The organism is Reyranella humidisoli, from assembly GCF_019039055.1.
Taxonomy (GTDB): domain Bacteria; phylum Pseudomonadota; class Alphaproteobacteria; order Reyranellales; family Reyranellaceae; genus Reyranella; species Reyranella humidisoli.
Window position 1 is genome coordinate 3,167,464 of record NZ_JAHOPB010000001.1, and the last position, 454,299, is coordinate 3,621,762.

Genomic DNA, 454,299 nt, shown 5'->3' on the forward strand with positions numbered 1-454,299 from the left:
CACGACGGAGCCGGCACCGACCAGGCAATCCTTGCCGATCACCGAACGGTTGAGCACGACCGACTGGATGCCGATCAGCGAGCCGTCGCCGATCGTGCAGCCGTGCAGCATCACCTGATGGCCTACCGTTACGTTCCTTCCGATGGTGAGCGGTGCGCCGGGATCGGTGTGCAGGACGCTCAACTCCTGGATGTTGCTGTCGTCGCCGATCACGATCGGCTCGTTGTCGCCGCGCAGGACGGCGCCGGGCCAGATGCTCACGCGCTCGCCGAGGATCACCGAGCCGATAATGGTGGCCTCCTCGGCGATGTAGCAGGAAGCCGGAATCACCGGCACGCGGTCGTTGAGCTGGTAGATGGCCATCTTGGTATCCTTCTGGCTGCGCGGAGCGTTGTCTTCTTGCCATTCGGCATGCCACCTTGAACTGGTCAATTCAATAGCGCGGCGAACGGTCGGGCGGGGCGCGGAGCAAGCAATCATCATGAGTCCGACGGACGAAACCGGCACGGCGCCGCGGATCGAGGAGACCGAGAAGCCTGCTTTCGTAGTCACCGGCTCGCGCCAGTTCGCGAGCTGGCTGGCGGAGAGCACGAGCAGCCTCGCAATCTCGACCTACCAGAGCAGCAAGGTCATCCTGATCGGGACCAACAAGCAGACAGGCCGGCTGTCGGTGTTCGAGCGAACGATCGAGCGGCCGATGGGCATGGCCTTCCACGATTCGCGCCTGGCCGTCGCGTCGATGATCCAGATCACCAGCTTCGTCGATGCCGCGCGCGGCACGCCGGGCGCGGCCGGCTACGACGCGCTGTTCGTGCCGCAGTCCGCGACCTACACCGCCGATCTCGACATTCACGACGTCGCCTACGGCGCCGAGGGCGAGCTCGTCTTCGTGAACACCCTGTTCTCCTGTCTGGCGACGGCCAGCGAGACACACAGCTTCAAGCCGTTGTGGAAGCCGTCGTTCGTTTCGCGCCTCGCGCCGGAGGATCGCTGCCATCTGAACGGGCTGGCGATGCGCGACGGAAAGCCTGCCTATGTCACCTGTGTCGCCGAGACCGACGTGGCCGATGGCTGGCGCGAGCATCGCAGCGGCGGCGGTGTAGTGATCGACGTCGCATCGGGCGAGATCGTCTGCCGCGGCCTCTCGATGCCGCACTCGCCGCGCCTGCACGAGGGCAGGCTCTGGGTGCTGAACTCGGGCGCCGGTGAGTTGGGCACGATCGACCTCGCCACAGGCCGCTTCGAGCCGCTGGCCTTCTGCCCGGGCTATCTGCGCGGCCTCGACTTCGTGGGACCTTATGCGCTTGTGGGCCTCTCCGAGCCGCGCGAGAACCGCACCTTCGCCGGCCTGCCGCTGCAGGACCGGCTTGCCGCCGCCAAGGTGGGCCCGCGCTGCGGCGTGTTCGTGATCGACACTCGGACCGGCGACGTGGCGCACTGGCTGCGCTTCGAGGGCGTGGTCAACGAACTCTACGACGTCGTCTCCCTGCCGGGCCTCGCCCGGCCGATGATGATCGGCTTCAAGAACGAGGAAATCCGCCGGACGGTGTCTATCGAGTAGCCTGCCGGCGCAGGGCGCACTTTACGTAATTTCCACTCACGTAAAGTCTGTTTGACGTTTACGTAAACGTCAACTACATGGTCTCCATCATGACCGTCGCCGCCATTCCTTCGGGCCAGATGCCTTCGCCGCGCGACCCGCAGCGCATCTACAGCATCGCCGAATTGTCGCGCGAGTTCGCGATCACCCCGCGCACGATCCGCTTCTACGAGGACGAGGGGCTGATCAAGCCGCGCCGCCAGGGCACGATGCGTCTCTACACGGCGGGAGATCGCACGCGGCTGAGTTGGATTCTGCGGGGCAAGCGGCTGGGTTTCTCGCTCGCCGAGATCCGCGAACTGCTCGACCTCTATCAGGTCGACCGCACCGGCATTCAGCAACTGCGCGAGCTGCTGCGCCGCAGCCAGCTCCACATCGTCGATCTCGAGCGCAAGCGCGCCGACCTCGACCAGCACATCGGCGAGTTCAGGCAAGTCGAAGCACAAGTGAGCGCCGAGCTGAAGCAGCGCGGCGTCGATCCCGAAAGCGATTAGAAAAGTTCGACCGAGGAGGAAGGCATGGCCGTCTACAAGGCGCCGATCAAGGACATCCAGTTCGTTCTGAACGAAGTCATCGACGTCTCGAAGCTCGCCAAGTTGCCGGGCTACGAGGACGCGACGCCCGACACGATCCACGCCATCGTCGAGGAAGCGGCCAAGCTCTGCGAGAACGTGCTGTTCCCGCTGAACCGCACCGGCGACGAGGAAGGCTGCCACTACGAGAACGGTGTCGTGCGCACGCCCAAGGGCTTCAAGGAAGCCTACAAGCAGTTCGCCGAGGGCGGCTGGACGGGCATCACCTGCGATCCCGAGTTCGGCGGGCAGGGACTGCCGGCGACGGTCGGCTTCGCGCTGCAGGAGATGTTCACCGCGTCGAACCAGGCCTTCGCCATGTATCCGGGCCTCAGCCACGGCGCCTACGAGGCGCTGTCGCGGCACGGCTCGGACGAGCTCAAGAAGAAGTTCCTGCCCAAGCTCACCGACGGCACCTGGTCGGGCACGATGTGCCTTACCGAGCCTCATTGCGGTACCGATCTGGGCATGCTGCGCACCAAGGCCGAGCCGCAGGCCGACGGCAGCTACAGCATCACGGGCACCAAGATCTTCATTTCCGCGGGCGAGCACGACCTCACCGAGAACATCCTCCATCTCGTGCTGGCGCGCCTGCCGGATGCGCCGGGCGGCACCAAGGGCATCTCGCTCTTCCTCGTGCCGAAGTTCCTGCCGAAGGCGGACGGTTCGGTCGGTGAGCGCAACGGCATCCGCTGCGGCGCCCTCGAACACAAGATGGGCATCAAGGCCAACGCGACCTGCGTGATGAATCTCGACGGCGCCACCGGCTGGCTGGTCGGCGAGGCCAACAAGGGCATGACGGCGATGTTCGTCATGATGAACGCCGCGCGCCTCGGTGTCGGCATGCAGGGCCTCGGCATCGCCGAGACCTCCTACCAGAGCGCCGTCGCCTATGCGCGCGACCGCCTGCAGGGCCGCTCGCTCACCGGCCCGAAGAACGCCAACGGCCCGGCCGATCCGATCATCGTGCATCCCGACGTGCGCCGCATGCTGATGATCCAGAAGTCCTTCACCGAGGGCGCCCGCGCGCTCGCGCTGTGGGTCGGCATGCTGATCGACGAGGCGCATTCGCATCCCGACGCGGCGACCCGCGAGGCGGCCGACGATCTCATCCAGATGCTGACGCCGATCATCAAGGCCTACTTCACCGACATGGGCAGCGAGTGCGCCAACCTCGCGGTGCAGACCTGGGGTGGCCACGGCTTCATCCGCGAGAACGGCGTCGAGCAGCTCGTCCGCGATGCGCGCATCACCCAGCTCTACGAAGGCACCAACGGCATCCAGGCGCTCGACCTGGTCGGCCGCAAGCTGCCGATGAAGGGCGGCCGCGCCGCCCAGCGCCTGCTCGGCGAGATCGGCGGCTTCATCGCCCAGCACAAGGCCGACGAGAAGATGAAGGAATTCGTCGAGCCGCTCGAGAAGGCGATGGGCCGCGTGCAGGACTCGGCGCTCTTCCTGATGCAGAACGCGATGAAGAACCCCGACGAGGCCGGCGGCGCCGCCACCGACCTGCTGCGTCTGATGGCACTGACCGCGATGGCCTACATGTGGAACCGCATCGTCGTCGCCGCACACAAGGGGCTGGCGGCCGGCAACGACAATGCCTTCTACGAGGCCAAGATCGCGACCGCGCGCTTCTTCATGGCCCGCGTGCTGCCGCAGACCGTGTCGCTCAACCACCAGATCAAGGCCGGCGCCTCGACCCTGATGGCGCTGCCCGCAGACGCGTTCTGAAGTCGGTCCTCGCCTACGGAGCAGCGGCGTTCCTCGAGATCGCCGGCTGCTTCGCCTTCTGGGCGTGGTTGCGGCTCGGCGCCTCCATCTGGTGGCTGGCGCCGGGTATCGTGGCGCTGGGTCTGTTTGCCTGGCTGCTCACCTTCATCGAGTCGGACGCGGCGGGCCGCGCCTATGCGGCCTATGGCGGCATCTACATCGCCGCGACGCTCGTCTGGCTGTGGGCCGTCGAGGGCACGCGGCCCGATCGCTGGGACGTCACCGGCGCGCTGGTCTGCCTGATCGGCGCCGGCATCATTCTTTTCGCGCCGCATCGCGCGACGGGTTAACCTCGGGGCGTTGTTCAATAAACGCCTGAGGAAATTGCCCATGTCCGCACCGCACGTTCTCGCCGAAGTCAAAGACGGCATCGGCTGGATGACGCTCAACCGTCCCGAATCGCTGAACGCGCTCTCGATGGAAATGCGGGATCTGCTGATCGAACACAGCGCGAAGTTCGAGAAGGATCCGGCGGTGCGCTGCGTGGTGATCCGTGGCGCCGGCACGCATTTCATGGCGGGTGGCGACATTCGCGGCTTCCACAAGTCGCTGACCGAAGACAAGGAGGCCCATCTCGCGGGCTTCGAGATGCGGGTGGTTAAGGCGCACCAGGCGATCTACCAGATCCGCCGCATGAACAAGCCGGTCCTGGCCTCGGTGCAGGGCGCCGCGGCAGGCTTCGGCCTGTCGCTGATCCTGAATTGCGACCTCGCCATCGCGTCCGACGATTCGTTCTTCACGCTGGCCTATCGCCATATCGGCCTGAGTGCCGACGGCGGCGCGACCTACTTCCTGCCGAGGGTGGTGGGCGAGCGGAAAGCGCTGGAGATCGCGCTGCTCGGCGAACGCTTCACCGCCGAGGAGGCCAAGGCCAACAACATCCTGAACTGGGTCGTGCCGAAGGATCAGCTCGTCGCCGAGACCGAGAAGATGGCGCGCAAGCTGGCCGACGGTCCCACCTATGCGCTGGGCGTCGCCAAGAAACTGATCCGCAACTCGTTCGACAATAGCTGGGACGAGCACTCGCATCGCGAGGCCGAGGGCCTGGCAGCCTGCGCCGCGACCGAGGACCATTTCGAGGGGCTGAGCGCCTTCCTCGAAAAGCGGAAGGCGAAGTTCAAGGGACGCTGAGGAGGGAAGAGCTACTCCGTTGTCCCGAGGGGAGCCGCCCGAGGGGCGGCGCGGTCGAGGGACCTTTGTCGTCAACATGGATTGTTGACGGTGAAGCAAGGTCCTCGACGCCGCTTTGCTTTGGTCGGGACGACGGGGTGTCACGGCTGGACCACCGTCATCCTGAAGGGGCCCGTGTGGATCGCAGCGTAGGCCACGGCGTCGTTTACCTCGTCAAGACTGAAGGCCCTGACCTCGAAATCGTCGAGCTTCACCAGGCCGGCGCGGATGAGGGCGATCATGCGCGGCGTGGCGTCGGGCGGGTACATCCACTTGCCGATGATTGTGACGCAGTTGCGCATGAGCCAGGCATAGTCCAGCACCAGCCCGTCGCCGCTCGCCATGCCCACGCCCCCCATCAGCACGACGCGGCCGTAGGGCCGCACCGTCATCAGCGCGGCGCGCACCTGAAGCGCCGTGGCCATGGGCGGCAGCAGGTCGAGTACGCAGTCGATCGGGGCGGGAGCGGCTGTCAGTATGCGCTGGCGGTCGGCCCCCTCGTCACCCATCATCTTCACCGTCCGGACGCGCGGGCCGAGGCGCCGCGCCAGGTCGTTCAGCGCCGCCTCGTTGCGGCCCGTCGCGATCACGCAGCCGGCGCCCATCGCCACGGCCACGGCGACAGCGGCGCTGCCGAAGGTGCCGGTCGCGCCATTCACTAGCACCGTCTCGCCTGCCTTGAGGTTCGCGGCCAGGAAGCCCCCGTAGGGCACGAGCAGGGTGCCGAGGGCGCACCAGGACGGTGCGTCCTCGGGCTCGATCGCGCCGATCGGCGTCACGTTCTCTGTCGGCACGCGGACCTGCTGGGCGAACGAGCCGTCGTGGAAATACCTCTGCAGCCGCTGGGCATTGACGCTTCCGGCAGTCAGCCCCTGCAGGATGATGTCGGGCGATAGGACATGATCACGAGAGCGTACGGTGGGATCGCAGTTCACCCAGTCGCCGACGGCGAGATGCGTAGCGTCAGGGCCCGTCGCGCGGACGCGGCCGATGCCGCCGGAGCCGGGGATCATCGGCAACGCCATCAGGTAGCGGCGCTGGCCGCTGAAGACTTCGTGGGCGTAGCCAAGCACGCGCGCCGCCGAGACGTCGACGATGACCTCGCCCGTGCCCAGCACCGGGGCGGGCACCGTTTCGACGACGAGGGGCGATCCGAAGGTTTTCAGCACGGCGGCTTTCATGGGGGGCTCCTTTGGTGTCGGGTGCGCCAGTATCGATGCTCTCGCGGTGCCTATTCAGACCTGGTATTATCCTGGGATTAGAACACCCGGATTGACGATGGCATGAAGACCGCGACGGATCCCAATCGCAGCGCTCTCGGCGACTTTCTGCGCTCGCGCCGGGAGAGGCTCAGCCCCAAGGTCGTGGGTCTTTCGAGCGGGCGTCGTCGCCGGACACCCGGCCTCCGGCGCGAGGAAGTGGCCGCGCTCGCGGGGATCGGCGTCGACTGGTACATCCGGCTCGAGCAGGGGCGGAGCGTCAACCCGTCCGTCACTACTGTCGACGCACTGGCGCGGGCGCTCCGCCTCAGCAAGGTCGAGCACGCCCACCTGCGGGCGCTCACAAGCAGCGGCGATCGCCGCGCCTTCGTGCGCGAGACGGTGCCCGAGGCGATCCGCCGCCTGGTCGAGAGCCTGAAGCAGCCGGCCTATGTCACCGGCCGGCGCTGGGACATCCTCGCCTGGAACAAGGCCGCTGCGGAGGTCTTCGCCTTCGATCGCCTGGCCGAGGAGGACCGCAACACCCTCATCTGCGTCCTGACGAAGCCCGCCTCGCGACGGGTCTTTGGCGCCGCCTGGGCCGACGAGGCGAAACGCATGGTGGCGCAGTTCCGGGCCACACACGATCTGTGGGCCGAGGATCCGGCCTTCCTCGATCTTCTGCGCCGCCTGCGCGAGGGCTGCCCGGAGTTTGCGAGCTGGTGGAGCGCCCATGACGTCCGCGCCGCGGCCGCCGGACGAAAGCGGCTGTGGCATCCCAAGAAGGGGGGCCTCGCCTTCGAACACACGAGCTTCCAGGCCAATGACGACCCTGCATTGAAACTCGTCGTCTATACGGCGGTGTAACGGTTGATGCGGCGCGTTGCTGTGTCCAGAGTCCGGTGAAAGCAGGGGAGTAGGAAACATGCAGGATCGTCATATCGGCGACGTACGCGTCACCCGCATCGAAGAACAGATGGGGGCGGGCTTTCCGGCCAAGGATTTCTTCCCGGAGTTCGATGCCGAGGCCTTCAAGGCCGAGCAGCATTGGCTGGCGCCGAGCTATTTCCAGCCCGAGAGCGGGCGGTTGATGACCTCCATCCACTCCTGGCTGCTGCGCACGGGTAAGCACACCATCCTGGTCGACGCCTGCAGCGGCAACCACAAGCCGCGGCCGGGGATGCCGCGCTTCAACATGCTGAACACGCTGTATCTCGATCGCCTGCGCGAGGCGGGCGTGCAGCCGGAAGAGATCGACTTCGTGATGTGCACACACCTGCACGTCGATCACGTCGGCTGGAACACGCGGCTGGAGAACGGCAGGTGGGTGCCGACCTTCCCCAATGCCAAGTACGTGATGTCGCGCACCGACCACGACCACTGGTCGGCGCTCGCGAAGAAGGCCGATACCGAGGTCTACCAGGTCAACACCTACAACGACTCGGTGCTGCCCATCGTCGAGGCGAGGAAGGCCGAGTTCGTGTCGGGCGTACATGCGATGTGCGGCTGCCTGACGCTGAAGCCCGCGCCGGGCCACACGCCGGGGCAGATCCGCGTCGACCTCGACTCGCGCGGCAAGCGCGCGATTTTCGCCGGCGACGCGCTGCACAATCCGGTGCAGGTGCCGCTGTGGAGATGGAACAGCGTCTTCTGCGAGGACCGAGAGCTCGCCCGCCAGTCGCGCCACACGCTGCTGGCCGATTGCGTGGAGCAGGGGGCACTGCTGATGCCGGCCCATTTCGGCTCGCCGCACGCGGCCTACATCAAGGCCAACGGCGACCGCTTCGAACTCGACTGGGACTACGACAACGCGCGCGGGCGCTGAGCCGGTCCCACGGGCCGGCACCCGCTTCTTCGGCAAGGCTCCTGGTGGCCGGACAGGGGACCGGGTCTCGCTGCGATAGCCAGGAAGCCTCCCTGACTAACGCCCCTTCCAGTTGGGCTTGCGCTTCTCGGCGAACGCCTTCGGGCCTTCGACCGTGTCCTCGCTGTGCGCCATGGCGACGAAGGCGGGGTAGTGCTGGTTGCGCATGCCGATCTCGAGCGACGGCACGTCGAGCGAGCGCATGACGACCTGCTTGGTGGCGCGGACCGACATCGGCGAGCATTCGAGGATCTGGGCGGCCCACTTCTTGGCCGAGGCCATCAGCTCGGCGTGCGGCACCACCTCGGTGACGAAGCCCAGCTCGTAGCCTTCCTTGGCGCCGACGTGGCGGCCGGTCAGCATCATGCCCATGGCCTTCTTGAGCGGGATCATGCGGCTGAGGCGCTGCATGCCGCCGGCGCCGGCGGCGAGGCCGACGCGCGGCTCGGGCAGGGCGAATTTGGCCTGTTCCGAGGCGATGATGATGTCGCAGGCCAGTGCGATTTCGAAGCCGCCGCCCATCGCGATGCCGTTCACGGCCGCGATCACCGGCTTGTCGAGGTCGAAGCGGTTGGCGAGGCCGCCGAAGCCCTTGGCCGGATGGACCGGGCGCTTGCCGGTCTTGGCCTGGGTCTCGGCGTGGTACTTGAGGTCGTTGCCGGCGCAGAAGGCCTTGTCGCCGGCGCCGGTGATGATGGCCACCCAGAGGTCCGGATTGGTCTGGAACTCGTCGAACGCCTCGACCATCTCCTGGTTCGCCATTGGATGACAGGCGTTGTAGACCTCGGGGCGGTTGATCGTGACGATCATCAGGCGGCCGTCGGTCTCGACTTTGCTGTACTGGCCCATGGCAAACTCCTCCTTCTTTTCTGAACGGCGATTTACCGTCCAAAATGCCACGGTGGAAAGCCGGACGATGCGACCCATCTGCATCGTGAAATGACATTTTCACCATTCCGACACACCGCCGTCGGCTTCGCCGGGGCGCTCGCGCTGCCGGCGAGCCTCACTTGCGCTGCGACGTTAAACCAGAATCTTCGGACGGGCTCGGAGAGGCCACAAATCCTTGTGTCTCCCGCTGATCGGACTTCCGCGCCTCCGGTGCAACCGCATCCCGTCCTGATCGCCGAGGCGAAGAAGCCCCTGCCGGGTGTCAAGACATCCGAGCGTCCGGCTACCGCCGCGGAGATCGTCGGCAAGCTGCTGGCGCCGGGCGCATCCAATCCCGACGTGCCTTTGCCGCATCCCGACCTGTCCGAGCAATTCTCCGCCAGATCCGAATCAGGCGGCCCGTTGAAGGGGCCGACCCCCTATGGTCGCCCGGAGACCGGGGGCGGCGTGCTGGGCTTCCGGATGCCCATTCCAGTGGAGCGGAGCGGCAACGGACCCACCACTACATCTAGTCCTGGTGCGATCGGGCCGACGTTGCCGCTCGAGGGGGCTGCGAGGCCCTGATAGGGCTCACTGTGGCGTCCGGGCCACACGTTCCCGGCGAGTCGGATCGGGCGGGGGGCGCTGGTTGCACTGCACCAGAGGTGGTGTGTATATTCCGCCCAGTTGGCGAACGAACACAGCCCCGCCAACCTCTATTCAGTTTCAGGTCGACAAGTTTCACGAACGAGGGGAAGAACTCATGAAGAAGGCTCTTCTGGCGGCCGCCGCCATCGTCGCGCTGCCGCTGGCCGCGCAGGCGCAGTCGCCGCAGCCGGGTCTGTACATTGGTGCCGAGGGCGGCATCAACTGGCTGACGAACTTCACGGCGAACACGAACATCCCGGCGTTCCCGACGGTGAGCGTGACCCCGCAGCTGGGCTGGATGGCCGGTGGCGTGATCGGTTACGACTTCGTTGGTCCGCGCGTCGAGCTGGAAGGCATCTATCGCTGGAACCCGACGAACGTCGGCGTCCCGGGCACGGCCGTGAACAACCAGGTCGGCCAGCTCGGCATCATGGCGAACCTGCTGTACGACTTCATGCCGGGTTCGGTGATCACCCCGTACATCGGCGCCGGCGCCGGTCTGGGTCTGGTCGACGGCAACTCGTCGCTGGGCAGCACGGTGTTCGCCTATCAGGGCATCATCGGTCTCGGCTGGAACGCCGACACGAACTTCCGCGTGAACCTGGACGGCCGTTACTACGGCACGTCGAACCCGACCGTGAACGGCGTGGGTTGGACGAACAACAACTTCAGCATCATGCTGGGCCTGCAGCTCAAGTTCGGTGCGGAGCCGGCCGCTCCGCCGCCGCCGCCGCCGATGGTCGCTCCGCCGTCGTTCATGGTGTTCTTCGACTGGGATCGCTCGAACCTGTCGGCCCAGGCCCTGAACACGATCAAGCAGGCTGCCGGCGCGTACAAGACCAAGGGTAACGCCCGCATCACGGCGACGGGTCACACCGACACGTCGGGTGCGCCGGCCTACAACATGGCGCTGTCGCTGCGCCGTGCGAACGCCGTCAAGGACGCCCTGGTTCGTGAAGGCGTGCCGGCGACCGCGATCGCGGTGGTTGGCCGTGGCGAGCAGGGTCTGCTGGTTCAGACCGGCCCGAACGTCCGCGAGCCGCAGAACCGTCGCGTCGAGATCGTCATCCAGTAAGACGATCCGAAGCACTGGCTTCAGGAACGGCCGGGGGAGACCCCGGCCGTTTCCATTTTAGGGCTATGCGCTTTTCGGGTTGGCGGGGCCGGGGCAGGCCTCTATATCCGGGCTCAGGAGAGTGAATTCATGTCGCAAGTGTTGATGCCCAAGGCGACCGCCGTCTGGCTGGTCGAAAACACGACCCTGACGTTCGACCAGATTTCGGCCTTCACCGGCCTGCACCCGCTCGAGATCCAGGCGATCGCGGATGGCGAGGTTGCCGGCGGCATGACCGGCTACGACCCCACCACCAACGGCCAGCTCACCAAGGAAGAGATCAAGCGCGTCGAGGCCGACGGCAACGCGCGGTTGAAGCTCAGCCCGCGCGACGTGCCGATGCCGCAGGCGCGCTCCAAGGGGCCGCGCTACACCCCGGTGGCCAAGCGTCAGGACCGTCCCGACGCCATCGCCTGGTTGCTGAAGACCCACCCGGAATTGCAGGACAGTCAGGTCGCCAAGCTCGTCGGCTCGACCAAGAGCACGGTGCAGTCCGTCAAGGACCGCTCGCACTGGAACATGCAGAACGTCCGCCAGCGCGATCCGGTGACGCTGGGTCTGTGCTCGCTCAAGGACCTGAACGATGCGGTCGACCGCGCGCGCCGCAAGGCCGCCCGGGAAGACGCCGCTCGCAAGAAGGACTCGGCGAAGTCCGGCGTGGTCGAGGAAGCCCCCGTGGCGGCCGTCGATCCGGCCGAAGCCGACCAGCCCGACGTCGCCGAGCAGTAGACCTAGACGGTCATCATCACCTTGCCGACATGGTCGGCGCGCTCCAGTTCGGCATGCGCGCCGGCAGCGTCCCGCAGCGGGAACGTCTTGAAGAGGATCGGCTTGATCTTGCCGGCCTCGAGCAGCGGCCAGACCTTTTCCTTCAAGCCCCGCGCCATGCGGCCCTTGCTCTCTACGCTCTGAGGGCGGAGCGTCGAGCCGGTGAGGGTCAGGCGGTTGACCATCAGCATGCCGGCGCTGACCGTCGCCGTCGCGCCGCCCTGGACGGCGATCACGACGCAGCGGCCGTCTAGCTTCAGCAGCGACAGGTTCTTCGGCAGATAGTCGCCGGCCACCATGTCGAGCACCACGTCGACGCCGCTCGACAGCTTCTTCACCTCGGCCGCCCAGTCATTGTCCTTGTAGATGATGGCGTGGTCGGCCCCCAGTTCCTTCACCGCCTTCGCCTTCTCCGGCGTGCGCACCGTCGTGAGGACGGTCGCGCCGAACGACTTGGCGAGCTGGATCGCCGTCGTGCCGATACCGCTCGCGCCACCATGGATGAGCACCGTTTCGCCGGCCTTGAGCTGGCCGCGCTCGAACAGGTTGTGCCACACGGTGAAGTAGTTCTCGGGCAGGGCCGCGGCATGCAGCATGTCGAAGCCCTTGGGCGGCGGCAGGCATTGCGGCGCCGGCACGATGCAATACTCGGCGTAGGAGCCGCCCGGCGTCAGCGCGCAGATCGCGTTGCCCAGCTTCCAGCCGGTCACCCCGTCGCCCAGTGCGGCAACGGTGCCAGAGGCCTCGAGGCCCGGCAGGTCCGAGGCGCCCGGGGGCGGCGCGTAGTTGCCCATGCGCTGGGCGATGTCGGGGCGGTTGACCGCGGTGGCGGCGACCTTGATCAGGATTTCGCCGGCTCTGGGCAGGGGGACCGGACGGGTCGCCGGCACCAGCACCTCCGGGCCGCCATACTTGGTGATCTCGATACACGTCATCGTGGCGGGCAGGGCACTCATGGTCGGCCTTTCGAAGCAGGTGGAGCGATGCTAGTCCTGCCTTAACTGCTTCCGTGGAGACGCGCCATGGCCTTCGAACTCGACGATCTGGACCCCAGGCAGAAGAAGTCACAACCCAGGAATCTCGACATCATGAACGTCGAGGATCTCGAGGAATACGTCACTGTGCTCAAGGGCGAGCTCGAGCGCGTCGAGGCGAAGATCAAGGCCAAGCGGAGCCACGCCGCGGCAGCAGCCTCGCTGTTCAAGAAATAGCGGCGGCGGACCGCCCAAGAAGGGGAAGTGAATTGGTCGAAGCCAAGTTCCTGAGGCCCGATACGCTGGCGCTGCACGCCGGTCAGCATCCCGATCCGGCGACCGGTGCGCGCGCGGTGCCGATCTACCAGACGACGTCGTTCGTCTTCCGCGACGTCGACCATGCGGCGAGCCTGTTCAACCTCGAAGTCGGCGGCCACATCTACAGCCGCATCTCCAATCCGACCGTCTCGGTGTTCGAGGAGAGGGTCGCCGCGCTTGAGGAGGGGTCGGGCGCGCTGGCGGTGTCGAGCGGCCAGGCGGCGCTGCATATCGCGATCGCCACGCTCATGGGCGCTGGGGACCACATCGTCGCCTCGACCTCGCTCTACGGCGGCACGCGCAACATGCTGGCGCTCACCCTGCCACGCTTCGGAATCGAGACGAGCTTCGTTCATCCGCGCGACCATGAGGGCTTTCGCAAGGCCATCCGGCCCAACACGCGGCTGGTGCTGGGCGAGACGATCGGCAATCCGGGCGGGGAGGTGCTCGACATTCCGGCCATCGCCGCGATCGCCCACGAGGCGAAGATCCCGCTGATGATCGACAACACCTTCGCCTCGCCGATACTTTGCAAGCCGCTGACCCTGGGCGCGGACATCGTCTTCCATTCGGCGACCAAGTTCATCGGCGGCCACGGCGTGGCGATTGGTGGCGTCATCGTCGAGTCGGGCCGTTTCGACTGGGAGGGCTCGGGCAAATTCCCGACGCTCACCGAACCCTATGCCGGCTATCACGGCATCGACTACGCGGAGGAGTTCGGCCCGCATGCGTTCGTGATGCGCGCCCGCACCGAGGGCGTGCGCGACTTCGGCTGCTGCCTGTCGCCGCAGAACGCCTTTTATCTGATCCAGGGCCTCGAGACGCTGCCGCTGCGCGTCGCGCGCCACGTCGAAAACGCCCGCAAGGTGATGGCCTTCCTCAAGGCCAATCCGGCGGTCGAGCGCATCGCCTCGCCCGACATGCCCGATCATCCCGATCACGCGTTGGCGCAGAGGCTCCTGCCCAAGGGCACGGGTTCGATCTTCAGCTTCGACATCAAGGGCGGGCGCGAGGCCGGCCGCCGCTTCATCGAGCGGCTGAAGCTGTTCTCGCACCTCGCCAACGTGGGCGACGCGAAGTCGCTGGTGATTCATCCCGCCTCGACCACGCATGCCCAGCTCGATGCGGCGGCGCTCGCGGCGGCGGGCATCGGAGAGGGCATGATCAGGCTCTCGATCGGGCTGGAAGATCCCGAAGATCTGATCGACGATCTTGGGCCGGCGCTGCGCGCCGCGCAGAAGGGCTGACCATGAAGCTCACCGTCGACGGCCGGACCGTCTTCGCGACGACCGGCGGCGCCGAATTCGATGCGGCCAAGCCCACGATCGTCTTCCTCCACGGCGCGGGCTTCGATCGCACGGCCTGGCGCCTGCAGACGCGCTGGTTCGCCCATCATGGCCGCTCCGTGCTGGCCGTGGATTTCCCCGCGCACGGCTGGTCCGACGGTCCCGCGCTCGACAGCATCGGCGCGCTCGCCGACTGGACGGCGCGCCTGATCGAGGCCGCCGGCCTGAAGCAGGCGGCGCTGGTCGGCCATTCGATGGGCGCGCTGGTCGCGCTCGACTGTGCCGCGCGGCATGGCGACAAGGTGCGGGCGCTCGGCCTGTGCGGCGTCGCGTCGGAGATGCCGGTTCATCCCGAGATGCTCGAATCGGCCAAGGCCAACACGGCGAAGGTCCAGGAGCTGATGACCTTCTGGGGCATGGGCAACGCGCTGCACAAGGGCGGCATGGTCTCGCCCGGCCTGTGGCTGCGGCGCGAATCACTCTCGGTGCTGGCGGGCAACAAGCCGGGCGTGATCCACACCGATCTGGCCGCCTGCAATGCCTACAAGGATGCGCCCGTGCGGGCCGCTGCCGTGACCTGCCCGACCGTGTTCGTCCTGGGCGACGGCGATCTCATGACGCCCGCTGCCAAGGCGAAGACTCTCGTCACCGCCATCGCCGGATCGAAGGCCGTGACCATTCCCGACTGCGGGCACTTCATGATGGTGGAGCGCCCCGACGAGACGCTGGAGGCGTTGAAGGCCTGTGTCTGAACGCGTCGCTCTCGTCACCGGCTCTACCTCCGGAATCGGCGCCGCCATCGCGCGCCGCCTCGCGCACGACGGCTATGTCGTGGCGCTCCATTCGCGTAGCTCGGCCGAGGTCGGTCGTGCGATGGTTCAGGAACTGAAGAAGGCCAGCTATCACCAGGCCGATCTCGGCGACGAGACGGCCGCGCGCGGCCTCGTCGCCTCCGTGCTCGAGGCGCATGGTCGTCTCGACGTGCTGGTCAACAACGCCGGCCTGTCGATCCGCATCCCGCATACCGATCTGAAGGCGGCGACACCGTCGCTGTGGCGACAGATGCTCGATGTGAACCTGATCGCGCCGTTCGTGCTGGTCGCGGAAGCCGAGGCAGCGTTGCGCGAGTCCAGTGAGCGCGGCCGGCCGGCGAGCATCGTCAATATCGGCACGCATGCCGGCTCTCGACCCAAGGGCTCCTCAATTCCCTATGCCGCGTCGAAGGCGGCGCTGCATCACGTCACCAAGCTGCTGGCGCTGTCGCTGGGGCCGGCGATCCGCGTCAACGCCGTGGCGCCCGGCCTGGTCGAGACGCCGATGACGGCCAACTGGCCCGACATGCTGGAGACCTGGAAGGTGAAGTCGCCGATGAAGCGTCCTGCGAAACCGGAGGACATCGCCGATCTGGTGGCCGCGCTCTGCGCCAACGACTACGTTACCGGAGAGATCGTCATCGCCGACGGTGGGCTCAACCTCACCTAGCCAGACACGGAGGAAACAACAATGAACGTCCAGACGCTGCCGCCGGGCTACAAGACCGCCCCATGGACGCCACCGGAAACCATCACTGGCGCCATGCTGGCCGAAGCCAGCAACAAGCTGATCGAACTGCTGCGCATCCGCACCCAGCCGATCGGCATGCGCCTTTTCGAGGACCCCGCCGAGATGGACAGGATCAAGGGCGTGCGCAAGCCGACCGAGGGCTTCAAGTTCACCATGTGCCAGATGGTGACGCAGTCGCGCTGGTACGGATTCACGCTGGGCATCACCGTCGACAATACGCGCGGCGGCAATTGCGGCGGTGTCGTCGGCCTCAACCATCCGGGAGAGGGCTTCCTGTCGGGCGACCACATGAACGGCGTCTGGTTCGGCAACAAGGAAGCGTCCGCGGCTCATCAAGCCCAGATGCCGCGCGTGCCGGATGGCAAGTACAACGGCCTCGTCGTGTCGCCGCTGCGCTCGGCGCGCCTCGATCCGCCGGACATCTGCCTGTTCTACGGCACGCCCGGCCAGATGATCTATTTCATCAACGGCCTGCAGTATCATCGCTACCGCCGCTATGATTTCACGGTGACCGGCGAGAGCGCCTGCGCCGATTCGTGGGGCCGGGCGCTGGCCACGCGCCAGACCTCGCTCTCGCTGCCGTGCTTCGCCGAGCGTCGCTACGGCGGTGTGGCCGACGACGAGCTTCTGATGGCCTGCCCGCCCGACGAGCTGCTGCGCGCGGTCGAGGGCATGGGCCATCTCGGCAAGAACGGCCTGCGCTACCCGTTCCCGCCCTATGGCGCGGTGATGGATCCGGCGCTGGGCATGGCCAAGAGCTACAGCTGAGATGCTCTACGTCGTGGCCTGGCCGGTGCTGGGCGAGGCCGACGACGCGGCGCTGCATCGCCTCAGGGCGCAATACCATGCCGGCGAAGCCGCGCTGATCGGCCCGCACTTCACGCTCGTGTTCGGCGCTGCAGCCGAACGCGAGGGCGAACTGCGGACGGCGATGCAAAGCATCACGCAGCGTCCATTCTGGTTCCTGATCGAGCGTATCGTGCGGTCCGACCTCTACTTCTATGCCGAGCCGTCGGACGGTGCCGCGGAACTCACTTCCCTCCATGAGGCGTTGAATCCGATGCCTGGTCGCGAACCGTTCGAGCCGCACATCACGCTCGGCCTGTTTCGCAGCGCCGCCGAGGCCGAGCAGGTCGCGCGCATCGTCGGTCGCCAGAACCTGCCGATGACCGGCCGCGTCGAGGAGCTGGCGCTGCTGCGACGGGCCGGCGATGCGCTGGAGACCCTGGCGACCATTCGCCTCCGCGCATAAGGATCCCGCGCCGAACCGTCTTGTGCTGCTGGCGGCGTGCCTGGCGCTACCCTTCTTTGGCGCCAGGGTAGGGTCGAGCAATGGAGGGCGCCACTGGAGCGGCGCGCTCCAATGATCTAGCGCCAGAGCGGCGGCAGTGGCGGGAGGCGGACGTTGCCCGGGCGAGCGGCAACGCCGAATTTGGCGAGCGCCTCGCGGACCTCGCGCGGCATGCCGAGGCTGGGCGCGGTCGAGACGCCGGCCAGCTTGAACAGGTGATCGAGCACGCGCTGCAGGCGGTCGCCATCGTTGGGATAACGGCGGATTTCGACCTTGCGGCCTTCGTCGACGCCGGCCTTCGCCTTGGCGATGTTGAGGGCGAGCTGCAGGCCGCCGAGTTCGTCCACCAGGCCCGCGCGCTTGGCGTCGACGCCGCTGAACACCCGGCCGCGAGCAGCGGCGTCGATGCGGTTGGAGTCGAGATTGCGGAATTCGGCGACCTGCGCGGTGAAGGCCGCATAGATGACGTCGAGTTCGCGGTTGACGGCGGCGCGCTGGGCCGGGGACGGCGGCTGGAAGGTCGAGTGCATGCCGGCATTGCGGCCAACCGAGACGCGCTCGACATTGATGCCGAGCGAGGTCAGCAGCTCCTGCGCCATCGGCCAGATGCTGAACACGCCGATCGACGCGGTGATGGTCGTCGGCTGGGCCACGATGACGTCGCCGCGCACGGCGGCGAGATAGCCGCCCGAGGCCGCCACGTCGCCCATCGAGACAATGACGGGCTTGCCGGCGGCGCGTGCCCGGCCGACCGCGTCGGCGATGGCATCGGCGGCGGGGTAGGTGCCGCCGGGAGAGTCGATGCGCAACACGATGGCGCGCACGTCCTTGGCCTGCGAGGCGTCTTCCAGCGCTTCGACGACGTCCTCGGCATTGGCCGCCGCCTCGTCCTCGAGCGGGCTGCTGCGGCCGCCGCCGGACATGATCGCGCCGCTGGCGCGCACCAAAGCGATGACTTCACCGCGGGTCTGTGGGCGCGCTTCGTCGCCGGCATATTCCGCCAGCGTCACCAGCTCGCGTTTGCCGTTGGCGCGCTGATAGACGTCCTCCAGGGCGTCGGCCCGGTAGCCGATCTTGTCGACCAGGCCGTCGCGCCGGGCCTCCTCGGATTCGAGCGGTGCATTATCGATCAGACGGCGAAGCTGGCCGGCCTCCATCTTCCGATCGCGCGCCACGTCGGCCACGAACTGGCCGAACAGGCTGTCGATCAGCTGCTGCAGATTCTCGCGGGCGGGGCGGGCATAGCCGGTTTCCGTGAACGAATCGGGGGCGCTCTTGTATTCGTAGCGCTTGCCGCCCTCGACCTTGACGCCGAGCTTGTCGAGCCCGCCCTTGAGGAACGGGGTTTCGACGGCGATGCCGGTGACGCCGAAGCCGCCGCTCGGCTGTAGCCAGATCTGCTCGAGCGCGGCGGCCAGATAGTAATCGGCGACATGGTTGCCGCCGCTGCCCAGGGATTCTGCGAAACCCACGGCGAACTTGCCCTTGCCGCGGAAGTGGGCGATCGCCTGGCGCAGCTCCTGGACGCGCGCGAGCCCGCCCGCCTCGTCGCCGATCTCGACGTACAGACCTACAACGCGCGGATCGTCGGCGGCCTGCCAGAGAAGCTGCACGGTCTCGATGATGTCGCGCGAGCTGCCGAACAGGCCGCCGCTCAGCAGGCCGGTCGAGGTCGTCTCCGGCGGCAGCGAGCGCAGGTCGAGTGAGAGGACCATCTGCTGCGGCAGTGGCTTCGGCGAAAAGGGACCCGAGGCGAAGAAGGCGGCGCCGGCGACGATCGCCAGCAGGACGAGGGTGCCGATGGTCGCAAGAAAGCCGACGATGAAACGTCGCATGCGAAGTTCCCCCTGAACGAACGGAATGCGCCGGCAATTACTGGATGAGATTCGGCCGGAACGCCTTCACGGCATCAAGCATGGCCACGGCTTTTGTGTCGAGGCCGTTGTCGCGGACCAGCATGGCGGTCGGCATGCCGCGGATCGGACGCAGGCTATCGTCGAGATTGAGCAGGGACAGGCGCAGGTTGGCTGCGAGAAAAGCCTGCGGCTCAATGCCGATCTGGAGTTGGGGACGAAACCCGAGGCGGCGCAGACGGACCCACTGGATGTCGTCCCAGGCAAGGCGGGCATTGCGGCCGAAGCCCAGGGCGATGCCGTCGTGGTCGATTACGATCTGCGGCGTCCGGTCGAGATAGCGGCTGATGCCGACATAGACGTAGTAGGCCATCGCCACGGCCAGCACCGAGAACAGCACGAAGCGCGGGTCGTTGAGCGAGAGCGTGGGGGCATTGGCCGAACCGCCCGAGGCGAAGTGCACGATCGCCGAGCCGATCATCAGCAGCGAGACGACTGCCATGCCTGCATTGTGCAGCGAGCCATAGCGTGCCTCGAGAGGTTGCCGGGTGGCCACCTGCGGCCCGCTACCCACACTGCGCGCGGTGGCGCAGCAGATGGTCGGCCAGCACGCAGGCCATCATGGCCTCGGCCACCGGCGTACCGCGGATGCCGACACAGGGATCGTGGCGGCCCTTGGTGCGCAACTCGATGTCGCGCCCGTTGCGGTCGACGCTGCGGACTGGCGTCAGGATCGAGCTGGTGGGTTTCACCGCGAGGCGGCAGACAATGTCCTGCCCGGTCGAGATGCCGCCCAGGATGCCGCCGGCATGGTTGCTGAGAAAGGCCGGGGCGCCGTCGCGCATGCGCATCTCGTCGGCGTTGTCCTCGCCGCTCATCGCCGCGGTGGCGAAACCGTCGCCGATCTCCACGCCCTTCACGGCATTTATGCTCATCAGCGCCTTGGCGAGATCGGCATCGAGCTTGTCGTAGACCGGATCGCCGAGACCGACGGGGACGCCCGAGGCCACGACCTCGATCACGGCGCCGCACGAGCTGCCGCGCTTGCGCACGTCGTCGAGATAGCCTTCCCAGCCTTGCGCGGCCTGGCGGTCTGGACACCAGAAGGGATTGTCGCCGGTGGCGTCCCAGTCCCAGTTGGCCCGGTCGATCTTCTGGGTGCCGATCTGGATCACGGCGCCGCGGATGGTGACGCCGTCGCCCAGGATCTTGCGGGCGATGGCGCCGGCCGCGACACGCACCGCGGTTTCGCGCGCCGATTGCCGGCCGCCGCCGCGATAGTCACGGACGCCGTACTTCCTGTCGTAGGTGTAGTCGGCGTGGCTCGGCCGGAACTGGTCCTTGATCTCACCGTAGTCGCGGCTGCGCTGGTCGACATTGTCGATGTGCAGCCCGATCGGGGTGCCGGTCGTCACGCCCTCGAAGACGCCCGACAGGATCTTCACCTGGTCGGGTTCCTGGCGCTGGGTGACGAAGCGCGACTGGCCGGGACGGCGCTTGTCCATCCAGACCTGGATCTCGGCCTCGGTCAGCGGGATGCGCGGCGGCGTCCCGTCGACCACGCAGCCGATCGCTAGCCCGTGGCTTTCGCCCCAGCTGGTGAACCGGAAAAGGGTGCCGAAACTGCTGCCGGCCATGGCCGGCTGCTCCGCTCTACTCGCCTTCGAAGTTGCCGAGCAATTCGGCGATCTGCTTCGCGGACGATGTGTTGATCATGCCGACCACATGGTAGCCGGCGTCGACGTGCATGACTTCGCCGGTGACGCCTGTGCCGAGGTCGGACAGGAGGTAGAGGCCGGCATTGCCGACTTCCTCCGTCGTGACGTTGCGCTTCAGGGGCGAGTTCAGCTCGTTCCACTTCAGTATATAGCGGCCATCGTTGATGCCGGCGAAGGCCAGCGTCTTGATCGGGCCGGCGGAGATCGCGTTGACGCGGATCTTCTGCTCGCCCAGGTCGGCCGCCAGGTAGCGCACGCTGGCCTCAAGGGCCGCCTTGGCGACGCCCATGACGTTGTAGTGGGGGATCACACGCTCTGCACCGTAGTAAGTGAGGGTGAGGAGGCTGCCGCCATCCTTCATCAGCGGCACGGCGCGTTGCGACACCGCTGTGAAGGAGTAGACACTCACGTTCATGGTGAGATTGAAATTGTCCGACGAGGTTTCGAGGTAGCGGCCGCGCAGCTCGTCCTTGTTGGAGAAGGCGATGGCGTGGACCACGAAGTCCAGCTTGCCCCATTCCTTTTCCAGCTTGGCGAAGACCGCGTCGATGCTGGCAGGGTTGGTGACGTCGCAAGGTTCGATGATCTTGGCGCCGATCGAGCCGGCCAGGGGGCGCACGCGCTTTTCCAGCGCCTCGCCCTGGAAGGTGAAGGCCACCTCGGCCCCCTGGTCGTGGCAGGCCTTGGCAATGCCCCAAGCGATCGAGCGCTCATTGGCGACGCCCATGACGAGGCCTTTTTTACCGGCCATCAGTTGTGCAGCAGCGATCATGTACCGGTTCTAGCGGGGGATGGCTGTTGGGACAAGATGCCGGTGGTGGAACGCTGCCGACCCCCTCATATTGTGGTCATGATCAGGGAAACGACCGATCCGCTGGAGCTTTTCGGCACATGGTACGCCGAAGCCGCTACTTCCGAGCCGAACGACCCCTCCGCCATGGCCCTCGCCACGGTCGGTCCCGACGGCACGCCGGCCGTCCGCATGGTCCTTTTGAAGGATTACGATGCCGCCGGCTTCGTATTTTACACCAATTATGAAAGCCGGAAGGGCAACCACCTGCTGGCCCATCCCAAGGCCGCCCTGCTGTTTCACTGGAAATCCCTGCGCCGGCAGGTTCGCCTGGAAGGGCCCGTGACCAAGACCACGGCGGCCGAGGCGGACGCTTATTTCGCCAGCCGCGCCCGCGGCAGCCAGGTCGGCGCCTGGGCCTCGGAACAGTCGCGTCCCCTGGAGAGCCGGTTCGCGCTCGAAAAGCGCGTGGCGGAGTTCGGCGCCAAGCACCTTGTGGGCGCCGTGCCGCGGCCGCCGCACTGGTCGGGCTTCCGGCTGCAGCCGACCCTGATCGAGTTCTGGCAGGATGGCGCCTTCCGGCTGCACGACCGGCTGGAGTACCGGCGCGGGTCCACGGCCGAATCGTGGACCACGCGAACCCTCTATCCCTGAGCGCGTGATGGCGATGGAGCCCCAACGGCTGATGCGGCTGGCGACCGTCGCGTCGATGTCGGTGGCGCTCATCCTCATCGTCGCCAAGCTGGCGGCGTGGCGCATCACCGATTCGGTCAGCATGCTCTCGTCGCTGGTCGACACCTCGCTCGACCTCGTGAGCTCGATGGTGACGTTCCTGGCCGTGCGCCACGCGCTGGTACCGGCGGACGACGATCATCGTTTCGGACATGGCAAGGCCGAGGGGCTGGCGGGCCTCGTGCAGGCGGGCTTCATCGCGGCCTCCGGCTGCGCTCTTCTCGTCGCGGTCGTGGAGCGGCTGGGTAATCCCAAGCAGGTCCGGGAAGAGATGGTGGGGCTCGTCATCAGCGGGCTGGCCATCGTCCTCACCGCGGTTCTCGTTTCCTTTCAAAGATATGTCGTGCGGCGGAGCGGTTCGCTGGCGATCGGCGCCGACATGGCGCACTACGCGACCGACCTGGTCGCCACTCTTCTGACCGGCGGCGGACTGTTCCTGTCGGGCCTGCTGGACCTGCCTCTGATCGACAGCGGCGTGGCGGGCGTGGTGGCGCTCTACCTGCTCCACGGGGGATGGAAGGTGGGGCGTGCGTCGCTCGATGTGCTGATGGATCGCGAGTTGCCGGCCGATGAATCGAAGCGGATCGAGGAGATCGCACGCAGCCATGCCGGCGTGATCGACGTGCACGAGTTGCGGACCCGCTCGGGTGGTCTCACCAAGTTCGTCCAGCTCCATATCGAAGTCGCGCGGGACCTGTCGCTGGTCGACGGGCATGAGATTGGCCAGGAGGTCGAGATGGAGATCGCCAGGGCCTTCCCGGCCGCGGAAATCATCGTTCACGTCGATCCAGCCCCTGCCGTGTGACAGAGATCAGATGACCGCTCGCCCGTCATTCATCGTCGAGGACCAGTCCGAGACCGTCGCCTTCCTCGAAGCCGAGCTGAAGCCGGAGCGGAGGATCGACACGCATGGCGCCGTCGTCTTCCTCTGCCGCGAGCGTGCCTACAAGCTGAAGCGCGCCGTGAAGTTTCCCTACATGGATTTCTCGACAGAGAGCCGGCGCGCGGCGATGTGCGCGGCCGAAATCGACGTCAACCGGCGGTCGGCACCGGAAATCTATCTCGGCATCGCCCCGGTCCTGCGCCGCGCGGGCCGGCTGGTCCTCGGCGAGGTCGGCGGACCGGCGGACAATGCCGTCGACTGGCTGGTCGTGATGCGCCGCTTCGACGAGGAGGGGCTGCTCGATCGCATGGCGGCGCGCGGGGCGCTGACGCTGGACCTGATGGCGGCGCTGGGCGCGCGCGTGGCTCAGTTCCATGACGGGCTTCCGGCCATCGCCTCGGGCTTCTGCGCGCCCGATGACTATCGCCACTCGGTTGCGGCCGACGTGCGCCAGATGCGCGAGGCGGGTGAACGGCTGGACCCGGCGACCAGCGAGGCGCTGGCCGACGCGATGCCGCGCTCGCTCGAGCCCTTCGTCGATCTCGTGGCGCGCCGCGTCGCGGCCGGCGCAATCCGCCGCTGTCACGGTGACCTGCACCTGCGGAACATCGTGACGCTGAACGGCCAGCCGGTGCCGTTCGACGCCATCGAATTCTCCGACAAGATCGCCAACATCGACGTGCTCTACGATCTCGCGTTCACGCTGATGGACCTGGCGCGACAGGGGCTGGGCGCATTGGCCAATCGCCTGCTGAACGAATGGCTGTGGCGGGTCCGCGAGACCGAAGGAGCCTCGCACGAGGAGGCGCTGGTGCTGCTGCCCATGTTCCTCGCGCGCCGCGCCGCGATCCGCGCCTATGTCGATTCCGCCGTCACCGCCGTGAGCGGCGCCGACAATGCCCCGGCGCGCGCCTATCAGGAAGCGGCCCTCGAGTTCCTGAAGCCCGTGCCGCCGCGTCTGGTCGCGATCGGCGGCCTGTCGGGCAGCGGCAAGACCACGCTCGCCTTGAAGATGGCGCCGGAGATCGGCCGCACCCCCGGGGCGGTCGTCGTGCGCACCGACGTCGAGCGCAAGCGGCAGGCGGGAATCGCGCTGGAGGAGCGCATGCCGGCCGGCAGTTATTCGCCGGAGGCGTCGGCCCGGATCTACGCCGCTTTCATGGCGCGCGCCGAGCGCGTGCTGAGGGCAGGGCACAGCGTCGTGCTCGACGCGGTCTTCGCGCGCCCCGCTGAACGGGTGGCGGCCGAGGCGCTGGCGCACAAGGTCGGTGTGCCGTTCCAGGGAATCTGGCTCGATGTCCCGAAGGACGTCGCGCAGCGGCGCGTGACGGACCGCAAGGGCGATGCTTCCGACGCCACGTCCGACGTGGTCGAACGTCAGTTCGACTACGATCTCGGTCGCATCGACTGGGAGCGACGCTAACCTCTCAGGCGCGCTTCTTGGTCGAAGCGCTGCGTGGAAGCAGGCGGGCGAGATATTGGCCGGTGTAGCTGTCGGGGACCTTCACGATCGCTTCGGGCGGGCCTTCGGCAACCAGTCGGCCGCCACCCGATCCGCCGTCGGGCCCCATGTCGAGGACCCAGTCGGCCGTCTTGATGACTTCGAGATTGTGCTCGATCACCAGCACCGTGTTGCCGGTCTCGACCAGGCGATGCAGCACTTCGAGCAGCTTGCGCACGTCCTCGAAATGAAGACCGGTGGTCGGCTCGTCGAGAATGTAGAGCGTGCGGCCGGTGGCGCGGCGCGACAGTTCCTTGGCGAGCTTGACCCGCTGCGCTTCGCCGCCCGAGAGCGTCGTCGCCTGCTGGCCGATATGGATGTAGCCGAGACCGACCTGCTGAAGCGTCAGCAGCTTGTCGCGGATGATCGGCACCGCCTTGAAGAACTCGCAGCCCTCGTCGACCGTCATGTCGAGAACGTCGGCGATCGACTTGCCGCGGAACACGATCTCCAGCGTCTCGCGATTGTAGCGCTTGCCCTTGCAGACGTCGCACTCGACGTAGACATCGGGCAGGAAATGCATCTCGATCTTGATGACGCCGTCGCCCTGGCAGGCCTCGCAGCGGCCGCCCTTCACGTTGAAGGAGAAGCGGCCGGGCTTGTAGCCGCGCTCGGTCGATTCGGGCAGTTGCGAGAACCAGTCGCGGATCGGCGAGAAGGCGCCCGTATAAGTCGCGGGATTGGAGCGCGGCGTGCGGCCGATCGGTGACTGGTCGATGTCGACGATCTTGTCGAGATGGTTCACGCCTTCGAGGGAGGCATGCGCGCCGGCATGCTCGCGCGCATTATTGAGCTTCTTCGCGAGCGCCTTGTAGAGCGTCTCGACGATCAGCGTGGACTTGCCGCTGCCCGACACGCCGGTGACGCAGGTGAAGGTGCCGAGCGGGATGCTGGCGGTGACGTCCTGGAGATTGTTCTCCTTGGCGCCCTTCAGGGTGAGCCAGCGGCCGTTCCGGGGTGGCGGCTCGCGGCGCACCTTGGGGATCGGAACCTGGCGGAAGCCGGAAAGATACTGGCCGGTGAGGCTCGCGCTGTTGCGCATGACCTCCTCGGGCGTGCCCTGCGCGATCACGTTGCCACCGTGCGCGCCGGCGCCGGGGCCCATGTCGACGAGATAGTCGGCGGCACGGATCGCGTCCTCGTCATGCTCGACCACCAGCACCGTGTTGCCGAGGTCGCGCAGGCGCGTGAGCGTCTTCAGCAGCCGGTCGTTGTCGCGCTGGTGCAGGCCGATCGACGGCTCGTCGAGCACGTAGAGCACGCCCGTCAGGCCCGAGCCGATCTGGGAGGCAAGGCGGATGCGCTGGCTTTCGCCGCCGGACAGCGTGCCGGAGGTGCGGTTCAATGTCAGGTAGGAGAGGCCGACATTGTCGAGGAAGCCCAGCCGCTCGTTGATCTCCTTGAGGATGCGGGCGGCAATCTCGCGCTGTTTCGACGTGAGCTTGGGGTCGAGCGCCAGGAACCACTGCACCGCCTCGCCGATCGAGAACTCGGTCGTCTGGCTGATGTTGAGGCCGGCGATCTTAACGGCCAGCGCTTCGGGCTTGAGGCGGGCGCCGTTGCAGGTCTCGCACTTGCTCTCATGCTGGAAGCGCTCAAGCTCCTCGCGCACCCAGGAGGAATCGGTCTCCTTCCAGCGGCGGTCGAGATTGGGGATCACGCCCTCGAACGGCTTGGTCGTCTGGTACTGGCGGATGCCGTCGTCGTAGCGCATGGCGACGGACTCGCTGCCGCTGCCGTAGAGGATCGTGTCGCGCACCTTCTTCGGCAGGTCGCGCCACGGCATCGAGGTCTTCACCTTGAAGTGCTTGGCGATGCTGTCGAGCGTCTGCATGTAATACTGGCCCGACGAATCGGCCCACGGCGCGACCGCGCCCTCCGAGAGCGAGAGCCGGTCGTCCGGAATCACCATCTCGGGATCGAAGAACATCTTTACGCCCAGCCCGTCGCAGGAAGGGCAGGCGCCCTGCGGCGCGTTGAACGAGAACAGGCGCGGTTCGATTTCCTCGATGGTGAAGCCCGAGACCGGACAGGCGAAGCGGGCCGAGAAGACCGTGCGTTCGCCGTTATCGGCGTTCTCGGCGATGGCCAGACCTTCGGCGAGCGTGAGTGCGGTCTCGATCGAATCGGCAAGACGGTTGCCGAGATCCGGCTTCACGACGATGCGGTCCACCACCACGTCGATGTCGTGCTTGTATTTCTTGTCGAGAGCCGGTGCGTCGGCGATCTCGTAGAGCTTGCCGTCGACCTTGACCCTCTGGAAGCCCTTGCGCTGCAGCTCCTGCAGCTCCTTGCGATACTCGCCCTTTCGGCCGCGCACGATCGGCGCCATGAGATAGAGGCGCGTGCCGTCCGGCATCGTCTTGATGCGGTCGACCATCTGGGAAACGGTCTGGCTTTCGATCGGCAGCCCGGTGGCGGGCGAGTAGGGCACGCCGACGCGCGCGAACAGCAGGCGCAGATAATCGTAGATCTCGGTGACGGTGCCGACCGTCGAGCGCGGGTTGCGCGAGGTCGTCTTCTGCTCGATCGAGATCGCGGGCGACAGGCCCTCGATCGAATCGACGTCGGGCTTCTGCATCAGCTCGAGGAACTGGCGCGCATAGGCCGAGAGACTCTCGACGTAGCGGCGCTGGCCCTCGGCGTAGATCGTGTCGAAGGCGAGCGAGGATTTTCCCGAGCCCGAGAGACCGGTGATCACGACCAGCCGGTCGCGCGGCAGGTCGACGTCGACATTCTTGAGATTGTGCTCGCGCGCTCCCCGGACGGAGATGAAGCGATGCGGTTCGGCAGTTTGTAAGCGTGACTTGGCCATCTGGACCGGGACAATAAGGGATGCGGGGGATCACCGCATATGGCGATTAACCCCCAGCCCCGCCAGTCCCGGTGTCACGCTGGCGATGCTTGCGCTGCCAGCACCCGTGCCGTCGGCCGGTCGTTCATCAGGAGCTGCGCGGTGCCCGCAATCAGGCCGATCAGGACGCCGATCTTCCAGGCGAGGTCATAGGAGCCCATCAGGTCGTAGAGATAGCCGCCGCCCCAGGCGCCGAGGAAGGAACCGGCCTGGTGGCTGAGGAAGGCGATGCCGGTCAGGGTCGACAGGAAGCGCAGGCCGAAGATCTGCACCACCAGCCCGTTGACCAGGGGAATTACCCCCAGCCACAGCGTGCCCATGGCGGCCCCGAACAGCACGACCGAGAGTGGCGTGGGTGGGAACAGGAAGAACAGCGCCACGGTCAGCGAGCGCAGCAGGTAGATCGCACCCAGCAGCAGGCGCTTGGGGTATTTGTCACCCAGCCAACCGAACAACCACGAACTCAGGATGTTGAATCCGCCGATCAGCATCAGCGCCACGGCGCTGTAGGAGGCGTCCATGCCGCATTGGGCGAGATAGGTCGGGAGGTGGGTGGTGATGAAAACGAGCTGCAGGCCGCAGACGAAGAAGGCCAGCGACAGCACGACGTAGCCGCTGTGGCGCCGCGCTTCGTCGAGGGCGCCCCCCAGGGTGAGATTGCGGTCCGTCGACAGGCTGTTGGGCAGCTTGTCGGCCCGACTGCCGATCCAGGCGGCCGGCAGCATCGCCAGGGCCAGGATCACGAAGGCCCAGACGGCGGCCCGCCAGCCGTCGGTATTCAGGAGATAGGCGGCAATCGGTGCGGTCACCATGGTGCCGACCGAGCCGGCCGCCGAGACCAGGCCGAAGGCCAGTGTGCGGCGGCCGGGCTCGACGACGCGCGCGGCGATGTTTGCCGTGATGCCGGACGTCGTGCAGGCCAGCGACACGCCGATCAGCACGCCGGCGCCCAGGATGATGGGGAAGAGGCTCTGCGCCGTCGCCGTCAGCCAGATGCCGAGGATGAAGAGCACGCTGCCGATTAGGGCGACCCAGCGCGTCCCGTATTTGTCGGCGAAGACGCCGGCAATCGGCTGGCTGACGCCCCAGGCCACCTGCTGGACGGATATCGCGAGGGCGAAGTCGGAGATCGCGATGCCGAGTTCCCGGGAGGCCGGCGCCTGGAACAGGCCGAGATTCTGCCGGATGCCCATTGCCAGGGTCATCATCAGGGCCGCGCCGCCCAGCATGGCGTAGGCCTGGCCGGTCGAGACCTGGGGGACGTGAAAGGGTTTGCTCATGGCGGGGGAAGATACGGGAGAGTTTGCTGTCCCAACCAATGAATTGTCGGAGGGCCGTCATGAGCAGACTTCACTTCACAACCGTTATTCGGTGGCTGCCCACAGGCTGCCGGAGCTAGTTTGCCCGCCGTGAGGTAGGTGCCGCGTCCCGCGGCGCCGGGAAAGCGAAGGAGGCCCCCATGGCGGGCAGCGTCAACAAAGTCATTCTCGTCGGAAATCTCGGCCGCGACCCCGAAGTGAAATCCATGCAGGATGGGCGTTCGCTGGTGAACATGTCGGTGGCGACCTCCGAGACCTGGCGCGACCGCAACAGCGGCGAGCGCAAGGAGCGCACCGAGTGGCACCGCGTCGTGATCTTCAACGACAAGCTGGCCGAGGTCGCCCAGAAGTTCCTGAAGAAGGGCGCCAAGATCTATCTCGAGGGCCAGCTCACCACCCGCAAGTGGACCGACCAGAGCGGCCAGGAACGCTATACGACCGAGGTCGTCATCCCGCGCTTTGGCGGTTCGCTCACCATGCTCGACGGTCGCAGCGGTGGCGGTGAAGGCGGCGGCGGTGGCGGCGGCATGGACGATGACTACGGCGGCGGCATGGGCGGCGGCGGTGGCGGTGCGTCCAGCGGTGGGGGTGGCGGCGGTGGCCGTGCGGCTCCCCGCGGCAAGGCCGAACTCGACGACGACATTCCGTTCTAGGTGGTGCCGACGCTCGTCCCGTGAGGGACGGTCGTTTTCGGCCGCCGGCTCTCTCGCGGGCCGATGAAGCGGACCGTCATGCAGGAAAGCCCAGCGCGCGCAGCTCGGCGATGGTTTGCTCGGGCGAGCGGTGATGGATGCCGCTCATGCCGGTGGCGCGCGCGCCGTCGACATTTGCCAGGACGTCGTCGATGAAGACGGCATCCTGCGGCTTGAAGCCGCCGAGGCGGCACGTCAGGTCGAAGATCGCCGCGTCGGGCTTCCAGCAGCCGACATGGCCGGACACCACATAGTCGCGGAAATGCCTCACGAACGGATGCGTCGTGCGCGCCGGGCCGCGCAGCCAGGCGTCGAGGAAGCCCGGGGCGTTGGAGAGCAGGTAAAGCGGGACCTTGGCGCTGCCCAGCCGCTCGACGAGGGCCGTCGTCGGCTCGAACGTGTGTGCGAGCATCTCGTCGAAACGGTCGTAGTAGGCTGAGATCAGCGCCTCTTTGCCCGGATGGAGCGCCTGCAGTTCGCGCGTCGCGGTGGCCGGATCGCCGTCATAGTCCTGCCGCGTGTGCCACTCCCGCGTGGTCACCCTGGCCAGAAAATCCTCCATCTCCGCTTCGTGCGGGATCAGCTTCCGGTAGAGGTGGCGCGGATTGTAGTCGATCAGGACGCCACCCATGTCGAAGACGACTACGGAGGGGCGGGCAAGGGCACTTTCTGGGGGCAAATCACAGCCTTTCCCTGAGGTAAATTCGACAGGAATTTAGTCAATAAAATCAAAGTGTTAAAGGGGGCTTTCTCGGGCGATTTTTGTTGGTCTTCCGGGGCTTGTTTGCTAGTTTGCGAAATACCCCCGACGGAGCCTCCGGACGGGCTGCAAGAACGAGAAAAATTCCCAGGTTTCCGTGAGCGACGATACGACCCTGCCGCCGGTGCCGCCGCCCTCGGACGCGCCTCCGCCCCCGTCTTCTCCGCACGATATCGCCCCGATCACCATCGAAGAGGAGATGCGCCGCTCCTACCTCGATTACGCCATGAGCGTGATCGTCTCGCGCGCGCTGCCCGACGCGCGCGACGGGCTGAAGCCCGTGCAGCGGCGCATCCTCTACGCGATGAAGGAAGGCGGCTACGACTCGACGCGGCCCTTCCGCAAGTCGGCCCGCATCGTCGGCGACGTGATGGGCAAGTATCACCCGCACGGCGACAGCGCGATCTACGACGCCATGGTGCGCATGGCGCAGGACTTCTCGATGCGCCTGCCGCTGATCTCGGGGCAGGGCAATTTCGGCTCGATGGATGGCGATCCGCCGGCGGCGATGCGTTACACCGAGGCGCGTCTCGCCACGGTCTCGGAGACGCTGCTCGAGGACATCAACAAGGACACTGTCGAGTTCCAGCCGAACTACGACGAGCGCGAGAGCGAGCCGACGGTGTTGCCGGCGGCCTATCCGAACCTGCTGGCCAACGGCGCCGGCGGCATCGCGGTGGGCATGGCGACCAACATCCCGCCGCACAATCTCGGCGAGCTGATCGAAGCCTGCCTCGCGCTGATCGCCAATCCCGAGCTGACCGTGCCGCAGCTCATGGAATACGTGCCGGGTCCTGATTTCCCGACCGGCGGCATCATCCTCGGCCGCAACGGCATCCGGGCCGCTTTCGAGCTCGGTCGCGGCTCGATGATGATGCGGGCCAAGACCAACATCGAGCAGAAATCCGGCGGCCGCGAGTCGATCGTCGTCACCGAGATTCCATACCAGGAGAACAAGGCCCGGCTGCACGAGCGCATCGCCGAGGTGGTGCGCGACAAGAAGGTCGAGGGCATCTCCGAGATCCGCGACGAAAGCGACAGGGACGGCGTGCGGCTGGTCATCGACCTGAAGCGCGACGCCATGTCCGACGTGGTGCTCAACCAGCTCTACCGCTTCACGCCGTTGCAGACGAGTTTCAGCGTCAACGCCCTGGCGCTCGACGGCGGCCGCCCGAAGCTGATGAGCCTCAAGGAGCTGCTCGAGGCCTTCATCCGCTTCCGCGCCGAAGTGCTCACACGGCGCACCCGCTTCGAGCTCAACCATGCGCGCGACCGTGCCCATGTGCTGGTCGGTCTCGCGATCGCCGTCGCCAATATCGACGAAGTGATCGAGATGATCCGCCGCTCGCCCGATCCGAACGTGGCGCGCGAGCGGTTGATGGCCAAGGACTGGCCGGCCACCGACGTGAAGCCGCTGATCGACCTGATCGCCGAGCCCGGCCGCGAAGTGTCGGCCGAGGGAACCTACCGGCTCTCCGAGGTGCAGGCCCGTGCGATCCTCGAGCTGCGACTGCAGCGCCTGACCGGGTTGGAGCGCGACAAGATCGCCGAAGAGCTGACCGAGGTCGCGAAGCTGATCGAGGGCTACCTCGAACTTCTCGGCGATCGCGACAAGCTGTTCGCGCTGATGGCCAGCGAACTGGTCGAGATCAAGGAGAAGTACGCCACGCCGCGTCGCACCCAGATCCTCGACAACGAATTCGAGCAGGACATCGAGGACCTGATCCAGCGCGAGGACATGGTCGTCACCGTGACCCATGGCGGCTACGTGAAGCGCGTTCCGGTCTCGGCCTATCGCGCCCAGCGCCGCGGCGGCAAGGGCCGCTCGGGCATGGCCACGCGTGAGGACGATTTCGTCTCGAGCCTGTTCGTGGCCAACACGCACACGCCGGTGCTGTTCTTCTCCAGCCGCGGCATCGTCTACAAGCTCAAGGTCTGGCGGCTGCCGCTCGGCGCCCCGCAGGCGCGCGGCAAGGCCTTCGTGAATCTGCTGCCGCTCAGCGAGGGCGAGACGATCAGCACGGTCATGCCGATGCCGGAGGACGAGGCGAGCTGGGCGACGCTCAACGTCATGTTCGCCACTGCGCGCGGCGGCGTGCGGCGCAACGAGCTCGGCGATTTCGTGAATGTGAACCAGAACGGCAAGATCGCCATGAAGTTCGAGGGCGAGGATGCCGGCGACCGCCTGATCGGCGTCGGCGTCTGCAGCGAGGACCAGGACGTGCTGCTGGCGACGCGGCAGGGCCGCGCCATGCGCTTCCCGACCGACAAGGTTCGCCTGTTCGCGAGCCGCAACTCGACCGGCGTGCGCGGCATCGCGCTGGCAGAAGGCGACGAGGTGATCTCGATGTCGCTGGTCGATGCCGGCAAGGGCGTCACCAGCGAGGAGCGCGACGCCTACCTGCGCCAGTCACGCGCCGAGCGCCAGGCCGAGAACGCCGTGGACGCCGGCGAGGCGGCCGTGGATGCGCCGGAGGAGGAGACTCCCGCGGGCGAGGAGGCGGCTGCGCCGCCCGCCACGCTCTCGCCGGAGCGTTTCGCCGAGCTGAAGACCAGGGAGGAGTTCGTGCTCACCGTGGCCTCGTCCGGGTTCGGCAAGCGCACCTCCGCCTACGAGTACCGGGTGACCGGCCGCGGCGGAAAGGGCGTGGAACTGATGAGCCTCGCCAAGGGCGGCGAGATCGTGGCGGCGGTACCGGTGCTCGACACCGACGAGATCATGCTGGTGACCGACGCCGGCACGCTGATCCGTTGCCCGGTGGATGGAATTCGCATTGCCGGGCGTGCGACGCGCGGTGTGCGCATCGTCAACGTGAGCGACGGCGAGCGCGTCGTCACGGCTGTGCGGATCGGCGAGGACGATGCCGGCAACGGCGCAAATGGCGATAGCCAGCCCGAGCCGGAGGCCGGAACGGAGCAGGACTCCAGTTCCGAAACAAACGGTGGATAAGGACGGATCGTGTCGCTAAGACTTCGCCGTCGCAGTCTGCGCACAAGGGGGAGACATGGCCGTAGAACGCACCGGGGTATATCCGGGCACGTTCGATCCCATCACGAGCGGGCACATGGAAGTGGTGCGCCGCTCGCTGCGGCTCGTCGACAGGCTGGTGATCGGTCCGCACATCAACGTGGGCAAGGGACCTCTGTTTTCGCTCGAGGAGCGGATGGAGATCATCAAGGAAGACATCGCGGATTTTCCACAGGCCGACCGCGACCGCATCACGGTGGTGCCGTTCGAGGGGCTGCTGATTCACTTCGCGCGCGACGTGAATGCGTCGGTCATCATCCGGGGACTCCGGGCGGTTTCGGACTTCGAGTACGAGATCCAGATGGCCAATATGAATGCCCGCATGGAGCCTGCGATCGAGACCATCTTCCTGATGGCCTCGGACCGGCACCAGTTCATCGCCTCGTCGCTGGTGAAGGATATTGCCCGGCTGGGGGGGGACACGTCCCAGTTCGTGTCCAAGAAGGTGTTCGAGCGTCTCAAGGCGAAATTCGTCAAGAAGTGAGGCCGGAACAGGCCTCGTTGACCATCGGCCCCTTGCACTTTATATGGGCGCCGCGCGGCGGAGAGGCCCGCGGCGCGGAACCGGAACGAGCCCGTAGCTCAGCGGTAGAGCATCTGACTTTTAATCAGAGGGTCGTGGGATCGTACCCCACCGGGCTCACCACTGGACCCAAGAAGGAGAAGAACGGCTCATGCCGTCGGTGAAAGTCGTCAACGGCAAGCAGATCGTGGTCGAGAATCTCGGTCCGATCGAGCGTGTCAGCAGCTTCTTCGCGCAGCCGTTCGTGCGGATGTGGCACCATCGCGACCTGATCGCCGCCATCCTGCGGCGCGAGGTTCGCGAGCGCTTCAAGGGGTCGATCGCCGGATGGATCTGGGCGATCATCGCGCCCCTGCTGATGATCGCCGTCTATACGTTCGCCTTCACGACGACGCTTTCCCTGCCGGTGGCCGACGGTACCGACGGCAAGCAGGTCAGCTATTCGCTCTTCATCTTCAGCGGCCTCATCGTCTTCAGCTTCTTCTCGGAAATGGCTTTCCGGGCGCCGATGCTGCTGCACGAGTACACGCACTTCATCAAGCAGACGATCTTCCCCAGCGACATGCTGCCGGTGATCTCGACCCTGCGCGCCACCGCTTACACGCTGATTTCCGGTGCGGTGATGCTGGTGTTCCAGCTGGCAATGACCGGCTCATTGCCGTGGACCGTGCTGCTGGTGCCGCTGATCTTCATCCCGTTCATGGCGTTCCTGATCGGCATGTCGTGGTTCCTGGCGGCATTGGGCGCGTTCACGCGCGATGCCGGGTACCTGATGATCACCATCGTGCCGCTGTTCATGTTCGCGACACCGATTTTCTACTCCCACGCCGGGCTGCCGCCGCCGTTCAACTTCTGGATCTACGCGAACGCTCTCACCGGCTTCGTCGAGGTGATGCGCGACGTGGTCCTGTTCGGCAAGCTGCCCAACATGATCGTGTACGGGTATACCCTCGCGATCTCGGTTTTCAGTTTCTATTTCGGCTACTGGTTCTTTGACAGGTATCGGAATGTCATCGTCGACGTCCTCTGAGATCGTCGTCGAGGCCAAGAACCTCGGCAAGGCGTTCCAACTCTACGCTCATCGCAACGACTGGTTGAAGCAGGTCCTGCTCGGCTGGTGGAAGGCGTACTTCAAGCCCTTCTGGGTGCTGCGCGACATCAGCCTCGAAGTGAAGAAGGGCGAGAGCATCGGCATCCTCGGTCGCAACGGCTGCGGCAAGTCGACCCTGCTGCAGGTGATCTGCGGCATGACGCTGCCGAGCCATGGCGAATTGCGGGTCACCGGCCGCATCGCACCGGTGCTGGCGCTGGGGTCGACCTTCGACATGGAACTGTCGGGCCGTGAGAACGTCCTGATCGGCGGTGCCGTGCTCGGCCTGAAGCGCAGCGAGGTCCTGCGCAAGTTCGACTCGATCGCCGAGTTCGCCGGCATCGGCGAATACATGGACCAGCCGGTGAAGCACTACTCGATGGGCATGCGCACGCGCCTGGCCTTCTCGATCTGCGCCCATGTCGAGGCCGAGATTCTCGTCGTCGACGAGGCTCTGTCGGTCGGCGACGCCGCCTTCCAGCGCAAGTGCCTCGACTGGATCGACAACTTCCGCAAGACCGGCACGCTGCTCTTCGTCTCCCATTCGATGGCGGAGGTGCGCCGTCTGTGCACGCGCGCCATCTGGATCGAGGAAGGGCGCATCCGGGAGCAGGGCGACCCCAACGACGTCATCCGCTCCTATCACCGCGCCCTGCTGGTCGAGAAGGACGACGTCCAGCGCTTCTCTTCCGGGAACGCCAAGCAGGCGCAGGCTGCTGCGGGCGAGTGATCCGGCATGGAGCCGGGGACCCTGGCGTGGCTCGGCTTCGGCTGGTGGGGACTTGGCACGGTAATCCAGTGGGTAAGCGCGGGACTGGCCCGGACGCCTAGGAAGACCGCCGCCGGCGGCCGCTACCGGGCGCAGGATTTCAGCATCGTGGCGCCGATGGCCGGCGCGGAAGACGCGACCGCCGCCTACGTTCAGGCGCTGCGGCGGCTGGCCGACGCCGGCGCGGAAATCCTGATCTGCGTGGCCCGGCCGGACGATGGCGCCGTGGCGCCGATCCGGGCGCTGTGGCCCGATGCACCCGTTCTCGTCGGCAACGACGACACCTTCAATCCCAAGATGAACAACGTGCGCAAGGGGCTGGAGGCCGCCGCCCGCCCGGTCGTGGCGCTCTGCGATGCGGGCATCGGGCTCGACCTGGACGATCTGCTGCGGGCCGCGGCCCCCCTGGCGACCGGGACGGGGCTCGTGCTGGCGCTCAAGGCGGCCGAAGCGCCGGGAAGCTTCGCGGCCGAGGTCGAACGCGCCTATATCGACGGGCACCAGGCGCGGTTCCTGTTCGCCGCCGATCGACTCGGCATCGCGGTCGCGTCCGGTGGCGTCACGCTCATGACCCGTGAAACGCTCGAGGGCATCGGCAACTGGCGCGGCTTCAACCGCTGGATCGCCGACGATTATTCGGTCACCCGCTCGGTGCGGGAACTGGGCCTCGAAACCTGCCTGGGCGCTGTCATGCCCCGGCTGCCGCTCGGCAGGCGGTCGTGGTCCGCGGTGTGGCGGCGCCAGGTGCGCTGGGCTCGCACCCGCCTGCGCCTGCCGGTCTGGCCGCTCGTGCTCTGGGAGCCGGCAATCGGCTGGGCGGCCACGGGCGGGGCGGGGACGATCGGCCTTCTCGGGTTCGGGGCGAACGCCGTGGTGATATCTGCCGGATGGGCAGTCCATACGGTCGGTTGGCTCCTCGCCGAAAAATGGTTCATGACGGGGCGCGGCTTGTCGTTCGGGATGCGGGCGGCGGCCGCCGCCCTCCTGCGCGAGGCACTGGCGCCGGTTCTCATCGTCAGTGCGCTTTGGGGCCGGACGATTTATTGGCGGGGGACCGATTTGGGCGGCCAGTGGCGGGAAACCTCCAGGGAGCCGACGAGGGATGCCGCTTCGGGGAAGTCCGTATGAGTAGTTTGAATCGCAAACAGCCGATCTCGACCGTAATGCTGCCGGCCAAGGTCGATTCCGTGACCGTGGCGTCGGTCGAGGTGATGCTGGTGGCCGCGCTCCGGCCCGGCGCGCGGGTCATCGTCGACGGCAGCCAGGTCACCTACATGAGCGCCGCGGGCGTTCGCACCTTCGCATCGGTCCTGCACAAGGCGGCTGAAGTCGAGGCTCGAATCGTTTTCTGCCGCTTCACCGGTGCGGCGTGGGACTGTCTGCTGGTCAGTGGTTTCTCCGAATTGCTCGAGATCGCGCCAACGGTGGAGGAGGCCTCGGCGCGATTGGAGAGGGAGCCACCACATGTTGGTGGGGAAAGCTTGCACCGGCGAGGCGCCACAGGTTAATTAGCGGTTGGACTGAGCGACTTATCAATAGGTTGGGGCATGGCGCGGTACTCAGTGCGGCGACTGTTCCGGACGGAGATCGGGATTTGACAATTTGGAGCTGGCTGCGCGCCGCCGCGCGACCTACCGCAATTGTCCTCAGCCTCGGTTTTGGCCTGGCGGCCTGCACCGCGTTGCCCGGCGACGGTCCTTGGATGGGCGGCGCGGCGACGACAACGACGGAAGCCCTTCCGTTCGACGTGATCGATCTCACGCCGACCACCATCGCCAACTATCGCCAGCCGCCGCCCGTCGACCGTCCGTCGACGGTGAGCAATCTGTCGGCCGGATCGCGCATCTCGGTGGCGCCCGGCGATGCCATCAAGGTGCGGATTTTCGAGCCCTACGAAGGCAGCATCTTTCCGACCATCCAGCGGCCCGGCGCGGACTTCGGCGTCCAGCGCGTGACCGATGACGGCACGATCAACGTTCCCTTCGTCGGTACCGTGAAGGTCGCCGGCCTCGACCTCAACCAGATCGAGAAGAAGATCGCCCAGCAGGTCGCGACCTCGGGCAAGGCGCAGGACCCGCAGGTCATCGTCGAATTCGTTGCCGACCGGACGCACACCGTGATGGTGTCCGGCGACGTGCGGCAGCCCGGGCGGGTTTCCCTGCTGGAAGGAGTCCGGACCGTCGTCGAGGCGATCAACAAGGCTGGCGGCCCGTCGGGCGTAGGCGGGCAGGGCGGCACTGGTGTCGGCGCCAACCAGCTCGAAGTCGTGATGCGGCGCAACGGTCAGATCATTCTTCAGTCGCAGTATTCCGACCTTCTGGCCGGAGCCGACGTCGGCCTCCAGAAGAACGACGAGATCGTCGTTCGCCCGAATGCCCGCATGTTCACGGTGCTGGGTGCCGTGGTAAAAGCCGGCAACGTCGATATGCCCAAGCACACGATCAGCCTGCTCGAGGCGATGGGCATGGTCGGCGGCCTCAACGATGCCCGGGCAAACAAAACGGGCGTTTATGTGTTCAGAATGGGGGATTTGCAGAATAATCCCACCGCCCGGGCCCGCGTTTTCCGACTGGACCTTTACCAGCCGGTATCTATCTTCATTGCTCAGCAGTTCCCGGTGCAGCCGAAGGACGTCGTCTACATCACGAATGCCCCGCTCTACGAGTACGACAAGATCCTGACATCAATCTATCGTACATTCTCGATCGTGGGCGTCCTGAGAGGCAATCTGATCACCTCGACGACCTTCTAGAGGCCACCTTCCAACTAGGGGCAGCGTCCCCGGGCGTTTTTTGGTACTATCTATTATGGCGCAGGCAAGAAAGTTCACTTGGGGCGCCGCAGGGTTGGCCGCGTTCATCGTCATCGCGGGCCTGATCCTGTGGATGATGCCCAGCCGGCAGACCAGCAGTGCCCAGGATGGCCCCAGGCCCCTGCCGCCGCTGATTTCGCGTGGCTACACCGATGCGCCCTCGGGTACCGCCCTGATCGCCGGCGATCCGGCTGGCGGCGGCGTGCTGATCGAGCTCAAGGTGACGGACGGCCAGAAGGTGAAACTCAACGACGTCATCGCCGTCCTCTCGAATTACCCTAAGGCCGACATCGCCGTGCGCACCTCGGAGGCGGAACTAGCCAAGACCGAGAAGGCCCGCGAGGCGATGGTCAGCGGCTACCGCAAGGCCGAGATCGCCATGCAGGAGGTCGTGGTCAAGTCGGCGGTCGAGGAGAACAAGCTCAAGGTCCTCGAAATGCAGCGTTCCGGCAAGCCGCCGGACCAGAAGCAGCTCGAACTGAACATTTCGCAGCAGAGCCTCGAGCGTGAGCAGGCCAAGTTGCGCATCCAGAAGGAAACGCTCGAGAGCGACCTCCAGCAGAGCAACAACGACATCGCCATCATAAAGGCGAAGCTCGACAACGCCCGCAGCACGCGTGAGCAGGCCCTTGTCCGCTCGCCGCTCGACGGTATCGTGATCCAGATCTACACGCGCCAGGGCGAGCGTATCTCGCCGAACGGCATCGCCAAGATCGTCGACCTCTCGCAGTTGCGCGTTCTGGCTGACGTCGACGAGCTGAATGTCGGCCGTATCGCCGCCGGTGGAAAGGTCGAAGTGACGTTCCGCGGCAGTCCGACCGTCTACGCGGGCACGATTTCCCGGGTGGCGCCGACCGTGAAGCGGATGCAGCGCATGGAGCCCGACGGCGGTTCCTCGACCGATGCTCGTGTCGTGCAGGTCGAGATCCAACTCGACGACCCGTCCAGCATGCCGCAGGTCCTGGGCCGCGAGACTCGCGTCACCTTCCTCTGATGGCTCTCACGCTGCCAGCCAATCCGTCGTCGCGGCCGCGGCGGTGGTTCCAGTGGCGGCCCAGCTTCTCGCTGAAGCGGCTGAGGGCGGCCGCCGTCACGGCGACGAGCATGCCGCTGGGTTCGCAGCAGTTGAAACGGCAGCGGACCAGCACGCTGCTGTCACTGGCGGGCGTGACGGCAAGCCTCCTCGTCATCTTCGCGCAGCTCGGCATCGAGCGCGCCGTCTACGATTCGGCAATTCGCCTCCACCGGTCCGTCGTGGGTGACCTCGTCCTGGTGCCCTACGGCTTCAAGTCGTTGCAGCTGCATGCCGAGGTACCGGCGTCGATGACCGACGTCGTGTCGGCCAACCCCGCCGTCACCAATACGCTTCCGTTCTGGTTCGGCGTCATGTCCATCAAGCATTCCGGGATGGATTCGGGCCGCCGCATCGCCTGGTATGCCGTCGATGTCGAGCGCCCGGCGATCGACGTGCCCGGGCTGCGGGATAACCTCTACCGGCTGCGCGAGGCGCGCCGGCTGCTCTACGATCGCGAATCGCGCCCCTATTTCGGCGACCTCGCCGATCAGGTCGGTCCCGGCAAGCCGGAGTTCCAGGTGCTGGGCCCCCCCGACAATCGCGGTCTTCTCCGCCAGCTCTTCGTCGTCGGCACGTTCGCGCTCGGCCCCAACGTGCTGAACGACGGCTCGATCATCATGTCGGAGGACACGATGGCAGAGGTGTTCGGCTCATGGTGGTCGGACCGGCCGGCCTTCATCGCCGTCCAACTCGCCAAGGGCTCCGACGTCGACGCGGTCCGCAAGGAACTGAACACGGCCCTCGCGGGACGTGGCGAGGTGCTGACCCTGCGCGACTTCGAGAAGCGCGAGCGCACCTATTGGTCGCGCGAAACGCCGGTCGGCTACATCACGGATCTGGGTTTCGTGATGGGCGTGATGATCGGCATGGTCTTCATCTACTACGCCCAGTACCAGATCATCCGCTTCTACCTGCCGGAATACGCCATCCTGAAGAGCCTGGGCTACGACTGGTGGTTCTTTCTGTTCATGATCGGACAGATTGGCGCGGCGATCATCACGCCCGCCTTCCTCGTCGCCTTCACGCTGGGCCGGTTCGTCTACGGCGCGACCGAGGCCGCCATGCATCTCGGCATGACGATGGGCCTCAGGGAAATGGTCGTCGCCCTTGTCGCCTGCATGATCATGACCGTCGTTTCCAGCCTGTTCGCCATCCGCCGCCTGTGGCGGGTCGACCCCATCATGCTGTTCGAGTGACCATGACGACCGACACACATGGCTTCGGACCGCCCGTCGTCGAAGCGGTCGACGTCCATCACCACTATGGCGAGGGGCCGCAACGGGTCGACGTGCTGTTCGACATCAACATGCAGGTTCGCGAGGGCGAGTTGGTGATCGTCACCGGCCCGTCGGGATCGGGCAAGACGACCCTGCTCACCATTCTCGGGACCATGCGCAAGCCCTCCGAGGGCAAGCTGCGTCTGCTCGGCACCGACATCGTCGGCCTGAACGGCGCCAGCCTCGACGAGCTGCGCAACCGCATCCGCTTCCTGTTCCAGAAGCGCAATCTCCTGTCTTCGCTTACGGCGCTGCAGAACGTCATTGCCGGCGTTTCCACGACACCGCTGGCCGATCCCGCCTGGGACGAGCGGCGCGCCCGCCATCTGCTCACCATGCTGGGCCTGGGCGATAAGGCGGCCTCCTGGCCCGACGAACTGTCGGGCGGCCAGCAGCAGCGCGTGGCCATCGCCCGCACCATGATCGGGTTGCCCGACCTCATCATCGCCGACGAGCCCACCTCGGCGCTCGACCGCGTGTCGGGCCGGCTGGTCGTCGACCAGCTGAAGGACCTCGCGCTGCGCGCCAAGTGCGCCGTGGTCCTGTCGACCCATGACGAGCGCATCTTCGACGTCGCCTCGCGCCGCCTTCATATCGAGGACGGCCGCTGCTTCGAAGTTCCCATTCACTATCACTGAGAGCAGCGGCCCATGCTGCTCTTCCTGATCGATCTGCTCGTCCTCCTGTGCCTTGCCGCGCAGGTCGCGATCGCGGCCTACTTCCTCTACCTGGTCTACTGGCTGTTCGAACTGCCACGGGCTGAGAAGCCCGCGCCCGCCCTGCCGGCGGAGCTGCCGCGCGTGCTGGTGCAGGTCCCGGTCTACAACGAGCCGCTGGTCGTGGAGCGGTCGATGGCCGCGATGGGCGCGCTCGACTGGCCGCGCGACCGGCTGACCATCCAGCTCCTCGACGACAGCAACGACATCACCTCCGACATCGCAGCCCATGCCATCGCGCGCCTGCGCAAGGCCGGCATCGACGCCCATCACGTTCGCCGCAGCGATCGCGGGGGCTTCAAGGCCGGCGCCCTCGCGGCCGGGCTCGCGCTTGACGACGCACCCTACGTGGCAGTTTTCGATGCCGATTTCGTGCCGCCGCCAGGCTGGCTGAAAGAGGCGATGGCCGCGATGCTGGCCAATCCGCGCGCCGCCTTCGTGCAGACCCGGATCGAATGGGGCAACGGCGAGCGCAACTGGCTGACGCGCGCCCAGCGCCTGATGCAGGACGCACACTTTGCCGTGGAGCAGGATGTCCGTGCCCGCCGCGGCGTGCCGTTCCAGTTCAACGGCACCGGCGGCATCTGGCGCCGCGCCGCGGTCGAGGAGGCGGGCGGCTGGTCCCACGACACGCTGTCGGAGGATCTCGATCTCGTCCTGCGCACCTATCTCAAGGGCTGGACCGGCGTGTTCCTGGTCGACACGCACGTGGTCGGAGAGCTGCCGCAGAAGGTCGAGGATTTCGGCGCCCAGCAGAGCCGCTGGTCGAAGGGTTTCGTGCAGGTTGCCCGCAAGCTGTTGGGGCCGATCTGGAGATCCGCCTGGCCGACCGAGGCCAAGCTCACGACGACCGTCGCGCTGGGCCAGCAGCTCATCTTTCCGCTGCTGGTGGTCGGCGCGCTGGCGTTGATCGTCTCGATCATCGGCCACGGCCGGCTGCTCGGCATCTTCCGTTTCGGCCTTTGGCTGTGGCTCGCGGGCATGCTGGCGGTATTGTTCGGCATGACCTGGGGGGCCTACCGCAAGCTGAAGCGGGGCGGCACGGCGCGCTACCTGGTCACGGCTGCCAGCGTGCCGGCGCTGATTGTATACCTCGCCGTCGCCAATGCCGCCGCGATCGTCGGCGCCGGCTTCGGCAAGAAGACCGAGTTCAATCGCACGCCCAAGACCGGCACCTGAAGACAACGATGGCAATTCTCGCGACCTTCGCTCTCCTCTTCGCTGCCCTGTTCGCGGTCTGCTGCCTGCTGCTGGCCGCCTTCATCGGCAGCCTGCTGTACATGGTGGTCCTCCATCATCGACTGAAGGAGGCTGGGTTGCGGCGCGAGGAAATGCTGCTGTCGACGCCGCTGCCGGCCGACGCCGACCTGCCGCATGTCGTGGTGCAGATCCCGTCCTTCAACGAGGGGGCGGTGGTCCGGCGCGGCGCGGAGTCGGCGGCCGCACTCGACTGGCCACGCGACAAGCTGCACATCCAGCTCCTCGACGACAGCACCGACGAGACGGCGGAGATGGTGCGCCAGGTCGCGGCCGAGCTGCGGGCCAGGGGCTTCGACGTAGTGGCGCTGCAGCGCACCGACCGCAGCGGCTACAAGGGCGGCGCCCTGCACGAGGCGATGCAGAAGACACCGCACGATTTCTTCGCCATCTTCGACGTCGACTACATTCCGCCGACCGACTTCCTGCGCGTCTGCATGCGGCCGTTCTTCGCCGAACCCAAGACGGCCTTCGTCCAGGCGCGCTTCGACTTCCTCAATCCGCACGAGAACGCGCTCACCGAGATGCAGATGGTGACGCTCGACGCCCATCTCGGCATCGAGCAGGCGACGCGCTGCTGGGCGGGTCATCCGCTTCCCTTCAACGGCACCTGCGGGATCTGGCAGCGCGCGGCCATCGACGCGGGCGGCGGCTGGAAGGGCGACACCGTCACCGAGGATCTCGACCTCACCTACCGTGGCTGGGTGAAGGGCTGGCGCGCGCTGTTCCTCACCAGCGTCGGCGTGCCGGGCGAACTGCCCGCCGACACCAAGACCTGGCTGCGCCAGCAGCAGCGCTGGCAGGACGGGTTCCGCCACGTCTCGATGCGCATGTTCCCGGAGATCCTGAAGAGCCGCGACATCACCCCCTCGGCCAAGCTGGCGGCGCTGCTGCATCTGTGCATGGCGCTGAACCAGCCCGTGCTGCTGGTCGGCGTGGCGTCCGGCATCCTGGCGGGACTGCTGGCGCCGTCGCTGGTGCCGCTTCTGCTGACGCTGTTCGTGATCACCGTGGCCTGGGTGCTGGTCTGCGCGACCACCTTCCTGCGGGCCGGCCACAATTTCATTCGCGGCGGCGAGATCCCGCCGCTCGAGTTCGGCGTGGTGCTGATGCGCTTCGTCGGCGGTCAGATCGCCACCGTCGTCCGCTCGTTCGGCGTCCATTTCAGGAAGATGTTCAGCAAGCCCAAGCCGGTCGTCTTCGACCGCACGCCCAAGCGCGGGAACTGACGCCAGAACGCTGTCTCATTGGAGCGCGCCACTCCAGTGGCGCTCATGATCATGATTGCGCCACTGGAGTGGCGCGCTCCGATGATGGTATTCGTTGCAGTTAAGCCAGCACGCTTTCGCGCAGGAGCGGGTGATGAGCACAGCGCAGGCCGCCGCCCAGCCGGATCGGGCCGTCGAAGGGCAGAGGAATAACGTCCATTCCCCGGGCTCGCAATTCACCGATTACGCGAACATTGTCGGCATCAGCCATCATGCGGCCCTCATCGAGGATAAGCCCATTGGTGGCAAGCCGCGTGGCCTCGTCGACCGATACCGGAATTTTGTCCCATTCACGCAGTGTCATGGGGAGGCCGTCGATTAGCTTTTCCGGGCAGTAAATCAGGAGGCCCGGCCTGACGAGGGCAAGGGCGCAATCGAGGTGCAAGACGTTCGACTTCATCGCCACAGGGATCACCCTGTACGGTGGTCCCAGCAGCGCCTGAAGCCAATCGGCTCCGGCCAGGTCGGAAGCGCACCCCGATATGCCGACATACACCTCATGGCCGTTGAGGAGGGTGTCGCCCCCCTCCAGATAGGGACCGTCGACGCAGTTGGGAGAGCCCAGGGGGGCAGTCGACCACCGCGCGCCGCACTGCTGCACCATTTGCTGGATGACGGCCCGCAAGCCGTAGCGTTCCCGCTGGCGGCAGATCAGCCGCAGCGAGGCGTCGATCACGTGATCGCCAACGACGATCATGGGATCGCGCGGAAAGAGTTGAAGCCCTTCACCATTGGGGGCGAGGAAAGTCCGCTCCAGCCCGGCCAGCCGCTGCGGCCGATGAACCGTCACACCCTCCCGTGCCAGCCTTTCGGCAAAGGCATCGACCTGCCGTTCGCAGCTCTTTGCCCAGTCGGGATCAATGTCGATAAGGCGGCGCCCGGCATGACGACGCGAGAACTCCGCGACCTCAGGTGTCATCCAGCGGGCCGACTCTTCATAGAAGACGACAAAATCCTCGGCCGGCGAGATGCCGACCACGGCCTCCCGAAGCCTGCCCCATTCGTGGTGAGCGCCGAAGATCATGGTCACACCCGGGCGTAGATGTCTTCGTAGCGGACGATGTCGTCTTCCTCGACATAGTCGCCGGTCTGCACCTCGACGACTTCGAGGAGCTCGCTGCCGGGATTGGCGAGGCGATGGACGCCGCCGATCGGAATGTAGGTCGACTCGTTCTCGTGCAGGGTCATGACCTTGCCGTCGAGCGTCACCTCCGCGATGCCTTTCACCACGACCCAGTGCTCGGCGCGGCGGTTGTGGCTCTGCAGGCTGAGCTTGGCGCCGGGCTTCACCGTCAGGCGCTTGGCGCGGAAACGCTCGCCGCGGTCGATGTCCTGGTAGCTGCCCCAGGGGCGGTGCATCACGGCATGCTCGGTGGCGGCACGATGCTTGCCGTCGGACATGCGCTGCACGACATCCTTGAGGCGCGGGAGATTGTCGCGATGACCGACCAGCACGGCATCGTTCATCGACACCACGACGACGTCCTCGACGCCGATGACGGCCGTGAGCGGGCCGTCGGAGCGGATATAGGAATTGCGCACATGGTCGATTTCGACCGGACCTTCGGTGACGTTGCCCTCGCTGTCGGCCTGGCCGACGTCGAGCAGCGCGTCCCAGGTGCCGAGGTCGGACCAGCGGAAGCGGGCGGGGACGACCCAGCACTTGTCGGTGCGCTCCATCACGGCGTAGTCGATCGACTTGGCTGGCGCCTTGGCGAAGGCTTCAGCGTCGAGGAACACGGTCGAGCCGATCTTCTTCGCCTTGGCGACGGCTTCCTCGGCTGCGGCGGCCATGGCGGGCTCGAAGCGCTTCATTTCCGACAGCAGCAATTCGGGCGCGAACAGGAAGTTGCCGCTGTTCCACAGGAGCCCCTCCGCGATGTACTGCATGGCCGTCTGGGCGTTGGGCTTCTCGACGAAGGCCGCGACCTTCATCACCGGGCCGATCCGCTCGGTGCCGGGACGGATATAGCCATAGTCGGTCTTGGGCTCCGTCGGCGGGATGCCGAAGGTGACGATGCCGCCTTTCTCGACGGCCGCGAGCCCCTCCCGGCAGCCGGCGAGGAACTCCTCGGCGCCGATCACCAGATGGTCGGAGGCCAGGGCGAGTACGGCCTTGGCGCCCAGCCCGCTCGTATAGGCGGCGGCGGCGGCCATGGCGGGTCCGGAATCCCGACGCGACGGCTCGACCAGGATGTCGATCTCGATGCCGATCTCGCGCGCCTGGCTCTCGCACATGAAGCGGTAGGCGTCGTTGGTCGCGATCACCGGCTTGCCGAACAGGCTGCGGTCGGCCACGCGCAGCAGGGTCTGCTGGAAGGTCGACTGCTTGCCCAGGAGGGGCACGAACTGCTTGGGCATGCTCTCGCGCGACAGCGGCCACAGGCGCTTGCCGGAGCCTCCGACGAGGATAACGGGCGTGATGAGCGACATTGCGACAGCTTTCGTTGCCTGAGGGGCCTTCAGCGGGCGGCTTCTGCGGCCGCGTGCCGGGCCGCGATATAGCCGAAGGTGAGGGCCGGGCCAATGGTGATACCGGCCCCCGGATAGGTGCCGCCCATGACGCTGGTCATGTCGTTTCCAGCGGCATAGAGGCCCCGAATGGGCGCACCCTGGCTGTCGAGGACCCGGGCATGGCCATCGACCCGCAGGCCGAGGAAGGTTCCGATGTCGCCCGGGATCAGCTTCATCGCATAGAAAGGGCCGCTTTCGAGCGGCGCAAGGCAGGGATTGGGCGTGTGCGTAGGGTCGCCGTTGAAGCGGTGATAGGCGTCGGTCCCTTTGCCGAAATCGGGGTCCTCGCCGCGGCCGGCATTGACATTGAAGTGCCGGATCGTCTCTTGCAGCACATGTGAATCGACGCCGATCTTCGCGGCCAACTCGGCCCAGCTTCCCGCGCTCAGCAGGTAACCGTTGCGGATATGGGCGCCGAGCGGCAGCGGCGCGGGGCCGATGGCGCCCATGCCGTAGCGCCGGATGGCGCGGTGGTCGCAGAGCAGCCAGCAGCTCGTCTCGCCGCGGTCGCGGCAGGCCTCGACCATCGCCGGGACGAAGTCGTGATAGGAGGCCGATTCGTTGGCGAAACGCCGGCCAGCCGGATCGACGGCGATGTAGCCGGGCTTGCCGCGCTCGTAGAAGTGCGGGAACGGCAGCGTCTTGCCGTCGGGTTGCGGCACCAGCGAGACCGGGACCCAGGCGGCGGGATAGGCCACGTCCTCGGCCAGCGCGCCGCCGGCCGACTGGCCGAGCCGGATGCCGTCCCCTCGATTGCCCGGCGGCGGCGCCGAGCGATGGGCGTGGCCGTCGCGGACATGGCCGTAGTAGCGGCTCTTCAGTTCGTCGTCGGCCGGGAAGCCGCCACAGGCCAGCACGACGCCCCGCCGCGCATGGATTTCCTGACGCTTGCCCTCGCGCTGCACGACCGCGCCGGTGACGGTGCCCTCGCGCTGGACCAGCTCGACGACCGGACTGTCCAGCCACAGTTCGATGCCGCGCTCCTCGGCGGAGAGGGCGAGGGCGGCGATCAGGCCGTTGCCATTGGTGAGGCGCGTGCCGCGATCGTGGTTCAGCCGGTCGACCGCATAGCGCACCGTCATGCCCGCGACGTGCAACGCAGATCGCGCCGAGCGCGTCATCTTGAACACATGGGGCAGGTCGTTGCGGCCGAGCATCATGCCCCCGAACGCCATCATCGTGCGGAGCGGCGCTCGCAGCTGGTCGAACCGCTTGCCCAGCCGCCGGCCATCGAACGGGAGCGGCAGCAGCGAGCGGCCGCCCTGCGCCGCACCGGGCTTGGTCGGATGATAGTCGGCCCAGATCGGCACGGCCTCGTAACGCACATGCGTGTTGTTCTCGATGAATTCGACGGCAGGGTTGCAGTTGTCGAGGAACGCGCTGGCCAGTTCGAGGTTCAGGCGATTGCCGGCCTCGTGCTGAAGATAGGTGAGCGCGTCTTCCTTGGAGTCGGCGATGCCCAGCGCGCGGCCATGCCGGTTGGCCGGAATCCAGATGACGCCGGCCGAATAGGCGGTCGTCCCGCCGAACTGCCTTTCCTTTTCGACCATCAGCACATCGAGGCCGGCATGCGAGGCCGTGAGAGCGGCGGAGAAACCGGCGGCGCCGGATCCGACGACCAGCAGGTCGGTTTCGATCATGAGTGGGATCCCCCAGCGCCGCCGGACTGGCGCTCCAGATTTTCATCGCGGCGTCGCCGCGCTTCGCTCTCCAGCGCCTCGGCGAGGGCCGGGATGTGCGAGGCAATCTCGTAGAAGTCGCTGGCGTAGAGGACCAGCAGGGTGGTTGGCTTGACCGTGGCGATGGAGGCGGTGCGCGGCTGGCGGTTCAGCAGGGACATCTCACCGAAGAAGGCGCCCTCACCGAGGCGCACGGTGCCGCCGGTCGGCAGGCGAACCTCGACTTCGCCGCTGGTGATGAAGAACATCGAGTCTCCCGGGTCGCCCCGCCGCAACACCGTCACGCGGGCGGGGTAGTAGCGGGTGCGCAGCTTGCCCACGATCTCGGACAGGGTGACCACGCCCAGCGAGGTAAAGATCGGCACGCGCGCCACCTGGTCCCAGACCCGGAGATATTCGCGTCGCCGTTCCTCCTGGGCGAAGCCGGTGGCCAGGACGCCGGTCATCAACGCCAGCACCGCGATGCCACTGATCATCAACAGCGAACCAATGATCCGGCCGATGGGCGTCAGTGGCACCACGTCCCCATAGCCGGTCGTTGTCAGGGTGACGACCGACCACCACATGGCGTTGGGCAGGGTACCGAACTGCTGGGGCTGGCCAGCCCGCTCAGCGATGTGGGCACCGGTTGCGGCCGACATGAGCAGGATCGCGAACACGATCAGCACGCTGGCGATCGGCGCGCGCTCGTTGGAGATCACACGCGCCAGCGTGCCGAAGGCTGGCGCGTGCAGGCCGAGCTTCAGGATCCAGAGAATGCAGAAGATCGAGGCGGCGTCGGCACCGATGATGCTGTAGCCGCCGGCCAGCATGACCGCCGGCATGACCGCCAGCAGGCCGATCAACCCGGGTAGGCTGGTCGCCCAGCGCAGTCGCGCCTTGAAGGGCGACGCGTCGGTCATGTGGAGCAGTTCCGGCGCCACCCAGAGCCGGGCCGCATATTCGAGCAGGAAGAAGACGGTCACACCCCAGATCGCGGCGCGCAGGATCGCGCGGGGAGGGGCGAGCAACTCGTCGATGGACAACAGGATCACGGCGAGCAGGCCGATGGCGAGCACGGCCAGATGGATCGTCCGCCAGCGCCGGGCGCCGGGAGTGGGGTCGGAAGGACGCAGGAGGTCGAAGACCTGCGCGCGGAGTGTCTTCTCTGCAGCGGTCACGGAAGGACCATAGTCGGGCTGGCCTGCGAATTGCAACGCGGGGACGCCCGGTCTACCGTGCCGGTCTCTCCCGGATGAAGAGGTTTGCAACAAGGTGGTCAGCGATTTGCGCATTGCCGTCGACATCGGCGGCACGTTCACGGATGTCGTGTTGGAAGAAGGAAACCGTCGGATAACGCGCAAGCTGCTGACGACACCCCAGCGCCCGGAGGAGGCGGTCCTGGACGGCATGCGTCTCATTCTTCGGGATGCGGGCAAGGGCTTCGCCGACGTCACGGTTTTCGTCCATGGCACCACGCTTGCCACCAATGCCATCATCGAACGCCGCGGCGCGCGTACCGCTCTGATCGCCACCGAGGGCTTCCGCGACGTCCTCGATATCGCCAACGAAAGTCGCTACGACCAGTACGATCTCTCAATCGAGAAGCCGAAGCCGCTGGTGCCGCGCGCCCTGCGCTACACGATCCCCGAGCGCATGGACGTTCATGGCAAGGTCCGGCTGGCACTCGACGAGGGCGCTGTGAAGGCGCTGGCCGCGACGCTCCGGATCCAGGGCATCGAGAGCGTGGCCGTGGCCTTCATGCACTCCTATGTGAACCCCGCACACGAGCGCCGCGTGCGCGAAATACTCAAGGCTGAGTTGCCGGACCTCCGGGTGACTCTGTCGAGCGAGGTCTGTCCCGAGGTCCGCGAGTACGAGCGCACCTCGACGGCCGTTGCCAACGCCTACATCCAGCCGCTGATGGATTCCTATCTCGCTCGCATGCAGGCGGCCCTGGCCGAGGGGAAGTTCACCGGCACGATCTACCTGGTGACGTCGGGCGGCGGGCTCACTGCCATCGAAACGGCGCGGCGCTTCCCGGTGCGGCTGGTCGAATCGGGCCCGGCCGGCGGCGCGATTTTTGCTGCGGGCGTGGCGGCGCGCGCCGGCGAGAAGCGTGCGCTCTCCTACGACATGGGTGGCACCACGGCCAAGATTTGCCTGATCGACGACTACCAGCCGCACACCGCGCGGCTGTTCGAGGTCGACCGTGCAGCCCGCTTCCTCAAGGGCTCCGGCCTGCCCGTGCGCATCCCCGTGATCGAGATGGTTGAGATCGGCGCGGGCGGCGGCTCGATCGCCAGGCTCGATGCGCTGAAGCGTGTCACCGTCGGACCCGAGAGCGCCGGCGCCGAGCCCGGCCCGGCCTGCTACGGACGCGGCGGCCGGCATCCCGCCGTGACAGACGCCAATGTCGTCCTTGGCACGATCGATCCCGCGCATTTCGCCGGTGGCTCGATCGCGCTCGATATCGACGCGGCTCGTGGCGCCGTCGAGCGTGACGTAGCCGAGGGCATCGGCCTTTCCACTGAAATGGGCGCCTACGCCGTCTACGAGATGGTGTCGGAGAACATGGCGAGTGCAGCACGTGTGCATGCGGTGGAGCGAGGCTCTGTCGTGAACCAGTACACGTTGATCGCCTTCGGCGGCGGCGCGCCGCTCCACGCCGCGAGAGTAGCCGAGAAGATTGGCGTCCAGCGCGTGATCGTTCCGCCCAATGCCGGCGTCGGTTCGGCGGTCGGCTTCCTCGCGGCGCCGGTGTCGTTCGAGCTCGTGCGCAGCCGCTACATGCGCCTCGACGCGTTCGATGCGGCGGGGGCCAGCGAGCTTCTTGAAGAGATGAGCCAGGAGGCGACGGCTCTGGTGGCGCCGGGCGCACGCGGCCTGCCGACCTTCGAGCGGCGCGTCGCCTTCATGCGCTATGTCGGCCAGGGCCACGAGATCATGGTGACGCTGCCGCAGCGGTCGCTGACCGTGGGCGATACGGATGCCCTGCGCGAAGCCTATGAGCGCGACTATGGCGTCCTGTTCGAGCGCCACATCCCCAACGCGGCCATCGAGATCCTGAGCTGGTCGGTTCAGGTCTCCACCGAGGCCAAGCAGCCTGAGCTGCAGGGCAAGGCGGGCAGCGCCCCGGTGCCCCAGCCGGTCGGCCGGCGGCCGGTGTTCGACGGCCGCAGCGGCAAGACCGCCGACGTGCCCGTCTATCGCCGGGAAAAGCTGCCGCCCGGCAGCGTCTTCGCCGGACCGGCGATCGTGGCCGAGGACGAGACCTCGACCTACATCTCGGCCAGTTTTGCCGCGCATATCGATGCGTCCGGCTGTATCGTCATGGAACGCAAGGACGCGTGAGGAGCAACCCATGAGCCAGTCCAACAGCGTCGGCCTGATCGACCTGCAGATCATGTGGAACCGCCTGATCGCGGTGGTGGAGGAGCAGGCGCAGACGCTGATGCGCACGGCCTTCAGCCCGATCGTGCGCGAATGCGGGGACCTCTCAGCTGGCGTCTTCGACCTGCAGGGCCGCATGCTGGCCCAGGCCGTGACCGGCACGCCCGGCCATGTGAACTCGATGGCCGAATCGGTGAAGCACTTCCTGCGTTATTTCCCGATCGAGACGATGAAGCCGGGCGACGCCTACATCACCAACGACCCCTGGATGGGCACCGGCCATCTCAACGACTTCGTCATCACCACGCCGTGCTTCCGCAACGGCAAGCTGGTGGCGCTGTTCTCCTGCACCAGCCATCTGATGGACATCGGCGGCATCGGCTTCGGTCCCGACGCGACCGACGTGTTCATGGAGGGGCTCTACATCCCCATGCTGAAGCTGTTCGACCAGGGCAAGACCAACGAGACGCTGATGGCGATGATCCGCGCCAATACGCGCCAGCCGGTCGACACCGAGGGCGACGTCTACTCCCTGGCCGCCTGCAACGACGTCGGCGCTCGCCGGCTCGTCGAGATGATGGACGAGTTCGAAATCGACTCGCTGGACCAGCTCGGCGACCATGTCATCGCCCGCTCGCGCGAGGCGGTGCTGGCGGAGATCGCCAAGCTGCCCAAGGGCACCTGGCACAACAGCATGACGGTCGACGGCTACGACGAGCCGGTGACCCTCGAGGCCACGCTGACCATTTCCGATACCGGGATCCATGTCGACTACAGCGGCACCACGGGCGTGTCGCGGCGCGGGATCAACGTGCCGCATGCCTATACGACGGCCTACACCGTGTTCGGCCTGGGCTGCGTGGTCTCCACGCACATTCCGAACAATGCCGGATCGCTCGAGCCGCTGACCGTGTCGGCGCCGGAGGGCTGCATTCTGAACGCGCCGAAGCCTACCGCCGTCGCCTCACGCCACGTCATCGGCCAGATGCTGCCCGACGTGACCTTCGGCTGCCTGCGCCAGGTCGTGCCGGACCGCGTGCCGGCCGAGGGCACGTCGTGCCTGTGGAACATCAACGTGCGCGGGCGCGTGAAGGGTGGCGAGGGCGGCAACTACGGATTTGGCATGGCCATCACCTCCAACGGCGGCACCGGTGCGCGTCCCGACAAGGATGGCCTGTCGGCCACCGCCTATCCCAGCGGCGTGCGCGGTACGCCGGTGGAGATCGCCGAGACGCAGACGCCACTGATCTTCTGGCGCAAGGAATTCCGTCCCGATTCGGGCGGCGCCGGCCGCACGCGCGGCGGGCTGGGGCAGATCATGGAGATCGAGAGCGGCATCGACGAGCCGTTCGACCTGCTCGCGGCCTTCGACCGCATCGACTATCCGGCGCGGGGGCGCGACGGTGGCGGCGACGGCGAGGCGGGCGTGGTGGCGCTCAAGTCCGGTCAGCCGCTGAAGGGCAAGGGCTTCCAGCTGATCCCGCCGGGCGAACGGTTGATGGTCCTGACGCCGGGCGGTGCCGGCATCGGCGTGCCGCGCGACCGCGATCGCACGCAGGTCGCCAACGACTTGGCCGACGGCCTGATCACGAGCGAGACGGCCGAGAAGATTTATGAATTCAAGCCGCCGCAGGCAGCAGAGTAAGGCAGCGGCTGGATACGGGGACGGGTTCAACCTGATCACAATGGGGGTTTCGATGAAGCTTGGACGCAGGAATGCCTTGAAGGCGGGCGTGGGTGTCGGTGCGATGGCAATGGTCGGCGCGCCGGCCGTGGTGATGGGGCAGGCGGCCCTCAAGCTGCCGCTGGCGACGGTTTGGCCGGACGGCAACTTCCACACGGTCAACGTCAAGCGCTTCGCCGAAGAGGTGAAGAAGGCGACGAACGGCGCCGTCGACATCGACGTGAAAGCGGGTGGGCAGCTCGGCTTCAAGGGCCCCGAGCAGATGCGGGCGGTGCGGGACGGCCTCGTGCCGATGGCCGACATCCTGAACATCCAGCAGATCGGTGACGAGCCGATCTTCGGCATCGAGGGCATCCCCTTCATCTCGAACAACATCGAGGAGCTGAAGGTACTTCACAAGTACATCCGGCCCGAGTTCGAGAAGGTGCTGCAGAAGAACAACCAGACGATGCTCTACACGGTGCCGTGGCCGACGCAGTACCTGCATCTCAAGGTCAAGGCTGAATCGCTCGATGCGCTCAAGGGCATCAAGATCCGCGTGCCCGACAAGAACGCCCAGGAAATGTGCAGCGCCATCGGCATGGCGCCGGCGCTGATCCCATGGGGCGAGACCATCGCGGCGCTGTCGTCAGGCGCCGTCTCCGGCGTGTCGACCTCGTCGGTGTCGGCCGTCGACGGCAAGTTCTGGGAGTTCCTCAAGTTCTTCCACCAGACCAATCATGCGTGGTCGTCGGAGATCGTCACGATCAACAACGACACCTGGAAGAAGATCTCGCCGGCCAACCAGAAGATCATCGTCGACCTCGCCAAGAAGCTGGAGCCGGAGTTCTGGGCCTCGTCGCTGCAGGCCGACAAGGATAGCAACGCCAAGCTGATCGCCGGCGGCATGCAGCTCGTGATCCCGTCGGCGGCGATGACGGCTGATCTGCAGAAGAAGACCGCGCCGATGATCGCCGAGTTCTACAAGCGCGTCCCGGCGGCGGAGAAGCCGATCAAGGCCTACCTCGCCGAGATGAAGCGCGGGTGAGCGGCCACGGTCCGAATCCCAACGCGGGCGCGCCGCAGCCGCTGCGCGCCTTCCTCGACGGGATCGACGTCCTGGGTCGTCTAGATGGCTGGATGGGCGCCGCCTGCCTGGTGGCGCTCACCTGCCTGATGCTCGGCGAGGTGCTGTTGCGCGCCCTGTCGGACATCTTTCCCTGGGTGCCTTCCGATATTCCGGTCGCCTGGGAGTACAGCTCCTACCTGATGGCGGCGGCCTTCACCTTCGGCGCTGCCATGACGCTGCGGGCCGGCGGTCATATCCGCGTCACGCTGGTCGTGGCGCGGGTGTCGCCGCAGGTGCGGCGCTGGATGGAGACCGTCCTGGCCGCGCTCGGGGTTGCCTTCTCCGGCTATCTCGCGGTGGCGATGGTGAATTTCACCTGGCGCAGCTTCACGTCGGACCAGGTGTCGATTTCGAGCGCCACGCCGCTGTGGATTCCCCAAGCCCTCGTGACGTTCGGCATCATTCTCCTGGTGATGCAGTTCGTCGCGCGTTTCTTTCAGGCCCTGTTCGGCCTGCCGCTCGAGGACGTGAACATGCGGGCCGGCTCGGTCGCCGAATGACCGTCGAATGACCTGCGCGTGAGTTAGCTGCGATGCTCGAAATCGTCATCACCATGTTCGTCGTGCTGTTCGCCTTCCTGGCGGGCGGCCTGTGGATCGGCTGGACGCTCGCCGTCACCGGCACCGTCCTCCTGGCGGTCTTCCGCGACATCCCGCTCGACAAGCTGCTCGCGCAGTACACCTGGAACATCCTGACGACCCAGGAACTGCTGGCCCTGCCGCTGTTCATCATCATGGGCGAGATCCTGTTCCGGACGCGGCTGTCGCAGACGCTGTTCCGAGGCCTGTCGCCGTGGGCCGCGCTGCTGCCGGGGCGCCTGCTCCACGTGAACGTCATCGGCTGCACGATCTTCGCGGCGATCTCCGGCTCCTCGGCGGCGACGACCCAGGTGGTGGGCCGCATCTCGTTGTCGGAGCTCCTGAAGCGCGGCTACTCGAAGGATGTGGCTGTCGGGTCGCTTGCCGGCGCCGGTACTTTGGGCTTCCTGATCCCGCCCTCCAACATCATGATCATCTACGGCGTGCTGGGCGACGTTTCCATCGCCAAGCTCTTCACCGCGGGCTTCATTCCGGGTGTCCTGCTCGCCGGCGGCTTCATGGGCTGGATCATGCTCCATACGGCGCTCAAGCCCGAGCTGATCCCTGCGAGCGAACGCAAGGTGCGTGTCGCCACGCCCGCCGAATTCCTGACCTCGATCCGCGAACTGGGACCGGCGGTCTTCCTGATCCTGTGCGTGCTCGGCTCCATGTATGGCGGCCTGGCAACGCCGTCCGAAGCCGCCGCGGTGGGCGTGCTGGGCGCGCTGGTCGTGGCCGGCATCCAGCGGGAACTGCCGCGAGCGGCCCTCAAGGCGATCGCCATCGGCTCGGTGCAGACCTGCGCCATGATCGCGCTGATCGTGCTGGGTGCCTCGATCCTGGGCAGCGCCGCGGCCTTCCTCGGTATTCCGGCGGCGGTCGCAGAGTTCGTGAAGAGCCTCGGCCTGTCACCGTTCATGCTGATCGTAGCGCTGATCGTCTTCTACCTGATCCTCGGCTGCTTCCTCGACGGGTTCAGCATGATCGTGATGACCCTGCCGATCGTCATGCCAATCGTGAAGGCCGCCGGGTTCGATCCGATCTGGTTCGGTGTGTTCCTCGTGCTGGTGGTGGAAATGGCGCAGATCACCCCGCCGGTCGGTTTCAACCTCTTCGTGATCCAGGGCCTGACAGAAGACGGCCTGGGCTACATCGCGCGCGTGACCTTGCCCTATCTCGCGATCATGGTCCTGTTCACGATGCTCATCGCCGTTTTCCCCGACATTGCCCTCTGGCTTCCGCGCTACCTCAGCAGCTAGTCTGCCCCTCGGGGCAACGAGGGGAACTGAATGGAACCGCGGCAGGTCAGGACGGCGGCCGATGCGCTGAAGATCGTCAAGCAGCGCGGGCTCACCCACGTAAAGGTGGGCGTCCACGACATCGACGGCATCCTTCGCGGCAAGTACATCCACGTCGACAAGTTCCGCTCCGCCCTCGAGGGAGGCTTCGGCTTCTGCGACGTGGTGCTGGGCTGGGACATGAACGACCAGCTCTACGACAACGTCACCTACACCGGCTGGCACACGGGCTATCCCGACGCCAGCGTGCGCATCCTGCCGGAAACCTGCCGCGAGATCGCGACCGAGCCCGGCAACCTGATGTTCCTCTGCGAGTTTGTGGACAAGGCCGAGGAAATCTGCCCGCGCGGCACGCTTCGCCGGGTGCTGGCGCGGGCGAAGAAACTCGGTTTCGAGGTGAAGGTCGGCTTCGAGTACGAGTTCTTCGTCTTCGCCGAGACCCCGGAATCGATCCGCGAGAAGGGCTATCGCAACCTGAAGCCGATCTCGCCCGGCTTCTTCGGTTACTCGGTGCTGCGCAACTCGGTCCTGTCCGAGTGGTACGAGGACCTGCTCGCGATGTGCGAGGCGATGGACATGGGCATCGAGGGGCTGCACACGGAGACCGGCGCGGGAGTGCTCGAGGCCGCGCTGCGCGTCGACGATGCACTGGCCGCGACCGACAAGGCCGCGCTGTTCAAGATCTTCACCAAGGTGCTGGCGCAGAAGCGCGGCTGGCTCGCCACCTTCATGGCCAAGTGGTCGAAGGACTGGCCGGGCTGCGGCGGGCACATGCACATGTCGCTGTGGAAGGCCGGCAAGCCGGTCTTCTTCGACGAGAAGGCGCCGCACCGCATGAGCAAGACGATGCGCCAGTTCGTCGGCGGCCAGGGGGCGTTGATGCCCGAACTGCTGGGCATGGTCGCGTCGAACGTGAATTCCTATCGTCGCCTCATTCCCGGCTTCTGGGCGCCGACCGCCTCGACCTGGGGTGTCGAGAATCGCACGACGTCGCTGAGGGTCATTCCGGGCTCGGCCAAGTCGACGCGGGTCGAGTATCGCGTGGCTGCGGCCGACGCCAATCCCTATCTGGCGATCGCCGCGGCCATCGGCTCGGGCCTCTGGGGTATCGAGAACGGCATCGATCCGGGTGAGCCGGTCACGGGCAATTCCTATGAGAAGAAGCATCCGGCGAAATCGCAGCTTCCGCGAACGCTGATGGAGGCGGCCGGTCGGCTCAAGGCCTCGAAGCCCGCGCGCGATCTCTTCGGCGACGCCTTCGTCGATCATTATTCCGCAACACGCGAATGGGAAGAGCGGGAGTTCCGCAAGGCCATCACGGACTGGGAACTCGACCGCTACATGGAAATCATCTGATGTCTCTTGTCGGCAACTGGAACTTTCCGACCGCTATCCGCTTCGGCGCAGGACGAATCCGCGAACTTCCAGATGCCTGCAAGGCCGTGGGACTGAAGCGGCCGCTGCTCGTCACCGACCCGGGGCTGGCCAAACTCCCCATGATCTCGGAGGCGACGCTGGCGTTGCGGAAGGCGGGGATCGAGGTCGCGGTGTTCAGCGACGTGAAGCCCAATCCGGTGGCCGCGAACGTCGAAGCCGGAGTCCGGGTTCTGCGCGCGGGCAAGCATGACGGCGTTATCGCCTGGGGCGGCGGCTCGGGCATCGACACCGGCAAGGCCATCGCTTTCATGGCGGGGCAGACGCGGCCGCTGTGGGATTTCGAGGATATCGGCGACTGGTACACGCGGGCCAATCCGGCCGGCATCTATCCCTCGATTGCCGTGCCGACCACCGCCGGCACCGGCTCCGAGACCGGCCGAGCCTCGGTGATCACCAATGCCGAGACGCACACCAAGAAGGTGATCTTCCATCCGAAGATGATGCCGCAACTGGTCATTGCCGATCCCGAGCTGACGGTCGGCCTGCCGGCGAAGCTCACGGCCGGCACCGGCATGGATGCGTTCATCCATTGCTTCGAGGCCTATTGCGCGCCGGGCTATCACCCTTACGCGGAAGGCATCGCCGTCGAAGGCATGCGCCTGGTGAAGGAGAATCTTGCGCGCGCCGTCAGGGACGGGCGGGACATCGAGGCCCGCGGTCACATGCTGGCGGCCTCGCAGATGGGCTCGACGGCCTTCCAGAAGGGACTGGGTGCCATCCACTCGCTGTCCCATCCGGTCGGCGCGGTGCTCGACACCCATCATGGTCTCACCAATGCGGTCGCGATGCCCTACGTGGTGCAGTTCAATCGGGCCGCCATTGAGGACAAGGTCGTTCGCCTCGCGCGCTGGCTCGACCTGCGCGCCCCGACGTTCGAGGGCTTCATGCAGTGGACGCTCGACCTGCGGCGCGAGGTCGGCATCCCCCACACGCTGGCCGAACTCGGCGTGAAGGTCGAGCATCTCGACCGGTTCTCGGAAATGGCCGCGGTCGATCCGACCGCCGGCGGCAATCCCGTCAAGGCGGGCGTGCCCGAGATGCGCAGGATGTACGAGGCCGCTGTTGCCGGGAGACTGTGATGGCTGATTTTCCCACCCAGGCCCGGGTCGTCATCGTCGGCGGCGGCATCATGGGCTGCTCGACGGCCTATCATCTGGCCAAGCACGGCTGGAAGGACGTCGTCCTGCTGGAGCAGGGACGCCTGAGCGGCGGCACGACCTGGCATGCGGCGGGCCTGGTCGGCCAGTTGCGCAGCTACCAGAACCTGACGCGGCTGATCCGCTACAGCACCGAGCTCTATTCGAAACTCGAAGCCGAGACCGGGCTCGCGACCGGCTGGAAGCAGTGTGGTTCGCTCACCGTGGCGCGCACCGAGGAGCGCATGACGCTCCTGCGCCGCTCCGTTGCCATGGCCAACGCGCAGGGCGTCGTGTGCGAGCCGCTGACGCCGAGCCAGGCCGGTGACAAGTATCCCATCATGCGGACCGACGATCTGGTGGGCGCGGTCTGGTTGCCGGGCGACGGCAAGGCGAACCCGACCGACATCACGCAGGCGCTGGCCAAAGGCGCGCGCAACGGCGGCGTTCGCATCTTCGAAAAGACCCGCGTCACGGCGATCGAGACGGAGGACGCTCCGTCGGGGCCGCGAGTCACCGGCGTGCAGACGACCGAAGGCCCGATCAAGGCCGAGATCGTCGTGAACTGCGGCGGCCAGTGGGCGCGCCAACTCGGCCGCATGGTCGGCGTGACCGTGCCGCTCTATTCCTGCGAGCACATGTACATCGTCACGGAGAAGATGGAGGGCGTGCCGCGCGACTTGCCGGTCATGCGCGATCCCGACGGCTACATCTACTTCAAGGAAGAGGTCGGCGGCCTGCTGATGGGCGGCTTCGAGCCCGACGCCAAGCCGTGGAACAAGGACGTCATTCCCGACGATTTCGAGTTCGGCATGCTGCCCGACGACTGGGACCAATTCCAGATCCTGATGGATAACGCGTTGATCCGCGTGCCGTCGCTGGAGAAGACCGGCATCAAGACCTTCATGAACGGGCCGGAGAGCTTCACGCCCGACCTGAACTACATCCTGGGCGAGGCGCCGCAGCTTCGCGGCTTTTATGTCGGTGCCGGGTTCAACTCGATGGGTATCGCCAGCTCCGGCGGCGCCGGCATGGCACTGGCCGAATGGATCGTGGCCGGCGAGCCGACGATGGACCTCTGGCCCGTCGACATCCGGCGCTTCGCGGGCTTTCACGGCAACGATGCCTGGCTGCGCAGCCGCGTCGCCGAGACGCTCGGCCTTCACTACAAGATGCCGTGGCCGCAGCGCGAGCAGGAGAGCGGCCGCCCGTTCCGCCGCTCGCCGCTCTACGACCGCCTCAAGGCGCGCGGCGCGTGTTTCGGCAACAAGATGGGCTGGGAACGGCCCAACTGGTTCGCGGGCGCCGGCAAGACGCCCGACATGCAATATGGCTGGGGTCGCGGCGCCCCCGGTGGCTGGTTCGATGCCGTCGCCGCCGAGCATCGCGCGACGCGCGAAGGCGTCACGATCACCGACGAGACCTCGTTCGGAAAGCTGCTGGTGCAGGGGCGCGATGCCGAAGCTGTGCTGCAACGACTTTGCGCCAACGACGTCGCCGTGCCGGTCGGCCGCACGGTCTATACCGGCGTGCTGAACGAGCGCGGTACCTTCGAGAGCGATCTCACCATCGCGCGCCTCGCCCGCGACAAGTTCCTGGTCATCACCGGCTCGGCCCAGCCGATGCGCGATATGGATTGGCTCAGCCGTCACATGTCGCCGGACGCCAATGCCGTGCTGACCGACGTGACGTCGGGCTGGACGGTGCTGTCGATCATGGGACCGAAGAGCCGCGAGCTGCTGCAGAAGGTCAGCAAGGCCGATCTTTCAAACGAGGGCTTTCCGTTCGCCACCATTCGCGAGATCGGGGTCGGCTACGCCACGGTCCTGGCCTCGCGCCGCACCTACATGGGCGAACTGGGCTGGGAACTGTACGTCCCGGTGGAATTCGCCGTCACGGTGTTCGAGACGCTGCACGAGGCCGGCGCCGAGTTCGGCCTGCGCGATGCCGGCTACTACGCCGTCGAGACGCTGCGACTGGAGAAGGGCTACCGTGCCTGGGGCCGCGAGTTGACGCCCGACGACACGCCGTTCCACGCGGGCCTCGGCTGGGCGGTGAAGCTCGACAAGCCGGGCGGCTTCATCGGCCAGAAGGCACTTCTGGAAGCCAGGGGCAAGCCACTCGCGAGACGGCTCGTTTCCGTGGTTCTGGAAGATGGCGAGCCGCTCCTATGGGGCGGCGAGGCGCTGCTGCGCGACGGCAAGTCGGTCGGCGATCTCACCTCGGCCGGCTACGGCCACACGCTCCGCGCTTCGGTGGGCCTCGGCTACGTAAAGCGCGCCGACGGCGCGGCGATCGACACGGCCTGGCTGGAGAGCGGACGCTTCGAGGTCGACCTGGCCGGCACGCGGTTCGCCGCAAAGGTCTCTCTGCGCGCGCCCTACGATCCCAGCGGGTTGCGAATCAGGGGCTGATCCGTCGTCTTGAGGCGCGTCTCGGCCAGTTCTCCCGCCGCCTCGAGGATCGGGTAGGCCACCGTTGCCAGGTGGCCGTTGATGCGCTTGAGGTCGCGGACCACGTCCATGTGGATGGAGCTGGTCTCGATCGATTCCGGCCGGCCCTCGCGCAGGCGGGCATAGTGGCTGTCGGCCGCGCGTGCCTCGGCCTCGCGCATCGCGGTTTTCTCGGCGACCAGTCGGCGGGCCAGGGTGATGTCGCGGGTTGTGAACACGTTCAGCGCCAGCCTGAGATTGTCGAGCACGCGGGCATGGAAGGCGCGCAGCTCCGCCGTGCCCTCGGCGGAGAAGGCGTAGCGATTCCTGATCTTCTTGGCGGCCAGTTCCATCAGGTTCTTGTCGATGATGTCGCCGGCATGTTCGAGATTGGTCACGAAGGTCAGGATCTCGACGTAGCGCCGGCCGTCCTCCTCGCCGAGTTCGGTGCGTGAGGTCTGGATGAGGTAGAGTTTGATCGCCTCGTAAAGACTGTCGACCGCATCGTCCGCGGCCTCGATCGACTTCATGGCGCGCGCGTCGTTGCGCTCGAAAACGTCCATCGTCTGGCGCAGCATGTCGGCGACCTTGTCGCCGAGATTGAGCGTCTCGCGCATGGCGCAGGCCAGCGCCTCGGCCGGCGTATCGAGCACGTTGGGATCGAGGTTGCGCGGCTTGCCCGGGTCGTCAGCCTGGGGGCGGTCGGGCACCAGGCGGCGACACAGCGCGGCCACGGGATCGATCAGCGGCAGGAAGACGATCGCGGCCACGACGCTGAAGGCCGTATGGAAGTTCACCAGCAGGCGGCCGGGCGCCGGATCGAGCATCATCAGCCAATGGTGGAGCTGGCCCAGGAACGGCAGAAGCGCGAGGCCGACCAGCACGCGCGTGATGAGGTTGCCGAGTGGCAGGCGCCGTGCCTCTTTGTCGGTCGCGGCCTGGTCGAAGTAGGGGGCGATCGCGCCGCCGATGTTGGCGCCGATCACCATCGCCATGCCGAGCTTGGGGTCGATGATGCCGCTCGTGGCGAACGACATGACCAGCAGCACGGTCGACAGGCTGGAGTGGATGAACCAAGTGGCGGCGGCCGCGACCAGGACCGCCATGACATATTCGTCCTGCAGTCCCGCCAGGACCGCAACGAAGGCCGGGGCGTTGCGCAGCGGCAGGGCGGCGGCTTCCAGCAGGTGAAGCGACAGCAGCATCAGGCCGAGGCCGATCGCGACGCGGCCGAGATGGCGCGCGCGGTCCGAACTGTTCGACAGGAAGGCGATGACGCCGGCCGCGATCATCAGCGGCGAGATCCAGCCCAGCGGGAAGGACAGGATCTGGGCCGTCAGTGTCGTGCCGACATTGGCCCCCAGCATCACCGCGAGGCCGATCGAGAGGGAGATCAGCCCGCGACCGGCGAAGGAGGCGAGCAGCAGGGCGGTCGCGGTGCTGGACTGCAGGATGCCCGTCAGCAGCATGCCGCCGGCGAAGGCCGAGAAGCGGTTGCGCGAACAGGCGCCGATGGCGCGACGCAGGGTGGCCCCGAAGGCGCGCGTCAGGCCCGTGCGCACCATGCGCACGCCCCACAGCAGCAGGCAGACGCTGCCCAGCACGTTCAGGATCGTATCGATGCCCTGCATGATCGCGGAATCCTACGCCTCGCCCTTGAACGATGAAAGTTTTTTGACGGATTTGTTACGGTGCATGCTTTTCAGGACGCAAGTCGCGTCGCTTCGTCCATGAAGGCTCGAACGAGCGCAACGCGCCGACGCTCCTGCAGGCACACGGCATATTCCGCGACGGCGAGATCCTGGTCGGTGATCACGATGCGCCGGAAGCGGCGATCCTCGCCCAGTTCGCTTGCGAACACTGCGCCGACGCCGAACCCTGCCGCCACTGCCTCGCGCACGCCTTCGCGGGTCTGCACCTCGACGATGGAGGCCGGCCTGATATCGGCCGCCGCCATCGCCTGCTCAAGCACTTCGCGCGTGATCGAGCCGCGCTCTCGCAATACCAGCTCCTGGTCGTTGAGCGCGGAGAGGGGCGTGCGGCCGCGTTTGGCGAGCGCGTGGCCCGCGGGTGCGAACAGGACCAAGCGGTCGGTACGCAGACGGACGGCGTGCAGGCGTGGATCTGAAAGGCTTTTGGCCATCACTGCGACATCGGCTTCGTGGCGCAGCAGGCGCTCCAGTACGACGGCGGAATTGTCGATCGACAGCGCGAAGGTGAGGCCGCCCGCCCGTTTGCGCAACGCAGCCATGATCGGCACGACATGGTGCGCGGAGTCGGCGGCGATGCGGAGATGTCCGCGCGTCAGCGCCCGCTCGCCCAGCAGCAGCGCCTGCGCCTCGTCTTGAAGGGCGAACAGGCGAGTCGTCACGCCATGCAGCTGGCGGCCGGTTTCGGTGGGCGTCACGCTGCGACCGCGCCGGTCGAACAGGCGCACGCCATAGGCCTTTTCCAACGCCGTCACCTGGCCCGAGAGATTGGGCTGGCTGAGGCCGGCGGCGCGGGCGGCGGCGGAGAAGGAGCCGGCCTCGGCCACGAGGTGGAAGGCGCGGAGTTGCGTTGGCGTCATATATAGAAAACCAATAGTTAACATACGGATTATATACTGGACGGATAGAAACCGCGAGACGATCATTCGCCCCATGACCACCAAGCCTGCTGCTTCCGAAACCGGCGATCCGCTGCTGCTGACGCCGGGCCCGCTCACCACCTCGGCCAGCGTGAAGCAGGCCATGGTCCACGATTGGGGCTCCCGCGATCAGGGCTTCATCGCCATCAACAAGATGGTGCTGGAGAAGATCGTCGAACTCGCGGGTGCTCAGGGAACGCACGTCACCGTGCCCGTCCAGGGCTCCGGCACATTCGCCGTCGAGGCGATGATCACCAGCTTCGTGCCGAAGACCGGCAAGCTGCTGGTCGTCATCAACGGCGCCTATGGCCAGCGCGCGAAGAAGATTGCCGAGATTGCCGGTCGGGCGGTGGCAACCTACGAGACGCCGGAGGACACGCCGCCCGACCTCGCGAAGCTGGAGGCGATGCTGGTTGCCGATCCGGCCATCACCCATGTCTTCGCCGTTCATTGCGAGACGACCTCGGGCATTCTCAATCCGATCGCCGACCTCGCCGCGCTGGTGAAGAAGCAAGGTCGCCGCCTGCTGGTCGATTCGATGTCGGCCTTCGGCGCGATCGAGATCGATGCGCGCAGCGTCCATTATGACGCGCTCGCGGCGTCCTCGAACAAGTGCCTGGAAGGCGTGCCGGGCCTCGGCTTCGTCGTCTGCCGCAGCAGCGCGCTCGCCGAGTGCAAGGGCAACGCCACGACCCTGGTGCTCGACCTGCATGACCAGGCCGAAGGCTTCGCCAAGACCGGCCAGTACCGCTTTACGCCGCCGATCCACGTCATCGTGGCGCTAGGCAAGGCGATCGAGGAGCATGCGGCCGAGGGCGGCGTAGCGGGACGCGGCAAGCGCTACCGCGAAAACGCCAAGGTGCTGATCGACGGCATGCGCGCCATGGGTTTTCAGACGCTTCTGCCGAATGACCTTCAGGCGCCGATCATCATCACCTTCCACATGCCGACCGATCCTAAGTTCGTCTTCCAGAATTTCTATGACGGGCTCAAGGACCGCGGCTATGTGATCTATCCGGGCAAGCTCACCGTGGCAGATTCGTTCCGCATGGGCTGCATCGGCCGGCTCTATCCCGACCATATGCGCGGCGCCCTGGCGGCGGTGCGCGAGGTCCTGGACGAGATGCGGGTCACCAACGGCGGTCCGGCGCTGGCGGCAGAGTAGGGAAAGAAATATGGCACCCGACAGCATCAACGTCAGCGGCGGCGACATCTCCGTCAACGGCCGCAGCTACCGCCTGCCCAAGCAACCGATCGTCGTCGTATGCGTCGACGGCTCGGAGCCGGGCTATATCGAGCGCGCCGTCGAGGCGGGCCAGGCGCCGTGGTTCGCCCGGGTGCTCAAAGAGGGCACCAACCTGATCGGCGACTGCGTGGTGCCGAGCTTCACCAACCCGAACAATCTCTCGATCGTCACCGGCCGCCCGCCGTCCGTCCACGGCATCTGCGGCAACTATTTCCTCGATCCCGATACGGGCAAGGAAGTGATGATGAACGATCCGAAGTTCCTGCGGATCGAGACGCTGTTTCCGGCCTTCCAGCGCGCCGGCTGCCGCATCGCCGTCGTCACCGCCAAGGACAAGCTGCGCGGCCTGCTGGGCAAGGGCCTGGAACTCGGCGCCGGCAAGGCCTGCTCCTTCTCGTCGGAGAAGTCCGACAAGGCGACCCTGGCCGAAAACGGCATCGACCATGTGAACGAGCTGGTCGGCATGGGTGTGCCCGACGTTTACAGCGCCGGCCTTTCGGAGTTCGTGTTCGCGGCTGGCGTCAAGCTGATGGAGCGCGACCGGCCGCAGATCATGTATCTGTCGACCACCGACTACATCCAGCACAAGCAGGCGCCGGGCACGCCGGTCGCCAATGCCTTCTACGCCATGATGGACGGCTATCTCGGCAAGCTCGACGCCATGGGCTGCACCATCGTCGTCACCGCCGACCACGGCATGAACGCCAAGTTCGGCAGCGACGGCCAGCCCGACGTCATCTACCTTCAGGACGTGTTCGACGGCTGGGTGGGCAAGGACAAGGCCCGCGTCATCCTGCCGATCACCGATCCCTATGTCGTGCATCACGGCGCGCTCGGCTCCTTCGCGGTCGTCTATTGCACCAATCCGACGGAGTGGGCCGCGAAGCTGAAGGCGATGCCGGGCATCGAGGCGGCGCTGACCAAGGAGGAGGCGGCCGCCAAGTTCGAGCTGCCGGCGGATCGCCTGGGCGATCTCATCGTCGTCTCGACCCAGCACAAGGTGCTGGGCACCTCGGCCTCGCGGCACGATCTCTCGGGCCTCACCGAGCCGCTGCGCAGCCATGGCGGCATCTCCGAGCAGCGCGTCCCGCTGTTGTGCAACCGCAAGCTCGCGGACGGCGCGGCAGCCGCTTCGCATCGCTGGCGCAACTTCGACGCCTTCGATCTCGCCCTCAACCTCGTCGCCTGAGAGACCTGACCATGGACACGATCACGACTAAGAGCGAGCGGGCAGGCTCCGACGTCCGGCACGAATATCTCCGCATCGCCGGGAAGAAGGTCGAGACCAAGGCGCGGCTCGAAGTGCGCTTCCCCTGGGACAACCGTCTGGTCGGTACCGTGCCGCGCGCCACGCCCGAGCTGGTGGCAGAGGCCTTCCAGATCGCTCACGACTACAAGCCCAAGCTGACGCGCTACCAGCGCCAGCAGATCCTGCTGAAGACGGCCGACCTGCTGGTCTCGCGCAAGGAAGAGCTGTCGCGCCTGATCACGCTGGAGTCGGGCCTTTGCCTCAAGGACTCGCTCTACGAGGTCGGGCGCGCCTACGACGTGTTCACCTTCGCGGGCCAGCTCTGCATGCTGGACGACGGGCAGACCTTTTCCTGCGATCTCACCCCGCACGGCAAGTCGCGCAAAATCTTCACCCTGCGCCAGCCGCTGAACGCCATCTCGGCGATCACGCCGTTCAACCATCCGCTCAACATGGTCGCGCACAAGCTGGCGCCGGCCTTCGCGACCAACAACTGCGTCGTGCTGAAGCCGACCGAGCTGACGCCGCTCACCGCGCTGTTCCTGGCCGACACGCTCTATGAGGCGGGCCTGCCGCCGGAGATGCTGTCGGTGATCACGGGCAATCCGTCGGACATCGGCGACGCGATGATCGTCGATCCGCGCGCCGATCTCGTGACCTTCACGGGCTCGGTCCGGGTCGGCAAGTACATCGCCGAGAAGGCGGGCTACAAGCGCATCGTCCTCGAGCTGGGCGGCAACGACCCGCTGATCGTCATGGAGGATGCCGACCTCGACAAGGCGGCCGAACTGGCCGTCGCCGGTGCCACCAAGAATTCCGGCCAGCGCTGCACCGCGGTGAAGCGCATCCTGGTCGTCGACAAGGTGGCCGATGCCTTCGTCGAGCGCGTTCTCGCCAAAGCGAAGAAGCTGAAGGCCGGCGACCCGCTCGATCCCGAGACCGATGTCGGCACCGTGATCCACGAGCGCGCCGCCACGCTCTTCCAGAACCGCGTCAGCGAGGCGGTGGCCAGGCATGGCGCGAAGCTGCTGCACGGTAACGACCGCCAGGGCGCGCTCTTCCCGCCGACCGTGGTCGACCATGTCGATCCGCAGGCCGAGCTGGTGCGCGAGGAGACGTTCGGGCCGGCAATCCCGATCATTCGCGTCAAGGATATCCACCACGCCATCCAGGTCTCCAACGGCACGGCCTACGGCCTGTCGTCGGGCGTCTGCACGGATCGTCTCGACTACATCACGAAGTTCGTCGACGAACTGCAGGTCGGGACGGTGAACGTCTGGGAAGTGCCCGGTTACCGCATCGAGATGTCGCCGTTCGGCGGCATCAAGGATTCAGGGCTGGGCTACAAGGAAGGCGTGCTGGAAGCGATGAAGAGCTTCACCAACGTGAAGACCTGGTCGCTGCCCTGGCCGGGCTAGGCCAGCCGCATTACGGGGGCGTTGTATCGGCTTTGTCCCAGCCGTTGCCTGGATTGTAGCAGGTGATGGCTGCGGCCCTGGTCGCGGTGTCCGGGCCGATAGATTTGCCCCAATTTGGCCCGGCTAGCTCTTTGGCACGCCAACGCCAGTGCACGCGGGATGCCGCAGAGAGTAATTGATGTTTGACTGCAGATTCTGTGATACCCAACGAGTGCGCGAACTCGGGGGAATGACGATGAAGGTCAGGGTGATCACGCGCGTGCTGGTCCTGGCGGGGCCGAGCAAGGGCAGCCTGATGTATCCGTTGCCCCTGCGATAAGCGGACGAGGTGAGACTATTACTTCACCCGAAGCCGCATAGAGTCGCGTCGTGACCGTTGCGTTGCTTGTCCTGCTGAAGGTGATCGTGACCGTGATCATCTTTGGCATCGGCCTCGACTCCACGCCGCGTGACGCGGTTCGCCTGTTTCGCCATCCCGCCCTGCTGTTGCGCTCCGTACTGGCGATGTACGTGCTGGTGCCGCTGGCAGCGCTCGCGCTGGTCAAACTGTTGCCGCTGTCGCCGGGCGTGGAGGCGGGCCTGCTCGTGCTCGCGGTTTCGGCCGGCGCGCCGCTGCTCCCGCGCAAGCTGCTCGGCATCGGCGACGGCGCCTACATCTTCAGCCTCGTCGTCGTCTCCTCGGTACTGGCGGTGATCCTCGTGCCGGTGTGGCTCGAAATCCTCGTGCCGCTGTTTCCGCGGTTGCCGCATTTGGCGCCGGAACGGGCCGCGCTGATCCTGGGCGAATCGTTCTTCCTGCCGTTGCTGGCCGGCATGGCGGTGCGGTGGCTGTTTCCGAGGTTCGCCGCGTGGACCGGCGGCCGGCTGGTCGGTGTCGCCGGGCTGTTCCTCGCGCTGACCGCACTCGTCCTGCTCGCGGTGAACTGGCACATCGTGCTCGAGGTCAATTGGCAGGGCGTTGCGGCCCTGGCCGTGCTGATCCTGATGGCGCTGGTCATCGGCCATCTGGTGGGCGGACCGAAAGAGGAGGACCGCACCGCGCTCGCCGTGGCGTGCGCGACCCGACATATCGGCGTCGCCGTCGTCGTGGCGACGTCGATGCCGGGGGCGCGCGTCGCCATCGTGATCTCGGTCTATATCGCGATTTCGGTGGTGATCACGCTGCCCTACACGCGATGGCGCCGCAAACGCACGCCTGAACCCAGACAGGCTCCGCCGAAATAATCTCGATTGCCCTGAAGCGCGCGTGCGGGACAAACTGCGGCGCATTTTCGAGTACGGGGAATTGTCCATGAGTGTCAGCCAGGCCGAGAAGGCCCGCAAATTTCGTGCGCTCCATGACGCACCGGGCGCCTTCGTCATTGCCAACCCCTGGGACGCGGGCTCGGCGCGCGTGCTGGCCGGTCTCGGGTTCGAGGCGCTGGCCAGTTCGAGCGGCGCCAAGGCCGGCGTACTGGGCAAGCGGGACGGCAAGGTGACGCGTGAGGAGGCGCTGGCCAATGCGCGGCTGATCGTGAACGCCACCGACCTGCCGGTGGCTGCCGATCTCGAGAAGGGTTTCGGGGATTCGCCCAACGACGCCGCCGAGACGATCCGCCAGGCCGTCGGCATCGGTCTGGTCGGTGGTTCGATCGAGGATGCCACCGGCAACCCGGATCAGCCGCTGTTCGACATCGACACGGCCACGATGCGCATCAAGGCGGCGGTGGAGGCGGCGCGTTCGCTGCCGGTCCCGTTCGTTCTGACGGCGCGTGCAGAAGGCTTTTTGCGCGGCAAGCCGGACCTGGGCGACGTCATCAAGCGCCTGCAGGCCTTCGAGGCGGCGGGTGCGGATGTGCTTTTCGCGCCGGGCCTGCCCGATCTCGCCTCGGTGAAGAAGGTCTGCGGCGCGCTGCGCAAGCCCTTCAACTTCATGGTCGGCATCAGGGGCAAGTCGTTCAGCAAGGCCGAGCTGGAGGCGGCCGGCGTGAAGCGGATCAGCCTCGCCACCTCGCTGTATCGCGCCGCGATGGCCGGCCTGATCGAGGCCGCCACCGAGGTGAAGGACAAGGGTACCTTCTCCTATCTCGACCGTGCTGTGCCGACGCCCGATCTCAACGCCTTCATGAAGGAGTAGGAGCGGGCGATGCTGACCGAAGAAGAGATGAAGCGCATCGCGGCCGAGGAGCGCTATCGCCATTCGATCCGCATGTCCCTCGAACAGGAAGCGGCCAAGCCCGCGGCGGAGCCTGCGCCGTCGCCGGCTCCGGGATTCGGCTCGAAGGTCTATGAATTCCTGAACAGCTCCGTCGGCATGTGGCTTTTGTCTTCCGTGGTTCTCACCGGCGGCGCGGCTTTCCTGCAGCAGGTCCAGCACGAGCACGAGATCGCGCAGAAGAACCAGGCCGACCTGATCAATCATCGCTTCGAGATCGAACACCGGCTGGACGGGATGAGTTTCCTGCTGCGCCGGGCCAAGACGGTCGGCGAGGCCAAGGCCGCGCTGGCCGGTGTCTTCAAGAGCGCGATCCCCCTCACGCCGGAGCTGCAGAACCGCAGCCTCGCCTCGCTCTACCTGACGGTCTATCCGATGCTGGCGGGGGGAGAGAAGGAAAAGACCAACAAAGCCTACAATCTGGTCAAGCAACTCGAGGACGTGGAACTGCTGCTCCAGCCGCTGCCGGACGACAAGCCGATCGACGAGGATCAGCGCAATCAGATCACCAAGCTGCTGACGGCGATACAGCAGCTCAAGTTCGCAGAGAAGTAGGCCTCAGGCCTTGTCGACCGATCCACCGCTATCGACCCAGTCCTTGAAGCCACCGAGGTTGAAGACATTTGCGAATCCGAAATCCTTCAGGACCTTGCCGCTGAGCGCGGCACGGCCTCCCGAGGCGCAGTAGACGATTACGGTCCTGGACTTGTCGAAGGCCTTGTCGTGGTAGGGCGAGTCGGGATCGGCGCGGAACTCCAGCATGCCGCGCGAGACGTTGACCGCGTTCGCGACCTTGCCGCTGTTGGCGACCTCGGCGGTGTCGCGCACGTCGACCACGAGCGTGTTGCCCTTGGCGATCATGTCCTTGGCCTCGGCCGGAGTGATCTTCGGCACGACGGCGTTGGCGGCCTCCATCATCTGCTTGACACTTGTGGGCATGAAATCCTCCTGGCGATTCCGCGGATACGGGACAGGGCGCGAACTCAACGCGCTCGCCCAGCCCGCTGGCACGAATGCTGCTCCCTCCTATAAGGTGCCGCAAACATGAAGTTGCAAGGAAGCGGCCCTGGTGAATTCGTCCCGCCGCATCGGGACAGGTCGAGTTGAGCGCCCTGTTCCATGGCTGGCGGGTCGTCGGAGCCTGCTTCGTCATTGCCGCCGTGGCCTGGTCGCTCGGACTTTTCGGCTCCAGCGTGTACCTCCAGGCCGTGACGTCGGCGCACGGCTGGCCGATCGCCGAGGTCGCTTCGGCGATCACCGTGTTCTTCCTCGTGAGTGCCAGCATCCAGCGCGTCGTGGGCCGCAGCATCGACCGGTTTGGGCCGCGCCCCGTGCTGTTGCTGGGCCTGGCCTGCATGGCGGCGGGCGTGGCGCTGATCGGACAGGTGAGCGCGTCTTGGCAGCTCTATCCCTGCTTCGTGCTGCTCGGCTTCGGTTGGTCGACGCTCTCGATGACGGGCATCACCACGACGGTCGCGCCGTGGTTCGAGCGCCATCAGGGCCGGTCGATGACGCTCGCCATCATGGGGGCGAGCGTGGGCGCCATTGCGGGCGTGCCGCTGCTGCTGCTCTCCATCGGCGAGCTCGGCCTCGGGCGAGGACTGATCGTCGCCAGCGTCGTCGCGGTATCGCTGCTCGGTCCGCTGATCGGCATCGTCCTGCGCTATCGCGGCCCGGCCGATCTCGGCCTGCCGCGCGATGGCGAGGCCCCGCGAAAGGACGCACCGCCGATACTCCACCTCGCGCCGATCGCCACGGCCGCCAATCGACGCCTGCTGCTGTGGAGCGCTACCGTGGCCTTTGCGCTGGGCCTCACCATCCAGATCGGCTTCATCACCCATCATGTGGCCCTGGCCGAGCCGCTGCTGGGACGGGCGGGGGCCGGAATGCTGGTCAGCGCGGCGGGCTTGTCCGCGTTCGTTGGCCGCCTGATCCTGGCGCGCATCGTCGATCGCGTGAACGCGCGGCGGCTGGGCTGCTTCGTCATGATCGCGCAGGCGGCCTCGCTGCTGGCCATCGCGTTCTGGCCCACCGTGCCGGTCCTCGTCGTGGCGAGCCTGGTCTATGGCTATGGCATCGGCCATGTGACGACGCTGGGTCCGGTCGTCGTACGCCGCGAGTTCGGCGCGGCGGCCTTCGGCACCACCTATGGCACGGCTGCCACCGTGATCCAGCTTACCTCGGCGCTCGGGCCCGCCCTGTTCGGCTTCCTGCGCGATGGGTTCGGCGGCTACGGGCCGGGCTTCGTCATCGCCGCCCTCGTCACCCTGATCGGCTGTGCATCCCTGTTCATCGGCGGTCGCGCCGGAGTCATAATGCCCGGTGACCCGCCAGGAGTGAAAACATGAGTACCAACGACATCACCCGCGTTCCCAACCCGCGGGTGCCGGCCAAATCGTCGGTCGCGATCTACCGCCTACCGGGCGGTGGTGGATTCCTGTGGGGTGTGGCGACGTCGCCGGACCGTACGCAGGACATCCGCGTGCAGACGCTGGGCGCGCTGGGTGTGATCGACGGCTATCTGAAGGACGCCGGCCTCGACCGCACGCGCATCGTGAAGGCTGAGATCGTCGTTACCGACCACGACAACAAGCCGGCCTTCGACGAGGCCTGGGCGACCTGGATGCCGGCCAACCAAGGCCCGGTCCGCTCCTTCGTGCAGTCGGTAATGCCCGAAGGCGACCTGATCGAGATCATCGTCACGGCCGCCCTGTAGCGGTGCCTGGAGGGGTGCGGAAAGGCGAGTTGCCAGTCGGAATGGTTTCCGCAATGAAGTCGGGATGGATACGATCATCGCCCCGGCTTCGCAGAGCCGCACAGCCTCTGAACATTTCGACGTACTGATCGTCGGCGCCGGGCTTTCGGGCATCGGCGCCGCCTGGCACCTGCAGAAGAATTGCCCGGGCAAGAGCTACGCCATCCTCGAGGGGCGTGCCGCGAGCGGCGGCACGTGGGACCTGTTTCGCTACCCCGGCGTCCGTTCCGATTCCGACATGTACACGCTCGGCTATCGGTTCCGCCCTTGGAAGGACCCCAAGGCCATCGCCGACGGTCCTGCGATCCTGAGCTACATTCGCGAGGTCGCGAGCGACCACGGCATCGACCGCCGCATCCGCTACGGCCATCGCGTCGTCGGCGCTTCCTGGTCGACCCCGGATGCGAAGTGGACGCTCGAGATCGAACGCGGCGACGAGCGCGTGTTCATCTCCTGCGGCTTCCTCTGGATGTGCAGCGGCTACTATCGCTACGAGGCAGGCTACCTGCCGGAGTTCCCGGGCATCGATGGTTTCAAGGGCCGGGTCGTGCATCCTCAGCACTGGCCGCAGGATCTCGACTATGCCGGCAAGAAGGTGGTGGTGATCGGCAGCGGCGCCACCGCCGTGACGGTCGTGCCGTCGATGGCCGAGACCGCGGCGCACGTCACCATGCTTCAGCGCTCGCCGACCTACGTCGTGGCACGGCCGGCGCAGGACCCGATCGCGAACAAGCTGCGGCGCCGGCTGCCGCTCAAGCTCGCCTACATGCTGACGCGCTGGAAGAACGTCCTGCTCGGCATGTATTTCTATCAGATGTGCAAGCGCAAGCCGGAGAAGGTGAAGAGCCTGATCCTGGGCGGCGTGCGCCAGATGCTCGGACCGGACTACGACGTCGCCACGCACTTCACGCCGAAATACAATCCCTGGGACCAGCGGCTCTGCCTGGTGCCCGATGCCGATCTCTTCCGCGCCATCCGCAAGAACAAGGCCTCGGTCGTGACCGACACGATCGAGACCTTCACGGAGAAGGGCATCAGGCTGAAGTCGGGTACGGAGCTGGAGGCCGATGTGGTCGTGACGGCGACCGGTCTCGTGGTGCAGCCGCTCGGCGGCGCAAAACTGGTCGTGGACGGCAAGCCGGTGAAGCCCTCCGACACCATGATCTACAAGGGCATGATGTATTCGGACGTGCCGAACCTCGCGGCGGTGTTCGGCTACACCAACGCCTCGTGGACGCTGAAGGCCGATCTCGTCTGCGAATATGTCTGCCGCCTGCTGAACTACATGGACCGCAAGGGCTTCAGGCAGGCGACGCCGCACAGCAGCGACCCGACGCTTACCGAGGAGCCGTGGGTCAACTTCTCCTCCGGCTACATCCAGCGCGCGCTGCCGCATCAGCCCAAGCAAGGCAGCAAGCGGCCGTGGAAACTCTACCAGAACTACGTGCTCGACCTGCTCACCCTTCGCCATGGCTCGGTGCGCGACAAGGCGATGGTGTTCACGAAGTAGGACACTCGTGTCATCCCGAGCGAAGCGAGGGATCCTTCCTGGGCCTGAAGGATCCCTCGGCTGCGTCTCGGGATGACACGTTTCTTAGAGTGTTTCCGCTTCCGATCGACCCGCACACCTCATCCTGAGGAGCGGCCGCAGGCCGCGTCTCGAAGGATCGGCAACAGACGTGGTGCTCGTGCCCATGCTTCGAGACGCGCTCCTGCGGAGCGCTCCTCAGCATGAGGTTGGTGTTGGTGATTCTATCGTACTCGGAAAGACGCTAGGTGATCGAGACGGTCACCGAGCCGAACGGGCCGAAGTCGGCCAGGAACGTCTCGCCGGGCTTGGGCGCCAGCATGCCGGTGAGCGTGCCGGTGCTGACCATCTGGCCTTCCTTCATGCCGACGCCGGTGCGCGACAGTTCGTTGGCGAGCCAGGTGAGCGGCACCATCGGATGGTCGAGTGCGGCGGCGGCCGTGCCCTTGCGGCGCAGGCGGCCATTGGACGAGAGCGTCGCCTCCTGTCCCGGAATGTCCCGGTTGCGCCAATCCTCGATGGCGGGACCATAGACGATCGTGCCGGAGCCGGCGCCGTCGGCCAGGACGGCGGGCAGGGGCGGGAACGACTCGTCGTGAATGAAGCGGCATTCCGCGAGTTCAAGCCCCGGATGAAGCGACGCGACCGCGTCGGTGACTTCCTCGACCGTGTAGGGCTTGTCGCGCGGCGGCAGATCGCGGCCCAGCTTCGCCTGGTACTCGACCTCGGGGATCGGGCTTGCAAGCGCTGCATGCACGGCGCTGTGCGGCGTTTCCTTCAGGAAATAGACTCGGCCGTAGATCGGCGAATCGGTCCGCAGAGCCTGCTGCATCTCCTCCTTCATCGCCGCGATCTTCCAGCCGAGCACAGGCCAGCCCAACTCCTCGGCGACCATGCCGGCGATCCGATAAGCCGTCGCCTTGTCCGGCGGCACGAGATGCGGGGCGAGGCCGCTCTGGCCGCGATGTTCGCGGCGGAGCATGGCGAGGAGGCGGGCGAGTTCCCGTTGCGCGGTCAGGTCCATCGGTGTTCCTTAGCAGAAAGCGGAGGAGACGAAATGCGGACGCAGGCGGAAAAGGGACAGGTGTTTCGTGAACTGCACGATCGGCCGGGTCTGCTGCTGCTGCCCAATCCCTGGGATGCCGGCACGGCCAAGCTGCTGCAGTCGCTGGGCTTCGAGGCGCTCGCGACCACGAGCCTCGGCATGTCGAACGCGCTGGGGCGCGTCGACGGCGACAATGCGGTGAGCCGTGACGAACTGATCGAGAACTGCCGCGTCATCGCGAGCGCGACCGACCTGCCTGTGAACGCCGATCTCGAGAACGGCTATGCCGATGATCCGAAGGAGGCGGCCACGATCCTGCGCGACGCGGCTGCGGCCGGCATCGTCGGCGGGTCGATCGAGGATTGGAGCGGCGAGAAGATCTACGACTTCAATCATGCCGTGGAGCGCGTGGCGGCGGGCGCCGAAATGGCCCGATCGCTGTCGGTGCCCTTCACCTTCACCGCGCGGGCCGAGAACCTGATCCGCGGTGTGAAGGATCTCGACGACACGATCCGCCGCCTGCAGGCCTTCGAGAAGGCCGGCGCCGACGTGTTGTACGCGCCGGGCCTGCTCGACCTTGCCACCATGCGTACGGTTGCCTCCGAGGTAACGAAGCCGCTGAATGCCGTGATGACCGGCGCCGACCCCAACCTCACGGCGGACCAGATCGCAGCGACGGGCGTGAAGCGCATCAGTATCGGCGGCTCGCTCTCGCGCCTGGCGCTGGCGGCTTTCATGAGGGGCGCCAAGGAAATGAAGGCCGGCAGCTTCCTGTGGATGCGCGACACGATGCCGACCAGCGACCTCAAGAAGGTGTTTCGGAGCTAATTCCCGTCGTCCCGATTGAAGCCGCCCTTCGGTCGGCTCCGCCCGGGACGACGGTTTGCTTTAAGCGGCCTGCCGGTAGGGCAGTTCGTCGAGAGCGGGAACCGACGGGCCGCCGATCTGGCGCAGGAGCGCGCCGAGATCGTAGTGGAAGCGCTCGCTCACCATCAGGCCGTCGCGGAAGCCCAGAACCACCACGAACGGCTGCACGATCGTTCGGCCGGTCGGCTCGATGCCGAGAAAGCGGCCGATGTGACGGCCATGCCATGTCGCCTCGGCCATGCACACGTTGTCAGCGGTCCAGGCCGAGACCTGGCCCGGCCCGCGCTTTACCTCGACGTCGAAGGTGGTCCACCATTGCCGATAATGCGCCGCGGCGCCGTCGCGGCCGTGCCAGGTCTGGCCGGTCGCGAGATCGTCGAAGCGGCATTCGGGATGAAGAGTTGCGAGAGTTGCTTCCAGGTCCTGGTTGTTCTCGGCCACGAGGTGATGTTGCGCGAGTTCGGCGAGCTTGGGGTCCACGGCAACCTCCGATAATGTTCGAATTCTGATAATAATATAAGAGTGCTGATATGATTCGCAAGGGCACCATCCCTGCACCGGGTGAGGGGAAGCGCGGGCCGGAGGGCCATCTGGGCTATCTGGTGCGGCAGGCCTACGCGGCGGTAAGGGCTGCGATGGACAAGGCGCTGGCCGACCTCGACGTGACGCCGCCCCAGTTCGCGGTCCTGACCATGGTCGTGAACTATCCGGGTGTCTCTGGCGCGGAGCTTGCTAGGCTTACGTTCCTCACGCCGCAGACGATCAACGTGATCGTCCGCAACCTGGTCAGGGCCGGGCATGTGGAGAAGTCGGCCGATGCCACGCACGGCCGTATCCTGCGGCTTCACGCGACGGTCCGGGGCGAGGCGCTGCTCAAGCGCTGCCGTGCCCGGGTCATGGAGATCGAGGGGCGGCTGGCGGACTTGCTGGGGCGGGAGGAGGAGCGGGTGGTGCGGGGATGGCTCGCCGCGGTTGGCGAGAAATTGACCGAAGAACGCTGAGTGCACCGCGCGCCGACTGTTGTAACATGAGGGTCACGAATGGCCTGTAGCTGCAGGCGTTCGACAGGGGCAGATAAACAGGGGGACCAACCAAATGATTGATCGGACCATCTTCAGGCGCGCCACGCTGGCCGGCGCCGCCGCGCTCGCGATGTTCGGCCTGGTATCGCCGGCCTTCGCGCAGAAGACCAGGCTCACCGTCTACACCGCGCTGGAGAACGACCAGCTCGACCCGTTCAAGAAGGCCTTCGAGGCCGACAATCCCACCATCGAGATTGCCTGGGTGCGTGACTCGACGGGCGTCGTCGCCGCCAAGCTGATGGCCGAGAAGGACAATCCCCGCGCCGACATCATCTGGGGCCTCGCCGCGTCCAACGTCGGCCTCATGGCGTCGATGGGCATGCTCGAGCCGTACACGCCGGCTGGCGCCACGGCGCTCAACCCGATGTTCCTGAGCGGCAAGTCGCCCCAGACGTGGGTGGGCATGGACGCCTATCTCTCGCTGGTCTGCTTCAACACCGCCGAGGGCAAGAAGGGCAACAAGCCGGTCCCGACGAGCTGGGCCGACCTGATCAAGCCGGAATACAAGGACTCCATCGTGATGCCGAACCCGGCCTCGTCGGGCACCGGCTATCTCACCATCGCGGCCTGGCTGCAGATCATGGGCGAGGAAGCGGGCTGGAAGTACATGGACGCGCTCCACCAGAACATCGCGCAGTACATCCACTCCGGTTCGGCGCCCTGCGTGCAGGCCGCCAAGGGCGAGCGCCTGATCGGCATCGGCCTCGACACCCGTGGCGCCTCGGAGAAGACCAAAGGCGCGCCGCTCGAACTGGTAATCCCGAAGGAAGGCCTGGGCTGGGAACTCGAGGTCACGGCGATCGTCAAGGGCACCAAGAACCTCGACGCCGCCAAGAAGCTCGCCGACTGGGCCGCCACCAAGAAGGCCAACGAGCTCTACGCCAAGACCTATCCGATCGTCGCCTATCCGGGCGTCGCCAACACGCCGCCGAACTATCCGCCCAACCTCGAGAAGGTGATGGTGAAGAACGACGTCGAGTGGATGGCCAAGAACCGCGACCGCATCCTCGCGGAGTGGACCAAGCGCTACGACGGCAAGTCGGCGCCGAAGGCCAAGTAAGGCCACGCAGTATCGATGCCTTGTTGTCATCCTGAGGCGAAGCCGAAGGATCCTTCGCTTCGCTCAGGATGACAGTGATTGCCATGACCAATTATCTCGAAGTTCGAAACCTCTCCAAGCGGTTCGGTGACTTCTCGGCCCTCGGCAACGTCTCGCTCGACGTCGTCGAGGGTGAGTTCGTGTGCTTCCTCGGCCCCTCGGGCTGCGGAAAGACAACGCTCCTGCGGGCGATCGCCGGCCTCGATCCGCAGACGTCCGGCACGATCCACCAGAAGGGCCGGGACGTGTCGGCGCTGCCGCCGGCACAACGGGACTTCGGCATCGTCTTCCAGTCCTACGCGCTGTTTCCCAACCTGAGCGTCACCGACAATGTCGGATACGGTCTGGTGAGCCGGCGTCAGGCCCGCGGCGCGATCGGCAAGCGCGTGGCCGAACTGCTGGCACTGGTCGGATTACCCGATGCCGGTCCCAAATATCCCGCCCAGCTTTCCGGCGGCCAGCAGCAGCGCGTGGCGCTGGCGCGGGCGCTGGCCACCTCGCCCGGCCTGCTTCTGCTCGACGAGCCGCTGTCGGCGCTGGATGCGCGCGTCCGCTTGCGCCTGCGCCACGAGATCAAGGCGCTGCAGCGGACGCTCGGGGTCACGACCATCATGGTGACCCACGACCAGGAAGAGGCGCTGACCATGGCCGACCGCATCGTGGTCATGAACCACGGCGCCATCGAGCAGGTCGGCACGCCGCAGGAAATCTACCGCCGTCCCGCGACGGCTTTCGTCGCCGACTTCGTGGGCTCGATGAACTTCCTCGCCGGCACGCTGGTCGCTGCCGACAAGGTCCGGGTGGCCGGAGTCGATTTCGCCTGCCCGGTGCAGGACGGGCTGACGCCCGGCCAGAAGGTCAGCCTCTGCATCCGGCCGGAAGACGTGCGCGTGCGCGACCTGCCGGCCGACATCGCCAACCGCGTGCCGGTCGAGGTGGCGGAGCTGGATTTCGTCGGTGCCTTCTGCCGGGCGACCCTGAAGACGCGGGCGGCGGCCGATGTGGCGGTGATGGCCGACTTCTCCAGTAACCTGATCCGCGACCTCGGCGTGGACATCGGCACGAAGCTCGACATCGCCCTGCCGCCAGACCGGCTCAGGGTCTTCGCTTGAGCCTGGTCGTTCCCCGACTGAAGGTCGGCCTGTCGCGCGACGACCTGATGATGCGTGCCGGCGTCGTGCTGCTGGCCGGGGTGCTGCTGGTCATGCTGGGCCTGCCGCTCTGGGCGCTGCTCGCCAAGGGCTTCGAGGACCGCGACGGCAAGTTCGTCGGCCTGGCCAACTACGTTTCCTATTTCTCGACGCCGGCGCTCTTCCAGTCCGCGCTCAACAGCCTGCAGGTCGCGTCGATCACCACCCTGATCGTCGTGCCACTGGCCTTCCTGTACGCCTATGCGCTGACGCGAACGGTGCTGCCGATGCGCTGGCTGTTCCAGGGCATCTCGCTCATTCCGATCTTCGCGCCGTCGCTGCTGCCGGGGCTGGCGCTGATCTACCTGTTCGGTACCCAAGGGTTCTTCAAGGCGCTGCTGGGTGGCGGCTCGATCTACGGCATCGACGGCATCGTGATCGCGCAGGTCTTCTACTGCTTTCCGCATGCGACTCTGATCCTGACGACGGCGCTGGCGACTGCCGATGCTCGCCTCTACGAGGCGGCGGACGTGCTGGGTGCGTCCAAGCGGCGTGTCTTCTTCACCGTGACCCTGCCCGGCGCCAAGTACGGCCTGATCAGCGCCGCCTTGGTCGTCTTCACCCTGGTCATCACGGATTTCGGCATCGCCAAGGTGATCGGCGGCAACTTCAACGTGCTCGCCACCGACGTCTACAAGAAGGTGATCGGGCAGCAGGACTTCTCGATGGGCGCGGTGGTCGGCATGGTGCTGCTGGCGCCGGCGGCGCTCGCCTTCCTGGTCGACCGGCTGGTGCAGCGCAAGCAGGTGGCGCTGCTCACCGCGCGTGCCGTCCCGCTGGTGCCGCGTCCGAAGTTCGCGCGAGACCTCTTCTTCACGCTGTTCTGTCTGCTGGTCTCGGCGGCCATCCTCGCCATCCTCGGGATGGCGATTTGGGGCTCGCTGATCAAGTACTGGCCGTACAATCTCAGCCTCACACTCGACAATTACGACTTCGCCAAATTCGACGCCAACGGTTGGGATTCCTACTGGAACTCCATTCGCATGGCGCTGGGCGCGGCGGTGTTCGGCACGGTGCTGATGTTTACCGGCGCCTGGCTGAACGAGAAGACGCGCGGTTTCGGGGCGATGCGCGGCATCGTGCAGTTCCTTGCCTTCCTGCCGATGGCGGTGCCCGGCCTCGTGCTGGGCCTGGGCTACATCTTCTTCTTCAACGCGCCCAACAACCCGCTCAACTTCCTGTACGCCACCATGGGCATCCTGGTGCTGAACACCGTGGCGCACTTCTACACGGTGGGCCATCTCACCGCGGCGACGGCGCTGAAGCAGATCGACCCGGAGTTCGAGGCCGTGTCGGCCTCGCTCAAGGTGCCGATCTGGAAGACCTTCATGCGGGTGACGGCGCCGATCTGCCTCCCGGCCATCCTCGACATCGCCATCTACCTGTTCGTCAACGCCATGACGACGGTGTCGTCCGTGATCTTCCTCTATGCACCCGACACCAAGCTTGCCTCGGTGGCCGCCGTGAACATCGAGGAAGCCGGCACCACCGCCGCGGCCGCCGCGCTCTGCGTCGTGATCGTGCTCACCTCGGCCGCGGTGAAGGCGGCCCACCTCATCGCCGACCGCTTCCTGTTCGCCCGCCTCCAGGTCTGGCGGCGACGCTGATTTCGCGCGAACATCGCGCGATGAAGCAGCTTCGTATCCCTGCCGTCTATATGCGTGGCGGCACCAGCAAGGGCGTTTTCTTTCAGGCGCGGGATCTGCCGGCCGATCCGGCGGTGCGCGACCGGCTGCTGCTGCGCGTGATCGGCAGCCCGGACCGCTACGGCAAGCACACCGACGGGATGGGCGGGGCGACGTCGAGCACCAGCAAGGTCGTGATCCTGTCGAAATCCGGGCGCGAGGGCTGCGACGTCGACTACCGCTTCGGCCAGGTCGCGATCGACGCGCCGGTGATCGACTGGTCGGGCAACTGCGGCAACCTGAGCGCCGCCGTCGGCGCCTGCGCGCTGGGCATGGGCCTCGTAGAAGGGCCGGCCGACGGCATCGCGACGGTGCGGATCTGGCAGGCCAACATCGGGAAGGTGATCGTGAACCACGTCCCCATGCAGGGCGGCGAGGTTCTGGAACTGGGCGACTTCGATCTCGACGGCGTTGCTTTTCCGGCGGCCGAGGTGAAGGTCGAGTTCCTCGATCCCGCCGCCGATGAAGAAGGCGGCGACGGCGCGGCCGGTGGCGCCATGTTCCCGACCGGCAACCGCATCGACGTGCTGGACGTGGCGGGTGTCGGCAAGCTCGAGGCGACGCTGATCAACGCCGGCAATCCGACGATCTTCGTCGATGCCGCGAGCCTCGGCCTCAAGGGCACGGAGCTTCAGGGCGATATCAACGGCGACAAGGAATTGCTGAAGCGAGTGGAAGCCGTACGCGCGCTTGGCGCCGTCGCGATGGGCCTGGTCGCCACCCCGCAGGAAGCAACGGAGAAGCGGCCGCACACGCCGAAGCTCGCCTTCGTCGCCAAGCCGGCCGCCTACACGGCGTCGGATGGCAAGCGGATCGAGGCCAACGCCGTCGACCTGCTGGCCCGAATCTTCTCGATGGGGGTGCTGCACCACGCCATGACCGGCACAGGTGCGGTCGCCATCGCCGCTGCCGCCGCCATCCCTGGGACGATCGTGAGCCGCGTCGCGCCCGCAGGCGCCGACGGCCGCGTCCGCTTCGGCCACCCTTCCGGCACCCTCAACGTCGGTGCCGAAGCCCATGAGGAAGCTGGTCAATGGACCGTAGCCAAGGTGATGATGAGCCGCTCCGCCCGCCGCCTGATGGAGGGCTGGGTGCGGGTGCCTGAAGAACGATGAAGTCGGATGTCGTGGTGATCGGGGGCGGGGCGATGGGGTCGTCCGTTGCCTACCACCTGAAGTCCGATCCGGCCTTCACCGGGACGGTTGCCGTGGTCGAGCGCGATCCGGCCTACACGCGGGCTTCGTCCGCGCTGTCGGCGAGTTCCATCCGGCAGCAGTTCTCGACGCCGCTCAACATTCATTTGTCGCGGTTCGGCATCAGCTTCCTGCGACGTGCGCACGAACTGCTGGGTGCGGATCTGGGGTTGAAGGAGCCGGGCTATCTCTTCCTCGCCAGCCTGGCGGGCGAGGCGGTGCTGCGGGCCAATCATGTGGTGCAGAGGGGTGAGGGCTGTTCCGTCGAACTGCTCGATCCGGTTGGCTTGAAGGATCGCTTTCCCTGGATATCGGCGGACGGGCTGGCACTCGCCTCGCATGGCACGGCGAACGAAGGCTGGTTCGATGGGCCGTCGTTGATGCAGGGCTTTCGGCGTAAGGCCCGCGATCTCGGTGCGACCTACATCGCCGACGAGGTCGTGTCGTTCGATGCGAGTGGTGTCGACCTTAAGCAGGGTGGCCGGCTTGAGGCGCACACCGTCGTGCTGGCGGCGGGACCGTGGTCGGGCGAGGTGGCGGGACGGTCCGGCATTGCGCTGCCTGTAGAGCCGCGGCGGCGCTCGGTATTCGTGTTCGACGTGCGCGAGGCGCCGGGGCTCACGCCGCTCACCATTGATCCGTCGGGCACGTGGTTCCGTCCCGAGGGGCGGTTCTACATCGCCGGCACGACGCCCGCCGAGGGCAACGATCCGGCCGGCGCGCCGCTCGAGGTACAGCACCAGGAGTGGGACGAGATGGTCTGGCCCACGTTGGCCGCGCGCGTGCCGGCCTTCGAGGCGGCGAAGGTCGTGAATTCGTGGGCGGGGTACTACGAGTACAATACGTTCGACCAGAACGGCATCGTCGGGCGCCATCCCCTGATCGAGAACCTGATCTTCGCCACGGGCTTCTCCGGCCATGGCATCCAGCAGTCGCCGGCTGTGGGCCGGGCGGTCGCCGAATTGATCGTCCATGGGGATTATCGAACGCTCGATCTCAATACTTTTGGTTATGACCGCATTGAATCGGGCCGGCCTATCCGGGAGCTGAACGTCGTGTGATAATCGCGGCCTCATGCGAGGAGATTGACGTGCCCGATCAAGCGCTGGTGAATTCCGATTTGCAGTCCGCCCTGGCCGAAGCCAAGCAGGCCTATGTCGATCGCAATCCCAAGAGCTTCAGCCGCCACCAGGATGCCTGCGTGGCGATGCCCGGCGGCAACACCCGCACGACGCTGCACAATTCGCCGTTTCCGCTGACCGTCGTGCGCGGCGAGGGCTGCCGCCTCTGGGACGCCGATGGCCACGAGTATATCGACGTGCTGGGCGAATATACCGCCGGCATCTATGGCCATTCCCATCCGGTGATCCGTGCCGCGATCGACAAGGCCCTGGACCATGGCTGGAACTTTGGCGGCCGCAACGAGAACGAAGGCAAGCTCGCCAAGCTGATCGCCGACCGCATGCCGTCGATCGACCTGGTGCGCTTCACCAATTCCGGCACCGAGGGCAACGTGATGGCGCTGGCCGGCGCCCGCGTCTTCGCCCAGCGCAAGGGCCGCACCAGGGCCACCAAGGTCATGGTGTTCCACGGCGGGTATCACGGCGGCGTGCTCTACTTCGTGAGCGGCGGCAGCCCGGTGAACATGCCCTACGAATATGTGGTGGCGCCCTACAACGACATCGAAGGCACGAAGGCACTGCTGGCCAAGCATGGCGAGGAGTTGTTCGCCGTGCTGCTGGAGCCGATGCAGGGCAGTCACGGCTGCCTGCCGGGCGACGTCGATTTCCTGAAGGCGGTGCGCGAGGAGACGCGCGCGCGTGGCATCACCATGATCTTCGACGAGGTCATGACCTCGCGCCTCTCGCCGGGTGGCCTGCAGGCCAGGCACGGCGTGATCCCCGACATGACCACGCTCGGCAAGTATATCGGCGGCGGCATGTCGTTCGGCGCCTTTGGCGGCAAGCGCGAGATCATGGAACTGTTCGACCCGACCAAGCCGGACGCGCTGCCCCATGCCGGCACCTTCAACAACAACGCGCTCACCATGGCAGCGGGCGTCGCGGGCTACGGCGAGGTCTATACGGCCGAGGCCGCCAAGACGCTTAACGACCGTGGCGACAGTATCCGCGAACGGTTGAACGCGATCTGCCGCAAGGCCGGCGTGGCCTTCCAGTTCTCCGGCATCGGCTCGATGATGACGGCCCACGCCACCGCGCGGCCGATCAAAACCGCGGCCGACATCGCCTCGTCGAACCAGGATGTGAAAGAGCTGTTCTTCTTCGACATGAGCGCGGCCGGCATCTGGATCGCCCGCCGCGGCTTCGTGGCCCTGAACGTCATGATCGGCGACGCCGAGGGCGACCGCTTCGTGGCGGCCGTCGAGGAATTCGTCTCGGCGCGAAAGGCCCTTTTGCAGGCGGCCTAAGGGCTTACAGTGGGGGAATGACCAAGAGCCAGGAATTCCCCCAGCCGGTCCCCGGCACCGTGGTGCCCCGTTTCGGCGACGTCGCCACCTTCATGCGCCTGCCGCTGTTCCGCGACCCGGCGGAGGTCGAGATCGGCATGGTCGGCGTGCCATGGGACGGCGGCACGACCAACCGTCCCGGCGCGCGGCACGGTCCACGCCAGATGCGCGATCTCTCCACGATGATGCGGCGTATCCACCATGTGACGGGCGTGGCACCCTATGAGTTGGCCAGGTGCGGCGATCTCGGCGACGCGCCGGTCAATCCCGCCAGCCTCGACGATTCGCTCGACCGGATCGAGAAGCATTACGCCAAACTCCATGCTGCGGGCGTCGTGCCGCTGTCGGCGGGCGGCGACCACCTGATCACGCTGCCGATCATGCGCGGCATCCGAAAGGGCCTGCCGCCACTCGGCATGGTGCATTTCGACGCCCACAGCGACACCTGGGACACCTATTTCGGCGGCTTCAAGTACACGCACGGCACGCCCTTCCGCCGCGCCGTGGAGGAGGGACTGCTCGACCCCAAACGCGTGGTGCAGATCGGCATCCGCGGCTCTCTCTACAAGGCCGACGACAACCAGTGGGCCCTCGACCAGGGCATGCGCGTGATCACCATCGAGGAGTATTTCGAGCTGGGCGTCGAGAAGGTGATCGCGGAGGCGCGCCGGGTCGTCGGCACCGGCCCGACCTATGTGAGCTTCGACGTCGACGGGCTCGACCCCGCCTATGCGCCCGGCACCGGCACGCCCGAGATCGGCGGCTACACCCCGCACGAGGCGCAGCGCATGCTGCGCGGCCTGCGCGGCCTCGACCTGGTCGGCGGCGATGTCGTCGAGGTCTCGCCACCGTTCGACATGAGCGGCAACACCGCGCTCGTCGGTGTCACCATGATGTGGGAGATCCTCTGCCTGCTCGCCGAATCGGTGGCGAAGCGGAAGGGGCGTCTGCAGGCCTAGACGAACAGGAAGTCCGTCGATCCCGGCAGGGTGGTCACGCCCTGCAGGGTCAGGGTGTCGCCGTTGGTGCCCGTGATCACCATGTTCCCGGCGACCACCGCGCTGTTGTTCTGGACGTAGGTGTAGTCGGCGAATTCCGAACCTGGCAGAGAGACCTTGTCGTCTGCCGCAATGAAGTCGGTGATGATCGCCTGCCCGAAGTAGGGCGTGAAGGCAAACGTATCGGAGCCGCCGCCACCGGTCATCGTATCGTCGAAGATGCTGTTGATGGTCTGGCTGATGCCCTGTCCGTTCAGGACATGGCCGCCATCGTTCATGTTGTAGGTGGCCAGGGTCAGCGTGTTGGCGGCGTCGTAGCTGTACTCGTAAGACGAGTAGCCCTGATTGGCGATGTCGGTGAAGTAGAAGTTCTTGCCCGTGAGCACGCCATTGCCGTTGGCGTACTCGAATTCGTACGACGTGCTCGTTTGATTGGTGACGCCCGTGTACAACTGGCTCACGAGCTGGCCCGCCGCATTGAATTCGTGGACCTCGCCGGTCCAGTCCTGCCCCGCGATATTGGTCACATAGCCTTTCGAGCCGGTCAGGCTGCCACCCGAATAATCGTATTCCAGGGAGGAGTAGGGTTGGTTGCCGGTGACGGTATAGCCGCTATAGACGACCTTCGTCGTATTGCCCGATGCGTCGAGGTCGACCTCGCGGGTCGTGTAGGACTGCCCTTCGATGTTCGTGAAGTAGTACTTCTGCGCGACCACCGCGCCGCCGCCATAGGCGCCGTTGGCGTAGGCATAGTCGTACTCGTAGGACGAATAGGCCTGGCTGGTGATCCCGCTGGCGACGATCTTGGAAAGGTTGTGGTCGCCGTCGAGATGGATCTCGCCGCCGGTGTAGGATTGGCCTGTCACCGGTGCGAGGACGTACTTGCTGCCGCTCAGCGTGCCGCCGAGATAGTGATATTCGTAGGACGAGAAGAAAGTGCTTTCCGGGCCGGACAGTCCGGAGAACACCTGCTTCAGGAGGCGGGGCGTGGTCGACGTGTCCCACATGTCCACCAGGTCCGTGTAGTTCGTGCCCGGCTGGGCTGTCGTGTACTCATAGTGGGTGCCGGTGGCGACGGTCGTCTGCACGCCGTTGATCATCTCGTAGAAAGTGCTGCTGGCCGCCTTGCCCTGGTCGGCTGTCGGATTGAATCCGACCAGTGTCGCCTCGATCAGGTTGCCGTTGACGTCGAAGACGTCTTCTTCGCCGGTACTGCCGCCCGGGCCGGGGTTGAAATAGGTGTAAGCCGACGACGCGGGCGTCGTGACGCCGTTGGCGTATTCGTATGTGACCGTCGTGAAGGTGCTGCGGGCAGCCCCACCGGACTGGTAGATGGAGGGCAGCGCACTGGTGGCGACGGTGATCGCGTTGGTGTTGACCGGGCTCGAATAGTAGTCGAGCACCGTGCGCCCCATCGAATCGGTGTCGTGCTCGTAACTCGGCGCATCCGTGATGTTGCCGCCCGTATAGTGGACGGCGAACTCCCGCGTCAGGACGAGCACGCCGGAGCCATTGGCGCCGCTCGACAGCACGCCGTGGCGATAGTCCTGCTCGAAGGACGAGAAGGTGCCCGACGTTCCCGTGACGACGATCGTCCGTTGGCCCACCATCTCGCCGATCGCGGTGCTGTAGGCCGTGAAATCGGCATCCGTGAAGGTGAGGGTGGGGATGCCGGCATCGCTGAAGCCGATGGTCTCGACATGGGTGTTGCTGTTCAGCGCGGCGATGTTGGCGACGATGGTCGCGGAACTGTCGGTGATGGCCAACCCGTAGGGCGTCGTGTTCGCATTCGTCGTCTGCAGGAGCACGTTTGCATAGCCGGTGATGCCGGCGAAGTTCATGGCGATCAGGCCATTGTCCGAAACCGTCACCGGGAACGGGCTGCCGACCTGGGTCTCGAGGGCCTGAAGGGCCACCAGGGCATTCGAAATGTTTGCAGCAGTGTCGGCATAGCTGCTGGTCGACGAGACGAGAATGTAGAGCGGCGCGCTCTGGGTGCCGGTCGCGCTGCCGAAGGGGGTGGTCCCGTTCGGCATCATCTCCATCATGGTCGCGCTGTAGATGCCTTCCGCCAGCGTAATACTTGCGGGCCCCGCGCCGCCCCAGGTCTGCCACTGGCCGTCGAGATCGGCGGTCCCGCTCACTGTCGTGCCCAGTGCCGTGTTGGTGGCGGCGTCTACTATGGTGATCCGGGCGACGTCGCCGGCGTTGATCTTGTTGGTGAAGTTGGAGATGAGGCCGCTCGTCGGCAGGCCGGTGCTGATCGATCCGGTCGGCGTTCCCGAATGGGTTCCATTGTTCGTCCCGGTCCAGCCGAAGGCCAGGGTGGCGGAGGCGGAGGCGATCAGGATCGCCGGCGTGACGGTTGTGGTTTGGGATATGGGGTCGTAGATGCCGGTGCCGTTCTGACCGTCGATGGCGGTGAACACGAGGCCCGCCAGCGTGCCCGCCACCGGGGCGGCCGGCATCGGCGAGAACTGGCTGTTGTAGACGAAATCGAGGAGACCGCTCGGCATCGTGCTGGCAGGATTCAGCGCAAGCTGGATCTGGCTGGAGGTCAGCGTGCCGGGCGGGAAGGTCGCGCCGCCGCCGGCGGCCACGCTGAGGTCCGAGGTCGAGATGACGCCCGGGCTCGTCGAGGCGGCCGTGGCGTAGAAATCATAGACCTTCTGGTCGCCCGAATCGTCGCCGACGACGAGCTGGTACCAGTAGACTCCGCCGACGGCCGGGCTGGCCGGCGACGGCAGGTCGTTGATGGCGAACGTCCCGACGGCAGGGGGATTGGGATCCGCGGCGTCGGCGCCGGCCGACCAGGATCCCGCCGACCCCGTTACGCTGAAGTTCTGCCAAAGGTTGCCGCCGGTCTCGACCGTCACATAGTCGAACGTCGCGTGCCCGCTGCCGCTCTTGCCGGTGTAGATGCCCAGCTTGATGGTGGCGTCTTCGCGGATGAGAAGACCTGCCGCCTGGCCATTGACCAGCACGGAAAGCCCCGACGTCTGCGTCGGGATCAGGTAGTCGGCGCCGAGCGGCTTCAGGTAGTTGGCGCCGACCGGTTCGGTGTAGTTGCCGGTTTCGGTCGAGGCATAGACATAGAGATCGATGTTGGTGACGTTGTTCGACGGGCTGGTGCCGCTGCCCGAACCGGGTTGGGACAGCGCGATCAGCGGACCGGGCGTGAGGCCGCTCGACAGATTGTCGGAAAAGGCCGAGCCGTAGACGTTCGTATTTTCGAAGAAGATCTTCGAATAGGGATCGTAGTGTTGATAGGCCGGCACCGGCGACGCGGTGGTGTCGCGGTTGCCGTCGAACGCATAGGCCGAGGCCCAATTGCGGGAATCGTCGAGGTTCACAGAGCCCGCGCCCAGATTGTCGGGGCCGGCGGTGCCCTGGCTGAACGGGTTCGCCTGATTGGCGATCGAGCCCCAGTAGCCTGCAGTGAAACCCGTGAACAGGTTGGTGAAGATCGTGCCGTACTGGTTGTTGGCCGAGGGGTTGAAGGAATTGTCGGTCGCCTCCGTCCCCGACGGCTGTCCGCTGCCAGGGATGACGTAGGGGACGGAGTTGGCGGGGGTGGTCGAGTCCCAGCTGCTCCACATCGTCGCCGTGCCCTGACCCGCGGCGTACAGGTTTTCCTGCAGCGTGGCCGCGCTGATCAGCATGTAGCCCTGGGTCTGGCTCGACGAGCTCGGGCTGAACAGGAAGTAGGTGCCGGCGGCCCCCCAGCCGTTGGTCCCCGTGTTCGCCGCCAGGGTCAGCGAGGAGACGGTGTACTCGTAATACTGGGAATTGTGCCAGATGCCATTGGCGTCGGGTTCTCCATTGCTGACGCCCGACAGCGTGACGTCGGTAAGGGAGGCAAAGGCCGTGAGATATCCGGTTCCGGTTCCGTCGGGAAGCGTATCCCAGACAGTGGTCGGCCAGAGCGGCGTGGCCGTCTTGTTGAAGAAGCCGTTGGACGGCGACACGAAGAGCGCGGAGTCGCCGTTGAGCGGACTTCCGGCGGCCGTGTAGGTGTGGTTCGCCGAGCCGTTGAGCGGCGTCAGCAAACTCAGCAGGTCCTGGCCGCTCAGGTTCGAGCCACGCTCATCGGAGGTGCCGTTCGAATACGAGACCTTCACGCCCAGGTTGGGCCCCCAGCCGTCGATCGCGGTGAGGTCGCCCTGGTCGGAGCCCTGGCCCAACAGCGAGTACTCGAAGGCCGCATAGCCGAAGTTCCACGCCTGCGAGTTCGGCTGGATGTTTCCGACATTGTTTCCGATGCTCGTCGGCAGGTCCGTGTGACCGGCCAACGGCTCGCTCTGCAGCAGGAGATAGGCAACGCCGCCGTTCACGTACTGATAGGCGCTGTCCGTCAGCGACACCGTCACATTGTAGTTGCCGTCGGTGCCCAATGTGACGTTCGGGGTGAGAGATCCCTGAATGATCAGCGGCGTCGTGTTGTTGGTCGCACCCGGATCGGCATAGGGGCCGGAGGTGAAGACGTCGGATATCGGGGTATCCGCCGGCGGCTTGTCCAACCACAGATAGGCCCACACCGGCGCGGTGCCCAAGCCGTGCGCATGGCCCGTGGCTTCCAGAACGAAGGCGGGAGTCATGTGGAACGTCAGGGTCGTCGACATAGAGGCCTCCATGGTCTCGGGAGGCTCGCTGCCGGAGTTCCCATGGTGTGAAAGTCTCGTCGATCGTGACTCCAGTCAACGACCGTATCGGCCCTCGCACTGATCTTTTCTAATCGATGATCATCGGTACTCCGGGCGGTAGCGCAATTCCCGGCTGCCGGATTATTCTTGCGAAATGCGCACCCTCTTTCTTGCCCTCCTGTTCGGCCTGCTCGTCTCTTCCGCGACCGCCCAGCCAGTGCCGCGCTGGATGACCCTGCCGCCCACGCCGTCGCTGCCGCCCGCCGTGAGCAGCGGTCACGCGCCGGTTAACGGCATCTCGATCTGGTACGCCACTTTCGGGAGCGGGCCGCCGGTCATTCTGCTGCATGGCGGCCTGGCGAACTCGAACTACTGGGGCCATCAGGTTCCGGAGCTGGCGAAGACCCACCGGGTCATCGTCATGGACAGCCGCGGCCACGGGCGCAGCACGCGCGACGCGCAGCCTTACGGTTACGCGCTGATGGCCTCGGACGTGATCGGCCTGATGGACTTCCTGGGCCTGCCGCAGGCCGCCGTGGTGGGCTGGAGCGACGGGGCGATCATCGGGCTCAGCATGGCGATGACCAATCCGCAGCGCGTGTCACGTCTCTTCGCCTTTGCCGCCAACTCCGATCCCGGCGGCGTCAAGGACGTGACCAAGAGCCCGGTCTTCATGGAGTTCATTGCGCGGGGCCAGAAGGAATACGAGGCGCTTTCGGCGACGCCCCGCGACTACAAGAAATTCGTCGAGGAGATCAGCACCATGTGGGCGACGCAGCCCAACTGGACGGCCCGCGATCTCGCCGGCATCAAGGTCCACACCTGGATCGTCGACGCCGACCACGACGAGGCGATCAAGCGCGAGAACACGGAATTCATGGCAGGCGCCATCCCCGATGCGGGACTGCTGCTCCAGCCTGAAGTAAGCCATTTCTCGATGCTTCAGGCGCCACGGCAGTTCGCCGACGACATCCGGCGCTTCCTCGAGCGGAAGTGGGACTGAGGCTCAGGCCGCCAGTTCCAGGATCTCCCTGACCTCGGCGGGCGTCGGGATCGGGCGCGGATTGCGCGGGACCCACGGCGTGCCCATCGCCTGCTGGGCGATGCGGTCGAAATGCTCGCGGCCGATCTTCACGTCGGACAGGGTGCGCGGCATGTCGAGGCCGCGGATGAAGCGGTCGAGCACATCACCGGCATCCTCGCCGGGATGGCCCATCGCATTGGCGATCAGCGCCTGACGATCGGCATTGGCCGGCTTGTTCCAGCGCATGACCCACGGAAGCATGATGCAGGAGGTGTGGCCGTGGGGAACGTCGAACACGGCGCCCAGCACGTAGCCGATGCCGTGGCTGGCCCCCATCGGCACGCCGGCCGCGATGCCCGCCATCGAGAGCCAGGAGCCGGTCTGGCAGTCGAGACGGGCGGCCATGTCGGACGGATCGGCCTTCACGCGCGCCAGGCCGCGCGCCAGCAGGGACAGGCCGTGCAGGGACGAGGCGTTGCTGAATTCGTTCGACTCGTTGGAGCAGACACCCTCGACGCAGTGATCGACAGCACGGATGCCGGTCGAGAGCAGGAGCCACATCGGCGTGTGACGCGTCACCTCGGGATCGAGGATGACGGCCTGCGGGATGGTGAGGGGATGGCGGAACATCTCCTTCACCTTCGTGGCCTCGTTGGTGACGCCGGCGATGGCCGAGAATTCGCCGGCGGAAAGGGTGGTGGGGATGGAGATCTGCCGCACGGTCGGCGGCTTCACCTCCACCGGGCCGCGGATGCGGTCCATGTCGTCGACCGTCCGCACGTCGTTCGAGAGGCAGAGCTGGACGGCCTTGGCGGCATCGGTGATCGAGCCGCCACCCAGCGTGACGATCAGGTCGGCGCGGGCCTCGCGGGCCTGTTCGGCCGCGGCGACCACCGCGCTGCGGGGCGAATGGGCCGGCATCTTGTCGAACGTGCCGACGCACTTGTTGCCGAGAGCCCGGCGCAGCTTCTCGATCTCGTCGGTCTCGCGGTTGAGCGTGCCGCTCACCATCAGGAAGACGCGGGCGGCGCCCTGGCGCTCGACCAGTTCCGCCACCGCCTGTGCGGCGGGCCGGCCGAAGATTACTTCCTCCATCCTGCTGAAAACGATGCGGCCCGAAGCGGTCATGCTCTTCTCCCTGTAATTTTGCTATCGTGGCGGCGAAAACAGGCAAGGGAAAGCATGACCGGGACACGGGATGGCGCGATCGCCCGCGCAGAGAAATATTTCGACGACGGCGGCTTCTTCGAGGAGCTGCAGCGGCGGGTGGCCATCCCCACGACCAGCCAGGAGGAGGGCTCCATGCCCGCCCTGCAGCAATACGTCTCCGGCGAAATGACCGAGTCGCTGCAGAAGCTCGGTTACGACTGTACCGTGCTGCCCAACCCGCGCCGCGAATACGGCCCCTTCCTGATCGCCCGCCGGGTCGAGGACCCGTCCCAGCCAACGGTCCTGACCTATGGCCACGGCGACGTGATCCGCGGCCAGGAGGAGCAGTGGCGCTCGGGCCTGTCGCCCTGGAAGATCGTGATCGAGGGCGACAGGATGTACGGCCGGGGCACCGCCGACAACAAGGGCCAGCACACGATCAACATCGCGGCGCTTGCCTCGGTCATGCAGGAGCGCGGCGGCTCGCTGGGCTTCAACTCGACCATCCTGATCGAGACCGGCGAGGAGACCGGCTCGCCGGGCCTCGCCGACTTCTGCAAGGCCAACAAGGATGCGCTCAAGGCCGATGCGCTGATCGCCTCGGACGGACCTCGGCTCGACCATCGCCGGCCGACCATCTTCGGCGGCACCCGCGGCACGCTGAACTTCAACCTGAAGCTCACGATGCGCGAGGGCGGCCATCATTCCGGCAACTGGGGCGGGCTGCTGGCCAACCCCGGCATCATCATGGCGCATGCGCTGGCCACGATCACCGACGAGCGCGGCCAGATCAAAGTGCCGGAGTGGCGTCCGAAGACGCTGACCAACTCGATTCGCGCGGCCTTGGCCGACGCCCATGTCGATGCCGGCGAAGGCGCGCCCGAGATCAACGAGGACTGGGGCGAGAAGTCGCTGACGCCGGTCGAGCGGGTGTTCGGCTGGAACAGCTTCGAGGTCCTGGCCTTCAAGACCGGCAATCCCGACCGGCCGGTCAACGCCATCCCGCCCAGCGCCATCGCCTACTGCCAGCTGCGCTTCGTGGTCGGCACCGATCCGCACGACATTGTCCCGGCGCTGCGCCGGCATCTCGAAAAGCACGGCTTCGGCCAGATCGAGGTGGAGCAGGCGCGCGACGTCATCATGAATGCCACCCGCCTCGACCCGGAGAACCCCTGGGCAAAGTTCGCCTCAGGTTCGATCGAGAAGACGGCGGGGCAGAAGCCCAACATGCTGCCCAACCTGGGCGGTTCGCTGCCCAACGAAGTCTTCACCGACATACTGGGGCTGCCGACGGTGTGGGTTCCGCATTCCTACGCCGCCTGCTCGCAGCATGCGCCGGACGAGCATCTGCTGGCGCCGGTCGCCCGCGACGGGCTGCGGCTGATGACCGGCCTTTTCTGGGATTTGGGCGCACAGGGCCGGCCGGGGTAAGCTCCCCCCGATGCTTTCAGCCGACGAGGCCGCCGATCTGATCGAAGCCATCGCGACCCGTCAGGATCGCGCGGCTTTTGCCAGATTTTTCAATCACTTTGCGCCCCGCGTGAAGGCCTTCATCATGCGTGGCGGGGCAGATGCAGAGGCCGCGCAGGAAGTGGCGCAGGAAGCCCTGATCATGGTCTGGCGCAAGGCCGCCAGTTTCGATCGGACCCGGGCCTCCGCGACCACCTGGCTGTACACGATCGCGCGCAACAAGCGGATCGACCTGCTGCGGCGCAACAACCGGCCGGCCATCGACACCGAGGACTGGCTCACGGTTTTTGCCCCCGAAGCGGACGACGCCGACAAATCCGTCCTCGCAGGTCAGACGTATACTCGCGTGAAGGAGCTTCTCTCGGGCCTGTCAGCCGATCAGCTGGTGGTGATCGAGAAGGCATTCTTCGAGGACAAGACCCACACGGTCATCGCGGAAGAGTTGAAGTTGCCCCTGGGAACGGTGAAGTCGCGCATCCGGCTGGCGCTGGGACGCCTGCGGGACGCGCTGGAGAAAGATGAGCCATGAGCCGCCATCCGGCGCCTGAAGAACTGTTGCTGGACTACGCCGCGGGCGCGCTGCCCGCCGGACCCAGCCTCGCGGTTGAACTACACGTCGCCCTGGATTCGCAGTCAAAGCGGACGGTAGAGCGGCTGGTTGCCCTGGGGGGCGCGCTGATCGAGCGCGAGCCGGCGCCGATCGAGGCCCGGCTGGACGAAACGGCGCTTGAACGCACCCTGGCGCGCCTCGAAGCCGTTCCGGTCGAGCCGAAACCGTCGTTGCCGCGCCACCGCCACCCGGGCTTCGATTGGGCGCCGGCCCCGCTGGTGCCCCACCTGCGGCCGGGCATGGATTGGCGCCGCGTGATGGGCAAGTTCGACGAGATCCGTCTCGACCTGCCGGGCGACTTCCATCGCGTGTCGCTGCTGCGGCTGGAATCGGGACGCGGCCTGCCCGAGCACAAGCATTCCGGCTACGAGTACACGGTCGTCCTTCAGGGCGGCTACACCGACGAAACCGGCAACTACGGCGTCGGTGATTTCGCCGTCGGTCCGGGCTCCGTGCGTCACGAGCCGATCGCCGATCCGGGCGAGCCGTGCATCGCGATGATCGTGGTCGAGAAGCCGATCGTGCTCACGGGCCCGTGGGGCCGCTGGCTCAATCCGCTGGTCAGTCGCGGCCTGATCTGAGAGCGTTGACCGCGAAAGGGGTTCCCTTCAGGCTTGAGGCCTGAAAAGGGGACCCCATGTCGCGCATTCCGTACTACGAAGTCGAAAACGCCACCGGAAAGCATGCCGAATTGCTCGGCAAGCTCAATCCGATGCTCAACATCTACCGGATGCTGGCGAACTCGGAGCAGGGCGCGAAGGGCTTCCTGCGGATGGGCAACGGGCTGCTCTATCGCTGCGAACTGAACCCGGTGCTGCGCGAGCTGGCGATCATCCGGGTCGGCCGGCTGAGCCGCACCGCCTACGAAGTGTTCCAGCACGAGCGCATCGGCCGCGAGGTCGGCGTGACCGAAGACAAGATCGCAGCCCTGCGCGACGCCACCATCGAGGCGCCGGCCTTCGACGACAACGAGAAGGCCGTGCTGCGCTATACCGACGACGTGGTGCGCAACGTCCGGGCGTCCGACAAGACCCTGAAGGCGGTGCAGGCCTTCCTGACGCCGGGCGCGCTGGTCGAACTCACCCTGACCATCGGCTACTACATGATGGTCTGCCGGTTCCTCGAATCGATGGGCGTCGACGGCGAGGAAGGCCAGGCGGAGTGGCTCAAGACGGCCAAGCTGTAAGGCAGGGAAAGATCCTTCGCTGCGCTCAGGATGACACCAGCTTCTGGGTCGGCGCACTGCGCAGCCCCAACAATAGTGTCATCCTGAGCGTAGCGAAGGATCCTTGATTCTCGATCGATAGCCCTACCCTGACAGCAGGGGAGGAGAAGACCGGATTTAGGAGTAACGAAATGGCGTACCGCGTCCTGATCGCGCAGTTCATGCATGAGACGAACACCTTCAGCAAACTCAAGACGACGCTGGAGGATTACCGCAAGCGCTGGCTGATCGAGGGCGAGGCGATAGTGCCGCGCTTCACCGGCACGAAGAACGAGGTCGGCGGCTACATCGACTCGGTGAAGAAGTACGGCTGGGAGCCGGTCTGGGCCGCCGCGGCCAATGCCACGCCGTCGGGCAAGCTCACGAAGGAGACCTGGGAGCATATCCGCGACCTGATCCTCGATGCCGCGAAGAAGGCGGGCAAGCTCGACGCGATCTGCCTGTCGCTGCATGGCGCGGCGGTGACGGAGACGGAGGACGATGCCGAAGGCGCGCTTCTGGCGGCGCTGCGCGCCATCGTCGGTCCGGACGTCCCCATCGTCGCCACGCTCGACCTCCATGCCAACGCCACGGCGGGGATGGCGCGTCACGCCAACGCGCTGGTGAGCTACCGGACCTATCCGCACATCGACGGCTACGAACGTGCGGTCCAGGCCGCGGCGCTGGTCCAGGAGACGCTGGAGGGCCGGAAGAAGCCCCGGTGCCTGCTGGTCCAGCCCGCCATGCTGCAGGGCGCGGATTCCGGCAAGACCACCCAGCCCGGCCTGATGCGCGACCTGCTGGCCAGGGCCGACGCCTTCGAGAAAGAGCCAGGCATCAACGTCGTCAGCATCCAGGCGGGATTCACCTGGTCGGACATCCCCTACACCGGCCCTTCGATCGCGGTGAGTCACGAGCCCGGCGCCGAGAAGCGCGCGCGGGAAATGGCGGCCGCGCTGCTCGACGAGATCTGGAAGCGCCGCGACGAGAACACCTCGAACTACCGGCCGATCGCCGACGCGATCGCGGCGGCCAGGGCCGGCGTCGGCAAGGATGGTCCGCTCGTGGTGGCCGACGGCACCGACAATCCGGGCGGCGGCGGTTACAACGACACGACCCCGGTGCTGCAGGCGCTGATCGACGCGGACGTCCAGAACGTGGCCTTCGGCACCATCTTCGATCCCGGCACGGTGCAGCAGGCCATCGCCGCCGGCGTCGGCGCGGAGATCGACGTCGTGCTGGGCGGCCATACCGATCCGTCGATGGGCGGACCGGTGAAGGCGAGGGCCTTCGTGAAGATGCTGTCCGACGGTTCCTTCAAGAACGACGGGCCGATGAATGCCGGCGTCGAGACCTCGATGGGACCGACCGCGGTGCTGCGCATCGGCGGCATCGACGTCGTCACCATCTCCAACCGCATCCAGACCATCGACCTGCAGGTCTTTTTCAGCCAGGGCATCGACCCACGCACGAAGAGCGTGGTGGTGGTGAAGAGCGTGCAGCATTTCCGTGCGGCCTACGCGCCGATCGCCCGCGAGATCGTGCTGGTCGATTCCGGCGGCATCTGCTCGCCCGATCTGTCGCGCCTGAAGTTCACCAAGCTGCGGCGGCCGATCTGGCCGCTCGACGGCATCAACGATCCCTATGCGGGGCAGCGGCCATGAACGTCGTGCGCGAAGCGCCGCTGCCCGGCGCATCCTTCGGTGCCACGCTGCGGCTCGACGGCGATGCCGCCGAGATCGTGGCAGCCGCCGAGCGCGATCCCGCCCGCCTGCCGGCCGAGTTGTCGGCGGCCAGGGGGCTGCTGCTGATCCAGGGCATGAACGGAATCTCGGACGATCCGGACCTGCTCATCCGCCTCAGCCGCGTCTTCGGGCCGGAGGTCGAGGACTATCGGCATACGCTGACCGACCTGAAGGCGGTGCACGTTTCGGTGCCGGAGATCCTGCTGGTGTCGAACAGGGCGCCGGTCGGCAAGGCGCCGCCCAAGCGGCCTGATCCGCCGCTGGCCGCCGACGGGCTGATCCCGACGCAGTACCCGCACCGCAAGGGCTGGCACACCGACCAGAGCTATCGCCGGCCGCCGCCCGACATCTCGCTGTTTTACGCCGTAACGCCGGCCGAGCGGACGACCGGCCAGACGCTGTTCGCCAACGGCATCCTGGCCTACGAGGCGCTGCCGCCGGCGCTGAAGGCGAAGGTCGAAAATCTGGTCGGCCTGCACGCCCAACCGGGTAGCGGCCGCTCGCGCGACGCCGCCCTGGCCGGGCGCACGCCGCGCGCCTTCGCCGTCCATGAGCGCTCGCAGCCCCAGCCGGTCGTGCGCGCCCATCCCGTGACCGGCGAGAAATCCCTGTTCCTCTGCGAATGGGGCCAGATGGACTGGTTCGAGGGACCGTTCGTCGGCCTGGAGCCGGGGCCGCACGGGGCGGGGGCCGCGCTGCTCGACGAGATCATGGCGCACTATACGGAGCGTCGCTTCTGCTACGCCCACGAATGGACCGAGGGTGATCTGCTGGTCTGGGACAATCGCTGCCTCGTCCACGCCGCCACCTGGTTCGACGGCGACCGCGAGAGCCGCCTGATGTGGCGCACGACGGTTCACGGCAATCCCGGCGCCCCCTACGCCGGCGAGAAGAAGAGCTGGATTCCGGCCGCTGCTGGCTGATGGGGCCGAGTGCGCCGGTTCAGCGCTTCTGGCGGAAGAAGGTCGTGAGCACGTAGCGGCGGCCGCGGGTCACCGGGCCGACCTTGTGCAGCAGGCCGCAGGAGAAGACCGCGGCCGCGCCCGCGGGCGGGCTCACGCGCACGCCGGCATATTCGGGAAACACCAGCTCGCCGCCCTCGAAGTCGTCGTTGAGGTTCAGCGACACGGCAAAGGCCCGATCGGCCGTGACGGGCGCGCCGTTGTCGCGATGGGCGGCGAAGAAGTGCTTGCCCTCGGCGCTGTAGGACAGCACGACATGGGCGTCGAAGGTGAACTCGCGATCGAAGGCGAAGACCTTCGTCAGTTCCGGACCGATGCGATAGGCGAGACGGTCGGAGACCGCCTTCTGCATCATCGGCTCGACGATCATGTAGTCCTCGGTGCGCTTCAGCTTCGCCATGTCGACGTTGCCGTAGCGGCTCGAAACGCCCGAGTCCCCGTGGTCGCCCTTGCCCCAGAGCCGGATGAGCTGGGTGCAGAAGTCCGGCTCGAAGACGCGGGGCAGGACCATCACCGGCGCCATCGCGGTCTTGAGCAGCAGGTCGGCGCCGCCGTCGGCGCGAACGGAAGCGGCCAGCGCGCCGATCCCCTCGGCCGCCGCCAGCAGGGCCCGCGTATCGAAGGTACCCGCGACCCGCTGGTTCGGATCGAGCACGATCACGCGCTGGCGCGGCCCCATCGCCTGGCCGAAGGCGACGGCGCCGCCTTGCGCGAGCAGGGCCGAGAGGTATTGGCCCTTGGGGTCGCAGAGCAGCAGCGGTTGCTCGGGCGCCGCGCCGAGCTTCGTCCAGGCCGGCGTCGCGCGGGCGATTTCGTTCCCGGCGACGACCAGCAGCGTGGTCGACGCCTGTTCGCAGGCAGCGCGCAAGGCGGCGAACTGGACGGGATCGAGCGCCGTCAGGTCGGCCACGGCGAGCAGCGCCACCGGGTCGCCGACGAACGACCAGACGAACTTCCGAAGCTTGCCGTCCAGCCCCGGCAGGGCGAAATCCGGAACGCGGTCTCCGGGCCGGAGCGACAGCATGTTGGTCATGGCCGCTGGTAGCAGCGCGCTGGAGGCCATTCAAGCGGCGGGCGGGGTGCGCTCGGGGACGCTTTGCAGCCCACCCACGGGCATGCGAGAATCGTCCATGGATTGGCTGCTCAACTTCGTCGGCAGGTTCAGCGACGCGATCGCTACGACACCCTGGTACTACCAGCTTCCGGTCTGGGGCGTCGCCGCGATCCTCACCTATGTGTTCACCCGCATGATCCGGGACGTCTAGACTTGGAGTACGTTCTCCTCTCCGTCTTCGTGCTGGCAGGCACCGTCGCGACCGGCGTGTACTTCCTGAAGCGGGAATTGCCCGTTCGGCGCGCCGCCAAAGAGCAATGGCGGGCCGAGCGCGCACGGAAGGCGCTGGAGGCGTGGAACCTCCAGAAAGCCGCCGAGGACGCCCGTCGCGCACAAATCGAACTCCGGGCCCGGAAGGAACGGGAGCGCGAGGAGCAACTGGCGCAGCAGCGGCAGCAGAAGGAAGAGCGCGCCGCGACCGTCAGCGAGAAGATGTCCGCGCGCGAACTGGTCATTCGCGACCGGGAGAAGCGGAAACAGGCTCGCGCGGAGAAGATGCGGCAATGGCAGGAGCGCCGCGAACAGCATATTGCCGGGAAGACGAAGGACGAGGAGCCTACCTGAGCGCCCCGGTCAGGATTCGGTAGCCGTCGGTCGTGAGATGCGTGTTGTCGGGTCGGTAGGGAGCGCACGGCGCGCACGACATCCGGTCGTCGAGTTCGATGAACCGTACGCCGCTACGGCCGGCCAGCCCGTTACGCACGGCCGTATTGATTTGGCTGCGGGCGCTTGCCTGATACGTGCCGCCGGCGCCGCGGGGCAGGATGCCGAAGACGACGATCTGTTCCGGCTTCCATCTCCGCTCGACGTCGTCGACGATGTCGAGGATGCCCTGCGAGATGGCGCAGGGCGGGTTGCGTCCAAGATTGTTGGTGCCGACCAGCATGATTACAGTCCGGGGCCGCAGGTGATCGAAGCGACCGCTTTCGATCTTCCACTTCGTCTGCTGCACCCGCTCGCCGCTGACCGCGATCTTGGCGACCCGTCGGCCGGGATAGGTGGATTCGAGAAGCGTGCGCGGCCAAGCCGCCGCGATCGAATCCCCCAGCACCAGCACATCGGACGCCTCGGGAACGGCGATCTCCTTCGCCGACGCCTCGGGAGCCGGAGCCGGGCAGTCCTCCGCGTACGCCGCCTGGCTGAAAGCCAGCAGCAGCGCGGCGAGGGTCGCTACTCCGCCGCGGCGACCCGCGGGACGACGAAGGACAACATATGTTCCTTGCGGCGGCGATTGACAGGATTCTCGCATGCGGCCTTTTCGAGGATTGCCTTGGCTTCGTCGATCTTCTTGAGGGCCATCAGGACCTCCGCGTAGTCGAGCATCACGACGTCCGCTTGGCTGAGCTCGACGGCCTGCGCGTAGAAGTGCGCGGCCTCCTTCAGGCGTTCGGCGTCCTTGTAGCCCTTGGCCAGCATCTCGTAGACCCGGTTGCGGCCGCCGCGTTTCACCACTTGGCGGGAGAAGGTCAGGGCCGCATTGCGGGCGGCATCCATGTCCTTCAATCCGATGTTGGCTTCGACCAGCATGTAGTAGCAGCGCCGGCCTTCGGGGGTGAGTTTCTCCATCTTGCCGAAGCCGAGCTTCTGCAGGACGCCCTTCGCATGGGCATATTTCTCCTCGCCGATCAGCAACTCCGCCTCGAGCAGCTCCTTCTGCGCTGGTTGCCATTCGTTCGGCGCCGCGAGAAGCGCCGCGCGGGCCAGCTTGAAGGCTCTGCGGTTGAGTGCGGTCCGGATGTAGAACTGCGCGAACTCGAAACTGGTCGAGATGCGGTCGTGGTTCTCCTGGAGCAGGTTCCACTTCAGGCGGGGATTGTTCTCGGAAACTTCGTTGATGTGGGCGATCAGCGTCGGGACATCCATCTTGTCGAGATCTGTGGAGCGCTCTGCGAAGCCCGCGACCATGCGGCCGACGTTGAAATCGACCAGCTCCTGCTCGACATGCACCATATCGTACTTGAAGGCGCGCTTGCGGTCGGACAGGGTGAAGCTCTCGTAGCTCGGGTAGTAGTGGACGTTCCTGCGCTCGGCCACGATGTGCTCGGCCGCGGTGCGCAGAACGCTCTTCGAGTAGGTGTTGGCCACCATCACGTCGACGGACCGATGCGTGGAGCCCATGGGGACCGGCGAGACCGTGACGATGATCTGCGTGTCGTTACGTCCGAACCTGTCGATGATGTCGGCGATTTTACGCAGGTAGGTCATCGTCTCGTCGAAGCTCAGGACGCGCAGCACGTAGCGTTCCGGCTCCGCTTCCAGCGCCTTCAGGCGGGGATGGGTGTTGATGTAGAGATCGTGCTTCTTGTCGTACCAGACCTCGGTCAGGCCCAGCGTGATGATGATGACCCGGCAATCCTTGACTTGGGCCACCGCCTGACGCACCGCCTCGCGACGGGCGGTGACGATCTCGAGCGGCGCCGGCCGGATGCCGACAGGAAGGTGACTGTCCACGAACTTGCCGGGGAATACTTCGCTGAAATTCGCTTCCGGCACGAAGGGAAATTCCGGATCGAGGGCCCAAGCCAGCTCCTGGTAGATCGACGGAACGCCGTAGTTGTTCAATGCGCTCGGATCGATCTTGGCGAAGTCCTCGCGCTTGAAGATGTCGAGCGCCGGGATCTTGTAGCCGCGATCGAGCAGCTTGGCTTCGACGTTTCGCGCGAAGCAGGAACCGATGGTGAAAATTGGCTCGCCGGGCACGAGCCTGAACGTCACGTCGAAATGAGGCTTCGCGATCGGCTCGACGCGATTGTCTTTGTCCTCGCGGGTCGGCCAGGCCTGCGCGTCGTTTTCCGCCGAACGCGCGGCCAGGATTTCTTCGGCTGAGATTTCGAACAACGGCATGATCAGGCTCCCGTGACGCCCTTCAACCCGGCTTCGACCGGCCCGGCGGCGAGGTCCAGTTTCTCCTGCGCGAAAACGCGCAAGCGTTCCTTCGCATACCATTTGTGCCGCAGAAGGTCCCGGAGATCGACGACCCTAGCCATGTAAGTCCTTGTTTTTACGAGTTTCCTAGAATGCCAAGCCTCATCCGGCCCGACAACGCCCTTGTGCACGGCAAATTGGGAGAATCCAAGACACGATGTCTCATCTGGGACGCGACCGTTTCCTAACCGCACCGCCAGGTCCCGGCAGACGGAGGGGGTGCCCGAAGGCGCGGCCACAGGTGGACGCTTTCACGTCTGGGAGGCACAATGACCGCTATGCCATCTGCTGCGCCCTGAAGATCACGAATGCCAATCGAGACTCTCGTGCCATCGCTGGCCGAGGAACCCAATCCGCTTCGGCGCTGGCCGGAGCGGGACGGACAGCCGAACCGCATCGAGCCCGTCGCCAAGCCTCATTTCGACGCGCCGTTTCGCCTGATCGAGGGCGAAGCCATCTTCACGATCGGCTCATGCTTTGCCCGTCATATAGAACAGAGCCTGTCGGACCGGGGATTTGCAATTCCGGTGCTGGAGTTGCTCAAGCAGGACTCCGCCTTCTTCGACGTGGATAGCGCGTTTCTGAATAACTACGGCACGCCCTCGATTGCACAGGAACTGGCCTGGGCGCTCGACGAAAGTTGCCCGTTCGATCCTTCGACGGCGCTGGCAGAGCTGGTTCCCGGTGGGTTCGTCGACATGCACCTCTTCGGGCGGATCAAACCGGTTGCATACGATGTCGCCCTCAAGCGCCGGGAGGCCATTCGAGCCGTAACGCGCCGGATCATGGAATGTCGCGTCGTGATCATTACCCTCGGGCTGGCAGAGGTCTGGTACGACAGGCGAGCCGGCGTCTATCTCAACGTTACGCCCCGTCAGCCGTTGCAGCTTCGCGAGCCCGATCGCTACGAACTGCGCGTGCTGACGTTCGACGAGACGCTGCATCATCTGCGGCGAGCGCTGGAGCTCATACGGACGCACGGCCGCCCCGACGTGCAGGTCCTGATGACCGTCTCGCCCGTGCCGATGACACAGACGTTCCGGCCCATCGATGTCGCCGTCGCCAATACCTATTCCAAGAGTGTTTTGCGGACCGCGGCGGAGCACGCTGTCTTCGAATACGACAACGTCCACTATTTCCCGTCGTTCGAGAGTGTCATGCTTTCGGATCGGCACCTTGCCTGGCGGGAAGATCTGATTCACGTGACCCAGGAACTCGTCGACGTCAACGTCGAGAGAATGGTCTCCGCATTCGCCGAGGACTCTCCCCTCGACGGGTTGGAGACGAGGGAGTTGCTGGCCGAGATCGACCGCAGGGCTGCCGGCGATGCACGTCGCAAGTGGCAAATGATGCGGGATCGAATTCAAAACGCATCCGACAAGGTGTTTGCCTCGGATTACCTCAAGCTCGCGATGAGATACCGGGAATATGATCTCGCCCAGAAGGCGCTGGATCAGGCACCTTTCGACGATGTCAGACGGTCAATCGAGCAGGCAGACCTTCTGATCCGCAGGGGCGAGTTCAAGCAGGCGCTCGCTCTGCTGCGAAAGATGCCTGTGCGGTACGAGGACCCTGAGTTTCTCGAAGGCCACGCCCGACGCTATTGGCGGCTCTCCGTCGACTGCTATGCAAGTCTCGGCCAGTTGGAGGCTGCAGAGAATGCGGCTAGGCGCTGGCACAGGACGCCGATGAAGGAGGGCGCTTCGTATCAGATTTTTCTCGCCCTTGCCCGCGCGCACAGGCGTCACGGCACCGATCAATCGGCTCTCCACTACTTTGAGCGGGCCGTCGCCTTGTTCACTTCTGACAACATTTTGCTCGAGTATGCTGATGCTTTAGTCATGTCGGGCCGAACCATCGAGGCGCAGAACGTGCTGGATGGGACGACGTGCACAACACGGGGGGCACAAATGCGAAAAGAAGAACTGCTGCTGTTCCTCCCACCTTTGAAGGTGGCGTCAGCCGAGCCGTCTACATGATGCTAACGCGTACGATTTAGTTGGTGGCAATCTTCATTCGCAAAATTGGGAGGCCGCTCTTGCGGGTGTATGCGCTAGTACCAGCCCGATCAGGTTCCAAGGGACTTCCTGACAAGAATATTCTGGAGATAGACGGCTGCCCTCTGATTGCCTGGGCGATTAGGTTTGGGCTGGCGCTCGGAATTGATCGGGTGATTTTGAGCACCGACAGTGATCGCTACGCCCAGTTGGGGCTTGCTCACGGAGCGGAATGTCCATTTCTCCGATCTGGAAATGCCAGCACGGATACCGCACGAGAGGAAGATATTTTAGAGGATCTGCACAACCGACTCCCTCAGTCTGGAATCGAGTTGCCTGACGTGTGGGTCTGGCTGAAGCCTACGAGTCCATTCCGAAAGTTGGCCTCTGTGCATGAGGCGCTGGCCATATTGAAGTCACGACCCGAGATCGATTCGGTTCGCTTAGTCAGCGAAGGAGATGCACGGCTGCAGATTGTTAATAGAGATGGGTACTTGGAGCCATTGCTCAAGGAGTGGCCTGAGCACTTGTCAAAAATTCCGCGCACTCACCTTGTCAAAGTCTATCATCCTTACAGTCTTGAGATTTTCCGCCATAGCGGCTGGGTCACGCATCGGGCCGCGTTCATGGGCAAGCGCATTCTTCCCATTGTTCAGTCGCGCATCACCGGCCTTGATATCGACGACAGAGATGGCTTCGATATCATCAAGGCTTTGATCGAGGCGCGTCCGCGTGCACCCATTATAAGCGAGCATCTACCGCCGTGAAGGGAACGCGGCCGGGCGAAGTGCTTTTCAAAGCCAGAAGTCTTGCGCAACAAGGTCGAGAAGCAGAAGCGATCGATCTGCTGGTAGAACTCTTGGAGCTACATCCTACTTACTGGAGGGCTTCGCAGTTTTTGGTCGTTAACCTCAGGGTACCTCCCACGGAGATTGCGCCGCACATAGTTCGGCGCGCGCATGAGGAGGCTAGTCGAAAGCCTGCCGTGCGACCCGATGCGGCGCGTACTCTTGCCAGTTTAATGCGCTTTCAGGAAGCGCGGGAGTTAATTGAGTCAGCCGGTCCGCTCGAAGATCCTGTTCTCGCAGATGCTGCTTTTGAGATCGCTGTTAACACTGGCGATCCGGTCTTGGCCCAACGTGCTCTGCGGGAGCGACAGTGGCTGTTGGGTTCTTCTGCGAAGAAAGACCTTTGGCGCATTCGTCTTGCCATGCTCAAGGGTAACCGTGCGGCAATGCAGGCTCCATTCGAGCGATTGCTCAGTGCGGAGAGTTCCAGCTTAATGACCGCAGGTATGGCTCTCGGGCGCTATGCGGACGCATTCTCAGTGGAATGGAAGACAAGATTGCGCAGCGCGCTTTGCGAGCTGTTGCCAAATCTCATTCGACCTGATGAGCCTATCAAAGCTTTGGGCAACGCCCACGTCTTGATTATTGCTTACACGGAACTCGGTGATGAAATTCGTCTGATAGAGCTGGTTGATCGGGTCAGATCCCTGTTTGCCTCCTGCACCATCGTGGTGGATCGGCGAATTGCAGGCTTGGTCGCGCGAGGACGACCGGGTCTGGTTGTCTCCGGCAAAGAGAAAGTGGAGCCGAGTGGGGAGAACGCAGTGCCACTGATCCTGCGTCGGCACCTAAGCGAGGATTTGTGGAGGCGGGCTTCCAGCTTTGATCGCATCTTGCTCATTAGGGATCTCCAGGCTTTGCTAGTCAGGAGCGAGGAGGATTTGCCCAGACTTGCGCGCCCGCTCCACGTTAACGTCGACTTGCGAGCACGATGGGGTGCAGAGCTTGCTAGACGCGGGCATGGACCATGGATCGGCTTGTTTTGGCGATCCGGTCGACTGAACTACCTGCGTTCGATCAAGGCCACGGCTCTGACGGATTGGAGTCCTCTCTTCAGGGTCTGCCCCGGCAACTACGTGAACCTTCAATTCGGCGCTGGCGTTCGCGAAGAGATTGATGGTGTTTCCTCGGAGGCTCGCATAGTCGAAATGCCTAGCTTGAACGTAAAAGAAGACTTGGAGTCTGTCGCTGCTCTGATGTGCGAACTGGACTTGGTCGTGACTATCCCAGGGACGACACAGCATCTTGCAGGAGCGGTTGGAGCACGGACGATAGCCGTTACTCATCCAGCGGAGGCATTATTCCGCGCAAGGAGCGGGACCAATATCGGGACGTGGAGTCCGAACATTGAAGTTATTACCGGACCGCCAAGGCGGGGATTTGAAGGGGCAATAGAAAACACAGCGAAAAGAGTTGCAGATATCCTGCGGGAGAGAGCCCTGCCGTCGGTGAGCTGACAACGACGAACGTAGAGACGCGTGGCCGCGTTGAGGCTCTCGGATTGGTCCCAACTCAGGAAACGTGCTTCTCGTCCAGCAATCTCGGCGTCGACGCGTGTGGAACAATCATTCCTGAGCTCACGATCGGGAGTCGTCCATTGTCCTTTGTGCGAGTGGGCGTTCCTGTTCTTCCTGTCTAGCGCGAATCTACGCGTCCAGCTTGGCGCACAGACGCTTGAGCCTTGCCATGCGCGCCCTCAGCTGCGCCGCTTGGCGTTCCTCATCTCGGAGAAACATAGCGGGCGACTTTCCTATGCCGGGACAGCAAAAAACACGAAAATCAGATTTGCGGCTGGCGCTCCAGTGCCGCCGTCAGCCTGCCGCGGGCGGGCGGGCTGCGCGCAGTTTGGCGATCAGATCCTTTTGTTCCGCTACCACCGCCCTCTGCTCTTCGATGAGCAGCTGTGACCGCTGGCGAATATAGGACACCCTCATGCGAGCCTCCTTGAGCGGCTTGGGCTCCAGACCTGTCTTGATGTCTTGCAGACGGGTCTTCAGCTCGGTCCGGTTCCGGCTTCTCTCGGCAACGATCTCCGGCAAGCGGCCGCGTACGTAGTTAAGCCGGTGAAGAGCCACGCGCTTCTCGCCTGCGTCCAATACTGCCTCCTTTGGTGTTGTGCGCGTAGTCTATGCATTTTTGCCGCATGTGTTTCAACTCTTGCGGGATGGGGAAGCGGTGCTAATTTCCGCCGATGTGCGCAGCCCAAGTCGTCGTTCCGGAAGCCCCGACACCGGACAAGCTCGATCGTTACAAAAAGCAGCTTGAGAAGCTGCCGGCGAGTGCCGTCGACGTTCTGATCGCCGGAGATTCGCTGGCGTCGATGTGGCCGAAGACGTCGCTACGCGCGACGTTCGAGGATTGTCGGATCACCAAGATGTCGATGACCGGCGACCGCATCCAGAACACCCTGTGGAAGGTGCGCAGCGGCGATTTCGACCGCGTGAAGCCGCGGATGATTGTGTTGATCGTCGGCACCAACAATCTGCCGAAGGGATCCCCGCCGGCGATCGCCGCGGCGATCGATGCCGTCGTCGGTGAAATGATTGCGAGATGGTCGCCGGAGGCGATCTTCGTGGTCGGCATACCGCCGAGGGGGCCGAAGGGAACCTTCAAGACGGTTCGCCGAAAGAAGACGAATGAACTGACCGGGGTCGCAGTCACCTCCAGGCCCAATGTCTATTTTTGCGATGTCGACGCGGCTCTCGGCGGAGATACTGCTGCCTACCATTCGGATTTGGTGCATCTATCGGATCACGGATACACGCTGATGTCGATTGTCGTGAAGTCTGCGTACCTCGAGTTCCGCAGCGCCAAGGTTGCGGCGGATCTCGCTGAAGCGAGACGGACCAGGATTGCTACATCCGAGAAAAAGCGGGACGGCGCCGCAGCGCGGTCCGGCAGAGCGTTCGAAGCGCCCTCTTCGAAGGAACCCCCGGCACGTCACGCGCCTCCGGCTGCGCCGCGTTCCTTCTTGGATCGGTTGGTCTATCTCGTCCTCGGGCGGTAGAGCCCGCATATGCCGTTTGGCAACCCGCCATGCAGGTTCGGCATGCGGGTCTGAAACCAATTGCCCAATGACTTCCGGAGGGTAGATGGTGGGCGCTGTAGGGATTGAACCTACGACCCCACCCGTGTGAAGGGTGTGCTCTCCCGCTGAGCTAAGCGCCCGGAAGGCGCGCGTATAAGACAGGCGGGGAGGGCCGTCAACGGCCCGCTGCGAGTCCCGCCAGCGCCGCGGGCAGGGCGTCGAAACGATCGATCACGGCGTCGGCGCCCAGTTCGCTGGCCGGCCTGGCCGTATAGCCCCAGCTCACCAGGACGGCCGGGATGCCGGCGCCGCGGGCAGCCTCGGCGTCGTGGGTCGAATCGCCGATCATCACGGCGCGCTTGGGATCGCCACCCATGCGTTCCAGCAGCATCAGGATGTGGCGCGGGTCGGGCTTGCGGACCGGGAAACTGTCGGCGCCGGCCACGTCGCTGATCGGCGGCATCAGCCTGAGGTGCGCGAGGATCATGCGCGAGGGCTTCTCGAACTTGTTGGTGCAGACGCCCTGCTTCAGGCCGAGCCGCGCGAAGCCGGCGACCACGTCGGCGACGCCGGCAAAGGCGGTGGTGTGGCTGATCGGATCGGCCTCGTAGTAGCGGACGAACTCGCGCGTCACGGCGGTCAGCGTGTCCTCATCCAGCGCCCGGCCGTACTTGGCGAAGGCCTTGCCCATCGTGACCTTGCTGCCCTGGCCCATGAAGATCCGAACGTCTTCCTCGGTCACGGCCGGCAGGCCATGGTCGGCGAGCACGTTGCTGACGGCCAGCTGCATGTCCTTCGCGCTGTCGATCAGGGTGCCGTCGAGGTCGTAGAGGACCGTGTCGAAGCGGGCGGCGATGAGTGTTTCGGCATCTTTCTGCATGCCGTGTTCTCTAGCATATCCGCCTTGCCCCTCCGCCAGCCCCATGGCATCGGACGGGCATGAAATCACCGATTGCCGTGGTCGTGCTCGCAGCCGGCGCCGGAACCCGCATGAAGTCGGCCCTGCCGAAGGTCCTGCATCCGCTGGCGAACCTCCCGATGGTGGCGCATGTGCTGGCCAATGCAGCCGCGCTGAAGCCCGGCCGGATCGTCGGCGTGATCGCTCCCGGCGCCACCGGGGTGGCCAGGGCCTTCGCGCCGCATCCGACCGCCGTGCAGGACAGGCCGCTGGGCACGGGGCACGCCGCCCGGGCCGCCCTGGGGGCGCTCAAGGGCCATGACGGGCCGGTTCTGGTCGTGTTCGGCGATGCGCCGCTGGTGACGACCGAAAGCCTCCGCAAGCTGGTTGCCGCCTGCGGCAAGGCCCGGGCGGCTGTCGGCGTGCTGGGCTTCAAGGCGCGCGATCCGTCGCCCTACGGTCGCCTGATCGTCGAGGGTGGCGAACTGGTCCGGATCGTCGAGAGCAAGGATGCCGATGCCGCCGAACGCGCGGTCGACTTCTGCAATTCCGGCGTGATGTGCATCGACGGCAGGCTGATCGCGAAGCTGCTGGGCGCGATCCGCGACGACAACGTGAAGCGCGAATTCTACCTGACCGATGCGGTGCGGATCGCCCGCGCGGCCGGCCACAAGGCGATTGCCGTGGCGGGCGAGGAGGCGGAGTTCCAGGGCATCAATTCCCGTGTCGAGCTGGCGGTGGCCGAGCAGGCGCTGCAACAGCGGCTCCGCCACGCCGCGATGCTGGGCGGCGTCACCATGACCGATCCCGGCACGGTCTGGCTCTCTGCCGACACGAAGTTCGGCACCGACGTCACGATCGGCCCCAACGTGCGCTTCGGCCTCGGTGTCACGGTTGGTGCGAACACGGTCATCAGGGCCTTCTGCGACATCGAGGGCGCGCGCATCGGCAAGGGCGCGATCATCGGCCCGTTCGCCCGCATCCGGCCGGGCTCGGACGTGGCCGACGAGGCGCATATCGGCAACTTCGTCGAGCTCAAGGCCACGCGCATGGGGCGCGGCGCCAAGGCGAACCATCTGGCCTATCTGGGCGATGCCGACATCGGGCCGGGCAGCAACATCGGGGCCGGCACGATCGCCGTGAACTACGACGGCTACGGGAAGCATCGCACGGTCATCGGGCCGGACGTGTTCATCGGTTCCAACAGCTCCCTGGTGGCGCCGCTCAGGGTCGGCAAGGGCGCAAACGTGACCGCGGGGAGCGTCGTGACGGAGGATGTTCCTGCCGACGCGGTGGCCTTCGGCCGCGCCCGTCAGGTCACAAAGAAGGGGCGAGCGACGGCGCTTCGTGCGAAACTTCGCGATCGCGCGGTGGCCGCCAGGAAGGCCGCGGCCGAGCGGTCCAGCAAGAAATAAATCCCCTCCCGGTCGAGACAGAATCCCATGTGCGGCATCATCGGCATCATCGGCAAAGCGCCCGTCACGCCCCTTCTGGTGGACGCGCTGAAGCGGCTCGAATATCGCGGCTACGACTCCGCGGGCGTCGCCACATTGGTGAACGGCCATATCGATAGGCGCCGGGCCGAGGGCAAGCTGGTGAACCTCGAGGCGCGGCTGAAGGTCGAGCCGCTCTCCGGGACGATCGGCATCGGCCACACCCGCTGGGCGACCCATGGCAAGCCCTCCGAGCGCAACGCCCATCCGATCGCTACGGATCGCGTCGCCGTCGTGCACAACGGCATCATCGAGAATTTCCAGGAGCTGAAGGCCGAGATGGAGGCCGAGGGCCGCCGGTTCGACAGCGACACCGACACCGAGGTCGTGGCGCAGCTCATCACCTCCTATCTCGAGCGGCAGATGTCGCCCGAGCAGGCGATGGGCACGGCCATGGAGCGGCTGCGCGGCGCCTTTGCGCTGGCCGTCCTGTTCAGCGGCCGGCACGACCTGCTGATGGGCGCCCGCCGCGGCAGCTCGCTGGCGGTCGGCTACGGCGACGGCGAAATGTACATCGGCACCGACGCGCTGGCGCTGGCTCCGTTCACCAAGCGCGTCAGCTACCTCGAGGACGAGGACTGGGTGGTGGTGCGCCCCGACGGCTGCACCGTCTTCCAGGGCAAGACCGAGGTGAAGCGCGAGATCCGCCAGACCGGTCTCAGCGGCGCCATGATGGGCAAGGGCAACCACCGCCACTTCATGCTCAAGGAGATCCACGAGCAGCCGGCGGTGATCGGCGACACGCTGCACAGCTACGTCGATCCCGCGACCCGCACCGTTGCGCTGCCGGCGCTGCCGTTCGACTGGACCAGGGTGAGCCGCATCACCATGACCGGCTGCGGCGGCGCCTACTATGTGTGCATGGTCGCCAAGTACTGGTTCGAGCAGATCGCGCGCCTGCCGGTCGAGGTCGAGCTGGGCTCGGAGTTCCGCTACCGCGCGCCGCCGCTGCCCGAGGGCGGCGTCTGCATTGCGGTGTCCCAGTCGGGCGAGACGGCCGACACGTTGGCCGCGGTGCGCTACGCCAAGTCGCAGAAGCAGCACATCCTGGCTGTGGTGAACGTGCCGGAGAGCGCCATCGCCCGCGAGGCGAATGTCGTCCTGCATACGCTGGCGGGGCCCGAGATCAGCGTCTGCTCGACCAAGGCCACGACCACCCAGCAGACCGTCCTGCTGGCCACCGCGATCGCCGCCGGCCGCGCGCGTGGCACGATCACCGAGGCAGAGGAAGCACGCCTGGTGGCGGCGCTGATCGAACTGCCGGCGCAGATCAACGAGGCGATGAACATGGAAGCGCAGTATCGGCACATTGCCGACGCGGTGCTCGCCGAGGCGCGCGACGTGCTCTATCTCGGCCGCGGCACGTCCTACCCGGTCGCGCTCGAGGGCGCGCTGAAGCTGAAAGAAATCTCCTACATCCACGCCGAGGGCTATGCCGCGGGCGAGATGAAGCACGGGCCGATCGCGCTGATCGACGAGCTCGTGCCGGTCGTGGTCGTGGCGCCGAACGATTCGCTGTTCGACAAGACCGCGTCCAATTTCGAACAGGTGAAGGCGCGCGGCGGCAAGCTGGTGCTGCTGAGCGACGCCGCCGGGGTGAAGCGGCTGGGGCCGCACTCCGTGGCGACGCTCACCATGCCCGCGGTCGATCCCGTGGTGGCGCCGATCCTCTACACGATCCCGGTGCAGCTGCTGGCCTATTACACCGCCATCGCCAAGGGCACCGACGTCGACCAGCCCCGCAATCTGGCGAAGAGCGTCACCGTCGAATAGGCGAAAGACCTCCCGGCCGGCGCATGAAAAAAGCCGCGGTACCTTCCGGTTCCGCGGCTTCTTTGTTCGTGGTGCCGTTAGCGCGTGCCCTGTGGCAGTCCCGGCGGCGGGCCGGAGGGCTGCGGCGCCGGGCCCGGCTGGCCGCCGCGCGGTTGCGGCTGCGCCGGACGGGGCTGTGCGGGCTGCGCCGGCATCAACGTCTGGACGATGGCGCGGATCTTGGCAGCCTCGGCTTCCTGCGCCTTCTTGAACTCGTCCTCGCTGAGGAAGCGGTCCTTGTTGAGGTCCATTTCCAGGAACTGCTTCAGCGCGTGAGCGGTCATCTCGACGCGGTCGATCTGGCCGTCCTTGTTGGTGTCGATCTCGGCGAACTTGCGCATGGCGATCTGCTTGCGCATGTCGAACGGCAACAGGTTCTTGGCCTGCGGCCCATCGGCGGGGCCGGCCAGGACGAGATAGTCCTGGCTGCTGACCTTTCCGTCCTTGTTCTTGTCGAGCTCGTCGGCCTGCCGGAGCTGCATGTCCATGAACTCGTTCAGGGTCATCATGCCCTGGCGGCGGCGCTGCTCGGCCTGCTGGCGCTCCGCGGCCTCGCGCTGCATCGAGCGCTGGATGATCAGTCGAACCTCGGGTTCGGTGATCTTGTTGTCGCGGTCGGTGTCGTAATTGTTGAACTCGGAATGGACCAGCGCCTCGGCCTCGCCGCGCTCGACGAAGCCGTCGCGGTTGGTGTCGAGGTTCTGGAATTCGGCGCGGGCGCGGGTGCGGCGCTCCTCGAGCGGCGGCAGGCCGGGCGCGTCGGCCGGGGTCACAGGCGGCTCGACGACCTTGATGAACTCCTCGACCGACAGCCTGTTGTCCTTGTTGGCGTCCAGCGCTTCGAACGACTTCATCCGGTACTTCAGGAAGTCGGCGCGCGTGACCTCGCCCTTCTTGTTGACATCGATGTCGACGAACCACTGGGGAAGCGGCACGGGCGCGGGCGCACCGAGCGGTCCGCCGGCAGCCGGCGGCGTCGCGGCAGCGCCGGCCGAGGGTGGCGCCGCGGGCTGGGCAGGCTGCGCCGGCGGGGCGGCCTGGGCAGGCGGTCGGTTCTGTGGCCAGGCCTGTGTCGGGGGAGTCTGCGCGGCTACCGGGAAGGCGAGGCAGGCTGCGGTCAGGAACAGGGTCGAGCGGAACGTGCGATTCATTGCGGTGAGCCCGCTTTTTTGGAAGGGGAGATTTCGTATCGGTTGCAAACTGCGGCGTGTCAATGTCCGCCGGTCAAAGCCAACCTGCGGCGCAATCGCGCCGAAAGCATGGCGTCGTTCCATTTGAGTTGCACGGCTACGCAGGATGAGCCATCGTAATTGAAAGGCAGACTCCGAAGAAGGGTCTCAAGTAGTTGGGAGGACAGGGTAATTTCGCTGGTTTGGCGTGTGTAATGCGCCGGCTGGCGAAACCGGCATTTCACATGGCAGGACCATCCACATCTCGCAGCGCGCCGCTGCTCAGCGTGCGCGACGTTTCCGTCCGGTTCGGCGGCATCGTCGCCCTCGACGGCGTATCCTTCGACGTCTTTGCCGGCCAGATCGCCGGCCTGATCGGTCCCAACGGGGCCGGCAAGACGACCCTCTTCAATTGCCTGAGCCGGCTCTACACGCCCAGCAGCGGCGACGTGCAGTTCGAGGGCAAGACGATCCTGAACCGGCCGAGACACGCCATCCCCCAGATCGGCATCGGCCGCACGTTCCAGAACGTGGCCCTGTTCGACAACATGTCGGTTCTCGACAATGTGAAGGTCGGTTGCCACAGCGTCAGTTCGACCAGCTTCCTGGAGAACGCGCTGCGCGTTCCCAAGGTCAAGGTCGAGGAGGAGGCGATCACCCGGCGGGCCGAGGAGCTGATCGCCTTCATGGACCTGGTGCCCTTTACCCACGCCATAGCTGGCCCGTTGCCGTTCCCGATCCGCAAAAGGGTGGAACTCGCTCGCGCGCTGGCCTCCAGCCCCAAGCTTCTGCTGCTCGACGAGCCGGCGGCCGGGTTGAACCACGACGAGATCGAGGTGCTGAAGGGCCAGATCAAGCGTGTTCGCGACCTCCAGAACGTCACGGTGCTCCTGGTCGAGCATCATATGAGCCTGGTCATGTCCGTGTCGGACAAGGTCGTGGCGATCGATTTTGGCAAGAAGATCGCCGACGGCACGCCGGCGGAAGTGCAGCGCGATCCGGAAGTGATCCGCGCCTATCTGGGGACCTCGTAATGGCGGCGCTTCTCGAGGTTAAGGGGCTCAAGGCCTTCTACGGCCAGACGCAGTCGCTCTACGATGTCGCCTTCGACATCCCCACCGGCGGCATCACGACCCTGCTGGGCGCCAACGGCGCCGGCAAGACGACCACGCTGCGGGCGATCTGCAACATGGTCCGAACCGACGGCACGATCCGCTTCGACGGCAAGGACATCCGCGGCATGGCCACGGAAGAGATCGTGCGCCAGCGCATCGCCCATGTCCCGGAGGGACGCGGCACCTTCACGACGCTTACGGTCGACGAGAATCTCCGCATCGCAGCCTACACCCGCAAGGACAAGCAGGGGGTGAAGGACGAGCTGGAGCGTGTCTTCGTCTACTTCCCGCGCCTCAAGGAACGCATCCAGCAGCAGGCCGGCACGCTGTCGGGCGGCGAGCAGCAGATGCTGGCCATCGCCCGTGCATTGATGCTGAAGCCGCGCCTGATGCTGCTCGACGAGCCTTCGTTCGGCCTGGCGCCGCTGATCGTGCTGGAGATCTTCCGCATCCTGCGGCGCATCAACGAGGAAGAGAAAGTGAGCATCCTGCTGGTCGAGCAGAACGCCGCGCTCGCCCTCGACCTCGCCACGCATGCCTACGTGCTCGAAACCGGCAGGGTCGTGATGTCGGGTCCCTCGGACGTCGTCAAGAACGACGAGAACGTCCGCAAATCCTACCTCGGCTACTGAGGCCAGACCTACATGGAACAGTTTCTCCAGCAGATCGCTTCCGGCCTCGCCAACGGCGCCATCTATGCCTGCGTGGCCCTTGCGCTGGTCATGATCTACGTCTCGACCGACCACATCAATTTCGCCCAGGGCGAGATGGCGATGTTCAGCACCTACATCTCCTGGCAGCTCATGAGCTGGGGGATGAGCTTCTGGGTCGCGTTCGTGCTCACGGTTCTCATATCCTTCGCCATGGGCGTGCTGATCGAGCGGTTGATCCTGAGACCGCTGCACAATGCGCCGGTCCTCTCGATCATCGTGGTGTTCATCGGCCTGCTGGCAATTTTCAACTCGATGGCCGGCGCCTTCTGGAGCTACCTGATCAAGGAGTTCCCGTCGCCGTTCCCCAAGAGCAGCTTCGGCATCGCCGGCGTGATCGGGCCGCATCAGCTGGGGGTGGTGGTGATCACCCTGATCGTGCTGGGGCTCCTGTTCGTGTTCTTCCGCTACACGCCGCTCGGTCTGGCGATGCGCGCGGCGGCGCAGAACCCGCAGATGGCGCGCCTGGTCGGGGTGCGGGTCGACTGGATGCTGGCGCTGGGATGGGGCCTCGCCGCCTCGGTCGGTGCGGTGGCCGGCATCATGGTCGCCCACATCGTCTATCTCGAACCCAACATGATGGGCGGCATCCTGCTCTACGCCTTTGCCAGTGCCCTGGTCGGGGGCATCTCGAACCCGGCCGGCGCGGTCGCCGGCGGCTTCATCGTCGGCATCCTCGAGAACATGGTGGCCTATGCCGGCAACCAGATCGAGAAGGCGACCGGCGTCTACATCATCGGCAACGGCGAGAAGCTCACGGTGGCGCTCATCATCGTGATCTTCGTGCTGACGGTTAAGCCCGCGGGCCTGTTCGGCCGCGTCGTCGTGAAGAGGGTCTGACATGACCGGGTCCAAGAAATGGGTGCTGGGGCTGATCGCCCTGGCTTTCCTCGTGCCGCTGCTGCGGCCGGTGTTCCCCGACGTGGTCTCGGACTATCGTCTGTTCCTCGTCAGCACGATGATCATCGCCTCGATCGCGGTGCTCGGCCTGAACCTGCTGACCGGCTTCAACGGGCAGTTCTCGCTGGGCCACGGTGCCTTCTACGCGGTCGGCGCCTATACGGCGGCGATCCTGATGGACAAGCTGAACGTGCCCTACTGGGCGACGATCCCGGCGGCGGCCATCGTGTGCTTCATCGTCGGCTATCTGTTCGGCCTGCCGGCGCTGAAGCTCGAAGGGCACTATCTCGCGCTCGCGACCTTCGCGCTCGCCCTCGCGGTGCCGCAGATCCTCAAATACAAGTGGCTCGAGGGCCTGACCGGCGGCGTGCAGGGTATCGTGCTGCTGAAGCCCGAGGTGCCGTTCGGCTTGCCGTTGAGCGAGGACCAGTGGCTCTACTATTTCTGCCTCGTGGTCATGATCGTGCTGTTCTGGGGCGCGGCGAACATGCTGAACAGCCGCAGCGGCCGCGCCATGATGGCGATCCGCGACCAGTACATGGCGGCCGACACGATGGGCATCGACACGGCGCTCTACAAGACCGTCACCTTCGGCATCAGCGCCGCCTATACGGGCATCGCGGGTGCACTGTCGGCCTCGGCCATCGCCTTCGTGGCGCCGGACAGTTTCGGCATCTTCCTCTCGATCAAGTTCCTGATCGGTCTGGTCGTGGGCGGCATCGGCTCTCTGCTGGGATCGGTGCTGGGCGGCATCTTCTACGTCCTGGTCGACAACTCGGCGCAGTCGCTGACCCAGTTCATCCGCAACGACCTCGGCCTGCCGTTCGACCTCTCAGCCTACACGGTCTTCGGCGTTCTGCTGATCGCGATCATCTATCTGATGCCGATGGGCATCGCTGGCGGCCTCTACATGGCCTACCGCAAGCTGCGGGGTGCGCGGGCATAACCCGGGCCCTCTTCGTCGGAAAGTCGCCTGCAGGCGGCCTTCTTTCTGGCCGGAATCGGAACGAAACTCCGGCAGGTCATAGTCACTTGGGAGGTTAAAAATGCGTACGAGTAGGCGTGGTTTTGTAGCGGGTGTGTCGGCGTTTGCGGTGCTGGGTGCGAACTCTGCCTTCGCGCAGAAGAAGTACGACGACGGCGCGACGGACAGCGAGATCAAGCTCGGCCACACCGGCCCCTATAGCGGTCCGGCATCGTCCTACGGCCAGATCGGCAAGACGATCGAGGCGTTCTTCAAGTCGGTGAACGAGGCTGGCGGCGTCAACGGCCGCAAGATCAACTTCATCACGCGCGACGACGGCTACTCGCCGCCGAAGATGGTGGAACTGGTGCGCCAGCTCGTCGAGCAGGACAAGGTCCTCTGCCTGTTCAACACGCTGGGCACGCCGACCAACACGGCTATCCATCGCTACATGAACCAGAAGAAGGTGCCGCAGCTCTACGTCGCCACCGGCGCGTCGAAGTGGGGCAAGCCCAAGGAATTCCCGTGGACGATGGGCTTCCAGCCCGACTACCACACCGAAGGCGTCGTCTACGCCAAGCACGTCCTGGCCAACGTCAAGGACGCCAAGATCGGCGTGCTGATGCAGAACGACGACTACGGCAAGGACTACTACGAGGGCTTCCGCGACGGCCTCGGAAAGGAGACCGGCAAGATCGTCAAGCACGTGACCTTCGAGGTCACCGATCCGACGGTCGACAGCCAGGTCATCCAGCTCAAGGACTCCGGCGCCAACGTCTTCTTCAACATCGCGACGCCGAAGGCTGCCGCCCAGGCGATCCGCAAGGCCGCCGACATCGGCTGGAAGCCGGCGCAGTACCTCAACAACGTGTCCGCCTCGGTGGGCTCGGTGATGAAGCCGGCCGGTCTCGAGAACAGCCAGGGTATCATCACGGCGCAGTATCTCAAGGACCCCACGGACAAGCAGTGGGCGAACACCGACGACTTCAAGGCCTGGGTAGCCTGGATGGACAAGTGGATGCCGGGCGCCAACAAGGCGGACGCCAACCATGTGTTCGGCTATGCCGTCTCCAACCTGATGCTCGAGACGCTCAAGAAGTGCGGCGACACGCTGACCCGTGAAAACGTCATGAAGCAGGCGGCCAATTATCAGAAGTACAAGCTGCCGCTGCTCCTGCCGGGCATCACGATCAACACCAGCCCGACCGACTACTACCCGATCCAGTCGGTGCAGCTTGCCCGCTTCAAGGGCGAGACCTGGGATCTGTTCGGCGACGTGATGTCGGCCGAAGGTTCCTGATCTTTCGGAACTTCGAACTTCCGAAGGCCGCTGGTCGTACCAGCGGCCTTTTTCTTTGGGCCGCGGTTGTGCGCTGCAGCATTCTCTCGCCGTTAAGGGGGCGGCGGTTTCCTCTTTCCAATCTGCCGATTCTGCGTGACGATATTCCGTTCGACGAACAAGAATCAGAGAAACGATTCACCAGGGAGGCGACGTTGAAGACCAGCAGACGTTCTTTTGTGGGTGGCGTATCCGCTGCGGCGGCATTGTCGGTATCGGGCGTGGCACTCGCCCAAAAGAAGTACGACGACGGTGCGACCGACAAGGAAATCAAGATCGGCCACACCAATCCTTATAGTGGACCGGCCTCCTCCTACGGCGTCATTGGCAAGTGCGAGGAAGCCTACTGGAAGAGCGTCAACGAGCGCGGCGGCATCAACGGCCGCATGGTGAAGTTCGTCACCATGGACGACGGCTACAACCCGGCCAAGACCGTCGAGGTGGTTCGCCAGATGGTGGAGCAGGACAAGGTCCTCTGCCTGTTCAACACGCTGGGTACTCCGACAAACTCTGCGATCCATCGCTACATGAACCAGAAGAAGGTGCCGCAGCTCTACGTGTCGACCGGCGCCTCCAAGTGGGGCAAGTACAAGGAATTCCCGTGGACGATGGGTTTCCAGCCCGATTACCACACCGAAGCCGTCATCTATGCCAAGCACATCCTCGCGACCGTGAAGGACCCGAAGATCGGCGTGCTGATGCAGAACGACGATTACGGCAAGGACTACTGGGAAGGCTTCAAGGAGGGACTCGGCAAGGACGTCAACAAGGTGGTCAAGCACGTCACCTATGAGACGACCGACCCGACGGTCGACAGCCAGATCATCCAGCTGAAGGATGCCGGCGCGAACGTCTTCTTCAACATTGCGATCCCGAAGTTCGCGGCCCAGGCCATCCGGAAGGCGGCCGACATCGGCTGGAAGCCCATCCAGTACCTGAACAACGTTTCGTCCTCGGTGGCTTCGACACTCAAGCCGGCTGGTCTCGAGAACAGCCAGGGCCAGATCACGGCGCTCTATCTGATGGATCCCACCGACAAGCAGTGGAACGACAATGCCGAGATGAAGACCTGGCGAGCCTGGATGAACAAGTACATGCCGGGCGCCAACCAGGACGACGGCAACTACATCTTCGCCTATGCCGTCTCGACCCTGATGGAAGAGACGCTCAAGAGGTGCGGTGACACGCTCACGCGCGAAAACCTGATGAAGCAGGCCACCAGCTTCAAGAAGTACAGGGTGCCCCTGCTGCTGCCGGGCATCACTGTCAGTACCAGCCCGACGGATTACTATCCGATCCAGTCGGTGCAGCTTGCCCGCTTCAAGGGGGAAACCTGGGAGCTGTTCGGCGATATCATGTCCGCCGAAGGATCCTGAATTTCCGGTGCGAGTTCCAACGAAAGGCCGCCGGCAACCCCGGCGGCCTTTTTCTTGTCCGCAGGCACAATGGAGGATCAGCGTTCGGCCGGCTTGCGCTGCAGCGCCTGGCGGCACTCGGCGGTGTCGATGCGCCCGTTCCTGTCGGTGTCGCAGCGCGCGAAGTTGCGGTCGGCCTGGACCATGAACTCCGTCAGTGTGACGAACCCGTCCTTGTCGGTGTCGAGGCGCTGGAAATTGCCGGACTGGCGGCTGGCCTGGCTGTCGGACGGCAGGATGCTGTTGCCGACCGCGGGCGTGCGCGCATACATCTCGTCCTGGCTGAGCTTGCCGTCGCCGTTGGCGTCGAGGCTCTTGAACCGGGCCTGCTGGCCCGTCTTCCATTCCTCGGCGGTAACCGTGCCGTCCTTGTTGGCGTCGTAGCGCATCACGCCGCCTGAAGAGGAGCGGGTCGTCGCCGCCTTGGGGGCAGCCGTCTTCGCCGGTGCCGATGGAGACGCCTGGGCATTGTCGGGCGCTGCGAGGGCAGAGCCGGCCATCATCAGCAGAGCTGTCGCAATCAGGGCAATTTTGGACATGGACTATCCTTTAAGTTGTGTCGGAAGACGGCAATACACGCGCCATTTCCCTTACCCGCCCGTCTAGGCCCCGATATAGTCTGACCCGCGACCGAATTATGGCCGCGTTGAGGTTTTGTTCTCCTCGGGGATGGTCATGGCTTACGACTACGATCTGTTCGTCATCGGCGCCGGTTCGGGCGGCGTGCGCGCCTCTCGCATCGCGGCGACCCACGGGGCGCGTGTCGGCATCTGCGAGGATTACCGTGTCGGCGGCACCTGCGTGATCCGTGGCTGCGTGCCGAAGAAGCTGCTTATGTACGGCTCGAAGTTCGCGCACGAGTTCGAGGATGCGGCGGGCTTCGGCTGGACCGTCCAGCCACCGACCCATTCCTGGGCCACGCTGCGCGACAACGTGAACAAGGAAGTCGACCGGCTGAATGCCGTCTATCTACGCCTGCTCGACGGGGCGGGCGTGAAGCTGCACATGGGCCGGGGCCGCCTGATGGATCGCCATACGATCCAGGTCGGCGAGGAGACGATCACGGCCGGGAAGATCCTGATTGCGACGGGCGGCCATCCGGTGATCCCGTCGATCCCGGGCTGCGAGCTGGCCATCACCTCGAGCGAGGCGTTCCATCTGCCCGAACTGCCAAAGCGCATCACCATCGTCGGCGCGGGCTTCATCGCCGTCGAGTTCGCCGGCATCTTCAACGGGCTCGGCGCCAAGGTCGACCTGGTGCTGCGGCGCGATCGCGTGCTGCGCGGCTTCGACGAGGAATGCCGGACCTTCGTGCACGAGGCCCTGAAGGAAAGCGGCATCCGCATGCGTACCGAAACCGAGATCGGGCGCATCATCGCCAGGGGCGCCGACGGCAAGAGCGGCCCGTTCGAGGTCCATACGCCGCTCGGCGGCATGTTCGAGACCGATTGCGTGATGTACGCGACCGGTCGGGCGCCCAACACTTCGGGCATCGGCCTGGAGAAGGCGGGCGTGCAGCTCAACAAGGCGGGCGCCGTCGCGGTCGACGAATGGTCCAAGACCACCGCCGACAACATCTGGGCGGTGGGCGACGTCACCGACCGAATCAACCTGACGCCGGTCGCCTTGATGGAGGGCCATTGCTTCGCCGACACCGAGTTCGGCAAGAAGCCGCGCAAGGCCAATCACCACGATGTCCCGTCGGCGGTCTTCTGCCAGCCCGAGATGGCCAATGTCGGCCTGACCGAGGAACAGGCCCGGCAGCAGCTCGGCGAGGTGCGGATCTACACGGCGGCGTTCCGGCCGATGAAGTACACGATCTCCGGCCGCCACCAGCGCACCTTCATGAAGTTGATCGTCGAGGCCGCGAGCGACCGCGTGGTGGGTATCCACATGGTGGGTGACGACGCGGCCGAATTGATCCAGGGCCTCGCAGTCGCCATGAAGGCGGGGGCGACCAAGGCCCATTTCGACGCCACCGTGGGCATCCATCCGACGGCCGGCGAGGAGTTCGTGACCATGCGCACGGCGCGGGCGGATTCGGCTCCGACCCGGGCAGCCGCGGAGTAGAACGGGGCCTGCCTCCCGGCTGGCCTTTTATCCACAGCACGTATAGTTTCACCCACCCCGCCGGTCCCCTTGCCCGCGGGTCGAGGAGGAGTCGATGACCGCGATCCAGGGCCAGTCCAGGGCCGATTCGCGCAGCCTGGCCAAGAGCCAGTCCCGCAGTTCGAGCGCGACCGACTGGTCGCTGACCGGCTGGCGCAGCCGGCCGGCGCTTCAGATGCCGGTCTATCCGGACGCCGCCGCCCTGGCGGGCGCCGAAGCCCGTCTGCGCCGCTACCCCCCACTGGTCTTTGCCGGCGAGGCGCGCAAGCTCAAGGCGTCGCTGGCCAAGGTCGCCAACGGTGAGGCCTTTCTGCTGCAGGGCGGCGATTGCGCCGAGAGCTTCGCCGACTTCACCGCCAACAACATTCGCGACACGTTCCGCGTGCTGCTGCAGATGGCCGTCGTGCTGACCTACGGCGCCGGCGTGCCGGTCGTGAAGGTCGGCCGCATGGCCGGCCAGTTCGCCAAGCCGCGCTCGTCCAACGTCGAGAAGGTGGGCGACGTCGAGCTGCCGTCCTACCGCGGCGACAACGTCAACGGCTTCGAGTTCACCGCCGCCGCGCGCCTGCCCGATCCGGAGCGCATGGTCCAGGCCTACAACCAGTCGGCCGCGACGCTGAACCTGCTGCGCGCCTTCGCCCAGGGTGGCTATGCCGACCTGCACGAGGTGAACCGCTGGAACCTCGACTTCGTGCGCAACTCGCCGGCCTCGGCTCGCTATCAGGACCTGGCCGCGCGCCTCGACGAGACGCTGAACTTCATGGCCGCCTGCGGCCTCAGCTCGGCGACGACGCCGCAGATTGCCGAGACCGACTTCTTCACCAGTCACGAGGCGCTGCTGCTGCAGTACGAGGAGGCGCTGACCCGCGTCGATTCGACTTCGGGCGACTGGTACGACTGCTCGGCGCACATGCTGTGGATCGGCGACCGCACCCGTCAGCCCGACGGCGCGCATGTCGAATTCCTGCGTGGCGTTCGCAACCCGATCGGCTTCAAGTGCGGCCCGTCGCTGTCGACCGACGACACGCTGCGCCTGATCGACACGCTCAATCCGGCCAACGAGGCCGGCCGCATCGTGCTGATCGTCCGCATGGGCGCGGAGAAGGTGGGCGATATGCTGCCGCCGCTGGTGCGCGCGGTGGAGCGGGAGGGCAAGTCCGTCGTCTGGTCCTGCGATCCGATGCACGGCAACACCGTCACGGCGAACAACGGCAGGAAGACCCGCCACTTCGATTCGATCCTGAACGAGGTGAAGGCGTTCTTCGCCGTGCACCGCGCCGAGGGCACCCATCCGGGCGGCGTGCATTTCGAGATGACCGGCCAGGAAGTCACGGAGTGCATCGGCGGTTCGACGGACATTACGGTCGACAATCTCAACGAACGCTACGAGACGCAGTGCGACCCGCGGCTCAATGCCAGTCAGGTGCTGGAACTCGCCTTCCTGCTCGCCGAGCAGCTCAAGGACGAGCGCCTGTCGGTCGCAAGGGCGCGCCCGGCCGTCTGACGACGTTTCGGCCGAGCGCGAGAGAGCCCCGGGGAGGGCCGATGACGCATCCTGAGAATGGCGAGATCGAACGCTACACCGACCACTACTTCAATCGCTCTAAGCAGGTGGTCGGCAAGTTCGGCGACTGCACGGTCACCTATGCGATCTTCATGCGCCGGCCCGTGGTGTTCGCGCCGCGCATCGCGCTGGAATGGCTGGAGGAAACCTGCCGTGCGCGCAACGCGAAGGTGGAACTCGACCTGCGCTACCGCGAGGGCAAGTGGGTCGGTGCCGGCGAGCCGATGATGTACATCACCGGCTCCTTCTTTCACCTGGTCGATCTCGAGACGATCTTCCTGCAGAAGCTGGGGCCGGCCTGCGTGGCCGCCTACAACGCCTGGACCATGTGCGCGGACATGCCGAAGTCGGCCTTCCTCGCCATGGACGCCCGGCATTGCGCGGGCCGCGAGATGGCCGAGATGATGGCCTATGCCGCCTCGGTCGGCTCGGCGCGCGCCAAGCGCAAGGTCGGCGCGGTCGGCTTCATCGGCAACGCCACCCACGCCACCGCACATTACTTCGGCCGCGAGTTCGGCCTCGGCACCATGCCGCACGCCCTGATCGGCTATGCCGGCTCGACGCTTCGCGCCGCCGAGATGTTCCACGAGACCTTCCCGACGGAAGGCATGACGGTGCTGGTCGACTACTTCGCGCGCGAGATTTCCGACTCGCTCGAAGTCTGCCGGCGCTTTCCCAAGCTGGCGGCGCAGGGCAACCTGTCGCTGCGCCTCGACACGACCGGCGGCCGCTACATCGAAGGGCTCGACCCGGCCTCGTCCTATGCCGTGCTGGAGCGCTTCTCGCCGGAATCGATCCGTGGCTACCGCAGCGAGGAGGAGCTTCGCTACCTCGTCGGTACCGGTGTCTCGGCGGCGGCGATCTTCCATTTGCGCGCCGAGCTGGATCGCAACGGCTTCGACAAGGTGAAGATCGTGGCGTCGTCGGGCTTCGGTCCGGCCAAGTGCCGTATCATGGCCGAGGCCAAGGCGCCGATCGACGTGGTGGGCTCTGGCTCGTTCCTGCCGTCCAACTGGTCGGAGACCTACGCCACCGCCGACATCGTCGAGTACGACGGCGAGAAGCGCGTGAAGATCGGCCGCGAGTTCCTGCACCGCAACCGGCCGGCCGGCGCGACCAAGCCACTCTGACAATCCCGAGGGACACATGCTCAAGCTCTACTTCGCACCCGGCGCCTGCTCGACGGCCTCCCACATCGGCCTGGAGGAAAGCGGCGCGACCTACGAGTCGCAGGCCCTGTCCTTCGCCAAGAGCGAGCAGCGCACGCCGGAATACCTGAAGGTCAATCCGCGTGGCCGCGTGCCGGCGCTGGTGGTCGACGAAGGCACGATCGTCGAGAACACCGCGATCCTCGACTACGTCGCGGCGAAGTACGCGCCGCACCTGATGCCGGCGGATCCGGTGCAGCGCGCCCGCGCCATCTCGCTGATGGCCTGGTTCTCCAACGGTGTGCATCCGAACTTCACCCATATCGGGCGGCCCGAGCGCTTCGCCACCGATACCGCCGTGTTCGACCATCTCAAGGCCGTCGGCCGCGACAACTTTCACGCCAACCTCAAGGAGATCGACGGTCTCCTCGCCGGCAAGACGTGGATCCTGGGTAACGAATTCTCCGTCGTCGACGGCTACGCGCTGGTCTTCTACGGCTGGGGCAAGCGCATCGGCCTGCCGGTCGAGGAGCTGAAGAACTACACCGCCTGGAAGGACCGCATGCTGGCGCGGCCGGCCGTGAAACGCGTGCTGGAGCGCGAGCAGAGCGTGCTGCTCGCCGCCTGAGGCGGCCGTTCTACTCGCTGCCTGAGCCGGTTCAGCCGACCACGAAGCTCTGGTACATGAACTGGAGGTCCGCGCTCTCCTGCGGCGTGATCTCGCCGTCGAGGACGCGACCTTCCCAGGCGCGCAGCTTGCGCTTGACGTCGACGGGGGTGCGCGGGCTCAGCAGCACCATGAAGAACTGTTCGTGCGGAGACAGTTCACGCTCGCGGCGATAGCCGAACGGACCGCTGCCAGGCGTCTTTGCAGGGACGCCGGCTTCGGCGACAGGAGAAGGCGCGGCAACGCGCGGCAGGACCGAAGCGTCGATGACGTCGTCCCACTTCAGCCCGGCCTCGCGGACCATCGCCGAGGCGAGCTTGGCGGCGGCCAGTGCTTCCTGGGCGTGGCTGCTGTCGAGAATCTCGAGGACCTTGACCAGGGTATTGCGATTGAAGGTCGACACGGGCGTCTGGCCTTTGACTATTGCATGAGCAACGGGCACTAAGTCCCTACAAGATATAGATGGATACGCCTTGGATCAAGGCAAGCCCCCCGTAAACGCCTTTCCCGTCTACCTCGCCGGCCTCGGTAGCTGGTTCGTGCCGCTGGGCATCCAGATGGTGCTGTTCCCATGGCTGGTCGCCGTGGTGCTGCACATGGACGCCTTTGCGGTCGGAGTCGCGCAGGCGGCGGTCATGGCGCCGTCGCTGCTCTTCCTGCCGCTGGGCGGGCTGGTTGCCGACCGAGGCAACGCCCGCCAGTTGCTGATGCGCTACCATCTGCTCTATGCCCTGCCGCCGCTCGCCCTGGCGGCCGTCCTGTGGTCGGACGGGCTGAGTTACCCGCTGCTGATCGCCTACGGCGTCGCCGCCGGCGCCATCGGCGCCTTTGCGATCCCGACCCGCGACGCGCTGTTGCCGGTCGTCGCGCCGAAGGGCGGCCTGCCCAAGGCCGTGGCGCTGGCGACGGCCCTGCAGTTCGGCGGCCAGCTCCTTGGCATCGCCTGCGCGTCGACCGCGGACCGGTTCGGCGCCGTGCCACTCCTGCTGCTTCATTCGGGCATGGTGCTGGCCGGCTGCCTGTTCGTCCGTCGGTTGCCCGACCCGCCGCCCCATCCGAAAGCCCGGCACGACGGGTTCTGGCGCAGCGTCGGTGACGGCGTGTCGGCGGCGGCGAAGTCCGACCAGATCTGGCCGGTGCTGCTGCTGAACCTCGGCGTCGGCATCTTCTATGTCGGGCCGTTCATGGCGGTGCTGCCGCTGGCGATCCGCGATCACTATGCCGGCGGCGCGCTGGAACTCTCTTACATGAACCTGGCCTTCTGGGCCGCGACCATCGTGGCCAGCATGGCATTGGTTGGCCTCGCGCGGCGGCTGACCCTGCGGGGACGCCTGATCGGCGGCGCCGTGCTGACGGGCGCGGTGGTGCTGCTGGCGCTCGCGACCCTGCCGCCGTTCCCGATCTTCCTGGCGCTGATCTTCGTCTGGGGGCTGGGCGCCGGCATCACCATGACGCAGAGCCGGACCGTGGTTCAGATCGTGGCGCCGGCGACGCACCGCGCGCGCCTGATGTCGCTGTTCCAGCTGGGCCTGAGCGGCGGCGGCCCGATTGGCGCCTTCCTGACCGGCACGATCTGCTCGATCTGGGGCCTCAAGGCCGCGCTGCTGGTCCCGGCGCTGGCGATGCTGGTCCTGATCGCGCTCGTGCTGCTGCGCTCGCGCCTCTGGTCGATGCGGACGGTGGAGTAGGGGCGCTACTCGGCGGCCGCGCGGGAGCTGAGGCCCAGCGTCTGCCACACATCCTGCAAGGCGGTCACGAGCCGGGCCATGTCGTCGTCGCCGTGCAGCGGCGTCGGGGTGAGGCGCAGGCGCTCGGTGCCGCGCGGCACGGTCGGATAGTTGATCGGCTGGACGTAGATCGCATGACGCTCCAGCAGCAGGTCGCTTGCCTGCTTGCAGAGCGCGGCATCGCCCACGAAGACCGGCACGATGTGCGTGGTCGAAGGCATGACCGGCAGGCCAGCGGCGGCGAGGCGGCGCTTCAGGGTGGCGGCACGTTCCTGATGTCGCGTCCGCAACTCCGGCTGGCCGCTGACGAGGCGCACGCTGGCCAGAGCCGCGGCGGCGATCGCCGGCGGCAGCGAGGTCGTGAAGATGAAGCCCGAGCCGCAGGAGCGCACGAAATCGACCGTGGCCGCCGTCGAGGCGATGTAGCCGCCGACCACGCCGAACGCCTTGGCGAGCGTCGCCTGGACGATGTCGACCTTGTCGAGCACCCCGTCGCGCTCGGCGACACCCGCGCCGTGGGTGCCGTACATGCCGACGGCATGGACCTCGTCGAGATATGTGAGGGCGCCATGTCGATGGGCCACGTCGCAAATCTCGCCGATCGGCGAGACGTCGCCGTCCATCGAATAGACCGACTCGAAGGCCACGATCTTCGGCGTCGCGGGATCGGCTGCGGAAAGCAGTTCCTCCAAATGGCGCGGATCGTTGTGGCGGAAGATGCGGCGGGTGGCACCGGAGTGCCGGATGCCCGCGATCATCGAGGCGTGGTTGAAGGCGTCGGAATAGAGCTCGCAGCGCGGCAGCATCGCTCCCAGCGTCTGCAGGGTCGTCTCGTTGGCGACATAGCCCGAGGTGAAGACCAGCGCCGCTTCCTTGCCGTGCAACTGCGCCAGTTCGCGCTCGAGCGCGGCGTGCAGTGTGTTGGTGCCGGAGATGTTGCGTGTGCCGCCCGCGCCTGAGCCCTGGGCGCCGATCGCAGCCTGCATGGCCTCGACCACCGCGGGATGCTGGCCCATGGCGAGATAGTCGTTGCTGCACCAGACGGTGACGTCGCGCGGCGCCTCACCCTCGCGGTGCAGGCGCGCGCGCGGAAAGGCGCCGACGATGCGTTCGAGTTCGGCGAAGACACGGTAGCGACCCTCGTCGCGCAGGCGTCCGAGATGGCCGTTGAAGAAGGCTTCGTAGTCCATGCGCTGGTGTCTCCCGCGCGACCACTCTAGGCGCAAGGAGATTTAAGGGCAGGCACAAATTGGTCGCGGTGTGGCCAACAACTAAGAACGGTTCGCAGGCTTCAGCGCACCAGTGGCACGAGCAAGGCGAGGCTTATGAACAGGGAGACCGACAGGAGAGGCAGGGCGCCCAGCCAGCGAGTCTGGCCGGGCAACGCCTCCCAGTAACGCAGCGTCGGTACGGCAGCCCACAGGGCGAACAGGAAGCCCAGCACCCAGAAGAAGAGGGCGAGGGGCATCGCGACGTTCGCCTGGTCGTCGGTGGCGGTCGCGATGCCCAGGCCCACGACAGCCGGGGGGATCGCGGCGGTGAACAGGGACACCGCCCAGATCGCCCGGCTGCGGATGCGCTGGCTGGTGCCGAACGGCGGCGTGCGAACGGCCGTCGCGCCGCCGCCTTCGGAACCAGCGCTCACGATCAGCCCTTGAACAGGCCTTCCGACTTGAGGTCGGCCAGTGTGGCGTCGAACGACTGGCGTAGCCGGCCGAACAGGTCGCCGAGTTCGGTCTCGTTGATCACCAGCGGCGGGCAGATCGCGACGCGGTCGCCCATGTTGCGGATGAACAGGCCGCGCGCGACGGCGTGGTTGTAGACGCGCAGGCCGGCGCCCACGGCGACGAGATCGAACGGCGCCTTGGTCTTCTTGTCGGCGACGATCTCCAGTGCACCCATCATGCCGACGCTCATCGCCTCGCCCACCAGCGGGTGGTCGGCGAACGACTGAACATGCTTCGTGAAGATCGGGCTCATGCGCTTGGCGTGACCGAACAGGTCGGTCTCGTCGTAGATCTTCTGCGCTTCGAGGGCGACGGCGGCAGCGACCGGATGGCCGGAATAGGTGAAGCCGTGGCCCCAGGTGCCGATCTTGTCGCTCTCGCTCATCAGCGCCTGGTAGACCTTCTCGCTCACCATCACCGCAGAGATCGGCAGGAACGACGCCGACAGTGCCTTGGCGCAGGTCAGGATGTCCGGCTTGATGTTCATCGTCTGGCTGCCCCAGACATTGCCGGTGCGCCCGAAGCCGCAGATCACCTCGTCGGCGACGAACAGCATGTCGTACTTCTTGCAGACCGCCTGGATCTTCTCGTAGTAGCCCTTCGGCGGGACGATGACGCCGCCGGCGCCCATCACCGGCTCGGCGATCATCGCGGCCACCTGGTCGGCGCCGCCTTCCTTGATGATGAGCGCCTCCAGTTCCTCGGCGCAGCGGGTCGCGAACTGCTCCTCGGTCTCGCCCTCGGCGCCGAAGCGGTAGAAGTGCGGGCAGGTCGTGTGGAGCACGCCCTGGATCGGCAGGTCGAACGAGCGATGGTTCGTGGGCAGGCCGGTGAGGCTCGCCGAGGCGACGGTGACGCCGTGATAGCCCTTGATGCGCGAGACGATCTTCTTCTTCTGCGGGCGGCCCAGCGCGTTGTTCATGTACCACACCATCTTCACGACGGTGTCGTTGGCCTCGGAGCCGGAGTTGGCGAAGAACACCTTCGACATCTCGACCGGCGCCATCGACTTCAGCTTCTCCGCGAGGTTGATCGCGGGCTCGTGGGAGCGCTGGTTGAAGGCGTGGTAGAAGGGCAGCTGCTTCATCTGCTCGTAGGCGACGGTCGCCAGGCGCTCGTTGCTGAAGCCCAGGGCGGCCGACCAGAGGCCCGCCATGCCCTCGATGTATTCCTTGCCGTCGTCGTCCATCACGTAGACGCCGCGGCCGCGCACGATGGTCAGGGGACCGGTCGCCTCGTGCTTCTTGAAATTGGTGTAGGGATGCAGGTGGTGGGCAATGTCTCGCGACGCATTGGAATTGCCGCGGAAGCTGCGAGAAACGTCGTTCATGCCGGTACCCCTGGAACAGTTAGGGGCACACGATAACCCGCCTGAGCATGAAGTTCACTGTGCCTGACCATGCAAATTTTTTGTGCAATTGACGCGCTCCGGGCCCCGGTGCAACTTGAGTGAGATATGCGCGGACGCAGGGCCGGCGACCGGGGGCGCCCTTCTGTGTCAGCCAACGGGGACCATCGAGGGGGTAAATCCATGCACTTCAATCTGCGGCATTCAATGGCGCTGACGGCGCTCGCCTGCGTCAGCTTCGCCTTCACACCGGCGGCCGACGCCAAGACTTTCAAGTGGGCCAATTCGGGCGACGTCAGCTCGATGGATCCCTACGCCCGGCAGGAGACCTTCCTCCTGACCTTCAACTCGAACATCTACGAGCCGCTGATCCGCCGCGACAAGGATCTGAAGCTCGAGCCGGCGCTTGCCACCAAGTGGGGCCAGACCGATCCGCTGACCTGGTTCTTCGATATCCGTCCGGGCGTGAAGTTTCACGACGGCACGCCGCTCACCGCCGACGACATCGTGTTTTCGCTCAATCGCGCCAACGGTCCCGGTTCGAACATGGGCAGCAACTTCGTCTCGGTGAAGGAGATCAAGAAGGCCGGCGACATGCGCGTCGAGGTCACGACCAAGTATCCCGATCCGCTGCTGGCCGACAAATGGGCGGCGCTCGGCATGATGTCGAAGGCGTGGGCGGAGAAGAACAACGCCGTCAATTCCGCCGACATGACCAAGAACGAGGAGAACTTCGCGACCCGCAACGCGATGGGCACCGGTCCGTTCATGCTCAAGGAACGCAAGGCCGGCGAGAAGACGATCCTCGTCAACAATCCCAACTGGTGGGACAAGCCCGTTCACAACATCACCGAAGTGATCTTCACGCCGGTGTCGAACCCGGCGACCCGAATCGCGGCGCTCAAGGCGGGCGACATCGACATGACCTACGAGGTCCCGCCGGCCGATACCGAGTCGCTGAAGAAGGACGCCAACGTCAAGGTGCTGGAAGGCCCCGAGACCCGCGTCGTGTTCCTCGGGTTCGACCAGGAGCGGCCGGAACTGCTCGAGTCGAACGTCAAAGGCAAGAACCCCTTCAAGGACAAGAAGGTTCGCGAGGCCATCCATCGTTCGATCGACGTCGACGCGATCAAGCGCACCGTGATGCGCGGCCAGTCGTTCCCGACCAACCTGATGGTAGCGCCGGGCATCAACGGCTACATGAAGGACCTCGACAAGCGGCCGGCGCTGCTCAAGCCCGAAGAAGCCAAGAAGATGCTGGCCGACGCGGGCTATCCCAACGGGTTCGAAGTGGGCATGGATTGCCCCAACGACCGCTACGTCAACGACGAGAAGATCTGCCAGGCCGTGGTGGCGATGCTGGCCAAGATCGGCGTGAAGGTGAATCTGCGGGCGCAGACCCGCAACCTCTACTTCGCCAAGATCCTGCGCAAAGCCGACCTCAAGCCGGGCGAGACCAGCTTCTACATGCTGGGCTGGTCGCCGGCGCAGACCTACGACGTTCACAACGTCTTCGAGGCGCTGATCCAGACCCCGAATGGCGCCACCAAGAAGGGCCAGTTCAACGCCGGCGGCTATTCCAACCCGGCGCTCGACAAGCTGGCCGACTCCATGGAGCAGGAGACCGACAAGGCCAAGCGCGACGCCATGATCAAGGAAGCCACCAAGCTCTATGTCGACGACTTCGCCTACATCCCCCTGCATCAGCAGGCGGTCGTGTGGGCGGCGCGCAAGAACATCGACCTGGTCCAGCTCGCCGACAACAGCTTCCCGCTGCGCTTCGTGCAGGTGAAGTAGGCGACCTGACGATTTCGACGATCGGCCCCGACCGCACTTCACGTGCGGCCGGGGCCGGTTCGGTTTTGGCGCCTTTCCTGCTGGCGCGGCGCGCGGGCTCAACAAACATCCGATGCTTGCCTTCATCCTGAGACGACTTCTGCAATCGATCGCCGTGCTGCTGGCGGTGGGCGTGGTCGCGTTTTCGCTGTTCCGCTATGTCGGCGACCCGATCAACGCCATGGTCGGACAGGACACGACCATGGAGGAGCGCGCCGAGCTGCGCACCAAACTGGGCCTGAACGACCCGGCGCCGATCCAGTTCTTCAACTTCATTGCCAATGCCGTGCAGGGCAAGTTCGGGCTTTCCTACAGGACTTCGGAGCCGGTCGGGCGGCTGATCCTCGAGAGGCTGCCGGCCACGCTCGAACTTTCGTTTTGCGCCGCCGTCTTCGCGCTGTTCGTCGGGGTGCCAATGGGAGTCTACACCGGGCTCTATCCCAAGCACTGGTCGAGCAGGCTGTTCCAGGCGGTGTCGCTTATCGGCATCTCACTGCCGACCTTCCTGATCGGCATCCTTCTGATCCTTGTGTTCGCCGTCTGGCTGCGGCTGCTGCCGTCGTTCGGACGCGGCGAGACCGTGCAGATCGGTTGGTGGACCACCAATTTTCTGACGTGGTCGGGCCTCAAGGCGCTCATTCTGCCCTCGATCACGCTCGGCCTGTTCCAGCTCACCCTGCTGATGCGCCTGGTGCGATCGGAGATGCTGGAAGTGATGCGCGCCGACTATATCAAGTTCGCGCGGGCGCGGGGTCTCACCAACCGCGCCATCAATTTCGGCCATGCGCTCAAGAACACGCTGGTGCCGGTCATCACCGTCACCGGCCTGCAACTCGGCGCCCTGATCGCCTTCGCCATCGTCACCGAGACGGTGTTCGCGTGGCCTGGCGTCGGCCAGCTGTTCATCCAGTCGGTACAGTTCTCCGACATTCCCGTGATGGCGGCCTATCTGATGCTGATCGGGCTGCTGTTCGTGCTGATCAACCTCACGGTCGATCTTCTTTATTTCGTCGTCGATCCGCGCCTGCGCAGCCAGGGCGGCACGGCGCGCGTTGCAGGGCACTGACATGACGGCAGGGTCGGGAAACTCCGGGTGGCTGCATCGCGCGGCCGACAGCGACATCTGGTGGAGCTTCAAGTCCTCGCCGATGACCGTTGCCGCTGCCATCGGCACCGTCCTGATCGTGGCCGTGGCGTTTCTGTCGCCGGTGCTGGCGCCGCACACGCCATTCGATCCGGCGACGCTCAGCCTCTCCGACGGTCTCAAGCCGCCGGTGTTGCTGTCGGCCGACGGCGACTGGGCATTCCCCCTGGGTACCGACGATCAGGGGCGCGATATCCTCTCGTCGATCATGTACGGCACCCGGCTGTCCCTGGTCGTCGGGTTTGCCTCGGTCGCCGTCGCCATGACGCTCGGCATCACGCTCGGCCTGCTGAGCGGCTATCTCGGCGGCGCGGTCGATGCCCTGATCATGCGCATCGCCGACGTGCAGCTGACGTTTCCGGCCATCCTGGTGGCGCTGCTGATCGACGGTATCGTGCGCGGCATCATCTCGGTGAAGCGGCACGACGAGATCGCGATCTATGTCATCGTCGGCGCCATCGGTCTCTCGTTCTGGGTGCAGTACGCCCGCACCGTGCGCGGCTCGGTGATGGTCGAGAAGAACAAGGAATACGTCCAGGCGGCGCGGGTGATCGGCCTGTCGCCGATTCTCATCATGGTCCGCCACGTGTTGCCCAATGTCACCGGGCCGGTGCTGGTCATCGCCACGATCAATCTGGGGCTCGCCATCATCACCGAGGCGACGCTGTCGTTCCTCGGCGTCGGCCTGCCGTCGACCGAGCCGTCGCTCGGCACGCTGATCCGCCTCGGTAACGAGGTGCTGCAATCCGGCGACTGGTGGATCACCGTGTTTCCCGGCGTCACGCTCGCGGCACTCGTTCTGGCGGTGAACCTGCTCGGCGACTGGCTGCGCGACGCGCTCAATCCGAAGCTTCGATAGGGCACGCCCGATGGCCGCCGCATCGAACAACCAGCCTCTTCTCGAAGTCCGCAATCTCCGCGTCGAGTTCCCGACGCGCCGCGGCACCCTGCTCGCGGTCGACGACGTCTCGTTCGACATCGCGCCGGGCGAGGTGCTGGGCGTGGTGGGCGAATCGGGCGCCGGCAAGTCGCTGACCGGCAACGCCATCATCGGCCTGCTCGAACCACCGGGCCGTGTTGCCGGCGGTGAAATCCGCCTCGAGGGCCGACGGATCGACAATCTGCCCTACGAGGAGATGCGCAAGGTGCGTGGCGCCCGTATCGGCGCCATCTTCCAGGACCCGCTGACCAGCCTCAATCCGCTCTATTCGGTGGGCCATCAGCTCGTCGAGACGATCCAGACCCATCTTCCGCTGTCTTCGTCCGAGGCGCGGACCCGGGCGATCGAGCTGCTGAAGGAAGTCGGCATCCCCGGCGCCGAGATGCGCATCGACCACTATCCGCACCAGTTCTCCGGCGGCATGCGCCAGCGGGTGGTGATCGCACTGGCGCTGTGCGCGGGCCCGCGCCTGATCGTGGCCGACGAGCCGACGACGGCGCTCGACGTGTCCATCCAGGCACAGATCATCGCCCTGCTGAAGCGGCTCTGCCGCGAGCATGGCACGGCGGTGATGCTGGTGACGCACGACATGGGTGTGATCGCCGAAACCGCCGACCGGGTGGCCGTGATGTACGCCGGCCGCATCGCCGAGATCGGACCGGTGCGGGATGTCGTGAAGCACGCCAGGCATCCCTATACCGGGGGCCTGATGGGCTCTATTCCGAGCCTCGGCGTTCGCACCGAGCGTCTGACCCAGATCGACGGCGCCATGCCGCGGCTGACCGAAATTCCCCAGGGCTGCGCCTTCAACCCGCGCTGCACCGCGCGCGGCCGGCGATGCCTTGTCGAGAGGCCCGATCTCATGGCCGCGGGTACGACGCGCGCCGCGTGCTGGCTGCACGATCGCGGCGGCGTCGGGCCGGCCCTTGGCAAGGAGACGGTCGATGCCTGACGGCAGCGGCAGCCAGTTCGTCCGGATCACGGGCCTGAAGCGCCACTTCGACGTCTCGGCGCCGTGGCTTGTGCGCACCATCGAGCGCCGGCCGCGCCAGGTCGTGCAGGCGGTCGACGGCATCGACATCGAGATCGCCAAGGGCGAGACCTTCTCCCTGGTGGGCGAGTCGGGCTGCGGAAAGTCGACGGTCGCGCGCCTCGTCGTGGGCCTCTATCCGCCGTCGGCCGGTCGCATCGAAATCGACGGCAACGACATGGCCGGCCGTCACAGCCGGGCCGACATGGCTGCGTTGCGCCGGCGCATGCAGATGATCTTCCAGGATCCGTATGCCAGCCTCAATCCGCGCTGGCGCGTGTTCGACATCATCGCCGAGCCGATCCGCGCCTTCGGCCTGTCCACCGGCAAGGCCGACCTCGAGGCGCGCGTCGCCGCACTCCTGCGGCAGGTGAAGCTGAACCCCGCCGACGGCCGCAAGTATCCGCACGAATTCTCGGGCGGCCAGCGCCAGCGCATTTCGATCGCGCGCGCGCTCGCCAGCGAGCCAGAATTCCTGGTGTGCGACGAGCCGACCTCGGCGCTCGACGTCTCGGTGCAGGCGCAGATCCTGAACCTGATGGTCGACCTGCAGCGGCGCCTGCAGCTGACCTACCTGTTCATCAGCCACAATCTCGCGGTCGTCTATCACATCTCCACGAGGGTGGGCGTGATGTACCTCGGCCGCCTGGTCGAAGTGGCCCCGACCGACACGCTGTTCCGGCGGCCCAAGCACCCCTACACGCGGATGCTGCTCGACACGATCCCCGACCTCGAGATGACGGGCCGCCAGCGCAGCCCGGTCGGCGGCGAGGTGCCCAGCCCGATCAATCCGCCGTCAGGCTGCTCCTTCCATCCGCGCTGTCCGTTCGCCAACGACCGCTGCAAGAGCGAACGGCCCAAGGCGCTGCCGATCGAGGGCGGCACCGTGGCCTGCCACGCAATCGAGGAAGGCCGGCTGCCGATCGAGGACCGGACTTACGACGTGAATAGTTGACGGAGCGGAGAATTTAGACAAACGCTCTCGGGGCTTGGAGATATCTATGGTTAAGCCTGTCGAGCACTACGTCTACGTCAATGAAGACATGATCAAGAGATATGTCGATCAGATTCCGAAAGAAAGACGAACAAAGGCGACGCGAACTACCCGGAAGCTAAAGCTTTCTGCGTTGGGGCAAAGCTATGAAGAAGCCAAAGAAGAAATCTCGCCAGAGCAAACACTAGCTGATCAAATAGCGGCAGTGCGCCAAGAGTTAGTTAGGCGAAATGCCCTTTCATTTGAGCGACCCATCCGTGCACCCCGTCACCTAATTGATAAGGATGACCCCACGAAAGCGAGGCTGTATCCGATTCCAGAATTCGTTGAAGAGACTTTCGTTGCGCGTCGTATCGATATTCCCGTCACAGGGTCGGGTCCCGTTTCGAAACTTCGGCAAATTACCGTTTGGATATCGAGGCCTGATCCAAAAGATCTGAATCCTCGGTTGGCTGCTCACTCATGGGATTGGACTGGGACATACCTCATCTTGCTTGAGACCGTTTGGGACTCGACAGCCGGCGCTCCGGCCACTTGGCTGTCGGGATGCTCGGCACTCCAGGCGGTTGCAAATATTGCGGCGAATAACACTATCGATGTGCCGAATTTCAAAGAACCTCTAGGCCGCAAATCGACAGATGATCCCATTGAGAAGATGATTCAGCTCGGGGGAGTTAGGTATGAGGAGCGGCGGCTGAAATCGCTGTACCGAATTCGGTATGTATCGGACGAACAGGTGACGCCATATCGAGGTGGCATGCGGCGTGTAAACGATCTGTTGGCATATCCGCTGTTTATTGTTGAAGCGGCCCAATAATTTGGAGGAAACGGTCTGGGAGTGGGCCCGTAGCAGCTGTTAGCGCCTACTGCTAAGTTCGGGAAATCTTCCCGCACGAGCCATGATGTGCGCGGGCGCATGTGGAGCACCCTTGATCTGTGGCGGGGCTCGCTTACGATCCGGACCAACAATTTCAATGGAGACTCAAGGATGCCGGTCATCAACCGCATTGCCTCGTTCCACAAGGACATGACCGCGTGGCGTCATGACATTCACAGCCACCCGGAAACGGCCTTCGAGGAGGTGCGGACGGCCGATGTCGTCGCCGCGAAACTCGAGAGCTTCGGCCTCGAGGTCCATCGTGGGCTGGCCAAGACCGGCGTCGTGGGCGTGCTGCGCTCGGGCACGTCCAGGCGCGCGATCGGCCTGCGCGCCGACATGGACGCGCTCGACGTCCACGAGACCAATGAGTTCGATCACAAGTCGACGATCCCCGGCAAGATGCACGCCTGCGGCCATGACGGCCACACGGTCATGCTGCTGGGCGCCGCCAAGTACCTCGCCGAGACGAAGAATTTCGACGGCACGGTCTATTTCATCTTCCAGCCGGCCGAGGAGAACGAGGGTGGCGGGCGCGTGATGGTGGAAGAGGGGCTGTTCGAGAAGTTCCCGGTCGAGGGCGTGTACGGCATGCACAACATCCCGGGCATCCCGGTCGGCAAGTTCGCCGTCCGTCCCGGCCCGATGATGGCCGCCTACGACATCTTCGAGGTGGTGCTGAAGGGCGTCGGCGGACATGGCGCCATGCCCCAGCACACGATCGATCCCGTGGTGGTCGGCGCGCACATCGTGACGGCGCTGCAGTCGATCGTGGCGCGCAATGTCGATCCGATGGACACCGCCGTCGTCTCGACGACGCAGATCCATGCCGGCGACGCCTGGAACGTGATTCCGCAGGAATGCGTGCTGCGCGGCACGGTCCGCACCTTCAAGAAGCCGGTGCAGGACCTGATCGAGAAGAACATCGAGAAGATCTCGCGCAACGTTGCCGCGGGCTTCGGCGCCGAGGTCGTGAAGTGGCGCTACGAGAAGCGCTATCCCGCGACCGTGAACAGCGTGCAGGAGACCGAGTTCGCGGCCCAGGCGGCCGCCTCGCTGGTCGGACTGGAGAACGTCAACCGCAACCCGACGCCGGCCATGGGCTCCGAGGACTTCGCCTGGATGCTGCTCAAGAAGCCCGGCTGCTACATCTGGGTCGGCAACGGCGACGGTGCCGGAAGCTGCATGGTCCACAACCCGGGCTACGACTTCAACGACGAGATCCTGCCGCTCGGCGCGTCCTATTGGGCGACCCTGGTCGAGCAGCAGCTCGCCCGCGAGGCCATGCCGCAGGCGGCGGAGTAAGCCAAGCTCTCCAGCCTGCGACGCGGTCGTGTCAGGTCTGCACCCCTACGCCAACGCCCGCATCGGGCTGGCGACGATGCACGAGAAGGAGCGGGCGCTCGGGCCCGCCTTCCGGCGCGTGCTCGGCGCGGAAATCGTTGCCGTGCCGGAACTGGACACCGACACGCTCGGCACCTTCTCGGGCGAGGTGCCTCGGCCGGACGTGCTGGTCGAGACCTCGCTGCTCAAGGCCGAACTGGCCTTCCGGACGATGGACGTCAACTGCGCGGTCGCGAGCGAGGGCAGTTACGGCCCGATCGACCGGGTGCCGCTGATCTCCTGCGGCGTCGAGATCCTGGCCTTCGTCGACCGCGAGCGCGGCCTGCGGCTGGTCGACACCTTTCCGACACGTCATTCGAGCTGGCGCCTGTCGCGCTTCCGCGCGGGGGACCCGGCCCGCCTCATCGTGCTGCGCGCCATGGGCTTCCCGCGCTACGGCGTGTTCGTCGCCTGCAGCAGCGACATGGACCATCCGGTGAAGGGGCTCGCCACCGAGGAGGAGGTGATCGCCACCATGGACCGCGAAGCCGAACGCTCGACCGAGGGGCTGGCAGTCCTCTATTCGGACATGCGTGCGCACCGCAACCCGACTCGCATGAAAGTGCTGCGCGCCGCCGGCTGGCAGCTCGCCAGGCGCCTACAATGCCTTTGCCCGAAATGTCGGACGCCGGGCTTTGGCCGCATCGAATCGCGCCGCGGCCTGCCCTGCGAGGCCTGTGGCGATCCCACCCACTGGATCGACTTCGAGATCGACGGCTGCTCCGTCTGCGGTCACGTCGAGACCCACCCGCGCAAGGACGGCCGCAAGACCGCCCCGAAGCTTTCGTGCGGAAGCTGTCGCACAGCGTAGCAATGGAGCGCGCCACTCGAGTGGCGCTCAAACTCTTTGTTGGAAAGTCATGAGCGCCACTGGAGTGGCGTGCTCCAATGAAAGCTAGACCACCAGGTCCGTCGCGAGATGGAACAGGCAGTCGCCGCGTTCGCAGCGGGCGGGAACGCGCTTGCAGAGGACAAGGCCGGCGCGCTTGAACGTCACGACCTCCGGTTCGCGCCACGGCGTGTGATGGAAGTGGATGCGGCCGGCCGGCTGCTCGGCCTTCACCTCGTCGCCCAGCTCGACCAGCGGTTCGAACAGACCGCCGTCCGTTGCGTAGACGTAATAGTCGTCGCCGCCGATCTCGGTGAAGCGCGTCTTGGTGGGCGCCGGCACCGGTCCCTGCAAAAGGCCGACATGGGACAGCACGCGGCGCATCCCGTCCTCGGCGACCTTGAGCGAACCGGGCGTCACGAGTCCACCGCCGCCCAGCTCGGTGCCCATGCCGACCACGCCCTGACGGTACGAGGCCGAGGTAAAGGTGCGTCCACCGCCCTGTGGCGCCGCCGAGATGTAGCTCACCGGCGCGCCGAAGGCCTTGAGCAGGCCCATGACCTTTTCCATGCGCGCGGCGTCCTGGTGGCGCGGCGCGAGCGCGCTTGGAATGTAAGTCAGCGAGCTGCCGCCGGAATGGAAGTCGAAGGCATAGTCGAAGCCCGGCAGGAGTGCATGTTCGATCCAGTAGGCAATCTGCTGCGTGATCGTGCCATCGGCGTCGCCGGGGAAGGAGCGGTTGAGGTTGCCCTCGTCGATCGGCGAGGTGCGGCGGCCTTCCATCGCGGCCGGGAAGTTGGCCGACGGCAGGATCACCAGCCGGCCCTTGATATCCCTGGGCTCGATCGCGCGGATCAGGTTGCCCAGCCCGATCTGGCCTTCCCATTCGTCGCCGTGGTTGCCGGCCTGCATCAGCACGTTCGGCCCGTCGCCGTTCTTGATGCGCACGATGGGGATCGGGATCCAGCCATAGGCCGAGCGGTGCACCGAGTGCGGCACGCGCACGAAGCCGGTGGCCTTGCCCTCCGCGTTGAGGTCGATGTCCGGCGTGAGGCGGCTCATCGCGGTGAATTCGGTGGACTTGAGCGTTGCATCGGTCATGTCAGCGTCTCTCGCTACGGGGATCGAGGGCATCCTGCAGTCCGTCGCCCAGGAAGTTGAAGGCGATCACGGTCAGGAAGATCAGAAGGCCGGGCCACAGTGCCAGCACCGGCGCTTCCTGAAGAAGCTCCTGCGCGCCGGTCAGCATGTTACCCCAGCTTGCGGCCGGCGGCTGGATGCCGAGGCCGAGGAACGACAGCGTCGATTCGAACAGGATCAGCGTGCCGACCGACATGGTCGTGGCGACGACCAGCGTGCCGGCCGTGTTCGGCAGGATATGCCGGAACATGATGCGGCCGGGCCGGGCGCCGAGCGCCACGGCGGCGCGCGTGAAGTCGCGGGCCTTCAGGGACAACGTCTCGGCCCGCACCAGTCGTGCGACGGTGGTCCAGCCGGTCAGGGCCACGATCACCACGATGCGGTAGAGCGAGAACATCTCCGACTGCGCGATCTCGGCCGGAATGCCGAGCTTCCGCGGGTCGACCGCCGCCAGCACGATCAGCAGTGGCAGCAGCGGCAGCGAGATCACGCCGTCGGTGAGACGCATCAGGAAGGCGTCGAGCCGTCCGCCGAGATAGCCGGCGACGACGCCGATCGTGGCACCGAGGATCGCCGAGAGCAGCGCTCCCGAAATGCCGACCAGCAGCGAGACGCGGCCACCGTCGAGCAGGCGCTGGAAGAGATCGCGGCCGAGATCGTCGGTGCCCAGCCAGTGCTGCGCGGACGGCCCCTCGAAGCGGCGGAAGAGATCGGTCTGGCTGGGATCAACGCCGCGCAGTTCGGCGATCAGCGGGGCTGCGAGAGCCAGCAGCAGCATGACCGACAGGAAGGCCAGCGAGGCCCAGGCGAGCCGGTGGCGCAGCAGGCGCCGCCACGCCGCGGGACGGGCAGCCGCCGCCGTCATGGCGCTGCGTCCGCCAGCGAGACACGCGGGTCGACCCAGGCATAGGCTAGGTCGGCCATCAGGTTGCCGGCGATGGTGGCGGCCGTGGCCACCAGCAGGCCGACGAGGGCGAGGTTGTAGTCGTTCTCGAGGATGGCCTGGTAGATCGCCTTGCCCATGCCGGGCCAGGCGAACATCGTCTCGGTGATCAGCGCGCCGGAGACCAGGCCGCCGAAGGAGAGGGCGAGGATCGTCAGGACCGGCGACAGCGCGTTGGCGAAGGCATGGCGCCACAGGACGAGGCGCTCGGGGGCGCCCTTGGCGCGGGCCGTGCGCACATAGTCCTGCCGCAGCGCCTCGATCATCGCGCCGCGCATGAAGCGGGTGTAGCCGCCGAGCTGGACGAGGGTGAGGGTGAGGACCGGCAGCGCCAGATGGCGGAGCTGCTCGGTCAGCACCAAGGCCCAGGGCATGCCGGGGCGGATATCCGCCATGCCGCCGGCCGGCAGCCAGCCGAGCTTCACGGCGAACAGGGTAATCAGGAGCAGCGCCAGCCAGAAAGGCGGGGCCGAGATGCCGCCGAAGCACAGGAGGTTGATCAGATAGTCGGCGCGGCTGCGCGGATGGGCGGCGGCCCACATGCCGAGCGGCAGGGCGATCGCGACCGAGATCACGAAGGCGAGGCCGGCCAGCAGAAGGGTGTTCAGGAGACGAGGCCACAGCACGGTCAGGACCGGCTGGCCGAAGGAGCGCGAGTAGCCGAAATTGCCCTGCAGGGCCTGCAGCAGCCAGGCGAGGTATCGCTCGAATAGTGGCTTGTCGAGACCGTAGGCGGCGCGCAGGCGGGCGGCGTCGGCGCTGGTCATGGTCGGATCGCCCGAGATCATCATGTCGATCGGATCGCCCGGCATCAGGCCGATCAACAGGTAGACGACCAGGCTCATCAGCAGCAGGGTCACGACGGTCTGGACGGCGCGCGCGGCGAAATAGCGGCTCATGCCCTCATCCCGGCGATCTTGCCGTCATCTAGTTTTCCCAGCGCCATTGCTCGACCCACAGGGTCGAGCTGTTGAGCGTGCCGGTCGGCGTCACGCCCTTGAGCGGCTTGGGGATCACGAAAGGATCGACGCGGAAGAACAGCGGCAGGGACGGCAGGTCGTCGGCCGCCAGCTTCTGGATCTCGGCGAACAGGGCACGCCGCTTGACGACGTCAAGTTCACGCTCGGCCGCGTCCAATACTTTGTCCATCTCGGGATTGGCGTAACCCGGGTAGTTCTGGCCGCTCCAGCCATTGTCCGCCGAGGGTATTTCCTTGGAGTGCAGCGAGGAGCGCGGCACGCCTTCCGGCCGCTGCACCCAGGCATACATGCCGAGCCCGCTGTAGGTCCGCTTGCCCATCGCATCGAAGAAGATGCGGGGCGTCTCGGCCTTGAGGCGGACTTCGATGCCGACCTGGCGGAGCTGGCTCTGGATCACCTGCGCCACAAGCTCGCGCACGCGGTTGCCGGCGGTGGTGCCCAGCTCGATCGACAGTTTCTCGCCGGCTGCATTGTGGCGGACGTTGTTGCGGATGGTCGAGAAGCCCGCCTCGTCGAGCAGCTTGCGGGCCGCCGCCGGATCGTAGCCGTATTGCCGGGCGGCCGGGCTGAACATCGGATCGAGTTCGCTGATGCCGCCATGGGCGATCGGCTGCTTGCCCTCGAACAGCTTCTCCGAGATGGCCTTGCGGTCGATGGCCAGCAACATGGCCTGCCGCACGCGCCGGTCGGTCAGCAGTTTGTTGTCCAGGTTGACGTCGATATGCTCCCAGATCAGCGCCGGCTTGTAGACGACATTGTACTTGTCCTTGTGGCGCTTCTCGAAGGCGATGGCCTGGTCGAGCGACAGGCCGAGTTCGCCAAGCACATAGTCGACGCTGCCGGACAGAAGATTGGCCTCGAGCGCCGCCGTGTTCTCGATGATGCGGACGGTGATGCGCTTGAAGGAGGGCTTCTGGCCGGTCCAGGTTGGGTTCGGCTCCAGCACCACGCGGCTGCCGGGAACGATCTCGGTCAGGCGGTAGGGACCGAAAGCGAGACCGGGATTGGTCGACTGCGTGTCGTAGGCAGTCCTGTTGCGATACTCGGCCGGGTTGGCGTCGAAGATGGGCTTTTCGATATGGGCCGGCAAGAGCTGAAGGCCGATGCTGTTGTAGTCGAAGGTGACGCGGTCGATCGTCATTGTGAAGCGACGGTCGTCCTTCACGTCGAGCTTGATGATTCGCTTGTAACCTTCTGAGGACGCGACGCCGGACAGCGGATGCTTGCCCACCTCGAGCGTGAAGGCCACGTCCTTCGCGGATACCGGCGTGCCGTCGCCCCAGCGCATGTCCCGCAGCTCGACGTCGATTTCCATGCCTTTCTTGCCATCGGCAAGATCGACCACCCTAGCCTTGCCGTTCTCGATGGTAGGCAGTTCGGTGCAGACGAGGCACACCAGCTTCCAGTCCGCGTCGTAGGCGGTGACCGGCCGTGCCGTCATGTTGGCGATCAGCGACTTGGCCAGCATGGAGCTGATGATCGGGTTCCAGGTCCCCGGCATCTGCGTCATGGCCACGACGAGTTCGTCCTTGGCCTGGGCCTTCACGGCGGCAGGAGAGGCGAGTGCGCCGAGCGCCAGGATCAGAGAGAAAATGCGGCGGATCATGTCCGCCGCACCGTAGCAAAGAGCTGGCTAGCGGCCCAGCGGGCGCGGCGCCGGCGGACGGCCGCCGTGGCTCGCCGACCACTTCTCCGGCGCCTCGAGGAAGGCGCGTGTCTCGACGAGGCCCTTTTCGTCGAAATACTTGTGCTTTTCGGCCGCTTCCAGCGCGTCCCACCAGGTGGCGAGCGCGTGCAGCCTCACGCCGGCCGCAGCCAGCATCTCGATGCTCTGGGGGAAGATGCCGTAGTGGAAGACCACGAAGCAGTCCGTGACCTTGGCCTCGGCCTTCTTAAGCGCCTCGATGAAGACCAGCTTGCTGCCGCCGTCGGTCGCGAGATCCTCGACCAGAAGGACGCGCTTGCCGGGTTTCAGCTCGCCCTCGATCTGGGCCATGCGGCCGAAGCCCTTGGGCTGCTTGCGAACGTAGATCATCGGCTTCTTGGCCAGCGCCGCCAGGAAGGCGGCGAACGGGATGCCTGCGGTCTCGCCACCGGCCACCACGTCGATCTTGCTCCAGCCGATGGTCTTTTCGATCATCTTGTGGGCGTGGGCCATGATCTTGGCGCGCGCTTCCGGGAACGAGATGATCTTCCGGCAGTCGATATAGACCGGGCTCGCCCGCCCGGAGGTGAAGATGTACGGGTTGTCCGGCCGGCAGTGGATCGCCTCGATCTCCAGCAGGTGACGGGCAGTGTCCCGCGCTTCCGGGGTACCGCTGCCACGATCCGGATTCGCGTTTCCGTTCAGCTTCTTGGCAGCCTTCCCTGAAGTGGCAGGGCCAGTCGATTTCGCCTTCTTCTTCGTCGCCATGCTGCTTTTTCCCCCACGCCGCTTGCGACAAAATGACGGGCGTGTGTTTAGCGTTCGTACAAAGGACCGGCAAGGGCGTGGCGTCGAATCACGCGTGCAAGGCCAGAAAATTTAGTCGGTTTCGAGTGAGGACTTTTGTTTGGTCGCCGCCACAGGGAGGTGCCAGCCCCGATAGATCGACATCAGCCGCAGGAACAGACAGATTCCGGCCCCTGCGGCAGCCGTCGGCAGGGCGGGAAGACCGAGCCAGAAACCGATCGAGACTGCCCCGGCGCCGGCCAGGGCGGCCACGGCGTAGAGTTCCGAACGCAGGACGGTCGGTACCTGGAGGGTGAGGAGGTCACGGGCCACGCCGCCACCGATGCAGGTGACCATCCCCAGCAGGGCAGCCATCAGCGGACTGAGACCATAGGCCAGGGCCTTCTGCGTGCCGGTGACGGCGAACAGGCAGAGGCCCGCGGCATCGAATAGCAGGACCGGCGTGCGCACCCGGTCGATCAGGTGCGAGGCGAAGAAGCCCGTCAGCCCGGCCGCGACGGTCACGGCGAGGTAGCGCCAGTTGTCGAAGGCGGCGGGCGGAACGGCACCGATCATCAGGTCACGGAAGATGCCGCCGGCCACCCCGGCCACCCAGGCGACGACCAGCACGCCGAACAGGTCCAGACGCTTGTGGACGCCCCGTGTCGCGCCACTGATGGCGAAGACGAAGGTCGCGGCGAGATCCATTGCGTCGAAAAGCATGGCTGGGACATTACAGCGATTGCCCGCCGCCGCCGAGATGGCAGAGTGCGGTCATGGAAACCGCATGAGCGAGACGTCTGGCTACCTTCGCGGCTTCCGCCGCTTCGTCCATGCGCGCACCCGCCTGCTGGTCGCCCTCGCGGCCGGCTTCGCCCTGTTCCTGTTGCTGCCCAAGGACATGCGCATCGAGACGAGGTGGCTGCTGGCCTGGGACTTGGCGGCGTTCCTCTACATCGTGACCACGCTGCGCATGATCGCGAAATCGACGGTCGAAACCTGCTATGCGCGGGCAGCCTATTACGACGAGGGCGACTGGATCATCCTGGTGGTCGTGATCGTGAGCGCCGGCGCAAGCTTCGCCACGATCTTCTCCGAGCTCGCGATGCTCAAGACGCCGCACGGCTCGCTTTTCCATGCCTTGGCCATTTCGGGTGCAACCGTGGCCCTGTCCTGGACGTTCACGCACCTCGTGTTCACCCTGCACTACGCCAACGTGTACTATCGACCCGACGACGACGGCCCGGGTGGCTTGGAGTTTCCCGGCGACCGGCCGCCGGATTACCGGGATTTCCTCTATTATTCGTTCGTGATCGGGTGTGCGTCGCAGACCGGCGACGTCGGCACCGTGTCGCCGGCCATGCGCCGGGTCACGCTCGTCCACGGCATCGTGTCCTTCACCTTCAACACGGCTATCCTGGCCCTTACCATCAACGTCGGAGCGAGCCTCGTGTCATGAGCAGCAAGCGTTCGGATATCGCGACCGGCAAGGACGTCCTGGCTTTCGTCCTCTTCGTTGGCCTTTGCCTCGGAATCGGGGGCTTGGGCGGCGCCGTGACGGCGGAGAGCGTCACCACCTGGTACACCACGCTCACCAAACCGTCCTTCAACCCACCCAACTGGATTTTCGGTCCGGTGTGGACGGCGCTTTACATCCTGATGGGCGTCGCGGCCTGGCGGGTGTGGCGAGCAGCCGATCGCGATACCGCGCGCGGCCCCTTGGCGGTGTTCGCCCTGCAACTGGCCGTCAACCTGGGCTGGAGCGTCGCGTTCTTCGGCCTGCGCAATCCGGGCCTGGCCGTGGTCGTGATCCTGCTGCTCGACCTGCTCGTGCTGGCGACGGCGCTGATGTTCCGCCGCATCGACCGGCTGGCCGCCTGGCTGCTCGTGCCTTATCTCGCCTGGATTTCCTTCGCGACCCTGCTGAACATTACCATCTGGCGGATCAACTAGCGGCGGGAGACGCCGGTCACTCCGGTGTACCGACCTTCCACACCGGGAAGGGGTCGGGGAACCGCGCCCACAAAGCGGGGCCCATCGCCATCTCGGCATCGGTGAGGAGGCAGGCGTCGAGGCGGCCGGTCAGCTCCTTCCTGTCCATACCCTTCGTGCCGATGAAGACGATCTCCTGCCGGCGGTCGCCATAGGGGCTCTTGAAGGAGTTGCGGATCGTGGCGCGCCAGGTCGAATCCTGCGGCCAATCCTCACGCTTGACCGCCGCCCACCAGGCACCGGCGGCCTCGTGGCGCAACATGCCGCCGGCCTGTGAAACCGACCCGGCGAGGTTCATCCGGGAGGCCAGCCAGAAGAAGCCCTTGGACCTGATCACGCCATCCCAGCGGCCGTTCAGCAGCGCGTAGAGGCGCATCGGGTTGAACGGACGCCGCGCCTTGTACACGAAGCTCCAGAACCCGTAGGTCTCGCTCTCGGGTGTGTGGATGCCCTGCAGCTCCTTCATCCAGCCGGGCGCCTGGCTCGCCTTCTCGTAACTGAACAGGCCGGTATCGAGAATGGCGTCGGGAGGCACGCGGCCGTGCTCGCTGGTGACGATGCGGGCGGTGGCATTCAGGCGCCGCAGCATGTTCGTCAGAAAGCCCAGCTCGTCGGCGGTCACGAGATCGGCCTTGTTGACCACGATCACATCGGCGAATTCCACCTGCTCGACCAGCAGGTCGACGACGGTCCTCGTGTCCTCCGGCTGGGCGGTTTGCCCGCGCTGCTGCAGGAAATCGGCAGAGCTGTAGTCCTCGAGAAAGGCCTTGGCGTCGACCACCGTCGCCATCGTGTCGAGCCGCGCGACCTTGGAAAGACTGTCGCCGCCTTCGTCCTCGAACTCGAAGGTGGCGGCGACCGGCATCGGCTCGGAGATACCGGTCGATTCGATCAGCAGGTAGTCGAAGCGCCCCTCGGCGGCCAGCCGCTTCACTACTTCGAGCAGGAGATCCTCCCGCAGGGTGCAGCAGATGCACCCGTTGGACATCTCGACGAGCTTCTCCTCGCTTCGGCTGAGTTCGGCGCCGCCCTGCCGGATGAGAGCGGCGTCGATGTTGATCTCGCTCATGTCGTTGACGATCACCGCGACCTTCCGGCCCTCGCGATTGTTCAGGACGTGGTTGAGCAGCGTCGTCTTGCCGGCCCCGAGATATCCAGACAGCACGGTCACCGGTAACCTAGTCATCGCAAGTCTCCGCATCGAGGCACAGGAAGAGGCGCGTCAGCCCGTGGCGCGCGACGGGCGGCGAGCGATGGACGATCGCGTCGTTCCCGGCCTGGACGACGCCCTTGAACAGGCCAACGGAAAAGCGCGGCAACTCGTTCAGCGGGCCGCGATACCGTCGCTGGCCGCGCAGGGCTGCGTCGGCGCGTTCGGGCGGCAGCCACTGGGTTCCGGGGCCTCTGTAGGTCGCGTTGAGGCGGAGGCCGACATAGTCGCGATGGAAGCGCCAGCAGGCATCGTGATCGATGGCTTCGAGGCGGACGTTGACCGCTGCGCAGCGTGCGATCTGGGCGAAGCAGTCGACCAGCATCGCGATGTCGCCGATCAGCCAGTCGCGCTGCGGAGACGGGGGCAGCGCTACCCCGTCGGCCAGCCGCTGCAGCGGCGCCGTCGCGCCCCCCGGAGCGGTGACGAACTGGCCCTCGGGCAGTTGAGAGGCGGGGAGGCCGTCGAGCCATTCCGACTGTCCTTCGGGCGCGGATCGGCGCCAGATCGCCAAGGTCTGCGCGCCCGTGGCGATTTGCGCGAGACAGCCCGCGGACGACGCCACGATGACGGGACCGGATGGATGGGCAGCCTCCTGTCTCAGGGCTACGGCCGAATACCTCACGCGGGCGTCTCCAGGTAAATGCAACAGTATAACGTATCATGTTTATACTGAATCTGGGGGCGCTGGCAAAGAGCCTGGATCAGTCGTGGGTTTCGTGGCTCGGCGCGCTGTCGTGGCGGCTGATGTCGTTTCCGTCGTCGCGCTTAAGTTCCATGAAGACCACCGACGACAGCACCGTCATGACCCCGAGGATGAGGAAGGCCTGCTGCACGCCGTAGATCATCGTGGCCGCATGCGTGTGAAGCCCGGTCGGCACGAACAGGGCGGCGATCAGGGAGGCGCCGGCCACGCCGAAGCTGATGGCGAGCTGCTGGCCGGTGGCGGCAATGGTGCTGGCGCCGCTGGTCTGCGGGCCCGAGACGTCGGCGTAAACCAGCGTGTTCATGCTGGTGTATTGCATCGACGTGAAGAAGCCGAGCACGAAGGCCTGCAGGACGATGCGCCAGATTGGCGTCTCCGCGCCCACCTTGGCGAACGACATGATGAGCAGGCCGACCACGATCGTGTTGAACACCAGCACGTTGCGATAACCGAGGCGCGCCAGGATCGCGGGCATGAACGTCTTGAGGCCGATCGAGGCGATGGCCTGCGGCAGCACCAGAAGGCCCGACTGGATCGGTGAGAAGCCGAGGCCGACCTGGTAAAGCAGCGGAAACAGGAAGGGAATGCCGCCCAGCCCTAGCCGCGTGAAGAACCCGCCGTTCACGGCCGAGCGGAAGGTCCTGATCCTGAACAGCGCGAGATCGAGCAGCGGGAACGCCGTCAGCGAGGCCCGGATACCGTAGCCCGCGAGCAACAGGGCGGCCACGGCGAGCAGACCGAGGATCTCGCCGCGCGACAGCGAATTGTCGCCGAAGACTTCCAGCACGTAGGACAGTAGGGCGATGCCGCCGCCGAACAGGATGAGGCCGAGCACGTCGAGCGGATGGGTCTTGTCCTCGCGATAGTCGGGCAGGTAGCGCCGGATGAAGTAGAGGCCCACGATCCCGACCGGGATGTTGACGAAGAACACGACGCTCCAGTGCAGCCAATGGACGATCGCGCCGCCGGCCACGGGGCCCACCATCGGGCCGATCAGGGCCGGGATCGCAACGAAACTCATGGCGCGCACCAGGTCGGCCTTGCCGAAGGTGCGTGCGAGGGTCATGCGGCCGACCGGCATCATCATGGCCCCGCCGGCGCCCTGGACGACGCGGCAGGCAACCAGCATCTCGATGCTGGTGGAGAGGCCGCAGAGCAGGGAGCCCACGCAGAACAGGCCGATGGCTGCGGCAAAGACGCGGCGCGTGCCGAACCGGTCGGCCATCCAGCCGCTCACCGGGATGAACACGGCGAGGCTCAGCGTGTAACTCGCCAGCACCGACTTCACGCTGAGCGGCGTCACGTCCATGGCCTGCGCGATGGCCGGCACGGCCGTGTTCAGGATGGTCGTGTCGAGCGACTGCATGAAGAACGCCACGGCGACCAGCCACGGCAACAGGCGTTTGATACTCTCGTCCGGCGGGGCGTTCTCGGGCGTCGTCATGGGTTGGCGCGCAGTGTTGCCCCGGACGGGCAGCGGACGCAACGCGGCGTGTGGGCTAGGCTTCGGCAGGAGGACCGCATGTCCCGTATTGTCGTTTCACTCTTCGTCGTCCTGTGGGCGGCCGGTGCGGGAGCCCAGGCACCGCCCGCGCCACAGCTCGCCAATCCCGCCTCGCTCAATTGCACGCAGCAGGGCGGCACACTCGCCATCGAACGGCGACCCGATGGCGGCCAGTTCGGCGTCTGCGTCTTCACCGACAATTACCAGTGCGAGGAGTGGGCGCTGCTGCGCGGCGAATGCCCGAAGAACGGCCTGCGCGTGACCGGCTATGCCACGCCGGCGGGCCGCTACTGCGCCATCGCGGGCGGACGCTATTCCGTGGTGTCGGCACCCGGTGTTCTGCCCGAGCGCGGCACCTGTACGCTCCCGACGGGAAAGGCCTGCGAGGCCGATGCCTATTTCGCCGGGACCTGTCCGGAGCGGTAGATCACGCCAGTAGGTGCGACAGCACCGATCTCAGGTGCTTGTGGCTGTAGGGCTTGTGCATGTCTTCGAGGCTGCATGGCGAACAATGCTTCGTCCTCGACAACGAGGATGCGCCGACCGCCCGGAATGTCACTCATCGGGCAATCGTAGCGCAACGCATCGCTTCCTTCCACGAAGCGGCAAGCTTCCCGCGGAGGGAGAGGCGCGTGGCCAAAAAAAAGCGCGGCGCCACGACGGTGGCTACCGCGCCTCTCACGAACCGGGTTAGCGGGTCGGAGTCGTATACGTCGTGGTCGTCGTCGTCGCGGCCGGGGTGTACGGATCGGACGAGACCGTGGTGGTGCGCTGCGTGGTGGTGGCGGCGGGCGCTTCGACGACGCGCTCGGTGCGGACCGAACAGCCGGCGACGACGGTGCCGACAAGGGCAACGAGAACGATTGATTTGATCATGGACCTCTCCTGTACCTGCAATTGATCGCCGCCAACGGGAGCGGGGCGGGCCGGTTGCGCCCGCCGGCCTGGCACCGCTCTGCGACGGTGATGCGTTGCAGATCGGCCACAGTCGCCGCTAGGCTGTCCGTATGAGCAAGAGCGAGCGACAAGACCCCAGGAGCGCCGATTTCGACGCGATCATCATCGGCGCCGGCATGTCCGGCCTGTTCCAGCTTCACCGACTGCGCGAACTCGGAATGAAGGTCCGGGTGTTCGAGGCCGGAACCGGTGTCGGCGGCACCTGGTACTGGAACCGCTACCCCGGCGCGCGCTTCGACTCGGAGAGTTATTCCTATGGCTATTCGTTTTCCGAGGAACTCCTGGCCGAGTGGGACTGGACGGAGCATTTCTCGCCCCAGCCCGAGACGCTGCGCTACCTGAACAAGGTCGCCGACAAGTTCGACCTGCGCCGGGACATCCAGTTCCGCAGCAAGGTCGGCGCGGCCCACTGGCACGAGGAGACGCGGAGCTGGCAGGTCACGCTCGAGGACGGCAGCGCCCACACCGCGCGCTTCCTGATCACCGCCATCGGCCCGCTCTCGGCCTTCACCATGCCGCGCATCGACGGCATCGAGTCCTTCGAGGGGCAGAGCTGCCACACCGCGCGCTGGCCGCACGAGCCGGTGAGCTTCGAGGGCAAGCGGGTCGCGGTGATCGGCACCGGTGCGACCGGCGTTCAGACCATCCAGGAAGTGGCGAAGACGGCGAAGAAGCTCACAGTGTTCCAGCGCACGCCCAACTGGTGCGCGCCGCTGCACAACGGCAAGATCGAGCCCGACGAGATGGCAGCCATTCGCGCCGACTATCCCGAGATCTTCCGGCGCTGCCAGGAGACTTTCGCGTGTTTCCTGCACACCGCCGATCCGCGTGGCACCTTCGAGGTGACGCCGGAGGAGCGCGAAGCCTTCTTCGAGAAGCTCTACGGCGAGCGCGGATTCGGCATCTGGGTCGGTAACTTCAACGACATCCTGACCAACAAGGATGCCAATGCGCTGATCTCGGACTTCGTCGCACGCAAGATCAGGAGCCGTGTGAAGGACCCGGCGATCGCGGAGAAGCTGATTCCCAAGAACCACGGTTTTGGCACCCGTCGCGTCCCGCTCGAGACCCGCTACTTCGAGGTCTACAACCAGCCCAACGTCGAGCTGGTCGACATCAAGGAGACGCCGATCGAGCGAATCACGCCGACCGGCATCAAGACGAGCGCCGCGGACTACGAATTCGACATGATCATCTACGCCACCGGCTTCGATGCGCTCACCGGCGCGTTCGACCGCATCGACTTCCGGGGTGTCGGCGGCCGCAAGCTTAAGGACGAATGGGCAGAGGGCGCCGAGACGTTCGTCGGCATGTCGGTCGAAGGATTTCCCAACATGCTGATGCTGCTCGGACCTCACACGGCGCTGGGCAACATTCCACGCAGCATCGAATACAACGTCGAGTGGGTGACCGACCTGCTGCGGTTCATGCGCGATCGCGGCCTGACCCGCATCGACGCCCGGTCCGAAGGGGTGGAGGCCTGGATGAAGACGGTCCAGGAGGCCTCGGTCGGCTTGCTGTCCAACGAGGTCAACTCTTGGTTCACCGGCATCAACACCAACGTCGAGGGCAAGCAGACGCGGCGCATCTCCCGATACAGCGGCAGCGCCCCGGCCTATCGCGCCCGCTGCGACGAGGTCGCGGCTCAGCAGTACCGGGAGATGGATTTGAGCTGATCGGATCGGCAGGTGTCTCTGCGGAGCCTCCCTTCAACGCGAAGATAGTGTAGATTGGGGGGAGGCCTGATTCGACTGACGACGGGCTCACGGAAGGATTGAGATCGTGAACGCACTTCGCTCGCTCGTTTTAGCCGTTGCGCTTGCTCTCGGCATCGTCGCCCAGGCGGGGGCACAGACGGCGGAAGCGCCTCCCGCGGGCCTCTCCCGGCAGCAGTTTGATTCGCTGGTCGATGCCATCAGCAACTCCGTGTCCGAGAAGTTGAAGGCCGAGGGGGCGGTGGTGCCGTCTGCCACGCCCGCGGCGCCGGCCCCGGCGGCATCCGACTCCAAGTCCAAGTCCAAGGCGCCGCCGCCGCCCAAGATCGTCCATGTCGAGCCCAAGGCAGGGCCCGATCCGTTCGTCGCCTTCATCCACGGCGCCGAGAAGGTCTTTGTTGCGCTGCCCGTCGCGGGCGCACAGATTGCCCTCATTCCGACCCTGCTCGATCAGCGCGCGCAGGGCGGACGGGGATCTTCGACGTTCCTGCTGCTGCTCTGTGCGGTCGCTGTCGTTGCCGTAGCGGCCGAAGGAATCCTGCGTCTTTTGTTGCATGGCTTGAGGGCTAGGCTGGCGGCGAATGCCGGTCCCGAGGGGGGCGTGCGGTCCATCGGCTTTCTGGCGGGCCTCGCGGTTCTCGACGGGCTGGGCGTCCTGGCCGTCTGGTTGATCTGCAATGCCGCCACCGGGGCGTGGTTCAATGGCACGACTGGACAGGACAAGCTTGCCGCGGCCGTCCTGGCCGGCATTTTCGCCTGGCGTCTTTATGTACTGCTGTTCCGGGTCGTGCTGCAGCCTGAACTGCCGGCGGCCCGCCTGTGCGCCGCCGGAAACCACGAGGCCCGGACCCTGTATCTGCGGATCTCCGCGGTGATGCTCGTCATCGTCCTGATGCGTATCCTGGCGCAGGTCCTGGCGGCGATCGGCACGCCGCCCGATGCGATGGCCAGCTTCCAGGTGGTCGGTGCCATGATCTATCTCGCGGCCTTCCTGTGGCTCGCCTACCGGTCGCGCCTCGCCGCGCAGCAGTGGTTCGGCGGGCTGGGAGAGATGGCGCCGGTGATCGGGGTGGTCGGGCGTAAGTGGATTCCGATCGCACCGCTGTTCTTCGTCGCGCTCGGCGGCACGCTGATCTACGGCGCGGTCTCTGGCTACAGGTATGTCGGCTCCGCGATGGTCCTGACGCTCAATCTCGTGATCGGCGTGCTGATCTTCGAGACGCTGATGCAGGCCTTCGTGCGCCGCCTCGATTCGCAGCTCGAGGGCAAGACACCGGCTGGCAGTACGCCCAAGCTTCCCGACGTCGTGGCGCGTTGTATCCGCGTAGCCGTGCTGATCGGCGTGGCCGTGGTGATCGCCGAAAGCTGGGTGGTGCAGGTCCTCGGGCTGGTGAACGACAGCGAGTGGGCGCAGCTCACGAGTTCCTCCCGCACCGCCGGGGTCACTCTGTTCGTTGCCTTCGTCGCCTGGGAGCTCTTCAAGTACATGACCGAGCCCTATATGGGCACGAAGAACAAGGATGCCGCCCAGGCGATCGCTGATGGCGATGCCAACGCGGCGCCGGCGTCGCGGCTCAGCACCATGATGCCGCTGATGCGGCGCACGGCGGCGGTGCTGATCATCCTCGTGGCCGTCATGGTCGCATTGCAGGATTTCGGCATCAACATCACGCCCCTGATCGCCGGCGCCTCGGTGTTCGGCATCGCGATCTCCTTCGGCAGCCAGACGCTGGTGAAGGACATCGTGTCGGGCCTGTTCTATCTCTCCGACGACGCCTTCCGGGTCGGCGAATACATCGACTGCGGCAAGGCCAAGGGCACGGTCGAGGGCTTCACGCTGCGCTCGATCAAGCTGCGTCACCAGAACGGGCAGGTGCATACGATCCCGTTCGGCCAGCTCGGGCAGATCACCAATTTCAGCCGCGACTGGATCACGGTGAAATTCAACCTGCGCTTCGCCCGCGACACCGACATCGAGAAGCTGCGCAAGGCATCTAAGAAGATCGGCGCCGACATGATGGAAATGCCGGCGATCGCCGACCAGATCCTGGCACCCTTCAAGATGCAGGGCGTCGCCGACATTGCCGGCAACGCCCTGGTGGTGCGCTTCAAGTTCACGGCCCGGCCGGGCAACCCGGCGGCCATCCAGCGCGAGGCTCTGAAGCGGATGTTCAGCACCTTCCCGGCGATGGGATTCGAGTTCGCCACGGAAGGCGCCAACGTCGTGGTCCACACCGGACCTGCCGCCGCCAACGATCCGGCGACGGATGGGCATCCCGTGCCGGGGGCGCCCGCCCCGCCGCCTCAGCCGGCGACGATCCCGGCGGCCGCCACCTAGTCGCGAATTCGTCATTGCTGGCCAGTTGCAACGGCCAGCCCGATTGTGCAAAAGCGCCTCCCGACCCATGGGAGGAGCTTCCTGATGACGACAGAGCCGCATTCCGAGACTGTTCGCGATCCCCGGAAGCTGCGACCGATCCCGCGCTTCATCTTCGCCTCCCGCTGGTTGCAGCTTCCGCTCTATCTCGGCCTGATCGTGGCTCAGGTCGTCTACGTGTTCCTGTTCCTGAAGGAATTGCTCCATCTCGTCATGGAGAGCCCGAGCGTGACCGAACTGCAGGCCATGCTGATCGTCCTGGGCCTGATCGACGTGGTGATGATCTCGAACCTGCTGATCATGGTGATCGTGGGTGGCTACGAGACCTTCGTGTCCCGCATGGAACTCAACCGCCATCCCGACCAGCCGGAGTGGCTGAGCCACGTCAACGCCAGCGTGCTGAAAATCAAGCTCGCCATGGCGATCATCGGTATTTCGTCGATCCATCTGCTCCGGACCTTCATCGAGGCCGGAACCCTGGGCAAGCCGAACGCCACCTACACCGAAGCCGCGATCATGTGGCAGTCGATCATTCACGCCCTGTTCATCCTGTCGGCGGTAGGCATCGCCTTCGTCGACCGACTTTCGCAGCCGCCCGCGAACCATCGCTGAGGGAAGTGCCGCTGCGTCATTCGACATGCCGAGCCCTGGCGAAACTTGCGGCGAGGGCCCGCTGAGATGCGGGATCTCGTCATCGGCATGGTCGCTGTCGTGATCGTGATCGTCGGGATCTTTTTCCTGGCGGCCGTTATGCAGCGCGGCCAGTACCAACCTCCCTCCAGGGGGCCGTACCTCCCGGAATGCGCGCAGGGAAACTCCCGGGCCGACCCGCGCGACTGCGAACCCCAGCAGTAGACGAGCGCATCACCGCGTCGGGGCGGCGTAACGCTCCACGACGCTGGGAATGCGCGTCGTGCCGTCATAGCAGACGATCTGGACTTCGTGCGCCATGTTGCCTTTGCCGTCCGACTTGTAGGTCGTGACCAGGCCCTTGTAGGCGTCCCGCGAAAGCGCGCCGCGCAGGGCGATGGGCGTGATCGCCTGGCTGGACTTCGCAAGATCGGCCGCACTCTTCGCCACCATCTGGATGGCGTCGTACTGGGCGGCGGCGAAGGCATCGGGCTCGGCCTTGAAGGCCCTGCGATAGGTCTCGGCGAATTCCTTCATCGGACCTTCCGTGGCCGAAGCCGGGGAGGCCGCCGTTTCGGCGCAGACGCCTTTGAGCTCGGCCGGCTCCAGCAGGGCCGCGGTCGACGGCTGGTGCATGGCGATACTGGCCACGATCGGCAGGCCGGGCAGAGCCTTGCGGATCTGGCGCACGGCCGACGCCGTGGAGGCCGCGCGCAGGTGAAGCACGATCGCATCGGCATTGGCCGCCTTCACCCGAGCCACCAGCGCGGCCAGATCGCCGGCGTCGGGCGCGATGCCCTCCTCAAGCACGGGCTTGGTCTTCAGGTCGGTGAACGTCTTTGCGAGTTCGTCCCGCGCGGCCTGGCCATCGACCGTGGCCTGGAAGATCACGACCGGGCGCCTGGCGCCGAGCTTCTCCACGACATAGCGGGCCTGGGCGGCCTTCGAGACGGCGTCGCTCGGCAGGAAGCGGAAGAAGTAGGGGTTGCCCGCTTCCGACAGCTTCGGATTGGTGGAGAGGGTCAGCAGCGGCACGCCGACGCTTTGTGCCAGCGACATCACCGCCAGCATCTGGGGCCCGAGCAGGGGCCCCATCACCGCGGGCGGCAGCGGCCGCCGCACCGCGCGTTCCCAGGTGGCGACGGCGCCTTCGGGCGACGTCGCGGCATCGAGCACGCGTGACTCGATCCGCACGTCACGAATCGACCGCTCCGCCAGATTCGTCCCGTTCTTCTGGCTCGCGCCCTCGATGGACGCGAAGCCGGTCAACGGTGCAAGGACCGGCAGCGGCACGGATGTCTTCTGTGCTGTGGCCGGCATTGCGAGGAGAACGAGTGCGACGGTTCCGATTACTGCGCTGCGCCGCCGGCCCATGGAGACATAACCTCGTTCATGCCGGTCAGCTCGCCGGTCTTCGGATCGCGCACGATACAGGAGGGGTTGGCGAAGCCAAGCGGCGAGACCGGATTGTCGACCTCGACCATCGGCAGCCTGGCCGCGATCGCCTTCTTTACGTCGTCCGGCAGGTCGCGGTTTACCCGGATCGGACCGACACCGGAAATATCGACGCGCGGCTGATGGAAGGCGGCTTCCACGTCCATGCCGCGGTCGATCATCATGAGCGAAAGCTGCGACACCGCCGGCACGATGCGGCGTCCGCCCGAGGCGCCAATGCAGAACCACGGCTTGCCGTCCTTCACGACGACGACCGGGCAGATGTTGCAAAGCGGCTTCTTGCCCGGGGCGATCGAGTTGGGGCGGTTTGGCTCGGGATCGAACCACAGCATGCCGTTGTTCATGGTGATGCCGGTCTTGGGCAGCATCACGCAGGAGCCGAACAGGCTCATCAGCGTCTGGGTCAGCGCCACCATGTTGCCCTCGGAATCGGCGGCGCAGAAATGCGTGGTGCAGGTGTCGGTGGGCTTGTCGCCCAGCGTCTTGAGGCGCTCGTCGTAGGCCTTGTGCATGCCCTCGGCGATCGCCGCGAAGAACTCGGCGCCGGGCGCGCCCTTGCCCTGGGTCGCGGCGCCCACCAGTTCGATGGCGCGGCGCAGGGTCGGACCGGCGGTCAGACCGCCCGCGACGTTCACCGTGACTCCGTTGTGCTCGAAGGCGAGGGGATCGACGATCTTCGCCTCGTAGCCCGCGAGATCCTCATAGGAGATGGCGGAGCCGCCAGCCTGCAGGTCGGCGGCGATGTCGCGCGCGAGGCTGCCTTCGTAGTATTCGCGCGGGCCGCCTTCGGCCAGGCGCCGCATCGTCTCGCCCAGGTTGCCGAGCTTGATGTAGCGGCGGGTGCCGGCCCAGTCGCTGGCTGGCACGCGGCCGTCGTCGCACAGATAGTTGGCCTTGGAGGCGGGGTACTTCTCGAGGTGCTTCGCGCCGTTGGCGATCATCACCTGCATGTACCAGTCGAGCTCCATGCCGCGCTGGGCGATCTCGACGCCGGGCTGCAGCACGTCCTTCCACTTCAGCGAGCCGAAGCGCTCCAGCGCCTTGGCGAGGCCGGCAACCATGCCGGGCACGGCGATCGAGTGATAGCCGACCTCGTTGCGCTGCTCCTTGATGTCGGGCCAGGCAAAGGGGTTGGCGGGGCCGGGTCCGACGATCTCGTAGACCGACGGGTCCAGTTTCTTCGCGGAGACCGGGCCGTAGTCGACCGTCCAGGCGCGGCCTTCCTTGGCGCTCCAGACCGTCATGAAGCCGACGCCGCCGATGCCGCTCATCCAGGGTTCGAGCGCGCCGATGGCCATGCCGGTCGCGACCGCTGCGTCGATGGCGTTGCCGCCCTTGCGCAGGATCTCGGCGCCGACCTCCGCCGCCTTCACGTTCTGGGCGACGACGACGCCCTTGCCGCGGACTGCATGCTTGGTGAATTTCAGTTGCCGTGTCAGCGACTCGCTCATCGGTGCTCCTCAATTGCTGGGGGGACTGTAGCGGGGGCCTCTTTTGGCCACAAAGCCTGTTAGACTGCAGGGCGGACGGGCAGAGAGATCGTGGGCGTGTGGCTGACCTGAACCAGATCGACCTGCGGGCACTCGCCAGGGGCGACAAACGCACATGGGATGCGTTCGTGATCGTGGCCGCGCCGCTGATCAATGCCGTCGTGCGCCGGACGCTCGGCGCCTACCGGCTGGGCGAAGACGACGTCATGGATGCCGCCCAGGACGTGTTCGTCCGGCTGTGCGCCCAGGAATTCAGGTTGTTGAAAACCTACGATCCGGACCGGGCGGGGCTGTCGACCTGGCTTTCCGTCGTGTCCCGGTCCTGCGCCATCGACCATCTGCGCCGCAGGCGCCACGCCACCGAGCCGATCGACGACGTTCCGGAAGCGGTCCTCGGGGTCGAGGACCGCCATGTCGAGAAACTCAAGGTACCCGACGGCCTGCTCACGGCGCGCCAGATGCTCATTCTGAAATATCTGTACGACGAGGAACGGGACGTTACCGAGATCGCGAAACTGCTGTCCGTGGATGCTCAGACCATCCGCAGCACGCATCACAAGGCCCTGCAGCGACTAAGGGCGCATTTCCGCGAGGAAGAGCCCTCCCGCGGGGGATGAATCGGCATGTTTTGGCGTATCATCGGCAGGAGCGATCCATGACCAACGAGCGGACCCCGAGGAACGACAAGGAGCTGTGGCGAAGCCTCGCCAGCCAGCCCGCGGTCGCGCCTGCCGCGGTCAGCGACATGGATCTTGCCGCCTGGCTCGAAGGCCGCCTCTCCGAAGAGGCTGCAGCCCCGGTCGAGGCGGCCGTCGCGGCCGACCCGGCGCTGCGCCGCGCCGCGTTCGATCTGGCGGATATCCTCGGAAAACCTTTGCCGGCCGCACCGGAGCGGATGGTGGTTCGTGCCCGCGCGCTGGTCGGCTTCGAAGCCGGGCGCGCGGCACCGGCCGGCGGCCTGTTCGGACGCTGGTTGAGGGGCGGGAGACTCTTCGCTGGTCAGGGGTACGCGCTGCAGCAGGGGGTGATGGCCGTTGCCGCCCTCGTGGTCGCGACCGGAGGCTTCCTCGTGGGTGGCGGGTTGGGCGAATCGCTCGCCCAGCAGCGCGAGGGCTATCCCAGGACGGAGACCGCCAGCACGACATCGACCACGACGTCGAACGAGGTCAGCGAGTTCTTTGCCGGCGACGGGATCTGACATGACCTCGCGCCTGATCCAGATGCTCCTCGGCCTGTCGCTGCTGCTGAATGCCTTTGTGCTGGCGGGCTTCGTCTACCGGAGCTGGATCGATCCGCCGTTCGAGATGCAGGGGATGCCCCCGCCACCCCCACCGCACGGTATGCCGGGCCAGCCGGGACTGCCGGCCGGGCCGCGGCTCAATCCCGTTGAGATGGTGGCGCAGGATCTAGGTCTCGATGCGGAGCAGCGCAAGGTCATGCAGGCGCTGTTCGACCAGTACGCCAAGGCGCGTCGCGAGCGGCTGCAGGCAATCCAGCAGCTCCGCGAGCAGACGAGCGCCGAGTTGCGCAAGGCATCCTTCGACATGACGCGGATCGACGCCCTGATCGACCAGGTCAGCCGGCTTCGCGCCGAGCAGCAGAAGGAAACGTTGCTGACACTGACACGGCTCGAGCCGAGCCTTCGGCCCGACCAGCGCGAGCGGCTGCAGCGGTTGATGGTGGAGCGGATCGTTCCGCCGCCGCCGCCGCCTCGTCCACCGCCCGGGGGACCTCCGCGTCCGCCGCAGTAGGAGGCTTGTCATGAGTACGCGCCTTGGTCGTCGCGGCTTCATGGAGGCCGCCACAGCCTTCACTGCCGGCCTTTCTGCGAATCTGTGGCCCGCGCCGGCGGCTCGTGCCGCATCGGCGATGGGCTTCGACGATGCGCGGCATTTGCTATCGCGTACTTCCTTCGGCGTCACGCCGGCCGAGATTCGCGTCCTCGAATCGCTCGATCATTCGGTCGCGGTCGACCGGCTGCTCGACTCTCCCCGGCGCGAGGCGATGACACCGGCCCCGGGCTGGCTCGGCCTGGGGCCGGCCGAGTTGCGCCGCCGCCAGCAGGCCGCCGAGTCAGAGCGCAAGCAGGGCGCCGACGGCAAGAAACTCGATGTCGTGCGCCCGGTGCAGGAGCAGGGACGCGAACTCAAGAACTGGTGGATCGAGGAGATGATCGCGACCGACCAGCCCCTGGTCGAGCGCATGACGCTGTTCTGGCACGGCCACTTCACCTCGTCGTTGATGAAGGTGCGTTATCCGGCGTCGCTGTTTCGGCAGAATGCCCTGTTCCGGCGCGAGGCACTGGGAAACTATGCGACCCTCCTGAAATCGGTCGCCCGCGACCCGGCGATGCTCATCTATCTCGACGGCATGCGGTCGGTGGCGCGGCAGCCCAACGAGAATTTCGCCCGCGAACTGCTCGAGCTCTTTACGCTGGGCGAGGGCCGCTACGGCGAGACGGACGTCAAGGCGGCGGCGCGCGCCTTCACGGGCTGGAGCGTCGATCGGGAGACCGGACAGTTCATGGAGCGCGCCGGGCAGCACGACGACGGTGAGAAGACCTTTCTCGGCAAGACCGGTCGTTTCGGGGGCGACGACATACTGGCCATCCTGCTCGCCCATCCGCGCACGGCCGAGACGGTCGTCGAGAAGCTCTGGCGGGAGTTCGTGTCGCTGAAAGCCGACCCTAGCGAGGTCGGGCGGCTCGCCGCCCTGTTCCGCGAGAGTGGCTACGAGATCAAGCCGTTGATGCGCGCGCTGCTGCTTTCGCCCGCGTTCCGCGATCCCGCCAACCGTGGCGCGCTGATCAAGTCTCCGGTCGACCTGATCGTGGGCACCGTGCACGTGCTGGGGCTGCCCGTACCGGAGAAGACGGGTCTGGTCCGCATGCTGCAGGGGCTTGGGCAGACGCCCTTCGATCCGCCGAACGTCAAGGGCTGGGCGGGGGGCGAGAGCTGGATATCGACCCACACGCTGTTGCTCCGCCAGCAGTTCCTGCGGCGCATGGTCGAGGCGACGACCGTGGCGCCGATGGAGGGGGGCATGCAGATGGCCAATCGTCCGAACCGGCGCGCCGACCGCCGAGAGCAGCTTCCCCCTGCCGATGGCAGCACCATGCAGATGATGGAGCCGCCGCGCCCTGTGGAAGGCCGGAGCCTGCGCGGGGCCGGGCAGGAGGCACGCCTCGGCCCGACGCTGGCCGGCGTCGACGGGCCGTTGCTGGTGCGCACGCTGCTGCCGCGCCAGCCGGTCGATGGGGGCGATGCGAACGGCACCGCGGGTGCGGTCGTCGCCGCCGCGCTGCTCGACACCGCTTACCAGTTGAAGTGAGGAGAAGGCGATGGGCCGTGTTCTCCTGCTGGTCGAACTCAAAGGGGGCAATGACGGGCTGAACACGCTCGTGCCCTATGCCGATCCGACGTATCGCGATCTGCGGGCCGGCATCGGCGTTGCGCGCGAGAGAGTGGTGCAACTCGACGAACGGGTCGGCCTGCACGAGAAGCTCGCGCCGTTGATGGACTCCTGGAAGGCGGGCGATCTCGCGATCCTGCAAGGGGTCGGTTATCCCTATCCCAACCGCTCGCACTTCCGGTCGAGCGAGATCTGGGACACCGCCTCGGCCTCGACGCAGACGCTGAGCGAGGGATGGGTTGCCCAGGCGTTCAACGGGACCCCGATCGCGAAAGGCATCGGCGTCGACTGCGTCGTGGCCGATACCAACGTGCTGCCCTCCGCCGGTCCCTCGCTGCGCACCATCGTTATGCAGGATGCCGAGAACTTCCTTCGCCAGGCCGATGCCATGAGCGTGGTGCCCGGCGTCAGCGATGGCGGCAATCCCGCGCTCAACCACCTGCTTTCGGTCCGTCAGGAAATCAACGCCGCCGCCGCCGGCCTGCGTGATCGCCTGCGGTCCGCACCGGCGCCGGTCGATGCCTATGGCCAGGAATTCCTGCTGGGCCGGCAACTGGACCTTGCCACCAGGCTCCTGACCGCGAAGGTGCCGGTCATCGCCATCAAGGTGGCCCTGGGCGGCTTCGACACACATGCAAACCAGGCGCCCACGCACGAGCGGCTGCTGGCATTCCTCGCCACGAACCTGGCGACCTTGCGCCAGAACCTGATCGGCGCCGGCCTCTGGAACGATGTCGTCGTGATGACCTATTCGGAGTTCGGCCGTCGCGCCCGGCAGAATGCCAGCGCCGGAACCGACCACGGCACGTCGGCGCCGCACTTCGTGATGGGCGGGGCCGTGAAGGGAGGCCTTCACGGCGTCTATCCGTCGCTGTCGGATCTGCAGGACGGCGACCTCAGGCACACGGTCGATTTCCGCAACGTCTTCGCCACGCTGGCCCAGGGATGCTGGGGCCAGCGCTACGATTTTGGCCTGCGCCAGCCGCAGAGGCTCGGCTTCCTCGTCTAGCGGAGCATCGCGGCCGGCCGCCCCAGGATTTCGTCGCGCACCGAGCCACGATCAGCCTCGATACGGATGTACCAGATGAGCAGCGCCGCGATGATCTTGATGGCCACCGGGATGGCGATATAGACGAAGATCAGCGCCGAGGCGCTGTATTGGCCGACCGATGGATTGAAGCCGAGCAACGCCGCGACCGGCAGCGAGCCAGCCGCGCCGATCGCGGTGGCGAGCTTGGTCGAGAGCGCCCACAGGCCGAAATAGGCGCCGGTATCGCCCTTGGTGTCCTTGCCTTCGTCGGAGTTGATGATGTCGGCCAGGACAGACGGCGGCAGCCCGTAGTCCGCGCCGATGCCCAGACCGGTGATGATGGCGATGGGCATGAACCAGATGAAGTCGCCGGCGCCGAGGAAAACGCCGAACGACATCGACACGGCCGTAAGGACCATGGCGATGAACCAGGCGGCCGTCTTGCTGAAGCGGCGTGACAGCAGCATCCAGAGCGGCACGCTGGCGGCGGCGGCGCCGAAATAGACCAGCAGGATGATCCCGGCCTGCAGCTTGTTCCCCTTCAGCACATGCTCGACGTAAAAGAGCATCACCGAGACCGCGACGCCCAGCGCGGCGCCATTGACGATGAATACGAGCAGCAGGCGACGGAACAGCTTGTTCTTCAGCGGCGCGAAGAACGGGATCAGCGTCTTGATCGTGGCGCTTCGCTCCATGTTTCGGGTCGGCCGGGCAAGCCACGGCGCCAGGCTGATCAACCAGTCGCGGAAGTATCGGACATGGATCTCCGGATTCTCACGCACGACCGGCGGATGTACCGAGGGCGGCGACCAGAGCAGCGTCGGCAGGGAGAACAGCACGGCGATGGGGATGAAGATCAGCCCCATGTAGACGTAGCCGGCATGCTCGCCCATCTGGGCGGTGAAGTAGGTGGGAAGCACCACCGCCAGGGTCATGCCGATCAGGCCGAAGACCTCGCGGCCGACCGTGACCCTGGTTCGCTCATTGTAGTCGTCGGTCAGCTCCGCGCCGTGGGCGTGATAGCTGATCGAGACGCCGGCATAGCCGAGATGGACCACGAAGAGCGCGACGAATAGCCAAGTCGCCAGCAGCCCGGGCTGCGTGAACAGCGACTGCGGCGGATGGAAGAGCATGTAGAAGCCGCCGATCAACAGCGGCAGCATCAGGGCGACGAAGGTGAGACGCCCGCGCGGCCCGCGATGGGTGAACTTGTCGCTGATCAGGCCGATGACGGGATCCTGAACCGCGTCGATCACGCGGGTGGTGATGAAGATCAGGCCCATGATGCCGAGCGGCACCTTGAGGATCTCGCCATAGAAATGGCTGACGTTCAGGACCACCGGCAAGGCCGCCATGTTGAGCGGCAGCTGGTTGGTCGAATAGGCGACTAGACGGTCGAAGCTCAGGCGTATGGACGAGGCCGAGCCGCCCCTGGAATTTGGCGCATGCACGCTGATTTTGCCTTCCTGTTCGGCTCACCTTCAAGCGGCGGCCTTTATTTCCGACCGTTATATATGCCTGAAGTGTGCCTGCAAAACGTCCGTGCGGCGCGCCGAGAAGCCTGCGGCACAATAAGCGAGATAGTAGCGCCACATACGCTGGAATCGCTCGTCGAATCCCATGTGGCCGACCTGGTCGGCCACCCGGTCGAAGCGGCCGAGCCACGTTTCCAGCGTGCGCGCATAGTCCAGTCCGAAACTGTAGAGTTCGGCCACCTTCAGACCGGCCTGGCGACACTGTTCGCGCAGGCTGGTGGGAGACAATAGCATGCCCCCGGGAAAGACGTAGGTCTGGATGAAGTCCGGCTGCTTGCGGTAGCGGTCGAAGAAGTCGTCGGCGATGACGATGGCCTGCACCAGCGCCGAGCCGCCGGGCACGACGTGGCGTTTGAGCGTGGCGAAATAGTCGGGCCAGAAACGCTCGCCGACCGCCTCGATCATCTCGATCGAGACGATGTGATCGTAGCGGCCCTCGATGTCGCGATAGTCGCGGAACTGCAGGTCGACGCGGTCGGCCAGCCCGGCCCGCTCCAGCCGCGCGCGGGCATATTCGAGCTGTTCCCTCGATATGGTCACGCCGGTCACGCGCATGCCGCGGCGGGCCGCGACTTCGGCGAAGCCTCCCCAGCCGCAACCGATCTCGAGGATGCTGTCGCCCTGGCGGGCGCCGAGCTGGGTCAGGATCCGCTCGTACTTGGCGATCTGGGCGGCCTCCAGCGGCTTGCTTTCCTCGCCTTCGTAGAGGGCCGAAGAATAGGTCATCGAGGGATCGAGCCACAGGCCGTAGAAGTCGTTGCCCAGGTCGTAATGGGCATGGATGTTCTTCTTCGATCCCTCGCGGGTGTTCTCGTGCCGGCGGTGCAGGAACCTCAGCAACAGCCCGTGGAGGAAGTTGGTCCGCGTGATCTTGCCGAGTTCCTTCTCGTTGGCGAGAAGCAGGTGGATCAGGCTCGGCAGGTCGGGAGAATCGCAGAAACCTTCCATGTAACCTTCGGCGAAGCCCATGTCGCCGTCGAGCAGGATCTTGCGGAAGAGGCGCCAGTCCTTGACGTCGATCTCGGCCCGGAGCGCCGCATCGGGCTGGCCGAAGACGCGCACCTTTCCATCGGGGAGTCTTGCCGTCAGCCGTCCAATGGACAGGCGTTCGAGGGATTTCAGAACAAACCGGGCGGCGAAAGTCATGCGATCCGTTATGAAGTCAGCGGGTCACGAGCTCCGGTGGCGGTGCTGGCTTGCGATAAAATCTCGCGCGCTTCCGCCACAGATGCAAGGCCTGCCAGTGAATCCGGAACACGACCGCCAGGGTCATGGTGGGGTTGCCTAGGAAACGCCGCAGCACTGAGCGGTCGCCCAGCGCTTCGCGGCGGCCGCCGACCGAGGTGGCGAGCATCAGCCCCTTGGTATCGTGATAGTTTACGTCGACATGGGCCCGCTCCTCGTCGAGGCGGAACCGGAAGCGGTAGCCGCCCTCGATCGGCAGGAAGGGCGAGACGTGGAAAACCTTGCGGCCCTCGAACCACTCCTCCGGTCCGATCGCCCCGCGGTCGTCCCGATGCACGAGATAACAGTGGCTCTCGCCGAACGTGTTGTTGACCTCGCAGAGCACGGTCCGCAGAGCGCCGGCACGGTCGTGACAGAACCAGAAGCTCACCGGATTGAACACGTAGCCCAGCATGCGCGGCATGGTCATCAGCATGACCTCGCCGTCGCAAAGCTCCGCAAGGTCATGCTGCTTCAGGATGCCACGAAGCCAGAGCCTCAGGTCCGATCCGTCACGTGCGCCATGGTCGGCGCGTCGGAAGGAGACGAGGCCACGCCGGTCGAGCTTGAGCCAGCGGCCTGCAGCACTTTCCAGGGCATCGAGCCTGAGACAGAGATAGCCGACCTTGTATCGGAACGCGTTCTCGCGCGGCCTCAGCCGGCGATGCACGACCGTGGCGTCGACGATCGAATGGGCAGAGACGCCCGTCACGTGGCCTCCGGTGCCACACGCGCCGCTACCGGGATCGGCAGAGGCGGGATGGCGGGTCGCTCGGCCACGACCCGTGGCGGATCGCCGATCCGGCGATGCTCGTCCGGACGGGCCCACGGGCGCTGCACGCCGAGCTGCTCGGCGACGTCGAGGCCGGCCGACAGCGCATCCTCGTGGAAGCCGTAGCCGCAATAGCTGCCGCAGAAATAGGTGTCGCGCACGCCCTGGAGGCGATGCAGGTCGCGCTGCGCCCGAATGGCGGCGGCGTCGTACATCGGATGCTCGAAGGAAAAGCGGGCGTGCGCGGCCGCTGGCGCCGGCGCGCGGCCCGGATTGACCGACACGAACAGCGGCGTGCTGTCGGGCAGGTTCTGCAGGCGGTTCATCCAGTAGGTCACGCTCACGTTGCTGTCGCGGCTGCTGCTGTCGGCGACGTAGTTCCAGCTGGCCCAGGCGCCACGCCGGCGAGGCATCAGGCTCTCGTCGCCGTGCAGCCAGACCTCGTTGGTGGAGTAGGCGAAGCGACCGAGAAGGCTGCGCTCCTGCTCGTCGGCATCGGTGAGGAGGGCGAGCGCCTGGTCGGCGTGGCAGGCCAGCACAATGCGGTCGAAACGGTCCCAGTGACCGCCTGCGTCCCGCACTTCGACACCTGCGGGTGTACGGCGCACGGCGCTGGCGGGCGTGGAGAGACGGGCACGCGCGCGCAGCGGCGCCACGATGCGCTCGACATAGGAGCGGCTGCCGCCGCTCACCGTGCGCCACTGCAACTGCGGTCCGATGGTGAGCAGGCCATGGTTGTTGAAGAAGCGCACGAAGGTCTGCGCCGGATAGTCGAGCATCTGTCCGAGGGGCGTGGACCAGATGCACGAGGCCATCGGCAGCAGGTAGCGGTCCCGAAAGGTCTTGCCGAAGCCGGCATCGGCGACGAAATCACCGATCGTGAAGTCGAGATCCTCGGACTTGTCCAACAGCTGCGGCGCCAGGCGGTTGAAGCGCAGGATGTCGTGCGTCATGCGCAGGAACGAGGGGCGCGCGATGTTGCGCCGTTGTGCGAAGTAGCCGGCGAAGGAGCTGCCGTACTCGAACCGGCCCTCGTCCAGGCTGACGGCGAAGGACATGTCGGAATCTTCGGTCGGCACGCCCAGGTGATCGAACAGGGCGACGAGGTTGGGATAGTTGCGCTCGTTGAAGACGATGAAGCCGACATCGACCGGCACGCGCCCCGCTTGCGTCGACGCTTCGACGGTGCAGGAGTGTCCGCCGAAGCGGTTCTCGCGCTCGTAGACGACCACGTCGTGGCGACGACTGAGGAGCCAGGCGGCTCCAAGGCCGGATACACCGGCGCCGATGACGGCAATTTTCATTGTTCGCAGACTCCCCTCGGTACTTCTACGCTGATTTCTTGAGGCTTTGGAAGGCAGCCAGTGCGCGGTCCCGGGCCGCACCATGCTCGACGATGCGTTCGGGATAGACGGAAGCGGCCGGAGGTTTCGAAGCGCTCCAGGGGCTGTGGATGACCGCGTCAGGCAGGCCGGCGAGTTCGGGGACCCAGCGACGGACATACTCGCCCTTCGGGTCGAACTTCGCGCCCTGGAGCACCGGATTGAAAACGCGGAAGTAGGGCGCGGCGTCGGCGCCGCAGCCCGCGACCCATTGCCAGCCGGTGACGTTGTTCGCCGGATCGGCGTCGACCAGCGTGTCCCAGAACCAACGCTCTCCCTGGCGCCAGTCGATCAGCAGGTCCTTGGTGAGGAAGGAGGCCACGATCATGCGCACGCGATTGTGCATCCAGCCGGTGGTCCACAATTCGCGCATGCCCGCATCGACGATCGGATAGCCGGTGCGCCCGCGCCGCCAGGCTTCGAGAATCTCGTCGGAATCCGCCCAGGGAAACGCGTCGAACTCCGGCCGGAAGTTGCGCTGTGCAAGGTCGCCGTTATGGAACAGGAGGCTGTAGGCGAACTCGCGCCAACCCACTTCGGAGAGGAATTTTTCTGCGGCCGCCGACGCGCCGCGGTTGGTCGCCGCCCGCCAGACCTGCCGGGGGCTGATCTCGCCGAAGGCAAGATTGGGAGAGAGGCGAGAAGTCCCCTCGACCGCCGGAAGATCGCGGGCATGGCGATAGTCTTCCAGTGCCTCGTCGAGGAAATGGCTGAGCCGATCCTTCGCCCCTTTCTCGCCTGGCGACCACGCAGTGCGCAGGCCGCCCGCCCAGTCGGGATTGGTCGGCAGAAGCCGCCAGTCGTCGAGCGCATCGCTCGCGGGCCCGGTCTTCGGTGCGGGCAATGCCTTCGGCGCGGGGAGCGGATCGCCCGGTGAGGCGTGCGCGCGGCAGACCCGCCAGAAGGGAGTGAACACCTTGAAGGGGGCGCCGCTCTGGTTCTTGATCTCCCAGGGCTCGAACAGAAGGTTCGCCTTGAAGCTCTCCGCTCTCAGGCCGCGCTCGTTCAGCGACTTCTTCAGACGTGCATCACGATTGCGCGAACCCTCGTCGTAAACACGGTTCCAGAAAATCGCTTCGGCACCGCATTCCGCCGCGAGTTCGGGCAGTACGCGTTCGGCCGGCCCACGGCGCAGAGTCAGGCGCGAGCCGAGCTTGCGAAGCGAAGCGTCGAGTGAGCTCAGGCTGTGATGCAGCCACCAGCGCGAGGCGCCGCCGAGAGGCCGCACACCCTCCGTCTGGTCGTCCAGAACGAAGACCGGCACCACGGGAAGGCCCGCGCGCAGGCTCTCGACCAGCGCGGGATTGTCCGAGAGGCGGAGGTCATTGCGAAACCAGACGATCGAAACCGACATATTCCGGCATACGCAGGCCGCCGCCGGACGGATGATCGGATCAGGATCGCGGGCAGTTCGGTGCCGGCCGCATCTCCAGCTTCTGCAGGTCGGCCGTCACGGTCACCAGGCCGGTATCGACGGTCAGCCGGTCGAGAACGCCGTTCTCGAAGACCTGCGCGGTCACCGAGAACATGGGACGCTGTGCCTGCTGGCGACCGCGCGTGAAGCTCATGAACACCGGCCAGGACTTTCCCTTGGGCGTGGCCACGGGTTTGTCCGTCGGGCGCGCCGAGCGCAGGCGCTCGTCTTCGAGTTGGGTCACATCGATCAGGAAGACGTCGCCCATCACCTCGGGATCGAAACTGAGCGCCGGGAAGGCCTTCGCCTCGGCGCGCAGCCGTTCGATCAGGTGATCGACCGCGGCGACGGGCAGGAGGGTGGATTGGGGGAGAGCGAACTGGGCGGGCGGGATGCCGGCCTGCACGATCTCGGTCCGCAGTTCACCGCCCGACTTCTGTACGCGCCCCTTGGTCTCGCGCGTATTGCCGTTCTGAATCTGCACGGTGCGATAGCGAAGGCTGTTGCCGCTGCGGGTCTCCTCGGCATCGAGCTTGGAGGACAGGGACATTTTCCACGAGGCCGTCAGGGCGATCTCGGACGCGATGTCGCGCTTCAGATGCCAACCTCCGCAATCCTGCGAGAGGTCCTGGACCGCCGTGCCGATCCGCGGCGCATTGGCGGCAGCGCCGAGCCTCAACACATACTCCGCGCGATGGGGCTGCATTTGCGCGTAGGCGAATTGCGGCCCGCACAGGAGCGCGGCGACGGCGAGACACACGAGGCGATGCATCGAGTCACCTTGCGCACCGGCTTGCACCCGGTCAATCGTGCTTCGCATGAAATTGCGAGAGATCGTGGCCGGATTCAGGCAGGTGCATGTGCCATGAACAGGCTCGGGTTCGTCTGCGCGGGCGAGCCGCTCGAGGCGCTGCCGATGGGCGCCTTGTATTGGCCGGCAGAGCAGCTGCTGGCGGTAGCCGATCTTCATCTCGAGAAGGGCTCTTCCTATGCCGTCAACGCGCGCAAGCTGTTGCCGCGCTACGACACGCGGCAAACGCTGGGTGCGCTCGCGGAGCTGATCGAGACCGTGCAGCCGCGCACGGTCGTTTGCCTGGGCGACTCTTTTCACGATCGTGCCGCGATCGAGCGGATGCCGGAGGCGGAGCGGATCGAGATCGGGCGACTGACCTCGCGGATGCGCTTCGTCTGGATCGCCGGCAACCACGATCCAGCGCCGCCGCCCGAAGGCTGGGGCGAGGTTGCGGAAGAATTCGTCGCGGGACCTTTGGTGTTCAGGCATGCAGCTCTGTTCGGACCTGCCGATGGCGAGGTGTCCGGTCACTATCATCCCGTGGCGGCCCTCACGGTGCGAGGGCGCGGGCTGAGGCGGCGCTGCTTCCTGACCGACGGAAGGCGTCTCATCCTCCCGGCCTTCGGCGCCTATGCCGGCGGTCTCAACGCGCTCGATCCGGCGATCGCCCAGCTCTTCCCCGACGACTACGACGCGCTGGTCGTCGGAAAGGACGCCGTGCGCCGCCTGTCGTGGCGGCAGTTGAGGCCCGATGCCAGGGCGTTCGGCTGAGGCGCCGGATCACTCCGCGATGAAGAGAATCCGCAGATCCTCTTTCGGCACATAGTCGCGCACCGTGGCCTCGAAGCGCTGCGGGCCGGTGCGGCGCAGCGGCAGGCCGGTGCAGAGTGTCGTCACGCGCACGTCGCCCACGGTCCGGCCCTCGGCGGCGATCGGACCGCCCTGGAGGGTGAGATGGAACGTTCCGATGGCGCCGCCGCGCCAGTTGCGCGCCGTCTGGAGAATGTAGCCCAGCGTGTAGCCCATCAGGAGCGGCGCATCGGCGCCGGCCGGCCGCCTGGCTTCCTTCAACCGGCGGTTGGCGGCGCGGATTGACTGGTCGGTGGCGGCATCGATGCAGAAGGCACGAACCGGATCTTCGCCTCCTGAGCCGCCGATCTTGCCGTCCTCGATCACGATGAAGCGGCTGCCGATCACCGGCCGGTAGCTGTGTTCGACCACCGTGACTCCCGGCGCGAAGGTCTGCATCCAGTGGAAGGTGATGCGGACGCTCCACGGCAGCCGGAAACCCTCGCCGCCGTCCAGCGGTTCGAGGGCGCCGAGCGCCTGCAGCTTCTGGCGTACGGCGGCGTCGAGCGGCTTGTCCTCGGGCGAGGGAAAGATGCCCGGCTGCAGCACCAGCGTCGGTCCGCCGATCGCCTGCAGAGCCTCGGCGATGTCGCGCCCGTCGGGCAGCTGCGCCTTGATCTCGATCTCCGGCTTGATCTCGCGGCCGTCCGCCCAGACGCGGAAGCGCAGGAAATCGGGATCGGTCGGTGGCCGCATCGCAACGTTGTGGGCGCCGCTTTTCGTCGTCATCCCGGCCGGGGTGTCGCTCGGCACCTCGGGCATCGGGAAGGCGACGCGCAGCGTCACCGGCTGGCCGGTGTCGTTGCGCATCTCGTAGCGCACCTTCACCTCCGACGGCGACAGCGTGAGATCCTCGCGCTGCATGGTGATCGCGTCGGTCTTCACCAGCACGATCCCGCCGGCGGCGAGTTCGGACGACGAATCGTTGGCCATCGCTGAGCCGACGAAGGCGAGCGCCAACGCGAGCGCACGCGCGGCCAGTACGGGAACCGAGACGCCCATGCTGTTACTTGGGCAGCTCGTACTTCAGCGTCACTTCGCCCAAGCCCTCGATCCTGCCGGTGGCGGTGCTGCCCGGCGGCACGAACTGGCAGGCGACCATGCTGCCCGTCGAGACGATCATCCCCTTCTTCAAGCGCTTGCCGTGGTCGCCCAGTTTGTTGGCGAGCCAGGCGAGCGCGTTGTAGCAATGGCCCAGCACGTCGCCGGAATGCCCCTCGCGTACGACCTTTCCGTCGAAGGAGACCGAGCCGTTCAGGTTGCCGAGGTCGAGCTTGGCCCAGTCCTTGTTGGGCTTGGCCAGCAGCGAGCCGCCGTTCCAGCCGGCGTCCATGATCAGCGGATTGACGGCGAGGCGGCTGTAGTCGGCGCCGCGATCCTCGATCAGCTCGAAGCCGGCGCGGGCGCTGCCGACGTATTGGGCGATCGAGTCCTTGTCGTAGGGCTTGCCCTTCGGCGCCGGCACGTCGGCATTCACCGTCAGGATGATCTCCAACTCGGCGCCCAGCCGCGTCCAGCGATCGGCGCGCACCGTGGCCTTGTGCTCGAACACACGCTTCTTGCGGATCGGTCCGTAGGCGGGCCCCTTGAGGCCGGTCTGCGCCAGGATCTGCGGCGAGGTCAGCGCGATCTTGTAGCCGACGAGCGGGCCCTGCTTGACCATCTGCTTCTTGAGGAAAGCGTCCTGTACCTTGTAGGCGAGCCGCTCGTCGTCGGTCGCGAATTGTTCGGGCCACCAGCCGACCACGGCGCGCGACTTGTCGACCTGATGCAGCCACGTGGCAACCTTGGCGACGCTGAACGTCATCGTTTCTTCCCCTTGCTTGATCTCTTCGTCCCCGCATAGTGCCATCCATGGCGGCGAAAGCGTTGCAAAATCTGGGGCCCGTGCGCAGCGGCGCGGTGGTTGGTGTCATCCTGGCCGGCGGCGAGGGACGGCGCATGGGGCCGGGCCCGCTGAAGCCGCTGCGGCCCCTGGCCGGCAAGCCGATGATCGCCCATGTGGTCGAGCGGTTGCGACCGCAGGTGATGGATCTGGTGATCGTGGCCAACGATCCCGACCCGGCCTTCAAGTCGCTCCACGTCCCCGTCGTCGCCGATGCGCCCGACATCCAGCGCGCCGCGCGGCGGGAGGGACGACGCCTCGGGCCGTTGGCCGGCATCCTGGCCGGGATGGAATGGGCGCTGAAGCATCACCCTCATTCTGGCTGGATCCTGACCGCGCCGGCCGACGTGCCGTTCCTGCCGCTCGACCTCACTGTTCGACTGTGCGGTCTGATGCACGTGCCCGAGCCGGACGTCCTGATGGTGCGCCACGGCAAGCGGCGCGAGCATACGCTGGCGATATGGTCGGTGAAACTGGCGGCCGATCTCCGGAAGGCGATCCTCGACGAAGGGATGCGCCGGGTCGAGACCTTCGCCCAGCGCTATGCCTTCGAGGAACTGGTCTGGCCGGGCAACGCCGCGCCTTTCCTCAACGTCAACACGCCCGCCGAGCTCAGCGAGGCGCTGGCTCGTCTGGAACCAGTTCGATCACGTTCCCGTCGATGACCACCTTGCCGGCATTCTCGAAGTTCACGGTGATGCGATGGCCGATCATCGACTGGATCTGACCCAGGCCCCAGTCCGGCTGGCTGGGGTGGCGCACGAAGTCGCCGGGGCTCAGGAGGCCGTTACCGGGTTTTCCGAACAAGTTTCCGTTATTCCCGCCTGTGGGTACGATGAAGCGCGTGTGACGCCTTCCGGCCTCAATCTGCAGTATAGACTGGGCGTCGTCATGTCATGGAGGACACAATGAACCATACCCGTATCGCCATCGCCTCGGCCCTCGCCGCCGCCCTCGTGCTGCCGGCCGCCACCAGCCAGGCGCAGGGCAACATGGAGAAGTGCTACGGCATCGCCAAGGCCGGCAAGAACGACTGCCAGACCGCCAAGTCGTCCTGCGCCGGCACGTCGAAGAAGGACGCGCAGGCTGACGCCTGGATTTCCGTCCCGAAGGGCGCCTGCGACAAGATCATCGGCGGCAAGCTCACGCCGAGCTGAGGATGCTCCCGGTCGCCGGCATCGGGCTGCGCTCGCCGCACCTCGCGGAGATCGCGCGCGACCGGCCGGCGACCGGCTTCCTCGAGGTCCACGCCGAGAACTATCTCGCGGCGTCTCCGGCAAGGCAGGCCGTCGAGAGGCTGCGGCAGGACTATGAACTTTCCATACATGCCGTGGGGCTTTCGCTGGGCTCCGCCGACGGTCTCGACGAGGTGCATCTCGATCGCGTCTCCGCGCTGATCGCTCGACTGCAGCCCGCGCTGGTTTCCGACCATCTCGCCTGGAGCGTTTCGGACGGGCGCTACTTCAACGACCTGCTGCCGCTGCCCTACACGGAGGAAGCGCTCCAGCTCGTCACGCGCAACGTCGATCGTCTGCAGGAGAAAATCGGGCGGCAGGTGCTGGTCGAGAATCCGTCCTGTTATCTCGCCTTCAATCACTCGACCCTAACGGAACCCGAGTTCCTGTCGGAACTGGCGCGCCGCACCGGCTGCGGGCTGTTGCTGGACGCCAACAACATCGTGGTCACGGCGCACAATCTGCGGCTCGATCCGACGTCGTGGCTGAATGATCTTCCAGCCGCGGCGATCGGCGAATACCATCTGGCCGGCCATGCGATGAACGAGGCCGACGGCGAGACGATCCTGATCGACGATCACGGCAGCCGCGTGAGCGATAATGTGTGGAGCCTGTTCCAGGAGATCGTGCGACGCCATGGGCCGCGTCCGACCCTGATCGAATGGGACACCGACCTCCCCGCCATCGGCGTGCTGCTCGACGAAGCGCGGCGGGCCGATGAAGCGCTCGACGCGAGGAAGGGGACCGATGCTCGCGCTGCGTGACCTGCAGGCGGCCTTCACGGCCCACCTGACGGGCGACGATCGCGCCGACCTCATGGGCGTGGTGTCGGGCGATACGATCCCGGCGGCAGCGCGGTTGCGGGTCCATCGTCATCACGTCCGGCACAGCCTGGCGACGGCACTGGCCAGTACCTTCCCGACGGTGCAGGCGATCGTTGGCGAACAATTCTTCCAGGCCATGGCGGAGGCCTTTGTCCTGGGCGACCTGCCCAGCCAGCCCGTTCTGGCAGAGTATGGGACAGGCTTTCCGGCCTTCATCGAAGGCTACGGTCCTGCCGCTTCCCTGCCGTACCTCGCTGACATGGCTCGGCTCGATTGGGCCTTGAACCTCGCATTTCACGAAACTGTGTCCGGGACGTTGGCAGCCGAGGACCTGGCGGACATGCCGCCCGAACGTCTGCTTGATCTGCGGCTGGCCCTCGCACCCGGCGCCACCTTGATCCGGTCGCCTTATCCGATCGACCGGATCTGGCATGCGTCGCGGCCGGGGGGCTCGGCGGAATCGGTCGGATTGGACGACGGGGCGGCGGCGGTCATCGTCCTGCGTCAAACGGACGATGCCGCTTTCCTCCGCCTGAGCCCTGCAGATGCCGAGCTAGTTATGACGCTGTGTGATGGCAGGACACTTGAGGAGGGGGCTCAGGCCGCCTTTCTGGTGGACGCCGCCTTCGACCTGACCACAACCTTCGCGCGTTTGCTTGCTTTGCAGGCATTTGCTGCGCTGCAGCATGGGGCGCGAGGCTCAGGCTGAAAAGCCCTTATATTTTGCAGATTTATGGTGGTTGCTGCACTGCACGGCTGATTCGGCTACGGGACGCGAAACGTTCTTGCTCCGCAAAGGCCCATCCCTATACTCCGCGCGCTTTTGAGACGGGTCCATCGCCCCTTGATGGATCGCATGCGCTGCGAGTGGAGTTGCCGACGATGTCGATTACGTTGCCGCAGAATTATCGGCCGACAGAGCGTGAAGCGTTCATGAACCCGATGCAGCAGGAGTACTTCCGGCAGAAGTTGCTGAGGTGGAAGGGCGAGCTGATCGACGAATCGAATCAGACCCTGCAGAACATGCAGGAAGAAAGCCTGGCCCAGCCCGATCTCGCCGATCGTGCCACCGCCGAAACGGACCGTTCGCTCGAACTGCGTACCCGGGATCGCTTTCGCAAGCTGATCTCCAAGATCGACCAGGCGATGAAGTCGATCGAGGAAGGCACCTACGGCTATTGCGAGGAGACGGGCGAGCCGATCTCGCTGAAGCGTCTCGAGGCGCGCCCGATCGCGACCCTCTCAGTCGAAGCGCAAGAGCGCCATGAGCGCATGGAGCGCACCCGCCGCGACGAAGGCGCCGACTGAGCGACGAAAAAAGGCCCGCATCGAGCGGGCCTTTTCTTTTGGTGCTTGCAGGCGGCGATCAGGCCCTGGCTTCCGCCTGCATCTCGTGGCGCTTGAGCGCGCGACCGGCCTTGCCGTCGCCTTGCTTGCCGTCACGCCACACGATGGAACCGTTGCACAGCACCGTGTCGATGCCCCTGGCCGGCGAAATCGGCTTCTCGAATGTCGCCGTGTCGATCACGGTCTCCGGATCGAAGATGCAGATGTCGGCGTAGAAGCCGGGCTTCACCTCGCCACGCTTGGCCAGATGGAAGCGTTGCGCCGAATAGGACGTCATGCGCCGGACCGCGTCCTCGAGCGGGAAGAGCTTGAGGTCGCGCGAGTAGTGGCCGAGCACGCGCGGGAAGGTGCCCCACAGGCGTGGATGCGGATGGGCGTCGAACGGGATGCCGTCCGAGCCGATCATGGCGCCGGGATGGGCCATCGCGGCCTGCACGTCCTTCTCGTCCATCATGAAGTAGATGGCGCCGGCCGGCTGGATGCGGTCGGCGGCTTCCTTCATCGAGCAGCCCATCTCGTCGGCGATCTCCTTGAGGTCGCGACCGCTCAGGCCCGGCACCTTGTCTGACCAGGTGATCAGCACCTTGTCGGCGCGCTCCAGCATGTCGGAGCGCAGGATCGTCGAGCCGGCGACGTAAGGATATACGTCGAAGGCGATCTGCTGCTTCTTCATCGCTTCGTTGAAGTGCGGCAGCGTCTCCTTCATGCGGCCGAAGTTGGAGCGGCCCGAGCACTTGTGGTGAGAGACGATGATCTCGGCGCCGACGCGGCGGCCGATCTCGAAGGTCTCGTCCATCGCCTTCAGGATGTGATCGCCCTCGTCGCGCATGTGGGCGGTGTAGACGCCACCCCACTTGCCGAGCGGCGTGGCCACTTCGACGACCTCGTCGGTCGAGGCGTGGCTCGACACGGCATAGAACAGGCCGCTCGACATGCCGATGGCGCCCTGTTCGAGGCTCTGGTCGAGCAGCTCGCGCATCTGCTTGATCTCTGATGCCGTGGCAACCCGGTTGAGGTCGTCGCCCATCGAGTTGATGCGCAGCGTGCCGTGGCCGATCAGGAAGGCCCCGTTGATGGCGGGCCTGGCCGCGTCGACCTTGTCGGCGAACTCGGCGAAGCTGGAGGAGAGGTTCTCCTTCTTCTTGATGATCAGCGACATCCAGTGGCCGACGTCGGGCCGGACATAGGGCGCAGCCGAGACGCCGCAATTGCCGCAGACCACCGTCGTCACGCCCTGGCTGGCCTTCATGGCCATGCCGGGATTGTCGATCAGCGCCGTGTCGTCGTGCGTGTGCACGTCGATGAAGCCCGGCGCCACGACCTTGCCGGCGGCGTCGATTTCGTTGTCGCCCTTCAAGGTGCCCGGCGCCTCGACCGCGGCGATGCGATCGCCTTTAAGGGCGACGTCGGCGGCGAACAGCTTCCTGCCCGTGCCGTCGGCGACCTGGCCGTTGCGGATGACGATGTCGTAGTTGGCCATGGGGGAACTCCTGGACCGGAAACAGTTGAGATTTGACGCGGGACGGTCGCACTTGATGCAAGGATCCCTCGCTACGCTCGGGATGACAGCTGTTTGACTAAGCGCACTGCGCAAAACCCAACAATAGTGTCATCTCGAACGAAGTGAGGGATCCTTGGCTTTCCTTCAGGCCTCGTTGCGGCCCAGCCGCATGTCGAGGTCGAACGGGTAGAGCGGACGCTTTACGCGCTCGTACTTGAAGAGCTTGAGGTCCGAGGCGGTGCAGCCGTCGCCGTCGCACATCACGATGTGCTTGGCGATGGGCTCGAAGCCGGCACGGAAATGCTGGCGCGACTTGATCAGCACGTACTTCTTGCGGCGCGGATCGATGCCGCAATGGGTGAAGACGCCGAGGTCGTAGGGCTCGGCGCGCTTCTCCGACACGACGATCTGCATCTTGCCGGTGTCGAGGACGGCGGTGCGGCCCATGCGGACCGTGGTGCCGGTCGCCATTGGGCCGGTCACGATGAACTGGCCGTCGGTGATCGCCTTCACCTTGCCCGTCACCTTGAGCGGCTTGCCCTTCAGGCCCATGGTCGGCATGTCGATCTTGCCGCCCAGTTCGAGCGTCACTTCGGCGCCGACGCCCGCCTTGATCATCTGCTCGACGCAGGCGGGATCGCAGATCGGTCCGGCGCAGGCATCCTCGAGGTCCTGCTTCATGGCCTCCTCGATGACGCTCATCACGTCCTGGGTGCCGCCCGACGCGGTATTGTCGCCGTGGTCGGCCATGACGACGGGATAGTCGGTGTAGCCCTTGGCGCGGCCGACCTGGACCGACAGCGGCTCGGGATGGAACAGGAAGCCTTCGCGCTTCTCCCACGCCGTATCGAGGATCTTGTTGAGCAGGATCTCGCCTTCGGCGGTGCGCTTGTCGCAGACGATGACCGAGGAGAGGGCGAGGTGGGGGATGTCGGCCTGCGGGAAGCCGCCGAACACGGAGGCGTTCAGCACTTCACCGGTATCCTCGGCCTGGTTGGCCATGCCCATCAGCGTCTTCATCGGCTCGCGCGAGGGCGTGTGGACCAGCGAGCTGCTCATGATCGGGCGGTTGCCCCAGACCATCTTCGGCTCGATCTCGCCGGCCAGGGTCCGGATCAGCGTCCGTCCGGCGCGGCGGGCCGTGTCGGCCATGTCGATATGGGGATAGGTGCGGTAGCCCGTCAGAATCGTGGCGCCGTTCACCATGGCGTCGGTCATCTGGGTATGGAAATCGAGCGCCACGGCGATCGGCACGTCGGGCGCGATCCTGCGGATGCGGTTCAGCAACTCGCCTTCGCCATCGTCATAGTGCTCGGCGACCATGGCGCCGTGCAAAGCGAGGAGGACGGCGTCGCAGCCCTTCTTCACCTCGTCGACGATGGCGGTGGTCATCTGCTCGTATGCCGCTTTGGTGACCAGGCCCGACGGATGGGCAGAGGCTGCCATGGGGACCGTGAATTCGGCACCGGCCTTGCGGGCCACCTCGATGAAGCCACCCAGTGAGGTATTGGTGCCTTCCGCTTCCTTGATGGCGTCGGGCCCGCTCAGGGCGCCAAGGCCGCCGCCTCGGGCGAACGACTCGATCGGGGTGGGCAGCGGCGAGAACGTATTGGTCTCGTGCATCATCATCGCGACTACGAACTTCTTGGCCAACAACCCCTCCATCCAGGACTTAAGTCTTTGAACACCCTACAGAAACCGCACACCTCGCGCGTTTGCTGAAGCAATGCAATCGGTGCATGGCTGCATCGCACTATTCTTGTGCGTTGCAAAAACAACACACCTGATCCCAGACATCAACGAACGCTAAATATGTGAATTCAGGGCTCTTTTTCGCTCTTGCATTCTCTTCGCAGGTGCACCATTCTTTGAGGGCAGCAAACGCTACCTCGGTAGCCTCTTTGTTTGCTGTATGCCCGTCTTGGGCGTTTCCTCCCTAAACTCGGGCCGTGCTTGTCACGGCCCCTTTTTTTGCCCAATCGGCTGATTGTCGGGGGCCTGCTGCGGTCCTATTCGGCCGCGAGGGGCCGGGGCCGCAGCGTTTCCCGGGCCTGCTGGCCCATTTCTTCCAGCAGGCCGGTGATCAGCCTGGCGAAGACGCCGGCGACCGGCAGCTTCTCGTGCCGCGCCTCGTCCATGTAGAGCGCCCGGTTGATCTCGATCTGGAGCGTGTGGCGCGCGAGCACTGGCCGGCCGTAGCGTTGCGTCGTGAAACCGCCGGCATAGGGCTGGTTGCGCAGCACGCGCAGCCCCCGTGCGCGAAACCAGCGCTCTGCCGCGGCCACGAGTTCGGGAGCGCAGGCCTCGCCGTGATTGTCGCCCAGGACGATGTCGACCCGCTGGTCCCGGTCGCGCGAGCCGAGGCTGGAGACCGAGGAGGGCATCGAATGGGCATCGATCAGCAGGGCCCCGCCGAACGAACTGTAGGTATTCTCGACCAGCAGGGAGAGCGTCTGGTGATAGGGGCGCCAGCAGGTTTCCAGCCGATGCTCGATCGTTTCCGCCGGCACGCGGCCGCGATAGATCGCCTCGCCGCTGGCCGCGACGCGGGGGATCATGCCCAAGCCCGCCGCCACACGCGTGGTGCGGTGGTTCAGGGGACGAGGCAGCGGCCCCTCGAACATCCCGGGATCCAGTTCGTAGGGCTCGCGGTTGGCATCGACATAGGAGCGCGGGAAGCGGGCGGCCAGGAACGGCATGCCGAGCGACGGGGCGGCGGCAAAAAGCTCATCGACGAAGGCATCTTCCGCTCGGCGGAGCGCGGCGAGGGAAACGGCCGCCTGCTCGAGAAAGGCTGCGGGATAGGTCGAGCCGCTATGCGGCGACGCGACGACCACGGGAACCGTCTGGTGGGCCGGCAGCCGGCAATCCAGCGCCTCGTGGTCGGGCAGGACCGGAAGAAAATCCATTCCTTGGTCATAGCGGGTGGAACGGGGCACGTCACCTTTCGCGCTCTTGCCAATCCGTTTCCCGCGATGTAGACGACCGCTCTTCCGCGCTACCGGATGGTTTCGACCCCGGCAGCAGCAGGTGATGGGCGCGTAGCTCAGCGGTAGAGCACTGTCTTGACATGGCAGTGGCCACAGGTTCGATCCCTGTCGCGCCCACCATCGCCCTTCTTTCCAGCAGGCCTTGATTGGAAATCCCGACCGGGGCACCAGTAGGGAATGGCTGGAGGCCCGATGTCCGATTTCTACTCGCTCTATTCCCATGAGTTCGTGCGCGTGGCGTGCTGCGTGCCGCGCACCCGCGTGGCCGATGCCGCCTACAATCTCAGCGAGACGCTGAAACTCGCGGGGCAGGGCGACAAGGCGCGTGCCGCCGTCATGGTCTTCCCCGAACTGGGCCTGTCCTCATATGCCATTGAGGACCTCCTGCTGCAGGACGCGCTGCTCGACGAGGTCGAGAGGTCGATCGCCAAGGTCGTCGAGGCCTCGCGCAAGCTCTTCCCGGTGCTGATCGTCGGCGCGCCGCTCCGGGTCTCGGGCCGCCTCTACAACACCGCCGTCGTCGTCCATCGCGGCAAGGTGCTGGGCGTGGTGCCAAAAACCTACCTGCCGAACTATCGCGAGTTCTACGAGAAGCGGCATTTCATCTCCGGCGCCAACGTGCTCGGCCACGAGGTCGAGCTGCTGGGCGAGACCGTGCCGTTCGGCACGGATCTCCTCTTCAAGGCGGCCGGCATCGATCTCACCTTCCATGTCGAGATCTGCGAGGACGTGTGGGTGGCGATCCCGCCGTCGAGCCACGCCGCGCTCGCGGGCGCCGAGCTGCTGGTCAACCTGTCGGCCAGCAACATCACCATCGGCAAGGCGGAGGCGCGGCGGCTGCTTTGCGGCAGCCAGTCGATGCGTGCGGTCGCGGCCTATGCCTATTCGGCGTCGGGGCCGGGCGAATCGACGACCGACCTCGCCTGGGACGGCCATGCCGCGATCTACGAGATCGGTGACCAGCTCGTCGAGTCCGCGCGCTTCGAGAAGGACTCGACGATGATCCAGGCCGACGTCGACCTCGGTCGCATCCGGCAGGAGCGCCTGCGCTACAACGGCTTCGCCGATTGCGCGCTGCAGGAGAAGGAGAGGGTCGAGCGCTTCCGGACGCTTTCCTTCGCCTTCGATCCGCCTAAGGAGAGCGTGGCGCTGGATCGCGCGATCGAGCGCTTTCCCTACGTGCCGTCCGATCCGGCCAAGCTGCGCGACAATTGCTACGAGGCCTACAACATCCAGGTCCAGGGACTGGCGCAGCGCCTGCAGTCGAGCCGCACCGAGAATGCCGTCATCGGCGTGTCGGGCGGCCTCGATTCGACCCATGCGCTGATCGTCATCTGCCGGGCGATGGATCGCCTCGGCCTCAGCCGCAAGAACGTCTTCGCCTACACGATGCCGGGCTTCGGCACGTCCGACAAAACCCACACCAATGCCTGGCGGCTGATGAAGGCGCTGGGCGTCACGGCGGCGGAGATCGACATCAAGCCGGCGGCGACGCAGATGCTGGCCGATATCGGCCATCCGTTCGGCCGCGGCGAGAAGGTCTACGACATCACCTTCGAGAACGTGCAGGCGGGCCTGCGCACGGACTACCTCTTCCGTCTCGCCAACCAGCAGCGCGGCATGGTGGTCGGCACCGGTGACCTCTCCGAACTCGGCCTCGGCTGGTGCACCTACGGCGTGGGCGATCACATGTCCCACTACAATCCCAATGGCTCGGTCTCCAAGACGCTGATCCAGCACCTGATCCGCTTCGTCGCCGCGTCGGGCGACGTCAGCGCCGAGACGGCCGAGATCCTGCACGACATCCTCAATACCGAGATTTCGCCCGAGCTCATTCCCGCCGGCGAGAAGGGTGTGGTGCAGGCGACCGAGAGCTTCGTCGGTCCCTATGCGCTGCAGGATTTCAATCTCTTCTACCTGACGCGGCTGGGTTACCGCCCGTCGAAGATCGCCTTCATGGCGTGGAACGCCTGGCACGACATCGGCAAGGGCGCGTGGCCCGCCAACATGGATGAGGACACGCGGCGCGCCTACACGCTGGAGGAAATCCGCAAGTGGCTTGCGCTGTTCCTGCGGCGCTTCTTCACCAACCAGTTCAAGCGCTCGGCGGTGCCCAACGGGCCGAAGATTTCGTCCGGCGGATCGCTGTCACCACGGGGCGACTGGCGTGCGCCGTCCGACGGCAGCCCCGACATCTGGCTCGAGGAGATGAAGGCCATTCCCGAGACGAAGGCGAAGACCAGGAAGAAGTAGCCGGCTTCGGCGTCGCCGTCGTTTGCCTGTTCGGGCCAAAATGCTACCAAGGCCCGAAGGTGCAGCGTAGGGAGGATTCGATGCCGCTCGAGATCAAGAAGACGGTCCAGCAGATGGTCGACGAGGCCAACAGCCAGATCGAGACGTTGTCGCTGGCCGAAGCGATGAAGATCCACGGCCAGCCCGGCGTCACTTTCATCGACATCCGCGATATCCGCGAACTGTGGCGCGACGGCACGATCCCCGGCGCGATCAACGTGACGCGCGGCATGCTGGAGATGTGGATCGATCCCAAGAGCCCCTACGCCAAGGACTACTTCCAGACCGGCAACAAGTTCGTGTTCTTCTGCGCCGGCGCTTGGCGCTCGGCGCTGTCGACCAGGACCGCCCAGGACATGGGCCTGACCCCGGTGGCGCATTTCGAAGGTGGATTCGGCGCCTGGAAGAAGGCCGGCGGTCCGGTCGAGACGGTCGAGCCCAAGAAGTAAGTCGCGGCCGATGAGCCCCGACCAGCCTGTCGTTCCGCAGCCGGTCATCGACGACATCCCCGATTTTACGTCGATCCCGGCCCTGGTTGCGCGGCATGCGGGCAGCCATCCGGACAAGCCGGCGGTGAAATGCGACGGCGTGGTGCGGAACTGGGCCGAATTCGACAGGCGCATCAACCGGATCGCCCGTCGGCTGTCGGAGATGGGGCTGGGGCGGGGCGACAAGATCGCCATCCTTGCCGCCAATTCGATCGAATATCTCGAGACCTTCATGGGCGGGCTGCGCGCCGGCGTCTGCGTCGTGCCGTTGTCGACCATGGCGGCGGCGGACGCGCTCGAAAAGATGCTCGACGATTGCGACGCCAAGGTCCTGTTCCTGTCGGACCAGTACCGCGCGCTGGTCGAGCCCTACGAGGCGCGGCTGGGCAAGCTCGTCGAGGGCGGCCGCATCGCCTACGACTTCGTGCGGCCGGGTTGGCAGGATTTCGAGGCGTGGCTGGCGCCGGCGAGCGATGCGCCCTTTGCCACGGAGATCGAGCCGCTCGACGATTTCAACATCATCTACAGTTCCGGCACGACCGGTCTGCCCAAGGGCATCCTCCACTCGCACGCCCTGCGCAGCCAGCTGCCCATCCGGTTCCCGGCCTTCGACTACGGCCCCGACACGATCTCGCTGGTGTCGACGCCGCTCTATTCCAACACCACGCTGGTTGCGCTGCTGGCGACAGTCGGTGTCGGCGGCACGTCGATCCTGATGCGCAAGTCCGACGTCGTGAAGTTCCTGGAGCTGGCCCAGGCCGAGCGGGTCACTCACGCGATGCTGGTGCCGGTGCAATACCAGCGCATCCTGGCGCATCCCGATTTCGACAGATACGACCTCGGCGCCTTCAAGACCAAGCTGTCGACCAGCGCACCGCTCCGGGCACAGGTGAAGGAAGACTGCGTCAAGCGCTGGCCCGGCCGCCTGATCGAGATCTACGGCCTGACCGAGGGCGGAGGGAGCTGCATGCTCGAAGCCAACCTGCATCCCGGCAAGCTTCATACGGTCGGCACGCCGGGTTTCGGCGTCGAGCTCCGGATCCTGGACGAGCAGGGCAAGGAACTGCCGCAAGGCGAGGTCGGTGAGATTGCAGGCCGCGCCGAGATGATGATGAAGGGCTACTACAAGCAGGACGACAAGACGCGCGAACTGTTCTGGTACGACGAGAAGGGCCGCCTGTTCTTCAAGTCCGGCGACATGGGCAGGATCGACGAGGACGGGTTCCTGATCCTGCTCGATCGCAAGAAGGACATGATCATCTCCGGCGGCTTCAACGTCTATGCCGCCGACATCGAGGTCCTGCTGCTGAAGCATCCCACCGTGATCGATGCCGCGGTGATCGGCGTGCCGAGCGACCAGTGGGGCGAATCGCCGATGGCGCTGTGCGTGCGCCGCGACGGCGCTGCCCTGAGCGAAGAGGCGTTGCGCGAATGGGCGAACGGCCAGCTCAGCAAGACGCAGCGGCTCGTCGCCGTCGAATTCCGTGACTCGCTTCCGCGCAGCACCATCGGCAAGATCATGAAGCGCGAACTCCGGGCTCCCTACTGGGAAGGCCGGACGGCCAAGATTTGAGGATTACCATGACCGGACCAATGCTGCGTTCCGCCCATCTCTTCACGCTGACCCTGCAGGTCGACCCGAACTTCACCGACGTGGGCGAGACGCCCTATGGCCGCCGCCGCATCGCGACGGTCACGGGCGGCACGTTCGAGGGCGAGGAACTGCGTGGCACTGTCCTGCCGGCGCCGGCCGGCGACTGGTTGCTGCAGCGACGCGACGGCATCCTGATGCTCGACGTGCGCCTCACGCTGAAGACCGACGACGGCCATCTCGTCTACATGAGCTATCGCGGCATGCGGCACGGCCCGGCCTGGGTGCTCGAGCAGCTCAACAAGGGCGAGAAGGTCGATCCCAGCCAGTATTACTTCCGCGCCACGCCGTACTTCGAGACCGCATCGGAGAAGTACCGCTTCCTCAATCGCATCGTCTGCGTCTCGACCGGCCGCCGCGACCCCACCGGGCCGGTCTACGAGGTCTTCCAGATCCTCTGATGGTTGATCTCTCGACGCTCGCCTTGTTCGGCGTCGCGGCGCTGGCGCTCACCCTGACGCCGGGCCCCGACATGCTGCTGATCGCTTCGCGCAGTGCGAGCCAGGGCAAGGCGGCGGGCTTCGCGACCCTGGCCGGCATCCAGGTCGGCACCTACTGCCACGCGCTGGCGGCGGCATTCGGCCTGTCGCAGCTATTCCTGATCGTGCCCGTCGCCTACGACGTCGTGCGCTACGCCGGTGCGGCCTATCTTCTCTATCTCGCCTGGAAGACGGTGCGCTCCGGCGCCGTGACGGCTGCACCCGAGGCCGGCGCGACCCGTCACGCCATCGGCACCATGTTCCGACAGGGGCTGCTGACCAATATCCTGAACCCGAAGATGGCCCTGTTCGTGCTGGCGCTGTTCCCGCAGTTCGTCCAGCCGGAAGCGGGCTCGGTCGCGCTGCAGATCATGGTGCTGGCGACAGTGCTCAACGCAGTTGGCCTGGTGGTGAACGGCGCTGTCATCCTGGGCGCCAGCCGCCTCGGCCGCGTCTTCGCGAGCCGGGGCCGCTTCCGCCGCCTGCCGCAATACTTCCTCGGCGCCGTCTTCGCCGGCCTGGCGACGAGACTGGCGTTCGACTCGAGGCGCTGACTATCAACGGGGCTCGTAACTGCCTCGACCTGCTTCGTCCTATCCTTTGGGTGCCGCGATCCTCTCCAGCACTGGCAGGATGTACTCGCGGAACCTGGCCGGGTTCTCGCTCATCGGGAAATGGCCCAGCTCCTTCATGACCTGCACATGGGCGCCGGGAATCTGCGCCGCCGTCCGCAGCGTGTCCTCGGCGGTGCAGGAGAAGTCGTACTCGCCGGTCAGCAGGTAGAGCGGGCAGACCCCGGTATCGATCGACTTCACCGTCTCGCGCAGGTCACCGTCGACGCGATAGAAATAGAGATCGCCTTTGAAGATGCCGGGCCCGCCCTGCATGTACATCCACAGCGTCTCGTGGCGGCTGACCGGCGGGCTCTGTGGTGCGATCAGGCCGGAGATCAGCGCCGCGCACACCTCGCCGCCATGGACGTCCGGACGATGCAGCCACGACGTGTCGTACCAGGGCTGCTGGAAGTCGGCGGCCTCCAGGGCCACCAGCGCACGGAACTCGGCGGCATGGGCGATCGCGAGATTGAGCACGATGCGGCCACCGATCGAGCAGCCCATCACCACCGGCTTGTCGAGTTCCATGGCCTGGCAGAAGGCCCGGATGGCGGCGGTGTAGGAGGCCGTCGTCAGCCGGTATTCGGTCGTCTCCCAACCGGTGGGCGGTGTCGACTTGCCGTGCCAGGGCATGTCGAAGGCCAGCACGCGGTAGCGGCGGGTGATTTCCGGGTCGGCCAGCAGGTGGCGGAACTGGCGGTTGTCGGCGCCGGCCGTGTGCAGGCAGACGAGGGGAATGCCTTGTCCCGCTTCCTCGAAATAGATGCGATGCGGCGTGCCGTCGATATCGAGCCGCACGTACCGGCCGACCATGGGATCGAGAACGGGTGCCATTTCAGTTGGCCTCCGGCAGCCGGCGAGGTAGCGCCAGCAGGTCCTTGAAATATTGCAGGTTCTGCAGAAGGGGACGCAGGTCGCCTTCCATTGAAGCGGCGCCCCGCTTGGTGAGCGCGAACAGGTCGTGCCAGCCCGGCTCGGGCATGCGGCGCCAGTGATGCCGCCAGGCCTCGTCGCTGCCGCGTATCGTGAAGACCGTCGACCTCATCAGCCGCGGTCCGCGGTCGAGGGTGGCGAGGGAGCCATCCTTCAGCGTGAGGTGGAAGGGCTCGCTGCCGATGTCGACCCGGCACTCGACGCTCAGCCAGCGGCCACGTCTCAGGAGATCGGTATCGTCGGCGAGGAGTTTGGGCAGTTTCGCGAAGCAATCCGCAGGTGTCATTCCTGCAGTATGTACTCGATCGTCGATCCGTCGGAAGCCTTGAAAGCGGACTTCACCCAGCGGCCGCGGTCGTCGAACCACTGATCCATCTGGACGTCGCCGGTATAGGTGTAGCGGGTCGCCTCCAGGGTGCCGTTCGCGGTTTTGATCGTCTCGCGGCCCCGAGGCGTGATCTGGACCTTGGCCAGGGCGCCGTTCTGGGAGTTGAGCATCGCCGACTGCTTGACCTGATTCAGGTTCCAGTGGGTCGAGGGAAGGGTGCTCGACGGCAGCGTGGCCTGGTTCGGGGTTCCCTGCTGGAAGCCGACGTCGCTCGCCGTCATCTTGGGCGCGCCGCTGCCTTCGCGCACCACCGCCAGACCCGTGGCGTCATTCCGGGCCTTGATCCCGAACTTGGTGCCGTTGTCGTCGGTCTGGGTCGCGATGGATTCGAACGTGTTGCCGTTCCAGACTTCCTGACCGCGATGCATGTAGCGGTACATCGTGAGGCCGAGCGCCTTGACCGCGAAGTCGATCGAGGTCGTGACGGTGCGCTTGTCGCCGTTCTGCTGGAAGGTAAGCGTGTGCGTGCCGATACGCTCGCCGTTGCGGAATGCGGCGAAAACATGGCTAGGGCCGTAGGGAAAGTCGGCGGTGGCCTGGGCGGCGGCCGAGCCGCAGCCCATGAGCATCAGTGCAAGGATCAGTCGGCGTTTCATCGGTGGCTCCTGGTCCTTATACGCACCGGGCGGCCGCCGGATCCCTCTCAAACGACCCGATCGGCCTTGAGCCTGGCGATAACGGCCGCATCATACCCCAGTTCCTGCAAAATTTGTTCCGTGTGCTCGCCGAGTTGGGGGGCCCGGCGGCGGATGGTGAGGGGCGTGCGGGAGAGCTTCACGGGTTCCTGCAGCACCGGCACCGGCATCTTGGCCCCGGGATACTCCATCGAGTGGAAGAACTTCGCTTCCTGGACGTGCTTGTCGTCCAGCGCCTGCTGAGGCGTATAGACCGGGCCGGCAGGAATGCGGTTGGCCTCCAGCGCGGCCAGCGCCTCGGCGACGGTTCGGGTGTCGCACCACTTCTGCATGATGGCCGAGAGGGTCTCGCCATTGTCGCCGCGGGCAAGGTCGTCCTTGAAGCGCGGATCGGCCGCCAGCGTGTCGTCGCCCATCAGCTTGCACCAGCGCACGAACAGCGGCTGGCCGATGGTCATGGCGTAGATCCAGCCGTCCTTGCACTTGAAGGTGTCGGACGGGCCGGCGGTGAAGCCGCGGTTGAGCGTGGCCACGCGGTTGAGATTGAGCATCGCCTGCTCGATCAGGTGGCTGTTGGTGATATTGATGGCCGTGCGGAGCAGCGCGGTCTCGACTTTCTGCCCCTTGCCGCTCTTGGCGCGGTCCATGAGAGCGGCCAGCACGCCTACCGTGTTGAGCAGGGCGGTGCCGAAATCGACGACGGGTGCGTTGATGCGGGTCGGCGTCTCGCCGTCGCCGGAGAGGTGCATGGCGCCGGACATCGCCTGCCCGATCGTGTCGAAGCCGACGCGGGTCTTGTAGGGGCCCTCCGAGCCGAAGGTCGAGGTGGTGGCGAGGATGATGCGCGGATTGATGGCCGAGATGGTCTCGTAGTCGATGCCCATCTTCTGCAGGTCTTCGTAGGGCAGGTTGGCGATGACGATGTCAGACCTCGCGACCAGCTTCTTCACGATCTCCCGGCCCTCGGGCTTCATCGGATTGAGGGTGAGGCCGAGCTTGTTCCGTCCCATCTGCAGGAACATGGCGCCATCGCCGCCCTCGACGACCGGGGTCACCCAGCGGTCCTCGCTGCCCTCGAGCTTCTCGATCCGGATCACCTCGGCGCCAAGGTCGGCCAGCATCGTGCCGCAGAACGGACCGGCGATGTAGCGGCCGAAATCGAGTACGCGGATTCCTTCGAGAACGCCTGACATGTGACCTTGTCCTCCCTCGCGCCGGGCACGGATGGGCCGGCTGCAACGGAGCATTAGCAGAGGTCGCCCGGCCGTTCTATTCGCCTCGGCCGCCTGGCGTCTCGGCCGCCTGGGGCCCGGCCGCGGGCGCTCAGTCGAAGAAGGTGTTGGGCTTCAGGAAGACCGCGAGCATCAGGCAGCCCTCGTCGGTCCAGGCGTCGTGGCGGCTTCCCGCCCGCCGCCAGACATAGTTGCCGGCCCGGCAGACGCCGGCGTGATCGGCGAACGAGCCTTCGAGCACATAGGTCTGTTCGATCGCGACATGCTCGTGCGCCGGGAGGCGGGCGCCCGGCGCCCAGCGCATCAGCACCGTCGAGAGGCCGCTTTCCTTCTGCTCCATCAGGATCTTCCAATCGACCCCGGGAAAGCGCGTCGGCTGCCACGGCATGTCCCCGACGTCGACATAGGTCGAGTCAGGGACCACGCCCGCCAGTGTCTCGGCGTTCAAGCGGCCACCTTGCGGCGCGCAGCCTTCAGCGTGCCGCCGCGCATGAGGTGGCCGGGCAGGGGACGGCCGACGATCTCCTCGGCAAGCTTCGCGACGTCGATCAGGCGCTCGATGTCGAGGCCGGTCTCGACACCCATCTCCTCGCACATGAAGGCGAAGTCCTCGGTGCAGATGTTGCCGGCCGCGCCGTCGGTCGCGGCGAAGGGACAGCCGCCGAGCCCGGCGACCGACGCATCGAATTTCGTGACGCCCATGCGCAGCCCGGCATAGGCCGCCGCCGCGCCAGTGCCGCGCGTGTCATGGAGGTGGAGCGAGATCTCGAGATCGGGCCACTTCGAGCGCACCGCGCCGACCAGCCGTTCGACGGAGGCCGGGGTCGCCCAGCCCATCGCGTCGGTGAGCTTGATGCCCTTCAGCTTGAAGCCCGCCAGCTCGGCCTCGTCGAGCGCCAGCTGGACGCGCTGCAGGATGAGGTCGGTCGAGAGTTCGCCTTCGTAGTTGCAGCCGAATGCGCCGAGGATGGTGCCCCATTCGACCGGCATGCCGCGATCCTTGAAGGTCTTGAGCGACATGCGCTGCTCGACCATGGCGTCCGGGACCGACTTGCCGATGTTCTTGCGGGAGAATGTGTCGGAGGCGGTGACGCGCACGCCGCCATCGACATGCAGAGGGCCCCGAAGCGCGCGCTCGAGGCCCTGCTGGTTCAGCCACAGCGCGCTGTACTGCACGCCGGGCTTGAGATCGATCCTGGCCGCGACTTCCTCGGCATCGGCCATCGTCGGCACGCGCTTCGGATTGACGTAGGAGACGCAGGCGATGTGCTTCAGCCCGGTGTCCGCAAGCGCCTCGATGAGGCGGACCTTGTCGGCCACCGGGATCATCTTCTTCTCGGACTGGAAGCCCTCGCGAGGACCCTCCTCGTTGATCGTCACGCGCTTGGGCAGGTCCGACATCTTTTCCTCCTGGTGTCAGGAGGAGGGCATCAGCCCTCCTCTTCGACGAATGCTTCTTTTCTCGCCTTCTTGAAGCTCGGTATGGCCATCAGGAGCAGCAGCAGCGCCGTCGTGATGAGCAGACCGAGGCTGATCGGGCGCTCCAGGAAGACCATGGCGTTGCCACGCGAGAGCAGCATGGCACGCCGGAAGTATTCCTCCATCTGCGGACCCAGAACGAGGCCAAGCAGGAACGGAGCACCTTCGCAGCCCAGGCGGACGAAGATGTAGCCCAGAACGCCGAAGACGGCGACCTGCATGACATGGAACGTACTGTTTTGCAGACTGTACGCACCGATGCAGCAGAAGAGCAGGATGGCCGGTGCCAGGAAGCGGTAAGGCACCGTCAGCAGTTTCACCCAGATGCCGATCATCGGCAGGTTGATGATCACCAGCATGGCGTTGCCGATCCACATCGAGGCGATCATGCCCCAGAACAGGTCGGGCTTCTTGGTCATGACCTCGGGACCCGGCTGGATGCCCTGGATGATCATGGCACCGACCATCAGCGCCATGACGGCGTTGGACGGGATGCCGAGCGTGAGCATCGGGATGAACGAGGTCTGGGCGGCGGCGTTGTTGGCCGCCTCGGGCGCCGCGACGCCCTCGACCGCGCCCTTGCCGAACTGGCCCGGATTCCTCGAGATCTTCTTCTCGAGCGTATAGGCCGAGAAGGCGCCCAGTGTCGGGCCACCGCCCGGAAGCACGCCGAGGGCTGCACCGAGGAACGTGCCGCGCAGCGCGGCGGGAATCGCCCGCCGTACTTCGTCCGCGGTGGGCCAGAGCGAGGTGACTTTGATGGTTCCCCCGCTTCGGGTCAGGTGTCTCTCAAGATTGACCACGATCTCGGCGATGCCGAACAGGCCCATGGCGATCGGCGCGAAGTCGATGCCGTCGCTCAGCTCCGGGATATCGAAGGTGAAGCGCTGGGCGCCGGTGTTCACGTCGGTGCCGACCAGGCCGAACAGCAGGCCGAGGAACACCATCGCGATCGCCTTGGTGACCGAACCGCTGGCCAGGATGACCGCGGCGACGAGGCCGAGGGCCATCAGCGAGCAGTAGTCGGCCGGGCCGAACTTCTGCGCCATGCGCGTCAGCGGCTCGGCGAACATCACGATGATGATCGTGCCGACGGTACCCGCGAAGAACGAGCCGACCGCCGAGATCGAGAGCGCGGCTCCGGCGCGGCCATTGCGGGCCATCTGGTAGCCGTCGAGACAGGTCACGACGGAAGAGGACTCACCTGGCAGGTTGACCAGGATCGACGTCGTCGAACCGCCGTAAGCTGCGCCGTAGTAGATGCCGGCCAGCATGATGAGCGAGGCAGTCGGCGGCAGGTGGAAGGTGATGGGCAGCAGCATGGCGATTGTCGCCACCGGCCCGATGCCCGGAAGAACGCCGATCAACGTGCCGAGCACACAGCCCAGCAGGGCGTAGGTCAGGTTCTGGAACGTGAAGGCGACACTGAAGCCTAGCGATAGGTTGTCGAGAAGCTCCATCTCACCACACTCCGCGCACGATGTAGATATTCATGCCCAGCCCGACCTTGAACACGAGCGTGCAGAGGACGGCGAGCGCCACGATGAGGCCTATCACTTCCGTGATCTTGAACTCCTCGCCGGCCAGAGACGCAATCGTTACCAGCACGATCAGGGCAGGGATCAGGCCCGCCCGCTCGAAGAGGAGCGCGAAGCAGACGATGCCCAGCGTCACCAGCGTGATCGGCTTCCATTTCGGCGCTTCGACCGGATCGCTGCCACTCACGACAGCGATGATGCACACCAGAGCTCCCAGCCCGATCAGTATGAGAGAAAGCATGCGCGGCACGTAGCCCGGTCCCATGCGAACCGGTGTACCCAGTGCCAGTTTCTGCCCGACATAAAGGGCAATCAGTCCAAAGCCGATGAACATCAGCCCGGACAAGAAGTCCTTGCTTAGGAATCGATTCAACGATGCCTCCCCAGAAACGCGTCGTCTTCAGTTTGCTATTGGGTCCGAACCCCCGGACCGCCAACAGCTAAACACAATTCGGCCGCTTTGCCCAAGTGCCAAGTGCATTACAAGTGATAACTGCATCATCTCAGAAGCAGACGGACTGCGATTACGGCGAGGCAAAAGGCAAACAAGCGCCGAAGCAAAGCGACGGGCGCTCTTGCCGACCATCGGGCCGCCATTGGCGCGACAAAGAGCGCGGGCAGCGACAGCGTCGCAACGCAAAACAAGGCGACATCGCCCAGCGCATCGAACGGACGGCCGGGCGTATTCCGGTCCATCAGCAGGAACACGACAGTCGCCGGAATTGCGATGACCAGGTTGAAAAGCGCACCCGCGCCGATCGCCCGTTTGATGGAAAATGAGAACAGCGTCAGGGTGGGCGTGCTCAAGGTACCACCGCCCACACCGACGGCCGCCGCCAGGCCGCCCACGATGGCCGGGGCGATGTAGGAAAACGGCCGCTCCGGCTGACTCTGCCCAATAATGAGGCGATCTCCCGCCATCATCTTGAGGGCAAGACCGGCTGCAACGACGGCAAAGAGGGTGGTCAGGACCCATGTCGGCGCCAGGGGGCCAAGTGTCAGGCCGATTACGGCGCCTGCCATCAGCGCCGGCAGCCAGGATTGAACGAGACCGGAGTCGATCGTGCCGGCTCGCCAGTGAGCTCCGGCGGCGGTGACCGAAGCGATCAGGATGCTTGCCTGAGCGGTGCCGACGGCCAGAGGCACGCCCAGCGGCTCGCCGATCCCGATGAACTCGAAGATCTCCAGGAGGACCGGCACGGCGACGATGCCGCCGCCAACCCCCAACAAGCCGGCGAGCAGTCCGATCAGGACGCCGGTCGCCAGCAATGCCGCCCAGGCACCCGGAGGGTAGGTCGAGAGCAGCGTTTCCACAGAGCCGTATTCCCCCCTTGGTCGATGTTGCGTGTGCCCCATCGTACGAGCAAACTCCCGGCCAATGTAAACGCTCGTTCAGGAGGTTTCTCGGGTGGCACGGCGCGGAGAAGACTTCATCGGCACGATGGCGGTGCAGGAAAAGCATCGGTTCGACGAGCAGGCGCTCGCCCGGTTCATGGCCGCCAACGTCGAGGGGTTCACTCCGCCGCTGACGGTCGAGCAGTTCCGGGGCGGGCAATCCAATCCGACCTATCGGCTGACCGACGGTGCGGGGCGCCGCTACGTGCTGCGCCGCAAGCCGCCGGGCAAACTGCTGCCCTCAGCCCATGCGGTCGATCGCGAGTTCCGCGTGATCGCGGCCCTCAATCGCACCGACGTACCCACGCCCCGCGCCTATGCTTTGAGCGAGGATGTGAGCGTCGTGGGCACGCCTTTCTATATAATGGAATACTGCGACGGCCGCGTGCTGTGGGACCCGACCCTGCCGGACGTACCCAGGGAGGGGCGCCTCGCCATCTATCGCGCCAAGTTCGAGTCGCTCGCCCGGCTTCATCTCGTCGACTACGCCGCGCTCGGCCTGGCCGATTTCGGCCGTCCCGGCAGTTACGTCGCCCGCCAGATCTCGCGCTGGGGAAAACAGTACAAGGCGTCCGAGACCGAGAAGATCGAGTCGATGGACCGACTGTTCGAATGGTTGCCGGCGAACCTGCCGGCGAACGACGAGACCGTCCTGGTGCACGGCGACTTCCGCCTCGACAACATGATCTTCCACCCGAGCGAGCCGCGGGTGCTGGGCATCATCGACTGGGAGATTTCGACCCTCGGCGACCCGCTGGCCGAACTCGCCTACCTCTGCATGCTCTGGCGTACGCCCAAGGACTGGAACGGCCTGCTGGGGCACGATCTCGATGAGCTCGGTCTGCCGACCGAGGCGGAGATGGTGGGATACTACAGCACGCTCGCCGGCCGCGCTGCTCCCGAGCCCGCCCTATGGGAATTCTACATGGCCTATAATCTGTTCCGCGTGTCGTGCATCCGCCAGGGTGTCTATGCGCGGTCGCTCGACGGCACCGCGTCGAACGTGCGGGCCGCGGAGTCCGGCAAACTGGTGAAGCCGGCGGCCGATCTCGCCTGGTCGATCGTCGCCAACATGGCCGGAGCATCGCGATGAGCAAGCGCAAGACCGTCAGCCCCGGCGACGGGCCGCCGGAGGCCGTGGAACGCGACGCGCGGCCGCCGGTCGAGGCCATCCGCGCCGCGGCCTTCGCCCAGTTCGCAGAGCGTGGTTATCCGGTCGTCACGGTGCGCGACATCATGAAGGCCTGCGGGCTCACGCAAGGCGCCCTCTACAATCACTTCAAGTCCAAGGACGAACTGCTGCACGACATCATCGCCTCCACCCAGAGCGAACTGGAGCGGCTGTGCCAGCAGGCCGTGGCGGGGGCTGGCCCCGATGCGCGTGCGCAACTCGCGGCCTTCGTCCGCGTCTATGTCATGCGGCATTGCCGGCTGCGCATCGAGGCGCTGGTCGCCAACCGGGAAATCGGCTGGCTCGACACGGCGCGCGTCTCCGATATCCGCCGCAGCCGCCGCGCCATCCGCGACATCGTCGTGACCATCCTGGCGCACGGCGTGGAGAACGATGTTTTCGATCCACCGCGGGTCGAGGGAAAGCACGATCTCAAGGCGATCGCGATGGCGCTGCTCGATCAGTGTACCCATGTCTCCATGTGGTACGGTCCGGGCGGCGACCTTGCGGAGGAGCAGATGGCGAAGCTCTATGCCGACATGGCGCTGCGGGTCGTCGGAGCCAAGCCGCAGGATTGACGGTCCTCCTGGCGGGAGCACGAAGGTATGTTGGTTCGCATCGGCACCATGGTCGCTTTGTTGGTCTCGATCGTTGCCTGCATGCCGGGCACCGATGGCGCCCCTCCGGCCGGTCGCGCCACGACCCTCGCGGCGGCGCCCGGCGGCATCCCGGCGGCGCGCTGGCACGCCGTCCTGATCGCTGGCGACAACAACAGCCCGTCGTTCGACAACGGCATCGACGCCCTGCGCGACAAGCTGTCGGGACGAGGCGTGCGCGACATTCGTATCCTGACCTCCGATCCCGGGCGCAATCCGTCGGCCCAGGTCGCCAGCGCGGCGAACGTCTCGAACGCCCTGCGCAACGCCGGCGGCGCGGGTGCCTGCCTCGCCTTCATCACCAGCCATGGCCACGAAACCGGCGTCGTGTTGCGCCAGGCCAATGGCGTCATCCGGCCCGGCACCCTCGACAGTGCGCTGGATGCCGGCTGTGGCGGCCTGCCGACCGTCGTTATCGTCTCGGCCTGCTATAGCGGCGTCTTCCTGACGTCGGCCATGCGACAGCCCAACCGCGTGGTGCTGACGGCGGCGGCGGCCGATCGTGTGAGCTTCGGCTGCGGGGCGGGCGACCGGTTTACCTACTATGACCAGTGCCTGCTGCAGCAGTTCGATGGCGCCTCGACCTGGAGCCAGCTTGCCCAGTCCACTCGGGCCTGCGTTCAGAGCCTCGAGAAGAGCATGGGGGTCCGCACGCCGTCGCAGCCGCAGATCTTCGTCGGCTCTGCGGTCGGCGACCTCAGGATTCCCGGCCGTTAACCACCGATCACGGCGGTGAAGTCGCAGGTCACCTGGTGCGGGCTGTCGCCCGAAAGCTGAAGCGTGTGACGGGCCGGGCGTGAGGCCTCGTCGGGGAACATCTTCACCCATTCGTCGTTCAGCGCGGCGCGGCCGGTCGACGGTTGCTTCATCCAGAAATTGATCTTGATGATGTCGTCGGGCGTGCCGCCGGCGGCTTCGACGCACAGCTTGATGTGCTGGAAGATGTTGGTGACCTGCGCGCCGAGGTCGGGCGGGACGTTGCGCGTGCCGGGCTCGGTGCCGTTCATGATACTCGACATCACGATGTTGCCGATGCGGCTGGCATTGGGAATCGGGTTCTGGTGGCTGTAGCCCGGGTAGTTGACGCTCTTGCGCTTGGCCATCGTTTCTCTCCCTTGGAAGGCGGAAGCATTGCATTTCCGCTCGCCGGGGCAAATGCTCCCGTCAGGAGGAACGATGACCCAAAGCCAGACAGGTACGCTCGTCGACTACGAGCGGGACGGCGAGATCGTCACCCTGACGCTCAATCGCCCGGACAAGCTGAACGCCTTCAACGACGAACTGGTCGGCGCGCTCTCGGACGCGCTGCACCGGTTCGACATGGAGGACGAGGCGCAGATCGCGATCATCACGGGCCGCGGCCGCGCCTTTTCCAGCGGTGCCGACGTGAAGCAGCGTCAGTTGCGCAGCCGCGAGGAGTTTCTGCGGCTGGGCGGGCCGCAGGGGCGCGGGACGCACTCTGCCGACCTGCTCACAAGGTCGGTGAACTGGAAGCCCGTCATCGCCGCGCCGCACGGCTACGTACTCGGCCTCTCGGTCGGCATCGTGCTCGAGTGCGACCTGATCGTCGCCGAGGAGGGCACGCGCTTCCAGATCACCGAGACGTCGCGCGGTCTCGGCGCGGGCCGCTACTGGGGCATCATGCAGTTCCGGGGCGGCGGCGCCTTCGCGATGGAGGCTGCCTTTGCCGGTCGCTACTTCACCGCCGAGGAGGCGCTTGCCGCGAACCTGATCAATCGCGTCGCGCCCAAGGGCAGGTATCTCGACATGGCGCGCGAGCTTGCGCGCGACGTCGTGAAGAACCCGCCGCTCAGCGTACGCTCCACGGTGCGGACGCGGCGCTGGTACATGGACCGCATGACGCGCGAGATCATGCACCAGACCGCACCCGAGCGGCTCTATCTCTCTGAGGACTTCCAGGAAGCGGCGCGGGCCTTCACCGAGAAGCGCAAGCCGGCGAAGTTCAAGGGGCGCTAGAGCCGTTCCAGCGCCATGTCGCGCAGGCGGGCGCGCTGGATCTTGAAGCCGTTGGGCGAGGGCGTCTTCGGGAAGTCATCGACCGCGAAGACGCGCATCGGCACCTTGTAATTGGCGAGGCCGTGCCTGCAGTGCGCGATGGCGGCGGCCTCGTCGAGCGTCGCACCCGGGCTGAGCATCACGAACGCAACCGCTCGGACGCCCTCGGGGCGCGGCACCGCGATGGCCTGACAGCCCGCGATGCCCGGCAGCTTCTGCAGGTGGGTCTCGATCTCGAGCGGATTCACCAGGAAGCCTGACAGCCGCAGCACGTCGCCCATGCGGCTGAGGAACGTGAAGCCACCCCGACCGTCGAGTTCCGCGAGGTCGCCGGTTCGCACGTAACCGTCGGCGGTCACGGTCTCGGCCGTCGCCGTGTCGTTTCCGAAATAGCCGACCATCAGGGAAGGGCCGGCGCATTCGAGCATGCCCGGCTGGCCGATACCCAGCAGTTCGCCCGTCTCCGGATCGCGCACGCGGACATGACCGAGCGGCGAGGTCGGCACGCCGCCGCCCTTCTTGCGAAGCGCGACTTCGGAGTCGATCGGCTGCAGGGAGTAGAGGGCCTGGACCTCGCTCATCCCATAGAGACCGCACAGACGCAGGGCGCGTTTCTCGGCCGTCTCCGCGATGTCGTCGAGCGACGCATTGAACGCGGCATAGCCCGCCCACTTCACCGACGGGAAAGGATGGTCGCCGGGCACCGCGTCGAGCAGACGGGCGTACATGTCGTCGCTGCCGAACAGGGTGGTCGGGCGGTGATGGGCGATCAGCCGCGCGATCTCGTCGATCTCGTAGGATTCGACCAGCACGCAGGGCTTGCCGGCGGCCAGCGTCGCCATCGTCTGGTCGAAGCCATAGACGCCGCACAAGGGCAGGATCGAGAGCGACAGCGTTTCGGGCGCGGTGAGGCCGAAGGCGCGAGCCACCTGCTGCGCGTGGCCGGCGATCGCCCCCTGGCGATGCAGGACGAACTTGGGCGCACTGGTCGTGCCCGAGGTCGTGAAGATGTTGCAGGGGGCACTGGCCCTGGCGTTGTTCAAACCGAGACGCGGACGGGACAGCAGGCGTTCGAAGGGTACGCGCCGCAGCCGTTCGATGGCGGGCGGCACCAAAGCAGGCTCGTCGCCGACAGTGACGATGGCCGCGAGCCTGTCGAGCGCATCCGGCTCGATGCCGGCAAGGATCGACAGGAAATCGATTCGGCGGAAGCCGGGGGCGCAGGCCAGCACCTTGGCGCCGGAGCGGCCCACGATGTCGGCGACCTCGACCGCGCGGTAGCGGGTGTTCACCGCCACGGCGATGGCACCCAGTCGCACGCAGGCGAGATAGAGGATCGGATAGGCCGGCACGTTGGGCAGCCACAGGGCCACGCGATCGCCCGGGCCGATGCCGAGGTCGGCAAGCCCCTGCGCCGCCCGGCGCGCGCTTTCGGTGAGTTCGAGGAAGGAGATCGTCCGGTCGCCATGAATGAGGGCCGGCGCATTGGGCATCTGCTCGGCGATGTCGGCGACCATGGTCCAGACGTCGGCGGCGGGTTGGGTGAGAGGCATGCGGGCGGAGACTACCCGAAGACCGTTTCATCTCAAGCGCGATGCCTTGACCCGGCACGGCCCTTGCCTGACGCTCGGCACCGGGTTTGGGATTGGGGGTCGTCATGCTGCGTCGAAGCCTGTTTGCTGCTCCGCTCGTTCTTGCCGCTGCGTCGGCGCGTGCCCAGCAATGGGTGCCGAAGCAACCGATCAAGATCCTCGTGGGATATGCGCCGGGCGGAACGGCGGACATGGCCGCCCGGATCGCTGCGGAAACGATCCAGCGCCAGCATAGCTACACCGTTGTCGTCGAAAACAAGACCGGCGCCGGCGGCTTCATCGCGCTGAAGGCGGTCGCCCAGGCGCCGGCCGACGGCTACACGGTGGGCATCGGCATCATGGGCCAGCTCGCGGTCGGCCCGGTGGTGCCGGGCTCGCAGATCCCGCTCGACCTCGACAAGGAACTGACGCCGATCTGCAATCTGGTCGGCGTGCCGATGGCGCTGATTGTGCGGATGGACGCGCCGTTCAAGACCATTCCTGAATTCGTCGCCTATGCGAAGGCCAATCCGGGCAAGGTGAGCTACGCTTCGACCGGTCTTGGCTCGACCAACCAGCTCGGCGCGGAGTTCCTGGCGGCCGAAGCGGGTGGGCTGAAGCTGATCCACGTTCCCTATCGCGGCGGCGCACCGGCGATCGCCGATGTGGCGGCGGGCAATGTCGACATGTTCTTCGGCAACGTCTCGGAACTGATCGGCCAGGCCCGTGGCGGGAAGGTCCGCGTGCTGGCGCTCGCCTCGGCGAAGCCGACGCCGCTTGCACCGGAACTGCCGCTGCTCACCAAAGACATCCCGGCGCTCGACATCAACAACTGGTTCGGTCTCATGGGCCCGGCCGGTTTGCCCGCCGACATCAAGGGCGCGCTCGCCAAGCTGTTTCTCGATGCGATGGCTGATCCGAGGAATGCTGAAACGCTGGCCAAGCAAGGCCTTGAGCCGATCGGGCAGGGCCCCGATGCTTTCGCCGCCTACATCGTCAAGGACCGCGAGCGCTGGGCGAAGGTCGCCAGGCAGGGCAATGTGAAGGCCGAATAGCAAAGGACGTGTAATGAGTGCGCCGCTTTCCCTCGGCATCGACATCGGGGGAACCTTCACCGACCTCGTCATCCACGATCCGCGCACCGGGCGGGCCGTCATCTGGAAGGAAAGCACGACGCCGGACGATCCGGCCCGCGGGGCGCTGGAGGGCACGCGGCGGGTGCTGGAGAAGGCGGGCGCGAAGCCGCAGGACATTGGGCGCGTCGTGCATGCCACGACGCTATTCACCAATGCGCTGATCGAACGAAAGGGCGCGAAGACCGGCCTGCTCACCACCGCAGGCTTCGGCGACGTGCTGGAGATCGCTCGCGAGCGCAAGTACGAGCTCTACGATCTGTTCATCGAGATGCCGAAGCCGCTGGTGCCGCGGCCGTGGCGCCGGGAGGCGAAGGAACGGCTGGCACCGGACGGAACGGTCGAAATCGCGCTGGATGTGGATGCGGCGCTGGGCGAAGTGGCCGATCTCGTGGAGCAGGGTGTCGAGAGCCTCGCCATCTGCTTCCTGCATTCCTATGCCAACGCCGCACACGAGCGTGCGATCGGTGCGGCCGTCGCGGAGCGCTTCCAGAACCTGTCGATCTCGCTGTCGTCCGACATTGCGCCGGAGATCCGCGAGTACCCGCGTGCCAGCACGACGGTGGCCAACGCCTATGTGCGGCCGCTGGCGGAAATCTATCTCGAACGGCTGGAACAGGCGCTGCGGGCCGAGGGCATCCCGGGTGGGCTGTTCCTGATGCTCTCCAACGGCGGTCTCACCCATGTGAGTGAGGCCAAGCGCGCGCCGGTGCAATTGCTCGAAAGCGGGCCGGCGGCGGGCGCGCTGGCCGGCGCCTGGTTCGGCCGCAATGCCGGGCTGGAGCGCGTGCTCGCCTTCGACATGGGCGGGACGACCGCGAAGCTGGCGCTGGTCGACGATGGCGAGCCGCTGGTGGCGTGGGGCTTCGAGGCGGCGCGCGAGAAGCGTTTCCTGCGCGGCTCCGGCCTGCCGATCCAGATCGCTACCGTCGAACTGATCGAGATCGGCGCTGGCGGCGGCTCGATCGCTCATCGAAGCGACCTCGGCACGCTGAATGTCGGCCCGGAGAGCAGCGGCGCGCAGCCCGGACCCGCCTGCTACGGCCGCGGCGGCACCGAGGCCACGGTGACCGACGCCGACCTGACCCTGGGCTATCTCAACGCCGACTTCTTCCTGGGTGGCGCGATGAAGATCGACGCCGTGGCGACGAACGCCGCGTTCGGCAAGCTGGCGGGTGCGCTGGGCGTCGAGCCCGGCCGGGCGGCCTTCGGCGTACATGACGTGGTGAACGAGAACATGGCGGGGGCCGCGCGCGTAGCCATCGCCGAGCGGGGGCGCGTGCCGTCGGAATATGCGCTGCTGGCGACCGGCGGGGCGGGGCCCGTCCATGCCTGGCACGTCGCGCGCAAGCTCGGCGTCAGCCGCGTCGTCTGTCCACCGGGCGCGGGCGCGGGGAGCACGATCGGCATGCTGATGGCGCCGGCCCGTGTCGATCGCGTGGCAAGCTTCACCACGGCGCTGGCCGGAGCCGACCTTGCCGCGGCAGGCCGCATCTTCGCCAATCTCGAAAAGGACTCGCTCGACGTGTTGCGCCTCACCGGTGCCGACGTCGACGGACGCACCGTCCGCTACTTGGCCGACATGCGTTACATCGGTCAGGGCAGCGAGATCACCGTCGTGCTGCCGCATGAGCTGACGGAAGGCGCCGTGAAGGTGGCCTTCGAGGCCGCGTACAAGGCGCTGTTTGCGCGCGTCCCGCCGGGCGCCGCCATCCAGCTCGTGGCGCTGCGCCTCTCGGTCAGCGCGCCGATGCCGGGCACCGGCGGCAAACTCGAGCTGCCGCGCCATGCGTCGGACAACGCGCTCAAGGGCACGCGACCAGTGTTATTTCCCGACGAAGGCAGAACGCTGTCGACCCGTGTGTGGGACCGCTACGCGCTCGAACCCGGCGTCAGCATCGAGGGGCCCGCCGTGTTCGAGGAGAACGAAAGCACCTTCATCGTCGGGCCCAACTCGACGGCGCGACTGCTGCCTGACGGCTCCATCCTGGCGGAGGCAAACTGATGTCACGCACCTTCGATGCCATAGAACTCGAGCTGCTGTGGCGGCGGCTGATCTCGCTGGTCGACGAGGCCGCCGCAGCGATGGTTCGCACGTCTTTCTCGACACTGGTGCGTGAGAGCTACGACTTCTCCTGCGTCGTGACCGATGCCACGGGCCAGTCGCTGGTCCAGGCGAGCGAGAGCATCCCGAGTTTCATCGGCACCCTGCCCGAGACGGTGAAGCACTTCCTGCGGCACTTCCCCGAAGACCAGCTTTCGCCCGGCGACGTGCTGATCACCAACGACATCTGGCTTGGCACCGGCCATCTGCCCGACGTGACGCTGGCCAAGCCGATCTTCCGCAACGGCCGGCTGATCGCCTTCAGCGCCACGACGGCGCATGTGCCCGACATCGGCGGCAAGATCAGGAGCCCCGAGCCGCGCGAGGTCTTCGAGGAGGGGCTGCAGATCCCGCCGATGAAGATGATGGCGGCGGGGGAGACCGACGAGACGCTGGTCGCACTGATCCGCAAGAACGTGCGCACGCCCGACCAGACGATGGGTGATCTCTACGCCCAGATCGTAGCGCTCGATCTCATGGAGGACCGGCTGCTGGTCCTCATGGAGAATTACGGGCTGCCCGATCTCACCGACCTCGCGCGCGAGATCCAGGGCCGCTGTGAGGCCGCCATGCGGGCGGCCATCCTCGAACTGCCGGACGGGACGTATCATAGCGAGCTCAAGACCGACGGCATCATGGACAAGCCGATCACGATTAGAATGGCGCTCACCATCAAGGGCGACGAGATCCTGATCGACTTCGCCGGCACCGACGCCCAGGTCGACCGGGCGATCAACTGCGCCATGTGCTACACCAACGCGATGTGCATGTATGGGGTGAAGGTCTGCACCAACTCCAACCTGCCCAACAACGAAGGCGCGTGGCGGCCGATCACGCTCACCGCGCCGCCGGGCTGCATCGTCAATCCGCAGTTCCCCGCGCCGGGCGGCTCGCGCATGCTGATCGGCCATTACATTCCGATGCTGGTGTTCGGCTGCCTGGGCCAGATCGTGCCGGAGCGCGTGATGGCGGCCTGCGGCTCGCCGATGTGGGGCATGAACCAGTCGGGCGTGCGGGAAGGGGGCAAGCCCTACGCCAACATGTTCTTCTACAATGGCGGTATGGGCGGCAACACGCAGCGCGACGGCGTCACCTGTCTGTCGTGGCCGTCCAACGTCAGCTCGACCTCGATCGAGATCAGCGAGCACATCGCGCCGCTGCGCTTCCATCACAAGAAGCTGCGTCCCGATTCCGGCGGCGCCGGTCGTCATCGCGGCGGGCTGGGGCAGGAGATCCTGATCGAGAGTCGCAGCGAAACGCCGATCGCGGTGTCGTTCCTCGCCGAGCGCACGATCTTTGCCGCGTTCGGTATCGAGGGCGGCAAGGACGGCGCGCCGGGAGAGTTGCGCATCAACGGCGAGAAGACCGATCCCAAGAAGCAGTATGTGCTGAACAAGGGCGACACCGTTTCCCTCGGCACGCCGGGTGGTGGCGGTCACGGCGATCCGAAGCTGCGTTCCGCGGGGGCGGTCGCAGCCGACATCGCGGCGGGATACGTGACGGTGCAGTCAGCTTACCAGAGCGACGACTAACAGCGATTGAACCTCCGGGCAGCGGTCGTTACGCTCGCTCCTAACAAGAATATCTAGGGGGAAACAATGAAGCTGATTGCTGCCGCGTCCGCGGCCCTGTGCGCTATGGCCTGGGTCGTTGCCTCTCCCGTCCATGCCCAGGGAAAGGTCTGCGACAATCCCAAGCAGATGGAGGGCTTCAAGACCTGCGCCAACATCGACAAGGCCAAGGCCGAGGGCGCCTTCACGCTCTACTCGACCGATCCCGAGCAGGGCCAGGTCAAGCTGCTGGCCGCCTTCAACAAGCTGTTCCCCGAGATCAAGACCAGCTACGTGCGCCTGCAGGCCGGCGCGCTCTACGCCAAGGTACTCTCCGAGCGGCAGGCCAAGTCGTTCCTTGTCGACGTCATCCAGATCTCCGACATGGGCATGATCCTGGACTTCCAGCGCAAGGGTGGCTTCCGCCAGTACGTTTCGCCCGAGATGCAGTTCTTCCCCAAGGAGGCCAAGAGCCAGCCGGAAGGCTTCTGGACCTGGGGTTCGGTCATCATGGCCGGCATTGCCTACAACCCGAACAATGTCCCGGCGGCCGACGCGCCCAAGAAGTGGGAAGACCTGCTCGACCCGAAGTGGAAGGACGCGATCAACGTGAAGGTCTCCAACTCGGGCCTCCAGCACGGCGTCTGGTACATGCTGATGCCGATCCTCGGCATGGAGTACTTCAAGAAGTTCGGCGAGCAGAAGCCGCGCGCCTTCGATTCCTATGTCCAGCAGTACGGCCGGCTGGTCGACGGCCAGGACAAGATCATCATGGGCGCGCAGTATTCGGGCTACATCGAGTTCAAGGCCAAGGGCGCGCCGCTCGCCTTCGTCTTCCCCGATACCGGCGTGCCCGCCGTGCCGGAGACCTATGGCATCGTCGACCAGGCGCCGCATCCCAATGCCGCCGAGCTGTTCATGGACTGGTTCCTCTCGCCGGTCGGGCAGAAGGCGCTGGCCGACGCCCTGCTGCTCCACTCGCCGCGTCCGGACGTGCCGCCGCCCGGCGGCGCCGACACGGTGCCCCTGAGCAAGATGAAGCTGCTGTCGCCGGCCGACTGGAATGCCTTCGAGAAGGATCGCCCGGCCTTCGCCAAGGAGTGGAACCGCATCGTCGGCACCGGACGCTAGGCCTTGGCCGGCGGCCCCAGGGCTTTTGGCGTGGCGGGCGTTCTGCGTCCACGCATCAACGGGCAGGCCCTGACGACGCTCGCGGTCCTTGGGATCGTGGGCTTCCTGGTCCTGCTGCCGATGGTCTTCCTGGTCGAGGAATCGTTGAACGTCGGCGACCCGATGGCGTTTCCGCCGGTCGAGTTCGGCCTCGCCAACTACGTCGCGATCTTCGAGGAGGACCTCAAGACCGTGTGGAACACGCTGGTCATCGCGGTCATGGCGACCGTGATGGCCATCCTGATCGGCTTCGTCCTGGCGTGGATACTGACCCGCACCAACGTGCCGGGGCGGGAGAAGCTCGAGCGGCTGATGGAACTGCCCTACTACATGACGCCGCTGGTGGGAGCGCTCGCCTGGGCAGTGATCGCCGGACCCAAGAGCGGCTTCCTCAACCAGATGTGGAAGGCGGTCGGCGGCACCGGCGACATCGCCGACATCTACACCCATTTCGGCATCGCCTGGGTGATGGCGCTGTTCGAGGGCACGGTAGCCTTCGTCATGATTTCGGCCTCGATGAAGTCGATGGATCCGGCGCTCGAGGAATCGGCGCGCGTCATGGGCGCGTCCAAGCTCCGCACCATGCTCACCGTGACGCTGCCGCTGGTCATGCCGGGCGTGCTGGGCGCCATGCTGTTCGTCTTCGCCGAGATGCTGGGCTCGTTCGCCGCCGCCCTGGTGCTGGGGATTCCCGGCCGCATCTACGTCATCACCACCGCCATCTGGGATTCGACGCTCTCCTATCCGCCGGATTACGGCCGCGCCTCGGCGATGGGCCTGTCGCTGTTCGTCGTGATGTTCTTCATGCTGGCCTTCTATCGGCGCATGATCCGCCGCGGCACCTTCACCACCATCAGCGGCAAGGCGTTCCGGCCGCGACCGATGGACATGGGACGGCTCGCCTGGGTGCTGTTCAGCGTCTGCGCGCTCTACGTGGCGCTGGCCGTCGTCTTCCCGATCGCGGCGCTCCTGATGACCTCGCTGCAGCGCTTCGCCACCGTGATCCTGAGCCAGGCGCAATGGACCCTCGCCAACTATGAGACGGCGCTGTCGCTCGGCCCCGTGCGCACGGCGCTGTTCAACAGCATCATGCTGGGGCTGGGCGTCGCCACCGTAGGCGTGGTGATCATGTCGCTGCTGGTCTGGATCATCTACCGCTCGCAACTGCGGGGCCGCGGCGCGATCGAGTATCTCGTGATGTTCCCCCAGGCCGTGCCACGCCTGGTCTTCGGCCTGGCGCTGCTGTGGGCCTGGCTCAACATCCCGATCGGCATCTACGGCACCCTGTGGCTGCTGGCGCTGGCCTATTTCACGGTCATGCTGCCGCTCGGGGTGCGCACGCTGGCCGGCGTGGTGCTTCAGATCGACAAGAGCCTGGAGGAGTGCGCGCGGGTCTGCGGCGCCTCCTGGGCCTATCAGATGCGCACCGTGACGCTGCCGCTGCTCAAGCCCGGCATCCTGGCGGCGTGGCTGCTGATCTTCATGGCCTGTGTGCGCGAACTTGGCGCCTCGGCGTTCCTGATGGGCCCCAACGCCAAGGTGATCGCGCCGTCCATCGTCAGTGCCTTCGCCACCAGCGGCACGGAGCTCACGGCGGCGATGGCGTTGATCCAGACCTTCACTGTGGTGCTGGCGCTGGTCATCCTGTTCCGCGTGGCCCGCGGCATGACCAAGGAGTTGCAGTGAACGAGACGCGTATCGAGGTGAAGGATCTGGTCGTGCGGTACGGCGACCAGGTGGCGGTGAATGGCGTCAGCTTCAGCGTGGGCCGCGGCGAGCACCTGACCCTGCTCGGACCTTCGGGGTGCGGCAAGACGACGACTCTGCGCGCCATCGCCGGTCTCGAACAGCCGTCGGGCGGCAGCATCCGCGTCGACGGCCGCACGATGTATGACGCGGCGGGGCGCACGAACGTCCAGACCGAGCAGCGCGGCGTGTCGATGGTCTTCCAGTCCTACGCCATCTGGCCGCACATGAGCGTATTCGACAACGTCGCCTACGGCCTGCGGGTGCGGAAGCAGAGCCAGGACGACATCAAGGCCAACGTCGAGCGCGCGCTCGACCTCGTGCAGATGCGCCATCTCGCCGAGCGCGGCGCCTCGAAACTCTCGGGCGGCCAGCAGCAGCGCGTCGCGCTGGCCCGCGCCATCGCCTTCTCGCCCACCGTCGTGCTGTTCGACGAGCCGCTCTCCAACCTAGACGCCAAGCTGCGGGCCGAGATGCGGGTGGAACTGCGCGAGCTGCAGCGGCGGCTGGGCATCACCTCGGTCTACGTCACCCACGACCAGGAGGAGGCGCTCGCCATCTCCGACCGCGTGATCGTGATGAACGTGGGCGTGATCGAGCAGATCGGCACGCCGGAGGAGATCTACAACAGGCCGCGCAGCCGCTTCGTGGCGGACTTCGTGGGCTCGGCCAACCTGATCAAGGGCAGGCCCGCGGGCGACGGCACTTTCGTCACCGAAGGCGGCACATCGCTCAAGGTCATGGCGCCGCACACGCCGCACGGCAAGGAGACCGAGGTCGCCGTCCGCACTGCCTATATCGGCCTGGAGCCGCAGGCAGGCGAGAACCACGTGCCGGGCAAGGTCCGCCAGCGGCTGTTCCATGGCGATTTCGTGCAGTACGTCGTCGACAGTGGGGTGGGGGCCATGATCGTACGCCGCCCGCCGACCAACCTGCTGCCGGAAGGGGCGGACGTCACACTGTCCTTCTCACCGGAGCACTGCGTGCTGCTGGAAGTCTGAGAAGTCTCTGCCGCCTCTGTCATCCTGAGCGAAGCGAAGGATCTCGCGCCAGCCGGGGAGTCCGTTGGTCGTTCCGCTGGGTCCTTCGCTGCGCTCAGGACGACATCAGAACGGCTCCGTACCCGCCACGATCACCCGGTGCATCAGCCGCCGTTCGCCCTCGGGGTAGTCGGCGTTGGCCTTGTGCATCGTGCAGCGATTGTCCCAGATCACGATGTCGCCCTGCCGCCAGGCATGGCGGTACTCGTATTTCGGCTGTGTGGCATGGGCGATCAGCTCGTCGAGCAGCGCATCGCTCTCGGCGCGGCCGAGGCCCACGATCTGCTCCATCCGGTTGGGATTGAGATAGAGCGACTTGCGGCCGGTCTCAGGATGGGTGCGCACCAGCGGATGCGTCGCCTCGGGCATCGCAGCCATCTCGTCGGCCGGCCGGGTCGAGATCCGGCTGAGCTTGCGGCTCGAATGGTACTTGTGGATCACCTTCAGCGGATCGATGCGGGCCTTCGTGGCTGCTGGCAGGTCCGCATAGGCGTCGTACATGTTGGTGAACTGCGTGTCGCCGCCGCGCGACGGGACTTCCACGCCGTAGAGCATGGTGAGCGAGCAGGGCGCCCGCATGAAGCTGTCGTCGGTGTGCCAGTTGGCGCCGTTCACGATCTTCTTGCCGTCGCCCAGCACGTCGCGATCCTCGCTGGAGATGATGTTCACCTCGGCGCATTCCGCCGTGCGGGCAAGCTGCTTGCGCAGCATCGGCGTGCCGAACCTGGACATCGCCGCGAGGAACGCCGGCGGCGCCAGTGTCTGTCCCCGGATGCAGATCACGAGATTGTCGTGCAACACGCTCGTCAGCGTGGCCTGTGTCGCTTCGTCGGCGGGCGTGTTGAGGTCGATGCCGCTCACCGCCGCGGCCATGTGGGGGCCGAGTTTCTCGGTCTGGAAATTCATGGCATTGCTCCCGGAAGGCGGGATAACGTGCGCGCCGATCCGACGAATCTCAAGGGGGACCGCCATGAAGATCGCCTATTCCGCTGCAAGCCCGTATGTCCGCAAAGTGATGGCTTGCGCCATCGCGCGCGGGCTCAACGACAAGATCGAGCGCTGGAAGATCGGCACGACCGATCCGGCGCTGCTGCCGGTCAACCCGCTGTCGAAGGTGCCGACGCTGATCACCGACGATGGCATGTCGATCTACGACAGCCCGGTGATCTGCGAGTATCTCGACAGCCTCGGCTCCGCGCCCAAGCTGTTCCCGCCGGTCGGTCCGGCGCGCTGGAAGGCGCTGACGCAGGAAGCGCTGGGCGACGGCATCCTCGACGCCACCCAGCCGCGCCGCCGCGAGATCGCGCTGCCCCAGGACGAAGGCCGTCAGGGATACATCGCGCTGCAGCAGGGCAAGGTTGCCCGCGCGCTCGACGCGCTTGAGAAGGACGCCGATTCGCTCGGAGACCTGACCACGATCGGCGAGATCGCGATCGGCTGCGCGCTGGGATACCTTGATTTCCGCTACGCCAACGAGCCGTGGCGTCCGGGTCACCCGAAGCTCGACGCCTGGTACGCCAAGGTCGTGAAGCTGCCGCCCCTTGCCGAGACGATGCCGGTGGGGTGACAGTCCTCGTCCGGGGCGGAGGGATGCGATGCCGGCACGGACGGGTGAACAGTTCCTGAAGGGCCTTCGAGGCCGACGCGATGTCTGGGTCGACGGCGAGAAGATCGCCGACGTCGTCGATCATCCAAAGCTCCGCGGCGCGGCCCATGCGCTGGCCGAGGTCTACGATCTCCATCACGCAGAGGCCGCGACCTGCCTCGCGCCCGATCCGGAGACCGGCGAGCCGATCCCGGTCAGCCACCTGATCCCGCACTCGCGCGAGGACCTGACTCGACGGCACGCGGCGCTGCGGCAGGTGGCGGAATATTCGGTCGGCCTGATGGGCCGCACGCCCGACTACATGAACGTGACCTATGCGGGCTTTGCCGGTCGGCCCGATGAGTGGGGTGCGCACGGCAACGAGGCGGGCGTCGATCGGCTGGTCGCCTATCAGAAATTCCTGCGGCGCGGCGACGTGGCGCTGACGCATACGATCGTCCAGCCCACGGTCGACAAGGCGACGGGCGATGCGCCGTCGGCCGGCAACGCCCACGCGCTGCGCAAGGTCGGCGACACCGAGCACGGCATCGTCGTGCGCGGCGCGAGGGTGCTGGCGACGCTGGCGCCCTTCACTGACGAGATCGCGGTCTATCCTGGCGCGCCGCTGCCGCCGGGCTCCGAGGACTACGCGCTGTCGTTCTGCATTCCCGTCGGGACGCCGGGCCTGAAGTTCCTCTGTCGCGATTCGATGTCGGCGCCGGACAACCGCTTCGACTTCCCGCTGTCGGGTCGCTTCGACGAGCAGGATGCCTTCGTGATCTTCGACGATGTCGAGGTGCCGCGCGACCGGCTGTTCATCGACCGCAATCTCGCCGCCTACAATACGGTGATGACGTCTAGCTGGCAGCCCAACATCATGCAGCAGACGATGATCCGGGCCTGGACGAAGCTCGACTTCGCCTGGGGCCTGGCGCTGCGGATGGCCGCCTCGATCAACGCCGCCGATCCCGAGACGCAACGCCTGATCGGCGAGATCTGGACCTACGCCGAGTTCACGCGCGCGGCCATCGTGGCGGCCGAGTCGGAGGCTCGCGAATGGCCGTCGGGGCTTTGGACCTGCGGCGTCCGCCCTCTGCATGCGTTGCGCGCCACCCTGCCACTCTGGTTCCCGCGGGTGAACGAGATCCTGCGCCTGATCGGCTCGCACAACCTCCTGGCCGCGCCGACGGCAGCCCAGCTCGGCGACCCGGACCTGCGGCCGCTGATCGACCGCTACCTGCCGGGCGCCAAGGGCATGGCGGCGGAGGAGCGCATCCGCATCTTCCGGCTGGCCTGGGATTTCGCCGGCAGCGCGCTTGCCAGCCGCAACGAGCAGTACGAGCGGTTCTATCTCGCCTCGTCGGCCCGCAACCTGGCGCGGCATCTGCAGTTCACCGACCGCAGCCGGGCCGACCGGCTTGTGCAGCGCTTCCTGGACGAGGAGTATCGGTAGGCAGAGCGAGGAGGGGCCGATGAGCGATATCGACACCAAGCCGCAGGCGGTGGAGCGGACCAAGACCAAGCAGCCGCCGCTCTACAAGGTCATCCTGCTGAACGACGACTACACGCCGCGAGAGTTCGTGGTCGTTGTTCTCAAAGCCGTGTTCCGCATGACCGAGGAACAGTCCTACGCCGTGATGATGACGGCCCATCAGCGCGGCGCCTGCGTGGTCGCGACCTACACCCGCGACGTCGCCGAATCCAAGGCCAGCGAGGCCAACGACATGGCGCGCGGCGCGGGCCATCCGCTGGAGTTCAGCACCGAGCCGGAAGAGTAGCAGCCGCGGCCGGCCGCCCTGTTGCGCGGGCGGTTCCCGCCGAACCGGTGCTGCGGCGGTCCCGGGTCCGCTGGGCGGCAATGGGCGTGGCGCGAGGGCGTGCTCGATAAGCCCTTGCGATCATTGACAAATTCGTGGTTTCCAGCCAAAAGGCTCCGGGAAAGTTGGGTGGAAAATCAATGGGTTGACGGCCGGCCCTCCGGTCCGTATTTTCCGCCCGCTTTCGGAATTCACCCCGGCACGGCCGGGGCTTTTTGTTGAGTTAGGGCCATGAAGATCCGTCATTCTCTCAAGTCGGTGAAGCTCCGTCACAAGGACTGCCGCATCGTGCGCCGCAAGGGCCGCGTTTACGTGATCAACAAGACCAACCCGCGCTTCAAGGCCCGCCAGGGCTGAAGACGGCGTCAGCGTCTTGCTGAAAAAAGCGGCGGGAGCTTCGGCTTCCGCCGCTTTTTCATTTGGCGTATGAGCGAAGCATGCAGATGCCGCCGCTCGATCCCGCCATTCTTGCCCGCCGCTCGGACATCGTCGCCGCGCTGCGTGCCATCGTTCCGGGCGAGGGCGTGATCGACGACCTCGACGGCATGCGGCCTTACGAATGCGATGCGCTGTCGGCCTATCGGCAGATGCCGATGGTGGTCGTGCTGCCCGAGACGGTGGCCCAGGTCGCCGCCATCCTGCGCTACTGCCAGGACAACAAGGTGAAGGTCGTGCCGCGCGGCGGCGGGACGTCACTCTCCGGCGGCTCGATGCCGATCGGCGACGGCATCCTGCTGGCCATGGGCAAGTTCAACCGCGTGCTGGAGATCGATTACGCCAATCGCTGCGCGAGGGTGCAGCCCGGTGTCACCAATCTCGGTGTCACCAAGGCGGTCGAGCACGAGGGCTTCTACTACGCGCCAGATCCCAGCTCGCAGATCGCCTGCTCGATCGGCGGCAACGTCGCGGAGAATTCCGGGGGCGTGCATTGCCTGAAGTACGGCCTCACCACCAACAACCTGCTCGGCATCGAGATGGTGCTGATGAACGGCGAGATCGTGCGGCTGGGCGGCAAGCACCTCGACGCCGGCGGCTACGATCTGCTCGGCCTGATGACCGGTTCGGAAGGGCTTCTGGGCGTCGTCACGGAAGTCACCGTGCGACTGCTGCGCAAGCCATCGACGGCGCGCGCCGTGCTGCTGGGCTTCCCGACGGAAGCGGGCGCGGCCGATTGCGTCGCCGCCGTGATCGCGTCGGGCATCATCCCCGGCGGCATGGAGATGATGGACAAGGACGCGACCCGGTGTGCCGAGGCCTATGTCGGTGCGGGCTATCCGCTCGACGCCGAGGGATTGCTGATCGTCGAACTCGACGGGCCACCGGTCGAGGTCGATTACCTGGTCGAGCGCGTCGCCGAGATCGCCCGGGGGCGTGGCGCCACGACGATCCGCGTCAGCCACGACGAGCAGGAGCGGGTGCTGTTCTGGGCCGGCCGCAAGGCGGCGTTCCCCGCCGTCGGCCAGATCTCACCCGACTACATGTGCCTCGATGGGTCAGTGCCGCGCGGCAAGCTGGTCGAGGTGCTGGCCGAGATGCGCGTTCTGTCGAAGCAGTATGGCCTGCGGGTCGTTAACGTCTTTCACGCCGGCGACGGCAATCTCCACCCGCTGATCCTGTTCGACGCCAACGATCCCGATGAACTCAGGCGGTGCGAGGAACTGGGCGCCGACATCCTGCGGCTCTGCGTGAGGGTCGGTGGCGTGCTGACCGGCGAGCATGGCGTCGGCATCGAGAAGCGCGACCTGATGGGCGTGCAGTTCACCGAGATCGACCTCGACCAGCAGATGCGCGTGAAATGCGCCTTCGACCCCGACCATCTGCTCAACCCGGGCAAGGTGTTTCCCCAGCTGCGCCGCTGCGCCGAACTGGGACGCCTGGTCGTGACGCAGAACAGACTCCCGTTCCCCGATATTCCGCGGTTCTGATTCGATGACAGCTACGATCAAGCCGCGCGACGCGAAGGAACTGCGGCAGGCGGTGGAATGGGCGCTGAACGAGGGCGTCACGCTCGACGTGCGCGGCGAGGGCAGCAAGCTCGCACTCGGCAAGCCGATGCTGTGCGCCCAGGTGCTCGATCTTTCGGGCATTTCCGGCATCGTCGACTACGCGCCGGAGGAACTGGTTGTCACGCTGCGCGCCGGTACGCCGATGCGCGAGGTCGAGGCGCTGCTGGCGCAACGCAACCAGATGCTGGCCTTCGAGCCGCCCGATCTAGGTCCGCTGCTTGGTCGCGAACCGGGGCGGGGCACGCTGGTCGGCGCCGTCATGGGCAATCTCGCGGGCTCGCGGCGACTCTCGGCCGGCGCGGCGCGCGACCATCTGCTGGGCTTCAGCGGCGTCAACGGGCGCGGCGAGGCCTTCAAGTCGGGCGGCCGGGTGATGAAGAACGTCACCGGCTACGACCTTTCCAAGATGCTGGCCGGTTCCTGGGGCACGCTGGCGGTACTGGACGAGGTTTCGGTCAAGGTGCTGCCGGCGCCGGACCAGACCTCGACGCTGCTGCTGCTCGGCCTCGACGACGCGTCGGCGGTGCGCGCCATGTGCGCGGCAATGGGGAGCCCGCACGAAGTCTCGGGCGCCGCACACCTGCCGGGCCGCACGGCGCTCCGCCTCGAAGGCGTGGCGCCGTCGGTCGAGGCGCGGCTGAAGGGCCTGCGCGAGCTGATGGCCGACAGCGGCGCGAAGATGGAGGAACTCGGCACCCTGGAGAGCCGCGCCTTCTGGCGCGAGGTGCGGGACGTGACGCCGCTGGTCGCCGCACCCGATGCCGTGGTGTGGAAGATCTCCTGTCCCCCGACGGAAGGTCCTGCGATCCTGGCGCGCATCGAGGCGCAGCGTCCCGGAGCGCAGGCCTATTACGACTGGTCGGGCGGCCTGATCTGGCTGGCGCTGCCGCCCTCGAATGACGCGGACCATGCGATCGTGCGCGGTGCGCTCGGGACGACGGGCGGTCATGCGACCTTGATCCGGGCGCCCGATTCCATGCGTGCCGCGGTGCCAGTGTTCCAGCCGCAACCTGCGGCGCTCGCGGCCCTTGCCGTGCGGGTCAAGGAAAGCTTCGACCCCAAGGGTCTCTTCAATCCAGGCCGGATGGGCTGACGTGCAAACCAACTTCACCCTGGCCCAGCTTGCCGACCACGAGAACGCGCGCAGCGAGCACATCCTGCGCAAGTGCGTGCATTGCGGCTTCTGCACCGCCACCTGTCCGACCTTCGTGCTGCTGGGCGACGAGCGCGACAGTCCGCGCGGCCGCATCTATCTCATCAAGGCGATGCTGGAGGGCGACCGGGCGCCCACGCATCAGGAGGTGCGGCACGTCGATCGCTGCCTGTCGTGCCTGTCCTGCATGACGACCTGTCCCTCGGGCGTGAACTACATGCACCTGGTCGACCATGGCCGGCATCGCATCGAGGAGAGTTACACGCGGGCGCCGGCCGATCGCTTCATGCGCGGGCTGCTCGCCTGGCTGATGCCGCGGCCGGCGGCGTTCCGCTGGGCCATGGTCCTGGGCCGCCTCGCCAAACCGCTGGCGCCGCTGCTGCCGGCGACCAGCACTGATCCCGGCGGCGCCACCTTCCTGCGGCGCCTGCGCGCCATGCTGGAAGCGGTGCCCGACATCGTGCCGTCGCCCTCGTCGGTCGATCGTCCCCAGACCTTCCCGGCCAAGGGGCTGCGCCGCAAGCGCGTGGCGCTGATGCCGGGCTGCGGCCAGCAGGTGCTGGCGCCCGAGGTCAACGAAGCCACGGTGCGGCTGCTCACGCGCCATGACATCGAGGTGGTGAACGTCGCGGGTTCGGGCTGCTGCGGCTCGTCCGTGCTGCATGTCGGGCGCAACGAGCAGGCGATCGCGCTGGCCAAGGCGAACATCACTGCCTGGCTGCGCGAGATCGACGGCGCCGGCCTCGATGCCATCGTGATCAACGCCTCGGGCTGCGGTACGACGGTCAAGGATTACGGGAACATGCTGGCCGACGAGCCCGAGTGGCACGAGAAGGCGATGCAGGTCGCGAAGCTCGCGAGGGACGTAAGCGAGATCATGCTCGAGGTCGGCCTGGTGAACGTCGAGCCCAAGGGGCTGACGGTGGCCTACCATTCGGCCTGCTCGATGCAGCACGGCCAGAAGGTGATCGAACAGCCGAAGAAGCTGCTGCGCGATGCCGGCTTCGTCGTGAAGGACGTGCCGGAAGGCCATCTCTGCTGCGGCTGGGCCGGCACCTACCAGGTGTTGCAGCCCGAACTGTCGCGCCGCCTGCGCGACCGCAAGGTGGCGAACATCGAGAGCGTGAAGCCCGACGTGATCGCCGCCGGCAACTTCGGTTGCATCGGCAACATCGCCTCGGGCACCGGCATACCGATCGCCCATACGGTCGAGTTGCTGGACTGGGCAACTGGCGGACCGAGGCCTGCCGCGCTCGGCTGAGCGGTAATCGATGGGAGCGCCATGACGGTTCTTCGCGCTTGCCTTGCTGCCTTGCTCGGCGTGATCCTCGGGGCGAACGTGATGGCGCAGAACGCCGGGAGCGGCACCGTGCTCGATACACTCTTTGCAAAGCTGCAAGCCGCCACCGATCCGTCCGCGATCCAGTCCCTGGAAGCGGCGATCTGGGAACAGTGGGTGATGGTGCCCGACATGAGCCAGCGCGCGCTGATGATGCGCGGCATCGCCGAGATGCAGCAGCAGGAACTCAAGACCGCGATCGAGACCTTCACGCGCCTGATCGGCGTTGCCCCCGATCTGTCCGAAGCGTGGAACAAGCGGGCGACGGCATACTGGCTGATGGGCAACTTTCCCGCGTCGCTCGCGGACATCTGCGAGACGGTGAAGCGCGAGCCGCGCCACTTCGGAGCCTATTCCGGCCTAGGCATGATCCGCGCCGAAATGGGCGAGAATGCGCGCGCGGTCGCGGCTTTCGAACTTGCGCGAAAGTGGAATCCGCACATCGCCGGTATCGACGGCGAGATCGAGCGGCTGAAGTCGCTGGGCGGAGATGGCAGCGCCGGTGCCGATCCCCTGGGCTGCGGCCGGCCCTCCACCTGATTTCAATGCACCGGCCGCGTAAGGCCTGGGCAACGGTGCTTCTTGCCCATGCGCAAGCCGGGAGGCAAAGTCGTTCCACGTTTCAAATCGGGAGTAATTCATGGCCACGCTCTATGTCGGCGGCCGTCTGTTCGACGGCGAGAAGGTGCAGGACGGGCAGGCGGTGCTGGAGGAAGGCGGCCGTATCAAGCGCGTGGCCCCGGCGGGCGAGTTCAAGGGCTTTGGCGGCGAGCGGATCGACACGTCCGGCGCCACGCTGATTCCCGGTATCATCGACTGCCATGTCCATTCGCTGTCGGGCGCCGAAGGCAACCCCGGCGCCGTGCAGGATCGCCTGAGCGCGGCCCAGCTCACGGTGCGCGGCATGGAATTCATGCGCCAGACGCTGGAAGGCGGCGTCACGGCGGTGCGTGACTGCGGCGGCAAGGACTATATCGAGTTCGCGATCCGCGACGCCTATAACGCGGGCCGCTTCCTCGGTCCGACCATGCGTTGCGCCGGCCGCATGATCTGCATGACCGGCGGCCACGGCAATCGCACCGGCCGCGTCGCCGACGGCGTCGACGAGGTCGTGAAGGCCGTGCGCGAGCAGGTCCATGCCGGCTCCGACCTGGTGAAGATCATGGCCACGGGCGGCGTCATGACCGCGGGCGTCAATCCCGAGGACGCCCATTACAGCGCCGAGGAGATGAAGGCCGGCATCTCGGAGGCGCATCGCTTCCACAAATGCTGCGCCAGCCACGCTCAGGGCGCGCTGGGCATCCTGAACGCCGTGCGTGGCGGCATCGACTCCATCGAGCATGGCATCTTCATGGACGAGGAGTGCTGCCGCGAGATGAAGGAGCGTGGAGTCTGGCTGGTGCCGACCTTGGCGGCCGTGAAGAACATCCTCAAGGGCTACGACGAGGGTGACCGCTCGATCCCCGACTATGTGATCGAGAAGAGCCGCCGCGTGTTCGACCGGCACATCGCCGCGACCAAGATGTACTATTCGGCCGGCGGTCGCATCGCCATGGGCACGGACGCAGGCACCCCGCACAATCGACATGGCGAGAATGCGCGTGAGCTGGAATTCATGTGCGACATCGGCATTTCGAGCCGCGATTCGCTGTTCTTCGCGACCGCGAGTGCCGCCGACCTGATGCGCCTCGCCGATCACGGCCGCATCAAGGAAGGCAACGTCGCGGACCTGGTCGTGTGCGACGGCGACGCGCTGGCCGACATCAAGCGCGCCGCCCGCAAGGAGAACCACCGCCTGGTCGTGAAGCGCGGCATCGTCGCCCGCGACAATCGCGCGGCCTTCGCCTCGCAGTCTGCCCGCGTCGCGGCGGAGTAGGGATTAGGGCAGGGCGTTCCCGGAGGCATCGTGGAAGAAATCTTCCTCATCCTGGTCGGGATCGCTTGGGCGCTCGGCACGCCGCTGATCGCCATCATGGCGCTGGTCCGCACGTCGGGCCTGCGCGCGCAGAACGACAGGCTCGCGTCGGAACTGGCAGGCCTGCGACGCCAGATAGCGTCGATGGGGTCACAAACTTCTGCCCCGCCTGCCGAGGCTGCGCCCGTTGTGACGCCGACCGTGGAGGCGACGCTGGCCGAAAGCGTCATGCCGCCACCACCGGCGCCCCCGTTCGTGATCGAGCCCGAAGTCCCACCGAAGGCCGAACCCGAAGCCATCGTTATTGGATCCGGTTTGCCGGCGTCTCCTGCTGCGCCACCGGCGCCGCCGTTTCTTCAGGGGCCGGAACCGGTCAATGCCGGCTGGGAACAGCGTCTCGGGGCGCGTGCCTTTCTGTGGGTGGGCGCGATCACGCTGGCGCTCGCCGCGATCTTCCTCGTCCGCTACTCGATCGAAGAGGGCTACCTCTCGCCCGAGGTGCGCGTGATCCTCGCGGCCCTGTTCGGCTTCGCACTGATCGCGGGCGCGGAGCGGTTGCGGCCGCGCGACGATCGCGTGTCGCAGGCGCTGGCCGCTGCCGGTGTCGCCGCGCTTTACGGCTCCCTTCTGTCGGCAGTGGCGCTGTACGGGATGATCTCCAAGGTCGCGGCGGGCGGCGGGGCCGCGGCGCTCACGGCGTTCGCCATCACGCTCTCCCTGCGCTACGGCATCTTCGTCGCGGCCCTTGCCTTTGTCGGAGGCTTCCTCAGTCCCGCAATCATCGGCAGCGAGCAACCGAACACGCCCGTGCTGTTCGGCTATCTGCTCGCCATTGCCGCCGGCACGCTGACGGTCATTCGAGCACGCGGCTGGTGGGTGCTGGGCTGGGGCGTGCTCGCGGGCTCGGCGCTGTGGACCGTGATCTGGATGCTGGCCGATCCCGACCTGCCGGAACTGCACTGGGTGGGGCTATTCCTGGTGGCGCTCGCCGGGCTCTTCGTCTGGGCGTCGTGGCGACGCATCCAGGAACACGAGAATCCCCCGAAGGACGTGCTGGCTCTCGTCTGGGCCTCGCTGGCGGTTACGGGCGGCCTGCTCGTACTGGCGATTGCGCAGGATGCCGGCCAGCAGACGGCGGGCTGGCTTGCCCTGGCGGCGCACGGCATCGGGATTCTGGCCTTCGCGCGCTGGACGCCGCGCTTCCAGTTCGTGGCCGGCCTCGCCCCGGCGCTGTCGCTGGCGGCGCTGGCGCTGTGGTGGTGGACGGCAGGGGGCGTGCCGGCGGACTGGAACGACGGGCGCTTCGGCTGGCTCGTGACGGGCTTCGGGGGTCTCTACGCGGCGGCGGCTTTCGCGCTCCTGTGGAACGCCCCGCGGCCGGGCTTCTGGGCGGCGCTGTCAGTGTCGGCGGCGCTCTCGCATTTCCTGTTCGCCTGGTACGTTCTGCGCGGCACGCCGGGTGTGCCTTGGGGCCTGATCAGCGTCGGCCTCGCGGTGCCCTTCTTCGTGGGTGCCGAGCGTCTCACCCGCTGGCGCGAGACGATGCCGGGCGCCACCGAGGCGCTGGGTTTCCTCGCGGCCGGTGTCACCTTCTTCATCGGCGCCGCCATTCCGCTCGAACTCAATCGCGAATGGATCACCGTCGCCTATGCGGTCGAGCTGGCCGCCGTCGCGGCCATCGCAGCACAGCTCGGACTGGTGGCCTTGCGCCGGCTGTGCTGGCCGCTGCTCGCCATCGTGGTGGTGCGCTTCGTCGTCAATCCGGAGATCCTGAAGTATCCGATCGGGCTCACGCCCATCTTCAACTGGATGCTGTGGGGCTACGGCATCTCGATCGCCGCCCTGGTCGTGGCGCTGCGCTTCCTGCGACCGACCGGAGACGTGCGCCTCGTCCGTTCGGTGGAGGCCGCCGCCGCTTTGCTGGTCTTCGTGCTGCTGACGCTCGAGGTGCGCAGCCTCTTCCAGCCGACGAGCATGATGACGCTGGGCGCGAGCTTCATGGAGCGTGCCTTCTACGTGCTGGTGTGGGGCGCCTTTGCCCTGGCGGCGCTGTGGAAGACGCGGCTCGACGGCGACGTCGTGGCGCTGTGGGCGTGGCGCCTGAGCAGCGCGCCGGCCGCCGCCGTCGTGCTCTTCCTGCAGGTGCTGGTGGCCAGTCCCGTGGTCCAGCCGGCGGATGTCGGCCGGCTGCCGATCCTCAACGGACTCCTGCTCGCCTATGCGGCGCCGGCGGCCCTGGCGGCACTGGCGCGGCGCTGGGTGGCGGACGTGGAGCCGGACCGGCGGCTCGTCATGGTCGTGGGTGGCGTCGCCTCGATCCTGGCCTTCGCCTATGTCTCGTTCGAGGTGCGCCACTTCTTCGATCCGGGCTTCGAGCGGCTTGGCTTCGAGGCGCAGGGACTCGAACTCTATGCCTACTCGATCGTCTGGCTGCTGTTCGGCGTGGCGCTGCTGGCGCTGGGCTTCCTGCGGCAGGCGGCGGCGCTGCGTCATGCCGGCATGGCTCTGGTCTGCATTGTCGTCGCCAAGGTGTTCCTGATCGACATGGCTGGGCTGCAGGGCCTGTTGCGCGTCTTCTCGTTCCTGGGCCTCGGCGCGGCGCTGATCGGCCTTGGCTATGCCTATCGCCGCCTGGGTTTCGACAGCAAATGACTGAGCCACTGTTTCCCGAACTCGCGATGTCGCTGGATGCGTTGCGGAAACTGCAGCTCGACCGGCTGCGCGCCACGCTGTGCCACGCCTACGACAACCAGGTGCCGTACCGCGCCAAGTGCGACGCGGCGGGTGTCCATCCGGACCAGCTCAGGAGCCTCGACGATCTCTCGCGCTTTCCCTTCACGGAGAAGCGCGACCTGCGCGACGCCTATCCGTACGGGATGCTGGCGATCCCTCGCGAACGCTGCGTGCGGGTCCATGCCTCGAGCGGCACGACGGGACGTCCGACGGTGGTCGGCTACTCGGCGAAGGACATCGCCACCTGGGGCGAACTGATGGCGCGCTCTCTCTATGCTGGCGGCGCACGGCCGGGCGACATCATCCACAATGCCTATGGCTACGGCCTCTTCACCGGCGGGCTCGGCGCTCACTACGGCGCGGAGCGGCTCGGCTGCACGGTCGTGCCGATGTCGGGCGGCTTCGGCGAACGACAGGTCCAGCTCATCCGCGAGTTCGGCGCGCGCGTCGTGCTGATGACACCGTCCTACATGCTGGCGATCGCCGACGAATTCGAGCGCCAGGGGATCGACCCGCGCGACACGGCGATGCGCATCGGCATCTTCGGGGCCGAACCCTGGACCGAGGGGATGCGGGCGGAGATCGAACGCCGGCTGGGAATCGACGCCGTCGACATCTACGGCCTCAGCGAAGTGATGGGACCGGGCGTCGCCTGCGAGTTCGTCGAGACCAAGGACGGCCCCACGATATGGGAGGATCATTTCTATCCCGAGATCGTCGATCCCGCGACCGGCCGGCCGGTGGCCGATGGCGAGCCGGGCGAGCTGGTATTCACGACGCTGTCGAAGGAGGCGATGCCGGTGGTCCGCTACCGCACGCGCGACCTGACGCGGCTGATGCCGGGCTCGGCCACGGCGATGCGGCGCATGGCCAAGATCACAGGCCGCAGCGACGACATGCTGATCGTGCGCGGCGTCAACCTGTTCCCGAGCCAGGTGGAGGAGCAGATCCTGCGCGACCCGGCGCTGAGCGGCCACTATGTCATCGAACTCTCGCGCAGCGGCGCGCTCGACGACCTGCTGGTGCGCGTCGAGGCCCGTGAGGCTCAGGCGGAAGGTGAGAAGGCGCGATCCGTCGCCGGCCTGGTGCAACGCCTCAAGGGCATGTGCGGATTGACGGCCGAGGTGGAGATCGAGGCGCCGGGCGGGATCGAGCGGTCCCTGGGCAAGGCGCGCCGGGTTATCGACCGGCGCCCCAGGACGTAGTCGCGGAGCCTACAGGCCGGTGGCCAGGCGAATGCGCGCCTTGATCAGGTCCGTGTCGCCCGGAAGCTGACTGACTTCGGCCGTGATGAGGGACGGCGTCGACGTGGGCGCGGCTTTCGCCCGGCCGGTCGCTGCATCGACGACGACAGCGAGGGTGAGCAGCACGGCGACGACGACCAGCAGATCGACCCAGGAAAAACGCATCCGGCGATACTCTTGGGGAATGGCGATGGCCCGGGGCTTGTTCTGGCCGGTTTTCATGTTGGCCTCTTGGAGTTTCGTCTGGGCTGGCATTGCTGCTTATGATTCCTGTTTCGGTCGGAGCCGGGACCAGACTGCGGCGATACCAAGATCGATTGTGTCAGCCGTGTCCGATCGTGGCGCCGGCGACCGCCGCAAAGGTCAGGATGGACGCGGCGATGACCAGAAAGTCGATCCAGCCGAGCGAGAGGCGACGGCGCTTCACGAGCGGTCTCCGGACTTGGCGCCCGTGCTGCTCCCCGGGTTTCCGCCACGCTGAGGCGGCGAGGGACGGTACTTCTCCAGTACTGGCATGAGCTTGTCGGGCGACACGTTCATGGCCGCGGCGAGTGCCTGGAGGTGGCTCTTCATCTGCGCCTCGGTCGGCGGCTGCTGCTCGGCATGCGGCGGCGGGCCGACCTTGCGCAAGGCCTCGCGGACGCGATCGGCCGGAATGCCGAGGTCGGCCGCGATCTTCTCGACCGGGGGCCCGCCCCGGGGTGGCGCGCTTTGACCGGAAGCGCCGGTCTGCGCGAGCACACCGCCCGCGAAGATGACGACGCAGGTGAGTGCGAGGAGGGCGTCGACGGTGGCGAAATTACGGCGGGCCATGGAACCTCTCGTTGTGTCTTCACGAGAGCTTACGGGGACACGCCGAGGATCATCCCTCGCCCGAAATCGTGCGCGGGTCGTGCGTTGCGGCCGAGGTTGTCAGACGTAGGCGATGCGCAGGATGTTGGTGGCGCCGGGCGTGCCGAACGGGACGCCCGCGGTGACGACGAGGCGTTCGCCCTCCTTGGCGATACCCTGCTGGCGGGCGATGCGCACCGCGCGCTGGACCATGTCGGCGAAATTGTGAGCGTCTTCCGTCTGCACCGGCAGGACACCCCAGGTGAGAGTCATGCGCCGCGCCGTGTCGAGATTGGGCGTCAGGCACAGGATGCGCACGTCGGGCCGCTCGCGGGCGGCGCGCAGCGTCGTCGAGCCGGTGTTGGTGTAGGTGACGATTGCAGCGGCGGACAGCGTATGGGCGCACTGGCGTGCGGCGGCGCTGATCGCATCGGCTGTCGTCGCCTCGGGCTCGCGGCGGCTGGCATCCATCAGGCGGCGGTAGAGCGGGTCGCCTTCGACGCTCTTCAGGATGCGGTCCATGATCGTGACCGCCTCGATCGGATAGTCGCCCGACGCGGACTCGGCGGAAAGCATCACGGCATCAGTGCCGTCATAGACCGCGGTGGCCACGTCGGACACTTCGGCGCGCGTCGGCGTCGGTGAATGGATCATCGACTCCAGCATCTGCGTCGCGACGATGGTCGGACGGCCGGCGGCGCGGCAGGCGGCGAGGATGCGCTTCTGCAGCGGCGGCACGGCCTCGGGCGGCATCTCCACGCCGAGATCGCCGCGTGCGACCATGATGCCGTCGCTCTGCTCGATGATCTCGTCGAGATGCTCGATGGCCTGCGGCTTCTCGAGCTTGGCCATAACGGCGGCACGGCCGGCGACCAGCTTCTTGAGTTCGGCGATGTCGTTGGCGTGCTGGACGAAGGAGAGCGCCACCCAGTCGACGCCCAGCGACAGGCCGAACACCAGGTCCTTGTGATCCTTCGGCGTCATCGGAGACATCGGCAGGACCAGGTTGGGCAGGTTGACACCCTTGCGGTCGCTGATCGTGCCGGCGACCTCGACCACGGTGTCGATCGTCTCGGCGTCATGTCTGACGATGCGCAGCCGAACCTTGCCGTCGTCGACCAGCAACAGGCCGTCGGGCTTCGCGGCCTTGAAGATCTCCGGGTGCAGCAGCGGCACGCGCTTGGCGGTGCCGGGCGTCGGGTCCATGTCGAAGCGCAGCTTCTGGTCCTTTTTCAGGTCCATCGGGCCCTTGGCGAAGGTGCCGAGGCGCAGCTTGGGGCCCTGCAGGTCCATCAGGATCGCGATCGGGTGCTTGTATTCCTTTTCGAGCGCGCGGAGCTGATTGACCCGCTTGCGATGGTCTTCGTGCTGGCCGTGGCTGAAGTTTAGCCGGAAGACGTCGGCGCCTGCCTCGAACAGGGTTCGCAGGCGCTCGGTGTTGGAGGAAGAGGGGCCAAGTGTGGCGACGATCTTGGTAAATCGATTGCGGCGCATGTCCCCAGTCTACTTCAAAGGGGACGACACTTTGAAGTCACCTGCCGCTTCGTAAACCTTGACGACGGCGGCGTCATCCAGCTTGCCGTGACCGGCGCCGGCCGCGGCGATGAAGAGCTGGTGGGCGGCGGCGGCCAGCGGCAACGGCAGGCGCAGCTCGTGGCCGGTGTCGAGCACCAGGCCGAGATCCTTCACGAAGATCTCGACCGCGGAGAGCGGCGAATAGTCGTCGTCGAGCATGTGCGGCACCCGGTTGCCGAACATCCAGGAGTTGCCGGCGCTGGCCGAAATGACTTCATAGACCGCGCGCGTATCGGCGCCCGCCTTCGCGGCGAGCGCCATCGCCTCGGCGGCCGTGGCGATGTGAACGCCGGCCAGGAGCTGGTTCACCGTCTTCACCAGAGAGCCGATGCCGGCCTTGTCACCCAGCCGGAACACCTTTGCCGAGGTGGCCGACAGGATTGACTCCGCGGCGGCATAGGCGCCCGCGCTGCCCGAGGACATGAACGTGAGTTCACCTGATTCCGAGCGCGCCCGTCCGCCGGACATCGGCGCGTCGAGCAGCTCGTGCCCGGTCGCCGCCAGACGTTCGTCGAGCTTGCGGACGAAGGCGGCGGGGCAGGTGGCGCACTGCATGACCAGCCCGCCCTTGCGCAGGGAGGCAACGGCGCCACCCTCGCCATAGAGGACGGTCTCGACCTGCTGGGCGTTGACGACCGCGACGACCACGACGTCCGCCGTCTTCGCAGCCTCTGCCGCAGACGCCGCCGCGGTGCCGCCCGCCGCCACGAAGGCCTCGCGCGCGGCGGCGCTGGGATCGACGCCGATCACCTTGTGGCCGTGCTTCAGCAGGTTCTTCGCCATGCCGAGGCCCATCGAGCCCAGGCCCACGAACGCGACGACGGGTGTGTTCTTGTCGGTCATGGATCAGGCCTTGATGCCGTATTTCGCAGCCCAGCCGAGACCGGCACCGGTCGTCGTCCTGGGCTTGTATTCGAGCCCGACATAGCCGTCGTAGCCAAGGCGATCGAGCACATCGAGCAGGTAGAGATGATTGACCTCGCCGATGTCGGGCTCGTTGCGGTCGGGATTGCCGGCGATCTGCACGTGCGAAGTGATGGGGAACAGGCGTTCCATCCGCTTCTGCAGGTCACCCTCGGTCACCTGCAGGTGATAGAGGTCGAGCTGCAGGCGCAGGTGCGGCGCGCCGACCTCGTCGATGATCGCCTTCACCTGGTCGGTCGTGTTGGTGAAGTAGCCCGGAATGTCGCGATGGTTGATCGGCTCCAGCACGATGGTGATGCCGGTCTTGGCCGTGCGGTCGCAGATCTTCTTCAGGTTCGAAATGAAGGTGCGGTGCATCGCCTTCACGTCGGCACCGGGCGCGATCATGCCCGACATGACATGCAGCGTCCGGCACTCCAGCACCTGGGCGTACTCCAGCGCCTTGTCGATGGCGGCCTCGAACTCGGCCTCGCGGCCGGGCAGTGCAGCGAGGCCACGCTCGCCCTTGCTGGCGTCGCCCGGCGGCAGGTTGAACAGCGCCTGCGTCAGCTTGTGCTTCTTCAGCTCGGCGGCGATCTCGGCGGCGGGCGCCTCGTAGGGAAACAGGATCTCAACGGCCTTGAAGCCGTGCGCGGCGGCGGCGCCGAAGCGTTGCAGGAACGGCACTTCCTGGTAGATCCAGGACAGATTGGCGGCGAGCTTGGGCATGCTTCTTGTCCGATCAGGAAGGGTAGGCTTCTTCGACGTCGCGCACTTCAGCATCCGACAGGATGCGAGGCTTGAATCCCTGCAGCAGCAGGTGGAGCTTGGCCGTCTCCTCGAGTTCCTCGATCGAGGCGGAGGCGGCCGACAGCGACGTTCCCGCGACCACCGGGCCATGGTTGGCCAGCAGCACCGCGCGATGGCCCTTGGCATAATCGCGGATGGCATCGGCAAGCTTCGGGTCGCCCGGCTTGAAGTAGGGGACCAGCGGCAGCTTGCCGACCCTCATCACGAAGTAGGGCGTGATCGGCGGCAGCGTCGTCTCGGCATTGTGGTGGCACGACGGATCGAGGCAGGAGATCGCCACGGCGTGCGTGCAATGAAGGTGCACGATGGCTCCGTCCTTCGGCCGCACGTCGTAGACCGAGCGATGCAGCAGCGCTTCCTTGGTCGGCGGATCGCCCGCAACATGCTTGCCGGATAGATCGATCTTGGAGAGCTGGCCGGGCTCGAGTTCGCCCAGCGACGAGTTGGTCGGCGTCATCAGCCAGCCATCGGCCACGCGAGCGCTGATGTTGCCGGAGGTGCCGGGGCAGAGGCCGCGCGCGGCGAGCTTGGCGCCCAGCGCGCAGATCTGCTCGCGCATCTTGGTTTCTGCGGTACTCATAATTTGTCGAATGCCTTGGTGAAGAAATCGGGCGCGCCGAAATTGCCGGACTTCAGCGCAAGCAGGATCGGCTTGGCGCCGACCGAAGCTGTCCACGGCACGCCGGGATCGATCTCGGGGCCGATGCGGAGCGCCGTGACGTCGAGCGCACTCACGACGGCGCCCGAGGTTTCGCCGCCCGCGACGACGAGCCGGCCGACGCCGGCGGCGACGAGGCCGCGCGCAAGCGCCGCCATCGTCCTTTCGATGGCCTGGCTCGACTTCTCGACACCGTACTTGGCCTGCAGCGCCTTCACCACCTCGGGCTTGTCGCTGGCCGACAAAAGTATAGGGCCGTTGCCCAGCTTGCCTTTGGTCCAGTCCAGCGCCTTGCCGGCGACGTCCTCGCCGCGGCAGATCGCATCCGTGTCGAGGGCCATGTGCGCGCCCTTGAAGGCGGCGATCTGGCCGAGCGTGGCGGCGGAGCAGGAGCCGGCCAGTACAGCCGCCGCGCCCTCGATCTTCGGCAGCGTATCGGCGCCCGAGCGATGGGCCATCAGGCCGCGCCGGCGATAGGCGGCAGGCAGGCCGAGCGCCACGCCGGAGCCGCCCGTGACCAGCATGTCGTCGCCGATCGCCTCGCCGATGATGCCGAGGTCGGTGTCGGCCACGGCATCGACCACGACATGGCGCACACCGTCGGCGGCGAGCCTGTCGAGCGATTCGCGCAAGACGGCCGAACCGGACTGGACCTGCTTCAGCGCCACGAGCCCGACCTTGTGCGGCGTCTGCCGCGCCAGCACGCGCACCAGGCTGGCGTCCGTCATCGGGGTCAGCGGATGGTGCTTCATGTGCGAGTCGGACAGGAGCACGTCGCCGACGAAGAGATGGCCAAAGAAGATCGTGCGGCCGTTCACCGGGAAGGCCGGGCAGTAGATCGCCTGCTTCGCCTTCAGCGCATCGAGCAGCGCGTCGCCCACGGGGCCGATATTTCCGGCGTCGGTCGAGTCGAAGGTCGAGCAGTATTTGAAGAAGAAGCGCACGCAGCCTGCTGCCTGCAGCGCCTTCAGCGCGTCGAGCGACTGGGCGATCGCATCTGCAGCAGCGATCGAGCGGGTCTTGAGCGCGACGACGACGGCATCGACGTCGTCGGGGATGGTGCCCTTCGCCGGCACGCCGATTGTCTGGATCGTGCGCATGCCGCCTTTAACGAGCATGCCCGCGATGTCGGTTGCGCCGGTAAAATCGTCGGCGATCACTCCAAGAATGGCCATGGGACGACGTTAGGCGATGACGGTCGCTGGCATCCAGAACTTTCGGCGCCGGGAGCGCCGCCGCGTCACGTCTTCGCCGTCATAGTGGTGCAACGGCGGTGCAACATCGAAGGTGTTGCGGATGTCGAGGGAGTTGACGTTGACGATGCCGATGGCGCCGTTCTCCTCCGGCATCACCGCGCCGACATAGGTGCCGCAACGGGCGCAGAGCAGGTAGTCGGTGATGCCGAGGCCGAAGCGGTAGCGGGAGAGCGCGCCCGGTGCGGCTCGAAACTCGACGGCACCGCCGGGATCGCCCATCGTGCGCGCGCCGTGGCGGCGGCAGAAGCTGCAGGCGCAACGGCCGACCCGCATCTCCTCGGGCTTCTTTTCCGAAGTGAGGGTGAAGGTGACGCCGCCGCAGTGGCATGAACCGGGATAGGTCGTCATGGTGCGATCAAGGTGACCCTGAAATCGTTGACGTTGGTCCGCGTCGGCCCGGTGATCAGGCTGTCGCCCAGCATCTCGAAGAAGCCGTGCCCGTCATTGTCGTCGAGCATGGACTGCGGATCGCGACCCTTGGCGCGCGCGCGGACGAGCGTGTCGGGGGTGAAGACCGCGCCGGCAATGTCCTCCGCCCCGTCGACGCCGTCGGTGTCGGCCGACAGGCCCCAGATGCCGGAGGCGCCGTTCGCGGCAATCGCTTGGGCCAGCAGATATTCGACGTTGCGGCCGCCGCGGCCCTTGCCGCGCACCGTGACGGTGGTCTCGCCGCCGGACAGGATCGCCACCGGCTTGCCGCCGCGCTTCGCTCTTTCGATGGCCTGCCGCGCATGCTCCGCGCCCAGCTCGCGCGCCTCGCCTTCGAGATTGTCGCCCAGCATGACGACTTCCACGCCGCGTTCCCTGGCGACGGCGGCGGCAGCTTCGAGCGAGCGCCTGGGCGTCGCCACCATGATCGTCTCGACATTGGCGAGACGCGGATCGCCGGGCTTCGGCGTCTCCTCGATGCGGCCGGCGGCGCCTTCCTGCAGATGCCTGAGCACCGCGGCCGGCGGGTCGATCCTGTACTTCGCCAGCACGGCGAGTGCGTCGGCGAAAGTCGTCTTGTCGGCAACGGTCGGTCCGGAGCCGATCACGCCGGGATCGTCGTTCGGCACATCGGAAATCAGCCAGGAGAGAACGCGCGCCGGCTGGGCGGCGATGGCGAGCCGGCCGCCCTTGATCGCCGAGAGATGCTTCCGCACCGTGTTCATCTCGACGATGTTGGCGCCGGACTTCAGCAGGGCGCGATTGACCTCCTGCTTGTCGTTCAAGGTGAGGCCTTCCGCCGGCAGGGCGAGAAGGGCCGAGGCACCGCCGGAGATCAGGCAGAGCAGGAGATCGTCGGCGCTCAGCCCCTGCACGCGCTCGTAGATGCGGCCGGCCGTCTCGCGCCCCTTGTCGTCGGGCACGGGATGCGCGGCCTCGACGATTTCGATGCGCTTGCAGGTCTCGCCATAGCCGTAGCGCGTGACGACCAATCCTTCGAGCGGATGCGGCCACTGATCCTCGACCGCGCGCGCCATGGCGGCGCTGGCCTTGCCGGCGCCGATGACGATCGTGCGTCCCTTCGGCGGCTGCAGCTTTGCGATGTATGGGGCGAGACAGGTCGCGGGACGAGCGGCGGCGAGGGCGGCATCGAAGAGGGCGCGCAGCAGGGCGCGGGCGTCGGCGTCTTTCATTTGCCTGATCTTCGCACTATAGGGGCGCGATGCAACCGTTGCTCCGGCCGGGCGATCCGCCGCCGTTTTCCGTCTTCAACGAGCAGGGCAAGGCGCCGCTGTTGCTGCTTTGCGATCATGCCAGCAAGGCCGTGCCGCAGGCATTGGGCGATCTGGGGATTCCGGCGAGCGAGCTGGCGCGTCACATCGGCTGGGACATCGGCGGACTCGATGCGGCAATCGAACTGGCCAAGGCACTCGACGCACCACTGGTCTCATCCGGTTATTCCCGCTTGGTGATCGACTGCAATCGTTGGCCGGGCGGCGAGGGCTCGACGCCCGAGGTCAGCGACAGGACCGTCGTGCCCGCCAACAAGGGTCTGACGAAGGAGCAGGTCGATGCCCGCGCCGAGGCCTGCTTCTGGCCCTACCATCGCGAGGTCGACCGGCTGCTCGACGCGATGAGCGAGGGCGGCCGGCAGGTCTGCATGCTGGTGATGCACAGTTTCACGCCGTCGATGAACGATTTCGACCGTCCGTGGCATGTCGGCGTGCTGTGGAACGACGATCCGCGCCTGCCCGAGCCACTGCTCGCCGAATTGCGGCGCGACGAGTCCCTCGTGGTCGGGGACAACGAACCCTATTCGGCGCGCGACCCTTACGAATACACGCTGACCGCCCATGCACAGCCGCGCGCGCTGCCGCATTGCTCGCTGGAAGTCCGTCAGGACCTCATCGGTACGACGGAAGAGGCGCAGGCCTGGGGACGACGTCTGGCCCCGGCGATTTCCTCGGCTGTTCGAAAGGCGCTGTCATGAAATGTACCGAACTCTCCGAGGCGCCGCACGATCTGGTCCGCCGTCATCTTGCCGAGGCGGCCAATGGCTGGAGCGTGGGGACCTGGGGCGCGATCGGCGAGTTCCAGTATGACGAGGGCGAGCCCGGTCTCGTCGTCGATGCGGATGCGTTGTCGGTGTCGAGCCGGCGCGGCGCCCTGCGCGTCGGCGATCTCGCCGATGTCACGCCGTTCGCCCTGATCGACGACAATGGCCGCACCTGCGAGATCGCCTTCTGCTCGGCGCGCCCCGCGAGCGGCCGGACGGTGATCCACGCGGTCGACGCAGTGACGTTCGATCTCGGCATCGGCGTGCCGCACATCGACATGCTGGTAAGGGTGCGCGAGGACGATGCGGAGACGCGCCGCGCGCTCGCTGCCGGCGTCGGCAAGCCGCTGCTGACGATGGACAATCCGGCAGGTCCCGCGATCGGCAAGGCGAGCCCGACGCGGGTCTTCGCTTCAGCCTTCGCCACGCTTGAAGTCCATCAGCCGATCCCGCCGCCGGGCGGCCGTTCACCGGCCGGCCCGCACAGCCACCTGCTGCCGCATCATCTCAAGGAGGGCAGGGTTCATGCGCCGAACTCGCCGCTCCCGGCTGGTTTATACTGCGGCCTGAGCCTATATCCCCGGACACGACTTTAGCCCGTGGTTCAGGAGAGCATCATGGACGACAAGACCCGCACCGAACTCGAGGCCGCCGCCTTCCGACGGCTGGTGTCGCACCTGCAGGAACGCACCGACGTCCAGAACATCGACCTGATGAACCTGGCCGGTTTCTGCCGGAACTGCCTGTCGCGCTGGTATCGCGAGGAAGCGGGCAAGCAGGGCATCGAGATCGCCGATCCCAAGGCTCGCGAGATCGTCTACGGGATGCCTTACGAGGATTGGAAGGCCAGGCACCAGAAGGAAGCTTCGGGCGACCAGAAGAAGGCCTTCGACAAGGCGCACCCCAACCACGGGTAATGCCGGCACTGCCAGCATTGCAGCGATTTCGGCGGGCTTCCCGGGCGGTTTTCCGGCCGTCCCCGTTATCCCCATCATTCATTACATCGTCGTCATTGAGCCGACCGGTCCGCTCCCCCTATGGTCCGGCGGTCGAGAGCAAGGAGTACGGACATGCCGGACGGCAGCGACATTTCCAAGAAGGTTAAGGCCGGCCCGATCTCCGCAGACCGCCTGAAGAGCTTCGTTGAGCGCATCGAGAAGCTCGAGGAAGAGCGCAAGGCCATCGGCGGCGACATCAAGGACGTCTACAGCGAGGCCAAGGGCGTCGGCTACGACGTCAAGACCATGCGCAAGATCATCTCCCTGCGCTCTATGGATGCCGCCGACCGGGCCGAGCAGGAAACGCTGCTCGACGTCTACAAGCACGCGCTCGGGATGGTCTGATATCGCGCGGCCCGAATACGGAAAATTGATTTCGCACGCGCCGGGCAGGCGCTAGGGTCCTTCACGGCACGAAGCTCCACCAAGGAGCCGGCCCTGGAGGGAATCCCATGCGAAATACCATCATCGCCGGCGTTTGCGTTGCGTTGAGTCTCGGCGCCACGCAGGCGCAGGCACAGATCGCCGTGTCCTCGAACGATCACAAGATCGTCCAGGAGAACGGCGTCAATCGCAATCTCCCCAATCCGCCGCCCGACACGGTGACGATCCTCGATCTCGGCGCCCTGCCGGTGAAGGTCGTGGGCACCGTGTCCGACGTGCCGGGCAGCGTCGTCGGGCCGCCGCTGTCCGTCGCCATCACGCCGGACGAATCGATCGCGCTGATCGCTTCCTCCTCGAAGATCGATCCGGCCGACCCGACCAAGCTGGTGCCTGACGATCGTGTCACGGTGATCGATCTCAAGGACCGCAAGATCCTCGGGACGCTGAATACCGGTCCCGGCGCGGCCGGCATCTCCATCACCAAGGACGGCAAGCGTGCCTACGTGGCCAATCGCATGGCGGGCTCGATCTCGATCCTGTCGATCGACGGCAAGGACGTGAAGCTGGTGAAGACGGTGCCGCTCATGGATGCGAAGACGCTGCTCAGCCACATGGCCGTTTCGCCGGACGGTGCGACCGGTGTCGTGACGCGCAACGGGGACGCCAAGGTCGAGCTGATGAAGCTCGGGGGCGACAACATAACGTCGTCCTCGGTGCTCGACGTGGCGCCGCGGCCCTATGCCGTGTCGGTGACGCCGGACAGCAAGACCGCCGTCGTCGCGAGCCTCGGCGATCCCAAGGCCAACGGCATCCTCACCGTGATCGACCTCGCCACCGGCAAGATCGCCGGAACGGCCGACATCGGTCATGAGAATCTCGAGGGCATGATGATGTCGAGCGACGGACGCTGGATCGCGGCTGTCGCGCATGCCGGCTCGACACGGCCCAAGGACGCGCCGCAGTTCAAGCCCAACGGTATGGTCGTGCTCTACAAGCTCGACGGCGCGGGCCTCACCAAGACCGGCGAGGCACCGATCGGCGGCTGGTCGCAGGGCGCCTCGTTCTCGCGCGACGGTTCGGCCATCGTCGTCCAGAACATGAACCAGAAGAACCTGCAGGTATTCAAGAACGACAATGGCAAGATCATCGACACCGGGCAGAAGATCGATGTCGGCGGTGGCGCCGCAGCCGTTAGGAGCTCGACCGACCGATGATCCAGAGGCGTAGCGTACTCAGGCTGCCGCTCGCCGCCATTGCGGCGGGCGGTGTATCGGCGGCGCAGGCTCAGAGCTTCCCGTCGCAACCCGTCCATATCGTCGTGCCGTTTCCGCCCGGAGGCGGCACCGATTCGCTCGCGCGAGGGATCCAGGAGCCGCTGCAGAAGGCGCTGGGCGGCACGGTGATCGTCGACAACAAGGGCGGGGGCGGTGGCAGCATTGCGCACGAGTTCGTGGCCAAGCAGCCGGCCGACGGTCACTGGCTGGTGGTCGGCGCCAACAACCTGCCGCTCTATCCGCATATCGTCGCGAAGCTGGGCTTCGATGCGAAGACGGCTTTCGTGCCGATCGGCTTCATCGCCAAGCAGGAGTCTGTCCTTGTAGGCAGCCTCGACGCGCCGTGGCCAGATCTCAAGGCGATCATCGCTGCGGCCAAGGCGTCGCCGGGTTCGGTGCAGTACGGCACGGCCGGTCTCACCACGCCGATGCACCTGTCGACCGAGCAGTTCGCCATGCTGAACGGCATCAAGCTGACGCATGTGCCCTTCCGCGGCACCGGACCGCTGGTGACCGACCTGCTGGGCGGCCACATCAAGCTCGGCATGTCGAGCATCACCAGCGTGGCGCAGCAGATCGCGGCGGGGAAGCTGAAGCCCTATGCCATGGCCTCGCTGGAGCGCTCCTCGGTGGCGCCCACTATCCCGACGTTCAAGGAACTGGGCGCCGGCGATGTCGACGGCACCATCGTCTATACGCTGCTCGCGCCCGCCGGCACGCCGCCGTCTGTTGTTGCCAAGTTGAACGAGGCTCTGAACGCCGCTGTTGCGACACCGGAGCAGAAGCAGGACCTCTCCAAGCGCGGCTTCGTCGCCATGGGCGGCACGCCGCAGCAACTCGGCGACTGGCTGAAGGTCCAGGAAGCGATCTGGGTGCCGGTGCTGCGGGCGGCGGGGATCAAGCCGGAGTAGGCGGGCCCCGCTCCGGATGGCGCCAGCACGATCCGGAAGTGGCTTGATCGACGTCAAGGCGTGCTTCCCCGGCACCTCGATATTGCCGACACCAACCGCAGAGGGCTGCATGCGTTCAATCCTCGTCACCGTCGACGACACTCCGTCCGCCATCGCGGCCAGGGCTCTCGCCGTGGCGCTGGCTCGACAATGCGGGGCTCGCGTGAGGGGCGTGACGGCCCTTGACGTCAGCGATCTGGAGGGCGTCGAAGCGGTTCCCATGGGCGGCGCACAGTTCGGCTACGAGCGGTACCGGCGTCGACAGGAACTGGCGAAGGAGCGACGTGCGCGCGTCGCGCAACTGCCGGAATTGTTCGAACGGTCTATGGCCGAGTCGGGCATGCAGGCCGCTTGCACGACGATCAATGCCGACATTCGCGCCGGACTGCTTCGAATCGTCGAGACGTGCGACCTCGTCGTTACCGGGCGAGACACCGAGTTCCACCTTGAACCGCTCGAGGGCGTGACGCCTCTGGTCGACCACATCATCGCAAAGGGAAGTCGCCCCGTCGTGGTGTGCGGCCCCGAATGGAACGACCGCGGTCCGGTAGTGGTGGCCTACGACGGCAGCGCTCCGTCGGCGAAGGCGTTGCAGATCGCTGCCTTGATGGGAGTCTTCGGCACCGCTGACGTTCGTATTGTTTCCGTGTCCCGTGAGGCACAAGCGGCCGCGGCGGCTGTGGAGCGCGCGCGATCTTTCCTGGACGCTCACGGCGTCATGGCGGAAGTGGAGGTCATCGAATCGACCGAACACCCGGCCGATCTGCTGGCAAGGCGCGCTGCGGAGATGGGCGCAAGGTTGCTGGTCATGGGCGCCTTCGGTCATCGCGGCCTCGGCGACATTCTCTTCGGCTCCACGACCCGGCGCCTGTTCGACCGGGTTCCGGTTCCGCTGTTCATCTATCACTGAGGGGCCAACGACCGGACGTGGTCCGCCGGGGTTGATGCAGATCAAGGGCAGACGGGCCGTCTTTCTCCAGAATTGCACAGCTTGTGAGATTGGGCCTTCGGCCGCCCCTCACGCGCTCGGCTCACTCAACTGGAGAAGAGACATGAATACGACCCGCAGGGCCTATATGCCGTTGGCGACCTATCCAGAGACGGTCGAAGATGAGGCCGTCCTGGCGGCTGCCGGCTTCGCCATGTCGCTGGGAGGCGAGCTCGTGGTTACGACCTTCTCCGTCGACATTCCACGGGTGCAGTCGCCGTTGGCCGGCCTGCTGATCGACATCCCCGGTCTGGTTCAGGCGGCCGAAGACAAGAGCAAGTCCGAATGCGCCCGCCTCCAGAGCCTGATCGGCGGGCTCGCAGCTCCGCCCGCGGTGAACTGCACGAGCCGGAAGATCCTTCTGAGCGGGCTCCTCGATGCGGCTGCCGCCGAGGCTCGATACTACGATCTGGCGGTGCTTCCCTGGTCCAGGGAAGAGGCTTCCGCCCAGCATCTGATCGAGGCCGTCGTATTCGGATCCGGTCGGCCAGCCATTCTGGTGCCGAGTTCCGCCCAGCCGGCCGCCAAGCTGGACCATATCGCGATCGCGTGGGATGCAAGCCGGGTCGCCGCCCGCGCGCTCGGCGATGCCCTTCCCCTTCTGGCAGACGGTGGTCGCGTCACGGTGTTGACGGTCGGCGATGAGAAGCCTCTGGCTGGAGCAGCTCTCGCCAGCCTTCTTGCTTCCTCGCTGGAGAAGCGGGGGGTGAAGGCACATCCCATGGAGATCACTCTCGGCGAAAAGACGATCGCCCAGGCGTTGCAGGAGAAGGCCCTGGCGGAGGGCGCGCAGATGCTTGCGATGGGAGGCTTCGGCCATTCCCGCCTCCGCGACTTCGTTCTCGGCGGCGCAACCACGGGTGTGTTCGCGGATCTTCGCCTGCCCGTGTTGCTGTCGCACTAGAACCAGATGTTCATCGGGAGCCCGTAGCGGTCACGCTCGTGCTCCGCGCCCAGGCGCTTGGCCGTGCCCTCGGCGATCAGCAGGGCCGTTCGGCAGACGGCGATGGCGTCGAGCACGTCGTCGCGCGCGGCACCCGACACGGTGCTTGGCGTCCAGTCGAAGCCGTGCCGCGCGAGGAGGCCGAGGCGTTCCGCGAAACCCTCGGGTTTGCGCTTCTTGCTGAGTACGGGCTTGCCGCCGTTCATGCGGGCGAAGGCGAGTTCTGGATGCGCTTCGTGGACGATCGCGTGGAGGGCCTTGTTGCCGCGCATCAGCGCGTCGACCTCACGCATCTTGGGGAAGAGATGAAACGTCTGCCGGGGTAGCCCGATCCCCAGGCTCTTGCTGAGGGCATTGGCCTCGGCATGCGTGGTGCCGTCGAGGGCCGGCCGGCAAGGAGTGGGGAAGACCGAACTCGCCTTGCCGGGCAGGAGCTTCCGAGCCTCGACTTCGCAGGCGCGCGGCGGGCGCGGCACATCGACGAAGCCGATCGGCATGTCGACGGCCAGAATCAAAAGACCCTCGCAGGCTTCGGCGAGGGTCTTCACGACTCTTATATCGAGGACGCCGTCAGCGTCGCGCCGGCAGACGACCCAGCCGGTACGACAGCCGTCGGCGCCCGCGACGATCAACGAGCGCCTACCAGCTGGCCATCTTGGCCGTGAGGTCACGGTCCAGCACCGCCAGGAACTCCTCGGTCGTCATGTAGGGCTGGCCCTTGTCGATCAGGAGCGCGAGATCCTTGGTCATCCTGCCGCCCTCGACCGCCTCGACGCAGACCTTCTCCAGCGCCTCCGCGAACTTCACCACCTCGGGCGTGCCGTCGAACGTGCCGCGGTACTTGAGGCCCTGCGTCCAGGCGAAGATCGACGCAATCGGGTTGGTCGAGGTCGGCTTGCCTTTCTGGTGTTCGCGGTAGTGGCGCGTCACCGTGCCGTGCGCGGCCTCGGCCTCGACGGTCTTGCCGTCGGGAGTCAGCAGCACCGACGTCATGAGGCCCAGCGAGCCGAAGCCCTGGGCCACCGTGTCGGACTGCACGTCGCCGTCGTAGTTCTTGCACGCCCAGACGAATTCGCCGTGCCACTTCAGGGCGGAGGCGACCATGTCGTCGATCAGGCGGTGCTGGTAGCCGATGTTCTTCGCCTTGAACCTGTCGGCGAACTCCTTGTCGAAGACTTCCTGGAACAGGTCCTTGAAGCGGCCGTCGTAGCGCTTGAGGATGGTGTTCTTGGTCGAGAGATAGACCGGCCAGCCGCGCATCAGGCCATAATTGAACGAGCTGCGCGCGAAGCCGATGATCGATTCGTCGAGATTGTACATCGTCATGGCGACGCCGCCGGCCGGGAAGTCGAACACGTCGCGCTCGATCACCGTGCCGTCCTCACCCTCGAAGCGGACCGTGAGCTTGCCCTTGCCCGGCACCACGAAGTCGGTGGCGCGGTACTGGTCGCCGAAGGCGTGGCGGCCGATGACGATCGGATGCGTCCAGCCCGGCACGAGGCGGGGGACGTTCTTGCAGACGATCGGCTCGCGGAAGATCGTGCCGCCGATGATGTTGCGGATGGTGCCGTTGGGAGACCGCCACATCTCCTTGAGCTTGAACTCTTCCACGCGCTGCTCGTCCGGCGTGATCGTCGCGCACTTCACGGCGACGCCGTATTGCAGCGTGGCATTGGCCGAATCGACCGTCACCCGGTCGCCGGTCGCGTCGCGGTTCTCGATGCCGAGGTCGTAATACTTCAGGTCGATGTCGAGATAGGGAAGGATCAGCTTGTCCTTGATGAACGCCCAGATGATCCGGGTCATCTCGTCGCCGTCCATCTCGACGATCGGGTTCTTCACCTTGATCTTCGGCATCATGCTTCCTTTCGCGCCCCAAAACGCCGGGTGCTAGACGCGGTCGAGCCGCTTTTCGAAGCCTTCGGAGCGGGGCATGGCCGCGATGGCGGGCAGGACGTCCTTCAAATCGCTCACGAAGGCGACGTGGTCGAGATGGGCAGGTTCGGCAAAGCCGCCGCCCACCACGCCCTTGAGCAGAGCCGCCAGGGGCTGCCAGTAGCCGCCCTGGTCGATGATGACGATCGGCTTGCTGTGCAGGCCGAGCGTCCGCCAGGACAGGACTTCGAAGAATTCCTCCAGGGTGCCGATGCCGCCCGGCAGAACCGCGAAGGCGTCGGAGCGCTCGAACATCTGCAGCTTGCGCTCGTGCATGGTCTCGACGACCACGGTTTCCGTGAGCGCCGGATGGCCCGCCTCGCGCTGCAGCAGGAAGTTCGGGATGATGCCGACGGCCCGGCCTCCCGCATCGAGGGCGGCGTTGGCCACCAGGCCCATCAGCCCCACACCGCCGCCGCCATAGACCAGCGTGATGCCCTCCCGGGCCAGCAGGCGGCCGAGGCCGACCGCCGTCTCGCGGGTGGCGGGATCGGTGCCGAAACGGGCACCGCAGAAGACGCAGAGGGAAGAAGGGGTGAACTCGGGCACGAAAGCTGCTCTTCTGGGACGAACCAGCGCGTTTCAGCGCGGGTGTGGCATGGTATTGTTACGCAAAGGCTGGCTGCGACGCCAATGGGGATGGTGGTCGCACCGTTGGGAGGGCGATGTCACGAACTGTTTTCGGGCTGGTCGCTGTGGGCGCCGTGGTGATTGCGATCGCCCTGGGCGTTGCATGGCGCGGGAAGATGACCGAGCAGGCAGCGATCGACCGCCCCCCGCAGGTCGTCGGCGCGCCCGCGGCCGCGCCCACGCCTGACACCCTGACGACGGCGACCGCCCAGAAGGATCAGGCCGCTACGGGCTTCCAGATCATGGCCGGAAGCGCGCCTGCCGCGGCGCCGCCGCCCGTCATACGAGCGCCGACATTCGACGTTGCCCGCATCGGGACGGATGGCCGGGCCGTGATCGCCGGCCGCGCGGCGCCGGGGGCCAAGATCGTCCTTCTCGACGGCGGCCGCGAAATTGCCAAGGCCGAGTCCGATGCGCGGGGCGAATGGGTGATTATCGTCCAGGATCCGCCGCTTGCGGTGGGCCAGCATGAGCTTCGCGTGGTCCAGCACATCGAAGGCAAGGCGCCGCTCACCTCCGAGCAGTCGGTGGTCGCCGTGGTGCCGGAGCCGCCGGCGGCAAGCGCGCCCGCCCAGCCGCGCGCCGAGACGCTGGTGATGATCTCGCCGCCGTCCGGTGCTGCGACCGTCGTGCAGCCGCCGACGACGGCAGGCTTGCCGAAGGCCGCCGATCTCTCTCTGTCCACGGTCGACTACGACGATCGTGGCCATGTCACCGTATCCGGCCTTGCCGCTCCGGGCACCGTGGTCAGGGCCTATGTCAACGACAGGATGGTGGCCGAGGGCGTGGCCGCCTCGGACGGTCGCTGGCGGTTGAAGCCCGCCGAACCGATCGGGGAGGGCAAGCATCTGCTGAGGCTCGACCGGATCGCCCAGGACGGCAGGCCGGTCGCACGCCTCGAGCTGCCGTTCGAGCGCGTCGTCGTGGCGCCGGTGTCGAACAGCGACGCACGGCGCCTGCACATCGTGCGGGGCGACAATCTCTGGAACATCGCCCAGGCCCACTACGGCGCGGGCTGGCACCACACCGTCATTTTCGCCGCAAACAAAGATCAGGTTAAAAATCCCCATCTGATATATCCGGGGCAAATTCTCAGCCTGCCCAAGGTCAACTGACCTTCGCAAACGGAGTGCGTCCGACCCATGTTGGCCAATTTTCTGGTGCCGATCCTTGCCGACGGATGGCGCTTCATCGCTCTTTTCGCGGCCGCGACGTTCCTGGCGGCGTTGACCGGCGTGGCTTGGCTGTTCTGGCCTCTGATGGTCGTGACCCTGTGGTCGATCTACTTCTTCCGCGACCCGCCGCGTGGCGTGCCGCAGGATGACGGGCTGCTGATCGCGCCGGCTGACGGGCTGGTGCAGATGGTGGTCGATGCCGTGCCGCCCGCCGAACTGGGGTTGGGCGACAAGCCGCTGACGCGCGTGTCGATCTTCCTCAGCGTGTTCGATGTGCACATCAACCGCAGCCCCTGCGCGGGAACCATCGAGGTGGTCGCCTACCGGCCTGGCAAGTTCCTGAGCGCCAACGCCGACAAGGCGAGCGAGGACAACGAGCGCACGGCCCTGGCCCTGCGCCGTGCCGACGGAAGGCTCATCGGCTGCGTGCAGATTGCGGGTTACGTGGCCCGCCGTATCGTCTGCTACGTGAAGCCGGGGCAGGCGGTCGTGGCGGGGGAACGATTCGGCCACATCCGCTTTGGTAGTCGTACGGATCTCTACCTGCCGGAGGGTGCGCGGCTGCTGGTATCGCCGGGTCAGCGCATGATCGGTGGCGAGACCGTGATGGCCGAACTCGATCCCGCCGTTTCGGGGCCGCGAACCGCCATTGAATTCTAGCGTGCAGGGAGCACGGACATGGACAGCGACCCGCGTTTGCAGCGCAGCGGATTGCGCGGCTTCTCCATCAACCGCCTGATCCCCAATATCCTGACGCTGGCGGCCCTCTGTTCGGGCCTCACCGCCATCCGGTTCGGCCTGCAGGGAGAACTGCGCCTGGCGGTCATCGCCATCATCGTTGCCGCGATCTTCGATGCGCTCGACGGCCGCGTCGCCCGGCGGCTCGGTGTCACCAGCCGGTTCGGCGCGGAGCTCGATTCGCTGTCGGATTTCCTTTGCTTCGGCGTGGCGCCGGCCCTCGTCCTGTACCTCGCATCGCTCACCCATGCGGGCGCAGTGGGCTGGGTCGTGACCTTGATGTTCCCGATCTGCTCGGCGTTGCGTCTCGCGCGCTTCAACACGGCTCTGGAAGCGGATGTACCGCCGCCGGCCTGGACGGGCTCGTTCTTCACCGGGGTTCCTGCGCCGGCCGGGGCGCTGCTCGCGCTGATGCCGCTCATGGTGAGCTTCGAGATCGAGGCTGCCTGGCCGCGCCATGCCGTGGTCGTGGGCCTCGTACTGGTGGCCGTCGGTGGCCTCATGGTCAGCCGCCTTCCCACCTTTTCCTTCAAGAAGGGCAGGATACCCCGCCATCTGGTGCTGCCGGCCCTGCTTGCGGCGGCCCTGGTGATGGGTGTTCTGGCCAGTGCTCCCTGGATTGCGCTGTCACTGATCGGCCTCGGCTATTTGTGCCTGATCCCGTTCAGCATAATTTCCCATCGTCGCCAGACGCTGCAGGACCGCAAAGCTGCCGAGGCGTCGGCCATTGTGCCGCTGCGCTCCGTCGACAAAGGAATGCCGCCGCGCGAATAGGCTTCGGCGACGTCGATGCTCGATCCCGTCCTGCGCCGCTGGATCGACCCGCCACTCGATCGCGCCGGCGCGTGGATCGCGGCCCGCGGGGTTTCGGCCAATGCCGTGAGCCTTGCCGGCCTCGCCATCGGCCTGTGTACCGTGCCGCTTCTGGCATTCGGGCACTACGGACTCGCCATGGCGGCGATCTTCGTCAATCGCCTGCTCGACGGGCTGGATGGGGCCGTCGCGCGCCACGGCCGGCCGACCGCCCTGGGCGGCTATCTCGATATCGTCTGCGACATGGTTTTCTATGCCGCGGTCCCTCTGGGATTCGCCCTGGCGCGGCCTGAAAACTCGGTCTGGGCCGCAGTGTTGCTCGCTTCCTTTGTCTGCACGTGCGCTTCCTTCCTGGGACGGGCGGTCATGGCAGCCGGTCGGGGCGAGTCCGATACGGGCGCACGAGGGAGGAAATCCATCTTCCATTCGGCGGGCCTCATGGAAGGGACCGAGACGATCCTGGCCTTCGTCCTCTTCTGCCTCTTCCCGATCGCCTTCCCCTGGCTGGCCGGAATCGTGGCGTTGCTATGCTTCTGGACGGCGGCTGCCCGGGTTCTTGCGACCTTTGCAGCCGAGTCAAATTCCTGATTTTTGATCTTCTCGGGGACGGCGGCGATTCGCAGGGCGACAAACGCGACCCGCAAAATTCCCTATAAAAATCATATTGTTAGAAAAGATGACACAAATTGGTCTAGTTTCAATTGACCTACCAATTCACTTTAAGTACGGTTGCTAAGTGATTTCGAGCGGGCTGCTGGGCAGCCGTCAATATTGAGCTGGAGATAGAAATGCTTTCGATTTTCCGCCGCTTGATGAAAAACACCGACGGCGCCACCGCGGTCGAGTACACCCTCATCACCTCGCTGATCGCCGTCGCAGCCATTGCGTCGATGCGTTCCGTCAGCGGCAAGGTGAGCCACGTCCTCGGCGCGGCGACCAACGCCCTCAACTAACCGATCGTCGAAGGCCTTGCCGCAGCTGGGAATGCTCTTCCAGACCGGCTGCCTGGTCCTTCTGGCGGGCCTTTTGCTCGTGGCCGCTTGGCGGGATTTGCGGACCTTGCGGATCGGCAACGAGCTTTCGCTCGGCATCGCTGCTCTGTTCGGCGTGTGGGCTGTCGCAGGCTGGCTGGCTGGCGAACTTTCACCGCTTTTTCTTGGGGCTTCGGTCGCCTGTGCGGCCGGGTTGTTCGGCGTGGGGGCGGTGGCCTTTGCGAACGGAATGATCGGCGGCGGTGACGTGAAGTTTCTTGCCGCTGTCGGCCTGTTCGCCGGCCCCGCTCATGTCGTCGATTTTATGCTGGTCACGGCGCTGGTGGGCGGCGTGCTCGGCCTCGCCCTCTTGGCAGGGGCACCGATCGGCCCTGTCTCGAGCCGCGGAGATGCGACGCTGCGCAATCGCCTGCGGAGCCGGGTGCCCTACGGGCCGGCCATCGCCGCAGGGGGGCTTTGGGTTGCAATGAGACTGTCTCTCGGTTGAGACTGACGCCGACGGGAAGGGAGCCCAATTCCATGCTGATGCCGAAGACGATACTGGCCGCGTTTTTCGCAACGACGCTGGCTTCCGCGGCGGTTGCCCAGTCTCCGGCGACGTCGTCGTCCGCTCCGCGCAGCAGCATCGACATCCCGGCGACCCCTGGCGGGCCTGAGTTTCGCGATCCCAAGACCGGCCAGATCTGGACTCCCCAGAACGTCGGGCGGGGGCCGATCGGAAAGCCGACGCCGGCGGATCTGGCCTTCGATCCGCTCGCGCAGGCGGCCCGCATAGAGGGCCGGGTGGTACAGCGGCCGGCCTTCGTGCCGGTGGGCTGGTCCACCCCGACGGCTGGGCCTGCAACGCCGCTTGTGACCCTGGACAATGCCAGCCTGCGCGCCGTGCCGTCCCGGCGGTGGCAGGTGGTGCTTTACGTCAACAACAACAGCGCGGGCACGCTGGCGCCGATGATCGACTGCCGCTTCACCAATGCCGGCAAGCTGGTCGAGGATACGCGGGTGCTGATGCCGGGCATCGGCGCGGGCGTGCGCGGCGGCGTCGTGATCCATGGACCGAAGACGGACCTGTTCGTCGATCGTGCCACCTGCCGCATCGTCTCTCCCTGATCCCTATCCCTGGACCGAGTATCCGCCGTCGACGGTGATGGCGGCGCCCGTGACATAGTCCGAGGCTGGTGCGGCCAGGAAGACCGCGATGCCGGCGAAATCCTCCGGCGTGCCCCAGCGGCCGGCCGGCGTGCGGTTCAGCACGGAATCGTGCAGGGCCGGCACGTCGCGGCGTGCCCGCTGGGTGAGGGCGGTGTCGATCCAGCCGGGCAGGATCGAGTTCACCTGGATGTTGTCCCTGGCCCAGGCGGTGGCCATCGCCTTGGTCATCTGCACGATGCCACCCTTGCTGGCGGCGTAGGCGGTGGTGAACGAGGCGCCGAAGATCGACATCATCGAGCCGATGTTGATCATCTTGCCGCCGCCGCCCTTCTTCATCTCGGGATAGGCGGCGTGGCTGCACAGGAAGGCACTGGTCAGATTGCTGTCGAGCACCTGGTGCCATTCGGCGAGCGTGTATTCCTGCGGCTGCTTGCGGATATTGATGCCGGCATTGTTGACCAGGATGTCGAGGCGACCATGGGCCTTCACGGCGTTGGATACGAGCGCGCGGCACGAGTCCTCCTGTAGAACGTCGACCGCGATCGCGCTGGCCTTGGCGCCGATGGCCTTGAGCTCCGCGACTGCCGCGTCGTTCTTCTCGGCATTGCGACCGGCGACGACCACCGTGGCGCCCGCGAGTGCCATGCCCTTGGCCATGCCGAGACCGATCCCGCCGTTGCCGCCCGTGACGACGGCCACTCGGCCCGAAAGATCGAACAGTTTCATTGCTTTGCCTCCCGATTTCGTCCCGCCTGTATAGCCGAGGCGAGGAACCGCCGACAGGCCGCGCCCGTTAGCCCGCCACGGAGTAGGAGTTCGTGGAGCGTCGGCCGGGCTGACCGGCGATCCGCGGACAAGGGTGGCGGCGGTCGCGAGACCGCCGCCATTTCGTTTGGGGCGCGCGCAGAAAGAAAACCGCCCCGGATGCGGGGCGGTTAAATTGGCTGATCAGCGCAAAACGTAAAGCCTACTTCTTGGAAGGCTCGTCTGTAGAAGAACCTTTGTTGCCGATGCTGGCGGCGTCCTTGTCGATCAGGTTGACCAGATCGTCGGGAAGAGGCTCTTTTGCGATCTCGTCGTACATCGCATGAAGCTGCTTGTGCAGCCACATGTCGAAGGGGCGATCGTTACCCTTGGGCTTGGGGCGCGCTGACTTTTCAGCGCGCCCACCCTCGGGCATATCGTCATTGGTCGCCATAACACGCTCCCCGGAGGCGGAAGCCCACTCCGCGGGATCCTGTCCGACCCATTCAACTCTCCCCGTGGGACCACTCATGACTATGTCGCACTCAAACGCATGACTGAAAAGAGGCCTTAACGGGTCGCGGCAAGAGAGTCTTCGTCACGACGGTCGACGGAGGGACGGCGCGTGTCCGCCGGACGGCGGGTATCGCCCTCCAGCAACAGGCGCTCCAGCGTGTCGCGCGCGCGGGAGATGCGGCTCTTCACGGTACCGACCGACACGCCGGTATGCTCGGCGATCGTCTCGTAGGGAAGGCCCTCGAGGACGGCGAGGAGAAGAGCCTCGCGCTGGGCCGCCGCAAGCTTAGCGAACGCCGACATGAACTCGCGCATGACCAATCCGCTCTCCTGATGAGGGGGATGAGAGAGGGATTCAGCGATCGCCGTGTCGACGGGGACGGTCGGGCGGCGGCGGCGCAGGCCGGAAATGAATTCGTTGCGCTGGATACGGAACAGCCAGGCCGCCAGGTTGGTACCCGGCTGGAAGCTGTTGCGACCGGTGAGAGCCTTGATCACGGTGTCGTGGACCAGGTCATCCGCCTGATCGCGGTCGCGGGTCAACGACAGTGCATAGATGCGCAGGCGGGGCAGGATCGTCTTCAGCTGCTCGTGGAAGTCGCCGGAGTCCTGGGTCTGCGTCGTCATGTAGGTGTCTCCCGAATTGAGGCGTCGTGTACTGAACGAATGCCGGCGAGGCCGATTGGTTACACGGCGTCGACCATTTTTCTCAATTCTTTGAAAAACCTGCAGAAATCTGGCCGCCAGTCGCTACTGGAGCTTCTCCGACAGGAGCTTGCGGGCTCGCGAAACCCGCGCTTTGAGGGTGCCGACCGAGCAACCACACAGGCTCGCCGCTTCCTCGTAGGAGAAGCCGCCGGCGCCGATCAGGACCAACGCCTCCCGCGATTGCGGATTGAGCTTCCACAATTCCGACGAGAGTTCCTTAAGGGCGAGCGTGGCTTCCGGATTATCCACCGCGGGAAGCGGCGTGGCCGCCTCGTTGTCTATGGTGAGCGGGCGGCGACGCTGCGTGCGGAGATCGGAATAGAAACGATTCCGCATGATGGTGAACAGCCAGCCCTTCAGGTTCGTGCCGGGCATGAACTGTTCGCGCTTGTCGAGAGCAGCGAGAATAGTGTTCTGGACGAGATCGTCGGCCGCTTCGCGTTCGCGACACATGAAACGCGCAAACGCACGCAGATCCGGCAGAAGAGCGACGATCTCATCCTTCATCGCTTTCTCATCTGGGGATCATGAGGCGGGGCCGAAAGGGCAAATCGCATTGGCAACCACATCCAGGCGCTTTTGTTGTGAGAGGAATACTTGGAATCGCCTTGTTGGGAACCTTGGCCACGCCGGAGCGTTGCAACACGTAAATCTCGACCAGCCATCACGGATCAAAAGAGGATCTCATGGGCCGCGCAGCTCTCCTTTGGTTTCTGGGGGTTCCGATCCCCGTGCTCCTGCTGATGTGGGTGCTGGGTTGGCTTCACTGAAGATAATTTTATGCGGGGGACAATGATGAACAGACTTATCGCAGCGTCGGTGGTGGTGTCTCTGGCCCTTCTTACGGGAGCATGCGGCAACCGACCGGTCGATAGGGCCCTGACCGGTGGCGCGATCGGAGCTGGTACCGGTGCGGTCGTTGGCTCGACCGTCGGCAATCCGGTGGCCGGTGCCGTGATCGGCGGTGCCGCGGGCGCCACTATCGGCGCGGTGACGGCGCCGGAGCGATAACCTAAAAGGATGGAGACAGGGTGCTGCGGATGGGTGAAGTGAGCCCGTCCGCAAACATTTGTCTGGGCCGAGCGAGAGCCAGCGCGTTGCAGGGGCCGGCGGCAAGTTGTCTACGGGCGCACACCGCGTAGTGTAGGTGTTGCACGCAGCGCGGCGTGACGCGAGAAACGACTTTCGAGTGATGAGGGAGAACGACGTGGCTGAAGAGCAGGTGGCTTCCAAGAAAGTTTCGGAGGCGATCACCAGGACGCTTCCTTTCCTGCGTCGCTACGCCCGGGCCGTTACCGGCTCGCAGCAGCAGGGCGACGAATGGGTTCGTCTCTGCGCCGAGGTGGCCGTTCAGCAGCCGGAACTGATTGCCGAGGCGGAGGATACGAAGGTTGGCGTGTTCGCGCTGTTCCATCGACTCCGCCAGCCTTTCGGCGTGATCGAGGAAGGGGCGGCCGGCAGTGAAAGCGTTCGCGGGCGCCTGAAGGAATCGCTGACCGACATGGCGCCGATGCAGCGCCAGGTGCTCCTGCTCACCGTACTCGAGGGCTTCACCATTTCCGATGCCGCCCACATTCTCGGCGTGAGCGTCGACGAGGCGGAGCGCAGCCTCGAGGAAGCACGCCGTGAACTGCAGCGCGTCGCGTCGGTCCGCATTCTGGTCATCGAGGACGAGGCCGTCATCGCGCTCGACGTCGCCGACATCGTCCGCAACGCCGGCCACGAGGTCGTGGGTATCGCCGCGACCGAGAAGACGGCGATCGAGCTCGCCAGGAAGCATTCGCCGCATCTGGTGCTGGCCGATATCCAGCTGCGCGGTTCCGACAGCGGCATCTCCGCCGTGAACCAGATCATGAAGTCGATGTCGGTGCCGGTGATCTTCGTCACGGGCTTCCCCGAGCGGCTCCTCACAGGCAAACAGGTCGAGCCGGCGTTCGTGATCTCGAAGCCGTTCGACCCCGATCTGCTGCGTGCGGCGATCGCCCAGGCGCTCGATACCGTATCGATCTGAGACGAGATAGTTCGTGGCGGGATGGTCGCTTCGCTCCAAGCTCGTCACGCTCGTTGCACTGGCGTTGCTGCCTGTCCTCGCGCTGGCGGCCTGGCAGGCTGAGAAAGAAGAGGCGGCCGGCGCCTCACGCCTGAGCGCCGCGCTGGGGGCCGTCGCCGACCTGTCCGTCGCCCGCTACAGCGGCCTCTTCGAGGCCTCACAGAGAATGCTGTCGGCTGCATGTGCCGACGAGTCGGTCGAGAATGCCGCCCGCGGAGAGCCCTCGGCCGTCGGCCAATGCGAGAGCTATCTGTCTAAGCTGCTCGCCGCTTACCCCGATCAGTATTCGGCCGCGTTTGTGACGGACGAGCAGGGTATCGGGCGTTGCGCCACGGCACCCGCCGGCCTCGGGATGAGCTTCGCCGACCGGGACTTTTTCCAGAAAGCCCGGTCGGCGAAGGGGATCGTCGTCGGCGACACGATCGTCAGTCGCATCGCCCCCAAACCCATTGTCCCCATCGCGCTCCCGGTCACGCGCGATGGCGCCTTCGTGGGCATGTGTGCCGTCGGCATCACGCTCAAGGTGCTTGCCGAGACTGCTGCCCTGGTCGAGGGTCCTCCCGGGATCGCCGTGGCCGTGGTCGACCGGTCCGGTGCGGCAATCGGGGGAGACGCTCAGGCGATGCGCCGGTTGCCCGCGCCTGCGCGGCTCGCGGAAATCCTGACCGGCATCCGGGTGGCCTTCGTGGACGTGGGCCAGGACGCGGCTTTTTATGAGTTTCGCGTGAGACCTGTCGGCGGCAGTGCACTGTTTGTCGTGGTATCGGCGCCGAGCCCGGAAGGGGGGATGCCGCTGTCCGCCGCCTGGATCGGTTTCCTGCTGGTTGTTCTGTCGGCGATCGTCATCCTGCTGGTGATCTGGTTTGGCGCGGATCGCTGGTGCGTGCGGCCTCTGCTCTACATCCAGGATTTTGCCGACAAGGTCGCGCGCGGGGAAAGCATCATGCTGGCTCCACCGCACCGGTGGTCGCCCGAAATGGCGTCGGTTGGCGCCGGTGTGACGGCGATGGCGGAAGCAATCACCAGCCGCGAAGCGGCGCTGCGCGCCAACGTCGAGCAGCGCGACCACATGCTTCGTGAAATTCACCACAGGGTGAAGAACAATCTCCAGATGATATCGAGCCTGCTCAACCTCCAGGCAGGAGAGATCAGGTCGCCGCGCATCCGTCGCTTCTTCGGCGATGCGCAGAACCGCGTGCTCACTCTGTCGATCCTGCATCGCCATCTCTACGAGCGATCGAGCTGGTCGCTGGTTGATTTCCAGCAGTTCATCAGCGACCTCGTGCGCCAGATATCGGTCGGGCGCGTGCCGGCGGGCCGGCAGGCGCCGCGCTACCATATCCGCGCGCCGATCATGGCGGTGGGGCCCGATACCGCGATCCCGATTGGCCTCATCGTTACCGAAGCCGTCAGCATCGCCCTCAGCCATGATTTCAGCCGCTCGCCGACGCCGGAAATCCGCATCGAGACCAGCGAGCAAGGCGAGGAGGTGCAACTCGTCATCGAGGACAACGGCATGGCCCGCGATTCTGGCGTGCCGGCCCCCGACGGACGGGGCGGTTTCGCGCTCACGCTGATCCGGGGCCTTGCCATGCAGCTCGGCGGCGGAGTCGTCATCGAGCGCAAGCCGGATGGTGGCAATCGGGTGGTCGTGACCTTCCCGACGCCGGCGGCGGACGATCCGGCAAATGCCTAGCCTGCTGCGATCGGCGCGCTCGACCGGCGTGATCGCAGGCATCACACTCGCCGTGCTGATCGCGACAGGCCTGATGCTTGCCCTGACCCATTCCAAGTCCGCGGCCCGCCAGCAGCGGCTCGTCGTGGCAAACTACGAGACGATGGGGCTGATGCGCGAGATGGTGATCGCGGTGCAGGACGCCGAGATCGGCATGCGCGGCTTCCTGCTGACAGGCGACATTAGCAGCCTCGAACCCTACGAACGGGCGCGTCTGCGAATAGAGACGAACATGCGCCTGCTCGAGGCGATGGTCGCCGGCGATCCCGACACGACGCGCCAGTTCCAGGAATTCCGAAGCGTTACGGCACAGAAATTCGAACAGCTCAATGCAACGGTGGGCGTCCACCAACTGAACGGCCGCGAGGCGGCGCTCGCGCTCGACCGCACCGGTGCCGGCCGGGCGATGCTGGGACAGATCCGCCTGCTGGGCGATGCCCTGGTCGAGGGGCAGAGGCTGCTGCTCGCCCGGCGCGTGACGGCGCTGCGATCCGAGCAGGAGCAGGCCGACATTGCGGGACTGCTGGTCATGGCCGGCGCTTTCGTCTGCCTGATCGTCGGCATCTATATTGTCGTGCGCAGCGCGTCCCGTCTGGAGCGCAGCCAGCTCGAACTTGCCGGCCGGTCGCGGCTGTTGCAGGCCACGCTGGAAAGCCTGCGCGACCCCATCTTCGTGGTCGATGACCGGCGCACGGTGGTGGCCTGGAACGAGGCCTTCGCGAAGCTGGCGCAATGGGAACCGGGGAAGCAGGCGCCGCCGACGCTCGATCAGCTCCTGTCCGACCGCTCGCCCGCGACGCGGGCGCTGCTTCTGCCGCTCGATCTCGGCGCCATGTCCCCGAAGGGCTCCGCGGTCGTTCGCGTCGCCCATGACGGACGCGACTACGAGATCTATCGCGGCGAGATGTCGGGTGGCGGCGCGGTGGTGCGCTGCATCGACATCACGGAGAAGCTGCATGACGAGGCGGCGCTGCGCCAGGGCCAGAAGATGGAAGCGACCGGCCAGCTCACCGGCGGCATGGCGCACGACTTCAACAACATCCTGCAGGTCATTCGCGCCAATCTGGACCTGCTGAAAGGCGAGGTCGGCGACAATGCCGCGATGGCCTCTCGGGTGCAGAGCGCAACGGCGGCTGCCGATCGCGGCGCGCGCCTGACCCAGCAGCTCCTGGCCTTCGCGCGCCGCCAGCCGCTGACGCCGCAGCCGACGAACGTGGCGAGACTGGTCGGCGACCTCGCGGACCTGATGCGCCACTCGCTGGGCGAGCGCATCGCCATAGAGCTGAAAGTGACTGACGATCCCTGGAACGCAAAGGTCGATGCGGGCCAGCTCGAGAACGCCATCCTCAACCTGTCGATCAATGCGCGGGACGCCATGCCCGATGGCGGTACCGTCAGGGTCGAGGTTTCGAATGCCACCCTCGACCGTCGCTACGCCGCCCTCCATCCCGACGTGACGCCCGGGCCTTATGTGCTGGTGGATGTCGGAGACACCGGCACCGGCATGCCACCCGAGGTCGTGGCCCAGGCGTTCGATCCCTTCTTCACGACCAAGGGCGACGGAAGAGGCACGGGGCTGGGGCTCAGCATGGTCTACGGCTTCGTGCGCCAGTCGAACGGTCACATCCGCATCGACAGCGCGATCGGGCAGGGCACCAGTGTGAAGCTCTACCTGCCCAGGACCGAAGACCCGGTGCCGGAGGAGAGGTCCGATCCCGGGAGCTCGGTGAGCGGCACGGAGCGCATCCTCGTGGTCGAGGACAGCGAGGATGTCAGGCGTGCCGTCGTCGACATGCTGACGGGCTGGGGCTACCGCGTCGAGGCAGCCGAGGATCCCGACGTCGCGCTGGCTTTTCTGGAGAAGGACCCGGCGTTCGACCTGCTGTTCACGGACATCGTGATGCCCGGAACGATAACGGCCGTCGAACTCGCGCAACACGCGCAGAGGCTGCGGCCGGGCATCGCGGTGCTCCTCACCTCCGGTTTTGCCCGCGGTCTGATCCCCGATCATACCCGCTCCGGCTATCCGATGATCGCCAAGCCCTATGGTAGCGACGCGCTCTCCGCCAAGCTGCGTAGCGTCCTGTCCAATCGACGGCCGACGCCCGCGGTCTCGCCGGCCAAAGCGTCGCCCGATCGGGTCGAACAACCGATGGAGCACAGCCGGTCGCGGCGCGTCCTGTTCGTCGAGGACGAGGTGGTTCTGCGCATGTCCACGACCGACATGCTCGAAAGGCTGGGGTGCTCGGTGGCCGGTGTCGGGAGCGGGGAGGCGGCGCTGGACCTTCTGGGGCAGGAACAGGAATTCGATCTGCTTCTGACGGACGTCGGCTTGCCTGGCATGAGCGGCGAGGAGCTCGCGGCGAAAGTGCGGGAAAAGTACCCGTCTCTGCCGGTGGTGATCGCCAGCGGCTACGGTCGGTCGGGCACGCAGGCCGACAGGATGCATTTCATCTCGAAACCCTATTCCTCGATCGACCTCCAGCAGGCGCTGGATCACGCCGTGCGCAACGTCTCCTGAGGGGCGCGCCGCCTCCCCAACAATCACGCGCGACCGCTGCAACCGGGCACGATATTGCGGCGTTCATCTGGCGAGCGTGAGGCAATCGTGGAGGGGAACATGAAGTCCAAGGAAGTGCCCGAAGCGTCCACCATCGTGACCCAGGACCAGGCCAATCACAGCCCGCTGGCGGGTGAACTCATGGACCTGTACGCGGCGATGTTGATCGTCATCCCGATCGCCTTTCTGCTGAAATCCTTCTGGGTCTGAAGCCTTCCGGCGTGGCGGCGCTGCCTCAATTCGTAGGGGCAACCTCGATTTGCCCGGGGCGTTAACCCGTCTCATCCAGGAGGACATTCACATGCGTTCATTCGCCATGCTCGCGGCTTGCGCGGGCCTTGCCGTCGTATCGCTTCCGGTGGTCGCCGTCGCCCAGACGACCGGTCAGACCACGATCCAGAACGATGCGAAGACGATCTGGGAGAAATTCAAGGGCAGCTGGGGCCAGACCAAGGGCGCTGTGAAGGAGCAGTGGGGAAAGCTGACCGATGACGACCTGCTCGCCATCGAGGGCCAGCGCGACCAGCTCGTCGGCAAGATCCAGGTGCGCTACGGCATTTCCAAGGAGGAAGCCGAAGCACAGGTCGGCACCTGGGAAAAGCGTCGCTTCCGGGACATGTGAGGGGTGATCACCATGAAGCACTCCCTCACGCTGACCGCCATCGCCGGCATCCTCACCTTTGCAGCAGCTTCGGCTTTCGCCCAGGCGCCGGGAACCGTCGGCGCCGGTGTCTCTGCCAACGGCCTCACCCAGTTCAAGGACGAAAAGACCGGCAAGGTCTGGACGCCCGAGAATGTGAGCAAGGACAACCAGACGCCGCAGCAGCAGGCGGCCATGCCGCAGTCATCGACCGACAAGGCATTCGATCCGAACAGCCAGGTGGTCAGCACGCAGGTCGTCCTGCAGCGGCCTAAGGGTAATCTGATGGGCACGGTGCCGATCACCGCCGGTCCCAATGTGCCCGTCGTCGTGATCGACAGTCCATGGCTGCAGGCCGTGCCGCAGCAGAACTGGCTTTCGGTACTGTACGTGACGAACAACAGCGCCAACGTCGTCGATGCGGTGGTCGGCTGCACCTTCACCAATGGCGGCCGCCCGGTACAGGACACGCGAATCGTGTTGCAGCCATCGGGCCCGGGCGAGCGGTGGGGCTTCCCTGTCTACGGTCCGCCAGTGACGACGTTCGTCGACCGGGTGACCTGCCGGGTTTTGTCCCCGGCTTAAGCCGGAGATATTTCGACAGTCGCGGGCCGGCTTTCCGAAAGGAGGGCCGGCCCGTTTCGTTTGCAGTGAAAGACGGCTACGGTGGCGGTCCGGGGTTGAAGGGAATTTTGCATGCGTAGAACTGTATTGGGACGTCGGATGGCACTGGCAGGCGGTGTCGCTCTGGCGAGCGCTTCGTTGATTCGGCCGCGCGAAGCGCGCGCCGCCAAGGGCCTGACGGTCGTCCTCGAATCCGAGGTGACGATCCTCGATCCGCACGCGACCACGGCCGCCATCACGCGAACCTTCGGCACGCACGTCTTCGACACGCTCTTCGCGATGAACGACAAGGGCGAGATCAAGCCGCAGATGGTCGAGAGCTTCGACAGCAGCCCCGACAAGCTGACCTGGACCTTCGTGCTACGCGACGGCCTGAAGTGGCACGACGGCAACCCGGTAACGGCCGAGGACTGCGTCGCCTCGCTCAAGCGCTGGTCGGTGCGCGATCCGCTGGGCAAGATGCTGATGGCGGATACCGATACGCTGGAAGTGACGAACCCGAAGACCATCAGGTTCGTGCTGAAGCAGCCGTTCCCGCTGCTTCTCGACGTGCTGGGCAAGCCCAACGCGCCGCTCCCGGTGATGATGCCCGCCCGGCTGGCGGCGACGCCAGCCGACCAGCGCATCCCGGAGCCGATCGGCTCGGGGCCGTTCCGCTTCGTCAAGGACCAGTGGCGGCCGGGCAATGCCATGATCCTGGAGCGCAATGCCGCCTATGTGCCACGCAAGGAAGCGCCGGACTTCCTGACGGGCGGCAAGAACGTGAAGATCGACCAGCTCACCCTGCGCGTGATGCCCGATCAGTCGACCGGCGCCAATGCGCTGATCGCGGGTGAGATCGACTACATGCAGTACCTGCCGTTCGACATGCTCCCGGTCCTCGAGAAGGAGAAGAACGTCAAGCTGCTGGGGCTGGGCGGACTCCACCAGTTCCAGGGCAACTTTCGCCTCAACCATGCCTCCCCGCCGTTCGACAATCCGGCGGTGCGCAAGGTGATGTGGAAGCTGGTCGACCAGAACGCGACGCTCACCGCCATCGGTGTTCCGGACAAGTATCAGACCAAGAATTGCTCCTCCTTCTGGATGTGCGGCACGCCGCTGAGCACGGATGCCGGCGCCGGCGGGGCCAAGCTCGACCTGGCGGCGGCGCGCGCCGAACTCAAGGCCTCCGGCTACAAGAACGAGCCGGTCATCGTCCTCGAAGTTGCCGGCTCGATCAGCCAGACCGCGTCGCGCGTGCTGGTGCAGAACATGAAGGATGTCGGCTTCAACGTGGAGCAGCAGCCGCGCGACTGGCCGACCGTGCTTGCGCGCCGGGCCAAGAAGGACGGCTGGTCGATGTTTCCCGTTTACTCCAACGGGACGGACATGTACTCGCCGCTGACGCACTTCTACGTGGCCGCGACCTGCAACGACTTCCCCGGCTGGTCCTGCGACAACCGCATTCCGGACCTTCTGAAGTCCTACACGCGGGCGAGCACCCTCGAGGAGCGCAGGAAGATCGCCTCCGAGATCCAGGTCATCGCCTACGACCTCGTCCCTTCGCTCATGTGGGGGCAGTTCACCATTCCGGCCGGCTACAGGACGGATTTGAAGGGGCTGATCCAGTCCTCGTATCCGATGTTCTGGGAAGTCGACCGGTAGGCAACCTGTCATGCGATCCGGCATTGAACAGACATGCCGGATCGCGCGATCTCAGGCGGCGTGCCGACCGCATTGAGGGGCCTAAGAAATGACCGTCACGCATAACGCCGCCCAGAACCGCTATGAACTCCAGGTGGACCACGGGCTGGCAATCGCCGTCTACCGCCAGCAGGGTGACGCGCGCATATTCACCCATACCGAGGTCCCGCCGGAAGACGAGGGAAAGGGGATCGGAGCCAGGATCGTGAAAGCGGCCCTGGAAGATACCCGCAAGCAAGGCTTCAAGATCGTCCCGGCCTGCAGCTTCGTGGTGGCGTATGTCCGCCGCCACCCGGAGTTCGACGACAACCGATCCTGATCAGGGCCTTACCACCAGGACGGTGACGAGCGTCGTCACGGCGGTGGCCACGGTTCCCCAGGCGAGATCGACCGCGCTGACCGCCATGGGCCAGCCTCGCAAGGTCGCCAGATTGGTTATGTCGTAAGCGGCATATACGCAGAAGCCGAAGAGACCGCCGTAGAGCAGGGCGCTCGTCCATGTTCCCGCGCTCATGGCTGGAGGGACGGCGAACACGGCGATGCCGGCAGCGTGTATCAAGTAGAAGAGGATGGCCACGCTCCAGATCGGCTGATCGAGGAGCATGTGGCTCAGCCGCGCCTTGTAGAACTCCCGACTGACGACGCCCAGCCAGATGCCATCCACGATGGCGAGCACGACGAGTGCGACGAGGTAACTGAGCGCCAGTGTCTTCATCACGCCAGTCTAGCCTATCCGTGCGGAATCAGCAGGTACCAGACGAAGGCCAGCGCGGCGACGGCGCCGATCGAGGACAAAACAAGCACAAGGATTACCCGCCCGGTGATGATGCCGCTTCGGGCCTCGGTGGGCGTCACATCTGGCTGCATGGTGAACTCCGGAGTCGTCGTTGGAGAGGCCAGGCGCGATGACCTCGTTCACTCGACCAACGTGGACTCTGTGGCCGGGTTGCCTTCCGGAACCGCCGCTCTCCCAAAGGCGTTAACCGCACGACAAATGCCAACGCTTAAAGAGCGGACAAATGTTGTACTGGTCCCTGATGTTTCTCGTGATCGCCCTGGTGGCCGGCATCTTCGGCTTCGGTGGTATCGCTTCCACTGCCACGGGAATCGCGCAGATTCTGTTCGTGATCGCGCTGGTCCTGTTCGTCGTGAGCCTCTTCACGGGCTTCGTTCGCCGCAACTCCTAGGCGGCGAAGTGATGGTGGAGCAGGGAGCGTGCTTCGTTCCCGGCACCGAGATCCCAGCAATTGACGATGGCCACCCGGAAGCCGCCGGGTGGCATCGCATGACGCTCCGGCGCGACTTCCTCATGGAAGGTGATCTGGACGCTCGACACGCCTGGCATGCTCTCGATGCGGTCGAGCAGGGCGCGCGGCGGGTGGCGATAGCGGCGCCCATGCGGCATGAAGAGGACGACGCTGTATCCGGTTCGGCGCGTACCGTCCTCGAAACGCCATTCGCGGTCTCGGTAAAGTCCGACGAGAGCCTCGACCCAACCCTCGCCATAGAGATCGGGCCATTGGTCGGCAAACCTGAGATGCACCTCGATGATGCTTCCGCCGATCGTTTCGAGGTTGGCCATGCCGCAATAGCCACCGAGATGTCGACGGCACCAGCCGCCGGCCCCGGCTTCGATGGCGGCGTCGGCATGCGCAAAGACTTCCCAGTAGTCGAAGGTGCCGTCGCCCGCCGCGACGCCCTTTGCATGACGCCACCATCGTGGCACGCCATTCAGCAGCGCGACGTCGCTGCTCACATGCTCGCCGGCGAGCAGCGTCATCCACATGTGACCGGGCCGATACGCCGCCTCGTAGTCCGACTTCGAGTAAAGAGCCTGGCTTCCCACGCCCATCCCCTTGAGGTTGTAGATGGGCTTCGAAAAGACGGGATAGTCGGTCGGTGAAACACCGTGTGGGGCGCAATCCAGCCCCTGGCGCGAGGCCACTGCCAGCTTGTCGTAGACCCAGCGATGATCCGGATTCCAGAGCCAGGCGTCCGAGTCTTCAGTCGGTATGAATACGTCGTCGGGACAATTCACTCTCTCGAAATATTGTTTGCGCCACGGGTCGATCTCGCAAATCGGCACTTGCTTCCCTCATGTGGCCCGGCTGACGCTCATAGGGTGAACGCGAGGCGCCGCCCTTGCAACCGGTCCGGGCGGTACCACGTTAGGCGGTGCGGAGGTCCAGTGCCCAATCTCACGATGCCACCCGTGCAGGCGCGCGGCCTCGATCGCTTTCGCGCAGTTCGTTCGCGTACTGAGGAACTTGCCGCGCCCCTGTCGGCGGAAGACCAGACGGTCCAGTCGATGCCCGACGCCAGCCCGACGAAGTGGCATCTCGCGCACACGACATGGTTCTTCGAGACGTTCGTCCTGCGTCCGCACGCGAGCGGCTATCGGCCCTTCGACCCGGCTTTCGAGTATCTCTTCAACTCCTACTACGAGGCTGTCGGACCGCGGCATCCGCGGCCGCAACGCGGGATGATCACCCGGCCGGGCGCGGAGCAGGTGCTCAACTATCGGCGCTACGTCACCGGCGCCATGCTCGACTTTTTAACGCACGACCGTCGTTGCGACGAATTGGTCGAACTGGGGTTGAATCACGAGCAGCAGCACCAGGAACTGATCCTGATGGACATCAAGCACGCGCTGTCGGTGAACCCGCTGCGGCCGGCCTACCGTGCGGCGACACCGCGCGCGGTGCTTGTGCCGCAGGCCGTTGCGTGGCGCGAGTTCGAAGGCGGGCTGGTCGAGGTCGGCCACGGCGGACACGGGTTTGCCTTCGACAATGAGGGACCGAGGCATCGCACATGGCTGGACGCCTTTGCCATTGCGATGCGCCCCGTCACGTGCGGCGAGTATCTCGCGTTCATGGAAGATGGGGGGTACCGGCGCGCGGAGTTCTGGCTGTCGGCGGGATGGGAATGCGTGAACAGCCGAGGGTGGGAGGCGCCTCTTTACTGGGAGAACAAGGACGGTGCCTGGCACGTCTTCACCCTGTCGGGCCTTGAGCCCGTGGATCCCTCGCGCTCCGTGTGCCACGTGAGCGCCTTCGAGGCGGCAGCCTTTGCCAAGTGGGCGGGCAAGCGGTTGCCGCGCGAGGCCGAATGGGAGACGGCGGCGGGCGTCCTGCAGGGCAGCGGTGAAGTCTGGGAATGGACCGCGAGTCCCTACGTCGCCTACCCGGGCTACCGTGAGCCGCCCGGCGCGATCGGCGAATACAACGGCAAGTTCATGGCCAGCCAGATGGTGTTGCGCGGCGGCTGCAGCGCGACGCCCGAGGGCCATGTCCGGCCGACCTATCGCAATTTCTTTCCGCCCGACGCGCGTTGGATGTTCGGTGGAATCCGTTTGGCGGAGGATCTTCGATGAACGTGCCGCTTCTCGCGCTCGACGACGGCGCGCGCGCCGATCGGGCGGATTTCCGCCGCGCCGTGCTCGCCGGTCTCGGCGGCGTTCCGCGCGCCATCCCGGCCAAGTATCTGTACGACGCCCGGGGATCGGCCCTGTTCGATGAGATCTGCGAGCTGCCGGAGTATTATCCAACGCGGACGGAGACTTCGATCCTGCGCGCCTGCGCCGGTGAGGTCGCCCGGCTCGCGGGACCCGGCTGCGCGCTGATCGAGTTCGGCAGCGGATCGAGCGTGAAAACACGCATCCTGCTCGATGCGATGCACGATCTCCACGCCTACGTGCCGATCGACATTTCACGCGAGCATCTCGACGCGGCGGCGGCCCGCCTGCGCAACGACTATGAGGGGCTTCAGATCGATCCGGTGACCGGCGACTACATGCAGCTGGAGTGCCTGCCGCCGGCGATCGACAGAGCCCGGCGCATCGGCTTCTTTCCCGGCTCGACCATCGGCAACCTGACGCCGGAGGAGGCGGTGCTCTTTCTGCGCCGCGCGCGCCGCATGCTGCGCGCCGACGGGGCACTGGTGCTGGGCGTCGACCTCCGCAAGGATCCGAAGCGCCTGCACGATGCCTACAACGATTCGGCCGGAGTCACCGCGCAGTTCACCCTGAACCTGTTGCGGCGCATGAACCGCGAACTGGACGCCAATTTCGATCTTTCGACCTGTGCGCACGACGCGTTCTACAACGAGGCCGAGGGGCGGATCGAAATCTACTTCCGCAGTCTTCGTGACCAGATCGTCAGGGTGGCCGATCGCCGCTTCGTGTTCGCCGAGGGCGAACGGGTCCACACCGAATATTCCTACAAGTACGACGAGGCTGGCATTGCGGCTCTGGCGCAGAAGGGCGGCTTTTCGATCGAACGCTCCTGGATCGATCCCGCACGCCTGTTCGCCGTCGTCTTCCTGAAATAGCCCCCTGAAACAGGCAGCCCGCCCCTGAGCGGGTCAGGAGCGGGCTTGGAGTAGAGCCAGACGGGGAGAGAGGTGTTGCTGAGCGGGGGCAGAGGCAACACCAATTATCTGGCCATGAACGAGAAACGCCGGCCGCACCATGAAAGTTGCAAACCGTTCAAAAAAAAGATCGATTCTGCCCTAAGCTCTTGAATTCACGTCACTAATAGGATGCCACCAACGGCCAGCCAGCACGACCCCGACTGAAAGGAGTCGCCTGTCGCCGATCAGCGTCTCGCCGATCGAATCGGCGTAATCGAACCTGCCGCTGGCCTGGTCTATCACCGTCGCCTCGCCGACGCTGCCGACCTTCAGCGTGCCGATCTCGGGCCGATTGATCGCGGCGGCGGCATTCACGGTCGCGAGCCTGATCACGGTCGGCAGGTCGACGCCGAGGCACAGGAACTTCGACATGGTCGTCAGCAGGTCGAAGGCCGGGCCTTCGATCGAGATCGCATGGACGTCGGAGGAGATCACGTCGGGCAGGAAACCCGCCGCCAGCATCTTGCGCGTCGTGCCGAAGCCGAAGGAACCGCCGCCATGGCCGATGTCGAAGATCACGCCGCGCTCGCGCGCCGCCAGGATCTCGTCGCGCACGTTACCGCCGGGCGTGACCGGCGCGTTGGGGAAGGGGCGGAAGCAGTGGGTCAGGATGTCGCCGCGGCGCAGGCGGCTCACGACCTCGAGCCGCGACGGCGGCGGCGAGTCGAGATGCGCCATCAGCGGCAGGCCCGTCTCCTCGGCGACGTCGAGGGCGATGTCGAGCGGCATGATGCCGGAATCGCCGCTCGCCGACTTTCCGACACGCACCTTCACGCCGAGGATCAGGTCCTTGTGCTCGCGCGCCACGCGAACGGCCTCGCGCGCATCGAGCAGCCTCATGTCTGCGGCTTCGCCCACCATCACCGCCTTGGAGAAGGCGAAGATGCCGGGGAACGAGACGTTGAGGAACGGCAGGATGCGGACCGGCGAGGTCTCGATCACGTGCTTGCGGAAGCCGTGGAAGTTGCCGGGGCCTGCGCTGCCGGCATCGATGAAGGTCGTGACGCCGCCGGTGCGCGCGACCAGCTCGGCCTCGACACCCAGCGAGGTACCGCCCCAGTAGACGTGCGTGTGCAGGTCGATCAGACCCGGCGACACGATCTTGCCCGAGACGTCGCGTGTGTCCTTGCCCGCGAGGCCGTCGCCGATCGCGGCGACCTTGCCGCCGGCGAAGGCGATGTCGGTCACCTTGTCGATTCCCTGCGAGGGATCGATGACGCGGCCACCCTTGAGGACCAAATCGTTCATGCTCGTTTCTTCCTTCCAACACTTGTCACTTGGACATTCTACTCCACGCGCGTCCCAAGTCCCCCGCGCGGGGCAGCACAAGCTCATCGAGGCCGAGCCAGTCAGCCATCAGTCGAAGCTCCTCGCGCATCGGTACCGACACGTCGCGCGCCTCGACGCCGGCTTCGAGATGGGCGGCCGGCGCCAGCAGCTTCGAGTTGGCGCGGTCCGCCTTGAGGTCGACGCGGCCGACCAGCCGGTCGCCCAGCAGGAAGGGCAGCACGTAATAGCCGTGCTTGCGCTTGGCGACGGGCGTGTAGATTTCGATGCGATAGAAGAAGTCGAAGATCCGCTCCGTGCGGTCGCGTTCCCAGACCAGCGGATCGAACGGCGCCAGCAGGGCGCGCGCCTCGATACGGCGAGGCTGGCGCGCCGCGGGATCGAGATAGGCCGGCCGGTTCCAGCCCTCGACCTCGACCGGCAACAGTTCGCCCGCCTCGACGAGTTCGGCCAGCCGCGCCTTGGTGTCGGCGACGGGCAGCCTGTAGTAGTCGCGCAAGTCGAATTCGGTGGCGACGCCCAGCGCGCGGGCCGAAAGCCGCAGCAGCTCGCGCTGTGCCTCCTCGGGCGAGGGCGTGGGCAGCGCCTGGATACTGGCCGGCAGCACACGCTCGGTGAGATCGTAGACCCGCTCGAAAGCGCCGCGCCGCGTCGCCGTCGTCACGATGCCGGCGAAGAACAGCCATTCGAGCGCGAGCTTGCCATCGTTCCAGCCCCACCACGGCCCGCGCTTGGGTCCTGCCGTGCTAAGGTCCGAGGCGGCGAGCGGCCCGCGATCCTCGACCTCGCGGCGGACCTCTTCGATGTAGGCAGCCTTCTCGCGCGCGAATGTTTGCAGACCGCCCTTGCTGATGCCGGCGGCGGCGCGTTCCATGCGCCAGCGCAACAGCGGCTGCGAGGCGAGCGGCAGCAGCGACGCCTCGTGCGCCCAGAACTCGAACAGCCCGCGGCGGCTCTTGCGACCCCAGGCCAGTCGGTCGAGATGGGCGCTGTCGTAGTTTCCGAGTCGCGAGAACAGCGGCAGATAGTGGGCGCGCGTCAGCACGTTGACCGAATCGATCTGCAGGAGGCCCAGCCGGTCGACGGCGCGCTTCACATGGCCGAGATTTGCCGCACCGTCGGGCCGCTCGATACCGAAACCCTGGGCCGCCAGCGCAATGCGCCGAGCGGCGGCGGCTGAAACTCTCTGACGCTTCACCAACGATGCCCCGCTTTGCCGGAGCGCAGAGTTGCCGATGCCGACCGCAGGCGCAACCGCTCCGCACGGCAGCCGGCTACGCCACCTTTGCCCGCGTGGTGGATTCAGTTCGGCTTGACCATGGCCTTGAGCGCCTGCTCGTCGATGAACTTGGCCAGCAGCTCGGCGCCCAGTGCCGACCAGTGGGCACCGGTGGGTGAAAAGAGGTCCGCCTTGTTGCCCTTGTAGCTGTTGACCAGGTCCATGGAGTCGAGCACGGGCACGCCCATCTCGCGCGCCACGACGGCGCCTTCGCGCGAATAGCGCAGCAGCAGCCGGTTCTGCCCGATCTCGTGGATCCCGCCCATGATCACGTACAGTGGCTTGGCGTTGTTCCTGCGAATCAGTTCGATGAACTCGCGCAGGGTTCGGTCGAAGTTTTCGCGAATCTCCGGAACGATCGGATATTCCGGCACCGGCGCGGGGTTGGGGGGCGGCGCAAACAGGTTCAGGTATTCTAGATAGCGGACAATCATCGAGTTGCGCTTCAGCCAGCGCGATTGATCGAGGTTCGTCGCGAAAAGGCCATGCTTGCCGGAGTCGACGGCTTGTTTGAGGTCGATTCCTTCTCTGGCGAGGTGCCCGGCATTGGCCTCCTCGTTGAGACCCGAGTAGATGATCACAACGTCCGGCTTGAGCCGCGGCAAGTCGCGCTTTGCCCGTGCCAACTCCTGGCCGATCGACCAGACGATCGCTCCGGCGTTGAGGACCTGGGACTTTGGCCCGGCATACTTCCGCAGCTCTTCCTGCAGGCGGATCGGCCATGCCTGGTCGGTTTCGAGGTTGAAGCAGAAGGTGGTCGAGCCGCCGTAGGCGATCACGCGGATCGAGTTCGGCGGTTTCGGCTCGAAGACGTCCTCCTTGTTGCGGAAGCCGTGATTGTTCGTCTCGGAGTTGGAGTTGTAGGCATTGGTCGAATGGATGGCGCCCAGTTCGGCGTCGTAGCTCCAGAGGCCGTAGGTCTTGCCCGGCACGCCGTACTTGAAGTGCATGATCGCGTAGCCTGCACCCTCGATCGCCAGGATGGCGGCGAGGGGAAAGCCGATCATGAGGATCAGGCTGAAGAGTATCTTTTTCCAGAGCGGCAGGTTGGCTGTCGTCGTCTTCGCCGATTGCGTCATGCGTTTCGTCCCACGCCCCCACCCAATGCGTCGCGACTATCGGTTAGCGGGCGGCGGCATTCAACAAGGCATGCCCCTCTATTTGCCCTCGAGCCGCCGCAGAGCCTTTTCGACCGCCTCGGCCTGGCGGTTGGAGACGTGTCCATTGGCCTTGAATTCGAGGACGACCTTCCTGAGGAACGGGCTTCGCTCGGTGTGAAGTGCTGCGCGCTTCATCAGGCCTTCGTGGATATGGGCGGGCCCGCGATTGCGGGCGTCGCGCCGGGCACGAAAGATCTTCACCGCTATGGCGACGACAAGCGCCGTGACGACGACGATGAGGATTTCCGTCAACTGCATGATTTCCACGCGGCCATATTGGTAGTGAGATGATCGGCCCCGAACATGGAGCAGACGAGCGCCTCGCAGCGGCACGCGTCGCCGAGCGCGGGCAGCAGGGCGGCAAGGGTGGTCAGCGGCCTGTCCATCTCCTTCTGCCGGCGCATGAAGCCGAAGGGCGAATGGGCGACGAAGCGGACGCTGCGCCATTCCTGCGGCAGGGACAGCAGCGTGTCGCTTACGGGCACCTGAACGACCGCGTCGGCCAGCAGATCCTTGCCGGCCAGATGTTCCAGTCCCTGGAGCAGATCGCCCTCCACAGAGAAGCCGAAGCGGCGGATGGTGCCGGCACGCTGAAGCTCCCTGAACCATGTGCCGACTTCTTCAAGACCCGGCCGCTCGGGTGAGAAATTGTGCAGCAGCAGATCGTCGATGTAGGACGCGCCGAGTTCGTCGAGGCTCGTCTTCAGGCTGCCGGCCAGACTCTCGATCTCGTAGGTACGGACCGGCTGGAAGCTCTCGGAACTGGCAACGCGCTGCACCTGCGCCTTGAGACCCGGTGCGAAGGCGAGCAGGGATCTCGCAACGGACTTCGCGAGACCGAGCAGGGGTGTATTGCGCACCGGCAAGATGCCGCACTTGGTGACGATGCGAAGGTCTTCGCGGCGATGCTTGCGGAGAGCATTGCCGACGACGCGTTCGGCCTCGCCCCAGCCGTAGGATCGCGCGGTGTCGAAATGGCGGACACCCGCGGCGAGCGCGCGTTCGAGCGCAGCGGTGCCGGCGCGTCGGGAGACCCGTCCCATGATGGCGGCGGTGCCGAAACCGAGGGCCGGGATGGTCATTGGTAGCGCAACTGCAGCATCAGCCGGTCGCCGGCCTCGGGCGGCAGGGCCTTGTGATAGCAGGAAGCGTCTTCGAGGAAGCCGAAGCCGGCCGGTCCTTCGAGGGTGCGCTCCGCTTCGCGCCCGTAGGTTCGAAGCGCTTCGGCATCGCTGAGGCGCGCGCTGCCCAGCAGGTGCCCGAGGCGCTTGCGCCGGCTGCTTCCTGCAATCAGTGCGTGGGCGCCGTTCTTCGCGGTCGTGTCGAGCAGGTAGAAGTTGGCGTACATGAAATTGAAGCCGTCGACATCGTAGTGATAGTCGATGGTCTGGGAGGCCTTGCGCCGCTGCTCGGCGGAGAGCTGATTGGCCAGGCTCCAGAACAGCCAACTCGAGACCTGCCGCGGGCGGTAGCCCAGGAATAGCGACGCGGCTTCGTAGAGGTAGGCGTCGGCGGCGATCGCGCGGATTAACGGCAGTCTCGAAGAGTCCTGGACCGTGACGATCGCGAACTTGCCGCGCGCCTCCGAGAGCGTGGCGTAGGTGCCGGCCGGCTTGTCATCGACGTGAAGCGGCAGGCTGCGCGCCTGATCCTGCAAGGCGGCCACGGCTGCGTCATCGAGTTGCGGCCCGGGCGAGTAGGAGTGCCGCCGAATCTCCTCGACCTGCTCGGCGGCGTTCCGCGACGGAAGGACGTGATTCGAGCGCGCGACGTCGATCGTCGAATTGGCCGGCTTGTAGAGGTCGCCGACCTGGAGCGGCGTCGTCCGGACGACGACGTCCTTCAGGCGGTTGAGGGCGGAATAGGCATCGCGCACGGTCGCGAACCGGCCCAGCGCATAGTGGGGTTCGCGCAGGACTTTGCCCGCCAAACGCCCGAAGCGCTCGAAGTGTCGAGAGCCGAAGCCTGCCATGCCGGTCACTATGATCCTTGCGCCCGCCCTCAGGCGAGCGCCATCTCCGCGCGCTGCGCCATCGCCAGCAGCGGCCGGTCGTGCAGGCGAGGGGCGACGATCTGCAGGCCCACCGGCAGGCCGTCGCGGCCGGTGCCGCAGGGGATGGAGATGCCGGGCACAAGGGCTAAGTTGAACAGTGGCGTGAAGGCGGCGTGACCGCGCGGACCGACTTCCTTGTTCTCGATGACCCTCGGATAGACCTGCTCGACCGGCCAGGAGACGCAGGCCGTCGTCGGCGTCAGCAGATAGTCGTACTCGGTGAAGAACTGCGCGACGGAGCGCGCGCAGGCATCGGCGAAGCGGAAGGAAGCGATGACATCGGTGCCCGGGACGGACCGGCCGCGCTCGATCAGGCCCGAGACATTGTCGCCGAACAGGTCCTTGTCGTTGGCCTGATGCCCGCCATAAAGCAGGGCGGAGGCCGCACTGTTCACGGCAGCGAAGGCCGTTTCGGTCGTTTCGTCTGGCCAGGTCACGTCCGCTTCCTCTATCCGCCAGCCGGCCGCACGCAGCTTGGCGACAGCCGCCTCGAAGGCTGCCATCACATCGGGATCGACAGCCACGCCGAGGCCGAGACGCGGGCTCACGGCGATGCGTGGATTGCTGGGCGGGGGGACGTCGAGCAACGCCACCGAATGCGGATCGCGGCGGTCGGGACCGGCCATTACCTCGAAGGCCACCCTCGCGTCCGCGACCGTGCGGCCCATGGGCGCCGTGACGCCATAGAGCGGACCGTAGGCGCCGCCGAAACCGAAGGGCGAGGGAATGGCGCCCGCCGAGGTCTTGACGCCGACGACCCCGCAATGCGAGGCCGGCCGGCGGCCGGAGCCACCGCCGTCGGTGCCGAGCGCGATCGGGCTGAAGCCGGCGGCAAGGGCGGCCGCCGCGCCACCGGACGAACCGCCCGGTGTCAGCGCCGGATTCATCGGATGGCGCGAGGGGCCGTAGACCTTGTTCTCGGTGTGGCCCTTGGCGGCCATTTCCGGCGTGTTGGTCATCCCGAGGAAGATGCCGCCGGCGGCCTTCAGGCGCTCGACCGCGACGGCGTCGCGCGGCGGCTTGAAGTCCTTGTAGAGCAGCGAGCCGTTGGTGACGGTGCGGCCCTGCACCCAGGTCGTATCCTTTACCGTGTAGGGGACGCCCAGGATCGCACCGTCGAAGCCCTGCTTGCGGCGCACATCGACGGCATCGGCGGCGGCGCGCGCTTCGGCGGGATCGAAGTCGACGATGGCGGTGAGCTGGCCGTTCCGCGCTTCGACGCGCGCGATCGCCATCTCGGCCACGTCGCGGGCCTTCGCCTTGCCCGTCCGCACGGCCTTCGCGATGGCGCCAGCACCCTGATCCAGCAACTCGGTCATCTGTTTTCCCTCATTTGCCCACTTCTTAGCATGATAGCGTGCGCCGTCATGACGTTGGAAAGCGACCTCTATGCGCCGGTGAAGGTGCTGCTCGAAGGGCAGGGATATGTCGTCAAAGGCGAGGTGCGCGGCTGCGACGTGGTGGCGGTGCGCGGCAAGGAGCCGCCCGTCGTCGTCGAGTTGAAGCGGACCTTCGGCCTCGGTCTCGTCCTGCAGGGCGTCGACCGGCTGGCGCTCACCGATCTCGTCTATCTCGCGGTGGGCCAGTGGCCGAGGCAGATGAAGAATGTGAAGAAGCTCTGCCGCCGGCTGGGGTTGGGCTTCATCGTGGTGGCGAAAGACAAGGCCGACGTGGTGCTCGATCCCGCGCCCTACGTGCCGAGGCAAAACAAGCGCAAGTCCGGCCGCCTGCTGGGCGAACATGCCCGGCGTGTCGGCGATCCCAACGTCGGCGGGCAGGCGATGCGGATGCCGCTGATGACGGCTTACCGCCAGGAAGCGCTGCGTTGCGCCGAACTGCTGGCGGTGCAGGGGCCCATGAAGGTGTCAGCGCTGCGCGCTGCCTGCGACGCACCCAAAGCGGCCCAGATCCTGCAACAGGATGTCTATGGCTGGTTCGAGAGGGTGGAGCGCGGTGTCTATGCAATCACGCCGAAGGGGCGAGAGGGTCTCGAGCGGTTCGACCGCAAGCCGGCCTGAATGCTGATCGCGCATCTCTCCGATCCACACGTCCGCCCGGACGGCAGCCTCTATCAGGGCGTGGTCAATTCGAACGTGCAGTTCGCTGCTGCGATTGCGCACGTAAACGCGCTCGATCCGCGACCGGACCTCGTGCTGTTGAGCGGCGATCTGGTGGATCATGGCCATGCCGACGAATACGCGATGCTCGCCCGTCTGCTGGCGGCGCTCGAAGTGCCCGTACTGGCGATCCCCGGCAATCACGACGAACGCGAGGCCTTCAGGGCGGCCTTCACGAACCAAAGTTGGCTGCCGGCGAACGGGCCAATCAATTACGCGGTCGGCGATCGCGGACCGGTGCGCATCGTTGCCTTCGACGTGACCTTGCCCGGCCTGCACCATGGTATCGTGAGCGAGGAGGGCGCAGCCTGGCTCCATGGTGTACTGGCGGCGGAGCCCGCGCGGCCGACCATCGTGATGATGCATCAGCCGCCATTCGATACCGGCATTCCCTACATGGATCCCTATTGCTGCCGCGAAGGGCACCGGCTCGCCGATGTGGTGGCGCGTCATCCGCAGGTCGAACGCATCCTGTGCGGCCATGTCCATCGCGTGATGCAGATGCGATTCGGCGGCACGACCCTGTGCACGGCGCCGTCCACGACGACGGCCATCGCGTTGCAGCTTCGACCCGATGCCACGCCCGCCTCGCATATCGAGCCGCCGGCGATGCTGCTGCATCACTGGCGGGAGGGCACGGGCCTCATCACGCACGTCGTTCCGATCGGGACGTTCCCGGGACCTTATCCCTTTGCCTGAGCGGGTCGCCTGGCCTTCACCTTCAGGAGCTTCGCTGCATTGCTGCCTAGGATCGCCTGTTTGTCGGCGGCGGTGAGCTTCGCGCCCGACACGAACGCGATCGGTTCGTACATGCCCATGTCGAAGGGATAATCGGTGCCCATCAGGATGTGGTCGCTGCCGTAGGTCTTCACGAGATATTCGAGCTGGCTCTCCTCGAACACGATCGTGTCGAAGTACATCTTCTTGAGGTACCAGCTCGGCTTCTTCTTTATGCAGAGCCGGCAGTCGGAGCGCGCGCCATGGGCATGGTCCATGCGGCCGGCGTAGGCTGGCAGGAAGCCTCCGCCATGCGCGACGCAGATCTTCAGCTTCGGATAGGCGTCGAGGACGCCCCCGAAGATCAGATGGCTGACGGCCATGGTCGAATCGAGCGGATTGCCGATCACGTTGCTGAAGTAGTGCTCCGAGAACCGGCGGCCATCGGGGAAGCCGTTGGGGTGCAGGAAGACCAGGACGCCGAGTTCCTCGGCCTTGGCGAAGACCGGCCGAAACCTCTCCTCGGAAAGATCGGCGCCGGCGACGTTGGTGCAGAGTTCGACGCCGCGCAGCCCGAGCGTCTTCACCGCGCGCTCCAGCTCCGCCACCGCGAATTCGGGTGCCTGCATCGGCACCGTGCCGAGGCCGACGAGGCGGTCCGGGTGCTTCGCGACCGTCGCGGCGATGTTGTCGTTGATCAGGCGCGCCGCGTCGCGGCCGAGTTCGGGCGGTGTCCAGTAGAAATACTGCGGCGGAGCGGGGGAGATCGCCTGGATGTCGACGCCCATCCGGTCCATGTCGGCGATGCGGCGCTCGACCGAGGTGAGCATCGGCCGCACGGTTTCGGTTTGTGCCTTCTGAACCGCGCGCGTGGCCTCGTTGGAGAATCGGCCCATCGGCTCGTCGGGCGCGATGCCGGAGGCCGCGACCAGCGCGGCCGCCTCGGGTGAGACGATATGGCAATGAATGTCGATGACCGGACCCGACGTCTTTCGTGCGCCCCGCTTTGTTGCGGCGGCGTGACGGCGTGGCCTCGGTTCGCAGGTGTAAAGCATGACGGCGATCCTCCGGTGCTGATGCGGCGATAGTCCCACCGGGATCAATCTGCGTCATCCGGGCAAGAGTCGACCGCCGTGGATGCAACCCCGAGCCTCTTCGGGCATTATCCCGCCCTGATGCGCACCCTGGAGATCGTCCACCGTACTCGTTACGAATATTCCGAGCCGGTAAACCTCGGCGATCACCGGCTGATGTTCCGGCCGCGCGACAGCCACGACCTTCGATTGCTGCACACCGGGCTGGCAATCGAGCCTGCGGCGCATGTGCGCTGGATCCACGACCCGTTTGGCAATTCCATCGCCATCGCGTCGTTCGAAGGCCCGACGCAGGTCCTGGAACTGGTCAGCACGATCCAGCTCGAGCATTTCGGCGTGCCGCCCGAACTGCCGCCCATCGAGGAGTTCGCGCGGACCCTGCCGTTCAGCTACGCCTCGGAAGAGGCACCCGACCTCGCGCGATACGTCGAGCGCTCCTATCCCGATCCCAACTCGATCGTCGGTCCCTGGACCAAGCAGTTCATGGAAGGCGAGGGCGGCAACGACACGTTCGAACTGCTGAAGCGGCTCTGCACGGGCATTCAGCAGAAACTGAAATACGCGATGCGGTTCGAGATCGGTACGCAGGTACCGGCCGTGACGCTCGAGTCCGGTGGCGGCACCTGCCGCGATTACGCGCTTCTGATGATCGAGTGCTGCCGCTCGCTCGGCCTCGCGGCGCGGTTCATTACCGGCTACCTCTACGACCCGGCTCTGGATACCGCGCCAGGCGAGGCGACGACGCATGCCTATCCCCATGCGTGGATGGAAGTTTACCTCCCCGGAGCCGGTTGGGTGGAATTCGACCCGACCAACGGCATCGTCGGCAGCGAGCGCCTGATCCGGGTGGCGGTGGGACGCGATCCCGAGCAGGCGATGCCGATCAAGGGCACTTTCACCGGCTCGCCGGAAGTCACCGTCAATGCATCGGTCGACGTGCAGGTGCACACCCTGTCGCCTGCGCCGCTTGCCGATCCGGCAGTTCCCCTGGAACCTGGTCCAACCGCTCCCGCTGCGCCGACGCCGGAGGCGCCTGTGCCTGCCGCCGAGCCCGTCTCCGCCCAAGCCCTTTGACATCGCCCGGCGACGGCGGTTGAGTGGCGGAAACGGTGATATAAGCCGGTGGCACTCGGGGGCGGATTTCTGGCTACTTCAATTGACGGGTTGGTGCGGGGGCTCCTTGGTCTGGGCGGAGCCCTGCTTGTCTGGCTGGCCTGGCCGGTCGCGAAGAGCGCCTGGCAGGCCCAGCAGGCCGACAGGGCGGCGACGGCGCTTCGCCTCAACTACCAACTCTCGCTCGACAACCTGTTGAACGCCATCGATGCGGTGGATCGGGCGGTCGAGTCCGACCCGACCGCCGGTCGGTATCTGCAGCGGTCCGAGCTTCTCGTCGGCGCTGCCCTGTCGCCCAACTTCGCGCCATCCGCCCAGCAGCGCTCCGAGTGGCTGAAGCGTGCCCAGGACGATCTAGATGTCGGCCTTGGCCGGGATCCCGTGCGCGGTGTCCAGTGGGCACGCCTGGCTGCCGTGCGGTACGCACTCGAGGGGCCGTCGCAGCGGACGGTCGCGCCGCTTCTCATGTCCATCGATACGGCTCCGATGCTGCTGCCGCTGTGGCCCGCGCGACTGACGCTGATCCTGGATAACTGGCAGGTCCTGACCGTCGCCCAGCGCGAGAAGATCGCGCTCTACGTGGCGCGGACCTGGCAGCTCTCGTCACGGCGCGACTGGTTTGCGCATGCCATCCGCAGCCCGATCGACGAACTCTTCATCCGCTACTTCGTGCGCAACGAGCCGGGCGCACAGGAAGAGCTTTCCCGCCTGCTGGCGGAGCGCCGGAAGCAGAAGCCATGACCGAATGGACGGAGAAGGGCCACGAGCCCGGCGTCGTCGTCCTGCACGACTGGCGCTGGTTTGCCCGCCGCGCGATCGACCGCACGACTGTCTTCATTTTCTTTGCGATGGTGACCTTGGCGGCCCTGCCGATGGGCGCCAATCGCGACTGGGCCTGGGCACCGCTGTGCGTCATGTTCGGTCTCGTCGCGATCCCCATCGCGCTGGGCATCGGTCCCCGCGGCGGCCACTCCGTGGGTCCGGTCGAGCGGGCGCCGCTACTGGTCCTGATCGGCTGCTGGGTCTTCTTCGCGGCCTTCGCGGTTTGGCAGACGACGACCTGGACTCCGCTCACCGCCGACGCGTGGCTGTTCCAGCAGGCGGCCGAGATCCTGGGCGGCGCCCGCGCGCCCATTCCGGCGATCGCCGCCGATGCGGCACGAAACTCCCTCCTGAAGTGTATCGCCTGCGCGCTGATCTTCCTGATGGCGAGGGCGGTGTGTCGCGACCGCGACAACGCCCGATGGTTCCTGATGGCGTTGGTGATCAGCGGCGTGCTGGTGGTGGCCTACGGCATCGCCATGCAGATGGCGACGAATTCCTGCTACCTCGGCAGCTATCTGCGCAAGCAGTTCGAACTGACGTCGACCGATCGATGCCCTATGGGCGGCACTTTCGTGAACAGCAATTCGTTTGCCTGTTACATGGGGATGGCCGTCCTTGCCGCGGTCGCCCTGGTCTTCAGCAAACATCGCCCGCGCGACGCCGTGAACGTGTCCTCCGGCTACGATGACGAGGACGACGACGTCGGTTTCATCGACTGGTTCACCGGTCCGCGGGTGGTGCTCCTCGCCGTTTCACTGCTGATGCTGGGTGGCATGATGATGTCGGCCTCGCGCGCCGGGTTCGGTGCCACGGCGGCGGCGCTCATGGCGCTTGGTCTGTTGCTGATGCGGGGTCGCTGGCGGTCGCGTCCCGAACTCGGCCGGGTCTTCGTGGCCGGGGCGGTTCTGTTCGTCCTGGTCGGGATCGTCGCTGGCAGCGCCCTGCTGTCCAAATTCGCCGTATCGGCTGACGATTCGTCACGGCTGCGGATCTGGTCGGCGGCCTTCCAGGCGATCGGCCTGTCGCCCTGGATGGGCTGGGGCCTTGGCAGCTTCGGCGATGTCTTTGCGCTCCTCCAGCCCGCAAACAGCCTGCAGCCTAACGATATCGCGCATTCGACGCCGCTCGAAACGATCGTCGAACTGGGGGTGATCGCCTCGATCCCGGCCATGGCGATCGTTCTCCTGCCCTGGGCGGTCTGCTTCAGGGGTGCGCTCAGGCGTCGGCTGGCCAATCGCTATCTTCCCGCCGCGGCCTTTGCGATCGCGGCCGTCCCGATCCTGCATTCGCTGATCGACTTCAGCCTGCAGATGCCCGCCATCGGTTTCGTCACGTCCGCACTGCTGGGAATGGGATGGGCGCAGGCTTTCAGCCGAAGCGAGCGGTGAGGCAAAGCTTTACGCCTGTGCGGCGGGCATTATATGATCATCGCAAGTGCAACTATGCGTTTCGGTCCGCGGTCCGGATGACGGGCCCGGGTGTGCACCGGGGGACGTTGGGTGCGGAAAGCGATCGTCACTGGGGTAGACATGCCGTCCGATGAGCAGCGTTCGGCGAGGATGCCGCGCATGCGCTCGGCGCCGCAGCGGTTCATCGAGACCTGGGTCGATGCGGTTCTCGGTTTCCTGTTCTGCGTCGTGCTGCCGATCCCCCTTTATGCCAACGACGAGCCGTTCGTCGGCCCGTTCGATGCGTCGGAACTGTCCATCGTCACCACGGCAGTCGCCTACGCGATCGTCTGGTATTGCGGGCGCCGGCTGGATGCGTTTCCCGGCGCCGGTCTCAATGTCGCGCAGGTCGCGCCGGTGGCCATCATCACCTATGCGCTCATCGCCGCAGTTCTGCTGCTCCTGCGTCTCGACTATTCACGCGTGCAGCTGTTCGGCAGCGGCTTTCTCACCGTGCTCTGGATGGCCGTGATCGCCCAGATGCGCGGCCGCTACCTCGTACGCAACTACGCGGTGACGCCGCACGCCACGATCAGCACCTTGCCGAGGCTTCCGACCTGCCGCTGGCTCGATTTCGACGATGTCCGCCAGCGGCGCCTGCGCGTCGATGCCATCGTGGCCGATCTGAGCGACGACCTCGGCGAGGGGCAGCTCGCAGCCCTGGCGGATGCGGCCATCGCCGGCGTACCCGTGCTCGACCGCCGCTACGTCGTGGAGAACATGACCGGCCGGACGCCGCTCAGTGGCCTGTCGCCCAACGAGTTCGGCTCGCTGCTGCCGTCGCGCCAGTATCTCGTCGTTCGTCGCGCCATCGAATTGGCGCTGACGGTCGTCTTCCTGCCGCTGCTGTTGCCGATCCTGGCGGTCGTGGCGCTCGTCGTGCGGTTCGACAGCCCCGGCCCGGTGTTGTTCGTGCAGACCCGCATAGGCCGCCGCGGTCAGCCCTTCCGGATGGTCAAGTTCCGCACGATGTTCGTGGGCGTGCCCGGCCCGAGCTTCACGACTTCGGCCGACCCCCGCATCACGCGTACCGGCCATTTTCTCCGGCGCTGCCGCCTCGACGAGCTACCCCAGCTTTTCAATATCCTGAAGGGCGACATGAGCTGGGTCGGCCCGCGGCCCGAGGCGGCGTCTCTGGAGAAGGGCTATCTGCGGGACATTGAGCACTTCGCTCTGCGCGGCATCGTGCGGCCGGGGCTCACAGGCTGGGCGCAGATCAACCAGGGCTATGCCCATGAAGCCGACGCGATGCGCTCCAAGCTCGAATACGACCTCTACTATCTCAAGCACTGCTCGCTGTGGCTCGATCTGGTGATCGTGCTCAGGACCTTCGCCGTGGTGTTCCGCGGCACCGGCGCGCGCTAGACTCCGGCGCGACATCATGTGCGGCATAGCAGGCATCCACGCCTATCTCGACGTTGCGCCCCGGGTCGACCGTGGCGAGCTCGTTCGCATGAACGAGCGCATGGTCGCGCGCGGGCCCGACGGCAGCGGCCTGTGGCTCAGCGACGACGGCCGCACCGGCTTCGGACACCTGCGGCTCGCCATCATCGACCTGTCGGAGGGCGGTGCTCAGCCGATGCACGCCAGCGACGGCCGGCTCAGCATCACCTTCAACGGCGAAATCTACAACTATCGCGAATTGCGCGCCGAGCTGCAGGCGAGGCGGCGTACCTTCCGCAGCGGATCGGACACCGAGGTCCTGCTGCAGCTTTACGCCGAATACGGCGCGGCCATGGTGAGCCGGCTGCGCGGCATGTTCGCCTTCGGCATCTGGGATGCGGACAAGCGCACGCTGCTGCTGGCGCGCGATCCGCTGGGCATCAAGCCGCTCTACTGGGCGGACGACGGCTGGACGGTGCGCTTCGCGTCGCAGGCCAAGGCCCTGCTGGCAGGCGGTGCCGTCTCGCGCGATCCCGATCCGGCCGGCATCGTCGGTTTCCATCTGTTCGGCAGCGTGCCGGAGCCTTTCACCGTCTGGCGTGGCATCCAGTCCCTCCCGGCGGGAACGACGCTGACAGTGGATGCCACCGGGCCCGGACTGCCGCAGCGCTACTACGACGTGGCGACGGCGCTGGCCAATCGCGCATCCTCTGCTTCCACCTTCGATGCCAAGGCGCGTGTCGCCGAGGCCGTGCGGGAGTCGGTGCGCTATCACCTCGAAGCCGACGTGCCGGTCGCCGTGTTCCTGTCGGCGGGCATCGATTCGGGTGCGTTGCTGGGAACGATGGCGGGGCTGGGCGTCCGTGACATCACCGCGGTGACGCTGGGCTTCCAGGAATTCGAGGGGATGCCGCTCGACGAGGCGCCGCTCGCGGCCGAGGTCGCGGCGCGCTACGGCGCACGGCACATCGTTCGCACCGTCGACCGCGCCGAGTTCGAGCGCGACCTGCCGGCGCTGCTGGACGCAATGGATCTGCCGACGGTCGACGGCATCAACACCTGGTTCGTCGCCAAGGCCGCGCATGAGGCCGGCATCAAGGTGGCGCTGAGCGGGCTCGGCGCCGACGAATGTTTCGGCGGCTACCCGTCCTTCGTCGACGTGCCGCGCAGTGTCCACTGGCTGCGGCCGGTCGCCTGGATTCCCGGGATCGGCGCGCTGGCGCGCCGTGCCCTGTCAGGCGCCATGTCCGCCGGTCTCAAGCTTCATCCCAAGGCGGCGGGCGTGCTGCAGTATGGTGGCAGCTGGGCCGGCGCCTATCTTCTGCGCCGCAGCGTCTACATGCCCTGGGAACTCGACGAGGTGCTCGATCCGGCGCTGGTCGAGGAGGGGCTGCGCCGGCTGGCGCCGCTCAGCCGCATCGCCGACGCGATCCGGACGGGCCAATCGCTCGGCGACTTCGATCGGGTGGCCGCGCTGGAGACGTCGCTCTACATGCGCAACCAGCTTCTGCGAGACTCCGACTGGGCGGGCATGTCCCACGGCGTCGAGATCCGCGTACCGTTCGTCGATCCTTTCTTCCTCGCGGCCCTGCCGCCCGGGGCGGTGTTGGCCGGCATGAATGCCAAGGACGCCATCGCCGGAGTGCCGGAACCGCCTTTGCCCGACAGCGTCCGCCATCGCCGCAAGACCGGCTTCTCGACGCCGGTGGGGCGGTGGCTGCGCGAAGCGGCGGGTGCGCCTCGACAACAGGGTATCGATCTCTCCGCTGCTTCGCGCGCGTGGGCGCTCGATGTCTGGCGCGCCGGCTGGACCGGCCCGGCGGCGGTCTAAGCGGCGCGATGGCCTCCCGCATTCTCGCCCTCGTGGGCGATTGCTACGGCGCGCGCGGCGGCATCGCCCGCTACAATCAGGACCTGTTCGACGCGCTGGCCGATGGCGACGTCGAGATCCTGATCCTGCCGCGCCATGGCGATGCCAGCGGAATCGCCCTGCCGCCGGGCGTGCGCCAGAACCCGCCGATCTTCGGCCGGCTGAGATTCTCGTTCGCCGCGATCGTGGCAGCCTGGCGGTTCCGGCCCGTCGACACCGTTTTCTGCGGGCATGTTTTCATGGCGCCGCTGGGCTACCTGCTCGCGCGCCTGCTGGGCGCGCACTACTGGATCCAGGCGCACGGCACCGATGTGTGGAAGGATCGCCGCGGCCTCGTGCGGCGCCTGATCGGCCGCGCCGATCTGGTGAGCACCGTCAGCCGCGAGACACGGCGTATCCTGTTGAGCTGGGTCGACCTCGCGCCGGAGCGCGTGCGCGTCCTGCCGGATACGGTGCAGGATGTTTTCACGCCGGGGCCGCGGTCCGAAGCCCTGCGCGGGCGCCTCGCGCTCGGGGCAGGGCCGATCCTGCTCACCGTCGGGCGGCTCGCCGCCAGCGAGCGCTACAAGGGACACGAGCCGGTCTTCTCGGTCCTGGCGGGCCTGCGCCGGAAGTTCCCGAATCTCGTCCACGTCGTGGCGGGAGACGGCGATGACCGGGCGCGTCTGGAACGGGTCGCCGCCGAGGTCGCTCCCGGCATCGTGCGCTTCCTGGGCTTCGTGCCCGATGCGGACCTTCCCGATCTCTATCGCCTCGCGGACCTCTACGTGATGCCCAGCACGGAGGAGGGGTTCGGCATCGTCTATCTCGAAGCGGCCGCCTGCGGCCTGCGCGTGGTCGGCGGCAAGGGTGGCGGCACTGCCGACGCAATTCCCGACGAGCGAGTCGGCGTCATCGTCGATCCGGCCGATCGCCAGGCGCTCGCCGATGCCATCGAGCAACAACTTGCATTGGGAAGGGCCGATCCGGCAGCCGTCGAACCCTATCGCCGACCCTCTTTTGTCGCTGCGGCCCGTGCACTCTACGCTCGCCTTTCGGGCCAGCCACGTCGTATGACTGCCCGCCCATGATTTCCAGCGACCGCCCTTCGCAGCGGCTCATCCTCGAGGCCGGACGTGCCGATCGCCAGTATTGGCGCGACCTGTGGCGCTACCGGGAACTGTTTTTCATCCTTGCCTGGCGCGACGTGGCGGTGCGCTACAAGCAGACGGTGATCGGCCTGGCCTGGGCCTTCGTGCGGCCCTTCATCACCATGGTCGTTTTCACAATCGTGTTCGGCAAGCTCGCGAAGCTGCCGACGGAGGGTGCCGCCCCTTACGCCGTGTTGGTCTTCGCCGGACTGCTGCCCTGGACGCTCGCTTCCTCGATCCTGAGCGATGCGTCGGGCAGCGTGCTGACCAACTCGCAACTGGTCAGCAAGGTCTATTTCCCGCGCATCATCATACCGTTCGCGACGGTGATGGTCGGCCTCGTCGACTTCTGCGTGAGCCTCGTCATCCTGGCCGGGGTCATGCTTTGGTACGGCGTGGTGCCCGACTGGCACATCCTGATGCTACCGTTCTTTGTCGCCCTGGCGGTGGCCGTGGCCATCGGGCCGGCCCTGTGGGCGGCAGCCATCGTCGTCAAATACCGCGACTTCCGCTTCGTCATCCCCTTCGTCGTGCAGATCGGCCTCTACGTCTCGCCGGTCGGTTTCTCGGCCAAGGTCGTGCCGCAGGAGTGGCAGCTCCTCTACAGCATCAACCCGATGGTCGGCGTGATCGACGGCTTCCGCTGGGCCATCCTGGGCGGCGACAGCCCGCTCTACCTGCCGGGCTTCGCCGTCAGCCTGCTCGTTACCGCGTTCATGCTGTGGCTTGGTATCCGCACTTTCCGTCGCACCGAACGCGGCTTTGCGGACCTGATCTGACCATGTCCGACACCGTCATTCGCGCCGAGAAGCTCGGCAAGAAATTCATCATCGGCCACAAGGTTCAATACGGAGGCATTCTCGGCGAGGCGCTGGTGCGTAGCGCGCGCGGCATCGCACGGCGTGGCGCCGACATGCTGCGCGGCCGGGCGGTCATCGAGGGCGACGAGATCGAGGAATTCTGGGCGCTGCGCGACGTCGATTTCGAGATCAAGCGCGGCGAGGTCGTCAGTATCATCGGCCACAACGGCGCCGGCAAGACGACGCTGCTCAAGATTCTGTCGCGCATCCTCGAGCCGACCCTGGGCCGCGTCGAGTTGAACGGCCGTGTCGCCAGCCTGCTCGAGGTCGGCACCGGCTTCCACCAGGAGCTGACGGGCCGCGAGAACATCTTCCTGAACGGCGCCATCCTCGGCATGACTCGCAAGGAAGTGCTGGCGCGTTTCGACCAGATCGTCGATTTCTCCGGTGTCGAGAAGTTCATCGACACGCCGGTCAAGCGCTACTCGGTCGGCATGTATGCCCGCCTGGCCTTCTCTGTCGCGGCCCATCTCGAGACCGAGATCCTGTTCGTCGACGAGGTGCTCGCGGTCGGCGATTCGGAATTCCAGAAGCGCTGTCTCGATCGCATGTCGGCGGTCGCCAGCGAGGGCCGAACGGTTCTGTTCGTCAGCCACAATCTCGCGGCCGTCGCGGCGCTCACCAAGCGCGGGATCGTGCTGAAGGGCGGCCAGCTCCTGTTCGACGGCCCGATCGACGCCGCGATCGCTCGATATTCGGCCTCGCTCAGCAAGGGCAAGGCCGACCGGGATTGGGGCAAGGGGCATCACTCCGCGATCATCTCCGCCGATCTGCTCGATGCGCAGGGGGTGCCGACCGAGACCTACGAGCCGGGAACGCCGTTCAACGTGCGCGTCGAGGTCGAGACCACCAACATGCCGGGCCTCGGCCTCGAGCTTCAGCTGCGCGATGCCAACAACCTGCCGGTTGGATTCTATTCCTCCAGCATCTTCTCGCAGATCGCGCTGCCGAGCGAACCCGGCCGGCACGTCTTCACGCTGAGCCTGCAGCCGCTCTTCCTCGCGTCGGGCGATTACAGTTTCGACATCGCGACCAACTCACTGACCATCGTCGTCGACCATGGCGTCTCCAACGCCATCCCGTTCAACGTGGCGGCATCGAGCCCGGGCGGCATCGCCTACGACTTCAAGCAGAGCCTCGGCAACGGTGTGGTCGCCCTGCAGCTCGCCGCGCCGCTGCGCATCGAGCGCAAAGAGCCCGAGCCGGCCTGACCGCCGCCGCCATGCAACGCGCGGTCTGCATCGTCAGTCCCGGCAATCTCGCCTCCAACCCGCGGGTGCTCAAGGAAGCGGACGCCCTGCATGGCGCGGGCTACGACGTCACCGCCATCGTCTGCAATTACAACGCTGCGCTGCGTGAGGCCGACGACGAGATCGAAGCAGCGGCGCCCTGGAAGGTGATCCGCGTGCCGCGCTTGGCCGACGAGGGCGTGACCGCGCGTGCCGCCACGGCGCTGGCGAAGGGTCTTTTGGCCGTCGGATCGAGGGTGCCGGTCGGTATCGCCGCGCGCAGCGCCCGCACGCCCGTCTCGGCGCTCCTGCGCCGGACGCGCGAAGTGAAGGCCGATCTCTATATCGCGCACTATGTTGCAGCGCTGCCGGCCGCCGCCGAGGCCGCTCGCCGGCATGGCGCGCTGCTGGGATTCGATGCCGAGGATTTCCATTCCGGCGAGGGCACGGGCAGCGCCGACGATGCCTTTCGCATGCGCATGATCGGGATCGTCGAGGGCGCGATCCTGCCTTCTTGCACCCACCTCACGGCCGCGGCGCCGCTCATCGGCAAGGCCTATGCGTCGCGCTACGGGATCGCCGAGCCGGTTACGGTCCTGAACGTCTTTCCCCTGTCGATGGCGCCCGCCGTGCCGAAGATACGAGGGGAGGGGACGGCGCTGCGCGCCTACTGGTTCTCGCAGACGATCGGGCCGGATCGTGGCCTGCAGGCCTTCATCCAGGCGATGGCGCAGACCACCGCACCTGTGACGCTCGACATAAGGGGCAGCAATCGCTGGGGCCATGGCGATGCGCTGCTGGCGCTGGCGGCGTCGCTCGGCATCGGCGACCGCGTGAAACTGCTGCCAATGGCGCCGCCGGGCGAGATGGTGCGGCTGGCCGCCGACTACGATATCGGCCTGTCGCTGGAGACCGACGTCAGCGAGAACCGCCGGATCTGCCTCACCAACAAGATCTTCACCTACCTGCTGGCCGGGTTGCCGGTGATCATGAGTGACACGCCGGCGCAGAAGCTTCTCGCTGCCGATCTCTGGCGCGCGGCCCGGCTCTGCTCGCTGTCCGATCCGGCGGGACTGGCCCGGACGCTCGATACGCTTGCGTCGCCGCCGATCCTCGCCGAGTCTGCGGAGACGGCGTGGCGCCTGGGGCGCGAGCGCTACAACTGGGACAGGGAGCAGGACGTGCTGCTGCAATCGGTGGCCGCCGCCTTCGCGCGGCGGGAGACGGCACGCTGATGCGCCTACTGCTCACCGCCGATCCCGAGATCGAGGTCCCGCCGCGCCTCTATGGCGGCATCGAACGCATCGTCGACGTGCTGGTCCGCCGGCTTCGCGCGGCCGGGCACACGGTCGGGCTGGTGGCGCGGCCGGGATCGGAATGCCCCAGCGACGCATTTTTTCCCTGGCCGGGGCTGAGTTCGCTCTCTCGATCGGACACCGTGCGCAACACGCTCGCCCTGTCGCGGGCGGTGCGGAGTTTCAGGCCCGACGTGGTGCACAGCTTCTCGCGCATCGCCTACCTGCTGCCGCACCTGCGCGGCCGCATTCCACTCATCATGTCGTTCCAGCGCGAGCCGACGCATCGCACCGTCGGCATGGCCGTCCGGCTGGCCGCGCCGGGACGCATCACCTTCACCGGCTGCAGCGAGTACATCGCGCGTCGCGGCCGGCCGGCGGGCGGCGAATGGCATGGCATCCCGAACTTTGCCGACACCGAGGGGCTGACGCTCGGTGCGGCGTCCGTGCCCGACGACGCGCCGCTGGTGTTCCTCAGCCGGGTCGAGGAGATCAAGGGCGCCCACTGGGCGATTGAGATCGCGCGCCGCACTGGCCGCAAGCTCATCATCGCCGGCAATCATTCCGACCGGGACGATCCTGAGGGCCGGTTCTGGCGCGAGAAGATCGCGCCGGAGATCGGCAAGGGCGGAGTCGAATATGTCGGCCCGGTCGATGACGTTCAGAAGAACGCACTGCTGGGGCAGGCACGGGCCATGCTGGTGCCGATCCAGTGGGACGAGCCGTTCGGCATCGTGTTCGCAGAGTCGCTGGCCTGCGGCGCCCCCGTGATTTCCTGCCCGCGTGGCGCGCTGCCCGAGATCGTGCGCCCCGGCGTCGATGGCTTCCTGATCAAGTCGATCGAGGAGGGCTGCGAGGCGGTGGAGCGCGTGGGGCCGCTGGATCGTGCCGAATGCCGCCGCCGTGCGGTCGAACATTTTTCCGCGGACGCCGTGGTCGCGCGTTACATCGAGCTCTACACCAAGGTGCGGGCGCGTCTGGCGCAGTCATGACACGAAGGGTTGCCCTGGTCAGCGGACACTTTCCGCCGAGCAATCTCGTGGGCGCGCAGCGGGCCCGCCTTTGGTCACGCTATCTTCCGGAGTTCGGTTGGGAGCCCGTCGTCGTTACGGGCGATCCGGCCGAATACGAAGAGCGGCCCGATCCCGATCTCGAGCGCCTCGTCGCACCGGGGCTCAAGGTCGTCCATGCGAGAACCCTGTCGACGCGGCCGGTGCGCCTGGTCGGCGACATCGGCATCAGGTCGTTCTGGGGATGCTACCGCGCGCTTGCGAAGATGGCGAAGACGCGCGAGATCGACTTCGTGATGGTGACGATCCCGTCGAACTTCCTGGCGCCGGTCGGCAGGCTCGTACATCTGCGTCACGGCCTGCCGTTCGGCATCGACTACCAGGATCCCTGGGTCAATCGCTGGACCGGCAACGAGAAGCCCCTCAGTCGCGCCTGGGCCTCGAACAAGCTCGCCGAGATGCTGGAACCCTGGTCGGTCCGCGATGCCGCGCTGATCACCGGCATGGCACCGGGCTACGTGGCCGGCATGCTGGAGCGCAATCCCGAGGTCGCGGCGAAGTCGGTGCTGGCCTACATGCCGATGGGCACGGCGCCGGAGGACTACGCATTGGTGCGCGGTCTTGGCCGTGCGCCGTTCCTGTTCGATCCGAAGGATGGCAACTTCCACATGATCTACGCGGGTGCTTTGCTGCCGGCGGGCTTCGTGGTGCTCGATGCCTTCCTCGCCGGCTTGCACACGCTGCGAGAGCGCGCGCCGCAGGTGGCGTCACGGCTGCGCGTCCATTTCGTCGGTACCGGCAGTTCGCCCGACGATCCGAACGGCCATCGCGTACTGCCGCGGGCCCAGGCTGCGGGCGTCGCGGATATGGTCGACGAGCATCCGCATCGCATCGGCTACGTCGATACGCTCAATCACCTGATGCACGGCAGCGCGGTGCTGGTGCTGGGCTCGACCGAGCCCCACTACACACCGTCGAAGGTCTTCCAGGCGATGCTGTCGCAACGGCCGGTCTTTGCGCTGCTCCATCGCGACAGCACGGCGGTCGGGATGATCCGCTCGGCGCATGTCGGCGAGGTCCTCACCCTGGTGGAAGGCGATCTGCCGTCAGCCGGGACGGTGGCTGCGTCGCTGCAGGCGTTCATCGAGCATCCGGCCTACGATGCGGCATCGGTGGATCGCAGCGTTTTCGAGAGCTATTCGGCGCGGGAGTCGACGCGCCTGTTCGCCGAGGCGCTGGATCGCGCCTGCGCGGCAGGTCCGCACGCATGAAGGGGCGCATCGGCTTCCTGGTCAGCCACCCGATCCAGTATTACGCGCCGATCTTCCGCGAACTCGCGCGGCGCTGCGATCTCACCGTCTTCTTCGCGCACAGGCAGGACGCGGCCGGGCAGGGAAAGGCAGGCTACGGCGTCGCCTTCGACTGGGACGTCGATCTCCTGTCGGGCTACGAGAGTCGGTTCCTCAAGAACGTGGCGCGCGTGCCTTCGACGCAGACCTTCGCCGGCTGCAACACGCCGGAGATCGCCGAGGAGATTTCGGCAGGCCGCTTCGACGCCTTTGTGGTGCCGGGCTGGTCGCTGCGCTCCTATTGGCAGGCGGTGCGGGCCTGCCGGCGCGCTCACGTACCGGTCATGGTCCGCGGAGATTCCCAACTCGCCGGCCAGCGCGGCGGTGCGGTCGGCAGGGTCAAAGGCGTGGTCTTTCCCCACATGCTGAAGCAGTTCGACGCCTGCCTTTATGTTGGCCAGCGTAATCGCGAATACCTCGAACACTACGGCGTAGCGGCAAAGCGACTGTTCTTCTCGCCGCACTGCGTGGATAACGACGCCTTCGGCCGAGCGAGCGCCGCGGCGCGGGGCGAGGGCGGACGGGGGCCGAGCGGGAGCCGGCGACGCGTGCTGTTCGTCGGGCGGCTGGTCGACAGCAAACGTCCGATGGACGTGGTGCAGGCGGTTGTTCGGCTGGTTTCCGAAGGTCAACCCGTCGACCTCGTGATCGCGGGCGCAGGCGAGCTCCAGGGCCGGATGGAAGAGGCGGCCCGGACCGCCGGTGTCGATGCGAAGTTTCTGGGCTTCGTGAACCAGAGTCAGCTGCCGGGCGTCTATGCCTCGTCCGACGTGATCGTCCTGCCGTCGATCGCCACCGAGACGTGGGGTCTGGTGGTCAACGAGGCGATGGCTTGCGGCGTGCCCGCCGTGGTGTCCGATGCCGTCGGCTGCGGCCCCGACCTGATCCTGCCCGGCGCGACCGGCGCGGTGGCGCCGCTCGGCGACGTGCCGGCACTGGCCACGTCCATCGCCTCGGTTCTCGCCCTCGATCCCAGCCTGACGCGGCGGGCATTGGCCGAGCGCATGGAGATCTATTCGCCCGCGCGCGCGGCGGACGGAGTGCTCGAAGCCGCCGATGCCCTTGCCGCCGGGAGTCGGCTAAGGTGAGGGCGTGAGCGACATCTCCGTCGTAATTCCGACCTTCAACCGGCTGTGGGCCCTCCCACAGGCCGTGGAGTCGTGCCGGTCGGCCGGCGGCAACGTCGAGATCGTGGTCATCGACGATGGCAGCACCGACGGCACTTGGGACTGGCTGCAGGCCCAGCAGGACATCGTGGCGATCCGGACCGACAACTGGGGCAAGGACTGGGCGGTCGAGACCGCACTCGCCGCCGCAAGGGGCGAGTATGTGCGCTTCCTCGATTCCGACGACTGGCTCTGCGAGGACGCCAACGCCGACCAGCTCGCACTCGCGCGGGAGACGGGGGCGGATCTCGTCGTCGCGGGCTACGAGGATTACGACGAGGAGAGCGGTGAACGGCACGTCAACGCCTGGAGCGATTGCGATGACTTCATCGCCCAGCAACTCGGCGAGGGTTGGGCGTCGCACTATTCCGCCTTCCTGTTCCGCCGCGAGTTGATCCGCGGCATCCCGCACCGGCAGGACTTCGCGCTGCGCGACGACCGGCTGTTCATCCTCGAGGTCGCGATGCGCCAGCCGCGGCTCGCGGTCTATCGCCAGCCGGCCTTCGTGCACCGCCGCCATGGCGGCGAGCGGCTGCAGTACACCGCGGGCTTCAAGCGCGATCTCGGCTACTGGACGCACATCGCGATCTACCGGAAGGTGCTGGGCCTGCTCGAACAGCGCGGTGAGTTGACCCCGCGCCGCAAGCAGGCGGCCATCCGCACGCTGTGGCCCAACGTGCGATCCTTTGCCAAGGCCTATCCGCGCGAAGCGGCGGAGGTCGTGGACTGGATCTACCGGCTCGATCCGCAGTTCGTGCCGCCCGTGCGACCCGCGCTGGCCCTGGCCTACAGGCTGCTGGGCTTTGCCATGACCGAACGTCTGTTACGCCTCCGGTCCCTGCCGCAATGACGCTGCCGGCTGCCTCTGCGGGAGGAAGACCGGGCAGGCGCCTGCGCGTCGTGCATTGCGTCGGCTTCTACTTTCCCGATTCGACCGGCGGCACCGAGGTCTATGTACGCGACCTGGTGACGGCCCTGTCGGCCCACGCCATCGACAACACCATCATCGCTGCAACGGACGGTGCCTACGACCGCTACACGTGGAACGGCGTCGAGGTGGTGCGCTATCCCATCGATGCGCCGGAAATCCAGAAGGTTCGCGACAGGAGCGTGCGCAAGCGCCGGACAATGTTCCAGGAGCTGGTGGAGTCGGCGAGGCCCGACCTGTTCCACCTCCATTCGTGGACCAGCGGCGCGGGGCTGCGGCACCTCCGGCAGGTTGCGCGCATGGACATTCCCAGCGTCGTGACGATGCATGTGCCGTCGCCGATCTGCATGCGCGGCACGATGCTGCTCAACGACGAGAAGCCCTGCGACGGACTGATCGACGACCGGCGGTGCGCGGAGTGCTGGGCCCTCGACCGCGGCTTGCCCGCGCCGGCCGCCTATCTCCTGTCGCGGCTGCCGCGCTGGGATGTCAGCGACAGCGTGATTTCGCGCGTTTCGCAGAGAGCCGCGACGTTGCTGTCGGCAAGGGCGGCGGCGGCCACCAAGGCTCGGCAGCTTCGTTCGATGGCGACGCTCAGCGAGCGCATCGTGGCGCCCAGCGAATGGGTGCGGGCCGCGCTCGCCGAGAATGCCATTCCGCCGGAAAAAATCGTGGTGTCGGGACAGTCCGCCAGCGCCGAGTTCTCCGACCGCAAGCAGCGACCGCTGGAAGGCGCCGGTCGCCGCGAGATCGTGATCGGCTTCCTCGGGCGGCTCGAACGCTACAAGGGCGCGGACATGCTGGTGCGCGCCCTCGAGTTGCTGCCGGCCGACCTGCCGGTGCAGCTGCGGATCGCCGGCATCGGCCAGGATGCACGCTTCGCCAAGCGCATGGAGAGAGCCGCACAGAAGGATACGCGCATCCAGTTGATGGGCCTGGTCAAGCACGAGAAGGTGCCCGAGTTCCTGGCGGACATCGACGTGCTCGCCGTGCCGTCACGCTACATGGAGACCGGTCCGATCGTCGTGCAGGAGGCGAGGGCGCTCGGCATCCCGGTGATGGGCGCCGATCTCGGCGGCATTTCCGAGCGCGTCCATCATGGCGTGGACGGCTGGCTGCTGCCGTTCGACGATCCCCGGCCGTGGGCCGAAGCGATCCGGGTCGCCGCCACCGACCGCGCCGAGGTCGCGCGCCTGTCGGGCAACATGCGGCGCACGCGATCGATCGACGACGTGGCCGACGACATGGCGACTCTCTATCGCGACATCATGGCCAACCGGCCGGCGCTGGCGGAGCTCGGGCGCTAGTGCCGCTGCGCTCGCCCCTGAACCTCTTTTATGAGGAGCCGGATACGGACCGTTGGGCGCCGTTCGACCGATATCCGCGCCGCCTCGCGCGCTGGGCCCTGCGCGGGCCGAAGCAGCCCGGCGGCACGATGCGCGTCTATCTCAACCTGTGTGCAGGCCTCGACCGGCTGAACGTGCCGTACCGCATCAACGACTATCGCCACATCCGGGAGAACCCGCAGGAGTTGGCCTGCGTCATCGGCCAGCCGCATGTCCTCGCGAAGCTGCCGCAGGAGACGCCGATCCTGTTCGGCACCTCCATCTACAATCATCCCAGTGACGATCCGGAGCTTCTGTGCCGGCGCAGGATCCGCCGCGTGCTGGTGCCAAGCCCGTGGGTGGAGAGGATGTTCTCGACGGTCTGGCCGGGCAGTATCACCGTCTGGCCCTCCGGCATCGATACCGACCGCTGGTCGCCGTCCCGGCGTGCCAACAAGGATGTGGACGTTCTGATCTACGACAAGATCGTCCGGCATCGCAGCCGCTACATGCGCACCATCGTCGAGCCCATGCTCGCCGAACTGCGGCGCCGGCGGCTCAGCGTGGAGATGATTCGCTATGGTTTCTACCGCGAGGAGCGGCTGCACGACTTCAGCCGGCGCACGCGGGCGATGATCTATCTCAGCCATCACGAGACGCAGGGATTGGCGGCGCAGCAGATGCTGGCCTCCGACGTGCCGTTGCTCGCGTGGGATCATGGCGGGCTGTGGAAGGACCCGAAGTACTCGCCCCACCTCGTGCGTTTCGGGCCGGTGACCTCGGTGCCCTACTGGGACGAGCGGTGCGGCATGAAGTTCAAGGGCAGCGGCGACCTGCTGCCGGCGTTCGACCGATTCTGGTTCGACGTCGAGGCGGGCCTCTACGCGCCGCGCGAGATGATCGCCGAGAAGTTCACGCTGGAGAGCCAGGCCATGGCCTACCTGGCGTTGGTCGATACCTACGGCGCGAGCTGACCTTCTCTCAGGATCGTCCGCGGCCAGTACGGCGCAGCAGGGCGCGCGGCAGGCCGAGTTCGACGAGGAAGCGGCGGGTCACGTCGGACAGACCGTAGGCAAGGGCCCGGACGCTCGAATTGCCGTGGATGACGATGCGGAAATTCACGTCGATCGTGTCCGTGTACCAGCTCTTGTAGCGGCCGAGCGTGCGCATGAAGTCGAACCAGGTGCGCGACAGCGCATGGTGCTCGACGAGCGCGAACAGCAGCGCGGCACCGACCCGTTCGTTCCGGAACGAACGATCGCGCGCGGGCATGTAGTAATAGGCCTTGCGGTCGTCGACGAAGCCAAAGTGCCCGGCCGCGATTCGCCCGTCGAGCAGGACCAGCGAGAGGTCCAGATGGGCGCGCATCCCCTCGCTGGCGATCAGCGCGTCGAAGAATTTCCCTTCCCTGTCCCGGCCGAGCGGGCTGCCAGGCCAGGTGCTGACATGAAGGGCGCGGAACGTGGGCCAGTGCGCGTCGAAGTCTTCGCATCCGATCCGGACGTCGAAGCCGCGGACCCGTAGCGCCGCGAGGCGGCTGCGTATCCGACGAAGGCGGCCGGCATCTTCCGTGGCGTGGCCGGGACGCAGGTCGCGCACCGCCACGGGCGTGAGGATGTGGGTACGAACGGTCCAGTCGTGATGCGCCTGAGCGGCGTTCACGAGTTGGAACGTGGTGGGATCGCGACTGCAGAATTGCTGCAGGTCCAGTACGTCCCAGCGCTCGGCATGCGCGGCCAGGAAGTCCAGGATCTCGCCGACCGCGCGCCCCCTGTGGATGCCCCCCCGCACCAGGATGTTTTGGTAGTCGGCGAGGCCCGCGACGATGGTTTCCGCGACCTTCACCGCGACCCCGAACGACCGCGCGCGCCGGATGCACAGCGGGGCGATGGCCGCGATCGGACCATCGGGCGCCTCGCGGGCCACGACGATGAAGAGCTCGTCGCCCGGTCGGCAATGGCGGAAGAACAGGAAGCTCCATTCCCAGCGGTAGAAGATCTCGGGGAACGCCATGCGATCCACCAGTTCGTTCCACGCCGGCCGCAGCCGCTCGAAGGCATCGACCGTGGTCACGAGTTCGAGGGCGAGCGCCATCGTCAGGCGCGCTCCGGCTTGCGCGACACGTAGTAGATCCAGGGATTGGGATCGTGTGCGAGGCGGGGATCGTCGCCGGGAACGAATTCGCGGCTCTCGTTGCCGGCACAGACGATGTCGACCATGCCGAGGCGGTGCAGCTCGGCCACACCGACATCGGGCCGGACATAGTAGAGCGCCGAGGACCGGAAGGAGTGCGTGCCGTCGTGGACCCGGCCGGCGGCCAGCGGCATGCGGTATTGCAGCAGGCCGTTCTTCGCCCAGAACACGCCCGACCATTTGAACGAGCGCAATGTCTCGCGCAGGCTTGCGTGCACGCGGAAGCGGAAGCGGTCGACGATGGCAGGAAGGTAGTTAGCGTTATGGCTCGAGAAGACCATCAGCCCGCCGGGCCGCAGGACGCGCCGCATCTCGGCAAGCGCCGTCCTGCGCCCGCGCGCGTCGAGATGGTCGATGCCGTTGTAACTGAAAAGCACGAAGTCGCAGCTCTCGTCCGCGACAAGCTCGAGCCGGCGCGCATCGGCAACGGCGAAGCGGAAGGCCGGGAACTCCGCCTTGCATCGCGCGATCATCGCGGCGGAATAGTCGACGCCGAGATAGGAGTGTGCGAGGCGCGCGAAATGCCGCGTGGTCCGGCCACCGCCGACGCCGATGTCGAGCATGTCCATCGACCCGAGCGACGGGCGCAGTTGTGCCAGCAAGGTCTCTTCCGGCTTCTGCAGCCCGTCGGGACGTGCATAGAGCGCCACGATGTCGGGCGACTCGTAGGTCGCGTGCGTGAGGTCCGAGGCGAAGCCGCTCATGTCCGACCCCACTCGGAATCCCAATCGGTGATCGTGCCCATGCGGCCGATCGTGCCGAGTTGTACCGGCAGCAGCCTGTCGACGAGGCGGGCCGGCAGCCATCGGCGCAGCGCCAGCACGAAGCGGAGATAGGAACGATCGAAGTCGAAGGGTCGGCTACGCCGCTGGCGGCCGGTTCGCGCGATCAGCCGGTCCGGATAGCTGCGGGTTGCCATGAGCGACGGCGCGTTCTGGCTCACGAAGGCCCCCAGCATGCGCTTCTTGTCGGCCAGTTCCGCCGGCATCATCCGCAGCTTCAGGATCGGCCGGCCGTCGATGCCGTCGGGCGGGCCATTATAGGCGACCAGACCGAACAGCCAGCGGGCACAGAGCGCAAGGATGCGGTGCGGCGTGTTGAGCAAGGAGACGTAGGGGCTGTATTCCGGCGCCTCGAACACCGCGAACCGGTCGGCCGGTACGATCAGCAGATCGATCAGCGCGGCGATCATGTCGTGATGGACATGACCGCCCTCGAAGGCCGGCATGATGATCACGGTCGGCTGGAACTCGTCGATGATGCCGCGCAGGGCCGTCGCGGCCGCGCGCAGCCTCGCGGGATCGCGGCTCTCCAGCGGTGGCATCAGATCGAGGAACCGGAGGTCGGCCACGCCGAGGCCGGCGATACTCCAGGCCGCACGCGCTTCGGCTTCGCGTCTTTCCGGCAAGGCCGGCGTTTCATCGCGGGCGAGATAGATCACGCGGGTGACGCCGCCCAGACCGCTGTTGCGAAGTCCAAGACCGCCGGCCGAGATCACACAGTCATCCTCGTGCGGCGCAAATATCAGCAGGCGGCCGGGCGTATCCCAGACCATCCAGCGCTCGATCGCCCGGAGGCGCACCAGGGCGAAAAGCGCGAACGCCAGAAGCAGCGTGTAGAAGAGCCCGAAGGGCAGAGCGATCCAGAACAGGCCCGGCAGGCATGTGGCCAGCCAGAACAACAGGGCGGCGGCAGCCAGCAGCGCCACGACGATCGACGGCCGGAAGTCGATGCGGAGCTTCATTCTATCGCGGAGCCCATTCCTGCAATACCTATGCTATCAATCGACCCGATACATCAAGCCCTTGCCGAATCACTGGACACGCCTTGCGCCTTCTTCACGTCGTTCCGACCTATCTGCCGGCCACCAGATACGGCGGCCCGATCCGGTCGGTCCACGCGCTCTGCCGCGAACTGGCCGCCGCCGGACATGACGTGCAGGTCTTCACCACCAGCGTCGACGGTCCCGGCAACAGCGACGTGCCTCACGGGGTGCCGGTCGATGTGGAAGGCGTGAAGGTCACCTATTTCCCGAGCCGCGTGCTGCGCCGCCTGTACTGGTCGCCGCCGATGGGGCGCGCGCTGTCGCAAGTGACGGCGGGCTATGACGCCGTGCATCTCCATTCGGTCTTCCTGTGGCCGATCCTCGCCGGTGCCCGCGCCGCGCGAGGTGCGGGCGTACCCTACGTGATCTCGCCGCGTGGGATGCTCGTGCCCGAGTTGATCCGCCGCAAGAGCCGCTGGGTGAAGGAAGCGTGGATCCGTCTGATCGACCGGCCCAACCTCGAGCACTCGGCGGCCGTGCATGCGACGTCGGCGATCGAGGCGCAGCATATCGCGAGCTTCGGCTGGCGCCTGCCGCCGATCGCCATGATCCCGCACGGAGTCGACGATCCGCCACCGCCTTCGTCGAGGCCTTTGTCGCCCGACATCGTTGCGGCCCTCGCTGGCGGTCCGATGGTCCTCTCGTTCGGTCGCCTGAGTTGGGAGAAGGGCCTCGACCGCGTGATCGCCGCCCTCGTCGAGGCGCCGGCGGTGCGCGCGGTCATGGCTGGCGACGATGCCGACGGTCACGCCGCCTATCTCGCGTCGGAGGCCGCGCGCCACGGTGTCGCCGATCGCGTGACGATCATCGCGCGTCATGTCTCCGGCGCCGACAAGGAGGCTCTATTCGCGGGAGCGCGTCTCTTTGCAATGACCTCGCTGTCGGAGAATTTCGGCATCGCCGCTTTCGAGGCGATGCGCAGGGCCGTGCCGGTTCTCGCGACGCCGGACGTCGGCATGTCGGAGATCGTGCGCGCGACGCAGGCCGGCATGGTTGTCGAGGCGACGCCAGCCGCCATCGCGGCCGGCCTGCGGACGATGTTTGGGGATGCCGACCTGTGCCATCGTCAGGGCGCGGCAGGGCAGCGCCACGTCATCGATCACTATGGGTGGCCGGCCGTTGCGCACCGCATGGTGGAGCTCTACCGGTCGATTGCGGACGCTGCCCGGCGGGGAGCGGCGGCGTGATGCAACTGCTGGAACAGAGTCCCTTCGATCCGGCGAAGGAGCAGCGAATCGTCATCATCGCCGACTGGCTGCCGCCCGATTTCGGTGCGGTCGGTCAGTACATGTTGATGCGGGCGCAGGCGTTGGCGGAGCAGGGGCACGACGTGACACTCGTCGGTCTCTCGAGCGCGCGGGGCTCGACGATCCGGCAACTTCGGGGCAAGGGACAACTGACGGAGATCCGCCTGAATGCGCGTCCGGTCCCGCGTGGCTCGCTCGTCGGACGCATGCTGTGGACGATCGCGACCAACCTCCGCCTCATCCTGGCGGCGTTCGGACCGCTGCGCGCGGCCGACGGAATCCTGTTCACGGGGTCGCCGCCCTTCCTGATTCATCTTCTGGCACCGCTGAAACCGCTCTGGCGCGGGAAGCTCGTCTACAGGATCACGGATTTCCATCCCGAGTGCCTCATCGCCGCGCGCGACAGGCCCTCCCGAGCCCTGGGCTTTCTCCTTGGACTGACGAATTTCTGGCGCCGGAAGGTCGACGGGTTCGAGGTGCTCGGGGAGGACCAACGCCGTCGCCTCACCCAGACCGGTATTCCGGCCGACCGCATCGCACTGGTCCGGGATGGGTCGCCCGTCTCGTTCGCGGGCGACACGCAAGTCGAGCCGCTGCCAGCAGAACTGGCCGGCAAGTGCGTGCTGCTCTACTCGGGCAACTATGGCGTCGCTCATGAGGTCGAGACAGTGGCGCGGGGCTACGAGCTTCATCACAAGTCCGGAAGCGGCCGGGTCCACCTGTGGCTTAGTGCCACAGGGGCAGGGGCGGAAGATCTCGCCGCCCGGTTCGCTGCCGCCGGCCTTCCGTTCCATCGATCCTCGCCGGTCCCCCTAGAGCGATTGTCGGGCCTGCTCCGCGCACCGGTCGCTCACCTCGTCACCCTGCGGGATGCTTTCGTGGGCTATGTGATGCCGTCCAAAATTTACGCATGCATCGAATCGGGCAAACCAGTTCTTTTCGTGGGGAGTGCCGCGTCAGACGTCGATTTGCTCGCGGCGCCTGCGCCCGCAGGTTACTGGCGGGTGCCGTGCGGCGACGCCGACGGATTTGCGGCGGCGCTGGAGGAAATGGCCGATAGATGCCGGGCCGGCACGTCCTGACCTTGCCGATATAGTGCAATTTATGCCCTCAAATCGCCTCAAGCGTCGGCGAACAATTGCATCGGGAAGGGCGGTTGATGCCCGTGTCCTGCGCTTCTGGGCCTTCACGTGTCGGTGTAGCGGAGGAGCGGGACTTGGCTTTCTGCACGCGATTCGCTATTTTGTTTACCGACTTGGATGGGACCGAACCGTGTTTCTCGGGGAGGGCCAAGTGGGTGGTGCTTCCAAAAATTGATCGTGTTGCCGTCTCGGGCTCATGATCGGGTTGGGTCAAATGTTCAAAATTGCACTTCGGACGCAGGGTTTAGCGGCAGTGTCGGTCCTACTGTGGACCGCGGGCGCCGTTGCGCAGGTGGGTCCTGAAGTGGCCCAGGCGCCGCCGGGACCCTCCCAGTCGAGTGGTGGTCCGAGCCAGGGTACGGGCCCTGTGCAGGGTGCCGGTCCAATGCAGGGCGCGGGTCCAGCTGGCCCTAACGGCGGCGTGCCGGGCGGCCCCGCAAGCGATCCACAGCAGGCTCAACAAGGCCCACAGCAGGGTGGCGGTCCCCTCCAGAATGCCGGTCCGCTGCAGGGCGCGGGCCCACTCCAGAGTGCTGGCCCGCTCCAGAGCGCCGGTCCGCTGCAGAGCGCCGGGCCACTCCAGAGCGCGGGGCCGTTGCAGACCAATGGCCCGCTTCAGAACGCAGGGCCTTTGCAGCCGGCCGCTCCGCTTCAGAGCACCGCGCCGGACAGTGGTCCGCCGGGCGGGCTGGAAAGCCTGACCAATACGGGTTCGCCCCTCATTCCGCCGCCGGACAACAATCCGGTGAATTTCGGAGGGTTGCCTTACGGTCCGACGGGGGGGCCGACGATGCAGCAGCTCATCGCGCAGATGCTGGCGGGGCCTGACGGAACGTCGGCGCCGACGCTCGTCTCCCTGATCAATAGCCTTTCCCCGCCCGGCTCGCCTCCGGGATCGCCGCCAGGACAGCCTCCGGGACAGCCCCCGGGGTCGCCGCCGATCTTCACGCCGATCAACAATCCGCAGCCGCCCGGCCCACCGATCGTGGTGCCATCTGGGTCTCTTCCTCCGATCTATGACACGCCGCCGTCGCAGCAGCAGAGCCCGAGTTAGTGCGCCAAAGCGTCTGCGTGGAAGCTTCTTCCAGCCGACACTAGGACCACTGCCGGGATGGCCGTCGGAACCCATGTCTATTAGTGCGAATCGATCGCAGCTGACCTGGTCGCCTGTTCTTGGCTGGGTGTTGCTCGCCTGTGCGACGTCGGCGGCGCAGGCCCAGACCGAGACGTCGTCTCCGGCTGCCCAGATTCTGCTCGAGCAGGTTCCGGTAATCGATATCCCCGACGTTCCGGTTTCCGTTACGGGCGCCGTGAATGCCCCTGGCGAGGTCGGGATCGCGGTGGGCGCCTTCACGCTCTATCCGTCCATCGAGGTGCAGGCCGGGTTCGACAGCAATGTCTTCGCGACGTCGGCGCCAACGGTCGGCTCTCCCTACACCCTGATCCGGCCGGTGGTGGAGTTGAAGTCCGACTGGCTCAATCATTCGATCCGGGTCGTGGCCGGAGCGGGTTTCGGCATTTATACCAATGCCAGCACGCAGAATTACTGGAACGGCAACCTCCAGATCGACGGCCGCCTCGATATCCAGCAGGATTTCTACGCCACCGGCATGGTCGCTGTGCGGCGCCAGACCGAGGCGCTCGGCACGCCGAATGCGCTGGTGGCGAGTTCGCCCACCGTGGTCGATTCGATTCCAGTCGAGGTTGGCCTGTATCAGCGTTTCAACCGCTTTTTCTATGATTTCAGGGCTTCGGCGACCCGATACAACTACATCGACAACAGCATCGTGAGCGCCGGAGGACTGCCTGCGGCCAGCCGCAACCGCTTCGAGTATGACGAGCGTGTGCGCCTGGGTTACGAGGTCATGGACGGGATCGACGTCTGGGTGGCTCCCGGCCTCAACCAGCGTATCTACGACCAGTACGTCAATGCCTTCGGCCAGCAGCGCGATTCGACCGGCTGGAACGTCAATCTGGGGGCCACCGTCAAGTTGACGACGAAGAGCATCCTCGAAGGCTTCATTGGCTACTCCACGCAGACCTACATAGCCGACGGCACGACCACTCCGGCCTTCACATTCGGCCTTTCGGGAAGCTGGAACGGCTACGAGCCCCTGACGATCCGCCCGGCCTTGATCCGGACGATCAACGAATCGGCCTACAGCAACTATACGAACTACGTTTCGACCGCCATCGGCGTCGATTTCACCTACGATATCCACGACGCTTGGCAGATGGTCGGCGGCACTGGCATCAATATTGCTGATTTCACACCGGCGCCCGGGTCGGGTGCGGGACCCCGCACGGATTACTACTGGCGCGCGTCACTGGGTTTGCTGTATGCACTGCGACCGCAGATACAACTCGGCCCGCTTTACGAACATACGACCGGCTGGTCGACCGACGTGGCATCCGGCGGCCCGTCGTACACCCGGGAAGTGCTCTCTCTTAGGCTTGTTGCAAAACGGTGATCTGGTGAACTTGCGTCCTTTCCTCTCCCGTTGCCTCGGGCCGCTTCTGGTGGCGATCGCGCTGACCGTCGGTGCCTGCGATCCGCAGCCGCCCGCTTCGACGATGACTATCCAGCAGCCGTCCCAGGGCACCCAGAACCTGAGGCTTGGCGAGTATCGCGTCGCGCCGGGCGACCGGCTGCGGGTCGTGGTCCTGTCCGACACCGAATTGTCGGGCGAGTACGAAGTCGACTCGACGGGCATGATCTCGCCGCGCATGGCTGGCCGGGTCGTCGTGCTGGGCATGTCGATGCCGGAGATCGAGGCGATGCTGGCCGACCGTTATCGTTCGGGGGGCTATCTGCGCAATCCGCGCATCAGCGTCGATCTCGTTTCGCGCCGCCCGTTCTACATCGTGGGCGAGATTGGCCGGCCGGGTTCGTTCCCCTACGTTTCGGGGATCAACGTCCTGCAGGCGATTGCGATTGCCGGCGGATACACGCGTCGCGCGTCCAAGACGCGTATCACTATTCAGCGCTTCAATGCGCAGCAGGGGCAGGAAGAGACGGTAACGGAGGATTCACCGGTGGGGCCGGGCGACATCATCCGCGTGCCGGAGCGTTGGTTCTAGCTCTAAGGTCTGAGTAAGGCGTTCTGACGTAAGAGTTCTTGGGGATGGGCGATGTGGGATCGCCCATCGGGTGGGGTGACGTGCCGCGGCAGGTCCGGTAGCGGGCTGGCTTGGTGCGAAACTCGAATGGGTGTCGTCGCGAGTTATCTTTTTCGCGGAGTGTTGTGGGATGGGATCGTTACCGAGGGCGGACCACATGGTGGATGAGCCCAACCAGAATCGTGTCGTGCCTGCGCCTGATGCCGCAGTGCTCGCGCCCGTTCGTCCGATGGAATCGCCGAACGAACTGTGGGAGTGGCTGCGCCTGCTCAATCGCCGCAAGGCCTTGATCCTGGGGTGCGGCCTCATCGCGACGGCGCTGATGGCGCTGATGATCGCGCAGGCCACGCCGCTGTACAAAGCCTCGTCGCGCATCATGCTCGATACGCGGACGTTCAAGGTGGTCAGCACCGAGGCGGCACTGTCGGGTGTCGACACGCTCAACATGGGTGCCATCCAGAGCGAACTGGAGGTCATCCAGTCCGAGTTCCTGATCGGCCGTGTCGTCGACAAGCTCGGCCTGGCCAACAATCCCGAATTCAACGGCACCAAGCCGCCGGGCTTCATCGACAACGCGCTGCAGCCGCTGCGTGACCTGTGGAGCACCGGCATCTCGACGTTGCTGGCGCCGCCGCCGAAGCCACAACAGGCGAATGCCGCACCGGCTCCGGCACGCACCGGCCGCCCCGCCGAAGACAGCGACCCGCGCCGTCGTGCCGCGATCGGCGCGGTTGCCGGCCGTCTCAGCGTCACGCTGCTCGGCCGTACCTTCGTCATCCTCATCACGGTCGAGAGCCCCGACGGTACGATGTCGGCGCGCATCGCCAATGCGCTCGCCGAAGCCTATCTCGCAGACCAGATCGAGACCAAGAACGAGGCCAACCGCCGCGCCACCGAGTGGCTGGAGCAGCGTCTCGCCGAACTGCGCCGCAACCTGCAGGTCGCGGAAGAGGCGGTCGCCGCCTATCGCCGCGACAAGGGCCTGGCGGGCAGCCCCGAGGGGGCCGTCTCGACCCAGACGCTGTCGGATCTGAACGGCCGCTACACGGCCGCCAAGGGGCGCCGGATCGAGCGTGAAGGTCGCCTGATCGCGCTCAGCAAGGCGAGCCTCAATCCGGGCGAACTTGCCAACATTCCGGAGGTCTCGGGTAACACGACGCTGTCCGCGCTTCGCATCCAGGACGTCGAACTGACCCGCAAGAGCGCCGAACTCTCCTCCCAGCTCGGCGAGAATCACCCGAAGATCCAGCAGGTCCGCAACGAGTTGGCCTCGATCCGGGCTCGCTTCATCACCGAGACGCAGCGCATCACGCTGGCGGTTCGCGCTGAACTCGACGCGGCGAAATCCGAGGAAGACGAGCTCAAGGAACTGGTCGACAAGGCGTCGGTCGTTTCGGGTACCGCCAGCCAGTACGAGGCGGAACTGAAGCAGCTGGAGCGGGAGGCGCAGTCCAACCGCACCCTGTACGAAGGGTTCCTGACCCGCTTCAAGGAACTGCGCGAGCAACAGGACATCCAGCGCGCGGATGCCCGCATCCTCGCCTATGCCCATCCGTCGGGTGGGCCGTCCTCGCCCAACTACAAGACCGGCCTGATGGCGGCTTTCATCATCGGCTCGCTGCTCGGCATGGCCGGCGCGGTGGCCGCCGAAAAGCTCGACCGTGTGTTCCGCTCGGCCTCCCAGGTCGAGGAGGCCACCGGCGTGGGCGTGCTCGGCATGGTTCCGGAGGTCAAGGGACCGGCGACCACGCGTTCCAACGTGGTCGCCCACGTGCTGGAGAACACGACGTCGCCCGCGGCGGAGTCGATTCGAGCCGTGTTCACGGCGATCAGTCTCGGCAGCCTCGACCGGCCGCCGCGAATTATCGCCATCACCTCGTCGACACCGAGCGAAGGCAAGACCACCTTCGTGGCCGCTCTCGGCGGGTTGCTCACGAAGATGAACGCCTCGCGTCGCGTGCTGATCGTCGATCTCGACCTGCGTCAGGCGCGCCTGTCGGCGGCGCTCGGCCTCAAGGATCGCGGCGGCACGATCGACGAGTACCTGATGGGCATCAAGACGCTGGAGGATTGCACCCGCCGTCACGACCTCTCGGGCGTCGACTATATCTGCGCCCGTCCGAACACGCCCAACGCGCCGGAAATCCTCGAGTCGCATGCCATGAAGGCCGCTCTCGGCGTCTTCGCGGAGCGCTACGACCTGGTGATCCTCGACGGCCCGCCCGTCATGGCCGTCTCCGACGCGCGCATCATCTCGCGCCTGGCCGACTACACGGTGTTCATCGTGCAGTGGGCGAAGACCCCGCGTGAAGTCGTCAAGACGGCGATCTCCGCGCTGTTGAACGTCACCAATCATGTCGGTGTCGTCATCAACCGGGTGAACCTGGCCAAGCATGCCCGCTACGGCTACGGCGACCACGGCGACTACTACTCGCGCTACCGCGGCTACTACGGCTCGGGCGCGGACATGGCGGCGGCCAGCGCCGCCAATCGTCCGGCGCTCAAGCTGGCCTCGAAGAAGTCCTGACGGCGCACATCGCGCGCCGGTGCAGTCGCCCCTCCCGCAAGGGAGGGGCGTTTCTTTTGGATCAGGGCGATTTGCAGCGCTTCGCGGCCGACGGAAAAGCGATCAGAGACGCCAGAGCGTAACGCCTGCGGGCGTGGCCGAGCGGTCGAGCAGTCCCGTGACGTCAGCGACGAAGCCGCCCGGTCCCGATTTCAGCAGAGGCTTCACGAGAGACCAGCCGCCCGCCCGATACGGTTTGTGAGCGACGGCCAGCACCACGGCATCGGCGGGCTGGAGCTTGTCGAGCGGCGTCAGCGCGAGATCGTACTCCTCGCGCAACAGGTCGCCGTCGGCCATCGGGTCGTGCAGCTGCACGGTGATCCCGAAATCCTGCAGCTCGCGCACGATGTCGACGACGCGCGTGTTGCGAATATCGGGCACGTTCTCCTTGAAGGTAACGCCCAGCACCGTGACGACGGGACGGCCGTTTCCGGCGTGCCGCATGACGCTCCGAACCACCCGGTTCGCGACATGCAGGCCCATGCTGTCGTTGACCCGCCGGCCCGAGTGGATGACGTGCGGGTGATAGCCCACTTCCTCGGCCTTGTGGGCGATGTAGAACGGATCGACGCCGATGCAATGCCCGCCCACGAGGCCGGGCTTGAAGGGCAGGAAGTTCCATTTGGTGCCGGCGGCATCGAGAACGTCGCGCGTGTCGATTCCCAGCCGGTCCGAGATGAGCGCGACTTCGTTGATCAGCGCGATGTTGATGTCGCGCTGGGTATTCTCCAGCACCTTGGCGAACTCCGCGACCTTGATCGATTCGGCGCGGTGCGTACCGGCCTTCACCACGGCGCGATAGGTGGCGTCGACGATATCGAGTGTCTCCGGCGTGTCGGCGGACACGATCTTCAGAATGCTGTCGAACCGGCGCTCCTTGTCGCCGGGATTGATTCGCTCCGGCGAATAGCCGACGTTGAAGTCCACCTTCCACCTGAGCCCCGACGCCTTCTCGAGAACCGGGATGCAGATGTCTTCCGTTACGCCGGGATAGACGGTCGATTCATAGACCACGATGTCGCCGCGCTTGAGCGTCCGGCCGATGGTCTCGGACGCGCGCTTCAGGGGGCCGAGGTCGGGCTGCTTGCTGGCGTCGATCGGGGTCGGAACCGTCACGATATAGAAGTCGGCGGCCGCAAGATCCTTCGGATCGGACGAGAAGCGAAGGCCCGGCGCCTTCAACAATTCCGGCTCGACCTCTCCCGTGCGGTCGTGGCCATTGGAGAGTTCGGAGATACGGCGCGGATCGATGTCGAAGCCGAGCACCTGATAGCCGATGCGGCCAAAGCCGGCGGCGACGGGCAGGCCGACATAGCCGAGGCCGATGACGGAGATCTGACGTTTCATCTCGGCGATTTTTGACAGGTCACGGGCCCGCTGGCATCCCTTTTCAACCGTCTTCTCCGGCCGGCCAATTCGAACGGGACCGGGGGCTTCACCCGGAATGCGACGTTCAGTGCGAGGAACAGGCAGCTGACCTCGGTCAGGCCGAAGCCTTCGGCATCACCGGCGCAGGTCAGCGGCCGACGATGGCGCCTACGATGGAGGCGTTTCTGCGGATATCTGGCAGCTCTTCGGCCACGGTGTCGATCACCTGGTCGATCTGATCCTGGCTGTGTTCCGACGTGATGAAGAAGCGGAGCCGCGCCTGATTCTCCGCCACGCCGGGGAAAACGGCCGGGACGACGTTGAAGCCTCGCTGCATCAGCCGTTCGGACAGCATGACGGTCTGGCCGGAATTGCCGACAATGACCGGCACGACGGATGAGCCGATGCTGAGACCGGTGTCGAGACCGCGCGCCTTGGCCCTTGCCAGCAGCGCCCGTCCGTTACGGCGCAGTGCCGTCGCGCGCTCCGGCTCGCGCTCCATTACCTCGATCGCTGCCGTGGCCGCTGCAGCGACCGGAGGCGCCAGACCGACGCTGAAGACGAAGCCCGGCGACGTGTAGCGGAGCAGGTCGATGAGCGCCCGGCTGCCGGCGATGTATCCGCCGGCCGCGGCCAGCGTCTTGCTGAGCGTGCCCATCCAGATATCGACTTCCGTCGGGTCGATTCCCTGCTCTTCGGCGATGCCGCGGCCCGTCGCACCGAGCGCGCCCGTGGCGTGCGCCTCGTCGACCATCAGCCAGGCATTGTAGCGCCGCTTCAGCTTGATCAGGCCGGCGAGGTCGGGAATGTCGCCATCCATACCGTACAGGCCTTCCACCACGATCAGCGCGCGCCGATATCGCGCGCGATTGAGGCGCAGCGCCCGCTCGAATGCATCGAGGTCGCCGTGCGGGCAAAGGATGCGCTTCGCGCCGGAAAGCTTGGCGCCCTCGGCGATGCTGTTGTGGATGACCGCGTCGGCGACGATGAGGTCTTCGGGGCCCAGCAGCCCGCCGATTACCGACACGTTCGTGGCATGTCCGCTCACGAAGGCGATTGCATCGTCGGTGCCGCTTAGGCGTGCCAGCGCGGCCTCGAGGTCGCGGTGCACCTGCCGTTCGCCCGACGACAGGCGGCTGGCGGATACGGACGTCCCGTAACGGTCGATCGCGGCTTTTGCCGCGGCCGCGACGGCAGGATGGCCGTTCAGCCCGAGGTAATCGTATGACGAGAAGTTGACGATCGTGCGCCCTCCGATCGACGTCGTGCTCGACGCGCGGCCATCGTGCAGGCGGTAGAACGGGTTGCCGATGTTGGTGAGGTCGCCGACCGCCCTCCAGATCTTCAGAATCTCGTATTCGGGCAGGCTCGAGAAATCGAACTCCTTCCGGTCGCCATCGGCCTTGGCGTGAGGGCGAGCGGGGGTGGCTGCGGACTGGCCCAATGCATGCCGTACGCGATCGACGGTTTCCTGTGCGGCGTTCGATCGCGGCAGGTTCATGAGGAGGCGTCTATCTGCTTGACCCTCTGCAGAACGGCGCTGACGGCCGCCTGCTGCTCGGAGGGGGACGCGGCCTCGGCTTCCTCGGCAAGATGGCTGGCGGACAACGCCGCAATCGTACCGGGCACGGCATCGCGCACTGTTTCGCCCGTCACCAGCGGTGTGACGCGGCGCGCGACGTCGGCCGGCGTGATACCGCTCGCGAGCGACATCATCGGCAACTCGATCTGCAGCGACGCTTCGACGGTCGTGCGCAGTTCCAGCATCATCAGCGAGTCCATGCCGATATCGGCAAGTGGCCGGTGACGATCGATCTCCTTGGGCGGGAGGCGAAGCACGCGGGCGATCTCGTCGACGACGATGTCGAGCAGTGCGGCGGTCGCCTCCTCCGCCGGCATTGCGCGCAGGCGTTCGAGGGTTACGGCGGCCTGGCCGGACTGCCGGGAGGCGCTTCCGGTGTCGATTGCGTTGAATGTGGGGGCACGGACGGCCGCCAGTTCACGCTTGGCCATGGCCCAGTCGACGCGAGCGATCGCGCAAGCATCGGCGATCTGTCGTCCCTGCGCGTCAAACGCCCAATCCAGCCCGTTGAGCGCCATGCGGGCTGGCATGAGGGTGGAGGCGAAGCGCCGCTTCAGGCTTGCGTTGGCTTCGATATGCCGGGCGAGATAGCCGGCATCCTCGATCGCGCCCCAGGCAACGGCGAGCGCGGGCAGCCCGCGGACGCGAAGGCGGCGCGCAACGCCCTCCACATAGGCATTGCCGGCGACGTAGTTGAACTGTCCCGGGTTGCCGAACAGCGTGGTGGCGGAGGAAAAAAGCAGCATGTAGTCGAGCTTGAGACCACCGGCCAAACGCTCCAGGTTCAGCGCGCCGCTCGCCTTCGGGCGCAGCACGGTTTCGATCGACTCCCGGTCGGTACCCTGGATCAGGCGGTCGTCGAGCACCATGGCGGCATGGACGATACCCTTGATGGGGCGCCCGCGACCGAGTTGATCGATGAAGCGCTTCAGGGCTACGGCGTCGGTGACGTCGACCGCCGCGACCTCAACCGTCACGCCCTTGCCGCGCAGCGCCTTGACCTGTTCGGCAACGGCCTCGGAGAGATGTCCGGAGCGGCTGATCAGTGCGAGGTGACGGGCATTGCGATCAGCCAGCCATTCCGCGGTCGCCAGACCGAAGCCGCTGGTGCCGCCGACGACGACATGCCAGCCCTCCGCATCCACCGGGAAGGTATTGACTGGCACGTCGGCGCTACTGGCCTGGCGTGAAGGCGACACGATGATCTTCCCGATATGGCCGGCACGCTGCATCAACCGGAACGCGTCGGCGATATGCGCTCCGTCGAAGATGCGATGCGGTAGCGGAGAGAAGTCGCCCTGCTCGAACAGCGCGACGACGTCCGCGAACAGCTGCTGCGAGAGGTCTTTGTGAGTGCCGATGAGCTGGTCGACGTCGACACCGAAGTAGCTCAGGTTGCGGCGGAGTGGCCGCAGGCCGAGATGGGTATTGGCGTAGAAGTCGCGCTTGCCCAGCTCGATGAAGCGGCCGAACGGCTTCAGGCAGTCCATCGAACGGATCATCGCCTCGCCTGCCAGCGAGTTCAGCACGACATCGACACCCTTTCCGCCGGTGAAGCTCATCACTTCTTCAGCGAAGGCCAGGGTTCGCGAGTTGCAGACGAAGTCCGCGCCGAGATTGCGGAGAAGCGCGCGCTTCTCGCCGCTGCCGGCCGTCGCAATGATGATCGCGCCACGACGCTTGGCGACCTGCAGGGCGGCCAAGCCGACCGCACCGGCGCCGCCATGGATCAGCACGGTCTCGCCGGCTTCCAGCCGGGCGAGATGCACGAGCGAATAGTAGGCCGTCAGGAACGCGACGGGCAGGGTCGTGGCGTCCTCGAGGGAGAGCTGGCCCGGCAGCTTGCTCACCGCGAAGGTGCGCGCGATGACGTGGCTGGCAAAGGCGCCCGGCACGAAAGCCAGCACCCGGTCGCCCACCGCGAGGTCCTTCACGTCGGGTCCGACGGTCACCACCGTGCCGGCACACTCCATGCCGAGGCCGGGACCGGCGTAGCCGTCTTCCAGCGCTTCTTCCGGAAGCAGACGCAGATTCCACATCACGTCGCGGAAGTTGAGGCCCGTCGTCGCGACCTCGATTTCGACCTCGCCGGCCCCGGGCGCCTTGCGCGGCTCGGGCACCCAGCCCAGCACGCCACGGCCTGCGCCCTGGCGGGTCGCGAGGCGCAGGGCGACATTGTCGGGAAGCGGCTCGGGCGGGCGGGAAGGCGTGGCGCCGCGCTCGACCCGGAAGACGATCCTGCGCTCGCCGGCAAAGAACACCTCACGTTCTTCGCCGGGGGCGAGCATTTCGTCCGCTGCCTGTTCGACGACGCGCCGCCGCGGCTGGCCCGAGAGTCCGAGGCAACGGATATGCAGACCCGGATACTCGTTGCGGGCGACGCGGGTCGCGGCAATGAGGGCGCACCAGAGCGGCTGTTCGAGGGGGACGGACTCTTCCGTGCCGAAATCGACGACGATCCAGAGCCGGGCAGGGGCATCCGCCAGGCGCCGGCACAGTTCTGCGATATCGTCGAGATGACCGCCAAGGGCCGCGACCGGATCATCGCTGCCGTCGGAAGCCGGGATCGCCAGGACGAAGTCGGTGGGAGCCGGCTGATCCGGCCTCGGGGTATTGCCCGGGCCGGTCGCAACACGGAGGTCGTCTGCGGCCTCGCCCTGCCAGCCGAATACGACCGGTTCGGAGGATGATGTGGGATTGCGGCCCGCGCTGCCACCCGAGCGGCCGCGAACGATCACGCCGATGCTTGCCTCGCCCTGAACGGGTGACACCGAGACTCCGTTGAATCCGGCGGTCTCGAGTTCGTCGATCCATTCCTGGTCGGTCAAAAGGGCACCGACCGGAAACTCGGTGTTGGCCGAGCGGGTCCACCAGCGGCGGCGGCTTCCGCGAACGATGTCCCAGAAGATGCCGGGCGCGAGTTCGCCGGCGATGAGCGGCGCCTGCGGTCGCAACAGCCGCGTGACGACCGTCAGGCCGTCGTCGCGCGTGGCGGCGATCTCGCTCAGTACGTCGATCGCGAAGGCGAGATCCAGTGAGGCCGGCGCGAGTGTCTCGAGCTGCGACCACGTCATGCAGCGCACGAGCGGTGCTTCGTCGCCGATGCTGGCCTTTGCCTGCTCGAGGCGATCGTCGTCGAGGTCGGTGAGGATGATCTCGACGTTCGGAAGTCTTGCGCTGAGATCGACCGCTGTGGAGGAATGGTCGGCACCCACCATCAACATCCGCAGCAGCCGGCTGCCGTCATGGCCCGACACGGCAGCGAACACGTTCGCCGTCACGGCATCGCGGAGCCAGCCAATCTGGTTCGACGCGACACCCAGATTGCGCCAATGGGGCGAGGCGAGTTCGCTGACCGCGCTCGGATCGCCCTTGCTGAGGCGACCGATGATGCTCTCGAGCCGCGAGACACTGGCGGCTTCGGCCGCCATGGTCGGATGACGCAACAGGAGCGTGCTCGCAATGGAGGCGATCTCGGGAAGGTCGCAGATAGGCGAGAGCGTGCGTACGCCGTCGCGTTCGACAGCGAGGTTCTTGGCTTCGAGATGCCAGAGCAGGGCCGACCGCAGGTAGCTCGACCAGGGAGAGCCATCGTCGGAAGCCGGCTCATTCCCGTGGTCGGACGGATTGTCGCCCACGAGAGCGGACCAGCTTGCCCGCAAGGTTCCGGCTTCCAGCAGAAGAAGGGCTTCCGAGAGGGCGGCGGCCGTGCCGGCGGGGCGCTCGAGATCCACGTTGCCGGGGGAAAGTGTCGACGGCAGACCCGGACGGTCGAGTTTCCAGGCCGCGGTGCGGTAGCTGAGAGACTTCGGGTCGACGGCCAGTTCCGCCGGCGCTTCGACCAGCCGGACGTTCTGCGCCGACACGACGATCTTGCCGTGCTCGTCCCAGAGATCGATGTCGACCACCATGGAGCTGAGGGACTGCCGCAGCGTCCGGGCGGTCACGCGCGTGGCGATGATGCCGGTCTCGAACACGCGGACGCTGCCGAAGCGGACGGGCAGCATGCGCTTCATCGGCATGTCCGCAACGCCGGCCTCCTCGGAGGCGAACAGCGCGTGGAACGCGGCATCGAGGGCCGTTATGTCGATGATCTTCGTGCCGCTCACCAGTTCTTCGGGGCGGTCGAGCGTGGCAATTGCCAATTTCGGTTCCGGAAAGACCACCTGACGGGTCCGCTGGAACGTGGGGCCGTAGTCGAAGCCGAGATCGTGCGCCCAGGCATAGACGCTGTTCCTGGGGACGACGATCGCGTGATCCGGCGCTTCCGGAACGACCGTTGCCTTGCCGGCGATCGGGGATCGCCCGACGATGCCACGTGCGTTGAGCGTCCAGCCTGCGCCGCCACCGCGTTGCCGCGAGAGCAACTCGACGATCCCCGTCTCATGCGCGAAGCGCAAAGACGTCTCGAAGGAGGTCTTGCCGTCGAAAACGAGCGGGCGGAGAATGTCGAGATCGCGGAGTTCGAGGGCTCCCTCAGGATGGATCTGCCGCGCCGCGGCCAGCATCGTCTCGACGTAGGCCGTCGCAGGAAGCACGGGAACATTCCCGACCTTGTGATCGGATATCCAGGGGAAGAGGTCAGGATCGACCGTCGAGAACCACTCCGAGCTGTCCAGTCGCGGACGCGCTCCCAGGAGGCGATGGGTATGCGCCTCCGCAAGCAGCGGGGTGGCGGATTCTTCGGTCGGATGAAGCTTGAAGTGCGTGTGTTGCCAGGGATAGAGCGGCAGGGCCACGGCCGTGGCGGGCGCAGGACCGAAGAAGCGCTGCATTTCGACCTTGCCGCCGGCCAGCGCAATCCTGGACGCCGCGCGCTCGATCGGATCGGAGGCCTTCTGACCGTCGACCTCGCTCATCGTCTCGACGACGACCCCGCGTGTGCCGGACTCGCGCAGCACATCGCGCACGAAGCTGGTCAGGATGGGACGCGGTCCAACCTCCACGAATACGCGCATTCCGTCGTTGAGGAGGACGTTCAGGGCGGGCTCGAACTGCACCGGCTCTCGGACGTTGCGCCACCAGTGCTCGGCACCGAGCATCTCGGGGGTCGCGACGGCGCCGGTCACCGAAGAAATGAAGCGCTTGTGAACCGGCAGCGGCCGCAGCCCCTGCAGCTCGCGCAGCAGCGGCGCTCGCACGGGATCGATCAAGGCGCTGTGGAATGGATAGTCGAGATCGAGGCGCCGGGCGCTGATCCGCATGTCGGCCGCCGCCTGCAGCACGCGATCGATGTCGGCGATGCTTCCCGACACGGTGACGCTTCGCCAGCTGTTGACCGCAGCGATCTCGACGCCGGGCGCGCCCGCGGTCTTGAGGAAGCGGCGGGCCTCGCGGTCGCTCAACATCAGTGCCGCCATGCCGCCGCTGCCGCGCACGACTTCCTGATGACGGCTGCGGGCGATGACGACATCGATGGCCTGGTCGAGGCTCAGGGCACCGGCGCACCAGGCCGCGGCGATCTCGCCGACGCTGTGCCCAAGAGTGGCTGCGGCGACGACGCCGCGCTCTTCGAGGGCGCGAACGGTGGCGACCTGCAGGGCGAGCAGCAGGGGCTGCGAATAGGTTGCCCGGCGCAACCGGGGAGCCAGGTCGTCGGCGAACAGGACATCGACGATCGACCAGTCCTGAACCTTGGAGAAGCGCCCGTCGATATCCCGGAGAGCGTTCTGGAAAACCGGATTCGTTTCCCAGGCGTCCCGTCCCATGCCGGCCCACTGCGAGCCGTTTCCGGAGAACAGGAAGGTGAGAGGCTGGTCGCTGGCCAGGGCCTGGCCGGTCAGCACCGAGTCCGTGGTCTCGCCCTTGGCGAAAGAGGCGAGGTGGTGACGGATTTCGTCGGTCGTCCTGCCGCGAGCGACGAGACGGTGCGGGAGCGCATCGCGAAGGTAGGCGCTGGCCGAGATGAAGGAGGTGGCGTCGCGCGCGGCAGTGGGCCACTTCTCGACATAGTCGGCGGCGAGGGCCGTCAGGGCCTCGCCGCTGTGGGCCGTCAGCAGCAGGGGCGGCGGCGTGGCGGTGTTGTTGACCTGTACGAGATGGGCGATCGTCCGGTCGCTGCGCAGGATGACGTGCGAGTTTGTGCCGCCGAATCCGAAGGAATTGACGCCGACCAGTTCGGGCCCGCGCTGATCGGGCAGGCGACGGTTCTGGCCGATGACCTCCAGGTTGAGCTCGTCGAACGGGATATCGGGATTCGGTGCTCGCTGGTGCAGCGTTGCCGGAACCATGCCGCGGTCGAGCGCGATGACGGACTTCAGCAGGCCGGCCAGACCCGAAACCGGTTCGAGATGTCCGACATTGGATTTGACCGAACCGATGGGGAGAGGTTGCGTCCGCTTCTGGCCAAGGCCCTTGCCCAGGGCATCGGCCTCGATCGGATCGCCGACCCGTGTGCCGGTGCCGTGTGCCTCGACGAAGCTGAGATCGGCGGGATCGACGCCGAAGTCGCCGTAGACCTGGTCGAGCAGCCGTCGCTGCGAGTCGGCGGACGGCAGGGACATGCCGGTGGTGCGGCCATCCTGGTTCACGCCTGAACCCACGATCACGGCATGGACCCGGCTACGGGCCTTCAGTGCCGAGGACATCGAGCGGAGCACGACGACGATAGCGCCCTCGGCGCGAACGTACCCATCGGCCGAGGCGTCGAACGGACGGCAAAGCCCGGTCGGCGACAGCATCGAGGCCCGCGAGAAGCCGACATAGGAAAACGGAGAGAGCAGCAGATTGACGCCGCCCACGATGGCGGTGTCGATCGATCCGTTGCGGATCGCCTCTGCGGCCATGTCGAGAGCGACCATCGACGAGGAGCAGGCCGTATCGATTGCCAGGCTCGGTCCGCGCAGATCGAAAGTATAGGAGATGCGGTTGGCCATGATGCTAAGCGAGTTGCCCGTCATCATGTGCATGCCGGCGGCCGACGGATCGGCGAAGAAGTGCGCGGCGTGATCGACCGAAGAGGCGCCGACATAGACGCCGATGGGACGGCCGGCCAGCGTCGAGTGGCGAATGCCGGCATGGGCGATGGCGTCGTGCGCGACTTCGAGCAGGTGACGATGCTGCGGATCGACCTGCTCCGCTTCGCGCGGACTCATGCCAAAGGCTGTTGCGTCGAAACCCCAGACATCGTCAATGACGCCAGCGGCAAAAGAGTAGCTGCGGCCTATCTGGTCGGGGGAGGGATGATAGTAGGCCTGCGCGGGAAAGCGATCGGGCGTGATTTGGCTGACGCTGCAGCGGTTAGTGCGCAGCAGTTTCCAGAACTCGTCGCTGTTGCGCGCGCCGGGCAAACGGCAGGCATAGCCGACGATGGCAACTTCATCCCGGCGTGTCATTTTGCGGCCTGCTTGCCGGCGTATCCCGCCGTTGTCTTCGACCGTCCGCAAATCATTCCAAAATCCCCAGTCCCCACGGTGATGCCTTAGCCATTTTCATGTGCAACATCAAACCACCAAGCCGCGATTAAGCAGTGATTGTGTTGTTCTTGCGTCGACCGTGCCGTTCAGGATCGGCATCCATTCGGACGTTCGTTAAGCTTGGTATAATGAATACGAAGGGCGTTACTGAATGGCCGCATTTGGGGGGCGACACAAAGGTGAGAAACGCGTCAGCTTCGAAAGCGGTTCCGGCAGGCAATGGTGATTGAGCGGCGAGCCACTCTCAGAGCAGACGATGCTCTCATAGATAAAATTGCAGATAAAGTGCAATTAATGGTGCAAATGCCGGATGATATGCCGGCAGGTTGCTGGCTGCGTCTTCGTTATCGAATGGCGCTGTGCCGGTCGGCCGCGCGGCCGGTCATTCACTTCGACATCGGCAGCGAGGAAATGCAAACAGCCATGGGGGCTGCGCTGTTCGGAACCGGTGAATGGGTGGGACCGGTCCCTGGTCAGCCCCGTCATGTCCGGATCGTGTTGCCGCCCGGATTGCCGATCACCGGATTCTCGCTGACCTCCTGTGAAGCCTTGTCGTTTCGCGAAGTTCTTACCCTCGCCGGCAGGCGGAGCTTCTGGAGGGCCGTTGCTGCGGGGGGATTGAAGCTGCTGGGCCGGACGTCGGATGCGATCGGCCTGGTGGAGGAAGTTCTGAATGCAACGCCACTGTCGCGGTACCACGAGTGGCGCACCGGCAGCGAGCGAGAGCTCGACCCCGGCGGAGTGGATGCCGGTGATGCGAACGAGGAGGAGGCCCCGCATATCCGCGCCGTCGTCCATGTGCCCGGTGGAGACAGTCGAAATCTGCTGTCGGCGACGCTGGCGTCACTCCGGCGCCAATCGTACCGAAACTGGTCGCTCGTCCTCGTCGGCGAGGCGATGGCGCCGGCCGGCGAGCGTCCATGGGTGTGCATCGGGGCAGCCGAGGATGCTGAACGACTCTGGGATGGTCTCGAAGCGACTGACATCGTCTTGCCGATCCTTGCCGGCGACATCGTTCCCGAGCACGCGATGGCCGCCCTTGCCAGTTTCGCCGTGTCGTGCCCCGACGCGTCCCTTTTCTATGCGGACGAGGATTCGATCGGCGCCGGAGAGCGGTACTTCGCTCCGGAACTGAAGCCGGACTGGAGCCCGATCCTCCACAGCGCCCGGGCCTATGTCGGGCGGGCCGTCTACTTCCGGCGCCGCATCCTCGACGGGCAGGGCGTCATCTCGTCGGCGGATTTCATGCGACCCTCGACATGGGATGGGCTTTTCTTGCGGGCACGAGGCCCCGTAGGCCACCTCCGGCGGGTCTTGCTGACGAAGGCCGGTGAGGCACAAGGGGGCACGAACAGAGTTGCGGTCTCGTCCCGGGTCCCGGAGGAAGGTCTGCACGCGACCGCCACGCTGATCGTCCCGACGCGCGATCGTGCCGACCTTCTGGCGGTATGTCTTGCCAGTCTGGAGAAAACCTCGCCCCGCGACTTCGAGCTGGTGATCGTCGACAATGGCAGCGAGCAGCCTGCCGCGCTCGAGTTGCTCGACCGAGCCCGGGAAAGACCCGGTGTCCGCGTCCTTGGTGCGCCGGGGCCCTTCAACTTCGCGTCTCTGTGCAATCAGGGAGCCGCGCTTGCGCAAGGGCGCGTCCTCGTCTTTCTCAACAACGATACCGAAACGATCCGGTCGGACTGGCTCTCCCGCCTCGTCGGATGGGCGGTTCAGCCTGACGTCGGCGCGGTGGGACCGAAACTGACGTACGGCTCCGGGCGCGTTCAACATGCCGGGCTCGTCCTCGGTTTGGGCGGATATGCGGCGCATATCGACGTCGGTGCTGGCGCCACCGACGAAGGCTATCTCGGACGCCTCTCGGTTCCCCACGAAGTCTCCGCGGTCACCGGTGCATGCCTCGTTGTCGAGAAATGCAAATTCGATGCAGTGGGCGGCTTCGATGAAAGCAAGTATCCGATCGAGCTGGGAGACGTGGACCTCTGCCTTCGTCTGGCACAGCGCGGATGGAAGAGCGTGTTCACTCCCGATTCCGTGCTGATACATCGCGAATCCGCAACGCGCGGCAAGGCGGGAAATGCGAGACGCTACGCGTGGGAGAGGCAGAATTTCATGTCCGACTGGAAGGATCTCGTGGCCGACGATCCCTATTTCCATCCGGCGCTGTCGCTCGCGGCGCCGCGGACCAGTCTCGATCGCTAGAACGGTGCGCATCCGCTCACCCTCGCGATATGCACCTCGGGCCGGGCAACCCCACCGGCTACGACGCCAGCTGAGAGAATTTCTTGCAGTGGCCGTCGCGCGGGTTGGCGCGGTGCTCATCGAAGGGATGGTGCTCGGGAAGATGCTCGGCGGGGTGCTGTGGCCCGCAATGGTGCATGTTCTTGCGCCTCGTCTTGCGGTTCTGGAACGCGGCTTCGACCGCGAGTTCTACCTTCGCCAGTTCAGCGACCCCCGCCAACGCCAGCGCGTCGCCCGGGCGCCCCTGCTGCACTACGCTTTGCTTGGCTGGCGGACGCAGCGTGCCCCGGCGCCTGCCTTCGACCCGGCCTTCTACCAGCGGCGGAACCTCGATCGACCGTCCGGCATGGACCCGCTTTTCCATCATCTCGGGAATATAGATCCGGGGAAATCGCCGAGGAACGAAGTCGAGGCGCGGGCCGATCGCGTGCCGTGGCGCGAAGGCGCTGGGGCGGTCCTTGTGTTTCATCACGGGCGCGGCGGCGGCAGCAGCCATTTCCTCGATCTTTACGAGCGGACTCTCGAGGCGGATGGATACAATGTCCTGCGCGCGAGAACGGTACTGCGCGCGCCGACCCTGACCGTGGTGAACGACAGGACATTCGATCTGGCGACCGGTCTTGCCCAACTGGTCCAGTTTGGCCGACGGGAGAAGGTCGCGAAGCTCGTGGTGAATCACATCATCGATCGACCGGCGGACATGATGGGATGGGTGCTTGATCTCGCGAAGGGCCTCGGCGTTCCCTATGAGGTCATCCTCCACGATTACTTCATGGTGTGTCCGCGGGTCGATCTCATCACCGGACACGGCGCGTTCTGCGACGTCGCGCCTCCCGAAACCTGTCTTTCGTGCGTGACCGGGTACGGGGCGGAGGCGCAGGAGTTCGATCCGCTGTCATGGCGCAACGAGCATCTGGCCTTTCTGGCGGGAGCAAGCCGCGTCATCGCACCGAGCGACGACCTCGCGTCGCGGATGCAGCGCTTTCTGGCAAAGCCGATCACCGTGTGGGCGCCCGGAAGCGATGCGGAATTCCCGCCGGAACGGATACCCCGCCTCGCGCCGGAAGAGCGTCTTCGTATCGTGACCCTGGGGGCGTTGAACGTCGCGAAGGGCGTCCGCGTCGTCGCCGGGCTGGCGGAGACAGCGAACAAGGCGGCCGCACCGTTGGACATATCGGTCCTGGGCCCCGTCTCGGAGGCCCTTCCGGGAAGTGTTGCGGTGAGCGGTCCCTACCGCTCGGAAGACCTGGAGAGACTCCTCTTCCAGGCATCACCTCATGTCGTTCTGCTGCCGGCGATCTGGCCGGAAACCTGGTCGTTCGTTCTGACATCCGCTTTGGAGCTGGGGTTGCCGGTCGTCGTGTTCGACATCGGCGCCCCCGCGGCGCGGCTGCGCCGGCTTGGCCGCGGCCATATCCTGCCGACCGAACTGTCGACGCAACCGGAGCAGCTGCTGGCCGCGCTGCTACAACTGCGCGAGGCGTGGATCGTCCGATGAGAGACAGGCGCTCGCCCGGGAGAATGAGCGAAATCCTGCTGGAGGCGCTGGCGCATGCCGGTCTCGCATCCGCCACGGCGGCGATTCTGCCGGGATGGACCGAACGCTTCTGCGAACGGCATGGTCTTCCCCGCGGGGCGGTCGATCCCGATCATTATCGGCGCGCCTCGGCAAAGACATTCTCATCGCCGCTGGCCGCGACGATACATTACCTGACGATCGGCTCTTCGCAGGACTTTTCACCCCGAGATGGCTTCTCGCCCGCTCGGTATCGACGCCTCAATCCGGATGTCGAACTCGCTGGTTACGAGCCTTTCGCTCACTGGCTAAGGTTCGGCCTGGCAGAAGGGCGGGAGGCCGAGGTCCCTCGGGATCCCGCGCCCGTGGAGCTCGCGCGTCTCCTGTCGCACCGTCCGCCGGACGGCAGGCGGGCAAAGGTCGATGTTGTCATGCCGGTCTATGGCAGCCGCGCGCTCGCCTTGCAGGCGATCGACAGCGTGCTCGCGGCCGAGACGAGGGAGGCCTACGAACTGGTGATCGTGGACGATGCATCGCCCGATCCGGTTCTGCGCCGCGAACTGGAGGCGCTGGCCCGAGCGGGCCTGATCACCCTGCTCGTGAACGGGCGGAATGTCGGGTTCGTGGAATCCGTCAATCGCGGCTTTGCCGCCCATGCCGACCGCGATGTCGTCCTGCTCAATTCCGATACGAAGGTCTTTTCTGGCTGGCTCGACAGGTTGATGGCGGCACTGCGGACGGAGAGGACCGCGACGGCGACACCGCTCTCCAATGCCGCCACCATTCTCAGCTACCCGGCCACGCTGTGCGACAACCGCCTCTTGCCGGATGCGCAGGTGGAGCAATGGGATGAACTCTGCGCGGGGTTCCACGAGCCGCCCGTCGAGATTCCCACGGGCGTCGGCTTCTGCATGGCGGTCAGGAGGGCGTGCCTCGATCAGATCGGTGCTTTCGACGGCGAGCGCTTCGGCCGTGGGTATGGCGAGGAGAACGATTTCTGCCTGCGGGCGACGGCCGCGGGGTGGCGCCATGTTGCGGCGACTGGCCTTTTCGTCTGGCACCGCGGCGGGGCGTCATTCGGGAGCGAGCGCGAGGCGCTCCTCGCCACGGCCCAGGCCACCATCGAGAGGCTTCACCCGGGCTACGCCGAAACCGTGGGACAGTTCATCCGGCGGGATCCTCTTGCCGGCGCCAGGAGGGCGCTCGACGTGGCAAGGATAGGCCGCGATCCGCGCCCGAAGCGCCTCCGTCTGGGGATAAGAGCATTTCCGGTCCCGACGGACATCCTGGAAATCGTCCTGACGCCGGATCTTCCCCCCCATGGGGGCCAGTATCGCCTCGTCCCGGTCGGCGCTGGCGGTTATCCCAACCTGCCACGCCTCCGTCCAGCGTCCTCTACGTCGGAAATGTCCATCATTTTGCAGGATCTGGGTGTCCGGGAGTGTTACGTCGGGGAGGGCGCGCAGGGTAATCTCGAATGGTTGGCGCACCTCGAACAGGCCTGCCGGAGCAGTGGCGTCGAATGGATATCACGGCCATGAGTGCAAAGTGTTGCCTCGGGGCAACAGTCCCGGACTTTGCGGTTGCCCGGGGCCAACTGCCTCCGGGCACGGCGCCCGGCTTGTGGTAAGGTTATTGTAATACCCTCTCGTTTTACCATTAGTTCTGGGGAGAAATATGAAGAAAGCTGGTTTGGCTCTGCTCGGTCTGGGCATGCTGCTGCCGAATGTTGCCGGTGCGCAGGCGATCAACGCTCAGGAAGGCTTCTATATCGGTGCTGGCGGTGGTGCCGCCTGGTTCATCGGTTCGAATCCGAACACGACGACCTCGACCGGTTGGTCGGCCGGCGGCAAGGTCGGTTACGACTTTGTCGGCCCGCGCCTCGAGCTGGAAGCCGGCTACGGTGAGATCCCGACCTCGGCGAACATTCCGGGCACGGCCATCAATGGCAAGGTGGGCCAGCTCACCGTGATGGCAAACCTGCTGTATGACTTCATGCCGACGTCGATCATCACGCCGTATATCGGCGCCGGTGCCGGTATCGCGTTCGTCGACAGCAACTCGTCGCTGGGCAGCACGCAGTTCGCCTACCAGGCGATGCTGGGCGTCGCCTACAACGTGAGCGAACAGCTCCGCTTCATGATCGAAGGCCGTTACGTCGGCACGACGAACCCCAGCGTCAACACGCCGATCGGCAATGTGACGTTCCAGAACCAGAACATCCTGGCGCTGGCGGGCGTGACCTACAAGTTCAACGCGCCGCCGCCGCCGCCGCCGCCGCAGGCTGCTCCGGTCGCGCCGCCGTCGTTCATGGTGTTCTTCGACTGGGATCGCTCGAACCTGTCGGCCCAGGCCCTGACCACGATCAAGCAGGCTGCCGGCGCGTACAAGACCAAGGGTAACGCCCGCATCACGGCGACCGGTCACACCGACACGTCGGGTGCGCCGGCCTACAACATGGCGCTGTCGCTGCGTCGTGCGAACGCCGTCAAGGACGCCCTGGTTCGCGAAGGCGTGCCGGCGACCGCGATCGCGGTGGTTGGCCGTGGCGAGCAGGGTCTGCTGGTTCAGACCGGCCCGAACGTCCGCGAGCCGCAGAACCGTCGCGTCGAGATCGTCATCCAGTAAGCTGGATAATCCGAGACAAGGAAGAGGCGGCCCTCACGGGCCGCCTTTTTTTGTGGAAGACAAGGATGGCGGTCTCATTGCTGCCCTCCCGCGTCTCTATAGTTCCGCTGAAAAAGGGGGAGGTCGGACGCATCGTGGACGTTGTCAGATTCGATATCGACGGGCCGATACTCTTCACGCCGACGCGGCACGGGGACGACAGGGGATTCGTCTCGGAGACGTTCAGCGCCCGCCGCCTCGAAGAGCATACCGGCCCACTTCGCGTCGTTCAGGACAATCACACCCTGTCGCGTTCGGCGGGCACGTTGCGTGGACTTCATTTTCAGGTACCGCCGATGGCGCAGGCCAAGCTCGTGCGCGTGGTACGGGGCGCGGCCTATGACGTGGCTGTGGATATCAGGGTCGGTTCCCCGACCTACGGCCGTCACATCGGTGTCGAACTGAGCGCTTCGAACTGGCGGCAGTTCTGGATACCCGAGGGCTTCGCCCATGGTTTCTGTACCTTGGAACCTGACACGGAACTCGAATACAAGCTCACAAGCTATTATAGCCCCGAGCATGATCGCGGGATTGCCTGGAACGATCCCCATCTCGCAATCGCATGGCCGCTACTCGCGGGCGGGCCCCTGCTGTCGCCGAAGGACAGCGCCCAGCCGGCGTTATCCACACTGCCGGCCTATTTTCAGTGGTCCCCAAGCCAGAAGTGATATGCTCGACGACAGGGGGCGTCTCCGGTTCTTCGGAACACGGGGCGGAGACGTCGGCCCAATCGCTTCATCTGTCGTGAGTGCGTGACCGCATGTCGTTGTCAAAGCTCGTCGTCCTGATCCTTGGCGCTTTCGCCTTGGCCGGATGTGCTCTTCCTTCAGCCGGTCCGACGAAGAGCCAGGTCGAGCGATCGAGCGATCCGACCCTCGATATGTACCTCGTCAAAGTCACGCCGACGGTCGTGCGATCGCTTTCGCAATTCAAGACAGACGGCTTCCCGGGCTCCTTCCGCCTCCAGAACCATCGTCCGACCGTGGCGCTCCAACCGGGCGACGTTGTCGGCGTCAGCATCTACGAAGCCGGCGGCTCGCCGTTGTTCGGAAATTCGACGGGCGGCGCGACGACGCAGCTTCCCTCGACGGCGGCCCAGGGCACCAGTCTGCCCGGACAGTTGATCGAGCCCGATGGCCAGATCCTGATTCCCTTCGTCGGCCGTGTCCGGGTCGCCGGCCGCACGCCGACGCAGGCCGCCGACGAGATCGCCCGACTGCTGGCGCCCGAGACCGTCAAGCCGCAGGTCCTCGTCTCGGTCCTCAACAACAATTCCAACACCGTCTCGGTGGGGGGCGAGGTCAACAAGGCTGGTCTGGTTCCGCTGACCCTGCGCGGCGAGAGGCTGCTCGACGTCATCGCTCAGGCCGGTGGGCCGCGCTATCCGGCTTTCGAGATGGATGTGCGCGTCATGCGGGGCAACACGGTGGCATCGATCCCCCTGCAGCAGGTCCTGACCAGCCCGCCCGACAACATCGTCGCGAGGCCCAACGACACGGTCGTGCTCACCCGCAATCCCAAGACCTTCGTCGTTCTGGGAGCCGTTACCAAGGTGGCACAGTACGGCATGGAGTCCGAACGGGTGACCCTGGCGGAAGGCATCGCCCGCGCCGGCGGCACCATGGACGCCTACGGCGATCTCTCGGGCATCTACCTCCTGCGCAACGAACCGTCGGCGCTGGCCCGCTCGATCATCGCCTCGGACACGGCGGCGGTCGATACCGCCTATGTGCAGACGGACGAGACCCGCAATCTGTCGGGGCCGCAGACCCGCGTGATCTATCGCGTCGATCTCACACAGACCAACGGTTACTTCTTCGCGCAGAACATCGTGCTGCGCGACAAGGACATCGTGCTGGTGGCCAATGCCGAGACCGCCCAGATCCAGAAGGCCCTGACGCTGCTGCGCGGCTTCACCGGCGCCTACTTCGACATCAGCCGCGGGGCGACCTATTACCTGCCGACGTCGCCGTAACGGGTCCAAACTTCGGACAGGGCGTCCTGCCAGCGCGCCAGTGCGACCCCATGCACATCAGACAGGCGGTCGTTGCAGAGGCGTGAATTCATCGGGCGGCGGGCGAGTTCGACGAAGCTGTCGGAGGTGACGGGCCGCACCGTGCAGCCCTTGTTCCGCAGAATCTCCGACGCGAAGCCTGCCCAACTCGTCTCGCCGGCGCAGGTCATGTGGAACATGCCCCGGCCGCGGCGGCTGTGCCGCCATGCCAGGAGATTGCGGGCGACCTGCTCGATGCCGCGCGCAAGTTCAAAGACGGTAGTGGGCGATCCGAGACGGTCGGCGACCACCGGTATTTCCGCGCTGCCGCGACTTTTCTCCAGCACCTTGGTGAAGAAGTTGCGGCTGTAGGGTGAGTAGAGCCAGCTCGTTCGCAGGATCGCATGGTCGGCCGTGATTTCGGCGACAGCGGCCTCGCCCGACAGCTTCGAGCGGCCATACACGTTGAGCGGAGCGGTCGGGTCGGTTTCCCGATAGGGGCGATCACTTCCGCCGTCGAAGACATACTCGGTGGACAGGTGGACCAGTGGCACGCCCAGCGTCGCCGCGGCCTCGGCGACCCGGCGGGCGCCGTCGCAATTCACCCGAAAGGCCGCCTCGGGTGTCCGCTCGGCGCCGTCCACATCGGTGAAGGCCGCGGTGTTCACGATGATGTCGGGGTGGAGCGAGGAGAGGCGATCGGAGATATCGCGAACCGTCTCGAGATCGAGATCGAGGTCGGGACGTCCCAGCCGGACGACGTCAAGGTCGCCACTCGCCCGTTCCGCGAGGGCACGCGCAAGCTGACCGCTTCGGCCGATCACGATCACGCGCACGGGTCGGGTCCCGTCGCGAGGATCGGCGCGGCTGGAGCGGGGACGACGTTGCTCAGATCACGTCCCAGGTCAGCCACGCATCGGCCTTGATGTCCTGGCGTGCCGTGCGGCCCACGATGTGCTCGCGAAGATGCGGCGGAATGCCGTGACCCGGGCGCTTGTTGACCAGCATCTCGCGGCGGATCACCTCGCCGGCCTTGATGTCGGTGGCGGCGTGGATGCTGCGACGGGCCTTGTCGGCCATTTCCTGTTCTTCCGGGCGCGGGCCGTTCTTCACGCCGTCGCCAAGTCCCGCCTCGATCTCGCGGATCTTGCGCACCATCTCGCGAAGCTCTTCCGGCTGGCAGGCGAAGGAGTGGTCCGGCCCCGGCAGATTGCGATCCAGCGTGAAGTGCTTCTCGATCATGCAGGCGCCCATTGCGACCGCGGCACATGCCATGTTGTCGCCGAGCGTATGATCGGAATAGCCCGTGATGACGTTGAACGCGTCGCGCATTGTCGCCATCGCGCGCAGGTTCGAAAGGTGCGGCGGCGCCGGATAGATCGACGTGCATTGCAGCAGGACGATATCCTCGTTCCCGGCGGCCCTGCAGGTGTCGACGGCACGCTGGATCTCCATCCAGTCGGCGAGACCGGTCGACAGGATCGTCGGCTTGCCCGTTTCCGCGACGACGCGGACAAGGTCCAGGTCGGGCATGTCGAAAGAGGCGACCTTGTTGGCCGCCATGCCCAGCGCCGCCAGTTCGGCGACCGCCTCATGGTCGCAGGGTGAACTCAGGAAGGTGACCCCGCGCTCCTCGCTGTGCTTCTTCAGGGCGCCGTGCCAGGAGCGGTCCAGTTCGAGCGAATGGATCAGCTCGTGGAGGTCCTTCTTGTCGAGATAGGCGGGCGATTCGGCGTAGCGGGAAATATGCGTCGAGGCCTTGAAGGTCTGGAACTTGACCGCATCGACCCCCGCAGCCGCGGCGGCGTCGATGTGCTTCAGGGCGAGGGCGAAATCCTGATTATGGTTCGAACCGATCTCGGCGATCACGTAACACGGAGCGCCGTCGCCCACGGGCGTATTGTCGATCTTGAAGGTGCTTTTCATGTCTCGCTCCACGCGACCGGCGGCCTGTCGGGCCGGTGGCGCCATCGATTGGTGGGCAGGAAATGTAGCGGCGAGATTAGTGGATCGGCTGACGTTGAACAATTGTCGGCTAGCGCCGATAGTCTCGCCGCTGGGCCAATTCCGGAGCGATGCCTCATGTTGTTCCTCAGGAAAATCCTGCTCGCCCTGTGCATCTCGTGGGCCGTTCCGTTCCTCGCCGCAGGAAAAGGCTGGGCCCAGAAGCAGGACTATGGCCACGCCGTCCAGGCGGGCGAGATCAAGGTCGCGGAAGGCGATTACTCCCATTTCCCGCGCCTTGCCCGCGGGCAGGGCGGCCGGCTCGGCGTGCTCTACTATCGCGGCTACAATCACGGGTCCGGCGACAATCAGGGAATAGCGAAGTCACAGAAGCCTCACGGTGCAGGGCCGGCTCAGCTCAGCATCAACGGGACTTACGCCAGGGGCGGATCGGCGGAACTGCCCGTGGCGGGCCAGCTCACGATCAGCGTCGAGAAAGATGAGACGGCCCGCAGGTTCACGATCGTCGGCGAGGATCGGGACGGCCGGCGCATCGAGGAGACCGTCGCCGGCGCTGGCGCCAAGCGTGCCTACACGCGGCAGCGTTACAAGCGCGTCAGCAGTATCGCCGTCGACGGCGCGACGGCGGGCCGTATCAGCGTCGGTCCACGCGTCGTGCCGTCGAACATGGAGTTTCGCTACTCCGACGATGGCGGCGGAAACTGGTCGGGCGCGATCGTCCTCGCCGACGGCATCGGAAGCGACGACACGTTCTACTATGTCGGGGCTTTGGCCGGCCTGCCCAATGGCACGTTCATGGCCGTCTATGTCCGGGTCAATCCGGACAATGGCCGGACGGACTCGCTGCGGCGGATCTCGACCGACAACGGCGTCACATGGAGCAAGGCCGAGCCGATCCAGTTCACCGGCGCCAATCCCCGGACCACGTTTCGCCTGTGGGGCCAGATCCAGGCGACGCCGTCCGGAAAGCTGGTCGCGATGGCCTATGCCGGCGAGGACAACTGGGCGCTGGTCTCTTCGGATCTCGGCAGGACCTGGATGGCCAATCTCATCGTCCGGACGCCGCCCGAGACCGACTACAACGAGATGGCGGTCGCGATCGTGTCGGACATGGACTGGATCGCCATCGCGCGCGGGGCCACGCGCGGGCAGGGCGGGTCCTCGATGCGCCAGTTCGTGACGCGCGATGGCGGAAAGACCTGGGCCGATCTGGGCGGCACGAACGCCGACTGGAGCGGTGGCTATGTCAGTCCGGCGATGCAGACGATGCGCTGCGGCTCGCAGGCGACGGTGGTGTGGGTCTACATGGCACGCGCGTCACGATCCTCGCCGCCGCCGACGCCGAACAGCCTTATCGTGCGGTATGCTCCGGCGGCGGCCGCGCTGGAAAGCGCGAAGGCGTGGAGCGGCCAGAACATCATCGGAAATGTCGGCAGCTTCACCCATCGCTCCGGCTATCCCAGCATCGCGATGAACGAGGCCTGCAGCAGTGGCGTGATCGTGGCGGGGCGCGAGACGAGCGAAACGACGGCCGGCATCGTGGCCATGAAGTGGAGTATCCCGGCGGACCTCCTCTCGAAGATGAAGGGGCCGTAGGACGCGCTAGGGGATCTCGAGAAAGTCGAGGTTTGTCAGACCCCAGCGGATCGCGTGTTCCACCATGTTGCCTTCGTTGGGATCGCGCCGGCATCCCCAGTCCAGCGAGTAGTAGACCTGAACCGCCCGCATCGCGAAGAGCGCGTCGGCGACATTGGCCTGGCCGCCGAGGGATTGAACGGTCTTCGCGTACAGCGCGGCCAGTTCGGGGTGGATTTCCGCATGGACCATGGCGAGCTTGCGCAAAGTGCTCGCCGGCGGGCCGAGGCAGGCCGATTCCCAGTCGATGACGATCGGCGGTCCCGTTTCGGGGAACACGACGTTGCCGTTGCCGAAATCCATGTGACAGAGGGTGGTGTTGCCGATGTCGCGCAGCCGCGCCAGTACGCTTTCTTCGTGCGCGGCAAAGCGGTCCGCCTGTGGTCTCAAGGACGAGGTGTCCACGCCGCGCGTTTCGAGGATGCCCAGGGTCGTCTCGACCGCGGCCGCCAGGGGCTTTGCAAAGCGCACGCGATCGCGAAGCCTCGGAACGCGCACCTTGGCGTTCTCGGTGGCCGTGCCGATCCCGGCCGCCGCCTTGACCAGCCTGTGGAGTATCTCGCGGCTCGCCTGCTGGACGGCATAGGTTTCGCCGGCGATGAACTCCCAGACTCCGACGCGTCCTTCTCGCTGGCCATCGGCGAGATCGGCGATGCCGTAGAAATGCGGTGCGCGAAACTCCTCGATCCTGACGTCGTTGAAGATGGATTCGATCTGAAGGAGATAGTTGGGAGCACCGACGCCGCTCTTGGAGAAGACGGTCAATTGCCTCGGCTTCGCCTCGACCGTTTCGAGCCTGTGCCGAAAGTACCGCCTCTTGCCCTGCGAGACCTTGGGCCGGATGTGTTCCTTCTTGTCGAGCTGGCGGACTGCACAGCCGATGTGATCGCCGACGAGCTTCTCCACGCCCGCGTCCAGGATCAGTGCGAGACCAGCCACGGTGATCGGTGGCTTGGCTTCCTTGGCGGGTTTTGCTTCCTTGGCCGGCCTCGGTTTGGCGGCAGGCGCGGCTTTCTTGACTGGCGCGGCCGGCTTGATCTCGATGGTTGCGTCCTTCGCCCGGCCGTCGGCAGAACGCTTCAGCTTGTAGAGCGTCCTCGGGCCGTCCTTGCCGATTTCCTGGACGTCCGACAAGCCTGCCCTGTCGGCGATGAATCGCACGAACTCTTCGGGCGACATGTCCGGCCGGCCCTCGACAGGAGGAAGCGCCGATGGATCGTGCGACTCGAAAATCATCATGTGGCAGTCGAGCCGCGGCAGGAACTCCTCGAGCTGTGCGAAGGAATTCGGCCGCCTCAGTGACTGGTAGAACACGTTGAGGGCGAGCACGACGTCGAATTTGGTCTGGACGAGATCGTGGAAGGAGCCTTCCTGGATCTCGAATGTCTTGCCCGAGAGATCGCGCAGCTGACGCGCGACGGCGACGCACTGGCGATTGCGTTCGACGGCCGTGACGCGATAGCCGAGGTCTTCGAGCCAGTGCGAGAACGCTCCGAGATAGGTGCCGATATCCAGCGCCGTACCCCCGCGGTACTCTAGATGCGGCTCGATGAGCTTCTGACGCTTGGCGGCCTTACGCTTGGAGGGCCAGGCAGCAAAATCCGGATGCGGGATTTCCGCATAAGCCTTTCCGTCGCCGCCGATGATCTCGCGAACGGCCTGCTTCAGGCTTTCCGAGGCCGGCTTCGGATAAGTCATTGAATTCATTGGGAACTGCGAGGGTGACCAGGCGCGTGTGTAGGACTATATCCCCGGCATATCAAGTGATATTGCCGTAGCATGCGCCCGGAGCAGAAGAGAAACGTCGCCGACTGCGTCCCGGCGGTGTCGCCATGAAAACGGCAAGAGGGGCGTTGCAGTTCTCCTTGATCCGGTTGAAGAGCCGCGTGCGCGTGGCGACAGAGCGCTTTGCGCCCAGGGTCGCGCGCTTTCTGATCGACAGTCTGGGGATCATGGCGCTACCCGGCTATCGGGCACTTGCGAGACTAGTGCTGCATCGCTGGGTGTGCGCGATCGACGCGGCGATCGAGAGGGACTTCTATCTCGAGCAGGTCGAGCCCGGGGCGCGCCGCGGCGCCGCGCGGGATCCGGCGCTGCATTATTGCCTGACGGGATGGATGCAGGGGTTCAGTCCGGCCTTGCGCTTCGACCCCGCCGCCTACCGGCACGCTGCGACCGGACTCCATTGGGCCGCCGATCCTTTCCTTCACCATGTCGAGCATCAGGCATGGCGCGACAGGCTTGGGCAGTCGGTTTCGGCGGTGGTGCCGCCGCCGCTTGCCGTCGTTCCGGTGCCATCGGGACGGGAGCGGGCGACAGGACGATGCGTCATCTATACGGCGGTCGCCGGTGGTTACGACGTTGTGCGTGCCCCGGAGTTCGTACCCGACAATTGTGATTTCGTGCTTCTCAGCGATCAGCCTCTCGACGCGAAAGGCTGGAAGGTGCGGCCGCTGATCTACGATCATCCGGATCCCCGGCGAGCCGCGCGACACGCGAAGCTGCATCCCCATCTCTACTTTCCCGAGTACCGGCACAGCCTCTGGATCGACGCCAATATCGGCGTGCGCGGCGATGCGGGCCGGTTCGTCGACGCCCTCACGGATGACTCCGCGGTAGGGGTCTTCAGTCACCCGACGCGCGACTGCGTGTTCGACGAGGGCGATGAGTGGATCGGGCGCAAGGACCCGGAGGCTGAGGCCATCGCCCGGCAACTGGGGCACTATCGGATGGAGGGACATCCGGCTGGTTCCGGCCTGTGGGAAACGTCGGTCATGGTGCGGCGGCATCACGATCCCTCATGTATCGCCCTCATGACCGATTGGTGGCGCGAGATCGAGCGGGGCAGCGCACGCGATCAGGTGAGTTTTCCGATCGCCGCCCGCCGCCAGTCCCGAATCGTCGCCACCCTCGCACCGCCGGGTGTGCACGCGCGTAATCATCCGCACCTTACTTCGGCGCCGCACCTGCAGTTCAGGCTCCAACCCGATCCCACGTTGCCACCCTTGTCCGCCGAGAGGCGTGAGGTCCGCTTGGGGGCCCTTTCGTTGACACTCGTGATTCTCGGCGAAGATGAAACTTCGGATGCGTCCCGCCTGCTGGCGGGGTTCGATCGGCGTGGCAGCCGGGTCGTGTTTGCCGGGCGAGAGGCCGATGTGGTTTCGGTGAATGCGATCCTCGAGGCAGCAGACGGCGATTGGATCGTCCTTCTGAAAGGCGGCACGACGCTCGCGACCGATGCGCTGTGCAAGCTTGTGGCGACCGGCGAGCAGGCGCCGCGGCTGGGGGTAATCGGTCCTCTTTCGACCGCCCTGCTTGCGGAGGGGGGAGAAGTCGCTGCCGTCGAGACTCTGGAGAGGTTGCCGGTCGACGAAGTATCAGCCCTCTGCGCCGCTGCGTCGGACGGTCGCTACCTCCTGATTCCCTGGGTCGACGGACCGTGCGTCGCGATCAGACGGTCCATGCTGGGAGCGGTCGGTGCTCTGGAAGAAGTCGCCTTCGGCAGTGTGTGGGATGCCGTGCTGGACCTGTGCCTGCGGGCGGAGGATCGGGGCTTTGTAAATTGCATTTCCGGTGAGACGTTTGCTCGCGGGCAAACAATTACGGCGGATTTTTTCCCTCTTCAGAGTGAGGCCCTGCGCACAAGGCATGGGCGGGAGCGCCTGGAGATGGCTACGGATAGAATCCGCATCCATCCCGGCCTCGTTGCGTTGCGTCGACGAATTGTGGAGCTCGCAAGTCGATACGGGAAAGGGGCCGATTGAGACTAAGATGCAACCCGCCCGAATTTCGGCGCATGTCCTTGCTAATCCATCGTTCGCGGTCTAATTCCAGCGCTCATCGCAGAAAAGGCTAGATATCAATGGCGGCACCTCAGTATCCGAAACCGGCATCCGAGAGTCTCAAGCAGGTCGTCCGGGACATCATGAGCACCAAGGGCAGGCTCTATGCCCAGATCCCGCATCCGGATTTCGCAGATTGGCCGTCGAAGCATCTGCCCAAGAAGCGGCAGGCGATCATCGGTCCGCATCTTGAGTACAAGGGCGGCACCGCGCTCGACATCGGCGCTTACTTCGGCGCCTTCTCGCTGTGGCTGGACGATCTCGGCTATACGGTAACCGCCGTTGAGCGCAACAAGCAGTGCGTCCAGGTCATTCGCGAGCTCCGCGAACTCTGGGGCAAGAAGTTCGACCTCTTCGAGGGTTCGTACTACGACACGCCCAATACGAAGCACGACGTCATCTTCGCGCTCAACGTTCTCCATCATTCGCTCAAGCGCAAGGAAACGACCGAGCAACTCGAGGCTTTCCTGCCGAAGCTCGATTGCAAGATGATGATCTTCGAGTCCCACGACGACGGCGAACTTCCGATGAAGTCGGCCTACCGGCCGCTGTCGCCCGACGATTTCGTGAAGCTGATTTCCGAGAAGACCGGGCTGGGCAAGGTCGAGGAAATCGGCATCGATGGAAAGCGAAGGATCTTCAAGCTCAAGCGTGCGTAGCGACGGTATCTCCGGCCCCGTGTTGGTCACGGGAGCTGGAGGCTATCTCGGAGGCCGGGTCATCGGCCAACTGCGGGCGAAGGGCGTCGAGAGCCTTGGCCTGGCACGCGGCGGTGGATCGGATATTGCCTGCGATCTTCTGGATGCGGGCAGTGTGCGCAATGTCGTGGATCGGACAGTTCCCCGCGTCGTCGTCCATTGTGCGGCGGCGGTTCCCAGGAACGCCGGCGGATACGATGATGCGGAGGCGGGTGCTGACAGCGTGAGAATGGTCCGAAATCTGGTCGATGCCGGTGTCGCCAACATCGTCTTCGCATCGTCGATGACGGTCTACGGGCCCGGAGAGATGGAACCGCTGCGCGAGGATCGCGTTGATCCGCGATCGGCCTACGGCCGCGCCAAGCTCGAAGCGGAAGCCCTGTTGGCTTCCGCCGCCGGCTGCAGTGCTGTTGCGTTGCGGCTTCCGGGGCTCTTCGGCCCGCCGCGACGGAACGGCCTCGTCTACGCACTGTGCGAGGCGATCAGGAAGGGGAGGACGCCGACGTTGCCAGCACAGCCGCTGATGTGGTCGGCGATGCATGTCGACGATGCGGCCTCCACGATGGTCCGGGCCGCGTTGCGTCAGCCTGGACCGGGGTTCGTGACAAACGTCGGTTATGCAGGGCCGCTCTCCGTTTCCCTGCTCGTGCAGCGCCTGCGGGAGATTGCCGGCGTACAGATCGAGTACGACGTGCCGCATCCGTCCTTCGAGATGGACCTCGGCACGCTTCAGTCCACGCTGGGTCTGCCGCAGGGCGACCTGGGAAGCCGCCTCAGCGAAATGCTCGAATACGCCGCGGTTGACGTAGTATAATAAAGGCCGGGGGCGCAGAGCCCGTCCTTCCAATAGACAAGGGGTTTTGGGTGCGGGTCATTAACGACAAGGCGTATTCGTTCTTCGATGACAAGTCCGTGCTGATCACGGGCGGGACCGGTTCTTTCGGCAACCTGTTCATCAAGAACGTACTGGAGCGGTCCAAGCCGCGACGCGTGATCGTGTACTCGCGCGACGAGTTCAAGCAGTACGAAATGCAACAGCGCTTCGACCTGCATGACTATCCGGCGATCCGCTACTTCATCGGCGACGTTCGCGACGCGAACCGCCTCGAGATGGCGATGCGCGAAGTCGACTGCGTCGTGCACGCGGCCGCGATGAAGCATGTGCCCGCCGCCGAATACAACCCGTTCGAGTGCCTGCACACCAACGTCAACGGCGCCGAGAACGTGGTTCATGCCGCGCTGCGCAACGGCGTGAAGAACGTGCTCGCCCTTTCCACGGACAAGGCCTGCAACCCGATCAATCTCTACGGCGCGAGCAAGCTCGCTTCCGACAAGATCTTCGTGTCGGCCAACAACCTGTCGGGCTCGATCGGCACGCGCTTCACCGTGCTGCGCTACGGCAACGTGGTCGGCTCGCGTGGCAGCGTCATTCCGTTCTTCCGCCGGCTGGTCGAGCAGAAGGCCGATCATCTGCCGATCACCGACGAGCGCATGACGCGCTTCTGGATCACGCTGCAGCAGGGCGTCGATTTCGCGGCCTCCGTGATCAACGCCGCGCATGGCGGCGAGATTTTCGTCCCGAAGATCCCCAGCATGCGGATCACCGACTTGGCGCGTGTCATGGCGCCGACGATCCCGATGAAGAACATCGGCATCCGCCCCGGCGAGAAGCTGCATGAGGTCATGGTCGGCGAGGACGATTCGCGGCAGACCTGCGAACTCGAGGATTGCTACGTCATCGAGCCGGCGTTCAACTGGTGGAAGCGCGACAGCTATGTCGGTAACGGTGCCGAACGGGTCGCCGACGGCTTCCGCTACTCCAGCGACAACAACAATCGTTGGGTCTCGGACGAAGAACTGAAGGCGTTCCTGCGGGACATCAAGTGACCGACGGGGGCTCCGGCCCGTTCCTGTCGTACGGGCGACAGTCGATCAGCGACGAGGACATCGAGGCCGTCGTCGCGGTACTGCGCGGCGACTGGCTGACGCAGGGGCCGACGGTCGATGCGTTCGAGAAGGAACTCGCGACGCTTACCGGCGCCACGCACGCGGTTGCCTGCTCCAACGGCACGACCGGCCTGCACATCGCCGCGGCGGCGCTGGACCTCCAGCCGAAGGATGCCGTGATCGTTCCGTCGATCACGTTCCTGGCGACGGCTAACGCGGTCCGCTATGTCGGCGCCGAGGTCGTTTTCGCGGATGTGAATCCCGATACCGCGCTCATGGAGCCGCAGCATCTCGAGGATGCCCTCGCACGGGCGAAGGCCCTGGGGCTGCGTCCGCGGGCGGTGTTCCCTGTGCATCTCGCAGGACATCCGGCGGATGTGCGCGATGCAGCGCGGGCTGCCGGCCTCATGGTGGTCGAAGATGCCTGTCATGCGCTCGGCACGAGGATGCGGCGCGGCGACGGCGAGGTGACGGTGGGCTCGGGATCGGGCGTCGACATGACGGTCTTCTCCTTCCACCCGGTCAAGACGATCGCCACGGGCGAGGGCGGGGCCGTCACGACCAGCGACGACGAACTGGGTGACCGGCTGCGCCGCTTCCGCAGCCACGGAATGGTGCGCGAACCGCAGCTCTTCCGGAACAGGGACGAGGCCTTCTCGCCGGATGGCAAGCCGAACCCCTGGTACTATGAAATGCCGGACATCGGCTTCAACTACCGGCTCACGGATCTGCAGAGCGCGCTCGGCCTGTCGCAACTCAAGCGTATCGACCGGTTCATCGAGCGGCGCGAGGAGATCGTCGATCTCTACGATCGCAGCCTCGTGCCCCTGTCGCCCTACATCAAGCCGCTCTCGCGTTCGAAAGCGTCGGGGTCGCGGGTTGGCTGGCACCTCTATGTCGGTCTTTTCGATTTCGAGCGCCTGGGCCTCGGCCGCGCCGACGTGATGGCGGCGCTTCGCGAAAAGAACATCGGCAGCCAGGTGCACTATGTGCCGGTTCACTGGCAGCCCTACTATGTCGAACGCTACGGCAAGCTCGATCTGCCGGGCGCTGCCGCCTACTATCGTCGCTGCCTCTCGCTGCCGCTGTATCCGGGTCTGCAGGACACCGACGTACAGCGTGTGGTCGATGCACTGGCCGGACTCGTGAAGCGCGCGGCCTGATCCGCAACGGGGACATCTACCGTGAAAGCACCATTGCTCGTCTATGAAACGGCCAACGTGCATGGCGGAGACCCGGATAGCCTGATCGCGTTGGTCGATGCGCTGGGCAAGCAGACCTACGCGAGACAGGCGATCAAGTTTCATCCCATTTCGGCGGAAACGCTCTCGCTGCCCGACTTCTCCTACTTCGGGACCTATCAGAAGCTCGAGATTCCGGCGGCGCGCTGGGCGGATATCATTGACCGCGCCAAGGCCGCGATCGGAGCGGTGTGGCTCGAGGGCGCCGACCTGAGCTGTATCCGCGTCCTGTCGGAGAACCTGGACAAAGTCGACGGCATCAAGCTGCAGTCGTCGATTCTCGAGAATCACGAGGTTCTTACCGCGCTGGCGGCCCTCGATCTTTCGGACAAGACGCTCACCCTGAACATTGCTGGTTACGAAGTCGGCCGGATTTCGGAAGCGGTCCGTCGCTTCCGCGTGCTACGGCCGGGGCGGATTGCCCTGCAGGTCGGCTTCCAGGCCTATCCCACCGCAGTCGAGGATGCGCTCCTGAACAAGATTCCGGTCCTGCGCGCGGCCTTCCCCGATCTCGACATCGCGCTCGCCGACCATGTCGATGCGAACGACCCGTTTGCCCGCCGCCTGCCGCTCATTGCGGCGGCCCTGGGCTGTACGATCATCGAGAAGCATGTCTGCATCGACCGGGCCACGGCGCCGCTCGACGGATCCGCCGCGCTGGAGCCCGCGGAGGTGGCCGAGCTTGGCCGCGACCTCACGCTGATGGCGCGCAGCTTCGACGATCGCTTCATCGCGGCAGCGGAGGCCGCCTATCTCGAAAAGACCGTCCAGCGACCGATCGTGCGGAGCGGCCTGGCAAAGGGCCAACTCGTGGCGCACGAGGACCTGCTGTACAGGCGCACCGACCGCCCGGGTCTCACGATGGCCGAGATCGAAGGCCTGCAGCGGTCGTTCCATATCCTGGCGCGACCGCTTGCTGCGAAGGCGCCGGTCGTTCGGGAGGACTTTCGCGGCGCGCACATCGCGGCGGTCGTGGCCGGCCGCATGAAGTCGACGCGCCTGCCCAAGAAGGCGACACTGGCGGTCCATGGCGTGCCGAGCGTCGAGCGCACGCTGGAGAATTGCCTGCGTTTTCCGTATGTCCGCACCGTCGTGCTCGCCACGTCGACGACCGATGAGGACAGCGTGCTGGAAAAGCATACGCTGGGTGGCCGGGTGAAGTTCTGGAAGGGCGAGCCCGAGGACGTGATCAAGCGCTACCTCGGCGCCTGCGATGCCTACGATATCGACGTGGTGATCCGGGCGACGGCCGATTGCCTCACCATGTCGCCGGAGATCACGAAGATTCTGCTCGAAGAGCATTTTGCGTCGGGCGCCGACTTCACCCGCGTGCGGGCCGAGGCGCCTGGCTCCGCGCCGCAGATCTTCAATGTCGAGGCGCTGCGTCGTATCGACCGGCTGAGCGGCGGCGCGGTCTATTCCGAGTACATGAACCAGTATGTCGAGAACAATCCCGAGCACTTCAAGATCCATTGGGTCGATCTGCCGGCCGATCTCGTGCGGACGAACTACCGGCTGACGCTCGACTATCCAGAAGACCTGAAGATGTACGAGGCGCTCTATGCCGAACTGGAGCGCCGCAATCAGGTGGCCGACCTGCGCAACGTGATCGGCGTGCTGGATTCCAGGCCGGAGATCGCTGCCCTCAACGGCGGCATCAGCCAGATCTACCTGCAGGACCCGGATCTGATCGCCAAGCTGAAGATCGCGACCCGCTTTCCGCAGGCCTGAAGGCGTGGCGGCGGGGTTCGTCCTGGGGACGGCGCAGCTTGGGCTGGCCTATGGCCGCACCAATGCGGTCGGCAATCTGTCGGACGAAGCCGCGCTCGGCCTGCTGGAGGCTGCGTACGCGAGCGGGGTCCGCGAGATCGATACGGCGCGCGCCTATGGCCTCAGCGAGCAGCGCATCGGCGAGTTCGTGCGGGCACATGGCGTGCGAGACCTGCGGATCCTGACCAAGCTCTCGCCCTTGCAGGATCTCACGCCGGAAGCGGGAGAAGCGGACGTCGCCTCGACGGTACGGCAATCGCTCGAGACATCCCTGGCCAATCTCCATCTCGATCGGCTGCCGGTGCTCATGCTTCATAGGCCCGATCATGCCGACGCCTTCGGAGGAGCGGTCTTGCGCGAGTTGCGGCGTTGGCGCGAGAAGGGGGCAATCGGAGCCCTGGGCGCGTCGGTCAACGTGCCGAAAGAGCTGGCGCAGGTGATGACCCACCGCGATTTCGAGCACATCCAGCTTCCCTACAATCTCCTCGACCGGCGGTGGCCCGCCGCCTTGGAGAAGGATGCCGCCGGGCGGGCTTTCCATGTTCGCAGCGTTTTCCTGCAGGGGCTGCTGGCCAATCCTCAAACGGCGGCCTGGCCCGATGTGCCCGGCTACGAGCCGGCAGCACTGGCACGATCCCTGGAGATCGCGGCGGAGCGCCTGAAGCGCCGCGGCGTGCGCGACCTGGCCGTGGCTTATGTGCGAGGGCAGGCCTGGATCGGAGGATGCGTCGTCGGCGTGGAGCGGCCGGAACAGCTTGCCGAGAATCTTCGGTTGTTCGAGCAGCCGCCGCTGACCGCCGACGAGATCGCGCTGGTACGCGAAGCCTTGCCGCCGGTGCCGTCGGCCCTGGTCGAGCCGTGGACGTGGCCGCCGGTCAAAGCGGCGTGATCTCGTTCGACCAGGATCGCTGCAGCGAATAGTGCCGGTCGGGCACGAAGACATCACCCTTGGCGCCGTCGAGGAAGGCGGCGATCGGATCGAAGCCCGTGGAAACGGCCAGGCAGAAGGTCGTCGAAACGCGCGGATTGACCTCGAAGGGATAGATCTTCCGGTCGTCGGTCAGCATGAGCTGGATGTTGTAGACGCCGGACGCCCGGAAATGGCCCTGGAACCGCTCGACATAGTCGAGGATCTCCGGCGTGGCGTCGGTCTCCGCGCGGATGGTGATGCCGCGCTTGATCAGCACCTTCACGGGCACGACGGCGGCGAGCTTGCCGGTGCGATCGGCCGCGACGAACACCGTGTACTCCTGGCCCTCGACATAATCCTGGGCCACGAGGTCGTCGCTGGCCGGCACGCCGCTCAGCGCGAAATAGGGCGCGAGCTGCGACGGATCGGTGAGCTGCCGCACGCCACGCGAGCCGCGTCCCGACCGGGGCTTGGCGATGATGGGGAAGGTGAGTTCTTCCGCCCGGTCGAACAGGACTGTGCGCGGCGCGCTCAGGCCCGCTTCGGCGATCAACTGCTCGGCGCGGTACTTGTCGAGCATCGACTCCACGAAGCCTGCCGACGGCAGCAGGAACGGTACCGGGCTGTCGCCGGCCGCGCGCGCGAGCGGGAGTAATTCCTCATCGACGCCGGGCACCACGAGGTCCAGCGCGTGTTCGCGCGCCAGGCGAAGGATTTCGGGAACGAACGCCGGATCGCGGGCGAAGGGCAACCGCACGCGACGGTCGGCGGGAATCGAGGTGGCGATCGCCGTCGGGTCGGCGTCGCCGAAATACATTTCGTAGCGGCCGTGCCAATGACGGTTGATGGCTTCGTTGCCGGCGCCGCCGCCGCCCGTGAAGAGAATCTTGCGCACGATCACCTGGCTGAAAACAAGGTCGAGAACTGCTGCTGCCGGGCGGACTTCCACTTGTCGGCAAACAACGCATAAAGACGGACATCGAGCATCTCGTCGCCGCGCCGCAGGTGACGAAGCCGCACGCCCTCGAGCTCGAAGCCGAGGTTTTCGTGAAGCCGGGCGCTGCGCGGATTGGAAGAGATCGCATCGCCGCAAAGCTTCGAGAGCCCGAGACCGTCGAAGAAATGGTCGGCGGCCATGAACAGCATGGCGCCGCCGGAGCCGCGAACGGCGTCGGGTTCGCCGATATAGAACGTCCACTCCCCACGGCCGTGCCTGCGCTCGATCGCGTAGAAGCCCACCGATCCGATGGGACGTCCACGATACTCGCAGATGTGATAGCTGCAGGTGTCGTTCGAAGTGGCGCGGCCGATCCAGGCCGTGTGTTCATCGAGCCTGATTTCGTGGTCCGTGTACATCGACGCGCGGATCGAGGGCTGGTTGCGCCATGCCATCGTCATCGCCGCATCGGCCACGGTCAGCGGCCGCAGCCGGAAGTCGCCGTATCTCAGGTCGAAGCCCACTTATCCGCCCATTTCCTCGATGACGCGTACCATGCGCGCGATGCCGCCGCCGTCCACCAGCGCCTGGCCCGCGCGCGACGAGGCAAGCTGCCAAGCCTGATCCCCCATCGCAGATTGAACGGCCGCCCGCAAATCCTCGACCGTCAGCCGGTTGCCGTCGCCGAGCGATCGCACGACGCCCATGCGATCCAGTCTTTCGGCGATCTCCCGCTGGTTGTCCGCCAGGACGACGATGAGGCTGGGAAGACCGAGGTAGCATCGTTCCCAACTCGTCGTGCCGCCTGCACCGAGGCAGAGATCGGCGGCGTCCATCAGGATCGACGGCTGAGGATGCTGGACGTGGAGTGTCGCCTGCGGCATGGCCTGGGCCTGCCGGCGGACCTCTTCGAGGCGCGGATTGGACGTGCCGACGGTGACGTCGAGCGCAATCGCTGAGAAATCGGGATGGTCGAGCGCCCGAAGCGCCCGACCCGTCATGTCGAGCGGATCGTTGCCGCCAAACGTCATCAGGATCCGGCGGACGGGCCGGGGTCCGCGCAGCACCTGGGGCCTGCCGAAGAATTCCCGCCTCAGCGGGATGTAACGCGGTCCCAGCAAGAGCTTGGTTCGCGCCGGCACGAGCCCGTCGTAACGGGTGTTGGCATCCTCGCCGTGACTGGCGTCGAGGAGCACGTCGCTGTCGTGCGGCCGGTCGGCCAGGTCGTCGACGACGAACAGCCTCCGCGTGGCCCGTCCCACGATCTTCTCCCAACCCGCGTCGAGGCTGTAATGGTCCACGACCACCCAGTCGACGGGCGCGCCCTTCACCTCGATAACGGCCACCGTACGGCGGGCATCTTCCTCCGGACCGATCCCCGCGGGCAGGACGACGCAGTCGAATCCCCGATCGCGAATCAGGTCGACCAGGTGGCCCGGCTCGCTGCGGCAGACGAACGTAATGCCGTGACCGCGTGCCTTCAGCTCGTCCGCGACGCCGAGACAGCGATGGACGTGTCCGGTGCCGATGGCGGCGGACGCATCAGCCCGGAAAACGGCTTCGAGACGGCGGGAGGGCGGCCCGGGAAAGCCCGCCGCGTCCATCACCATGCCGTCCAGCCGCCGTCGACGGAAATGTTGGCACCGTTCACGTAGCGCGAGGCGTCGCTCAGCAGAAAGGCAACGACGCCCGCGGCCTCTTCGGGTTGCCCGATGCGGCCCAGCGGCACGCGGTTGGCCAGGCGGGCGACGAAAGCTGGATTGCTTTGCTGTGCTTCGGCCGAGGGAAAGGGGCCGGGACTGATGGCATTCGTGCGGATGCCGAGCGGGCCGAATTCACAGGCAGAGTAGCGGGTAAGCTGAAGCAGGGCCGCCTTGGCTGCGCCATAGAAGGGCGGATTGCGGCCGGCCTCGGTGTCGTAGACCCGCGGATCGGGGCTGACGATGCCGTACATCGAGGAGACGTTCACGATCGAGGCGCTTCCGCTGTTCGCCACGGCCTTCTGGAGGGCCGGAAGGAGCAGTCGGATGCTCGCGGCGACCGAGGCCACGGAGACGTCGTAGATTTCCATGTAGGTGGCCTTGTCGGCCAATCGCAGCGATCCGGTCTTGCCGATGGCCGCGTTGTTGATCAGGCCGTCCAGCTGCGGCACATCGAGTGCCTCGAAGGCCTTGATCATGCCGGCCTCGTCGGCAATGTCGAGCACGAGGGGACGAAACCGGCCCGGACCTGCGGCAAGCTCCTCTGCGAGGCGCTGCAGCCGGTCGCCGTTGCGGCCCACCCCGATGACGTGTGCGCCCCCGGCGACGAGAAGACGAGCCATGGCCGAGCCCAGGTACCCGCCGGCACCGGTCAGAAGGAGATGTTTTCCCTCGACGGAGAAAGCCGCGTCATAGGCAATGCTCATCGTCTCACGGTCCTGATCATTGGAATTGCACGCCGTGTGTATTTATCCTGCGGCGATTCCGTGGCATGAAACATACCGCTGTCTCGGAAGCGCGAATATCGAGGCCCGCCCTGTCGGAAATTGTCGCCGCATCCCGTGCAGTACTATATCCATCCTGTCCGGGTACAACATCATTCGAACAACAAAGAATACGAGTCTCTGCGCTTGATGAACCTCGTCCAGCACCTGGCCAGCAGGATCGACAGCAGACGTGTGGCGGCGCTGCGGACACGCGCGCTCGACAGGTCGCAGGCACGTCATTGGGAGGAGGCGGAAAGGGCCTGGCGCCAGGTCATGTCCGCGACCCCCAACAGCATCGAGAACGCCGTCGAGTTGGTGGACGTGCTGCGAAGGCTGAAGCGCTATGACGAAGCCGACCGGCTGGTCGAAAATTTCCTGCGCTCGTCGCCACGCGACCTTCGCCTGCTCGTCGTCTATGCCCGCAACGCAACGGCCGCGGTCGACCGCGAAGCGACGTGCGAGCGTTGGCTGGCCGTCCTCGACGTGGATGCGGACTCGTTCGAAGCCCACCTGCGGCTTGCCCTCGCGTTCGAAGCGATGGCCGTCGAAAGCAAGGCATCGCTTCATTTCGATCGCGCGAGGCAGCTCTCTCCCGATCATCCCGAACTGATCAAGTCGCTGGCAGGCCATCTCGCGCAGAAGGGCGATGCGCGCGAGGCGGCCAAGGTCTATGCGCGAGTCGTGGAGCGCTTCCCCAAGGATTCGGAACAACTCCTTTCCTATGCAAGGGTCCTCATCGATCTCGGGGACGTGAAGGCTGCCGATGGCGTGCTCGGACGCAGCGCGGCGGGCCGCAAGCTCGACCGAAGGCTGCTGGAAGCGCGTATTCGCTGCGACATCGCGCTCGGTGCCTGGCCCGAAGTCGTGCAGAATCTTCGGCACCTGCTGGCGAAGAGCAAGCAGTCTCGGGAAACCGCGCTCAAGATCTGGGAACTGCTGCGAGGCGTCGGCAGCCTGTCGAACATCCAGCCGGACGTTGCCTCGGATCTCGCGACGATCATAGCGCCACACCAGCTCCCGCTGATCGCTGCGGCGCGTGACGACCATGCCTTCGGCGTCGCGCTGGATCTGCTCACGTTGTCCGGCGAATCCAGCCGGAGCATGCTTCTGCGCGCCGAACTGCTCGCGGATATGCGCCGCTATGCCGAGGCCGAAGCGATCTGCCGCAAGCTGCTGTCGTCGCGATCGAAGCCGCGGCATCTGCAGACCCTGCAGTTGCTCGACCGGATCGTCGCGTCGCAGTTCGACTGGCCCGAGGCGCTGTCGGTCCGTCAGCAGCTGGCTGCACTGTCGCCGAACGACGGAGCTGTGCATCGTGCGATCGCCGATGCCCTGGTGAACATGGGGGATCTGGCTGGCGCCGAGAATTCGCTTCTGCGCGCGATTCAGCTCAACGTGCAGGACGGGGAGGCGATGTATCGTCTCGGACTGCTTGCCTTTACGCGGAACGAGCCGCGACTGGCGCAGTCCTACTTCGGTCATGCGACTGGATCGATTGCGGCCCGCACCGACGCGTTCTATCGGCTTGGCATCGTTCAGCAGGCGCTGGACGATCGCAAGGCTAGTATCGAAGCTTACGCGGCGTGCCTGAAGGCCCAACCGACGCACAAGCAGGCCTTCAATGCTCTCGTGGAGATCGAGGGGCGGGACAACGAGGACTCGCTGTGGCATCGCCACCTCGCGGCAATCGAGGAGCGAACGCGGAAGATCGACGAGGAATGGGTATTCATCGCCAGTGCGGAGATATTCCTCCACGACTTCGAACGCGCCCTGCAGACGCTCGAGCGCGCTCTCTCGGCGACGGGCTACCATGCCGAGCTCGCGCTGCTCCAGGCACATGCGTTACGTCTCGACGGGAGGCTCGACCAGGCGGAAAGCGCCGTCCGGCGCCTGCTGGCGAAGGCTCCATTCTACTATCGTGCCTATGATGAATTCGTGCAGATCCTGTGCGCCGGCGGAAAGTTCGTCGAGGCGAGGGATTTCGTCGAGTCCAAGCCCCTGTATTTCGGTTCGCCCGAACTGAAAGCGCGGGCGATTGGTCTGCTGACCCATGTCTATTTCGGCATTGGCGATCCGCGATCTGCACTGCTGACCTATCGCGATTCATCTCTTTCGACGGCCGTTCGGCAGAATGTCGGCGCCGACAGTTTCGTGCAGTCGACCTCGGCCATTCGGCCCCGCGACAAGGTTCTGGCGCTCGCGGCATGGGGTCTCGGCGACGAGACGCTCTGGAGCACGTTCTATCCAGCACTGAACGCGCGGATCGCGAATCTCTCGATTACCTGCGACCCGAGGATGACGAAGCTGCTTCAGCGTTCCTTCCCCGGGGTGGATTTTCGCCCCACCGCGCGCTGGATGGGCCTCGATGCGCTGCACGGCACAGGCGTGGCCAAGAAGTACGCCGGGCTTCCAAACCTGTCCCTGACTCGGGTGGTCGACAATGTCGGTTGGGACATGATCGGCCGGGCCGCAAAGGTCGCGGTCGTGACCGACCTGCTGCCTGACGTCTGCGACTCGCTGGATTCGATACCGCGAACCTTGGGCTACCTGAAACCCGACCCGTACAGAGTTGACTACTGGCGCGGAAGACTGGCGCAGCGTGCGGACGGCCCGAAGGTCGGGATTGCCTGGAGTAGCCTCCGGTTGACCCATCACCGTCGCGGTCACCTCACGAACCTCGCCGACTGGACGCCCGTACTGAAAATTCCGGGGCTCAGCCTGATTTGCCTGGATCCTGCGGCCGACGATGCCGAGATTGCGGCCGTTCGCGAGCGCTTCGGCGTCGATATCCACAGGCCGGAAGGGCTCAATCTGCGTCGCGACATCGACGACAAGGCCGCTCTCATGAAGGCGCTCGACCTGGTCATCTGCGTTGCCAACGGCGTCAGCGAACTGTCGGGGGCAATCGGCGTGGAAACCTGGATGCTCAACCGATCGCATACGCTGGACTGGCGAATTGTCGACGGGGAAGGGACGGACGTCTTTCATCCCAACAAGACGCACGTGTTCGTCGAAGACCGTCACAATGTCGATGCGTTGATGGAGGCGACGGGAGCGCGGTTGCAGAAGTGGCTCGAGGCCGGGCGCAGATGACGAATTCCGATCACTCCATCGAGCAGTGGCAACGGCGGATTTCGGCCGAGCCGCTCTCCGTCCCGGCCTGGCTTGGCTTCGCGATCGCCTCTCTGCGGGAAGGGAAGCTGCGGGACGGGCTGATCGGCTTCAGGGTGGCCGCCCAGTACGGGCGGCTCGACCCGGGGCTTGCGCGCGAGGTGGCTGCCGAGGCTGCCAGGTTGGGCCTCTGGTCGATCGTGACCGAGGCGCTCGAACAAGCCGATCCTGCCGACGTGTCGCTCGGCCTTCTTGCGGGCGAGGCTCAATACCGTGCGGGCAGCGCCGGTCGCGCGAAGCAGATCGCCGAGAGGCTGCTCGAACAGGCTCCCGCGTCTGCCGCGCTGCTGCTGGCCCAGTCCGAGCGGCGTGCCGGACGGGCTGCCGCGGCGGAATCTCTGCTGCTGGACCTGCTGCAGAAACACCCGATGGAAGGCCCCATTCGCGCCGCCCTCGTCGAGTGTCTCGTGGAGCGCGGAAATACCGACCAGGCCCAGCGGCTGCTCGACCAGGCGCATGAACTTGGCCTTCGGGACGCCGCCTTCCTGGCTCTGCGCGGGCGCATTGCCGAGCACCTCAAGGGCCATGCGACGGCCGCCGAGATGTTCCGCGAAGCGCTGGCACTTGATCCCTACCATGTGGACGCGTTGCTTTGGCTGGCGCGCCTCAATCTGCGCAACCTGGCCAATCCGGGGGAGGCGGCGACACTCATTCGTCGGCTGCTCCTCGTGGCGCCCACCCACAGCGTCGCGATGGTCTTGTTCGCCGACATTGGCGAGGCGACGGGCGCGCTCGGTGAAGCCGTCGATCGGTTGACGGAGTTCTACACCGCCTTTCCGGCCGACCATCGCATCGGTCTTCGCCTGGTCAAGCTTCTTGTCACGGTGGGTGAGGGCGCTCGGGCCACGGAGGTGGCGGCCGGGCTCCTGGCACAGAATGCGCGTGGGCGGGCGTTCGTCGTCGATCTCGCGGTGGCACGCGCCAGCACCGGGGATTGGGCAAGGGCGATCGACGACCTGCACCAGGAATTCCGGGGCGCCGGCACGGTCGACCTGGTCCGTATCCTGACCCGCGTCTTCCAGGTGCTGCCCGACACTGCGGCCGAAACCGTCTTCGCGAACGCCGTCGTGGCACGCTGGCAGACCCCCGATGTAGCGCTTCAGATGCTGACGCGCGCGCGCAACGCCGGCCAGCCGGAACGGGCGCTTGTCTGGGCCGAGGCGCTGGTCCGCTCAAATCCCGAGGGGCTTCCGGCAACCGTGATGGAAGCGATTGCGCCGGTCGCCCAGGCGAATGGCCGCCTGCAGCTGGTCGACGACTGGATTGCCAAGGCGCAGCGCGAGCATCCGCTTGCGGCGCTGAAGCACGAGATCGGGCAGGCCTTCGAACGCCGCGACTTCTCCAGGGCGCGGGATCTTCTGTCGAGGGTGGTCAAGGAGTTGCCCTCCGACATCGACGCCCGCATCCGGCTCGTGCGGGCATTGTTCCAGTCCGGCCATCTGGCCGAGGCGGAGAAGGCGGCGGAGAACGCCAGGCGGCAGGTGCCGGATGCTCCGGACATCGGTCGCATGAAGTTCGAGCTGGCGCTTCTGCGCGGGGATCCGGACCAGGCGATCGCAATGGCCGCGCAGTTCGGTCCCCTGTCGACCGCGCGCTTCGCGAGCGAAGCGGATCTCCTCACGCTGGCGATCGGCGAGATGTTGAGGCGCGGCGATCTGGCGGCGGCGAGCGGTCTGGTCGCGACGCTGGCAAGCGCGACGGAAAGACTTATTCTGTTGCCCCGGCGCCAGCCCATCGTGTTCGAATATCTGCGCATGATCGGTCGTCTGGGATCGACGGCGGACATGGAGGCGCTTGCCCGCCGCGCCATCGGAGAAGGCTACAATCAGGCAAGGATACTCGATGCCCTGGCGGAGCATCTGCAATCCTCGGGCGACCTGAAGTCCGCTCTTGCCGTGACGGCGGAAGCTCTGGAGCACGGCGCGGACGCGTTCGAGCGCCGCCGGCGCTATGCGCAGCTTCTGGTACGCTTCAGCCGCTGGGACGAGGCGCTGGATCTGACGCACCAGCTTCTGCTCGAGCGGCCGAATGTCGTCGCCCTGATGCAGTTGAGGAGCCAGGTTCTGGCAGGCGTGGACCGGGTCGACGAGGCCGAGGCGCTGCTTCGCCTCGCCGTCTTCCAGTCGCGTGGCCGCATCGACATCCTCCACGAACTCGCCGCCTTCCTGCGCGGTCGCCGACGGCTCGAAATGGAAATCTCGTCGCTGCGGATGCACGTTCAGCGGTTCCCCAACGACCTTCCGGCCAAGCTGCAGCTGGCGATCTGCCAGTATCACAACGGCGAACTGGCGGAGGCTGATCGAACGCTCGCCGCGATGATGTCGGGCAGCCGATACGACATCACCGTGCTCGAGTTCCATGTCACGGTCCGGTACCTGCGGATGGACTATGGCGGGGCGCTCGACCTCGTGGCCGTCCTCGACGCGCCACGCGTGTCAGTGCCGGCGACGACGCGGCGCATCAGCGCGCTCTACCGGCAGATATTCGACTATAGCGGCAGTGCTCGCCCGTTGCGCCGCGCCTTCCATGCCGGGGTGACCGACGTCTCCGTGCTGGTCGGCCTGCTCGAATACGCAACCGAATGGGAAGATCCCGCCGAGGCGCTAGCCTCCAGCATGCGTGTGATCGACCACCACCCGCATGAGCCCCGGGGGTACTTCTACAGGGGGCTCGTCCTGCACCAGGCCGGCGAGATCGAGGCGGCGCGCGTCGCCCTGAAGACGGCGCTGTTCGTGCGGCACTCCGATCCCACCGCCCTCATGCAGCTGGGACACATCGAGGAGGAACTCGGCAATTTCGAGGGCGCGCTCGCCTGGTACGACCGGAGCGTCAAGGCGTCGACCGATGCAGGGCGCAGTCCCAGCGCCCGCACGCTTTGGCATCGCTTCCTCGTGCTGATGATCATGGGCCGGCCCGCAGAAGCGGCCGAAGCCCATCGTCTCCAGTGCGAGCTGTACGAGGACGTCTTTCCGCGCCATCTCAAGGTGTGGCACGGCGAGGCACTCGATGGAAAATCGCTGGCCATCGCCGTGCGCGGCGGTCCGGGCGACGAATTGCGGCTGGCGGCGATGTGCCTGCAAAGGCTGCTGGATGCGGGAATTCGCGATTGCACCTTCGCCTGCGACCCGAGGCTCTACACGCTGCTCAGACGCTCCTATCCGGAGATCGATTTCGTCCCAACCTTCTCCGGGCACCGTCAGCTTCGCCGCGACGACGGCGGAAAATCGCCCACCCTCGATCGCGTCTGGCCAGGAGTCGCACCGCGTGTCGTGGAAATGGCCATGCCCTTCGAACGGATGGCCGGGCAGGACTTCGTTTGCCACAGCGACCGTCTCTTCCACGAAACCTACGTGGAAGCCGTGCTGCGCCAGGGGCAGCCGCTGCGCCACCGGTTTGCCGTGCCTGATCCCGCAAGGGTGCAGGAGATGCGTGCGCATCTCGCGAAGCTCGGACCCAAGCCCAAGGTCGGCCTCTGCTGGCGCGGGTCGTTCATCAATCGCTATCGCAAGAGGGGCTATTTCTCGATCGACGAGATCGCCTCCATCCTGGCGGTGAAGGATGTGACCTTCGTCGATCTTCAGGTCAACCAGAGCGTCGAAGAGGCGGCGGCGCTGCAGGCGGCCGGCGTGCATGCGATCCCGGGCCTCAACCTCTACGACGATTTCGAGGGTGTTGCGGCGCTGGTGTCCGAACTCGACCTCGTGCTTACGCCTGGCGTCACGATCCGGGACATCGCGAGCGCGGTGAACGTGCCCGTCTGGTCGTTTACCGTCATCCCCGGCGCGTCGGACGTGTGGCGCAAGAGTGCGCAACGGCGGGACAGCTGGTTCCCGTCGATCGTCCACTACGACCTGCTGTCTCTCGGCACGCGCGAGAACGTGATCGCCAGCGTGGCTGCCGATCTGCGCGACCTGGCAGGCAAGGGGGCCTCCGCAGGCTCCGCTCCGCAGGCCGCTGAATGACCTCGAAGCCTCTCCTGGAGGAAGCCGTTCAGGCCGCTGTCATCGACGCGGTGGTCGAACTCGGTGCGAAGCTTTCGGTCTGGCGCACGGACGAGAAAATGCGCGCCTACATCAACAGGGAGCAGCACAAGCTCGCGGCCGACTATGCCGCCGACGCTTTCCTGCGCGAGACACTCGGGAAGCTCACGCCTGACATCCCGATCGTGAGCGAGGAGGACGCGGACCATTTCTCGGCGCGGGCGCCCCTCTACTGGCTGCTCGATCCGATCGACGGGACAGCCAGTTGGCGCGGCGGATTTCCCGGCTTCGTCACCCAACTCGCCCTGATCGCCGACGGCGAGCCCCGCTTCGGAGTCGTACGAGCACCCGTCCTCGACAAGACCTTCGTCGCCGATACCGAGGGCAGGGCCTTCCTCAACGGCGCCAGGCTGCCGGTGCGGAAGCCGGCCGAACGCATCGTCGTGACCGACAATACGCCCGAGCCCCATGGCATCTGTGTGCCGGTCATGCGCACCCTGGGTACCGATGGCTATCATGAGTCGGGCAGCCTTGGCCTCAAGATGTGCCTCGTGGCCGATGGCACCGCCGATCTGTTCGTAAAGGACGTGGTCGTCCGGGACTGGGACGTTGCACCGGCGCTGGCCGTCCTGCGTTCGGTCGGAGCCCTTCTCACCCAGGCGAACGGCTCGGCCTTCCTGCTTGCGGGCGCCTACGACAAGCCGGGCGGTCTGCTGGTCGCCCGTGATCGCGCGCTTTGGGAGCGTGCCGGCCACGCCGTGGCGGCAGCGAAGGGCTGGAGGTTCCAGGCATGAGCACCCGCCGTGTTCTGGTGATCGCCGCCCATGCCGATGACGAGGCGCTCGGCTGCGGTGGGACGCTTGCCCTGCATGCCAGTCGCGGAGACGAGGTCCGGGCTTTGTTCATGACCGACGGGGTCGGGTCTCGAGGGGCCGGAGAGGATGCCGCCGCCCGGCAGCGGCGCGAGGCAGCGAATGCCGCGCTGGCCTGCGTGGGCGTGCGAGACGCGACGTTCCTCGCGCTTCCCGACAACCAGATGGACGGCCTGCCTCTTCTCGAGATCGTCCGCCAGGTCGAGCCCGTCATTTCGGCGTACCGGCCCGATATCGTCTACACGCACCATTTCGCGGACCTGAATGTCGATCACCGCCTGGTGCACCAGGCCACGATGACCGCCCTTCGTCCGCAGCCCGGTGCTCTTGCCCCGACGATCCTGTGCTTCGAGGTGCCGTCCAGCACCGAGTGGCAGACCCCCTCGGCGCAGACGGCCTTCATTCCCAACTGGTTCCAGGACATCAGCGGCACGTTCGAGCGAAAGATCGCGGCACTGGAATTCTACGCGGAGGAAATGCGGGCCTGGCCGCACAGCCGGTCGATCGAGGCGGTAACACATCTCGCGCGCTGGCGGGGAGCCTCGATCGGCGTAGAGGCCGCGGAAGCCTTCATGCTGGCTCGCCATATCGCCCGTTGAGCGAGGGCGCTCGCTTAGAGTCTTTCCGTCTCGAATTGACCCACGGACCTCATCCTGAGGAGCGCGCCGAAGGCGTGCGTCTCGAAGGATGGGCAGCAAACGAGGTGCGCGTGCCCACCCTTCGAGACGCGGTCCTACGGACCGCTCCTCAGGGTGAGGTCATTGTTGAAGAGCGAGATTATTCTATCTTGTCCCAAAAGACCCTGAACTTCAGACGTGCCGTTCCGCGACGTGAAGGCCTTCCTGCAGGACGAGGCCCGTCTCAGCACCATCGATCGTTCGCTCGGCGAGATTGTCGTGGAGCCCGATCCGGTGGCGCTTGCCGTCCAGGAAACGACTCGGAAGGTCGACTGCGAATCGCTCGCCAGGCTTGCCGAGGAGCAGGGCAGTCTCGGCTCCGTTGAAGGCGGAGTCGCCAAGAGGTACGACGGGCTCACCGTCGATCTCGATCATGCCGCTGACCTTGGCCGGACCGGGATGCACCCAGCCCAGGAGGCGTCCGTCGAGCAGTGCAACGATTCCGGCCTGTTCGATCGGCGTGGCACCGACATGGGGCTTCACCTTCAGACGAACGGCAGGTGCTGGCTGGGACGCAGGGTCTCCGGCAACGGGCGAAGCCTCGAGCCGCTCCTCCTCCAATCGGCAGAAATCGATTTCGATCATGCCGGGCTGGGAAAACTGCAGGGCCAGGTACAGCGTCTCGTCCTGGGGCGATGGAGCCCGGCCGAACAGCGCCTTGAGGCGTGACAGGAATGACTGCGCACCGCTCCGGGCCGGCAGGGGGCGGTCGAACTGGACCGAGGCGCTCAGCTCGACCCATTCCTCATGCAGCGGCGTTTCGCGGAAGACCTGCGAGTCGAAGAGCCAACCACCGGTGGGAGCGACTCGCGCGAGATAGGCGGCGTCGAGCTGAGGAAAGACATTCTCCTCAGGAATACCCCGTAATCTTGCCGCGGCGCGCCAGGTGCCGCGGCGCGTGGCGGCTTCGGGGCGGATCCGGCTGGCGATCCTCACCGTTTGATTGGCTTCGAGCTGAAGCCGCAATCCAGCGCCGGTCTCGGAGTTGAGGGGGGCGACACTGAAGCCCGCCGCTCCGCCGTCGGCCTGCAGCGACAGCAACCAGCCATCGCAAATGCGATGCACGCGCCCCGGCGTAACAGCGCGGGGGGCCTTCCAGTTCGCAAACTGCGGATTGCGGTTGATGACCTTGGCTTTGAGTTCCATCGCGCTTCTTCAGACCCGTCCAAGGACAGGTGTCAGCCGAATTCCTCTTCTTCTTCTTCCGCTTCCGCGTGGACTGCGCCCGTCGACAAATCCTCGAAGGAGGGCGGCAAGCGCGCGAAGGTTTCTATAGCCTCCGCGACCGTGGGAAACAAACTCAACTTGCCGGAATGGAGAATGGCGCCGGCAGCCTGGAATTGGCCGGCGACACGGGGGGAAGATGTCGTGAAGATCATTCCGCTATGCTTCAGCCGCTGTTCCAGAGCCTTCCAGCAGGCGTCGCGAAATCCGATCGGAGACGTCGGGCCCAGCCTCTCGTCGAACAGATAGAAGTCGAACGGAATGCCCAGGATCAGGGCCGTGTCGAGGCGCTGGCGGAACGGTGCGGGAAGACTGACGACCGTCTCGTCGAGCATATCCTGCAGAATGGCGAACTCGGTGACGAAGGTCAGAAGCTGCCTGGGATCCACCGAGTAGATTTCGGCCAACCGCAACACGAAAACGCGTACAGACCAGTGGGGCTTCGTGAAGCGTGCCAGGCCGGTCGGGGGCGAAACGGTGCCGCGGCGTTCGACCTGCCCTTCGCTGGCAAGCTGCGTGCCGGCGATGACGCGCAGAAGGGTGGATTTGCCGGAACCATGATGCCCCAGCACGACGAGACGGGCCCGCCTCGGAACCGCGAGGTCGATTCCATCCAGCACCCTTGCCTGCATCATTCCCCGATTGTGATGCTTGGAGACTCCGCGGAGCGTGATCATTGGCCGGCAGGGCCTTCGGACCGGATCATCGCGCGCTCGAAGACGATGCCGATGAAGAGGACGATCAGCGCGAAGTAGGCGAGGTAGGAGCGATCGAGGAGAAAAGTCGGATACTGTCCGTAGAGACCGAGGCGGAACCACTCGATTCCGTGCATCAGCGGGTTCCAGACGACGATGTTGCGGATGAAGGGCGTCAGCAGGTCGGGCATCACGAAGACGCCGGAAAGGAACATCGAACCGCGAGTCAGGATTCCATAGATCCGGCCCCAGACCGGGAAGAACCTGGAGATCGCCTGGTTGATCAGTCCGACGCCGAGGCCGCAGACGATCATCAGCGCGACGGCTGCGAGGCATATGTCGAAGTAGCGGGGAATGGCCTGCTCGATGCCATCCAGCCAGAGGACCGCGAAGAACAGGATCATCATCGAGCCGATGATCAGGATCTCGACCAGGGCCACCGCGATGAAATAGTCGAGCTGCATGCGGCCGGGCAGGCGCGCTCGCTGATTGATCCGGGCGGCGCCCGCGCGCACCGAGACGAAGAGGAACAGGTAGTAGGGAAAGATGCCGCTGGCATAGAACAGCACCATCGACGAACCGTAGTAGTTCAGGCTCTGCTTCAGCAGCATCCTCAGCGCGACGAGGGCGAGGACGAGAATCACCGGCTCCGCAAGCGCGATGACCGCCGCGAACTTGCTGCCCCTGAACTTCGTGGACAGATAGTCGTTCATCGCAGCCGCGATCGTGCGCCGCCAGTTGCCGAACGCCACCGTGAAGTCCCGGGTCGCGGAGGTCGTGGTTGCCATCAATACTTCCCGTTCCCTGGTCCGCACGCCATTATGCTCGACTTCCGAGGGGTATCGAATGTCGAATCAGGGCGGAAGACGGCGGGCAGCCGCACCATGCGAGGGCTGAAATGAGCATCTGGGCGTTCCTTGCCGCCGGATTCGGACTCGCCGTCGCTGGCATCGTGCTGGCACCCATCGTCGCAGGCTGGATCACCATGAACAGAAGGTCCGCCGCGCAGCCCGGTGACGACGAGCTTCACTAGTGGACTGACATCGTCCGGAAACCTTGGCGGCGTATGTATTGGCCGACAAGGAAAGGACCGAGCATGCATATGTCGACTGACAATACCCCGCGTGACGCCGCCGCTACCGAGCTTCAAGCCGGGCCGAACCACGAGACACCCTGCGGAATCCTGCTCAACAGCCAAGCCGACCGGGCCAGCGACGACTGGATTCTGGCGTGGGGCGGCCCGATGAAGCGAGGCGTTCCGATCCATCCGCTCTGGGATTGATCGGACAGCGGCAATACAGTTCCCGTCAGGCGATGTGCTCGCGGATCGCCCGGACGACGAGAAGACCGATCGTCCACAGCATGAAGCAGATCACGCCGACCACGAAGATCGAGAGGATGCGCCGCGGGAAGACCGAACTCTCCGGCAGGCTCGGGTGCACGAACGGATTGACGTAGATGTGCTGGGCCAAGGCATTGGCCCGGGCCTGCTCGAGCAGCTGCATCGTGCTCAGCACCATGTTCTGGGCGAACTGGCGCTCCATATCGAGCTGCTCGAACTTTCCGACGACCGTCGAGAGGGGCTTGCCCTGCTTGTCGGTATTGACCTGCGACTCGACCATTGCGAGCTGGTCCTTGGTCGCGCTGATGCGGGACTGCAAAGCCACGATCGCCGGCGCATTGGGGCCGAGCTGGCGCTTGCTCAAGGTCGCCAGCTCTGTCTGGAGCTGCAGCAGTGTCGTCTTGAGGCTGCCCGCGAGCGCCGTGTTGGTGGAGACGACGCTGGAGTTGGGCTCGATGATCTGCTCGGTATTGCGGAAGTGGGTGAGTTCGCCCCGGATCGTCTTGAGACGCTCCTCGGCGCGACGGACGTCGTTCTCCGCGAACTTGACGGCATCCCAGATCGGTCGGTTGGCCGTCTTGTTGATGACGTTCTCGGAATTCTCCAGGAGCGCCTTGGCGATGGTGAGGGCATCCTCGGGATTGAAGGCGCGGACGCGTGCCGTGGCGATGCCGGTGACCTGGTCGTAGCTGGCCGTCACCATGCGCTGCCAATAGGTGACCAGGCGCTCGACCGGCAGTGACGGATCGAAGCTAGCCCACCAATCCGTTCCTTCACGCGAATACATCGCCCGGAGATCGACCTTGGCCAGCAGATCATCGACCGCCTGCCGGCTCAGCATGTAGTCGGTGACGATGTAGTTCTCGGGCGTGTTCGGCGACGTGCTGACACCGAGCAGGCTGGAGATGCCACCTGCTGAATCGGATGACGAGACGCTGGTCCGCGAATCGCGTACTGCGAACCGGAATTCGGCGACGTATTGGCTCGATGCGTAGAAGCCGAAATAGAGCGTCGCGAGGGCGACCGGCAGAGCCACGAACAGAAGGAACGAAATCAGCGCGCCGTAGGAACGACCCTGCTTGCGCTCGGGCAGCGTCGGCAGCTCGAATACCGGCTCCGCGCGTTCCGGCGCGGCGGGAGTGTCCGACCATTGCGGCTGCTCCTGCGGAGCGAGGCGGGCGTCAGGGGCCTGGAAGCGGGGATCGGTCGTCTCGGGCTGAGGCGGCCTCAGGAAGGCGATCCGGTTCGGAGGGCTGGACTCGGACATTTCTTGGCGCTCGGTCCTTTTGGGGTCTCGGATCATACTTCAAAGGCGACGGATAACCAACTCCGCCAAAAGGTTATGTCGGGGCAACCGGGGCACAATGCCGCCGTTATGTTGCCTTGGCCTTCGCATGGAGGGCGGCGGACAGCCGCTCGCGGATGGTGCGCAGTCCCGGATTTCCCCGCATGACGGCGGTGGCCGCCTCCAGTCGGTCCCGGGAGTGCTTGCGATGCAAGGCCGTGGCGCCGTCCGCCGCGTGCTTTGCCCGCCGCTCCGACCCGAAAGATGCAGATTTCACGTGAAATACATAGGCGTCGGTCGTGATCCCGCAGACGAAGCCTGCGTCGGCTACCCTCAGGCAGAGATCGTCCTCCTCGCCGTAACCGACCGGGAAGTTCTCCTCGTCGAACAGCCCGACCCGGTCGAGGACGGAACGACGGATGGCCAGGCAGAAACCGTTGACGAGCGGAGCGAACTGGACGACGGGCAAGGCTGCCAGCCCGCACATCCGGTCCATGTCGCGGGGCGTTCGGCCCGCGGGCAAGTCGTTGACCATGAAGCCGCCATCCGCCCCGGTGAGGGTTGGCACGGTCTGCCAGCTCGCGGCGTTGGAAAGGGGCCCCACGATGGCCAGGCGGTCGTATTGCGCGCCAGCAGCCAGGAGCTTCTTCAGGGCATCCGGCGGCAGGACCGTGTCGCTGTTCAGCAGCAGGATCCAGTCGGTGGTGGCGGTCCGGAAGATCGTGTTGGCGGATTTGGTGTAGCCGAGATTTTCCGGGTTGCGGACGAGGACGACGCGCGGATGGTTCGCGGCGAAATCCGCGAGAAAGTGCGCCGTCTCTTCGCCTGACGCGTCGTCGACGATGAGGATGAGGTCATCGCTTCCCCGCGCTTCGAGGACGGAGGCGAGGCACGTCCTGACTTCGGCCAGGCTGTTGTGGACGCAGACGCCGATCGTGACAGGTGACGAGGGCGGGGCCGTCTCGACCGGTCGTTCCGGCGGGGGCCACGCCGCGGACGTCCGCGCTCTCTGCGAGCGATGGTCCGCATAGGTCAGCAAAGGATGATTGCGGGCGCTGGCCCCCGCCACGTCGAGCGGCGAGATCGGAATGCCGAGGCGGCGCTGGACGACCGGCAGGCTGAGCTGGTCCCGCCGGCTCCCGTTCTCGATCTCGCGCCACCATGCAGCCATGAGCTCGATGCATCTTGCGTCGTTGTGCCGGCGCACGACGACATTCGTTTCCCAGAGGCCAAGCGAGTCCGGGATGCCCTGCTCGCGATAGAAGTCCAATTGCCGGCAGACGATGGCTTCGTCGTCCTTGAGGAACTCGAGGCATTCCATGCCTTCGTCATAGATGCAGTCTCGTAACGGATGCACGAAGGTGCTCATGACCCCGTCCGATGGCAGTGCATCGACGAAGACACCCACGTCACCGGTCATACGGACGTTGCCATCGATCCAGAGGCTGACCTCATGGTCGGGAAAGTACAGGTGGGGATGGAGCTTCACGAACCGCGCCGACTTTGCCGGGTCGGGATGCTGGTAGTTGAGAGGCAGTACCTTCCAGCCATCGACCTGGATCGGTCGGTCGCTGAAGGCGACGAAGTCGCAGTTGGGCGGGAAGAAGCCCGGCGGCGGCAGGTCGTCGTAGCCGCCGGTGACGGCCGTGAAGATGACGAAGCGAGGACGGGCGGGTGCCGGTTCCGGCAACGGGTCTTCGTACCGCGATCGTTTCGCGGGCGCCGGCAGGTCCGGTCGCCGCGCCTTTCCCTCGTAGAAGAACGGCGCAGGCAGGGACGGCCGGTTGGCGTGCAGCCCGTGCCGCAGAAAGTGCACGAGAGGATTGAGAGTGCCGGCGTCCGGCGTGGTCTTCACGTAGAAGTTGGTGTCGAACTTCCGGGAGGGGCGCCGAAGCTCCGCGGCGCCGTGATCGACATAGTGCAGAAGCGGGTCCATGCCGCTTTGCGCCACATCGGCATAACGGTCGAGGTAGTAGCGCGCGTCGAAGTAGTCCGATGACGCGAGGAGAGCGAGATCGCGTGCATCGCGGCGCTGCCGGACGAGGGCGTAGTGGAGAAAGAACCGAATGCGTCGCGTTGCGGCGCGCAGGGCCTTCAAGGATCGTTCTCGTAGCCCGGTTGGGCCGGGGTGAGGATCAGGCCGTCGGCGGGGTAGGGAATGCCCGGCAGCCCGTCGGGAGGCCGGATCGCCTGGCCGTAGGACGGCACGTCGCTGCCCGGCAGGCCGGTGGCATAGGGGGAAAGCGGTACGCCCTGCGCGCCGCCCATCGTCGAGCCGGTCGGTGACCCTCCCACAGGCTGGCCGACCGTCGAGCCGATGGTGCCGCCGACCGTTCCTCCGATGGTGCCGCCCTGGCCGCCCTGGGCGATTTGCTGCGCCGACGCCGGCGCGGCGAAGACGAGTCCCGGGAGCACGAACAGCAACGCCTTCATGGAAGCCCTAATGTGCCCGCAGGCAGGTGAATGGTGAAAGCGAGTGTGGCTCGCTCCGCCGCCCGGAACAATCCTGCTCGATCCGGACCTCATTTGCCCATGGCCGTCAGGGTCTTGTCGAAGATCGCGCAGTGCCGGAGCCGGGGGGCGAGGCGAATCACTTCTCACGGTGCGTTCCAAGTCACAGAGATAATTGGATATTTCAACCTTATCCAGCAGGGCCGTCGTTCGTCGGCCGAGGCGCAACAGTTCTGTCATGGCTTGGCGTCAGACTAGCCTTCGGGACGGAGAATTCGCCGTACCCATGCATCGCAGGAGGAGCTCATGCAACGACTGCTGGATACCCGCTTTCCCGAGGGCTGGGAGGAGAGAGTCCGGATACTGACCAGCCCGGCGAAGACCTGGCGGGAGCGAAACGGACGTTTCCGGGAAATGATGGTCACACGCGAGATCTACGAACGGGAGCGCAAACGCCCCGCCAACAACGAGAACTGGTCCTTCGTCCGCTGATCGAAATCGGCCATTCCGCCCCCTTTCTGCAGGGGGGCGGATCGCGGCATGATCGGTTTCCAAACGTGGATGTGAACAGTCATCGGGGATCCCAACATGCAGCGGCTCAAATTCGGCGCCTTCCTCGCCCCGCACCATCCGATCGGCGAGAATCCGATGCTGCAGTTCCGGCGTGATCTCGACCTCGTCGAGCAACTCGACGGGCTGGGCTACGACGAGTTCTGGTGCGGCGAGCATCATTCCAGCGGCTGGGAGATGATCGCTTCGCCCGAGATGTTCCTCGCGGCCGCCGGCGAGCGCAGCAAGCGCATCAAGCTCGGCACCGGCGTGATCTCGCTGCCCTACCATCATCCCTACAACGTCGCGCAGCGCATGGTGCAGCTCGACCACATGACCGGTGGTCGCGCGATCTTCGGCTCGGGCCCCGGTGCCCTTGCCTCGGACGCGCACACGCTCGGCATCGATCCGATGCTTCAGCGCGACCGGCAGGACCACGCGATCGGCGTCATCCGCCGCCTCTTCAAGGGCGAGCGCGTCACCGACAAGACCGACTGGTACACGATGCAGGATGCCGCCCTGCAGCTTCTCCCTCTGCAGGAGGACATGCCGTTCGTCGTCGCCTCGCAGGTCAGCCCGTCGGGCATGACGCTGGCCGGCAAGCACGGCATCGGCATCATCTCGATCGGCTCGATGTCGAACGAGGGCCTGCTGGCGCTGCCGACGCAGTGGAAGTTCGCCGAGGACGCGGCGAAGAAGCATGGCCAGACGGTCGACCGCAGGAACTGGCGCGTGCTGCTTTCCTGGCACGTCGCGGAGACGCGCGAGAAGGCCCGCGAGGAAGCGCGGGTCGGGCTCCACCGCTGGCACAACGAGTACATCGTCGGCACGCTGCAGCGCCCCGGCGCGGAGCCCTTCGCCGATCCGGACGAGGCGGTGGACAAGACGGCCTTCACGCCGGGATCGGCCGCTACGATCGGCACGCCGGACGACCTGGTGAAGGTGATCAAGGACGTCTACGCCAAGAGCGGCGGTTTCGGCACGGTGGTGGGCTTCGTCCATGACTGGGCCAACCCGGAAAACACGCGCCGGAGCTGGGACATGGTCGCGCGCTACGTCGTTCCCGAGATCAACGGCTACGTGACGAAGCTGCGTGAATCGCAGAAGTACCTGATTGAGAACCGCGGCGTCTTCGAGCGGGCGCAGCAGGCGATCATGGCGAAGATCATGCAGACCGACGGCGGCGCCGAAGCCCTCAAGGTCACCAAGTCGCCGCGCTTCGCAGCCGCGTCGGCGGCTGTGCCGGACTTCGAGAAAGAGAACGCGCGCTAGCGCAACCCAGGAACCGAGGCGGCGCTCGCGTGCGCCGCCTTAGTTCTGCTGCTGCCGCCAGACGAAGATCGAGCTCATCGTGTAGTTGAAGGTGGCGCCGACGACGACGCCGGCGATGCCCGCAATCCACCAGCTCTCGTTCGACACGAACATCCACGACGCCACGCCGATGTTGGCGAGCGCGCCCACGCCGCACACGACATAGAACTTCAGCAGCCCGCCCAGCGCGGACAGGCCCTTCAGCTTCATGTCGCTGTAGGTCAGCAGGTTGTTGATCAGGAAGTTGGAGGTCATGGCGATGACCGTCGCCAGCGACTGCGCCACTTCGAAGCCGAGCCCGCCGAGCATGCCGAGCCGCAGCACGATGAGGTGCAGGGCAAGGCCGATGGCGCCCACGATCATGAAGAACAGGAAGCGGACCGAGATGGCGCCGCCGGTCAGGCGATGCACCAGCAGGCCGAGGAAGTCCATCATGGCCCGGCTGTCGAATTTCGACAGGCCCTCCTGCCGGGAGCGGAAATGGTAGGCGACCTCGGCGACCCGCACCTGGCCACGCGTGCTGGCCAGGATGTCGAGCAGGATCTTGAAGCCGGAAGAGATCAGGTTGGGCGCGACGGTCTCGAACACCTCGCGCTTCAAGGCGAAGAAGCCGCTCATCGGATCGGAGACCTGGCGGCCGATGACGATGGAGGAGAGGCGGGTCGCGACCTTGCTGGCGAAGGCGCGGCGGGCGGAGAAGCCTTCCTCGGCGCTGCCGTCGCCCACGAAGCGGCTCCCGATCACGATGTCGGCCTCGTCGTTCTGCAGTTTGGCGATCATCGCCGGCAGGATGGTCTCGTCATGCTGCAGGTCGGCATCCATCACGGCCACGTAGGGCGCGGCGGAACTCAGCGCGCCCTCGATGCAGGCGCCCGCCAGGCCGCGACGGCCGACGCGACGCAGACAGCGCACGCGCGGATCGTCCCGGGAAAGCTGCTTGGCCACCTTCCAGGTGCCGTCGGGGCTATTGTCGTCGACGAAGACGACTTCCCAGGGAATGTCGCCCATCGTCTTGTCGAGCAGGGCGACAAGGCGAGGCAGGTTCTGCGACTCGTTGAACGTCGGCGCGACGACGGTAACCGTCGGGGAAATCGATTGCATTCGAGCGCACTATATTGCGGCCGCTGGCACGGTCCTACTGCGATTTCCGCTGCGGATGGTCTAGACTTCAGCCAGGTATTTCAGCGGCCGGTGGCATTGGATGGTTCGATCGTTTGGGGGAGCGGGCAGGGGCTCCGACCGTCTCATGGCCTGGGTGCCGACGCTGTGCCTGGGGCTCGTCGTCGTCCTGACGCTGGCCTACACGATCGCCGGCGCGATCGTGCGGCCGAACATGTATTCCGACAGCGGCTGGGGCTTCGTCGGCTGGTACACGCAGGCCCGCGCCTCGGCCTTCAACTATTCGCTGGGACCGGACCTTTCCGACATCTCGCATGAAGTCGAGGCCTTCATGAGCACCTGGACGCCGGGCCAGCATGTGCTGCCCGGGCTGGTCGAGAAGCTTGGCATGAGCCTTGGCCTCGCGATCATCGTGGTGGTCGCGGCCTTCTCCGTGCTGGGCCTGTTCGGCTGGCACGCGCTCTACCAGGCGTTCGGCTTCCCGCCGCTGACGATCTGGGTCACGCTGGCCGTCATCGCCTGCAACAGGTTCTTCAACCTGTCCTTCACCAACTACTCCGGCGGCGAATCGCTGCTGTTCGGCGTCGCGCCCTGGTTCATCCTCATGGTCTGGCGCCTGCGCGACTTCCGGTGGTTTTCCTTGATCCCCTTCGTGTTGGGGACGGCGGTTCTGGTCTTCGCCAAGCTGAGCGGCATGATCTTCGGCGCGGCGGTCGTGGGCGGCGCGGCGATCTGCGGTGACAGGGCCTGGGCAAAGTGGGACACGTTGCGCAAGCTGGTGGTGGCCGGCATCGCCATCGCGCTGATGGGCGCGATCTTCTATTTCACCTGGTACACGCGCGGCGTCACAGCGGCCTCGATCCCGACGACCCTCCATCCCGACGGGCTGGTCTTCTACGTGTCGCTCGGCGTCACCTGCCTGTGGAGCGCGAGCCTCTCGCTGCTCGACCTCGGCCACTACCTGTTCCTCAATCCCGGGCGGCAGGTCCTGAACTCGATCGACGCCGTGGTCTACGCCTTCTTTCCGCTGGCGGTCGCGACCTTCACCGTCACCTGGGTCCGGCTGCGTCACGATTACGGTGAATACCTGCGCTTCGTGTTTGCGACATGCGGCGCGATCCTCGTCGTGTTCCTCGCGACGTGGATGGCGGCCAAGTCGGTGAGCTTCGACGAGCGCCACTTCCGCATCCCCGCGCTGCTGCTGTTCATCGGCGTGGTCCACGCCTTCATCACCAGCCGGTCGTGGATCCTTCGGCTTGCCTTCGCGGCGGTCGTGGGGCTGGCCTGCCTGTACGGCGTCACCTCGTTCGTGACACGCACCATCGCCAATACGCATTACCCGATGGGCGATCGCGGCTTCCGGCAGATGAACGCCACGGCGGAAGCGATCGCCTATATCCGCACCATCGACCTGGCGGGGCCGGACGCGAAGAAGACCCTGATCTTCCTGCCGTCTCCGGAGATCGCGCTGGAGGTCCGCAACGCGCGGAACTGGTCCAACCTGGCCGACTTCGATTCACTGGAGGATCTCAAGGCGCAGGCCTATCGCGGCCGCGTCGACCGCCTCTACGTGTTTGTCCAGAAGAAGCTGCTGGGCAACGGCAAGGCCGACGCCATCCTGCGCTCCTTCGTCGACTATCCGATCGACGCCTGGACCATGGTGCCGCTCGGCGACATGGTCTGCTTCTACCAGATCCGCAACTAACGGGCGTTGCTGTACTTGTAGAAGCGCACGACCTCGACCGGCATCAGGTTGCCTTCGGAGTATCGGTTGCTCACCCCGCCGAACAGGCTGTTGACCGGGCAGGCGAAGGAAATCAGGAAGCCCAGGATGGCGATGCCGCGCAGGTCCTTGAGGTCGAGCCTGGCCCACGCCGCGACCGCCATCGACGCGTAAATGAGCGGCAGGGTGTAGGCGAGGCTGCGGTCGACATCGAGCACCATGAACGAGGCGGCGACGATGGCGCCGGTGACGCCCACGATCGCCAGTAGCGAGAACCACCAGCGGTTTCGCACCAGCAGGATGCAGGCGACGAGTGGCCACAGCCACAGTCCCGCCAGCACATGCGGCAGCTCGTATTGCAGGTTCGGCAGGTTGATCGGCAGGACGCTGAGGCCGACATCGTTGCCGGCGCCGATCGGGATGTGCAGCCCGTAGCCGAACATCAGCACGAGGCGGATGATCCCGGCGACCAGGATGGACGCGGCCACGGTGATGGTCTGCAGGTTGAACCAGTCGGGCTTGTGTCCGTCGCTGTCGCGCATCGCCCAGTAGACGACGAGCAACGGCGAGACGATGACGGCGCGTTCGTCGGTGAAGCAGGCGGCGATGACGGCGGCGAAGATCACCGCCGGATTGCGGAACGCCACCGCCACGGTGAGGAAGGCGAAGGCGAAAGCGTCGCCCATTCCGCCCAGCTGGAGGAAAGCCGCCTTGCCGGCATAGATCGAGGCCACGCCGAACACGCTGGCGAGTGCCACGATGCGGTCGCGGAACAGGTCCATCGCGATCTTGCCCACCAGGAAGAGCATCAGGACGCCCAGGCCGTACTGGATCGCCAGCAGGCCGCGCCAGTCGATGTGGAGGACCTTCATGGTGAGCGGCAGGGTCAGCCGGAACGCCAGCTTGGCGTCGTGCAGCGCATGGTCCTTGAACTGGTCGCCCACGGTTGCCAGCGGATTGGCGGCCTGGCGCTCGAGCACGGGCCAGAAATTGACGATCTGGCCGTCGGTGCCGAGAAAGAAGCTGATTCGCGGAAAGGAGATGAACAGCGACACGATGAGCGCCACGGCCACGCCCCAGACCAGCCACAGGCGGCGGCTGGCGAGCAGGCCGAAGGCCCGCTCGAAGGTCGAGATGATCGCGTCGTAGATCTCTTTCAGCATCAGATGTTGAGCCTGTTGAAAATGAAGTTCGGCAGGTTGCGCACGACGAACATGATGAGCTGCCACTTGCGCGGCAGATAGGCGACCGGCGTGCCGCGCTCGATCGCGTTCACGGTGCCTTCGGCCACGGACTCGACCGAGGCCAGCTTCCGGCCCTGCGCCTTGTACTGCGCCGTCATCGGCGTGTCGGTGGGGCCGGGCTTGATCAGCACGACCTTTACGCCCGTGGCGGCAAAGCGGTGCTGCAGGCCCTGGGCGTAGCGATCCATCAGGGCCTTCGAGGCGCCGTAGACGTAGTTGGCACGACGGCCACGATCGCCGGCGACCGACCCGATCAGGGCAATCGTGCCGTTGCCGGCGCGCTCCATCGCGCCCGCGAAGGCCTCGGCGAACAGGACCGGCGAGACCCCGTTGACCTCGAGCGCCTCGTGCGCACGCGCGAGATCTTCCTGACAGGGAAGCTGCGGCGACAGAACGCCATGGGCAATCAGCGCGATGTCGACCGGCGCCTGCGTGGTCCAGCGCGCCACCGCCTCGGCGATGGCCGGTACCGACAGGAAGTCCATCGTCTCGACCGACACGTCGACGGCTCCGCCGCGCGCCCGCAGGTCGGTGGCGATGCGCTCGGCCAGGGCCACGTTGCGCGCGACCAGGATCAGCTCGACCGGTCCCTTCTGCACCCACAGCCGGCAGCAATGCTCGGCGATGGAAGAGGTCGCGCCGACCACGACGATGCGCTTCTTCTGGTCCAACTCAATGCCCCATCAAACGGCGGGACATGCCGGAGCTCATCCCAGGATCGCGGAATCTCGCAAGCTCCGGCGCTTTTGGATAGCCCGCGTCGAACAGGTCGCGCGGCATGCGCGCGTCCTTGGCGAGGTAGAGGCGTCCCCCGGCGGCACGAACGACGGCATCGAGTTCGACGAACAGCCGCTCGGTGCGAGCGCCCCGGTTGGGGAAGTCGAGCGAGAGGGTGATGCCGGGCATCGGAAAGCTCAGCAGGCCGGGCGAGGCGCGCTCGCCGAAGGTCTTGATGACCGCGAGGAAGGAGCCTTGGCCCGACTTCGCGATGATGTCGAGGATGTCGCGCAGGGCGGCCGGACCAGCGTCGCGCGGTACCACCAGCTGGTACTGGTAGAAGCCGCGCGGTCCGTAGAGCCGGTTCCAGTCCTGCACGTCGTCGAGCGGGAACAGGAAGGTGTCGAACGGCCGGCGCTTTGTCCCGCCGCGATGGGCGTTGAGGTGGTAGTAGAGCGTGTTGAAGACCGGCAGCGTCAGCCGGTTGAACAGCGACAGGGGCGGCGTCACCGGCACCGCGCGACGGCTCGGCACCGGCGGCTTGCCCGCCTGGTCGACCGCCGGATTGGCCCGCAGGAAGATGCCGCGGGTGCGGCGGCCGGCGGTGCAGTCGAGCCAGGACACGGTGTGCTCCCAGAGCGACTCCGAATCGTCGGCCAGGGTCAGGAACTCGTCGAGGCTGCGATAGGGCAGGATCTCGGTATCGAGCCACGGTCCCGCGACCGGTTGAAGCTGCAGCTCGGCCGTGGCGATCAACCCGGTGAGGCCGATGCCACCCACGGTCGCGGCGAACAGGTCGGGGTTCACGCCCGGCCCGCAATCGATTGCCTGGCCGTCGGTGCGCACCAGCTTGAGGTTCCGGACGTGGTGGCCGAACGAGCCGACGCGATGATGGTTCTTGCCGTGTACGTCGTTGGCGATGGCGCCGCCCACGCTCACGATCTGCGTCCCGGGGATCACCGGCAGGCTCCAGCCGCGCGGCAGCATGAAACGCTGAATGTCGCGAAGCTGTACGCCGGCCTCGCAGACCAGCCGCCCCGTCTCGGGGTCAAAGGAATGGAAGCGGTCGAGCCGTGCCGTATTCAGCAGCGAACCTCCGGGGTTCAGGCAGGCGTCGCCGTAGCTGCGGCCCATACCGAGCGGGATCGCGGGTCCCATGCCCCGCGTCTGGTCGACCAGAGCGGCGATATCGGACAGATCTACGACTTGATGAGGTTCCGCGCTCAGGCGTCCCCAGGAGGAAACAGGTCTCATCCGTCCTGTGCCCAAGAAGCGAATATTTCTCAACAATGGTACTTCGTTCACGCGGCAAAGGCCACGTCAATCACGCTGGGCCGGCAGGAGGCGGTGGGACCGGAGGGATTGCCAGAGTCCGGCAGAGTGCGCATAGATGCCCGCAATGCGGGGGTGGCTTGGGGCAATGAGTTCGTCTTCGTCGGGCGGCATGATCGTGGGGCTGATCCAACTGGTGCGGCCCCGCCAGTGGGTGAAGAACGGCTTCGTCTTCGCCCCCCTGGTGTTCGCCCGCGAGTTCACGAATCCGGCCTCCATCAAGCTTTCGCTGCTGGCCTTTGCGCTGTTCTGCGCGGCCTCGTCGGCGTGCTACATCGTTAACGACCTGCACGACATCGAGCGCGACCGGCGCCATCCCACCAAGCGCTTCTCCCGGCCGCTGGCCGCCGGGCGCGTCTCGCGCGGCGGCGCGCTCGGGCTGCTGGGCCTGATCCTGGCGGGGCTTGCCGTGGCCGCGGTCTTCCAGCCGTACGTCATGGCGGTAATCGCGGGCTACCTTATCCTCAACGTCGCCTACACCTTCGTGCTGAAGCAGCAGCCGGTGCTCGACATCTTCAGCATCGCCATCGGCTTCGTGCTGCGCATCTGTGCCGGTGCCGTCGTGCTCGACCTGCCGCTCTCGGGCTGGATGCTGATCACGACCCTCTGCCTGGCGCTCTATCTCGCCGCCGTGAAGCGGCGGCAGGAACTGCTGGGCAGCGGCTCGGATGGGCGCGAGGTGCTGGAAAAGTATTCTCCGGCGCTGATCGAGCGCTATGCCGAGATGTCGGCGACCGGCGCGCTGGTCTTCTACAGCCTGTTCGTCATGTCGGCGAACCAGAAGCTGACGGCGACCATCCCCTTGGTGATCTTCGGCCTGTTCCGCTACTGGTACGTGGTCGAGCGGCTGGGGGCCGGCGAATCGCCGACCGATGCGCTGCTGTCGGACCTGCCGCTGCTGGCCACGGTCGTGGCCTGGGTCGGCGTCTGCGCGATCGTCCTCTACACCTAGGGGTCGCTTCGGCTACTTCCGGGCGAAGGTATAGAAGCGGTGGCCGACATAGCTGGTCACCGCGGGCGCCAGCACGCCGATCAGGTGGGCGATGTCGTCGGCATGCCAGGTCATGCCGATGGCCGGAAACACGACCCGGGCGAGGCCGACGCTGATCACCCAGACGAAACCCAGCGCCACGAGGTTGACCAGCACGAAGCGGCGCACCTCCGAGGCCATCGAGCGGCCCGAGGCATCGAACACGAAGCGGCGCGCCAGCAGGTAGGCGGTGGCCATGCCGAGCAGGTAGGCCGCGACCACGGCGGCCTCGAACGACATGACGTGGTTCAGCGCGTAGCGGCTCAGCAGATTGACGAGCGCGGCGATGCCGCCGGTGACCAGGAACTTCAGGAACTGGAGGTTCATCGGCCCCAGTTTACCGATTCTCGGCGCGCCAGACGCCGGGATCGTCGATCGCCTGCGCCATCAGCCTGCCGTAGCGCACACTCTCGGAAATGCCGCGATCCTCGGGATAGTAGAAGCAGGTGTCGGCGATCTGCAGGCCCTCGATCGCCGTCTGCACCTTCGGGATCTTGGCCAGGAAGCCCGGCTCGCAAACGGGCTGGGCATAGTTGAGGCGGCCGACCTGGCTTGCGAGGAGATCGCCGGCCTGCAGGGCGGGGTTGAGCTTCTGCAGGTAGCCGAAGGCCTCGGCGACGAATGCCTCGGAGCTGCGGCCGAACTTGGGATGCGTCTGCGGCATGTAGTAGGGCACGTAGACGACGGTCTCGGACAGGTGTCGCAGGTTCGAGAATTCGACGATGCCGGGGATGTCGATGCCGGCGTCGCTGATGTTCAGCCAGAAGTGCTTCGTGACCGGCTTGCCGAGTTTGAAGAGCACGCAGACGACACCGATGTTGCGGATCGCGTCGTACCTGGCCTTGGCCTCGGCCGACAGGCCCGGCACCAGCTTCGATACAAAGGGCGTCGGCACGGTCGAGATGACGGCGTCGAACGGCTGGGCGGCACCGTCGACGACCAGCCCGGTGACGCGGCCGTTTTCGCTGGTGATCTCGCTGACCCGCGCGCCGAGCTTCAGCATGCCGCCGTGCTGCTCGACGGCGTCGACCAGCGTGTCGATCAGCGTCTGCGAGCCGCCGTCGATGTAGCCCAGCTCTTCCTGCAGGAGCGAGGCACGCGAGGTGCCGACGCGCTTGATGCGGGTCCAGATCCAGGCGGCCGAGATGTTGTCGGCATACTCGAAGAACTTGAGATCGAAGAGGCGGCGCCACAGCACGTCGTAGGCGCGCTGCCCGCTCCATCGGACGATCCAGTCCCGCGCATTGACCTTCTCCAGCGACGACCAGTCGTTGCGCCGGGTCGACAGGAACATCTGCAAGCCGTAGCGGATCTTCGAGATCAGCCCGAGCTTGGGGAAGGTGAGAAGGGCGAGCGGATCGCCCCAGCGATGGTGCCTGCCGTCGACGAAGTAGCCCATCGACGTCTTGCGCCAGACCATGCGGTCGCCGATGCCGAGTTCCTGCATCAGCTCGAAAGTCGGCCGGTCGGACTTGCAGACGAAATGGTAGAAGCGCTCGATCGACAGGCCGGCGAAGTCGAAATGGGCGGCCATGCCGCCGGCGATGCGGTCGGCCTCGAAGACCGTGACCTCGTGCCCGGCCTTGAGCGCATGGTAGGCGGCCGCCAGTCCCATGGCGCCCGCCCCGATGATGGCGACGCGGGCCATGCTCAGAACTCCAGGACCACGCTGGAATAGACCGGGTCGCGGAACGTCTCGCGCAGCCCCTCGAGGATCGGCGTCGACTTGACGCCGAACAGGCGCGGCCAGTCGATCACCTCGAAGGTCTCGGGCACCACCAGCGCGGCGAGCTGGCTCACGGTGAAAGGCGGATTGGAATCCACCATCGCGTAGAGCTGCAGCAGCGTGCGGAACAGGCCGTAGGGAATGCGGACGATGGCAGCCTTGGCGCCGCTCGCTTCCTTCAGGGCACGGATCAGGTCGATGTAGGCGATCTGCTCCTGGCCGGAGATGTTGAACACCTGGCCCGGCCGCGGCTCGGCGATGCAGGCGGCGATGATGTTGCAGAAGTCGCCGACATAGAGCGGCTGGCGCAGGTACCGGCCATGCCCCGGGATCGGAAAGACCGGCGTGCGCGCCATGAATCGGGCCAGCCAGCCCAGATGCTTGCGGTCGAACCAGCCGTACATCAGCGTCGGTCGCAGCACGCAGGTCGGGATGCCGCTGTCGAGGACGAGTTTCTCCTGCGCCTTCTTGGACTCGGTGTAGAAATCGTGCGCCAGCGAGTTCACCACCGATGAGCTGATGTGGACGATCTGCCCGACGCCGTGCCGCCGCGCGGCCTCAAGCACCCGTTCCGTCGCCACCACGTTGTTGGCGGTGAACGGCGCCTCGGTGAGCGCGGCGATCTGGGCGTGACAGAGGACGAGGGTACCGGCACCGGCCAGAGCCTCCTGCCAGCCGTCATCCGTGGCAAGATCGGCCTCGACCAGGCGGACGTCGGGATGGAGTTTCTTGAAGATCGCGTTGTTGGCGGGATGCTTGTCGATCCCGATCAGCGGCCCCATCCCGCGCGCCTTCAGGCGGGGGATAAGATTCTGCCCGGCGAGGCCAGCCACGCCGGTGATCACGATGGGGCGGGTGTCCGGCATCTAGATTTCTCCGGCAGCAAGCGACCGCCCGCGGCAGATCATCGAGTGTGCAATTTGGGGCGATGTACGGCGAGGGGCCGGAGAAGAACGCACCGGTGGATCGATTTCACGCCGATTGGAAGGGCGGGTTGGCTGGGGGACCTGGATTCGAACCAAGACTAACCGGGTCAGAGCCAGTTGTTCTACCGTTAAACTATCCCCCAAGGACCCTTCGGACCTCGCGCGCCGGACGATTTAGCGATGACGGACCGGATTGGCAAGCGGGGCCTCGCCGTGCGCGAAATCCTCGGTTAGCATCCTCCGAAGAAAAGAGTTGTGAATGACCGGGGAAACCACACTCAGGGGAGGCTGGCACAGCGGTCGATTTGCGCACACTTTTGCTGCCATTGATCTCGGCACAAACAATTGCCGGCTCCTGGTGGCGAAGGCATCGGTCGAGGGTTTTGAGGTGATCGATGCCTATTCTCGCCCCGTCAGGCTGGGCGAGGGGGTGGCGCTGAGCGGCTCGCTCTGCGGTGAAGCCATCGAACGCACGCTGCATGCGCTGGGCGTCTGCGCGTCCAAGATCGAGCGCAATCGCGTCACCCGCGCCCGTCACATTGCCACCGAGGCCTGTCGCCGCGCCTGCAACGGCGAGGACTTCCTCGGCATGGTGAAGGCCCGCACCGGTCTCAGCTTCGACCTGATCCCGCCGGCCGAGGAGGCGAGGCTGGCGCTCGCGAGCTGCGAGAACCTGCTCGATCCCGAGATTCCCTACGGCCTGCTGATCGACATCGGCGGCGGTTCGACCGAAGTGAGCTGGATCCGCGTGATTCCGCGCGACGGGCGGCAGGGCGGGGTGAAGACCGAGCTGATCGGCATGACCTCGGTGCCGTGGGGTGTCGTGACGCTCACGGAATCCTGCACCAGCGGCCAGCCCCGCGAGCGGCCGCTGACCCGCGCCTGCTACGACGACATGGTCGAGCGCATCCGCGCCGACCTGCGGCCGTTCTGTGCCCTGCACCAGATCGGGCCGGCGATCGCGCGCGGCGAGGTCCAGCTGATCGGCGCTTCAGGCACCGTGACGACTGTTAGTGCCCACCATCTCGGCCTGAAGCGCTATAACCGTACCATGGTCGACGGTTCGCGGATCGGCCGAGAGGAAGTTTTGCGTATCTGTGACGAGCTTTCGGTAATGTCGGTCGACCAGCTTACCCATCTGCCCTGCATCGGCGACGACCGGGCCGACCTCGCTTTGGCCGGCGGGGCGATCCTCGAGGCGGTATGCCGCCAGTGGGCGGCGCCGGTCATTCGGGTGGCTGATCGCGGCCTGCGCGAGGGCGTGCTGATGGACCTGATGCGCCAGGCCGACCGCGACGCCGACCAGCTCTGCCGCCGGGGCAACTGACCATGGCCAAGGACAAGAAGGGCAGCCTGCCCACGGGTCGGCGCGCCACGGTGCGTGTGAAGACGGCGCGCGGCCGCACGGTGTCGTCGCAGCGCTGGCTGCAGCGCCAGCTCAACGATCCCTATGTCGAGGAAGCCAAGAAGCGCGGCTATCGCTCGCGCGCGGCCTTCAAGCTGCTGCAGATCGACGACCAGTTCAAGATCCTGAAGCCCGGGGCGCGCATCATCGATCTGGGCGCCGCGCCGGGCGGATGGACGCAGGTTTCCGTCGAGCGCGTCAGCTCCGGCAAGAACCAGGGCGTGGTGATAGGCATCGACCTGACACCGGTCGAGCCGATCGCCGGCGCCACGGTGCTGGCCAAGGATTTCTACGACGACGATGCGCCGGCGCTGCTCACGGAGCTGCTGGGCGGGCCGGCGGACGTCGTCATGAGCGACATGGCGGCCGCGGCGACCGGGGAAACCCAGGTCGACCATATGCGCATCATGGGGCTGGCCGAGGCCGCGCACGACTTCGCACGCGAGATCCTGAAGCCCGGCGGCGCCTTCGTGGCCAAGGTGCTGCGCGGCGGCACCGAGCGGACGCTGCTAGACCGGCTGAAGCGGGATTTCGAGAAGGTGCGCCATTTCAAGCCAGAGGCCAGCCGGGCCGATTCGGCGGAGATGTATGTCGTGGGGACGGGCTTTCGCGGCTAGGTTTTCCGACTGTGCACGCGGCGGGGGCTTTCTGACGATCGCGGGCAATCCTCCCAATTACGGGGCGAGCATTATCTGCTGCACTTGGCGCTGCCGAACTTCTATTTCCACTGCAGTGCCGCCTACGCAATCTTGGGCCAGTGGGGCGTCGAAATCGCGAAACACGATTTCCTGGGCGCCGCTTAGGGCTTCTTGTGCATAACCGCCCCGCGTCTGCGCACTTGGCTTGTGCGCGGCGGTGTGTATAAAGGCTCGCCAACCCGGCGGCCCTCTCCGAGGGCCGCCGTTTTCATTTCTCCTTCCAGGAGGTTGGTATGCAGATTCAGGAAGCGCTCACCTTCGATGACGTCCTCCTGAAGCCTGCTGCCTCGTCGGTGCTGCCCGGACAGACCGACACCCGCACACGCCTCACGCGCACCATCGAACTCAACATCCCGCTGATGTCGGCGGCGATGGACACGGTCACGGAAGCCGGCATGGCGATCGCCATGGCCCAGGCCGGCGGCATCGGCGTCATCCACAAGAACCTCGATGCCGAGGCGCAGGCCAACGAGGTCCGCCGGGTCAAGAAGTTCGAAAGCGGCATGGTGGTGAACCCCGTCACCATCCATCCCGACCAGACGCTGGCCGATGCGCTGGCCCTGATGGAAGCCAACCAGATCTCCGGCATTCCCGTGGTCGAGCGCAGCGGCAAGCTGGCGGGCATCCTGACCAACCGCGACGTGCGCTTCGCGACCGAGAGCGGCACGCCCGTCAGCGCGCTGATGACCAAGGAAAGACTGGTCACCGTGCGCGAGGGCGCGACCCGGGAGGAGGCCAAGCGCCTCCTGCACCAGTATCGCATCGAGAAGCTGCTGGTCGTCGACGATGCCTATCGCTGCATCGGCCTGATCACCGTCAAGGACATCGAGAAGGCCAACAAGTTCCCCGGCGCCAGCAAGGACGAGAAGGGCCGCCTGCGCACCGCCGCGGCGACCGGTGTGGGCGAGGACGGGCTGCGCCGTGCGCAGCTGCTGATCGACGCCGATGTCGACGTGATCGTGGTCGATACCGCGCACGGCCATTCGCGCGGCGTGCTCGAGGCCGTGACGCAGGTGAAGAAGCTCAGCAACTACACCCAGGTCATGGCGGGCAACGTCGCCACGCGCGAAGGCGCCCAGGCGCTGATCGACGCCGGCGCCGACGCGGTGAAGATCGGCATCGGCCCGGGCTCTATCTGCACGACCCGCATGGTGGCGGGCGTCGGCGTGCCGCAGCTCACCGCGATCATGGAGGCCGCTGAAGCCTGCCGCGCCGCGGGCGTGCCCGCGATCGGCGACGGCGGCATCAAGTATTCCGGCGATCTCGCCAAGGCGATCGCCGCCGGCGCCGACTGCGCCATGATCGGCTCGCTGCTGGCCGGCACCGACGAGGCGCCGGGCGAGGTGATCCTCTACCAGGGCCGGTCCTACAAGTCGTACCGCGGCATGGGCTCGATCGGTGCCATGGCGCGTGGCTCGGCCGACCGCTACTTCCAGCAGGAAGTGCAGAGCACGCTGAAGCTGGTGCCCGAGGGCATCGAGGGCCGCGTGCCCTACAAGGGCGCGGTCGGCAGCATCCTGCACCAGCTGGTCGGCGGCCTGCGCGCCGCCATGGGCTACACCGGCAACGGCACGATCCGCGACATGCAGAGCAATTGCCAGTTCCTGCGCATCACCGGCTCGGGCCTGCGCGAGAGCCACGTGCACGACGTCGAGATCATGCGCGAGGCGCCGAACTATCGCGGCGGCATGTAGGGCCGTAAAGCCTCGGCGATCCGCTCCGCCGCGATCCGGTGGCCGAGCGGGCCGGGATGCGATGACCTGAACATCGCGGCATAACCGTCGCGCTCCACGGTCGCGTTGATGGCGTCGAACAGGTCGAGCGCGCCGAAGCCCGCCGCGCGGGCGCAGTCGAGCACGACGGCGGAGAGGCGGCGCTGCTCGCGCGCATGGTCGGCGTTCTTCCACGCATAGGGATCGTATTCGGCGACCACGAGCGTCGGCACCTTCAGCGCGGCCAGCCGCTTCAGCAGCGGACAGGCCATCGCCTCGCCCGCGCCGCGCGGCAGCACGCGGACATGGTCGATCGACCATTCGTACTGCCAGCCCTTGTGGCGCAGGATCGTGTCGACCAGCACCGACCAGCCGTACAGGCGCTGCCAGAGGTCGAGCGTCGTGGCGGGTGGCGGCGAGGGCGGCACGGGGACGTTGCGCAACGCGAGTTCGCCTGCGACCGGCTCGAAGTATGGCTTCTCCGCCCCCCAGACGCGCTTCATCTCGGCTCGCCGCAGATCGTCGGCGATGAAGACGAGGACCAGCGCGGCGGGCTTGATCTCCGGCACAAGCTTCTCGGCGCGCAGCACAGTCTGGTCGAGCCCGTAGCCGCTCACGCCGGCATTGACCGTGCGGCGGCCGATCAGCGGCTGCAGCAGCGCCGCCCAGGTCTCGCCGTCGCTCACCTCGTCGCCATGGGCGTAGGAATCGCCGACGGCCAGCACAGGCGGTTCGGCCAGCACCGCGCCGGGCGGGGCGGGCGTGAGGCGATGGCCGTGGAGATCGTAGGTGACGCCCTCGGCGCTGAAGCCCGGCCGCAGCACGAAGCCCAGCTCGCTGTCGCGCTTCAGCCGTCCAGCGCCGGCGCTCAACGTCGCCTGTCGTTCCTTGAGGATGATGTTCGACCAGTCGAGCAGCGCGGCCGGTCCGCGCCACAGCCGGCAGCCCAGTTCGAGCAGGAGCAGCCCGACCAGCAGCGAGCAGAGGACCAGCGCCGCCCGGCCCAGCATATCAGTAGCCCTTGAGCCCGAGCGCATCGGCGATCAGCCGTGCGATCAGCGCATTGCCGGCGGCGTTCATGTGCCACAGCACGTAGAGGTCGCGCGGCCGTGGCGTTGCGGCGAGCGCCTCGTAGCTGTCGAGTGTCGCCAGGCCGTTCTTCTTGCCGCAGGCCAGCAGGTCCCGCGTCATGCGGCGCTGCTCGGCCGCGAAGCTCGGATCGTCCCACACGACGGGATCGTACTCGGCGACCAGCAGGATCTTTGCGCCGCCGCTCTTCTGCAGTTCGGCGAGCCGCGCCGTGAGGAGACAGGACAGGCGCTCGCCGGTGCCGCGCGGATGGACGCGGATGTGATCGCCGTACCAGTCGTGCAGTTGGTCAAGGCGCCGCAGGATGAAGTCGAAGGCGAAGGAATAGCCCAGCGTCTTCTGCCAGAAGGTGAGCGTGTCGAGTGCCGGCGCGCGCGGCGGGACAGGCACGTTGCGCAGGCTGAGCCCGTCGCCCTCGGGCTCGAAGTAGGGCTTGTCGGCGCTCCACAGGCGCCGCATCTCGGTGCGGCGGATGTCGTCGGCGATGAAGGCGACGACGATCGCCTCGGGCCGGTAGAGCGGCGCCAGCGCCTCGGTGCGCAGCACGATCTGGTCGAAGCCGTAGCCGCTCACGCCCCCGTTCAGCACGCGCCGGCCGGTCAGGCGCTGCAGGTCGGCCGGCCAGGTCTCGCCGTCGCCAACCTCCTCGCCGAAGGTGAAGGAATCGCCCACCGCGAGGATCGGCGCGCGGCCATCGGCTGGCGCCGGGCCGGTGCGGCGCAGGCCATTCTCCTCGATGGGGATGCCGGCGGTCGCGTAGCCCGCACGCGGCACGTAGCCCAGCCGCTCGTCATGGACCGTGCGGCCGCTGTCGCGATCGGCCAGCACCTTGCGCGCATCGAGCACGAAGTTCGGCCAGGCGAACAGCCAGCTCCAGGTCGAGGCGCGCAGCCCGAGCTCGAGCAGGCCCAGTCCCACGACGAGGGAGACGAGGACGAGGGCGATGCGGCGGAAGAGCTCGGAGCGGGGACGTTGCGCGTCGGGCGTATTCATCGTAGCGGCATGCTTTGCAAGGGAGACAGACGTGACACCGGGCGCGCGGGTGGCCGCCACCATAGAACTCCTCGACGAAATCGTCAGCCATACCGAGCGGCCGGCCGATCTCGTCGCCAATGCCTATTTCCGTTCGCGCCGCTATATCGGCAGCGGCGATCGCCGGTCCGTGTCCGAGCGCGTCTGGAGCATCCTGCGCCGCTACGGCCAGCTTGCCTGGTGGCTGGAGCGCACGCGCCATCCCCACCGCGGCACGCGCGCCATCGTGGCCGCCGACCTGATGCTGGTCGAAGGGCTCGACATGGCGGGGATGCAGAGCCTGTTCGACGGCGGCAGCTACCGGCCGATGCCGCTGGACGAGGCCGAGTATCGCGCCCTGCGCCAGATGGAAGGCCATTCGCTGCCCCATCCCGAGCAGCCCGACTGGGTCCGCCTCAACGTCCAGGAATGGGTCGCGCCGCATTTCCGCGAAGCCTATGGCGAGAGCTGGGGCCGCGAGATCGCCGCGCTGGACACGCCGCCGCCGGTCGACCTGAGGGTCAACCGCCTGAAGGCGGATGTCGGGCAGGCCCGCGAGATGCTGGCCCGCGAGGGCATCGACACCGAGCCGATGCGCTACGCCACCGACGGGCTGCGCCTGCGCCGGCGCCTGTCGGTCGTGAAGGGGCAGGCGTTCCAGAACGGCCTGGTCGAAATCCAGGACGAAGGCTCGCAGCTCGTGGCCGCTCTGGTCGACGCCCAGCCCGGCATGCAGATCGCCGACTATTGCGCCGGCGCCGGCGGCAAGACGCTGGCGATGGCCGCGCGCATGAACAACAAGGGCCGCGTCGTGGCCATGGACGTCTACGAATCGCGCCTCGACCGCTCGGCCCAGCGGCTGCGCCGCGCCGGCGCGCACAATGTCGAGCGCCGCGCCATTGACGCTGACAACCGCAAATGGCTGAAGCGCCAGGCCGGCGCCTTCGACCGCGTGCTGGTCGACGCGCCCTGCACCGGCACGGGCACCTGGCGGCGCAATCCCGACGGCCGCTGGACGCTGCGGCCCGAGGATCTCGCGGAGCTGGTGCCGAAGCAGGCGGCCATCCTCGACGCCGCCGCGAAGCTGGTGAAGCCGGGCGGCGGCCTGATCTACGCCACCTGCTCGGTGCTGCCGGCGGAGAACGAGAAGCAGATCGCCGCCTTCCTCGAGCGCAACGACGCGTTCGAGGTCGTGCCGGTGGGCTCCCTGTGGCGCGACGTGCTGACGAGCGAGCCGCCGCCCGAGCTGGAGAGCGGCCCGTACCTGCGCCTGTCGCCGCTGAAACACGGCACCGACGGCTTCTTCGCCGCCGCCCTGGTGCGCAAGGCCGCGGCCAAGCCGGTGCAGGCGACCGGGCCCGCGCCCGAAGCCGGCGCCGAAGGGGCGACGGAGGAAGCAGCACAGAACGAAGCTTCGGAGGCCACACCGGACGTGGCTGCGGAGGCCGTACCGGACTCGGTCTCGGAGGCAGTACCGACCTCTGACTCGGAGGCCGCAGCGAATGCGGCTCCGCAGGCCGCACCGGTCTCAGCCTCTGAGACTGCGCCGGCCTCGGCCTCGGAGGACGTACAGGACTCGTCCCCGGAGGCCGCTCCCGACGCTCCCGAGAAGCCCGAGGGGCCGCGCGAGCCGTCTGCATGATCCGCATCCGTCGCGCCGCCCGCCAGGACGCCGCGGCGATCGGCCGGGTCCATGTCGAGACCTGGCAGGCGACCTACGCCGGCCTGCTGCCCGACGCGATGCTTATAGCCATGTCCGACGTGCGCCAGTCGGCCTGGTGGTCGCAGCTCCTGCAGGACCCCGCCGAGGCGCGCGGCGTCTTCGTGGCCGACGACGCGGAGATGGGCGTCGTGGGCTTCGGCAGCTGCGGCCCGCTGCGCGACCCGCCGGACGGGCTGCCCGAGGGGCTCGATGGCCGCGAGATCCGGGTGGGCGAGGTCTACACGCTCTACGTCGAGCCCGATTTCCAGAACCAGGGGCTGGGGCGCCGCCTGCTCGACGCGCTGTTCCGCCAGCTCAAGGCCGACCGCTGCGACACGGCGGTCCTGTGGATGCTGGCCCGCAACCCGACCCGCTTCTTCTACGAGGGGCTGGGCGGGGAGCGGGTGGGCGAGCGCACCGACACGATGGGCGGCACCGACGTCGACGAGATCGCCTACGCCTGGCGCGACCTCGGGGCCCCGCTGATCCGGCGGAAACTGGCGGGGGATGGCTGAGCCAAGTTAGCCGTCGTCCCGACCGGAGCGAAGCGACCTCTTTTCCGCTGTTTGACGGCTTCAAGTGGAAAAAAGGTCTCTCCACTCCGCGCTACGCGCTCCGGTCGAGACGACGGAATATTTCACATGCGATAGCCCTGCCCGTAAGGCGGGGGAGGAAAGGCACGATCCCAGTTGCCGCCCCGGCCGGGCACGCTTATATCGCCCCATGACCGACCGTTTGCTGATCGTCGATTTCGGTTCCCAGGTTACCCAGCTGATCGCCCGCCGCGTGCGCGAAGCCGGGGTTTACTGTGAAATCCTGCCCTTCCAGTCCGTCGACGACGCGAAGATCAAGGCGTTCGATCCACGGGGGATCATCCTCTCCGGCGGCCCGGCCTCGGTGACCGAGGGCCAGTCGCCCGCCGCCCATCCCGCCATCTTCAAGGCCGACGTGCCGGTGCTGGGCATCTGCTACGGCGAGCAGACCATGGCCAAGGAGCTGGGCGGCTCGGTCGAGAGCGGCCATCACCGCGAGTTCGGCCGCGCCGAGGTCGAGATCAAGGCCTCGACCCGCCTGTTCGAGGGCGTCTGGCAGCCCGGCGACCGCAAGCAGGTCTGGATGAGCCACGGCGACAGGGTGACGAAGCTGCCGGCCGGCTTCTCGGTCGTCGCCACCAGCGAGAACGCGCCCTTCGCCGCCATCGCCGACGAGAGCCGCGGCTATTACGGCGTGCAGTTCCACCCCGAGGTGATGCACACGCCCGACGGCGCCAAGCTCCTGCGCAACTTCGCCCTGAACATCGCCGGCGCCAAAGGCGACTGGACCATGGCCGCGTTCCGCGAGCGCGCCATCGCCCAGGTCCGCGCCCAGGTCGGCAAGGGCCGCGTGATCTGCGGCCTCTCCGGCGGTGTCGATTCCTCGGTCGTGGCCGTGCTGCTGCACGAGGCGATCGGCGACCAGCTCCAGTGCGTGTTCGTCGACCACGGCCTCTTGCGCAAGGACGAGGGCGAGCAGGTCGTCCGCCTGTTCCGCGACCACTACAACATCCCGCTGGTCCACGCCGACGCCTCGGAGACCTTCCTGAAGGCGCTGGCGGGCGTCAGCGACCCGGAGAAGAAGCGCAAGACGATCGGCGCGCTGTTCATCGACGTGTTCGAGGCCGAGGCGAAGAAGATCGGCGGCGCAAACTTCCTGGCGCAGGGCACGCTCTATCCCGACGTGATCGAATCGGTCTCCTTCACCGGCGGACCGTCGGTGACGATCAAGAGCCACCACAATGTCGGCGGCCTCCCGGCGCGCATGAACATGAAGCTGGTCGAGCCGTTGCGCGAGCTCTTCAAGGACGAGGTGAGGGCGCTCGGCCGCGAGCTGGGCCTGCCGGCCGACCTGGTGAACCGCCATCCGTTCCCCGGCCCCGGCCTCGCCATCCGCATCCCCGGCGACATCACGAAGGAGAAGCTCGACCTGCTGCGCGAGGTCGACGCCGTCTATCTCGACGAGATCCGCAAGGCCGGCCTCTACGACGAGATCTGGCAGGCCTTTGCAGTCCTCTTGCCGGTCCGCACCGTCGGCGTGATGGGCGACGGCCGCACCTACGACCAGGCCTGTGCGCTGCGCGCCGTCACCTCGACCGACGGCATGACCGCCGACTACTACCCCTTCGACCACGCCTTCCTGGGCCGCGTCGCCAACCGCATCATCAACGAATGCCGCGGCGTGAATCGGGTGACGTACGACATCACGTCAAAGCCACCGGGGACGATTGAGTGGGAGTGACGGCTAGACTACTAAGAGTCCTGCCCGCGACTGCTCACAATCAGACGGCGTTAGCTTGAACCCTAGTTATAGGCGTACCCTGATACGCTGGCGTAGACGCTCGTAAAGCGCGATCTCTGCTTCGTGCGAGATTTCGATGGTTACCGCGAACCCTTGTTGGCCAGTGTCTCCAGCCCATCCACCTGCGCATCTGACGACGAGGAAATAGCTGTCGCCATATGCACTAATGTCGCGCGAGAACGTGACGCTCGCTGTTTGCAGGCTCGACTTCTCTCGAAGTGTGGGGCCAGGGGTCAGCTTGCAATTGAATCGGTTCTCCATGTCGGGAACCGGGCCTTCGGCTTGGGTGCGCTGGCGATAATGCTCGAATACTAGATCGGAGTTACAGCCGCGGATAAGTCGGAAGTCCATTGAGAGGCCACTGTAGTCGAGCCGGCTGTGACGGACCGGGGGATCATAAGCGAGGCTCACCCGGATCGTGCGCCGTCCACGCACCGTCTGAAAGGCCTCAGGAATCGGGATCTGGTAAATGGCGAAATGGTCGATAGCCAATTCGTCCTCGGCGTAGAGGACTACCCGTGCATCATCGGAGAATGAGGCTCGTTCGGAATCCACCTGCCCGTGACCGCACAGTGCAAACTCTGCAGTCGCTCCCAACGGCGCCAGCCGATGGCTAGCCTCTTCGGGTATGGTGGCGCTCCCAGCGAGGAGTGCACGGACAAGATTGGCCGACGCATCGGGGAACTGTGCCAGGATCTGGCTTGCTTTGAAGGCTACCAAGGGCGCTGCATGCGACGTGCCAGATCGCGCAGCGAATAGCCGGTCGATCGGCCTGTAGTGAAGTGATATCACCCCCGCCTCTCGGTGTACTTCACCGCCTTGGAGTGCCGCGTTCGGCCCATCATAGATGAGCGTGCCGCCGATATCCGTGAAGTCGGGTTTGATGGCGCCCTGTGCACCGGGGCCTGCGCGGGAAAAGGGAGAAGGCTCGAAGGCTTCGGTAATCGCGCGAACGCCGACATTGTCCTGGGCTCGCGCGTTCAGACCGGTGCCATGCGCTATTGCGCCGACGGTAATGATGTTCAAGCCCCCGGCAGGTTCGCATAGCCGGTTGGCGCTCTCCATTAGATAGGCAGGGTATTCGGTCACTGCTTTTTCGACGTGTAGCCCATGCCGTGGCTGCCGATTGCCCGCAGCGACGATGATGACCACATCCAGTTCGCGCACTAGTTCGTCAAGCGTCTGTGCCCAAGGGCCAACTTTTCCGTTCTCCACCACCTTGGTGCGGTCGCCCAATGCGATGACGAAGATGCGGCAGCCAAACTCGGCGTTCAGTCGGGTGACCGCCTCCCGCATGAGACGCGGCGTCAGTCTATTGGTTGGGAAATTGCCAGTACTGTCGATGATCTTAGCGGAGCATAGCCGAGCATGTCGGTTGAGCGTGCGGGCAGCCAACTGCGCGCGGAGGTCACCAAAAGTAGCGATACCTCCGACAAAAGTGCCGTGGCCATGGTCGTCGGCTGTCCCAAGTGTGTCGGGAATGGCGATCGAGCCGACAATGATGTCCTCAATCAGTGGATGATCGTTGATTCCGCTGTCGATAATGCCGATGAGCGGGGCCTCGTCGTCCAACGGCTCCAGATCGGGCAGGTCATCTAATGTCAGATCGATACGCTCCGCGCTGGTGACATCAGGCTCGGCGGGAAAATCGAGATCAGCGACCTCTTCAATTGTCAAAAGGGTTCGTGCGACGGCGCCATCGCAACGCAATCTGACTAAGGTAAGATTCGGTCCGACATGGCGGTCGAGCTCCTGGGCCCCTCGCGCCTCTGCATACCGGACTATATCGTCCACCTTGCGCTCGCGCAGCTCTCGCCGTCCGATGTCCCACAGCTCAATATCAATGACATAGGCGGTGCCGGGTTGGAAATCCTCGACGTCCACCAATCCGGCCTCGCGAGCTCGCACGCCGATCCGGTCGCGTGGCGCCACTTCCCCTATCGATTCGATGTTCGCGATGAAGCCGGCAAAGGAGGGATTGATTTGACCCGGAGGCGCACCGTCACCGAAGGCAGTAAGCTTACGGCGAAATTCTGCCAACTCATCGGAAGAGGAGAACAACACGAGCGTGCGATCCTCATCACTCGACAAGAGCGTAAGACCGACTTTATTCCATTCCTCTTCGAGCAGCGGCCCACTCATCTGAACTCGCAGGATTAGCGCCGGGTCGACGGTATCGGCGCGTCGTCGGCGCTGTTGGATCGCCACTGCCTGATCCAGCTCCTGGCTTAGGCGCTGACTGTGTCTGTCGGGAATACGATTTGGCGGTGGCCCACCGCCACCTGTCTTTCGACGAGGCAGACGCTCTGGTAAGCGGACAAGCTGTAAGTGGTCGTATCGTGGCATAGTCAGTAGGGAACTAAATGGTGTCTATGCGCGATGTCCGCCGTTTGCGGCGGCGTTCATCTGCAATTGCCGCCACAAAGTCCCTCTCCGTGACCGACTTTCTCTTGTCGATGATCGATGTCTTGATTGCTTGCAAACATAGCCGTTCCAGCTCTGCATAGGCATAACCATCCAACGCAGAGAGATGCGTATGCGGATCGAATTCCAGCAACACATTCTTGAAGCGCATCCGTAGGAAGCGTGTGATCATGGGCCGATCAGGTCGGTCGAACCACACAACCTCGTCGAAGCGCCGCCAGATAGCTGGATCAAGCGCCTGATCGAGGTTTGTGGCGGCAACGACGAAGCCCTTAGGATGAACGCGATCGATAAAGATCAGCAAGCTGTTCACCACACGGCGCAGTTCGTTGTGCTCACCGTCTTCACCGCGGGCTCGTGCCAGAGCATCGAACTCGTCGAAAAAGAGCACACAGGGTTGGGTGCGAGCGAATTCGAACAGCTTGCGGATATTGGTTGCTGTCTCGCCCAGATACGAGGAGATGATCCGATCAAGCTTCACGATGAAGAGCGGCAAACCGAGTTCGCTCGCGAAGAGTTCCGCGCACAACGTCTTTCCACAGCCCGGAGGACCGCAGAACAGGAGCTTCGATCGGACTGGCAGGCCGCGTCGGCGGATACTGTCGCCGCTTTGAAACTCGCGGAGAAGGCCCAGAAAGATGCGGACATTCTCGCGAGAGAGAATGATGTCTTGTCGGTTACGCGTGGGCTCAATGCGCTCAATGAAATCGGCGGCTGCTTCAGGAAATGGAATGAGCGGCGCCAACGCTTTCGGCCGCGCTGGCTGAGAGGGGCCCTCGTCGAGCGAACGGCGAAGCGATCGAGCCAATACTCGATTGTTCTTCCTCTCTTCCTCATTGATGATCTGCTCAGCCACCGTGCGGAACTCTTCGTCCCGCCCTCGGCTTGCGAACAGCTTCTTCATTAACTCGGCGCGCGCCATCGATCCTGCTGCCCTAAAACCCTTTGCCAAGCTTAGCCAAATCCACAGTTTTCGCCATATGTTCTGGGAAGTTTGCCATGTTTGTATGTTCTTCGACGTGCCGAAGCCTGCGGACGCTTCTAACCTTCCTGCTCAGTTCCTGGACCTACGTCGAAATGCTCGGACCGAGACGGTGTCTCCCACCGTCCATGTAACGGGTGCGGTGATCAATCGGTCGCGGAAGGCACTAAGCCGCCGGCGCGATCGAGTAGGAGTAGAGGGGACAGTCGGCCGCAATACTGTAACACGGCCTTGGCTTGCTTTGCCGCCTCTTTCCCACCAGCAACGCCCCATGATTCGTCTCGATAACATCAGCAGGCAGAATAGCCATCAGATCCTGTTCATCGACGCGTCGATGGGGCTCCAGAGGGGGAGAAGGCGGGGCTGGTCGGGGTCCAATGGCGCCGGCAAGACGACGCTGTTCCGCATGATTTCGGGCTAGGAACGCCGACGACGGCCAAGTAACGATCGATCCCGGCATGACCATTGGCTATTTCAGCCGGGACGTCGGCGAGATATCGGGCATGAGCGCGGTCGCTGCGGTGATGGACGGCGGCGGGCCGGTGAGCGCGCTGGCCGTCGTGTGGCTGAGGGCGGAGGCCGAGCACATGGACGCCTCGTCGAGCGCTAACGGCTACTCATCACACGGAAGGGATTGTCCGACACGCGGAAGAGTCCAAGCCCGACGATCTCGCGTTCGGACGCATAACCCAGGTCGATGGCGCCTTTCCGGTGTGAACCGGGTAGGGCCTTCCGCCGTATCAGCCCGCAGCACCCGCTTGTCTCCATCCGCAACCTCATCCTCGTCCTCGGCGACCAGCTCAGCACCTGGGAAGGATTTTGCCTCGACGGGAATCGCTTGCCGCCGTCAGGCCCGGCCTCGCGACAGGACCCGACGGCCCAGCGGTTTGACCCGGCGCCAGAGCGGCGACAGCACGCGGCTGGTCAAGGGGATCGCCAGCAGCCCGATGACGAGTCCGGCCACGCCGAAGCCGGCGGCTTCCACCGCCCAGGCGACGACCGGCTTGGCCACGGGAACGGCGCGCGCGACGGCGGTGCCGGCGTCGTGCAGCAGATGCGTCGGTCCGCCCAGGCCATAGGCGTCGAGGCCGTGCAGGATGATGCCGCCGCCGACCCAGATCATCGCCGCCGTGCCGATCGCCGCGAGCGCCTTCAGGAGATGCGGCATGGCCCGCACGATCGCGCGGCCGGTGACGCGCAACGGCGCGGCAAGCGCCGAGGCCGGCGACAGCCGGGCCAGCGCCAGGCCGAAATCGTCCGCTTTGACGATCAGGGCCACGGCGCCGTAGACCGCCGCCGTGATGCCGACGGCCACGACGGCGAGGATCATCGCCTGTTTGAGCCAGCTGTCCGCCGGCAGGGCGGCCAGCGTGATCGCCATGATCTCGGCCGAGAGGATGAAGTCGGTCTTGATGGCGCTCGCGATCTTCTGATCCTCGACGGTCCGCGCATCGAGGGCGACCGGCTCGATCGTCGCCTCGTGAGCCTGCGCCTCGTGCGGGAAAACGACTTCGTAGAGCTTCTCCGCGCCTTCGTAGCAGAGGTACGCCCCGCCGATCATCAGAAGCGGCGTGATCGCCCCGGGCAGCAGGAGGCTCAGGGCCAGGGCCGCGGGGAGGAGGATCAGGAGCTTGTTGCGCAGCGAGCCGAGCGCGATCCGGCCGATGATCGGCAGTTCGCGCGCCGGGCTGAAATCGGTGACGTAGCGTGGGGTGACGGCCGTGTCGTCGATGACCACGCCGGCCGCCTTGACGCCGGCCTTTGCCGACTGTCCGGCGATGTCGTCGATCGAGGCGGCGGCCATCTTCGCCAGGGACGCGATGTCGTCGAGCAGCGCCACGAGACCGCCGCTCATGGCCGCACCGCACGTCGAAGCGACCGGGGAGAACAGCCCAGCGGGCCCGTCACTGCCATTTTCGAGATTTCCTCTTTGCCAATGCGCCGGCGGGCCGTCCGGGTGACCTGTTAGTTGGGCGATGTCGAAGGCCTGTTCAAGGCAGGGCTGACGACGCCTTGAGGCCTCACGACGACCCATCAGTGAACCGGGCAGGGCCAACGGCCGTATCTGCCTAAAGTTCCTCAATGCCCGCCATCCGCAGCCTCATCCTCGTCCTCGGCGACCAGCTCACGCCGACCCTCACCAGCCTCGCTGGGGCCGATCCGGCGCGCGACCGCGTGCTCATGGCGGAACTGTGGGACGAGGCGGGCTATGTGCGGCATCACAGGAAGAAGATCGCCTTCCTGTTCTCGGCCATGCGCCATTTCGCGGCGGAGCTGCGCGGGCTGGGCTGGACGGTCGATTATGTGACCCTGGACGATCCGGACAATCGCGGGTCGTTCACCGGGCAACTCGACGCGGCGATCGCGCAGCACCGGCCGGAGCGGGTTGTGGTCACGGAAGCGGGCGAGTGGCGGGTGCGGCGGATGCAGGAGTCCTGGGCGGCGCGCTTTTCGCTGCCGGTGGACATCCTGCCGGACGAGCGTTTCCTGTGTTCGCCCGCGTCGTTCGCCGCCTGGGGCGCAGGCCGCAAGCAGCTGCGCATGGAGTATTTCTATCGCGACATGCGCCGCCGCACCGGGCTGCTGATGGAGGGCGATCAGCCGGCCGGCGGGCGCTGGAACTTCGATGCGGAGAACCGCAAGCCCGCCAGGGCCGACCTGTTCATGCCGCGGCCGCGCGGGGTGGCGCCCGATGCGATCACGCGCGAGGTGCTGGCGCTGGTCGAGGCGCGCTTCGGTGACCATTTCGGCGATCTGGAGCCGTTCTGGTTCGCCGTCACGCGGGCCGACGCGGAGGCGGCGTTCGCGGCCTTCGTGGAGACGGCGCTGCCGAAGTTCGGCGACTACCAGGACGCCATGCTGGCGGGCGAGCCGTTCCTCTATCACGCCGTCATCGCGCCCTACCTGAACTGCGGCCTGCTCGATCCGTTGCTGGTCTGCCGGCAGGTCGAGGCGGCGTGGCGCGCCGGCCGGGTGCCGCTGAACGCGGCCGAAGGGTTCATCCGCCAGATCATCGGCTGGCGCGAATATGTCCGCGGGATCTACTGGCTGAAGATGCCGGGCTACGAGCGCAGCAACTTCCTCGGCCATACGCGGAAGCTGCCCGGCTTCTACTGGACGGGCGAGACGGATATGGCCTGCGTGCGGGCGGCGGTGACGCAGACGCGCGAGCAGGCCTACGCGCACCATATCCAGCGGCTGATGATCACCGGCAACTTCGCGCTGCTGGCGGGGATCGATCCGCACGAGCTGCACGAATGGTATCTCGCGGTCTATGCCGACGCCTACGAATGGGTCGAGCTGCCCAACACGGTGGGCATGAGCCAGTTCGCCGATGGCGGCCTGCTCGCGTCCAAGCCCTATGCCGCGAGCGGCGCCTATATCGATCGCATGTCGGACTATTGCGGGGGCTGCGCCTACGAGGTGAAGCAGCGGACGGGACCGCGCGCCTGTCCCTTCAACGCCCTCTATTGGGATTTCATCGCGCGGCACCGCGAGCGGATCGGGCGCAATCCCCGCATGGCGCAGATGGTCCGCACCTACGACAAGTTCGCCGATGCGGAGCGGGCGCGGATCGCGGACAGCGCGGCTTCGTTCCTGGCGGGGCTGTGATGGCGAAGCGCTACACCAAGTCGACCCTTCCCGAGAAGATCTGCGCCGCCTGCGGCCGTCCCTTCGCCTGGCGCAAGAAGTGGGCGCGGGACTGGGACCAGGTGAAGACCTGCTCGGAACGCTGCAAGGGCGATCTGCGGCGCAAGGGTCGGACCCAAACCACCCGGGAATGAATTACAACGATTCAAGCATTTACCTCATCCTGAGGAGCGCCACGGAGCGGCGCGTCTCGAAGGATGGGCAACAGGCAAGGTGCGCGCCCCGTTACTTGCCACCTCGTTTTGCATGTGCCCGAAGGGCCCCGAAGTCGCCTCTGATCAGGGCTTCCTTCTTGGCGCGCGACCAGCCCTTGATTTGCCGTTCGACCGCGATTGCATCCGTGATGTTCAGAAAATGCTCCGACCAAACGATGACCACGGGAAGACGTTTGGCGGTATAGCCTTCGTAAGTGCCGTTGTTGTGCTCCGAAAGACGCCGCTCCAGGCCACGACGCGCCGAGCCGACATAGTAGCTGCCGTCTGAACAGCGAAGTATGTAGACGTGCGCTCCGTCTTCGTTGTCCATGGTTTCAGCCAGCTCGACCTTTGCCCATCCTTCGAGACGCGCCGCTCCGCGGCGCTCCTCAGGATGAGGTAAGTATTTGAATCAATTCAGTTGATTTCCGGTCGGCCTCCTCGTCATGAGGTCATTGTTGTTTCTCGCTGCTCGGCCACGAAAAAGCCGCCCCGGTTGCCCGGGGCGGCTTCTTTGTCGTCAGTCGTTGCGTCGCCTAGAGCGAGGCGAGTGCGTCGTTCAGGGTCTTGCTCGGGCGCATGCCGGCCGAGGTCTTCTTCTGGTCGGGCAGGTAGTAGCCGCCGGTGTCCACCGGCTTGCCCTGCGCCGCGATCAGCTCGGCGTCGATCTTGGCCTCGTTCTCCTCCAGCAGCTTCGCCAGCGGCTTGAAGCGGGCGGAGAGGGACGTGCTGTTGTCGCGGCGGGCCAGCGCCTCGGCCCAGTACTTGGCCAGGTAGAAATGGCTGCCGCGATTGTCCAGCTCGCCGACCTTGCGGGCAGGCGAGCGGTTGTCCTCGAGGATCTTGGCGTTGGCCTCGTCGAGCGTCTCGGCCAGCACCTTCACGTCCTCGTTGCCGGTGGTCTGCGCCAGATGCTCCAGCGACGCGCCCAGCGCCAGGAACTCGCCCAGCGAATCCCAGCGCAGGTAGCCTTCCTGCTGGAACTGCTCGACATGCTTGGGCGCCGAGCCGCCGGCGCCGGTCTCGAACAGGCCGCCGCCCTGCAGCAGCGGGACGATCGACAGCATCTTGGCCGAGGTGCCCAGCTCCATGATCGGGAACAGGTCGGTCAGGTAGTCGCGCAGCACGTTGCCGGTGACCGAGATCGTGTCCTGGCCCTTGCGGATGCGCTCGAGCGAGAATTTGATGGCCTCGACCGGCGCCATGATGCGGATGTCGAGACCCTTGGTGTCCTCGTTCTTGAGGTACTTTTCGACCTTGGCGATCAGCTGCGCGTCGTGGGCGCGTTTGGCGTCGAGCCAGAACACCGCCGGGGTGTTGGTGAGCCGCGCGCGGCGCACGCCGAGCTTGACCCAGTCCTGGATCGGCTCGTCCTTGACCTGGCACATGCGGAAGACGTCGCCGGCCTCCACCTTCTGCTCCATCAGGACCTTGCCGTCCTCGGCCACGACGCGGACGGTGCCGGCCGCGGCGAGTTCGAAGGTCTTGTCGTGGCTGCCGTATTCCTCGGCCTGCTGGGCCATCAGGCCGACGTTCGGCACCGAGCCCATGGTCTTGGGATCGAAGGCGCCGTGCGCCTTGCAGTCCTCGATCGTGGCCTGGAAGAGCGTCGAGTAGCAGCGGTCGGGAATGGCGGCGATGACGTCGTGCAGCTTGCCGTCGGCGCCCCACATCTTGCCCGATTCGCGGATCATCGCCGGCATCGAGGCGTCGATGATCACGTCGCTGGGCACGTGGAGATTGGTGATGCCCTTGTCGGAATTCACCATCGCGAGGCCGGGGCGCTTCGCGTACTCGGCCTGGATGTCGGCCTTGATCGCGGCCTTCTCGGCCTCCGGCAGGCTCTCGATGCGGGCGAGCAGGTCGCCCAGGCCGTTGTCGGGATCGATGCCGAGCTTCTTGAACGTCGCGCCGTGCTTGGCGAAGACGTCGGCGAAGAACACCGACACGCAGTGGCCGAACAGGATGGGATCGGAGATCTTCATCATGGTCGTCTTGAGGTGCAGCGAGAACAGGACGCCGTCCTTCTTCGCCATCTCGATCGCCGAGGCGTAGAAGGCGTTCAGCGCCTTGGCGCTCATCACCGAGCAGTCGATGATCTCGCCGGCCTTCAGCGGAATCTTCGGCTTCAGCACTGTGACCGCGCCGTCGGCGGCGGCCAGCTCGATGCGGGCATTGGTCGGCGCCGCGACGGTGGTCGCGACCTCCGAGCCGTAGAAGTCGCCGCCCGACATGGTCGCTACGCGGGTCTTCGAATCCTTGCTCCAGGCGCCCATCTTGTGCGGATGCTTGCGCGCATACTGCTTCACGGCGCCGGCGGCGCGGCGGTCGGAATTGCCCTCGCGCAGGACCGGGTTCACGGCGCTGCCCAGCACCTTGCCGTAGCGGGCGCGGATTTCCTTGTCGGCCGGCGTGGCGTCGCTGTCGGGATAGTTGGGGATGTCGTAGCCCTTGGACTGCAGCTCCTTGATCGCGGCCTTGAGCTGCGGGATCGAGGCGGAGATGTTGGGCAGCTTGATGATGTTGGCTTCCGGCTTCATCGCCAGCTTGCCGAGTTCGGCCAGCTCGTCGCCGATCTTCTGCTCGGGCTTCAGCTTGTCGGGGAAGTTGGCGATGATGCGGCCGGTCAGCGAAATGTCCTTCAGCTTCATCTTCACGCCGGCGGTCGCGACGAACGCCTCGACGATCGGGAGCAGGGAATAGGTCGCGAGACCGGGGGCCTCATCGACCTTCGTCCAGACGATTTCGAGATCCGACATAGTTGCACCTCCGTGCGCCGCTTTAGGGTTCGGCTGGGTTGATCTGATGCTGAAATTGGCCCGTCTTGTTGCACCACCGGAGCGGTAAAGGCAATGATCGGCGTGGGGGCATCGAAACAGCGCCCGGTTGGGCGTTTTCCTGCCTTTTCCAGGCCTCCGGAGGACAATCGGCCGCAAGAGCGCGATCGGCCTGCGGCTTGCATTGCGGCTGCTTTCCCGCCAGCACGTGCCCCATGATTCGTCTCGACAACATCAGCAAGCAGAACGGCCACCAGATCCTGTTCATCGATGCGTCGATGGGCCTCCAGAAGGGGGAGAAGGCAGGGCTGGTCGGACCCAACGGCGCCGGCAAGACCACGCTGTTCCGGATGATCTCCGGCCAGGAACAGCCCGATGACGGCCAGGTGACGATCGATGCCGGCATGACCATCGGCTATTTCAGTCAGGATGTCGGCGAGATGTCGGGCATGAGCGCCGTCGCGGCGGTCATGGACGGCGTCGGGCCGGTGAGTGCGCTGGCGGTCGAGATCGCCCAGCTCGAGGCAGCGATGGCCGATCCCGAGCAGGCCGACAACATGGATGCGCTGGTCGAGCGCTATGGCGAGGTGCAGGGCCGCTTCGAGGAGCTGGACGGCTACGCGCTCGACGCCCGCGCGCGCGAGGTGCTGGCGGGGCTTTCGTTCAGCCAGGAGCGCATGGACGGCGATGTCGGTCTGCTGTCCGGCGGCTGGAAGATGAGGGTGGCGCTGGCCCGCATCCTGCTGATGCGACCCGACGGCATGTTGCTCGACGAGCCCTCCAACCATCTCGATCTCGAAAGCCTGATCTGGCTGGAGGACTTCCTCAAGAAATACGATGGCGCGCTGCTGATGACGAGCCACGACCGCGAGTTCATGAACCGCATCGTCGGCAAGATCATCGAGATCGACGGCGGCACGCTCATCACCTATTCGGGCAACTTCGACTTCTACGAGGTTCAGCGCGCACTGGGCGAGAAGCAGCGGCAGGCGCAGTTCGAGCGCCAGCAGGCGATGCTGGCCAAGGAGATGAAGTTCATCGAGCGCTTCAAGGCGCGCGCGTCGCACGCCGCCCAGGTGCAGAGCCGGGTGAAGAAGCTCGACAAGATCGAGAAGGTCGAGCCGCCGCGGCGCCGCCAGTCGGTGAGGTTCGAGTTCCGCGCGCCACCGCGCTCGGGCGAGGACGTGGTGAGCTTCCGCGGCGTCCACAAGGGCTACGGCACGCAGCCGATCTACCAGGGGCTCGACCTCAGGCTGCGCCGCCAGGAGCGCTGGTGCGTGCTGGGCGCCAATGGTGCCGGCAAGTCGACCTTGCTGAAGCTGGTGGCCGGCGCGACCGAGCCCGACGACGGCAGCGTGACCGTCGGCGCCAGCGTCAAGATGGGCTACTTCGCCCAGCACTCGATGGACCTGCTGGACGGCGACGACACGGTCTTCGAATCGCTGGACCATTCGTTCCCGCAGGCGGGCACCGGTGCGCTGAAATCGCTGGCCGGCTGCTTCGGCTTCTCCGGCGACGATGTCGAGAAGCCCTGCCGCGTCCTGTCCGGCGGCGAGAAGGCGCGCCTGGTCATGGCCAAGATGCTGTTCGATCCGCCGAACTTCCTGGTGCTCGACGAGCCCACCAACCATCTCGACATGGCGACCAAGGAGATGCTGGTCGCAGCGCTCGCGCAGTTCGAGGGCACGATGCTGTTCGTCTCCCACGACCGCCACTTCCTCGCCGCGCTCTCCAACCGCGTCCTCGAACTGACGCCGGAAGGCGTGCATCAGTATGGCGGCGGCTACACGGAGTACGTCGCCAGCACCGGCCAGGAAGCGCCGGGCCTGCATCCGGGCTGATGCCGGGCTGGCGGGAGGCGCTGACCGCCAGCGGCGTGCTGGATCTCCTGGCCGGCTTCGATCCAAGAATCGCCGGCACCCTGCCGCTCGGGGTTTCGATTGCCGGCAGCGACATCGACATCCTCTGTCACGCGCCGGAGCCCGATGACGTGGCAGAGCACCTGTGGCGAAGGCGCGAGCGACTTTGCGCCCTCAACCTATGGCGATGGACAGCGGCAGGCCGGCCGCTCGTCGCGACTTTCGCCATCGACGGCTGACCGGTGGAAGTATTTGCCAGCCCTGTAGAGGTCGATCGGCAGGAAGGCTGGCGGCACTTCCTTGTCGAAGGGCGGCTGCTGGCACTGGGCGGCGATGCGCTTCGCGAGCGGGTCGTGGTCTTGCGGTAGGGTGGCGCCAAGACCGAGCCGGCTTTCGCGGCGGCGCTGGGGTTGCGTGGCAATCCCTACGCCGAGCTTTACGGGCTTTCGCACGCACCGGACGCGGAACTCCGCGAAGTGCTGCTCCTGGCGGGCTTCGGGGAGGCATAAAAATTCCGGGGACGTGTCGGCTCCGGCGAGTCTCGTTCGTCGTTCCATCACAAGGCCGATGAAGTCGGCTCCAACAAGGAGACAGACATGCGTGTGATGGTGATCGTGAAGGCGACCGCGGACAGCGAGAAGGGATTCGTCCGTTCTCCGGATACCATGGCGCTGATGGAGGCCATGGGGAAGTTCAACGAGGAGCTTCAGAAGGCCGGCATCCTGCGCGACGGCGATGGGCTGAAGCCTACGTCCGAGGGCCGGCGGGTGGCCTTCGAGGGCGCCGGCCGCACGGTGAGGCAGGGGCCGTTCGCGCCGGCTGGGGAGCAGATCGCGGGCTTCTGGCTGTGGGACGTCAAGGACATGGACGAGGCGGTGGCCTGGGTGAAGCGCTGCCCCAACCCGATGCCCGGACCCAGCGAGATCGAGATCCGGCCGCTCTATGAGCTGGCGGACCTCATGGGCGAGTCCGACTGAGGAAGTCGGGCTGCGGGCGGGTCGCACGAGAATTCGTGCGGCCGCCGATGAGGAATCCGTCGCCGATTCCTCCAGCCGGGGCGAGCGGGAACCGCGCGGGCCGGATAGTATGCCTCATCGATGAAGCCCCATCAGAGGATAGAAGAAGCATGAGCAACGCATCCGACTACACGCCGCCCAAGGTCTGGACCTGGAACAAGGCGAGCGGCGGCCGGTTCGCCAACATCAACCGGCCGATCGCCGGGCCGACCAGCGAGAAGGAGCTTCCCGTCGGCAAGCATCCGCTGCAGCTCTATTCGCTGGGCACGCCGAACGGCCAGAAGGTCACCATCATGCTCGAGGAGCTGTTGGCGCTCGGCCACAAGGGCGCCGAGTACGACGCCTGGCTGATCAAGATCGGCGAGGGCGACCAGTTCGGCAGCGGCTTCGTCGCCGCCAACCCGAACTCGAAGATTCCCGCCCTGGTCGATCGCAGCGGCCCCAAGCCGGTGCGGGTGTTCGAGTCGGGTGCGATCCTGCTCTATCTCGCCGAGAAGTTCGGCGCCCTGGTGCCGACCGACAGCGCCAAGCGGGCGGAGTGCCTGTCGTGGCTGTTCTGGCAGATGGGCAGCGCGCCCTATCTGGGCGGCGGCTTCGGTCACTTCTATGCCTATGCGCCGACCAAGATCGAATATGCGATCGACCGCTTCGCCATGGAGACCAAGCGCCAGCTCGATGTGCTCGACCGGCGCCTGGCCGAAGCCAAGTTCCTCGGCGGCGACGACTACACGATCGCCGACATCGCGGTGTGGCCGTGGTACGGCGGGCTGGCCAAGGGCCTGCTCTACGGCGCGGGCGAGTTCCTGTCGGTGCACGAATATAAGAACGTCCAGCGCTGGGCCGACGAAATCGGCGCGCGTCCGGCGGTTCGCCGCGGCCGCATCGTCAATCGCCTGCAGGGCGATCCCGCGGCCCAGCTCCATGAGCGCCACGATGCCAGCGACTTCGACCTGAAGACCCAGGACAAGGTCGCGGCCAAGGGCTAGGCGCTTCGCCTCGTTCGCTGCGCGCGATGTCGCCGCCCGGCGACATCGCGGCGGCATCGATCTTGCGTCCTCCGCCGAGTCCACGAACAGCGCAGGAGCATCGCGTGAGCAGCAGCAACCGGCCCAAGGTGGCCTTCATCGGCACGGGCGGCACCATCTCCTCGCTGGGCGTCCATCCGCTCGAGCTGCAGGACTACGGCATCCACGACAAGCGGATGCATGCCAGCCAGATCGTCGAGCGCTTCCCGGTCGTGAACGAGATCGCCGAGGTGATCCCGGTCGATTTCCGCAACGTGCCGAGCCCCGAAATCTACTTCGCCGAATGGAAGGAGCTCGCGGCGCTGTGTCATCGCACCGTCGCCGAGCATCCCGATCTCGCCGGCATCGTGATCGGCCACGGCACGGCGACGCTCGAGGAGACGGCCTGGGTCCTGAACCTGGTGCTCAAGATCGACGTGCCGGTGGTGCTGATCGGTTCGCAGCGGCCGGCCTCGGGCCTGTCGACCGATGCCGCGATCAATCTCGTGAACGGCGTGCGCACGGCGGCCAGTCCCGACAGCCGGGGCAGGGGCGTACTGGTGCTGCTGAACGACGAGATCCAAGCGGCGCGCGAGGTCACCAAGACCTCGAACTGGCGCATGCAGACCTTCCGCACGCCCGATTTCGGCATCCTGGGTCATGCCGACGGCGACCGCATCGCCTACTATCGCAAGCCCGAGCGGCGGCACATGCCCGACACCGAGTTCGACATCGCCGGCCTCGATGCCCTGCCGCGGGTCGACATCGCCTATGCCTATGCGGGCTCCGACGGCAGCGCCATGCGCGCCTTCATCGCCGCCGGCGCGAAGGGGCTTGTCTCCGCGGGCTTCGCGCCGGGCATGCCGCCGGCCGCCGACCTCGCGGCCATGGAGGAGGCGGTGAAGCAGGGCATCGTCGTCGTGCAGTCCTCGCGCGCCGGCTCGGGGCGCATCCATCGCAGCAAGAAGCTCACGGATGCCGGCGTGCTGGCGGCCGACAACCTCAACCCGCAGAAGGCGCGGCTGCTGCTCGCCCTGGCTCTCACCCGCACATCGGATCCCGCCGAGGTCGCCCGGATTTTCGCAGCGTATTGAAACCACCGGCGGGACTGGTCTGGCATGAAGTGTGTATGGTCTCCAAGCCATGACAGACCTTTCCCGACGCAGCTTCCTGGTCTCCGGCGCGGTCGCCGGTCTCACTACATCGTCCGCCAGCGCGCAGGCGGCGTATCCCTCTCAGACTATTCGCCTCGTCGTGCCCTACGCGCCCGGCGGCGGCTCGGACTTCACCGGCCGACTGGTGGCGCAGAAGCTCCAGGAACTCGGCGGCTATAACCTGATCGTCGACAACAAGCCTGGCGCTGCCGGCATGCTGGGCACGGAGATCGTCGCGCGGGCGCCCGCCGACGGCTACACGCTGCTCTATGCCGACGTGGCGCACGGCATCAATCCGGCGGTCTATTCCAAGGCACGCTACGATCCGGTGAAGAACTTCGTGCCGGTGACGCTGGTCGCCGCCTCGCCGCAGGTCCTGGTCGCAAATCCGTCGTTTCCGGTAAACTCGCTGAAGGAACTGCTCGCGATGCCCCTCGACCAGCTCCAGAAGATTGCCGTCGGCACGCCGGGGCAGGGCAGTGGCCCGCATCTCACCTACGAACTCCTGCGCACCAAGGTCGGCTTCGATCTCGTGCATGTGCCTTACAAGGGTGGCGGGCCGGCGCTCAACGACGCGATCAATGGCCAGATTCCGCTGGTGATGAACGCGATGGCACCGGTCATGCCGCATCTCCAGTCGGGCAAGCTGAAGGCGCTGGCGATCGCCACGGCGCAGCGTCATCCGCGCCTGCCGGACGTACAGACCTATGCCGAAAGCGCGCCCGGAGTGGTCGTCTACAACTGGTACGGCTTCCTGGCACCGGCCGGTACCCCTTCGAACGTGACGAGCAAGCTCGCCGCGGACATATCCCGCGTCCTGCTCCTGCCGGACGTGAAGGAGAAGTTCGACGCTGCCTTTCTGGACCCCATGCCGCAGGGCAGCGCGGAGATGGCGCGTTTCCTCGACGGCGAGGTGCGACAGTGGAAGGTCGTGGCGGCCGAGACCGGCATCTCGCTGGATTGACGGTTGTCGCAGGCGTCGCCGTGGCCTATCTCCCCCGAAGCAGGAGGACGCCATGACGGATGCCGGCCGCGGACTTTCAATCCTCGTTCTATCGGCTGCGATCGGTCTGCCGACCGGCTTCGCGCGGGCTGACGATGCGGCCTGCCAGGCGGTGCTCGATGCTGTCGTCAAGCAGGCGGGCGTTCCCGTGCGGCAGGTCATCACCATCGAAAGCCCGGAGGCGCCGGGAAAGCCGTTGAGGGGCGAGATCATTCGGCTGGGAGATACGCTCTACATGCGCGCAGGCAGAGAGTGGATCGCCAAGCCCTATGATGCCCGCAAGGCGGTGAGCGACTCTCGCCAGGCGATGCAGAAGGCCTCGCACACCTGCACGCGCATGCGCGTCGACACCTTCGACGGCAAGGAAGCGACCCTCTACAGCGTCAAGACGACCGGTGCGCAGGGCCCCACCGAATCGGAGATCTGGATCGGCGCCGACGGACTTCCTGTGCGCCAGCAGACGGACGTGCAAGGTGCCGGCAAGGGGCTGCACAAGGTGCGCTTCGAGTATGCCAATGTGACGGCGCCGGCGAACTTCCGACGCTGAGGCCTACAGCGCGCCTTCGTGCTCCAGCAGCCATTTCTTGCGGGGCAGGCCACCGCCATAGCCCGTCAATGTGCCATTGCTGCCGATGACACGGTGACAGGGCACCACGATGCTGATTGGGTTTTGGCCGTTGGCGAGTCCGGCCGCGCGAATCGCCTTGGGGCTGCCGATGCGCGCGGCCAGCTGGGCATAGGTGATGGTCGTGCCGTGCGGGATCGTGCGCAGCGCCTGCCATACGCTTCTCTGGAAAGGTGTGCCGGTGGTTTTCACCGGAAGTGTGTCGATGACGGCGACATTGCCGCTGAAATAGTCGCGCATCGCCGCGGTCAGCCCACCGGGATCGAGAGAGGGACGGAGCGTATAGCGGCCCTTGCCATAGTAGCGGTCGAGCAGAAGGCGCATGCGTGCCTCGTGTTCTGTCCAGTCTATGGTCCGCAGGTTGCCCTGGTCGTCGGCAACGATCTGCAGTTCACCGACCGGAGTCGGCAGCCGATCGATGCTGAATTCGAGCAGCTCAGCCATGCGCCTGCACCGCGCGGGCCATGAGGAGGTGCTGGGCGGCATAGGCGTGCCAGGGGCGCCAGGCGGCTGGTGCCTCCTCGTCGACCGGAGCGCAGCGTGGGTCCTGCTCCCAGTCGCCCGGTGCGCGCAGGCCCGGCCGGCGCGCGATCAGCGGCGCCAGCGCCGGGTCCCGGGCGAGGTGTCCGCCGATGGTCGCGATGTCGGCGCCGAGGTCGAACACGCGCCGCACGCGCGCGACGATGGCCGGCAGGGTCTTCACCGATGGAACACGGATCGTCACGGCTACGGCGCTGCGTTCCGGTCGATGAGAAACCGCGACGCTGCCCCGGAGCCCCTCAAGATCGAGGCGACGGTGCCATGTATCCTTCTCGACCTTTTCCAGGCCGGGAAGCGCGCGGGCTTCGAGCGCGGCGAGCATGCCCGGCCAGTCGTAGGGCGGGCGGTAGGCAAGCATCAATGTGACGCCGTCGCGTGCCGAAGTATCGCCGCCATTCTTGCGGCGCAGCGCGCTGGGGGGCCGGTCGAACAGCGCGCGAAAGGTCTCGTTGAAGCGCCTGACGCTGCCAAAGCCGGAAGCCAGTGCGACCTCGGCCATTGGGAGGCGTGTGTCGTGCAGAAGCTGCTTGGCGAACAGGACGCGTCGGGTCTGCGCCACGGCGACGGGAGAGGCGCCCAGATGACGCTGGAACAGTCGGCGAAGCTGGCGGCCGCCGACGCCCAGCCGTTCGGCGAGCGTCTCGACACCGGCTTCGTCTTCGTCGAGCGCCCCCTCGGCGATCAGGTGCAGCGCGCGGTTCACGGTGCTGGCAGTGCCGCGCCAGGAGGGCAGGTCGGGCGCGATCTCGGGGCGGCAGCGAAGGCAGGGGCGAAAGCCTGCGTCCTGCGCCGCCGCTGCCGACGCGAAGAAGCGGCAATTCTCGAACTTCGGCGGACGCGCGGGGCAGACCGGCCGGCAGTAGATACCGGTCGAGGTCACGCCGACGAACACGCGGCCGTCGAAACGCGCGTCGTGACTCTGGAACGCGCGGTAGTAGGTGCTGCGGTCGAGCAATTCCATGGCCGGATATTCCCACGCACCTCCGCAAGACGCTCGCGGTTTTCGGACGCGATAGCCGGACGCCGCTCGTGGCCATCGTTTGACCGCGACGCCGGAAAATGATCAGTCGCGGCGATGTCTGTAACGGTCGGTTGGTCGGCGCTCCTGAAGCCGCAATGGGTGCCGCTCCTGGTGGCGCTGGTGGGTGGCGTCCTCCTGCACTCGATGAACGTGCTGATGCTGGCGACGGTGCTGCCCAGCATCGTCGAGGATGTCGGCGGCACAGCCATGATGAGCTGGCCGACCACGGCCTTCCTCGCCTCGTCGATCGTCGCGGCGACCTGCACGGGACACCTGACCGCGCGGCTGGGCGCGCGCACGGCCTTCTGTGCCGGCGCGGTGGTCTTCGGCATCGGGGCGCTCGTCTGCGCGGTAGCGCCTTCGATGGGCGTCGTGGTGGCCGGTCGCTTCGTGCAGGGCTTCGGGGGCGGCGTGCTCTCGGCCATGGCCTATGTGCTGGTGGGCAACGCCTTTCCCGAGCCGATGTGGCCCCGCGTCGCTGCGCTGCTCTCCGGTGCGTGGAGCATGTCGGTCCTGGTCGGCCCCATGGTCGGCGGGGCCTTCGCGACCTGGGGAAACTGGCGCGGCGCCTTCTACGCCGTGACCATCCTCGCGGCGCTGCTGGCGGTTGTCGCGGCGCGATCCTTGCCGCGGGCGCGGGCAGAGAAGGGCGGCCCGGTGCGCATCGTGCCCTTCGGCAGGGTCGCGCTGATCTGTCTGGCGATCGCCGTCATGTCGACGGCTAGTGTCGTGTCCCTGCCGCTCGCCAAGCTCGGCCTCTTCCTCGCGGCCGTCGTGCTGCTGATCGCGATGATCCTGCTCGACCGGCGGTCGACGGCGCCGCTCTTCCCGAGCGATGCCTTCTCGCCGCGCTCGGTGACGGGCGTGGCGATGACGTTCGCGCTGCTGGTCTCGATCGCTTACAGTCCGCTCTCGATCTTCGTGCCGATCTTCCTGCAGGGCCTGCATGGCTTCGACCCGCTGGCGGCGGGCTATGCGGTTGCGGGCGCGTCGATGGGCTGGACGGTGTCTTCGATCCTCGTCTCGGGCTGGTCGCCGCATGCGGCGGGCCGGATGCTCGTCATCGGCCCGCTGGCGATGGCCGTCGGCCTCGGCGGTGTCGCGCTTCTCATGGCGACGAAGCCGGTGCTGGTGCTGCCCGTATTGATCGCCCTGGTCGGGCTGGGCATCGGCACCTGCTGGGGCTTCGGCGTCCAGAGATTGATGGGCGGCGCCCGTCAGGGCGAGGGTGCCCTTGCCGCGTCCGCGGTTGCCACCGTGCAACAGACCGGCTTCGCGCTGGGGGCCGCCGCAGCCGGCATCGTCGCCACCCTTGCGGGCCTCTCGCGCGGCCTCAGCACACAAGGTATCGAGAGCGCGGCCTTCTGGGTGCCGGTGAGTTTCGTGCCGGTTGCACTGATCGCTGCGGTTGCCGGCGTACGGTTGGCGCTCCTCGCCGGCCGCTCCGATGGTAAGAAGCAGGTCGTGACAGAAAGGGAACAAAAAATATGAGGCTCCTTCTTTCCCTGATGTTCGTCTTGCTTGGCTCCTTCGGCGCCGAGGCGCAGACCGTCACTAAGGAAAAGGTCACGGCGGCCCTGCCGAAGCTGCGGGAGCTGGCCAGGCAGGTCGTGGCCCGGGGCGAGGTTCCGGGCCTGTCCATCGGCATTGTCTATCGCGACGAGGTTGTTTTCGTCGAAGGCTATGGCGTGCGCGAGACGGGGCAGGCCGAGACGGTGAGCGCCGATACGGTGTTTCAGCTGGCCTCGGTCTCGAAGCCGCTGGCGGCCACGGTCGTCGCCGCCCTCGTCAGCGATGGTGTCGTGACATGGGACACGCGGATTCGCGATCTCGACCCCGATTTCGCGCTGCCCGATGCCTATCCCACCGCCCAGGTCACGATTCGCGACCTGCTCTCTCATCGCAGTGGCCTGGCGGCCAATGCCGGAAACGACATCGAGGATCTCGGCTTCAGCCGGGAGGAGATCCTGAAGCGCGTCCGCTACACGAAGCCGGGCGGCAGCTTCCGGGCGAGCTATGCCTACAGCAATTTCGGCTTCACCGCGGGCGCGATCGCAGCCACCCGGCCAACCGGCAAGGGCTGGGAGGCTCTCGCGGAAGAGAAGGTCTACCGGCCGCTCGGCATGCAATCGACCAGCTCGCGCGCGCGCGACTTCCTGCTCCAGCCCAACCGCTCGTCGCTGCATGTCCGGGTCGACGGAAAATGGACGCCGCTCGTGAAACGAAATGCCGATGCGCAATCCCCGGCCGGCGGCGCGAGTTCGAATGCCCGCGACATGGCGCAGTGGCTGCGGCTCGAACTGGGCAACGGTCGCTACGCCGGCCGGCCGATCATCAAGGAGGCCGCTATCGAGCAGACGCGGCAGCCGACCATCGTGCGCAGCACCGATCCGAAGACGGGCATGACCGGCTTCTACGGCATGGGCTGGAATGTCGACTTCCGCGACCGCGGCGTAGAATGGAGTCATGCGGGGGCCTTCAGCGCCGGCGCCCGCACGCTCGTCCATATGCTGCCCGCGGAGAAGCTCGGCATCGTCATCCTGAGCAACGCCTTTCCCACCGGTGTGCCGGAAGGGCTCGCGGCGACATTCCTCGACGAGGTCTACGCCGGCAAGCCCTCCCGCGACTGGATCGCGCACTGGAACGGGATCTACGACGAGAGTTTCGGTGCCGGTGCGCAGAAGCAGGCGATGGCCCCTTATGCCTCGCCGCCGGCCATGCCGTCGCCCCCGATGCCGTTGCAAGCCTATACGGGCTTCTACAACAACGACTATGTCGGCGACATCAGGGTCACCGAGTCAGGGGGTGCCCTGTCGGTCGCGCTGGGGCCTGCCGGCAAGCGCTTTCCCTTGAAGCATTTCAACCGCGATCTCTTCCTCTATGCGCCCTTTGCCGAGAGCCCGGGCTGGATGGTCGGCGTCACCTTCCAGATCGGGCCCGATGGGCGGGCCTCGCAAATCACCCTCGAGAATCTGGACGGGGACGGCATGGGAACACTGAAGCGGACGAGGGGCCGATAGGGCCGACACGGCGTTCCTCGCGGGCAATTGCTTTGACCGCGGCAGGCCACCGACGTTGAATGGCGACCGAGAGCGGGGAAAGACATGACATTGGTTAAGATCGACGCGAACGTCGACCGCACCTTCGCGCGCATGAATGCCGCGACCGAGAACATGGAATTGTTGGAGAGCTTCACGGCGCCCCGGGCGACGGTCGCGGAGCGGCTGCAGGCCGGCAAGGCGCTGCGCACGCAGGTGCCGCGAACCTCCCACGCCACGTTCGAGAAGGCGGCGAACCGGCCCGACCCGGTCGCCATCCTGGAAGAGCAGAACGTGTCGCGTGTCCAGAAGCTGGTGCCGGTGCGCTTTGCGCGGATGCTGGCCTCACCCTTTGCCTTCCTGCGCGGTTCGGCGGCGGTGATGACGGCGGACCTATCGAATACGCCGGTGACGGGGATGGGTGTCGGCGCCTGCGGCGACATGCATGTCTCGAATTTCGGGGTCTTCGCCTCGGCCGAGCGGAATCTGATCTTCGCCATCAACGATTTCGACGAGGTCCATCCGGGTCCCTGGGAATGGGACCTGAAGCGCCTGGCCGCCAGCGCCGCCGTCGCCGTGCGTTTCATGGGCGGCGATCGCGTCGAAGCCGAAGAAGCGGCCCACGCGATCGTGCGCTCCTATCGCAAGCGGATGCGCCGTTACGCCGACATGGGCTTTTTGCAGATCTGGTACGACCGCATCGACGAGCGGGCGGTCCTCGACACCTTGTCGCCGCGGGCGCGACGGGGCGCCGAGCGGATGATGGACAAGGCACGCGCCAAGGGCCATGTCAGCGTGCTCGAGAAGCTGACCGAACAGGTCGGTGGCGAGCATCGCATCATCGAGGAAGTGCCGCTGATCGTGCGTGAAACGCATACGGTGTCAGGAACGCCGGCCAACGTTGCGCTGAACGACATGCTTCGGGACTACGTCCAGTCGATTACCATCGACCGGCGCGTGCTGCTTTCGCGCTACCGCATCGTCGATTCGGCGCGCAAGGTCGTGGGTGTCGGCAGCGTCGGCACGGGCTGCTGGGTGGTGCTGCTGCAGGGCGTCGATTCGGACGATCCCCTGTTCCTGCAGGTGAAGCAGGCGCAGCAATCGGTCCTCGCGCCCTATGTCGATCACCAGCTCAGCTTCGAGAACCAGGGGCGGCGGGTGGTCGTCGGTCAGCGCCTGGCCCAGGGCTCGCCGGACATCTTCCTCGGCTGGGGCAAGGTGGACGGCAAGGATTTCTACGTCCGCCAGCTCGCCGACATGAAGGGCAGCGTGAAGTTCAACGAGAGCGACCCGGCGAACATCGACGGCTTCGTCGAATACTGCACCCTGTGCGGCTGGGCCCTGGCGCTTGCGCACGCCAAGTCGGGCGATCCGGCGATGATCGCGGGCTACTGCGGCAATAGCGAAACGCTCGACGAAGCCATCGGCAAGTTCGCGATGGCCTATGCAAAGCAGACCGACGAGGACCACGATGCGCTCGACAAGGCGCGTCGCACCGGCCGTATCAGGGTCGCGGCGCAGGAGATGGTGAAGTAGGCGAGCGGTCGCTTCGACCCCGGCCGAAACGACGGCGCCATTTGCCAATCTAGAACCCTCCCGTCAGCAACCGAGGGAGAAACATATGGTCGATCTGCATTCCCTGAAGGATGGGCTCATCGTCACGGCATTCTGGGAAACGAAGCCCGGAGAGGCCGATGCCGTCGCCGCCATCGTTCGTGAATACCTGCCACAGGCCCAGCGCGAACCTTGGGTGCATGCGTTCCAGATCCACCGCTCGATCGCGGAACCCGACAAGTTCTTCTTCTACGAAGTGTTCCATGACGAGGCGGGCTTCGTCTCGCATCAGGAGACGCCGCACTTCAAGGCGCTGATCGTGGGTCAGGCGCTGCCGAAGCTTGCCAGGCGCGAGCGCACGCAGCATCGGTTCATTCTTTCCGGCGAATGAACCGAAACACGTAGAGTCCGAACTTCGCCAGACCAGCCGGCCGGTATCGCATAGCGTTCCCCCGTCAACCGAAAGGGGCGCCATGACCGATCAGGACGTGCAGGAGTTCGTGACCCGCTTCGCTGCCGCGTGGGCATCACGCGATGGCAAGGCATTCCTCGCCTTATGGCATCCGGACGGGGTGCTGCACTCGCCGCTCTACGACCGGCCGGTGCGGGGCGAGGAGTTCGGCCAGCTCACGGACCTCGTGCGCAACAGCGCACCCGATCTCGTCTGGCAGCTTCTCGATTGGACATCCCGCGGTGACGTCGTGGTGATAGAGTGGCAGACGACGCGGATCGTTGCGGGACAGCGCCTCGACACGCGTGGCGTCGACAAATTCCGGCTGCGCGAGGGCCGCATCGCCGAGGAGCGTGTCTATACCGACACCGCTGCGTTGCGTGCACTGCGGCGGGGTGAAGCGATCGAGCCGCTGATGCGGCTCGACTTGTGATTCCGGAGGAGGCGGGCGGCGATCAGGCTGCTGCCGTTTCCTTCCAGGGCGCCACTTCGAGCCACGTGCTCTGGTAGGTCGCACCTTCGCCCATGTCGGTGTAGCGGTCCGAGCAGAGCATGTTGATCGTGCCGGACACGGCCTCGCCCACGGGGCGCTGGCCGGGCACGAGCAGGACGCCCGGCTGGACCTCGTCGGTGACCCTGAGCATCAGGCCGATCTCGCCACGGTCGTTGAACAGGCGAACTCGGTCACCGTCCTTCAAGCCACGCCTTGCGGCATCCTCGGGATGCAGGATGCAGAAGGGCTTGCCTTCGCGCTCGCGCAGGAAGCCGACGCCGGAGAAGGCGGTGTGGGCCTGGAAGTAGCCCGGCGCCGTCAGCAGGCGGAGAGGCCACTTCGCGGCTTCCTGGGCCTCGATCGGATCGGCTTCCCAATCGGGCATGGGTGGCAGGCCCTGTTTGGCCAACTGCTCGGAGTAGAATTCGAGCTTGCCCGACGGCGTCTTGAAGGGCTGGCCGTCCCAGTCGTGCTTGATGTTGAGTGGCACGCCGGCGAACAACTCGTTGCGGTCGACCTTCGAGGCGGGGCCGGTCGAGCCCTTGAAGAACTCCTCGGCGGCCTCGCGCGGCGACAGGCTGAAGATCCTGTCGGTGATTCCCATGCGCTGCGCCAGCGCCTGCGCGACATGGAAGTTGGAACGTGCTTCGCCGGCCGGCTCTACTGCCTTCTGGCCCCACTGCATCCAGTAGGCGCCATAGGCACGATAGAGATCGTCGGTCTCGAGATAATTGGCCGCCGGCAGGACGATGTCGGCGTAGCGCGCCGTGTCGGTCATGAACGGGTCGTGCACGACGGTGAACAGGTCCTCCCGCATCAGGCCCTTCTGGACCTTGTGCACCTCGGGGCAGGTCACGACGGGATTGTTGGCAGCGATGAACAGCGCGCGGATCGGCGGATCCTTCATGTTCAGGAGCTCTTCACCGAGGCGCAGATGGTTCACCATGCGCGCTGTCGCCGGGCCGGACGGCTTGCGCACGGCGGCATAGTTGAGGTCGCACGAGGCGGCCGTGAGCAGCAGCGCGCCGCCGCCCTTCACGCCGTAGTGGCCCGAAACACCCGGCAGCAGTGCCACGGTGCGCAACGCCTGGCCGCCATGGGTGAGGCGGGTCATGCCCTCGCCGAGGCGGATCAGGGCGGCCCTGGCCTTGCCGTACATCGCCGCAAGCTTCTCGATGTCGGCGACGGAAAGACCGGTGATCTCGGCTGTGCGCGCCGGCGTGAACTTCGGCAGCACGTCGGCCTCGACCTTGTCGAAGCCCAGCGTGTGTTTGGCGATGTAGTCGCGGTTGGCGAGGCCGTCGCGCACGAGGATGTGCATGACGCCGAGGGCCAGCGCCGCATCGGTGCCGATCCGGATCGGCAGATAGAGGTCGGCGGCCTTGGCGCTGCGCGTGCGGCGCGGATCGATCACGACGATCGGCATGCCGGTCTTCTTGCGCTGCGCTTCGGCAAGCGCCCAGAAATGCACGTTGGTGGCCGCGAGGTCGGCGCCCCACGAGATCACCATGTCGGAATGCACGACCGATTCGGGATCGGCGCCGCCCACCGGGCCGACCGTCACTTCCCAGGCCGTCTCGCAGCAGGTGTCGCAGACCGTGCCGGCCTGAAGGCGCGAGGTCCCGAGCGCATGGAACAGGCCGTTCACCAGCCCGCGGTTCATCAGGCCCTGATGGGCGGAGTAGGCGTAGCCCAGGATGGCTTCGGGCCCGCTCTCATCGATGATTTTCTTCCACTGGCCGGCGATCTCGTCGAGCGCCTGATCCCAGGTGATGGGCTTGAACTGGCCAGAGCCCTTGGGGCCGGTGCGGCGCAGCGGCGTGGCGATGCGTTCGGGTGAGTTTACGAGGTCGCTGTCGCGGTTGACCTTGCCGCAGGCAAAACCCGCCGTGTACGGCTGATCGGGGTCACCCTGGATGCGCACAACCTTGCCGTTGTCGACATGTGCAATGAGCGAGCACATGTCGGGACAATCGTGAGCACAAACAACTCTAACGGATTTCACTACGCCGCCTCCCGATGGGTATCGCGGCCGTAGTGTAGCAGAGGCTTTCGAAGAAGCGGGTCCTACTTCTTCTCGGCGTCGGCCTTGGCTTCGGCCGGCGCATCTTTCTTGTCGCTGCCGATCATGCCGAAGCGATTACGGAAGCGCTGCACGCGGCCGCCGCGATCGATGCTCTGGCGCACGCCGGTCCACGCCGGATGCGTCTTGGGATCGATGTCGAGGCGCAGGCTGGCGCCTTCCTTGCCCCAGGTCGACTTCGTCTCGAAGGACGTGCCGTCGGTCATCACCACGGTGATGGTGTGGTAGTCGGGGTGAATCTTCTCTTGCATGATACTCTCTCCAGCGCTTCAGGGCCGATTCCGACCGGCCGGCGCAACAGGGGCGGGGATATACAGTCCCGGCGCCGCGGCGACAAGCGGGTTGTACGGCCCCGCGGCGGCCTGTAGACCGGCCGGACCCATGACCGATTCAGCCTTCGAGACCCTCGCCGACAGCCTCCTCGCGACCCTCGAGGAGGCGCTTGGCGAGCATGTCGATGCCGAACTCCAGGGCGGCATCCTGACGGTCGAAGGCGATGCCGGAACCTGGATCGTCAACAAACATGCACCCACCCGGCAAATCTGGCTGAGTTCGCCGGTCAGCGGCGCCCGCCATTACGCGTTTGACGCCGCGGCGGGCCAGTGGCTGGACACGCGCGGCGGTGGCGACTTGTTGGTGGCGCTGGGCGACGAGCTGGGGGTGGACTTGAACTGGCAGGCACCATGAACCGGTTTGGCGGCCTGGCCCTGCTGGGGCCCTATCTGAGGCCCTATCGCGGCCGGACGATCCTGGCGCTGCTGTCGCTGCTGGTCGCGGCCGGGACGGTGCTGGCCTTCGGCGCCTGTCTGCGCGCCCTGATCGACCGCGGATTCGCCCAGGGGCGCCCCGACATCCTGAACTACGCCCTGGCCTCCCTGCTGGCTGTCGCGGTCGTGCTGGCGATCGCCTCGGGCGCGCGCTTCTACCTCGTCTCCTGGCTGGGCGAGCGGGTGGTCGGCGACCTGCGCCGCGACCTCTTCGACCATGTCGTGCGGCTGGGACCGGCCTGGTTCGAGGTCAAGCGCTCGGGCGACGTGATGAGCCGCATCTCGGCCGACGCCCAGCTCATCGAGCAGGTGATCGGCTCCTCGGCTTCGGTGGCGCTGCGCAACACGCTGATGTGTCTCGGTGGCGTCGTGATGCTGGTCGTCACCAATCCGAAGCTCGCGCTGTGGACGCTCGCGGTGGTCCCGCTGACGGTCATTCCGATCATCGTGTTCGGCCGCCAGGTCAAGGCGCTGTCGCGCGAGGCGCAGGCGCGCATGGGCGAGATGGTGTCGGAAGGCGCCGAAACGCTCGATGGCGTGCGTACGGTCCAGGCCTTCGCCCAGGAAGATCGCGCCGCGCTGCGGTTCGGTGAGGCGACCGAGCGATCTTTCGTCGCCGCGACCCGCCGCGTGTCGCGCCGTGCCATCATGACCACGCTGGTCATCTTCATCGTGTTTTCCGCCGTCGGCTTCCTGCTGTGGATGGGCGGGCACGACGTGCTGACCGGCCGCATCACCGCCGGCGATCTTTCGGCCTTCGTGTTCTATGCCGTGCTGGTCGCCAGTTCCGGCGGTGCCATCAGCGAGACGATCGGCGACCTGCAGCGCGCTTCGGGTGCGGCGGAACGGCTGGCCGAGCTGCGGGCCGAACCGCCGTCGATCGCCGAGCCGGCAAACCCGAAGCCGCTGCCCCGGCCCGTGAAGGGGGCGGTCTCGTTCGAGGAGGTCTCGTTCCGCTATCCGACCCGAACCGACTCGCTGGCGCTGGACCGCTTCAATCTCGCCGTCGCCCCGGGGGAGACGGTGGCGATCGTCGGACCGTCGGGTGCCGGCAAGACCACGGCCTTCAACCTGTTGCTGCGCTTCTACGATCCGGAGAAGGGCGCGATCCGCCTCGATGGCATCGACATCCGCGAACTGGCGCTCTCAGACCTGCGCCGCTCGCTGGCCATCGTCCCGCAGGACCCGACCCTGTTCAGCGCCTCCGTCGCCGACAACATCCGCTATGGCCGGCCGGAAGCCACCGACGGCGAGGTGAGGGCCGCGGCCGAGGCGGCGTCGGCGCTGGGCTTCATCGAGGCCTTGCCCAACGGCTTTGCGACCGACCTCGGCGCGCGCGGGGTGCGCCTGTCGGGCGGACAGCGCCAGCGCATCGCCATCGCCCGGGCGCTGCTGTGCGATCCGGCCGTGCTCCTGCTCGACGAGGCAACCAGCGCCCTCGATGCCGAGAGCGAGCAGGCGGTACAGCAGGCGCTCGACCGGGTGATGCACAAGCGGACGACCCTGGTCATCGCACATCGGCTGGCCACGGTGCAGAAGGCCGACCGGATCGTCGTCATCGACGAGGGGCGGGTGGCGGACATCGGCACGCATGCCGAACTCGTGCGCCGGGGCGGACTGTATGCCCGGTTGGCCGAACTGCAGTTCAACCTGTCGGCGGTCGCCGCGGATTGAGGCTTTTCCCGCGAGGCGCCAGGGGCCAAGTACCGTTCCGCCGCGGCTGGCATGCCAGTATGTCGGGTATCTCCATGCCGCAGAGCCCGAACGCCTTACCTTTGCTTTCGACTACCATGTCACCCTGAATCCGGCGTTGAGGGCGTGGGTGGAGGTGCCGTAGCCCACTTCGCCGTCGTAGCGTGCGTAGAGGGCGACGCCCTGGGCGACGGCGGTGTTGGCGGCGAGGCTGAGCGTGGCGGTGTCGCGCTGCGAGGCCGCACCGAAGACGGTGAAGCTGGCGCCCGGCGCGCCGGCGAAGGCGGCGGTCACCGGCCTCGACGTGTCGGCGTATTCGTGCGCCCAGCCCAGCCGCATCTGGACGGCGAGCTTCTCGCGGCCCTCGGCGCCGAAGGCGCCGGCGAACTCCGCGCCCAGCACGCTGCGGGCCGAGCCGGTGGTCTGCGCCGCCACGCTAAGATTGAGCGCGCCGGCGCCGCTTTCGGTGAAGCCGTACTGGCTGTTGGTCAGGCCCTGGAAGCGGGCGAAGGGCGTGACGGACATCGCGGCCGGTTCGTAGAGGCCGATGCGGTAGCCGGCCTCGAGCTGGCCGAGGAACTGGTTGGCCCCGGTGCGCCCCTGGGCGGTGCGCGCCGCCAGGTTGGGCAGCACGATCTGGCGCGTCATCTGGTTGTCGTTGTAGCCGTAGCCCGCCATGCCATCGAGATAGAAGGCGCCCTGGGTGAAGGAGGCGTACAGGCTGGCCTGGTAGCTGCTGGTGGTGCCCTGGCCGCTGAAGCCGCTGGCCCACTGGTTGCCGCTGCTGAAGCCCACGCCGACACCGGCCACGAAGCGGGGATCGAAGCGATAGTCGATGCCGGTGGCGAAGCCGCCGGCATTGTAGGTGAGGGTGGCGCTGTTGGCGTTGCCGGCGATGCTGCCGGTGCCGCCGAGGGCGTTGCCCCACAGGCTCCACGGGCTGGGCGCGCCGTCGCAGGCGTCGGGGAGGCCGGTCTCGCAGGCCTGTGCGAGGGCCACGCGCTGGCCGCCCCCGAAGCCGCCGCGGGCGAGGCCCATCTGCTGGCCGAGCGAGTTCATGAACAGCAGGCCGCTGCCGAGGTTGGCGGTGCCGAAGCCGGAATAGTTCTGACCGCTGATGGCGTTCATGGCTGCCTGGCCCTGAGCGGAGGTGTAGGTCGCCATGGTGCCGATGATGGTGGCGAGATCGCCGCTGGAGCCCGCGACGCTCGCATCCAGCACGCGGCCGACGGCGGCCTGGTTGGGCGTGGCCGCGCCCGCGCCAAAGCCGCCGGGCTTCAACGTCAGAAAGACGTTGGTGGCGTCGTAGGAGAGCGAGGGTTGCAGGAAGGGGTAGAGGCTGTTGGCGTTGGCGAAGGTGCCGGTGACGCCGCCGGTGGCATTGAGGATGGTGTAGGTGGTGCTGGGCGCATAGACGCCGGACGCGCCGCTCAGGGTCACCGTGCCGCCGGCGATGGTGGCGGTGCCCGGCGCGCCGCTCACATTGACGCGATCGGCCTGGCCGGCGCCGGTGGTCTCGACCTGGAAGCCGCTGCCGGGGGCCTGCGTCAGGGTGCCCACCACGTTCAGCGTGCCGATGGAGTTCCCAGGAGACACGATCCCGTTGTTCGTAACCGTGCCGACGAAGGTACCGTTGCCACCCAGCACGCCGGTGTTGATCACATTGCCGGTGAAGATCCCGTTGTTGATCAGAGTAGCGCCGTTGGCGAAAGCGCCTGCTGCCTGGATGAAGTTGCCGGTGTTGGCGATGCTGCCGTTGATGGTGCCGGTATTTGTTGCCGTCCCTGTATTGACGAGGTCGGTGTTCAGGGTACCGCTGTTGTTCAACGTGCCCTGGTTCACGAGGCTCGCGTTCACTGACTGGAATGTGCCGGCGTTTTCCAGCGTGGCACCCGAGGCGACCGAATACCCGCCACCGCTGACGAAGCTGGCACCCGGCTGGATCGTGAGGTTGCCCACCATGGTACCCGAGAGGGCGAGCGTGCCCTGCGTTACCGTCGTTCCGCCGGTAAAGCTGTTATTACCACCCAAGATGAGCAGGCCGGTGCCGCTCTTGGTGAGTCCTCCCGGGCCCGAGATGTCATTGCTCCACATGTCGACCGCATTGAACCCGCCCAGGGAAGCATCAAGCGTCACAGCCACGCTGGAATTGAACGCGCCGTATCCGCCTGCAGCCTTGAAGAGGTTCAGGCGCACCCAACCCTTTCCATCGTCCAGCACGCCGCCCGAAGGCAGCTCCGTGGTGGCCAGCACCTCGGTGAGTTGAGCGCTGTTGAGATAGGGAAAGCGCGTGGCGATCAGCAGGTAAGCATTTGCCGGGACGACGGCGGCCAAGTTGGTCGGGCCAACCGGCTGGAAGCCGTATGTCGCCTGGTTCGCATAGGCCTGATTGGCGGCGGCAAACTGCGCGGCGGATGGGAGGGATCCATTGGCTATGCAGCCCACGATATTCGAGGCACATGCCGCATAGGGAACCGCGGTTATTGCGCTGCCGTAGGTGCTATTGAGTGTCGCCGTGAGATCACTGGAGAGTGCGGAGAGGTAGGCAGGGAAGGTCGATATGCTCGGGATCGGAATGGGAAAAACGTAGTTCGGTTCATCCGCCAGGAGCTGCGTTGTCGTGTAGTACGCGAGTATCCGTGCACCGATGACGTCGAGCGGATGGTGCACGCCAAGGATATTGCGGCTCAGGCCGAATTGCTGGGACGAGACCATCAAGCTTTGGTAGGCCTGCGGCAGCAGCATGGCGTACAGAAGAGAGGTCGTGTCGCCGACAGTTGAATGTCCACTCGGAAAGCCGCCGGACATCTGAAGGCCGCCGCCCGAGCCGGGCGCACCCCATTCCCCAATCTGATTTTGGATTGCGGCGGCGCTGGCTTGACTGGCCGACCAGGGATTCGATGCGATCGCATTGCTGATCTGGAAAGGCCGGGGGTCGTTTTGCCCAGGGGTCTGATTCGGACCGGGGGATGGGTAAGAATAGGGAGTCGTTGTTCCCCGAAAGGCCGTCAAATAGGAGTTGAAGGCGTCCTTGAGAGGATCCACCTGCTGAAAGCCCACGATCGTATTCGTGCCCACGATCGTATTCAAAGTGTTGGTGATCGATTGATAGACACCCGCTGAGCCAGGGATTTGGCTGCTCAATGCTATCGACAGCGGTGCCGATACCCCGAGCTGGGGGAAAGCCGTCAGGGTCGACAGGATCTGGCTCGACGGAGATATCTGGTTCCATACGTTGTATTGTGAGTTGGAGAGATAGTAGTTGGCTGCGGCCTGGTTCCGTTGACCCACGGTCGCGTTCCCATAGATGCCTTCGACGATCGAAAGATCGCTGGTCATTATGCTGTTGTTCGGTGTCGAGTAGGCCGGCGTCGCGAAGGTGGCCAGAACGCCATACTGCCCCTGGTACTGGGCACACTGCTGACTTGCGGGATCCAGATTTAAGCTGTTGCAGCTTGGTTGCGCCGACGCTGGAGCCAGGGAAACGCACAGCGACGCCAGAGCGAACGCTAAGCCCGCGATAATGTGCGCTCGCGGGGTGCCGATCTTCATTTGAAATATTGCCGGAGTCATTTCGGTATCGCGTATGTTGCTGGGCGCTTCGTCAAGATATCGACAGACGAGTGTGAGGAGCTGCCATGTCACCATGATCCCTGATCCCTGATCCCTGATCCCTGATCCCTGCGCCCACGCCCTCGCCCGCAGCCAGGACGAAAAGGGAGCTTCCGCACCTTGTCAGCTTGCCGATGCGCACGCTCAGGATTTTAGGGGCATGCCATTGGCTTTCAACGTGACGACTGCCCAAAATGGGCAATCAGCCGACCGACCCAGGAAGTCCGGAGGATCTCGTGGCCAGGAGTCGTACGCTATCGACATCGAAGAAGGGCAGCGTCGAAACCGGAGCGCCCCGGGCGCGCGCGACGGTGGTCGCTTCCGGCGGACGGCTGGTCCTTACGGAAACAGACGGCATTTCGCGGGTCTTCATCTCACTTATCGGGAACTATCTGCACCGCATCGAACGCGAGCGCCGCGCCCGCTACCACGGGGATCTCGAACTGGCGATGGTGGCGGAAGTCATCGGAATTGCAGTCGTCGAACCGGGCCTTCGCGATGCCGCCTTCCGCGAGCGGTACCGGATTCTGGACAGCGTCATCGGCCTGGAAGGCCAGCGTGCCGTCAATGCGACGTCGATCGCCAGCGCGTCGGGCATTCCGCGCGAGACCGTCCGCCGCAAGCTGAAGCTGTTGCTGAAGGAGGGGCTCATCGTGGAGAAGGGGCGTGCCCGCTATGTGGTGAAGCCGGGGGTCCTGCAGCAATCGGATTGGCAGGCCGCTTACGCGCGTGGCATCCAGCATACCGTTCTGTTCATGAACGAATGTCTCGAGCAGGGCGCGTTACGGTGGATTCCCGCCGCCAGGCCGAAGCGCTCCGGCGTCAGGATCTCAAGGCCGGGCGAGAAATGAACCTGCAGTTCTCACAGCTTTCAGATGCTTTTCTCGCCGTGATGGGTCCAGTCCGTTGGCGTCCCAATAGGTCCACGCTCAGCGCCGTTTCGCGGCCTTGCGCTCGGCATTGAGGCGGCGCAGTTCGCGGCGCAGGATCTTGCCGGTCGTGGTGAGCGGCAGTTCGTCCACGAACTCGACCTCGCGCGGATATTCGTGCGCGGCGAGACGGGTCTTCACGAAGTTGGCGAGGTCGGCTTTCAGCGCGTCGGTGGCGGCGATCTCGGGCCTGAGCTGGACGAAAGCTTTGACGATCTCGGTGCGGACCTTGTCCGGCACGCCCACCACCCCGACCATCGCCACGGCCGGATGCTTCATCAGGCATTCCTCGATCTCGCCCGGGCCGATCCGGTAGCCGCCCGAGGTGATGACGTCGTCGTCGCGGCTCTTGAAGAAGACGTAGCCGTCCTCGTCGATAGTGCCGAGGTCGCCGGTCAGCAGCCAGTCGCCGGCGTATTTGCGCGCGGTGGCCTCGGGGTTGCGCCAGTATTCCAGCATGACGATGGGATCGTGCCGCCAGCCGGCGATCTGGCCTTCCTGGCCGGGCGGCAGGACGTTGCCGTCGCCATCGACCACCGCGACCTTGCGGCCGGGGCAGGCGCGGCCGCAGGAGCCGGGGCGGACCTCGAACCAGTCGGGCGAGTTCAGCAGCATGAGGTTCATCTCGGTCTGGCCATAGCCTTCGGAGATGGTCGTGCCGAACGTGTCGCGGCCCCAGCTCAGCAGCTCCTCGCCCATCGCCTCGCCGCCGGTGCTGATCGCGCGGATGTCGTAGTTCCAGCGGTCCTGCGGCCTGTGGACCTGGCGCATCATCTTGAGCGCGGTCGGCGGAATGAAGCTCACCCCGACGCGGTGCTTGGCCAGCATGGCGAAGGCGCGCTCGGGATCGAATTTGGCGAAGCGATGCGCCAGCACCGGGGTTCCGTAGTACCAGGCGGGGAACAGCGCATCATAGAGGCCGGCGATCCAGGCCCATTCGGCCGGCGTCCACATCACCTCGTTGCCGCGCGGCCAGTGGCCGAGCCACTGCTCCACGGCGGGGATACAGCCCAGCATCATGCGATGGGCATGCAGCGCGCCCTTGGGCTGGCCCGTGGTACCGGACGTGTAGATCAGCAGGGCCGGATCCTCGGCCGCCGTGTCGACCGTGGAGAAGCTGTCGGACGCTGCACCGAGCAGGCGGTCCCAGTCGAGGAAGGCGCTGCCGTGCGCGCCGGCGCCGATCACGATCACCGTCTTCAGATCGGGCAGGCGGTCCCGCACCGCCAGCAGCTTCGGGAGCTGGTTCATGTCGGTGATGACGGCCGAGGCCCCGGCATTGGACAGCCGGTACTCGATCGCCTCCTCGCCGAACAGCGTGAACAGCGGCAGCACGACGGCGCCCATCCGGTAGCCGGCGAGATGGCAGATCGTGAGCTCGGCGCCCTGGCTCAGGAACACCGCGACCCGGTCGCCCTTGCCGATGCCACGCGAGGCCAGCGCATTGGCCAGCCGCGAACTGGCGGCCAGCAGCTGCCCGAAGGTCCAGTTGCGCACCGTACCGTCGCCGTTCTCGACGATCATCGCCAGCGTGTCGGGCGCATGCCGTTCGCAGACGGCGCGGCCGATGTTGAACCGCTCGGGCCGGGGCCAGCGGAATTGCGTCATGGCGTCGTCGTAGGAAAGACCGCGCGGGATCATGCCGATTGGACCTGCATATGTGTGCTAGAGCGGACGGGATGGTTCAACGAAAGGCCGGGCATTCCATGAGTATCGCTGGATACCTTCAGGCGTCCATCGGCGTGCTGCAAGACTGTATCGACCATGCGCCGATCCAGAACGTCGAACGCGCCATCGTCGAGATCGGCCGGACCTTCGACACGGGCAAGCCGCTTCTGGTCTGCGGAAACGGCGGCTCGGCCAGCGACGCCTCGCACATTGCGGGAGAACTGGTCGGACGTTTCCTGAAGGAGCGGCGGGCACTGAACTGCATCTGCCTCTCAGCCGACTCCGCCGTGCTCACCGCCTGGGCCAACGACTATGCCTACGAGACCGTCTTCGCACGCCAGGTCGAGGCCTATGGCGCTGCGGGCGGGACGCTTCTGGGCCTCAGCACATCGGGCAATTCGAAGAACGTGGTCGAAGCCTTCAAGGCGGCGAAATCCATGGGCATGACGACGATCGCGCTGACGGGGGAAGGGGGCGGCGATCTCGCCCGGCATGCCGACATCCTCATCGACGTGCCCAGCAGGCACACGCCGCTCGTCCAGCAGGCGCATGCCTGCCTCTATCACTACATTTGCGAGCGCGTGGAGGCGGGGCGACCGGGCTAGGCGATCGTTTCCAGCCATGCGAGCGCGCCGGACGCGTCCGCGGCCACACTGACCTTCATTCGGCCGAAAAAGGCGCTGGCGAGGTTCCTTACGGCGTCTTCGCCATGACCGGTCCTCACAAGGAGGCCGTTGCCGATGTCTGCCGCATGGCCGGCTTCGAGATCGCTGAGCTTGTCGCCGACGATCAGCGATGCCCGAAGGTCGACGTTCAGTTTTTCCCGGGCCAGCAGGATCATGCCGGGGCCGGGCTTGCGCCACCGATGGGCTTCCGACGCGAAGACACCGCCGCCGGCTTCGTGGTGGGCGCTGGCGACGACCAGATCGATCTCGGCGCCCGATCTGGCCAGCTCTTCGACCATCCTGCCCTGGACGGCACGGAAATCCTCCCAGCCAAAATAGCCGCGTCCGATACCGCTCTGGTTGGTGACGACGACGACCCGGATCCCGCGATCGTTCGCCGCTCGGATCAGGGATGCGGCGGCCGGAATGATCCGGACATCCTCGGGTTTTCCGAGATAGCCGACTTCTTCGACGATCACGCCGTCGCGGTCGCAGAACAGCGCCGGTCGGCCGTTCGATACGCGCGAGGTGAGGGCCTCGCACCACAGGGCGACGCCGTCGATCAGGCGACTGTCGGAGAAGGGCATGGTCAGCGGTTCACGCGCTGGACGACACGGCCGGCCACCAGTTCCTGGGGCGTCGGCGTCCAGATCTCGTCGGGAGGTGTCTCGGTGACACGCTGCGCGAACTCCGGCGTGACGCCGCTGGCGACGAGGAAGCGCCGCATGTCGCGATTGCTCTCGTGCATGTCGTTCGATCCCATGCCGGGGAAGCTGCCCTGATGGAAGCCCAACCGGCCTGACGGCGAGATCGAGCGGTCGGCGCCCCCAAGGAAGGCAATCGTGCAGGCCGACGCGCAGCCGGTGTCGACGCGCGTCGCCAGCCGCCGGTTGCGGATCATGCGGTTGATCTCGAAGGCGGTCCCGAGGCGGCCCCCCGGGCCCGCGAGCACGACGCGGCGCACCGACGGGTTCTTCTCGAGAGCCTGGCGCACGGCCTCCGCGCTGCGGGTGCCGTAGGCCCCGTCGAGGTTGAGCGTGGTGCCGTCGGCGCTCACCGAAACCGTCAGCGTGTCGAGGGCCTCGTCACCGGTGTGGATCGCCCACAATTCGCCGATCGCCGGCACCGCGCGTTCGACGAAGAGCCCGCCGATGCCCGCGATGGACAGGACCGCGGCAGCGAAGGTTGCGAGCGCGATCGGCACGCCAGCCCTGCGCCGCGCCGCCACGACGATCAGGATCACCTGGACGATGGCGAACAGGGAAGCCGCCGAGCAGAGCAGGGCGGGACCCAGCACGTGAAGCAGCGACACGTTGCCGGGGCCGAACACGGCCAGGCTGATGCTGCCGAAGCCGACCAGCAGGGCCACCGCGCCCCAGACGCCGCGGTAGTAGAGGGTGAGATCGAACGGCGCCGCACCATCGCGCCAGAGCGGCACGCCGATCGCTTCGAGATGGTCGAGCATGCCGGCGAGCTTGCCGGTGCGGATGCGCTTCATGCCGTCGCGGTAGCCGAGCGAGGCGGCGAGATCGGGCGGAACGCTCGAGGCCACCAGCCGCACCTGCCGAAGGCCGATGGCGCGGGCGGTCAGTTCGGCAAAGCCGAGCAAAGCCCGAATCACGGGCTCGCGGTCGCCACCGGACGTAGTTTCCAGTGGCCCGGCGGCGAGATGATCGGCGGCTTGTTCCAGCAGGAGCGCGCCGAGCGGCGTGGTTTCGCCGTCGATCAGGAAGATCGCACGTGTGTCGCTCATCGTGCCCAACGGCGGAAGGTTGGGGAAAAGTCTCGCGATGCCCTCGGCATCGGCGGCGGTGGCACGTCTTACAGCGCCAACGGAGACCCGATCCTGAGAAAACACGCTGACTTTCCACTCCCTGAGGCCGCTTTCATGGCGGATAACCGGACTGTATGCTGCGGCACTTCACGCGGAGCGTCCACATGTCACCCGACGATCATGCCTACCCGCCGGTCGGCCGTGCCAAGCTGCAGGAGTCCGGCACGACGACCGTTCCGTCGGTGTGCCCGCACGACTGCACGAGTACCTGCGCGCTCGATGTCGAAAGACTGAGCAACACGAAGATCGGCCGCGTCCGCGGCTCGATGCGCAACGACTACACGGCGGGCGTGATCTGCGAAAAGGTCGCGCGCTACGCCGAGCGCGTCCATCACCCCGACCGTTTGATGAAGCCGATGCGCCGGATCGGGCCGAAGGGTTCGAAGCAGTTCGCCGAGATCTCGTGGACCGACGCGCTCGACATCGTGGCCGAGCAGTTCATCGCCAAGGCGCGTCAGCACGGTGCCGAGACCATCTGGCCCTATTATTATGCCGGCACGATGGGCCTGGTGCAGCGCGACGGCATCAACCGCCTGCGCCATGCGATGAAGTATTCGCGCTGGTTTTCGACCATCTGCGTCACGCTTTCCGACACCGGCTGGATCGCCGGCGTCGGCGCCAAGCGCGGCGCGGACGTGCGGGAGATCGACGAACATGCCGAGTTGGTGGTGATCTGGGGCGGCAATCCCGTGAACACCCAGGTCAACGTCATGACCCACGCGATGAAGGCCAAGAAGAGGGGCGCCAAGCTCGTCGTCGTCGATCCCTATCGTACGGGCACCGCCGACCAGGCCGACATCCACCTCGCGGTGCGTCCCGGCACGGACGGCGCGCTGGCGGTGGGCGTGATGCACGTCCTCTTCAAGGAGGGCTATGCCGATTGGGATTATCTGCGGAAGTACACCGACGCGCCGGATGAACTGGCGGCGCATGTCGCGACGCGCACGCCGGAATGGGCGTCGAAGATCACCGGCCTTTCGGTCGACGAGATCGTGTCCTTTGCGCGCCTATACGGGCAGAGCAAGGCGTCATTCATCCGCTGCCATCACGGCTTCAGCCGCAGCCGCAACGGCGCGGCCAACATGCATGCCGTGACCTGCCTGCCGGCCGTGACGGGGGCGTGGAAGTACAAGGGCGGCGGCGCGCTCTACGGCCATACCGGCATGTATCCGATCAACAAGACGCTGATCGAAGGTCTCGACATGGTCGATACGTCGATCCGCGATCTCGACCAGTCGCGCCTCGGGCCGATCCTCACCAACGATGCCGCGGCGCTGAAGAACGGACCGCCGGTCACCGGCATGCTGATCCAGAACACCAATCCGGCGATGGTCTGTCCGGAGCTCGAGCTGGTGCACAAGGGCTTCAAGCGCGACGACCTGTTCGTCTGCGTGCACGAGCAGTTCATGACCGAGACGGCGGCCTTCGCCGACATCGTGCTGCCGGCCACGATGTTCCTCGAGCACGACGATTTCTACACCGCGAGCGGCCACACCTTCTTCCAGGTGACCAAGGCGGTGATCGACGCGCCGGGCGAATGCCGCGAGAACCACTATGTGATCTCCGAGCTGGCCAAGCGCCTGGGCGCCAAGCATCGCGGCTTCGACATGACGCCGTGGGAGATCATGGACGAGACTCTCAAGGTCTCGAACATGTGGGATGCCGAGACCAACTGGCAGAAGGGCGGTCAGGACTTCCACCTGGGCTTCGAGACGTCGCATTTCCTCGACGGCTTCGCCTGGCCCGACAAGAAATTCCGCTTCAAGCCCGACTGGGCAGCCTATGGCGGTCGCGGCAAGGAAATGCCGGCGCTGCCCGACCATTTCGATGTGATCGACAATGCCACCGACGACAAGCCGTTCCGGCTGGTCGCGGCGCCGGCGCGCACGTTCCTCAACTCAACCTTCACCGAGACGCCGAGTTCGCAGAAGCGCGAGGTGCGGCCGACTGCTCTGATGAATCCCGACGATTGCGCCGCCATGGGAATCGTCGAGGGCGAGCGCCTGGAGATTGGCAACGAGCGCGGCAAGACGATCGTCAATGCCAAGCCCCGCGCCGGCCAGCAGAAGGGCGTCGTGGTGGTCGAGGGCATCTGGCCCAACCGCAACTTCGAGACCGGTATCGGCATCAATGCGCTGACCTCCGCCGATCCCGGCTGGCCTAACGGCGGCGCGGTGTTCCACGACACCGCCGTCTGGATCCGCAAGGCATCGTGAGCGAGGGATTCCAACCGGCGCCCAACCCGAGCATCGCCCAGACGCAGGCGCCTCGGGTCGAGGGCCGCGGGCACGTCCTCGTGATCGGCAACGAGAAGGGTGGCTCGGGCAAGTCGACGACGGCGCTGCATATCGCCGTGTCGCTGATGAACGACGGCGCGCGCGTGGCGACGCTCGATCTCGACGCGCGGCAGGGCACACTGAGCCGCTACGTCGAGAACCGCGCCGCCTATGTCGCGAAGAAGGGCATGGACCTGCCCATGCCGCTGCATACGCCGGTGCTGATCTCGACCCTGAACGACCGCCGCGAGGCCGAAGCCGACGAGCGCGCGCGGCTCGCGGCGGCGCTGGAGCCGGCGGTGGGCGCGGCCGACTTCGTGATCGTCGACACGCCGGGCAGCGACACCCATCTCAGCCGGCTCGCCCATACCTGGGCCGACACGCTGCTGACGCCGCTGAACGACAGTTTCATCGACCTCGACCTGCTGGCGCGCGTCGATCCGGACACGCTGAAGATCGTACGGCCCTCGATCTATGCCGAGGCGGTATGGAAGCAGCGCCAGATTCGCGCCGTCGAGGGCGGCCGGCCTGTCGACTGGATCGTGATGCGTAATCGCCTGTCGTCGCTGGCCGCGCGCAACAAGCGCGACATGGGCACGGTGATCGACGCGCTGGCCAGGCGCATCGGCTTCCGCGTGGCCGCGGGCCTCAGCGAGCGAGTGATCTACAAGGAGCTTTTCCTGACCGGTCTCACGCTGCTCGACCTGAAGCGTGGCGGAAAGGGGCCGTCCCTGACGTTGAGCCACGTCGCGGCGCGCCAGGAAGTGCGTGACCTCGTGGCGTCGCTCAACCTGCCGGGGGGCTCTCCTGCAGAAGCGGACGCGCCCGCGACAGAAGAAGCCACGCCAGACCCGCAACCTGCAGGATGAACAGCAGGCCGAACGACCAGCTGTAGCCGTCGGGCGAGTAGCCGGTCGCAGTACGCGGCCACAGGTCGACGACTTTGCCGATCGCCCACTGTCCGGCGAAGATCACCGTGAAAACCACGAGGTTCGAACTGGTGCTGACCCGGCCGGCATATTGCGGGGGGAACGAGCGCGCGAGCAGCGGCATGTACTGGATCGGATAGGCGCCGAGGAAGCCGAACAGCAGCCAGGCCGCGACCGGATGGAACGACGGCAGGAAGGCGAGCCAGGCACAGACCAGGGTGAACAGAACGCTGACTAGGTTGGCCGAGGCGAAGTCGCTGATGCCGATGCGGCGGAAGGCGCCGGCCAGCACACCGCTCAGCGCGAAGCCCGCGGTCATGACTGCCGTCGTGTAGAGCTGGATATCGGCGCGGGCCTCGTGACTGGCGATACCGCCGACATCGCGCAGCCAGGGCCCGATCCACAGCGTGATCGCGGCGATGAAGGCCATCTGCTGGAAGGTGAGCAGCGGCTGGATGCGCCAGAAGAAGCCGTTGGTCAGCACGATGCCGGTGATGCGGAACTGGTCGCGCAAGGTGCCCTGCTGTGCGGGAACGCCGCGCTCGGGCACGACGGTGAACAGGATCGCCGAGACGACGAGGCAGAGGCCGGCCAGCCAGAAGAACAGGCCCTGCCAGCTGATGACCGAGAGCGACCACTGGATCGGCAGCGTCGCCGCCATCGAACCCAGGCCGCCCGCCATCATGTGGAAGCCTGTGATCAGTCCCCAGCGTTCCGGCGGATACCAGAGCGTGATCGCCTTGATCGCGGCCATCAGGCCGCCCGCGAATCCGAGGCCGATCAGCACGCGCGCCACGATCAGCTCGCCCAGCGAGAGGCTGAGGCCAAACAGCGCCGAGCCGATCGCGGCCATCGCCAGCAGCACGGCCTGCACGCGACGCGGCCCGTAACGGTCGAGCATGACGCCGAGGATCGGCTGGCAGCCGGCGAAGAACAGGAAGAAGGCCGAGGTAAGAAGGCCGAGGTCGCCCGCCGTGATGCCGACATCCCGTTCGAGATACGGGAAGATCACCGCATTCACGCCACGGAAGATGTAGGAGAGGAAATAGGCGAGCGCGAATGGCAGGAAGACGCGCAGCAGCAGCGTGGCGAAGGAGGGGGCGTTTCCGGTCATGCTTCAATGTTGGCGCGCAAGCGCGGCTGCACCATATTGAAGGCATCGCAGAGGGTCAAAGGACGTGGCCGACAAACCCAGTGTTCCGTCTACCGCAGGTGCGAACGCCGTCGATGCATTCGTGCGCGAGCTCGGCAACTTGCCGGCCAATCGCACGCCGGGCGGCCGCGGCCGGCTGCTGTTCGCCATGGACGCGACGGCGAGCCGCGAGCCGACCTGGGATCATGCCTGCGCCATCCAGGGCGAGATGTTCGTGGCCGCCGATGCGCTGGGCGGCCTCGACGTGCGGCTCGCCTTCTATCGCGGCTTCGAGGAATTCAAAGTGAGCAAGTGGACGTCGGACGGCCGCGAGCTGGCGCGCCTGATGGGTGGGGTGCGCTGCGCCGCCGGCCGCACGCAGATCGCGCGGCTGCTGCGCTACGCCGGAGACCAGCGCCGCGAGAGCCGGCTCGACGCCGTGGTCTTCGTGGGCGATTGCTGCGAGGAGGATGTCGACGCGGTCGGCCACGAGGCGGGCCAGCTCGGCTTGCTCGGCCTGCCCGTGTTCGTGTTCCAGGAAGGCGACGATCGCACGGCCTCGCGTCTCTTTCCCCAGATCGCAAAGTTGACGCGTGGCGCCTACTGCAGGTTCGACCGTTCGAGCCCGGATCAACTCAGGCGCCTGCTGGGCGCCGTCGCCGCCTATGCTGCCGGCGGCCGCTCCGCGCTGTTGAAGTACGGCAAGGACCAGGGCGGCGTGGCCGCGCTTCTCACCAACCAGATGAAATGACCACGGACCTGCTGGCTGCCGTCGAAGCCTTCTTCGACACCGAAATCCTCCCACGCCATCGCGAATGGGCGGCGCATGTCTCGTCACACAAGGGCACGCCGCCGTTCATGGCAGGGCTGCAGGCCAGGGCGCGCGCCGCGGGGCTGTGGAACCTCGGCCTGCCGGACCGCATGAGCAGTCGCGCCTATGCGCCGATCGCCGAGATCACGGGCCGCCTGCCGTGGGCGCCGGAAGTGTTCAACGCCCAGGCGCCCGACGTTCCCAACATGATCATGTTGCAGCATGCCGCGAGCGCCGAGCAGAAGAAGCGCTGGCTCGATCCGCTGCTGGACGGCCGCATCCGGTCGGCTTTCGGTATGACCGAACCCGACGTCGCTTCGTCCGATGCGACCAACATCGCCACGAGCCTGCGACGCGACGGCGACGACTGGGTGGTCAACGGCCGCAAGTGGTACATCACCGGCGGCGCGCATCCCGCTTGCGCCTTCGTGATTGTGATGGGCGTGTCGCGGCCCGAGGCGGCGCGCACCGGCCGGCATTCCTGCGTGATCGTGCCGATGCCGTCGCCCGGCCTGCGGGTCGTGCGAGAACTGCGTTTCCTCGGCTGGGAGGACAGTATCGCGCCCATCGCCGAACTCGACTTCAAGGATGTGCGTGTGCCGGCCGGGAACCTGTTGGGCGAAGAAGGCGAGGGCTTTGCGGCGGCACAGGTGCGGCTGGGGCCGGCGCGGCTGCATCACTGCATGCGTGCCATCGGGAGCTGCGAGGTCCTGGTCGAACTGATGATGGCGCGGGCCGCCGAACGGCGCACCTTCGGTCGGGCGGTGATCGACTACGATTCTACGCAACAGGCCATCGCCCGCTCCCGCATCGAGATCGAGCAGGCACGGCTGCTGGTGCTGCGCACGGCCGAGCGTCTGGACAGCGACGGACACCAGGCCGCCTGGCGCGACGTTTCCATGGTCAAGGTCGCGGTGCCGGAAATGGCCCAGCGCATCGCCGATCGGGCGATGCAACTGTTCGGCGCCATGGGCGGCAGCGACGATGCGCCGATCCATCGCGCCTATGCCGTCGCGCGCATGCTGCGGATTGCCGACGGGCCGGACGAGGTGCACCTGCGGCAGATCTTCCGTCAGGAGCGGCCGGCCCGGTGGACCGTCGCGAACTCGCCCTATATGACGCCGGGCGATGACTGAGAACGGCCGCAAGCGAATCTACGCGATCGTATTCGGGCTGATCCTGACCGGGGTCACGCTGGCGGGCCTCGAACTGCTGGCCTCTCTCGAGGCGCCGCCGTGGCCCGCACGGGCGCTGCGCTCGACGCCGCCGGTCAACGTGCAGTCGAGTGACTTCACCGGCCTCGCGGACAAGCCGTGGATCTTCGAGCCCTACAATTCATGGGGCATGCGCGACAAGGAGCGCGGCATCGCCAAAGCGGCGGACGGCGGATTCCGCACGGTCTTCATCGGCGACAGCTATCTGGAGTTCCAGCTCACGCGCCTCACCGTGCCTGGCGAGGTCGAGCGGCGCTTCATCGAGGCCGGCCAGCCGAAGGCCGAGATGATCAATCTCGGAATCTCCGCCACGGGCCCGCGCAGCTACTACTATCGGATGCGCGACGTGGCTTTTGCGCTGTCGCCCGATGCGCTCGCGGTGTTCTTCTTCTCGGGAAACGACTTCCTCTATGACGGGCAGGGCTACGGTCAGGGCATCCTGCCCAGCCTCGTCAGCGAGGCGCCCGGCGGTTCGATCCTCGGCAACGTCATGCCGAACGCCAACTGGGTGCTGGTCAATCGTCTGCGCCTGTCGGAGATGCTGACGACCAACAAGCCGGTGCCGCAGGAATTCGACACGCTGGCGAAGATCGCCCGCCTGCCGCCGGCCGAGCGCACGCCGGCGCTCGTGCGTCACGTCAAGCGCTACTACTACCCCGACCTGACTGAGCAACAGATCGCCGCCATCTTTGGCCGCGACGGCGACGCGTTCTGGCAGGCCTACGCCTCCGGCAAGGTCGACGACGAATCGCTGCAGGGCTGGCTGCTGAACCTCATGACCAAGTCCGAGGTCGAGCAGTCTCCCTACTTTGAGGCCACGACGAAGGAGCAGGCGGCGCGTCTTGTGAAGGACGGCGACATCCAGGCGACGCTGTCGTGGCTGACGGCGATGGACCGCGCTGCCCGCGAGCGCGGCGTGCCGCTGATCCTGTTCATCGTGCCGCCGGGCACCGTCGATCCCGATTATGTCGCCTACTGGAAGCCGTGGCCGCGCTTCTACGCCTTCAACGTGATCGCCGACTACCGGCAGGATCGGCTGCTCGAAGCCCTGGCCAGGACGCAGATCCGCTACGTCGACCTGCGCAAGGATTTCGCCGGCGTGCGCGGTGCCTATCGGCGCAGCGACGCGCACTGGACCGACAAGGGCGTCGAGATCGCGGCGAACCGCGTCTACGAAGAACTGCGCAAGCTCGAGAAGCGCTAGCCGGCGCCGAGCAATCGCGCGGACCAGCGGCCGGGCAGGGTCGTACCCAGCCAGACGGCGGCCTTCGTGCCGATCGGGAAGGCGATGCGCGGCCGGTTCAGGGCGAGGCCGCGGCGGATGATCGACGACGCCCTGGCCGCGGTCATCATGAACGGCATCGGGAAGGGGGCGTCGGTGGTGATGCGGCTGACGACGAAGCCGGGGCAGATGACGCTGACGCCGATGCCGTCCTTCTTTACCACGTAGCGGATGCTCTCGCCCCAGACGCGCACCGCTGCCTTGCTGGCGTTGTAGGAGGCCGAATAGGGCAGGCCAATGAAGCCAGCGAGCGAGGAGACGATGCCGATCTGGCCGCGCTTGCGTTCCATCATCCGCGGCAGCAGCCGCTCGACGGTGTTCAGCACGCCGTTGATGTTCACGTCGAGCGTCTTGCGGATGATCGAGAAATCGTCGAGCGAGGAATTGTCCTTGTCGATCGAGATGCCGGCATTGGCGATCACGAGATCGACAGGGTGTGCGTCGTCGAAGCTCTCCAGCCATGGCAGGAAGCGGTCGCGGTCGGTGACGTCGATCGTGGCCGAGACGACGGTGGCGCCTTTCGCGCGACAGGCGGACGTGACGGTATCAAGCCGCTCGACGTCACGCCCGGTAAGCGCCAGGGCCACTCCGGGGGCTGCATAGTCGAGGGCCAGGGCCTCGCCGATGCCACTCGACGCGCCGGTGATCACGATGCTTGAGAAGGTCTTCATATGCGGCGCCCCTATTGTGGCCTGGCTTGCCAGCCCCAGTTGGCGGCCATTTCCTGCGCCATGCGAGCCGCGATCAGGGAATAGCCGCGGCTATCCATGTTCTCGCGCTTGGGATGGATGTCGTCGATGTAGATCGTGCCTCTTTCGTCCTTGAAGACGTCGAGGATGCTTCGGATCTCGATGTTGCGCTCCTTGAGCGCAAGCAGTCGCCGGACAATCTCGACATAGCGCGCGCCGTAGGACTTGTCGGGCGTGTTACGGCTTTCCTCCGCGGTGAGCGGCTTGTCGACGGCCGGTACCGGCTGCAGGAAGAACATCGACTTGATGCCGAACTCGCGGGCCGAGAGATCCATCATGCGAATGTACTTGGCGTACTGCGCGATCTGCCAATCCATGTAGGCCGACGGCGAGGAGGCGATCTCCTTCGGCAATCCCATCATGGTGGCATAGGTCTTGGCGCCGAAGCCGGAGTTGTCGTCCGGCGGTTTGCCGGCAAGGGCCACGGCCAGCAGGTAGGCCGCATGCGAATGCGCCGTGACGCCCTGGCTCAGCCAGCCGGCGATCCGGCCCATGAACCAGCTGATCGCCAGGTTGCCGAACCCGTCCTTGGCGATGATCGGGTTCACGCCGAGATAGTTGGCGGCGGGCATCTCGAAGCGCACGCCGAGGCCGGGCGTCATCAGGTATTGCTCGTTGTAGCCGTCGAGCGTGACGACGGCGTCGATGAAGTCGCCATAGATCGAGAACACGATCATCTGCTGCGGCTGCTTCCAGGCGCCCAGCGCACCGTTCAGGACCTGGAAAGGCTTGCCGGTGGGGCTGACGAAATTGCGGTTGAGCTCCTCCTCGAGGAAGCTGCGGCGCGCCGGATCGTAGATCTGACTGAGCTGGGAGGCGACCGATCCGCCGGACACCAGGATCACGTAACGGTCGGGATTGCGGGCGACGGGATAGTTGTCGCCGAGCAGGCCGATATTGTTCGCGCCCGGAACGCCGCAGGGATCGTCGTGATGATGGACGAACGCCAGGTACGGGTGCGGATACATCGTGTCGACGTACCGGCAGTTTCCGCCGATGGTGAGGTCCTGGATGTAGGAATTGCGAGTGTTGGCGAAGAGGTCCTTGGCCGGCATGTAGCGGCCGTCGCGAATCGTCAGCCAGGCCGTCGACAGCAGCTCCAGACCAATGAATGCCACGGCCAGACCGACGAACAACGCCGCAGCCTTGAGGCCTGTCTGCCGTGCCCAACGCCTCTCAGCCATGATCGACACGCGCCTCAATAGTCGATTGAATCGAAATGCCGATCCACTTAAGGAGTGATGGTGCCCAAGAATGGGGCAGGGGGCAATTTGATTGCAAGCATGACGGGATACGCCCGGGCGCAGGGATCGGATGACCGGCGGCGCTGGGTTTGGGAAGCGCGCAGCGTCAACGGGCGAAACCTCGAGATCCGCTGCCGCGTACCGCCGGGCTTCGACCGCCTCGAAAATCCCGCACGCGCCGCGGTCGGCGGGCGGGTGAAGCGCGGCAACGTCTCGCTCACCCTGACCATCTCGAGCGAACGCCAGGCCAAGCCGCTCAGCATCAACCGGTCCTTGCTGGCCGAATTGGCGACCTTGGTCGACGAGGTGCGAAAGACCACGGGCGCCGCGCCTCCATCGGCCGACGGACTGCTGCGTGTGCGCGGGGTCATCGAGGAAGAGGATGGGGGCCAGGACTCCGAGGAGACGCTGGTTATCCTCGACAAGGCGCTGCAGGCGACCCTCGACGAGGCGCTGAAGGGGCTTGTCGTGTCCCGCGCGGCCGAGGGCAAGGCGCTCGCGACGGTCATCGATGGCCATGTCGAGGAGATCGAAGCCCTTTGTGTCCGGGCAACGGAACGCGCGGTCGCTCAGATCGGCACGGTGCGTGCGCGCTTCGAGGCGCAGCTCGCCGAATTGCTCGGCCGCGTGCCGGCGCTGTCGGAGGAGCGCTTTGCCCAGGAAGTCGCGTTGCTGGTCGGCAAGGCCGACGTGCGCGAGGAACTCGACCGACTCACCGCGCACATCGCCCAGGCGCGGACCCTGCTGGCCGATGCCCGGGCCGACAATCCGGTGGGGCGGAAGTTCGATTTCCTCTGCCAGGAGTTCAATCGCGAGGCCAATACGTTGTGCTCGAAGTCGGCGGACATCGAGCTGACGCGCATCGGCATCGATCTCAAGGGCGCCGTCGAGCGCATGCGGGAGCAGGTCCAGAATGTTGAATGAGGATGCCGCCGCGATCACGCGGCGCGGCCTGATGCTCGTCCTGTCCTCGCCGTCGGGGGCGGGCAAGACCACCCTGTCGCGGCAGCTTCTCGACAACGACAAGCAGATCCAGCTCAGCGTCTCGGCGACCACGCGCGCGCGCCGCTCCGGCGAGACGGATGGCGTAGACTACCATTTCGTCGATACAGCCACCTTCAGCGGCATGATCGAGCGCGGCGAGTTCCTGGAGCACGCGCGCGTGTTCGACCATTTCTACGGCACGCCGTCTGCGCCGGTGGAAGCGGCGCTCATCGCCGGCCGCGACGTGTTGTTCGACATCGACTGGCAGGGCACCCAGCAGCTCAAGGAAAAGGCCGGCAGCGACCTGGTGACGGTTTTCATCCTGCCGCCGTCGACGCGCGACCTCGAGCGCCGCCTGATCACCCGTGCCCAGGATTCGATGGAAGTCGTGCAGAAGCGGATGGCCAAGGCCGCCGACGAGATGAGCCACTGGGCCGAGTACGACTACCAGATCATCAACCGCGACATCGCCACCAGCCTGATGGAGCTCAAGTCCATCCTGACGGCCGAGCGGCTGAAGCGCGAGCGGCAGGTCGGCCTCTCGGCCTTCGTCAAGGCGTTGCGCGAGGGGCGGTGATCGGCATTCCGATGCCGGTCTGTCCCTGCGAGCGCAGCACGAGCTGGCTGGGCGCATAGGGCCGGCCGGAGAATTCCGCGATGAGGCGGTCGCTGGCGGTTTCAATCGTCTCTTCCAGCGTGCGCATGAAGGTCTGCTTGTCGAGGCCTGTCTGGATCGCGGGCAGGAACTCGATCGCGGCCCGGCCCGCCTTCTTGCGCCAGTCCCGGCGATTCCACAGCAGGCCGACCGAGGTTGCGACCGGCGTCACCGGCAGGTCGAGGTCGCGATAGAGATAGTAGATGCCCGAGCGATAGCGTTCGCGTTCGCCCGGCACCATCAGGTTGCCTTCGGGGTAGATCGCGATGTGCCGGCCGCTGTCGCAGGCGCGCCGGGCGAACTGCGCGAGGTTCTCGCGCTCGCGCCCGCCGCCGCAGGTATCGACGCGGATCATCTGCAGGCGATAGAGGATCGTGCCGATCAGCGGGTAGCGGAAGAGTTCCTGCATCGCGACGAAGGCGATGCCGCGAATGCGGGCCGCCAGGAGAATGCCGTCGCTTTCGCTATGGTGCTTGTTGGCCAGCAGAACCGGTCCGTGCTCGGGAAGGTTCTCCAGGCCCCTGTATTCGATCTTCATGCCGCCGATCCAGCGCATGCCCCAGACGACGGCGCGAGCCCAGTGGAACAGCAGGCCGCGCAGCAGGACCGGCGTGGGAATGGGGACCAGCAGGATGCCGATCACGGCAACCAGCAGTGTGCCGAGATAGAAATAGAGATTGAAGGCTAACGAGCGGATCATGGATTCAATAATAGTGAGCGCTCACTCACTGTCAAGAGCACCCGCCAGTTTCACGAAGTCGTCGACGGTCAGCTCCTCGGCGCGCGCCGTGGGCTTGAGGCCGAGCGCCTCCAGAGTAGTCACGGGGTCGGCAAAAACGCTCGCCAGGGACCCTCGCAGCATCTTGCGGCGCTGGCCGAAGGCTGCGGCCGTCACCCGCTCCAGCGGCCTCAGATCTGCCAGGCGATCCGCCGGCGGCCGCGGCGTGAGGCGCGCCACCGCGGACGTGACCTTGGGCGGCGGGACGAAGGCGGTGGGGGCGACGTCGAACAGCCGGCGGACCTCGCAGACATGCTGTGCCAGAACGGACAGACGCCCGTAATCCTTGGTTCGGGGGGATGCCACGAGGCGATCGACCACCTCCTTCTGGAACATCAGCACCATGTCGGCGATGTCGCTCGCCGCGTGGAGCCATTGCACCAGCAAGGCTGTCGACACGTTGTAGGGCAGGTTGGCCACGATCCGGCGGGGCGCAGGGCCGAGATCCCGCGGCTGGATCCGGAGGGCATCGGCCTCCACGAGTTCGAGGCGTCCGTCGGCCACGGCCTGCAGTTCGAGGAGCGGGCCAAATGCCCGCGCGTCCACTTCGATGGCGACGACCCGGTTTGCCCCTTCGAGCAGCAGCGCGCGCGTGAGGCCACCCGGCCCCGGGCCGACTTCGATCACGGTCCCGTCGTTCAGCGGCGTTGCCGCGCGCGCGATGCGGCGCGTCAGGTTGAGGTCGAGCAGGAAATGCTGGCCGAAGCGCTTCCTGGCATCGAACCCGTGGGTGGCGATGGTCTCCCGGAGGGGGGGCAGGGCCTCGACGCCGTCCATCTCAGTGGCCGCGCCGGCGCGCCATGTCGTCCGCCATGTCGATGGCCGCCAGCAGGCTGGCCGGGTCGGCACGGCCGGTCCCCGCAATGTCGAGTGCCGTGCCATGGTCGGGCGAGGTTCGCACGAAGGGCAGGCCGAGCGTCACGTTGACGCCGCCGGCAAAGTCGATGGTCTTGATCGGGATCAGCGCCTGGTCGTGATACATGCAGAGCGCGACGTCGTAGGCTGGCCGGGCCGCCGCATGGAACATCGTGTCGGCCGGTGCAGGACCATGCGCGGCGATACCTTCCCGCTGCAGCGCTTCGATGGCCGGAACGATGATGCGGCGCTCCTCGTCGCCCATCGCGCCCTGTTCGCCGGCGTGCGGGTTGAGCGCCGCCACCGCAAGCCGCGGATGCGCTATGCCGAACAGATCCCGCAAGCCCCGGGCCGCGATCCGGCCCGCCCGCACGATCTGCTCGCCGTCGAGTGACTTCACGGCATCGGCCAGCGACAGGTGGATGGTTACCGGGATGACGCGAAGCTGGGGACAGGCCAGCATCATCGCGACCTCGACGCCGCCTGCGAGTTCGGCAAGGAATTCCGTGTGGCCAGGATGGCGAAAGCCTGCGTCCTGCAGCGTCTTCTTCTGGATCGGATTGGTGACGATCCCGGCGATCGCGCCGGCTTTGGCAAACTGTACCGCGCGTTCGATCGCTTCGATCGTGGTGGGTGCATTCGCAACGTCCGGCCGGCCGGGCGTTACCGGCGCGGCGAGGTGGACGGGCAGGACCGGGAGCGCGGTTGGGAAAACCGCAGCGGCTTGCTCGGGCCGGGCGATGGTCTGCACCGGCACATCGAAGCCCAGTTGCTTCGCGAGCGCCGCGAGGCGATCCGGATCGTCGAGGACGAAGAAAGGGCGGGCGCCCGAATGTCGCGCCTGCCAGGCCTTGAGGCTGAGTTCGCCCCCGACACCGGCCGGCTCGCCCATCGTGACGGCGAGCGGCGCGGTCGTGCTCATTGCCGCGACATCACGACTTGATGTCGATCGTCGCCTGCCGGCGGAGGTCGCGCATGTAGCGGCGTCCGGCGGAGTCGAGCTTCTGAATGAGAAGCTGCTGCTGGATGGCATCGCGCGTCGGCAGGCCATCGCCGCCGGCCTTACTGCAGAGGGCAACGACCTGGAGGCCCTCGGCGACGCGGAAAGGGCCCGCCGTGCCGCCGATCGGCAGGCGCGGCAGCTGTTCGTACATCTGCGCGTTGGCCGAGAGGTCGCCGACGCGCACGCCGTTGAGGTCGCCCGAGGTGCTGCCCTTGATCTGGCGCGACTGGACGTGGAGATCGTTGCACTGGCGGACGCCGCCCATGGCCTTTTGCGCGTCGGCCGTTGCGCGGTTGGTTTCCTCCGGCGATGCGTTGGGCGGCAGGGCCAGCGTCATCTGGACGAGGTTGAGCTTGACGTCGTCGGGACGGGCGGCAGCGAAAGGCCTGCGATCGACGACGTAGAGAATGTGCCAGCCGGAGCCCGACCGCACCGGCTCCGAATAGCTGCGCGGCTGCACGCGTTCGATCGTGGCATCGAGGGAAGGATCGAGGGCGCCGGGCAGGACCCAGCCCAGATCGCCGCCGGATGCGGCAGAAGCGCCTTGGGAGAACTGTTGCGCGACCGCGGCAAAGGGCGCGCCGCGGCGGAGCTGCTCCATGATGCGATCGGCGCTGCGCTTGCCTTCGTCGACGCCGTCGGCGCGGTCAACCGGCACGAATATCTCGGCGACGCGCGTCTCGGTCTTGCCGACGTTCGTGCGCATGCGGCTCATCGCGTCGTCGATCTCCGCATCGGACACGTCGACCTGCGAACGCACCTTGCGGCGGATGATCTTGCCCCAGGCGATCTGGGCCTCGATCTGCTGCTTTGCGATATCGGGCGCTACACCGACGCTCTGGAGGTAGAGCTTGAACTGTCCCTGTCCCAGCCCCGCCGCCCGCTCGATCTCGGTGTAGCGGCTGTTGATCTCGGACTCCGTGGGGCGCACGCCCAGTTTCTTGGCGTCCTGGACCTGCAGACGCTCGTCGATCATCTGGCGCAACATCTGCCCGGCCATGCGCTGACGAAGATCGGGGCTGTCCGCCAGGCCCGACGTGCGAATGGCGAACAGCACACGCTGCGACAGGTCGAAGTCGGTGATGGCGTCGTCGTTGACGCGCGCGACGACGCGAAGCCCCTGGCCAGGTGCCGCCTGGACGGAAGCGCCCTGGGCAGCGGGCCTCTGCTGGGCCGACGCTGCGGCGGGCAGCACCATCATGGCGAGGAGGAGGGAGGCGCGGAGGAGGGGCGCGGACATTTCACCAACGGAGCTTGAGAGGGACATTTATTATATTCCGTAGCAGGGTTGCTGCAACGCACGCCACTAAGGACAGAAAGTGGCAACACACAGGCACGCTTGACGCTTGGCGGTGGGTACGTTAGCCGAACCTCGGCAGAGTTGGGGGCAAATAGTTCAGGCATGAGGACGGCCCGCCGTTCAATCAGCGTCGCGAGCGCCTGGGAACGGGTTTGCTCCGGCGTGGGCTATCATCTCGACAATATGGGCCGCTGGCTGATCGTGCGGGCGCCTTCGATCGGTGCTGCCTATGCCGGAATCCTGGCGCCGCGCCTGTCGCGGCTCGAGCCGCGCCCTGGCTGGCGGTTCGCCGAGGAGTATTACGACCAGCGCCGCTGGCTCGCCTGTCGCAGGGGGGCCTTGTGGGAGGCTGCCCGGGAGAAGGAACTGGCGGTTCCCCTGACCGTGCGCTGGCACGGCGGCAACACCGTCGACGTGACGCTGGGCAACGACAACAGCCTCTGCCTCTACGTCTGCGGCTCGTTCGAGCCCAACGAATTCGCCTTCGTCGATCGCATGCTGAAGCCCGGCATGGTGTTCGTCGATGTCGGTGCGAACGACGGCTACTACACGCTCTTCGCGGCGCGCCGCGTCGGCCCGACCGGCAGGGTGATCGCCGTCGAGCCCAGTTCGCGGGAGCGCGCGCACCTGCAACGCAATCTCGGTCGCAACGGCCTCGACAATGTGCAGGTCGTTGCCGCGGCGCTGGGCGCCGAGGCGGGCTTTGTCGATCTCCACCTGGCCCACGGCGTCCATGCCGGCCACAACACGCTGGGCGACTTCGCCCATGACGACGTGGTGCGTGCGAGTTCCGAGCGCGTGCCGCTGGAGACGCTCGACGCGCTGGTCACCCGTCACAGCCTGTCGAAGGTCGATATGGTGAAGATCGACGTGGAAGGCGCCGAGGCCGGCGTCGTGGCGGGCGCGCGGACGGTGCTGTCGACCCACCGGCCTGTCCTGTTGATGGAACTGAACGATCGCGCCCTGCACGCGCAGGGGCAGAGCGCGGATACGCTGCTGAACACGCTGAAGACCGACCTGAACTATCAGGTCCTGTCCTTCTCTCCCGTCGGCGGCCGGCCGGAGCGCGCGGTCGAAGGGCTGCCGCTGTCGTCCAACATCGTCCTGGTGCCAAAGGAACGGGCGGCCGAGTTGAAGCTCGGCACCTGAAGCCGTTAGCGGCCGAGGAACGACCGCAGGCGGGTGCCAAGAGTGGGCGTGCGGCTCGTCGTCGCCTCCGGCCTGCGATCGTGCATCACGAGCTGGCTGACAGGCACGCAGTGCCGGCTGGCTTCCTCAGCGAAGTCGGCGACGGTCCGCACGACATTGGTGTTCGTATAGTAGCTATAGCTGACGGTACCGGTCCGGTCGTCGGTACCGTAAGTGAAGTCCTGCTTCTCGGACAGCGGGACCTTGGCCGGGATCGGGATGTCGCGCATGTCGACGCCGTTGCGCTTGGCCATGGTCTCGACCGCGGCAACCACCTCGTCGAAGCGCGCGAAGTAGCGCGGCGCCGCCTGCACGATCCACTTCAGGAAGTCGCGCATCTCGACCGGGATGTCGCCGATCTCGGACTTGAACTTGTTCTGCAGCCAGAACAGCTCCTCAACGATGCCAACCTCGGTGATGAAACCTCCCACGAGCCGGTCATCGAAAGGCTTGTCGATCACGTCTAGATTCGCGTCGGCGAGCCACTTCTTGTACGCCTCGTCGTTGATGTGCGCGTACATGTGGGATGCGCCGTTGCTGTGCCTCGAGGCGCCGTTGATGCCGAGCGACCGGTACGAGTAGAGATAGGCCTCGCTGTTGATCGCGTTCACGATCGCGGAACTCACGTCGGGTGCGCGGAACCAGAAATAGCGGCCGTACTTCTTGCGGGCCTGCTCGATGGTGCTGCGGGGAACGAACGAGAAGACGATGGTAGGTAGCTCTGCCTGATGAAGGCGGCCAGCATAGGCCTGATGCAACGCCCAGCGGCTGTCGCGAACCTCTACGACGCGTCCCACGCGCATCTGGCCAAGTCCACGATAGCTGGGAACGATGAAATCGGGCCAGAAATAGTGGACCGACTGCCAGGTCAGGGAGAGGTTGGGATACTGTGCGTGGAGATGGGTCGCGATCTCGACTGAGTCAGGGAACATGCCGTCGTCGTCGCCCAGGTAGTGGACGTAATCGCCCTTGACGTGATCCAGCGCGAATTCCCAGTTGTCGAGCATCGACAGACGCTCGGGCGCACGGACGTAGCGGATGCGCGGGCTGGCGAAGGCGTCGACGACCTGGCGCGTCTCGGGCGTGCTGTAGTTGTCCATCACCACCAGCTCGAAATTGTCGCGGGTCTGCGCGAGGATCGTCTGGATGGCGGGACCCAGCACGTCGTGCCGGTCCCGGGTCGGGATGACGAAGGAATAGAACGGCGGGGTCGACGTCATCTGGGCGCTCGTGCGGGGGCGGGATAAGCGATGGGGCGCCTTGTATTAGGCCGCGCCGCCCGCGACAAGGTTCTCAGCCAGGGACGCCTCTACGCAAAAGTTCGTCGACGACGGCGGCGAGTGGGCGGTCCGAGGTGACGAAATGGAAGGGGCAGCCGGCGGCGGCGGCTGCCTCGCCGTCACGCTCGTCGTCACCCACGAAGGCCGTCCGGCTGAGATCGACGATCAGTTCGCGCTGGGCCTGGAAGAGCATGCCCGGCCGGGGCTTGCGACAGTCGCAGCCTTCGTCCCAGTTGTGCGGGCAATAGAAGATCGGGCCGATTTCACCGCCGGCGGCGGCGGCTTCATCCCGCATGCGACCGTGGATCACGTGCAGTTTCTCGAGGGTGAGATGGCCGCGCGCAATGCCGGGCTGGTTGGTGATGACCGCCGTCCGCCAGTTGGCCTCGTTCAGCCGCCGCAGCGCGTCGAGCACGCCCGGCAGCCACGCCCAGTCGCTCCAGTCGCAGACATATTCCGCCCTCGGCATCCGGCGATTGAGGACGCCGTCGCGGTCGAGCAGGAGGGTGGGCTTCCGCGCCAGGAAAGAGGCAGTCTCGGGCAGGCGCGCTTGCGTGCCGACGCTGTAGTAGCGATGGCGCGTGACGTTCGCCAAAAGCGCGTGGCGCGCGATCAGCCGGGGATAGATCGTCTTCTCGAAGGAGCAATCCTCCTCCGGCAGTTCGTCGAGAATCGAGCGGCGGCCCATCAGGAAGCCGATGTCGACGCCCCTGAGGCCGGGGGCGGTCCTGGTCTTGTCGTAGACCGACAGGAAGCCGTCGCTGCCGACCACGACATTGTCGCGTGTGTAGCCGTCGTCGTTGGCATAGACCGTGACCATCGCCTCCGCGTCGCCGCGCGAGAAGCGCTGCCACATCGCCTCGATATCGACCGGGCAGTAGTTGTCGCAGTAGGCGAGAAGGAAGGTTGGCTCGATTTTCGGGATCGCCTTGCGCAGGCGCGTGCCCGTGTCGTCCTCGACCGGCGTGACCGAATAGTCGATCTCTACTCCGAAGCGGCTGCCGTCGCCGAAATGCTCCTGCACCGCCTCGGGCAGGTAGCCAAGCAGCAGCAGGAACCTCGTCATCCCCCGATCCCGCAGGAACTCGATCAGGTATTCGAGGAAGGGGCGGCCGTGGAACGGCACCATCGGCTTGGGGATCGAATCCGTGATGGGGCCGAGGCGCGTGCCACGTCCGCCGGCCAGGATCACGGCCTGTCGCGGCCGCTGAAGGTCCATCGTGGACGGCATCAGAAGCGCGTCGATTCCATCTGCTCGGCGGGCAACGCGCCGAGTCGAAGATACTGGGCGAGGATGTGCATGAGGCTTTGGTGGGTATCCTCGACCACGCCGTAATTGTCGGCCGCGACATGCAGGCTGACATCGGCGAGCCTGGCGCTTCGGCCGCCGGAGAAGCCGGTCAGGGCGATCGTCGCCATGCCGTTTTCGCGCGCCCACTGGACGGCGCGGACGATGTTCTCGGAATCGCCCGACGAGGAGATCGTCATCAGGACGTCACCGGGCCGTGCCGCCGTCCTCAACTGCTGGACGAAGACCTCGGCGAACTCCAGGTCGTTGGCGATGGCCGTGACAAGCTCGACCGTGGCGGACAGGCTGAAGACACGGGGACGAAGGCCGGTCCCGGTCGCGATGCCCTTGGAGCAGTCGCAGGTCAGGTGGTTGGCGATGGCCGCTGAGCCGCCGTTGCCGCAGGCGAAGATCAGCCGGTCCTCGGCAATGGCATGGGACAGAAGGGCCGCGGCCCGGTCTATCTGGTCGCCGCCGACCGACTGCAAAGCACTCGCAAGATTGATTGCATAATCGAGGGTGAAGGCGCCCGCGGAAGGGTATTTCCGGCTGGGGAACTTGGTTTTCATCGGCAATTCCCGGCAAGGGTTGACGTAGCCCCGGCGCATGGTCCAGTTGTCAGCCTCGATTGAGGCAGGCCAGCTTGGTTTTGCAAGCTGTCGATTGCAAGCATCCGGCTCCACCGGGAGCACCGCAGACTGGCTGCAGGGGAGGTTCTTTTTTGATGCGCGGGAAAGTCCTGGTTACGGGTCACGATGGCTACATCGGGGCTGTACTCACACCCTCTCTTGTTCGCTCGGGCTACGACGTCGTCGGCTTGGACACCGGGTATTTCTCCAAGTGCCTGCTCGGGACCGAGCCGGCCAAGGTTCCGACCATCGCCAAGGACCTTCGCGACGTCGAGGCATCCGACCTGAAAGGCTTCGATGCGATAGTGCATCTCGGCGCGCTGAGCAACGATCCGGTCGGAAACCTGAACAAGGGCTGGACCGAGGACATCAACTTCCACGCGTCGGTGCGACTCGCCAAGGCTGCCAAGCAGGCCGGCGTCCGGCGCTTCATCTTCTCCTCGTCCTGCATCATGTACGGTCTCTCGGAGGCCCAGTTCGTCGACGAGACGGCGCCGCTCAATCCCCAGACCGACTATGCACGCTCCAAGGTTCAGACCGAGGACGCGTTGCGGGAACTGGCCGACGAAAGTTTCTCGCCGGTCTATGTGCGCAACGGCACCGTCTACGGCCTCTCGCCGCGCCAGCGCCTCGACACCGTGCTGAACGCGTTCGTCGCGGAGGCCCTGACCACCGGCCATGTCACGATGCACAGCGACGGCGAGCCGTGGCGGCCGGTCGTTCACGTCGACGATCTCGCGCGAACCTTTGCTCTGTATCTGTCCGCGCCCTTCGAGACCATCCACAACCAGGCCTTCAACAACGGCGCCGATCATCTCAACTACAAGATCCGCACGATCGGCGAGGCGGCCGTGAAGGCCGTTCCCGGCGCCAAGCTGACGATCGAGGCGCGGCCGGGCGCGGACCAGCGCACCTACCGTGCGAGCTTCGCCAAGTTCGCCAAGACCTTCCCCGAGTTCAAGTTCGAGTGGACGCCGGAATCCGGCGCCGTCCAGCTCGCGGAGGCCTTTACCAGGGTCGGCCTCGACAAGGTCGCGGTGGCGAGCGGCAAGTTCATCCGTCTCAGCTGGCTGAGGCACCTGATCGACGACGGTCGACTGGACGAGAATCTGAAGTGGCGAGGCGTCAATGGCTGAGATCGATGGTGTGAAGGTCGTTCCGCTGCGCCAGATCGTCGATGAGCGCGGCAAGATCATGCACATGCTCAAGGCGACCGATCCGCACTTCAAGTCGTTCGGCGAGATCTACTTCTCCTGCGCATGGCCCGGCGTGGTGAAGGCCTGGCACATCCACCAGACGATGACCGTGAACAACGCGGTGATGGTCGGCCGTGCGAAGCTGGTGATGTACGATCTGCGCCCCGATTCGCCCACCAAGGGAACGCTCCAGGAGGTGTTCTTCGGCGAGGACAACTATGTCCTCGTGCAGATCCCGCCCGGTATCGCCAACGGCTACAAGGCCTACGGTGACAAGATGGTGGTGATGGCCAATTGCGCCAGTGAACCGCACCGCCCGGACGAGATGCTGCGCCTGCCGCCCTTCACGCCGGAGATCCCGTACGATTGGGCCCTCAAGCATGGCTAGATCGTGGCGGCCGCCGCGGCTCGTCACGACAATGACACCGCTGCGCATCAGTTATATCGGCGGCGGCTCGGACATTGCAGATTTCTATGAGCAGGACCGTGGCGCCGTCGTCAGCACGGCGTGCGACAAGTACATCTATGTGACGGTGAAGGCGCACTCGCCGCTGTTCAACGAGGCGTATCGCATCAACTACTCCGTGACGGAGCACACCGATTCGCTGGACGACATCCGCAACGACATCGTGCGCGAGTGTCTGAAGCTGGTGTCCGTGCCGGCCCCGTTGCAGGTCAACATCGCGTCCGACCTGCCGGCCAATTCGGGACTGGCGTCATCCTCGGCCTTCGCGGTGGGGTTGCTTTATGCCCTGCATACGCTGAGGGGCGAGGATGTCTCGGCCGCCCAGCTGGCGGAAGAGGCTTGCACCGTCGAGATCGACCGGTTGGGTCATCCGATCGGCAAGCAGGACCAGTATGCGGCGGCGTTCGGGGGCCTCAACCTCATCCAGTTCCACCCCGGCGGCGCCGTCTCGATCGACCCGATCTCAATCGGCGAGGATCGCCTTCGTGTCCTGTTCCGCGACAGCCTGGTCTTCTGGACGGGCATCCAGCGTGCTGCTGCGACGATCCTGACCGAGCAGCGAGCCAAGCTGGCCGACACCCGCCATCTCGTGGCAGCGATGCGCGACGACGCCATGGTGCTGCGGGACAGGTTGCGGGCGAACTGTACGGTCGCCGAGATCGGCGCGCTGCTCGACAGTAACTGGCGCCGCAAGCGCGAGCTCGCGAGCAGCATCTCCGAAGAACGCATCGACCGCTGGTACGAAGCGGCGCTGGCGGCCGGGGCGCACGGTGGCAAACTGCTGGGTGCCGGAGGCGGGGGCTTCCTTCTGCTGCTGGCGCCGCCCGAGAAGCACGCAGCCATCAGGGCCGCCCTGGGCGAGCTCACCGAGGTTCCGATGGCCTACGAACCCCGCGGCACCCGCGTCCTCTACGCGGTCTCCTGACGATGGATCTGGCAGGCCGGAGAATTCTGTTCACCGGCGGCGGCGGCATGATCGGCGCCAATCTTGTGCGCCATGCGCTCGGGGAGAAAGCCAGGGTCTTCGTCACGGCGCGTACGCCTGCGTGTCCGGCAAATCTTTCGGAACTGGCGGGAAGCGTCGAGTGCCATCAAGCCGATCTGCGCGATCCCGAGGCAATCCAGCGCGCGGTCGACGCCGCGCAGCCGGAAATCGTCGTCCATCTCGCGGCCACGGCATTCAATCCGCCGCCGGCGGCGTCGGATCATGTCGACGTCAATGTGCGTGGCACGGCCAACCTTCTCCTGGCGCTGGCGGGGCAGAAGGACGTCCGTTTCATCCAGGCCGGCAGCGGCGCCCAGTATGGCGATGGCGACGGGCTGAGGGAGGATGCGCCGGAGCGTCCGGCGAACTGGCTGGGGATGACCAAGTCGGCTGCAGCGCAACTGGTCCATGGGGCAGGCCGTCTCTATGGATGGCGGACGGCGGAACTGCGGCTGTTTACGCCGTTCGGCCCGTGGGAGGGGCGGCATCGCCTGATCCCCCACGTGATCCTGTCCGCCCTGGCCGGCGACACCGTCACCATCCGGAATCCCCGACCCGAGCGGGATTTCGTCTATATCGGCGACGTGGTCCGGGCATTCCACAATGCCATGACCCTGGACATTCCGGGCGGCTCGACCATCAACATCGCGTCGGGGCAGGGGCGGTCGGTGGGAGAGGTCGCGGGCGAAATCCTCGCCCTGATGGGCAAATCGGGGTGCCTTTCGGTTCAGCCGTCCGAGGTGCGCGCCGACGAGATCTGGCGGTGCAGCGCCGACATCTCCCGAGCCCGGGAAATGCTGGATTGGCGGCCAGAAGTGCCATTTTCCGAGGCATTGCGGCGCACAATCGATTGGTTTACTAACGCGCCCCAGCATACCAGCAGTATGCGATCGTAGGTGAAACTTGGCGCGCTGCATCCTCTGTCAGTCAAGCGATGTCGAGGTCGTTCTCGACCTTGGGAAAATGGCCCTCGCCAACAAGTTTCTGACCAAGGCAGAGCTTGAAGCCGGTGAGCCGGCATACCCGTTGCGCCTCGCGCACTGCAATGAGTGCGGGCACGTCCAACTGCCCGATCGCGTGCCACCGGCGGCGATGTTCGAGGACTATCTCTACATGTCCTCGCTGTCCGAGACGCTGGTGAATCATCTCCACGGGCTGGCCGCCGCCGTCGTCGACTGGGCGAAGCTCGCGCCGAACGCGCTGGTGCTGGATATCGGCTGCAACGACTGCACGCTTCTGGAGGGCTTCCGGACGCAGAAGATGAACGTCCTGGGCATGGACCCCGCCGTCAATCTTGCGCCGGTCGCGAAGAAGAAGGGCATCGAGGTCGTGAACGACTTCTTCGGCCTGGCTTCGGCGCGCAAGCTGCGCGAGCGCTTCGGACCGGCCAAGGCGATCACCGCCACCAACGTGTTCCCGCATATTCCGGCGCTCGACGATTTCGTCGCCGGTCTGGACGTCATGCTCGACACCGACGGCGTGTTCGTCGTCGAGGCGCACTACCTGCTGGATCTGCTCGACCAGGCCGCCTTCGACACGATCTACCACGAGCATGTCTCCTACTGGTCGCTCGACGCGATGCAGAAGCTGTTCAATCCGCGCGGCTTCGAGGTGGTCGATTGCAGGCGCCTGCCGATCCATCACGGCCAGCTGCGGGCCTTCATCCAGCGCAAGGGCGTGCGCCCGGTTTCGGCTGCCGTCACGGCTCAACTTGCGCAGGAGCGCGAGTATGGAGTGCCGGGACGTGAGCCTCTCGATAAGCTGGCCGCACAGGCCCATCAGGTGCGGCAGCAGCTGCGGAGCACGCTCGACGAACTGAAGGGCAAGGGCATGAAGGTCGCGGGTTACGGCGCCCCGGCCAAGGGCAGCACGCTGCTCACCTTTGCCGGCGTCAATTCCGGCGACCTCGAATGGATTGCCGACCGCAGCCCGCTCAAGCAGGGCCGCTACACGCCCGACAGCCACATACCGGTCGTGCCGGCGGAACGGATCCTCGAGGAACAGCCGGATTACCTGCTGGTGCTGGCCTGGAATTTCGTCGACGAGATTGTCCGGCAGCAGGCCGAATACAGAAGCCGCGGAGGGAAGTTCATCTTGCCGGTCCCCGAAGTGAAGATCCTGCAATGAAGTCCGTATACGCGCCGCCGAGCTCGCAGATCGTCCTGCGCCGCGACGGTCAGGAGATCACCTGCGATCTCTATTCACCGGAAGGCCGCGAGCTGCTCGCGGCGCTCTGGCTGAAGGTATCGGCGCACAATCGCCGCATGTACGAGCCGCGCTGGCTGGGCGTCCAGATCATCCAGCTTCCCGAAGACGTCGTGGCGATGCAGGAGCTTCTCTGGACCGTGCGGCCCGACGTGATCGTCGAGACCGGCATCGCCCATGGCGGTTCACTGGTGCTGTCGGCCTCCATCCTCGAGTTGATCGGCGAGGGGCGGGTGATCGGCATCGACGTCGACATCCGCAAGCACAATCGCGAGATCATCGACGCGCATCCGCTGCGTCACAGGATGGAACTGATCGAGGGAAGCTCGATCGATCCGGCGATCGTGGCCAAGGTCCGCGCGTCGGTCGGCGATGCCAAGCGGGTGCTTGTCACCCTCGATTCCAACCACACCGCCGCGCATGTGGCGGCCGAGCTGGAAGCCTATGCACCGATGGTGACGCTCGACAGCTACATCGTCGCCATGGACGGCGCGCAGGCGCATGTCGGGGATATTCCGGCGGCGAAACCGGGCTGGGCCGACGATCATCCGCTCCAGGCGATCGACCAGTTCCTGGCAAAGCATCCCGAATTCGTCGTCGATCCCCACTATGAGCGGATGGACATCACGTCCTCGCCCGGCGGCTTCCTGCGCCGGGTGAAAGCGTAGAGCGTGGATTGAAAATGAAAGTCGTCATCACGGGCTCGCAAAGCTTCATCGGCAAGGTTCTGGAGACGACGCTCACGGCGCAGGGGCACGAGGTCTACGGCCTCGACTCGGTGGCGCCCGATGGCGCGCACAGCATCGCCGCTGACATCCGCGATCCGGCGCTTGCCGATCGGCTGCCGGAGATGGATGCGATGGTCCACCTCGCGGCGATTTCCCGCGAGCCCGATTGCGCGGCCGATCCGCGGCTGGCCTTCGACGTGAACGTGACGGGCACGGCCAATCTGCTCATGGCGGCGCGCAAGCGCAACGCGCGTCAGGTCATCTTCGCTTCATCCGAATGGGTGTACGGCGACGTCGCCAACGACGCGGTGCAATCGGAAGACACCGTGATCGATCCGGCGGCGGTTCGGAACGAATATGCCGCGACCAAGATCGCTGGCGAGATGGCGCTCAACGTTGCGGTGCGGCGCGGCCTCGAAGGCGGGACCGTGCTGCGATTCGGCATCGTCTATGGACCGCGGAAGGCCAACTGGTCGGCGGTCGAGGCGCTGGTGAACACGGCGCGGACGAGCGACACGGTGGCGGTTGGCAGCCTCGCGACGGCGCGCCGCTTCATCCATGTGCGGGACATCGCCTCGGGGATTACCGCCGCGCTGGGCCGCCGCGGCTTCGAGATCTTCAATCTGGCCGGCGACCGGCTCGTGACCCTCGGCGACGTGATCGAGGCGGCCCGCAGCCGGCTCGGCAAGCAGCTGCAGGTGACCGAGCGCGACGCCTCGGCGATCAGCATCAGGAACCCGGTGAATGACAAAGTGAAGCGCGAGCTTCGCTGGGCGCCGCAGACTTCTCTGGAGACCGGGGTCGCGGAACTGCTCGAGTATTTCCGGGAAGGGGAGAAGTAGTCCGATGACGGCGCGTCCCAACCTTCCAGATCCGGCGGACGTTCGCCGCACGATCTTGAAGATCCTGTTCGAAGGACAGGCCAGCCATCTCGGCACGTCGATGTCGATGGTCGAGATTCTCATTGCGGCCTACGGCGCCTGCGACGTCGGCGCGATCCGGCGCGGCGAGAACGGCCGCGACCGGGTGTTCGTCAGCAAGGGCCATGGGGCGGCCTGCACCTATTCGGTGATGCACCATTTCGGCCTGCTCGATGCAGCGACCATCGCGACTTACCACAAGAATGGCAGCGTGCTGGCGGGCCATGTCAGCCATGCCGTCGCGGGTGTCGAGCATTCGACCGGAGCGCTGGGTCACGGCCTTCCCGTGGCGGTCGGCGCGGCGATCGGGTTGCGTTCGAAGGGGTTCGACGATGCGCTCGTCTTCTGCGTGATGGGCGACGGCGAAATCCAGGAAGGCGCGGTCTGGGAGGCCCTGATGCTGGCCCACCACCAGAAGCTCAACCGGCTCATCCCGATCGTCGACAACAACCGAATATCGAGCATCAAGGCGACGAAGGAGGTCATCAACCTCGAGCCGCTCGCGGATCGCTTCCGCGGCTTCGGCTTTGCCGTGCACGACATCGACGGCCACGACCTCGCGGCGTTGACCAACGCGATCGCCACCATACGAGCGGGCGACAAGCCGAGCGTCATCGTCGCCAACACGACCAAGGGCAAGGGCGTGCCGTTTGCCGAGAACCAGCCCATCTGGCACTACCGGTCGCTCAATCAGGAGACCTACGATCAGGCCGTCGCGGCGCTGAAGGGAGGCGTGTCGTGAGAGGCAAGATCCTCAATGCGCTTCTCGCCCGCATGAAGACGGACGAGCGCCTGTTCTTCCTGACCGGCGACATGGGCATCAACCTGGTCGAGCCGATCGAGGAGGCCTTTCCCAAGCGCTTCCTCAACGTGGGCATTGCCGAGCAGAATCTGATCGGGGTGGCGGCGGGCCTGTGCAACCTGGGTTTCCTGCCGGTCGTCTACACGATCTCGAACTTCCTCATCCATCGCTGCCTCGAGCAGATCCGCGACGACGTCGTCCTGCACGAGAACAAGGTCATCCTGCTGGGGACGTCCGCCGGCTTCGACAATGCGCCGCTCGGGCCGACTCATCATATCGTCGACGAGTGGGGCATGCTGAAAGGCCTGCCGGGTATCGACGTCTATGCCACCTCGTCGGTGGAGTTCGCGGAAAAGGCCCTCGATCTGGTCATCGCGCGCGAGAAATCGGCGTACATCCGCATCGCCAAGGGCATGCCGTCCATTCCCGGCGCCGACGGCGATTTTCTTTATCTCGAAGGCGAAAAGGGCGCGCCGCTGCTCGTCTCCTACGGCAGCCTCGTCCAGGAATGCATGAAGGCGAAGCAGTCCCGCCCCGAGCTGGGCGTTCTGGTCATGAACAAGATCCACACCCTGGACGCGGCCAAGCTGTCGCCCTTGTTCGCGAAGCACGACCGCGTCCTCGTCGTGGAGGATCATTTCTCCACGACCGGCCTCTACGCCTCCGTCTGCCAGCTCGCCGTGGAGCAGGGCCTTCACCTCGCCGTGGAGCCCGTCGCACCCGAGGGATATTCGCTGAAGGTCGGGCAGTCCTCGGATTTCTACCATCGGCTCTTTTCGCTCGATTCTGCCGGCATTCTGGATCGACTGGCAGGATCGCCGCCCAAGGGGTGAGACATGGACATCATCGACACCCGCAAGTGCAATCTCTGGAATCTCGACCGCCTTGCCGATTACCTGAGCATCGGTCCGGATGTCCTGCGCGGCTACTACGACGAGATCTCTGAAGACGAAGAGTTCCTGTCAGGCATCAATACTCGGCTGCGCAAGGTGCGTGAGGAGTACGGCTTCACCAAGGGGATTTTCGCGCGCGAGCGGATCGATTCGGCTGACTGGTTCGCCTTCGAGCGCATCCTGATCTACGTATTGGTCCGCCACCTCAAGCCGGAAGCGGTTTTGGAAACCGGCGTCTACTATGGCGGCAACACGTCATTTCTCCTCGCGGGTCTACACCGCAATGGGAAGGGGCGCCTCGTCTCGATCGACCTTCCCGACTCGGCAATCCGCGCGGGCGTGTCCGCTAAAACTGCGCAGCGTCACCCACTGGTCGGCGACTCCGAGTTCTACGAGCCGAAGATGAAGCCGGGCTTCATTGTTCCTGAGTATTTGAAGGCACATTGGGAGTTTGTCGAAGGCGATAGCATTTCGACGATCCCCACGAGAACAGAGAAATTCGAACTCTACCTTCACGACAGCGATCACTCCATGGGCTTCCTAACGGCGGAGGCCGAGGCGGCGTGGCCCAAACTTGCCCAGGATGCGGTGGTCGTCGTCGATGATATTGATTGGTCGAATGGCTTTTTTGCCTTGTGTATCAGGAAGAAGCTTTGTCCGGTTCTGTTCACCGACAACGGAAAAGACAACTTGAGGGTCCGTACAGGGCTTGTGAAATTGGATCACCCACGCAACCTCGATCCAGCCTTCGTAGGTTAGCGTAACGAGCCCTGCGTAACGCAGTCTCGCCTGGGTCCGTAGAGTCGCTGACGCGAATTTTCAGGTCAGGGAGTTCGATGCAAGCCTATGATCAAGAAATTTCGATTTAGAGGTACGCCGGGTAAAGAAGAGGCGGCGTTCTTTGCCGACCAAGGCTATTTGTATGTTGAGAATTTCTACGACATCGAAAACGACATAGAGCCCATCCGCGAGGATATACATAGGCTGATCGGAATCGTGGCAGCGCAACGGGGTGTCTCCCTTGGCGCGCGCGTATATTCCTCCGGCGACTTCGATAATGGGCTTCAGCAGCTCATCGCTTCTGACAGGCCGAGTGTCGGATTGGTCTATGATGCAGTGAAGAAGCTGCCGAGCTACATCAGGGTCGCGTGCCATGAGCGGCATGAGATTTACGGCCGCGTGTTGTTGGGATCGTCGTTCATTGGATTCTCACCTCGTGGTTACGGCATTCGCATGGATAATCCATTGGAGGATGAGTACAGCACCCAGCCTCATCAGGATTACGTTTCGCAGCTATCCAGTTTCAATGCCGTAGTCACCTGGGGGCCTTTGCGTGATGTCACTCCTGAACTTGGACCGATGCGCGTGTATCCAGGTTCGCATAAGGCCGGCGTATTCCCCATACATAACAAAGGCGGCGGATCGCGCGGACTCGTGATCGCGAGATTGGACGAAGTGCTCAGTGGCTTTGAGTCGATCTCGCCGCTTGTGCAGTCAGGAGACTGCCTGTTCCTGCACTTCTTGACGCTGCATGAGAGTGGGCCGAATCGCTCTGAGAAGACCCGATGGTCGATGCTGTCGCGCTATTTTGACTTTTGCCATCCGAGCGGTGTAGCAATCCAATGGAGGGGTGGGCTTCAGGAGGGTAACTCCTTCGAGAAGGTGCATCCGGAATTGCTCGTCCGCGAAACCGAAGGCTGAGTTCCAATGGAAGTTGAAGAGATCCGTCGACGCCTGGCCGACTTCGACTATTGGTATCACCGGATCGAACTGGCCCCGGGCATCGTCACGCCGGGATTTCATCTGGAGCCGCTCTGGGATCATCTTCGTACCGTCCGTGACAAGCTCGACTACAAAGACAAAACCGTGCTCGACATTGCTTCCTTCGACGGGATGTTCTCGTTCGAAGCCGAAAGGAAAGGGGCAAAGCTGGTCGTTGCAGCGGACATCTTTTACAAGACGTTCTCCAACTTCCTGTTCTGCCGTGAGGTTTTTGGCAGCAAGGCAGTTCCCTACTACAACGTATCACCCTACGAGTTGACGGAGAGACTGGACGTTTTCTTCGACGAACACTTCGTCGGAGAAAAGCAGGATCGCAGGTTCGATATCGTCCAGCACTTCGGGCTTCTGTATCACCTGAGGGATCCCCTGTACTCGCTTTCGCAGGCGCGCGCAGTGCTCAAGCCGGGCGGCAAGCTCATCATCGAGACCGATGTGGTGATGGATAGTGACGAATCGTTCATGCTGTTCAACGGGCTGCCCAATGCGGCGCGGGTGCGGGACAATTTCAGCGTGTGGTGGGCGCCGACCGGGCGCTGCCTTGCGGAAATGCTAGAGAGCACGATGTTCAAGGTGGACGAAGGCAGCTACTCGGAATTCGAGTTTCTGCCGCCGTCCACCGAGTCTGGCCGGGCGTCTACGGCTCAGCGCGAGGCGATGCACCGCGACGGCAAATCCTACCGCATCGGGCGAGGCGCGTTGATCGCGACAGCCATCGAGGCAGGTTCGCGAAACGAGAAGTTCGAACAGGAATTGACGAGGACCTATCGGAATCCGGGACTGGATTTGCGCCGGATGGATTGGCGCCAGGGATGATCTCTAAGAATGCCGACCGCTTGCCATCGACCCTAACAAACCCGTCATCGAATCCGAAATGGATGTGAGCCTCTGATGCGTCATTTGAAGCTCGCATCCTTCAAGGTTTTCGAAGGCGCCCGTGCGAACTGCGGCGAGCATTTGTCCTTCGAGACAACGCAAGGGCAGTGGAAGTACAGCGTTGCGATACCGCTGTCTTCTTTCCTGGCCTCGGCGCCGAAAGTCGTCGAGCTAGAAGCCGAGGTGTCCAAGGGGTCTGTTCGCTTCGAATGTATCGACCTGAAGAGCCATGCTGAGATCGGCAGCAAGTATATCGTAGACAAGCCGGGGCGCGTCCGATTCAAACTGCTCGTTGAAGGCCGAAGCGGCAGCCCGGCGATCATGGTTCGTAATGCGGCGGCTGATGGCAAAGCCGCAGTCGGGGCGATTTTCTCCGCTGTGACGGCGGATCACGTGCTGGACGCCGAACTCCGAGCGCTCAAGGCCAAGACCTGGGATTACTGGCATTATTCGTACGAACTGGGCGAGGGCGCCCGGGTCGAGGCTACGATCGACGGCATCATGCCGATGCACCGGCTCAACCAGAAGATCATGTTCCATCTTCTCAAGACGGGCTTCGGTGACATAAGCGGTAAGCGTATCGTTGACGTGGCGTGCGCTTCCGGTTTCCACACGATGGAGATGGCGCGGCAGGGCGGGCGGATGGTCGGCGTCGACATCGACGCTCCCTCGATCGAGCAGGCGCGGTTTCTCCAGCAGTGTTCCGACGTGAAGGCGGTCCGTGACATTCGTTTCGAGTTGAGCGGCCTGCATGGCTTCAAGCCGCCCGAGCCGTTCGATATCGGTTTCTGCTCCGGGCTCTTCTATCACCTTCTCGACCCGGTCGGCGGGGCGCAGGCGCTGTTCAATCTGGTGAAGGAAGGGGCAGTCGTCCATTCGCACATCGTCGACAGTGCGGAGGCGATCATGGCGCTGGCCGATTCGTCGAAATACAAATGCTGCTTCGATGGCGAGTTCGCACTGATGCCCAGCCGCAGCATGCTCGAGCGCATCTTCGCCCATGTCGGCTTCAAGGTGAAAAGCTTCTCGCCGCGTGACGTGGTAAGCGATGCGGAGATCGACAGCCTGGCGCCGGAGTTCTCCACGCTTTTTGCCTCGGGCAACACGGCCTACTACCTGCTGACGAAGTAGCGGGAGGGGGCTTGGCGATGACCGTCATCGAGGCGATCATCCTCGGCCGTAACGACAATTACGAGCCGCAATGGACGGAGAAGCTGCTCGCCGCCATTGCCTACAACCGCGCAGTGCTGACGCGCGACGGCTACGAGTTCCGTGTCGCCTTCGTCGAATGGAATCCGCCCGCCGGCAATCCACTCCTGGCGCCGATGCTGGTCGAGCGTTTCCCCTACGTCCGCTGCGTGGTGGTGGCGCCGGAGGTCCACAAGGCGATCTGCCAGGGGCCAATGCCCATCATGCTCAACCCGGCGATCAATGCCGCCGTGAGGACGAGCGAGGCCGACTACCTGGTGGTGACGGGCGGCGACTGCTTTTTCGGACGTGCGCTCGCCGACCGCATTGCCCGCGGGGGGCTGCTCGGCAATCGGCTCTACCGGGCGGAGCGCGTCAACATTCGCGCCGACATCGACTTCGTCTCCGCGACGCCGGCCGAGATCGAGGATCCGGCGAACATTGTTTCCGTCGACACCTGCTCGGAACCGCCCTACGACCGGCCGCCCTACACCAATGCGTCCGGAGACTTCCTGATGATGGACCGGGCGACCATGACCGGGTTGCGCGGTTTCGACGAGGCCATCGATTTCTCCAAGCTGCATCTCGATTCGCGCCTGTGCTGGACCTGCATGGATGCCGGAATGGATTGCGAGCTCCTGGGCCGGATCTTCCACATCAGCCATACCCAGTCCTACGTGAACGCCGGCGGCGCCTATGACAGCCAGTCCTACGTGACCGAGGTCGGTTTACCTTATCTCAATCCCGAGGTGTGGGGGCTGGGCGGCTTCGCCTGGAGGCGGGACGGCGATCGCATCTGGCATGTCGGCATGGGCGCCGCAAACGCGCCGGCCCCGGCGCTGGACAGGGAAGCGTCGGCGCGGGCGGAGAAGGTGAGGGCCGGCCTGACGGCACTGCACGCCAAGCGGAACGACCAGGATCCGGTAGACGGCGCCTGCGAGATCGTGAAGCTGCCGCTCGACTGGATCTGGGTTGCGCCGATCGCGAGCCGCGACGAGTCCGGCGTCATCGAGGGCGCCAAGGGCGTCGTGGACAATGTCGCGGCGCTCAGCCTGCCCGACAAGCTGCTGCCGCCGAAAAAATCGGAACGGCGCTGGATCTTCCTGTCGCTCGACGTCCTCCAGGGCGACCTCGTCGTCGAGGCGATCGACCAGACCTATCGCCCGCCGACCCTTGTCAGGGCCAGCAAGGAGCCCGTCGGGATCTGGCTGGAGATGCCGCCCGAGAGCAAGGCGGTCCGGTTCGGCCGGTTCCGCGGCAACGGGCCGGCGGTGCGGTTGAAGATTCGCGAGGCGCGGCTGTTCGGCCGCTTCCGGCCTTCGCCCCGGAAGGAGATTTCCCGGGGCCTCTATGGTCGCGTGAAGTACCGGCTTCAGCGGTTTTTCGGACCCTCGTAGAAGTCGCGGATCGCCACGCAGACATGGTCGATCTCCTCGTCCGAAAGCTGGACGGCGGAGGGAAGCCACAGGCCGCGACGGCCGATATCCTCGGAGACCGGATAGTCGCCGGGCAGGTCGTAGGCGGCCTGCCGGGTGATCGGCGGATACATCACGCGCGTGCCGACGTTGCGCTGCTTCAGGTAGTCGATCAGCCCCTCGCGGCGCTCGACGCGAACGTCGATGAACCACGGCGCCGTCAACGCCAGGTCGTGCGGGAAGAGCGAGACGCCGTCGATGCCCGCCAGCTTCTCCTGGTAGCGCTTCCAGATTTCCTTCTTGCGAATCACGCGGGCCGGCACCTTGCGCATCTGCTCGATGCCGATGCAGGCCTGCAGCTCGGTGAACTTGAAGTTGAAGCCGATGGAATCGTGGATGTCGTTGCCACCGCCGGAGCGGCCGAAATCCTTCAGGCGGCGCAGGCGGCGGGCGACCTCGTCGTCGTCGGTGATCAGGGCGCCGCCCTGGCCGGTCGATACGATCTTGGGCGAGGAGAAGGAAAAGCTGCCGACGCGGCCGGCGCGGCCGACATGGCGACCGTCGGGAAACCAGGAGCCGAGCGACTGGGCCGAGTCCTCGATCAGCTCGATTCCCTTCTCTTTCGCCAGCGCCTCGAAGGCGGCGATACCAACGGAAGGTGGCCGGCCGTTCGCCGAGACCAGCATGATCGCCTTGGTTTTCGGCGTGATCGCCTTCTTCACCAGCTCGATGTCGAGGCACAGCGTGTCCGGCTCGACGTCCACGAACACCGGGACGGCGCCGAACATCTTCACCGCATTCGGACTGGCGATCATCGTGTAGTTGGGAACGATCACTTCGTCGTCGGCGACGACGCCGACCGCCATGGCCGCCAGAGTCAGGCTGATCGTGCCGTTGTTGACCACGATGCAGTGCTTGGCGCCGGTATAGTCGGCAATCATCTGTTCGAACTGCGCGGTCCGCTTGAATTCCGTGATGAAGCCGTCTTCATCCATGTAGTCGCAGATCGCCTTCTTCTCTTCCTCGCCGAAGAGCGGGCGCATCTGCATGATGAAATGGTCAACCATTCCTTATTTCCTTCCAGAACTGCGCTTCGAGGGCGAGGATGCCGTCCCGGTCGCGGTCCCGCAGCTTCCGCGCCGGCACGCCGGCATGGAGCGTCCAGGCCTCCAGATTCTTCTTCGCCAGAGATTGTGCACCGAGACAGGCGCCATCGCCGAAGGTGACGTGGGGCATGACGGTCGAGTTGGCGCCGACGATGCAATGCCGTCCCAGGGTGATGTCGCCGATCTCGACGGCTCCCTTCACGTGGCGGGGCACCAGCGGCGTGGCGATGCCGGCGACATAGTCGTCGCTGCCGGCGGCCAGTACGACGTTCGGCGCCAGGGTCGAGAACTGGCCGAAGCGGACCGTGGCCTGCCGCCCGCCGATCAGCTTGGCGCCGGCCGAGATGTGGACGTAGTCGTCGCACTCCAGCGCGGTCGAAATGTAGGTGAAGTCGTCGATGATGACGTTGTCGCCCAGCCGGACGAGCTCGGGATAGCGGATGCGGACCGTCTTGCCGATGATGACGTTCTTGCCGCGATGGGCCAGCGACGCTTCATCGAAGAAGAGGTTGCCGCTCACAACCGCCTGCGGTCCCTGTCCGCGCCGACATACGGGCCGTTCTTCACTTCGAGGACTTCGGTGCCGTCCTCGAGGATCTCGTAGCCGTGCCCGCCGCGCAGCAGGATGGCGACGTCGCCGGTTCCGATGACCAATTCGGCCACCTTCTTTTCGGTGGTGTTATAGATGGATGCCCTGATCGATCCCTTGCGGACGTACAGCACTTCCTGGGTCCAGAGGACCTGACGCGGCACCTCGTTGTGGATGTGCGCCTTCAGGAGGGTGCCGGCCGGATAGCCCCAGGTGCCGACCTGGATGAAGTCCTCGTCCTGCGAGAAGAACTTTAGGCCGCCGGCCCAGGCCGCATCGGCGGGAATGTGGCGCGCGAGCACGATTTCGCCTTCCTTGATCTCGACGATGCTCATTGTGCGGCTCCTTGCTCGATGTACCAGGCGACCGTGTCCTGAATTCCCTGGCGCAGCCCGCGCGTCGGGCTCCAGCCCAGAAGGCGGGTGCCTCGGGCTCCGTCGACGGTCTTGAAGGGGGCGCCGTCGGGCTTGGAGGGATCGAGCACGATCCTGCCCTTGTAGCCGACCGCGTCACGGATCACTTCGGCGAGTTCGAGGATCGAGATGCCCTTGCCGACGCCGATGTTGACGATGTCGGTCGTGGCCGGGGCGTCGATGGCGCGGATCATCGCCTCGGCGCCGTCATCGACATGCAGCCACTCGCGCACCGGTTTGCCCGAGCCCCAGACGATGACTTCCGGCGCGCCGGTCTCCTTGGCGCTGGCGAATTTCATGATCAAGGCGCCCAGCGCGTGCGAGCGTTCCGCCTCGAAATGATCCTCGGGCCCGTACATGTTCGACAGGATGAGGTTCACGACATCGAGGCCGTACTGCTGCGCATAGGCCCATGAACCGACCCAGGAAGCCTTGCGGACGAAGCCGTAGGTCATCACCGAATCGTGCAGCGGCCCGTCCCAGAATTCGTCCTCGCGGAAGAGGGTGGCGTCGCCGGGATAGGCGCAGTTGGAGATCGGATTGACCACGCGCCGGACATTCGTCGTCGTGGCGGCCTCGAGCAGGTTGATGGTCATCAGGAGATTGTTGCGGAACATCTCCGCCTGATGCTTGAGGCCGAACTGGATTCCGCCGACATAGGCCGCGCAGTTCAGCACGTAAGCCGGCTTGACCTTCTCGAACAACTCGAGGGTCTGCGCGCGATCGCGAAGGTCGGCGCCGGCGGACAGGGAGGTCGCGGTAAAGTCTTTCTCCGCGGCCTCGAGCTGACGGATGACCCGCTTGCCGAGAAAGCCGGTGGCACCGAGTACGAGGATCATCCGTGCTCACCGCTGTAGCCGTCATGCTTCAGGTCGTATTCGACCATGAGACGCACCAGCTGAGGCAGGGTCGTCTTGGGTTTCCAGCCCAGGATACGGTGGGCCTTGGATGCGTCCCCCTGGAGATAGTCGACCTCGGAGGGGCGATAATATTTGGGGTCGACGACGACCCGGATTTCGCCGGTGCGGGCGTCCAGCGCCTGCTCGGCAACGCCCGAGCCGCGCCATTCCAGTTCGATCCCGGCGACCGCGAACGCCATGACGACGAACTCGCGCACCGAATAGACCTCGCCGGTGGAGATCACGTAGTCGTCGGGCTCGTGGTGCTGCAGCATCAGCCACATTGCCTCGACATAGTCCCGGGCATAGCCCCAGTCCCGTTTGGCTTCGAGGTTGCCGAGCACGAGCTGCTTCTGGCGGCCCTGCGCGATGCGGGCGGCGGCCTTGGTGATCTTCTTGGTGACGAAGGTCTCGCCGCGGCGGGGAGACTCGTGATTGAAGAGGATGCCGTTGCAGGCGAACAGGCCGTAGGCTTCCCGGTAGTTGGTCGTCACCCAGTAGGAGTAGAGCTTGGCGGCGGCGTAGGGAGAGCGGGGGTGGAACTTGGTCTGCTCGCTCTGGGGCTGGGTGCCGATCTCGCCGCCGAACAGCTCCGAGGTCGACGCCTGGTAGAAACGAGGCTTGATCCCGAGATCCTTAATCGCATCCAGCAGTCGCAGGCAGCCGATCGCGTCCACCTCGGCCGTGTACTCCGGTACCTCGAAGGAGACGGCCACGTGGGACTGGGCGGCAAGATTGTATATTTCTTCAGGCTGTATGCGACCCAGCAGGCGGTGCAGGTTGCTCGAATCGGTTAAATCCCCAAGATAAGTATGGAAATTGGGGTGGTTGAGGATGTGGTCGATCCGCTGGGAGGTGAAAACGGAGCTTCGCCTCACGATGGCGTGAACGTCATATCCCTTTGCCAGCAGAAACTCGGCCAGATAGGAGCCATCCTGGCCGGAGGCGCCTGTCAGAAACGCTCTTTTGGTCATTTTTTCGGGTCGCTGGTCCGCTGGCAACTTTATGGGGCTGAAACCGCCGATTGCGCCCTTGGGCACTGGCTTAAGCCGGCAGGGCGTAGCATAGAAGAACCGACTACAATAGGGTTCGGGGCCTTGGTTTGATCGCCCTGAGCGGTCTTTCGACAGGCTGGAGCCGGTTGGCCGGTCCGCTGCGCCGACGAGAATGGAACACGCGCTTGACGCCTCTTTTGCCGTGAGTTAGCCGACCGAGACGTCAAATGCCAAATGTAATCCCGCCTGCACGCTATGACCGGTTTCCTGGTCGCACGGACGAGCCAAATTGTTGGCCCCGGTTGCGATGGATGGGGACTGGGGATGGGGCCGGCGGTCTGGGAATTCACTAAGAGTGTCCGAATTGTCTCTGCTGGAACGGTTGTCAGGTTCTTTGCGCGACTCTCTGCGTCGCGGCGCTCGGTCGGGAGAGGGAGACGAAAAGCCGCTCTCGATCGAACTCAGCAAGGCTCGCGCACTCTATCTGCGGGCTCGTATCGTGGCCCGCACGGGCAACATTCCGCTTGCGGCCAGCATGTTCGCCGATGCCGCGGCACTCGATCCGGAATTCGCCGATGCCCTCGAAGCCGAGGGCGCGATGCTCGACCTGACGGGGCAGGAGAGTCTTGCACGCGCCCGGTACGATGCGGCGCGTCTGTCGCGCGCGCGCAATCGTCCCGGCCCGCCGGACCGCCCGTTCTATGCCCGCCAGCGCGGTCCCTACATTTCGGAGATCATCTCCTATAGTTCGGCCCGGCAATCTCTCCGGCGCAACGTCCTGCCCCTCATAGCGCGCGGAAACGCGTATCTGGCGCAGGGCGATGCCGAACGGGCGCTCGCGGACTACGATCGCGCGCTCAAGCTTCGTCCCGGCCTTCCGGAGCTGCTCGCCCTGAAAGCCGAGGCTCTGGTGGTGCTCGGTCGTCATCCGGATGCGCTGGAACTGCTGGATCAGGTCCTGGCTGCCCGGCCGCGGGATGCGGGGGCACTGAGTACGCGTGGCATCGTGAATATGGCCTTGGGCAAGATCGCCGAGGCCAACGCCGACTGGCGGTTGCAACTCGACGTCGCGCGCGGTCGCCCGGCGGCCTGCGCCTGTCTGGCGCTTCGCCTGGCCGACTACGAAGCCGCCATTCCGCACCTGGAGGCGGCGAGCCAGGTCGATCCTCGTGACCCTTACTGGAAGCTCTATCTCAACACGGCAAGGATCAGAACCGGCCAGCCGGTGGTGGCCGGCGCCCCCGCGCAGGAGGGATGGCCCGGGGCACTGCTCGGCCTGCAAGCCGGCACCGTCACGGAAGATGCCGTACTCGCCCAGGCCGATACGACCGGGCGTCGCGCGGAAGCCTTGTTCCAGATGGCCATCCTCAAGTCCGCCACCGACCCTGCCGCGGCACGCTCGCGCTGGCAGGAAGTCGTGGAGCAGGGGCCGCACGACCTCATCGAGTATGCTGCTGCGCGCAACGAACTCGCGCGCGTATCCTGAGTTCCAACGTCAAGCCCATCGTCCGTCGCGTGAGGTAGCATGTTTTCCGTCATCCTCTACGGCCGCAACGACACCCACGGCTACAATCTGCACAAGCGGGCCGCGATCAGTTTCAATGCGATTTCCGAGGTCATGTCCGACCCGGACGACGAGATTCTCTTCGTCGACTACAACACGCCGGACGATCATCCGACCTTTCCCGAGGCGATCCACGACACGCTGACGGAGAAGACCAAGAAGGTGATGCGGATTCTCAGGATCCGTCCCGAGCAGCACGCCCATCTCAAGTCGAAGACCCATCTGGTCGCGCTGGAGTCGCAGTCGCGCAACGTGGCGCTGAGGCGGTCCAACCCGAAGAACCGCTGGGTCCTCTACACCAACACCGACATGCTGCTGGTGCCGCGCGTCGAGAACGAATCGCTCAGCGATATCCTGGGCGCCGTGCCCGACGGCTTCTACCAGATCCCGCGATTCGAGCTTCCGGAGATGCTCTGGGAAGCGGCCTTCGACCGGCGTGACCCGGCGGGCAATCTCGCCAAGCTGCGCGACTGGTCGGTGCGCTACCACCTGAACCAGGTAGTCCATAACTTCATGCCGATGAAGTACGACGCGCTGGGCGACTTCCAGGCGGCGCTGCGCGAGGACATGTTCGACATCCATGGCTTCGACGAGTCGATGCTCCTGGGCTGGCACTGCGATTCCAACCTGGCGGCGCGCCTTGCCCTCTATCGCGGCCGGGTCGACACGCTGATCGACAAGGTGTTCGGGTATCACTGCGACCACACCCGCGTCGCGGCGGCCAACAACAAGGGCCGGCAGACCCGCATGAACAACCAGGACCAGTACATCTGGGACGTGGCGACGCCCTATATCGCCTCGCAGGCCGAGAACTGGGGCTGGCCCGATGTCGAGATCGAGGAGATCCGGCTCGACCGGGAGACGTCCTACCAGCGCTTCACCGCCGGTCTCGACGCCGCGCTGAAGCCGGCCGAGGTTTCCTATTCGTCGACGAGCCTCGAATGGCACCTCTACGACGACCTCACCTACGACATCCCGCACACCCTGCCGTTCGTGTGCGACCAGATGCTGACGTTCCCGCGTTCGACCTCGGTCATGCTGGTCGCGGCGCGCGCCGAATTCGTGAGCCGGTTCGCCACTGCCTGGCAGGCCATGGGCTTCACCGGCAAGATCTTCGTCCCGACGGAGTGCGAGGGCCTGCCGACGGACCTGGAAGGCGTGGAGAGGGATACCTTCGAGGCGCTTCTCCCGAAGACCGACATGTTCGTCTTCGAGTTTGGGCTCGCGACGCAGCGGACGGACGAACCTGTCCGGGCGGGCAGGCATGCCGGACCGGTGGACAACAAGCGTCTCAAGGTGATTTCGCGGCTGTTCAGGCAGGCGGCCGCATCGGAAGCCGAATCACGGCCGCCCAATCGTCGGACGCCGCGCCGCTTCGTGGGCGTGAACGTGATCTACAACAAGTTCTGGCCGCTCTTCACCGACTATGTCGGCGCCAACATCAACCCGTTCTGCAGCCAGGTCCTCGCCGGCTTGCCGCGCATCGATCCGAGTCTGCGAGGCAAGGTCCTGCGCTTCCGGGGCCGCCGCGCCCTCTAGTTCGGCGGCGGATAAAAGGACGGCGCATCGGCCTCGAAGGCGGCGATGTAGTTGGCGTAGCTGTCGGCTTTCCCGCGGCCGATCTGTGCCTGGCCGGCCAGCAGTTCGAGGCCCAGATCGACGTCGATGACAGCGGCGAGCCTGTCCCGGAACAGAGTCAGGAGTTCCGCGGCGGCATCGGGCTGGCCCCAGACCGAAAAAATGGCCGCCAGCTTGCCCAGCTTCTCCGCGCTCATCGCGTCGACGATGTGCCGCCAGTCCGGACCGGCCGGATCGCGCGCGTAGAAGGCTTCTGCCTGGAAGGGCCGCCCCGTCTGCGTTTGTGCCGGCGAGGTGATGGCGAAGGGCGAGGGCAGCGCGGCCATCGAGTAGTTGCGGACATCGAGGGCAAGCAACTCGAAGCCGCGGTCGCGCATGAAGCGGTCGGTGTTGTGAAACGTATGCTCGGTCGGGTCGGTGCCGCCGCACAGGTTGACCTCCAGGCGCGCGGCCAGGACGTTCAGCCTGTCGAACTTGTCGTCGAAGGAATGCAGGACGTGGAAGTCCGGCCCGTCGATGTCGATCTTCAGAAGGTCGATGTCGGTCCAGCCGAGATCGCTGAGGACATCCGGCACAATGATCGGGTTGTTGGGATCGCCTAGCTTCGTCAGGTTCCAGGCGTTGACGTGGAGTTTCTCCTTGAGCGTTGCCGTGGCCATCCGCTCCCTTTTCAGGTGATAGGCGCGCGCGGCGCTGGTCCGTGCGAAGGGATTGCGGACCTGCGGCGGTTTTCCCGCCGCGGCGTGCGTGAAGGGATGGTCCGCCTTCAAGCCGACGAATCCACCCAGATATTTGACGTCGGGATGCGTCTCCTCCCGGGTCAGGCGCTCGCACTCGTCGAGGCTGGCGTCGAACGCCAGCGACCGCAGCCGGTCTCCGAAGACGCGCCAGGCGGGATCGATGCCGCCCGAGCAGCCGATATCGATGAAGGTGAAGCGCTCCGACGAAAGACTTCCAGCGAGGTAAGCGGCAAACGCAGTGCTCATGTCATTCCAGGTCCAAGAACGGCTTCGACGGCCCAGCCTAGCAGAGCCGCCAAAGGTCATATAGCGGGCTCAATCCGCCCGCTGCAGGCGAAAGAAGGCGCCGGCAACCGGGTCCACGAAAAGCGGCGTGCCGGTGAACTTCGCGTGCAACGTCCTGTAGATCGTCGAGGCCTTTGTCGGGTCGGCGACCGTCGCCATGTAGGAGGTGAAGTTCGCTTCGGAAAGCTCCCACACATAGTCGGCGACCACCTGGTAGCCGAGATCCATGGCATGGCCGATCTGGCGACTGAGTTCGGCTGCGATCTCCTCGCCGCTCGCGCTCGGCTGATGGATCGGCCCGTTCACGAAGGCGAGCAGCTTGATTTTCGGTTGGGGTGCGGGGGCGGGTCCCAGTTTGCCGAAGAAGTTCCATTCGCCGCGCCACTCGTAGAAGGTCTCGGAAACGAGCTGCTCGAAACCGTGGACGAGGAAGACGGTGCGCGCCGGATCGGCCTGGCTTTCGATACGCTGAAGCGCGTTGCGCCAAAGCCCGTCGGCGCCCCGTGCCGGCGCCATCCTGTAGACGTTGTAGGACAGCAGAGCGACGCCCAGCATCAGGGCGATCTTCGGCATCGCCGGACCGTAGCGGCGGGTGGCGGCCGCGACGATGGTCGCCCAGGCCACCGTCAGCCAGATCATGACGTTGATCTGCATCTGCGGGTCCTGGGGCTGCGAGTAGAAGTTGAAGACCTCGCCCGCCAGGAAATTCACACCGAAGAGTGCTGCCAGGACCCGCGGGCTCAGCGATCCGGCGCCGCGCCAGACGAGGACCAGCCAGGCGATGGCGATCGCGGTGATGAGAACAGTGGCCGTCAGGACTTCGGTCCGGATGACGCTGAGGTACGAGGCATCCCCCATGTTGGCGCCGCCCAGGAGATACTCGGTGATGCCGACCCAGAGGAAAACCATCTTGCGCATGGCAAAGCCGGCCCAGCCGGATTCGACGGCCTTGCCGGTCCAGAGGAGGTCCCGCACGGTGCCCACGTTGCCGTTGTGCGGCCCCCAGAGCTGCATCGCGACCTCCGCGGTGCCGACCATCGCGGCCAGGAAGATCACGACGCGCAGAAACCTCTTCCAAAGAGGCGCCGGAGCCAGTGTGACGGCGACCAGCAGGGCAGGAAGCGTCGGAAACATCAGCCGCCACTCGAACAGCCAGGACAGGGCGAAGACGACCGCGACCACGGCGATGCGGCCCGGAGTAGGATTGACGAACCAGACGGCGGCGAGGGCCAGCGAGCCGAGCAGAAACGTGTAGGACGGGATGATGTCTTCGTTGCTGATCGACAGATTGAGGAAGAATGCACCGCCCAGGTGAAAGGCGGCCGCGGCCCAGGCCACATCGCGGCGGCCGCTGACGGTGCGTACCAGCAGGTAGACGATGCAAAGGCTGATCGCGCCGAAGAGGCAGTTGATGAGGGCGATCTGCCGCCGCGGATCGCCCGTCTGGATGCCCATCAGGTCGAGCAGATGGCAGAAGACCGCGATGAACGGGTAGTAGTGGAAATTCGACGGGTCGAGGGGCGTCTTGACGTAATCGTTCAGCCAGTCCCGGACCGTCATCGCCTTGAAGACGCCGTTGCTGGTGAGGGCCTGCGGATTGTCGAGCCAGCCGACCAGCCAGACGAGCCCGGCCAGCGACGCGAGAAAGAGGATGGCGAGATCGACGACGCAGGTCCGCTCCGACCACCAGGGGGGAGTGGGATCAGGTCGCCTGGCAATCGTCGTAAGTGTCTGTTTTTCCAAGATTTAAGGTTTCTGCCACACGGCGGGTAGAGGTGCCAAGGGCGGCGGCGCGCGCGGGAAATGCTACCGGCGCGGTGCCATCGGCGTCAGCCGCACGAAAGGGCCCGCCACGGGATCGACATAAACCGGCGTTCCGGTGAATCTCGTGTGAAGCATGTCGTACAGGGCATCCGATTTGCTTCTGTCCGCCACCGTCGACAGGGCCGATTCCATCTTGGCCCGCTCCCAGTTCCAGACGTCGGCCGCGACCACGTCGTATCCGAGGGCCATCGCCTGAAGGATCTGCTGCTCGAGTTCCGCCGCCAGTTCCGGGCCGGTGAGACGGGGACGGTTCACCGCGCCGCTGACCAGCGCCAGCACCTTGAATTTCGTGGCCGGCGTGGGCGCGGGGCCGAGCGCGTCGAAGAACTTCCAGTCTCCGTTCCAGTGGTAGTAGGTCTGGGAAACCAGGCTTTCGAACCCATGCACCAGCAGGAAGCTCTTCGCGGGAGGGACGTGTTCCTCGATGCGCTGGAGCGTGTTTCGCCAGCGCGTGTCCTCACCGCGCGTCGCGGCAAGCGCCTGGACGTTGTAGGCGAGGATTCCCACCGACACGCAGCCGAATGCCGCCAGCGCTGCGCGCCGATGCCAGCGCGAGGCATGGGCGACGATCAGGGCCGCGGCAATCGTCAGCCATGGCATGACGTTGATCTGCATCTGCGGATCCTGGGGCTGCGAATAGATGTTCATCACCTCGCCGGCTGCGAAGGTTCCGCCGAAGACGGCGACGATAATGCGCGTCTGCGGGGCGAACCGGTTGCGCCAGAAGAGCAGCAAGGCGGCAATGGCCAGCCCGAGGATGATGACGGTCGCCGCGCCCATCTCGCGCCAATAGAGTGGAAGGGAGGCCAGGTCGCCGAGATTGCGCCCGCCCAGAAGCGTCTCGCTGATACCGGCCCACAGAAACCACCACTTGGCGGCGGCGAAGCCTGCCCAACCGGATTCGACTCCCTTCGCCGTCCAGACGAGATCGACGAGGCGGTAGGGATTTCCGGGCTGGCTCCCCCACAGGAGTTGCAGGACGGCCGAGACGGCGACCGAGGTCAGCAGGAAGGTCGCGATCCATCCGAGGCGCAGCCTGGGACTGCCGGGCGCGATCGCCAGTGCCAGCACCAAGCCCGGCAGGGCGGGAAACATCAGTCGCCACTCGGAGAGCCAGGCAAGGGTGAAGACCGCCGACACGATGGCGACACGCTGGACGGTCGGCCGGACGAACCACATGCCGGCCAGCGCCATGGCGACGAACATCAGCGTGTAGGACGGCATGATGTCTTCGTTGCTGATCGCGAGATTGAGGAAGAACCCCCCGGCGAGATGGAACAGGGCGGCGAGCCAGGCGATCGTTCGGTCACGGGTCAGGTGCCGCACGAACAGGTACACCATCGACAGGCAGGCCGCGGCGCTGGCGGCATGGATGACGGTCATCTGTCGGCGCGGGTCGCCGGGATAGACGCCGATGAAATCGAGAAGGGCACAGAGGCGCCCGAGGATCGGGAAGTAAAGGTAGTTGGAAGGGTCGAGCGAGGCGGTCGCCGGGGCCTGCACCCACGGCTTCAACTGCAGGGCCTTGAAGACGCCGTTCCCCGTGATGCCCTGGGCATTGTCGTACCAGAGGATCAGACCGATGAGCCCGCAGAAGGACAGGAAGCAGATCAGGAGGGCGTCGAGCTTCAAGCCTGCCTCGCCCCGATCGTCTGAAACCTGCCAGTCAGGCTGGATGATTACGGGAGGGGAGAGCGGCGGGGGCATCGCTCGTCTGTGCCAGATTCGTTTTTTGCTGCCAATGCCGGGCATTAAAAAGCCCGCGAGGGCGCGGGCTTTTTCATCCGGACGAGGTCCCAGCCGTCTCTAGCGGCCGGACCCGAGGTACAGGATGTCCGCAACCGCCTCGAACTTCTCGGCCGGCAGCGTGCGCCAGAGGTCGAGCACGGTGAGGCGCTGGCCGTCGCGCTTGCACCAGGCGGGATCGATGTCCTTATACTCCGGCCAGCCGGTGCCGACGATCAGCAGGTCGCACTCGCGCACGGCGCCCTCGAGAGAGGAGGCGCCGACCACCTTGTCGCCCAGCACGGCCAGCGCCGCGTCCTGCGCCAGCGGGTCGTGCACGACGACCACGTATCCTGCGTCGGCGAGATTGGCGGCGAGCTTGACGCTGTGGCTCTCTTCCACGACGGGCGTCTGCGGCTTGTAGGACAGGCCGAGCAGCGCGATGCGCGTGCCGGACTTGGCGAACTTCGCGACCAGGTTCGACAGGCGCTCGATCTGGAAATTGTTGATGCGGTCGGTCGCCTCGGCCACGTCGGCGCGGGCGCCCAGCTTGCGGGCGAGCGCGGCAAACGCCACGTTGTCGCGCGGGAAGCAGGGGCCGCCATAACCCATCGCACCCT

Annotated in this window: 413 protein-coding genes, 4 tRNA genes and 2 pseudogenes (2 of these 419 cut by a window edge); 260 read left to right on the forward strand and 159 right to left on the reverse strand. The window is 66.0% G+C overall.

The window, feature by feature from the left end; genetic code table 11:
- Window positions 1–363, reverse strand: partial view of a gamma carbonic anhydrase family protein gene (locus tag KQ910_RS15420; RefSeq protein ID WP_216961981.1) — the 5' portion only. 162 nt of this gene lie to the left of the window's left edge; 363 of the gene's 525 nt are visible here — the first part of the coding sequence; it begins with the start codon at window positions 361–363; the stop codon falls past the left edge of the window.
- A 118-nt stretch (window positions 364–481) separates the two neighbouring features.
- Here KQ910_RS15420 and KQ910_RS15425 point away from each other — a divergent pair, with 118 nt between their 5' ends.
- From KQ910_RS15425 to KQ910_RS15445, 5 genes are all read left to right on the forward strand, one after another.
- Complete coding sequence (locus KQ910_RS15425; protein ID WP_229600414.1) at window positions 482–1,561, forward strand: TIGR03032 family protein; 1,080 nt, start codon at window positions 482–484, stop codon at window positions 1,559–1,561.
- A gap of 89 nt (window positions 1,562–1,650) precedes the next feature.
- The gene (locus KQ910_RS15430; protein ID WP_229600415.1) at window positions 1,651–2,094 is read left to right on the forward strand and encodes a MerR family transcriptional regulator; all 444 of its coding nucleotides are present in this window, start codon (window positions 1,651–1,653) and stop codon (window positions 2,092–2,094) included.
- A gap of 24 nt (window positions 2,095–2,118) precedes the next feature.
- Window positions 2,119–3,906: an acyl-CoA dehydrogenase C-terminal domain-containing protein gene (locus tag KQ910_RS15435; RefSeq protein WP_216961982.1), complete on the forward strand. Its 1,788-nt coding sequence runs from the start codon at window positions 2,119–2,121 to the stop codon at window positions 3,904–3,906.
- The gene (locus KQ910_RS15440; protein ID WP_216963906.1) at window positions 3,903–4,235 is read left to right on the forward strand and encodes a YnfA family protein; all 333 of its coding nucleotides are present in this window, start codon (window positions 3,903–3,905) and stop codon (window positions 4,233–4,235) included. The genes KQ910_RS15435 and KQ910_RS15440 overlap by 4 nt, the downstream gene beginning before the upstream one ends.
- A 40-nt stretch (window positions 4,236–4,275) precedes the next feature.
- Window positions 4,276–5,076 (forward strand): enoyl-CoA hydratase/isomerase family protein, encoded by an 801-nt coding sequence (locus tag KQ910_RS15445; RefSeq protein ID WP_216961984.1) that lies wholly within the window; start codon window positions 4,276–4,278, stop codon window positions 5,074–5,076.
- Window positions 5,077–5,216: 140 nt separating this feature from the next.
- Here the strand turns inward: KQ910_RS15445 and KQ910_RS15450 are convergent, their stop codons facing one another.
- A complete protein-coding gene (locus tag KQ910_RS15450; RefSeq protein ID WP_216961985.1) occupies window positions 5,217–6,296 on the reverse strand; it encodes an alcohol dehydrogenase catalytic domain-containing protein in 1,080 nt (359 codons plus the stop codon).
- A gap of 102 nt (window positions 6,297–6,398) precedes the next feature.
- Between KQ910_RS15450 and KQ910_RS15455 the strand changes: the two genes are divergently transcribed.
- Window positions 6,399–7,181 carry a helix-turn-helix transcriptional regulator gene (locus KQ910_RS15455; protein ID WP_216961987.1) on the forward strand — a complete coding sequence of 261 codons (783 nt, stop codon included), beginning with the start codon at window positions 6,399–6,401 and terminating at the stop codon, window positions 7,179–7,181.
- Between the two features lie 58 nt (window positions 7,182–7,239).
- Window positions 7,240–8,139 (forward strand): MBL fold metallo-hydrolase, encoded by a 900-nt coding sequence (locus KQ910_RS15460; RefSeq protein ID WP_216961989.1) that lies wholly within the window; start codon window positions 7,240–7,242, stop codon window positions 8,137–8,139.
- Between the two features lie 96 nt (window positions 8,140–8,235).
- On the opposite strand, the gene KQ910_RS15465 is transcribed toward KQ910_RS15460, so the two are convergent.
- Window positions 8,236–9,027 carry an enoyl-CoA hydratase-related protein gene (locus KQ910_RS15465; RefSeq protein ID WP_216961990.1) on the reverse strand — a complete coding sequence of 264 codons (792 nt, stop codon included), beginning with the start codon at window positions 9,025–9,027 and terminating at the stop codon, window positions 8,236–8,238.
- 252 nt (window positions 9,028–9,279) lie between these two features.
- Between KQ910_RS15465 and KQ910_RS15470 the strand changes: the two genes are divergently transcribed.
- The 3 genes from KQ910_RS15470 (at window position 9,280) to KQ910_RS15480 (ending at window position 11,539) form a co-directional block, all read left to right on the forward strand.
- The gene (locus tag KQ910_RS15470) at window positions 9,280–9,633 is read left to right on the forward strand and encodes a hypothetical protein (RefSeq protein ID WP_216961993.1); all 354 of its coding nucleotides are present in this window, start codon (window positions 9,280–9,282) and stop codon (window positions 9,631–9,633) included.
- A 178-nt stretch (window positions 9,634–9,811) separates the two neighbouring features.
- Window positions 9,812–10,771 (forward strand): OmpA family protein, encoded by a 960-nt coding sequence (locus KQ910_RS15475; RefSeq protein ID WP_216961996.1) that lies wholly within the window; start codon window positions 9,812–9,814, stop codon window positions 10,769–10,771.
- A 129-nt stretch (window positions 10,772–10,900) separates the two neighbouring features.
- A complete protein-coding gene (locus KQ910_RS15480; RefSeq protein WP_216961999.1) occupies window positions 10,901–11,539 on the forward strand; it encodes a DUF1013 domain-containing protein in 639 nt (212 codons plus the stop codon).
- Between the two features lie 2 nt (window positions 11,540–11,541).
- On the opposite strand, the gene KQ910_RS15485 is transcribed toward KQ910_RS15480, so the two are convergent.
- Window positions 11,542–12,534 (reverse strand): NAD(P)H-quinone oxidoreductase, encoded by a 993-nt coding sequence (locus KQ910_RS15485; RefSeq protein ID WP_216962002.1) that lies wholly within the window; start codon window positions 12,532–12,534, stop codon window positions 11,542–11,544.
- Between the two features lie 66 nt (window positions 12,535–12,600).
- Between KQ910_RS15485 and KQ910_RS15490 the strand changes: the two genes are divergently transcribed.
- The 6 genes from KQ910_RS15490 to KQ910_RS15515 all read left to right on the forward strand — a co-directional run bounded on the left by KQ910_RS15490 (window position 12,601) and on the right by KQ910_RS15515 (window position 16,971).
- Window positions 12,601–12,789: a DUF1192 domain-containing protein gene (locus KQ910_RS15490; RefSeq protein ID WP_216962005.1), complete on the forward strand. Its 189-nt coding sequence runs from the start codon at window positions 12,601–12,603 to the stop codon at window positions 12,787–12,789.
- A 32-nt stretch (window positions 12,790–12,821) separates the two neighbouring features.
- Complete coding sequence (locus tag KQ910_RS15495) at window positions 12,822–14,117, forward strand: O-acetylhomoserine aminocarboxypropyltransferase (RefSeq protein ID WP_216962008.1); 1,296 nt, start codon at window positions 12,822–12,824, stop codon at window positions 14,115–14,117.
- A 2-nt stretch (window positions 14,118–14,119) separates the two neighbouring features.
- Window positions 14,120–14,908 carry an alpha/beta fold hydrolase gene (locus KQ910_RS15500; RefSeq protein ID WP_216962011.1) on the forward strand — a complete coding sequence of 263 codons (789 nt, stop codon included), beginning with the start codon at window positions 14,120–14,122 and terminating at the stop codon, window positions 14,906–14,908.
- Window positions 14,901–15,638: an SDR family NAD(P)-dependent oxidoreductase gene (locus KQ910_RS15505; RefSeq protein WP_216962014.1), complete on the forward strand. Its 738-nt coding sequence runs from the start codon at window positions 14,901–14,903 to the stop codon at window positions 15,636–15,638. Before KQ910_RS15500 ends, KQ910_RS15505 begins: the two co-directional genes overlap by 8 nt.
- Before the next feature lie 93 nt (window positions 15,639–15,731).
- Window positions 15,732–16,487, forward strand: coding sequence for a DUF169 domain-containing protein (locus tag KQ910_RS15510; RefSeq protein WP_216963908.1), 756 nt, complete (start codon window positions 15,732–15,734; stop codon window positions 16,485–16,487).
- A gap of 1 nt (window position 16,488) precedes the next feature.
- Window positions 16,489–16,971 (forward strand): 2'-5' RNA ligase family protein, encoded by a 483-nt coding sequence (locus KQ910_RS15515; protein ID WP_216962017.1) that lies wholly within the window; start codon window positions 16,489–16,491, stop codon window positions 16,969–16,971.
- A 116-nt stretch (window positions 16,972–17,087) separates the two neighbouring features.
- Here the strand turns inward: KQ910_RS15515 and sppA are convergent, their stop codons facing one another.
- From sppA to fabI, 4 genes are all read right to left on the reverse strand, one after another.
- The gene (sppA, locus tag KQ910_RS15520) at window positions 17,088–18,845 is read right to left on the reverse strand and encodes a signal peptide peptidase SppA (protein ID WP_216962020.1); all 1,758 of its coding nucleotides are present in this window, start codon (window positions 18,843–18,845) and stop codon (window positions 17,088–17,090) included.
- 37 nt (window positions 18,846–18,882) lie between these two features.
- The gene (locus KQ910_RS15525) at window positions 18,883–19,365 is read right to left on the reverse strand and encodes a hypothetical protein (RefSeq protein ID WP_216962023.1); all 483 of its coding nucleotides are present in this window, start codon (window positions 19,363–19,365) and stop codon (window positions 18,883–18,885) included.
- A gap of 64 nt (window positions 19,366–19,429) precedes the next feature.
- Entirely contained in the window at window positions 19,430–20,500 is a 1,071-nt protein-coding gene (gene aroC, locus KQ910_RS15530) for a chorismate synthase (RefSeq protein WP_216962026.1), read from the reverse strand.
- 16 nt (window positions 20,501–20,516) lie between these two features.
- Entirely contained in the window at window positions 20,517–21,353 is an 837-nt protein-coding gene (fabI, locus tag KQ910_RS15535) for an enoyl-ACP reductase FabI (protein ID WP_216962029.1), read from the reverse strand.
- Between the two features lie 78 nt (window positions 21,354–21,431).
- Here fabI and pdxH point away from each other — a divergent pair, with 78 nt between their 5' ends.
- From pdxH to KQ910_RS15550, 3 genes are read left to right on the forward strand one after another with little or no spacing between them, the layout of a single operon-like run.
- A complete protein-coding gene (gene pdxH / locus KQ910_RS15540) occupies window positions 21,432–22,025 on the forward strand; it encodes a pyridoxamine 5'-phosphate oxidase (protein WP_229600416.1) in 594 nt (197 codons plus the stop codon).
- Window positions 22,026–22,032: 7 nt separating this feature from the next.
- Window positions 22,033–22,908: a cation diffusion facilitator family transporter gene (locus tag KQ910_RS15545; protein ID WP_216962034.1), complete on the forward strand. Its 876-nt coding sequence runs from the start codon at window positions 22,033–22,035 to the stop codon at window positions 22,906–22,908.
- A gap of 10 nt (window positions 22,909–22,918) precedes the next feature.
- Window positions 22,919–24,409 (forward strand): bifunctional aminoglycoside phosphotransferase/ATP-binding protein, encoded by a 1,491-nt coding sequence (locus KQ910_RS15550; RefSeq protein ID WP_216962044.1) that lies wholly within the window; start codon window positions 22,919–22,921, stop codon window positions 24,407–24,409.
- Window positions 24,410–24,413: 4 nt separating this feature from the next.
- Here the strand turns inward: KQ910_RS15550 and uvrA are convergent, their stop codons facing one another.
- Together uvrA and KQ910_RS15560 are read right to left on the reverse strand one after the other, a co-directional pair.
- Entirely contained in the window at window positions 24,414–27,302 is a 2,889-nt protein-coding gene (uvrA, locus tag KQ910_RS15555) for an excinuclease ABC subunit UvrA (RefSeq protein WP_216962047.1), read from the reverse strand.
- Between the two features lie 74 nt (window positions 27,303–27,376).
- Window positions 27,377–28,621, reverse strand: a complete 1,245-nt coding sequence (locus KQ910_RS15560) for an MFS transporter (protein ID WP_216962051.1) — start codon at window positions 28,619–28,621, stop codon at window positions 27,377–27,379.
- Between the two features lie 179 nt (window positions 28,622–28,800).
- On the opposite strand from KQ910_RS15560, the gene ssb reads away from it, so the two are divergent.
- A complete protein-coding gene (gene ssb / locus KQ910_RS15565; protein ID WP_216962054.1) occupies window positions 28,801–29,313 on the forward strand; it encodes a single-stranded DNA-binding protein in 513 nt (170 codons plus the stop codon).
- A 76-nt stretch (window positions 29,314–29,389) separates the two neighbouring features.
- On the opposite strand, the gene KQ910_RS15570 is transcribed toward ssb, so the two are convergent.
- On the reverse strand, window positions 29,390–30,031 hold the full coding sequence (locus tag KQ910_RS15570) for an HAD family hydrolase (RefSeq protein WP_369408349.1): 642 nt from the start codon (window positions 30,029–30,031) through the stop codon (window positions 29,390–29,392).
- Between the two features lie 178 nt (window positions 30,032–30,209).
- Here KQ910_RS15570 and gyrA point away from each other — a divergent pair, with 178 nt between their 5' ends.
- From gyrA to KQ910_RS15635, 13 genes are all read left to right on the forward strand, one after another.
- A complete protein-coding gene (gene gyrA / locus KQ910_RS15575; RefSeq protein ID WP_439653323.1) occupies window positions 30,210–33,062 on the forward strand; it encodes a DNA gyrase subunit A in 2,853 nt (950 codons plus the stop codon).
- Between the two features lie 55 nt (window positions 33,063–33,117).
- Window positions 33,118–33,624 carry a pantetheine-phosphate adenylyltransferase gene (gene coaD, locus KQ910_RS15580; RefSeq protein WP_216962059.1) on the forward strand — a complete coding sequence of 169 codons (507 nt, stop codon included), beginning with the start codon at window positions 33,118–33,120 and terminating at the stop codon, window positions 33,622–33,624.
- Window positions 33,625–33,711: 87 nt separating this feature from the next.
- A tRNA-Lys gene (locus KQ910_RS15585) sits at window positions 33,712–33,786 on the forward strand.
- Window positions 33,787–33,814: 28 nt separating this feature from the next.
- On the forward strand, window positions 33,815–34,693 hold the full coding sequence (locus KQ910_RS15590; protein ID WP_229600417.1) for an ABC transporter permease: 879 nt from the start codon (window positions 33,815–33,817) through the stop codon (window positions 34,691–34,693).
- Entirely contained in the window at window positions 34,671–35,483 is an 813-nt protein-coding gene (locus KQ910_RS15595; protein WP_216962062.1) for an ABC transporter ATP-binding protein, read from the forward strand. Before KQ910_RS15590 ends, KQ910_RS15595 begins: the two co-directional genes overlap by 23 nt.
- Window positions 35,484–35,489: 6 nt before the next feature.
- On the forward strand, window positions 35,490–36,650 hold the full coding sequence (locus tag KQ910_RS15600; protein ID WP_216962065.1) for a glycosyltransferase: 1,161 nt from the start codon (window positions 35,490–35,492) through the stop codon (window positions 36,648–36,650).
- Window positions 36,647–37,030 carry an STAS domain-containing protein gene (locus KQ910_RS15605; protein WP_216962068.1) on the forward strand — a complete coding sequence of 128 codons (384 nt, stop codon included), beginning with the start codon at window positions 36,647–36,649 and terminating at the stop codon, window positions 37,028–37,030. The genes KQ910_RS15600 and KQ910_RS15605 overlap by 4 nt, the downstream gene beginning before the upstream one ends.
- 32 nt (window positions 37,031–37,062) lie before the next feature.
- Entirely contained in the window at window positions 37,063–38,274 is a 1,212-nt protein-coding gene (locus tag KQ910_RS15610) for a polysaccharide biosynthesis/export family protein (protein ID WP_216962071.1), read from the forward strand.
- A 94-nt stretch (window positions 38,275–38,368) separates the two neighbouring features.
- Window positions 38,369–39,328 (forward strand): HlyD family secretion protein, encoded by a 960-nt coding sequence (locus tag KQ910_RS15615; protein ID WP_216962074.1) that lies wholly within the window; start codon window positions 38,369–38,371, stop codon window positions 39,326–39,328.
- The gene (locus tag KQ910_RS15620) at window positions 39,328–40,605 is read left to right on the forward strand and encodes an ABC transporter permease (RefSeq protein ID WP_216962077.1); all 1,278 of its coding nucleotides are present in this window, start codon (window positions 39,328–39,330) and stop codon (window positions 40,603–40,605) included. Before KQ910_RS15615 ends, KQ910_RS15620 begins: the two co-directional genes overlap by 1 nt.
- A 2-nt stretch (window positions 40,606–40,607) precedes the next feature.
- Complete coding sequence (locus tag KQ910_RS15625; RefSeq protein WP_216962080.1) at window positions 40,608–41,324, forward strand: ABC transporter ATP-binding protein; 717 nt, start codon at window positions 40,608–40,610, stop codon at window positions 41,322–41,324.
- A 12-nt stretch (window positions 41,325–41,336) separates the two neighbouring features.
- Entirely contained in the window at window positions 41,337–42,581 is a 1,245-nt protein-coding gene (locus KQ910_RS15630; protein ID WP_216962083.1) for a glycosyltransferase family 2 protein, read from the forward strand.
- An 8-nt stretch (window positions 42,582–42,589) separates the two neighbouring features.
- The gene (locus tag KQ910_RS15635; protein WP_216962085.1) at window positions 42,590–43,888 is read left to right on the forward strand and encodes a glycosyltransferase; all 1,299 of its coding nucleotides are present in this window, start codon (window positions 42,590–42,592) and stop codon (window positions 43,886–43,888) included.
- A gap of 100 nt (window positions 43,889–43,988) precedes the next feature.
- Here KQ910_RS15635 and KQ910_RS15640 read toward each other — a convergent pair whose 3' ends face one another.
- From KQ910_RS15640 to KQ910_RS15655, 4 genes are read right to left on the reverse strand one after another with little or no spacing between them, the layout of a single operon-like run.
- Complete coding sequence (locus KQ910_RS15640) at window positions 43,989–44,951, reverse strand: hypothetical protein (RefSeq protein ID WP_216962088.1); 963 nt, start codon at window positions 44,949–44,951, stop codon at window positions 43,989–43,991.
- Between the two features lie 2 nt (window positions 44,952–44,953).
- Complete coding sequence (locus KQ910_RS15645; RefSeq protein WP_216962091.1) at window positions 44,954–46,360, reverse strand: mannose-1-phosphate guanylyltransferase/mannose-6-phosphate isomerase; 1,407 nt, start codon at window positions 46,358–46,360, stop codon at window positions 44,954–44,956.
- A 29-nt stretch (window positions 46,361–46,389) separates the two neighbouring features.
- On the reverse strand, window positions 46,390–48,081 hold the full coding sequence (locus KQ910_RS15650; RefSeq protein ID WP_216962094.1) for an FAD-dependent oxidoreductase: 1,692 nt from the start codon (window positions 48,079–48,081) through the stop codon (window positions 46,390–46,392).
- Window positions 48,078–49,280: a cyclic nucleotide-gated ion channel gene (locus KQ910_RS15655; RefSeq protein ID WP_216962096.1), complete on the reverse strand. Its 1,203-nt coding sequence runs from the start codon at window positions 49,278–49,280 to the stop codon at window positions 48,078–48,080. Before KQ910_RS15655 ends, KQ910_RS15650 begins: the two co-directional genes overlap by 4 nt.
- Before the next feature lie 94 nt (window positions 49,281–49,374).
- On the opposite strand from KQ910_RS15655, the gene KQ910_RS15660 reads away from it, so the two are divergent.
- Genes KQ910_RS15660 through KQ910_RS15695 form a run of 8 tightly spaced genes read left to right on the forward strand, consistent with a single transcriptional unit; the run spans window position 49,375 to window position 61,147 of the window.
- The gene (locus KQ910_RS15660) at window positions 49,375–51,453 is read left to right on the forward strand and encodes a hydantoinase/oxoprolinase family protein (protein ID WP_216962098.1); all 2,079 of its coding nucleotides are present in this window, start codon (window positions 49,375–49,377) and stop codon (window positions 51,451–51,453) included.
- Window positions 51,454–51,463: 10 nt separating this feature from the next.
- A complete protein-coding gene (locus KQ910_RS15665) occupies window positions 51,464–53,137 on the forward strand; it encodes a hydantoinase B/oxoprolinase family protein (protein ID WP_216962099.1) in 1,674 nt (557 codons plus the stop codon).
- A gap of 52 nt (window positions 53,138–53,189) precedes the next feature.
- Window positions 53,190–54,203: a TRAP transporter substrate-binding protein gene (locus tag KQ910_RS15670; RefSeq protein ID WP_229600419.1), complete on the forward strand. Its 1,014-nt coding sequence runs from the start codon at window positions 53,190–53,192 to the stop codon at window positions 54,201–54,203.
- Window positions 54,200–54,784, forward strand: coding sequence for a TRAP transporter small permease subunit (locus tag KQ910_RS15675; protein ID WP_369408350.1), 585 nt, complete (start codon window positions 54,200–54,202; stop codon window positions 54,782–54,784). The genes KQ910_RS15670 and KQ910_RS15675 overlap by 4 nt, the downstream gene beginning before the upstream one ends.
- A 32-nt stretch (window positions 54,785–54,816) precedes the next feature.
- Window positions 54,817–56,121, forward strand: coding sequence for a TRAP transporter large permease (locus KQ910_RS15680; RefSeq protein WP_216962101.1), 1,305 nt, complete (start codon window positions 54,817–54,819; stop codon window positions 56,119–56,121).
- Window positions 56,122–56,151: 30 nt separating this feature from the next.
- The gene (locus KQ910_RS15685; protein ID WP_216962103.1) at window positions 56,152–57,516 is read left to right on the forward strand and encodes a glutamine synthetase family protein; all 1,365 of its coding nucleotides are present in this window, start codon (window positions 56,152–56,154) and stop codon (window positions 57,514–57,516) included.
- Window positions 57,513–58,676, forward strand: coding sequence for an iron-containing alcohol dehydrogenase (locus tag KQ910_RS15690; protein ID WP_439653329.1), 1,164 nt, complete (start codon window positions 57,513–57,515; stop codon window positions 58,674–58,676). The genes KQ910_RS15685 and KQ910_RS15690 overlap by 4 nt, the downstream gene beginning before the upstream one ends.
- A complete protein-coding gene (locus tag KQ910_RS15695) occupies window positions 58,673–61,147 on the forward strand; it encodes a GcvT family protein (RefSeq protein ID WP_216962107.1) in 2,475 nt (824 codons plus the stop codon). The genes KQ910_RS15690 and KQ910_RS15695 overlap by 4 nt, the downstream gene beginning before the upstream one ends.
- Here the strand turns inward: KQ910_RS15695 and KQ910_RS15700 are convergent.
- Entirely contained in the window at window positions 61,114–62,796 is a 1,683-nt protein-coding gene (locus KQ910_RS15700; RefSeq protein WP_216962109.1) for a Na/Pi cotransporter family protein, read from the reverse strand. The genes KQ910_RS15695 and KQ910_RS15700 overlap by 34 nt on opposite strands.
- A gap of 71 nt (window positions 62,797–62,867) precedes the next feature.
- A complete protein-coding gene (locus KQ910_RS15705; RefSeq protein ID WP_216962113.1) occupies window positions 62,868–63,734 on the reverse strand; it encodes a LysR substrate-binding domain-containing protein in 867 nt (288 codons plus the stop codon).
- A gap of 73 nt (window positions 63,735–63,807) precedes the next feature.
- Between KQ910_RS15705 and KQ910_RS15710 the strand changes: the two genes are divergently transcribed.
- The 6 genes from KQ910_RS15710 to KQ910_RS15735 all read left to right on the forward strand — a co-directional run bounded on the left by KQ910_RS15710 (window position 63,808) and on the right by KQ910_RS15735 (window position 70,456).
- A complete protein-coding gene (locus tag KQ910_RS15710; RefSeq protein ID WP_216962115.1) occupies window positions 63,808–64,959 on the forward strand; it encodes a 2-aminoethylphosphonate--pyruvate transaminase in 1,152 nt (383 codons plus the stop codon).
- Between the two features lie 10 nt (window positions 64,960–64,969).
- On the forward strand, window positions 64,970–66,229 hold the full coding sequence (gene phnA / locus KQ910_RS15715; RefSeq protein ID WP_216962118.1) for a phosphonoacetate hydrolase: 1,260 nt from the start codon (window positions 64,970–64,972) through the stop codon (window positions 66,227–66,229).
- Window positions 66,230–66,240: 11 nt separating this feature from the next.
- On the forward strand, window positions 66,241–67,707 hold the full coding sequence (phnY, locus tag KQ910_RS15720) for a phosphonoacetaldehyde dehydrogenase (protein WP_216962122.1): 1,467 nt from the start codon (window positions 66,241–66,243) through the stop codon (window positions 67,705–67,707).
- Window positions 67,708–68,076: 369 nt separating this feature from the next.
- Window positions 68,077–68,931: a bile acid:sodium symporter family protein gene (locus tag KQ910_RS15725; RefSeq protein ID WP_216962124.1), complete on the forward strand. Its 855-nt coding sequence runs from the start codon at window positions 68,077–68,079 to the stop codon at window positions 68,929–68,931.
- 67 nt (window positions 68,932–68,998) lie between these two features.
- Window positions 68,999–69,823 (forward strand): isocitrate lyase/PEP mutase family protein, encoded by an 825-nt coding sequence (locus KQ910_RS15730; RefSeq protein ID WP_216962128.1) that lies wholly within the window; start codon window positions 68,999–69,001, stop codon window positions 69,821–69,823.
- Between the two features lie 9 nt (window positions 69,824–69,832).
- Window positions 69,833–70,456, forward strand: coding sequence for a hypothetical protein (locus KQ910_RS15735; protein ID WP_216962131.1), 624 nt, complete (start codon window positions 69,833–69,835; stop codon window positions 70,454–70,456).
- Window positions 70,457–70,459: 3 nt separating this feature from the next.
- Here the strand turns inward: KQ910_RS15735 and KQ910_RS15740 are convergent, their stop codons facing one another.
- On the reverse strand, window positions 70,460–70,840 hold the full coding sequence (locus KQ910_RS15740) for a rhodanese-like domain-containing protein (RefSeq protein ID WP_216962133.1): 381 nt from the start codon (window positions 70,838–70,840) through the stop codon (window positions 70,460–70,462).
- A 164-nt stretch (window positions 70,841–71,004) separates the two neighbouring features.
- On the opposite strand from KQ910_RS15740, the gene KQ910_RS15745 reads away from it, so the two are divergent.
- The 3 genes from KQ910_RS15745 (at window position 71,005) to KQ910_RS15755 (ending at window position 74,166) form a co-directional block, all read left to right on the forward strand.
- On the forward strand, window positions 71,005–72,249 hold the full coding sequence (locus KQ910_RS15745; protein WP_216962136.1) for an MFS transporter: 1,245 nt from the start codon (window positions 71,005–71,007) through the stop codon (window positions 72,247–72,249).
- Window positions 72,246–72,617 (forward strand): Rid family hydrolase, encoded by a 372-nt coding sequence (locus tag KQ910_RS15750; RefSeq protein WP_216962139.1) that lies wholly within the window; start codon window positions 72,246–72,248, stop codon window positions 72,615–72,617. The genes KQ910_RS15745 and KQ910_RS15750 overlap by 4 nt, the downstream gene beginning before the upstream one ends.
- Window positions 72,618–72,681: 64 nt before the next feature.
- The gene (locus tag KQ910_RS15755) at window positions 72,682–74,166 is read left to right on the forward strand and encodes a flavin-containing monooxygenase (protein ID WP_216962142.1); all 1,485 of its coding nucleotides are present in this window, start codon (window positions 72,682–72,684) and stop codon (window positions 74,164–74,166) included.
- Between the two features lie 262 nt (window positions 74,167–74,428).
- On the opposite strand, the gene KQ910_RS15760 is transcribed toward KQ910_RS15755, so the two are convergent.
- Window positions 74,429–75,208 (reverse strand): 2-keto-4-pentenoate hydratase, encoded by a 780-nt coding sequence (locus tag KQ910_RS15760; protein ID WP_216962144.1) that lies wholly within the window; start codon window positions 75,206–75,208, stop codon window positions 74,429–74,431.
- Window positions 75,209–75,241: 33 nt separating this feature from the next.
- Between KQ910_RS15760 and KQ910_RS15765 the strand changes: the two genes are divergently transcribed.
- Window positions 75,242–76,057: an isocitrate lyase/PEP mutase family protein gene (locus KQ910_RS15765; RefSeq protein ID WP_216962146.1), complete on the forward strand. Its 816-nt coding sequence runs from the start codon at window positions 75,242–75,244 to the stop codon at window positions 76,055–76,057.
- Window positions 76,058–76,117: 60 nt separating this feature from the next.
- On the opposite strand, the gene KQ910_RS15770 is transcribed toward KQ910_RS15765, so the two are convergent.
- Complete coding sequence (locus KQ910_RS15770) at window positions 76,118–76,576, reverse strand: ester cyclase (RefSeq protein ID WP_216962148.1); 459 nt, start codon at window positions 76,574–76,576, stop codon at window positions 76,118–76,120.
- Window positions 76,577–76,626: 50 nt separating this feature from the next.
- On the opposite strand from KQ910_RS15770, the gene KQ910_RS15775 reads away from it, so the two are divergent.
- The 8 genes from KQ910_RS15775 (at window position 76,627) to speB (ending at window position 85,771) form a co-directional block, all read left to right on the forward strand.
- Window positions 76,627–77,097: a MarR family winged helix-turn-helix transcriptional regulator gene (locus KQ910_RS15775; RefSeq protein WP_216962150.1), complete on the forward strand. Its 471-nt coding sequence runs from the start codon at window positions 76,627–76,629 to the stop codon at window positions 77,095–77,097.
- Between the two features lie 94 nt (window positions 77,098–77,191).
- Window positions 77,192–78,238 carry a putative 2-aminoethylphosphonate ABC transporter substrate-binding protein gene (locus tag KQ910_RS15780; protein WP_216962151.1) on the forward strand — a complete coding sequence of 349 codons (1,047 nt, stop codon included), beginning with the start codon at window positions 77,192–77,194 and terminating at the stop codon, window positions 78,236–78,238.
- A gap of 83 nt (window positions 78,239–78,321) precedes the next feature.
- Window positions 78,322–79,389 (forward strand): putative 2-aminoethylphosphonate ABC transporter ATP-binding protein, encoded by a 1,068-nt coding sequence (locus KQ910_RS15785; protein ID WP_229600421.1) that lies wholly within the window; start codon window positions 78,322–78,324, stop codon window positions 79,387–79,389.
- A gap of 47 nt (window positions 79,390–79,436) precedes the next feature.
- Window positions 79,437–81,074, forward strand: a complete 1,638-nt coding sequence (locus tag KQ910_RS15790; RefSeq protein ID WP_216963916.1) for a putative 2-aminoethylphosphonate ABC transporter permease subunit — start codon at window positions 79,437–79,439, stop codon at window positions 81,072–81,074.
- Between the two features lie 20 nt (window positions 81,075–81,094).
- A complete protein-coding gene (gene prpF / locus KQ910_RS15795; protein ID WP_216962155.1) occupies window positions 81,095–82,267 on the forward strand; it encodes a 2-methylaconitate cis-trans isomerase PrpF in 1,173 nt (390 codons plus the stop codon).
- Complete coding sequence (locus KQ910_RS15800) at window positions 82,264–83,406, forward strand: NAD(P)/FAD-dependent oxidoreductase (RefSeq protein WP_216962158.1); 1,143 nt, start codon at window positions 82,264–82,266, stop codon at window positions 83,404–83,406. The genes prpF and KQ910_RS15800 overlap by 4 nt, the downstream gene beginning before the upstream one ends.
- Window positions 83,407–83,435: 29 nt before the next feature.
- Complete coding sequence (locus KQ910_RS15805; protein WP_216962161.1) at window positions 83,436–84,773, forward strand: aspartate aminotransferase family protein; 1,338 nt, start codon at window positions 83,436–83,438, stop codon at window positions 84,771–84,773.
- 17 nt (window positions 84,774–84,790) lie between these two features.
- Window positions 84,791–85,771 (forward strand): agmatinase, encoded by a 981-nt coding sequence (gene speB, locus KQ910_RS15810; protein ID WP_216962164.1) that lies wholly within the window; start codon window positions 84,791–84,793, stop codon window positions 85,769–85,771.
- Here the strand turns inward: speB and KQ910_RS15815 are convergent.
- Complete coding sequence (locus tag KQ910_RS15815) at window positions 85,768–90,432, reverse strand: beta strand repeat-containing protein (RefSeq protein WP_216962166.1); 4,665 nt, start codon at window positions 90,430–90,432, stop codon at window positions 85,768–85,770. The two genes, speB and KQ910_RS15815, sit on opposite strands and share 4 nt — an antisense overlap.
- A gap of 175 nt (window positions 90,433–90,607) precedes the next feature.
- On the opposite strand from KQ910_RS15815, the gene KQ910_RS15820 reads away from it, so the two are divergent.
- Complete coding sequence (locus KQ910_RS15820; RefSeq protein WP_216962169.1) at window positions 90,608–91,456, forward strand: alpha/beta fold hydrolase; 849 nt, start codon at window positions 90,608–90,610, stop codon at window positions 91,454–91,456.
- 3 nt (window positions 91,457–91,459) lie between these two features.
- Here the strand turns inward: KQ910_RS15820 and KQ910_RS15825 are convergent, their stop codons facing one another.
- The gene (locus KQ910_RS15825; protein WP_229600422.1) at window positions 91,460–92,605 is read right to left on the reverse strand and encodes an iron-containing alcohol dehydrogenase; all 1,146 of its coding nucleotides are present in this window, start codon (window positions 92,603–92,605) and stop codon (window positions 91,460–91,462) included.
- A 54-nt stretch (window positions 92,606–92,659) separates the two neighbouring features.
- Here KQ910_RS15825 and KQ910_RS15830 point away from each other — a divergent pair, with 54 nt between their 5' ends.
- The 6 genes from KQ910_RS15830 to KQ910_RS15855 all read left to right on the forward strand — a co-directional run bounded on the left by KQ910_RS15830 (window position 92,660) and on the right by KQ910_RS15855 (window position 98,578).
- Complete coding sequence (locus KQ910_RS15830) at window positions 92,660–94,057, forward strand: M20 family metallopeptidase (protein WP_216962172.1); 1,398 nt, start codon at window positions 92,660–92,662, stop codon at window positions 94,055–94,057.
- A 10-nt stretch (window positions 94,058–94,067) separates the two neighbouring features.
- Window positions 94,068–94,625, forward strand: a complete 558-nt coding sequence (locus KQ910_RS15835) for a sigma-70 family RNA polymerase sigma factor (RefSeq protein ID WP_216962175.1) — start codon at window positions 94,068–94,070, stop codon at window positions 94,623–94,625.
- Complete coding sequence (locus tag KQ910_RS15840; RefSeq protein ID WP_216962178.1) at window positions 94,622–95,287, forward strand: ChrR family anti-sigma-E factor; 666 nt, start codon at window positions 94,622–94,624, stop codon at window positions 95,285–95,287. Before KQ910_RS15835 ends, KQ910_RS15840 begins: the two co-directional genes overlap by 4 nt.
- A gap of 56 nt (window positions 95,288–95,343) precedes the next feature.
- A complete protein-coding gene (locus tag KQ910_RS15845; RefSeq protein WP_216962181.1) occupies window positions 95,344–95,892 on the forward strand; it encodes a carboxymuconolactone decarboxylase family protein in 549 nt (182 codons plus the stop codon).
- A 170-nt stretch (window positions 95,893–96,062) separates the two neighbouring features.
- Window positions 96,063–97,574 carry a M81 family metallopeptidase gene (locus KQ910_RS15850; protein WP_216962184.1) on the forward strand — a complete coding sequence of 504 codons (1,512 nt, stop codon included), beginning with the start codon at window positions 96,063–96,065 and terminating at the stop codon, window positions 97,572–97,574.
- Window positions 97,571–98,578, forward strand: coding sequence for a TauD/TfdA dioxygenase family protein (locus KQ910_RS15855; protein WP_216962187.1), 1,008 nt, complete (start codon window positions 97,571–97,573; stop codon window positions 98,576–98,578). The genes KQ910_RS15850 and KQ910_RS15855 overlap by 4 nt, the downstream gene beginning before the upstream one ends.
- A 19-nt stretch (window positions 98,579–98,597) precedes the next feature.
- On the opposite strand, the gene KQ910_RS15860 is transcribed toward KQ910_RS15855, so the two are convergent.
- A complete protein-coding gene (locus tag KQ910_RS15860; RefSeq protein WP_216962190.1) occupies window positions 98,598–99,650 on the reverse strand; it encodes a prolyl hydroxylase family protein in 1,053 nt (350 codons plus the stop codon).
- A gap of 97 nt (window positions 99,651–99,747) precedes the next feature.
- Here KQ910_RS15860 and KQ910_RS26985 point away from each other — a divergent pair, with 97 nt between their 5' ends.
- Together KQ910_RS26985 and KQ910_RS15865 are read left to right on the forward strand one after the other, a co-directional pair.
- A complete protein-coding gene (locus KQ910_RS26985) occupies window positions 99,748–99,882 on the forward strand; it encodes a hypothetical protein (protein ID WP_255560200.1) in 135 nt (44 codons plus the stop codon).
- Between the two features lie 2 nt (window positions 99,883–99,884).
- Window positions 99,885–100,295, forward strand: coding sequence for a hypothetical protein (locus KQ910_RS15865; RefSeq protein WP_216962193.1), 411 nt, complete (start codon window positions 99,885–99,887; stop codon window positions 100,293–100,295).
- Here the strand turns inward: KQ910_RS15865 and KQ910_RS15870 are convergent.
- The 3 genes from KQ910_RS15870 to KQ910_RS15880 all read right to left on the reverse strand — a co-directional run bounded on the left by KQ910_RS15870 (window position 100,288) and on the right by KQ910_RS15880 (window position 102,718).
- Window positions 100,288–100,788, reverse strand: a complete 501-nt coding sequence (locus KQ910_RS15870) for a GDSL-type esterase/lipase family protein (protein ID WP_216962196.1) — start codon at window positions 100,786–100,788, stop codon at window positions 100,288–100,290. The two genes, KQ910_RS15865 and KQ910_RS15870, sit on opposite strands and share 8 nt — an antisense overlap.
- A 113-nt stretch (window positions 100,789–100,901) precedes the next feature.
- Window positions 100,902–102,575 (reverse strand): GSCFA domain-containing protein, encoded by a 1,674-nt coding sequence (locus tag KQ910_RS15875; protein WP_216962199.1) that lies wholly within the window; start codon window positions 102,573–102,575, stop codon window positions 100,902–100,904.
- 2 nt (window positions 102,576–102,577) lie between these two features.
- Window positions 102,578–102,718 (reverse strand): hypothetical protein, encoded by a 141-nt coding sequence (locus tag KQ910_RS15880; protein ID WP_216962201.1) that lies wholly within the window; start codon window positions 102,716–102,718, stop codon window positions 102,578–102,580.
- 246 nt (window positions 102,719–102,964) lie between these two features.
- On the opposite strand from KQ910_RS15880, the gene KQ910_RS15885 reads away from it, so the two are divergent.
- Genes KQ910_RS15885 through KQ910_RS15895 form a run of 3 tightly spaced genes read left to right on the forward strand, consistent with a single transcriptional unit; the run spans window position 102,965 to window position 106,958 of the window.
- The gene (locus tag KQ910_RS15885; RefSeq protein ID WP_216962204.1) at window positions 102,965–104,635 is read left to right on the forward strand and encodes a GSCFA domain-containing protein; all 1,671 of its coding nucleotides are present in this window, start codon (window positions 102,965–102,967) and stop codon (window positions 104,633–104,635) included.
- A gap of 23 nt (window positions 104,636–104,658) precedes the next feature.
- Window positions 104,659–105,420, forward strand: a complete 762-nt coding sequence (locus tag KQ910_RS15890) for an acylneuraminate cytidylyltransferase family protein (protein ID WP_216962207.1) — start codon at window positions 104,659–104,661, stop codon at window positions 105,418–105,420.
- The gene (locus KQ910_RS15895) at window positions 105,417–106,958 is read left to right on the forward strand and encodes a glycosyltransferase family protein (protein ID WP_216962210.1); all 1,542 of its coding nucleotides are present in this window, start codon (window positions 105,417–105,419) and stop codon (window positions 106,956–106,958) included. The genes KQ910_RS15890 and KQ910_RS15895 overlap by 4 nt, the downstream gene beginning before the upstream one ends.
- A gap of 354 nt (window positions 106,959–107,312) precedes the next feature.
- Here the strand turns inward: KQ910_RS15895 and KQ910_RS15900 are convergent, their stop codons facing one another.
- Window positions 107,313–107,597 carry a hypothetical protein gene (locus KQ910_RS15900; RefSeq protein WP_216962213.1) on the reverse strand — a complete coding sequence of 95 codons (285 nt, stop codon included), beginning with the start codon at window positions 107,595–107,597 and terminating at the stop codon, window positions 107,313–107,315.
- A 95-nt stretch (window positions 107,598–107,692) separates the two neighbouring features.
- On the opposite strand from KQ910_RS15900, the gene KQ910_RS15905 reads away from it, so the two are divergent.
- Window positions 107,693–108,508, forward strand: a complete 816-nt coding sequence (locus KQ910_RS15905) for a GDSL-type esterase/lipase family protein (protein WP_216962216.1) — start codon at window positions 107,693–107,695, stop codon at window positions 108,506–108,508.
- Window positions 108,509–108,594: 86 nt separating this feature from the next.
- Here KQ910_RS15905 and KQ910_RS15910 read toward each other — a convergent pair.
- A tRNA-Val gene (locus KQ910_RS15910) sits at window positions 108,595–108,669 on the reverse strand.
- Window positions 108,670–108,704: 35 nt separating this feature from the next.
- Window positions 108,705–109,409 (reverse strand): HAD-IA family hydrolase, encoded by a 705-nt coding sequence (locus KQ910_RS15915; protein WP_216962219.1) that lies wholly within the window; start codon window positions 109,407–109,409, stop codon window positions 108,705–108,707.
- Window positions 109,410–109,468: 59 nt separating this feature from the next.
- Between KQ910_RS15915 and glmU the strand changes: the two genes are divergently transcribed.
- Both glmU and glmS read left to right on the forward strand, forming a co-directional pair.
- Entirely contained in the window at window positions 109,469–110,842 is a 1,374-nt protein-coding gene (glmU, locus tag KQ910_RS15920) for a bifunctional UDP-N-acetylglucosamine diphosphorylase/glucosamine-1-phosphate N-acetyltransferase GlmU (RefSeq protein ID WP_216962222.1), read from the forward strand.
- A 27-nt stretch (window positions 110,843–110,869) separates the two neighbouring features.
- Entirely contained in the window at window positions 110,870–112,693 is a 1,824-nt protein-coding gene (glmS, locus tag KQ910_RS15925) for a glutamine--fructose-6-phosphate transaminase (isomerizing) (protein ID WP_216962225.1), read from the forward strand.
- A 77-nt stretch (window positions 112,694–112,770) separates the two neighbouring features.
- On the opposite strand, the gene KQ910_RS15930 is transcribed toward glmS, so the two are convergent.
- The gene (locus tag KQ910_RS15930) at window positions 112,771–113,883 is read right to left on the reverse strand and encodes an EF-hand domain-containing protein (protein WP_216962228.1); all 1,113 of its coding nucleotides are present in this window, start codon (window positions 113,881–113,883) and stop codon (window positions 112,771–112,773) included.
- A gap of 263 nt (window positions 113,884–114,146) precedes the next feature.
- Here KQ910_RS15930 and KQ910_RS15935 point away from each other — a divergent pair, with 263 nt between their 5' ends.
- The 6 genes from KQ910_RS15935 to KQ910_RS15960 all read left to right on the forward strand — a co-directional run bounded on the left by KQ910_RS15935 (window position 114,147) and on the right by KQ910_RS15960 (window position 120,305).
- Window positions 114,147–114,935: an ABC transporter ATP-binding protein gene (locus tag KQ910_RS15935; RefSeq protein WP_216962231.1), complete on the forward strand. Its 789-nt coding sequence runs from the start codon at window positions 114,147–114,149 to the stop codon at window positions 114,933–114,935.
- A complete protein-coding gene (locus KQ910_RS15940; protein WP_216962234.1) occupies window positions 114,935–115,648 on the forward strand; it encodes an ABC transporter ATP-binding protein in 714 nt (237 codons plus the stop codon). The genes KQ910_RS15935 and KQ910_RS15940 overlap by 1 nt, the downstream gene beginning before the upstream one ends.
- 12 nt (window positions 115,649–115,660) lie before the next feature.
- Window positions 115,661–116,566, forward strand: coding sequence for a branched-chain amino acid ABC transporter permease (locus tag KQ910_RS15945; RefSeq protein ID WP_216962237.1), 906 nt, complete (start codon window positions 115,661–115,663; stop codon window positions 116,564–116,566).
- Between the two features lies 1 nt (window position 116,567).
- Entirely contained in the window at window positions 116,568–117,572 is a 1,005-nt protein-coding gene (locus KQ910_RS15950) for a branched-chain amino acid ABC transporter permease (protein ID WP_216962240.1), read from the forward strand.
- A 100-nt stretch (window positions 117,573–117,672) separates the two neighbouring features.
- A complete protein-coding gene (locus tag KQ910_RS15955; RefSeq protein ID WP_216962244.1) occupies window positions 117,673–118,890 on the forward strand; it encodes an ABC transporter substrate-binding protein in 1,218 nt (405 codons plus the stop codon).
- Window positions 118,891–119,084: 194 nt separating this feature from the next.
- Window positions 119,085–120,305, forward strand: a complete 1,221-nt coding sequence (locus tag KQ910_RS15960) for an ABC transporter substrate-binding protein (RefSeq protein WP_216962247.1) — start codon at window positions 119,085–119,087, stop codon at window positions 120,303–120,305.
- 77 nt (window positions 120,306–120,382) lie between these two features.
- Here the strand turns inward: KQ910_RS15960 and KQ910_RS15965 are convergent, their stop codons facing one another.
- On the reverse strand, window positions 120,383–120,883 hold the full coding sequence (locus KQ910_RS15965) for an EF-hand domain-containing protein (RefSeq protein ID WP_216962249.1): 501 nt from the start codon (window positions 120,881–120,883) through the stop codon (window positions 120,383–120,385).
- A 136-nt stretch (window positions 120,884–121,019) separates the two neighbouring features.
- Between KQ910_RS15965 and gor the strand changes: the two genes are divergently transcribed.
- From gor to KQ910_RS15985, 4 genes are all read left to right on the forward strand, one after another.
- Complete coding sequence (gene gor, locus KQ910_RS15970) at window positions 121,020–122,414, forward strand: glutathione-disulfide reductase (protein ID WP_369408353.1); 1,395 nt, start codon at window positions 121,020–121,022, stop codon at window positions 122,412–122,414.
- Between the two features lie 94 nt (window positions 122,415–122,508).
- A complete protein-coding gene (locus tag KQ910_RS15975; protein ID WP_216962254.1) occupies window positions 122,509–123,957 on the forward strand; it encodes a class II 3-deoxy-7-phosphoheptulonate synthase in 1,449 nt (482 codons plus the stop codon).
- A 41-nt stretch (window positions 123,958–123,998) separates the two neighbouring features.
- Window positions 123,999–125,147, forward strand: coding sequence for a nicotinate phosphoribosyltransferase (locus KQ910_RS15980; RefSeq protein WP_216962256.1), 1,149 nt, complete (start codon window positions 123,999–124,001; stop codon window positions 125,145–125,147).
- A 16-nt stretch (window positions 125,148–125,163) separates the two neighbouring features.
- Window positions 125,164–125,793 (forward strand): glutathione S-transferase family protein, encoded by a 630-nt coding sequence (locus KQ910_RS15985; protein ID WP_216962259.1) that lies wholly within the window; start codon window positions 125,164–125,166, stop codon window positions 125,791–125,793.
- Window positions 125,794–125,824: 31 nt separating this feature from the next.
- Here KQ910_RS15985 and KQ910_RS15990 read toward each other — a convergent pair whose 3' ends face one another.
- Complete coding sequence (locus KQ910_RS15990; RefSeq protein WP_216962262.1) at window positions 125,825–126,235, reverse strand: hypothetical protein; 411 nt, start codon at window positions 126,233–126,235, stop codon at window positions 125,825–125,827.
- A 70-nt stretch (window positions 126,236–126,305) separates the two neighbouring features.
- Between KQ910_RS15990 and KQ910_RS15995 the strand changes: the two genes are divergently transcribed.
- The gene (locus tag KQ910_RS15995; RefSeq protein WP_216962265.1) at window positions 126,306–127,520 is read left to right on the forward strand and encodes an MFS transporter; all 1,215 of its coding nucleotides are present in this window, start codon (window positions 126,306–126,308) and stop codon (window positions 127,518–127,520) included.
- Window positions 127,521–127,525: 5 nt separating this feature from the next.
- Here KQ910_RS15995 and hemA read toward each other — a convergent pair whose 3' ends face one another.
- The 3 genes from hemA to KQ910_RS16010 all read right to left on the reverse strand — a co-directional run bounded on the left by hemA (window position 127,526) and on the right by KQ910_RS16010 (window position 130,616).
- The gene (hemA, locus tag KQ910_RS16000; RefSeq protein WP_216962268.1) at window positions 127,526–128,749 is read right to left on the reverse strand and encodes a 5-aminolevulinate synthase; all 1,224 of its coding nucleotides are present in this window, start codon (window positions 128,747–128,749) and stop codon (window positions 127,526–127,528) included.
- A 101-nt stretch (window positions 128,750–128,850) separates the two neighbouring features.
- A complete protein-coding gene (locus tag KQ910_RS16005) occupies window positions 128,851–129,204 on the reverse strand; it encodes a hypothetical protein (protein WP_216962271.1) in 354 nt (117 codons plus the stop codon).
- 2 nt (window positions 129,205–129,206) lie between these two features.
- Window positions 129,207–130,616: an aspartate aminotransferase family protein gene (locus KQ910_RS16010; RefSeq protein WP_216962274.1), complete on the reverse strand. Its 1,410-nt coding sequence runs from the start codon at window positions 130,614–130,616 to the stop codon at window positions 129,207–129,209.
- 201 nt (window positions 130,617–130,817) lie between these two features.
- Between KQ910_RS16010 and KQ910_RS16015 the strand changes: the two genes are divergently transcribed.
- The 8 genes from KQ910_RS16015 (at window position 130,818) to KQ910_RS16050 (ending at window position 139,649) form a co-directional block, all read left to right on the forward strand.
- Window positions 130,818–132,431 (forward strand): ABC transporter substrate-binding protein, encoded by a 1,614-nt coding sequence (locus KQ910_RS16015; protein ID WP_216962277.1) that lies wholly within the window; start codon window positions 130,818–130,820, stop codon window positions 132,429–132,431.
- Between the two features lie 112 nt (window positions 132,432–132,543).
- Window positions 132,544–133,536, forward strand: a complete 993-nt coding sequence (locus tag KQ910_RS16020) for an ABC transporter permease (protein WP_216962279.1) — start codon at window positions 132,544–132,546, stop codon at window positions 133,534–133,536.
- Between the two features lies 1 nt (window position 133,537).
- On the forward strand, window positions 133,538–134,473 hold the full coding sequence (locus tag KQ910_RS16025) for an ABC transporter permease (protein ID WP_216962282.1): 936 nt from the start codon (window positions 133,538–133,540) through the stop codon (window positions 134,471–134,473).
- 10 nt (window positions 134,474–134,483) lie between these two features.
- Window positions 134,484–135,506 (forward strand): ABC transporter ATP-binding protein, encoded by a 1,023-nt coding sequence (locus KQ910_RS16030; RefSeq protein ID WP_216962285.1) that lies wholly within the window; start codon window positions 134,484–134,486, stop codon window positions 135,504–135,506.
- A complete protein-coding gene (locus tag KQ910_RS16035) occupies window positions 135,499–136,539 on the forward strand; it encodes an ABC transporter ATP-binding protein (protein WP_216962288.1) in 1,041 nt (346 codons plus the stop codon). Before KQ910_RS16030 ends, KQ910_RS16035 begins: the two co-directional genes overlap by 8 nt.
- Window positions 136,540–136,585: 46 nt before the next feature.
- Complete coding sequence (locus KQ910_RS16040) at window positions 136,586–137,395, forward strand: calponin homology domain-containing protein (protein ID WP_216962290.1); 810 nt, start codon at window positions 136,586–136,588, stop codon at window positions 137,393–137,395.
- Between the two features lie 171 nt (window positions 137,396–137,566).
- Complete coding sequence (locus KQ910_RS16045) at window positions 137,567–138,760, forward strand: M20 aminoacylase family protein (RefSeq protein WP_216962293.1); 1,194 nt, start codon at window positions 137,567–137,569, stop codon at window positions 138,758–138,760.
- 28 nt (window positions 138,761–138,788) lie between these two features.
- Window positions 138,789–139,649 carry a DUF6671 family protein gene (locus KQ910_RS16050; RefSeq protein ID WP_216962295.1) on the forward strand — a complete coding sequence of 287 codons (861 nt, stop codon included), beginning with the start codon at window positions 138,789–138,791 and terminating at the stop codon, window positions 139,647–139,649.
- 84 nt (window positions 139,650–139,733) lie between these two features.
- Here KQ910_RS16050 and KQ910_RS16055 read toward each other — a convergent pair whose 3' ends face one another.
- From KQ910_RS16055 to KQ910_RS16080, 6 genes are all read right to left on the reverse strand, one after another.
- Window positions 139,734–140,768 (reverse strand): succinylglutamate desuccinylase/aspartoacylase family protein, encoded by a 1,035-nt coding sequence (locus tag KQ910_RS16055; protein ID WP_229600423.1) that lies wholly within the window; start codon window positions 140,766–140,768, stop codon window positions 139,734–139,736.
- A gap of 1 nt (window position 140,769) precedes the next feature.
- The gene (locus KQ910_RS16060) at window positions 140,770–141,672 is read right to left on the reverse strand and encodes an ABC transporter permease (RefSeq protein WP_216962298.1); all 903 of its coding nucleotides are present in this window, start codon (window positions 141,670–141,672) and stop codon (window positions 140,770–140,772) included.
- Window positions 141,669–142,649 carry an ABC transporter permease gene (locus KQ910_RS16065; RefSeq protein WP_216962300.1) on the reverse strand — a complete coding sequence of 327 codons (981 nt, stop codon included), beginning with the start codon at window positions 142,647–142,649 and terminating at the stop codon, window positions 141,669–141,671. Before KQ910_RS16065 ends, KQ910_RS16060 begins: the two co-directional genes overlap by 4 nt.
- Before the next feature lie 28 nt (window positions 142,650–142,677).
- Window positions 142,678–144,336: a peptide ABC transporter substrate-binding protein gene (locus KQ910_RS16070; RefSeq protein WP_216962303.1), complete on the reverse strand. Its 1,659-nt coding sequence runs from the start codon at window positions 144,334–144,336 to the stop codon at window positions 142,678–142,680.
- Between the two features lie 27 nt (window positions 144,337–144,363).
- Window positions 144,364–145,143 carry an orotate phosphoribosyltransferase gene (locus KQ910_RS16075; RefSeq protein ID WP_216962305.1) on the reverse strand — a complete coding sequence of 260 codons (780 nt, stop codon included), beginning with the start codon at window positions 145,141–145,143 and terminating at the stop codon, window positions 144,364–144,366.
- A gap of 111 nt (window positions 145,144–145,254) precedes the next feature.
- Window positions 145,255–145,884, reverse strand: coding sequence for a trimeric intracellular cation channel family protein (locus KQ910_RS16080; RefSeq protein ID WP_216962308.1), 630 nt, complete (start codon window positions 145,882–145,884; stop codon window positions 145,255–145,257).
- 64 nt (window positions 145,885–145,948) lie between these two features.
- On the opposite strand from KQ910_RS16080, the gene KQ910_RS16085 reads away from it, so the two are divergent.
- Both KQ910_RS16085 and KQ910_RS16090 read left to right on the forward strand, forming a co-directional pair.
- A complete protein-coding gene (locus KQ910_RS16085; protein ID WP_216962309.1) occupies window positions 145,949–146,620 on the forward strand; it encodes a DUF1345 domain-containing protein in 672 nt (223 codons plus the stop codon).
- Window positions 146,617–147,114 carry a TspO/MBR family protein gene (locus tag KQ910_RS16090; protein ID WP_216962312.1) on the forward strand — a complete coding sequence of 166 codons (498 nt, stop codon included), beginning with the start codon at window positions 146,617–146,619 and terminating at the stop codon, window positions 147,112–147,114. The genes KQ910_RS16085 and KQ910_RS16090 overlap by 4 nt, the downstream gene beginning before the upstream one ends.
- Before the next feature lie 16 nt (window positions 147,115–147,130).
- Here the strand turns inward: KQ910_RS16090 and zigA are convergent, their stop codons facing one another.
- The 3 genes from zigA to KQ910_RS16105 all read right to left on the reverse strand — a co-directional run bounded on the left by zigA (window position 147,131) and on the right by KQ910_RS16105 (window position 150,513).
- Entirely contained in the window at window positions 147,131–148,339 is a 1,209-nt protein-coding gene (gene zigA / locus KQ910_RS16095; RefSeq protein ID WP_216962316.1) for a zinc metallochaperone GTPase ZigA, read from the reverse strand.
- A complete protein-coding gene (locus tag KQ910_RS16100) occupies window positions 148,332–148,988 on the reverse strand; it encodes a DUF1826 domain-containing protein (RefSeq protein WP_216962319.1) in 657 nt (218 codons plus the stop codon). Before KQ910_RS16100 ends, zigA begins: the two co-directional genes overlap by 8 nt.
- A gap of 79 nt (window positions 148,989–149,067) precedes the next feature.
- Entirely contained in the window at window positions 149,068–150,513 is a 1,446-nt protein-coding gene (locus tag KQ910_RS16105) for a DHA2 family efflux MFS transporter permease subunit (protein ID WP_216962322.1), read from the reverse strand.
- Window positions 150,514–150,591: 78 nt separating this feature from the next.
- Here KQ910_RS16105 and KQ910_RS16110 point away from each other — a divergent pair, with 78 nt between their 5' ends.
- The gene (locus KQ910_RS16110) at window positions 150,592–150,999 is read left to right on the forward strand and encodes a DUF333 domain-containing protein (RefSeq protein WP_216962325.1); all 408 of its coding nucleotides are present in this window, start codon (window positions 150,592–150,594) and stop codon (window positions 150,997–150,999) included.
- 264 nt (window positions 151,000–151,263) lie between these two features.
- On the opposite strand, the gene KQ910_RS16115 is transcribed toward KQ910_RS16110, so the two are convergent.
- Window positions 151,264–151,449 carry a hypothetical protein gene (locus tag KQ910_RS16115; RefSeq protein ID WP_216962327.1) on the reverse strand — a complete coding sequence of 62 codons (186 nt, stop codon included), beginning with the start codon at window positions 151,447–151,449 and terminating at the stop codon, window positions 151,264–151,266.
- Between the two features lie 131 nt (window positions 151,450–151,580).
- Here KQ910_RS16115 and KQ910_RS16120 point away from each other — a divergent pair, with 131 nt between their 5' ends.
- The 3 genes from KQ910_RS16120 (at window position 151,581) to KQ910_RS16130 (ending at window position 156,234) form a co-directional block, all read left to right on the forward strand.
- Entirely contained in the window at window positions 151,581–153,206 is a 1,626-nt protein-coding gene (locus KQ910_RS16120) for a flavin-containing monooxygenase (RefSeq protein WP_216962330.1), read from the forward strand.
- A gap of 106 nt (window positions 153,207–153,312) precedes the next feature.
- Window positions 153,313–155,583 carry a mechanosensitive ion channel family protein gene (locus KQ910_RS27240; protein ID WP_216962334.1) on the forward strand — a complete coding sequence of 757 codons (2,271 nt, stop codon included), beginning with the start codon at window positions 153,313–153,315 and terminating at the stop codon, window positions 155,581–155,583.
- Between the two features lie 84 nt (window positions 155,584–155,667).
- A complete protein-coding gene (locus tag KQ910_RS16130) occupies window positions 155,668–156,234 on the forward strand; it encodes a TIGR00645 family protein (RefSeq protein ID WP_216962337.1) in 567 nt (188 codons plus the stop codon).
- Window positions 156,235–156,486: 252 nt separating this feature from the next.
- Here the strand turns inward: KQ910_RS16130 and KQ910_RS16135 are convergent, their stop codons facing one another.
- Window positions 156,487–157,545 carry an ABC transporter substrate-binding protein gene (locus tag KQ910_RS16135; RefSeq protein WP_216962340.1) on the reverse strand — a complete coding sequence of 353 codons (1,059 nt, stop codon included), beginning with the start codon at window positions 157,543–157,545 and terminating at the stop codon, window positions 156,487–156,489.
- Window positions 157,546–157,601: 56 nt separating this feature from the next.
- Window positions 157,602–159,158 (reverse strand): gamma-glutamyltransferase family protein, encoded by a 1,557-nt coding sequence (locus tag KQ910_RS16140; protein WP_216962343.1) that lies wholly within the window; start codon window positions 159,156–159,158, stop codon window positions 157,602–157,604.
- A 98-nt stretch (window positions 159,159–159,256) separates the two neighbouring features.
- Here KQ910_RS16140 and KQ910_RS16145 point away from each other — a divergent pair, with 98 nt between their 5' ends.
- From KQ910_RS16145 to KQ910_RS16165, 5 genes are read left to right on the forward strand one after another with little or no spacing between them, the layout of a single operon-like run.
- On the forward strand, window positions 159,257–159,814 hold the full coding sequence (locus KQ910_RS16145) for an RNA polymerase sigma factor (protein WP_216962346.1): 558 nt from the start codon (window positions 159,257–159,259) through the stop codon (window positions 159,812–159,814).
- Between the two features lie 38 nt (window positions 159,815–159,852).
- Window positions 159,853–160,395: a hypothetical protein gene (locus tag KQ910_RS16150; protein ID WP_216962349.1), complete on the forward strand. Its 543-nt coding sequence runs from the start codon at window positions 159,853–159,855 to the stop codon at window positions 160,393–160,395.
- 1 nt (window position 160,396) lies between these two features.
- A complete protein-coding gene (locus KQ910_RS16155) occupies window positions 160,397–160,948 on the forward strand; it encodes a Spy/CpxP family protein refolding chaperone (RefSeq protein ID WP_216962353.1) in 552 nt (183 codons plus the stop codon).
- A 10-nt stretch (window positions 160,949–160,958) separates the two neighbouring features.
- Entirely contained in the window at window positions 160,959–162,527 is a 1,569-nt protein-coding gene (locus KQ910_RS16160; protein WP_216962356.1) for a DUF1800 domain-containing protein, read from the forward strand.
- A 10-nt stretch (window positions 162,528–162,537) separates the two neighbouring features.
- The gene (locus KQ910_RS16165; protein ID WP_216962359.1) at window positions 162,538–163,617 is read left to right on the forward strand and encodes a DUF1501 domain-containing protein; all 1,080 of its coding nucleotides are present in this window, start codon (window positions 162,538–162,540) and stop codon (window positions 163,615–163,617) included.
- Here KQ910_RS16165 and KQ910_RS16170 read toward each other — a convergent pair.
- The 6 genes from KQ910_RS16170 to KQ910_RS16195 are packed head-to-tail and all read right to left on the reverse strand — an operon-like array spanning window position 163,614 to window position 170,737.
- A complete protein-coding gene (locus tag KQ910_RS16170) occupies window positions 163,614–165,089 on the reverse strand; it encodes an MFS transporter (protein WP_216962361.1) in 1,476 nt (491 codons plus the stop codon). The two genes, KQ910_RS16165 and KQ910_RS16170, sit on opposite strands and share 4 nt — an antisense overlap.
- A 57-nt stretch (window positions 165,090–165,146) precedes the next feature.
- Window positions 165,147–166,319 (reverse strand): SAM-dependent methyltransferase, encoded by a 1,173-nt coding sequence (locus KQ910_RS16175; RefSeq protein WP_216962363.1) that lies wholly within the window; start codon window positions 166,317–166,319, stop codon window positions 165,147–165,149.
- A gap of 16 nt (window positions 166,320–166,335) precedes the next feature.
- Window positions 166,336–167,109, reverse strand: a complete 774-nt coding sequence (locus tag KQ910_RS16180; protein ID WP_216962365.1) for a DUF1365 domain-containing protein — start codon at window positions 167,107–167,109, stop codon at window positions 166,336–166,338.
- Window positions 167,106–168,473 carry an NAD(P)/FAD-dependent oxidoreductase gene (locus KQ910_RS16185; protein ID WP_216962367.1) on the reverse strand — a complete coding sequence of 456 codons (1,368 nt, stop codon included), beginning with the start codon at window positions 168,471–168,473 and terminating at the stop codon, window positions 167,106–167,108. Before KQ910_RS16185 ends, KQ910_RS16180 begins: the two co-directional genes overlap by 4 nt.
- Before the next feature lie 25 nt (window positions 168,474–168,498).
- Window positions 168,499–169,905 carry a cryptochrome/photolyase family protein gene (locus KQ910_RS16190; RefSeq protein WP_216962369.1) on the reverse strand — a complete coding sequence of 469 codons (1,407 nt, stop codon included), beginning with the start codon at window positions 169,903–169,905 and terminating at the stop codon, window positions 168,499–168,501.
- Between the two features lie 40 nt (window positions 169,906–169,945).
- Window positions 169,946–170,737 (reverse strand): EipB family protein, encoded by a 792-nt coding sequence (locus KQ910_RS16195; RefSeq protein WP_216962370.1) that lies wholly within the window; start codon window positions 170,735–170,737, stop codon window positions 169,946–169,948.
- Window positions 170,738–170,830: 93 nt separating this feature from the next.
- Between KQ910_RS16195 and pdeM the strand changes: the two genes are divergently transcribed.
- A complete protein-coding gene (gene pdeM / locus KQ910_RS16200) occupies window positions 170,831–171,529 on the forward strand; it encodes a ligase-associated DNA damage response endonuclease PdeM (protein WP_216962375.1) in 699 nt (232 codons plus the stop codon).
- A 9-nt stretch (window positions 171,530–171,538) separates the two neighbouring features.
- Here the strand turns inward: pdeM and KQ910_RS16205 are convergent, their stop codons facing one another.
- Window positions 171,539–172,609 carry a DUF4424 family protein gene (locus KQ910_RS16205; RefSeq protein WP_216962378.1) on the reverse strand — a complete coding sequence of 357 codons (1,071 nt, stop codon included), beginning with the start codon at window positions 172,607–172,609 and terminating at the stop codon, window positions 171,539–171,541.
- 4 nt (window positions 172,610–172,613) lie between these two features.
- A complete protein-coding gene (locus KQ910_RS16210) occupies window positions 172,614–173,414 on the reverse strand; it encodes a 2-keto-4-pentenoate hydratase (protein WP_216962381.1) in 801 nt (266 codons plus the stop codon).
- A gap of 47 nt (window positions 173,415–173,461) precedes the next feature.
- On the opposite strand from KQ910_RS16210, the gene mobA reads away from it, so the two are divergent.
- Entirely contained in the window at window positions 173,462–174,157 is a 696-nt protein-coding gene (gene mobA / locus KQ910_RS16215) for a molybdenum cofactor guanylyltransferase MobA (protein ID WP_216962384.1), read from the forward strand.
- Here mobA and KQ910_RS16220 read toward each other — a convergent pair.
- Complete coding sequence (locus KQ910_RS16220) at window positions 174,105–174,299, reverse strand: DUF3553 domain-containing protein (RefSeq protein ID WP_229600424.1); 195 nt, start codon at window positions 174,297–174,299, stop codon at window positions 174,105–174,107. The two genes, mobA and KQ910_RS16220, sit on opposite strands and share 53 nt — an antisense overlap.
- Window positions 174,300–174,400: 101 nt before the next feature.
- On the opposite strand from KQ910_RS16220, the gene KQ910_RS16225 reads away from it, so the two are divergent.
- From KQ910_RS16225 to dksA, 4 genes are all read left to right on the forward strand, one after another.
- Window positions 174,401–174,649, forward strand: a complete 249-nt coding sequence (locus KQ910_RS16225) for a BufA1 family periplasmic bufferin-type metallophore (RefSeq protein WP_216962388.1) — start codon at window positions 174,401–174,403, stop codon at window positions 174,647–174,649.
- 2 nt (window positions 174,650–174,651) lie between these two features.
- Window positions 174,652–175,491, forward strand: coding sequence for an MNIO family bufferin maturase (bufB, locus tag KQ910_RS16230; protein ID WP_216962390.1), 840 nt, complete (start codon window positions 174,652–174,654; stop codon window positions 175,489–175,491).
- Window positions 175,475–176,260, forward strand: coding sequence for an HvfC/BufC N-terminal domain-containing protein (locus KQ910_RS16235; protein ID WP_216962392.1), 786 nt, complete (start codon window positions 175,475–175,477; stop codon window positions 176,258–176,260). Before bufB ends, KQ910_RS16235 begins: the two co-directional genes overlap by 17 nt.
- A 173-nt stretch (window positions 176,261–176,433) precedes the next feature.
- Window positions 176,434–176,859 (forward strand): RNA polymerase-binding protein DksA, encoded by a 426-nt coding sequence (gene dksA, locus KQ910_RS16240; protein WP_216962393.1) that lies wholly within the window; start codon window positions 176,434–176,436, stop codon window positions 176,857–176,859.
- Window positions 176,860–176,917: 58 nt separating this feature from the next.
- Here the strand turns inward: dksA and KQ910_RS16245 are convergent, their stop codons facing one another.
- From KQ910_RS16245 to KQ910_RS16255, 3 genes are all read right to left on the reverse strand, one after another.
- Window positions 176,918–178,378: an N-acyl-D-amino-acid deacylase family protein gene (locus KQ910_RS16245; protein ID WP_216962395.1), complete on the reverse strand. Its 1,461-nt coding sequence runs from the start codon at window positions 178,376–178,378 to the stop codon at window positions 176,918–176,920.
- A 165-nt stretch (window positions 178,379–178,543) separates the two neighbouring features.
- Window positions 178,544–180,052 (reverse strand): M81 family metallopeptidase, encoded by a 1,509-nt coding sequence (locus tag KQ910_RS16250; RefSeq protein ID WP_216962397.1) that lies wholly within the window; start codon window positions 180,050–180,052, stop codon window positions 178,544–178,546.
- Between the two features lie 356 nt (window positions 180,053–180,408).
- Window positions 180,409–181,308, reverse strand: a complete 900-nt coding sequence (locus KQ910_RS16255; protein ID WP_216962399.1) for an N-formylglutamate amidohydrolase — start codon at window positions 181,306–181,308, stop codon at window positions 180,409–180,411.
- Between the two features lie 126 nt (window positions 181,309–181,434).
- Here KQ910_RS16255 and KQ910_RS16260 point away from each other — a divergent pair.
- The 6 genes from KQ910_RS16260 (at window position 181,435) to KQ910_RS16285 (ending at window position 186,853) form a co-directional block, all read left to right on the forward strand.
- Window positions 181,435–181,509 (forward strand) — tRNA-Val (locus tag KQ910_RS16260).
- Between the two features lie 72 nt (window positions 181,510–181,581).
- The gene (locus KQ910_RS16265; protein ID WP_216962402.1) at window positions 181,582–183,642 is read left to right on the forward strand and encodes an NAD(+) synthase; all 2,061 of its coding nucleotides are present in this window, start codon (window positions 181,582–181,584) and stop codon (window positions 183,640–183,642) included.
- A gap of 80 nt (window positions 183,643–183,722) precedes the next feature.
- Window positions 183,723–184,130: a rhodanese-like domain-containing protein gene (locus KQ910_RS16270; RefSeq protein WP_216962405.1), complete on the forward strand. Its 408-nt coding sequence runs from the start codon at window positions 183,723–183,725 to the stop codon at window positions 184,128–184,130.
- Between the two features lie 10 nt (window positions 184,131–184,140).
- A complete protein-coding gene (locus KQ910_RS16275; protein ID WP_229600425.1) occupies window positions 184,141–185,742 on the forward strand; it encodes a class I adenylate-forming enzyme family protein in 1,602 nt (533 codons plus the stop codon).
- 8 nt (window positions 185,743–185,750) lie between these two features.
- Window positions 185,751–186,221 (forward strand): DUF3237 domain-containing protein, encoded by a 471-nt coding sequence (locus KQ910_RS16280; RefSeq protein WP_229600426.1) that lies wholly within the window; start codon window positions 185,751–185,753, stop codon window positions 186,219–186,221.
- Window positions 186,221–186,853, forward strand: coding sequence for a LysE family translocator (locus KQ910_RS16285; protein WP_216962408.1), 633 nt, complete (start codon window positions 186,221–186,223; stop codon window positions 186,851–186,853). Before KQ910_RS16280 ends, KQ910_RS16285 begins: the two co-directional genes overlap by 1 nt.
- A gap of 39 nt (window positions 186,854–186,892) precedes the next feature.
- On the opposite strand, the gene KQ910_RS16290 is transcribed toward KQ910_RS16285, so the two are convergent.
- The 9 genes from KQ910_RS16290 to KQ910_RS16330 form a co-directional block, all read right to left on the reverse strand.
- Window positions 186,893–187,747, reverse strand: coding sequence for an alpha/beta fold hydrolase (locus tag KQ910_RS16290; RefSeq protein WP_216962411.1), 855 nt, complete (start codon window positions 187,745–187,747; stop codon window positions 186,893–186,895).
- A 1-nt stretch (window position 187,748) separates the two neighbouring features.
- Window positions 187,749–188,132, reverse strand: coding sequence for a hypothetical protein (locus KQ910_RS16295; protein ID WP_216962413.1), 384 nt, complete (start codon window positions 188,130–188,132; stop codon window positions 187,749–187,751).
- Window positions 188,129–188,830 carry a DUF6134 family protein gene (locus tag KQ910_RS16300; RefSeq protein ID WP_216962415.1) on the reverse strand — a complete coding sequence of 234 codons (702 nt, stop codon included), beginning with the start codon at window positions 188,828–188,830 and terminating at the stop codon, window positions 188,129–188,131. The genes KQ910_RS16295 and KQ910_RS16300 overlap by 4 nt, the downstream gene beginning before the upstream one ends.
- A gap of 47 nt (window positions 188,831–188,877) precedes the next feature.
- Window positions 188,878–190,062 (reverse strand): CaiB/BaiF CoA transferase family protein, encoded by a 1,185-nt coding sequence (locus KQ910_RS16305; protein WP_216962417.1) that lies wholly within the window; start codon window positions 190,060–190,062, stop codon window positions 188,878–188,880.
- Window positions 190,063–190,192: 130 nt separating this feature from the next.
- Window positions 190,193–190,549 carry a cupin domain-containing protein gene (locus KQ910_RS16310; RefSeq protein WP_229600427.1) on the reverse strand — a complete coding sequence of 119 codons (357 nt, stop codon included), beginning with the start codon at window positions 190,547–190,549 and terminating at the stop codon, window positions 190,193–190,195.
- Window positions 190,546–191,502, reverse strand: coding sequence for a hydroxymethylglutaryl-CoA lyase (locus tag KQ910_RS16315; protein ID WP_216962419.1), 957 nt, complete (start codon window positions 191,500–191,502; stop codon window positions 190,546–190,548). Before KQ910_RS16315 ends, KQ910_RS16310 begins: the two co-directional genes overlap by 4 nt.
- A 29-nt stretch (window positions 191,503–191,531) precedes the next feature.
- Entirely contained in the window at window positions 191,532–193,040 is a 1,509-nt protein-coding gene (locus KQ910_RS16320; RefSeq protein ID WP_216962421.1) for a tripartite tricarboxylate transporter permease, read from the reverse strand.
- A gap of 1 nt (window position 193,041) precedes the next feature.
- Window positions 193,042–193,491, reverse strand: a complete 450-nt coding sequence (locus KQ910_RS16325; RefSeq protein ID WP_216962423.1) for a tripartite tricarboxylate transporter TctB family protein — start codon at window positions 193,489–193,491, stop codon at window positions 193,042–193,044.
- Window positions 193,492–193,616: 125 nt separating this feature from the next.
- Window positions 193,617–194,432, reverse strand: coding sequence for a sulfite exporter TauE/SafE family protein (locus tag KQ910_RS16330; RefSeq protein ID WP_216962427.1), 816 nt, complete (start codon window positions 194,430–194,432; stop codon window positions 193,617–193,619).
- 127 nt (window positions 194,433–194,559) lie between these two features.
- On the opposite strand from KQ910_RS16330, the gene KQ910_RS16335 reads away from it, so the two are divergent.
- From KQ910_RS16335 to KQ910_RS16345, 3 genes are read left to right on the forward strand one after another with little or no spacing between them, the layout of a single operon-like run.
- Window positions 194,560–195,606 (forward strand): phosphotransferase, encoded by a 1,047-nt coding sequence (locus tag KQ910_RS16335; protein ID WP_216963933.1) that lies wholly within the window; start codon window positions 194,560–194,562, stop codon window positions 195,604–195,606.
- Window positions 195,603–196,262 carry a TetR/AcrR family transcriptional regulator gene (locus tag KQ910_RS16340; protein WP_216962430.1) on the forward strand — a complete coding sequence of 220 codons (660 nt, stop codon included), beginning with the start codon at window positions 195,603–195,605 and terminating at the stop codon, window positions 196,260–196,262. The genes KQ910_RS16335 and KQ910_RS16340 overlap by 4 nt, the downstream gene beginning before the upstream one ends.
- A gap of 27 nt (window positions 196,263–196,289) precedes the next feature.
- Complete coding sequence (locus KQ910_RS16345; protein WP_216962433.1) at window positions 196,290–197,057, forward strand: C13 family peptidase; 768 nt, start codon at window positions 196,290–196,292, stop codon at window positions 197,055–197,057.
- Here KQ910_RS16345 and KQ910_RS16350 read toward each other — a convergent pair.
- On the reverse strand, window positions 197,054–197,443 hold the full coding sequence (locus tag KQ910_RS16350) for a RidA family protein (protein WP_216962436.1): 390 nt from the start codon (window positions 197,441–197,443) through the stop codon (window positions 197,054–197,056). The genes KQ910_RS16345 and KQ910_RS16350 overlap by 4 nt on opposite strands.
- A 73-nt stretch (window positions 197,444–197,516) precedes the next feature.
- Between KQ910_RS16350 and KQ910_RS16355 the strand changes: the two genes are divergently transcribed.
- Window positions 197,517–198,317: an enoyl-CoA hydratase/isomerase family protein gene (locus tag KQ910_RS16355; protein ID WP_216962438.1), complete on the forward strand. Its 801-nt coding sequence runs from the start codon at window positions 197,517–197,519 to the stop codon at window positions 198,315–198,317.
- On the opposite strand, the gene KQ910_RS16360 is transcribed toward KQ910_RS16355, so the two are convergent.
- Window positions 198,314–199,909, reverse strand: a complete 1,596-nt coding sequence (locus KQ910_RS16360; RefSeq protein WP_216962441.1) for an AMP-binding protein — start codon at window positions 199,907–199,909, stop codon at window positions 198,314–198,316. The two genes, KQ910_RS16355 and KQ910_RS16360, sit on opposite strands and share 4 nt — an antisense overlap.
- A gap of 104 nt (window positions 199,910–200,013) precedes the next feature.
- Here KQ910_RS16360 and KQ910_RS16365 point away from each other — a divergent pair, with 104 nt between their 5' ends.
- The 6 genes from KQ910_RS16365 (at window position 200,014) to KQ910_RS16390 (ending at window position 208,631) form a co-directional block, all read left to right on the forward strand.
- Window positions 200,014–200,982 (forward strand): Bug family tripartite tricarboxylate transporter substrate binding protein, encoded by a 969-nt coding sequence (locus KQ910_RS16365; RefSeq protein ID WP_216962444.1) that lies wholly within the window; start codon window positions 200,014–200,016, stop codon window positions 200,980–200,982.
- Between the two features lie 13 nt (window positions 200,983–200,995).
- The gene (locus KQ910_RS16370) at window positions 200,996–203,065 is read left to right on the forward strand and encodes a hydantoinase/oxoprolinase family protein (RefSeq protein ID WP_216962446.1); all 2,070 of its coding nucleotides are present in this window, start codon (window positions 200,996–200,998) and stop codon (window positions 203,063–203,065) included.
- A complete protein-coding gene (locus KQ910_RS16375; protein WP_216962449.1) occupies window positions 203,065–204,696 on the forward strand; it encodes a hydantoinase B/oxoprolinase family protein in 1,632 nt (543 codons plus the stop codon). Before KQ910_RS16370 ends, KQ910_RS16375 begins: the two co-directional genes overlap by 1 nt.
- A gap of 66 nt (window positions 204,697–204,762) precedes the next feature.
- The gene (locus KQ910_RS16380; RefSeq protein WP_216962451.1) at window positions 204,763–205,845 is read left to right on the forward strand and encodes an ABC transporter substrate-binding protein; all 1,083 of its coding nucleotides are present in this window, start codon (window positions 204,763–204,765) and stop codon (window positions 205,843–205,845) included.
- A 30-nt stretch (window positions 205,846–205,875) separates the two neighbouring features.
- The gene (locus KQ910_RS16385; protein WP_216962454.1) at window positions 205,876–207,570 is read left to right on the forward strand and encodes an ABC transporter permease; all 1,695 of its coding nucleotides are present in this window, start codon (window positions 205,876–205,878) and stop codon (window positions 207,568–207,570) included.
- Complete coding sequence (locus KQ910_RS16390) at window positions 207,567–208,631, forward strand: ABC transporter ATP-binding protein (RefSeq protein WP_216962457.1); 1,065 nt, start codon at window positions 207,567–207,569, stop codon at window positions 208,629–208,631. Before KQ910_RS16385 ends, KQ910_RS16390 begins: the two co-directional genes overlap by 4 nt.
- Before the next feature lie 105 nt (window positions 208,632–208,736).
- On the opposite strand, the gene KQ910_RS16395 is transcribed toward KQ910_RS16390, so the two are convergent.
- Window positions 208,737–209,576 carry a TauD/TfdA dioxygenase family protein gene (locus KQ910_RS16395; protein ID WP_216962460.1) on the reverse strand — a complete coding sequence of 280 codons (840 nt, stop codon included), beginning with the start codon at window positions 209,574–209,576 and terminating at the stop codon, window positions 208,737–208,739.
- A 64-nt stretch (window positions 209,577–209,640) separates the two neighbouring features.
- Here KQ910_RS16395 and KQ910_RS16400 point away from each other — a divergent pair, with 64 nt between their 5' ends.
- From KQ910_RS16400 to paaK, 11 genes are all read left to right on the forward strand, one after another.
- Window positions 209,641–210,237: a glutathione S-transferase family protein gene (locus KQ910_RS16400; RefSeq protein ID WP_216962462.1), complete on the forward strand. Its 597-nt coding sequence runs from the start codon at window positions 209,641–209,643 to the stop codon at window positions 210,235–210,237.
- A 28-nt stretch (window positions 210,238–210,265) separates the two neighbouring features.
- On the forward strand, window positions 210,266–211,708 hold the full coding sequence (locus tag KQ910_RS16405; protein ID WP_216962464.1) for a 4-hydroxyphenylacetate 3-hydroxylase family protein: 1,443 nt from the start codon (window positions 210,266–210,268) through the stop codon (window positions 211,706–211,708).
- 19 nt (window positions 211,709–211,727) lie between these two features.
- Window positions 211,728–212,033, forward strand: coding sequence for an ATP-dependent Clp protease adapter ClpS (gene clpS / locus KQ910_RS16410; RefSeq protein ID WP_216962466.1), 306 nt, complete (start codon window positions 211,728–211,730; stop codon window positions 212,031–212,033).
- Between the two features lie 270 nt (window positions 212,034–212,303).
- Window positions 212,304–212,429, forward strand: a complete 126-nt coding sequence (gene ykgO / locus KQ910_RS16415) for a type B 50S ribosomal protein L36 (RefSeq protein ID WP_068191747.1) — start codon at window positions 212,304–212,306, stop codon at window positions 212,427–212,429.
- A gap of 80 nt (window positions 212,430–212,509) precedes the next feature.
- On the forward strand, window positions 212,510–213,997 hold the full coding sequence (locus tag KQ910_RS16420) for an FAD-linked oxidase C-terminal domain-containing protein (protein ID WP_229600428.1): 1,488 nt from the start codon (window positions 212,510–212,512) through the stop codon (window positions 213,995–213,997).
- A 4-nt stretch (window positions 213,998–214,001) separates the two neighbouring features.
- Window positions 214,002–215,171 carry a glycolate oxidase subunit GlcE gene (glcE, locus tag KQ910_RS16425; protein WP_216962468.1) on the forward strand — a complete coding sequence of 390 codons (1,170 nt, stop codon included), beginning with the start codon at window positions 214,002–214,004 and terminating at the stop codon, window positions 215,169–215,171.
- A 1-nt stretch (window position 215,172) separates the two neighbouring features.
- Window positions 215,173–216,492 (forward strand): glycolate oxidase subunit GlcF, encoded by a 1,320-nt coding sequence (glcF, locus tag KQ910_RS16430; protein WP_216962469.1) that lies wholly within the window; start codon window positions 215,173–215,175, stop codon window positions 216,490–216,492.
- Window positions 216,493–216,513: 21 nt separating this feature from the next.
- Window positions 216,514–217,110, forward strand: a complete 597-nt coding sequence (locus tag KQ910_RS16435) for a tetratricopeptide repeat protein (RefSeq protein ID WP_216962472.1) — start codon at window positions 216,514–216,516, stop codon at window positions 217,108–217,110.
- Window positions 217,111–217,210: 100 nt separating this feature from the next.
- A complete protein-coding gene (locus tag KQ910_RS16440; protein ID WP_216962474.1) occupies window positions 217,211–218,446 on the forward strand; it encodes a metal-dependent hydrolase family protein in 1,236 nt (411 codons plus the stop codon).
- A gap of 30 nt (window positions 218,447–218,476) precedes the next feature.
- Entirely contained in the window at window positions 218,477–221,137 is a 2,661-nt protein-coding gene (locus KQ910_RS16445; protein WP_216962477.1) for a DUF2339 domain-containing protein, read from the forward strand.
- Complete coding sequence (paaK, locus tag KQ910_RS16450; protein WP_216962478.1) at window positions 221,134–222,423, forward strand: phenylacetate--CoA ligase PaaK; 1,290 nt, start codon at window positions 221,134–221,136, stop codon at window positions 222,421–222,423. The genes KQ910_RS16445 and paaK overlap by 4 nt, the downstream gene beginning before the upstream one ends.
- 9 nt (window positions 222,424–222,432) lie before the next feature.
- Here paaK and KQ910_RS16455 read toward each other — a convergent pair whose 3' ends face one another.
- The 9 genes from KQ910_RS16455 to KQ910_RS16495 all read right to left on the reverse strand — a co-directional run bounded on the left by KQ910_RS16455 (window position 222,433) and on the right by KQ910_RS16495 (window position 230,117).
- The gene (locus tag KQ910_RS16455; RefSeq protein ID WP_216962480.1) at window positions 222,433–222,684 is read right to left on the reverse strand and encodes a hypothetical protein; all 252 of its coding nucleotides are present in this window, start codon (window positions 222,682–222,684) and stop codon (window positions 222,433–222,435) included.
- Window positions 222,685–222,885: 201 nt separating this feature from the next.
- Complete coding sequence (locus tag KQ910_RS16460) at window positions 222,886–223,275, reverse strand: hypothetical protein (protein ID WP_216962482.1); 390 nt, start codon at window positions 223,273–223,275, stop codon at window positions 222,886–222,888.
- 99 nt (window positions 223,276–223,374) lie between these two features.
- Complete coding sequence (gene pyk, locus KQ910_RS16465) at window positions 223,375–224,787, reverse strand: pyruvate kinase (protein ID WP_216962484.1); 1,413 nt, start codon at window positions 224,785–224,787, stop codon at window positions 223,375–223,377.
- A 9-nt stretch (window positions 224,788–224,796) separates the two neighbouring features.
- Complete coding sequence (ltnD, locus tag KQ910_RS16470) at window positions 224,797–225,711, reverse strand: L-threonate dehydrogenase (protein ID WP_216962487.1); 915 nt, start codon at window positions 225,709–225,711, stop codon at window positions 224,797–224,799.
- A 3-nt stretch (window positions 225,712–225,714) separates the two neighbouring features.
- Window positions 225,715–226,500, reverse strand: a complete 786-nt coding sequence (gene otnI / locus KQ910_RS16475; RefSeq protein WP_216962490.1) for a 2-oxo-tetronate isomerase — start codon at window positions 226,498–226,500, stop codon at window positions 225,715–225,717.
- 13 nt (window positions 226,501–226,513) lie between these two features.
- Window positions 226,514–227,161 (reverse strand): 3-oxo-tetronate 4-phosphate decarboxylase, encoded by a 648-nt coding sequence (gene otnC, locus KQ910_RS16480; protein WP_216962493.1) that lies wholly within the window; start codon window positions 227,159–227,161, stop codon window positions 226,514–226,516.
- Window positions 227,158–228,414: a 3-oxo-tetronate kinase gene (gene otnK, locus KQ910_RS16485; protein WP_216962496.1), complete on the reverse strand. Its 1,257-nt coding sequence runs from the start codon at window positions 228,412–228,414 to the stop codon at window positions 227,158–227,160. Before otnK ends, otnC begins: the two co-directional genes overlap by 4 nt.
- Window positions 228,415–228,423: 9 nt before the next feature.
- On the reverse strand, window positions 228,424–228,843 hold the full coding sequence (locus KQ910_RS16490) for a GFA family protein (RefSeq protein WP_216962499.1): 420 nt from the start codon (window positions 228,841–228,843) through the stop codon (window positions 228,424–228,426).
- Window positions 228,840–230,117, reverse strand: coding sequence for a glycerate kinase type-2 family protein (locus tag KQ910_RS16495; protein WP_216962501.1), 1,278 nt, complete (start codon window positions 230,115–230,117; stop codon window positions 228,840–228,842). The genes KQ910_RS16490 and KQ910_RS16495 overlap by 4 nt, the downstream gene beginning before the upstream one ends.
- A gap of 29 nt (window positions 230,118–230,146) precedes the next feature.
- Between KQ910_RS16495 and KQ910_RS16500 the strand changes: the two genes are divergently transcribed.
- From KQ910_RS16500 to KQ910_RS16535, 8 genes are all read left to right on the forward strand, one after another.
- Window positions 230,147–230,914, forward strand: coding sequence for an N-formylglutamate amidohydrolase (locus KQ910_RS16500; RefSeq protein WP_216962504.1), 768 nt, complete (start codon window positions 230,147–230,149; stop codon window positions 230,912–230,914).
- On the forward strand, window positions 230,911–231,576 hold the full coding sequence (locus KQ910_RS16505; protein WP_216962507.1) for a DUF6925 family protein: 666 nt from the start codon (window positions 230,911–230,913) through the stop codon (window positions 231,574–231,576). The genes KQ910_RS16500 and KQ910_RS16505 overlap by 4 nt, the downstream gene beginning before the upstream one ends.
- Window positions 231,577–231,597: 21 nt before the next feature.
- Window positions 231,598–231,897 (forward strand): DUF1244 domain-containing protein, encoded by a 300-nt coding sequence (locus KQ910_RS16510; RefSeq protein ID WP_216962511.1) that lies wholly within the window; start codon window positions 231,598–231,600, stop codon window positions 231,895–231,897.
- Window positions 231,898–232,050: 153 nt separating this feature from the next.
- Window positions 232,051–232,323, forward strand: a complete 273-nt coding sequence (locus KQ910_RS16515; RefSeq protein ID WP_229600429.1) for a DUF2312 domain-containing protein — start codon at window positions 232,051–232,053, stop codon at window positions 232,321–232,323.
- A gap of 107 nt (window positions 232,324–232,430) precedes the next feature.
- Entirely contained in the window at window positions 232,431–233,576 is a 1,146-nt protein-coding gene (locus tag KQ910_RS16520; protein WP_216962517.1) for a YncE family protein, read from the forward strand.
- Entirely contained in the window at window positions 233,573–234,547 is a 975-nt protein-coding gene (locus KQ910_RS16525) for a Bug family tripartite tricarboxylate transporter substrate binding protein (protein WP_216962520.1), read from the forward strand. Before KQ910_RS16520 ends, KQ910_RS16525 begins: the two co-directional genes overlap by 4 nt.
- Window positions 234,548–234,590: 43 nt before the next feature.
- Window positions 234,591–235,496 (forward strand): universal stress protein, encoded by a 906-nt coding sequence (locus KQ910_RS16530; RefSeq protein WP_216962522.1) that lies wholly within the window; start codon window positions 234,591–234,593, stop codon window positions 235,494–235,496.
- Window positions 235,497–235,638: 142 nt separating this feature from the next.
- Complete coding sequence (locus KQ910_RS16535; protein WP_216962525.1) at window positions 235,639–236,478, forward strand: universal stress protein; 840 nt, start codon at window positions 235,639–235,641, stop codon at window positions 236,476–236,478.
- Here KQ910_RS16535 and KQ910_RS16540 read toward each other — a convergent pair.
- From KQ910_RS16540 to KQ910_RS16550, 3 genes are read right to left on the reverse strand one after another with little or no spacing between them, the layout of a single operon-like run.
- Window positions 236,475–237,149 carry a DUF429 domain-containing protein gene (locus KQ910_RS16540; RefSeq protein ID WP_216962527.1) on the reverse strand — a complete coding sequence of 225 codons (675 nt, stop codon included), beginning with the start codon at window positions 237,147–237,149 and terminating at the stop codon, window positions 236,475–236,477. The two genes, KQ910_RS16535 and KQ910_RS16540, sit on opposite strands and share 4 nt — an antisense overlap.
- Window positions 237,150–237,156: 7 nt before the next feature.
- Window positions 237,157–238,374: an NADP-dependent isocitrate dehydrogenase gene (locus KQ910_RS16545; RefSeq protein WP_216962531.1), complete on the reverse strand. Its 1,218-nt coding sequence runs from the start codon at window positions 238,372–238,374 to the stop codon at window positions 237,157–237,159.
- A 33-nt stretch (window positions 238,375–238,407) separates the two neighbouring features.
- Window positions 238,408–239,001: an LOG family protein gene (locus tag KQ910_RS16550; RefSeq protein WP_216962534.1), complete on the reverse strand. Its 594-nt coding sequence runs from the start codon at window positions 238,999–239,001 to the stop codon at window positions 238,408–238,410.
- Window positions 239,002–239,117: 116 nt separating this feature from the next.
- On the opposite strand from KQ910_RS16550, the gene KQ910_RS16555 reads away from it, so the two are divergent.
- The 7 genes from KQ910_RS16555 to KQ910_RS16585 all read left to right on the forward strand — a co-directional run bounded on the left by KQ910_RS16555 (window position 239,118) and on the right by KQ910_RS16585 (window position 243,907).
- The gene (locus tag KQ910_RS16555; RefSeq protein WP_216962538.1) at window positions 239,118–240,197 is read left to right on the forward strand and encodes a LysM peptidoglycan-binding domain-containing protein; all 1,080 of its coding nucleotides are present in this window, start codon (window positions 239,118–239,120) and stop codon (window positions 240,195–240,197) included.
- A gap of 27 nt (window positions 240,198–240,224) precedes the next feature.
- Window positions 240,225–240,917, forward strand: coding sequence for a phosphatidylserine decarboxylase (locus tag KQ910_RS16560; RefSeq protein WP_216962541.1), 693 nt, complete (start codon window positions 240,225–240,227; stop codon window positions 240,915–240,917).
- An 18-nt stretch (window positions 240,918–240,935) separates the two neighbouring features.
- On the forward strand, window positions 240,936–241,769 hold the full coding sequence (gene pssA / locus KQ910_RS16565) for a CDP-diacylglycerol--serine O-phosphatidyltransferase (protein WP_216962544.1): 834 nt from the start codon (window positions 240,936–240,938) through the stop codon (window positions 241,767–241,769).
- Between the two features lie 15 nt (window positions 241,770–241,784).
- A complete protein-coding gene (locus tag KQ910_RS16570) occupies window positions 241,785–242,396 on the forward strand; it encodes a CDP-alcohol phosphatidyltransferase family protein (protein ID WP_216962547.1) in 612 nt (203 codons plus the stop codon).
- A gap of 200 nt (window positions 242,397–242,596) precedes the next feature.
- Window positions 242,597–242,761, forward strand: coding sequence for a Flp family type IVb pilin (locus KQ910_RS16575; protein WP_082752294.1), 165 nt, complete (start codon window positions 242,597–242,599; stop codon window positions 242,759–242,761).
- A 31-nt stretch (window positions 242,762–242,792) separates the two neighbouring features.
- Window positions 242,793–243,287 carry an A24 family peptidase gene (locus KQ910_RS16580; RefSeq protein WP_216962550.1) on the forward strand — a complete coding sequence of 165 codons (495 nt, stop codon included), beginning with the start codon at window positions 242,793–242,795 and terminating at the stop codon, window positions 243,285–243,287.
- Window positions 243,288–243,319: 32 nt separating this feature from the next.
- Entirely contained in the window at window positions 243,320–243,907 is a 588-nt protein-coding gene (locus KQ910_RS16585; RefSeq protein WP_216962553.1) for a hypothetical protein, read from the forward strand.
- Between the two features lie 3 nt (window positions 243,908–243,910).
- On the opposite strand, the gene KQ910_RS16590 is transcribed toward KQ910_RS16585, so the two are convergent.
- From KQ910_RS16590 to KQ910_RS16605, 4 genes are all read right to left on the reverse strand, one after another.
- Window positions 243,911–244,675 (reverse strand): SDR family NAD(P)-dependent oxidoreductase, encoded by a 765-nt coding sequence (locus tag KQ910_RS16590; RefSeq protein ID WP_216962556.1) that lies wholly within the window; start codon window positions 244,673–244,675, stop codon window positions 243,911–243,913.
- Window positions 244,676–244,916: 241 nt separating this feature from the next.
- Window positions 244,917–245,147: a NepR family anti-sigma factor gene (locus KQ910_RS16595; RefSeq protein ID WP_216962561.1), complete on the reverse strand. Its 231-nt coding sequence runs from the start codon at window positions 245,145–245,147 to the stop codon at window positions 244,917–244,919.
- A gap of 116 nt (window positions 245,148–245,263) precedes the next feature.
- The gene (locus tag KQ910_RS16600; protein WP_216962564.1) at window positions 245,264–245,836 is read right to left on the reverse strand and encodes a sigma-70 family RNA polymerase sigma factor; all 573 of its coding nucleotides are present in this window, start codon (window positions 245,834–245,836) and stop codon (window positions 245,264–245,266) included.
- Between the two features lie 123 nt (window positions 245,837–245,959).
- On the reverse strand, window positions 245,960–246,424 hold the full coding sequence (locus KQ910_RS16605) for a sigma-70 family RNA polymerase sigma factor (protein WP_216962567.1): 465 nt from the start codon (window positions 246,422–246,424) through the stop codon (window positions 245,960–245,962).
- Between the two features lie 288 nt (window positions 246,425–246,712).
- Between KQ910_RS16605 and KQ910_RS16610 the strand changes: the two genes are divergently transcribed.
- From KQ910_RS16610 to KQ910_RS16650, 9 genes are all read left to right on the forward strand, one after another.
- On the forward strand, window positions 246,713–246,928 hold the full coding sequence (locus tag KQ910_RS16610; protein ID WP_216962570.1) for a YMGG-like glycine zipper-containing protein: 216 nt from the start codon (window positions 246,713–246,715) through the stop codon (window positions 246,926–246,928).
- 196 nt (window positions 246,929–247,124) lie between these two features.
- Window positions 247,125–247,928, forward strand: coding sequence for a response regulator (locus KQ910_RS16615; protein WP_216962572.1), 804 nt, complete (start codon window positions 247,125–247,127; stop codon window positions 247,926–247,928).
- A 13-nt stretch (window positions 247,929–247,941) separates the two neighbouring features.
- Window positions 247,942–249,663: a sensor histidine kinase gene (locus tag KQ910_RS27245; RefSeq protein WP_216962575.1), complete on the forward strand. Its 1,722-nt coding sequence runs from the start codon at window positions 247,942–247,944 to the stop codon at window positions 249,661–249,663.
- Window positions 249,656–252,223, forward strand: coding sequence for a response regulator (locus KQ910_RS16625; protein ID WP_216962577.1), 2,568 nt, complete (start codon window positions 249,656–249,658; stop codon window positions 252,221–252,223). Before KQ910_RS27245 ends, KQ910_RS16625 begins: the two co-directional genes overlap by 8 nt.
- A gap of 99 nt (window positions 252,224–252,322) precedes the next feature.
- Entirely contained in the window at window positions 252,323–252,472 is a 150-nt protein-coding gene (locus tag KQ910_RS16630) for a hypothetical protein (protein WP_216962579.1), read from the forward strand.
- Between the two features lie 205 nt (window positions 252,473–252,677).
- On the forward strand, window positions 252,678–252,884 hold the full coding sequence (locus tag KQ910_RS16635; RefSeq protein WP_369408380.1) for a CsbD family protein: 207 nt from the start codon (window positions 252,678–252,680) through the stop codon (window positions 252,882–252,884).
- 12 nt (window positions 252,885–252,896) lie between these two features.
- Window positions 252,897–253,487, forward strand: coding sequence for a hypothetical protein (locus KQ910_RS16640; RefSeq protein ID WP_216962581.1), 591 nt, complete (start codon window positions 252,897–252,899; stop codon window positions 253,485–253,487).
- A gap of 111 nt (window positions 253,488–253,598) precedes the next feature.
- Window positions 253,599–255,170: an ABC transporter substrate-binding protein gene (locus tag KQ910_RS16645; protein WP_216962583.1), complete on the forward strand. Its 1,572-nt coding sequence runs from the start codon at window positions 253,599–253,601 to the stop codon at window positions 255,168–255,170.
- 88 nt (window positions 255,171–255,258) lie between these two features.
- Window positions 255,259–255,528 (forward strand): GNAT family N-acetyltransferase, encoded by a 270-nt coding sequence (locus KQ910_RS16650; RefSeq protein ID WP_216962585.1) that lies wholly within the window; start codon window positions 255,259–255,261, stop codon window positions 255,526–255,528.
- Here the strand turns inward: KQ910_RS16650 and KQ910_RS16655 are convergent, their stop codons facing one another.
- Both KQ910_RS16655 and KQ910_RS16660 read right to left on the reverse strand, forming a co-directional pair.
- Window positions 255,529–255,924, reverse strand: a complete 396-nt coding sequence (locus KQ910_RS16655; protein WP_216962586.1) for a DUF2177 family protein — start codon at window positions 255,922–255,924, stop codon at window positions 255,529–255,531.
- Window positions 255,925–255,938: 14 nt separating this feature from the next.
- Window positions 255,939–256,076, reverse strand: a complete 138-nt coding sequence (locus KQ910_RS16660) for a hypothetical protein (RefSeq protein WP_216962589.1) — start codon at window positions 256,074–256,076, stop codon at window positions 255,939–255,941.
- Window positions 256,077–256,228: 152 nt separating this feature from the next.
- Here KQ910_RS16660 and KQ910_RS16665 point away from each other — a divergent pair, with 152 nt between their 5' ends.
- Window positions 256,229–256,396 (forward strand): DUF1328 domain-containing protein, encoded by a 168-nt coding sequence (locus KQ910_RS16665; protein WP_216962592.1) that lies wholly within the window; start codon window positions 256,229–256,231, stop codon window positions 256,394–256,396.
- Here KQ910_RS16665 and KQ910_RS16670 read toward each other — a convergent pair.
- The gene (locus KQ910_RS16670) at window positions 256,393–257,295 is read right to left on the reverse strand and encodes a hypothetical protein (protein WP_216962595.1); all 903 of its coding nucleotides are present in this window, start codon (window positions 257,293–257,295) and stop codon (window positions 256,393–256,395) included. The two genes, KQ910_RS16665 and KQ910_RS16670, sit on opposite strands and share 4 nt — an antisense overlap.
- 102 nt (window positions 257,296–257,397) lie before the next feature.
- On the opposite strand from KQ910_RS16670, the gene egtB reads away from it, so the two are divergent.
- Both egtB and egtD read left to right on the forward strand, forming a co-directional pair.
- Window positions 257,398–258,582 carry an ergothioneine biosynthesis protein EgtB gene (egtB, locus tag KQ910_RS16675; protein ID WP_369408354.1) on the forward strand — a complete coding sequence of 395 codons (1,185 nt, stop codon included), beginning with the start codon at window positions 257,398–257,400 and terminating at the stop codon, window positions 258,580–258,582.
- Window positions 258,579–259,538: an L-histidine N(alpha)-methyltransferase gene (gene egtD / locus KQ910_RS16680; protein WP_216962598.1), complete on the forward strand. Its 960-nt coding sequence runs from the start codon at window positions 258,579–258,581 to the stop codon at window positions 259,536–259,538. The genes egtB and egtD overlap by 4 nt, the downstream gene beginning before the upstream one ends.
- 180 nt (window positions 259,539–259,718) lie before the next feature.
- Here the strand turns inward: egtD and KQ910_RS16685 are convergent, their stop codons facing one another.
- From KQ910_RS16685 to KQ910_RS16715, 7 genes are all read right to left on the reverse strand, one after another.
- Complete coding sequence (locus KQ910_RS16685; protein ID WP_216962601.1) at window positions 259,719–260,867, reverse strand: amidohydrolase/deacetylase family metallohydrolase; 1,149 nt, start codon at window positions 260,865–260,867, stop codon at window positions 259,719–259,721.
- 25 nt (window positions 260,868–260,892) lie between these two features.
- Window positions 260,893–262,107: a winged helix-turn-helix domain-containing protein gene (locus KQ910_RS16690; RefSeq protein ID WP_229600431.1), complete on the reverse strand. Its 1,215-nt coding sequence runs from the start codon at window positions 262,105–262,107 to the stop codon at window positions 260,893–260,895.
- A gap of 101 nt (window positions 262,108–262,208) precedes the next feature.
- A complete protein-coding gene (locus KQ910_RS16695) occupies window positions 262,209–263,264 on the reverse strand; it encodes an SGNH/GDSL hydrolase family protein (RefSeq protein ID WP_216962607.1) in 1,056 nt (351 codons plus the stop codon).
- Between the two features lie 78 nt (window positions 263,265–263,342).
- Window positions 263,343–263,603: a hypothetical protein gene (locus tag KQ910_RS16700; protein WP_216962609.1), complete on the reverse strand. Its 261-nt coding sequence runs from the start codon at window positions 263,601–263,603 to the stop codon at window positions 263,343–263,345.
- A complete protein-coding gene (locus tag KQ910_RS16705) occupies window positions 263,594–264,427 on the reverse strand; it encodes an aldo/keto reductase (RefSeq protein WP_216962612.1) in 834 nt (277 codons plus the stop codon). The genes KQ910_RS16700 and KQ910_RS16705 overlap by 10 nt, the downstream gene beginning before the upstream one ends.
- Window positions 264,424–265,275 carry a phytanoyl-CoA dioxygenase family protein gene (locus tag KQ910_RS16710; protein ID WP_216962615.1) on the reverse strand — a complete coding sequence of 284 codons (852 nt, stop codon included), beginning with the start codon at window positions 265,273–265,275 and terminating at the stop codon, window positions 264,424–264,426. Before KQ910_RS16710 ends, KQ910_RS16705 begins: the two co-directional genes overlap by 4 nt.
- A 71-nt stretch (window positions 265,276–265,346) precedes the next feature.
- Window positions 265,347–266,717 carry an amidase gene (locus KQ910_RS16715; RefSeq protein WP_216962618.1) on the reverse strand — a complete coding sequence of 457 codons (1,371 nt, stop codon included), beginning with the start codon at window positions 266,715–266,717 and terminating at the stop codon, window positions 265,347–265,349.
- A 48-nt stretch (window positions 266,718–266,765) separates the two neighbouring features.
- Here KQ910_RS16715 and KQ910_RS16720 point away from each other — a divergent pair, with 48 nt between their 5' ends.
- Window positions 266,766–267,416 carry a DUF2161 domain-containing phosphodiesterase gene (locus KQ910_RS16720; RefSeq protein ID WP_216962621.1) on the forward strand — a complete coding sequence of 217 codons (651 nt, stop codon included), beginning with the start codon at window positions 266,766–266,768 and terminating at the stop codon, window positions 267,414–267,416.
- Window positions 267,417–268,214: a phosphodiesterase gene (locus tag KQ910_RS16725; protein WP_216962624.1), complete on the forward strand. Its 798-nt coding sequence runs from the start codon at window positions 267,417–267,419 to the stop codon at window positions 268,212–268,214.
- Here the strand turns inward: KQ910_RS16725 and KQ910_RS16730 are convergent.
- Complete coding sequence (locus KQ910_RS16730) at window positions 268,199–269,287, reverse strand: amidohydrolase family protein (RefSeq protein WP_216962627.1); 1,089 nt, start codon at window positions 269,285–269,287, stop codon at window positions 268,199–268,201. The two genes, KQ910_RS16725 and KQ910_RS16730, sit on opposite strands and share 16 nt — an antisense overlap.
- A 78-nt stretch (window positions 269,288–269,365) precedes the next feature.
- Here KQ910_RS16730 and KQ910_RS16735 point away from each other — a divergent pair, with 78 nt between their 5' ends.
- The 15 genes from KQ910_RS16735 to KQ910_RS16805 all read left to right on the forward strand — a co-directional run bounded on the left by KQ910_RS16735 (window position 269,366) and on the right by KQ910_RS16805 (window position 287,231).
- Window positions 269,366–270,400, forward strand: a complete 1,035-nt coding sequence (locus KQ910_RS16735; RefSeq protein ID WP_369408355.1) for a transglutaminase family protein — start codon at window positions 269,366–269,368, stop codon at window positions 270,398–270,400.
- Window positions 270,401–270,493: 93 nt separating this feature from the next.
- A complete protein-coding gene (locus KQ910_RS16740) occupies window positions 270,494–271,180 on the forward strand; it encodes a hypothetical protein (protein WP_216962630.1) in 687 nt (228 codons plus the stop codon).
- The gene (locus KQ910_RS16745; RefSeq protein ID WP_216962633.1) at window positions 271,177–272,652 is read left to right on the forward strand and encodes an O-antigen ligase family protein; all 1,476 of its coding nucleotides are present in this window, start codon (window positions 271,177–271,179) and stop codon (window positions 272,650–272,652) included. The genes KQ910_RS16740 and KQ910_RS16745 overlap by 4 nt, the downstream gene beginning before the upstream one ends.
- Window positions 272,653–272,832: 180 nt before the next feature.
- Window positions 272,833–274,077 (forward strand): sugar transferase, encoded by a 1,245-nt coding sequence (locus tag KQ910_RS16750; RefSeq protein WP_216962635.1) that lies wholly within the window; start codon window positions 272,833–272,835, stop codon window positions 274,075–274,077.
- A 16-nt stretch (window positions 274,078–274,093) separates the two neighbouring features.
- The gene (gene asnB / locus KQ910_RS16755; protein WP_216962637.1) at window positions 274,094–275,926 is read left to right on the forward strand and encodes an asparagine synthase (glutamine-hydrolyzing); all 1,833 of its coding nucleotides are present in this window, start codon (window positions 274,094–274,096) and stop codon (window positions 275,924–275,926) included.
- 8 nt (window positions 275,927–275,934) lie between these two features.
- Window positions 275,935–277,035: a glycosyltransferase family 4 protein gene (locus KQ910_RS16760; RefSeq protein ID WP_216962638.1), complete on the forward strand. Its 1,101-nt coding sequence runs from the start codon at window positions 275,935–275,937 to the stop codon at window positions 277,033–277,035.
- On the forward strand, window positions 277,032–277,874 hold the full coding sequence (locus KQ910_RS16765; protein ID WP_216962640.1) for an ABC transporter permease: 843 nt from the start codon (window positions 277,032–277,034) through the stop codon (window positions 277,872–277,874). The genes KQ910_RS16760 and KQ910_RS16765 overlap by 4 nt, the downstream gene beginning before the upstream one ends.
- Before the next feature lie 2 nt (window positions 277,875–277,876).
- Window positions 277,877–279,166, forward strand: a complete 1,290-nt coding sequence (locus KQ910_RS16770) for an ABC transporter ATP-binding protein (RefSeq protein WP_216962642.1) — start codon at window positions 277,877–277,879, stop codon at window positions 279,164–279,166.
- An 11-nt stretch (window positions 279,167–279,177) separates the two neighbouring features.
- Window positions 279,178–280,419, forward strand: a complete 1,242-nt coding sequence (locus KQ910_RS16775) for a glycosyltransferase family protein (RefSeq protein WP_216962644.1) — start codon at window positions 279,178–279,180, stop codon at window positions 280,417–280,419.
- Window positions 280,419–281,471 (forward strand): glycosyltransferase, encoded by a 1,053-nt coding sequence (locus KQ910_RS16780; protein WP_216962647.1) that lies wholly within the window; start codon window positions 280,419–280,421, stop codon window positions 281,469–281,471. The genes KQ910_RS16775 and KQ910_RS16780 overlap by 1 nt, the downstream gene beginning before the upstream one ends.
- A complete protein-coding gene (locus KQ910_RS16785; protein WP_216962650.1) occupies window positions 281,468–282,760 on the forward strand; it encodes a glycosyltransferase family protein in 1,293 nt (430 codons plus the stop codon). The genes KQ910_RS16780 and KQ910_RS16785 overlap by 4 nt, the downstream gene beginning before the upstream one ends.
- Complete coding sequence (locus KQ910_RS16790; RefSeq protein ID WP_216962653.1) at window positions 282,757–283,926, forward strand: glycosyltransferase family 4 protein; 1,170 nt, start codon at window positions 282,757–282,759, stop codon at window positions 283,924–283,926. The genes KQ910_RS16785 and KQ910_RS16790 overlap by 4 nt, the downstream gene beginning before the upstream one ends.
- Before the next feature lie 4 nt (window positions 283,927–283,930).
- Entirely contained in the window at window positions 283,931–284,854 is a 924-nt protein-coding gene (locus KQ910_RS16795; RefSeq protein WP_216962656.1) for a glycosyltransferase family 2 protein, read from the forward strand.
- On the forward strand, window positions 284,851–286,239 hold the full coding sequence (locus KQ910_RS16800; RefSeq protein WP_216962659.1) for a glycosyltransferase: 1,389 nt from the start codon (window positions 284,851–284,853) through the stop codon (window positions 286,237–286,239). Before KQ910_RS16795 ends, KQ910_RS16800 begins: the two co-directional genes overlap by 4 nt.
- On the forward strand, window positions 286,239–287,231 hold the full coding sequence (locus tag KQ910_RS16805; protein ID WP_216962662.1) for a glycosyltransferase family protein: 993 nt from the start codon (window positions 286,239–286,241) through the stop codon (window positions 287,229–287,231). Before KQ910_RS16800 ends, KQ910_RS16805 begins: the two co-directional genes overlap by 1 nt.
- Before the next feature lie 7 nt (window positions 287,232–287,238).
- Here the strand turns inward: KQ910_RS16805 and KQ910_RS16810 are convergent, their stop codons facing one another.
- The 3 genes from KQ910_RS16810 to KQ910_RS16820 are packed head-to-tail and all read right to left on the reverse strand — an operon-like array spanning window position 287,239 to window position 290,194.
- Window positions 287,239–288,351 (reverse strand): GNAT family N-acetyltransferase, encoded by a 1,113-nt coding sequence (locus KQ910_RS16810; RefSeq protein ID WP_216962665.1) that lies wholly within the window; start codon window positions 288,349–288,351, stop codon window positions 287,239–287,241.
- Between the two features lie 2 nt (window positions 288,352–288,353).
- Window positions 288,354–289,154 carry a class I SAM-dependent methyltransferase gene (locus KQ910_RS16815; protein WP_216962668.1) on the reverse strand — a complete coding sequence of 267 codons (801 nt, stop codon included), beginning with the start codon at window positions 289,152–289,154 and terminating at the stop codon, window positions 288,354–288,356.
- Window positions 289,151–290,194, reverse strand: coding sequence for a PIG-L family deacetylase (locus KQ910_RS16820; protein WP_216962671.1), 1,044 nt, complete (start codon window positions 290,192–290,194; stop codon window positions 289,151–289,153). Before KQ910_RS16820 ends, KQ910_RS16815 begins: the two co-directional genes overlap by 4 nt.
- Before the next feature lie 83 nt (window positions 290,195–290,277).
- Between KQ910_RS16820 and KQ910_RS16825 the strand changes: the two genes are divergently transcribed.
- The 5 genes from KQ910_RS16825 to KQ910_RS27250 all read left to right on the forward strand — a co-directional run bounded on the left by KQ910_RS16825 (window position 290,278) and on the right by KQ910_RS27250 (window position 298,311).
- Window positions 290,278–291,462 carry a glycosyltransferase gene (locus KQ910_RS16825; RefSeq protein WP_216962674.1) on the forward strand — a complete coding sequence of 395 codons (1,185 nt, stop codon included), beginning with the start codon at window positions 290,278–290,280 and terminating at the stop codon, window positions 291,460–291,462.
- Window positions 291,459–292,604, forward strand: a complete 1,146-nt coding sequence (locus KQ910_RS16830; protein ID WP_216962677.1) for a glycosyltransferase — start codon at window positions 291,459–291,461, stop codon at window positions 292,602–292,604. The genes KQ910_RS16825 and KQ910_RS16830 overlap by 4 nt, the downstream gene beginning before the upstream one ends.
- Window positions 292,605–293,791: 1,187 nt before the next feature.
- On the forward strand, window positions 293,792–295,135 hold the full coding sequence (locus KQ910_RS16835; protein WP_216962679.1) for an outer membrane beta-barrel protein: 1,344 nt from the start codon (window positions 293,792–293,794) through the stop codon (window positions 295,133–295,135).
- Between the two features lie 4 nt (window positions 295,136–295,139).
- Window positions 295,140–295,745 (forward strand): polysaccharide biosynthesis/export family protein, encoded by a 606-nt coding sequence (locus KQ910_RS16840; RefSeq protein ID WP_216962682.1) that lies wholly within the window; start codon window positions 295,140–295,142, stop codon window positions 295,743–295,745.
- A gap of 247 nt (window positions 295,746–295,992) precedes the next feature.
- Window positions 295,993–298,311: a GumC family protein gene (locus KQ910_RS27250; protein WP_216962685.1), complete on the forward strand. Its 2,319-nt coding sequence runs from the start codon at window positions 295,993–295,995 to the stop codon at window positions 298,309–298,311.
- Window positions 298,312–298,413: 102 nt separating this feature from the next.
- On the opposite strand, the gene KQ910_RS16850 is transcribed toward KQ910_RS27250, so the two are convergent.
- From KQ910_RS16850 to KQ910_RS16860, 3 genes are all read right to left on the reverse strand, one after another.
- Entirely contained in the window at window positions 298,414–299,697 is a 1,284-nt protein-coding gene (locus KQ910_RS16850) for a nucleotide sugar dehydrogenase (RefSeq protein WP_216962688.1), read from the reverse strand.
- Between the two features lie 169 nt (window positions 299,698–299,866).
- Window positions 299,867–301,219 carry an aminotransferase class I/II-fold pyridoxal phosphate-dependent enzyme gene (locus tag KQ910_RS16855; RefSeq protein WP_216962691.1) on the reverse strand — a complete coding sequence of 451 codons (1,353 nt, stop codon included), beginning with the start codon at window positions 301,217–301,219 and terminating at the stop codon, window positions 299,867–299,869.
- Window positions 301,216–308,634, reverse strand: a complete 7,419-nt coding sequence (locus KQ910_RS16860) for a type I polyketide synthase (RefSeq protein ID WP_216962694.1) — start codon at window positions 308,632–308,634, stop codon at window positions 301,216–301,218. The genes KQ910_RS16855 and KQ910_RS16860 overlap by 4 nt, the downstream gene beginning before the upstream one ends.
- Window positions 308,635–309,018: 384 nt before the next feature.
- On the opposite strand from KQ910_RS16860, the gene KQ910_RS16865 reads away from it, so the two are divergent.
- From KQ910_RS16865 to KQ910_RS16890, 6 genes are all read left to right on the forward strand, one after another.
- Window positions 309,019–310,923, forward strand: a complete 1,905-nt coding sequence (locus tag KQ910_RS16865; protein WP_216962697.1) for a glycosyltransferase family 2 protein — start codon at window positions 309,019–309,021, stop codon at window positions 310,921–310,923.
- An 88-nt stretch (window positions 310,924–311,011) separates the two neighbouring features.
- Window positions 311,012–312,460 (forward strand): glycosyltransferase family protein, encoded by a 1,449-nt coding sequence (locus KQ910_RS16870; RefSeq protein ID WP_216962700.1) that lies wholly within the window; start codon window positions 311,012–311,014, stop codon window positions 312,458–312,460.
- Window positions 312,461–312,483: 23 nt separating this feature from the next.
- Window positions 312,484–314,019 (forward strand): glycosyltransferase family 2 protein, encoded by a 1,536-nt coding sequence (locus tag KQ910_RS16875; protein WP_216962702.1) that lies wholly within the window; start codon window positions 312,484–312,486, stop codon window positions 314,017–314,019.
- A 136-nt stretch (window positions 314,020–314,155) separates the two neighbouring features.
- Window positions 314,156–315,106, forward strand: coding sequence for an OmpA family protein (locus tag KQ910_RS16880; protein ID WP_216962705.1), 951 nt, complete (start codon window positions 314,156–314,158; stop codon window positions 315,104–315,106).
- Between the two features lie 65 nt (window positions 315,107–315,171).
- The gene (gene rfbC / locus KQ910_RS16885; protein WP_216962707.1) at window positions 315,172–315,813 is read left to right on the forward strand and encodes a dTDP-4-dehydrorhamnose 3,5-epimerase; all 642 of its coding nucleotides are present in this window, start codon (window positions 315,172–315,174) and stop codon (window positions 315,811–315,813) included.
- A 92-nt stretch (window positions 315,814–315,905) separates the two neighbouring features.
- Window positions 315,906–317,120, forward strand: a complete 1,215-nt coding sequence (locus tag KQ910_RS16890; RefSeq protein ID WP_216962710.1) for a polysaccharide biosynthesis/export family protein — start codon at window positions 315,906–315,908, stop codon at window positions 317,118–317,120.
- Here KQ910_RS16890 and rfbD read toward each other — a convergent pair.
- A complete protein-coding gene (rfbD, locus tag KQ910_RS16895; RefSeq protein ID WP_216962713.1) occupies window positions 317,099–317,974 on the reverse strand; it encodes a dTDP-4-dehydrorhamnose reductase in 876 nt (291 codons plus the stop codon). The two genes, KQ910_RS16890 and rfbD, sit on opposite strands and share 22 nt — an antisense overlap.
- Before the next feature lie 52 nt (window positions 317,975–318,026).
- A complete protein-coding gene (locus KQ910_RS16900) occupies window positions 318,027–319,064 on the reverse strand; it encodes an N-acetylneuraminate synthase family protein (protein WP_216962716.1) in 1,038 nt (345 codons plus the stop codon).
- Window positions 319,065–319,220: 156 nt separating this feature from the next.
- Here KQ910_RS16900 and KQ910_RS16905 point away from each other — a divergent pair, with 156 nt between their 5' ends.
- The gene (locus KQ910_RS16905) at window positions 319,221–320,699 is read left to right on the forward strand and encodes a sialidase family protein (RefSeq protein ID WP_216962719.1); all 1,479 of its coding nucleotides are present in this window, start codon (window positions 319,221–319,223) and stop codon (window positions 320,697–320,699) included.
- Window positions 320,700–320,705: 6 nt separating this feature from the next.
- Here KQ910_RS16905 and KQ910_RS16910 read toward each other — a convergent pair whose 3' ends face one another.
- Window positions 320,706–322,445 carry a class I SAM-dependent methyltransferase gene (locus KQ910_RS16910; protein WP_216962722.1) on the reverse strand — a complete coding sequence of 580 codons (1,740 nt, stop codon included), beginning with the start codon at window positions 322,443–322,445 and terminating at the stop codon, window positions 320,706–320,708.
- A 125-nt stretch (window positions 322,446–322,570) separates the two neighbouring features.
- On the opposite strand from KQ910_RS16910, the gene KQ910_RS16915 reads away from it, so the two are divergent.
- The 7 genes from KQ910_RS16915 to KQ910_RS16945 all read left to right on the forward strand — a co-directional run bounded on the left by KQ910_RS16915 (window position 322,571) and on the right by KQ910_RS16945 (window position 331,125).
- A complete protein-coding gene (locus KQ910_RS16915) occupies window positions 322,571–324,502 on the forward strand; it encodes a glycosyltransferase domain-containing protein (RefSeq protein ID WP_216962727.1) in 1,932 nt (643 codons plus the stop codon).
- A 98-nt stretch (window positions 324,503–324,600) separates the two neighbouring features.
- Complete coding sequence (locus KQ910_RS16920) at window positions 324,601–325,239, forward strand: class I SAM-dependent methyltransferase (RefSeq protein ID WP_216962729.1); 639 nt, start codon at window positions 324,601–324,603, stop codon at window positions 325,237–325,239.
- Complete coding sequence (locus KQ910_RS16925) at window positions 325,202–326,092, forward strand: NAD-dependent epimerase/dehydratase family protein (RefSeq protein ID WP_216962732.1); 891 nt, start codon at window positions 325,202–325,204, stop codon at window positions 326,090–326,092. Before KQ910_RS16920 ends, KQ910_RS16925 begins: the two co-directional genes overlap by 38 nt.
- Window positions 326,093–326,142: 50 nt before the next feature.
- Window positions 326,143–327,165: a UDP-N-acetylglucosamine 4,6-dehydratase (inverting) gene (pseB, locus tag KQ910_RS16930; protein ID WP_369408356.1), complete on the forward strand. Its 1,023-nt coding sequence runs from the start codon at window positions 326,143–326,145 to the stop codon at window positions 327,163–327,165.
- Window positions 327,162–328,388, forward strand: coding sequence for a UDP-4-amino-4,6-dideoxy-N-acetyl-beta-L-altrosamine transaminase (pseC, locus tag KQ910_RS16935; protein WP_216962735.1), 1,227 nt, complete (start codon window positions 327,162–327,164; stop codon window positions 328,386–328,388). Before pseB ends, pseC begins: the two co-directional genes overlap by 4 nt.
- Window positions 328,389–328,409: 21 nt before the next feature.
- Window positions 328,410–330,197, forward strand: a complete 1,788-nt coding sequence (locus KQ910_RS16940) for an N-acetylneuraminate synthase family protein (RefSeq protein ID WP_216962738.1) — start codon at window positions 328,410–328,412, stop codon at window positions 330,195–330,197.
- A gap of 4 nt (window positions 330,198–330,201) precedes the next feature.
- Window positions 330,202–331,125 carry an aldo/keto reductase gene (locus KQ910_RS16945; RefSeq protein WP_216962741.1) on the forward strand — a complete coding sequence of 308 codons (924 nt, stop codon included), beginning with the start codon at window positions 330,202–330,204 and terminating at the stop codon, window positions 331,123–331,125.
- Here the strand turns inward: KQ910_RS16945 and KQ910_RS16950 are convergent.
- The 4 genes from KQ910_RS16950 to KQ910_RS16965 are packed head-to-tail and all read right to left on the reverse strand — an operon-like array spanning window position 331,112 to window position 334,490.
- Window positions 331,112–332,041: an ATP-grasp domain-containing protein gene (locus KQ910_RS16950; protein WP_216962744.1), complete on the reverse strand. Its 930-nt coding sequence runs from the start codon at window positions 332,039–332,041 to the stop codon at window positions 331,112–331,114. The genes KQ910_RS16945 and KQ910_RS16950 overlap by 14 nt on opposite strands.
- Before the next feature lie 2 nt (window positions 332,042–332,043).
- Window positions 332,044–332,607 carry a UDP-4-amino-4,6-dideoxy-N-acetyl-beta-L-altrosamine N-acetyltransferase gene (gene pseH, locus KQ910_RS16955; protein ID WP_216962747.1) on the reverse strand — a complete coding sequence of 188 codons (564 nt, stop codon included), beginning with the start codon at window positions 332,605–332,607 and terminating at the stop codon, window positions 332,044–332,046.
- Window positions 332,608–333,693 carry a UDP-2,4-diacetamido-2,4,6-trideoxy-beta-L-altropyranose hydrolase gene (pseG, locus tag KQ910_RS16960; protein ID WP_216962750.1) on the reverse strand — a complete coding sequence of 362 codons (1,086 nt, stop codon included), beginning with the start codon at window positions 333,691–333,693 and terminating at the stop codon, window positions 332,608–332,610.
- On the reverse strand, window positions 333,687–334,490 hold the full coding sequence (locus KQ910_RS16965) for an SDR family NAD(P)-dependent oxidoreductase (protein ID WP_216962753.1): 804 nt from the start codon (window positions 334,488–334,490) through the stop codon (window positions 333,687–333,689). Before KQ910_RS16965 ends, pseG begins: the two co-directional genes overlap by 7 nt.
- A gap of 207 nt (window positions 334,491–334,697) precedes the next feature.
- Between KQ910_RS16965 and KQ910_RS16970 the strand changes: the two genes are divergently transcribed.
- Genes KQ910_RS16970 through KQ910_RS16985 form a run of 4 tightly spaced genes read left to right on the forward strand, consistent with a single transcriptional unit; the run spans window position 334,698 to window position 343,172 of the window.
- Complete coding sequence (locus KQ910_RS16970) at window positions 334,698–337,643, forward strand: tetratricopeptide repeat protein (RefSeq protein ID WP_216962755.1); 2,946 nt, start codon at window positions 334,698–334,700, stop codon at window positions 337,641–337,643.
- Window positions 337,640–341,683, forward strand: coding sequence for a tetratricopeptide repeat protein (locus tag KQ910_RS16975; protein WP_216962757.1), 4,044 nt, complete (start codon window positions 337,640–337,642; stop codon window positions 341,681–341,683). Before KQ910_RS16970 ends, KQ910_RS16975 begins: the two co-directional genes overlap by 4 nt.
- Window positions 341,680–342,495, forward strand: coding sequence for an inositol monophosphatase family protein (locus KQ910_RS16980; RefSeq protein WP_216962759.1), 816 nt, complete (start codon window positions 341,680–341,682; stop codon window positions 342,493–342,495). The genes KQ910_RS16975 and KQ910_RS16980 overlap by 4 nt, the downstream gene beginning before the upstream one ends.
- Window positions 342,492–343,172, forward strand: a complete 681-nt coding sequence (locus KQ910_RS16985; RefSeq protein ID WP_216962761.1) for a PIG-L deacetylase family protein — start codon at window positions 342,492–342,494, stop codon at window positions 343,170–343,172. The genes KQ910_RS16980 and KQ910_RS16985 overlap by 4 nt, the downstream gene beginning before the upstream one ends.
- A 210-nt stretch (window positions 343,173–343,382) precedes the next feature.
- Here the strand turns inward: KQ910_RS16985 and KQ910_RS16990 are convergent, their stop codons facing one another.
- From KQ910_RS16990 to KQ910_RS17000, 3 genes are read right to left on the reverse strand one after another with little or no spacing between them, the layout of a single operon-like run.
- Complete coding sequence (locus KQ910_RS16990; protein ID WP_216962764.1) at window positions 343,383–344,396, reverse strand: hypothetical protein; 1,014 nt, start codon at window positions 344,394–344,396, stop codon at window positions 343,383–343,385.
- 32 nt (window positions 344,397–344,428) lie between these two features.
- Entirely contained in the window at window positions 344,429–345,151 is a 723-nt protein-coding gene (locus tag KQ910_RS16995) for an ATP-binding cassette domain-containing protein (protein ID WP_216962766.1), read from the reverse strand.
- Entirely contained in the window at window positions 345,148–345,957 is an 810-nt protein-coding gene (locus KQ910_RS17000; protein WP_216962770.1) for an ABC transporter permease, read from the reverse strand. Before KQ910_RS17000 ends, KQ910_RS16995 begins: the two co-directional genes overlap by 4 nt.
- A gap of 110 nt (window positions 345,958–346,067) precedes the next feature.
- Between KQ910_RS17000 and KQ910_RS26990 the strand changes: the two genes are divergently transcribed.
- Together KQ910_RS26990 and KQ910_RS17005 are read left to right on the forward strand one after the other, a co-directional pair.
- Window positions 346,068–346,202, forward strand: coding sequence for a hypothetical protein (locus KQ910_RS26990; protein WP_255560201.1), 135 nt, complete (start codon window positions 346,068–346,070; stop codon window positions 346,200–346,202).
- A gap of 63 nt (window positions 346,203–346,265) precedes the next feature.
- Window positions 346,266–346,451: a hypothetical protein gene (locus tag KQ910_RS17005; protein WP_216962773.1), complete on the forward strand. Its 186-nt coding sequence runs from the start codon at window positions 346,266–346,268 to the stop codon at window positions 346,449–346,451.
- A gap of 25 nt (window positions 346,452–346,476) precedes the next feature.
- Here KQ910_RS17005 and KQ910_RS17010 read toward each other — a convergent pair whose 3' ends face one another.
- The 3 genes from KQ910_RS17010 to KQ910_RS17020 all read right to left on the reverse strand — a co-directional run bounded on the left by KQ910_RS17010 (window position 346,477) and on the right by KQ910_RS17020 (window position 350,229).
- Window positions 346,477–347,778, reverse strand: coding sequence for a KpsE/RkpR family capsule polysaccharide export protein (locus KQ910_RS17010; protein ID WP_216962776.1), 1,302 nt, complete (start codon window positions 347,776–347,778; stop codon window positions 346,477–346,479).
- 106 nt (window positions 347,779–347,884) lie between these two features.
- Window positions 347,885–349,894: a glycosyltransferase gene (locus tag KQ910_RS17015; RefSeq protein WP_216962779.1), complete on the reverse strand. Its 2,010-nt coding sequence runs from the start codon at window positions 349,892–349,894 to the stop codon at window positions 347,885–347,887.
- Window positions 349,891–350,229 (reverse strand): hypothetical protein, encoded by a 339-nt coding sequence (locus KQ910_RS17020; RefSeq protein WP_216962782.1) that lies wholly within the window; start codon window positions 350,227–350,229, stop codon window positions 349,891–349,893. The genes KQ910_RS17015 and KQ910_RS17020 overlap by 4 nt, the downstream gene beginning before the upstream one ends.
- A gap of 324 nt (window positions 350,230–350,553) precedes the next feature.
- Here KQ910_RS17020 and KQ910_RS17025 point away from each other — a divergent pair, with 324 nt between their 5' ends.
- Together KQ910_RS17025 and KQ910_RS17030 are read left to right on the forward strand one after the other, a co-directional pair.
- Complete coding sequence (locus KQ910_RS17025) at window positions 350,554–350,739, forward strand: hypothetical protein (protein WP_216962785.1); 186 nt, start codon at window positions 350,554–350,556, stop codon at window positions 350,737–350,739.
- A 96-nt stretch (window positions 350,740–350,835) separates the two neighbouring features.
- The gene (locus tag KQ910_RS17030) at window positions 350,836–352,068 is read left to right on the forward strand and encodes an LLM class flavin-dependent oxidoreductase (protein ID WP_216962787.1); all 1,233 of its coding nucleotides are present in this window, start codon (window positions 350,836–350,838) and stop codon (window positions 352,066–352,068) included.
- A 39-nt stretch (window positions 352,069–352,107) separates the two neighbouring features.
- Here KQ910_RS17030 and KQ910_RS17035 read toward each other — a convergent pair whose 3' ends face one another.
- Complete coding sequence (locus KQ910_RS17035; protein WP_216962790.1) at window positions 352,108–353,208, reverse strand: glycosyltransferase; 1,101 nt, start codon at window positions 353,206–353,208, stop codon at window positions 352,108–352,110.
- 100 nt (window positions 353,209–353,308) lie between these two features.
- Here KQ910_RS17035 and KQ910_RS17040 point away from each other — a divergent pair, with 100 nt between their 5' ends.
- Window positions 353,309–354,931 (forward strand): hypothetical protein, encoded by a 1,623-nt coding sequence (locus KQ910_RS17040; protein WP_216962793.1) that lies wholly within the window; start codon window positions 353,309–353,311, stop codon window positions 354,929–354,931.
- Here the strand turns inward: KQ910_RS17040 and KQ910_RS17045 are convergent.
- The 3 genes from KQ910_RS17045 to KQ910_RS17055 are packed head-to-tail and all read right to left on the reverse strand — an operon-like array spanning window position 354,928 to window position 358,164.
- Window positions 354,928–356,112: a hypothetical protein gene (locus tag KQ910_RS17045; protein WP_216962797.1), complete on the reverse strand. Its 1,185-nt coding sequence runs from the start codon at window positions 356,110–356,112 to the stop codon at window positions 354,928–354,930. The two genes, KQ910_RS17040 and KQ910_RS17045, sit on opposite strands and share 4 nt — an antisense overlap.
- On the reverse strand, window positions 356,112–356,864 hold the full coding sequence (locus KQ910_RS17050) for an SDR family NAD(P)-dependent oxidoreductase (RefSeq protein ID WP_216962799.1): 753 nt from the start codon (window positions 356,862–356,864) through the stop codon (window positions 356,112–356,114). Before KQ910_RS17050 ends, KQ910_RS17045 begins: the two co-directional genes overlap by 1 nt.
- Window position 356,865: 1 nt before the next feature.
- Entirely contained in the window at window positions 356,866–358,164 is a 1,299-nt protein-coding gene (locus KQ910_RS17055) for an FAD-binding oxidoreductase (protein WP_216962803.1), read from the reverse strand.
- Between the two features lie 166 nt (window positions 358,165–358,330).
- Between KQ910_RS17055 and KQ910_RS17060 the strand changes: the two genes are divergently transcribed.
- Window positions 358,331–359,194 (forward strand): decaprenyl-phosphate phosphoribosyltransferase, encoded by an 864-nt coding sequence (locus KQ910_RS17060; RefSeq protein WP_216962806.1) that lies wholly within the window; start codon window positions 358,331–358,333, stop codon window positions 359,192–359,194.
- A 12-nt stretch (window positions 359,195–359,206) separates the two neighbouring features.
- Here KQ910_RS17060 and KQ910_RS17065 read toward each other — a convergent pair whose 3' ends face one another.
- The 4 genes from KQ910_RS17065 to KQ910_RS17080 all read right to left on the reverse strand — a co-directional run bounded on the left by KQ910_RS17065 (window position 359,207) and on the right by KQ910_RS17080 (window position 362,067).
- Window positions 359,207–359,599, reverse strand: a complete 393-nt coding sequence (locus KQ910_RS17065; protein ID WP_216962808.1) for a GtrA family protein — start codon at window positions 359,597–359,599, stop codon at window positions 359,207–359,209.
- A 10-nt stretch (window positions 359,600–359,609) separates the two neighbouring features.
- Window positions 359,610–360,920 carry an NAD(P)/FAD-dependent oxidoreductase gene (locus tag KQ910_RS17070; protein ID WP_216962811.1) on the reverse strand — a complete coding sequence of 437 codons (1,311 nt, stop codon included), beginning with the start codon at window positions 360,918–360,920 and terminating at the stop codon, window positions 359,610–359,612.
- Window positions 360,921–360,922: 2 nt separating this feature from the next.
- Window positions 360,923–361,864 (reverse strand): NAD-dependent epimerase/dehydratase family protein, encoded by a 942-nt coding sequence (locus tag KQ910_RS17075; RefSeq protein ID WP_216962813.1) that lies wholly within the window; start codon window positions 361,862–361,864, stop codon window positions 360,923–360,925.
- Window positions 361,865–361,993: 129 nt separating this feature from the next.
- Window positions 361,994–362,067, reverse strand: a tRNA-Gln gene (locus KQ910_RS17080).
- 215 nt (window positions 362,068–362,282) lie between these two features.
- Between KQ910_RS17080 and KQ910_RS17085 the strand changes: the two genes are divergently transcribed.
- The 4 genes from KQ910_RS17085 to guaB all read left to right on the forward strand — a co-directional run bounded on the left by KQ910_RS17085 (window position 362,283) and on the right by guaB (window position 365,721).
- On the forward strand, window positions 362,283–363,251 hold the full coding sequence (locus KQ910_RS17085) for a Ppx/GppA phosphatase family protein (RefSeq protein ID WP_216962816.1): 969 nt from the start codon (window positions 362,283–362,285) through the stop codon (window positions 363,249–363,251).
- Between the two features lie 2 nt (window positions 363,252–363,253).
- A complete protein-coding gene (locus KQ910_RS17090) occupies window positions 363,254–363,946 on the forward strand; it encodes an RlmE family RNA methyltransferase (protein ID WP_216962819.1) in 693 nt (230 codons plus the stop codon).
- A gap of 9 nt (window positions 363,947–363,955) precedes the next feature.
- Window positions 363,956–364,132, forward strand: coding sequence for a DUF1993 family protein (locus KQ910_RS26995; RefSeq protein WP_216963952.1), 177 nt, complete (start codon window positions 363,956–363,958; stop codon window positions 364,130–364,132).
- Window positions 364,133–364,260: 128 nt separating this feature from the next.
- Entirely contained in the window at window positions 364,261–365,721 is a 1,461-nt protein-coding gene (gene guaB, locus KQ910_RS17100) for an IMP dehydrogenase (RefSeq protein ID WP_216962822.1), read from the forward strand.
- On the opposite strand, the gene KQ910_RS17105 is transcribed toward guaB, so the two are convergent.
- Both KQ910_RS17105 and KQ910_RS17110 read right to left on the reverse strand, forming a co-directional pair.
- Window positions 365,703–366,749 (reverse strand): SGNH/GDSL hydrolase family protein, encoded by a 1,047-nt coding sequence (locus KQ910_RS17105; RefSeq protein ID WP_216962825.1) that lies wholly within the window; start codon window positions 366,747–366,749, stop codon window positions 365,703–365,705. The two genes, guaB and KQ910_RS17105, sit on opposite strands and share 19 nt — an antisense overlap.
- Window position 366,750: 1 nt before the next feature.
- Window positions 366,751–367,821: an SGNH/GDSL hydrolase family protein gene (locus KQ910_RS17110; protein ID WP_216962828.1), complete on the reverse strand. Its 1,071-nt coding sequence runs from the start codon at window positions 367,819–367,821 to the stop codon at window positions 366,751–366,753.
- Between the two features lie 31 nt (window positions 367,822–367,852).
- Between KQ910_RS17110 and KQ910_RS17115 the strand changes: the two genes are divergently transcribed.
- The 3 genes from KQ910_RS17115 (at window position 367,853) to guaA (ending at window position 371,815) form a co-directional block, all read left to right on the forward strand.
- Window positions 367,853–369,481 carry an RsmB/NOP family class I SAM-dependent RNA methyltransferase gene (locus KQ910_RS17115; RefSeq protein ID WP_216962830.1) on the forward strand — a complete coding sequence of 543 codons (1,629 nt, stop codon included), beginning with the start codon at window positions 367,853–367,855 and terminating at the stop codon, window positions 369,479–369,481.
- Entirely contained in the window at window positions 369,478–370,056 is a 579-nt protein-coding gene (locus tag KQ910_RS17120; protein ID WP_216962832.1) for a GNAT family N-acetyltransferase, read from the forward strand. The genes KQ910_RS17115 and KQ910_RS17120 overlap by 4 nt, the downstream gene beginning before the upstream one ends.
- Window positions 370,057–370,264: 208 nt before the next feature.
- Window positions 370,265–371,815, forward strand: a complete 1,551-nt coding sequence (guaA, locus tag KQ910_RS17125) for a glutamine-hydrolyzing GMP synthase (protein WP_216962834.1) — start codon at window positions 370,265–370,267, stop codon at window positions 371,813–371,815.
- A 66-nt stretch (window positions 371,816–371,881) separates the two neighbouring features.
- Here guaA and KQ910_RS17130 read toward each other — a convergent pair whose 3' ends face one another.
- Both KQ910_RS17130 and KQ910_RS17135 read right to left on the reverse strand, forming a co-directional pair.
- Window positions 371,882–374,221 carry a S8 family peptidase gene (locus KQ910_RS17130; RefSeq protein ID WP_500808174.1) on the reverse strand — a complete coding sequence of 780 codons (2,340 nt, stop codon included), beginning with the start codon at window positions 374,219–374,221 and terminating at the stop codon, window positions 371,882–371,884.
- Window positions 374,222–374,234: 13 nt separating this feature from the next.
- Entirely contained in the window at window positions 374,235–375,221 is a 987-nt protein-coding gene (locus tag KQ910_RS17135) for an AAA family ATPase (protein WP_216962835.1), read from the reverse strand.
- Window positions 375,222–375,552: 331 nt separating this feature from the next.
- Between KQ910_RS17135 and KQ910_RS17140 the strand changes: the two are divergent.
- Window positions 375,553–375,874, forward strand: a pseudogene (locus KQ910_RS17140) (ATP-binding cassette domain-containing protein); the annotation flags it as partial.
- Between the two features lie 254 nt (window positions 375,875–376,128).
- On the opposite strand, the gene KQ910_RS17145 reads toward KQ910_RS17140, so the two are convergent.
- Complete coding sequence (locus KQ910_RS17145; protein ID WP_216962837.1) at window positions 376,129–377,136, reverse strand: DUF808 domain-containing protein; 1,008 nt, start codon at window positions 377,134–377,136, stop codon at window positions 376,129–376,131.
- Window positions 377,137–377,363: 227 nt separating this feature from the next.
- Here KQ910_RS17145 and KQ910_RS17150 point away from each other — a divergent pair, with 227 nt between their 5' ends.
- Both KQ910_RS17150 and KQ910_RS17155 read left to right on the forward strand, forming a co-directional pair.
- A complete protein-coding gene (locus tag KQ910_RS17150) occupies window positions 377,364–378,893 on the forward strand; it encodes a cryptochrome/photolyase family protein (protein WP_229600435.1) in 1,530 nt (509 codons plus the stop codon).
- Window positions 378,893–379,066, forward strand: coding sequence for a DUF2256 domain-containing protein (locus KQ910_RS17155; RefSeq protein WP_216962839.1), 174 nt, complete (start codon window positions 378,893–378,895; stop codon window positions 379,064–379,066). Before KQ910_RS17150 ends, KQ910_RS17155 begins: the two co-directional genes overlap by 1 nt.
- A gap of 91 nt (window positions 379,067–379,157) precedes the next feature.
- On the opposite strand, the gene KQ910_RS17160 is transcribed toward KQ910_RS17155, so the two are convergent.
- Window positions 379,158–379,457 (reverse strand): GIY-YIG nuclease family protein, encoded by a 300-nt coding sequence (locus tag KQ910_RS17160; protein ID WP_216962841.1) that lies wholly within the window; start codon window positions 379,455–379,457, stop codon window positions 379,158–379,160.
- A gap of 205 nt (window positions 379,458–379,662) precedes the next feature.
- The gene (locus tag KQ910_RS17165; protein WP_216962844.1) at window positions 379,663–381,885 is read right to left on the reverse strand and encodes an NADP-dependent isocitrate dehydrogenase; all 2,223 of its coding nucleotides are present in this window, start codon (window positions 381,883–381,885) and stop codon (window positions 379,663–379,665) included.
- A gap of 233 nt (window positions 381,886–382,118) precedes the next feature.
- On the opposite strand from KQ910_RS17165, the gene KQ910_RS17170 reads away from it, so the two are divergent.
- The 7 genes and pseudogenes from KQ910_RS17170 (at window position 382,119) to KQ910_RS17210 (ending at window position 388,486) form a co-directional block, all read left to right on the forward strand.
- Window positions 382,119–383,744: an ABC-F family ATP-binding cassette domain-containing protein gene (locus tag KQ910_RS17170; protein ID WP_216962845.1), complete on the forward strand. Its 1,626-nt coding sequence runs from the start codon at window positions 382,119–382,121 to the stop codon at window positions 383,742–383,744.
- A pseudogene (locus KQ910_RS26800) lies at window positions 383,744–384,271 on the forward strand (DUF4269 domain-containing protein). Before KQ910_RS17170 ends, KQ910_RS26800 begins: the two are co-directional and overlap by 1 nt.
- A gap of 87 nt (window positions 384,272–384,358) precedes the next feature.
- A complete protein-coding gene (locus KQ910_RS17190) occupies window positions 384,359–384,739 on the forward strand; it encodes a YciI family protein (protein ID WP_216962852.1) in 381 nt (126 codons plus the stop codon).
- A gap of 149 nt (window positions 384,740–384,888) precedes the next feature.
- Window positions 384,889–385,764, forward strand: a complete 876-nt coding sequence (yghU, locus tag KQ910_RS17195) for a glutathione-dependent disulfide-bond oxidoreductase (RefSeq protein WP_216962854.1) — start codon at window positions 384,889–384,891, stop codon at window positions 385,762–385,764.
- A gap of 104 nt (window positions 385,765–385,868) precedes the next feature.
- Window positions 385,869–386,876, forward strand: coding sequence for an asparaginase (locus KQ910_RS17200; protein WP_369408359.1), 1,008 nt, complete (start codon window positions 385,869–385,871; stop codon window positions 386,874–386,876).
- Window positions 386,877–386,925: 49 nt separating this feature from the next.
- Entirely contained in the window at window positions 386,926–387,900 is a 975-nt protein-coding gene (locus KQ910_RS17205) for a Bug family tripartite tricarboxylate transporter substrate binding protein (RefSeq protein WP_216962859.1), read from the forward strand.
- 52 nt (window positions 387,901–387,952) lie between these two features.
- Complete coding sequence (locus KQ910_RS17210; RefSeq protein WP_216962862.1) at window positions 387,953–388,486, forward strand: hypothetical protein; 534 nt, start codon at window positions 387,953–387,955, stop codon at window positions 388,484–388,486.
- A 3-nt stretch (window positions 388,487–388,489) separates the two neighbouring features.
- Here the strand turns inward: KQ910_RS17210 and ogt are convergent, their stop codons facing one another.
- A complete protein-coding gene (gene ogt, locus KQ910_RS17215; RefSeq protein WP_216962865.1) occupies window positions 388,490–389,008 on the reverse strand; it encodes a methylated-DNA--[protein]-cysteine S-methyltransferase in 519 nt (172 codons plus the stop codon).
- The gene (locus tag KQ910_RS27255; RefSeq protein ID WP_216962867.1) at window positions 389,001–390,065 is read right to left on the reverse strand and encodes a bifunctional transcriptional activator/DNA repair enzyme AdaA; all 1,065 of its coding nucleotides are present in this window, start codon (window positions 390,063–390,065) and stop codon (window positions 389,001–389,003) included. Before KQ910_RS27255 ends, ogt begins: the two co-directional genes overlap by 8 nt.
- Window positions 390,066–390,179: 114 nt before the next feature.
- Between KQ910_RS27255 and KQ910_RS17225 the strand changes: the two genes are divergently transcribed.
- The 5 genes from KQ910_RS17225 to KQ910_RS17245 all read left to right on the forward strand — a co-directional run bounded on the left by KQ910_RS17225 (window position 390,180) and on the right by KQ910_RS17245 (window position 395,601).
- Window positions 390,180–391,616: an MFS transporter gene (locus KQ910_RS17225; protein WP_216962870.1), complete on the forward strand. Its 1,437-nt coding sequence runs from the start codon at window positions 390,180–390,182 to the stop codon at window positions 391,614–391,616.
- Window positions 391,613–393,145: a serine hydrolase gene (locus KQ910_RS17230; RefSeq protein ID WP_216962873.1), complete on the forward strand. Its 1,533-nt coding sequence runs from the start codon at window positions 391,613–391,615 to the stop codon at window positions 393,143–393,145. Before KQ910_RS17225 ends, KQ910_RS17230 begins: the two co-directional genes overlap by 4 nt.
- A gap of 84 nt (window positions 393,146–393,229) precedes the next feature.
- On the forward strand, window positions 393,230–394,699 hold the full coding sequence (locus tag KQ910_RS17235; protein ID WP_216962876.1) for a DUF2252 domain-containing protein: 1,470 nt from the start codon (window positions 393,230–393,232) through the stop codon (window positions 394,697–394,699).
- 85 nt (window positions 394,700–394,784) lie between these two features.
- Window positions 394,785–395,108, forward strand: coding sequence for a putative quinol monooxygenase (locus KQ910_RS17240; protein WP_216962880.1), 324 nt, complete (start codon window positions 394,785–394,787; stop codon window positions 395,106–395,108).
- Window positions 395,109–395,190: 82 nt separating this feature from the next.
- Entirely contained in the window at window positions 395,191–395,601 is a 411-nt protein-coding gene (locus KQ910_RS17245; protein WP_216962883.1) for a nuclear transport factor 2 family protein, read from the forward strand.
- A gap of 22 nt (window positions 395,602–395,623) precedes the next feature.
- On the opposite strand, the gene KQ910_RS17250 is transcribed toward KQ910_RS17245, so the two are convergent.
- Complete coding sequence (locus KQ910_RS17250; RefSeq protein ID WP_369408360.1) at window positions 395,624–397,666, reverse strand: molybdopterin-containing oxidoreductase family protein; 2,043 nt, start codon at window positions 397,664–397,666, stop codon at window positions 395,624–395,626.
- Between the two features lie 62 nt (window positions 397,667–397,728).
- Window positions 397,729–397,995: a 50S ribosomal protein L31 gene (rpmE, locus tag KQ910_RS17255; protein WP_068196979.1), complete on the reverse strand. Its 267-nt coding sequence runs from the start codon at window positions 397,993–397,995 to the stop codon at window positions 397,729–397,731.
- A 130-nt stretch (window positions 397,996–398,125) separates the two neighbouring features.
- On the opposite strand from rpmE, the gene cyaY reads away from it, so the two are divergent.
- Both cyaY and KQ910_RS17265 read left to right on the forward strand, forming a co-directional pair.
- Window positions 398,126–398,431 (forward strand): iron donor protein CyaY, encoded by a 306-nt coding sequence (gene cyaY, locus KQ910_RS17260; RefSeq protein ID WP_216962890.1) that lies wholly within the window; start codon window positions 398,126–398,128, stop codon window positions 398,429–398,431.
- A complete protein-coding gene (locus KQ910_RS17265; protein WP_216962893.1) occupies window positions 398,428–400,185 on the forward strand; it encodes an ABC transporter transmembrane domain-containing protein in 1,758 nt (585 codons plus the stop codon). The genes cyaY and KQ910_RS17265 overlap by 4 nt, the downstream gene beginning before the upstream one ends.
- Before the next feature lie 111 nt (window positions 400,186–400,296).
- Here the strand turns inward: KQ910_RS17265 and KQ910_RS17270 are convergent, their stop codons facing one another.
- Window positions 400,297–403,755, reverse strand: coding sequence for an autotransporter family protein (locus tag KQ910_RS17270; RefSeq protein WP_216962896.1), 3,459 nt, complete (start codon window positions 403,753–403,755; stop codon window positions 400,297–400,299).
- Between the two features lie 296 nt (window positions 403,756–404,051).
- On the opposite strand from KQ910_RS17270, the gene KQ910_RS17275 reads away from it, so the two are divergent.
- On the forward strand, window positions 404,052–404,666 hold the full coding sequence (locus KQ910_RS17275) for a hypothetical protein (RefSeq protein ID WP_216962899.1): 615 nt from the start codon (window positions 404,052–404,054) through the stop codon (window positions 404,664–404,666).
- Between the two features lie 78 nt (window positions 404,667–404,744).
- Here the strand turns inward: KQ910_RS17275 and KQ910_RS17280 are convergent, their stop codons facing one another.
- Entirely contained in the window at window positions 404,745–406,385 is a 1,641-nt protein-coding gene (locus tag KQ910_RS17280; protein ID WP_216962902.1) for an AMP-binding protein, read from the reverse strand.
- A 65-nt stretch (window positions 406,386–406,450) separates the two neighbouring features.
- Between KQ910_RS17280 and KQ910_RS17285 the strand changes: the two genes are divergently transcribed.
- Window positions 406,451–407,017, forward strand: a complete 567-nt coding sequence (locus KQ910_RS17285; RefSeq protein ID WP_216962905.1) for a D-sedoheptulose-7-phosphate isomerase — start codon at window positions 406,451–406,453, stop codon at window positions 407,015–407,017.
- Here KQ910_RS17285 and KQ910_RS17290 read toward each other — a convergent pair.
- Window positions 407,014–407,664, reverse strand: a complete 651-nt coding sequence (locus KQ910_RS17290; RefSeq protein ID WP_216962908.1) for a D-glycero-alpha-D-manno-heptose-1,7-bisphosphate 7-phosphatase — start codon at window positions 407,662–407,664, stop codon at window positions 407,014–407,016. The two genes, KQ910_RS17285 and KQ910_RS17290, sit on opposite strands and share 4 nt — an antisense overlap.
- A gap of 2 nt (window positions 407,665–407,666) precedes the next feature.
- A complete protein-coding gene (locus KQ910_RS17295) occupies window positions 407,667–408,830 on the reverse strand; it encodes a COG3904 family protein (RefSeq protein WP_216962911.1) in 1,164 nt (387 codons plus the stop codon).
- 185 nt (window positions 408,831–409,015) lie between these two features.
- Between KQ910_RS17295 and KQ910_RS17300 the strand changes: the two genes are divergently transcribed.
- Both KQ910_RS17300 and KQ910_RS17305 read left to right on the forward strand, forming a co-directional pair.
- Window positions 409,016–411,127, forward strand: coding sequence for a molybdopterin-containing oxidoreductase family protein (locus KQ910_RS17300; RefSeq protein ID WP_216962914.1), 2,112 nt, complete (start codon window positions 409,016–409,018; stop codon window positions 411,125–411,127).
- Window positions 411,124–412,056, forward strand: coding sequence for a division plane positioning ATPase MipZ (locus KQ910_RS17305; protein WP_369408361.1), 933 nt, complete (start codon window positions 411,124–411,126; stop codon window positions 412,054–412,056). Before KQ910_RS17300 ends, KQ910_RS17305 begins: the two co-directional genes overlap by 4 nt.
- On the opposite strand, the gene KQ910_RS17310 is transcribed toward KQ910_RS17305, so the two are convergent.
- Window positions 411,974–413,230 (reverse strand): MFS transporter, encoded by a 1,257-nt coding sequence (locus KQ910_RS17310; protein WP_216962918.1) that lies wholly within the window; start codon window positions 413,228–413,230, stop codon window positions 411,974–411,976. The two genes, KQ910_RS17305 and KQ910_RS17310, sit on opposite strands and share 83 nt — an antisense overlap.
- A gap of 64 nt (window positions 413,231–413,294) precedes the next feature.
- Between KQ910_RS17310 and KQ910_RS17315 the strand changes: the two genes are divergently transcribed.
- The 3 genes from KQ910_RS17315 to KQ910_RS17325 are packed head-to-tail and all read left to right on the forward strand — an operon-like array spanning window position 413,295 to window position 416,477.
- Entirely contained in the window at window positions 413,295–413,999 is a 705-nt protein-coding gene (locus tag KQ910_RS17315) for a VWA domain-containing protein (RefSeq protein ID WP_216962920.1), read from the forward strand.
- Window positions 413,996–415,195: an acyl-CoA dehydrogenase family protein gene (locus tag KQ910_RS17320; RefSeq protein ID WP_216962924.1), complete on the forward strand. Its 1,200-nt coding sequence runs from the start codon at window positions 413,996–413,998 to the stop codon at window positions 415,193–415,195. The genes KQ910_RS17315 and KQ910_RS17320 overlap by 4 nt, the downstream gene beginning before the upstream one ends.
- Window positions 415,188–416,477, forward strand: coding sequence for an alginate O-acetyltransferase AlgX-related protein (locus KQ910_RS17325; RefSeq protein WP_216962927.1), 1,290 nt, complete (start codon window positions 415,188–415,190; stop codon window positions 416,475–416,477). Before KQ910_RS17320 ends, KQ910_RS17325 begins: the two co-directional genes overlap by 8 nt.
- Here KQ910_RS17325 and KQ910_RS17330 read toward each other — a convergent pair.
- Complete coding sequence (locus tag KQ910_RS17330; protein ID WP_216962930.1) at window positions 416,474–417,226, reverse strand: SDR family NAD(P)-dependent oxidoreductase; 753 nt, start codon at window positions 417,224–417,226, stop codon at window positions 416,474–416,476. The genes KQ910_RS17325 and KQ910_RS17330 overlap by 4 nt on opposite strands.
- A gap of 11 nt (window positions 417,227–417,237) precedes the next feature.
- Entirely contained in the window at window positions 417,238–418,488 is a 1,251-nt protein-coding gene (locus tag KQ910_RS17335; RefSeq protein ID WP_216962933.1) for a hypothetical protein, read from the reverse strand.
- Window positions 418,489–418,587: 99 nt separating this feature from the next.
- On the opposite strand from KQ910_RS17335, the gene KQ910_RS17340 reads away from it, so the two are divergent.
- Both KQ910_RS17340 and gmk read left to right on the forward strand, forming a co-directional pair.
- Entirely contained in the window at window positions 418,588–419,472 is an 885-nt protein-coding gene (locus KQ910_RS17340; RefSeq protein WP_229600436.1) for a YicC/YloC family endoribonuclease, read from the forward strand.
- Complete coding sequence (gene gmk, locus KQ910_RS17345; protein ID WP_216962939.1) at window positions 419,462–420,109, forward strand: guanylate kinase; 648 nt, start codon at window positions 419,462–419,464, stop codon at window positions 420,107–420,109. Before KQ910_RS17340 ends, gmk begins: the two co-directional genes overlap by 11 nt.
- On the opposite strand, the gene KQ910_RS17350 is transcribed toward gmk, so the two are convergent.
- From KQ910_RS17350 to KQ910_RS17365, 4 genes are read right to left on the reverse strand one after another with little or no spacing between them, the layout of a single operon-like run.
- The gene (locus tag KQ910_RS17350; protein ID WP_216962942.1) at window positions 420,084–420,887 is read right to left on the reverse strand and encodes a lysophospholipid acyltransferase family protein; all 804 of its coding nucleotides are present in this window, start codon (window positions 420,885–420,887) and stop codon (window positions 420,084–420,086) included. The genes gmk and KQ910_RS17350 overlap by 26 nt on opposite strands.
- Before the next feature lie 21 nt (window positions 420,888–420,908).
- Window positions 420,909–421,742 (reverse strand): 16S rRNA (adenine(1518)-N(6)/adenine(1519)-N(6))-dimethyltransferase RsmA, encoded by an 834-nt coding sequence (gene rsmA / locus KQ910_RS17355; protein WP_216962944.1) that lies wholly within the window; start codon window positions 421,740–421,742, stop codon window positions 420,909–420,911.
- 1 nt (window position 421,743) lies between these two features.
- Window positions 421,744–422,742, reverse strand: a complete 999-nt coding sequence (gene pdxA, locus KQ910_RS17360) for a 4-hydroxythreonine-4-phosphate dehydrogenase PdxA (RefSeq protein WP_216962947.1) — start codon at window positions 422,740–422,742, stop codon at window positions 421,744–421,746.
- Between the two features lie 10 nt (window positions 422,743–422,752).
- Entirely contained in the window at window positions 422,753–424,063 is a 1,311-nt protein-coding gene (locus tag KQ910_RS17365; RefSeq protein WP_216962950.1) for a peptidylprolyl isomerase, read from the reverse strand.
- Window positions 424,064–424,225: 162 nt separating this feature from the next.
- On the opposite strand from KQ910_RS17365, the gene KQ910_RS17370 reads away from it, so the two are divergent.
- Window positions 424,226–425,272 (forward strand): FkbM family methyltransferase, encoded by a 1,047-nt coding sequence (locus KQ910_RS17370; RefSeq protein WP_216962953.1) that lies wholly within the window; start codon window positions 424,226–424,228, stop codon window positions 425,270–425,272.
- A 5-nt stretch (window positions 425,273–425,277) separates the two neighbouring features.
- Here KQ910_RS17370 and KQ910_RS17375 read toward each other — a convergent pair whose 3' ends face one another.
- The 3 genes from KQ910_RS17375 to KQ910_RS17385 all read right to left on the reverse strand — a co-directional run bounded on the left by KQ910_RS17375 (window position 425,278) and on the right by KQ910_RS17385 (window position 428,448).
- Entirely contained in the window at window positions 425,278–426,531 is a 1,254-nt protein-coding gene (locus KQ910_RS17375) for a glycosyltransferase family 2 protein (RefSeq protein WP_216962956.1), read from the reverse strand.
- 73 nt (window positions 426,532–426,604) lie between these two features.
- A complete protein-coding gene (locus tag KQ910_RS17380; RefSeq protein WP_216962960.1) occupies window positions 426,605–427,822 on the reverse strand; it encodes an HAD-IIIA family hydrolase in 1,218 nt (405 codons plus the stop codon).
- Complete coding sequence (locus KQ910_RS17385; RefSeq protein WP_216962963.1) at window positions 427,822–428,448, reverse strand: SIS domain-containing protein; 627 nt, start codon at window positions 428,446–428,448, stop codon at window positions 427,822–427,824. The genes KQ910_RS17380 and KQ910_RS17385 overlap by 1 nt, the downstream gene beginning before the upstream one ends.
- Before the next feature lie 155 nt (window positions 428,449–428,603).
- Here KQ910_RS17385 and KQ910_RS17390 point away from each other — a divergent pair, with 155 nt between their 5' ends.
- From KQ910_RS17390 to KQ910_RS17455, 14 genes are all read left to right on the forward strand, one after another.
- Window positions 428,604–429,644: an NAD-dependent epimerase/dehydratase family protein gene (locus tag KQ910_RS17390; RefSeq protein WP_216962966.1), complete on the forward strand. Its 1,041-nt coding sequence runs from the start codon at window positions 428,604–428,606 to the stop codon at window positions 429,642–429,644.
- A complete protein-coding gene (locus KQ910_RS17395) occupies window positions 429,637–430,092 on the forward strand; it encodes a dTDP-4-dehydrorhamnose 3,5-epimerase family protein (protein WP_216962969.1) in 456 nt (151 codons plus the stop codon). The genes KQ910_RS17390 and KQ910_RS17395 overlap by 8 nt, the downstream gene beginning before the upstream one ends.
- Window positions 430,085–431,095: a GHMP family kinase ATP-binding protein gene (locus tag KQ910_RS17400; RefSeq protein WP_216962972.1), complete on the forward strand. Its 1,011-nt coding sequence runs from the start codon at window positions 430,085–430,087 to the stop codon at window positions 431,093–431,095. Before KQ910_RS17395 ends, KQ910_RS17400 begins: the two co-directional genes overlap by 8 nt.
- 2 nt (window positions 431,096–431,097) lie before the next feature.
- A complete protein-coding gene (locus KQ910_RS17405) occupies window positions 431,098–432,051 on the forward strand; it encodes an NAD-dependent epimerase/dehydratase family protein (protein ID WP_216962975.1) in 954 nt (317 codons plus the stop codon).
- 7 nt (window positions 432,052–432,058) lie between these two features.
- Window positions 432,059–433,282, forward strand: a complete 1,224-nt coding sequence (locus KQ910_RS17410; RefSeq protein ID WP_216962978.1) for a class I SAM-dependent methyltransferase — start codon at window positions 432,059–432,061, stop codon at window positions 433,280–433,282.
- Entirely contained in the window at window positions 433,279–434,028 is a 750-nt protein-coding gene (locus KQ910_RS17415) for a cephalosporin hydroxylase family protein (RefSeq protein ID WP_216962981.1), read from the forward strand. Before KQ910_RS17410 ends, KQ910_RS17415 begins: the two co-directional genes overlap by 4 nt.
- Before the next feature lie 14 nt (window positions 434,029–434,042).
- On the forward strand, window positions 434,043–434,930 hold the full coding sequence (locus KQ910_RS17420; protein ID WP_216962984.1) for an NAD-dependent epimerase/dehydratase family protein: 888 nt from the start codon (window positions 434,043–434,045) through the stop codon (window positions 434,928–434,930).
- 4 nt (window positions 434,931–434,934) lie between these two features.
- Window positions 434,935–435,750: a transketolase gene (locus KQ910_RS17425; protein WP_216962986.1), complete on the forward strand. Its 816-nt coding sequence runs from the start codon at window positions 434,935–434,937 to the stop codon at window positions 435,748–435,750.
- Complete coding sequence (locus tag KQ910_RS17430) at window positions 435,747–436,643, forward strand: transketolase C-terminal domain-containing protein (protein ID WP_216962990.1); 897 nt, start codon at window positions 435,747–435,749, stop codon at window positions 436,641–436,643. The genes KQ910_RS17425 and KQ910_RS17430 overlap by 4 nt, the downstream gene beginning before the upstream one ends.
- 3 nt (window positions 436,644–436,646) lie before the next feature.
- Window positions 436,647–437,462, forward strand: coding sequence for a class I SAM-dependent methyltransferase (locus KQ910_RS17435; protein WP_216962992.1), 816 nt, complete (start codon window positions 436,647–436,649; stop codon window positions 437,460–437,462).
- 87 nt (window positions 437,463–437,549) lie between these two features.
- On the forward strand, window positions 437,550–438,404 hold the full coding sequence (locus KQ910_RS17440; RefSeq protein WP_216962995.1) for a phytanoyl-CoA dioxygenase family protein: 855 nt from the start codon (window positions 437,550–437,552) through the stop codon (window positions 438,402–438,404).
- Window positions 438,405–438,410: 6 nt separating this feature from the next.
- Window positions 438,411–439,298: a class I SAM-dependent methyltransferase gene (locus tag KQ910_RS17445; RefSeq protein ID WP_216962999.1), complete on the forward strand. Its 888-nt coding sequence runs from the start codon at window positions 438,411–438,413 to the stop codon at window positions 439,296–439,298.
- Window positions 439,299–439,373: 75 nt separating this feature from the next.
- Window positions 439,374–440,489 (forward strand): class I SAM-dependent methyltransferase, encoded by a 1,116-nt coding sequence (locus tag KQ910_RS17450; RefSeq protein WP_216963002.1) that lies wholly within the window; start codon window positions 439,374–439,376, stop codon window positions 440,487–440,489.
- An 11-nt stretch (window positions 440,490–440,500) separates the two neighbouring features.
- Window positions 440,501–441,943 (forward strand): hypothetical protein, encoded by a 1,443-nt coding sequence (locus KQ910_RS17455; protein ID WP_216963005.1) that lies wholly within the window; start codon window positions 440,501–440,503, stop codon window positions 441,941–441,943.
- On the opposite strand, the gene KQ910_RS17460 is transcribed toward KQ910_RS17455, so the two are convergent.
- The 5 genes from KQ910_RS17460 to gmd are packed head-to-tail and all read right to left on the reverse strand — an operon-like array spanning window position 441,919 to window position 445,942.
- Window positions 441,919–443,028, reverse strand: coding sequence for a DegT/DnrJ/EryC1/StrS family aminotransferase (locus KQ910_RS17460; protein ID WP_216963008.1), 1,110 nt, complete (start codon window positions 443,026–443,028; stop codon window positions 441,919–441,921). The two genes, KQ910_RS17455 and KQ910_RS17460, sit on opposite strands and share 25 nt — an antisense overlap.
- Window positions 443,021–443,587 carry an acyltransferase gene (locus KQ910_RS27260; protein ID WP_216963011.1) on the reverse strand — a complete coding sequence of 189 codons (567 nt, stop codon included), beginning with the start codon at window positions 443,585–443,587 and terminating at the stop codon, window positions 443,021–443,023. The genes KQ910_RS17460 and KQ910_RS27260 overlap by 8 nt, the downstream gene beginning before the upstream one ends.
- Window positions 443,584–443,991: a cupin domain-containing protein gene (locus tag KQ910_RS17470; protein WP_216963014.1), complete on the reverse strand. Its 408-nt coding sequence runs from the start codon at window positions 443,989–443,991 to the stop codon at window positions 443,584–443,586. The genes KQ910_RS27260 and KQ910_RS17470 overlap by 4 nt, the downstream gene beginning before the upstream one ends.
- Window positions 443,988–444,908: an NAD-dependent epimerase/dehydratase family protein gene (locus tag KQ910_RS17475; RefSeq protein ID WP_216963016.1), complete on the reverse strand. Its 921-nt coding sequence runs from the start codon at window positions 444,906–444,908 to the stop codon at window positions 443,988–443,990. Before KQ910_RS17475 ends, KQ910_RS17470 begins: the two co-directional genes overlap by 4 nt.
- Window positions 444,905–445,942: a GDP-mannose 4,6-dehydratase gene (gene gmd, locus KQ910_RS17480; RefSeq protein ID WP_216963019.1), complete on the reverse strand. Its 1,038-nt coding sequence runs from the start codon at window positions 445,940–445,942 to the stop codon at window positions 444,905–444,907. Before gmd ends, KQ910_RS17475 begins: the two co-directional genes overlap by 4 nt.
- Window positions 445,943–446,327: 385 nt before the next feature.
- Between gmd and KQ910_RS17485 the strand changes: the two genes are divergently transcribed.
- Together KQ910_RS17485 and KQ910_RS17490 are read left to right on the forward strand one after the other, a co-directional pair.
- Window positions 446,328–447,449, forward strand: a complete 1,122-nt coding sequence (locus KQ910_RS17485; protein ID WP_216963022.1) for a tetratricopeptide repeat protein — start codon at window positions 446,328–446,330, stop codon at window positions 447,447–447,449.
- A gap of 39 nt (window positions 447,450–447,488) precedes the next feature.
- Window positions 447,489–449,066 (forward strand): hypothetical protein, encoded by a 1,578-nt coding sequence (locus tag KQ910_RS17490; RefSeq protein WP_216963024.1) that lies wholly within the window; start codon window positions 447,489–447,491, stop codon window positions 449,064–449,066.
- Here the strand turns inward: KQ910_RS17490 and KQ910_RS17495 are convergent.
- The 4 genes from KQ910_RS17495 to KQ910_RS17510 form a co-directional block, all read right to left on the reverse strand.
- Window positions 449,063–450,091, reverse strand: coding sequence for an FkbM family methyltransferase (locus KQ910_RS17495; protein WP_216963026.1), 1,029 nt, complete (start codon window positions 450,089–450,091; stop codon window positions 449,063–449,065). The two genes, KQ910_RS17490 and KQ910_RS17495, sit on opposite strands and share 4 nt — an antisense overlap.
- A 69-nt stretch (window positions 450,092–450,160) precedes the next feature.
- Entirely contained in the window at window positions 450,161–451,873 is a 1,713-nt protein-coding gene (locus tag KQ910_RS17500) for a glycosyltransferase family protein (RefSeq protein ID WP_216963028.1), read from the reverse strand.
- Window positions 451,874–451,936: 63 nt separating this feature from the next.
- Window positions 451,937–453,586 (reverse strand): hypothetical protein, encoded by a 1,650-nt coding sequence (locus tag KQ910_RS17505; RefSeq protein WP_216963030.1) that lies wholly within the window; start codon window positions 453,584–453,586, stop codon window positions 451,937–451,939.
- Window positions 453,587–453,760: 174 nt separating this feature from the next.
- Window positions 453,761–454,299 carry the final stretch of a UDP-glucose dehydrogenase family protein gene (locus KQ910_RS17510; protein WP_216963032.1) on the reverse strand. The gene runs 793 nt beyond the window's last position, so 539 of the gene's 1,332 nt are visible here — the last part of the coding sequence; its start codon lies beyond the right edge, outside the window; the stop codon is at window positions 453,761–453,763.

Excerpts from the sequence above, each read along its gene's own strand:
- KQ910_RS16205 (WP_216962378.1), bottom strand. The coding sequence starts at position 172,609 with ATGGGCGTCTCGGTTCCCGTACTGGCCGCGCGTGCGCTCGCGTTGGCG.
- KQ910_RS15525 (WP_216962023.1), bottom strand. The coding sequence starts at position 19,365 with ATGGCAGTCGTCTCGCTGCTGATGATCGGCTCGGCGATCGTGCACTTC.
- KQ910_RS15465 (WP_216961990.1), bottom strand. The coding sequence starts at position 9,027 with ATGGGCCAGTACAGCAAAGTCGAGACCGACGGCCGCCTGATGATCGTC.
- KQ910_RS15635 (WP_216962085.1), top strand. The coding sequence starts at position 42,590 with ATGGCAATTCTCGCGACCTTCGCTCTCCTCTTCGCTGCCCTGTTCGCG.
- KQ910_RS16750 (WP_216962635.1), top strand. The coding sequence starts at position 272,833 with ATGCGCTCGGCGCCGCAGCGGTTCATCGAGACCTGGGTCGATGCGGTT.
- KQ910_RS15790 (WP_216963916.1), top strand. The coding sequence starts at position 79,437 with ATGATGCGTGCCGGCGTCGTGCTGCTGGCCGGGGTGCTGCTGGTCATG.
- KQ910_RS16495 (WP_216962501.1), bottom strand. The coding sequence starts at position 230,117 with ATGAAAGACGCCGACGCCCGCGCCCTGCTGCGCGCCCTCTTCGATGCC.
- KQ910_RS16720 (WP_216962621.1), top strand. The coding sequence starts at position 266,766 with ATGACGTTGGAAAGCGACCTCTATGCGCCGGTGAAGGTGCTGCTCGAA.
- aroC (WP_216962026.1), bottom strand. The coding sequence starts at position 20,500 with ATGGCCGGCAGCAGTTTCGGCACCCTTTTCCGGTTCACCAGCTGGGGC.
- KQ910_RS15630 (WP_216962083.1), top strand. The coding sequence starts at position 41,337 with ATGCTGCTCTTCCTGATCGATCTGCTCGTCCTCCTGTGCCTTGCCGCG.
- KQ910_RS16255 (WP_216962399.1), bottom strand. The coding sequence starts at position 181,308 with ATGGATTTTCTTCCGGTCCTGCCCGACCACGAGGCGCTGGATTGCCGG.
- KQ910_RS17235 (WP_216962876.1), top strand. The coding sequence starts at position 393,230 with ATGACATTGGTTAAGATCGACGCGAACGTCGACCGCACCTTCGCGCGC.
- KQ910_RS16225 (WP_216962388.1), top strand. The coding sequence starts at position 174,401 with ATGAACCATACCCGTATCGCCATCGCCTCGGCCCTCGCCGCCGCCCTC.
- KQ910_RS16865 (WP_216962697.1), top strand. The coding sequence starts at position 309,019 with ATGCCGGATGATATGCCGGCAGGTTGCTGGCTGCGTCTTCGTTATCGA.
- KQ910_RS16160 (WP_216962356.1), top strand. The coding sequence starts at position 160,959 with ATGAGTACGCGCCTTGGTCGTCGCGGCTTCATGGAGGCCGCCACAGCC.
- KQ910_RS17420 (WP_216962984.1), top strand. The coding sequence starts at position 434,043 with ATGAAAGTCGTCATCACGGGCTCGCAAAGCTTCATCGGCAAGGTTCTG.
- KQ910_RS16510 (WP_216962511.1), top strand. The coding sequence starts at position 231,598 with ATGGACGACAAGACCCGCACCGAACTCGAGGCCGCCGCCTTCCGACGG.
- KQ910_RS16045 (WP_216962293.1), top strand. The coding sequence starts at position 137,567 with ATGCCGGTCATCAACCGCATTGCCTCGTTCCACAAGGACATGACCGCG.
- KQ910_RS16880 (WP_216962705.1), top strand. The coding sequence starts at position 314,156 with ATGAAGAAAGCTGGTTTGGCTCTGCTCGGTCTGGGCATGCTGCTGCCG.
- KQ910_RS16440 (WP_216962474.1), top strand. The coding sequence starts at position 217,211 with ATGGCCACGCTCTATGTCGGCGGCCGTCTGTTCGACGGCGAGAAGGTG.
- KQ910_RS17295 (WP_216962911.1), bottom strand. The coding sequence starts at position 408,830 with ATGAGCGACACACGTGCGATCTTCCTGATCGACGGCGAAACCACGCCG.
- KQ910_RS16730 (WP_216962627.1), bottom strand. The coding sequence starts at position 269,287 with ATGCTTTACACCTGCGAACCGAGGCCACGCCGTCACGCCGCCGCAACA.
- KQ910_RS15975 (WP_216962254.1), top strand. The coding sequence starts at position 122,509 with ATGACCGCGATCCAGGGCCAGTCCAGGGCCGATTCGCGCAGCCTGGCC.
- glcE (WP_216962468.1), top strand. The coding sequence starts at position 214,002 with ATGACAGCTACGATCAAGCCGCGCGACGCGAAGGAACTGCGGCAGGCG.
- rpmE (WP_068196979.1), bottom strand. The coding sequence starts at position 397,995 with ATGCAAGAGAAGATTCACCCCGACTACCACACCATCACCGTGGTGATG.
- KQ910_RS15880 (WP_216962201.1), bottom strand. The coding sequence starts at position 102,718 with ATGGCTAGGGTCGTCGATCTCCGGGACCTTCTGCGGCACAAATGGTAT.
- KQ910_RS15680 (WP_216962101.1), top strand. The coding sequence starts at position 54,817 with ATGCTCGAAATCGTCATCACCATGTTCGTCGTGCTGTTCGCCTTCCTG.
- KQ910_RS16245 (WP_216962395.1), bottom strand. The coding sequence starts at position 178,378 with ATGGCCAACTACGACATCGTCATCCGCAACGGCCAGGTCGCCGACGGC.
- otnK (WP_216962496.1), bottom strand. The coding sequence starts at position 228,414 with ATGGCCATTCTTGGAGTGATCGCCGACGATTTTACCGGCGCAACCGAC.
- KQ910_RS27255 (WP_216962867.1), bottom strand. The coding sequence starts at position 390,065 with ATGGAATTGCTCGACCGCAGCACCTACTACCGCGCGTTCCAGAGTCAC.
- KQ910_RS16270 (WP_216962405.1), top strand. The coding sequence starts at position 183,723 with ATGCCGCTCGAGATCAAGAAGACGGTCCAGCAGATGGTCGACGAGGCC.
- KQ910_RS17130 (WP_500808174.1), bottom strand. The coding sequence starts at position 374,221 with ATGCCACGATACGACCACTTACAGCTTGTCCGCTTACCAGAGCGTCTG.
- KQ910_RS15855 (WP_216962187.1), top strand. The coding sequence starts at position 97,571 with ATGAACGTCGTGCGCGAAGCGCCGCTGCCCGGCGCATCCTTCGGTGCC.
- KQ910_RS15740 (WP_216962133.1), bottom strand. The coding sequence starts at position 70,840 with ATGCCCACAAGTGTCAAGCAGATGATGGAGGCCGCCAACGCCGTCGTG.
- gmd (WP_216963019.1), bottom strand. The coding sequence starts at position 445,942 with ATGACCAAAAGAGCGTTTCTGACAGGCGCCTCCGGCCAGGATGGCTCC.
- KQ910_RS16065 (WP_216962300.1), bottom strand. The coding sequence starts at position 142,649 with ATGAGCCGCTATTTCGCCGCGCGCGCCGTCCAGACCGTCGTGACCCTG.
- prpF (WP_216962155.1), top strand. The coding sequence starts at position 81,095 with ATGAAGCAGCTTCGTATCCCTGCCGTCTATATGCGTGGCGGCACCAGC.
- KQ910_RS16820 (WP_216962671.1), bottom strand. The coding sequence starts at position 290,194 with ATGAAGCTCCGCATCGACTTCCGGCCGTCGATCGTCGTGGCGCTGCTG.
- KQ910_RS16025 (WP_216962282.1), top strand. The coding sequence starts at position 133,538 with ATGACGGCAGGGTCGGGAAACTCCGGGTGGCTGCATCGCGCGGCCGAC.
- KQ910_RS16910 (WP_216962722.1), bottom strand. The coding sequence starts at position 322,445 with ATGAATTCAATGACTTATCCGAAGCCGGCCTCGGAAAGCCTGAAGCAG.
- KQ910_RS16965 (WP_216962753.1), bottom strand. The coding sequence starts at position 334,490 with ATGAGCATTGCCTATGACGCGGCTTTCTCCGTCGAGGGAAAACATCTC.
- bufB (WP_216962390.1), top strand. The coding sequence starts at position 174,652 with ATGCTCCCGGTCGCCGGCATCGGGCTGCGCTCGCCGCACCTCGCGGAG.
- KQ910_RS16525 (WP_216962520.1), top strand. The coding sequence starts at position 233,573 with ATGATCCAGAGGCGTAGCGTACTCAGGCTGCCGCTCGCCGCCATTGCG.
- KQ910_RS16630 (WP_216962579.1), top strand. The coding sequence starts at position 252,323 with ATGAAGTCCAAGGAAGTGCCCGAAGCGTCCACCATCGTGACCCAGGAC.
- KQ910_RS15935 (WP_216962231.1), top strand. The coding sequence starts at position 114,147 with ATGGCAGGACCATCCACATCTCGCAGCGCGCCGCTGCTCAGCGTGCGC.
- KQ910_RS17280 (WP_216962902.1), bottom strand. The coding sequence starts at position 406,385 with ATGATCCCGCGCGGTCTTTCCTACGACGACGCCATGACGCAATTCCGC.
- KQ910_RS17205 (WP_216962859.1), top strand. The coding sequence starts at position 386,926 with ATGACAGACCTTTCCCGACGCAGCTTCCTGGTCTCCGGCGCGGTCGCC.
- KQ910_RS16780 (WP_216962647.1), top strand. The coding sequence starts at position 280,419 with ATGCGCCTACTGCTCACCGCCGATCCCGAGATCGAGGTCCCGCCGCGC.
- otnI (WP_216962490.1), bottom strand. The coding sequence starts at position 226,500 with ATGCCCAAGCTCGCCGCCAATCTGTCCTGGATCTACCAGGAAGTGCCG.
- KQ910_RS17435 (WP_216962992.1), top strand. The coding sequence starts at position 436,647 with ATGGACATCATCGACACCCGCAAGTGCAATCTCTGGAATCTCGACCGC.
- KQ910_RS17445 (WP_216962999.1), top strand. The coding sequence starts at position 438,411 with ATGGAAGTTGAAGAGATCCGTCGACGCCTGGCCGACTTCGACTATTGG.
- KQ910_RS16210 (WP_216962381.1), bottom strand. The coding sequence starts at position 173,414 with ATGACGTTCAGCGTCGCCAAGGTTGCCACGTGGCTGCATCAGGTCGAC.
- KQ910_RS16105 (WP_216962322.1), bottom strand. The coding sequence starts at position 150,513 with ATGACGACGCCCGAGAACGCCCCGCCGGACGAGAGTATCAAACGCCTG.
- KQ910_RS17405 (WP_216962975.1), top strand. The coding sequence starts at position 431,098 with ATGGATCTGGCAGGCCGGAGAATTCTGTTCACCGGCGGCGGCGGCATG.
- rsmA (WP_216962944.1), bottom strand. The coding sequence starts at position 421,742 with ATGGACGGCGTCGAGGCCCTGCCCCCCCTCCGGGAGACCATCGCCACC.
- coaD (WP_216962059.1), top strand. The coding sequence starts at position 33,118 with ATGGCCGTAGAACGCACCGGGGTATATCCGGGCACGTTCGATCCCATC.
- KQ910_RS15500 (WP_216962011.1), top strand. The coding sequence starts at position 14,120 with ATGAAGCTCACCGTCGACGGCCGGACCGTCTTCGCGACGACCGGCGGC.
- KQ910_RS16765 (WP_216962640.1), top strand. The coding sequence starts at position 277,032 with ATGATTTCCAGCGACCGCCCTTCGCAGCGGCTCATCCTCGAGGCCGGA.
- KQ910_RS15825 (WP_229600422.1), bottom strand. The coding sequence starts at position 92,605 with ATGACCGCTTCGGGCCGCATCGTTTTCAGCAGGATGGAGGAAGTAATC.
- KQ910_RS16640 (WP_216962581.1), top strand. The coding sequence starts at position 252,897 with ATGAAGCACTCCCTCACGCTGACCGCCATCGCCGGCATCCTCACCTTT.
- KQ910_RS16185 (WP_216962367.1), bottom strand. The coding sequence starts at position 168,473 with ATGAAAATTGCCGTCATCGGCGCCGGTGTATCCGGCCTTGGAGCCGCC.
- KQ910_RS16195 (WP_216962370.1), bottom strand. The coding sequence starts at position 170,737 with ATGCATCGCCTCGTGTGTCTCGCCGTCGCCGCGCTCCTGTGCGGGCCG.
- KQ910_RS16770 (WP_216962642.1), top strand. The coding sequence starts at position 277,877 with ATGTCCGACACCGTCATTCGCGCCGAGAAGCTCGGCAAGAAATTCATC.
- KQ910_RS16080 (WP_216962308.1), bottom strand. The coding sequence starts at position 145,884 with ATGCTTTTCGACGCAATGGATCTCGCCGCGACCTTCGTCTTCGCCATC.
- KQ910_RS15590 (WP_229600417.1), top strand. The coding sequence starts at position 33,815 with ATGCCGTCGGTGAAAGTCGTCAACGGCAAGCAGATCGTGGTCGAGAAT.
- KQ910_RS15980 (WP_216962256.1), top strand. The coding sequence starts at position 123,999 with ATGACGCATCCTGAGAATGGCGAGATCGAACGCTACACCGACCACTAC.
- KQ910_RS16970 (WP_216962755.1), top strand. The coding sequence starts at position 334,698 with ATGAACCTCGTCCAGCACCTGGCCAGCAGGATCGACAGCAGACGTGTG.
- KQ910_RS15450 (WP_216961985.1), bottom strand. The coding sequence starts at position 6,296 with ATGAAAGCCGCCGTGCTGAAAACCTTCGGATCGCCCCTCGTCGTCGAA.
- KQ910_RS17375 (WP_216962956.1), bottom strand. The coding sequence starts at position 426,531 with ATGACGTCGACCCCGCCGTTCTATTCCTTCGTCATCCCGACCCGGGAC.
- KQ910_RS16380 (WP_216962451.1), top strand. The coding sequence starts at position 204,763 with ATGAAGCTGATTGCTGCCGCGTCCGCGGCCCTGTGCGCTATGGCCTGG.
- KQ910_RS17030 (WP_216962787.1), top strand. The coding sequence starts at position 350,836 with ATGCAGCGGCTCAAATTCGGCGCCTTCCTCGCCCCGCACCATCCGATC.
- zigA (WP_216962316.1), bottom strand. The coding sequence starts at position 148,339 with ATGACTAGGTTACCGGTGACCGTGCTGTCTGGATATCTCGGGGCCGGC.
- KQ910_RS15765 (WP_216962146.1), top strand. The coding sequence starts at position 75,242 with ATGCGGACGCAGGCGGAAAAGGGACAGGTGTTTCGTGAACTGCACGAT.
- KQ910_RS15905 (WP_216962216.1), top strand. The coding sequence starts at position 107,693 with ATGTGCGCAGCCCAAGTCGTCGTTCCGGAAGCCCCGACACCGGACAAG.
- KQ910_RS15670 (WP_229600419.1), top strand. The coding sequence starts at position 53,190 with ATGAAGCTTGGACGCAGGAATGCCTTGAAGGCGGGCGTGGGTGTCGGT.
- KQ910_RS17040 (WP_216962793.1), top strand. The coding sequence starts at position 353,309 with ATGGTTCGATCGTTTGGGGGAGCGGGCAGGGGCTCCGACCGTCTCATG.
- KQ910_RS17150 (WP_229600435.1), top strand. The coding sequence starts at position 377,364 with ATGCCCGCCATCCGCAGCCTCATCCTCGTCCTCGGCGACCAGCTCACG.
- KQ910_RS15830 (WP_216962172.1), top strand. The coding sequence starts at position 92,660 with ATGACCGGGACACGGGATGGCGCGATCGCCCGCGCAGAGAAATATTTC.
- KQ910_RS17155 (WP_216962839.1), top strand. The coding sequence starts at position 378,893 with ATGGCGAAGCGCTACACCAAGTCGACCCTTCCCGAGAAGATCTGCGCC.
- KQ910_RS16020 (WP_216962279.1), top strand. The coding sequence starts at position 132,544 with ATGCTTGCCTTCATCCTGAGACGACTTCTGCAATCGATCGCCGTGCTG.
- KQ910_RS16165 (WP_216962359.1), top strand. The coding sequence starts at position 162,538 with ATGGGCCGTGTTCTCCTGCTGGTCGAACTCAAAGGGGGCAATGACGGG.
- glmS (WP_216962225.1), top strand. The coding sequence starts at position 110,870 with ATGTGCGGCATCATCGGCATCATCGGCAAAGCGCCCGTCACGCCCCTT.
- KQ910_RS17325 (WP_216962927.1), top strand. The coding sequence starts at position 415,188 with ATGACTGAGAACGGCCGCAAGCGAATCTACGCGATCGTATTCGGGCTG.
- KQ910_RS17225 (WP_216962870.1), top strand. The coding sequence starts at position 390,180 with ATGTCTGTAACGGTCGGTTGGTCGGCGCTCCTGAAGCCGCAATGGGTG.
- KQ910_RS16835 (WP_216962679.1), top strand. The coding sequence starts at position 293,792 with ATGTCTATTAGTGCGAATCGATCGCAGCTGACCTGGTCGCCTGTTCTT.
- KQ910_RS17335 (WP_216962933.1), bottom strand. The coding sequence starts at position 418,488 with ATGGCTGAGAGGCGTTGGGCACGGCAGACAGGCCTCAAGGCTGCGGCG.
- KQ910_RS16645 (WP_216962583.1), top strand. The coding sequence starts at position 253,599 with ATGCGTAGAACTGTATTGGGACGTCGGATGGCACTGGCAGGCGGTGTC.
- KQ910_RS16915 (WP_216962727.1), top strand. The coding sequence starts at position 322,571 with ATGAAAACGGCAAGAGGGGCGTTGCAGTTCTCCTTGATCCGGTTGAAG.
- KQ910_RS16030 (WP_216962285.1), top strand. The coding sequence starts at position 134,484 with ATGGCCGCCGCATCGAACAACCAGCCTCTTCTCGAAGTCCGCAATCTC.
- cyaY (WP_216962890.1), top strand. The coding sequence starts at position 398,126 with ATGACCGATTCAGCCTTCGAGACCCTCGCCGACAGCCTCCTCGCGACC.
- KQ910_RS16175 (WP_216962363.1), bottom strand. The coding sequence starts at position 166,319 with ATGACTTTCGCCGCCCGGTTTGTTCTGAAATCCCTCGAACGCCTGTCC.
- KQ910_RS15485 (WP_216962002.1), bottom strand. The coding sequence starts at position 12,534 with ATGAGTGCCCTGCCCGCCACGATGACGTGTATCGAGATCACCAAGTAT.
- KQ910_RS16555 (WP_216962538.1), top strand. The coding sequence starts at position 239,118 with ATGTCACGAACTGTTTTCGGGCTGGTCGCTGTGGGCGCCGTGGTGATT.
- KQ910_RS16140 (WP_216962343.1), bottom strand. The coding sequence starts at position 159,158 with ATGAGCGAGTCGCTGACACGGCAACTGAAATTCACCAAGCATGCAGTC.
- KQ910_RS16725 (WP_216962624.1), top strand. The coding sequence starts at position 267,417 with ATGCTGATCGCGCATCTCTCCGATCCACACGTCCGCCCGGACGGCAGC.
- KQ910_RS16660 (WP_216962589.1), bottom strand. The coding sequence starts at position 256,076 with ATGCAGCCAGATGTGACGCCCACCGAGGCCCGAAGCGGCATCATCACC.
- KQ910_RS16350 (WP_216962436.1), bottom strand. The coding sequence starts at position 197,443 with ATGGCCAAGCGCAAGAGCGTCAACTACCCGGGCTACAGCCACCAGAAC.
- KQ910_RS16355 (WP_216962438.1), top strand. The coding sequence starts at position 197,517 with ATGACCCAAAGCCAGACAGGTACGCTCGTCGACTACGAGCGGGACGGC.
- KQ910_RS16375 (WP_216962449.1), top strand. The coding sequence starts at position 203,065 with ATGTCACGCACCTTCGATGCCATAGAACTCGAGCTGCTGTGGCGGCGG.
- KQ910_RS16545 (WP_216962531.1), bottom strand. The coding sequence starts at position 238,374 with ATGCCGAAGATCAAGGTGAAGAACCCGATCGTCGAGATGGACGGCGAC.
- KQ910_RS17065 (WP_216962808.1), bottom strand. The coding sequence starts at position 359,599 with ATGAACCTCCAGTTCCTGAAGTTCCTGGTCACCGGCGGCATCGCCGCG.
- KQ910_RS15490 (WP_216962005.1), top strand. The coding sequence starts at position 12,601 with ATGGCCTTCGAACTCGACGATCTGGACCCCAGGCAGAAGAAGTCACAA.
- KQ910_RS16085 (WP_216962309.1), top strand. The coding sequence starts at position 145,949 with ATGAGCGAGACGTCTGGCTACCTTCGCGGCTTCCGCCGCTTCGTCCAT.
- KQ910_RS16295 (WP_216962413.1), bottom strand. The coding sequence starts at position 188,132 with ATGACACCTGCGGATTGCTTCGCGAAACTGCCCAAACTCCTCGCCGAC.
- KQ910_RS16070 (WP_216962303.1), bottom strand. The coding sequence starts at position 144,336 with ATGATCCGCCGCATTTTCTCTCTGATCCTGGCGCTCGGCGCACTCGCC.
- mobA (WP_216962384.1), top strand. The coding sequence starts at position 173,462 with ATGGCGGCGAAAGCGTTGCAAAATCTGGGGCCCGTGCGCAGCGGCGCG.
- KQ910_RS17110 (WP_216962828.1), bottom strand. The coding sequence starts at position 367,821 with ATGAATACGCCCGACGCGCAACGTCCCCGCTCCGAGCTCTTCCGCCGC.
- hemA (WP_216962268.1), bottom strand. The coding sequence starts at position 128,749 with ATGGACTACGAAGCCTTCTTCAACGGCCATCTCGGACGCCTGCGCGAC.
- KQ910_RS16320 (WP_216962421.1), bottom strand. The coding sequence starts at position 193,040 with ATGGAGCTTCTCGACAACCTATCGCTAGGCTTCAGTGTCGCCTTCACG.
- KQ910_RS16300 (WP_216962415.1), bottom strand. The coding sequence starts at position 188,830 with ATGAAACGCCGACTGATCCTTGCACTGATGCTCATGGGCTGCGGCTCG.
- otnC (WP_216962493.1), bottom strand. The coding sequence starts at position 227,161 with ATGAGTACCGCAGAAACCAAGATGCGCGAGCAGATCTGCGCGCTGGGC.
- KQ910_RS16995 (WP_216962766.1), bottom strand. The coding sequence starts at position 345,151 with ATGATCACGCTCCGCGGAGTCTCCAAGCATCACAATCGGGGAATGATG.
- KQ910_RS15750 (WP_216962139.1), top strand. The coding sequence starts at position 72,246 with ATGAGTACCAACGACATCACCCGCGTTCCCAACCCGCGGGTGCCGGCC.
- KQ910_RS17385 (WP_216962963.1), bottom strand. The coding sequence starts at position 428,448 with ATGAAAACCAAGTTCCCCAGCCGGAAATACCCTTCCGCGGGCGCCTTC.
- KQ910_RS15460 (WP_216961989.1), top strand. The coding sequence starts at position 7,240 with ATGCAGGATCGTCATATCGGCGACGTACGCGTCACCCGCATCGAAGAA.
- KQ910_RS16560 (WP_216962541.1), top strand. The coding sequence starts at position 240,225 with ATGTTGGCCAATTTTCTGGTGCCGATCCTTGCCGACGGATGGCGCTTC.
- KQ910_RS16290 (WP_216962411.1), bottom strand. The coding sequence starts at position 187,747 with ATGGCACCCGTTCTCGATCCCATGGTCGGCCGGTACGTGCGGCTCGAT.
- KQ910_RS17450 (WP_216963002.1), top strand. The coding sequence starts at position 439,374 with ATGCGTCATTTGAAGCTCGCATCCTTCAAGGTTTTCGAAGGCGCCCGT.
- KQ910_RS16060 (WP_216962298.1), bottom strand. The coding sequence starts at position 141,672 with ATGACGGCGGCGGCTGCCCGTCCCGCGGCGTGGCGGCGCCTGCTGCGC.
- KQ910_RS15820 (WP_216962169.1), top strand. The coding sequence starts at position 90,608 with ATGCGCACCCTCTTTCTTGCCCTCCTGTTCGGCCTGCTCGTCTCTTCC.
- fabI (WP_216962029.1), bottom strand. The coding sequence starts at position 21,353 with ATGATCGCTGCTGCACAACTGATGGCCGGTAAAAAAGGCCTCGTCATG.
- KQ910_RS26985 (WP_255560200.1), top strand. The coding sequence starts at position 99,748 with ATGGATTGGCTGCTCAACTTCGTCGGCAGGTTCAGCGACGCGATCGCT.
- KQ910_RS17190 (WP_216962852.1), top strand. The coding sequence starts at position 384,359 with ATGCGTGTGATGGTGATCGTGAAGGCGACCGCGGACAGCGAGAAGGGA.
- KQ910_RS16275 (WP_229600425.1), top strand. The coding sequence starts at position 184,141 with ATGAGCCCCGACCAGCCTGTCGTTCCGCAGCCGGTCATCGACGACATC.
- KQ910_RS16395 (WP_216962460.1), bottom strand. The coding sequence starts at position 209,576 with ATGAATTTCCAGACCGAGAAACTCGGCCCCCACATGGCCGCGGCGGTG.
- KQ910_RS16515 (WP_229600429.1), top strand. The coding sequence starts at position 232,051 with ATGCCGGACGGCAGCGACATTTCCAAGAAGGTTAAGGCCGGCCCGATC.
- KQ910_RS16590 (WP_216962556.1), bottom strand. The coding sequence starts at position 244,675 with ATGAAACTGTTCGATCTTTCGGGCCGAGTGGCCGTCGTCACGGGCGGC.
- KQ910_RS15475 (WP_216961996.1), top strand. The coding sequence starts at position 9,812 with ATGAAGAAGGCTCTTCTGGCGGCCGCCGCCATCGTCGCGCTGCCGCTG.
- KQ910_RS15445 (WP_216961984.1), top strand. The coding sequence starts at position 4,276 with ATGTCCGCACCGCACGTTCTCGCCGAAGTCAAAGACGGCATCGGCTGG.
- KQ910_RS17265 (WP_216962893.1), top strand. The coding sequence starts at position 398,428 with ATGAACCGGTTTGGCGGCCTGGCCCTGCTGGGGCCCTATCTGAGGCCC.
- KQ910_RS15950 (WP_216962240.1), top strand. The coding sequence starts at position 116,568 with ATGACCGGGTCCAAGAAATGGGTGCTGGGGCTGATCGCCCTGGCTTTC.
- KQ910_RS16855 (WP_216962691.1), bottom strand. The coding sequence starts at position 301,219 with ATGAACCTGCCGCGATCGAACGCCGCACAGGAAACCGTCGATCGCGTA.
- KQ910_RS17060 (WP_216962806.1), top strand. The coding sequence starts at position 358,331 with ATGAGTTCGTCTTCGTCGGGCGGCATGATCGTGGGGCTGATCCAACTG.
- pdxH (WP_229600416.1), top strand. The coding sequence starts at position 21,432 with ATGATCAGGGAAACGACCGATCCGCTGGAGCTTTTCGGCACATGGTAC.
- KQ910_RS15480 (WP_216961999.1), top strand. The coding sequence starts at position 10,901 with ATGTCGCAAGTGTTGATGCCCAAGGCGACCGCCGTCTGGCTGGTCGAA.
- pdxA (WP_216962947.1), bottom strand. The coding sequence starts at position 422,742 with ATGAGCACGACCGCGCCGCTCGCCGTCACGATGGGCGAGCCGGCCGGT.
- yghU (WP_216962854.1), top strand. The coding sequence starts at position 384,889 with ATGAGCAACGCATCCGACTACACGCCGCCCAAGGTCTGGACCTGGAAC.
- KQ910_RS17365 (WP_216962950.1), bottom strand. The coding sequence starts at position 424,063 with ATGTCCGCGCCCCTCCTCCGCGCCTCCCTCCTCCTCGCCATGATGGTG.
- KQ910_RS16715 (WP_216962618.1), bottom strand. The coding sequence starts at position 266,717 with ATGACCGAGTTGCTGGATCAGGGTGCTGGCGCCATCGCGAAGGCCGTG.
- KQ910_RS15605 (WP_216962068.1), top strand. The coding sequence starts at position 36,647 with ATGAGTAGTTTGAATCGCAAACAGCCGATCTCGACCGTAATGCTGCCG.
- KQ910_RS15700 (WP_216962109.1), bottom strand. The coding sequence starts at position 62,796 with ATGCAGGGCATCGATACGATCCTGAACGTGCTGGGCAGCGTCTGCCTG.
- KQ910_RS16340 (WP_216962430.1), top strand. The coding sequence starts at position 195,603 with ATGAGCAAGCGCAAGACCGTCAGCCCCGGCGACGGGCCGCCGGAGGCC.
- KQ910_RS16655 (WP_216962586.1), bottom strand. The coding sequence starts at position 255,924 with ATGAAGACACTGGCGCTCAGTTACCTCGTCGCACTCGTCGTGCTCGCC.
- KQ910_RS17400 (WP_216962972.1), top strand. The coding sequence starts at position 430,085 with ATGGCTAGATCGTGGCGGCCGCCGCGGCTCGTCACGACAATGACACCG.
- KQ910_RS15730 (WP_216962128.1), top strand. The coding sequence starts at position 68,999 with ATGAGTGTCAGCCAGGCCGAGAAGGCCCGCAAATTTCGTGCGCTCCAT.
- KQ910_RS17425 (WP_216962986.1), top strand. The coding sequence starts at position 434,935 with ATGACGGCGCGTCCCAACCTTCCAGATCCGGCGGACGTTCGCCGCACG.
- KQ910_RS17310 (WP_216962918.1), bottom strand. The coding sequence starts at position 413,230 with ATGACCGGAAACGCCCCCTCCTTCGCCACGCTGCTGCTGCGCGTCTTC.
- KQ910_RS15430 (WP_229600415.1), top strand. The coding sequence starts at position 1,651 with ATGACCGTCGCCGCCATTCCTTCGGGCCAGATGCCTTCGCCGCGCGAC.
- KQ910_RS15735 (WP_216962131.1), top strand. The coding sequence starts at position 69,833 with ATGCTGACCGAAGAAGAGATGAAGCGCATCGCGGCCGAGGAGCGCTAT.
- KQ910_RS17170 (WP_216962845.1), top strand. The coding sequence starts at position 382,119 with ATGATTCGTCTCGACAACATCAGCAAGCAGAACGGCCACCAGATCCTG.
- KQ910_RS15860 (WP_216962190.1), bottom strand. The coding sequence starts at position 99,650 with ATGACCAACATGCTGTCGCTCCGGCCCGGAGACCGCGTTCCGGATTTC.
- KQ910_RS15985 (WP_216962259.1), top strand. The coding sequence starts at position 125,164 with ATGCTCAAGCTCTACTTCGCACCCGGCGCCTGCTCGACGGCCTCCCAC.
- KQ910_RS17245 (WP_216962883.1), top strand. The coding sequence starts at position 395,191 with ATGACCGATCAGGACGTGCAGGAGTTCGTGACCCGCTTCGCTGCCGCG.
- KQ910_RS17475 (WP_216963016.1), bottom strand. The coding sequence starts at position 444,908 with ATGATCCTCGTACTCGGTGCCACCGGCTTTCTCGGCAAGCGGGTCATC.
- KQ910_RS26990 (WP_255560201.1), top strand. The coding sequence starts at position 346,068 with ATGAGCATCTGGGCGTTCCTTGCCGCCGGATTCGGACTCGCCGTCGCT.
- KQ910_RS16115 (WP_216962327.1), bottom strand. The coding sequence starts at position 151,449 with ATGATCAAATCAATCGTTCTCGTTGCCCTTGTCGGCACCGTCGTCGCC.
- KQ910_RS16925 (WP_216962732.1), top strand. The coding sequence starts at position 325,202 with ATGGAAAGCGAAGGATCTTCAAGCTCAAGCGTGCGTAGCGACGGTATC.
- pdeM (WP_216962375.1), top strand. The coding sequence starts at position 170,831 with ATGAACAGGCTCGGGTTCGTCTGCGCGGGCGAGCCGCTCGAGGCGCTG.
- KQ910_RS17270 (WP_216962896.1), bottom strand. The coding sequence starts at position 403,755 with ATGAAGATCGGCACCCCGCGAGCGCACATTATCGCGGGCTTAGCGTTC.
- phnA (WP_216962118.1), top strand. The coding sequence starts at position 64,970 with ATGGCACCCGACAGCATCAACGTCAGCGGCGGCGACATCTCCGTCAAC.
- KQ910_RS17285 (WP_216962905.1), top strand. The coding sequence starts at position 406,451 with ATGAGTATCGCTGGATACCTTCAGGCGTCCATCGGCGTGCTGCAAGAC.
- KQ910_RS15940 (WP_216962234.1), top strand. The coding sequence starts at position 114,935 with ATGGCGGCGCTTCTCGAGGTTAAGGGGCTCAAGGCCTTCTACGGCCAG.
- KQ910_RS16695 (WP_216962607.1), bottom strand. The coding sequence starts at position 263,264 with ATGACGCAATCGGCGAAGACGACGACAGCCAACCTGCCGCTCTGGAAA.
- KQ910_RS16110 (WP_216962325.1), top strand. The coding sequence starts at position 150,592 with ATGTCCCGTATTGTCGTTTCACTCTTCGTCGTCCTGTGGGCGGCCGGT.
- KQ910_RS15545 (WP_216962034.1), top strand. The coding sequence starts at position 22,033 with ATGGCGATGGAGCCCCAACGGCTGATGCGGCTGGCGACCGTCGCGTCG.
- ykgO (WP_068191747.1), top strand. The coding sequence starts at position 212,304 with ATGAAGATCCGTCATTCTCTCAAGTCGGTGAAGCTCCGTCACAAGGAC.
- dksA (WP_216962393.1), top strand. The coding sequence starts at position 176,434 with ATGTCGATTACGTTGCCGCAGAATTATCGGCCGACAGAGCGTGAAGCG.
- ssb (WP_216962054.1), top strand. The coding sequence starts at position 28,801 with ATGGCGGGCAGCGTCAACAAAGTCATTCTCGTCGGAAATCTCGGCCGC.
- KQ910_RS15775 (WP_216962150.1), top strand. The coding sequence starts at position 76,627 with ATGATTCGCAAGGGCACCATCCCTGCACCGGGTGAGGGGAAGCGCGGG.
- KQ910_RS16790 (WP_216962653.1), top strand. The coding sequence starts at position 282,757 with ATGAAGGGGCGCATCGGCTTCCTGGTCAGCCACCCGATCCAGTATTAC.
- KQ910_RS16815 (WP_216962668.1), bottom strand. The coding sequence starts at position 289,154 with ATGAGCGGCTTCGCCTCGGACCTCACGCACGCGACCTACGAGTCGCCC.
- KQ910_RS17320 (WP_216962924.1), top strand. The coding sequence starts at position 413,996 with ATGACCACGGACCTGCTGGCTGCCGTCGAAGCCTTCTTCGACACCGAA.
- KQ910_RS17415 (WP_216962981.1), top strand. The coding sequence starts at position 433,279 with ATGAAGTCCGTATACGCGCCGCCGAGCTCGCAGATCGTCCTGCGCCGC.
- KQ910_RS16860 (WP_216962694.1), bottom strand. The coding sequence starts at position 308,634 with ATGACACGCCGGGATGAAGTTGCCATCGTCGGCTATGCCTGCCGTTTG.
- KQ910_RS16455 (WP_216962480.1), bottom strand. The coding sequence starts at position 222,684 with ATGAAAACCGGCCAGAACAAGCCCCGGGCCATCGCCATTCCCCAAGAG.
- KQ910_RS16595 (WP_216962561.1), bottom strand. The coding sequence starts at position 245,147 with ATGGCGACCAATGACGATATGCCCGAGGGTGGGCGCGCTGAAAAGTCA.
- KQ910_RS16490 (WP_216962499.1), bottom strand. The coding sequence starts at position 228,843 with ATGACGACCTATCCCGGTTCATGCCACTGCGGCGGCGTCACCTTCACC.
- KQ910_RS16890 (WP_216962710.1), top strand. The coding sequence starts at position 315,906 with ATGTCGTTGTCAAAGCTCGTCGTCCTGATCCTTGGCGCTTTCGCCTTG.
- KQ910_RS16665 (WP_216962592.1), top strand. The coding sequence starts at position 256,229 with ATGTTGTACTGGTCCCTGATGTTTCTCGTGATCGCCCTGGTGGCCGGC.
- KQ910_RS15965 (WP_216962249.1), bottom strand. The coding sequence starts at position 120,883 with ATGTCCAAAATTGCCCTGATTGCGACAGCTCTGCTGATGATGGCCGGC.
- KQ910_RS17390 (WP_216962966.1), top strand. The coding sequence starts at position 428,604 with ATGCGCGGGAAAGTCCTGGTTACGGGTCACGATGGCTACATCGGGGCT.
- KQ910_RS17395 (WP_216962969.1), top strand. The coding sequence starts at position 429,637 with ATGGCTGAGATCGATGGTGTGAAGGTCGTTCCGCTGCGCCAGATCGTC.
- KQ910_RS15815 (WP_216962166.1), bottom strand. The coding sequence starts at position 90,432 with ATGTCGACGACCCTGACGTTCCACATGACTCCCGCCTTCGTTCTGGAA.
- KQ910_RS15515 (WP_216962017.1), top strand. The coding sequence starts at position 16,489 with ATGCTCTACGTCGTGGCCTGGCCGGTGCTGGGCGAGGCCGACGACGCG.
- KQ910_RS15665 (WP_216962099.1), top strand. The coding sequence starts at position 51,464 with ATGAGCCAGTCCAACAGCGTCGGCCTGATCGACCTGCAGATCATGTGG.
- KQ910_RS16520 (WP_216962517.1), top strand. The coding sequence starts at position 232,431 with ATGCGAAATACCATCATCGCCGGCGTTTGCGTTGCGTTGAGTCTCGGC.
- KQ910_RS16460 (WP_216962482.1), bottom strand. The coding sequence starts at position 223,275 with ATGGCCCGCCGTAATTTCGCCACCGTCGACGCCCTCCTCGCACTCACC.
- KQ910_RS16010 (WP_216962274.1), bottom strand. The coding sequence starts at position 130,616 with ATGAACGACGTTTCTCGCAGCTTCCGCGGCAATTCCAATGCGTCGCGA.
- sppA (WP_216962020.1), bottom strand. The coding sequence starts at position 18,845 with ATGCGACGTTTCATCGTCGGCTTTCTTGCGACCATCGGCACCCTCGTC.
- KQ910_RS16905 (WP_216962719.1), top strand. The coding sequence starts at position 319,221 with ATGTTGTTCCTCAGGAAAATCCTGCTCGCCCTGTGCATCTCGTGGGCC.
- paaK (WP_216962478.1), top strand. The coding sequence starts at position 221,134 with ATGACTGAGCCACTGTTTCCCGAACTCGCGATGTCGCTGGATGCGTTG.
- KQ910_RS17020 (WP_216962782.1), bottom strand. The coding sequence starts at position 350,229 with ATGAAGGCGTTGCTGTTCGTGCTCCCGGGACTCGTCTTCGCCGCGCCG.
- KQ910_RS16775 (WP_216962644.1), top strand. The coding sequence starts at position 279,178 with ATGCAACGCGCGGTCTGCATCGTCAGTCCCGGCAATCTCGCCTCCAAC.
- KQ910_RS16235 (WP_216962392.1), top strand. The coding sequence starts at position 175,475 with ATGCTCGCGCTGCGTGACCTGCAGGCGGCCTTCACGGCCCACCTGACG.
- KQ910_RS16285 (WP_216962408.1), top strand. The coding sequence starts at position 186,221 with ATGGTTGATCTCTCGACGCTCGCCTTGTTCGGCGTCGCGGCGCTGGCG.
- KQ910_RS16575 (WP_082752294.1), top strand. The coding sequence starts at position 242,597 with ATGCTTTCGATTTTCCGCCGCTTGATGAAAAACACCGACGGCGCCACC.
- KQ910_RS15955 (WP_216962244.1), top strand. The coding sequence starts at position 117,673 with ATGCGTACGAGTAGGCGTGGTTTTGTAGCGGGTGTGTCGGCGTTTGCG.
- KQ910_RS16435 (WP_216962472.1), top strand. The coding sequence starts at position 216,514 with ATGACGGTTCTTCGCGCTTGCCTTGCTGCCTTGCTCGGCGTGATCCTC.
- egtD (WP_216962598.1), top strand. The coding sequence starts at position 258,579 with ATGAACGTGCCGCTTCTCGCGCTCGACGACGGCGCGCGCGCCGATCGG.
- KQ910_RS17460 (WP_216963008.1), bottom strand. The coding sequence starts at position 443,028 with ATGGTTGACCATTTCATCATGCAGATGCGCCCGCTCTTCGGCGAGGAA.
- KQ910_RS15435 (WP_216961982.1), top strand. The coding sequence starts at position 2,119 with ATGGCCGTCTACAAGGCGCCGATCAAGGACATCCAGTTCGTTCTGAAC.
- KQ910_RS15650 (WP_216962094.1), bottom strand. The coding sequence starts at position 48,081 with ATGATCGAAACCGACCTGCTGGTCGTCGGATCCGGCGCCGCCGGTTTC.
- KQ910_RS15800 (WP_216962158.1), top strand. The coding sequence starts at position 82,264 with ATGAAGTCGGATGTCGTGGTGATCGGGGGCGGGGCGATGGGGTCGTCC.
- KQ910_RS16610 (WP_216962570.1), top strand. The coding sequence starts at position 246,713 with ATGAACAGACTTATCGCAGCGTCGGTGGTGGTGTCTCTGGCCCTTCTT.
- KQ910_RS16420 (WP_229600428.1), top strand. The coding sequence starts at position 212,510 with ATGCAGATGCCGCCGCTCGATCCCGCCATTCTTGCCCGCCGCTCGGAC.
- KQ910_RS17035 (WP_216962790.1), bottom strand. The coding sequence starts at position 353,208 with ATGCAATCGATTTCCCCGACGGTTACCGTCGTCGCGCCGACGTTCAAC.
- KQ910_RS16335 (WP_216963933.1), top strand. The coding sequence starts at position 194,560 with ATGGCGGTGCAGGAAAAGCATCGGTTCGACGAGCAGGCGCTCGCCCGG.
- KQ910_RS16090 (WP_216962312.1), top strand. The coding sequence starts at position 146,617 with ATGAGCAGCAAGCGTTCGGATATCGCGACCGGCAAGGACGTCCTGGCT.
- KQ910_RS17005 (WP_216962773.1), top strand. The coding sequence starts at position 346,266 with ATGCATATGTCGACTGACAATACCCCGCGTGACGCCGCCGCTACCGAG.
- KQ910_RS16040 (WP_216962290.1), top strand. The coding sequence starts at position 136,586 with ATGGTTAAGCCTGTCGAGCACTACGTCTACGTCAATGAAGACATGATC.
- rfbC (WP_216962707.1), top strand. The coding sequence starts at position 315,172 with ATGGCGGTCTCATTGCTGCCCTCCCGCGTCTCTATAGTTCCGCTGAAA.
- KQ910_RS16500 (WP_216962504.1), top strand. The coding sequence starts at position 230,147 with ATGCAACCGTTGCTCCGGCCGGGCGATCCGCCGCCGTTTTCCGTCTTC.
- clpS (WP_216962466.1), top strand. The coding sequence starts at position 211,728 with ATGAGCGATATCGACACCAAGCCGCAGGCGGTGGAGCGGACCAAGACC.
- KQ910_RS17210 (WP_216962862.1), top strand. The coding sequence starts at position 387,953 with ATGACGGATGCCGGCCGCGGACTTTCAATCCTCGTTCTATCGGCTGCG.
- KQ910_RS15945 (WP_216962237.1), top strand. The coding sequence starts at position 115,661 with ATGGAACAGTTTCTCCAGCAGATCGCTTCCGGCCTCGCCAACGGCGCC.
- KQ910_RS16745 (WP_216962633.1), top strand. The coding sequence starts at position 271,177 with ATGACCGAATGGACGGAGAAGGGCCACGAGCCCGGCGTCGTCGTCCTG.
- KQ910_RS15550 (WP_216962044.1), top strand. The coding sequence starts at position 22,919 with ATGACCGCTCGCCCGTCATTCATCGTCGAGGACCAGTCCGAGACCGTC.
- KQ910_RS16365 (WP_216962444.1), top strand. The coding sequence starts at position 200,014 with ATGCTGCGTCGAAGCCTGTTTGCTGCTCCGCTCGTTCTTGCCGCTGCG.
- KQ910_RS15755 (WP_216962142.1), top strand. The coding sequence starts at position 72,682 with ATGGATACGATCATCGCCCCGGCTTCGCAGAGCCGCACAGCCTCTGAA.
- KQ910_RS17010 (WP_216962776.1), bottom strand. The coding sequence starts at position 347,778 with ATGTCCGAGTCCAGCCCTCCGAACCGGATCGCCTTCCTGAGGCCGCCT.
- KQ910_RS16150 (WP_216962349.1), top strand. The coding sequence starts at position 159,853 with ATGACCAACGAGCGGACCCCGAGGAACGACAAGGAGCTGTGGCGAAGC.
- pyk (WP_216962484.1), bottom strand. The coding sequence starts at position 224,787 with ATGCGCCGCAATCGATTTACCAAGATCGTCGCCACACTTGGCCCCTCT.
- KQ910_RS17330 (WP_216962930.1), bottom strand. The coding sequence starts at position 417,226 with ATGAAGACCTTCTCAAGCATCGTGATCACCGGCGCGTCGAGTGGCATC.
- KQ910_RS17070 (WP_216962811.1), bottom strand. The coding sequence starts at position 360,920 with ATGGCCCGCGTCGCCATCATCGGGGCGGGCGCCATGGGACTGGCGGCC.
- speB (WP_216962164.1), top strand. The coding sequence starts at position 84,791 with ATGACCAAGAGCCAGGAATTCCCCCAGCCGGTCCCCGGCACCGTGGTG.
- KQ910_RS16130 (WP_216962337.1), top strand. The coding sequence starts at position 155,668 with ATGACGACAGAGCCGCATTCCGAGACTGTTCGCGATCCCCGGAAGCTG.
- KQ910_RS17165 (WP_216962844.1), bottom strand. The coding sequence starts at position 381,885 with ATGTCGGATCTCGAAATCGTCTGGACGAAGGTCGATGAGGCCCCCGGT.
- KQ910_RS16315 (WP_216962419.1), bottom strand. The coding sequence starts at position 191,502 with ATGTCGGACCTGCCCAAGCGCGTGACGATCAACGAGGAGGGTCCTCGC.
- KQ910_RS16345 (WP_216962433.1), top strand. The coding sequence starts at position 196,290 with ATGTTGGTTCGCATCGGCACCATGGTCGCTTTGTTGGTCTCGATCGTT.
- guaA (WP_216962834.1), top strand. The coding sequence starts at position 370,265 with ATGACCGACCGTTTGCTGATCGTCGATTTCGGTTCCCAGGTTACCCAG.
- KQ910_RS15620 (WP_216962077.1), top strand. The coding sequence starts at position 39,328 with ATGGCTCTCACGCTGCCAGCCAATCCGTCGTCGCGGCCGCGGCGGTGG.
- KQ910_RS15625 (WP_216962080.1), top strand. The coding sequence starts at position 40,608 with ATGACGACCGACACACATGGCTTCGGACCGCCCGTCGTCGAAGCGGTC.
- pseG (WP_216962750.1), bottom strand. The coding sequence starts at position 333,693 with ATGGTGATGGACGCGGCGGGCTTTCCCGGGCCGCCCTCCCGCCGTCTC.
- KQ910_RS17490 (WP_216963024.1), top strand. The coding sequence starts at position 447,489 with ATGTTTTCCGTCATCCTCTACGGCCGCAACGACACCCACGGCTACAAT.
- KQ910_RS16280 (WP_229600426.1), top strand. The coding sequence starts at position 185,751 with ATGACCGGACCAATGCTGCGTTCCGCCCATCTCTTCACGCTGACCCTG.
- KQ910_RS16985 (WP_216962761.1), top strand. The coding sequence starts at position 342,492 with ATGAGCACCCGCCGTGTTCTGGTGATCGCCGCCCATGCCGATGACGAG.
- KQ910_RS16400 (WP_216962462.1), top strand. The coding sequence starts at position 209,641 with ATGAAGATCGCCTATTCCGCTGCAAGCCCGTATGTCCGCAAAGTGATG.
- KQ910_RS16120 (WP_216962330.1), top strand. The coding sequence starts at position 151,581 with ATGAGCAAGAGCGAGCGACAAGACCCCAGGAGCGCCGATTTCGACGCG.
- KQ910_RS15840 (WP_216962178.1), top strand. The coding sequence starts at position 94,622 with ATGAGCCGCCATCCGGCGCCTGAAGAACTGTTGCTGGACTACGCCGCG.
- ogt (WP_216962865.1), bottom strand. The coding sequence starts at position 389,008 with ATGGCTGAGCTGCTCGAATTCAGCATCGATCGGCTGCCGACTCCGGTC.
- guaB (WP_216962822.1), top strand. The coding sequence starts at position 364,261 with ATGCAGATTCAGGAAGCGCTCACCTTCGATGACGTCCTCCTGAAGCCT.
- KQ910_RS15425 (WP_229600414.1), top strand. The coding sequence starts at position 482 with ATGAGTCCGACGGACGAAACCGGCACGGCGCCGCGGATCGAGGAGACC.
- KQ910_RS17105 (WP_216962825.1), bottom strand. The coding sequence starts at position 366,749 with ATGCTGGGCCGGGCGGCGCTGGTCCTCTGCTCGCTGCTGGTCGGGCTG.
- KQ910_RS16505 (WP_216962507.1), top strand. The coding sequence starts at position 230,911 with ATGAAATGTACCGAACTCTCCGAGGCGCCGCACGATCTGGTCCGCCGT.
- uvrA (WP_216962047.1), bottom strand. The coding sequence starts at position 27,302 with ATGGCCAAGTCACGCTTACAAACTGCCGAACCGCATCGCTTCATCTCC.
- KQ910_RS16360 (WP_216962441.1), bottom strand. The coding sequence starts at position 199,909 with ATGCCTCTCACCCAACCCGCCGCCGACGTCTGGACCATGGTCGCCGAC.
- KQ910_RS15640 (WP_216962088.1), bottom strand. The coding sequence starts at position 44,951 with ATGATCTTCGGCGCTCACCACGAATGGGGCAGGCTTCGGGAGGCCGTG.
- gmk (WP_216962939.1), top strand. The coding sequence starts at position 419,462 with ATGTTGAATGAGGATGCCGCCGCGATCACGCGGCGCGGCCTGATGCTC.
- KQ910_RS17120 (WP_216962832.1), top strand. The coding sequence starts at position 369,478 with ATGATCCGCATCCGTCGCGCCGCCCGCCAGGACGCCGCGGCGATCGGC.
- KQ910_RS16900 (WP_216962716.1), bottom strand. The coding sequence starts at position 319,064 with ATGAAAAGCACCTTCAAGATCGACAATACGCCCGTGGGCGACGGCGCT.
- KQ910_RS17470 (WP_216963014.1), bottom strand. The coding sequence starts at position 443,991 with ATGAGCATCGTCGAGATCAAGGAAGGCGAAATCGTGCTCGCGCGCCAC.
- KQ910_RS17045 (WP_216962797.1), bottom strand. The coding sequence starts at position 356,112 with ATGCTGAAAGAGATCTACGACGCGATCATCTCGACCTTCGAGCGGGCC.
- KQ910_RS17380 (WP_216962960.1), bottom strand. The coding sequence starts at position 427,822 with ATGCCGTCCACGATGGACCTTCAGCGGCCGCGACAGGCCGTGATCCTG.
- KQ910_RS15835 (WP_216962175.1), top strand. The coding sequence starts at position 94,068 with ATGCTTTCAGCCGACGAGGCCGCCGATCTGATCGAAGCCATCGCGACC.
- KQ910_RS17090 (WP_216962819.1), top strand. The coding sequence starts at position 363,254 with ATGGCCAAGGACAAGAAGGGCAGCCTGCCCACGGGTCGGCGCGCCACG.
- KQ910_RS16075 (WP_216962305.1), bottom strand. The coding sequence starts at position 145,143 with ATGGCGACGAAGAAGAAGGCGAAATCGACTGGCCCTGCCACTTCAGGG.
- KQ910_RS15845 (WP_216962181.1), top strand. The coding sequence starts at position 95,344 with ATGTCGCGCATTCCGTACTACGAAGTCGAAAACGCCACCGGAAAGCAT.
- KQ910_RS17300 (WP_216962914.1), top strand. The coding sequence starts at position 409,016 with ATGTCACCCGACGATCATGCCTACCCGCCGGTCGGCCGTGCCAAGCTG.
- KQ910_RS16155 (WP_216962353.1), top strand. The coding sequence starts at position 160,397 with ATGACCTCGCGCCTGATCCAGATGCTCCTCGGCCTGTCGCTGCTGCTG.
- gor (WP_369408353.1), top strand. The coding sequence starts at position 121,020 with ATGGCTTACGACTACGATCTGTTCGTCATCGGCGCCGGTTCGGGCGGC.
- KQ910_RS16700 (WP_216962609.1), bottom strand. The coding sequence starts at position 263,603 with ATGCAGTTGACGGAAATCCTCATCGTCGTCGTCACGGCGCTTGTCGTC.
- KQ910_RS15885 (WP_216962204.1), top strand. The coding sequence starts at position 102,965 with ATGCCAATCGAGACTCTCGTGCCATCGCTGGCCGAGGAACCCAATCCG.
- KQ910_RS17370 (WP_216962953.1), top strand. The coding sequence starts at position 424,226 with ATGAGGACGGCCCGCCGTTCAATCAGCGTCGCGAGCGCCTGGGAACGG.
- KQ910_RS15595 (WP_216962062.1), top strand. The coding sequence starts at position 34,671 with ATGTCATCGTCGACGTCCTCTGAGATCGTCGTCGAGGCCAAGAACCTC.
- KQ910_RS16875 (WP_216962702.1), top strand. The coding sequence starts at position 312,484 with ATGAGCGAAATCCTGCTGGAGGCGCTGGCGCATGCCGGTCTCGCATCC.
- KQ910_RS15600 (WP_216962065.1), top strand. The coding sequence starts at position 35,490 with ATGGAGCCGGGGACCCTGGCGTGGCTCGGCTTCGGCTGGTGGGGACTT.
- KQ910_RS17055 (WP_216962803.1), bottom strand. The coding sequence starts at position 358,164 with ATGAGACCTGTTTCCTCCTGGGGACGCCTGAGCGCGGAACCTCATCAA.
- KQ910_RS15930 (WP_216962228.1), bottom strand. The coding sequence starts at position 113,883 with ATGAATCGCACGTTCCGCTCGACCCTGTTCCTGACCGCAGCCTGCCTC.
- KQ910_RS16370 (WP_216962446.1), top strand. The coding sequence starts at position 200,996 with ATGAGTGCGCCGCTTTCCCTCGGCATCGACATCGGGGGAACCTTCACC.
- KQ910_RS15685 (WP_216962103.1), top strand. The coding sequence starts at position 56,152 with ATGGAACCGCGGCAGGTCAGGACGGCGGCCGATGCGCTGAAGATCGTC.
- KQ910_RS15780 (WP_216962151.1), top strand. The coding sequence starts at position 77,192 with ATGATTGATCGGACCATCTTCAGGCGCGCCACGCTGGCCGGCGCCGCC.
- KQ910_RS16800 (WP_216962659.1), top strand. The coding sequence starts at position 284,851 with ATGACGCTGCCGGCTGCCTCTGCGGGAGGAAGACCGGGCAGGCGCCTG.
- KQ910_RS17075 (WP_216962813.1), bottom strand. The coding sequence starts at position 361,864 with ATGCCGGACACCCGCCCCATCGTGATCACCGGCGTGGCTGGCCTCGCC.
- KQ910_RS17145 (WP_216962837.1), bottom strand. The coding sequence starts at position 377,136 with ATGAGCGGCGGTCTCGTGGCGCTGCTCGACGACATCGCGTCCCTGGCG.
- KQ910_RS17135 (WP_216962835.1), bottom strand. The coding sequence starts at position 375,221 with ATGGCGCGCGCCGAGTTAATGAAGAAGCTGTTCGCAAGCCGAGGGCGG.
- KQ910_RS16920 (WP_216962729.1), top strand. The coding sequence starts at position 324,601 with ATGGCGGCACCTCAGTATCCGAAACCGGCATCCGAGAGTCTCAAGCAG.
- KQ910_RS17350 (WP_216962942.1), bottom strand. The coding sequence starts at position 420,887 with ATGATCCGCTCGTTAGCCTTCAATCTCTATTTCTATCTCGGCACACTG.
- KQ910_RS15850 (WP_216962184.1), top strand. The coding sequence starts at position 96,063 with ATGGCGTACCGCGTCCTGATCGCGCAGTTCATGCATGAGACGAACACC.
- KQ910_RS15645 (WP_216962091.1), bottom strand. The coding sequence starts at position 46,360 with ATGTCGCTCATCACGCCCGTTATCCTCGTCGGAGGCTCCGGCAAGCGC.
- KQ910_RS15915 (WP_216962219.1), bottom strand. The coding sequence starts at position 109,409 with ATGCAGAAAGATGCCGAAACACTCATCGCCGCCCGCTTCGACACGGTC.
- KQ910_RS16600 (WP_216962564.1), bottom strand. The coding sequence starts at position 245,836 with ATGACGACGCAGACCCAGGACTCCGGCGACTTCCACGAGCAGCTGAAG.
- KQ910_RS17230 (WP_216962873.1), top strand. The coding sequence starts at position 391,613 with ATGAGGCTCCTTCTTTCCCTGATGTTCGTCTTGCTTGGCTCCTTCGGC.
- KQ910_RS17240 (WP_216962880.1), top strand. The coding sequence starts at position 394,785 with ATGGTCGATCTGCATTCCCTGAAGGATGGGCTCATCGTCACGGCATTC.
- KQ910_RS16850 (WP_216962688.1), bottom strand. The coding sequence starts at position 299,697 with ATGAAACGTCAGATCTCCGTCATCGGCCTCGGCTATGTCGGCCTGCCC.
- KQ910_RS16975 (WP_216962757.1), top strand. The coding sequence starts at position 337,640 with ATGACGAATTCCGATCACTCCATCGAGCAGTGGCAACGGCGGATTTCG.
- KQ910_RS15710 (WP_216962115.1), top strand. The coding sequence starts at position 63,808 with ATGACCACCAAGCCTGCTGCTTCCGAAACCGGCGATCCGCTGCTGCTG.
- KQ910_RS17025 (WP_216962785.1), top strand. The coding sequence starts at position 350,554 with ATGCAACGACTGCTGGATACCCGCTTTCCCGAGGGCTGGGAGGAGAGA.
- KQ910_RS16605 (WP_216962567.1), bottom strand. The coding sequence starts at position 246,424 with ATGAAGGATGAGATCGTCGCTCTTCTGCCGGATCTGCGTGCGTTTGCG.
- KQ910_RS16705 (WP_216962612.1), bottom strand. The coding sequence starts at position 264,427 with ATGACCATCCCGGCCCTCGGTTTCGGCACCGCCGCCATCATGGGACGG.
- KQ910_RS16760 (WP_216962638.1), top strand. The coding sequence starts at position 275,935 with ATGGCCTCCCGCATTCTCGCCCTCGTGGGCGATTGCTACGGCGCGCGC.
- phnY (WP_216962122.1), top strand. The coding sequence starts at position 66,241 with ATGGACACGATCACGACTAAGAGCGAGCGGGCAGGCTCCGACGTCCGG.
- KQ910_RS15705 (WP_216962113.1), bottom strand. The coding sequence starts at position 63,734 with ATGACGCCAACGCAACTCCGCGCCTTCCACCTCGTGGCCGAGGCCGGC.
- KQ910_RS16685 (WP_216962601.1), bottom strand. The coding sequence starts at position 260,867 with ATGAACGATTTGGTCCTCAAGGGTGGCCGCGTCATCGATCCCTCGCAG.
- KQ910_RS16580 (WP_216962550.1), top strand. The coding sequence starts at position 242,793 with ATGCTCTTCCAGACCGGCTGCCTGGTCCTTCTGGCGGGCCTTTTGCTC.
- KQ910_RS16585 (WP_216962553.1), top strand. The coding sequence starts at position 243,320 with ATGCTGATGCCGAAGACGATACTGGCCGCGTTTTTCGCAACGACGCTG.
- KQ910_RS16650 (WP_216962585.1), top strand. The coding sequence starts at position 255,259 with ATGACCGTCACGCATAACGCCGCCCAGAACCGCTATGAACTCCAGGTG.
- KQ910_RS16535 (WP_216962525.1), top strand. The coding sequence starts at position 235,639 with ATGAATACGACCCGCAGGGCCTATATGCCGTTGGCGACCTATCCAGAG.
- KQ910_RS17340 (WP_229600436.1), top strand. The coding sequence starts at position 418,588 with ATGACGGGATACGCCCGGGCGCAGGGATCGGATGACCGGCGGCGCTGG.
- asnB (WP_216962637.1), top strand. The coding sequence starts at position 274,094 with ATGTGCGGCATAGCAGGCATCCACGCCTATCTCGACGTTGCGCCCCGG.
- KQ910_RS16015 (WP_216962277.1), top strand. The coding sequence starts at position 130,818 with ATGCACTTCAATCTGCGGCATTCAATGGCGCTGACGGCGCTCGCCTGC.
- KQ910_RS15875 (WP_216962199.1), bottom strand. The coding sequence starts at position 102,575 with ATGCCGTTGTTCGAAATCTCAGCCGAAGAAATCCTGGCCGCGCGTTCG.
- KQ910_RS15760 (WP_216962144.1), bottom strand. The coding sequence starts at position 75,208 with ATGGACCTGACCGCGCAACGGGAACTCGCCCGCCTCCTCGCCATGCTC.
- KQ910_RS17440 (WP_216962995.1), top strand. The coding sequence starts at position 437,550 with ATGATCAAGAAATTTCGATTTAGAGGTACGCCGGGTAAAGAAGAGGCG.
- KQ910_RS16980 (WP_216962759.1), top strand. The coding sequence starts at position 341,680 with ATGACCTCGAAGCCTCTCCTGGAGGAAGCCGTTCAGGCCGCTGTCATC.
- KQ910_RS16055 (WP_229600423.1), bottom strand. The coding sequence starts at position 140,768 with ATGACCGATGCAACGCTCAAGTCCACCGAATTCACCGCGATGAGCCGC.
- KQ910_RS15510 (WP_216963908.1), top strand. The coding sequence starts at position 15,732 with ATGCTGGCCGAAGCCAGCAACAAGCTGATCGAACTGCTGCGCATCCGC.
- KQ910_RS16570 (WP_216962547.1), top strand. The coding sequence starts at position 241,785 with ATGCTCGATCCCGTCCTGCGCCGCTGGATCGACCCGCCACTCGATCGC.
- KQ910_RS16405 (WP_216962464.1), top strand. The coding sequence starts at position 210,266 with ATGCCGGCACGGACGGGTGAACAGTTCCTGAAGGGCCTTCGAGGCCGA.
- KQ910_RS15785 (WP_229600421.1), top strand. The coding sequence starts at position 78,322 with ATGACCAATTATCTCGAAGTTCGAAACCTCTCCAAGCGGTTCGGTGAC.
- KQ910_RS16190 (WP_216962369.1), bottom strand. The coding sequence starts at position 169,905 with ATGTCGGTTTCGATCGTCTGGTTTCGCAATGACCTCCGCCTCTCGGAC.
- KQ910_RS15560 (WP_216962051.1), bottom strand. The coding sequence starts at position 28,621 with ATGAGCAAACCCTTTCACGTCCCCCAGGTCTCGACCGGCCAGGCCTAC.
- pssA (WP_216962544.1), top strand. The coding sequence starts at position 240,936 with ATGGACAGCGACCCGCGTTTGCAGCGCAGCGGATTGCGCGGCTTCTCC.
- KQ910_RS16990 (WP_216962764.1), bottom strand. The coding sequence starts at position 344,396 with ATGGAACTCAAAGCCAAGGTCATCAACCGCAATCCGCAGTTTGCGAAC.
- glmU (WP_216962222.1), top strand. The coding sequence starts at position 109,469 with ATGAAATCACCGATTGCCGTGGTCGTGCTCGCAGCCGGCGCCGGAACC.
- KQ910_RS17000 (WP_216962770.1), bottom strand. The coding sequence starts at position 345,957 with ATGGCAACCACGACCTCCGCGACCCGGGACTTCACGGTGGCGTTCGGC.
- KQ910_RS16265 (WP_216962402.1), top strand. The coding sequence starts at position 181,582 with ATGTCCGATTTCTACTCGCTCTATTCCCATGAGTTCGTGCGCGTGGCG.
- KQ910_RS16305 (WP_216962417.1), bottom strand. The coding sequence starts at position 190,062 with ATGTCAGGCGTTCTCGAAGGAATCCGCGTACTCGATTTCGGCCGCTAC.
- KQ910_RS15455 (WP_216961987.1), top strand. The coding sequence starts at position 6,399 with ATGAAGACCGCGACGGATCCCAATCGCAGCGCTCTCGGCGACTTTCTG.
- KQ910_RS16785 (WP_216962650.1), top strand. The coding sequence starts at position 281,468 with ATGACACGAAGGGTTGCCCTGGTCAGCGGACACTTTCCGCCGAGCAAT.
- KQ910_RS16810 (WP_216962665.1), bottom strand. The coding sequence starts at position 288,351 with ATGGCGCTCGCCCTCGAACTCGTGACCACGGTCGATGCCTTCGAGCGG.
- KQ910_RS17160 (WP_216962841.1), bottom strand. The coding sequence starts at position 379,457 with ATGGACAACGAAGACGGAGCGCACGTCTACATACTTCGCTGTTCAGAC.
- KQ910_RS16035 (WP_216962288.1), top strand. The coding sequence starts at position 135,499 with ATGCCTGACGGCAGCGGCAGCCAGTTCGTCCGGATCACGGGCCTGAAG.
- KQ910_RS17290 (WP_216962908.1), bottom strand. The coding sequence starts at position 407,664 with ATGCCCTTCTCCGACAGTCGCCTGATCGACGGCGTCGCCCTGTGGTGC.
- KQ910_RS17495 (WP_216963026.1), bottom strand. The coding sequence starts at position 450,091 with ATGAGCACTGCGTTTGCCGCTTACCTCGCTGGAAGTCTTTCGTCGGAG.
- KQ910_RS16625 (WP_216962577.1), top strand. The coding sequence starts at position 249,656 with ATGCCTAGCCTGCTGCGATCGGCGCGCTCGACCGGCGTGATCGCAGGC.
- ltnD (WP_216962487.1), bottom strand. The coding sequence starts at position 225,711 with ATGACCGACAAGAACACACCCGTCGTCGCGTTCGTGGGCCTGGGCTCG.